A 347,940-nucleotide genomic window follows, 5' to 3' on the forward strand; every position below is an offset into this window, starting at 1 on the left:
CCCAGCCGCACACCGTCATGCGACCAATCCGGCACCGACGCTTCTCCTCGATACCCGGTGCGCACCGAGTTTCCCGCAGAAGCGATGGCACCGATTATGGAAGAGGTTGAGAGGGTGTGGATAAGGACGGTGAGAGGTTTTTGCGGAAAGTTAATGGGAACAACGGGTTGACCGGATGGTGGGGCGGCAGGTGGGCTGTTCGATCCCCATTCCGGACCGTTGACAGGCTGCCGCACCGTCACGGAGATCTCGGACATTCCTTTCCCGCTCCGCTCGAAAGAGAATTCCGGGATGACGAGGTGGAGGGGTTGCGCTCGGATTGGCCGGCATGACGAACTTTGAAGAAAACCTGCTGGCTACCTGGATTCCGTATCCAGCCAGATGGTGATCGGGCCGTCATTGACCAGCGAGACTTTCATGTCGGCGCCGAAAATTCCGTTGGCGACGGTGACGCCATGGCCGGCAAGCTGGGCCGAGAAATGCTCGTAGAGGCGCTTGCCCTCGTCTGGCGCCGCAGCCGTGGAAAAGCCCGGCCGGTTCCCTTTCGTTTCGGCAGCCAGCGTGAACTGGCTGACGACGAGCGCCGCTCCGCCGACATCAAGCAGCGAGCGGTTCATGCGGCCATCGTCGTCCCTGAAGATGCGAAGGCTGGCCACCTTGCGCGCCAGCCACTCGGACTGCTTGTCGGTGTCGCCCTGCATGGCGCAGACGAGCACGAGAAGGCCCTGCCCGATTTCGCCGGTCGGCTTGCCGTCGACCGCAACGCTGGCCTGGGTAACCCGTTGGACAAGTGCGCGCATGGTCGACCTCGGTTTTCAGCAATCCTGCGGACGAACTCGGCACGTCCCATTTTCCGGGTAAGCGCGCCAAAGCCGTTCCGTCATTCCGGGTTCTACGCAGGCTGTGGTTCGGGGTCAAACGACGGCTTGCTGGTGTTGATGAGCAAGGAGATGCAGGCCGCGATGATGCCGGTCATGCCGGCGATGAGGAAGGCCAGCACATAGTCGCCCTGCATCTCGTGCATGATGCCGCCGAAATAGGCCGCACTTGCAGCCCCCGCCTGATGGCCGGCGAGAATCCAGCCGAACACCAGCGGAGCGTGGCCATCGCCGAAAGCTTCGTTGGCGAGACGCAGCGTCGGTGGAACCGTGGCGATCCAGTCCAGCCCGTAAAGGATGGAGAAGATGATCAGGCTGGTGGCCGAAAAGCCGGAATAAGGCAGATACATCAGCGACAGGCCGCGAATGGTGTAATAGATGCCGAGCAGTTTGCGCGGGTCGAACCGGTCGGTGAGCCAGCCCGAAAAAGTGGTGCCGATCAGGTCGAAAACGCCCATCAGCGCCAGCAGCCCAGCCGCCTGGATTTCGGTGATGCCCATGTCGCCGCAAAAGGCGATCAGGTGCGTGCCGACGAGGCCGTTGGTGGTGAAGCCGCAAATGAAGAAGGTCGCGAACAGGTACCAGAAGGTGCGGGTATGCGCCGCCCGCCACAAAGTGTTCAGAGTATGGCTGATGAAATTGCCTTGTGCTGCCGGCGAACGCGGCGGCACGTCGTCAGGATCGCCGCCGTAGCGCACTAGGCCGATCGACGAAGGGCGCTCGGGCACGAAGAAATAGACCAGCGGCAACAGCAGCGCGCTGGCGATCGATATGGCGATGACCACCCATTGCCACCCACCCCACTGGGCAAGGGCGGCGAGCACCGGCAGGAAGATCAGCAGGCCGGTGGCGCTGGAGGCCGACATCAGCCCCATGACTAGACCGCGATTGGTCTTGAACCAACGGTTGACGATGGTGGCGCCGAGCACCATGGCGACGGCGCCGGAGCCGATGCCCGACATGATGCCCCAGGTGACCACCATGTGCCACGGTTCGGTCATGAAAAAGCTGAGCGCGGTGGAGCCCGACATCAGGAGGAGTGCGGCGAGCAGCGTGCGGCGCAAGCCGAAGCGCTCCATCAGCGCCGCGGCGAAAGGCCCCGCCAGCCCATAGAGGAAAATGCCTATGGCGGCGGCCAACGACACTGAATCGCGACCCCAGCCGAGACTGTGTTCCAGGGGCAGCATCATCACGGCGGGCGACGAGCGCAGCCCGGCGGCGATGAGCAGGCAAAAGAAGATGACGGCAACGACGACGAAGGCGTAGCGCTGGCCAAAGGGGCGTGACTGGGCTATCATGTTACCGATCGGTACGTTGCGTTACGAACCGTATACGTACCGAGCGGTAACATTGTCAATTGAAGTCCTCTGATGCCCAACACCAAAAATCTTGATCCGGCTGCAAGCGTCGAGCATGCGCCGCGCGCGGCGGAAAAGATCCTGAACGTTGCGCGCGACTTGTTCTACCGTCAAGGCATCAGGGCGATCGGCGTCGACGAGATCGTCAAGACGGCCGGCGTCACCAAGCCCAGCCTCTACCGTTCCTTTTCCTCCAAGGATGACCTGACGGCTTCTTATCTGAAACAATACGACCGTGAATTCTGGGAGCGCTTCGATGAAGCGGTGGCAGCGCATCCGGGTGACCCGCGCGCGCAGGTGCTGGCTTTCCTCGCCCGCGTCGGCAAGCGCAGCCAGAAGGCCAGCTACCGCGGCTGCGGCTTGACCAATGCGGCGGTGGAATATCCGGAGCACGACCATCCTGCCCGCATCGTCAGCGAGGAAAACAAGCGCGAATTGCGCCGGCGCCTGCGCGCCATGGCCAAGGCGATGGGGGCTGCCGAACCCGACATGCTGGGCGACGGGCTGCTGCTGCTGCTCGAAGGCGCTTACATTTCAGCACAATTGTTCGGCACCGGCGGCCCGGCCCGCGCTGTGGCCAGGAACGCCGAACTGCTTATCGACGCCAGCCTGGCGTGAGTGCCGTTTCAGGCCAGAGCTTTTCAGGCCAGAGCTTTTCAGGCAAGTCCGCGCTTGACCATCATGGCCTGCGGCGACGGCATCTTGCCCCGGAAGGCGATGTAAAGCTCTTCCGGGTCTTTTGAGCCACCGGCGGCATAGATGTTTGTCTTCAGCCGCTCGGCCAGAGCCGGGTTGAAAGGGTCGCCGGTTTCCTCGAAGGCCGAGAAGGCGTCGGCGTCGAGCACTTCCGACCACATGTAGGAATAATAGCCGGCCGAATAACCGTCGCCGGAGAACACATGCCCGAAATGCGGCGTGCGGTGGCGCATGGCAATGGTGTCGGGCATGTTCAGCCTTGCAAGCGTTTCGGTTTCGAAACGAAGCGGCTCTTCCGGGGCATCCGGGCGCGCGTGATAGGCCATGTCGACAAGGGCGGACGCGGTGAATTCGACGGTGGCGAAGCCGGCGCCGAAGGTGCGCGCCGCCAGCATCTTGTCGAGAAGCGCCTTGGGCATCGGCTTGCCGGTCCGATGGTGGAGCGCGTGCTTTTCCAGGACTGCCGGCACGGTCAGCCAATGCTCGTAAAGCTGCGACGGCAGTTCGACGAAATCGCGGCTGACCGAAGTGCCGGAGACGCTGGGCCACGTCACCTCGGTCAGCATGCCGTGCAGGGCATGGCCGAATTCGTGGAACAGGGCTTTCGCCTCGTCGACCGAAAGCAGCGCCGGTTCGCCGGCCGGCGGTTTGGCAAAGTTCATGATGTTGTAGATGACCGGCGTCGACCCCGCGCCCAGCCTGTAGCCGGACTGCAGCGAACTCATCCACGCCCCCGAACGCTTCGACGGCCTGGCGAAATAGTCGGCGAGGAACAGGCCGCGCTCGGAGCCGTCGGCATTCTTGACGGAAAAGACGCGCACGTCCGGATGCCAGGCGGCGATGCCGGCCTTCTCCTCGAAGCGGATGCCGAACAGGCGTGTGGCCACGTCGAAGCAGGCGGCGATGATGCGGTCGAGTTGCAGATAGGGTTTCAGTTCAGCCTCGTCGAAGGCGAATTTCTCGGCGCGCAGCTTTTCCTGGTAGAAGCGCCAGTCCCAGGCGGCGAATGTCTCGTTGCTGCCGGCTTCCGCCGCCAGCCGCTCCAGTTCGCCCTGGTCGCTTGCCGCCTTTTCCAGCGCCTTTTGCCAGACAGGATCGAGCAGGCCATGGACCGCCTTCGGCGTCTTGGCCATGGTGTCGTCGAGCTTGAGCGCGGCGTAGGAGGCATAGCCGAGCAGCTTTGCCTTTTCGGCGCGCCGCGTCAGCATATCGCGCACGACGCTGGTGTTGTCGCTGGCGCCGCCATTCTGGCCGCGCATAGTGAAGGCCCGCCACGCCGCTTCGCGCAGGTCGCGCCTTTTGGAAAACGTCGTGAACGGTTCATAGATAGAGCGCGACAGGGTGATCGCGTAGCGGCCCTTGTGACCGCGCGTTTCGGCAGCCTCGGCCATTGCGCTCTTAAGGAAATCGGGCAGTCCGGCAAGATCGGCCTCATCGAGGAAAAGCGCCCAATCGCGCTCGTCGGCAAGCACGTTCTGCCCGAAAGTGGTGCCGAGCGACGACAATTCCTCGTTGATGGCGGCAAGCCGCTTCTTGCCTTCGGCATCGAGCTTCGCACCCGAGCGGACAAAGCCTTTCCAGATCTTTTCAAGCACGCGCAAGGTCTCGGCGTCGAGCCCCAGCGAGGCGCGCTTCCGGTAGAGGGCATCGATGCGGGCGAACAGTTGCGCGTTCATCGAGATCGCCGAGAAATGCCGCGACATCTTCGGCGAGACCGCGCGCTCCAGCGCCTGGATGGTGTCGTTGGTGTGGGCGCCGGCCTTGCCCCAGAAAATCGACGAAACGCGGTCGAGCGCCTGGCCGGACAGTTCGAGCGCTGCAAGCGTATTCTCGACGGTCGGCTCGACAGGATTTTCGGCAATCGCCTCGATTTCGGCGGCGTGGGCCTGCAGCGCGGCGTCGAACACCGGCTCGAAATCGCCATCGCCGATGCGGGTGAAATCCGGCAGGCCGAGCGGGCCCTGCCAAGCCGTCAGGGGGTGCGCGGCAAGGTCGGCGGTCTTTGCTGAGGACATGGAAATTCTTTCGGTGTTGACACTGCTTTGCCCGATGTAGGCTTGCGGACCCTGGTTCGCAACCGCAGGCCCGTCAGTAGGCGTCGCAGGTTTCGGCCATCGCGGCCTGCGACGTCGCGGTGATGCGATTGTCGGTCAGCGCAAAGGTTTCCTGCATCAGCATGTCGTTGGCCGGAAAATCGTAGCAGGCGATGACGGTGACGACGCCGCCCTCGCTCTTGGCGATACGATGCCTTATCTGGCCGCCGGCGACCGCACTTTCCCATTCATCCATCGAAGCGATGAATTCCTGCTTGGTCTGAACGACGCCAAGATCGGTGAGACTGATGCGGGCCTCGTCGGTAAGGAGTTCGCTCAACGCGGCGCGGTCGGTGTTGAGCAGCGCAGTATACCAACGCTCGATGACGGCCTCGTCGGCATTCGCGGCAACGGACCAGAAAAGCAGCGCCGCCGCCAGCAGCCCGGTTCGCATCGGTCCAATCAGCATCATGGCCAGGTCCCTTCGTGGGAAAACGCCAGGCGTCGTCCGCCGACGTTCAACGCGCCATCGTCAGCCGAGTTCCGGCCGTTCGAAATCGCCGGTGTCCTTGTTCATTGCCCAAAGCTCGCCGGTGGAGATATCGAACCATGCACCGTAGAGGTTCAGGCTGCCCTTGGTTTCCAGCGCGGCGATGTAGGGAAACGTACGCAGATTGTTCAACGAATAGCGGATGGAGATGCGCTCCAGCGCCGTCTGGCGCTCACCCGCCGTCATCAGCGTGCTGGCTGTAACGGCATCGGCAGCGGGGTAGAGGAGGCTCATCCATTTGCCGATGAAATCGCCTTTCGAGGGAGGCGTCTTGCCGTGGCTCAGGGCGGCCTTGATGCCGCCGCAACGGCCATGGCCCATGACCACGATGTTTTTCACCTTGAGGCTTTGAACGGCAAACTCAAGCGCTGCCGAGGTGGAGTGGTATTCGCCGTCCGGCTCATAGGGCGGCACAAGGTTGCCGACATTGCGCAGCACGAATAACTCGCCGGGGCCGGCATCGAAAATGGTTTCCGGTGCCGAGCGGGAGTCGCAACAGGCTATGATCATCGTTTCGGGGGCCTGCCCTTCACGCGCCAGTGAAACATAATGCCCGCTCTCGGACGAGTAGCGGCCACTCATGAAATTGTGGTGCCCGGTGAGAAGGTGCTGGGGGAGATGTGGCATGGCGGAAAATGGGCCTTTCCGGTGTGGATGGCGACAGCTTGGTCAAGCTGGCCGTGGTCTAACGGAAAAACGCCCTGCCGATCAATAAGGAATCGCACTGCGAAGCAATACTATCGTTGCAGCCGCCGGCGCACCGTGAACCTGAACCCCTGGGGTCAGACCCAGATGGCGACCGATATGCCGTGCCGGTCCAAGAGAGGCGGATCGGGCAACGACCGCGCCTCGCCGAGAACGATCCGTGCAGCAATCAGCATCATGGCGGCGGCATCGAGAAAATCGTCTAACGCCGCACCCGGCGGCGGGCTTTGATCCACAAAAGCCTGCGCATAGCCATAACGGCACAACAGCGCCTTGCGCTGCGCCATTCCAGCCGGGTTGACAGCGCCCTTGATTTTCTTGGGTAAGCTCATCGGCTCGCCGTTATTGAGCCGGCAAAACGCCACTTCGGGGTGCGACTCGTAAATGCGGGTACGCAGTGCCGGCTCCGCAACCAGAAGGGCGTCGATCTCGCGGATCTTGGAAAAGATTCCGAAGGCCTGAATGGATATGCCGCGCGGCGGTTCCGAAGTCTGGCGCGCAACCGCGCTGGCCCGCCGATGTGCGGCATACCATTCGTCCACGGTCGTAAAAGGTGCTGTCTCGGCGTAGACAGCGCTTCGGGATGGAATTGAAAAGACGCTGGATTGACGCTCTTTCAGCAGCGGTCTCGCCAGGCTTTCAGGCCCGCGCCCGCCCTCGCCGGTAAAATCCGGCAGGCCGATCGGCATGTCGACGGCAATGAGCGCATTCGCCGGCAAGTCCGCGACCAGCGCCGCGAATGTCGCATAAATCCGCACCGCCGGCGCATGACCGGGATCGGCGCTGACGGCGATCCAGCCGCCCTTGCAGCCATCCACGCCTACGATGGACAGCGGAATGCCGGCGATCACGCCTTGCGTGTCCGCGAAGGGTGCAGGAGCGTGCGCATCTGCACCATGGCCATCGGATGCGACAGGCTTTGCGCATCCGCCGGAAGCTGCAACTCGCCGCTGCCGCGCTTCGCCGCGCGGGCCACCGCTTCATAGACGGTAGCCGTTGCCGACTGCAGCGCCTTGTCCACAGAATGACCCGACAGCATGTGCGCCAGAAAGGTCGCAGCCGTGAGGTCGCCCGGGCCTTTCGGCGGATTTTCGACGAAGCGATGCTCGGCCAACAACACCTGTTTGGCATCGACGAGCAGATTGCCGGTGCCGTCGGCAAGCATCGACGGCGCCGAAGTCACCAGCATCGTGGCGGGGGCGGCATCCAGCGCCGCAGCAATGGTCGATTTGAGATCAGGCAGGGAGGCACCCGTCAACCACTCCAACTCATAGCGGTTAGGCGTGGCGACGTCTGCCAGCGGCATCAAGCGATCACGGACCGCAGCCGCAGTTGCTTCCTGCACGTATAGCCCTTCGGCGTAGTCGCCAAGCACAGGATCGCAGAGATAGAGCGCCTTCGGGTTCCTGGCCTTGAGCGCCTGCACCAGCGAAGCGACGGCGTCTGCCTGTTCAGGGCTGCCGAGATAGCCGGACAGCACCGCGCCCACTTCGCCCAGCCACGGCGCCCGTTCGAGGTCGGCAAGCAAGGCCTTGAATTGTTCCGCAGGCGGAACGATCCTTGTGGAAAGTCCTTGGCCGGGATGCCAGGCGAGCACGATGGTCGGCACTGCCCAGACCGGGAAACCCAGCGTCTCCAGTGCAAAGACCACGGTGCGGTTGCCGACCGAACCGCGCACGACATGGCTTGAGACGACGATGACGGCCGGACGAACAGCCGAAACTTCAGATGACATGGATGGCCTACCCGCCCTGCACGATAAAAAGCACGAACCAGATCACCAGGCCAATCGCCAGCACAGGGCCGAGAATGCGCCCGATGCGCGTGCCCAGATAGTCCATGCGGTCTGACGTATCGGCATCGGCGGCGGTCATGTGATCGTGGGTGCGCTTCGCCATGCGATTCACGAACGAGTTGCCGGACACTTCCGTCTCGCTGGCGATATCCTTGAGGATACGGCGCGATTCGCGCTCGCGCTCGCTGTCTCCCCGATCTGCTTTGCCCGGTCCGGCCATGGCGTTACCCTGCTTTCAAGCGACATTAGAGCATAGGACCGAAAAGTGTGAAGCGGTTTTCCAAACGAAATACAGCCGGGGCGCGTGGTCGCGGCAGATCGCGCGCGAAGGTCGTTTTCTTGGACGCGCTTTGTGGTAATGCTTCCTCACCATCCACGTCCAGGGATCCACTCCATGCTTGCCCAGCGTCTTGTTCGCCTCCCTCGCAACCTGCCGGCCTTTCTGATGATGGCATTCGTGCTGCCGCTTCTGGCCGGCTGCGGCTACAACACCATCCCGACGGCGGAAGAAAACGCCAAGGCTGCCTGGAGCGAAGTGCTCAACCAGTACCAGCGCCGCGCCGATCTCATCCCCAACCTCGTCGAGACGGTGAAGGGCTACGCCAGCCATGAGAAGGACGTGCTGGAAGGCGTGGTCGAGGCGCGCGCCAAGGCGACGCAAGTGACGGTGACGCCGGAGACCCTGTCCGATCCCAACGCTTTCAAGGCCTTCCAGGAAAACCAGGCCGGCCTGACCAGCGCCTTGTCGAGGCTGCTGGCGGTGGTGGAGAACTATCCCGACCTCAAGGCCAACCAGAATTTCCTTGCCCTGCAGGCACAGCTTGAGGGCACCGAAAACCGCATTGCGGTGGCCCGGCGCGACTATATTCAGGCAGTGCGGGACTACAATTTGACGCTTCGCACCTTCCCGTCCGTGCTGTGGGCGACATTCTGGTTCCGCTCCAACGAGCCGTTCCAGAACTTCACCGTCGCCGAGGACAAGTTGGAAGCGCCGAAGGTGAATTTCGGCACCGGGCAAGGCGGCTGAACGGCGCGCCAGTAAAGCGGTTCAAAGTTTGACCTTGCGCTTTAAATCACCCCCCTCTGGCCTACCGGCTCGACGGATCGCAGGCGCCTTTGCGATTCTGCTTCTAAGCCTCTTCCTTCCGCTTGCGGCCTTAGCAGCCAGCCTGCCGACGCTGACCGGCAGGGTGGTCGACGATGCCGGCATGATCGACGCCGCCACCGAGGTGCTGCTGACGCAAAAGCTAGCCGAATTCGAAGCGAAGGGGTCCGACCAGATTGTCGTGGCCACCATTCCCAGTCTCGACGGCGAGGCGATCGAACCTTATTCCAATCGCCTGTTTCGCGCCTGGAATCTCGGCCAGGCCGGCGAGGACAACGGCGTGCTTGTGCTGGTGGCCCGCGACGACCGCAAGATGCGCATCGAGGTCGGCTACGGGCTGGAAGGCACGCTGACCGACCTGCATTCCAAGCTGATCATCGAAAACGACATGGTGCCGGCCTTCCGTGCCGGGGATTTTTCCGGCGGCATCGAAAAGGCCGTCGACGACATCATCATGGTTCTGGAGGGCAATCCGGAAGAACTGGAGGCGCGAGGCGCCCGCAACCAGGATACGTCGATGGACATCGACGACTGGATTCCGGTCATCTTCATCACCATCTGGGTGATCCTTTTCTTCGGCGGCTTCGCCATGGCCATCCTGCCGCCGATCTTCGGCCAGAAGATCGGCCCCCGGCGCTACCGCTGGCTGGGCATGGTCTTCGACATGAACAACAAGGGCCGCTCAGGCCGGTCCTCGAGCGGTGGGGGCTGGTCATCCGGCGGAGGCGGCTGGTCGTCTGGTGGCGGCGGCGGCGGCTTTTCGGGCGGCGGCGGCTCGTCCGGTGGCGGCGGGGCATCGGGGGGTTGGTGAACATGGCGACAGGTTCGATCAGCAGCGCCGACCATGAGCGCGTGGCAGCCGCCATACGCGCCGCCGAAGCAACGACCGACGGCGAGATCTACTGCTTGGTCGCGCACCGCAGCGACAGCTATTTCTTCCCTGCCGCCTTCATGGCGATGGCCGGCATCGTGCTTGTCAGCCTCGGCCTCGCCTATGCGGCGGAGTATTGGTGGCTTTCGATCCGCCTGCCGCATTTCATCCTGGCGCAGGGCCTGGCTGTGGCCAGCGTGCTCATGTTGCTGTGGCTGGCGCCGGCGCTGCGCATCCACCTGGTGCCGTGGCAAATGCGCCACCACGCCGCCCACGGCAATGCCGTGCGGCAGTTCCTCGCCCGCAACATTCATCTGACCACTGCCCGCACCGGCGTGCTGATCTTCGTATCGCTTGCCGAGCGCTACGCCGAAGTCATCGCCGACACCGGCATCAACAGCCGCGTCGAACAGCGGATCTGGGACGATGCGGTGCGCGACCTGACCGCCGCCGCGCGCGACGACCGCCTCGCCGACGGCTTCATCAAGACGATCGAGGCTGTCGGAGCGGTACTGGCCGAACATTTCCCGGTCTCGCCGGGCGATGCCAACGAACTCGACGACCGCCTGATCGAAATCTGAGCATCCCGAAGGCTGCGCGCAGCCTCGCGTAAAAGTCGGCTTGCTGTCTGCACCTGACCTTGCAATCGACCAGCACGCGTTTATGGTTAACAAATCATGAACACGTTGACGATCGACATCAGGAAGGCCGAACCCAGCGACGCAGGCGAAATCGCCGACGTGCACCTTGAGGCATGGCGTGGCGCTTATTCCGGCATCATCCCGCACAAGACCCTGACCTCGATGATCAATCGCCGCGGGGCGGACTGGTGGGCGAACGCCATACGGCGCGCCGCGGCGGTGCTTGTGGTTGAAATCGGCGGCACCATCGCCGGCTATGCCACCATCGGCCGCAACCGCGCCCGCGAACTTACCCAGCAAGGCGAGATCTACGAGCTTTACCTGCGCCCGGAATATCAAGGCATCGGCCTTGGCAGCCGCCTGTTTGCCGCCGCCCGCCAGCGGCTCAATGACCACGGCCTGAAGGGCATGGTCGTGTGGGCGTTGGAAGAAAACGATAATGCGCTCGCTTTCTATACCGGCGCCGGCGGCCGCGACATCGCCGAAGGCGTCGAGGTGTTCGAGCAGAAGGCGCTCAAGAAAGTCGCCTTCGTCTGGGAATAGCTGCCGTCTGGCGCGGCTGAAGCCTATCGCCCGAAAGTGGAATCGTGTCGCATTGCAGGTTGCGAAAACCACCGGTATCGGAAACGTCGAAGCGGTGGCGTTTCCGGTCGAGCCGGCGAACCGTGCACGTCCTTAGTTTTCACACAATTGCCGAGACAAGACCGGTTTGGCATTTTTGCCGGAATTGCTCCAACGCCGAGAGGGTCAGCCATGCGTATCGACGCGATAGCCATCGGGAACAACCCGCCTGAAGACGTCAATGTCATCATCGAGGTGCCGGTGGGCGGCGAGCCGATCAAGTATGAGATGGACAAGGAGGCCGGCACGCTGTTCGTCGACCGTTTCCTGCACACGCCGATGCGGTATCCGGGCAACTACGGTTTCGTGCCGCACACGCTTTCCGGCGACGGCGATCCGATCGACGTGCTGATCTGCTCGACGCGTGCGCTGGTGCCCGGCTGCATCATCAACGTGCGCCCGATCGGCGTGCTGGTGATGGAAGACAACGCCGGCCAGGACGAAAAGGTCATCGCCGTGCCCTCGCCGCATCTCACCAAGCGCTACGAGAAGATCGTCAACTATACCGACCTGCCGCAGATCACCCTCGACCAGGTGTCGCACTTCTTCGAGCACTACAAGGACCTGGAACCCGGCAAGTGGGTGAAGATCGGCGGCTGGTACGACGCCGCCCGCGCCAAGCAGATGATCGTCGAGGCGATCGACCGCGCCAAGGGCAAGTAAGGCACGCTGTAGCGAGCGGTCTCTTCGGATCGAAGTGCTATTCCTTCACCGGCAAGGCAACAGGCCCTGCCGCTGCAGGGCCGCGACCTTCTCACATCTTGTGGTTCAGTGGTGCGCGAGCGCTTTCGCTGCGCCGGCAGGCATTTCTCCCGGCGGCGGTTGCCTGACCTTAGCGGCGGCCTCAAGCACCAGGGCGTCGAAGCCCTTGGTTCCCTCACCGATCATTGCAAAGAACTGGCGGCGCATGCGCGGCTCCCAGAACTTGTTGATGTGGTCGGCGACGCCTGCGACGCCTTCGGCATGCGGCTTCGAACGGAAGAACATCGCGATCTGATTGGCTTGGTACATGAGTTTGTCAGGCGACATGCTTGGCAGCTCCGAAAACGACGCGGTCGGGATGGGTGAAAATATCGAAATCGTCACCACGCACCAGCGCCACAAGGGTCATGCCGGAGCTTTCGGCGGTGCGGACGGCAAGTGCGGTCGGCGCCGAAATGGCGATGATGAAGGGCGCGCCGATGGCCGCCGTCTTCTGCACCATTTCGACCGAAACGCGGGAGGTGACGACAACGGCGCCGGATGAACCGTCGGTGCCCGCTTTCGCCAACGCACCGGCCAGCTTGTCCAGCGCATTGTGGCGGCCGACATCCTCGCGCGCCATGACGATACCGTGGCCCGGCACGTAAAAGCCGGCGGCGTGAACAGCGCCGGTCTCCGAATGGAGCAACTGGACCCTGGATAGCAACTGGACCGACCGGACGATATCCTGTGCTTCAAGCGTCAGTCTGGAGGCATCGACGGCGTCGACGCTGCGCATCGCCTCTTCGATCGATTCGATACCGCACAGGCCGCAGCCGACAGGGCCGGCAAGCCGCCGCCGCCGCGCCTCGAACCGACGGTTGGCCGTGTCTTTCAGGCGGATCTGGATATCGATGCCGGCACCGTGGTCCTGGACCTCGATGGCGTCGATCTCGTCGGAGGAACCGACAATGCCTTCCGTGATCGAAAAGCCGAGGGCGAAATCCTCGAAATCGGCAGGCGATGCCATCATCACGGCATGGGTGGTGCCGCCGTAGGACAGCGCGATCGGCGTTTCTTCCGGCACCATGCGGTTGGCGGCGGCGGCACCGGCAGAGCGCTTGGCAATGCGCGAAATCCGGGCAAGCGCGGGGCGCGCCGTCATGGCGACATGTCTCCCCGCGATCTGCCCGGTTGCGTCACCTGCAGTCACTCCGCCGCAGCCAGAGGGGTGATCTGGCGGCTCTTGCGGCTCAACTCCTCATACTCAAGCTGCCAATCGGTCGGACCGTTGGACGGCGAGATCTGAACGGCAGTGACCTTGAACTCCGGACAGCCGGTCGCCCAGTCCGTGTAGTCGGTGGTGATGACGTTGGCCTGCGTGTCGGGATGGTGGAAGGTGGTGTAGACAACACCGGGCGCAACCCTGTCGGTGATCAATGCCTTGAGCGTCGTTTCGTTGGAGCGGCTCGACAGCCGCACCAGTTCGCCGTCACGGATACCGCGATCCTCGGCATCCTGCGGGTGGATCTCCAGCCGATCCTCGTCATGCCACACGACATTGTCGGTACGGCGGGTCTGGGCGCCGACATTGTACTGGCTGAGGATGCGTCCGGTGGTGAGCAGGAGCGGGAAGCGCGGGCCGACCTTCTCGTCCGTACCGACATATTCGGTGCGCACGAAATTGCCCTTGCCGCGAACGATGCCGGTGGTGTGCATGATCGGTGTGCCCATCGGTGCCTTCTCGTTGCACGGCCACTGTACCGAGCCGACTTCGTCGAGGAAATCAAAGCTGACGCCGGCGAAAGTAGGGGTCGTCGCAGCGATCTCGTCCATGACCTGCGAGGGATGGGTGTAGGTCCAGTCGAGGCCGAGAGCGCGGGCGAGTTCCTGCGTCGCTTCCCAATCGGCGTAACGGGCCTTCGGCTCCATCACCTTGCGCACACGGTTGATGCGGCGCTCGGCGTTGATGAAAGTGCCTTCCTTTTCGAGGAAGGTCGAGCCCGGCAGGAAGACGTGCGCATAGCGCGCCGTCTCGTTGAGGAAGAGGTCGTGAACGACCACGCACTCCATCGCGGCAAGACCGGCGGAGACGTGACCGGTGTCGGGGTCGGACTGAAGGATGTCTTCACCCTGGATGTAGATGCCCTTGAAGGTCCCGTCGACGGCGGCGTCGAGCATGTTGGGAATGCGCAGGCCCGGCTCCGAATCGAGCTTCACGCCCCACAGATCCTCGTAGATCTTGCGCACCGCATCGGTCGCAACGTGACGATAGCCGGGGAATTCGTGCGGGAACGAGCCCATGTCGCACGAACCCTGCACGTTGTTCTGGCCGCGCAGCGGGTTCACGCCCACGCCCCTGCGGCCAAGGTTGCCGGTCGCCATGGCGAGGTTGGCGATACCCATGACCGCGGTCGAGCCCTGGCTGTGCTCGGTGACGCCGAGGCCGTAGTAGATGGCGCCGTTGCCGCCGGTGGCATAAAGGCGAGCCGCCTCGCGAATGGATTCAGCATCCACGCCGCAGATCTTGGCCGTTTCCTCCGGGCTGTAGCGTGCATTGGAGACAAATTCCGCCCAGTCGTCGAACGCTTCGCGATCGCAATGGGAGTTAATGTAAGCTTCGTTGTAGAGCTTCTCGGTGACGATGACGTGGGCCAAGCCGGTCAGAATGGCGACGTTGGTGCCAGGCTGGATCGGCAGATGGTGAGCCGCCTTGATGTGCGGGCTCTTCACCAGATCGATGCGGCGCGGATCGATGACGATGATCCTGGCGCCCTGACGCAAGCGCTGCTTCATGCGTGATGCGAACACGGGATGCGCGTCGGTCGGGTTGGCGCCGATCAGGATCATGACATCGCATTCTTCGACCGAATCGAAGTCCTGCGTGCCGGCGGACGTACCCAGCGTGGTGTTGAGTCCATAGCCGGTCGGCGAGTGGCAGACGCGAGCGCAGGTGTCGACGTTGTTGTTCTGGAAGCCCTGCCGCACAAGCTTCTGGACGAGATAGGTTTCCTCGTTGGTGCAACGCGACGACGTGATGCCGCCGATGGAACCGCGGCCATATTGGTACTGGATGCGGCGGAACTCGTTGGCGGTGTAGGCCAGCGCTTCTTCCCACGACACTTCGCGCCACGGATCGGTGGTCTTTTCCCGGATCATGGGCGAGAGGATGCGGTCGGTGTGGGTGGCGTAGCCGTAGGCGAAGCGGCCCTTGACGCAGGAGTGGCCATGGTTGGCCTTGCCTGCCTTGTAAGGCATCATGCGAATGACCTGCCCTCCCTGCATTTCGGCCTTGAAGGAGCAGCCGACCCCGCAATAGGCGCAAGTCGTGACGACCGACGTCTCAGGCATGCCCTTTTCCAGCACCGTCTTCTCGCGCAGCGCGTCGGTCGGGCAGGCCTGCACGCAGGCGCCGCACGACACGCATTCGGACTCGACGAAGGATTCGTTCATGCCGGCGGCAATGCGAGACTCAAAGCCCCTGCCCTCGATGGTCAGCGCGAAAGTGCCCTGCACGTCCTCACAGGCACGCACGCAACGCGAGCAGACGATGCACTGCGACGGGTCGTAGATGAAATAGGGATTGGATTCGTCGCGGGCGATGTAGTCGATGTTCAGCGAACCGTTGCTCGGTGCAACGTGATTGCGGCCATCGAGGCCGTAGCGGTTTTCGGTAAGCCCGACGGTCGAGGCGACCTTGTCGAACTCGCTCCCACCGGTGCCGCGCTGCTCGTTCCAGCCGCTCGGATGGTCGGAAACGTAGAGTTCAAGGACGCCCTTGCGGATGGCGTCGAGACGCTCCGAACGGGTATGGACCACGATGCCTTCAGCCACAGGCGTGGTGCAGGAGGCGGGTGTTCCGTTGCGGCCCTCGACCTCCACCACACAGATGCGGCAGGAGCCGAAGGAATCGAGCGAATCAGTGGCGCACAGCTTGGGGATCTCGACGCCCGCTTCCATGGAAGCGCGCATGATCGAGGTGCCTTCGGGCACAGTAACGGACTTGCCGTCGACCAGCAGCGTCACCTGCTTTGCGGATTTGGACTCCGGAGTGCCGAAGTCGATTTCGTGAATGAGACCCATGTCCGCTTCTCCTATTCGGCGGCTTCGGCGACTGGCACCGGCTTAAAGTCTTCAGGGAAATGCGTGAGCGCGCTCATCACCGGATAAGGCGTGAAACCGCCCAGCGCGCAGAGCGAGCCGAACTTCATCGTATTGCAAAGGTCGGTTACGAGCGCGACCTGCTTCTGCGGCTCGATGCCCGCAGCCAGCTTGTCCAGCGTTTCAACGCCGCGCGTCGAGCCGACGCGGCACGGCGTGCACTTGCCGCAGCTTTCGACGGCACAGAACTCCATGGCGAAACGCGCCTGCTTCAGCATGTCGGCGCTGTCGTCGAAAACGACGATGCCGGCATGGCCGATCAGGCCGTCCTTGGCGGCGAAGGCCTCATAGTCGAACGGCGTATCGAACAGGCCGCGCGGGAAATAGGCGCCAAGCGGGCCGCCGACCTGCACCGCCTTGACCGGACGCCCGGTGACGGTGCCGCCGCCGATGTCGTCGATGATTTCGCCAAGCGTGAGGCCGAAGGCCGTCTCGAACAGGCCGCCATACTTGATGTTGCCGGCGATCTGGATGGGAATGGTGCCGCGCGAACGACCCATGCCGAAATCCTTGTAGTAGGCCGCGCCCTTGTCCATGATGATCGGCACCGACGCCAAAGAGATGACGTTGTTGATCACCGTCGGCTGCCCGAACAGGCCCTTGTGCGCCGGCAGCGGCGGCTTGGCGCGCACCATGCCGCGCTTGCCTTCCAGGCTGTCGAGCAATGCCGTTTCCTCGCCGCAGACATAGGCCCCGGCACCGACCCGCACTTCCATGTCGAAGGCGTTGGGCGAACCCAGCACATTGAGGCCGAGCACGCGCGCCTTGCGGGCGATTTCGACGGCCTTGCGCATCACGGCGACCGCGTGCGGGTATTACGAGCGGATATAGATGTAGCCCATGGTCGCGCCGGTCGCGATGCCGGCGATCGTCATGCCTTCGATCAGCACGAACGGATCGCCCTCCATGATCATGCGATCGGCGAAGGTGCCGGAATCGCCCTCGTCGGCGTTGCAGACGATGTATTTGCGCTCCGCCGCGGTATCGAGCACGGTCTTCCACTTGATACCGGTCGGGAAGCCGGCGCCGCCGCGCCCGCGCAAGCCCGATTCCGTCACCTGGGCGACGACGTCGGCAGGCGCCATCGCAACCGCCTTGCGCAGGCCGGCAAGGCCGCCGTGGCTCTCATAGGCTTCGAGCGAAAGCGGATCGATGATGCCGCAGCGCGCAAAGGTCAGCCTGGTCTGTTTGGCAATGTAGGGAATGGCTTCCGGGTCACCCAGCCAATGCTTGTGGTGGCCGCCGGACAGGAAGCCGCTGTCGAACAGGCTTTTCATGTCGGACGGCTTGACCGGACCGTAGGCGACGCGGCCGGCATCGGTCTCGACCTCGACCATCGGCTCGAGGAAATAGGCGCCGCGCGAGCCGTTGCGCACGATCTTGGCCTCGATGCCGCGCTCGGCCAGTTCCTGCTCGATCGCCTTGGCGACCTTCTCGGCGCCAAGCGCCAGAGCGCCTGAATCGCCGGGGATATAGATATGGGGTTTCACGAGCGGACCTCCGCAACGATTTCGTCGACCTTGTCGGCGTCGATCCGGCCGATGACCTCGCCGTCGAGCAGCGCGGCGGGCGAGCAGGCGCAAAGCCCGAGGCAGTAGACCGGCTCCAGCGTGACAGCACCATCGGACGTGGTCTGGTGGAAATCGATGCCAAGCGCCTGCTTGAGACGGGCAGCGACAGCGTCGCTACCCATCGACTGGCACGATTCCGCCTGGCACAGCTTCAGCACATGGCGGCCGGCAGGCTGCTTGCGGTAGTCATGATAGAACGAGACGACGCCGTAAACTTCGGCGCGCGACAGGTTCAGTTTCGATGCGATGATCGGAAGAGCCTCTTGCGGCACATAGCCGAACTCTTCCTGGATGCCGTGCAAAATTGGCAGAAGTGGGCCTTCAAGACCCTTCATGTCATCGATGATCGATGCAGCTTGCGCCGCGATCTCGGTACGTGCCGGCTGCATATTCATGCAGGCCCTCCCATAATCGTAGCTATGTGTCGCTAAACAACACCAAAAGCAGAGAAATCTACAGGGATCAATACGCGTGTTTCGTCGGTCGATAGAAAAAACCTATCAACACAGGGTGAAAACTTCTAACTATCAGGAAAATTAAGGCTTATTCTTCGCCTTGAAATCTCTTGCCAGCGCGATCGCTTCGTCGAGCAGCGCCGAAACGAGCGGCGTATTGGGCTCGCGGGGGGCGACGACCATGCCGACGGAGTGCCCCGCATCGGGGCCAACGATCGGAATCGCCCGGATTGGTTCGGAAAAACCGAGGGTCTCGGCAAGGGTCAAGGGCATGATCGACGACCATTTGCCGGTGCGGATATGGGAAAACAGCAAGATCATCGAGTTCGACTCAAGCGTCGGGCGCACTTCGCCGCCGGCTTCGGCCAGATGCTGGTCGATGATTCGCCGGTTCTGCATGTCGGGTGTCAGCAGGCAAAGCGGCAAACGGCTGATCTCCGCCCAACTCACCGACGGCCTGTCGGAGTAGGGATTTCCAGCGGCAGTGATCAACTGGTAGCGCTCGCTGTAGAGCGGCACGCTGGTGACACGCCCCAGCGGTTCGTTGTCGAGATAGGTGATGCCGGCATCGACTTCGAAATTGCCGAGCAGCGACAGGATCTCGATCGAGGTCCGCGACAGGATGGAGAAGGTGACGCCGGGATGCTTTTCGCGAAACGGCGTGGTGAGCTTGGGCATCATGGCAAGCGCGGTCGGGATCGCGGCGATGCGGATGCGGCCCGAAAGGCCATGGCGCGCGGCGCGCATTTCCTCATGCATGCTGCGCGCGTCGCCCACGATGCGGCGCGCCCATACCAGAACCTGATCGCCTTCCGGCGTCAGGCCCTGGAAGCGCGACCCGCGCTTGACCAGCATGACGCCCAGTTGATCCTCGAGTTGCTTGATCGCCGCCGACAGCGTCGGCTGGGTCACGCCGGACATTTCGGCCGCCCGACCGAAATGCTCCTCCCGGGCGAGCGCGATGAAGAACTCCAGCTTGTCGATCATGGGACCTCGATTGGCAGCGACGGATAGGGTGGCGCATAAGGTGAGAAAAACGCGCCTGCCGCAAGAGCGTGCACGCGGCTCCTACACGCGCAAGACTGGCTGGCCCACTTCATCGGACTTTCGTATCGACGCAAGTTTCAGCCAGCGTCCTATAGCAGGAACAGGAGATTCAATCGACCAGCACGGGCCCGCCGGCAGGAAATTGCAATCCGATGGATTGCCCGGATGCGTGTACCGTATCGACTTCGGGAGAAACCACGAAGATGGCGCCCGAGGGCGTGTCGACCATGTATTCCATATGGCTGCCGACATAGGTGGCCTTGCGCACCGTGGCCGGCAGGCTGTTCTTTGCCCCGGCCGGGGAAATCATGATGCGGTTGGGCCGAACCGCCAGCTTGGCGGGGCCGCCGGCATGGCCTCTTGCCGGCGTCGTGATCGTGACAGGCCCGATGCTGACCTTTGCCCTGCCGTCAGCGACCGAAACCACATTGCACGACAGGATATTTGCCTCGCCGATGAAGTCGGCGACGAAGGCGCTGGCGGGTGCATCGTACAGTTCGCGCGGGCTGCCGTCCTGCGCGATCACCGCCTTGTTCATGACGATGATGCGGTCGGACACGGCCAGCGCTTCTTCCTGGTCGTGGGTGACATAGACGACGGTCAGGCCGAGCTTGGTCTGGATATCGCGGATTTCCTCCCGAACCTGGCGGCGAAGCTTGGCGTCGAGATTGGAAAGCGGCTCGTCGAACAAAAGTACCTGCGGCTCGAGCACCAGGGCGCGGGCGACGGCGACGCGCTGCTGCTGGCCTCCCGACAGTTCACTGGGCAGACGCTCCTCGAAGCCGGACAGGCCGACAAGTTCCAGACCGGCGCGCGCACGCGCCGCCGCCTCGCTCTTGCCGTGGCCGGAAAACTTGAGGCCGTAGCCGACATTCTCCATCACCGTCATGTGCGGGAAAAGCGCATAGGACTGGAACACCATCGACACATCCCGCTCGGTGGCGGGAAGCCGGGTAACGTCGGCGCCGCCGATCAGGACGCGGCCGCTGCTGGGCATTTCGAGGCCGGCGATCATGCGCAGCGTCGTCGTCTTGCCGCAGCCGGAGGGGCCGAGCAGCGTCACCAGCTTGCCCGCTTCGATGGAGAACGAGACGTCGTTGACGGCCGGCGAGGAAACGCCGGGATAGATCTTGACGACATGCTCGAACGTCACCGAGGCGGCATTGCCGCGAATATCCGTCATGCTCAACCAGCTCCTGCAATTGCGGTCTGACCGCCGGGCGCACCGGATGCACGGCGGCCGATCCTGCGGCTGCCGACGATGAGCTGCATCAGCCCGATCACCGCCAGCATCACGACGATCAGCACGGTCGAATAGGCGATGGCGACGCCGTACTCGTTGTTTTCGACGCGTCCGACGATGTAGCTCGTCGCCATGTCGTAGCGGCCGCTGACCAGAAAGATGATGGCGCTGATCGCCGTCATGGCGCGCACGAAGGAGTAGACGAGTGCGGCCACGATAGCCGGCCTGAGCAACGGCAATATGATACGCCGGAACGTCTGCCAGGAACTGGCCCCGAGTGTCAGGGAGCTTTCATCGAGACTGCGATCGATCTGCGACATGGAAGCAATGCCGGCACGCACGCCGACAGGCATGTTCCGGAAAATGAAGGACAGGACAAGGATGATCCCGGTGCCGGTCAACTCGATCGGCGGCACGTTGAAGGCGATGACGTAGGAGACGCCGATCACGGTGCCGGGTATGGCGAAGGACAGCATGGTGCCGAACTCGAAGGCGTTCTTGCCGGCGAAATTCTGCCTGGCGAGCAGATAGGCGGTCAGCAGCCCTACCGCCGCCGTCAGCGGCGCGGAAACCAGCGCGATGATGATCGTCGTCCAGAACGAGCCCCAGGCCGAGCCGCGCCAATGCACGCCGAACTCGTTCCATGCCACGTCGAACGCCTGATGGTAGTGCCTCAGGGTCAAGGATTGATCGACACCCCACAGCGTCACGAAGCTTGCGTAGACGATGGTGGCGTAGACGATGACGGTGAGCGCCACCCACAGCCCGACGACGCCGTAGAGCATATATTGCAGGGCCGCCGGCAGGCGCGCATGCACGCCGGAATCCCCCTTGCCGGACATGGTGGTGTAGGAACGCCGCCCCAGCCAGGAACGCTGGGCGTAGAATGCGGCCAGCGTGAAGAACAACAGGACGATGGCGAGGATGGCCGCCAGCGCCGGGTCGTTCTGCGCGCCGACGATGGCAAAGAATATTTCCGTCGACAGGACATCGAAATTGCCGCCCAGCACCAGCGGGTTGCCGAAATCGGCCATGCTCTCGATGAAGCCGAGCAGGAAGGCGTTGGCAAGGCCCGGCCGCATCAATGGCAGCGTCACCGTGACGAATGTCTGCCACCGTCCGGCGCGCAAGGTTTGGGCCGCCTCTTCCATCGATGGACTGACGCCCTCGACCACGCCGATCAGCACGAGAAAGGCGACGGGCGTGAAGGCGAGGGTCTGGGCAATAAGAAGGCCCGGCAGGCCGTAGACCCAGCGTGTCGGCTGAATTCCGAACGCGTTTGCGGCAATCTGGTTGAAGGCGCCCGACAGGCCGAACAACAGGATCACCGCCAGGCCGATGACGAAGGCCGGCGTGATGATCGGCAGCACGGTCAGTGCCCGCAACACGCGCCTGAAGCGAAAGCCGGTGCGGGTGGCGACGAGCGCAAAGGCGAGTCCGAGCAAGGTCGTGGCAATGCCGACCACGACGGCAAGGAACAACGAATTCCAGGCAACACCGCAGCGGCTCCCGCCCGCAAGGCAATCGAGCGACCACAGCTTGGCGCTGGCAAATTTGCCGAGGAAGGCGCTGAGCGAATAGACGCCGTCGGGGGTCAACAGCGCGTTGGCCAGCATCTGCAGGATCGGCATGAAGACGAACAAGGCAACGATGGCGACGACGAAACCGATGGACCCGACCACGAAGACGTCGCCGCCGACCGCGCCGCGTGCCGCCAGCCCCAGCGTGAACAGGAACAGGAAGGCGCACGCCGTCAGCAAGGCTCCGTAGCCCATGCCGAACTGGCGGTCGTCCAGTTCGCCGAAAAGAGCCGTCAGCCAGTCAAAGCGCCAGCCGCGCAGGCCGATGCCGAAACCCTGGAAAAGCACCCAAGCCAGACCGGCGGCACCGACGACGATCAGCAATTTTCCGAAGAAGGGATCGCTCTTGTGCCGCCCCCACGCAAGCAGGGGCAAAAGCAGCAGAATGACGAGCGGCGACAGCCACAGCTTCAGGCCCTGGGCAACGAGGAAGAGCGCAGGCGCCACATCCTCATTGAGCGGATAGCCCTCGCCCAGCCAGAAAAACGAGAAGAAATTGCCGTCCACCCCATACCAGGGCAACACGGCATAGCCGATCCACCCGACCGCCAGCCACAGGCCAACTGTCGGGTGCAAACCGGAGGCGCCTCCTTCAGCGCGCATCGGTTATTGCGGCAAGGAGGCCACGTCGTCGTCCCATTTCTTCAGAAGCCGCTTGCGCTCCTCGCTGGAGCCATACTTCTTGAAGTCGTAGGCGATGAGCTTGATCGTGGACAGGTCGGGTGCTGCCTTCGACTGCGTTGCGGCCTTGTTGGAAGGAAGCTGGAACGATTTCACTTCCTGCGCCTTCGATTGCACGTCGGCGCGCAATGCCCAATCGTAGAACTTCTTCGCCTCGTCGAGGTGGCGGGCGCCCTTGATGATCGACATGGAACCGATCTCGTAGCCGGTGCCCTCGCATGGCGCGACGGTGACGACAGGGAATCCGGCCACGGTCTGTGCGACCGAGTCATGCATGAAGACGATGCCGATGGTGGTTTCGCCAAGGCCTGCCGCCTTGATCGGCGCCGACCCCGACTTGGTGTACTGGTTGACGTTCTTGTGGAGGGCCTTCATGTATTCGAAGCCCTTTTCCTCGCCCATCAACTGAACCATTGTCGCCAGCATCGTGTAGGCGGTGCCGGACGAATTGGGATTGGCGATCTGAATCTGGCCCTTGTATTCCGGCTTGGTCAGGTCGGCCCAGCATTTCGGCTCGGGCAGGCCGTTCTTGGCAAGCAGATCCTTGTTGTAGCCGAAGCCCAGGGCTCCGGAATAGACACCGACGGTGCGGTGGGCACCGGTCTCTGCCTGCTTGATTGCCCAGTCGTGCAACTCGCTCATCAGCGGCGAAGTGTATTCTTCGGTCAGGCCTTCTTCCGCGGCCTGCAGATGCGGGTCGCCGGTGCCCGCCCACCAGATGTCGCCCTTCGGATTGGAGGCCTCCGCCTTGAGCTGGGCGTAAATCTCACCGGCGCTCTTGCGGGTCATGTCGACGGTGATGCCGGTCTCTTCCTCGAAGCCCCGCGCCATCTGTTGGCACCAGGTTTCATCGGCGCCGCAGTACAAGGTCAGGCTGGCGGCGTCAGCTCCAACACTGCCCGCGGCCAGAAGTGTTCCAGCAGCAGCCGAAATAAGCCATGAACGTATCATCCCGAATTCCTCCCGAAAGTTTCGTCGTCTAATGAGTTCATCCGTTGCGACCTCGATCAGATTGGTAGGTTTTTTGAAACTTTGCAATCGTGTTCAACGCATCGCCGGCATATTTGCCCTTGCTGAACTGCTAAAGGGACAGGTCCGACATTGCGAACAGCCGTGCGGGCTTGTATCTAGAAAATTCATGGGCAGCGGCACGGCGTATTGCACAAGGTTGCAACACGCCCGCTCCCGCCGAGGTGGAAGAATGCGTGAAGCAAGAGCGGCAAGGTCGTTTGTCAGCGCGCAGCAGGTCGCTGAGCTGGCCGGCGTCTCGCGCTCGGCGGTATCGCGAACCTTCACCGATGGCGCAAGCGTTTCAGCCGCAACGCGGCAGAAAGTGCGGAGCGCTGCGGACACTCTCGGCTACCATGTCAACCACCTCGCGCGCAGCCTGATCAACGAGGACAGCGGCATCGTCTGCCTCATCGGCGCCGAGATCAACACACCCTACCAGGCGCGCATGCTCGACGCGCTGACACGCCGTCTGCAAGCGATCAATCGGGTCGGCATGGTGATCAACACCTCCGGCGACCGCGACAGCGTCGAACTTGCCTTGCGCCAGACGCTCAACTATCGCGCCGGCGCCACGGTCGTCCTTTCGGGCTCGCCCCCCGCGAGCCTGATCGATACCTGTGTGAACAGCGGCCAGCGCGTCATTCTCATCAATCGCGACGACCATCTCGACGGCCCGAAGAACGTCACGCTCGATAATGTCGGTGCGGCGCGCGAGGCATTCCTGATGCTGCGGCGCGCGGGCTGCGAGCGGCTTGCCGTCGTCTCGTCACTGGCAGGCACGCCGAGCCTCGTCGCTCGGGCGCAAGGCTTCCAGGCGGCGGCGGCCGAAGCCGGGCTGCAGGTCAGGGTCACCGCAACGGGGCCGACCTCATATGCGTCCGGCTTTGAGGCAGGGCGCCTTTTGCTGAGCGGGTCGGAGCGGCCGCAGGCAGCGTTTTGCGTGACCGACCTGCTTGCGTGCGGCTTCATGGACGCGGCACGCTTCGAGTTCGGTCTCTCGGTGCCGCAGGAAATCTGCGTGATCGGCTTCGACGACATCGAGCAGGCCGGGTGGGTATCCTATAATTTGACCACTTTCCGCCAGCCGATCGACCAGATCGCCGACCACATCATGCGCTTGCTGGCCGAGCCAGAGGAGAATGATGTCGAAGGCGAAGCGGCGTGTTTTCAGGCCGTCCCGGTGTGGCGCCGTTCGGTACGGCCGAAGTAGGCCGCATCGTGCGCTTCGATCGCACCGTTTCGGAGATCGATGCTGAAATCCAGTGAAGGCGGCGCATCCATGTAGTTCATCATCATGCGCGTGAAGAGGGCCAGGCGCGCCTGCAGGCTGCCTTTCGGCCATGCATGCGCGGCGAACTGGACCGCCAGCCGCCGGTAGGCTTCCAACCGCTCGGGGCTGACGAAATCGAGCGCCAAGTGCCGCCCGTTGCGCAGCCGATACCAGTCGACCGTCATGTCGAGCAGGCTGAGGCGACGCCAATCTGCACCTGTCGTGGTTTCACCCGGCTGGAACCTGTCTGCATCGACCGCTTCCGACGCCGCCGCAAGGCGTTCAAGGTCGCCAAGGGTGAGCCGCGAAACGAGCCGCCGCAGGTCGGCAGGCCATTCGCGCGGCAAATAGCGGTGCTTGACCAGTTCGGCGAGATGGCGGCTGAGAAAATCGGCGTGGCTCACAGCATCGAGCAGACCGGAATGCGGCGCGCCCGAATGCTCGAGTTCGGTGCGGTAGCCCTCGAAGGCTAGATCGAAACCAGGCACCTCGTACATGCGCATCGTCTCGATATGCATGTGGTTATCGGCCATGGAGACGATCTTGTAGGCGGGTGGAAACCCGACCATCGACGGCACCGCGACATTGACCAGAAAGGCGCTGCCTTGCTGCCAGACAGCAGTGTCGTTGACGTGCAGATGGCCGCTGAAATGAACCTTGATACCGGTTGCGGCGCCGGCCCTGGCGATGGCCGGACCGGGGGTGCGCCTGGCAAAGCTCGTCTTGCCGAAAAGCTCCATCTCGTCTGCGAGCGTGCCGTTGAGCGGATCGAGCAGCGGATAGTGTGAGAACGCGATCAACTGCTTGCCGCCGGCTTCCGCGCGGCGGGCAACGTCCTTCATCCAGTCGAGGATGAAGGGCTTGTCGCGCAACATCGAATTCCAGCCGGCATCGGTGCTGTCGATATAGCTTTTCTCGGCCACGGGATCGAGATCGCCGTTCCTGGGCTCGAACACATTGGCATCGATCGACAGCAGCCAGAGGTCCGTGACCGGTTCGACCAGATAGGAGGCATCGATCATCCTTCGCGCGGTTCCGCCATCCGCCGAGCGGATATCGAAACAGCGTTGCTCCAGCGCGCCGTCGCGCCCGAACGGCGTCTCCCAATACAGGAACTCTCCCCGGGGGAAAAAACCAAGGCCGGCCATCGCCTGCATGGCGCAAGCATAGCCGCCGCAATACATCTGCGGGCTCACGATTTTTTCCACCGACGAACCGCCTGGCATGGATGCGTCGCTGGTGACCAGCGTATGGCCGCCATCGCCGTTGAGGAAGCGCTTGCCATGGTGGCGGCCGTGGATGGCATAGACGTCGTGATTGCCCAGAGTAGCGAAGAAACGCAGGCCGAAACGGCGCGAATAGTCCTCAAGCAACGCGACCGCCGCACTCATGGTCGATTGCTGGCCGTCATCGGTCAGGTCGCCGGCAATGATGACGATTTCGATGCCCCTTGCCACGATGTCGTCGAGCAGGCGCGGCAGGCCGGCAAAACTCTCGTTGAAAACCCGCGTCGATTCAGCCGTATCGGCGAGCGTCCTCAGCGCTGCTCCCGCTTGACGGCCGACACCTTGCCGATAATTCACATCGTGAAAATGCGGATCGGCGATGATTGCCACGCGCGCCGTCATGTCACTGCTACAGCAGCCGGTCCGAAGCCTCGTTGTCGGCCATGCTGGCGTCGGAACGGCCTATCATGGAGATCCACTGGCGTGCACAATCGGGCTGAACAGCGGGCGTTCGTAACGCAAGGCATGTTGTTCTGCCGGGGTTTCCATCACGCGCCAACGGTATCGAGGCGAAGGCCGGTTGCTTCGGCCATTCCGGCCGCGATGCCGGGCGCGGCTGCAATGACCGGTCCGCCATGGCGCAGACCGTCCTGGCTGAGATAGGGACCTACGATGCCGCCCGCCTCCTGTACCATCAAAAGCCCAGCCATACAGTCCCAGGGATGCATATGGAGTTCGGCATAGGCGTCGGATCGGCCATCGGCGACATAGGCGAGGCCGAGCGCGCCCGATGCGCCGCGCCGGACATTGGCACCGTGGCCGAGAATGGATGTCAAAGCCGCCACATAGCTGTCGTTCGATTGACGATTCGACCAACCGAACTCGACGCAGGCCCTGTCGAATTCACAGGTCGGCGCGACATGGATCGGCACGCCGTTGCGTGTCGCGCCACGCCCACGCCGGGCGAAATGCAGTTCATCGAGGCTGGGGTTGTATATTGCTCCTATCTCGATGGCTTCACCGCTGACGAAAGCCACTGAGATGCAATAATGCGGAATGCCGCGCGCGAAATTGGCCGTGCCGTCGATCGGATCGACGACCCATATGTCGTGCGCTGCGACACCCCCGGTTTCTTCGCCAAGGAAGCCGTCCTGAGGGAACGCCTCTGCAACCGCCGCCTTGATATATCGCTCCACCGCGGCGTCGGTTTCGGTCAGGAAATCCTGCGGGCCTTTCATCCTGTAGCCGCTGGCGCCAATGCTGACGAACCCCTTGAGGGCAATCTCCCCGGCGGATCGCACGATCTGGCGGCAGAACGATTCACGCCGGTCAAGGTCATTCGGCACGGCAACCTCCGCAACCCTGGGATTCAGTTCCATATGTCATCGCCCCCGGAGCGTTTCATGGCCATCAGTCAATGCCACATTGCACGCGTGTGCAACATCGTCAACGTCGAAATTTCCACCGATGGTCCGCACTTGGCGGCAAGGAAGAACCCCACGGCCTGCCGCACTGGACCTACCTGTCATCACCGCTACAAGATACGCGCAGCAGCCTCTTCAGCCCGGTCCACATCGATCCTCAAGCCTGAGGCGTTGCGAACGCGATCCAGTGCGATGGCGGAGTGTTTGCGGGCGCTTTTCCTGAACCGGGGGTCGTCCAGCCGCGACAGGGCGCCAGCGCTTTCTGCAACCGGACCTGAACTTCCGCCACGCCGGCACCGTCGCGCGCGACCGGCAGGAAGAAGTCGTCGAACAGTTCGTCCACATGGACCGGCGGCACGTGAACACGGGGACAGCGCGGCTCTTTTCCAGCCACGGGCTCCCCCCATATCGACAGGGCGCGGACGGCACGCCCGATGACATCGATCGCCGTGCCGGGATCGTTGACGGCGCTGGACAAGGCTCGCTGCGCGATTTCTGACAGCACGATGAGCCCGAACCTGGGGTCCTGGTCGAAGCTGCGTTCAGACGCGATCGAGAACGCATCCGTCACGGCGTCAAGCAAATTTTCGCCTGCGCCGGTGACGATCGCCAGCGGACGTTTTGTGTCGATAAACGCGCCGGGAAGCGCCAGCACGTAGACATTGGCTTCATGCTTTTCGGTCACCCTTTGGAGCGCAGCCGTATCGATGTGGGCCACATAGCCGATCTCGGACGCATGGATCTCCAAACCATCCGTGGGCACGTCGTCGCGATCATGGAGCGGCTGTCCGCCAAGGAACGGCTCGGCGTTCCGTTCCGTCATGGCCCTGATGGCCGCGTCCTCCACGCGCTTGGTCGTTTCGCCCACGCGCCCCAGCTCCATCAGGTAGTCGATTCAGCGCAGCAGCGTGACGACGATCAGGACCACGACGAACAACGTGACGAAAAACGGCACGATGCGGCCGCGCTCGCCATAGGCTCCCATGGCCAAAGTGATGATCGCAACGAGGCTAAAAAGAAACGAGCCGACAAACGCCGCCAGCACATTCTGTGTGATTGAATCCTCCATGATGAGCCGGGTCGCCCGCGGCGTCACATTGCTGGTGGCGGCGCCGTAGGCGGTGATCATCGTCGACAGCGAGAAGGTGGTCACCGCCAGCATGGATGAAGCGATGCTCGACAAGATATTGTCAACGGATTCGGAGCCGATGCCGGTGGACAGGTCTTCGGGCAGATAGGGCGCGACGACGAAGGCCAGCAGCGCCGCTACGACCGCCAGCAAGGAGATCAGTGTGGCGCGCACCCACAGCTTTCGCGTCAGCAGCCGCAAGCGCCAAATGGTCTTGGAGGTCATGGGTTCTCGTAAGGTTGGAAATCGACAGGAACCGGGACAACGCCGAACTCGCCATCCGGTTTCCGAGAAGTATCTGCAATCTGTTCAACGACAGGACGAATGCGCATGGATCAGGAAGCACGGCGGGGGATCGAGCGCTTGTGCCGGGCTAACGTCTTGATCCAAGCCAGGTGCATTAGGCTTTCACTGTTGCAGCCATCGCCTTGCTTGGCCTCTGCAACTGTGCTTTTTGCAGCACAGCAGCAGGAGAGAGTATATTCTGGCAACGGACGTTGATGACGGGTTGAACGGCAGTTTCGGCAAGATCGCCGACGATGTCCCGCAGATTCTGTGGAGCGTCGACAGCGATGGGCGGCATGACTACGTCAATCGTCAGCTGCGGGAGTTTGTCGGCGAAAGAATAGACACGGTCGACGCCGAGACCTGGACGACGCTGGTGCATCCCGACGACCGGGAGCGGGTCGAACGCAAGCGAATAGAGAGCCTGTCTTCCAACGAGCCTTACGAGCTTGAGTATCGCCTTTGGCATCACAGCGGCGAGTATCGCTGGCTGCACCTTGGGGCGACGCCGAAGCTGGATGAGAACGGGCGCGTGCTGCGTTGGTACGGAACGTCTCGCGATATCCATCTTGAAAAACTCATGAACCTGGAGCGCGAACTCGTTGCCCACGAACTCGATCACCGCATCAAGAACATTTTTGCCCTGGTGAATGGCCTGGTCGGGCTTTCCGCCCGGGAATCGCCTGAACTGCTACCGCTGGTGAACATCTTGAGAAAACGGCTCGAAGCTTTGCACGACGCGCATCGCTACATGCGCATCAGCGGCACCCAGCCGGGCACCACTGTAAATGGCGGCCTGAAGGGATTGATCGAAGCGCTACTTCGCCCCTATTGCGGTATTGATGGTGCCTTGGCTGCCAAGCTGGATGGTGAGGATATGGCCATCGATACCGGCCAGGTTACGTCCTTTGCCTTGCTGATCCACGAATTGGCCACCAACTCGCTCAAATATGGCGCGCTGGCTGCAACCGACGGCCGACTGTCGATCCATATTTCCCACGGGGCGCAGGTTTTGCGATTGCGCTGGGCGGAAGCCGCAGCGTCTATCCCGCCCTTGTGTTCATCGAGCGGCTATGGATCGACGCTTCTCAGGCTCACCGTGGAAAAGCAGTTGGCCGGCAAGATATCCCGGCGGCAAGGCCAGGGATATCTCTGCTATGTCTTGACGCTCCCCAGATTGGGCGGAGGAGTTAAGGGGGCATGTGCCACGTGAGGGCGACCGCAAGACACAGCTAAAGCGCCCCTTGCTGCCATCTTTTCACCTTCAACGTCGGGAAGGCCTCGGAAGTTCCCTGACCATGATGTCCCGCACGGTGCAACTGCTTCAACAGTTGAGGACTTGATGCGACGAGAGGTGGCAGCTTCCCGCAAGTAACGCACGAAGCAGAGATTTCGCGCCGGCCAGGCATTGACTCGGCCCATTCCCTTCCTAGCTCTGACCCCAGGCGTGTGCTGCGTGCGCTCGGGCTTGCCCGAATACGGAGAACGAGAGTCCCCGTTTCCGAAGGAGCGCAGCCTTGTCGCCTACCAATATCCATTCGCCCCATAACCGCCGTCCGTTCTCGATGCTGCGAGAGTTCCTCGACAGTTCCGCCTCGGGCGGGTTGGTGCTGATGGGGGCGGCAGCACTAGCGCTGGCCGTCGCCAATTCGCCGCTGGCGCCCGCCTATTTCGGCGCGCTGTCCAGCTATCTCGGTCCGCTCAGCATGTCGCACTGGATCAACGATGCGCTGATGGCGCTGTTCTTCCTGCTCGTCGGGCTGGAGATCAAGCGCGAGATGCTGGACGGCCAGCTTTCAAGCTGGAACAGGCGCATTCTTCCGGGCGTCGCCGCCCTTGGCGGCATGGTCGCGCCGGCGCTGATCTATCTGGCGTTCAATGCGGGCGATCCCGCGACCATGCGCGGCTGGGCCATTCCGGCCGCCACCGACATCGCATTCGCCCTCGGCGTACTGTCGCTTCTGGGCAAGCGCGTTCCCACCTCGCTGAAGGTGTTTCTTGCCGCCCTCGCAATCATCGACGACCTCGGCGCGGTCATCATCATCGCGCTGTTCTATAGCGGCGCACTCGATGTGCCAGCGCTCGGCGGCGCAGCGCTGGTGCTGACCGGCCTCGTCGTCCTGAACCGCATGGGCGTCACCCGATTGTGGCCCTACCTCATGCTCGGCGCGCTGCTTTGGTATCTTGTGCTGATCTCCGGCGTCCATGCTACCGTTGCTGGCGTCCTGCTGGCGCTTACCATTCCCTTGCGCCCGTCTCCGGCCCGGCCTGACGATATCGAGCATTCGCCGCTCCACAGGCTGGAGCACGCCCTGCACGGCGCGGTGACGTTTCTGGTCATCCCGATCTTCGGGTTCGCCAATGCGGGCGTGTCGTTCTCTGGCCTTTCGCTCGGGGCGCTGACCGATGATCTCACACTTGGCGTGGCGCTGGGGCTTCTTGTCGGCAAACTGGTCGGTGTCTTCGGCAGTGCGTATCTCGTCATCCGTGCCGGCTGGGCCGACATGCCGGCAGGCGCAACCAGGTTTCAGCTTCTTGGCGTTTCGCTCTTGTGCGGTATCGGCTTCACGATGAGCCTGTTTATCGGCCTGCTCGCCTTCGCCGAGCAGCCGCTATTGCAGGGAGAGGTCAAGATCGGCATCCTCGCCGGCTCGCTCGTGGCGGGGTTGCTCGGATACGCCATCCTGCGCGTGGCGCCGCGTGAGACGCCTGCAGCGAACAGGTTGTGAAAATGAGCTGAGTTCGAGCCGCTGGCTTGAACGTCGGCACTTCGCCTTGTGTGTCCAGAAGCTGCCAGTCAGCTCTCGGCCACCGCATCAGCCGGTTAGCGGCGTGCCAATAAAAACGACCATACTGCGTCCTCCAACTCGCACTTGCGCACCATTGTGAGGAGGTAGAGCCGTATTCCCAGACGGATCGTGGGAAGCGTTAGTCGCACTGTGTCGTAGCCACGGCTACGTTCGCATGGGCCTCAATCATTCCCACTCGATGGTGCCGGGAGGCTTGGAGGTGACGTCGTAGACGACACGGTTGATGCCCTTGACCTCGTTGATGATGCGGGTCGCGGCACGGCCGAGGAATTCCATGTCGTAATGGTAGAAGTCCGCCGTCATGCCATCCACAGACGTGACGGCGCGCAGCGCGCAGACGAATTCGTAGGTGCGCCCATCGCCCATGACGCCGACCGTCTGCACCGGCAAGAGCACGGCGAAGGCCTGCCAGATAGCGTCATAGAGGCCGGCCTTGCGGATTTCGTCGAGATAGACCGCATCGGCTTCGCGCAGGATTTCGAGTTTCTCGCGCGTGATGCCGCCCGGGCAACGAATGGCAAGGCCAGGTCCCGGAAACGGGTGACGGCCGATGAAGCTTTCCGGCAAGCCCAGTTCCTTGCCGAGCAGACGAACCTCGTCCTTGAACAGTTCGCGCAGCGGCTCGACCAGTTGCATGTTCATGCGGTCGGGCAAACCGCCGACATTGTGGTGCGACTTGATCGTCACCGACGGTCCGCCGGTGAACGACACGCTTTCAATGACATCCGGATAGAGCGTGCCCTGGGCAAGGAAATCGGCGCCGCCGAGCTTCTTTGCTTCCTCCTCAAAAACTTCGATGAACAGGCGGCCAATGGTCTTGCGCTTCTTCTCCGGGTCGCTCTCGCCTTCGAGCGCCGAGATGAAGCGGTCGGAAGCATCGACCAAGATCAGCGGCAGATTGTAATGCTCGCGGAACATCGCCACCACACCGGCGGCCTCGTTCTTGCGCATCAAGCCATGATCGACGAGGATGCAGGTGAGTTGGTCGCCGACGGCCTCGTGGATGAGCAATGCCGCGACGGAAGAATCGACGCCGCCCGACAGCGCACAGATGACCTTGCCCTTGCCGACCTGCTTGCGGATCGCCTCGACCGCATGCTCGCGATAGGCCGCCATGGTCCACTCGCCGCTAAGGCCGACGATGTTGTTGACGAAGTTGGCAAGCAGCCTGGCGCCGTCCGGCGTGTGGACGACTTCCGGGTGGAACTGCACCGCATAGAAATGTCGCTTCTCGTCGGCGATAGCCGCGAAGGGTGCGCCGTTCGACGTGCCGACGACCTTGAAGCTGGGGGGGATGGCGGTGACGCGGTCGCCGTGGCTCATCCACACCTGGTGCCTGGTTCCCTTGGCCCAGACACCGTCGAACAGGGCGCAATCGTCCTCGATCTCGATGAAGGCACGGCCGAACTCGCGTTCGTGGCCCGCTTCGACCTTGCCGCCGAGTTGCGCGCACATGGTCTGTTCGCCGTAGCAGATGCCGAGAACCGGAATGCCGGCGGCAAAGATCGCGTCAGGCGCGCGCGGGCTGCCGATATCGACGGTCGAATGCGGACTGCCGGAGAGGATGACGCCCTTGGGCCGGACGCGCTTGAACGTCTCTTCCGCCGACTGGAACGGCGCGATCTCGCAATAAACGCCGGCCTCGCGAACGCGCCGGGCGATGAGTTGCGTCACCTGGCTGCCGAAGTCGATGATGAGGATGGTGTCGGAGTGATTGGTCGTCGTCATGGCGGGCGTTTAAAGAAGAACTTGAGTCGGTGCAATGGGGTAGTCGATCAGACCGGCAGCTATAGGCCCCGGATCGCGCCCGACCGCAGCGCCGCTTCCAGCAAGCCAACGGCAGCGGCGAGCTTTTCATCGATGACGTGAAGATACCCGGTCCAGTCATCGACATGTTTCAATTCGGCCGCACCGTCCGATATCCCGCGAAGGCAATCAGCGGGATATCGAACAACTGGCAGGCCCGCAGGCAGGCATAGGTTTCCATGTCGACCATGTCTTCGGCGATGGCCTCGTAGGCGCGTCCCGACACGATGGCGGCGCCGGTCGACAAGGTTGCCTGCTTCACGCCCGCAATGCGATGCGGCAGGGGCAAGGTGGCGGGCAGGCCGAGGAAAGGCGTCTCGCCCTTTTCAAAGCCCAGCGGCGAAGCATCCATGTCGCGATAGGCGATCGATACGGCCTGGTAGATTTCAGTCTGCTCGAGCGTGCGCGAACCGGCAGAGCCGAGCGAGACGACGAGAGCCGGCAAGGCGCCCGCTGCATTCAGCCGCGCCAGTTCGGCACCGAACCTGACGCCGGCCTCGACCGGACCAACGCCGGTCATGAACGGCACGAAAAGCCTGCGCAACGCCGGGCCGTATTCGGCTTCGAGCGCCATGACGAAAAGAACCCGTTTGCCGGCGACAATTGTCACGGCCATCGTCAGCCGGCAATGCCGTCGCGTCCGGCAACCGTCATCATCGTGCCGGTCATGGTGGCGATCAGCTTGGCCTCGCCATCGGCACCGAAGGCGTAGGCCTGGCCGTCGGCAACGATGATGGTGCGGCCGGGCTTGGTGACCGAGCCACGGAACAGGAAGCGCTCGCCCCGGCCCGGCGCCAGCAGATTGACCTTGAACTCGATGGTCAGCACGCTGGCGTTTTCCGGCATCAGCGAGAATGCGGCATAGCCGCAGGCCGAATCGAGCGCGGTGGAAATGACGCCGGCATGCAGGAAGCCGTGCTGTTGGGTCAGATTGCCTGAAAAAGGCATTTCGATTTCGACGATGCCCGGAGTGACCAGCGTCAGTTCGGCGCCAATGGTGGCCATAGCCTGCTGGCGGGCAAAGGACGCCCTGACACGCTCTTCATAGTCGGGAGCCGGTACGATCTTCGCCGCCATCGTCTTTGTCCTCGCCAGTGCGGAAAATGCTTATTGCAGAGCAGCCGGGCCGGTACAATCGGCATTTCCCGATGAACGTCCATCGGCAACGGTTTTCGGGGCTGGCCCAAGAATTAGCGGTTGTCCCAGCCGCCCCGGCGCGGCATCCTCGGCCAACCACGGAGAATATGTCGATGAGCATCGCCCGCCTGCAGAAGGAAACGCTGAGCAAACTTCCCTTCTACGAGGAGCGGGTCGATCTGGCCTGCGCCTTTCGCTGGACCGCGCGGCTCAACATGCACGAGGCGGTGGCGAACCATTTCTCACTGGCGGTGAACGACGAGGGAAGCCGCTTCCTGATGAATCCCAATCAGGTGCATTTCTCCCGCATCAAGGCGAACGATCTTTTGCTGATCGACGCCAACGACCCCGAAACGCTGAACGGCCCCAACGCACCCGACCCGACGGCGTGGGGGCTGCATGGAGCCATCCACCGCAACGTGGCGCATGCGCGCTGCGTGATGCACGTCCATTCCATTCACGCAACGGTCCTGGCCTCCCTGGCGGATTCGCGCCTGCCACCGATCGACCAGAACTGCGCCACCTTCTTCAACCGGCACGTGGTGGATGAGAACTACGGCGGGCTTGCCTTCGAGGAGGAAGGCGAACGCTGCGCGGTTCTATTGGCGGACCCGAAAAACAAGGTGATGGTGATGGGCAACCACGGCGTGCTGGTGGTCGGCGACAGCGTCGCGGACGCCTTCAACCGCATGTACTATTTCGAGCGCGCCGCCGAAACCTACATCAAGGCGTTGTGGACCGGGCGGCCGTTGCGCGTGTTGTCCGATGAGATCGCCGAAAAGACGGCGCGGGAACTGGACGATTATCCGGGCCAGGCCGAGCGCCATCTGAGCGAACTGAAAGCCATTCTCGACGAAGAAGAACCCGTCTACCGCAACTGAACGCGTCCGCGGGCGCGGTCAAAGACCGAGGGCCGCGCGCAATTCCTGTGGCGAATTGACGACGACCGCGCCGGATGGCCCCGCCATCGGCCGCTCGGGCCAGAAGATCGTTGTCATGCCGGCGGCAAGCCCCGAGTTGACGCCGGTCCAACTGTCGTCGATCGCCACCGCATCGGCGGGGTCTACGCCGGCCAGGAAAGCCGCGCGCAAGAAAGGTTCGGCATGGGGCTTGCCTTCGCGCACGTCGTTGCGGCTCACCGACTTCATGCCCGGATAGGCGAGGCCCACGGCACGCAGATTGGCGTCGACGACGATGCGGTCCGAATTGGACACCACCGCCTGCTCGACGCCGAGCGCCTTCAAGTCGCGGAAAATCTCGATGGCGCCGGGCCTGGGCACCAGTTTCTCGACCAGCGGCAGGTAGTGGCCGTATTTGCGCGCGATCCATTCATCATAAGGAATGCGCAAGCCGAATTCCTCGCTGAGCATTTCGTAGACAACGCTGGCGGCGATGCCGACGACACGTTCGCTTAAATCGGGAGGCGGCACGATGCCGGCCTCCTGCAAGGCTTTTTGCAGCGCCGCCTCGTGCAAGGGCTCGCTATCGACCAGCGTGCCGTCCATGTCCCAGAAAACCGCCTTCGGCGTCATGCAAGGCTTCCTTCGCCCCGAATTTCGTCACGCTTTCATAGACGGTGCGGAGCGAGAGATAAACCTGCAACCGATGCGGGCGACGTGACAGCCTTGCTTACCGTCTCCGGCCGGCTGGATCGTTTCCATCAAGAAGTCCGAGGTCGCGCTGGAGATGCGCAGGCAAGTCCCGGACATCAAGCAACGGCCTGCGTGCCGGCCGGCGCCATCTGAAGCCATCGACAAGCCGCGCCAGAAACCGCTGATGGGAAAAGGACGATATCAGGTACTGGGCCGTACTCATTTCGCTATCTCCTCACATGCGGAAGAATTGATCGACGAGCCTTCGATATCGCCCTAAAATGCCTGTATTTCCAATCGAACCTCAATCATCACCCATAAAGAGAGCTTATGCTTTATGGCCAACCAGCTTCCGCCTCTCGCCGCGATCAGGGTCTTCGAGGCCACCGCCCGCCACCTCAGCTTCACCCGCGCCGCGGAGGAACTGGGCATGACGCAGGCAGCAGTGAGCTACCAGATCAAGCTGCTGGAAGAACGCGTCGGCGCGCCTTTGTTCCTGCGCAAGCCGCGCCAGATTCTGCTCACGGATGCGGGACGCCGCCTTGCGCCAGCATCCACCGAGGCATTTGCGCTGCTGAGCGAAGCCTATGCGGCAGCGCGCGGCGGCGCCGAGGGCGTCTTGTGCGTCAGTAGCCTGCTGACCTTCGCCTCGAACTGGCTGGCCCAGCACCTCGGCTCCTTTCAACTTGCCCACCCTTCGCTGGCGGTCAGGGTCGACACGTCCAACCGGCTGGTGGATTTCGCCCGCGAAGACGTGGACATCGCCATACGATCGGGCAGCGGGGTATGGCCGGGCGTCGAGACCCATATGCTGTTCAAGGCCGACTTCACGCCGATGCTGAGCCCGAAGCTTGCAGCCAGCATCGGCGGCGTGAAGGAACCGGCCGATCTGCTGCGCCTGCCGATCCTCGACCCCGAAGACCGCTGGTGGCGAGACTGGTTCGCCGCCGCCGGACTGTCTTCCGATGAGCTTGCCAGCCGGCCCGGCACAAGCATGGGCGCCCAGGCTTATGAGGCAAACGCCGCCATTGCCGGTCACGGTGTGGCGATCCTGACACGGGAACTGTTCAAGACCGAAGTCGCCGACGGTCGTCTCGTCCAGCCATTCGACCTGGTTGGCGACGACGGCCATGCCTACTGGCTGGTCTATCCGACATCCCGGCGCAATGTGCCCAAGATCCGGGCTTTCCGCGATTGGATTTTGACCGAAATCGCCGGCCTTTGAACCGGTGGGACTACGCTGGCACAATCGACAAGGCGTGCCGACGACTTGCCCCGAAGGCCAAACTCAGGCAAAAGCCGCGGCTCGGCGTGGGAATTTGCGGCCTTCCGCGCCGGAAATTGACGGCTTCCGGACTGTTGTCCGACGTGCCGTGACCGGAAAGTGCGAACAATGTCTGCGATCGAAACCGGCGCGCGAGCACCGGAAAATCTCTGGCGTGACGAGATCAGGGCGACGCTCGCCCTGGCCTGGCCCATGGTGCTGACCAATCTCGGCCAGACCGCGATGACGGCCACCGACGTCATGATGATGGGCAGGCTGGGGCCGGATACGCTGGCCGCCGGCGCGTTGGGTTCCAATCTCTATTTCATGCCGCTGGTGTTCGGCCTCGGCCTCATGCTCGCCACCTCGCCAATGATGGCGACCGAGCTTGGCCGCAAGCACAACTCGGTGCGCGACATTCGCCGCACCGTGCGCCAAGGGTTGTGGCTGGCGGTTCTGATCTCCCTTCCGATCTGGGTCTTCCTGTGGAATGGCGAGGCAGTGCTGGTGGCGATGGGACAGGACCCTGCCCTGTCGCATCAAGCCGGCGTCTACATGCGCTGGCTGCAGTGGGCCGTCTTGCCGTTCTACGGCTATATCGTGCTGCGTTCGTTCATTTCGGCGCTGGAGAGGCCCGGCTGGGCGCTGGTGATCGTGTTCCTGGCTGTGGCAGGCAACGTGCTGCTCAACTGGACGTTCATGTTCGGAAACCTGGGCGCTCCCGCCATGGGTATTGCCGGCTCAGGCTTCGCGACGACCATCTCCAGCCTGCTGATGTTTGCAGGCATGTCTCTGGTGATCCTCAAGGAGCGCAAGTTCCGGCGCTACCGGCTGTTCGGCCGTTTCTGGCGTGCGGACTGGCCGCGCTTCAAGGGGTTGTTGCGGCTCGGCATGCCGATTGCGGGCATCCTCGCCTTTGAGGTGACGATCTTCAACGCAGCCGCCCTGTTCATGGGCTTGATCGACGCCGCTTCACTGGCCGCGCACGCCATTGCCATCCAGATCGCGTCGATCTCCTTCATGGTCCCGTTGGGCCTGAACCAGGCGGTGACGGTGCGTGTGGGGCTGGCGCACGGGGCCGGCAATCCGGAAGGCGTGAGCCGGGCCGGCTGGACCGCCTTTGTCATGGGCGTCGGCTTCATGGCGCTGATGGGGCTGGTGATGATCCTGCTGCCGCACATGCTGATCAGCGCCTTCATCGACGTAAGCGATCCGTCCAATGGTCACGTCATCGAACTGGCCGTATCGTTCCTGGCCTTCGCGGCGCTGTTCCAGATATTCGACGGGGCGCAGGCCGTGGCTGCCGGCATGCTGCGCGGCTTGCACGACACGAAAGTGCCGATGATCTATGCCGCGCTCGGCTATTGGGGGATCGGCCTGCCGCTCGGCGCATTGCTGGCCTTCCGCTTCGGCTTTGCAGGCGTGGGCATCTGGATGGGCCTGTCGTCAGGCTTGGCGGCGGTTGCCGTGCTGCTTCTGGCGCGCTGGCTGCGCCGCGACCGGCTGGCGCCGCCGGTCAATTTCAGCCAAGCCTGAGGTCGGCGAGATACGGGTTCTGCTCGGCCGCTTGCTGGAAGGCAGCCGGATCGAGGTCGGCGATCTGCAGGTCCTCGCCAGTGCCTCCGGCAGCCGCGAGCAGCGTGCCGTCCGGCGCGGCTATGCCGGAAAGGCCGGCATAGGCAAAGCGCGCATCCGCGCCGCAATGATTGACATAGGCAACGAAAAGCTGGTTCTCGAACGCCCGCACAGGGATCATCTTGCGGGCAATGAAATCGGCATGGTCGCTTGCCGGCAAGGCTGTCGGGACCAGCACGACCTGCGCGCCCGCCTTCGCCAGGCGGCGCACATTCTCGGGGAACTCGACATCGTAGCAGATCAGCATGCCGAACCTCATGCCGGCATGCTCGAGGATGCGGGCAGACGGTCGCTCAGCGTCAAACAGGCCGCGCTCATAAGGACCGTAAAGGTGCGATTTGCGATAGACGACCGGCGGCTTGTCGCCATCGACGAACAAGGCGCTGTTATAGACGGTTGCCCCGGCGCGTTCGGCAAAGCCGGCAAGTATGGCGACACCGGTCTCGCCTGAGACTACGGCGAGGCGCCGCCAACTCGCGCCATCGGGAGCCTCGGCCAGTTCTGCCATGGCTGGACCGGCGCCGTAGCCGGGCAAGGCAAGTTCCGGCGCAACGAGTAGATTCGCCCCTTGTGTCGCTGCCTTGCGAACCGCGCTTTCAATGCTGGCGAGATTGGCCGCGACATCGCCGGCCTTCGCTTCCATCTGATAGACCGCCAGCCGCATCAGTTGCCGTCCGAACCCATGGCGCCGAGCAGACGCCTGATGTCGCCAAAGCGCGCGATCGAGCCGAACACGAGCGCGGCCACGGCGACGAAGAAGACGGAAACCGAGGCCATGGTCGGCGTGTAGCCGTAGCGCAAGGCGTTGAATATCTTGATCGGCAGCGTTTCGGTGGTGAAGCCGATGGTCATGTAGGCGACGATGTATTCGTTGAGCGAGAGCACGAAGGCGAAGGCGTAGCCCGACACCAGGTAAGGCAGGATCAGCGGCAGCACCACGGTCTTGAGCACCGTGCGGTCGTCCGCTCCCATCGTCGCCGCGGCCTCGACCAGCGAGCGGTCGATGGAGGCAAAGCCGAGAGACAGCGTCACCAAAGGCAGGGTCACGAAGAAAATGGCGTGACTGACGATGGCCGTAAAGAACTGGCCGAACAGGCCGACGGTCGCCCAGAAAGTGAGGAAGCCGAGCGCGGTGATGACGGGCGGCAGGATGAAGGGGGCAAGGCCGAGGACCTGGAAGATGTTGGCCCATGGCGCGATCCGCCGCCACAGGAACCAGGCCAGGGGCAAGGCGATGGCAACCGCGATGGCCGCGGAACATACGGCGAGCGTGACCGAATGGATAAGCGCCAGACGCCATTCCGGATCCGTGAATATCTGGCCATACCAGGACATGGAAAAACCGCGCGGGGGAAAGGTCAGTTCCTGCTTTTCGTTGATCGAGACGCCGGCAACGACAATGAGCGGCGCCGCCAGAAACAGCGCCACGAGCGTGAAATAAAAGCGGCGCAAAGCGGTCACAGCGCATTCTCCTTACGCCCGACGAGAAGCATCATGCCGACCAGCGCCAGCGAAATCAGCACCAGGAACACCGCCATTGCCGCCGCAAACGGCATGTTGGACTGGTAGATCGCCTGGTCGGTGATCAGCACCGACAGCGTCCAATGCTGGGGGCGTCCGAGGATTTGCGGCAGGAGGTAGGAGCCGAGCGCAAAGACGAAGACCATGATCAGCGTCGCCACTATGGTGTTGCGCAAGGCTGGCGTGACGACATTGAAGAAGGCGAGCAGCGGCGAGGCCCCAAGGGTGCGCGCAGCCTCCAGCAAGGTCGGATCGAGACGCACAAGCGCAGGGTAAAGCACGAGGATCGTATAGGGCAACGCCTGGTAGACCATGCCGGTCAGCACCGCGCCGAAGCTGGGCAGCAGCGCGACCGGTTGCTCCATCAGGCCCAGCGCAACGAACAGGTTGGTGATGCCGGCGGTGCGTGAAAACAGCGTCGACCAGGCAAAGCCGATGATGACCTCGGATAGCGACAGAACCGAAAGCAGGCCGACCAGCCACAGCGTCTGCACGCGGCGGGGGCACCGGGTCAAAAGGTAGGTGAAGGGGAAGGCGATTGCCACGCAACAGAGCGCCACGATGATGGCAAGCACCAGCGAAAAGCCCAGGACCGAGCCGAAGAAAACCGACAGGAAGCGGGCGTAATTGTCGATGACGAAGTCGGGTGTGTAGAAGCCGGCAGGGTCGCGCTTGAAAAAACTCACCACGATCATCGTCGAGAACGGCACGACGAAGAAAATCACCAGCATGAAGCCGGGGAAGAAAAGCGGCGTGTAGTCGGCTACGGTTTTGGGTGCTTCGCGCCTCATGGCTTGAGTACCACGCAGCTTTCCGGCGGCAGGACGATTCCGACGCTCTGCCCGACGCTGACATTGGGCCGCTCGCGCGGCGTCGCAACGGCGATGATGGTGGTGCCGCCGACATCGACGAAGGTTTCGATGGTACCGCCGAGATCGCGCACGAAGCTGACGGTGCCGGTAAGCGCGCCGCTGCGGGGCGCCGCGACGCCGACGTCCTCCGGGCGAATGGAGAGCGAAGCCTTGCTCATGCCGGCGGGTAGGGAAAGACCGGCAACGGCGGTGAGAACGGTCGCGCGGCCGGCGCCGTCGGTTTCGATCGGCAACAGATTGGTGATGCCGATGAAGTCGGCAACGAAGGCGTCCGCCGGCTTGCGATAAATTTCGATCGGCGGCGCTGCCTGCAGGATCTTGCCCTTGCCCATGACGACGACGAGGTCGGCCATGGTCATGGCTTCGCGCTGGTCGTGGGTGACGACGATGGTGGTGATACCGAGCCGCTGCTGCAACTGGCGCAGTTCCACCTGCATGTCCTCGCGCAGTTTGGCGTCGAGTGCCGAAAGCGGTTCGTCGAGCAGGAACAATTTTGGCGAAAGGGCGAGCGCGCGGGCAATGGCGACGCGCTGGCGCTGACCGCCGGAAAGCTTGGCGACAGGACGGTCGGCAAAGTCCGGCAGATGGATCAGCGCCAAAAGGTCCTCGACGCGCTTGCGCTGCTCTTCTTTGGGCTTGCCGCGAATGCGCAACGCGTAGGCGATGTTGTCGCCGACGGAAAGATGCGGGAACAGGGCGAGCGACTGGAACACCATGCCGAGATTGCGCTTATGCGTCGGCAAGGCCGTGATGTCGTCGCCGTCCAACACGATGGCGCCACCGGTCGGCTCCTCAAGCCCGGCGATCATCCTGAGCAAGGTCGTCTTGCCGCAGCCGGACGGGCCAAGCAGGCAAACGAAAGTGCCGTGCGGGACCGTCAGGTTGACGTTGTCGACCGCGGAAAAGTCGCCGAACTTCTTGGTGATGTCGTTGATGGCAAGACCGGACATGGGAACTCCTGCAAAGACGGCTGACCGCAAGGGCACCGCGCTTACCCCCTTGCGAGGGAGAGTTGGGGAGTGAACCGTATCAGCAATCTGTGGACCGGGGCCAAGGGAGAAGAAAGTATCCAGCGATACTTCTTCACCCTCACTGCCTCGCGGCTTTTGCGCTGCGCGGTTCATCTTCCGAGCCTCCCGCAAGGGAGATGTGGCAGCGCCGTCAACCGACGATCAATTCGGTCCACTTCTGGTTGATCCAGTCCGCTTTGGACGTATAAAGATCATAGCGCGGAATGATCGGCTCGATGTCCGCCGACACCGCTGCAAACTCCTCCGGCTTAAGGTCGAGAACCTCCTTCTTCAGCGTCGGAGCCGTGCCCACCTTGCGCGACATCAGGCCCTGGATCGCCGGCTGGCTCATATAGTCGATGAAGGCGTGGGCTTCATCGACCTTGGTCGAGGCGCGCGACAGGGCCCAGTTGCCGGAATCCTGAATGCCGCCTTCCTTGGGGAAGGTCGAGCGGACAGGGAAGCCGTCGGCCGCCGCGAGGCCGGTGACGTCGTGGTAATACTGGCCCATCGGGATTTCGCCCGACTTCAATGCCTGCTCGAACTGAGCCTCGTCGCGGTACCACAAACGCACATTCGGCTTGACTTCCGCCAGTTTCTCGAAGGCCTTGTTGAGCCCGTCTTCTGTGTCCAGCGCATTGGTGCCGCCCATGAAGGTCTTGGCCGTGACCTCGAGCAGGAAGGAATTGGACGCCAGCGCGAGCAGGCCGAGCTTGTCCTTGTTCGCCGGATCCCACAGGGCTGCCCAGGAGGTCGGCGCCTCCTTGTAGGTGTCGGTGTTGGTGACCAGCGTAATATACCAGGCCACGGCTCCAATGCCGGCAACGCGCCCGTCCGGATACTTGTTGATGAAGCGGTCGAGCAGGTCGCCATAATGCTTGAACTTGGACGTATCGAGCGGCTGCCAAAGCTCGGTCGACTGGCCCTTCAGCGTCGATGTCTGCGACATCATCGAAAGGTCGGCCGGCGCCTGTCCCGCCTTGGCGGCCTGTTCGAGTTGAACCAGCCACGCCTCGCCGGTCGGTTCTGCCACCGATTCCACCGCAATGCCGGTCGCCTTGGTGAATTCGGGGAAAATGTGCTCGTCGAACGACTTCTTGAAGTAGCCGCCATAGACGCCGACCTTCAGCGATTTGTCCTGCGCGCGCAGCACCGCCGGCATGGCGAGCAAGCCGGCGGCGGCCACGCCTGCGCCGAGCACCGTGCGTCGGGTGAACCTGTTGTTTGTGAAATCAGTCATGGTCGTCTCCCTTGTTCCGGCTTGGCCGAGTTCCCTTGTTATACGAATTCTACGCCTTTTCGATCACGCTGTCTTTGTCACCGACCGCCTTGCAGGGCCGGGCTGAACACCATCAGGCTCAGAATCTCGAACAGCACCTGCGCGCCCGCATGAGCGGTATTGGTGGTCGCGTCATATTGCGGCGCGACCTCGACCACGTCGCCGCCGACGAGGTTCACGCCCTTCAGGCCGCGCAGGATCTCCAGCACCTCGCGCGTGGTGAGCCCCCCCACCTCCGGCGTTCCCGTGCCGGGCGCGAAGGAAGGATCGAGGCTGTCGATGTCGAAGGAAAGATAGGTCGGGCCGTCGCCGACGATCTTCCTTGCACGCTCGATCACGGCTGGAATACCGAGGCCGGTGACTTCCTCGGCATGGATGACGGTCATGCCGGATTCGTAAGTGAATTCCCACAGATATTCCGACGAGCCGCGAATGCCGATCTGGATGGTGCGGGTCGGGTCGAGCACGCCGTCCAGCACCGCGTTGCGGAACGGACCGCCATGGTGGAACTTGGTCAGATCGTAGGCGCCGCCGGTGTCGCAATGGGCGTCGATATGGATCATGCCGACCGGCCGGTTCTTGCCGACCGCCTTGAGGATCGGGTGGCTGACGGAATGGTCGCCGCCGACCGACAACGGGATGACGCCGGCATCGACAACCTGGTTGATGCGCTTTTCGATGTCGTCATGGCTGAGTTCGAGCCGGTAGCGACTCTGGAACGGAACGTCGCCGATGTCGGCGACCTTCAGTTCATAGGTGGGCGCGCAATCGAGCACGTGGTTGTAGGGGCCGATGCGCTCGATGGACCGCAGGGCGCGCGGCCCGAAGCGCGAGCCGGTGCGATTGGTCACGCCGAGGTCCATCGGGATGCCGATCATCGCGACCTGAAGGTCGCCGAAATCCGGATTTTCCACCGAGATTTCACGGTAAGGGGCGTCAAGAAGGGTCGGCATGCCCGCATAGGGCGCTACCCGCGTGCCGCTCTTGGAAAAGATCTTGTCGGCGACGCGGCGGAACTTCGGGTCGAACAATTCGCCGCCGTGTGCCTCGCCATATTTGGCGCGCAGCGCATCGAGCTTTGATTGATTGAAGCCCATCTTCGCATCTCCTCCCTGAGACACGGCATGCACGAACCCGCGTGGAAGGCATTGGCAGCCTTCGATGCCGTATTGTCCGATGATCGTGCGATTGTCGGAGAGGGCGAATGGAAAATCAATTGATATTGTTATAGGTGATGTTGTGAGAAAAACTAACAAATAGAGAATTGCGGCGAGGGATTGAAACGATGGCGAAGCGATTGCCTCCCCTAAATCCTCTTCGTGCCTTCGAAGCCACGGCCCGCCACTCCTCGCTGACCAAGGCGGCGGGTGAACTCCACGTGACGCATGGAGCGATCAGCCACCAGATCAAGGCGCTGGAACAGTCGCTCGGCGTCAAATTGTTCGAGCGGGCGGGCCAGCGCCTCAAGCTCACCCCACACGGCGCCGAACTCCTGCCGGCGATCTCCAATGCCTTTGACGGGATAGCTGCCGCAACGCAGCGCCTGACAAGGCCGGCCAGCACCGGCACGCTGTCGCTTTCCTGCGTGCCCGCGCTGCTGTCGCTGTGGGTGATCCCGCGCCTTGGCAGCTTCACGTCGCAATATCCGGACATCCGGCTGACGCTGAACGGCTCCAACGATGCGCAGGACATCCGTTCGCCCGACATCGACCTGTGCCTGCATTACGGCAACGGCGGTTGGAGCGACTGCTGGCTGCGCAAATGGTCAGGCCTCGAACTGTTTCCGGTGGTCAGCCCGACGCTGATCAACACCCGCCCGCTGCGCACCATCCGCGACCTCGCCAACCACGTTATCCTGCATGGCGACGACGGTCGCGAATGGCACACATGGCTGGCCGCAGCCGACGCGCTGGATCTGGGGCGCGGCCGACGGCAGCATTTCAGCGACGCCCATCTTTCGATAGGTGCTGCCTTGCATGGAAACGGCGTGGCGCTCGGCGACACGGTGACGGCAAGCGATTTGTTGGCGCGCGGGCAATTGGTGGCGCCGTTCGGGCTGTCGGTGCCGGCGGTCGACGACTTCTACGTGATCTGCCGCAACGAAATGCGCTCCGCTCCGATCGTACAGGTTTTCATCGACTGGCTGTTCGCCGAAAAGGGGGAAGCCGACGACAGGCCGACAGCAACGGTGGCGGCGCGCGCCGGCATGCGCCGCAAGCGGCAGGTCTCGAAGCCCGGCCAGCAAGCCAAGTCCTGAGCCTGATGACGACCTAAGTCGTTGCGGTTGCACGCCGTTCTTTTTATCGGGCCAAGCCGAAAGCGGGCAGCGCTTTGGAAAAATCGATGCTATGAGGCTGATGGGCGGACCCTGTTCCGAGCAGCGAAGGCAACCTTGACTCATGGCCAAGACTGACATTGCGCGGCGCGTCTACAACCACACCTGGAAGCTCGATCCGATCGTGCGCAGCCTGCTCGACACGGATTTCTACAAGCTTTTGATGCTGCAGATGATCTGGGGCATGTATCCCAAGGTCGACGCCACCTTCTCGCTCATCAACCGCACGACCTCCGTTCGCCTGGCCGATGAGATCGACGAAGGGGAATTGCGCGAGCAACTCGACCATGCGCGAACCCTGCGCTTTTCCAAGAAGGAAATGATCTGGCTGGGCGGCAACACCTTCTACGGCCGCAAGCAGATTTTCGAGCCGGAATTCCTCGCCTGGCTGGAAGATTTCCAGCTTCCCGACTACCACCTTGCCAAGCGCGACGGCCAGTACGAACTGACCTTCCCCGGTCCGTGGATGTACACGACGGTTTGGGAAATCCCGGCACTGGCCATCATCAACGAACTGCGCTCGCGCTCGGCAATGAAGGCATTCGGACCGTTTGCGCTCGACGTTCTCTATGCGCGCGCCAAGTCAAAGATGTGGGCCAAGACCGAACAGCTCAAGAAGCTGCCCGATATCAATATTTCGGATTTCGGCACAAGGCGGCGTCATTCCTTCCTGTGGCAGCGCTGGTGCGTCGAGGCCCTGAAGGAAGGTATCCGCGATTCCTTCACCGGCACCTCCAACGTGCTGCTGGCCATGGACAACGACCTCGAGGCCGTCGGCACCAATGCGCACGAACTGCCCATGGTGCTCGCCGCACTGGCCGACAGCGAGGCGGAATTGCGAGAAGCGCCCTACAAGGTGTTGCAGGACTGGCAGCGCTACTATGGCGGCAATTTGCTGATCGTGCTGCCGGACGCGTTCGGGACTGCTGCCTTCCTGCGCGATGCGCCGGACTGGGTGGCCGACTGGACCGGCTTCCGGCCCGATAGCGCGCCTCCCATCGAAGGCGGCGAAAAGATCATGACGTGGTGGCGCGAGAAGGGGAAGGACCCCAGGAACAAGATCCTAATCTTTTCCGATGGACTGGAAGTCGAGACCATCGTCGAGGCTTACCGGCATTTCCACGGCAAGGTGCGCATGGCCTTCGGCTGGGGCACCAACCTGACCAACGACTTCGAGGATTGCGCTCCGGTACCGACCGATCGGCTGAACGCGATATCGCTGGTGTGCAAGGTCACCGAAGCCAACGGGCGACCAGCCGTAAAGCTCTCTGACAACCCCGAAAAAGCCACCGGCGACAAGGCCGAAATCGCGCGCTATTTGCGCATCTTCGGTGAAAAGGATCGCGTCAGGCAATTGGTGAAGGTGTGACGAAGGCCTGCGCAATCCGGTTGCGATGAAGTCTGGTCCGCACCCCATGGCGCGCCGATCCTTCCGGGCAGCGCCGATCGCGTATTTCTTCCTTTTGGCCGTCGCATCCGTGCCGACGCCTGCCCTCGCCCATGCATCGGATCGTGGCCATGTGCTGCTTCTGCCGACCGGCTACTATGCCGTTGGAGGCGCATTCGCGGTTGGGGCGTCCTTTCTCGTTCTTGCTTTGTTGCCGCCCGATCTGCTGGAACGGCTTTGGCGCAAGCGCCTGACATTGTTTCACTGGTCGGACGGCCTTCGTCCGCTTGTCAGCCTGTTTTGCTTCATCTGCTTTGCCGGCCTGATTGCGGCTGGCCTGTTCGGCAGCCGCGACCCGCTGTCCAACCCCCTGCCCCTCAGTATCTGGACACTGATGTGGGTCGGGCTGACGCTGTTGCACGGCCTGTTCGGCAATCTCTGGTCGTGGCTCAATCCATGGTACGGGCCGTATCGGCTTGCCATGCGGCTGACAGGCGGTTCGGATGGGAAAACCCAACTTCCTCATCGGCTCGGCTGCTGGCCGGCGGTGGCGCTGCTGTTTACCTTCGCATGGTTCGAACTGGTCGATCCGGCGCCGGACGACCCGGCCCGCCTGGCGTTGGCAGCCGGCCTCTATTGGCTCGCGAGCTTCGCTGCCATGCTGGTGTTCGGATATGGCGAGTGGAGCCGCCGCGGCGAGTTCCTGTCGGTATTTTTCGCCATTGTGTCTCGCTTTGCCCTGACGGAACGGGATCGTGCAAACCGCTTGCGGCTATGTTGGCCGAGCGCCCGGCTTCTCGATGCTGAAACACTGCCGCCGAGCGGCGTCGCCTTCATCCTGCTGGCGCTGTCGTCAGTCTCGTTCGATGGCCTGTCGAAAACCTTTTTCTGGCTCGGCCTCAACGGCATCAACCCATTGGAATTTCCGGGCCGCACGGCACTGATCGGCATCAGTTCCACCGGCCTTTTGCTGACCTTTGCCGCTCTCGCAACGGTGTTCCTGCTAGCCGTTTTCGCCGGGCAAAGGATGGCGGGCGACAACTCCCCCTCACGGGCAAGTGCCGGGCTTCTGGTCTGGTCGCTCGTGCCGATCGCGCTTGCCTATCACATAGCCCACTACCTGACCTCGCTGCTGGTCGACGGACAATATGCGATCGCCGCGCTCTCGGACCCGTTTGGACGAGGCTGGAACCTGTTCGGCACGGCGCATATGCAGATCCAGGCCGGCATCGCCGCCGGCGCGGCATCGGCGTGGATCCTGTGGAATATTCAGGCCAGCGCCATCATAACCGGCCACATGCTTGCGGTTCTTGTCGCGCACGGGCTTGCGTTTCACTTGCATCCCGATTCCCGCAAGGCGGCTCTGAGCCAGTTTCCGCTCACCTTGCTGATGATCGGCTACACGGTTTTCGGATTGTGGCTGCTGGCGACGCCGACTGCCGGTTAGGCGCGCGGAAGCGCTCCGGGGCTTCGCGCAATGGTTTCTTGCCATGTTCCGGCTTTGATGGTTTAGCTTTCGCCCACATGATTTTTCCCGTTTGCAACCGGCGCAATTTTCGCACTTCAATCAATGCCACAACTGAAAACAGGGAACGACGCCATGACTGATCGGCAAGGATTTTTCGACCTCGGCAAGACAGGCATTACGCGCCGGACAGTGATCAAGGGTCTCGCCGCCACCGGTGCCGGCGTGGTCGCTCCTGGTTTCGTTCGGTATGCACAGGCGCAAAGCTCCGCCCCGATCAAGATCGGCTTCCAGTGCCATCGCACCGGCATCGGCGCCGCCTATGGCCGCTGGTACGAAAAGACCACCAATGCCGCGATCAAGCTGATCAACGAGGCCGGCGGCATCAATGGACGCCAGGTCGAAATCATCATCGAGGACGACGGCACCGATGCCGGGCGCGGCGCCGAAGTGGTCGGCAAGTTCGCCAACCAGCACAAGACCGACATCATCTATGGCACGTTGTTCTCCAACGTGGTCATCGGCTCGGCGCCTACCGCCGGCGAACTGAAAATCCCTTATTATGTGGTGAGCGAAGGCTACCACGTCGCCTCCGGCAAACTGAACCGCTACTGCCTGCAGCCGGGCATCACCGACGTGCGCGCGCAGGTGACGTCGGTGGCGCCGTGGATCGCGGCCAATGCCGGCAAGAAGGTCACCATGGTGTTTCCGGACTATGCCTTCGGCTACGATCATCGCGACTACCTGCCGCCCGCATTGAAAAAGGCCGGCGCCGAAATCATCGCCCAGATCGCCATCCCGCCGACGGAAAGCTCGTTCACCAAATACTTCCCGCAGATTCCTGCCGATACCGACGTCATCTATCACGTCATGGTCGGCCCGGCGGTGCTCACTTTCGTCAAGGAACTGGGCGAATTCTATGGCTCCAACGGCCCCAAGCTGTTCGGCTTCATCGATTCGCTGGAAGCGGTGGACATCAACAGCCCCGGCCTCGACTATCTTGACGGCAGCCACTTCTGGGAAGGCGCGCCGCGCTATGCGCAGGCCGACGACAGCGACGCGATGAAAGCCTACCGGGCCGCAGTCGGCATCGACGACAATGGCGCTTCGGTGAGCGACCCCAAGGACGTTTCGACCGCGGCCCACATGTTCGGCTGCTGGGAAACGCTCTACGTCATCAAGAAGGCGATGGAAGACAGCGGCTACAAGGGGCCTGAAGACCGCGCCAAGCTGATCGAGGCCACCGAGGCGCTGACCGAGTTTGCCGAGGGGCCCGAGCATCCGCAGGGCAAGAAGGTCTTCAACGGCAAGATCCACCAGGTCTTCGGCACGCAGAACATCTCCAAGCTGGAAGGCGGCAAGCTCACCGTGGTTCACAAGACCTCGATCGAAGACGGCCAATACGAGGCCGAGGCGGACTACACCACGCAGCCGCTGTGATCCGGCCGCGACTGGCTTCGATCGGGCAGCCCAACTGAATGGCCTTTGGACCTCACCTTCTGCTGGCGGTTCTGGAAGGGCTGGTCACCTCGGCCGTGCTTGCCCTGACGGCGCTCGGCCTGTCGCTGGTGTTCGGCGTCATGCGCGTCGTCAATGTCGCGCATGGCGAACTGTTCATGCTGGGAGCCGTGCTTGCCTGGGCAATCACCACCACGATCGGCGGCAATCCGGCGATCGGCTTCATGGCGGCGCTCGTGCTCGCCCCACTGATTGTCGGCGCGGTGGCGCTGGCGGCCGAACGGCTGGTGCTGCGCAAGGTGAACTACGATCCCGAGGCCACCATCGTCGCGACGATCGGCCTGCTCTACATCATCCAGCAACTGGCGCTGACCTTCTACGGCGCGGACGCGCGGCCCGTCCCGCCGCCGTTCAACATGCGCATCTCGTTGCCCTGGTTCGGCTATTCCGGCTACAAGCTTTCCATCATCGGCGCTTCGGCCCTGCTGCTCATCCTGTCGTGGCTGGTCATGACGCGCACGAAAGCCGGCCTGATCATGCGCGCCACGCAATATGACCGCGAAACGGCGCAGGCCTTCGGCATTCCGGTCGACCGTGTCTATGCCGGTGTGTTCGCGCTGGGCGCCATGCTCGCCGCGGTGGCTGCGGTGCTGATCGTGCCGATCAGCCAGGCGCACTATCTCATGGGGCAGGACCCGCTGCTGCTGTCCTTCATCGTGGTCATTATCGGTGGACTGGGCTCATTGCGCGGCACGGTGGTGGCGGCAGTTCTGATCGGCGTTTCGGATGGCGTCATCTCGATGTTCTTTTCGCCGACACTGGCCAAGATGATCGCCACCTTGCTGGTCGCGATGGTTCTGGTGTTTCGCCCACACGGCCTGTTCGGCAAGGCGGCGCAATGACGGAAGGTTCGTCACCGGCCAAAGCCTACGCGCTGCACCTGGCGGTCGTCGCCTTCCTGTTCGGGCTCAATTTCGTCCTGCCTGCCTACCATCATGGCTTGCTGGCCCGCATCCTCGTGCTCGCCACCTTCGCCATGGGCTACAATCTGTTGTTCGGCTATGTCGGCCTGCTCAGCCTCGGGCACGCCATGTTCTTCGCGGCCGGGCTCTACGGGGCTGGACTTGGCGTGCACCATTACGGCCTGTCCGTCCCTCTTGCCTTCGTTGCGGCACTTTTCTGCGGAGCGGCATTGTCTCTGGTGATCGGGCTGCTGGCGCTGCGCACATCCGGCGTCGCCTTCATGATCGTCACGATGATGTTCGCCCAGGTGCTCGCATTGGCCATCCTCTATTTTGCGCCGCTGACCGGCGGCGACCAGGGTCTCGTGCTCCAGCAGCAGGAGCGCGTGATCCAACTTGGCAACACGGTGCTGGACCTCACCAACCCTACAGTGCGCTACATGACTGCACTCGGGCTGTTTTCAGTGGTCCTGCTGCTGATGCTGGCCATCGTTAGATCGCGTTTCGGGCGCGTGCTGATCGCCGTTCGCGAGAATGAGGAGCGCACGCGCATGCTGGGCTACGACACTTTCACCAACAAACTGACCGCCATGGTGGTTTCCGGCGTCATCTGCGCCGCCGCCGGCGGGGCCTATGCGCTGTTGTTCGGTTATGTCGGCGCCAATTTCGCATCGGTGCAGTACTCGATCCTGCCGCTGCTGTGGGTGCTTTTAGGAGGGGCCGCAACAACGCTCGGACCGCTCATCGGCACGCTGTTCATGTACTATGTCGTCGATATCACCAGCAGCTATACATCCGCCTACCTGCTGATCGTCGGCATCGCGCTGATCGTGCTCGTGCTGTTCTTCCCGAAAGGCATCCTGGGTACGATCAGACAGCGCTTGCTGCGGTGGCTGCCATGATGCCGCTGATGACCACCAGGGGCTTGTCACGCCATTTCGGCGGCCTGCGCGCCGTCGACAATGTCGACTTCGCCCTGATGCCGGGAGAGATCCGCGCCGTCATCGGCCCGAACGGTGCCGGCAAGACCACCTTCGTCAGCCTCGTATGCGGACGCATCGAACCGTCAAGCGGTATGATCGTCTTCGACGGCTCCGACATCACCAATCTGCCGGCGCACAAGCGCGTGCGTCTGGGCATCGCCTACACGTTCCAGATCACCAGCATTTTCGCAAATCTCAGCGCCTATGAAAATGTCGCCCTGCCGGTGCAACGCACGCTGACCGACGGCCGCTCGAAGGGGCATGTGCATGCGGGGGTGATGGAGGCGCTCGACCGCGTCGGGCTGGCCGATCGCGCGACCCTCCCCGCCGGCCAACTCGCCTATGGCCACCAGCGCCTGCTCGAAGTGGCGATGGGCCTGGCGCTGAGACCGCGCCTGCTGGTGCTGGATGAACCCACGCAAGGATTGGCCGACAGCGAGATAGAGAACTTCATCGAACTGGTACGAGAAATCGCCCGCGATGCCACCGTGTTGATCATCGAACACAACATGCCGGTGGTGATGGAACTGGCCGACCGCATCACGGTGTTCGACGCTGGACAGGTTTTGGCCGAAGGAACGCCGGAGGCCATTCGTGCCAACACCGCCGTCCAGCGCGCCTATCTGGGGGCGAGCGATGGCTGACGCGCTGACCATCTCGGGGCTCGACTGCTCTTATGGCGATGTGCAGGTGCTGCACGGTCTCGATCTTACCTTGCGCAGGGGCGAGATCCTGTGCCTGCTTGGCCGCAACGGCGCCGGCAAGACGACGACGCTGAAAGCGATCATGGGGCTGGTGCCGGCCCGCCAAGGTTCGATCATGCTCGACGGCACCGAGTTGACCGGTTTGCCGGCGCATGAAGTTCCGAAAGCCGGCATCGCCTATGTGCCGCAGGGCCGACGCCTGTTTGCCGAAATGACGGTTGCCGAAAACCTGGAGATCGGCCTCAACGCACGCCACAGGGGCCGTGCCACCCGCGAAGCTGCGCTGGATCTGTTTCCCTTGCTCAGGGAGCGGCTGAAGCAGCGCTCGGGCACCTTGTCGGGCGGCGAACAGCAGATGCTGGCGATGGCGCGCGCGCTGTGCGTGGAACCGCAAGTGCTGCTTCTCGACGAACCCACCGAAGGCCTGATGCCGTCGATGATCCAGAAGATCCGCGAAGCGGTTTCGCAACTGCGCGAACGCGGCGTCTCCACCATACTGGTCGAGCAACGGGTCGACGCGGTTCTGTCGGTCGCCGACCGGGTTTCGTTCATCGAAAACGGCCGCCACCGCGAAACGGTCGAGGTCGAGCAATTGCGGGCCGATCCTTCGGCCGTGAAACGCTATGTCGGGGTTGGCTGAGCTTCACCACTCAGCCAAAGAAGATCAGGCTCGACACGATAAACACCGGGATCAACACCAGACCGGACCACAGCATATAGCCGAAGAAGCTCGGCATGTTGACGCCCTTGTCCTTGGCAATGGCGTAGACCATGAAGTTCGGCGCGTTGCCGATATAGGTGTTGGCGCCCATGAAGACAGCGCCCGCGGATATCGCGGCCAGCGTCGATGCGTACTCGCTCATCAGATGCTGCGGATCGCCGCCAGCCATCTCGAAAAAGACGAGATAGGTCGGCGCATTGTCGAGGAATGACGACAGCATTCCTGTCAGCCAGAAATAGGCAAGGTCGTTTGGCTGGCCCGATGGCAAGGTCACCAGCGACACCAGCGGACCGAGTGACCCGTCCAGGCCGGCCCTCAGGATCGCCACCACCGGCACGATGCAGATGAAGATACCGGCGAACAGCTTGGCGACTTCGGCGATCGGCCCCCAGTTGAAGCCGTTCGCGATCCGATACTCCTTGCGCGACACGGCAAGCGAGACGAAGGCAAGCGCCAGGATGATGACGTCGCGAACGAGGTTCTGCAACTCGACCGTGACTCCCTGAACGGTGAAGGCGATGCCGGGCTTCCATGAAGCCGACATCAGGATCGCAGCAATCACGCCCGCAAGCAGCGGCAGATTCGGCAAGCCGCGGATGCGCACCTTCGAATCGGGCGTCGGATCCTTGACCTTGGGCGCGCCCTGCTCGCCGCGGTGAAGGATCACGTCGAGCACGACGAACGCCGCCAACACCAGTCCGCCGACGAACAGCGTGTCGGGCAGGATATGGACCGTGGTCCAGAAGAAGTCGACGCCACGCAGGAAGCCGACGAACAGTGGCGGATCGCCGAGCGGCGTCAACGATCCCCCAATATTCGACACCAGGAAAATGAAGAAAACCACGACATGCGCGTTGACTGGCCGGTTGTCGTTGGCGCGGATGATTGGCCGGATCATGACCATCGAGGCTCCGGTCGTGCCGATCACCGAGGCCAGAATGGCGCCGATCAGCAGCAGGCCGGCGTTGACCAGCGGCGTGCCGTGGATGTTGCCGGCGATCAGGATGCCGCCCGAAATGGTGAACAGGGCAAACAGCAAGATGATGAACGACATGTATTCCAGAAGCACCGCGTGCAGCACAGCTTCCGCCGCGATCGGGATGCCGTAGCCGACGACCAAAGGCACGACGACAAGGGCAGACCAGAAAGCGGTGATCTTGCCGTAATGGTGCTCCCAGAAATGGGCAAACAACAGCGGCCCGGTGGCGATGCATAAAAGCAAGCCGGCAAACGGCAATGCCCACCAAAGCGACATTGCAGTCCCCGGCAGGCCATGGGCTTCGGCGGCAAAAACGGGGCTTGCGGCAAGGCCCGTCAGGGCCAGGGTGGCCGTCAGAATTCCAAGAATACGCACTCGTCCCCCGTCCGTTCCCCAAAATAACCGCCGCCGGGAATTGGCGGCGTCAACTCAATCTTGTCCAACCTAGACCAGCTTGACGCCAGCCTGGCGCATGCGATCGACCATGGTCTCGACCGAGCCGTCGAGGTCGATGCCGCGACAGGCGTCAATCCGCACGGTGGTCGCAAAACCATGTTTCACCGCATCCAGAGCCGAGTAGGCAACGCAAAAGTCGGTGGCAAGGCCGACCAATGTAATTGTGCCGATGCCACGTTCCTTGAGATAGCCCGCCAATCCGGTCGGCGTCTCATGGTCATTTTCGAAGAAGGCCGAATAGCTGTCGATTGCCGTACGAAAGCCCTTGCGGACGACCAGTTCTGCCTTGGCCCAGGCGAGGCCTGAATGAAAATCCGCGCCAAGGCTGCCCTGGATGCAGTGATCCGGCCACAATGTCTGGTCGCCATAAGACATGGCGATCGCCTCGAACGGCTTGCTGCCGGGATGGCTGGACGCAAAACTCGAATGGCCTGCCGGATGCCAGTCCTGGGTCAGGACGACATGTTCGGTATTGCGGATCATGTCGTTGACCAGCGGCACGATCTCATCGCCGCCCGTGACCGCCAGTGCGCCGCCGGGACAGAAATCATTTTGCATGTCGATGACGACGAGCGCTTCGCTAGCCATGAAGCCTCCTTGTGGACCGATTGCACAACTCCCCGATGGGGCCGCTGTAACTTGACCAGATGCAAGCCTACGTCAACCTCAAAGCCACATTCCAAAAGCCGCTTTGACAATCGATAGCGGCTTGATATCATTTGCATACGAATGAATTTGACCGGCACCGAAAGCCGGCTGGGCCAAGGGAACGGCCAGCACTTGCGTGGCAAAGGGAAGGCAAGGCGTGATCCGTTACGCAAAACCCACCACGGTCGCCGAGGCGTTGTCGCTGCTCGGGGAAGACAACTGGCGAATTCTGGCTGGCGGCACCGACTTCTACCCCGCACAAGGCACCAAGCCGCTGCGCGAAAATATCCTCGACATCAATGGATTGGCCGAGTTGCGCGGCATCCTGGAGACCAGTTCCCATTGGACGATCGGCGCGCGCACGAGTTGGGCAGAGATCGAAAGACATCCCCTGCCCGGCTGCTTCGATGCACTCAGGCAAGCGGCGCGCGAAGTCGGGTCCCGCCAGATCCAGAACGTTGCCACCGTGGCAGGCAACCTCTGCAACGCCTCACCGGCGGCCGACGGCGTGCCGGCCCTGCTCATCCTCGACGCCGAGGTTGAAATGCGTTCGGCCAAGGCGACGCGTTACCTGTCGCTCAGCGCCTTCATTCTCGGCAACAGGCGAACCGCCTTGCAACCGGACGAAATGGTTTGCGCCATCCGCATTCCGAAGTCGGTAGCAGTGGGAATATCCGCTTTCCACAAGCTCGGCGCACGACGCTATCTCGTCATCTCGATAGCCATGGCGGCAGTTAGGCTGATCATCGAAGATGGCATCGTTGCGGATGCGGCCATCGCAGTAGGAGCCTGCTCGGCCGTTGCCAAGCGGCTTGCCGGCGTGGAAGCCGCGTTGAGGGGCTGCAAGACAGGCCGGTCCATAGAAGCGGCCATCATGCAGGCGCCGATTGAGGAATTGGCGCCGATTGGCGATGTGCGCGGTACGGCGAACTACAGGCTGGACGCCGCCCGCGAGATCGTGGCGCGCGCCGCATTGGCCATCGTCGATACGGCCGACAAAAAGGCCGCGGCATGAACCCGAGGCTCGCCCAGACCGCGTTCGAGGTGAACGGCGCTGCGGTGTCCCTGCCGGTTTCGCCGGTGCGGCGGCTGAGTTCGGTGCTGCGCGACGACCTGCATCTGACCGGAGTGAAAGTGGGATGCGACGCCGGCGACTGCGGCGCCTGCACGGTCCTCGTCGATGGGGAGCCCGTCTGCGCCTGCCTGATGCCGGCTGCCTCCGCCACCGGCACGAAAATCACGACCGTCGAAGGGCTGGCGAACGGCAGCCTGTCGGCGCTGCAAGCCTCGTTTCTCGAACATGGCGCGGCGCAATGCGGTATCTGTACCCCTGCCCTTCTGGTGGCGGCAACCGCACTGCTGGCGCGTGTGCCCGAGCCGAGCGAAGCTGAAGTGCAGGACGCGCTGGGCGGAATCCTTTGCCGCTGCACCGGCTATCGCAAGATCATCGCCGCCGTGATGGCGGCACCGCAACGGCAACCTGCTGCGGGCATCGACTTCCGGCTTCCCCCCACCGGCTGTGCCATTGGCGCGTCCCCGGTGCGGCTGGATGGCGCTGCAAAAGTTACCGGCGCCGAAAAATTCGGCGCGGACGCGTTTCCTGAAAATGCGCTTGCAGTGCTCGTCGTGCGCTCGCCGCATTATCATGCACGCTTTGGTTTCGGCGATATCGACGGCTGGACACAGCTACATCCCGGCATCGTCGGCGTTTTCACCGCTGCCGACATTCCCGGCATCAACCGCTTCGGCGTTATCGCACCCTTCGCCGACCAGCCAGCTCTGGCCGAGCAGGAAGTGCGCTTTCGCGGTGAAGCGGTTGCGCTGATCGCGGGCGAGCGCGATGCCATAGCCGATCTGGATCTTGCCGATTTTCCGATCACATGGACCGAACTACCGCATATGCTGCAGCCCGGCGAGGCGGAAGCCGAAGGCGCGCATCTCGTCCATGAAAACAGGGCGGGCAACATCCTGACAAAAGGCTTTGTCGAGCATGGCGATCCGCGAACAGCCCTTGCCGGTGCAGGTTTTATCGTCTCGGGCGAGATCGAGACATCTTATGTCGAGCACGCCTATATCGAGCCGGAAGCAGGCCATGCCTATATGGACGGCAACACGCTGGTGATCGTCGCCTGTACGCAGGCGCCCTATATGGACCGCGCCGACACCGCCAAGGTGCTGGCTTTGGCGCCGGAAAAGGTACGAATCGTGCCGACCGCGACCGGCGGCGGCTTCGGCTCCAAGCTCGATATCTCGCTGCAACCGCTGATCGGGCTGGTTGCACTAAAAACCGGGCGGCCGGCAGCGCTGGCCTACAGTCGCAACGAATCCATGATTTCGACCACCAAGCGGCATCCGGCGTCGATGAAGGCGACCATTGGCACCAACACCGATGGCCGCATCTGCGGCATGGTCTTCGACGGCGATTTCAACACCGGAGCTTATGCAAGCTGGGGGCCGACCGTCGCCAACCGGGTTCCGGTCCATGCTTCCGGTCCCTATGTCACGCCGAACTACCGCGCCACCGGCCGCGCCATCCACACCAACGGCCCGATTTCGGGCGCGTTTCGCGGTTTCGGCGTGCCGCAAGCGACCATCATGCAAGAGACACTGTATGACGAACTCGCCGACAGGCTGGGCAGGGACCGGCTCGATTTCCGGCTGCAGAACTGTCTGCGCGAAGGCTCCGTTACCGTCACCGGGCAGGTGATGGACGCCAGCGTCGGCATTGCCGCTTGCCTTGAAGCGCTGACGCTGCACTGGACCCGTGCCCTTGCCGATGCGACCGCCTTCAATGCCTGCAACGACGCCGTCAAGCGCGGTGTCGGGATTGCCTCCTGCTGGTACGGCTGCGGCAACACCTCGCTCCCCAATCCATCCACCATCAAGGTCGCGGTATCGCCGGACGGCCATGTCGTGCTGCATCAGGGCGCCGTCGACATAGGCCAGGGCTCGAACACCGTCATTGCCCAGATCTGCGCCGACGCACTTGGCCTGCCGCTGGCAACGTTCCGCCTGAACAGCGCCGACACCGCCATATCTCCCGATGCCGGCAAGACCTCGGCGTCGCGCCAGACCTTCGTCACCGGCAAGGCCGCCGAAAAGGCCGGGCGGTCGCTGCGTGACCAAATCCTGCGCTTCGCCAATGTCTCGGCAAAGGCGACACTCGCCCTTAATGCCGGAACGGTTGTGGTGCGCGAAGGCGAGGCGGTGCGGCGCATCGATCTTGCGGCACTTCCAGCCAACGCCGACGGCTATGTTTTCCAGGCGACGGAGAGTTACGATCCTCCGACAACACCGCTCGATGAGAAAGGCCAGGGCAAGCCCTATGCTGTCTACGGCTATGGCGCTCAGATCGCCGAGCTTGAGGTCGATCTCAAGCTCGGCACCGTCAGGCTGGTGAAGATCACCGCCGCGCACGACGTCGGCAAGGCGATCAATCCTGTCATGGTCGAGGGGCAGATCGAAGGCGGAATCGCGCAAGGGATCGGCATGGCGCTGATGGAAGAGTATATTCCGGGCCGCACGGAGAATTTGCACGACTATCTGATCCCGACCATAGGCGACGTGCCGCCGATCGAGTCGATCCTCGTCGAAGTCCCCGACAGCGAAGGCCCGTTCGGCGCCAAGGGTCTCGGCGAACATGTGCTGATCCCGACCGCGCCGGCCATCCTCAACGCCATCCGCCATGCAACGGGCGTGCTTGTCACCAAGGTGCCGGCAACCCCGTCGCGCATCATGGCGGCGATCAAGGCGAGAGCAACCTCATGAGCGAGCTTTCCGAGCGCTTCGAAACGCATGAATCGGGCGAGAAGCAGATCGCCGAGAAGATCCGCTGCGATGCCTGTCCGGTGATGTGCTACATCGCCGAGGGCCGCACCGGCGCCTGCGATCGCTACGGCAATGTCGGCGGGCGTATCGTGCGCTTGGACCCGCTGACCATCCTCGACCATATGGCCGAGACCGGCGGCGCTGTCGTGCCCTTCGTGGCCGAGGGCGAAGATTGGAACGGCGAACTGGTCAATCCCGGTCGCCGCTTCGTCACAGCGATCGGTGCTGGCACTACCTATCCGGACTACAAGCCGGCCCCCTTCATCGTCAGCCAAGAAGTCGAGGGCGTCGACCTCGTCACTGTGGTGACGGAGGGTATTTTTTCCTATTGCGGCGTCAAGGTGAAAATCGACACCGACCGCCATCTCGGCCCGGAAACCGCAACGGTCAGGGTGCAAGGCGAAGCGGTCGGCCACGTCACCACCGGCGAATACGGCTCGCAAATGCTGTCGCTGGGCGGCGTGCATCATCTCACCGGCGGCTCCAAGGCGGAAGGCCGCGCCACATGCGATGCACTGCTCAACCTGTGCAACAGGAAGCCGGTGGAACTTGCAATCGAAGGCGGCGCCACTGTGGTCGTGGAAGCCGGCAAGCCGCCGGTCATCGACGGCAAACTCGAACAGCGCATGCGCGTCGGCTGTGGCTCGGCCACCATCGGCATGTTCGCTACGCAATGGCGGGGGCTGGTGGACGAGGTTGTGGTGGTCGACGACCACATCACCGGTGTCGTTTCCGAACACCAGGCGGGCAAGGTGCTGGATTGGCAAGATACCGGCATCAGGATCGTCGGGCGGCGCTCGACGCCGGGGCGCTACTTCAAGGTTTCGGAGCCGGGGCTTGGCTGGGGCGGCACAACGATTTCCGACCCTCTGTCGATCCTTGGCGAATGGAACGCCAAAAAAGGTGCCCGGCCCGGCCTGTCGATGCTGATGGTTTCCACCACCGGCGAGCAATTTGCCTATTACGAACTGGACGGCGACCTGAAGCCCATTCAAAAGCCGTTTCCCGAAAGGCTCGCCAAATCAGTGCGGCTGATCGAGGAGAACTGCGAGCCAGCGCTGTGCACCGTCCTTTTCGTCGGCGGCGCGGGTGGGTCGCTGCGCGCCGGCGTTACGGAAAACCCGGTCAACCTCACCCGCTCCGTGCACAGGCTGCAGACCTATGTGACAGTCGGCGGCGCACCCGTTTACGTCTGGCCCGGCGGCGGCATCACCCTGATGGTCGATGTCACCCGCGTGCCGGACAACGCCTTCGGCTATGTGCCGACGCCGGCGCTGGTGGCGCCGATCGAATTCACCATGCGGCGCGACACCTATGTCCAGCTTGGCGGGCATGAAAAGGAAATCCGCTCGATCGCCGACATCGTCGCCCATGGCGGCGAGTATCTGAACGCGCGCCATGTCTTGGGCGCGCCGTCACGTAATCCATGGCCGCCATTGGCGCAGCTTTGGCGACATGAAGGCGCGCCGCGATGAACGGCCCGCAAGCCAGTTGGCTGCAGGACGGCAAGCGGCTCCATCTCAACCATGGGCCGATCGACCTGATCGTCGAAGCGTTCGGCGACGAGGCAGAGCGGCAAGCCGCCTACCGCCAGGCGGTGGCGCGTTTCCAGACGATCTTGCCGGAGCTTGTCGAGGAACTGGCCGAACTGCGCCGCCCGGCTGGCAAAACACCACGCCACTTCGCGGGCCCGACCGCGCGCCGCATGGAGGCTGCCGTCGTGCCGGTGTCGCGCGACTTCATCACGCCGATGGCGGCGGTCGCCGGCTCGGTAGCCGACGAAATGCTGGCCACGCTCACCGCCGGGCGCAGGCTGGCAAAGGCCTATGTGAACAACGGCGGCGACAGCGCACTTCATCTCGCTACGGGACAAGGGATGTCGCTGTCGATTGCCGGCACCGGACACGGTCTCGCCGACAGGATTGTCATCCATGCCGAAGACGACGTGCGCGGCGTCGCGACGAGCGGCTGGCGCGGACGGTCGTTTTCGCTTGGCATCGCCGACGCCATCACCGTTCTGGCCCGCACAGGGGCCCAAGCCGATGCAGCGGCGACGCTGATTGCCAACGCCGTCGACCTTCCCGGCCATCCGGCTGTCGTTCGCGCATCGGCGAGCGATCTTGCTCCCGACAGCGATCTTGGCGGGCAGTTGGTCACCACCGATGTCGGAAAATTGACGGCAGCCGAAATCGACACCGCGCTGGAGAGCGGCCTTTCCGTGGCCAATGCGTTGCGCCGACGCGGCTTGATCCGGGCTGCCGCACTTTTCCTCGCAGGCGATGCTCGCTTGTGCGGCTCGCCCACGCTCTTTCTCAATCACGATGAATCGAAGGAACTTTTTCATGCCTGAATTTCCCATCCGCAAGATCGCGGTGCTCACGGAAGACATCTTCCACGAAGGCGGACCGGCCGCAGAGGAACCGCGCCGGCGCGCGGCTGCGCTGGCGATCGTGAAGAACCCGTTCGCAGGACGCTACGTCGAGGAACTTCAGCCGGCGATGGAAGACCTGAAGCCGCTCGGCCTGTTGCTGACCGACAAGCTGATCGCAGCGCTGGGCGGCGACATCAAGCCCATCGACGGCTACGGCAAGGGCGCGATCATCGGCAGCGACGGGGAGATCGAGCACGGCGCGCTGTGGCATGTTCCGGGCGGCTATGCCATGCGGGCGCGGCTTGGCGAAGCCAAGGCAATCGTGCCGTCGGCCATGAAGGTCGGCGCTTTCGGCTCGCGCCTCGACGTGCCGCTCGGCCATATAAACGCTGCCTATGTGCGAAGCCATTTCGACGCCTTCGAAGTCGGCGTTTCCGACGGCCCGCGGCCGGACGAAATCCTGTTCTGCCTCGCCATGAGCTGCGGCCCGCGCATCCATGACCGCATGGGCGGCCTTGCCGTCAAGGACATCAAGGTGTGGGACGGTCAGCGGTGAGCAGCGGCACCGCCGGGCCGGCGCTCGTCGAGGCGAACGACGACGCCATGGACGACTACCACCTGCAGGAGCAGGTCGGGTTCGTCCTGCGCAAGGCCAACCAGCGCCATCTGGCGATCTTTGCCGCACGCATCAGCGACCTGACCCCACCGCAATTCGCCGCACTCGCCAAGCTGCATGAGATTGGCGAGACATCGCAGAACCAACTCGGCGCGCTGATCGCCATGGACGCGGCAACGGTGAAAGGCGTCATCGATCGGCTCAAGGCGCGTGGCCTCGTCGACTTCGGCAAGCATGAGGCGGACAAGCGCCTTCTGATGGTCAAGCTGACCGCAGAAGGCTTCGCCATGATCGAGCGACTGATCCCGCTGGCTGAACAGATCACGCAGGAAACGCTTGCCCCTTTGACCGCGCGCGAGATCGGAACCCTGATGCGGCTGCTCGGCAAGATCACCTGAGAGGCTGTCTCAACGGCGGTAAACAAGGCCTTCCGGATCGATCTCGGGCTTGCGTCCGCCGACCAGGTCGGCAAGGAACTTGCCCGAGCCGCAGGCCATGGTCCAGCCGACATGGCCGTGGCCGGTGTCGAGATAGAGGTTTGCGTAGCGCGCCTTGCCGATCACCGGCACGGAATTCGGCATCATCGGCCGCAAGCCCGCCCAAAGCTCGGCTTTCTTCTCGTCGAATGCACCGGGGAAGAGTTCATGCGCGGTCTTGAACATCGGGGCGAAGTCCTTTGGCTTGAAGGTGCGGTCGAAGCCGGTGAATTCCGCCGTGCAGGACAGCCGCAGCCGATTGCCAAGCCGTGAATAGCCGACCAGCCGATCTTCGTCGGCCCCACCCATGGTCGGCCCCTTGCTTTCGTCCTCAAGTGGAATGGTCGCCGCGTAGCCCTTGACCGGATAGACAGGCAGGTCGATGCCGTAGCGGCGGCCGAGCAATCCGCTCTCCGGCCCCATGGCGATGACGACGGCATCGGCGCTGAGCACCCCCGCCGACGTCTTCACCGCGCGCACCTCGTTGCCCTCGATGTCGAGGCCTTCGACCGTCGTGTTGAACCGGAACTTCACGCCGAGCTTTTCGGCCGCATAGGTGGCGAGCTTGCCGACGAACTGCCTGGAATCGCCGGTCTGGTCGATCGGCGAATAGATCCCGCCCGCAATCAGATCCTTTGCGCCAGCAAGGCCGGGTTCGATCGCAGCCACCCGGTCGCGGCCGACGATCTCGATCGGCAGGCCCCGCTCCGCCAGGTAACGGTAGTTCCCGGCCCCGTGATCGAAGCTTTGCTGCGAGCGGAAGAAATAGAGGATGCCCTTCTTGCGTTCGTCATAGGAAATACCTGTTTCCTGCGACAGCGCGTTGATGCAATCGCGCGAATAGAGAGCCAGCCGCAGCTTCACATCCGTGTTGGCGCGAAGCCGTGCCGGCGTGCATTGGCTCAGGAAGCGCAGGCTCCAGAGGTAGAAATAGGGGTCGGCACGCAGCCTCACCCTGATGCCGAGGTCGTGGTTGAAGATGCCTCGCACGAACGTCTTCAGCGCCGCCGGCGAGGCCCAGGCGGTGGCATCGCCGGGCGAAACCAGCCCCGCATTGCAATAGCTGGTGCCCATCGCGGCGGTCGGATGCCGCTCGATGACGGTCACGTCGTGGCCATCGCAGGCGAGGTAATAGGCCGCCGCCGTGCCCACCACTCCGGCACCCAAGACAAGTATTTTCATCGCAGCCCCTGTGCGCCGACGCGGGCTTGCAACCGAAGCTTCTCCGCGGGGCGATCACCCCTTCTTAGCGCGTCCCTGCCCGCGTTTCGAGGGCATGCGTGGAGAAGCGGTGGATATGTCCGCGCCAAGAAGCCGTCAGCCGCGCGATGAATTCTTGCCACTTAGAATACGTTCCCAGGCCAGCGCATCGCGCACGATCCCGTCGAGGTCGTCGCGCTGAGGTGCCCAGCCGAATTCGCGACGGGCAATATCCGAATTGGCAACCACGGCAGCGGCATCGCCGGCTCGCCGTTCTCCCAGCCTGACATCGAAATCCTGGCCGAAGACGCGGCGCACACTGTCGATGACCTGCAACACCGAATAGCCATGACCGTAGCCGCAATTGGCAACGAGGCTCTTTCCGCCTGTGCGCAGCCGTTGCAAGGCAAGCCGATGGGCGGCCACCAGATCGCTGACATGGATATAGTCGCGCATGCAGGTGCCGTCGGGCGTCGCGTAGTCGGTACCGAACACCTGCATGAACGGTCGCTTGCCCAATGCCGTCTCGCTGGCGACCTTGATGAGATGCGTTGCGCCCGGTGTCGATTGACCGGTGCGCCCTTTGGGATCGGCGCCGGCGACATTGAAGTAGCGCAGCGCCGTATAGTTGAGGCCGTGGGCCGCAGCGGCATCGCGCAACATCCATTCGCTCATCAGCTTGGACAGGCCGTAGGGCGATTCCGGTGCGAGGCGGGCGTCCTCCGCGACCGGTTCCATGCCGGCACCGCCATAGACGGCGGCGGTCGAGGAGAAGATGAAATTGCCGACCCCGGCGCGCACCGCCGTTTCGATCAGCGCGCGCGTCTTGCAGGTGTTGTTGTCGTAATAGGCGAGCGGGTCGGAAACGGATTCCGGCACGACGATCGACCCGGCGAAGTGGATGATGGCATCGACCTTGTGCTCGCGGATCAGGGCGGCGACGAGTTCCTTGTCGGCAATATCGCCAACCGCGAACTTCGCCTCGGGCGCCACCGCCCACTCGAAGCCGGTCGAAAGACGGTCGACGACAACGACGTCTTCGCCGGCGTCCAGCAACTCCCAAACCATGTGGCTGCCGATATAGCCCGCGCCGCCAGTTACCAGGACTGCCATTGGTTCTGCTCTTTCCGCCTTCGTCTCGGCCAATATCCGCAGGCCACGATGGCTATAATCCGTTAAAAAGCCATGGTGAAAAAGTGCCTCGGGACGGGAACGTTTTCGATCGGCGACGATCCAACAGTCGAAATAGGCCGATACCGCGGGCGTGGCATTTTGACCGATCGGCTTCGGTGGACGTCAATGGGAGCCGCGATTATTATCCGGGGTGAAAACTGGGATGCCGAAATGAACTATCAACGGTTCTTCGAAGACGCGATCGACCAGCTTCATGCCGAGCGCCGCTATCGCGTCTTTGCCGATCTCGAACGCATGGTAGGCAAATTCCCGCGCGCACTGTGGCGCGCCGGGGGCCGCACCCAGGAAATCACCGTCTGGTGCTCGAACGATTATCTGGGCATGGGCCAGCATCCCGATGTGGTGAAGGCTTTCCAGGAAGCCGGCGGACGCATGGGCTCTGGCGCGGGCGGCACCCGCAACATCTCCGGCACCAGCAATCCGCTGGTCGAGCTTGAGAACGAACTCGCGGACCTGCACGGCAAGGAAGCAGGATTGGTCTTCACCTCGGGCTTCGTTTCCAACGAGGCGTCGATTTCAACCATCGCCCGGTTGCTGCCCAACTGCCTCATCCTGTCGGACGAACTCAACCACGCCTCGATGATCGAGGGCGTGCGCCGCTCCGGTGCGGAGAAGAAGATCTTCCGCCACAACGACATGGCGCATCTGGAAAGCCTCTTGCAGGCCGCAGGCCGCGAACGGGCCAAATTCATCGTCTTCGAGAGCGTCTATTCGATGGACGGCGACATCGCGCCGATCAAGGAGATCGCCGACCTCGCTGAAAAATACAACGCCATGACCTATATCGACGAGGTCCATGCCGTGGGCATGTACGGCCCTCGGGGCGGCGGCATCACCGAGCGGGAGGGCCTGGCCGACCGCATCGACGTCATCGAAGGTACGCTTGCCAAGGCATTCGGAACCCTCGGCGGCTATATCACCGGCACCACGGCCGTCATCGACGCCGTGCGCTCCTATGCGCCGGGCTTCATCTTCACCACGGCGCTGCCACCGGCAATCGCCGCAGCGGCCACAACCTCGATCCGCCATCTCAAGGCCTCGCAGGTCGAGCGTGACGCGCAGCAGCGCCAGGCCGCCCACACCAAGCATATCCTGTCCGCCGCCGGCTTGCCGGTGATGCCGTCGGTGACCCATATCGTTCCGATCCTGGTCGGTGATCCGGAACTTTGCAAGATGGCGACCGACCGGCTGCTCGGCGTCCATGGCATCTATATCCAGCCGATCAACTATCCGACCGTGCCGCGCGGCACCGAGCGGCTGCGCATCACGCCGACGCCGTTCCATTCGGACCAACTGATCATGGAACTGCAATCGGCTCTGGTGGAGACTTGGAACGCGCTTGGCATTCCCTACAGCACTGCCGGTCGTCCCGCCGTTGCAGAGAGCGAGCGCATCGTTCCCTTGCTGGTGCCGAAGTCAGGCGGCTAGTTTAGCCCGCTTCGCCTCTCTTCTTGTGGGTGAGGAGAGGTGTGCGGCTCGCGTTGCCCGGCATTTGCCGTCTGGATGTTGTTGCCCCGCTTTTTTCCTTTCGTCATCCTCGGGCAAGCCTGAGCGCAGCGAAAGGCGCGACCCGAGGATCCATGCCGTAACGCTTGGGAGTTGTACGGCCGAACAGAACGAGGAATGTTCTGCACCGTATTGCGCTGCCGCTCCGTCACGGCATGGATCCCAGGGTCTGCGCGACGGCCTTCGGCCTGCTCCGCCCTAGGATGACGAAGGTGGGATGGCGCACTTATTCATTGCCACGCTGCCTTTTTGGCCCTGGCCATTGTCAAAGAACTGACCTCGATTGAGAGGTCGGGAAGACGGGCGGCCGTTCGGACGCTCGTTTAGTAAGTAGTGCGACCTTGCGGCCGCCCCTCCGGTGGTCTTGCCTCACCGGGGGGCGCTGCCGCTTCAATGCGGCCCGCTGGCCCAGTCGAGGCCCGGACTTGGGGGCTCATCACCCAGCCGCACACCGCAGAAGCGATGGCACGGATTATGGAAGAGGTGGAGAGGGTGTGGATAAGGGTGGTGAGAGGTTTTTGCGGAAAGTGAATGGGATCAAGGGGTTGGAGATACGGTGTGGACAAGAAATGGATGGATCGATCCACATCTGCTTAGTAGGCATCCTGCCGCACCGTCACGGCATGGACCCCGGACATTGCCTTCCCGCTCCGCTCGAAAGCGAATTCCGGGATGACGAAGCGGAGAGGTTGCGCCCACGCTCAGGCAGCGAACCGGATGCGCTCACCCCGGTCGGTGGAAAATCGCCATCGCTAGCGGGCGGTCCTGATCCAGTTGGCCAGCCGATGCGCGGCTTCCTCGACCTGATCGAGGCGACGATGGAAGCACAGGCGAAAATGCCGGTCCCATCCCGGACCGAACGCGGTGCCGGGCGCCAGGCCGACATTGGCCTGATCCACAATATCGAAAGCTGCGGTTCGCGACTGTTCGATGCCGTCGATGGTGAAGAACAGGTAAAAGGCGCCCTGCGGCGCCGTGAAGCGTGCGAGGCCCGTTTCGGCGAGGATGCCGCAGACCAGGTTGCGCGCCTGGCGGGCCCGTTCGACCTGCTCGGCAATGAAGGCGTCGCCATCATCTAGCGCGGCCACGGCGCCGCGCTGCATGAACTGCGCCACCCCCGAAGTCGAATACTGGATAAGGTTCTCGAACACTTGCTGCAGGGACGGGTGTGCCTTGACCCAGCCGACCCGCCAGCCGGTCATCGCCCAATTCTTGGAGAAGCTGTTGACGAACAGGATGCGGTCGTCGTCCGCCGCAATATCGAGGAACGAGGGCGCGCGCCGCCCGTCATAGTAGAACAGGGAATAAATCTCATCGGCGATGATCCACAGCCCCTTCGCGCGGGCAAGGTCGAGGATGGCTTGCAGCGTCTCGCGGTCGGCGGTCCATCCGGTCGGATTGGATGGCGTGTTGATGAAGATCGCGCTTGTATTGTGAGTGACAGCCGCAGCGACCCGGTCGACATCGCAGAACCAGCCATTGTCCGACTGCTGAAGCCGCACCGGCACCGCCTTCGCACCACCGATCTCGGCCGCGGCGGCGAAATTCGGCCAGGCGGGCGTGAGGTAGATCACCTCGTCGCCCTTTCCTGCCACCGCATCGATGGCAAGCTGGATGGCGTGCATGCCCGACCCGGTGACGATGAAGTCCTCACTGGCAAACTCGCGGTCGAAATGGCGCCGGTAGTAGCGCGCAAGCGCCTGACGCAGGTCCGGAATGCCTTTCTGCCACGTGTAGAAGGTTTCACCTGCCGCGAGCGCACGGCTGGCTGCTTCGGTGATAAAAGGCGGCGTCGGCAGATCACCCTCGCCTGCCCACAACGGGATCAGCCCGGCACGCTCGCGTCCATGGTTCATGACCGCGACGATGCCGCTTTCGGGGGCGGCGCGCGCTTCGTCACGCACGTTTTGAATGAGGGTCATTCGGGCTCCGTTCGATTGCGCAACGGTGCTATCGCGTTTCAGGTCAGGGGAAAACAGAAAACCCCGGCCGCAACCGGCCGGGGTTTTGGTCCAGGAGCCTTGAGGCCGCGGCTACTTGCGGGCGAGCAGGTCGCGAATCTCTGTCAGCAAGGCGACGTCTGCCGGGGGCGGCGCTGCCGCAGGAGCCGGCTTCTCTGCCTCGACGCGCTTGCGGATGTTGTTCACCGCCTTGACCATGAGGAAGATGATCCAGGCCAGAATGACGAAGTTGAGAAGGACCGTGATGAAGCTGCCATAGGCGAAGACCGCACCCTGCTCCTTGGCTGCGTCAAGGGAAGTTGCCGTCACCGTGGACGACAGTCCAATAAAGTAGTTGTTGAAGTCGAGGCCCCCGAAGATGGCGCCAACAATCGGCATGATGATGTCGTTGACGAGCGAATCGACAATCTTGCCGAAAGCCGCGCCAATGATGACGCCGACCGCCAGATCCATCACATTGCCGCGGGAGATAAACTCCTGAAATTCCTTCAGCATTCGTCCCTCCATGTCATGGCAACTTCCACTCGTTTTGTTGCTGCCAATCGGTTTCCACGTCGCTGACAATAGCAGAAACCAAGGGTTGCAAAACGACAAATTTATACCCGCGTCCTCCAGGTCGTTGGTCAGGTCTCATGACATCTTCCCGTGCCCCACGCCCAAGGTCTTGGTGGACACTCCCTTCAGGCTGTGATTGCTTCGTATGCATAGGGAGTTTCGAAAGCTGACGCCGTGCTGGGCTGGTTTATCGTCATAGCCGCCATCCTTTACGTGACGATGCTGTTTGCGGTCGCCAGCATCGGGGATCGGCATGCAGCGCGGCGCGGTCCCATCGCGTCACGCCCGTTCATCTATTCGCTCAGCCTGGCCGTCTACTGCACCTCGTGGACGTTCTTCGGCTCCGTCGGCCTCGCCTCGGAGCGCGGACTGGAATTCCTCACCATCTATATCGGCCCGATCCTCATCTTCGTTTTCGGCTATCCGTTCCTCAAGCGCATCATCAGGCTGGGCAAGGCGGAAAAAATCACCTCCATCGCCGACTTCCTGGCGGCGCGCTACGGCAAGAGTTTCGCGGTGGCATCGATCGCCACCATCATCGCCTCCATCGGCATCATCCCCTATATCGCGCTGCAATTGCGCTCCATCGCCGGCTCTATCGGCCTGATGGTGTCCTTCTATTCTCCCGACGTCATATCGGACGACTTCGTCTACCGGGACGTCGCCTTCCTGGTGGCGTTCCTGCTTGCCGTGTTCGCGGTTCTGTTCGGCACGCGGCACGCCGACGCCACCGAGCATCAGGACGGCCTGGTGCTCGCCATGGCGGTGGAATCGGTCATCAAGCTCGCGGCATTCATGGCCGTCGGCATTGCCGTCAGCCTGTTCCTGTTCCATCGCCCTGCCAACCTGCTCGAGGCAATGCGGGCCAATGACATGGTGCAGGCGTCGATGGCCTACCAGACATCGCCGGCGACCTGGATTGTGCTGACGATGCTCGCAGCCTGCGCGGTGGTGATGCTGCCGCGACAATTCTACATGACCATCGTGGAGAACCGCAGCGAAAAGGAACTGCGCACCGCAAGCTGGCTGTTCCCGCTCTATCTGGTGCTGATCAACCTGTTCGTCGTCGGCATCGCCTTCGCCGGGCTGACCGTCGTCGGGAGCCAGGCAAGCGCCGACCTCTACGTGCTGGCCGTGCCGCTGTTCAACGGCCGCGACGTCATGGCCATGATCGCCTTCATCGGCGGGCTTTCCGCCGCCACGGCGATGGTGATCGTGGAGAGTGTTGCGCTCTCCATCATGATCTCCAACGATCTGGTCATTCCGCTGTTCCTGCGCCGGCTGCTGAAGCCGACGCGAGGCGAACGCGAGGACTGGTCGAAGGTCATTCTGGTGATCCGCCGCACCGCCATTTTCTGCATCCTGTTCGCCGGCTTCCTCTACTATCTGGAGATGGCCGACAACGTCCGGCTGGTGGCGTTCGGCCTCATCTCGTTCGCCGCCATTGCCCAGTTTGCCCCGGCCTTCGTCGGCGGCTTGATCTGGCGCGGCGCCAATGCGCGCGGCGCGGCACTCGGCATGCTGGCGGGAATCCTCGTGTGGGCCTATACGCTGTTCATCCCGTCCGTGCTGCCTCCCGAGACAGCTTTCCTCGTCAATGGCCCGTTCGGCCTTACAGCGCTGAAGCCGCAAGCCCTGTTCGGCACCAGCGGCGAACCGCTCAATCACGGCGTGCTGTGGAGCCTCGCCGTGAACATCGCCTTTTACGTGCTTGGGTCGCTGTCGCGGGCATCGAAGCCGCGCGAACGCATCCAGGCGGCGATCTTCGTGCCGCGCGAAGCCAATCCCATGCCCAGCCTGAGGCGGTTCCGCACCAGCGTCACCGTCGACGAAATGAAGGATACCATCTCGCGCTACCTCGGCGTCGAGCGGACGGAGCGCTCGTTCCAATCGTTCGAGCAGCACGAAGGGCGGGCCATCCCCGGCCATGCGCCGGCCAGCATCGAGACCATCCGCTTCGGCGAGCAATTGCTGGCAAGCGCAGTCGGTTCGTCGTCGGCCAGACTGATCCTGTCACTGCTGGTGCAGCGCCACGACCGGTCGGCCAAGGATGCGTTCCGCCTGCTCGACGATGCCTCCGACGCCCTGCAGCAGAACCGCGACCTGTTGCAGATCGCGCTGGACCAGATGGAGCAAGGCATCACCGTTTTTGACAAGGACCTGCGCCTGACCTGCTGGAACCGGCAGTACCGGCTGCTCTTCGAACTGCCTGACGACATGGGGCAAGTCGGCGTATCGCTTGGCCAGATCCTCGCTTTTCTCGCCTATCGCGGCGACATCCTGGAGTCCGAGGAAGCAAGCACGCTGGACCGGCTGACCAATTTCGGCGAACCGTGGCAGCTGGAACTCAGGATCAGCGGCCGGACCATCGAGTTGCGTTCCAACCCCATGCCCGACGGCGGCATCGTGGCAACCTATGCCGACATAACCCGGCGCGTGCAGGCCGACATCGCCCTCAAGCGCGCCAATGAAACGCTGGAGCAGCGTGTCGTCAATCGAACCGCCGAACTCATGCTCGTCAACGATGAACTGGCGCAGGCCCAAAAGATCGCCGAAGAGGCCAACCTCAGCAAGACCCGCTTCCTGGCAGCTGTCGGCCACGACATCCTGCAGCCGCTGAACGCAGCGCGCCTTTATTGTTCTTCACTGATCGAGAAGGCCGGCAGGGGACCGGCGGGAGACGCTGCCGTCAATATCGAGTCGTCGCTGGAATCGGTGGAAAATATCCTGGGTGCCGTCCTCGACATATCGCGGCTCGACGCCGGCGCCATGAAACCCGATGAAACGACGTTCAGGCTGGACAGTTTGCTGCAACAGATCGCCACCGATTTCCAGCCGATGGCATCCGCCAAGAACCTCGAACTGACCATCGTGCCTTCTTCGCTCAGCGTCAGGACAGGCCGCAACCTGTTCAGGCGCCTGATCCAAAACCTCGTTTCGAACGCGATCAAATATACACGGCAGGGTCGCGTGCTGGTCGGGGTCCGGCGGCGTGGCGAACTGTTGGAAATTCAGGTCATCGATACGGGCATCGGCATAGCGGGCAACAAGCTCAACACCGTATTTCGCGAATTCACCCGTCTGGACGAGGGCGTACGCGAAGCGGAAGGACTGGGCCTTGGATTGTCGATCGTCGACCGCATCGCACGCGTCCTGCAACTTGAAATCCGCATCTTCTCCAACGAGGGCAAAGGCACCCGTTTCTCGGTGATCCTGCCTGTCGTTGCCGACGTGGAACCGGCGCCGGTGGTTCCCGACGCGCCGCCGATCCGCTCCGTGGCCTCCCTTGCCGGCCTCAACGTGCTTTGCATCGACAACGACATCCGCATTCTCGAAGGCATGCGCCTCCTGCTTGAAGGCTGGGGGTGCAATGTCTCTGCCTTCTCCGGCTGGCAGGCCTTCCAGGCCGGACAAGCGGACGCGCCTTTTCCCGATGTCATCCTGGCCGACTATCATCTGGACGAGGACAACGGCCTCGATGTCATCGACAAGCTGCGCAAGACCTATGGCGCTGAAATCCCGGCCATGCTCGTCACGGCAGACCGATCGAGCGAAGTGCGCTCCGCCGCCGAAGCACTCGACGTTTCCGTCATCAACAAGCCGCTCAAGCCAGCGGCCCTTCGAACCATGATGGCGCGCGTGAAGCTGATGGCAATTGCGGACTAAATCAGGGAAATCCGGTCTTCGGCCTATTCCGAGGCTCGAAAGGGGCAGGCAGGGATTGGCTTGCTTTATGCCGCCGACAGCGGGTCCGTGCCTATCTTGGAAAGCTGGATGACCGCCTGGGTGCGGCTGTCCACGCCAAGCTTCTGCAGGATTGCCGACACATGCGCCTTCACCGTCGCTTCCGAGACGCTGAGCTCATAGGCGATCTGCTTGTTCAACAAGCCCTCGCCCAGCATGCCGAGCACACGCGTCTGCTGCGGTGTCAGCGTTTGCAGCCGCTTGATGAGTTCCGAAACCTCCGGATCGCGCTCGACGCCGAGGTCGAGCCCAATGGGTGCAGCGATACCGCCGGCAAGCACGGTCTGCACGGCGTCGCGGATCTCGTCCATGCTCGCCGACTTGGAAATGAAGCCGGATGCGCCGAGGTCGAGCGCGCGGCGGATCGTCACCGGATCGTCATGCGCCGACACGACGACCATCGGAACGGAGGGATGAATGCCGCGCAGCGATATCAGCCCGGAAAGACCGCTGGCCCCCGGCATGGACAGATCGAGCAGAACGAGGTCGATGTCCTCATTTGCGACAACCAGCGCCTTGGTGCTTTCGAAATCGCCGGCCTCATGAATGGCGGGAGCACTGCCGATACCGGCAATTGCTTCTTTCAACGCACCGCGAAACAAGGGGTGGTCGTCGGCGATGACGAAAGTGTAACCCACCGGCAATGGTCCTCCCCGACCCCTGTGTTTATGCTTCTTTGCAGGGCCAAGCGTCGCGATTATGCGGTGTAACCCAGCGTTTTCAAGCGCAAAGACAGGTTATATGACTTTCCCAACAGTAATAGTCAAACCAACTATGGTGTGGGGCGGACGGCGGGGCGCCTCCCGGCCCGCGTCGTCGCAGGGTCACTGCAAATCCGCTTGCGTTTTTTGGGGTGCGGGCTTGCCGGTATCGCCCCCGCTGTCCTTTTCCATGTCCTTCACGATGCCGAGAAACCCCCGCACGAAGCGCTCCATGTAGCTCATCGTCTTGTTGAACTCCTCCTCGGTGGGCAAGTTGGATTCCAGCTTCGCGGCCAGCGAGTTCTCCAGCTCGGCAACACGCTTGTTGAGGTCCTCGATCGCCCCGTCAAGCCGATCGATTTCGTCCAGGGCGGCAACGTGCTCGTCGGCGGCCATCCGGCAGACGAGTTGGCCCGACTGCTCCTGGCAGGTCGACATCGCGCCGGTCCGCGTATCCATGCGCACATAGCCGTTGGCGGTCTTTTCCAACTGATAGCGGCTGGCGTCCTGGGCATGAGCCGACGCGGCTGCGAGCGATGCCAGCAGTGGGGCAACAACGATACAAGCCATACGCATGGTGTCCTCCATCGGCGCATTTTCGGCGAGGTTGACCGTAGCGGGCGTTTGCGCCGGAAATGGGGATGGCCGTGATCCCGGTCTTCCCTGCGCGCCGGCTTCCAGTTATAGCCCGGCTATGTCTCAGCTCATTTACAAGATAGTGCCGAAGGCGCTCTGGCGCGAGGCCGAAGCGGCCGGCAGCTTCACTGGCGCGCCAGTCGATGTCGCAGACGGCTTCATCCATTTCTCGACGGCCGGCCAGGTCCGGGAAACCGCCGCCAAGCATTTCGCCGGAAAGGACGACCTGCTGATCGCGGCAATCGACGGCAGCCGGCTGGGAGCGGCCCTGCGCTACGAACCTTCGCGCGGCGGCGCGCTGTTTCCCCATCTTTATGGCCCGCTCCCGCTCGAGGCCGTGGCGTGGGTCCGCCCGCTGCCGCTCGGCGCCGACGGCGCGCATGCCTTTCCCCAATTGGAGCAGGAATGAGCGCACTGGACCTGATAGGCCGCCGGCTGCTGTTCAGCCTCGACCCCGAAACGGCGCACGGCCTCTCGATCGCGGCCCTGCGCTGCGGCTTGCCTGTCGCGGCCAGACCGCGCACGGATCAGCGGCTACGGGTCGATCTGTGCGGCTTGAGCTTTCCCAACCCGCTCGGCATGGCGGCGGGATACGACAAGAACGCCGAAATACCCGATGCACTGCTTGGGCTGGGCTTTGGTTTTGCCGAGGTCGGCACCGTCACGCCGCTGCCGCAACCCGGCAACCCGAAACCGCGCATCTTCCGCCTCGTCGAAGACGAAGCGGTCATCAACCGGCTGGGCTTCAACAATGAAGGCCACGACGCAGCCGAGAGCCGTCTTGCCGCCCGCAAAGGCCGGTCCGGCATCGTCGGCGTCAATATCGGCGCCAACAAGGACAGCGCCGATCGCATAGCTGACTATGAGCGCGGCGTGCTGCTCTTTGCAGAACTGGCGTCCTATCTCACCATCAACATCTCTTCGCCCAACACTCCGGGCCTGCGCAACATGCAGGCCCGCGAGCAACTCGCAGAACTGCTGTCGCGCGTGGTCGCCGCACGCGCCAAGGCTGGCGCACAACCGCCGATCTTCCTCAAGATCGCGCCCGATCTTGTCGAAGCCGAACTGGAGGACATCGCCGCCGAGGTATCGGCCCACGCGATCGATGGCGTCATCGTCTCCAACACGACGATTGCGCGGCCTCATCTCAAGTCTGCAAGGCTGGCAGCCGAAGCGGGCGGCCTGTCCGGCAAGGTGCTGTTCGAGCGTTCGACCGTCGTTTTGGCCAGGATGCGCAAATTGCTCGGCCCCAAGCCGGCGATCATCGGCGTCGGCGGCGTGAACTCGGCTGAAACGGCGCTGGAAAAGATCCGCGCCGGCGCCGATCTCGTCCAGCTCTACACCGGCATGATCTATGCAGGCCCGGCTCTGCCGGGACACATCGTTTCACGAATGATCGATATGGTCGAACGACAGGGCCTCCGGCACGTCAGCGCATTGCGCGACACGTCACTCGACAAGTGGGCAGCAAAGCCGCTTTGACCCTTCCTCGAAGGGCAAGCTTCAGAACGTGGTTCGAAGCCGCCTTGGCAACATCGCCAGCAAGCTGAAGCCGCGCACCAGAAGAAACATATGCAGCGCCGCCCAAAGGCCGTGGTTTCCGTATGGCTGCGCCAGTGCCAGCATCGCGGCGACGAAGACCACAAACGAAAGCAGCATCATGTTGCGCATGTCGCGCGACCAGGTCGCACCGATGAAAACGCCGTCCATCTGGAAGGCCAGCACTCCGCTCAGTGCCGTGAGGGCTGCCCATGGCAGGTAGACGTCGGCGACTGCCCGAACGTCGAACGAAGTCGTGATCAAAGCGACGAGGTCGGCACCGAACACCAGCAGCACAAGGGAGGCCAAGCCTGAAAGGCCGAAACCCCAATAAAGCGTCAAGCGCACGGCTCGACGAAACGAGGTTTCGGCACGCGCGCCGACCGCGCGCCCGGCAAGTTGTTCGGCAGCGCTGGCGAAACCGTCAAGGAAGTAACCGGCAACCAGGAAGAAGTTCATCAGCACCGCATTCGCAGCAAGCGTGACGGTGCCGAATTGCGCACCCTGCCGGGTGAAGAGGGCGAAAGCTGCAAGCAGCGAGAACGACCGGATCATGATATCGCGGTTGAGCGACATCATGCGGCTCAGGGCGGCCATGTCGAATATGCGCGCCCTCGCCAGGGGCGGCGACCTTCGAAAACGGTTGAGAACAATGGCCAGCCCGACGAGCATGGCGGCAAGCTCACCGCAAACGGTGGCCCAGGCGACGCCTGCAACACCCCAGCCGAGTTCCAGTCCGAGCACGATGCACAGGCAGATGTTGATGCCGTTGAGCACCACCTGAAGCATCAGGCCAAGGCCCCCCTCTCCCCGACCGAGCACATAGCCGAGGACGGCATAGTTGACGAGCGAGAACGGCGCGGCAAGCAGGCGGATGCGAATATAGGTGTCCATGGCTTCATTGACGCCCTGCTCCGCGCCCATGAACCATTGTCCTCCCATCGAAAGGAGCGGAGCGAATGCCGCCAGCGGCACGCCGGCCACAACGGCGATCAGGACGGCGCGCCAGAACACTGCCTGCTCCTCCAGCGCATCCCCCCGTCCGAAGGCCTGGGAAACCAGGCCGGTTGTTCCAGAACGCAGGAAGTTGAACGTCGTGAACACGACGTCGAAGACAAGCGCGCCCGCTGCCAGTCCCCCAAGCAGCGCGGCATCGCCAAACTGCCCGACGACCGCCGTATCGGTCAGCCCCAGGAGCGGCGTGGTCAGATAGGCCAGCGTCATCGGCACGGCGATGGCCAGCACCGAACGATTGGTTACCGCAAAGGGTCTGGGCGTTGTCGCTGTCGCGTGATCCAAATTGGGTTCCGTCGGTTTCGACGCCAGTGTGCCTACGCAGGTATGGCCCGAGCGCAGCCGGCGACGCAATCGTCCGTCAAACGGATTGCCGGTTCTGGCTCATTCGGATGCCGGAACCGGGGCTGTCATTTCCGAAAATTGGCGATGCGAAGCAGAATGAAGGCGGGGACGACGATTGCAGCCCCCAACAGGATGTAGCCCAGGAAACGGTCGACGGCGCGGAAGCCCATGTTCCAGATGTCGAGGAAGAAATTCTGGATGCCGCGCAGAACGTCGTAAGGCGACCAGCCAAAGGCATTCATGACGAGGCCGACCAGGAACGAGACGACCACGAGCTTGACAATAACCTTTAGCGGCGAGTCGCCTAGAAAGCGGGCCAAAGCGGACAAGGCAGTCTCCTTCGATTCCGTTCGAACCCTGAGATACGTGACCGGCGACAAAGCTTCAAGCGGCTCGGCTTTGCGATTGCCGAAAGCGCTGGCCGCATGCTAACGAGGACGGCGCGCGGGTATGATGTAATGGTAGCTTGTCAGCTTCCCAAGCTGAACGCGCGGGTTCGATTCCCGCTACCCGCTCCACCGGCCCTTCGACGCTGGCGTTTCCCGCCCGCCCGGCATAGCAAGGCGGTGCCGGGGCCTTTGGGAAACGCCGCAAGACCCCGAACTGCCGGCCACCTCAATAGATGTCGAAGTCGAAATACTTGGCCTGGATCGTCTTGTAGGTGCCGTTGGCAACGATCGCATCGATTGCGGCGTTTAGCTTTTCGCGCAACGCATTGTCGTCCAACCTGACCGCGATGCCCGTTTCCGTCTCGGTGCCGGAAACGTCGCCGATCATCTTGCAGCAAGCACCGTCGGCCGCGTTCTTCAGCCAATCGGCCAGCACGAACTTGTCTGAAATCACCGCGTCCAGCCGGCCGTTGACGAGGTCCTGAACGGCCTCTTCCTGCGTCGGATACAGCTTCACATCGGCTCCCGCCTTGGCATAGAAGTCCTCGGCGTAGATGGCTTGGGTGGTGGAAGCCTGCGCACCCACCGTCTTGCCAGCCATCGTAGCGGGATCGGTTTGCGTCAACTCGCTATCCTTCAAGGCGGCGAGCGCCAGCGGCGTGGTGTAGTATTTGTTGGTAAAGGCGACCTGCTTCTTGCGTTCCTCGGTGATCGACATGGAAGCAACGATGGCGTCGAACTTGCCGGCCTGGAGGGCCGGAATGATACCGTCCCAGTCCTGCGTGACGAACTCGCACTCGGCCTTCATCTGCGCGCAAAGCGCATTGGCGATGTCGATATCGAAGCCGACGAGCTTGCCGTCGGCGGTGATGCTGTTGAACGGCGGATAAGCGCCTTCCGTGCCGATCTTGATCTTGGCGGCGTCCTCGGCCCATGCCGAAGATGCGGCCATGGCCAATAGCGCGGCTGTCGCGGTGCCCGCGATCCACTTGGAAACTCGCATTCTGTGTACCCTCTTGAAGAACCCGGCCGTCGACGGCCGGCGTCAGCCAAGCACGGCGCAGGCCTTGAAACAAGCGGTAACGCGACGTTCGGTGGCGCTCAAAGTGCGGAGCGAAAATGCTTGGACAGCTTGAGGCCCTGGGCCTGATAGTTGGAGCCCAGGTCGAGACCGTAGAGCGCTCGCGGTCGTTTCAACATGTGCTCGTAGACCAGCCGGCCGACGGTCTGGCCATGGTCGAGAATGAAGGGCACCTCATGGCTGCGCACTTCGAGAACCGCACGGCTTCCCTTGCCGCCTGCGGCCGAATGGCCGAAGCCCGGATCGAAGAAGCCGGCATAGTGCACGCGAAATTCGCCCACCAGCGGATCGAATGGGGTCATTTCCGCCGCATAGAGCGGCGGCACATGCACCGCCTCCTGGCTGACGAGGATGTAGAACTCGTCCGGGTCCAGCACCAGTTCGCCGGCGCCGCGGTTATAAAGCGGCTCCCAGAAGTCGAACACGTGGTGGGCGGCCCGCTTGTCGACATCGACGAGGCCGGTGTGATGCTTGCCGCGATAGCCGACCAGCCCGTTCGCATCGCCGGCAAGGTCGATGGAAAGCGCGATGCCGCCACCTGAGATATTGGGCGGCTCCGTCGCGACCAGCGTCTCGTTGCTGTGCAGTTCATGCAACTGGCTTTCCGACAAAACGGCGTTGCCGATGCGGAAGCGGATCTGCGACAGCCGCGAGCCGGTTCGCGCGACGATCGGAAAGGTGCGCGGACTGACCTCCAGATAAAGCGGGCCATGGTAGCCGGCGGAGATCTTGTCGAACTCGGCGCCATGGTCGGTCATGACGCGGGTGAAGATGTCGAGCCGGCCAGTCGAACTTTTCGGGTTGGCCGAGGCGGAAATGTCCGGCGGCAGGCCAAGCGTTTCCAGAAGCGGGACGATGTAGACGCAGCCTGTTTCCAGTACCGCGCCGGCGCTCAGGTCGATTTCGTGCAGCTTGAGGCGGTCGAGCTTGTCGGCGACGCTATGGTTCGGACCTGGCAGGAAACTCGCCCGCACCCGCCATGCCTTGTCGCCGAGCCTGAGATCAAGGCTGGCCGGCTGGATCTGGTCGCTATCGAGGGCGCGCGGCGTCTTCAGCGCGCCGCTCTCGAACAACGCTGCTATGTCCTGATCGGGGAGTATGCCTGTCTGACGCAAAGTCTGCTCCGAACGCTACCCAAGACCTCTTAATCACGCGGGTAATTGACGCAAGCGGCAGCGAGGTCTAAAGGGGCTTTATCCCGTGGTGATTTGGCCGGTCGGCTTGCAGCCACGTAAAACAAGTCGCTAAAGGACCGTCGGCCCGCGAGGCCTTGTGGACCGGTTGCGACTTTCGCGGCCGGTTTTTTGTTGTTGGAAGAGCACGATGAAGTCGAACAAGACCCGCAACTGGAAGCCCCAGACCACACTTGTGCATGGAGGAACGCTCCGATCTCAATTCGGCGAGATGTCGGAAGCGCTGTTCCTCACCCAAGGCTACGTCTACCAAACCGCCGAAGCGGCGGAAGCCCGTTTCAAGGGCGAGGATCCGGGCTTCATCTATTCCCGCTACGCAAATCCGACCGTCGACATGTTCGAAAAGCGCATGTGCGCGCTGGAAGGCGCCGAAGACGCGCGCGCCACGGCATCCGGCATGGCCGCCGTCGCGGCGGCGATCCTGTGCAGCCTGAAAGCCGGCGATCATATCGTTGCCGCGCGCGCCCTGTTCGGCTCCTGCCGCTGGATCATCGAGACGCTTGCGCCAAGCTACGGCATCCAATCGACGCTGGTCGACGGCACCGACGTCAAGAACTGGGAGCGGGCGCTTCGCCCCAACACCAAGCTGTTCTTCCTCGAGAGCCCGACCAATCCCACGCTTGAAGTGATCGACATTGCCGCGGTTTCCGCGCTGGCCAACGCCATCGGCGCGCGCGTGGTGGTCGACAATGTCTTTGCCACACCGTTGCAGCAGCGCCCGCTCGAACTTGGCGCCCATGTGGTGGTCTATTCCGCGACCAAGCATATCGACGGCCAGGGCCGCTGCCTGGGCGGCATCGTCCTTTCCGACAAGGCCTGGATCGACGAGAACCTGCACAATTACTTCCGTCACACCGGCCCCAGCCTGTCGCCCTTCAACGCCTGGACGCTGCTGAAGGGACTGGAGACGCTGCCGATCCGTGTCGCGCAGCAGATGCAGTCGGCAACCCGCATCGCGGATGTCCTGGCCGAGCGGCCGGAAATTGCGCGCGTCATTTACCCCGGCCGGGCAGATCATCCGCAAGCCGACATCATCAAGAAGCAGATGTCAGGCGGCTCGACGCTGATCTGCCTCGACGTGAAGGGCGGCAAGAAGGCCGCATTCGCGTTCCAGAACGCCCTCGACATCATCCTGATCTCGAACAATCTGGGTGACGCCAAGAGCCTGATCACCCACCCGGCCACGACCACGCACAAGAACCTCACCGACGAGGCGCGCGCCGAAATGGGTATCGGCCCGGGAACATTGCGCCTCTCGATCGGCCTCGAACATGTGGACGATCTTCTCCTGGACATCGAACAGGCATTGGCCAGCGCCAAGGCGGCATAATTTGTCGCCCAGACACACCAAAGCCAAGCTCGCGTGCATGATGCGGGAAAAGGTTGACCGCCAGCCGCGGCAGGCCGATTCTCGGCTGTCGAGGAGACAAACATGTACAGCGCTGTAACACGCGATATCGAAGTGCGGGTCCGGCCATTCTACATCGAGGACCATTCGGACCCATCCGAGAACCGATATGTCTGGGCTTATCAGGTAACGATCAACAACCAGTCGGACGAGTTGGTCCAGTTGTTGTCGCGCTACTGGCATATCACCGACGGGACAGGGCGGGTCGAGGAGGTGCGGGGATCCGGCGTCGTCGGCGAACAACCGGAACTCAACCCCGGCGACAGCTACCAGTACACGTCCGGATGCCCGCTATCGACGCCTTCCGGCATCATGGTCGGCAGCTACACCATGCGCAATGCCAAGGGTGAGACGTTCGACATCGCCATCCCCGCCTTCTCGCTGGACCTGCCGGACGGGAGGCGTACGGTGAATTGACGGCCGGATACGCCAAAGCGCATCCGGCAGCCCCTAGTTATGAGCCGTGAACTCAGCGGGGTCGAAATCGTAGGCCGTCGAGCAAAACTCGCATGCGACGCGAATCCTGCCCTCTTCCGTGCTTTCCCTGATCTCCTCGGCGGTAAAGCCGCTCAGGATGTCCCGGATCTTGTCTTGCGAGCAGGAACACCGATCCGCCACCTCGACATTGCCGAACACCCGCACGCCGTGCTCGTGGAACAGCCTAAACAACAGGCGCTCCGCACCCACGGTCGGGTCGATCAACTCGGTCGGCTCCACCGTGGCAAGCAATACAAGCAATTCCTGCCAGGCATTATCCACCGGTTCGCCGGCAATTTGAGCAGCATCGCCGTCGCCCCCCGGAAGGTCCGGCACGCGCATGCGCTCCGGAGCTTCCGGCAAAAACTGCGCCATCAGGCCGCCAGCGCGCCACTGCTCGCGCCCGCCCGGCGCGACCAGCTTCGCCACCGAGAGCCGCAATTCGGTCGGGATTTGCTCCGACTGGCGAAAATAGATACGCGCGGCTTCTTCAAGCGAGGTGCCGTCGAGTTGGACGATACCCTGATAGCGTTGCGTATGGGCGCCCTGATCGATGGTGAGCGCCAGAACGCCGGAACCCATCAGGGTTTCGTCGCTGACCTCGCCTGCCGCCATCAGCGTTTCGAGCCGATCGGCATCGTAGCGTGCATAGGCGCGCAGCGCGTGCGGCGTCGTGAAATCGGCAATCAGCATGTCGACCGGACCGTCGGTGCGGGTTTGCAGGATGAACTTGCCCTCGAACTTCAGCGACGTGCCGATCAGGACCGTCAGCACGCAGGCCTGGGCAAGAAGGCGGGCGACGGGCTCGGGATAGGCATGACGCGAAAGGATCGTGTCCAGCATCGGCCCAAGCTGAACCGCGCGGCCGCGCACGTCGAGCACATCGACCTCAAAGGGTACGACGTGGTCGTCGCCCGCATGGCCAAATTCGCCGAGCTTCGGTTTGTATTCAGTCACTTGCACGGTTTCCAGCATGACACGTCTCCGGCCGCAGGCCATCCCCTCGACTAGAGGGCACGCCTCGGGTGGTCAGTTTTTCAGGTGATGCGCCGGAGATAGGCATCACCATTCCCGGGTTCAAGCGCCGCTGCTCAATCGCCAAGGCACCAGGCGAGCACGGCTTTTTGCGCATGCAGCCTGTTTTCGGCCTCGTCGAACACCACCGAATGCGGGCCGTCGATAACTTCGTCGGTCACTTCCTCGCCGCGATGGGCCGGCAGGCAATGCATGAACAGCGCGTCCGGCTTGGCTTTTGCCATCAAGGCGGCGTTGACCTGGTAAGGCAGGAAAACATTCTCGCCACGCGCCCGATGCTCCTGCCCCATCGACACCCAGCTGTCGGTGACGATGCAATCGGCGGCAGCGACGGCTTCCTCGGCGGTCCTGGTGAAGTTCACCTTGCCGCCATTGGCCCGCGACCAATCGACAAACTTCTGCATCGGCTCGCTGCCGGGGGGCACGGCCACGTTGAGATTGAAGCTGAAGCGGGCCGATGCCTCCATCAGCGAATGCAGCACATTGTTGCCGTCGCCGCTCCAGGCGAACGTCTTGCCGGCAACTGAACCGCGATGCTCCTCATAGGTCAGCATGTCGGCCATGATCTGGCACGGATGGGTGTCGTCGGTCAGGCCGTTGATGACCGGGATCGTCGCGTTCTCGGTCAGTTCGATCAGCCGGTCGTGCGAGGTGGTGCGGATCATGATCGCATCGACGTAGCGCGACAGGACCTTGGCCGTGTCGGCAATGGTCTCCGAGCGGCCGAGTTGCATTTCCGTGCCGGTCAGCATGATGGTTTCGCCGCCAAGCTGGCGCATGCCGACATCGAACGATACGCGCGTCCTGGTCGATGGCTTGTCGAAGATCATCGCCAGCACCTTGCCTTCGAGGGGCTTGGTGCGCTCGCCGGCCTTCAGGCGCGCCTTGCGGGCGGCGGCATCGTCCAGAATGCCGCGCAGATCCTGATCCGAAATAGCGGAAAGATCGGTGAAATGGCGAAGGCTCATCAATGATTTCCAGCTACTTTGCGGCCGTAAGGGCCTCGGCAAGGCTCTTGGCGCCTGCGCGAATGCGGGTGAACCCTTCCTGGATCTCCGCATCGGTTACGGTAAGCGGCGGCAGCAGGCGAATGACGTTGTCGCCTGCCGGCACGGCGAGCAGCTTGTGGTTGCGCAAGGCCGTGTTCACCTTCGCATTGGGCGCCGCGCATTTAAGGCCCAGCATCAGGCCGCTCCCACGGATGCCTTCGATGATCTCGGGAAATTCATCGGCGATCGCCGCCAGCCCCTGCTTCATCAACAGCGCCTTGCGCTGCACATCTTCCAGAAAGCCCTCGGCCAGCACCACGTCGAGCACCGCATTGCCGACGGCCATGGCGAGCGGATTGCCGCCGAAAGTCGTGCCATGGACACCTGCCGTCATGCCCTTGGCGGCTTCGTCGGTGGCGAGGCATGCGCCCATCGGGAAACCGCCGCCGATACCCTTGGCGATCGCCATCAGGTCCGGGGCAACGCCGGCCCATTCATGTGCAAACAGCTTGCCGGTGCGGCCGATGCCGCATTGCACTTCGTCGAAAATCAACAAAAGGCCATGCTTGTCGCACAACTGCCTGAGACGCTTCAGCGACTGTACCGGCATCGAGCGGATACCGCCCTCGCCCTGCAGCGGCTCAACGAGGATGGCGGCGGTTTCGGCCGTAATCGCCTTTTCGGCGGCATCGATGTCATCGAACGGCACCTGGTCGAAACCATCGACCTTGGGGCCATAGCCCTCAAGATATTTCTGTTGGCCGCCAGCGGCAATGGTCGCCAGGGTGCGTCCGTGAAAAGCACCTTCGAAAGTGATGGTGCGAAAGCGCTCCGGATGACCATTCGCATAATGATAGCGGCGGGCGGTCTTGATGGCGCATTCCAACGCCTCCGCGCCCGAATTGGTGAAAAACACCTTGTCGGCGAAACTGGCCTCGGCCAGCCGCTCGGCAAGCCGGCTCTGATCGGGAATCTCATAAAGATTGGAGACATGCCACAGTTTGGCAGCCTGCTCGGTCAGCGCAGCCACCAGATGAGGATGGCTGTGCCCCAACGAGTTCACGGCGATGCCGGCGGCGAAATCCAGATATCGCTCACCCTTATCGGTGATCAGCCAGACACCTTCGCCTCGATCGAATGTCAACGGGACACGAGCAAAGGTCTCGTAAAGCGCCGAACCGCTCATTATATGCGTCTCCGGAACCGGAAAATCAAAAAGCCGCCCACGCGGCGGCTTTAGCGGCTTATCATGTTTTTCAGCCACAGTGTCAACGGAAACGTGGCGATATACGCGACAAGCCATTCCCCCGGGTAAGCCCTATGCATCAGCAGATGGGCAAGTTGGGGAAAACCGAAAAAACCGATTCGTGTTGCCCTTGGGACTCTTGTCACCGAGTCAACACGTAGGGTATTTGTGAGCAGGAAATAACTAGATTTCGTGCGGCGGATCTAATCACCCCAGTATATGTGGTGTCGGACTGGCTTTTGCCAGAACGAGAGGGGATTCCAGAATCGCACGGTTCAAAGGAGCGCAGTCTCATGAACTGGACTGACGAGCGAGTAGAACTCTTGAAAAAACTGTGGTCGGAGGGCTTGAGCGCCAGCCAGATCGCGGCGCAACTCGGCGGCGTCAGCCGCAATGCCGTCATCGGCAAGGTGCACCGGCTGAAACTGTCCGGCCGGGGTCGCACAAGCGCTGCGCCCGCACGCCAGAAAAAGACCTCTCAAGGCGCAAGTGTCAGCAAGTCGGTTTCGCGGGCGGCCAGCACCACGCGTCATGTCACGACCTCGATTGGTGCGACCGCGCTGCAAATGCAATTCGACGCCGAGCCTGTCGCACGGCAATATCTGCGCCCGGTCGAGAACGTGGTGGTGCCGATCTCGCGCCACCTGAAACTGGTGGAACTGACGGAACGGACCTGCAAATGGCCGAACGGCGACCCCCTGTCGGAAGAGTTCCACTTCTGCGGCAATGACGCGGGCGAGAGCGGCCCTTATTGCGGCTATCATTCCCGCATTGCATTCCAGCCGGCTTCGGAGCGTCGCCGGGTTCGCTGAACACAGCAGGCAGGAACGGGAATTGCGCGGCCAAGGCCAAGACTGTTCCCGCCTGCTCCGACCAAGAGCGCGTCGCGATCTTTCAGATTCGCTGGCGCGCTCTAAGTGTTTGTTTTTATGCATGTCGTTATTCCGAAACCGGTTCTCGCTTTCGGGCGAAATGCAGCTAGGCCTGCTCGCGCGCCTTTCCGTACTTTCCACATATATCAATTCGACCATAGGCTGATGGTACGATCCAGATCGCACCACTACGATCCAACCCGTGAATTGGAATGGGCCTGGGTCGATGCGATGAGACAGCCACCGCGTGCGCCTGTCCTGTTGTACGCGTTGCAGCAAATTGAGCTGACGCTGGCGGCACTCTTGCGCCGAGCCATCGCGATATGGCCATCCGAGCGGGCGATGGCATTGACACGCCGCTGCAGCTTGAACCCCAAAAACAAACTCGCACCGATGTCACACAGCCGTGGCCGGGCGCATGGCGTTCAATACGGGCTCCGGCGGTCGAAGCCTCCCGTAACTGCAAGGAGGATGTTGATGATGAAACCCATGTAGGGGGCGCGTTTCTGCAAAGCCATTGGCATTTGCCGATCCGCGCCCCTGAACACGGAAGGAAGGACAACGTGCATTCTGCTATTGGCCGGGGGGCCGTCCTTTGGCAGCGAGGGCTGGGGGGATACTATGCAATCGTCCTCTACGGGCGTCGGAAGGGACGCGCAGCATGCCGCGCGCGAGGGGAAGTCCGCGAATTCAAGTGAACATCCTGCATTCGTCTCACGTCAAATTGCCTATCCTGAAGTCGATGAATGGCAATCGGTTCTCGCAAGAATTTCCATACCGCGAGAGACCGCCCTTGAAATAGCCGCCGATGCGCGAGAAGCGGGCAGCGATTTTGTCTCCGGCCTGCTTGCGTCGGGGCTTGTCGGGCAAACCGACCTGACCAGGGCAATAGCCGCTGATCTGGGCCTGAAAGCCATTACCGACATCGACCCTGAAAAATTGGTCGTCAGTGACGAGCAACTCGTGACGCTGTTGCACGATGGCGGGGGCCGCCTTCCGGTAAAGCTGTTGGAAAAGGATGGTTCGGTTTCTTTCCTGATCCCTTCCAGGCGTGTCCGCCTGAACTGGATGCGAACCTATATCCGATCCCATTTGGAACTGACCAATTACCTCAAGATCGCCGATGCCGACGACTTGCACGCAGCAATCACGCAACGGGCTCGCCCGCTTCTTGCCCGGATGGCGGTCAGCGGACTTTCCGATCGGTTTCCCGATATGTCGGCCCGCGTCGTCGCCAATGCCTGGCAAGGAACGGTGGTGGGAATTGCCGTGACGGTGCTGCCAGTCGGCTTCGTCCTGGCACCAGGCCTCCTGCTCGCGCTTTTGCACGGCTTCGCCACATTTTTCTTTTTCGCCTGCGTGGCACTCAGATTTGCCGCCGTGGCGTCGGTGACGATAGGCAAGCGAGCGCAGCGCATCGACACGCCCAAGGGCGATGTACCCGTCTATTCCGTACTGGTCGCGCTCTATAAAGAGGCCGACATCATCCCCGACTTGCTTGCGGCGCTGGATTGGATCGTCTGGCCGCGCGACCGGCTGGAAATCAAGCTGGTCTGCGAAGCAGACGACGCCGAGACGCTTGCCGCCATCAATGCGCGCCCGCTTCCGTCCCATATCAAGGTCGTGGAAGTCCCGTCGGTCGGACCGCGGACCAAGCCGAAGGCCCTCGCCTATGCCTTGCCGATGACAAGCGGCGAGTTCGTTGCGCTCTACGATGCCGAGGATTGGCCCGATCCGATGCAGCTTGCGGAAGCATGGCAGAAGTTTCGCGAAAGTGGCCCGGAACTGGCGGTTCTGCAAGCACCGCTCGAGATATCGAACATGACGGAATGCCTCATCGCCCGCATGTTCGCCTTTGAATACAGCGCACTTTTTCGCGGACTTTTACCATGGCTGTCGCGCCACCGGCTGATGCTGCCGCTGGGTGGCACCTCCAACCATTTCCGCCGCGCCGCGCTGGAGGCGGTCGGAGGCTGGGACCCGTTCAATGTCACCGAGGATGCCGACCTGGGCACCCGCCTGGCCCGCTTCGGTTATCGGGCCGCGACCATTTCCGCGCCGACCTATGAGCAAGCGCCGAAAAAGCTGTCGGTGTGGCTGCCGCAACGCACGCGATGGTTCAAGGGTTGGGCGCAGACATGGCTCGTGCACATGCGCGACCCGGTGAAACTGGCCACCGATCTCGGACCACGATCCTTCATGATCGCACAGGTGCTCTTCGCCGGCATGCTGGCTTCTGCGCTGCTTCACCCCCTGCTGCTGCTTACATTCGCCGTCGGCCTAGTCCAGTTGTTCCTGTCGGCTTCGCCGGCTCCCATTCACTCGGGCCTGCTCATCATCGATGTCATCAACATCACATGCGGATATCTTTCATTCCTGCTGCTTGGCTGGCAGACGCTGGCGAAAGGCCAGCGCCGCGGCTTCTGGAAGATCGTCGCGTTTACGCCGATCTATTGGGCCATGATGTCCTATGCAGGCTGGCGGGCCGTGCTGCAGTTGTGGCGGCATCCCTTTCACTGGGAAAAGACACCGCACGAACAGGTGCAACCGGCTCTTGATCATCGGACCGATGCTCAATCAAAGTATTAGGTCGTGAACTCATAAATCTGGTCGAAATGGTGTGAGGCCATCTGTTCGGATACGCGAAGAAAGAGCGCAGGAAATGTCATTCATTTTCAAGCTCTTTCGACAAAGTCGCCGGGCAGATGGGCCACATCCTGCGGACACCTGGAACGGCTGCAAGCTGCCGTTCCAAGGTGCCATTTCGATTACATTCATGAGTCCACGACCTAGCAGCCATGCCCTCCGCCCCGGCCGGAAGCGCGCAGGCACCGTTCGCGCCTACGCCAGCAGCAGCGATGCGCCTTCGTCGATGATCTTCTTGTCCTCTTTGCCGATGACATCCCGATCGCGCCCGTCATATGGCAGCGACAACAGCACCCGGCGGATGGCTGACAGTCGTGCGCGGCGTTTGTCGTTGGCGCGCACGACGATCCATGGCGCTTCCCTGGTATGGGTTCTTTCGATCATGAGATTGCGCGCCTTGGTGTAGGCGTCCCATTTGTTCAGGCCGGCGATGTCGATCGGCGAGAACTTCCAGTTCTTGAGTGGACTGTGGCGCCGGTCGTGGAACCGCTCCAGTTGCGTTTCCTGGCCGATGTCGAGCCAGAACTTGAACAAATGGATGCCGTCGTTGCGGATCATCTTCTCGAAGCGCGGCGCTTCATCCAGGAAGTGTTCGTGCTGTTCGGGTGAACAGAAGCCCATCACCGGCTCGACTCCGGCACGGTTGTACCAGGAGCGATCGAAGGTGACGAAGTCCCCCCTGGTCGGGAAATGCGTCACATAACGCTGGAAATACCATTGGCCGGTTTCGGTCTCCGTCGGCTTGGTCAGCGCCACGTTGCGCGCCGTCCTCGGGTTCATGTATTGGCGCAGCACGAAGATCGTTCCGCCCTTGCCTGCCGCATCGCGGCCCTCGAACAGAGCAAGGACGCGCTGGCCGGTCCGCTGCAACCAGGCTTGAGCCTTCACCAGTTCGATCTGCAGCGCTTCCAGTTGCGATTCGTATTCATCGCCCTTCATCTTCTTGTCGTAAGGATAGCCTCCGGCCGTAAGCTTGTTGTCCTTGATCCAATCAGGAAGGTCCGGATCGTCGATATTGAACTCGCGCTGCTTGCCTGCGACCGAAATTTTCAGCGGCCCGGCCGCCGCTGTCACAGCATTGTCATTGGAGTTTTTCATTCAGGCGAACCTTTCCAGTTGGAAAGTTCATGCTATTGGGGGCCTCGGCACTGGTCCAGAGTGAATTTGGCGTGCCGGCGAGCCTTGGGGCGCGTATGAGCGATGTGAATGGTCAGCGACAGAATTGGGGCCGGCTTGCCTTGGCGCGCTTGCGGGCCTGCCGCTGGCTGCTGGCAGTTGCCGCCATTGCGGTGATTGCGGCTTCTGCATTCGCCGACCTGTCCGCCTTTGTGGCGCCACTGGCCATCATCGCGCTTGTCGCTGCGGCGGTGGTTTTGCCGCAGCCCGCCGAACGGCTCGCCATGGATGGCGCCGCTTTCGCGGAGGCTGGGCCATTGCCACAGCTATCGGCGGAGAACCTCGCCGCAGCCGTTACCGATCCATTGATCGTGTTCGATCGAACCGCCACGATCATCCACGCCAACGCCGCCGCCAGTTCGATCTTCGGCAACCTTGCTGCCGGCATGTCTTTGCCGCTCAAGTTCCGGGCGCCTGAAATGCAAGTGCTGATTGACGAGATCCTTGCAGGCAGCGTGTGGTCCCGGACCATCGACCATATCGACAAGTTGCCCGTCGAGCGCGTCTATCGGGTCAGCGCCTCGGCCATCGGCCATGGCACCGGTCTTTACGTGCTGGTGTTCAAGGACCAGAGCGAAGCGCGCCGGATCGACCGCATGCGTGCCGATTTCATTGCCAATGCCAGCCACGAAATGCGCACGCCCCTTGCCTCGATCGCAGGCTTCATCGAAACGCTGCGCGGCCCCGCCCGCAACGATCCGGCGGCTCGCGAGCAATTCCTGCAGATCATGCAGAACCAGACGAAACGCATGGCCCGGCTGATCGACGACCTTTTGTCGCTGTCGAGGCTGGAGATGAAGCCCTTCCTGAGGCCGGGCACCCGCGTCGATTTGCGCGAAGTGGTCGAAAGCGTCATCGATTCCCTGGCGCCGCTGGCCAAGGACGGCGCTCTTGCCGTAGAACGGGATTTTGCGGAAGGTCCGCTGGAGGCTCCGGGCGACCGCGACGAACTCTACCAGGTCTTTGAAAACCTTCTCGAAAACGCCTGCAAATATGGACAAGCGGGCGGACGTGTCATCGTGTCCATCGCCCGCAGCGACAAGGGGCCCGAGCCGAGCATCGACGTGACCATGCGCGATTTCGGTCCCGGCATAGCTGAAGAACACATTCCCCGCGTCACCGAGCGCTTCTACCGGGTCGAAGTCGAAACCACCCGGCCGCAAAAGGGGACGGGTCTGGGCCTTTCCATCGTCAAGCACATATTGACGCGCCACAATGCGCGCCTGTCCATCGAATCGGAATTGGGCAAAGGCGCGGCCTTCACCGTTCATTTGCCGACAAACTAGCCTTGCCGGCCCGCAGGCTATAGTCTGCATGGAATCTGGCTGCCGCACCCATTCGCGCAATTGTCATGCGAATGGCGTATCAGCCCAGATTCAAGAGGCCGATTCACCAAAGGTCCCGGAGGCTTTCGCGCATGCAGTCGTTACACATCGTCAGCGCCTACGACGAGGAATTGAAATATCTGTCGAAGCGTATCGCTGCGATGGGAGGTCATGCCGAGCGCATGGTGGAACAGGCGGTTGCCGCACTTGTCGCTGCCGACGCGGAGCTTGCCCGCAAGGTTGTCGGCGACGACGCCGTGCTCGACGAGGGACAACGCGAGATCGACGACAAGGCCATCCTTCTCATCGCCAAGCGCCAGCCGATGGCGAAGGATTTGCGCGAGATCGTCGGCGTCATCCGCATCTCCGCCGACCTCGAGCGGGTCGGCGATCTGGCCAAGAACGTCGCCAAACGGGTCGCTTCCGTGGCTGACGGGCGTCAGCCGACCTCGCTGTTCAGGGGCATCGAGGCGCTGGCGGATCTCGCTCTCACCCAACTCAAGGAAGTCCTGGACGTCTACGCCTCGCGCTCGGTCGATACGATCAGTTTCGTGCGCGACCGCGACGACCAGATCGATGCCATGTACACGTCGCTGTTTCGCGAACTCCTGACCTACATGATGGAAGACCCGCGCAATATCACCTCCTGCACGCATCTTTTGTTTTGCGCCAAGAACATCGAACGCATCGGCGACCACGCCACCAACATCGCCGAAACCATCTACTACATCGTGACCGGCGAGCAGATGCCGGCGGAACGCCCAAAGGGCGACAAGACCGACCGCATCGTCATCCAGGCCGAAGCCCTGCCGAAGTAGCCCACCGAAACCCGACAGCAATATGGAACGAATCGGCAGCCTGTTGCTTTCTCTCCAGCAATCAACCCAAGGAGAGACTTCTGTGAAGACACTTGCCGAACTGTTCGAGCACACCCTTCAAGATGTGTATTACGCCGAGGGCGCCCTCACCAAGGCGCTGCCGAAGGTTTCGAAGGCCGTATCCGACGCGAAGCTGAAAAAGGCGGTCGATGAGCATCTTGAGGAAACCAAGGGGCAGATTTCCAAGCTCAAGAAGGTGTTCGAATCGATCGGCAAAAAGCCGGAAGGCGTAAAATGCGACGCCATCGAGGGGTTGATCAAGGAAGCGGACGGCCTCATGGAGGAAGCGAGCGGCACCGCCCTGGATGCCGGCCTTCTCGCTGCGTCACAGGCGGTCGAGCACTACGAAATCGCCCGCTACGGCTCACTCCGGGAATGGGCAAAGACACTTGGCCATGAAGACGCGCACACGCTTCTGAGCGAGATTCTTGACCAGGAAAAGGCGGCGAACAACAAGCTCACCAACCTTGCCGTCGCCGGCATCAACAAGGCCAAGTAACGACGGGATCCGAGCCCGACGCATGGCGGCGGGCTCATTTTTCCTCAGCCTCGACACCGGCTGTCATCCTGGGCCTGGCATTTTTCGAGATTTCGAGCAGGCTTGGGTTCTTGAGAGTTTTGGCGCGCCCGACAGGATGGAACCGAGAACTCTTATGTGATTGTTTTTACGATGTGATTTTGACTTTGGTGGTCTGCAAGCTTCTTGCAGCGGCGATCGTTCCCGTGTTTCAAACGGATTGGATATGCCTGAACACACCCTATCGGGAGACCGACCGGGCGGGCCGCGAACATCACTACATCGATCCCGTTTCATTCGGCCCCAAAATTCTTGTTGACTAGGAAACTTAGTTGAACTAGTTTCCTAGTCAACAGGAGATGCGTCATGACCTCGGCTTCGGAACTCACCGACCACACCGGCTACTGGATGCGAATGGTGTCGAACGCCGTGTCGCAGGAGTTCGCGCGCAAGGTATCGGGCGAGGAGGTCACCGTCGCGGAGTGGTCCTTCATGCGCGCACTCTACGACTGCGAGCCGACGCCCCCGTCCGTGCTGGCGGAGAAGATGGGCATGACCAAGGGGGCTATCAGCAAGCTTGCGGAAAGGCTGGTGGCCAAGGGATTGGTCGAACGCGCGGAAAGCCAGGAGGACAAGCGCGCTCACAGCCTGTCCCTTACGACCGAGGGCCGGGCCAAGATACCCGTCCTGGCGTCGCTTGCCGACAAGAATGACGCTGAGTTCTTCGGCGTTTTGACGAAGGAAGAGCACGAAGCGCTCGACCACATTCTGAGGGTTCTCGCCGAACGGCGCGAGCTAAACGCAACCCCGGTGGACTGAACCGCCGGCCAATTCAACATTGAAACGAAAGGAAACCGCCATGGACGCGGAACGGATTTCTATTGCCAAAACTTGCCTCCTTGGGTCTCGCAATGGAAGCCTGAGCTTTCCGGAGATTGTCGGAAAGCTGATCGCCGCCGGCTTCGAGGGCTATCTGGTCGACTATCGCCGCAACAGCCAGACCGACTATCTGCCTGACGGAGACAGTGTCACGATGGACATGCATCCCTCCGCCGGCACCGTCGCCGCTGCCCTCGATGCCGCCGAGGTCGAGCGCCTGGTGCGTTGGGCGCAGGCCAATCCCGCCGACTACAGCTACGTCGCCTTCTGCGAAAAGGTCAAAGCCGCCGGCTGCGCGGGATACCTCGTCTCGTTCCCGGGCCGGCGGGTCGTTTATTTCGGCCGTACCGCCGAAACCCATGTCGAGCACTTTCCAAAGTGACGGGGTACCAGTCATGACACCTTCCGGATTTTTCATCGGCGGAGCCATTCCCGCCGTCTGCCTCGGGCTGGGCACTGTGCTCATGCGGGCGAGCCTGGGCGCCGGCGCATCCATTCCCCTCTATCTGGGGGTCGTTGGCAGCGTCGTGGCCCTGCTCGGCTGGTCGGCCTTCATCTGGACAGGCGGCGCAGTACTTTCGGCCCGGTCCGTGATGCTCGCCGCCGCGATGGGGACGACCTGGACATTGGCAATTGCTTGCATGGCCTATGGGATAGGCGTGCTCAAACTGCCGGTTTCCGTCATCGCGCCATTGACCAACAGCAATGCCCTGATCGCCGTCCTTGTCGGCGGCGTGGTCTTTTCCGAATGGCGCAACCTCAATCTGTCGCTCGTCGCCCTCGGTACTCTTTTGATCTGCGCCGGGGCGACGGTCATTTCCCTCTCACGTTGAGGATGTTCCATCATGCTGGCTGATCTGATCGAAGCGACCGTTACATTCGTGATGTCGAACTATTCGCTGAGCTTCCTCGTGCTCGGGCTGATCGTCTCCCTTGTCGCGATTGCGCGATCGGGGCTTTCATCGACCGGCCGCTTGTGGTCGAAAAGCTCCTCGCCTGGTACGTCTTCTTCGGCATCGGCATCGACAATTTCTATAACTTCGTCATGCACGTGTTCTTCGGCAAGCTGTCCGCCGAGTTCATTGGCTGGGCCGACAACGTTCCAGTTCGAGGTCGGAACCGCGAGCCTTGGCTTTGCCGCGGTCGGGCGTCGGCGGCCTTCCGGAGCCATGATCTGCGCCTCGCGGCCGTACTCGGCCCTAGCGTCTTCACGCTGGGCGCGGCGGTCGGCCATCTCTATCAGATGGTGACCGCGCATAACTTCGCACCGGGCAATGCCGGCTCAAAAGCGGCGCTGATCGCGGCCTAGCCGAACCAACTAGGCCCCGATTGGCCCCGATTGGCCCCGAGATTGACGCCGCCGATCGAGCCCGACAATGCTGAGGTGCCCAGTTCTATTCTGGAGTGGTGGAAAACTGGCGCACCCGACAGGATTCGAACCTGTGACCTCTGCCTTCGGAGGGCAGCACTCTATCCAGCTGAGCTACGGGTGCTTTCGGAATCTAACGTGCGATCCAGAAAACGGTTCACCGCCGAAGCGGTCGACTGAGGCTTCTTAGCGGAAGCAGCGCAGCGCTTCAACGGGGGAAATGGAGTTGGCGCTGCCCTGGGAGCTCTTCGGTCAATGGAGTTCAAATTTCCTGGCGTGGGCCTTGCTGGCGTCGAAGGACGCCTTGACCCCTAGCTCGCGGCGGGTGCGAGCCTTGCCCTGGCGATGCACCCTACCCCCAAAGCACGCTGGGGAGGAGAAGTTGTCATTCGCGTTTCGTCGACGCACGCCGCTGCCGCTGGATGATTTCCTTTACGGCGCTGCAGCGAATGATCCCCACCACCAGGTCTGCAAGATACGGGACGAAGTTGCCGTACCGACGGCTTTGAACGCACGGTGGCGTTCAACAGAAACCGCCGCACGCGCAAGGTGTGGCGAAATGGAAGCATCGTGTCGTCTTTCGCGTCTTTCGGCCACACAAGCCTCGACTCGCCAATGCACTTTTCCTAGGTTGCGCCGCACGTACTCCCGAGCGGCACCTTATGAAGAAACTGGCCCTAGTCGTTTTAAGCCTCATCGCGACAGCAGCCGGGCTGCCGGCCCATGCGGCCGCTGTCGTGCCGGTCGGCAACACTTCTGCGGAACAACCGCCGATCCCGGGGGCCTCCTCGCGACGCACCCAAGCCACCAATACGACATTCCAGGCCAAATACCGCAAGATCTATGGCCTGCTGAAGAGCGACGCGGTCCTTCGCGGCAAAATCAAAGGCGCCGCCGCAGCCTACGGCATCGAACCCATCCACATCGTGGGAGCGATCGTCGGCGAGCACACCTACAATGTCGATGCCTATGACAGGCTGCAGACCTACTACGTGAAGGCCATCTCCTATCTCTCCAGCCAACTTACCTTCGCCTACAACGGCGAGGACGTCTCGAAGTTCGTGCAGCGGCCGGAATTTGCCGATTGCGCCAGCCGATCGGGCAGCTACGAGCTTTGGGAATGCCGCGAGCGTGTCTGGAACCGGTCGTTCCGCGGTAAAACCGTCGACGGGACCAGTTTCCCCAACGACCGCTTTGGCGCCACATTCTTCCAGCCCTACTATGCCGGGCAGACCTTCGGCCTCGGTCAGCTCAATCCACTGACCGCGCTACAGATGAGCGACCTCGTGCACAAGGTGTCCGGCCTGCCGAAGCTCGACGTCAAGGATCCGAACCAGGTCTACAAGACCATCATGGATCCCGACCTCACGCTTGCCTATGTCGCCGCGACGCTCAAGAAAGCGATCGACACCTACAAGAATATTGCCGGTTTCGATATTTCTCAAAATCCCGGACTGACCGCGACGCTGTACAATGTCGGCGACCCGGAGGCCCGCGCCTATGCGCTTCGGGCTGAAAACGAACGCCGCAGAACCGCTGGCGAGACTCAGAAACTGCCCGAAGAGAATTATTACGGCTGGCTGGTCAACGACAAGCTGCCGGAACTCGAGGCGCTTTTCTAGAGCGCGTCGCGATCTTTTAGATTGGCGCGCTCTAAGTAGCTGTTTCTATGCATGTCGTGATCCCGAAACCGGTTCCCGCTTTCGGGCGACATGCATCAGAGCCTCGGACCGGAAAGTGGTCGAGACGTCTCCCACGCGGCTGCGGTAATCAAGGTTTGCCGCAGCGCTCGCAAGCAGCGCCTCTACTGAACCGAGCCGACCAGAACCGGCTGGTCGTCGCGGATCGAGACCCAGCGGCCTGTATTGTCGACCGCCTGCCGCTTCAGGAAACGGTAGCCCGTCTGATCCCAGGAGCGGACCTTGTCGTTCAGGTTGTCGAGCACGAAGTCGCCCTTGCTCGTGCGCACCGTCAGGACGGCATGGCCTTCGCCGTCGGGCTTGCGCACCACCGTGATCAGCAGGCTGGACAGCGGCACGCCCATGCCGTTCAGCTGGCGGCGCTTTTCCAGCACATAGTCCTCGCAGTCGCCGACGCCCTTGTCCGGATAGGCCCAGACTTCGTCCTTGCCGTAGATGTCGATGTCGTTCATCGGCGTGACGCTGGCGTTGACCGTCCCCGTTACATTGGTCAGTTGCTTCCAAAGCGAACTGGTCATTTTCACCGGAGAAAGCTCGGCCGAACGAACGGAGCATTCGGTCGGGTTCGCCTTGCAAAAATCGTAGTGTCCGATCGGCTGCGAGGTTATGCCTCCAGTCGTCATGGCGCCGGCAGCCGCGGCAGAGGTGACCACCGAAGCGGCAGCCACCATTCCAACCATCCCTGCTATGCAGAAGCGCAATCCCAGCGCCACCGGTGAGGAGTTCATTGCCCCGCTCGCCCCTGTTTGTTAACAAAAGGTTAAAGGCGATTTACACTCCGTGTCAATTGAAGGCCGACGCTGTTTGCAAGCATGGTTACTCGCGCCACCGTGACCGCGGCGATTGTGCAACAGTGACGCAGGCCAGTCGCCGAAAACGGCATGTCCTTAAGCGAAGTGGCGGTTCAGGCGCCGGACGCGCGTGCCAACCGAGGCTTGGTTAAAGCGCGGTTTTGGCGACGATGGCTGGCGATGAAATCGACGATCCGCGGCACGATCTCCGCACGGAAGCGCGAGCCGTTGAAAACGCCGTAGTGGCCGACGGTCGGCTGCATGTAGTGGGCTTTCATCTCGGCCGGAATGTTGACGCACAAATCATGCGCGGCCCGCGTCTGCCCGATGCCGGAGATGTCGTCATTCTCGCCCTCGACCGTGAACAGGGCGACGTTGCGGATGGCCGATGGATCGACACGGGTGCCGCGATGCGTCATCTCGCCTTTCGGCAAGGCGTGGCGGATGAACACCGTATCCACCGTCTGCAGATAGAACTCCGCGGTCAGATCCATCACCGCCAGATATTCGTCGTAGAATTCGCGGTGCTTTTCGGCACCGTCGCCATCGTGCTTGACCAGGTGCATGAAGAAATCCTTGTGGGCGATGATATGCCGGTCAAGGTTCATGCTCATGAAGCCGGAAAGCTGCAGGAAGCCCGGATAGACGCAACGCCCGAAGCCGGGAGTGGGCCACGGCGCCTGCATGATGACATGCTCGCGGAACCAGTCGAGGCCCTTTTCCTTGGCCAGCACGTTGACGGCCGTCGGGTGGTTGCGCGTGTCGATCGGGCCGCCCATCAGGGTCATCGTAGCCGGCACGAAGGCGTCGCCGCGCGCCTCCATCAAAGCCACCGCAGCCAGCACCGGCACGGACGGCTGGCAAACCGCCATGACATGGGTGTCGGGGCCGAGTTCATGCAGCATGTCGATGACGTAGTCGACATAGTCATCCAGATCGAAGCGGCCTTGCGCCATCGGCACCATGCGCGCATCCACCCAGTCGGTGATATGAACGTCGGCGTGGGGCAGCATAGCCTCGACCGTGCCGCGCAGCAGCGTCGCATAATGGCCTGACATCGGCGCCACGATCAGAAGCTTGGGGCCGGATGTCTTTCCAGCCGGCATTGCCTTGTCGAAACGGATCAGGTTGCAGAACGGCCTGGACCACACGACCTGCTCGCTGACCGGGACGCTCGTCCAGTCCACGACCGTCGAATCGATTCCGAAGGCGGGTTTGCTGTAGTGGCGGGTGGTGCGTTCGAACAATTCTGCGGTCGCGGCGATCGACCTGCCCCACAAGGTGTTCGAAAGCGGATTGAGGGGGTTGCTGTAAAGCATGCGCACCGCATCCGCATAGGCGCGGGCGGGCTGCAGGGCCGCGTGGTTCAATTCATAGAGCTGGTAGAACATGCATGGTCCCCGCTGCTGCCTGCGACGGAAGGACGACGAAGCAGCGCCGAGCCTTGACTGTCTCGCGGGGAGGTTAACAACAAATTGCTGCGACGCAATACGTCTATGCGCGTAAAATGCATTGGACATTGGTCCAAGCCATTGAGAAGTCGGGAGCATTTTCGGGAGCCGGCTACGAACGCACTTGCAACGCCGGCAAAGATAAAGCCCCGAAAATACTTTCCACTACTGCCGAATTAAACTTGTGCCATGCAAATCGAAGTGTGGCCGGACTTGATGAACCCCAATCTGTTTGCCGCCCCTTTCGACAGGTCGAGGACGCGGCCCTTGATGAACGGCCCCCGGTCGTTGATACGAACGACAACGCTTTTGCCGTTCTTGCGGTTGGTGACCTTGATGCGCGTGCCGAACGGCAAGGTGCGGTGGGCCGCCGTCAGGGCCGAAGGGTTCATGCGTTCGCCGGAAGCGGTGCGCGAATGCAGTGCATACCAGGAGGCGCGGCCGCATTGTGCCGCTGCATAACTGTCGGCGACGCCGACCGCCAAAGCTGCCGCAAGGGTTGCCGCGGCAAGGGCAGACTTGTTCTTGCTGTCCATTAAGGAAATGGCTCCGTTGATCGATACGGGGCCGTAGGGGGCAAATGAGGCAGCAAATGCGGCGAAGCGCCGGCATAAACGTGGCGCAATCACACGTTTTGAATCACCTGGACACAGTTTGTCAGATAATTTCTAACCTATTTTGACTGAATACCCAAAATGAGCAATTGAAATAGGGGGAAATATATAGATCGAAAGTCCTAAGTCTAAACTTTCTTCTTTGACAGATATTCTGCCGTGACTCTCTGCCGATACACACGGGCAAGCATTGCAATACCTATGGAATCCAATTTCCTGACACGCCGTTGCACCCAACAGATTCATTGGGCCGGTGCCGTCGTCAGTTCAAGTATTTTCCCGGAAGAACTTCTTGACGGTCTTGACGATCCCGGCATCGGACACGGCATAGCCCGGCAGCGTGGAGACGGCGCGCCGGTAGTCGGTGCCGGAGATGATCTCGCGCAGCCGCTCGACCGGCTTGGAGTTGAGGATGTTGGACCGGCACAGGAAGAAATAGTCCTCGCGGATGACATGCACGAAGTCGAGGTCGAACTCGACCGCCGCCGCCTCGACGCCGAAGCCGGTATCGGCCATGCCCCTGGCGACATGGGCGGCAACCGCGGCATGGGTCAGTTCCACGTTCTGGTAGCCGGGAATGCGATCGCTTTCGATCTTCTCCTGCGCCAGCAATTGTTCGAACAGCAGCCGGGTGCCGGAGCCCGCATCGCGATTGACGAAGGTGATGGTGGGATCGACCAGCGAATGAAGGCCGGTGATGTTGAGCGGATTGCCGCGCTTGACGAACAGGCCCATTTCGCGCGTCACGAAGCCGAGCACGCAGTAGATCGAAGGATCGAGCCAGCGCTTGCAGTCGGCGGCGGCGCGTTTGCGCAACTCGCCATGCGGCAGGTGGATTGCGGCCAATTCGCACTCCTGGGCGCGAAGCGATTCCAGCGAGGCCTGGTTGCTCATGTAGCGCAGGTCGAGATTGGTGCCGGGCTCGCTGGCCAAAAACTCGCCGAGCTTGGAGATGGCAAAGCCATGGCTTGCGTGGATCCTGATGCGCGGCGGCACGTCCGGCAACAGGCTTGCCAGTTCCATCTCCAGTTCCTGGGCGATGTTGTGCAATTGCGGGCCAAGGCGGGCGTTGAGGTGCTGTTCGGCCCACACCAACTTGCTGCCCAGCGCGGTCAGGTGCGTGCCCTTGCCGCGATGGCGCTCGACCAGCGGCTCGCCGAAGAAGGCCGACCACTGGTCGACAAGGTTCCAGGCGTGGCGGTACGACATGCCGCTATGCTCGGCGGCGCTGGCCAATGTTCCCGTCTGCTTGATTTCGCGCAGGATGCTGAGGATCACCCGCATCGAATGCGGCGACGTCTCGCTTGTGAAATTCCACAAGGCCTCAATCTGGATCCGCACCATGACGCGCTCGCTTCCTTGCCAACCCTGTTAAATCGACAAGGCCAAATATACAATCGAGCACGCGAACCGATATGTCGCTGCCGGCAAAGGCAGCACACAAATTAGCCTGTCGAGGCGTTGGCGCCGGCACAGTGCGCCGACAGCCCAAGGGCCGCAACCCTTCAGTGGCCGGCGCCGATGGCGGCGACCTCCACTCCATATTCCAGCGACGAATCGACAATCAGGTGCCAGAGCGTATCGGCGAAACTGGTGAAGACCAGCATTGCGTAAGCAGGGTTCGCGCCAGCGTCGTCAGCCTCGCGCCAGAAATTGACTGCCGTATGATCGATCGATGTCGTGGCCGCAGCACCGACGGGAAAGACCGAGTCGTGCAGGTCGAGCGAGGTGAGTTTCGCCAACGCATCATTGGCGCTCGGACCGGAAATGCGGATCAGGCAGCGCCCGTCCGACTGGTTGGACAGCGATGCCGTGCCGGCGAACGCCTCTTCCATCTGCTCCAGCGACGGTGCTGACCGCGGCTGTTGTGAAAAGGCCAGGAACTGGTCCGGCCCCGACCAGATCAGCGTGGCTGACTTGCCATTCGCGACCTTGAGCATGGCAGGCGTTTCCGTGCCGAAAAGCTTCTTGGCGGCCTTTGCCACGTCTGCGTTGCGGCCGCGGCGCGCCATGACCTGGACAAGCGCGATGTCGCCGACATGCGACAGGGATACGCCCGGCGTGCCCTTGCCTGCGCCATGACGGCCGGCAATGACCGCCTTTTCGAGCGGGGACTGCGAATTCCAGAGAAAATCAGGCACGCTGGCGCACTCCCTCAGGATCGTAGAAGACCGGGCTGCATAGTTCGACATCGTAAGTTTCGTTGCGCAACGGATCATGCGCCTTGACGATTTCGCCATGACGTTCCGCGCCATGCGAGACAAGGCCAAGACCCAGCCACTGGTTCTGGGTCGGCGAGAAGCAGACCGAGGTGACGTAGCCCTGATCCGTCTCCGGTCCCGGTATCCCGCCCTTGGGTATGATGTGGGCGCCCGAGCGCAGGCGGCGCGCCTTGTCGAGCGGACGGATGCCGACGACGACCTGGCGATCCGGCGCTGTCAACGCTTCACGCTGCGAAAGCACACGGCCGATGAAGTCCTTCTTCTTGGACGCCATCTTGCCGAGGCCGAGATCGCCGGCCGTGGTGGTGCCGTTGAGTTCCGGACCGGCGACGTGGCCCTTTTCGATGCGCATCACGCCAAGCGCTTCAGTCCCGTAAGGCGTGACGCCGAACGGCTCGCCGGCAATCATGAGGTTGCGCGCCATGGCCCCGCCGTAGCGGGCAGGCACCGCAATCTCGAAGGCCATTTCGCCGGAGAAGGAAATGCGGAAAAGACGCGCATCCATGCCGCCGCGCAACTTGACCGTGCGGACACCCATGAAGGGGAAGCCTTCGTTGGACATATCCTCCGACGGATCGACGAGCGCCTGCAACAGGTCGCGCGTACGTGGCCCGGCGATGGAGAACTGCGCCCATTGATCGGTCGCCGAGGACAGTTGGACATCGAGTTCCGGCCACAGGACCTGCCGGCAGAACTCGAGGTGCTGCATGACCGGCCCGGCCTTGGCCGTGGTCGTGGTCATCAAGTAATGGTCCTCAGCCAGACGCGAGGTCGTGCCGTCGTCCATGACGATGCCGTCTTCGCGCAACATCAGGCCATAGCGAGCCTTTCCGACCGCGAGTGAGGCGAAGGCATTGATGTAGACCCGATCAAGGAAAGTGCCGGCATCTGCGCCGCGCACGTCCACCTTGCCCAGCGTCGACACATCGCAGAAGCCGACGCCGTTGCGGACCGCCAGCACCTCACGCGTAACAGACTGCAGCCAGTCGGTCTCGCCGGGCAACGGGAACCACTGAGCGCGCTTCCACAAGCCGGTATCCACGAACACCGCACCGCGCTCCGCCGCCCAGTGATGGGAGGGGGTGAGGCGGGTGGCATGGAAATTTTCGTCGCGATTGTGGCCGGCAAGCGCACCGATCGCCACCGGCGCATAGGGCGGACGGTAGACGGTGGTGCCTGTATCGGCGATGCTGCGGCCGACCGCATCGGCCATGATGGCAAGGCCGGTGACGTTGGAGGTCTTGCCCTGGTCGGTGGCCATGCCAAGAGTGGTATAGCGCTTGAGGTGCTCGACAGATTCGAAACCCTCGCGCTGCGCCAATTGCACGTCGGAAGCGGTGACGTCGTGCTGGAAATCGACGAACGCCTTGCCCTTCACCTGCACATGCCAAAGCGGCTTGATCGCGAACGCTTCATCGGAAGCCTTGGCAGCGTTGCCGGCCTTGCCCTTTGCGCCTGCCTCGGCAGCCGCCATGGCGCCCGCCGCATGGCCCGTGCGCAAGCAGGCTCCAAGCGAGAGGTCGCCATTGGCCGCACCGGCCATCGTCATGCCGGTTGGGGCGTTGGCGGGCACGAAGGCCGCAATATCGTCGCGCCAGGCCGGCTTGCCACGATGGAAACACGAGAGCGCCAGGTTGGGATTCCAGCCGCCGGACATCGCCAGGCAGTCGGCCTCGATCTTCTGGATGCCGCCTGCCCCGTTGACCGTCACGCTGCTGACGCCATCGACACCGCCGCCGACGTCGGAGACGACGCCCTGGACGACGCGCACGCCCGAATAATCGCCAACTGCGGCCTTGCCGCGCGGATCAATCACCGCCGCCACTTCGGCACCGGCGCGGCGAATGGCATCGACCGTGCTCCAGCCATCGTCATTGTTGACGAACAGCGCAATGCGCTTGCCCGGCAAGGCTGCGAAACGATTGACGTAGGTGCGGACGGCCGAGGCCATCATCACCGCGGGACGGTCGTTGCCCGGAAACACGATCGGACGCTCGATGGCACCCGCGCCGACGATGCTGCGCTTGGCCGAAATGCGCCACAGGCGCTGGCGGACCTGGTGCTCCGGCGGTTGTGGCAAATGGTCGTTGACGCGTTCCAGGACACCGAAATCACCGCCGTCATAGACGCCGAACACAGCGGTCCGGGTCATGATGCGAACATTGGGCAGCGACGACAATTCAGCGATCGCCCCCTGCAGCCAATCAAGCGCGTCGATCCCGTCGATCTCGCCGCCATCGGACAGAAGCCTGCCGCCAAGCCGGCTGTCGTCGTCGCAGATAATGACGCGCGCGCCTGCCCGGCCGGCTGCAAGTGCCGCCGCAAGCCCGGTTGCGCCGCCGCCGACCACCAGCACGTCGCAATGCGCCCAGGCCTTGTCGTAATGATCGGGATCAGCAATGCCGGCCGTCTTGCCGAGACCGGCCGCGCGGCGGATGGCAGGCTCGTAGAGAGCCTCCCAGAACTTGGCCGGCCACATGAAGGTCTTGTAGTAGAAGCCGGCGACGAAGATCGGCGAAAATAGCGAATTGACCGACATGAGATCGTTGCGCAGCGAAGGCCAGCGGTTCTGGCTCTGTGCGACGAGGCCGTCATAGAGTTCCGCCGTGGTGGCGCGCGTGTTGGCTTCGCGCCGCGCCCCGGTACGCAGTTCCACCAACGCGTTCGGCTCTTCCGGCCCAGCGGTCAGGATGCCGCGCGGACGGTGATACTTGAACGAGCGCCCGACCAGCCTCACCCCGTTTGCAACGAGCGCGGACGCCAGCGTGTCTCCGGCAAAGCCGGTCATGGTCTTGCCGTCGAACGTGAAATTCAACGGCGCATTGCGGTCGATCTGGCCGCCGCTACCCAGGCGGTGCGACTGCCCCGCGACGGTTCTGGTGCTACCCTCCATCACCGTTCTCCAGCTTGTGCCGTCTTTGCGGCGCCCGCACCGGGGGCAGCCGCGACCGACTTGAATTCATGTGTTGTCGTGCTGCGTTCTGCGATCAGCCAGGACCGGCATCCGCCGCCGTGATACCAGTACTCACGCGTGAAGCCGGCCACGTTGTCGCGCAGGTAGACGTAATCGTAGAATTGCTCCTCGACGGCTGCGCCACCGTCGAGCGGCGCGGCGGGCCGTTTGGGCGAGGCATCGCCAAGATACGTGAACTCGCCCGAGTCGCGCGCGCCGCAGAAGGGACATGCAATACGCATTCGCCAGTCTCGCTCTTAATGCAGGTTCGGTTGGGCGCCCTGGCCCTTTTCGTCGATCATCGCGCCGCGCCGGAAGCGGTCGAGGCGGAAGCGTTTGGCTTCCTCATGCGGCTCGTCGCGCGCCAGCAGGTGGGCGAAGACGAGGCCGGAAGCCGGTGTCGCCTTGAAGCCGCCATAACACCAGCCGGCATTGAGGTAGAGCCCGTCCACGGGCGTCTTGTCGATGATGGGCGTGCCGTCCATCGACATGTCCATGATGCCGCCCCATTGCCGCAGCAGGCGCACCCGTCCGATCATCGGCATGATGGCCATGCCGCCTTCGCAGACATCTTCCATCACCGGCATGTTGCCGCGTTGGGCATAGGAATTGTAGCCGTCGAGATCGCCGCCGAATACGAGGCCGCCCTTGTCCGACTGGCTGACGTAGAAGTGGCCCGCACCAAAGGTGACGACGCCGGGGATCAGCGGTTTGATAGCCTCGGTGACGAACGCCTGGAGGACCTGGCTTTCGATCGGCAGGCGCAGATCGGCCATGGCCGCGACACGCGAGGTGCTGCCGGCGACCGCCATGCCGACCTTGCCGGCGCCGATGGTGCCGCGGGTCGTTTCCACGCCGGTGATGCGTCCGTTGCTTCGCTGGAAGCCGGTCACTTCGCAATTCTGGATGATGTCCACGCCCAACTGATCTGCCGCACGCGCATAGCCCCAGACGACGGCATCGTGGCGGGCGGTACCGCCGCGGCGCTGCATCAGGCCGCCCATGATCGGGAAGCGCGCATTGTCGTAGTTCAGGAACGGCAGGATCTTGCGGATCTCCACGGCATCCAGCAATTCGGCGTCGATGCCGTTGATGCGCATGGTGTTGCCACGTCGCGCGAAGGCGTCGCGCTGGGCATCAGAGTGGTAGAGATTGATGATGCCGCGTTGGCTGACCATCGTGTTGTAGTTGAGGTCCTGCTCCATGCGTTCCCACAGCTTCATCGACATTTCGTAGAAGCCGGTATTGCCGGGAAGCATGTAGTTGGAACGGATGATGGTGGTGTTGCGGCCGGCGTTGCCGGAGCCGATCCAGCCCTTTTCCAGCACCGCGACGTTACGGATGCCGTACTCCTTGGCAAGGAAATAGGCGGTTGCCAGCCCGTGGCCGCCGCCGCCGATGATGACGACGTCATACTGCTTTTTTGGGGTGGGGTCGCGCCAGGCGCGGCCCCAGTTCTTGTGGCTCGACAAAGCCGCTCGCGCCAAGGAAAAAATAGAATATTTCATCACGTCGTTTCCGTAACGCAGCCTGTATTTTCGGCGTAAGTGAGGATCGGGTTAGCAATCCAGAGTGTGATCGAGTTCCCACTGTGTCAGGTGAGACACATAGGAATGCCACTCCACCATCTTCATCTTGATGAAGCCGTTCACGAGTTCCTCGCCCAGCGCAGCCTTGAATTCCTGATCCTGATCAAGAAGGCGCAGCGCATCGAGCAGGTTCAACGGCAACCTTGGGGCATCCTTGATGGTGTGCCCTTCGGTGTACATGTTGATGTCGCTGCGCGGACCCGGGTTGATCTCCTCGCGAAGCCCCCTCAGGCCGGCGGCCAGGATGACGGCCTGCATAAGGTACGGGTTTGCCGCACCGTCAGGCAGACGCAACTCGAAGCGCCCCGGGCCCGGTACGCGGACCATGTGGGTGCGGTTGTTGCCGGTCCAGGTGACGGCATTGGGCGCCCATGACGAACCGGACACCGTGCGCGGCGCGTTGATGCGCTTGTAGGAGTTGACGGTGGGGCAAATGATGGCCGTCATCGTCGCGGCATATTTCATGATGCCGCCGAGGAAGTGCATACCCTTCTGCGACAGGCCGTCAGGAGAATCGTCGTCGGCAAAAACGTTCGTCTTGCCCGAAAGATCCCATGCCGAGATGTGCGCATGGCAACCGTTGCCGGTCAGATGCGGGAACGGCTTTGGCATGAACGTGGCGCGGAAGCCGTATTTTTCGGCCAGCGATTTGATCATGAACTTGAAGAAGGAGTACTTGTCGGCCGTCACCATGACGTCGTCATACTTCCAGTTCATCTCGAACTGGCCGTTGGCATCCTCATGGTCATTCTGATACGGCTCCCAGCCCAAATCCAGCATTGCGTCGCTGGCTTCGCGGATGAGATCGAAACGGCGCATCAATGCCTGCTGGTCGTAGCAGGGCTTCTTTGAATTGTCGTGCTCGTCGGACAGCGCCTTGCCGTCGAAGGTGACGAAGGAGAACTCAGGCTCCACACCGGTCTTGACCCTGATGCCCTGCGCCGCTGCTTCCTCGACGAGGCGCTTCAGCGTGTTGCGCGGAGCCTGATCGACGCTCTTGCCGTTCATCACGCAGTTCGACGCCACCCATGCAACCTCGGGCTTCCAGGGAAGCTGGATCACGGAGGAAGGATCGGGAACGGCCAGCATGTCGGAGTCGGCCGGGGTCATGTCCATGCCACCGGCAAAACCGGCGAAGCCTGCACCGTCCTTCTGCATGCCGCCGATCGCCCGGGCCGGAACCAGCTTTGCACGCTGGTAGCCCAGAAGATCGGTATAGGTGACCATAAAGTACTTGACGTCCCGCGACCTGGCGAAATCCTCCAGGTCGGTCGTTACTGCACCGTCGATATTATTATCAAACTTAGTACCCATAGTACTCCTCCCGATGAGTTTTATTGGACGGTATCCATTGTTTTCTCCCCCTCAAGATCCTTGCGTCAAAACTTGACCTGCCCGGGTATCCAGCCCGTGCCGGCGATCGGAACGCGCGCCATGGCGGCAGCTTCAACCGTCAAGGCGCAGAGATCTTCCGGTTCAAGGTTATGCAAGTGGTTTTTGCCGCAGGCGCGTGCGACCGTTTGCGCTTCGAGCGTCATAACCTTCAGGTAGTTCGCGAGACGACGCCCGGCCGCGATCGGATCGACACGCTTCATCAGTTCGGCATCCTGCGTGGTGATACCTGCGGGATCCTTGCCTTCATGCCAGTCATCATAAGCACCGGCCGTAGTGCCGAGCTTCTGATATTCGCTTTCCCAGTGCGGATCGTTGTCACCAAGAGCGATGAGTGCCGCCGTACCGATGGCGACAGCATCCGCGCCGAGCGCCAACGCCTTGGCAACGTCGGCACCGTTGCGGATGCCGCCGGATACGATCAGCTGCACCTTGCGATGCATGCCCAGGTCCTGGAGGGCCTGAACCGCCGGACGAATACAAGCAAGGATCGGAAGGCCGACATGCTCGATGAAGACTTCCTGAGTCGCCGCGGTGCCACCCTGCATGCCGTCGAGCACGACCACGTCGGCACCAGCCTTAACAGCCAGTGCGGTGTCATAGTACGGGCGGGTGCCGCCAATCTTCACGTAGATCGGCTTTTCCCAGTCGGTGATTTCACGGATTTCGAGAATCTTGATCTCGAGGTCGTCCGGGCCGGTCCAGTCAGGATGACGGCAAGCCGAACGTTGGTCGATACCCTTGGGCAGCGTGCGCATTTCAGCAACGCGGTCGGAGATCTTCTGGCCGAGCAGCATGCCGCCGCCGCCGGGCTTGGCGCCCTGACCGACAACCACCTCGATGGCATCGGCACGACGAAGGTCACGCGGGTTCATGCCGTAACGGGACGGAAGGATCTGGTACACCAACTTTTCGGAATGGCCGCGCTCTTCTTCGGTCATGCCGCCGTCGCCGGTCGTGGTCGTGGTGCCCGAAAGCGTCGCACCGCGGCCCAGCGCTTCCTTGGCCGGGCCAGACAGCGAGCCGAAGCTCATGCCAGCCACGGTGATCGGGATTTTCAATTCGATCGGCTTCTTGGCGAAACGAGTGCCAAGAACGACGTTGGTATCGCAGCGCTCGCGGTAACCTTCGAGCGCATAACGGGAGATGGACGCACCCAGGAACAGGAGGTCGTCGAAATGCGGCAGCTTACGCTTCGCGCCACTGCCACGAATATCGTAGATACCGGTTGCCGCTGCACGGCGGATTTCCGACATGGCGTAATCATCGAAGGTCGCGGATTTACGCGGAGTCGTCGGCGGGTTCTGATAGGTCATGATTGCTGGCCTCAGTATGCGGCGGCGTTGTCGATGTTGAAGTTGTAGAGGCTGCGCGCTGAGCCGTAGCGCGTGAACTCTTCCGGCTTGGCATCCGTGATGCCAGCGCGATCAAGCAACTCCTGCAACTTTGCGATATGCTCGGGACGCATCTCCTTGGCGATGCAGTCGGCGCCGAGGCTCTTGACGCTACCTCTGACGAACAACTTCGCTTCATAGATGGAGTCGCCCAGCGCATCACCGGCATCGCCGAGCACCACGAGGTGACCGGACTGCGCCATGAAGGCCGACATGTGGCCGACATTGCCGCGAACGACGATGTCGATGCCCTTCATCGAAATGCCGCAACGCGAGGATGCGTCACCTTCAATCACCAGGAGACCGCCGCGGCCGGTTGCACCAGCGTACTGGCTTGCATTGCCCTTGATGATGACTTCACCCGACATCATGTTTTCGGCGACGCCGGGGCCTGCAGAACCATGCACGGTGATCGTGGCTTCCTGATTCATGCCGGCGCAATAATAACCGACGCTGCCACGGATATCGACGGAGATCGGGGTGTCGACACCGGCGGAGATGGCATGACCACCCTTCGGATTCAACACTTCCCACTGCGTTTCGTTCGAACCTTGCCTGTTGCTGTGAAGAGCCTGGTTAAGCTCGCGCAACGGCGTTACTGCAAGGTCGAAAACTCTCGGCGCGGACCCCAGGTTGGGGGAGACCGCCAATGCGGAATTTGTCGCGTGCATGGATTAATGCTCCCAAAAATAGACGGTTGATGGCTCAGGCTCCCAAACCCTGGCCTGCTCAATGCCCGGCAAATTAGCAAGCGCCCGATACTCCGAACCGAACGCCACGTATTGATCAGTCTCAGCCATGACTGCCGGCTTGCAGGAGATCGGATCGCGAACGACACCAAAACCGTTCTTCGTGCCGACGACGAAGTTGAAGAAGCCGTCGAGATCGTCGAGGGTGCTTTCCAGAGCCTGGCCGAGGTTCAGGCCATCGGCCATCTTCGACGAGACGTAGGCGGCGGCGACTTCGGTGTCATTCTCGGTCTCGAACTTCATGCCCTTCTGGATGAGCTCGCGACGGATGTTGCTGTGGTTGGACAGCGAGCCGTTGTGCACCAGACACTGGTCGGGGCCAGTCGAGAACGGATGCGCGCCAAGCGTCGTCACAGCAGATTCAGTCGCCATGCGGGTGTGACCGATGGCGTGTGTGCCAGCCATGCCGGAAAGGCCGAAACGATCGGCGACATCGGCAGGAAGGCCAACTTCCTTGTAGATCTCGATGGCTTCGCCGATGCCCATGATGCGAACGTTCGGGCGCAGCTCGACAATAGCGGCGCGGGCGCTTTCAAGCTCGGCAGTCGCCACATCAACCACGGCATGCGTCGACTTGATCTGGATCTTGACCGGCTTGCCAAGATGCGCGCCGAGTTCCTTCTCAAGGCCGGCAAAATCGGTCTCCGGGCTCGGCGACTGGATGGTGATCTTGCCCTGATTGCTTGCCGAGGAATTGTAGATGGCGATGCCAGCGCTGTCGGGGCCACGATCAGTCAGCGTAATAAGCATTTCCGACAAGAGGGCGCCCAACTGGGGCTCCAATGTTTTGTCCTTCAAAAACAGTCCCACAATTCCACACATCGCCGTCACCTCAACCGTTTTTATGTCTGGTAGGAAAACTAACAGGTTCCAATTTCAAATTCAACTGTCATGAATTATTTTTTCCCACAAGAAAAATCGAGAGGTGCTCCCGGATAAATTGTTACATCAACGCTTTGCGCGTCGGCTTCCGCAAGGGCACGAGCCTCGGCCGAGCCTTCGCGCATTCCAGGCAAAATTGGAATTTTCCTTATAAAAACAACGGCCCCGGACAGTGTGTCCGAGGCCGAATGCACGTTTTAATCGTGTGGAGTTTTGGATAGGTCGCCGCAAGGCTCGCGCTTATGCCACCCTGTCCGGAACAGGCTCGCCGGCAAAGAACGCAGTCAGGTTCTCCAGCGCTTTCATGCCCATGGCGACACGCGTCTCTTCCGTGGCGCTGCCCAGATGCGGCAAAAGAACGACGTTTTCCATCCTGGTCAAGCCGGCAGGCACTTCAGGCTCGCTGGCGAAGACGTCCAGGCCCGCACCGGCAATACCGCCGCTTTCCAATGCAGCCACCAGCGCATCCTGGTCGACGACATCGCCGCGCGCGGTGTTGATGAGGAAGGCGCCCTTCTTCATCGCCGATAGACGGGCGCTATTGATCAGATGCCGGTTCTCGGCGCCACCGGGGCAATGCAGGGACACGAAATCGGATTGGGCAAGCACGTCTTCTATTGAAGCAAGCTGCCTTGCGCCCATGGCGCGCGTCTCGTCGTCGTCCACCTTGGAGCGGTTGTAGAAGACGATATCCATGTCGAAGCCGAAATGCGCGCGCTTCGCGGTGGCCTTGCCGATGCGGCCCATGCCGATGATGCCGAGCGTCTTGCCCGTCACCTTGGTCCCGATCATGTGGGTCGGGCACCAGCCCTGCCACTCGCCGGCCCGCAGCTGGCGCTCGCCCTCGCCGGCCCTGCGGGCAACAGCAAGCAAAAGGCTCAAGGCGATATCGGCCGTGCAGTCCGTCAAGACGCCCGGCGTGTTGGTCACGACGATATCGTTCTCGCGCGCGGCATCGACGTCGATGTGGCTGAACCCCACCCCATAGTTGGCGATGATCCTGGTCCTGTTATCCGCTTCGGGAAAGATCGACTTCGGCAGCTTGTCGCTGACGGTCGGCAGGATCGCATCGAAGTTCAGGAAGGCTGCCTTGAATTGCGTAGGCGTGAGCGGCACGTCGCCTCTGTTGAAGGTCGTATCGAAATTTTCGGCCAGCAATTGCTCGACCGCTGCCGGCCAGCGCCGGGTGACAATTACACGGGGCTTCATCTCAACTCTCTGCTTTCAAATGGAAGCGGGGCCGGCTTTCGCCGGCCCCTTCGCACCTTGGTCGGGTCAGGCGGCCTTTTGGTGCTGTTCGAGGACACTGGCAATGGTGGGTCCGAACGCTGCTGGCGTCGGCACAATAGTCACGCCCGCGTCGCGCAGGATCTCGACCTTCTCCTGTGCGGATTCGCCGAAAGCCGAAATGATGGCGCCGGCATGGCCCATACGCTTACCCTTCGGCGCGGAAAGGCCTGCGATATACGCGATCAACGGCTTGCGCATATTGTGTCTGGCCCATTCGCCCGCTTCAGCTTCCTGCGGTCCGCCGATCTCGCCGATCATGACGACGGCGTCGGTGTCCGGATCCTGCTCGAACAACTTTAGGATATCGAGGAATGACGAACCGTTAATGGGATCGCCGCCGATACCGACGCTGGTCGAAACGCCAATGCCGAGGTCCTTCATCTGCGAGGCAGCTTCATAACCCAGAGTTCCGGATCGGCCAACAATGCCGACACGTCCCGGCAGATAGATATGGCCGGGCATGATGCCCATCATGGCCTGGCCGGGGGTGATCATGCCGGCGCAGTTGGGGCCGACCAACCGCATGCGGTCCTCATAGCGGAAGCGGCGCATATAGCGCTTCACCCGCATCATGTCCTGCGACGGGATGCCGTCGGTGATGCACACGCAAAGCTTGATGCCGGCATCGGCCGCTTCCATGATCGAATCCGCGGCGAAGGGCGGCGGAACAAACACGATGCTCGCTTCGGCTCCGGTTTCACGCACGGCACCCTTGACCGTGTTGAAGACCGGAATGCCGTTGTGATCCATTCCGCCCTTGCCGGGCGTGATGCCGCCCACGACATTGGTGCCGTAGCGCTTCATGTCGGCGGCATGGAAGCTGCCGATCTTGCCGGTCAGACCCTGGACGACGACGCGCGTCCTGCGATTGAGAAGAATGCTCATTTTCGTCCTCCCTTCAGTGCTTTTTCTTCTTGGAAAAGCTCTTCATCGCATCGACCGCCTTTTCGGCAGCCTCCGCGAGCGTATCGGCAACGATGACCTGTTCACCGGATTCAGCAAGAATCCTGCGCCCTTCCTCGACATTGGTGCCGGCGAGGCGCACCACCAGCGGCACGGTGACGCCAACCTCACGGATGGCCTTGACCACCCCTTCGGCCACCCAGTCGCAGCGGTTGATGCCGGCAAAGATGTTGACGAGGATGGTCTCGATGTTCTTGTCGGCGAGAACGGCACGGAATGCCTTTGCCACGCGCTCGGGCGAGGCACCGCCGCCGATGTCGAGGAAGTTCGCCGGCTCACCGCCAGCGATCTTGATCATGTCCATGGTCGCCATGGCCAGGCCCGCGCCGTTGATGATGCAGCCGATATTGCCGTCCAGCCCGACATAGGAAAGGCCGCGGTCGCTGGCGAATGTTTCGCGCGGATCTTCCTGAGACTTGTCGCGAAGTTCCGAAATCTCGGGGCGGCGGAACAGCGCGTTCTCGTCGAACGACATCTTGGCGTCGAGCGCGATCAGGTTGCCGTCACGCGTCACAACCAGCGGATTGATCTCCAGCATGGAGGCGTCATAGTCGCGGAACACACGGTAGCAGCCGATCAGCGTGTCGACGGCCTTGCCGATCAGGCTGTTCTCCAGCCCGAGGCCGAAAGCGATTTCACGCGCCTGGAACTGCTGCATGCCGGCACCGGGATCGACCGTTGCCCGGATGATGGTATCGGGTTGCTTTTCGGCGATCTCCTCGATCTCCATGCCGCCGGACGCGGATGCCACGATCATAACCCGCTCGGCTTTGCGGTCGAGCACCATGCCAAGATAGATTTCCTGGCGGATGTCGACGGTCTCTTCGATATAGAGACGCGAGACGAGCTTGCCCTTGGGGCCTGTCTGATGTGTGGCGAGCTTGCGGCCGAGCATCGCCTCGGCGGCTTCAGAAACCTCGGTGTCCGAACTGCAGAGACGGATGCCACCGGCCTTGCCACGAGCGCCGGAATGGATTTGCGCCTTCACCACCCACTTGCCGCCACCGATCTCGCTGGCGCGATAGGCGGCCTGTTCGGGGCTGTAGGCGAGACCGCCGCGCGGTATGTGCACCGAGTAGCGGGAAAGAAGTTCCTTGGCCTGGTATTCATGGATATCCATGTCGGTTCCTCCCAAATGCAATTCCAGGAAAAGTGGGGACCGGTTTTCCGTCCGGAATTGCGTGAAAAACAAAAGAGCTGGAGCGGTTCTACGAGTCCTTTGAAGAATGAGCCGCTCTAGTTCGCCAGCGCCTTGCGCGAGCGCGCGGACTGTTCGATTGCGTCATGCGTGACGAGCACGTTGCGGGCCATGCGCTCGGATGCGGCGTCGATCATCTTGCCGTCCAGTGCCGCCGCGCCCTTGCCCTGCTCCTCCGCTTCCTTCAGCACCTCGATGATGCGGCGCGCGCGCGTCACTTCCTTTTCGGGTGGCGAGAAGACCGAGTTGGCAAGCTCGACCTGCGAGGGGTGGATCGCCCATTTGCCTTCGATGCCGAGGGCTGCGGCGCGCTTGGCGCCGGCGATGTAGCCTTCCGGATCGGAGAAATCGCCGAACGGCCCGTCGATGGCGCGCAGACCGTAGGCGCGGCAAGCGACCGTCATGCGCGACAGGGCCGCGTGCCACTGGTCGCCCGGATAGTCGGGATTGAGGCCGCCGATGTTGACGGTGCGGGCCTTGCAGCTCGCGGAATAGTCGGCGACGCCGAAATGCATGGCTTCAAGTCGGCCGCCAAAGGCCGCGATAGCTTCGACATTGGCCATGCCGAGCGCCGTCTCGATGAGGGCCTCCAGGCCGACCTGGGTCTTGTAGCCCTTGGCCGTCTCGATCTGGCTGACCATGGCTTCGACCATGTAGAGATCGGCCGGCACGCCGACCTTCGGCACCAGGATGGTGTCGAGGCGATCGCCGGCCTGCTCCATCACGTCAACAACATCGCGGTACATGTAGTGCGTGTCGAGGCCGTTGATGCGCACGGAGATGGTCTTGCCGCGGGCGCGCCAGTCGATTTCGTTCAGCGCCGTGATGATGTTGGCACGTGCCCGCTCCTTGTCGGGCGGCGCAACCGCATCCTCGATGTCGAGGAAAATGTAGTCGGCAGCGCCGTCGGCGGCCTTGCGGATCATCTCCGGGTTGGAGCCTGGAACCGCAAGCTCGCTACGCTGGAGACGCAGCTTGCGGAGATGGTGAATGGTGTAGCTCATCTGTTTTTCCCTTCGCCGCTCAGGCCGCCTTGGCGATCGACGACTGCGTCGAAAGCCTGAAGTGTTCGAGCGCCGCGCCGACACCGGAGCCGGGCGTTACCTTGACGCCGCAATCGCGCAGCGACATCTCGACCACCGAGAGCGCGCCGCAAACCATCGGCTCGTTGATCCAGCCGAGGTGGCCGATGCGGAAGACCTTGCCGGCGACCTTACTCAAGCCGACGCCGAGGGAGGTGTTGTAGGCTTCATAGGCACGCTTCACGATCTCGCTGCTGTCGATGCCTTCCGGCACGAGAACGGCGCTGACGGTGTCCGAGTACCACTTCGGCTCCTTGGCGCAGACGCGCAGGCCCCAAGCCGAAACCGCCTTGCGCACGCCTTCGGCCAGCCGGTTGTGGCGTTCGAAGATGTTGTCGAGGCCTTCCTGTTCGATAAGGTCGAGCGCTGCGCGCAGGCCGCGCAGCAACTGCACCGCCGGCGTGTAGGGGAAGTAGCCGGTGTCGTTGGCGCGGATCATGTCCTCGAAGGAGAAGTAGCAGCGGTTCGACCGATTGTTCTTGGTCGTATCCTTGGCGACGTCCAGCGCGCGCTGGCTGACCGACAGGAAGCCCAGGCCCGGCGGCAGCATGAAGCCCTTCTGCGAGCCGGAGACGGCCAGATCCACGCCCCATTCGCTCTGGCGGAAATCGATCGAGCCGACCGAGGACACGCCGTCGACGAAAAGCAGCGCCGGGTGCTTGGCGGCATCCAGCCCGGCACGCACGGCAGCGATGTCGCTGGTGACGCCGGTTGCGGTTTCGTTGTGGGTACAGAACACGGCCTTGATGCGGTGCTGCTTGTCGGCGGCGAGCCGCTCGGCATAGATCTCCGCCGGAACGCCCGTGCCCCATTCGACGTCGACTACGTCGACATCGAGGCCCATGCGCTCAGCCATGTCGACCCACAGATGCGAGAACTGGCCGAAGCGCGACATCAAAACGCGGTCGCCGGGGGCCAGGGTGTTGGTGATCGCCGATTCCCAGGCACCGGTACCCGACGACGGAAAAATGAAGACGCGACCGCCGTCGTTGCGGAACACCTTGGCGATGTCGCGGAAGAGCCCGCGCGTGAAAGCCGGATAGTCGGGCGCGCGCATGTCTTCCATGGGCATGTTCATCGCCTGCCGAACAACTTCCGGAACGTTCGTCGGTCCCGGGACGAAAAGCTGATTGAAACCGGCCATGAAATTTTCCTCCGAAGATTGGCGGGCCCGCTGACCCTTTGTGTGGCTCTGGAGAAATGATCGGTTTTGGGGCGTCGTCTCACAACACCTATCCAGATAGATTCATGACGCTGCGGGCATTGGTTGGAGCCTACTCAATCAGACGCTCCAGCGTCCGTTCGGATAGGTTTTCCCCTACCCGATGGCGATTTCACGCAGCCGCTTCACAAACGAAAAGAGCGGCGGGAATGACCCCGCCGCTCGGCTTGATGACCAGACTTTGCATTCGACCAGCGCTGTTGCCGGCACGGCCCGATGCTACTTGCGCAGGGCAGCGGAACCATCGGGCACGCCAGCCCGGCCACGGTTGAGCAATGCGTCCTTCGCCTTGATGACCACGCTCTCCAGCCCATTCGGCAGGAACAGGATGGCCAGGATCAGGATCAGGCCGTAAAGCAGCGGCCGGACCTGATCGACGCCGATGGAGCGCAGGATGACCTCGTCGACGATGGTCAGGGCAACCACGCCGAGGATCGGGCCGTACCAGCGGCTGGTGCCGCCGACGATGGTCCAGATCAGCACGTAGACCATGGTGTTGACGTCGAACTGGTTCGGATTGACCGTGCTGAGGTAGTGGGCATAGAGCGCACCGGCCAGGCCGGCAAAGAACGAGGCGATCACGAAAGCCAGCATGCGGTAGCGGAAGGCGTCGACGCCAACCGATTCCGACAGCTTGTCCTGCCAGTGGATGGCATTGAAGGTAAGGCCGATGCGCGATTTCTCGACGCGGTAAAGCACCCACAGCGAAACCAGCACCACGACCAGGACGAGATAGTAGTAGTTCGCCGGATCGTAGAAATCGATGTGGATGAAACCAAGGTCGATTTCGGGGAAGCCCGGAATGCGCTGGATGCCCTTGGGCCCACCGAACGGATCGGTGAAGCGCTTCCAGATCAGGCGCAGGATTTCGCCGGCCGCGAAGGAGCCGATGAGAAAGTAGAAGCCCTTCATGCGAAACAGCGGGAAGCTTAGTGCCGCCGCGATCAAGCCTGCGGTTATCGCGCCGGCAATCATCGCAAGCGGCACCGGAAAGCCGAAGCTCTTGGCAAACAGCGCGCTGCCGTAAGCCCCTGCCCCCATCATGACGACGTGTGCGAGCGACCATTCGCCGGTCAGGGTCTGCAAGCGGTAGCTGACGACGACCAGCACGTTGATGGTCAGCAGTACCAAAAGTTCCTGCTGCGAAAAGCTGACCAGGTGAGGCACCGCAATCAGCACTACCGCAAGGATGAGAATGCCGATCAGGCCGGCTCCGCCCATGGTGGTTTTCTCAGGCACGTTCGCGCACTCCAAACAGGCCCTGGGGCTTGACGACAAGGACCGCCAGCATCAGCAGCAGGCCGACGATATTGGCGATGACGCCATCGTAAAACGTCGTCACGAAGGTATGGACGAAAGCATAGAGCACAGCGGCCACCACCGCGCCTTCGAGGCTACCGATGCCCCCGACGATGATGATGATGAACGCGGTGACGATGACGCCATGTCCCATGTAAGGAGACGGCGCCACCAGGGGTGCCGTCATCGCGCCGGCGACACCGGCAAGGGCCGCCCCGATGAACATCGCATAGCGCGCCGTCTGGTTGATGGAGATGCCCTGGAGAGCAGCGGCTTCGCGGTCCTGGGCGCAGGCCCGCAAGGCCCAGCCGAACTTGCTTCTGCGCAGGAACAGCCACAGAACCGCAAGCAGCACGACAGTCGCGATGATGACATAGAGGCGCTCATAGGTCAGGAACGCTCCGCCAACCGTGATGCGCCCTTGCGTGACCGACGGCACATTCTGGTTGCGCAGGCCGAAGCCGAGCACCGCAAGCGTCTGCAGGATCAAGAGGAAGCCGATCGACGCAATCAGCCCCCCCAGCGGATTCGTTCGCAGTGGTCTGAACAGTGTCAACTCCATCAGGACGCCCAGACACCCGACGAAGACCAGTCCGAGCGCCACCGCCACGAAGAACGGCAATCCCGTCCAGGCGTAAAAGAAGACAATCGCATAGGCGCCAGCCATGTAGAGCTCGCCATGCGCGAAGTTGATGACGCCCATGACGCCGAAGATCAGCACCAGTCCGACGGCGATCAGCGCCATGTAACTGGCTGCATAGGATGCATTGAAAACGGTCTGCAGGAGGAAATCCGGCATTGGCTACCCCGTCTGGTGGCGACAGTTTCAGGTGAAGGAAGCTGCCGGGCCGTTCAGCCCGGCAGCGTCCTGATCAGCGTTGGTTCCACATCTGACCGAGATCGGTCATGTGCTTGACCAGCAACTCGCCGTTCTTGTCCCACCAATCCGGGATCGAACGGAATTCGGCGATCGTTGCCTTGCCATCGCGGATGACGACAACCGGCCAGTCGCCGACCAGAGCATTGTCGATGCCGAACAGTTCCTTGCCCCACCAGCGGGCGTCGCCAAAGGCGTGCTTGCCCTTGCCGTCGTCCTTCATGGCGACGAGCACATCGGCAGGCTCGATGCTGCCGGCGCGCTGGGCGGCATCCGCCCACAGATCGAGGATCGAGGAATATTCCCACGACACCGCCGACCACTCCGTAGCGCCGTAGCGCTTCACATACTCGGCGAAGAACTCGTTCGGCTTCTTGAAGTTGATGCGCGGATCGTTGAGCGCCTTGTCGTCGAAATCCGGGAACTGGAAGATGACGCCTTCCATGAATTCCTTCGAGGTGCGCTCCACGATGCGCTGGTAGAAGTCCAGCGTGCACGAGATGATCTGGCCCTTGTAGCCCTGCTGGAAGGCCTGCTCGCACAAGGGCTGAACATAGTCGGCGTAGCAGGTGTCGAGACACAAAATGTCCGGTTTGTTGGCCAGAAGCTGCGTCATCACCGGCGCGAAGTCGGTAGTCGCCGGATCGAAGAACAGCGGCGGGCTGGCCATCTGGATGCCCGCAGCCTCGAATGCCGCCAGATAGGTCGCGACCGAAGGCTTGCCGAGCGCATCGTCCTGCGCGCACACGACAGCGGTCTTGAGTTCCGGGCGATTGGCGGCGAGCCAATCCACGCCCGTCACATTGTAGATCGGATGCACTTCGCATGGTGCGATCAAGGTGGTCGTGTCGGGCGTCAGGTCGCTCGGCAGCAGCGTCGAGACCAGCATGTTCTGCCGCGCGGCGATTTCCTCGACACCCGGCCAGGAATTGCCGCCCAGCATCATGATGAACTTGACTTCGTTTTCGCGGATGAGTTGGGTGGCGCCGGTGCGGGCCTTGCCGGCATCGTCCTCGTCGTCATAGGAGGCCAGTTCGACCTTGTAGGGCTTGCCGCCGATCTCGATGCCGCCGGCCTCGTTCATCCAGTCGGCCCAGATCTTGCAGCCGTCCAGTCCAGGCTTTCCCCAAGCTGCCACAGGGCCGGTCAACGGGGCCAGAAAGCCGATCTTGACAACGTTTTCCTGCGCAAAGCTCGCCTTCGGCATACCGATCACGGGCAGCAGTGCTGCACTAGCCGCGCCGGTCAGAAGGGTTCGTCTGTTAAGCGAAATACTTGATGCTGACTTCATTGCAGTTCCTCCGCTTTGCGAATGACCAACGGTGCCCCGCCCGGCCAGTTCCCATATCGACCCTGTCTGTGCCGTGATGCGCCGGATCGACGGTAGCGCACCCGTTTTCTGTCGGTTCTATTGTTGCTGGAGACGACCTTCCTCGCGCGGCAAGGCATCGCCGTTGATTCCAAATCTCTTTTCCCGTGCAGCCAGCAGGATCACCGCGGCCATCAGCTTCCGGGGATCGCTCAGCGTCACCGGGCGCTCCCGGTGCCAGCGCGCCACCCGCTCGGCCGCTTCGTGCCGGCCAACGAATTCGAGTGTCTCGTCCGCACACACCTCCTCGCGCACGTCGGCGAGCAGTTCGCGTCCCTTGACGCGCCAGCGCTCTTCGTAGGCCGGGCGGTGCAGGCGCTCCATGCGCAAATGAAACATAGAGGAGCGCGCGGTGCGCGGCGCCGTCATCTTGTCGATCCAGCTATCGCATGCCGACCAGGCTTGCGCAGCAGCGGCCCTGATCTGACCTGTCCCGCTGCCATTTTCGGTGGCGACCGCAGCAGCCTGGTTGCTGAGGCTTGCGGCAAGCCTCGGATCGTTCGCCGCAAATCCGGCGCGAGCAAGCCGAAGCGCATTGGCAAAGCCTGCGCGGGCTTCATCGACCCGCCCTTCAGCCAGGGCCGAAAGCGAATCTTCGGTCCGCCGCTCCCATTCGAGATCGGCTTCGCTCCAACCGGCAGCGATGAGATCCTTGAAGGTCCAATCCTCACGCACCAAGATAAGCCCTCCTCACATGGTCGTTTGCCTTCAGGTCCGCCGCCTTGCCCTCGACGGCAACGGTGCCGATCTCGAGCACGTAGGCGTAGGATGCCAGTTTCAGCGCCAGCCCGGCATTCTGCTCGACCAGCACCACCGGCACGCCACGCTCGGCGATGTCGGAAACGATACGCGCCATCTCCTGCACCATCACCGGAGACAGGCCCATCGACGGCTCGTCGAGCAACAACAGCTTCGGCCCGGACATCAGCGCCCGGCCGATCGCGACCATCTGCTGCTCGCCGCCCGAGAGCGTGCGCGCCCACTGGGTGCGGCGCTCCTTCAGGCGCGGGAAGCGCTGGAAAATATCCTCGATGTCGCTCTCGATCTTGGCTTTGTCGGTGCGCAGGAAAGCGCCGATGCGCAGATTTTCCTCGACGGTCAGGTCGGGAAATACGCGCCGCCCTTCCGGAACATGGGCAATGCCGCGCGCCACGATCTTTTCGGCAGGCAGATTGTCGATGCGCTCGCCATTGAAATGGATTTCTCCCTTCGAGGGCTTGGTCAGGCCCGAGATCGAACGCAAGGTCGTGCTTTTGCCGGCACCATTGGCACCGATGATGGTGACGATGCCGCCGGACGGCACCTCCAGGCTGACGCCTTTCAGCGCGGCGACCTTCTGATAGTGAACGTGCAGGTTGCGGACTTCAAGCAGCATCGTCTGTACGTCCCAGATAGGCTTCGATGACGCGCGGATCGTTGGCGACTTCCTGCGGCGAGCCTTCGGTGAGGAACTGGCCGAAATTCATGACGGTTATGCGCTCGCACAGGCCCATGACGGCTTGCATGTCGTGCTCGACCAGCATGATGGTGATGTCGCGTTCGTCGCGGATACGGCGAACATGGTCCATCATGCGCCGCGTCTCTTCCGGATTCATGCCGGTGAACGGTTCATCGAGCAGGATCAGCGTCGGATCGGCGGCAAGCGCCACCGCCATGCCCAGCGCCCGCTGGTGGCCATGCGGCAGGCTCGATGCCGGTTCGTCCGCCAACTGGCCCAGATCGAACAGTTCGAGTGCTGCGCGCGCCTTGTTTTCGGCTGCACGCTCCACCGGCGCGTCACCGCCGGTGATGCGCGATACGAAACCGGCACCCGCGCTGCGATGGCAGCCGACCCTGACATTGTCGATGACGCTGAATTCCTGGAACAGCGTCGTTCCCTGGAAAGTGCGGATCAGTCCGCGCTGGGCCAGCCGGCTGGTCTTCAGGCCCGAGACGTCCTGGCCCTGGTAAAAGATCTTGCCGCTGGACGGCTTGTAGTAGCCGCTGACCAGACTGAAGGTCGTGGTCTTGCCGGCTCCGTTCGGGCCGATGAGACCGTGAATGCTGTTACGCCGGACGGCAAAGGAAAGGTCATTGACAGCCGTCAGGCCGCCGAACTTCCTGGTGACGTTGCGCAATTCGAGAATCGGTGCGTCAGACAGTGTACGCCTCCCATTTGGCTACTGTCGAAAATGAAAGCCGGCGCGGGTATTCCCGTTCACCGGCCGACGGCTTATTCCGCGGCGGCGGCTGTCTTTGCCTCGCCGAGATATGATTCCAGCGAATCGTCGAGCGCATCCTTCCACGGCGTATGATGCGGCGGCGCCATCGTACCGGTAATAACCGAACGATAGGAGTGGTTGCGAAACTCCATGATGCCTTTGCTCTTATGCTTCTTCCACTCGAAGAAGGCCTGGTTGGCACCATCAACGTCGAAGCTGGGGTAATCGGTCTCCGCGATCAACTCCTTGACGTATTCGCCCTGGTATCTGATCGCGTCGTAGCTGTCCTTGCCGGCATCTTCGCCGACAACGCGGGCCTCGACATCGGCGAGCAGTTCTTTCTTGCTGCCAGGCAGCTTGATCCGGCCAAGGATCACGTCTCGCGCCCACCAAGCCTGGGCATCGAACATATTGAACGTGAACCACTGGTCTTGCATGCCGATGTAGAATATCGCCGGATTGTGGACATAGGCCACGCCCTTGTAGAGATCGGCGGTCGCCAGCCTGTTGGCGGTCCTCAGGCGCAGATCGTCGGGCAGGAAGGGGAAGTGGTGCTTGTAGCCGGTGCACAGGATAATCGTATCGATGTGCTTGGTCGAGCCATCCTTGAAGATGGCGGTATTGATGTCGACCCTCTCCAGCAGCGGCTTTTCTTCCCAGTTTTCCGGCCAGTCGAAGCCCATGGGTGCGGTGCGGTAGCAGTTGGTGATCGACTTGGCGCCATATTTCCAGCACTGCGAGCCAATGTCCTCGGCCGAATAGCTGGTGCCGACAACCAGAATGTCCTTGCCGGTGAATTCGCGCGCATCGCGAAAGTCGTGGGCATGGAGGATGCGGCCGTTGAAGCGGTCGAAGCCGGGGAATTCAGGAACGTTCGGAGTCGAGAAATGGCCCGAGGCGACGATCACATTGTCGAATTCCTCGGTATAGCAGCGGTCGTTCGGCAGATCCTGCACGGTGACCGTGAATTTCTTGGTCTTCTCGTCCCAGGTAACCAGGCGCACGACGCTCTCGAAGCGGACCCAGTCACGCACGCCAGCCTTGTTCACCCGGCCTTCGATGTAGTCGAAGAGAACCGCGCGGGGCGGATAGGAGGCGATCTGCTTGCCGAAATGTTCCTCGAAGGAATAGTCGGCGAATTCAAGGCCTTCCTTGGGGCCGTTCGACCACAGATAGCGGTACATCGATCCGTGGACCGGTTCGCCATACTGGTCCAGTCCAGTACGCCAGGTGTAATTCCACAAGCCACCCCAATTTGCCTGTTTTTCGAAGCAGACAACTTCGGGAATTTTCTCGCCTTTGCTCGCGGCCGACTGAAAAGCCCTGAGTTGAGCGAGGCCGGATGGTCCGGCACCGATGACAGCTACCCTTTTGTCCATGCGGTTCCCCTCCAGGAGAAATTTTGTTATTGGTCCTTTTGGTCTAGGGAATGGTGCCTTTTATTATACCAATCTGTCAACCGTTTTCCTGCAGGGAAGAAAAAATTCCCGCAAGAGATGAAATTTAGTAGCTTCTGGTGATACTTACGACATGCAGAATCCCAGCTTCGCTCATCAACTCGCGGTCTCCAGCGCTCTGCCCCGGCTGTCTGTGGGCATGCCGAACGCGGTGAATATCGGATTTCTAGCTCCGCTCAGCGGCCAGGTCGAGTCATGGGGCCTACCCGGTTTGCATGGCTGCCGGATCTGGGAGGACTGGCTAAACAAAACCGGCGGATTGTTGATCAACGGGCGACGCTATCCGATCAAGATCGTGGAATTTGATTGCGGCTACGATGCCGATAAGGCCAAAAAAGGTGCGCGCCAACTGGTAGAACAGCATGACATCAAGCTGCTGATGATGCTGGGCGGAGATACGATTGCACAGATACGTGACTATCTGACCCGCCGCAAACTCCTGACTTCAACCTTGCTGCCGAGCGACCTGTCGCCTGATACACCTTACCTGATCGCACCCAGTGAACTGCACCCGATCTACAACGTGACCGGAGTGGAATGGCTGGCCCAAGCCAAGCCGGAACTGGGGAGCGTCGCAATTTGCAGCCAGGTCGATGAACTTGGCCTTCCATCGCTTGCGACTTATCGCGCGGCATTCAAGGCAGCGAACATCGAAATTGCCAAGGAAATTCAGTATGATCCCGGTATGACCGCTGCAGCGGGGATCGTGCAGCCGATGCTGGATTCGGGCGCCGATATCCTATGCTGGTGCACCAGCTATACGCCGATGGTCCACGCCATGACAGAATATGCCCATGCGAAGGGCTTCAAGGGCCAGATCATATCCTGCACGCTGGATTATTACGACCAGTTGGTTGCAAGAACATCCATCGAGTTCATGGAAGGTTTTGTATTTCAGTTCCCGGACTTCGATGATGAAAAACTGACGGAAAAGACGTTTTTCTTCAACCGGCCCAAGGGCTTCTTCGACGAGTACAACCGCCGCTTCCCCGGCACCTGGACCGCGGTGAGCTGGGAATATGTCGCCATTTTGGATATCTGGCATGCTGCGGTTGAAAAATGCAACAGCGTCAACTCCTTGTCCGTATTGGCGGCAATGAAACAGCTTGGACATGTCACCCACGCCTTCGGCCCGGCCCATTGGTGGGGCGAAAGCATGTTCGGGATCGACAACGCGCTGGTCGGAGACTGGCCTGTGGTGACGCTGAAGAACGGCAAGGCGAAAATTGCTACCTTCGGCTCGATCCCCCGCTGGCTGCAACGCCATGGGGACCTGCTCAAACAGGAAATGTCAAATCTGGGGCAGCTTTGGGAACAGCGCCTGCGCTCGAGCGGCAATGGAGCAGCCCTGAAAACGCGGACGCCGGAATCAATCTTCCTGCAGAAGTAACTTCTGCTCCTCGATCAGGTGCAGTTTGATAAACTCGACGGCTCGCTCGACATCGCGAGAGGCGATCGCGTTGAACAGCGTGTTGTAACGCTGTTGATATTCAAGGATACGCTTGGGGGTCAGGTGCCGGCGAAGCAGCGCGGTGCGAAAGCTGAATCTGCAAGCCTCGATCGCCAGATCGTAACACGATGCCAGCAGGGGGTTGCGCGTACCTTCCGCAATTTTGCGATAAATTTCCTCTTCGCATTTTACGAAGGCAGCGACATCGGTATGCACGCCCTCGATCTTCGACATGAGTTGTTCCAGTTCACGCACTTCACGCGTGGTCATATTGATGACGGCGAGGCGCACCATCTCGGGCTCAAGTATACCACGCACCACAAGGTGGTCCAACGGGCTGGTTTCCAACGCCACCGAACTATCGCCCCGTCCGTTCGCATCTTCCGAACGATAGGTCACGAAACTGCCGCTGCCAGGCCGCCTTTTGATGACGTTGCGGGTTTCCAATATATCCAGCGCCTCACGCACGGTATTTCGGGCCACCCCCATCTCTGAAGCCAGGGCTCGTTCCGATGGAAGGCGTGTATCCGGCGGATATTCCTCTGATTTTATTTTCGCAAACAGCCGATCCAGAACGATCTGCACCGTCGCCCCAACCGAGTGGGTGGCGATGATTTGAGATGTTATCTGGTTGATTTCAGCCTTCATTTCACAACTCTGCTATCCGTCCTGTGGAAACAGGCGCCGGACGATGCGCCGCCGCAGGTTCCGACAGGTCGGTGCCCGCGCTTTGCGCTGGGCCTCAGTCGTTGCCGCGTCCCGGGTAGGAAATGATCGACAGGTAGCGGATCGGAAATCTCGTCATTTCCTCCGGACCGTGTGGCGCGTCGGCATCGAAGAAAAGGCTGTCGCCCGGTTCCATATGGAACAGATTGCTTCCATGCCGGTAAACCACCTCGCCTTCCAGCATATAGAGAAATTCCATCCCGTCATGCTGGAAAGTCGGAAACACGTCGGAATGTTCGTTCAGCGTGATGAGATATGGCTCCACGACCACGCCGCTGGTGTTCGAACCGATGTGGCCGAGCAGATTGTACTGGTGTCCGGCGCGCGTGCCGCGACGTTCCACGTCGACGCCTTCACCCGCTTTCACGAACACGGCGCTGCGTTCTTCCTCGAAACGGCGAAACAGCGATGTCAGCGGCACGCCTAGTGCATGCGACAGGGCCTGCAAGGTGGTCAGCGACGGCGATGTGATGCCGTTCTCGATCTTGGACAGCATGCCGAGTGAAATGTTCGTGGCGTTGGCCAGATCGGCGACCGTAATGCCGAGTTTCTTGCGAAAGGCCCGCACTTCGTGACCGATGGCCACTTCCAGGACCTTTTCCTTCGTATCCTTTACGGCGTGCGGGTTCTGCGTCAGCGTCGGAGACGGGCGCGGCGGCGCTTTTATCTTTATCTGGGGTATGTGTTGGGCGGATGGAGCGGGCGGCACGGTCGTCATTTTCCTTGCTCCCGCCATATTGCCCTCACATCCGTGTACGTCGTTGCCTCTTTATCTACAGTAAACATTTAAACACCTGAATTCAAGCACAACAGCGCCCGCAGGTGACGTACTTGGAAGTCAAACTGCCGTGAACCGTAGGGCCAGAGCGCTCTGACGGGTCGAGGATGTGTCGAGTTTCAGGTCGAGGCAAGTCGAAGAAACCGGTGCCGCAGTGTATATGAAGTTGCATGAGCACCGGACGCGCGAAAGTCGCCAGCTGGGGACCACCGTCACCTCGATCTCAACATGCCCTAATCCACATCCCTGTTCCTGGATGTCTCGGCAGCACGCGTGAAATGCACCATCACCTGCTGCTTCAGCTCGCCCTCAATGCCGACCGTGGCCATGGCTTTTTCCATGCAGCGCAACCACAGATCACGCATCGCCGGCCCGATGGGTACATGTTCGTGGATTTCAGTCAGCCGCGAATGGCCATGCTTCTGGACATAGCGGCTCGGGCCGCCGAAAAAGCCGGAGAGATAGTTGAACTGCTCCTCCCGGGAGTGCGCCACTCCATGGCCCCTGAGGTGCAACAGATGGAGTTCGTGGGCGTCCGGGTCCTGCTCGATGACATCATAGAACGTCTCGACCAGATTGCGCACGCCTTCTTCTTCGCCCAAATCCTTGTAGAGCGTGCGGGTCTTCACGGTTACATCCATGGCGATGTAACTCCTTTCTGCACTTCCATAAGAGCGCCGTACCATGGCGGCCGCCGCTCTTCTTTGCCTTAGCGCAACGAGTCTTTCTGAAACCCGCTTGGCGCTTGCCGGACCTTAGTCCGGCCCGTACCCCGACGATGTCGGCTTGCCGTCATCCCGTTTCGACAGCCACTCCACGACGGTCGGCCGATAGCGAACCAGACCCTTGTACTCGGCCAGTTCGTCCGGCAAATCGCGCAACACACGGTGGAAACGCCGGCCCCATTTCGCCGAGGACACCAATTCGTCCATCTTGATCAGGTAGCAGCGGATCGGGAAAAGCAGCGCATTGGAACGCGGCAGGCGGAAGAACATCTGCACTTCGACGCGCAGATGCACCTTCTGGCCGACATTTTCCGGCGTAACCGTCGCCCGGTCGGTTCCCCATTTGTGGAAATTCTCCGGGCTGGTGTCGAGCCGCGGATTGATGGTCATCGTCCAGTTGAGGCGGCGCGCCGGCTGCCCCTGCTGCATCGCCATCAGGAACTTCAAGGCGCGGGTGAAGATACCCAGTTCATGGGCAAGCGGGACCGGCGCGTGCCATTCAAAGAAGTTCATGCCGATATCGAAATCGAGCGACCAGTCGGCTTGCGTGGTCACGATGCCGGCGTCCATCCACAGATTGTTGTCGCGCTGGTCGAGCACGGCGAAGTCGCCCTGGCTTTGGCGCGTGATGTATTCGAGCGGGCCGTAGGGCAGCGTCGAGGTGTCGCCGAACGTAAAGTGGTCGTCGATGCCGAGAGGCCGGTTGATCCAGTGCCACTTGTCGCCGTCGCGCGTCAGCGAAAAATGCTCGGGATAGCTCTTTGCCTTCTCGGTCATCAGAAGTTCGAGCGTATCCCAGCCGGCCAGCGTCATATGCGGCAGCGATTGGCAGCGCAGCGGATCCTCCGCCAGGACCATGGCGCGGTCCTGCATCTCCGAGACGTAGTGTTCGTCGACATCGAACAGATGCTCGAACACGGTGCCTGTGCGACCACCGACATGCGGCTCGATATTGACCGAGTACATGTATCCGTCCTCATGGAACGGAAAGGGGAAGCGCCTTACCTGCTCGGGGCTGTTCTTGAACGAATAATCGTCGCGAAACGTTTCCTTCTTGAAATTGATTCCCATTTTTTCCTCCTCCGCGCTTTCCCTACCGCTCCAGAACGAGCGACTTGCCTTCGAAACGCGATACGCACGGCATGATCTTGCAGCCCGAGCGATGTTCCTCCTCGCTCAGCCAATGATCGTTGTGCAAGAACTTGCCATCGGACGAGATGACGTTCGTCTCGCACTGGCCGCACACGCCGCCGCGGCACAAATAGGGCGGATCGAGGCCGGCGGCTTCGATCGCCTCAAGCAGGCTTTCGTGTTCGCCGACGCGGATGCCGATGCCGCTGACGGCCAAGGTCACGTCGAATGGCTTGCCGGGCTGGGGCGCCGCGAAATGCTCGTAGTGAACGGTCTCGGCAGGCCAACCGGCCGCAGCAGCCGTGTTCCTGACCCAGGTGATCATTCCGGCCGGCCCGCAAACGTAAAGATGCGTGCCGAGCGGCTGACCGGCAAGAAGCCTGGGTAGATCGAGTTTCTCATCATGATCGTCGCGATAGACGTGAATGCGCCGGCCGTGGCGTTGTTTCAACACATCGGCATAAGTAGCCAGGGCATCGCTTCGGCAGGAATAATGCAGCTCGAAATTGCCGCCCTCGCCCGCAAGCTGCGATGTCTGCGCAACGAACGGGGTGATGCCGATGCCACCGGCGATCATCAGGTGCTTCTTGGCGCGCAGATCGAGCGAGAACAGGTTGACGGGGTTGGAAATGACCATGCTCTGGCCGGGCTTTACCCGGCTGTGCATGAATAGGGAGCCGCCACGCCCGACATCGTCGCGGCGCACGCTGATGGTGTAGTCGCGCGTGTCGAGCGGCGAACTCATCAGCGAGTATGGGTTGAGACGGGTGCGCCCGTCATCGCGCATTTCGACAACGATGTGGGCGCCGCCCGAGAACGTCGGCAAAATGCCGCCGTCGGGGCGCTCGAAGTGAAACCGCTTCACCAGTTCGTTGACCGCAACGACGTCGGTCACGACCGCTTCGATTCTGTTGGATCCTGCCTTCAACGGAACATCTCCTCTGTCGGTGGAATCTCGGACGGGTCCTCCGCGTTGATGCACACGCCCTGGAAGGCGGCATAACGGCGCGAATAATGATCGCGTACCAAAAGAAGCAGGCCACAATGCGAACATTTGACGGGCTGCGTGGTCACATTCTCTGTAATGCCCTTGCAGTGGACGCACTGAACCCGCCGCGCCCAGGAGCCACGATGCTCGGTCTGGATGGAAGCGTGTTCGATGCCGGCTTCAGAAGCGGCCTGGACGACCTGGCCGATAAGACTTTCCGTCCCGGCGACGTAAAGGCGCAACCCCATATGGGCCGCGCCGAAGATCTGGCGCAGCCGCGGCATCGCCGCCGCGATCGAAGGCCCCTCATAGAGCCTTCCGGGGACCAGTGCCTTGAGCGCCTCGACATATTTCCCGCCATCCGGGCCGGGAACGAACATGACCTCGGCAGCGGCGAAGAAATCCGGCGATGTCTTCTTCGCCAGGTCGAGGATCGCGGCCGCACCTTCGGCGTCCGCGATGAGGAGGTGGTTCTTTCCGGTCTGCGGTGAAAGTATTCCGTAGACCGGGCGACTTAGCATGGCCATGACCGGTACACCGTCCAACGCCTTAGCCCTTTGCGGTCCGCTTCAACTTCTTCGGATCGTCGAAGGGCAGCGGATGCGCCTTGGCCTTGACTGTCCCAGAAGCGTTACGCACCTCAAGATCGGTACCCTGAACAGCGCAATCAACGTCGAGACGCACGATTGCCATCGATCTCTTCACCAGCGGCGAATACATGGCGCAGGTCACCACACCGACCTTCTTGCCATTGCGATGGACCTCGGCGCCCTCGTCGGCCGGCTTGTCGCTGGCCACTTCCAGACCGTAGATCTTGAAGCGCTCCTTGCCCTTGAGCCGGTAATGCTCCTCGGCGCCGCGGAAACCGGTCTTGCCGGGGCTGACCGTGAAGTCGAGGCCCAGTTCCCACAATGTGTCGCCGGGGCCTTCGTTCTCGAAGGGGAAGCGCTGCGAATTGTCATAGGGATAAAACAGCAGGTAGCTTTCGACGCGCAGCATGTCGAGCGTCGTGAAGCGGGTCGGGATGATGCCCATCTCCTTGCCCTCGGCCACGATCGTATCCCAGATCTGGGGCGCGTCCTGGCCGCGGCAGAAGATTTCGTAGCCGCGCTCGCCGGTATAGCCGGTGCGCGAGATCATCACCGGCAGGCCGAACAGGCGCGTCTGCATGTGATGGAAATAGTTGAGGTCGCGGATACCGGGAACGTGCTTGGCCAGATAGTCCACCGCCACCGGACCCTGCAGCGACAGATCGTGCAGGTCGTCGTCGAAACGGATGGAGACGTCGCGGCCGATGGAGGCGCGCGTCAGTTCCTCATGGCCGGTGCCCGAGCCGTGCACCACCATCCATGAGTTGGGACCCATGCGGTAGATCACGCAGTCGTCGGTGAATTTGCCGGCTTCGTTCAGCATGCAGGCATAGGAGGACTTGCCGGGGTAGATCTTTTCCACATCGCGCGTCGTGGCGAGGTCGATCACATGCGCGGCGTGCGGGCCGTTGATGTGCACCTTCTTCAGTCCCGACACATCCATGATGCCCGCCTTGGTGCGAACGGCGATGTATTCCTCGTCCCAATCCTTGTCGTAGGTCCAGGCGGTTCCCATGCCGCTCCAGTCTTCCAGATTGGAACCGAGAGCGCGATGCCTGTCTGCCAAGGTCGAGAAACGCCAGGAAGCGGTCATATGGTATTCTCCTCCGATGTGTTTCGCCTCGAAGTGTTCGTCCTCCTGGACACCTTCTGAAGCCGTCGCCGATATTTGAACGCAAATTCGTCCGTAGGGCAATATCTAAATGCAAGAATTTTTACTGATAGGCAACACCTTGAATTATCGACACGAGTCGAAGCTGCGTGCGCAACGGGCCGCAATACGGCACTTCTGCCTTGTTGCGCGATGCTGGCTCAGGCACCGCCATAGGCGTTGGCAGCGCACTCCAGATCGCGCGAGGCCTGAATTGCAGGCCAGATGCGCAGCGACTGCAACCGCTCCCGGCATATCGGCATAGCAAGAATCGCACCGTCGGCAAAGGTGGAGCCTTCTGCAATTCCTGTCCGCGCGCCTGCGATTGCCTCGAGGACCGACCGGCTCCTTCTAGGCAAGAGATCCGTGCAACGCGACATCGCGCCGACCACATGGATGAGCGGAATTTCGAATCCGTTGAGGAAAATACCGGGCTCCCGTTCGCCCGGAATCCAGCTTTCGATCGCTTCCAGCGCATCGTGGAAGGCGTTCTGCAGCGTAATTGGCGCATGGCCCTGATACAATTCGGGTAGAACATTTTCCATCGACGGGCCTCCTGTCACCTCAAGCGCGATTCGCCGCGGCGTCGGGCAAGCCCGACCACGTCACCAGCATGTTACGCTTTTCTCCATAGGCAAGATATTTGCACAAAGGTTAAGACGCGTCCAGTTGAATTGAGCCGTCGATCGGGCCCATGCCGGCTACCCCCTTGCCTACCCGGCAAGACCGACGATTTTCTTCCGGAAGGGTCCGCTCGCCATCGAACGGCCAGTACCCGCACCACCCGAACGAATAGGAAATCTACCCGTACGGGCGTTTCCGAAACGGCGAAAACGCGGTCTTCTGACTCACTGAGCGACATCGGGCCACGCACCGTCTTGCACCGCCTGGTGAACGTCGAACGAGGAGGCCGGCATCGATACGGTCCGGCACTGGGAGCAACACGCAGATGCATGGGCGCCTGTTGGAGGAGAGCAAGCCACTGAGCTTTCGCGAGGATGTACGCAGCCTGTTGTTCAGGCTTCTGGTTTCGGTGGTCTCGGACCGCGAACCCGAAATGGCCGGCATTCTGACCGGCAAGGTCAGCCTCGACGAAGTCGCCATCGAACGGCGCATCGCGGCGCTGCAAGCGACCGGCATATGGTTTCAACTGGCGGCCATCGCCAATGAATTGCTGGCCATGCGTTCGCGCCGCGAACTGGAACAGGCAGGTGGCGCCGACGAGGTCATCGGTTCGTTCGCCAATGTCATCGGCGAGATCGCCGCTTCCGGCTATGCCGCCGAAGACGTGCAGGCGGTTCTCAGCACGCTTAGCGTCGGGCCGACCATGACGGCGCATCCCACCGAAGCCAAGCGCGTCACGGTCCTCGAGATTCATCGGCGCATCTACCGCAAACTCACGGAACTCGAGCAGCAGCGCTGGGCACCGCGCGAACGCGATCAGCTCATCGACGATCTCCAGAGCGAGATCGAGCTTCTGTGGATGTCGGGCGAACTGCGGCTCGAGCGCCCCTCGGTCGAGCGTGAAATCGCCTGGGGCCTCCACTTTTTCCGCGAAGTCATTTTCGAGGCGACGCCGAAGCTGTACGACACCGTAGAAGAAGGCCTTTCGCGACATTATGCCGAATATGACATCAAGGTGCCGTCCTTCATGCGCTACGCGTCATGGATCGGCGGTGACCGCGACGGCAACCCCAACGTCACGGCGAAACTGACCGCCTATACGCTCAACGAATGCCGGCAGGCGGTTATCGGCTGGTACATCGCGCAGGTGCGCCGGCTGGTGACCGTGCTCAGCGTCAGCGCCAATGTCATCGATGTTCCAGAAGCCTTCACCAAGGCGCTCGGACGGGCGCTGCATCGCAGCCGGGTCGCTTCCGAGATCGTGGCACGCAACCCTGACGAACCGCTTCGCCAGTTTGCAGCTTCCATGCTCGACCGGCTGCAGGCAATGCGTGGCGAAGGATTGGCCAAGCCCTATCCCCGCCCCGAAGCCTTCAAGGCCGACCTGATCGAGCTTGAAGCCGTGCTCGGCCGGATTGGCGGCAAGCTGGTCGCGCAGCGTTTCGTGAGACCGCTGCGCCAGCAGGTCGAAAGCTTCGGCTTCCACACGGTCGCGCTGGACATTCGCCAGAACTCCACCGTCGTCAACAAGGTGCTGGCGGAGATTTTCCAGCACCAGGACCCCGACAATGCTCCGACGCCGGACACGGCTGAATGGGGCACAAGGATTCGTGCCGCCCTTCATGACGGCGAACAACTCACCCTGAAGCGCTCGAAGCTCTCCGACGACGCGCGCGAACTGCTCGACCTTTTCGACGTCATCCGCGACGCCTCGGGCGGCAGCAACCGTGGTGCCGTCGGTGCCTTCGTGCTCTCCATGACGCGCTCATGCGATGACCTTCTGTCGGTCTATCTGCTGGCCCAGTATAGCGGACTGGCATCCGCCTCCGACGGCAGCGGCACCATCGGCCTGCAAGTCGTGCCGCTGTTCGAAACCATCGCCGACCTGCGCGCCGCTCCTGAAATCCTCGACAAATTGCTCGACGTCTCGATCGTGCGCCGCACGGTGCGCGACTTCGGCAACCGACAGGAAGTGATGCTCGGCTATTCGGACTCCAACAAGGACGGCGGCTTCCTCGCTTCCAACTGGGAACTGAACAAGGCCCAAAGGCGCATCACCGCACTCGCCACGAAACGCAAGATCAAGATCAGCTTCTTCCATGGGCGCGGCGGCTCGGTGAGCCGTGGCGGCGCACCTACCGGGCGCGCGATCGCAGCACAGCCGGCCGGTACCGTCGGTTCCGTCATGCGCGTTACCGAACAGGGCGAGGTCGTGTCGTCGAAATTCGCCAACCGGGGCACCGGCCTCTACCAGCTCGAAATATTGGCGGCGAGCGTGTTCGCCCATAGCGTGAAGTCGGACGACGAGGCCGAACTGAAGGACAATCCGGAGTTCAACGAGGCCCTCGAAGCCCTCACAGGCATGTCGCAGGCCTCCTATTTCGGACTTATCAACGAGCCCGGCTTCATCGACTATTTCAATCAGGCAAGCCCGGTCGAAGAGCTTTCCCTGCTCAAGATCGGCTCGCGCCCGGCACGCCGGTTCGGCGCACGCGACATTTCGGACCTGCGCGCCATTCCGTGGGTGTTCGCCTGGAGCCAGAACCGGCACCTTCTGACCGGCTGGTACGGCATCGGCAGCGCCCTCAACGCCTTCGTCAACGTTCGGGGCGAAAACGGACTTTACCTTCTGCAGCAGATGTTCGAGCGCTCGCGCCTGTTCAGGCTGATCGTCGACGAGGTCGACAAGACACTCTACCAAGCTGACATGGATATCGGACAGCTCTATGCCGAACTGGTCGACGATCGCGAGACCGGCGAGCGCATCCACCGCAAGATCGCCAATGAATATGCGCTGACGCGCCGCATGATCACCGAAGTGAACGGCGGTGTGAAGCTGTCGCAGCGTTTTCCGGCCTTCAAGCGCCATTTCGACCGCATCCGGCCGCAGATGGACTCGATCCATCGCCTTCAGGTCCAGTTGCTTCGCGAAGTGCGCGCCAAGGAACCTGCCCCGGCCAAACCGAAACGGGCGGTCAACGCGCTTCTGCTTTCCATCAACTGCATCTCGTCCGGCCTCGGCTGGACCGGATGAGATCCCACAATCACGCCGCACGGCGCACCCAGACCAACAATCGCGCCGGACGGCGCAACAACGGAGGAGCCCGATGAATATCCCCGCAAGACCTGGCATGGGCAGCGCACGCTCGTTCTTCCATACCGGCGTGGCCGCTTCGGACCCCGCAGTCAGCGATTCCATCCAGCGCGAACTGACGCGCCAGCAAGATGAGATCGAACTGATCGCGTCGGAAAACATCGTCTCCAAGGCCGTGCTGGAAGCGCAGGGCTCGGTGCTCACCAACAAGTATGCCGAAGGCTATCCGGGCCGCCGCTACTATGGCGGCTGCCAGTTCGTCGACGAGGTCGAGGACCTCGCCCGCAACCGCGCCAAGGAACTGTTCAACTGCACCTTCGCCAACGTCCAGCCGAATTCTGGCAGCCAGGCCAATCAATCCGTGTTCATGGCCCTGATGCAGCCGGGCGACACCTATCTCGGCCTCAATCTCGCCGCCGGCGGCCATCTCACCCACGGCGCTCCGGTCAATCAGTCAGGCAAGTGGTTCAATGTCGTGTCCTACGGCGTCCAGCCGGACACCCACCGCATCGACATGGATGAGGTCCGCGACCTGGCCCGTAAACATCAACCGAAGGTGATCCTGGCGGGCGGCTCGGCCTATCCCCGCATCATCGACTTCAAGGCGTTCCGCGAGATTGCCGACGAAGTCGGCGCCAAGCTGTTCGTCGACATGGCGCATTTCGCGGGCCTGGTGGCGGGCGGCGTGCATCCCAACCCGCTCGACCACGCCCATGTCGTCACCACGACGACGCACAAGACGCTGCGCGGCCCGCGTGGCGGCATGGTGCTGTCCAACGACGAGGACATCGGCAAGAAGATCAACTCAGCCGTGTTCCCCGGCCTGCAGGGCGGACCGCTGATGCATGTCATCGCGGCCAAGGCCGTCGCTTTCGGCGAGGCCCTGACGGCCGAGTTCCGCACCTATGCGGCCAATGTCGTGGCCAACGCCAAGCAACTCGCCGAAACGCTGGCAAATGGCGGCGTCGACATCGTCTCCGGCGGTACCGACACGCACCTGATGCTGGTCGATCTGCGCCGCAAGGGGCTGACCGGTAAAGGCGTCGAGGCGGCGCTGGGTCGCGCACACATCACCTGCAACAAGAACGGCATCCCGTTCGACCCGGAAAGCCCGACTGTGACTTCCGGCGTGCGGCTCGGTACGCCGGCCTGCACGACCAGAGGCTTCACCACGGACGATTTCGGCCATGTCGGCCAACTGACATTGAAGGTGATCGACGGGCTGTCGAAAAACGGCGAGGCCGGCAATGGGGCCGTCGAAGCCGCCGTGCGGGAGGAAGCGCGCGGCCTGACACGTCGATACAAGATCTACGACTGATTTTCGTCGCCGCAAGACTGTCATAGACTGCTAGACTCGGATTGAAGTCCACCGACAGGTGGTGCCGATTTCATTGGCGGGTCCATGACGCAAACGAGCAGGCTGAATGTCGTGATCGCGGAGCGCAACCCGCTTGTGATCGCGGCCGTGCGCGACCTGGTCGGCCGCGACGAACGGTTCAGCTTCGCCGGCTCGGTACAGAGCGGCGAAGCCTTCATTCAGGCGGCTGGCCGGCAGCCGCCTGAATTCGACGTGGCCATCGTCGGCTGGCGATTGTCCGACATGACGGGCGGCGAAGTGCTGGTGGAGCTACAGCGCCGACAACTGGCGCCGCGCGTCATCATCTTTTCCAACGACCACGATGTAGGCATCCTCAAGCAGTGCGTGCGGCTCGGCGCGCAGGGCTTCTGCTACCAGTTCGAGGACCCGCTCATCCTGTTCCAAACGCTGATAGCGGTCGCCAACGGCCGCATCTGCATCCCCTATACGGACGTCACCAAGATCGGCGAGACGAAACTGTCGGGATTGACGACACGCGAACTCGAACTTCTGGCCGTGCTGGCCGACGGCTGGACGAACCTGCAAATCGCCAGCCGTACCGGAATCTCCGAAAATACGGTCAAGTATCACCTGAAGAATCTCTACGACAAGCTGGGCGTACGCAGCCGCGCGATGGCGGTTGCGCTCTATGCAAGCGAAAAGAGGCTGGGCTCGTAGGTACCCGCCTGGACCGTAGCTTCCCGGCCGTCGCTACAGCACTTCCTTCGACGCGACCGTGGAGTCGGCATTCAGCCGGTAGACGATCGGCACGCCGGTGCCGAGTTCCAGCTTGACGATTTCCTCGCCCGACAGGCCGTCCAGCGCCATGATCAGCGCGCGCAGCGAGTTGCCGTGGGCCGCGACAAGCACCGTTTTGCCGCGCAGAACGTGCGGTTGCATGTCATGCAGATAGTAGGGCCAGACGCGCGCGCCGGTATCCTTAAGGCTCTCGCCGCCGGGCGGCGGAACGTCGTAGGAGCGACGCCAGACATGCACCTGGTCCTCCCCCCACTTCTTGCGCGCATCGTCCTTGTTGAGCCCGGAAAGATCGCCATAGTCGCGCTCGTTCAGCGCCTGGTCGCGGATCGTCTCGAGATCGCTTTGACCGAGTGCGTCAAGAATATGCTGGGAGGTCTTCTGCGCCCGCTGGAGAACGGACGTGAAGGCGATGTCGAACTTCAATCCCTTTGCCTTCAATTTCTGCCCGGCCGCCTTTGCCTCGGCATGGCCCTGCTCGGTCAGGTCGACGTCGCGCCAACCGGTGAACAGGTTCTTCAAATTCCATTCGCTCTGGCCATGGCGCACGAGCACGAGGGTTCCCGACATCATTTCTTCCTTCAAGGTTACGGAATTCCGGATCAGCTAAGGCCGAGCACGTCCCGCATGGAATAGAGCCCGGGCTTCCTGCCGCGAGCCCATAGCGCCGCCTTGACCGCACCGCGCGCGAAAATGGCGCGATCGTCGGCATGGTGGGAAAGGACGATGCGCTCTCCCTGGCCGGCCAGGACCACGGAGTGTTCGCCGACCACCGATCCGCCCCGCAAACTGGCAAAACCGATGGAACCGGCCTTGCGCGCGCCGGTGTGGCCGTCCCGCACGCGAACATCGTTGCCGGCAAGCGCAATGTCGCGACCTGCCGCCGCAGCTTCACCCAGAAGCAGCGCCGTGCCGGAAGGGGCGTCGACCTTGTGCTTGTGGTGCATCTCAAGAATCTCGATGTCGAAATCCTCGCCGTCAAGTGCCCGCGCCGCCTGCTCCACCAGCGCGGCGAGCAGGTTGACGCCAAGGCTCATATTCCCCGACTTGACCACGGTGGCATGGCGGGCCGCAGCGGCGATTTTCGCGTCGTCTTCAACGGAACAGCCGGTCGTGCCGATGATATGGACGATGCGCGCCTGCGCGGCATAGCCGGCAAACTCGACCGTCGCCGCTGGTGCCGTGAAATCGAGCACGCCGTCCGCCTTGGCGAATGCAGGCAGCGGGTCGTCGCCAACCGTCACGCCGATCGCGCCAAGGCCGGCCAGTTCGCCGATATCCTTGCCCAGCGCCGGCGATCCGGGCCGCTCGATGGCGCCGACAATACGGGCGCCGGCGGTATCGCCGATGGCGCGAACCAGCGCCTGCCCCATGCGGCCGCCGGCTCCCACGACAACAAGCCCCATATCGCTCATGCGCTTCTCCCCGCCACTTTGCGTGCGCGCCGCTTCACCGGCACCTTTTCAGCTACTTTGTCATCGACGAGACCAAGGCCCTTGTCACCCTGCATCCGGTGGAAGCGCGCATAGGCACTGTGCGGGTCCGCCATCAGCGAGGCGTGGGTGCCTTCCTCGATCAACCTGCCCTGGTCGAGCACCACGATGTGATCGGCATTGACGACCGTCGACAGCCGGTGGGCGATGACGATTGTGGTGCGTCCGCACATCACTTCGCCCAAAGCTTGCTGGACCCGCGCCTCGGACTCGTTGTCGAGCGCCGAGGTCGCCTCGTCGAGCAGCAGGATCGGCGCACGGCGCACGATGGCGCGGGCAATCGAGACGCGCTGACGCTGCCCGCCGGACAGGTTGGCGCCGTTCTCGCCGATCTGGGTCTCATAGCCTTGCGGCTGCTGGCGAATGAACTCGTCGGCGGCAGCCTGGTCTGCCGCCAGGTCGATCTCGGCATCCGTCGCATCCGGCCGGCCGTAGCGGATATTGTCGCGGATCGAGCCTTCGAACAGATAGGGTTGCTGCGAAACATAGGCGATCGACTGGCGCAACGAACGTTTCGTCACCTTGGAAATGTCCTGCCCGTCGATTTCTATGACTCCGCCGTCAAGATCGTAAAAGCGCTGCAGCAAGGCGACGAGTGTGGTCTTGCCGGCACCCGAGGCGCCGACGATGGCCGTGGTCTTGCCGGCTTTCGCGGTAAAATTCACCTTCTGCAGGATCGGCATATCCGACACGTATCCGAACGAGACATCCTTGAAGCGAACCTCTCCGCGTTCGATCTTTGCCCCGACAGCCCCCGGCGCATCGCTTTGCCTCGGCTCCAAATCGAGCAATTCGTAGATCATGCGCGCATTGACCAGCGCCCGCTCGACTCCAACCTGCGTGCGAGCCAGACGCCGTGCCGGGTCGTAGGCGAGCAGCAGAGCGGTGATGAAGGCCATCACGTCGCCCGGCGGATGGTTGGTGGTGGCGGCCTGATAGGCGGCATAACCGATGACGCCCGCCACCGCGAATCCGGCCAGCATTTCGGTGAAAGGGCCAAGCCGCTCCGACACGCGGGCGATCTTGTTGTAGCGGGATTCCGCCTGATCCACCAATTGCCCGACGCGGACGGCGAGTTGGTCCTCCATGGTGAAGGCCTTGACCACGGCAATCCCCTGCACCGCCTCCTGCATGGCCCCGATGAGATGCGAGTTGATGGTCACGGATTCGCGGGTCACGCGGCGCACGCGGCGCATGATGTAGTTGACGGCCCAGACCAGCGGCGGCCCGACGACGAATATGGAAGCGGCGAGATAGGGCTGCTGCCATACCATCACGCCGATAAGGCCGATGAGGCTGACGACGTCGCCGGCAACCGAGCGCAAGGTCATGCTCATGAGGTCGCGGATACCCGCCACATTCTCGTTGATGCGCGCGGCCAGCCGACCGGAGCGTGTTTCGTTGAAGAAATCGACGCCCAGCCGCATCAGATGCTGGAAAACCCGCTTCTGGTAGCGCGCCACGACATTGTTGCCGATCTTGGCCAGCGAAACCGCCTGACCGTAGTTGGCGATCCCACGGACAATGAAAATCACCAGCACAGCGCCGCAAAGAACGGGCGCGCGCTCATAAAGACGGTGGACGAAGATGTCATCGATCAGCGGCTTCATGATCCACGCCGCGAGGCCGGTCGTCACCGCGACGGCCACAAGGCAAACGATGGTGAAAGCGTACAGGCCGAAATATTCACGCCCGTTTTCGCTGAAGATGCGCTTCAGCACAGCGAAGACTTCGCCGGGCGCTGGTTTGTTGTTGTGGTTGCCGACGGTCAAAATCCGGTCCGCTGCAAATATCTGTCCTGAAGGGCGCCGAGCGGCACCCGGCATCCTCTTAGAGCATCGGGCCGAAAAGTGGAAACCTGTTTTCGGTCCGAGACTCAAGCAAGAGAGGAAGTACCGTTGCCGTCTTGCCCGCCCGTGCTATTGCGCCCGCCACCGCCGCCCCGACGTCTCGACGCCGAACTGCCGCGGCGCACGGGCAAAAGCGGCGAGACCGGCAAGCGCCGCCAAGGGGTGAGTGATGACATATATGGGGATGGAACGCAGCAGTTCACTGTGCGGGGCCTTGTCTTCGAATGCGGCCCGGAAATTCCCGGTCTTGAGGGCCGGCACGATCTTCTGGGCGATGCCGCCGGTGAGGAAGACGCCGCCGCGGCTCATGAACACCAGGGCCAGGTCGCCGGCGGTGCGCCCGAGGCAAGTGGCGAACATGGCAAGCGTTTCCTCGGCGATTTCGTCGGTTCCGGCCAATGCGGCAGCGGTAATCTCGGCAGGTACGGTAAGTGCCGGCACCTTGCCGTCGGCCATTGTGATGGCCCTGTAGAGATTGACCAGGCCGCGCCCGCACAGGATCTGCTCGCCGGAAACACGGCCCTCTATCGTCTCGATGTGAGGAAAGACTTCGTAGTCGCGCGGCGTGCGCGGCCCGATATCCATATGGCCGCCCTCGCCCGGCACCGGCACCCAGCCGCCAAAGGCGTGGACGAGCCCAGCAACCCCAAGCCCTGTGCCTGGGCCAAGGACGACGCGTCCGGCATTCGGTTCCGGCGCACCGCCTCCGATCTGCTCCATATGCTCTTCGCCAAGAGCAACGACGGCCAGCGCCTGCGCCTCGAAATCGTTGAGCACCACAACATCGCCAAGGCCAAGCGACGACAGCATTTGTCTCGGCTTCACGATCCACGGGCAGTTGGTCAGCGGGATTTCATCGGCCTCGACCGGACCGGCGACCGCCAGCACGGCCGAATTGGGGCGCAAGGTCGAACGATCCAGTACGGCGGCGCGGATCGCATCGTCGATCGTGGCGAAATCGGCGGTCTTGACGATGTAGGGGTCGCCGGCGTCGGACGCTTCGTCGGCAATAACCGAAAAACGCGCATTGGTGCCGCCGATATCCCCGATCAGGATCGGAAAGCGCAGCGTCGTTGGTGTAGCACCTGCATCCGCCATAGTCGTTCTCAGTTCGTCACCATGAGCCGCACTCGGTTGACCAGGACCAATCGACATTCAGGTTTCGGGCGTGGCGCGAGCCGGAATTCGGTCCTGAAAAGGAGAAAAGCGCAAGGCGATGTTGACCACCGTTGAGCATTTTCGACGCATTCAGGGCCCCGAAATACGCCGCGTCCCCCTGGGATATGGCAAAAGTCGCCCATTTCCGCGTCGCGAATCCTCGACGGTGGGCAACACCGCCTTCGGCTCCGCTCCTCGAACTGAGCGATTTTTGCTCATACCACGCCTCAAATCCTGAATGTCGATTGGTCCTAGCGCATCGCCTCGAAAAGGGAAACGCTTTTCGTATGCACACACTAAATCGATTGAAAGAGGCCCGGTGCCGTCATGCCGGGTCGGCCACTCAATTGTCGGGGCGCGAGCGCGGCAACGGCACGCCGATGTCGGGCGTCGGCGCGAAGGCGCTGATGGATGAAGGCAGCGGCTGGGCACCTGCCGACGACGCAGCTACGGGTTCGGCTGCCGATATGGTTGCGCCACCATCGACAGGATAGGTCACCGCGGCTACCGATACCGGGTCCGGTGCGCTCAACACAGCCCGACAGGCCTTTGGCAACGACGCCATGGTCATGACGTCGCGTGCTTTCGGCGCATCCGGATTCTGGTTCGGCCGCCATGGCTCTTCGGTGAACCACCACGCCAGCGACTTGTCACAACCGTCGCCTGCTGGCGTCGCTGCCTGCCGCTTGCAGTCGGGCGAACCCGGCTGGCAACCGATGCGGACATGGAAATGATAGTCGTGCCCCCAGAACGGCCTGACCTTGCGCAGCCATGAGCGGTCGCCGGTCACCGTGTCGCACAGCTTCTTCTTGATACCCGGATTGACCAGGATGCGCTCGACTTCAGGATAGCTTGCCGCCCGCTTCAACAGTCGTTCGTGGGCGGGTGTCCAGAGCTTTTCGATGACCCGGTGCGTCTTTTCGTTGACCAGCGAGGTCGCGCTCATGTTCTCGCGTTCGCGTGGTGAAAGCCGGCGGTCAGGCATCGGCGTGAACCAGATGTCGGCATCGAGGCCGATCTGGTGAGAGGCGTGGCCGGTCAGCATCGGCCCGCCGCGCGGCTGCGAGATGTCGCCCAGCAACAGCCCTGGCCAGCCACCGGCAACGGCATCCCTAGACAATTTCTCGATCAGGGAGATCATTGTCGGATGACCCCAGCGCCGATTGCGCGACAGCCGCATCGCCTGCCAGGTCGGGCCGTCGGTAGCAATCGCGACCCCGCCGGCAAAGCAGCCTTTCGAATAAAAGCCGATCGATTGCGGCGCGGTTGCCGCCGGCAGATCCTTCGCGCCGAACAGGGTTTTCGCCAGGTCCTGAGCGTTTGATTGAGGCACGTTCAAGCCCGAAAAGGCGAGTACCGCTGCGACAGCCAGGGCAGATCGCGCAACCCTGCCCAACAATGACCGCATCGCCTGTTTCATCAAAGTTCGGTATCCCCGCATGGCTGGCCGCCCACTTCCGCGAAAACGGAAACGGGGCGAATCACATCATGTCGCCAACTGCGACGGGATCAAGACCGTTTCATCGGGCTACGCGCTTCGCCTTCCGCCCAGTTGCCCGATGACCACATGGCGTCCAGCGCGCTGCGATAGTCTGGGAAGTTGAACGAATAGCCGGCAGCCTTGATGACGGCGTTGGAAACGCGCTTGTTCTCGCCATAGAACGAGCGCGCCATCGGCGTGAGATCGGCCGCTTCGAAGGCGATTTCCGCTGGTGGCTCGACACCCATCAGGCTAGCCGCGTAGGTGACCACATCCTGCGGCGGCGCCGGCTCGTTGTCGGTGACATTGAAGATGCCGCCACGATTGTGCGTGGCCAGATGCAGCAAGGAACCGGCTATGTCGGCGACATGGATGCGGTTGAAGACCTGTCCCGCCTTGACCAGACGCCGCGCCGTTCCTTGGTTGAGATTGACCAATGCATTGCGGCCCGGACCATAAATCCCGGACAGCCTGAGAATTGCCACCGGCAGGCTAGTCTCCCGACCGAGCGCAAGCCAGAGTCTCTCGGCCTCCACCCGCATCATCGAGCGGCGCGACACCGGCCGGCAGGCGGCCGTCTCGTCGACCCAGCCGCCGCCATGGTCGCCATAGACGCCCACCGTGGACAGATAGCCGATCCATTGCAGCGCCGGCATCGCCTGGCCGATTGCGGTTCGAGCCGCGTTGAGCACGGGATCGCCGGCCTCGTCGGGGGCCACGGAAACAATCAGATGCGTGGTACCGGCAAGAGCGCTCGAAATCTCCGGCGCCGGCGCGCCGGCAAAGACAAGCGGCTTGATCCCCGCTGCTTCCAGCCCAGAAAATTTCTGCGGCGAACGCGTGGTGCCGAAAACCGGGACGCCTTCCGGGCAAAGCCGCGCAAATGCCTTGCCCGAATATCCGGCACCAAAAATGAAGACCTGCTTCACCGTCACCCCCTTATCTCCTCCTGCCGGCTGTTGCCCAAGGCTTGCCGCCATTCTTCGCACACGCCGGCGTCGCCTTCCATTTCCAATGCAACATTGGCCAAGCTGGCGAAATCCCAGGCGGACATCAGTCTTGACAAGGCCCAGACGGCGGCGCCGCGCACCAGCGGCGAGCCGTCCGAAAGAAGCCCTCTCGCCTGCTCGACGAGAGCCGGGTCGCCGGAATTGCCGGCAGCGACAAGCACGTTGCGGATGAAGCGGTCCCGCCCGATCCGCTTGACCGGCGAACCTGAAAAGAAGCTACGGAAGGCCGCGTCGTCCAGGGCCACAAGGTCGGCAAGCGACGGCTCGCGCAGATCTTCGCGCGCCGCCAGCTTGGCCTCCGAGGCTACTTGCGCAAACTTGTTCCACGGACAAGCGGCGAGGCAATCGTCGCAGCCATAGATGCGGTTGCCGATCGCCTCGCGAAATTCCAGCGGAATCGGCCCCTTGTTCTCGATGGTGAGGTAGGAGATGCACCGGCGTGCGTCCAGCCGGTAGGGTGCCGGAAAGGCGTTGGTCGGACAGGCGTCGAGGCAGGCGCGGCATGAGCCGCAACGATCGGCCTCGCGCTCATCCGCCATCAGGTCGGCCGTGGTGAATATGCTGCCTAGGAACAGCCACGAGCCATGCTCCCTGCTGACCAGATTGGTATGTTTGCCCTGCCAGCCCACGCCCGCCGCCTCGGCCAGCGGCTTTTCCATAACCGGGGCGGTATCGACGAACACCTTCACGTCGCCGCCTGCCTTGGCCACGATCTTGCCGGCGATCTCCTTCAAGCGCCCCTTCATCACGTCGTGATAGTCGCGGTTGCGCGCATAGACGGAAATGGCGCCCCGGTCGCGGCGCGCAAGCAGGTCGCGCGGATCGTGGTCAGGCCCGTAATTCATGGCCAGCACAATGACCGACCGGACCTCCGGCCACAGAGCCGAAGGGTCGCCGCGCCTCTCCAGCGTTTCTTCCATCCAGCCCATCGTGCCGTGGAAACCCTCGGCAACGAACTGCGCCAGCCTTGCCGGCGCAAGCGGAATGGAATCGGGCGAGGTGACCGCGACCACGTCGAAACCGGCGCGTTCCGCCTCGCGGTCGATCAGCGCCCGAAGTTTCTCAACTTCAGAAGTCAAGGTCCGCATAGTGCGACACCGGCGAAAGGCCGCGCACCCGGTCGGACAGGAGCGGGCGGAACGAGGGACGCGACTTCACCCGCGTATACCACTCGCGGGCAGCGCCATGGTTGCGCCATTCTATCTCGCCAAGATAGTCGAGAACCGACAAGGTGGCCGCAGCGGCAAGGTCGGCATAAGTGATGCGGGATCCTGCCAGCCATGGGCGCGTACCGGCCAGCCAGTTGGTGTATTTCATATGCTGCTTGATGTTGGCGCGCGCCGCGCGAATGGCTGCGGAATCCGGCGACCCTCCGCCAACTTCCTCTGGCATCAGTGGTTTCAGCACCCGCTCGCGGACCAGATGCCTGGTGACTTCGCCTTCAGTCTTGGTCAGGTACCAATCGGTCAACCTACGAATTTCAGCCCGATCCAGCGGGCCTTCGACGAACAGCCGCCGCTCGCGCTTCAGCACGCCGCGCGTCTCATCGAGATATTCGGCAATCACCGAAGCGCCGACGATCGGTATGTCGCCTTCGGCAAGCAGGATCGGCAAGGTTCCGGCCGGATTGAGGGTCAGGAACTCCTTGCGCCGCGTCCACGGCTTCTCCTCGATAAGGGCCAATTCTTCACCATATTCGCCGAAAGCGAGGCGAACGAAACGACAGGAAGCGGACATCGGATGATGAAAAAGCGTCAGCATGGTCTCTTGGGTCACAAGTGCTATGGCGAATCGCCCGGTGCACCGATAAGTCTTGACCGCCTCGGAGAGCGGTCTGTCAACACGTTGCGAGCTATAGGGTCAGATCGGCGACATGACAAGCAAACTGGAGCCGATTGACCCATGCAAAGCCAGACCATCATCGAGGCCCTGCTGCTCGGGCTGCTCGAAGGCTCGACCGAGTTCATTCCGGTTTCCTCGACCGGTCATATCCTGCTAGCCGGTCATTTTCTAGGTTTCAAATCGACCGGCAAGGCGTTCGAGGTGCTGATCCAGCTCGGCGCCATCCTGGCCATTCTAAGCGTCTATGCCGGGCGTTTCTGGACATTCCTGAAACGCCCGGACAGGATCTGGCTGCTTGGCGAAACGATTGTCGGCGTGCTGGCTTCGCTGGTCTGGCTGGGCGGCTGCGCATTCGAGCTTGTCGCCTCGGCGGTGCGGCGCAGGAAACCGAACCTGTTCCTGCCGCCGGAACTGCCAAACGATCCGGCGGTCAGGATGATGGTCAGCCTCGCCATCGGCTTTTTGCCGGCGGCCATCATCGGAGTGCTGGCACATGATTTCATCAAGACGGTGCTGTTCGAAACGCCGAAGCTGATCTGCATCATGCTGATCCTCGGCGGCATCGTCTTGCTGTGGATCGACCGGCTCGACCTGAAACCGAAATATGCCAGCGTCGCCGATTTCCCACTGTCGCTCTACCTGAAGATCGGCCTGTTCCAGTGCCTGGCGATGATCCCCGGAACCTCACGGTCCGGCGCGACCATCGTGGGCGGCCTCTTGATGGGTGCCGACAAGCGCGCGGCGGCGGAATTCTCGTTCTTTCTCGCCATCCCCACGATGCTGGGCGCCTTCACGCTCGACCTGGTCAAGAACTGGGGGGCGCTGTCGGCGGCGGATTTTCCGATCATCGCGGCCGGCTTCATCGCCGCCTTCGTCATGGCGGTCATCGTCGTGCGCAGCCTGCTCGGTTACGTTTCGCGCCACGGCTATGCGCTGTTTGGATGGTGGCGGCTGATCGTCGGCGGCGTTGGGCTGGCGGCCCTCTTCATCTGGGGCTAGATCGGACCGAAAGTGGAAACCGGTTCTCGGAAATCCGATGCTCAAAAAAAGAGGTCAGGACGAACGGCGATATAAATCCAGTTCAACCGGCAGGCTTGCGCTGGAACTGGCCGGCCGCACGGAAACGCCACAGATAGGTAGGCAGGATGGTCGCGAGCGATTGCGGCTGGATGCCCAGACCGGCGAGCGTCCTGCCATCTCTTGTTGCCAGGTCCGAAACTACGTTATCCGACCGCAACTGTGCGACCTGGTCGCGGGTTAGAAGTGGATTGGGCATCAGGCCAAGGATGGATGCCTGGATATCGGCGGCCCACCACGGTACGGGCACCAAAAGGCGGTCGCGGTCTATGACGGCCAGCAATTCCTGCATGCATTCCTTGAAGGTGAGTACGCTCGGCCCACCCAGTTCATAGATCTTGCCGCCCTCGACAGCCCCTTCCACCGAGCGCGCGGCGGCTTCGGCGACGTCGTCGACATAAACCGGCTGGAATTTCGTCGCGCCGCCCCCGATCAGGGGCAATACCGGCGAATAGCGGGCCATGGCGGCGAAACGGTTGAAGAAGCCGTCCTCGGGGCCGAAATTGATCGACGGCCGCAAGATCACCGCATCCTTCACCGTCTCCAGCACGGCTTTCTCGCCAAGCGCCTTGGTTCGCGCATAAGCTGACTCCGAATTGATGTCGGCGCCAATGGCCGACACATGGGTCAAGCCAGCGCCGACAGAACGGGCGGCTTCGGCGACGGCGCGCGCGCCGAATTCGTGGACCGTGCGGAATTTCTGGCGGCCGCTTTCATGCAGGATGCCAACCAGATTGATGACGTGGTCCGCGCCGATGACCGCCTGATCGACCGACCAGCGCACGCGCAAATTCGCCTGCACCGGCTGAATCTGGCCGACATTGCCGAGCGGCTGGAGGTGCCCTGCCAGATCGGGTCGGCGGCAGGCAACGCGAATGCGATAGCCCCGCTTGGCCAAGGCCCGCACCACATGGCGCCCGACAAAACCCGACCCGCCAAAAATGACCACGAGCTTGGGGGTTTGCAGGATTTCGGTCATGATCGGCTCCGGCTATACGCCCCGGCCGTGCCGGGGCTTGGCTGTCGCCGCTTCATAGTCCGTTTTGCGCCGAAGGCAAAGTGCGGTCGGTGGTCGCTACAGACTATCGCCGGTCAGAATGCCTTGCCGATGCGGGCATCGACCGAATGGCGGTTGGCACCGCGAATGACGAAGTAGAACAGCATCGCCGACCAAAGGATTGACTTCTCCGCTCCGGAAAAGCCCTGCCCCATCGTGATCCAATGGAACCAGACGGTGACCAGAAGCACGATCAGGCCGGCAAATGCCGCCGGTCGTGTCAGGAAGCCGATCATGATGAAGATGCCGCCGAAGAATTCGGTGCACGACAAAAGCAGCGACCACAACGCTCCCGGGTAGAAGCCGAGGCCCTCGACCATTCCCGCCGCACCAAAAGGATCGGCGATCTTCGACGCACCATGGACGACAAGGACGGCGCCGGCGGCGACACGCAAGAGCGTTTCGGCACCCTCATGAAGAGACGAATAGAGGCCGCCCAAGGCAGGGACGATCAGGCGAGGACGTGCGTTTTCGGCGGTGGCTGACATCAGGAATCCTTTTTGTGTGCTGTAGCGCACACACCTGAACTGCCGGTTCACCGTCAAATGAAATAAAGTTGATCTGAACATTCAACTTATTTGCCGGCGAACGAGCCGGCCTCAGGCGGAGTAGCGCGATGCGAACTCCGAAATGCGTTGCACCACCTCCTTGGCAATGGTGACGCCTCGCGCGGCGGCTCGCTCGGACGCCTCGGCGCGCGACCGGCCGGGGATATGAACGCCATACTGCCGCCTCAGCCGGTCAAGCTGGTCCTTCATCCGCCCCTCGAAATCGGGAGCGAGCAATTTCGGCTCGACCGCGACGATGAACAGCCCCGCTCCCGGGCCTTGCTTGCCTTCGGCCAAGGATGGTGCATCGAGCGACCAGTTGGCCCCGGTCAGCCCGGCAGCCAGCACTTCGACCATCAGCGCGATGTTGGCGCCGCGCTCGCCGCCAAAGGCCAGCAACGCCCCTTTCATCGCCGCTTGCGGATCGGTGGTTGGGTTTCCGCTTGCATCGATCGCCCAGCCTGGCGCAATGGGCTCGCCTGCCTCGGCAGCCTCGCGGACTTTCACAAAAGCGGTGGCGCTGGCGGCTTGGTCGATGACCAAGGGTGGGCCATCCGCCGATGGCGCCGCGAACGATAGCGGATTGGTGGAGTAGACCGGCTTGACCGAACCCGACCCGGCAAGCAACGCCGGACCGTTGGTCGCCGCGAGCGCCACAAGCCCTTCGGCGGCGAGCCGCCGGGTGAAGTAGCCGAGCGCGCAGCAGGTATAGGCATTCTTCTGGGCGAAGATCGATATTCCGAACAGCCGGGCTGCCTTGGCGAGTTCGCCGATGGTCCGGTCGAAACCTGTGTGGGCCACACCGCCCTGCCCATCGGACAGGAACACGGCCAACGCGGGCCGGCTGAGCGAGGGCTCGGCCTTGCCGTCAATGCGGCCAGCCTCAAGCGCCTCGAGATAGTCGATGAAATGCGAAAGTCCGACCGCCCTGCAACCTTCCGCCTCGGCTGTCACGGCGGCTGCGGCGATGGAACGGGCCACCTCGTCGCTGGCGCCGGCTCCAAGGGCTGCCATGCGGCAAAGACCGGTCGCCTGTTCAAGACTAAGCTGCATGACTTGCTCTTGCACTGCTATCTTTTGGCACTGCTATCTTTTGGCACCGCTACCTTGTGGCACAACTTTCTTCGGGTCAGCCGACTCTGGCCGGGAAGCGCGCCTCTAGCCGGCGGAAGGCCAGCACGATGATACCCGTAACGGCCATATAGACCGCCGCCAGCAGGAGCAAGGGTTCATAAGTGATGAAGGTGTCCTGCCGCACCCGCGAGGCCACGGCATAAATATCGACCATGGTGATGGTCGCGACCAGCGGCGTTGCCTTCAGTTGCAGTACCGTCTCGCCGGCCAGCGTCGGCAAGGCGCGGTGCAGCGCCTGCGGCAGCCAGATGCGGCGGAACGCCGTCCAGCGACGCATGCCAAAAGCCCGCGCCGCCTCCAACTGCCCTTTCGGCACGCCGGCAAATGCGCCGCGCATCACCTCGCCTTCATAGCCCGCGAAAGACAGCGTGAGCGACAGCACGCCATAGGGCCATGCCTGTCTGAGATACGGCCACAGGAAGGAGTCGCGAATCCACGGAATCTGGGGGAACAGCGACCCGAGGCCGTAATAGAGCAGCCATAGTTGCAGCAACAGCGGCGTGCCGCGTATGATTGTGCAGAACGCCCTTGCCGGCGCCGCCAGCGCCCATGGCCCCGCCGCTTGCGCCAGGCCGAGCGGTATCGCCAGCGCTATGCCGAGCACCGACGTCACCGCCAACAGCCAGATGGTACGCCAGATGCCTTGCACAGCCAGCGGCAGATAGGCCGGCAGCCAGTCCCAGCGCAGGTAGAAGATCGACGCCAGGACGATGGCCAGCGCAATCGAGATCAGCACGATCCGGTGCGGTTGCAGCCAGCCGCCGCCTTTGCGCACCGCTGCCACAGCCGGCGTCTCAGCCATCAGCGCGTCTCCGTCAACGACGGCATGCCCCGGCGCGCCCATCGCTCGACACGGCCGATGATGACATTGGAAAACAGTGTCAGCGCCAGGTAAAGCGCACCGGCCGCAAGGAAGAAGGTGAAATAGGCCTTGGTCGCACCTGCCGCCAAACGGGTCGTCTGCGTCAGTTCGTTGAAGCCGACAATGGCCAGAAGTGCCGTATCCTTGGTCGCGATCAGCCACAGATTGGCAAGGCCCGGAATCGCGAAAGGCAGCATTGCCGGCAAGGTGATGCGCCTGAGCAGCAGGCCGGGCGACATGCCGTAGGCGCGCGCAGCCTCGACCTGGCCCTGCGGAATGGCAAGGATCGCGCCGCGCAGCACCTCCGTCGAATAGGCGCCCTGCACAATGCCGAGCACGCCGATGCCGGCGATCAGCCCGTTGATGTCGACAGCTTGATGCCCGAAGGCGATGAGGACGCGGTTCACCAGATCGGTGCCGGCGAAATAGAGCATCAGGATCAGCACCAGTTCGGGGACCGCGCGCACGATCGTGGTGTACAAGCCCAACAGGTCGCGCACCACCGGGCCGCCATAGAGCTTGCCATAGGCGCCGCCTATGCCGATCAACAGGCCCATGACGTAGGCGCCGACGGCAATTTCCACGGAACTTACAAGCCCCCGCAGCAAATTGCCGCCCCAACCCGGAGGCTCAAGCGCCAGGAGATCGAGCAGTCCCGATGCCACGGCGGGAATAATTGCGTCTATCAGCGTCGCCCCCAGCTTGCCGGCGCGTGCCGGCATTCCAGAAACGCTGCCTGCACTACCCGGCGCCGGTCAGGGCGCCGGGCAAGCTGCAGCGCTCAAACTACTCAGTTCGATTGGGTGTCTTCGCCGTAGATGTCGAAATCGAAGTACTTCTTGGTGATCTCGGCATATTTGCCGTCGGCACGGATTTCCTTGATTGCGGCATTGATCTTGCCGGCAAGTTCGGTGTCGCCCTTGCGCACGCCGGCGCCGACGCCGGGTCCGAGCACTTCAAGATCCGGCGCGACATAGCCCTTCAGATCGCAACAGGCTTGGCCCTGTTCCGACTTCAGGAAGGCATCGAGCGCAATCGAATCGGCTTGCGTGCCGTCGATGCGGCCGGCTACCAGATCCTGGTTGGCCTCGTCCTGGGTCTGATACTCCTTGATCTCGGCAGCGCTGCCGGTGAAGTGCTTCTTGGCATAGGCGGCATGGACGGTGGAAACCTGAACGCCAAGGATCTTGCCCTTCAGGCCTTCCGGCGTCGCGTCGTACTTCTGGTCCTTCGGCCCGATCACCGCCGTCGGCGTGTTGTAGTATTTGCCGGAGAAATCGATCTCCTTCTCGCGCTCGGCGGTGATCGACATCGAATTCATGATGGCGTCGATCTTGTTGGTCTTCAACGCCGGGATCAGGCCATCCCACGGGATAGGCGTCAGAACGCAGTCAAGCTTGGCCGCGCCGCAGATCGCCTGGACGATCTCGACTTCCCAGCCGGTCCAGTTGCCGGATGCATCCTGCGAGTAGAACGGCGGATAGGCTTCGGGCGAGAACCCGACCTTGACCTGCTCGGCATTGGCCGAAAATGCTCCGCCAAGCGCAATGACGGCGGCCGCGACGGCGGTTTTCAAAAACGTCTTCATGCTTCATTCTCCCATTTTGATTTTGGACTTTTGTCCCGTTCTTCTTGATGTGGGCATTCACCCGACATTGCGTAGAAACTGTTTCAGCCGTTCGGACTTCGGCGCACCGAACAGTGCTGCTGGCGGGCCCTCCTCCTCGACAACGCCGTTATAGAGATAGACGACATGGGTCGCGACCTCGCGGGCGAACTTCATCTCGTGGGTCACCAGCACCATGGTGCGCCCCTCGCGCGCCAGATCGCCGATCACCCGCAACACTTCGCCAACCAGTTCCGGATCGAGCGCCGATGTTGGCTCGTCGAACAGCATGACGCGCGGCTGGATGGCCAGCGCGCGTGCGATCGCCGCCCGCTGCTGCTGGCCGCCCGACAGGAACGCCGGATAGACATCGCGCTTTTCCGCCAGCCCGACGCGCGCCAGGAGCGTCTCGGCCTCGACGATGGCCCGTTCCTTCTTCACGCCCAGCACATGCACCGGAACCTCGATGACGTTTTCGAGCAACGTCATGTGGCTCCACAGGTTGAAGCTCTGGAACACCATGCCGAGACGCGAGCGAATACGCTCGATCTGGCGCCTGTCGGCAGGATAGGTATTGCCGTAACTGTCGGCCTTGAGACGGATTTCCTCGCCGTTGACGCGGATGATGCCGCTGGTCGGATTCTCAAGACAGTTGATGCACCGAAGCAGCGTCGACTTGCCTGATCCACTGCCACCGATGATGGCGATGACGTCGCCGTCGCGCGCCGACAGCGACACGCCCTTGAGGACGTGCAATTCGCCGAACTTCTTGTGCAGGTTTTCGACGTGGAGGGCTTCGGCCGCACCTTGACCGGCCGCAGGCCGCGAGAGCCAAGCCGTTTGCCCGGCACTCATTTCCGCACCGTTTCGCGGAGCCGGCACGTCGCCAGGCGCTGGACTGTTCTACCCATTACCGCCACTGAACAATTGTTCCATTTTCCAAGATGGACCGTTCCACTCGTCCTCGTCAACCCGCGGCCTTGGACGGTGGTGGTGTCCTTGCCTGAAGTTGGACTTGGCCACACTCGAACCAAACCTCGCGGCATATTGACTTGATTGCGTTCGGTGTGGACGCTGCAATCCTTGTCGCTTCGCAAACACAGGCAAAGGCCCGTTCATGAGCACATCGTCGCTCGGCCCCGAATCCGTTCACCATCATGTGCACAGAATGGGTGGCCGCGATCCACACGAAGCGCACCGCGTCGCGACCCCGCTCGAACTGCTGTTCGACCTGACCTTTGCGACAACCTTCGGGTTCGCTGCCCAGCAACTCGCCCATGCGCTTGCGGAAGGCCATTTTGGCGTCGCGTTGATCGGCTTCGGCTTTGCAACCTTCGCCATCTGCTGGGCATGGATCAATTTCTCGTGGTTCGCCTCGGCCTACGACATCGACGACTGGGTATTCCGGGTCGTTACCATGGTGCAGATGATCGGCGTACTGGTGCTGGCGATAGGCTTGCCGCGCATGTTCTCTTCCATCGAGCATGGGGCACATCTCGACAATTCCATCATGGTGCTCGGCTATGTAATCATGCGCCTTGCCATGGTGTTCCAATGGCTGCGCGCAGCGAGGCAAGACCCGGCTTGCCGCCGCGTCTGCCTCACCTACGCCGCTGCCATATCGATTGCGCAGGTCGGCTGGGTGGCGCAGATCGTCATGGATTTCTCGGTCGCTACCAGCATCGGCGTCGCCTGCATTCTCGCCCTCATTGAATTGTCCGGACCGGTCATCGCCGAACGTAAGGACGGAGGGACGCCTTGGCATGCCCATCACATCGCCGAGCGCTACAGCCTGTTCGCCATCATCGCGTTGGGCGAAGGCGTCGTCGGCACGGTTGCGACGCTGTCGGCGGTGGTGGAGGAACAGGGCTGGAGCATGGACGCGGCGCTGGTCGGCGTCGCGGGAATGGGCCTGACATTCGGTATCTGGTGGGTCTATTACCTGCTGCCTTCCGCCCAGGTTCTGCATGCCCACCGCGATCGTTCTTTCGGTTGGGGATACGGCCAGATAGTGATCATCGCGGCCATCGTCGCCACAGGCGCCGGACTACATGTCGCGGCCTACTTTATCGAACACAAGACCCAGATCGGCCCTCTCGCGACCGTGCTCTGCGTCGCCATCCCCATTGGTGTTCTGTTAGGCTCTATCTATGCTCTTTATTACTATCTCTTGCGCCGTTTCGATGTCCTCCATGTATGGCTGCTGGTCGCGACCGCTGGGGTCATCGCGCTCGCCATGCTTGCCGCGCTGTCCGGCGTCAACATGGCGGTATGCCTTGTCATCTTGATGCTGGCGCCGGCGGTGACGGTCCTTGGCTATGAGATCCAGGGGCATCGCTATCAGGCGGATGCGCTTGCCGGCGCGGAGCGTCCTGAGGTGTAGGCGCATCATCGCCACCTCCGGCATTTTCGCCTTGGGCATTGATCTTGTGCTGCTCCAAATGCTTACTGGCGACAGAAAAAAGAGGGGGAGCCAGTGACCAAGGCATACGGATCGCAATCCATGGCGGGGCCGCTGAAACGCGTCCTGATGCGCCGGGCTTCAAGCGCCATGCGTCGCGCGGACGCCAGGCAATGGCACTACGGCCCCGGGTTTGACCCTGACAGAGCAGCCAGCCAGCACGACGCCCTTGCAGCGCTGGTGGCTGCCAGCGGGGCCGAGATCGAATGGCTGACCGACGAAGACGACGGCCTTGCCGATTCAGTCTTCACCCATGACCCTTCGTTGATGAGCGACCACGGCGCGATCCTGCTTTCGATGGGCAAGGCGCTACGCGCGTCAGAGCCCGCCTTGCACGGAGCGGCGTTCACGCGCATGGGCATTCCGACTCTTGGGCGGATCGAGGCACCGGGCACTGTCGAGGGTGGCGATTGCGTCTGGGTGGACGCCCGCACCCTCGCCGTCGGGCGCGGCGTGCGCACCAACGAGGCAGGCATCCGGCAACTGGCGGACATGCTCGCGCCCCACGGAATTTCGGTCCACGGCTTCGACCTGCCGCTGTGGCATGGCGAGGATGCGTGCCTGCATCTGATGTCGGTGATTAGTCCGCTGGCCGACAATATGGCGCTGGTCCACACGCCTTTGCTTCCCGCGCCCTTCTACCAGATGCTCAAGGCGCGCGGCATCAGGCTGGTGGCGGGCGACCCTGACGAATTCATCGCCTCCAGCGGCCTCAACCTCAACGTCCTGCCCACCGCACCGCGCGAAGTCATAGCGATTTCCGGATTTCCAAAGACCATTGCCGCAATGGAGGCTGCCGGATGCAAGGTTTCGACCTTCGAGGCAGACGCGCTGTGCATCGCTTGCGAAGGCGGCCCGACCTGCCTGACCCGGCCGATCCTGAGATCGTGACGTGACATCGGTATTTTCTTTCCTTTGGCCTGCCCGCTCCGGCCCTCGGCAGCCTCTTTCGGAGGCGCGATGACCACCCTCGGCGAAGCCTTGATCCGCCTGCTTGAAGCCCACGGCGTTGATACCGTCTTCGGCATTCCGGGCGTGCACACGGTCGAACTCTACCGTGGGCTGGCAAGTTCGGGAATCCGCCACATAACCCCGCGCCACGAACAAGGGGCGGGGTTCATGGCGGACGGCTATGCGCGCGCCAGCGGGCGTCCAGGTGTCGCCTTCGTGATCACCGGACCGGGATTGACCAATACCATCACCGCGATGGCGCAGGCCCGCGCCGACTCGGTGCCGATGCTGGTGATCTCCGGCGTCAATGCCACGGCAACGCTGGGGCTGGGGCGCGGCTACCTGCATGAGTTGCCCGATCAGCACGGCATGATGGAGAAGGTGGCGCTGTCTTCCGAGCGCATCACCAGACCCGACGAGTTGGCCCGCGCCCTGTCGCGCGCCTTCACCCTGTTCGCTTCATCGCGACCCGGTCCGGTTCACATCGAAATCCCCATCGACGTCATGGCCATGCCGGCCGGTGATCTTGCTGCGGTTCCCGTCCAGACTGCCCCACCTGCCCTTGACAAGACGCTGATCGCCAAGGCGGCGGCGCTGATTGCCGCCGCCCGCAAGCCACTCATCCTGGCCGGCGGCGGAGCAAGAAACGCCGAGGCCGAACTGAGGCGGCTGGCCGAATTGATCGATGCGCCGGTCGTCCAGACCGTCAACGGGCGCGGTCTGATGCACGCCCACCCCCTGGTCGTTCCCGCGAGCCCGAGCCTGAAAGCGGTGCGCGAACTGATGTCGGGCGCCGATGTGGTCATCGCCGCCGGCACCGAATTCGGTCCCACCGACTACGACATGTATGGCGACGCCGGCTTCGTCGTGCCGAAGACCTTGGTGCGCATCGACCTCGACGCCGCCCAGCTCGACCGCTATCCGGCCACGGTCGCAATTCAAGCCGATTGCGCGGCGGCATTGGAAGCAATGCTGTGCTGCCTTTCCTCAACTCGCGATGGCTCGCCTGCCAGCTGCAGCCTGGGTGCTCGAATCGCGGCCACGACCCGCGAAGCAGCCTTCGCCGAGATCGGGTCGGCCATGCAGATGCAGGTCGGGGCCGTGGAGCAAATCCGCGACGCGCTGCCGGCTTCCATCATCGTGGGCGACTCCACGCAGCCGGTCTATGCCGCCAACCTTTTTTACGATCACGACCGGGCGGGCGGCTGGTTCAACGCAGCGACCGGCTTCGGTGCGCTGGGTTATGGCCCCCCGGCCGCCATCGGGGCCGCCATCGCCATGCCCGATGCCGCAGTCGTCTGCCTTGCCGGCGACGGCGGCTTCCAGTTCACCCTGCCAGAAATCGCCGTGGCAGCGGACACCGGCGCGCCGGTCATCTTCGTCATCTGGAACAATCGCGGCTATCGCGAGATCGAAACCTCGATGCGCGATATCGGCGTAGAGCCCGTCGGCGTGTCGCCTCAACCGCCGGACTTTCTCAAGCTTGCCGAGGCTTACAAAATTCCGGCCGAACGGCTCGCAACGGCCGGCGAACTGGGCGCTGCGCTGCGCAGAGCTCATGCGAAAAGACAACCCTGCATCATCGAAATAGCAATTGAGTGATGACATAAAAGGCGCGACGGTTACCAAGTGGACGTTTTGTGCGAGACCGATTGCTGATGACAGGTACATTGAACGGCAAGAATATCGTTGTAACCGGAGGAACAGGCGCGCTTGGCAGCGCCGTCGTGGGCAAGCTGCTCAGTGAAGGCGCTATCTGCTACGTCCCCAACAGCCATGCGGCCGCCCCGCCGCATTTTCCGTTCGGGGACCACGAGAACGTCAAGCTGACCCACAACATCTATCTGGCCGACGCCGAGACGGTCGATTCCTACTATGCGACCGTGCCCGGCCTTTGGGCGTCGATCCATCTCGCCGGCGGCTTTGCCGCCGCACCCGTCGAAAAGACCGAGGCCGCCTCCTTCGACGAGCTGATGGAAACCAACGTCCAGACCGCCTTCCTGTGTTGCCGGGCATCGGTGCGCGCGATGCTTGCCGCGAATTCTGGAGGCCGCATCGTCAACGTTTCGGCGCGGCCCGGCCTCGATCCCCGGCGCGGCGCGGGCATGGTCGCCTATGCGACCAGCAAGGCGGCGGTCGCGGCCATGACCGTGGCCCTTGCCGAAGAACTGAAGAGCAAGAACATTCTGGTCAATGCCATCGCACCCTCGACGCTCGACACCCCCGCCAACCGCTCCGGCATGCCGGATGCCGATTTCGGCAAGTGGGTGAGCCTGGAAGCTGCCGCCGAAGCGATTTGCTATCTGGTCTCGTCGGCCAACCAGGCGGTGAGCGGAACGCTGGTGCCGCTTTACGGCCGCGCCTGATCCCTTCCCCAAAGCCAAAACAAAGACCCGCCGGATCGCTCCGGCGGGTCTTTTTTGTCCCTATAAGCCGCGCCATGGAGAACGGCGCGGCAAAGAGGCTCGAGCTTAGTTGCCGCCCTGCTTCTTCAGCGCAGCGCCCAAGATATCGCCCAGCGAAGCGCCGGAGTCCTGAGAACCGTACTGCGCGACAGCTTCCTTCTCTTCGGCGATTTCCAGCGCCTTGATAGAAACCTGCAGCTTGCGGGTCTTCTTGTCATAGGCGATGACGCGGGCATCGAGCTTCTGGCCGACGGTGAAGCGCTCGGGGCGCTGCTCATCGCGGTCGCGCGACAGGTCGGCGCGCTTGATGAAGGTCTCCAGGCCGCTTTCGACCAGACGAACCTCGAGGCCGCCATCCTTGATGCCGGTGACTTCGCAGGTCACGACCGCGTTCTTGCGCAGTTCGCCCGAAGTGGACGCTTCGCCGGCCGCATCGCGTTGCAACTGCTTGACGCCAAGCGAGATGCGCTCCTTCTCGATGTCGACGTCGAGCACCTGCGCCTTGACCATGTCGCCGCGATTGTACTCTTCGATGACCTGCTCGCCCGGACGGCTCCAGTCGAGGTCGGACAGGTGCACCATGCCGTCCACGTCGCCGTCGAGGCCGATGAACAGGCCGAATTCGGTCTTGTTCTTGACCTCGCCTTCGACCTGCGCCCCAACCGGGTGGTTGCGGGCGAAGGCTTCCCACGGATTCTCAAGCGTCTGCTTGAGGCCGAGCGAAATGCGGCGCTTGGCCGGATCGACCTCGAGCACGACCACGTCGACCTGCTGGGTGGTGGACAGGATCTTGCCGGGGTGCACGTTCTTCTTGGTCCACGACATTTCAGAAACGTGGATGAGACCCTCGATGCCCGGCTCCAACTCGACGAACGCGCCGTAGTCGGTGATGTTGGTGACCGTGCCGGTGATCTTCTTGCCGATCGGGAACTTGGTGCCGATGTCGGACCACGGATCGCTCTCGAGTTGCTTCATGCCGAGCGAGATGCGATGGGTTTCCTGGTTGATGCGGATGATCTGCACCTTGACCGTCTGGCCGATGTTGAGGATCTCGGTCGGATGGTTGACGCGACGCCATGCCATGTCGGTGACATGCAGCAGGCCGTCGATGCCGCCGAGGTCGACGAACGCACCGTAGTCGGTGATGTTCTTGACCACGCCTTCGACGACCTGGCCCTCTTCGAGATTCTGCACGATCTCCGAGCGCTGCTCGGCGCGGCTCTCTTCCAGAACCGTGCGGCGCGAAACCACGATGTTGCCGCGGCGGCGATCCATTTTCAGGATCTCGAAGGGCTGCGGGTTGTGCATCAAAGGCGTGACGTCGCGGATCGGGCGAATATCGACCTGGCTGCGCGGCAGGAAGGCAACTGCGCCGTCCAGATCGACGGTGAAGCCGCCCTTGACCTGGTTGAAGATGACGCCTTCGACGCGCTCGCCCTTGGAAAACTTCTCTTCGAGCTTGACCCAGCTCTCTTCGCGGCGGGCCTTGTCGCGCGACAGCATCGCTTCGCCCAGCGCATTTTCGATGCGCTCGACATAAACCTCGACCGTGTCGCCGACCTTGAGCGTGGTTTCCTTGCCCTTGGCGCCGAACTCCTTCAGCGGAACGCGGCCTTCGACCTTCAGGCCGACGTCGATGATGGCCATGTCCTTTTCGATCGCGGTGATCGTGCCGCGAACGACCTGGCCTTCACCTGAATGGCCGCTGGAAAATGATTCTTCGAGCATGCTCGCGAAATCGTCGCGAGTGGGGATTGCTGCTGACATATGTTCTCCTGAAAAGCCTCGTTGGAGGCCTGCGCCGTGGGTTAGCGTTGCGTTTGCCTGCCGACATTCCGGACCCTTGGGTCCTGGCCGCTCAACAAGCGGCAAATCCGGCGCATAAGAATGCAAGCAGACAGGTTCGGACCTGAAATGGGTACTTTCCGCGCGGCCGACAAGCGGCAACCGGCGCACCCGGCATCAGGTTTTGTTTCCGTTGGCCACGATCCGCTCTACTATGACCTTAGCCGCCAGGAACGCGGCTTCTATATCCATTTCGCTTGTGTCAAGCAAGTGCGCGTCGGTAGCGGGCCTCAGCGGCGAGTCGGCCCTGCCCGTATCGCGTTCGTCGCGGCGCTCGATATCGCCCAGAATGGTGGCGAAGTCCGCGGCCCCGCCGTTGGCCTCGATCTCGGCAAGCCGCCGCCGCGCCCGCACCTCGGCACTGGCCGTCACGTAAAGCTTCACGGTCGCGTCGGGACACACGACCGTGCCGATATCGCGCCCGTCCAGCACCGCGCCGGAAGGCTGTGCGGCAAAGCTGCGCTGCTTTTCGACAAGGACCTTTCGCACTTGCGCGATGACGGCGACCTTCGAAGCCGCCTCGCCGACTTCATGCGCCGAAAGCACGGCCCGGTCGAGTTGGCCAAGGTCGACCAACCGCGCCGCTTCCACAGCATGCGGTTCGTCGCCCAGCGGCCAGCCCTTTATTAGAAGCATGTGCGCGACGGCGCGGTAGGTCAGGCCGGTGTCGAGATGCGGCAGGTGGTAATAATCCGCCAGCCGCCGCGCCAGTGTGCCCTTGCCGGCACCAGCCGGTCCATCGATGGCGATGATCATCGCCTTGCCCCATAGCTGCGGACCAGTTCGGCCAACCTGGCATTGTGAAGCGGCTCGTCGCTGCTCGCCAGACTTTCGGCAACCCTAGCCCTGTCGGCGGCGGGACGGTTCTGGCTCACCTTCCACTTGCCCTCGATTTCGGCGATCTCGATCTCGAGGCCGACAATGCCCTTGATCTGGGATTGAATGTAGTTTTCCGGCGCATCGTTCACCGCCCAGGGATCCTGACGCCCCGCCTCGTGCGCCCCGGTCAGCGTCGAAACATGAGCATGCAGCCATTCGGCATCGTCGATCACGGTTGACCTGCCGCGAACCTGAACCATCACATAGTTCCAAGTCGGCACGACCTTGCCCGTCTCCTGCTTGGTCGCGTACCAGGACGGCGTTATGTAGGATTCGACGCCCTGAAACACGACAAGCGCCGGGGCTCCGTCCCTGATTTCCTGCCACTGCCCGTTGGCCTTCGCCATGTGCGCCTGCAACGTTCCCTTGGGCGAGCGCTGCGTGTCGAGATGGAACGGAAAGACGTTGGCTGTCGGCCCGCCTGGAGGCGCGGTGATCAACATGCCGAGCGGATGCGCCCGGATCAGCGCCTGCTGAACCTGAAGATCGTCTTCCTTGAAAAGCGGCGGCTGATACATCGTTGCAATCTTCCTTTCGCGGACCCAATTCCACGGGTCAGCGCTTCGGCGTCTTTGGCGTCTTTGGCCTCGCATAGCGCGTCATGACGGCGACAACCGCCCGTCCGTCGTCAAAACACCTGGCCCAGATTGCGGCGTCGCCTAATGGAGCATTGGCCTCGAATGGGGCCGTGACTTTATTGGTGGAGCCAAGCGGGATCGAACCGCTGACCTCCTGCATGCCATGCAGGCGCTCTCCCAGCTGAGCTATGGCCCCATCTCCGGCAGTAAGCCGGTGCCGTTTCCGGCGAAAATATCAGGCCGAGGGTTGCCCCGGCCCGCAGTGTTGGCGGCTTCTAGCGCCGCCTGTCGTCAATAGCAAGCCTCAACAGGCGCTTTTTGCCGGGCTTCGACGAAGAAGCGGCTATTGCAATCGAGGGGAGATCAAATCTCCTCGTCGTCGTCGCCGACGCCGATCATGTCGGCAACGTCGTCGTCGCCTTCTTCCTCATCCTCGAGGAAGGTATCGTCGTCGTCGCCCAGATCGACATCCTCCTCGTCGTCGCCGAGATCCGGCAAATCGTCGCCCTTGGCTTCCTCGTCCGCCTCCTCCAGCGAAACGATCTCGGCGCCTTCTTCCTCGGCGTCGACTTCCTTCTCGGCAACGTCCTCTTCATCCTCGACGACGGAAGGCTTTCCGTCATCGAAATAGGCGCGCGGATAGCTCTTGCCCGTATAGGGAGAGACGATCGGGTCCTTGTTCAGATCGTAGAATTTTCGGCCCGTTTCCGGGTCGATACGTTTTGTGCCAAGTTCGGATTTTGCCACGACAAGCCTCGTCAAAAAAGTCTGGTCCCCTTAACGGCTCCTTGATGCCCTGTCAAAGCCAAAAGGCCGGGTGGCAAGATGCGTCGCCAGGAGGCGTCCGCCGGGGGATGACCATGACCGCTTGCCATGGTACGAGACCCGCCACACCGACAGGAAAATGACCGTCCGTCGGGATTTCCGCAAGAGGAATTGCCATGTCGCATGATGCTGTCCCGCAACCCGCAACGGCACGCCGGTCGGCGGCGCTTGTCGGATCCGTGCGCGTTCCCGGCGACAAGTCGATTTCGCACCGTTCCTTCATGTTCGGCGGACTGGCTTCGGGCGAAACGCGCATCACCGGCCTGCTCGAAGGCGAAGACGTGTTGCGCACCGGCGACGCCATGAAGGCGATGGGCGCGCATATAGAAAAGCGCGGCGCCGAATGGGTGATTCGCGGCACCGGCAACGGCGCGTTGCTTGAGCCGGAAGGGCCGCTCGATTTCGGCAATGCCGGCACGGGTTCGCGGCTGACCATGGGCCTGGTCGGCACCTACGACATGGAAACGACCTTCATCGGCGACGCTTCGCTGTCCGGCCGTCCGATGGGGCGGGTTCTCGATCCGTTGCGGCAGATGGGCGTCCAGGTCGTGAAGGCGGCGCCGGGCGACCGCATGCCGCTCACATTGCATGGGCCGAAGCATGCCGCACCCATCACCTACCGCGTGCCGATGCCGTCGGCCCAGGTGAAATCGGCAGTGCTGCTTGCCGCATTGAACACGCCCGGCATCACCACCGTCATCGAACCGGTGATGACCCGTGACCATACGGAAAAGATGCTGAAAGGTTTCGGCGCCAACCTGCAGGTCGAAACCGACGAGCGCGGCGTGCGCCATATCTTCATGGAGGGCCAGGGCCGGCTGACCGGCCAGACCATTGCCGTGCCTGGCGATCCGTCGTCCGCAGCCTTTGCATTGGTCGCTGCCCTGATCGTGCCGGGCTCCGACATCGTCATCGAGAATGTCTTGATGAATCCGACCCGCACCGGCCTCATCGTGACCCTGCAGGAAATGGGCGCCGACATCGAAGCGCTCAACCCGCGCAATGCGGGCGGCGAGGATGTCGCCGACCTGCGCGTGCGGCATTCGGAATTGAAAGGCGTCACGGTGCCGCCCGAGCGTGCGCCGTCGATGATCGACGAATATCCGGTTCTTGCCGTCGCAGCGAGTTTTGCCGAGGGCGAGACCTTGATGCAGGGTCTGGAAGAATTGCGGGTGAAGGAGTCTGACCGGCTTTCGGCCGTTGCCGACGGACTCAAGATGAACGGCGTCGACTGCACCGAAGGCGAAGCCTCGCTTGCGGTTCGCGGCACGCCCGGCGGCAAGGGACTGGGCGGACAGGTGAAGGGTGAGGCGGTGAAGACGCATCTCGATCACCGCATCGCCATGAGCTTTCTGGTCATGGGGCTGGCGGCGGAAAAGCCGGTGTCGGTCGATGACCGATCGATGATCGCGACCAGCTTCCCGGAATTCATGGGATTGATGAAGGGACTTGGCGCCCAGATCGACTAGCGGATTCAGGTGATGGTGGTCTGAATCTCGCCACACCCTGGGTGGCAGCATTTCACCTGCGGTCATGCCTTTCCGTTGCCACGCCCGCTTTCGCGTCTGGCCATTGTCAAAGAACTGACCTCCGCTTGTCGATTGAGAGGTCGGGAAGACGGGCGGCCGTTCGGACGCTCGTTTGGTAAGTAATGCGACCTCGCGGCCGCCCGTCCGGCGTTTGAAGGTTTCAAACCGCTCCGCTTTCATCGACCCGCCGTGTCCCCTCACAGGCTCTCCTTGAAGATGCCGCTGCAAGGTGAGGGCAACGCTCGGCAGGCCTAGCCCTCCCCGGAACAAGGCCACGTCAGCCTGCCGCCGGGGCGCCGGCCCCTTCCCACCCAATCACCGTCATGATCGGTGTTCCCGGCGGAAGGGGCGGGTCAAATCTAGCGGCCCCCCGGCGGGTGTGGACAGGATCAGGCCGGAAATCTGCGGCAACCGACATAGCCAATTGATTTGTCGGAATAATCTGATCGCCTGCGCTGTGGCGGCACATTTTTATCCACGAAATCAGAAGAATTTCAGCGCGTCTCGACAAGCAGCACGAACACGGTGGGGCGGCGGCGGGGCTTCACATGACGCGCGCTGCCTGCCAATGGACGAATTGTGCACCGAGTTCAGGTCGTGGTGACGAATTGACGATTGGCTGCGCCGCCGCGGAAACTGGTCAGTTCCAGGAGCGAGGAGAAAGGACATGCAGCGCATATTCGACGACGAGCGACGCAGAAATGGCCGATTTCGGCGCGGCCCCTTCGCAAAATTGCGTCTTGTATGCCAAGCTCGGGATTGGGCAACTCTCACGGGAGCGACCCAAATTTGCGTAACAGCCGACAGCGTTTGCAAGCAATGAACCTGAGTTTTGTAGAAACCTTCGTATGGGTGGCGCGGCTCGGCAGTTTTCGTGCCGCGGCCGATCGGCTGAACGCGACGCAAGCCGCCGTATCCAACCGCATCGCTACCCTCGAACGGGAGATGGGCGGCGAACTGTTCGACCGCATCCCTGGCGGCGTGCGCCTGTCGACGATAGGGCAGCGCGCCTTGCAGCCGGCCGAGGAACTGCTGCGCGCCGCCACCAGCTTCAACGTCGCCATCCGCAACCCGGAACAGATCAAGGCGACCGTGCGGATAGGCACGGTCGATTCAGTCGTGCACGCCTGGTTGCCGCAGTTCATCGAGATGGTGAAAGTGCGGTTTCCCTTGCTGGCGCTCGATCTCAACGTCGACACTTCGCTGGGGATCGGCGCGGAACTCGCCGAGCGAAAACTCGACCTCGCCTTGCTTATGGGGCCGGTGCTGCGGCCCGGCCTGAAGAACATCGACCTCGGCAGCATGAATTGCGTATGGGTCGCCGTGCCGAAATTCGAACTCGGCGGAAAGGATCTCGGCCTTGCGGACCTGCGCGCTCACCCCGTCCTGACATTTTCGCGCAACAGCATTCCCCATATCTGGCTGCTGCGGCAATTCGAGGAACTCGGTGTCTCGCCGCCGGTAATCTCGAACTCGAATTCCTTGTCGGCCATGTTGCGGCTCGCTTGCGACGGCGTTGGCGTGGGCCTGTTGCCAACGCCATTGGTCGAGCCGATGGTCGATGCGGGCATCCTGGAAATCCTCTCCGTCATGCCGCAATTTCCGCCGCTCAAGCTGCACGCCGCCTATGTGGACGATCCTGAGAATATCCTCCCGTCGATCCTTGCCGTGATCGCGCGGGACGCATCCATGGGGCGGGCGGCGCACAATTCGGCACGAGCCGCACAAGAATAATCTATCACCCACGATAGTTCTTTGTCGTTTGCCAAAACAAGCCGGCGACATTTCATTGTTCCGACACCGTCGTGGAGGATCCCAATGAAAATCAGTCTCATTCAGATGAACTCGGACGCGGACAAGGCCAAGAACCTTGACGACGCCGAGCGGTTGGTGCGCGAAGTGGCTGCGGCTGAAAAGCCCGACCTGATCGTGTTGCCGGAATATTTCGCCTTCCTGGGCGAGGGTCGCGATGCCGTTCACGGCAGCGGCGAAGGTTTCCCGGACGGCGCGGTCTACAAGCGCATGGCGGGGCTGGCCAAGGAACTCGGCGTCACCTTGCATGCCGGTTCAATGGTGGAGAAGTCGGGCAACAACCATTTCAACACCACGGTCGTCTTTGGGCCGAAGGGTGACGAGATTGCCAAGTATCGCAAGATCCATCTTTTCGACGTGGACACTCCCGGCGGCGTTTCCTACCGCGAGTCGGATACGATCAGCCGGGGCGAGGACATCGTCACATACAAGGTAGGCGACACCACCGTGGGCTGCGCCATCTGCTACGACCTCCGCTTCCCCGAACTGTTCCGGGCGCTGCGCGACAAGGGCGCCGACGTCATCGTGCTGCCGGCCGCCTTCACCCTGATGACCGGCAAGGATCACTGGGAAGTGCTCTCCCGCGCCCGGGCAATCGAGACGCAGACCTATTTCGTCGCGGTCGGCCAGACCGGCGCACATGCCAAGGGCCAGAAATGGTGCTGGGGCCACTCCATGGTCATCGATCCGTGGGGGCACATGGTTGCGCAGTGTTCGGACGGCGTCGGCACGACCACAGCCAGCCTGGACCTGGCGCGCATCGGCAAGGTCCGTGCCGACGTGCCGGTTGCCCAGCACCACGTAATTTAAGGATAGCCCCACATGTTCGTCGTCAACAAAATGCCCGAGCAGATTGCTCCGTCCCTCGTCAGGAAGATGGAGCAGGTCGAGACCGCGACCGTGGGCCACTTTCTCCATTCCGGCTTCATGAATCGCGAGTTGCGCGCCGTTCTGCCGGAAAAGCGCATCGCCGGCACCGCCGTCACGGTACGCCTGCCGCATGCCGATTCCACGATCCTGCACTACCTCACCAAGATGGTGCGGCCGGGCGACTTCATCGTGGTTGACCGCTGCGGCGACGACAAGCATGCGTGCTGGGGCGGTGTCGTCACCCATTCGATGAAGCTTGGCGGTATCGTCGGCGCGGTGATCGACGGGCCGGCAACCGACTTCTCCGAGATCCGTCGCGTCGACCTGCCGATGTGGTGCCGCGGCCCTTCGCCGATCACGACGAAGATCCTTGGCCTTGAAGGCGCGATCAACGTGCCGGTCAGCGTCGGCGGCCAGATCGTCAATCCAGGAGATGCGATCATCGCCGATGAAAGCGGCGTGCTCGTTCTTTCGCCCGGCCAGGCCGAATGGGCGACGGACAAGGCCATCGAGATGCAGAAGAACGAACTCGTGCTGCTGGATCGTCTGCGCAAGGGCGAGAAGCTGCCCGATATTTCTGGAGCAACGAAGATCGTGGACGCTTCGACCGCCGCATGAGGCGGTCGAAAGGACGCCTCTGCAAAACAAATAGTCAATCTACCAACGGGAGGAACCTATGACTGGATTGAAACATGCCGCGGGCATCAGCCTGACCGCACTGTCATTGTCTTTCGCGGCCAATGCCGCGATGGCCGACAACATCGTATTGTCCGCTTATTCGGGCATTTTCCAGGAGAACTATGTCGCCGCCGTCGTGGAGCCTTTCATGAAGGCCAACCCCGATATCACCGTTGAATTCTACGGCATGCCCAACTCGGCGCAGATGCTGGGCACTTTGCGCGCGCAAAAGAGTTCTCCGCAGATCGATGTCATGATCATGGACGTTTCGGTTGCCAAGGCGGCTACCGACGAGGGCCTGTTTGCGCCCATGGACGAAACGGTGAGCAAGCACATCGCCGACTTGTACCCGCAGGCCAGGGTCGAAGGCGTCAACGCGGTCGGGGTGACGTTCGACAACCTCGTGCTCCTCTACAATACCGACAAGGTCAAGGATGTTCCGACCTCATGGAAGGCGTTGTGGGACAAGCAGTATGCCGGCCAGGTTTCGATACCGGCGGTCCCGGACATCCAGGGCACCACCTTCACCATCATCAGCGACAAGATGGCCGGCGGCACCAACTATATGGAAAGCGTCGATGCCGGCATAAAGTTGCTCGAGGAACTGGCGCCGAACGTCCAGACCTGGGAGCCCCGCCCCGACGTGTATCAGCCGATTTCGAGCGGCACGGCCGCCATCGGCATCGGCTGGAACGCCCGCGCGCAGGTCTATTCCAATCTCTCCGACGGCAAGCTTGGCGTGGTTCTGCCGGAAGAAGGCAGCGGGTTCCAGATCAACGTGATCGGTCTCGTCCAAGATGCGCCGGCAAGCGAAAGCGCCAAGAAGTTCATCGACTACGCACTGAGCCCCGAAGCGCAGGCTGCATTCACCGAGAAAATGTACTATGCGCCGACCAATGCGAAAGCCGCTCCCTTGATCCCGGAAGCCGCGATCAAGCGCACGGCTGCCGGCGTGATGGACAAGATGATCGCAATCAACTGGCTGGATGTTGCGAAGATCCGCGACTCGATCACCGAGCAATGGCGCCGCCGCGTCATTCCGCTTAGCCGCTGATCCCGGCCGGCACGGAGCACGCCATGCCTGTCTCTCAATCCTTGGAAGAGCATCTGAAGCTTGATGGCATCAGCATCAGCTTCGGCCCTGTCAACGTCATTCCTTCGCTCGACCTGTCGGTGCGCAAGGGTGAGATGGTCGCCTTTCTCGGCCCCTCCGGCTGCGGCAAGACGACCACGCTTCGAATGATTGCGGGACTGATTTCGCCGTCAAGTGGGCGGATAACGGTGGGGGGGCGCGATATTACGCGCCTGCCCATCCACGACCGGGACATGGGCATGGTGTTTCAGAGCTATGCCCTGTTCCCGCACATGGACGTAACCCGCAACGTGCAGTTCGGCCTGCAGATGCGCAACGTTTCCAAGCAGGACATCGAGCGCCGCTCGAAGGAGGCTCTGGAACTGGTGCAACTCGGGCATCTTGCCCAGCGCAAGCCGAAGGAACTGTCCGGCGGCCAGCAGCAGCGCGTCGCCCTGGCGCGCGCGCTGGTCATTCAACCGTCGATCCTGCTGCTCGACGAGCCGCTGTCCAATCTCGACGCCAAGCTGCGCGACGAAATGCGGCTGCAAATCCGCGCCCTGCAGCAGCAGAGCGGCATAACGGCTGTCTTCGTCACGCACGATCAGGTCGAAGCGCTGTCGATGTGCGACCGCGTCGTGGTCATGCGCAATGGCCGGATCGAACAGTTCGGCACGCCGACCGAAATCTACGAACGTCCCGCCACCGCTTTCGTCGCCAACTTCGTCGGCCGCACGAACCGCCTCAAGGGCAAGGTCGGTTCCGACGGCCAACTGGTCGCTGCCGGCCAGCCGTTGCGCGCAACGACGAAGCTGTCGCCTGGACCGGTGGATGTGCTGATCCGCCCGCATCGAATCGCCTTGCAGCCGTCGAGCGGACCTGCCACCACGGGCGACGGCAATGTCGTCGAGGGCAAGGTTTCGAGCATCATCTTCATCGGCGATCTGGTGCAATATGTCGTGCGTGCCGGCGATGAGGAAATCGTGGTCGAGGAGGCGACGCGCCGCGAGCGCGCACCGCTTGGCGTTGGCGACAATGTGCATCTGCGCTGGTCGGCCGACGACACGCTGGTCTATCCGGACGACGGCAAATGACAACCGAAGCCCTCGCTCCCCCTCGTAAGATGCGCAGCGGCGAGGTCGCCGTCCTGCTTCTCCTGCCCATCGCGTTGATCAACGCGATCGGCTTCATCCTGCCGGTCCTCAACCTCGCCCGCTTTTCCTTCAACAAGGTGAGCATCGGCGGCGGCATCGAAAACGTTTTCACCTGGGAGAATTGGCTTGGCCTGCTGGCCGACAGGTTCTACCTCGAACTGATCTTCAATTCGGTCTGGATCAGCCTGGCGATCACGCTGACCACACTGATCCTTTCCTACCCGATCGCGCTTTACCTGCATCGCTCGTCAGGTCCGTGGCGCACCTTCCTGACCGTGCTGGTCATCTCGCCGCTGCTGACTTCGGCGGTGGTGCGCACCTATGGCTGGATCGCGATCCTGATCGACGACGGTCCGGTGGTCAGCGCCATCCGCGCGCTGGGCCTGCCGGCGCCGAGCCTGATGTTCAACATCAAGGGAGTGTTCATCGGCCTGACGGAAATCCTGATGCCCTACATGATCCTGGCCCTGATGGCGGGTTTCGGGCGTCTCGATCCGCGTGTCGAGGAAGCTGCGCGTACGCTGGGAGCCACGCCGGCCCGTACGTTCCGCAAGGTGATCCTGCCGCTGACGCTGCCTGGCATCGCGCTGGGCTGCCTGTTGTGCTTCGTGCTCGCGGTGTCGTCCTTCATCACACCCAAGCTGATGGGCGGCGGACGCGTCTTCCTGCTCGCCACGGAAATCTACGACCAGGCGATCGTGACCCTGAACTGGCCGCTGGCCTCGACCCTGTCGATCCTGGTTCTGATCGTGTTCGGCGCGGCCTTGTGGGCCTATTCCGCCGTCCTGCGGCGTCTGGATTGAGGAGGGCGTGATGGAGATCCACAAGACTTCATGGCCGATGCGAATTCTCGTCTTCGTGCTGTTCCTTTACCTGCTGGCGCCGGTCCTGCTCGTGTTCCCGATTTCGTTCTCGGGCGACCAGGTGCTGCGTTTCCCGCCGACCTTCTGGTCGACACGCTGGTATGTCGCGCTGTTCGAGAACAGCAAGATGCTGAGCGCGTTTTCGACAAGCCTGCTCCTGGCGTCCATCGTGACGATCTTGTCGATTGTTATCGCCGTGCCGGCGGCGTGGGTGATGACGCGGGTAAAGTTTCGCGGCAGGGATCTGCTTTTCAACCTGTTCACCGCGCCGCTGTTGTTGCCGACGATCGTGCTTGGCCTCGCCATCCTGATCGTGTTCGCCTCCTTCGGCCTGCTGGCGACGATGCGGGGCCTGGTGTTTGCGCATCTGGTCGTCACCCTGCCCTATGCGCTGCGCATCCTGGCGGTGGCGCTGAACACCCAGGACCAGACCTGCGAAGAAGCCGCGCGGACTTTGGGCGCCAAGCCATTGACGGTCTTTTTCCGGGTCACCGTACCGATGCTGATCCCCGGCATCGTGGCTGCGGCCGCACTTTGCTTCCTGGTTTCGTTCGACGAAGTGGTGATCACGCTGTTCCTCACCGGGCCGCGCATCAGCACCTTGCCGGTCGAACTGTACAACTATGTCTACAACCAGGCCGACCCGCTGGTGGCGGCAGCGTCTGTCTTGCTGATCCTGCTCACCCTGGGTGTGATCATGATCGTCGAGCGCACGATGGGCCTGAGCAAAACGTTCGTCAAATAATGCCGCATTAACGGCCGCACGAACTGTGGCCGACCGGGCAGCACTGAGGCTCGTCGGCCGTCGTCAAATGTCGGGACGCCCGGTCAGCGTCCCGCCGAAACCTTGCCGAAGACCGTCTGCAAGAACTCGCCAAGCCAGCGCTTCAGGTGCATGTCCCAGATCAGGCGCCCGCCGAGATGGTCGCGGCCGGGCTGGGCACCGGGAAGCACGAAGCGATGGGCGCCGCGCACCACCCAGCGATGCATCATCGCTTGCGTCAGTTCGCTGTGGAACTGGAGGCCCCAGGCGTTCTGACCGTAGCGGAAGGCCTGGTTCGGATAAGCCTCGGCGGTGGCAAGCAGCGTCGCATCCTTCGGCAGGGAAAAGCCTTCGCGGTGGAACTGGTAGACCATTTCCGGCCACTGCATCAGCTTCTTGCCTTCCTCGGTGGCCTTTAGCGGATACCAGCCGATCTCGACGAGACCGTCGCCATGACCCGCAACCTTGCCGCCCAGGTGATTGACCATCATCTGCGCGCCAAGGCAGATGCCGAGCAGCGGCCTGTTTTCCCGCAACGGCACCTTGAGCCACTCGGTTTCACGCTTCACGAACTCATCCGGATCATTGGCGCTCATCGGTCCGCCGAAGACGACGGCGCCGGCATGCTCATCCAGCGTGTCCGGCAAGGCATCGCCAAGCGGCGGCCGCCTTATATCGAGATCGAAGCCATGCTCGACCAGCAAATGGCCGACCCGGCCGGAACTCGACGTCTCCTGATGCAGGACAATCAGAATTTTCGGTCGAGGTCTGGCAAGCATGGAGGAAGAAGGCCCTGGATCTAAAGAAGGATATCACTCATCGCCGGATGCGCCTGTTGCGCCCGGCACATTCGCCGCCGCTTTCCGGCGCGCGGCGATCCGATCCTGGCGTTCGACGCCGATCAGTTCGGCGACACGCCAAACGGTGTTGTCTTCAAGTTCATGCAACTCGCCGTCGGCGTAGACGACTTCCCACAACAGGCCGACGAAGGCCTTGCGCGCCTCGGCATCGAGGTGCCGTTTCAACACACTTGTGAAAGCGTAGAGATCGACCGCTTCGCGATTGGCTTTCTCACCGGCCTTGGCCAGCCGGGCCAGTTCTTCGCCGCGAACGCCATAGGTTTCAGCCAACAGCGTTTTGAAACGTTCCCATTCGGCATCATGCCGAACCCCGTCGACGTCCATGATGTGGAAGAGCAGCGCCGATGCGGCGATACGAGGATCGTCATCCACGTTGCGCTGGCCAGCACAAGAGCCAGGCAGATCCCTGAGAAATGACAGCACGCGATCAAGCATCGACTGATTCCCGTTAGCCCGAAACTATCCACAAGCGGAATAAACCGCAAATGCAGCGATGGAACCGGCCTGATTTACGATCCGGTTTCTGAACCGCCCCGGATCAGAATAACCTGAAGCGGCCAGGCGTCGCCGTCGTCGCGTCTTCAGGTTCGACGCCGGGATCGTCGGGCAGGCGCACCGGATGCTCCGCTGCGTCCGTTGTCTCATGAAGCGTTGGCGTTGGGGCATCAACGATGATCGGCTGCTCGGCCGTGACCGGCCCCACTGAGCTTTTTCCATGCCGGGTCGAAGCTTTCGCGGTCGGCTTCGCGGCATGATCGACGACATCGTTTACCGCCGTTGCATCCTCACGACCTTGAATGCCAGCCAACGGCGCCGCAATGGCGACGGAAATCTCGGCGCCGCTCGCCTCATTGTCGATCAGTTGGCCAAATCGCTCCGTCGGCGCGCGCCATTCGAAGGCGTCGAGTTTTCCGGTCACAGGCGAGATCGGCGCCCAGCGCTCGGAAACGACGCCATCGGCCACCCAGACCGGATCGCGCGGCGCACGCACGGCCTTGGCCAGCCACTGCCGGACCTTGCCCTCGTCACCGGTTTCGGCCTCCTCGATGTCGGCCAGCAGCAGATAGGCGCCCTCGCGACGGTCGATACGGATAGCCGCTTCCGCCTCGGCCCTTGCGGCCCTGTAGTCCTGCGCGTCGAGCGCGGCGCGCGCGACGGCAAGCGAAGCCTCGGCGTTGTTCTTCTTCATATCCTGCAGCTTGCGCGCCCGGCCAAGCCGGTCGAGCACGGCGTCGCCCGGGCGGGCGTGGGTGTAGAGATCGGCGATTTCGGGATGCGGTTCGGCGCGCCAGGCAGCCTCCAAGACCTTGGTGCCCTTGCGCACGTCGTTCTGCTGGAAAAGTGTTTTGGCGGCAACGATGGCTGCCGGCACGAATTCCGGTTGCAGACGATTGGCTTCCAGAGCGGCGGCCCTGGCCCCGGCGGGATCGCTGTCCATGAGCGCCTCGGCCTTGGCGGTCAGAAGCACGGCGCGACGGCGGTTGGCCGCGTCGCGCTCGATCTGGTGCGTGGATTTCTGCGCATTGACCAGGGTCAGCGCTCCGTCCCAATCGCCGCGCGCGGTCAGTTCCTCAAGCGTCGATTCCGCCGCCCAGGCAAGCTGCGGCGCTGCAGAGGCGGCACGGCCCGCATAATGACGCGCAGCGGTGCGGTCGCCGAGCCGCTCCGCCTCCAGATAAAGCCCGCGCAGGCCGAGCAGCCGCATCTCGGGATCGTCCAGCATGGCCTCGAACTTCTGGCGGGCAGCGTCATGATCGCCTTCGAGCAAGGACGCCTGCGCCTCCAGAAGATAGATCAGCGGCTCCTGATCGGAGCGGATCAGCTTGGCGGCTTCCTTGCTCTTCTTGCGCGCCAGCCCGGCATCGCCGGCACCGGCCGCGATCATGCCGGTCGACAGCGCCTGATAGCCACGGTCCCTGCGCCGCACCCTGAAATGCCGGGCAATGGCATAGGGACTGTTCCAGACCGACTTGACCAGCCACCACGCGATCATGATCGCGGCAACCACCGCGACGATCGCAACCGCCGCCACCATCAGGCTGATCTGATACTGGTAACCGTCGAAGGTGACGACCATGTCGCCCGGCCTGTCCGCCAGCCAGGCGAAGCCAAGCCCGAGCGCGAAGACGACGGCTAGGAAAAACAGGATGCGGATCATTGCCTGTGCCTCACGTCTTCATGGCGCTGGAAATCAGCGCATCGATCTGGGTCTCGACCTCCATGCGCGCCTTGAGCCTGGCAGCGAATTCGGCGCCGGCGGTCCTGGCCGCATCCGGCAGGCTGTCATATTCGGCAAGCGCCTTGGCGTAGTCGGCCTGGGTCACGGCCACTTCCATGCGCGCCACCGTCTCGGGAACGCCAGCACCTTCCACAGCCCCTATCGGCCGCACCTTCACCAGCGATTCCGCGCTCGACATCAGGCGCTCGACAAAGCCGGCATTCTCGTCGACCGGCCTTGCCGCCGCGACCATTGCGTTGGCAGCGGCATCGGTTTCGGCGGAAATTTCAGCGCGCGTTGGCACGCCCTTTTCCGCATGGGCGCGTAGCGTCGCCGATTGGGGGGCGTCGGGCGCGATCGCCGCGAAGGTTTCAAGCTCGGCCGCGAAAGGCGCCCCGCGATCGAGCGCCGATTTCAACGCCGAGGCTGCGATCGCCAGCGCGATCTTGGGCTGCGAGGCCTGCGCCTCGACCGTGGTCGAAAGCGACGAGACGGATTGTTCCAGTGCCGCCAGCCGATCCCCCTGCCCCGCTGCGGCATCGGCTTCAGATTTGATCGAGGCTTCGAGGGAAGACAATTTGTCATTGATCGGCGTGAGGTCGACCGGTTCGACCTTGGCTGCCCCGCCCAGCGCCGTGACGGCAGCCTCGATCTGCTGAACCTTGTCGGTCAGCGCGGCAACCTGTGCCCCATCGGCCGGCGTGCTGGCCTCGACCGAGGCCTTCAGCGTGGTAAGGTCTGCCCTGACCTGATCCAGCGCTTGTGATAACCCATCAACCTTGGCGGCGGCATCGCCGCCGCTTCCGGAGTCCGCAAGGGCGGCGACCTCCCTTTGCAGCGAAGCCATCTGACTGTTCACGCCATCCAGCGCAGCGGAACCAGGCGCGCCAAGAATGCCGGCGAACTGCAGCGCGCCGGCCCCTGCAAGGGCGATGACGCCGCCCAGAATACCCGCCGCAATGCCGTTCATCCCACTGCGCCCCGATTTAGCCGGTGCAGCGGTGGCGCCAGCCTCGTCCGCTTCCGCCCAGTTGGGCGACGGCTCGCTCGAAGCATTGCTCGAAGGCCAATCCTCCGTCGACTTGGGAGGCTGGTCGTTGAACGAGTAGTCGAAACTGCCGCGCTCCGAACCGACCGTCGTCTCGGCGTTGTCCGCCGACTTGTCCGATTCGGCGGCGGCTTCCGTGCCCTGGCCATGATTTGCAGCGGCGACGGCATCCGGCTGCAAGGCGCTTTGCGCCGATTCGGCAGCCGACTCATCATTTGGAGCCGAGGCCTTGTCGTCAACGATATGCGAAACGGCATCCGGCTCGAGGTCGATCGTCACCGGATCGCGTGCCCTTTTCGAATGGCGCGTTTTCGGCGTCTTGACCATGCCTGGCTCCCCAAAACTCGGTTCGTCTTTACCGCACCGCCAAGAGGCAATGAGAAAAGAGGTCTAGCACACCTCAAAGCGGTGAAAAGGGGCGGTGTGATGACGCGGTTCGGGACAGCGTTGCCAAAAGCGCCAGCAATGCCGGCTCCGTCGGCCGGGATGCAACCCGCACGGCGCTGCCGCAATTCGGCCCCAACGCCGACGCGATGCGTTCGGAAAGCGCGAAAAACCCTGCGCCCTCAAACAGATGGCGCAGTTCGGTCCGCGCGGTCAATTGCCCGGCGGCATGAGCCGCCTTGGCCGAGTAGAGCAGCAGCGCATCGACAGGCCGGTCAGCCAAACGGTCGCAAACAGCCTCGCTGGAGTACTCCAAACTGACGGTATCGTAGCTCTCCAATGGATGGACCCGCACGCCGGCCCGGCCCAGCCGATCCTCGAACCCGGCGAAGCGGGCCTGCCCGCACAGATAGACCAAAGCACCGGAAAAGGACGTGGCGATCTGGTCAGCCAGCGCCAGCGCATCGCCCGGACCTTCATGCACCGGGGACAAGCCCGCCGCCCGCGCGGCTTCGGCGGTCTTCGGTCCCACCGCGTAGCACCGGAGTCCGGAAAGCCTTGAAAGCAGCTCCGGCGTGGCGTGGCGGATCGCATTGGCGCTGGTGACGGCAACCGTCGCGGCGCCGGTCGGCACGGCTTCCGGTCCCAGCGGCAGCGGCCTGGTATCGGAAAGCGGCAGGAGCACTGGCTCGAAGCCCAGTTCCGCCAGTTTTTGGGCCGTACGGCTGGCCCCCGGCTCAGGTCGCGTGATCAACACGCGACGCATGTCAGAACCAGCCTTCGAAGAACTGTGTGCCGGCCTTGGCGCGGATATCGGCTCCCGCCTGGCGGCCGATGGCGGCGGCGCTGGCGGCATCTCCTTGCGCTTCGATCTCGTGCCAGACCGTACCGTCCGGCGTGATGATCAGACCCTTGAAGCTCAGCCCGCCGGCCTCAACAGTCGCATAGCCGGCAATCGGCGTCCGGCACGAGCCGTCGAGCGCGGCAAGGAATGCGCGTTCACAGGCGAGCGCCTGCCCGGTCGCCACGTGATGGATCGGCTGGAGCATCCGCGTCACGGCTTCGTCGCCGACGCGATTTTCAATGCTGATCGCGCCTTGGCCCGGCGCCGGCGGAAAGGTCTCGAGCGCCATCACGTCGGTGGCGATATGATCCATGCCGAGCCGCCTCAGCCCGGCCAGCGCCAGTATGGTGGCTTCCGCGACGCCTTCGTCGAGCTTGCGCAGGCGTGTCTGCACATTGCCGCGAAACAGCACGACGTCGAGATCGGGCCTGATGCGGCGGATCAGGGCCTGCCGGCGCAGCGACGACGAGCCGACTTTTGCACCCTGCGGCAGGTCGGCGATGGATCTTGCCGTCTTGCCGATGAAGGAATCGCGCGCATCCTCGCGCGGCAGGAAAGTGGACAGGTCCAGCCCTTCCGGCAGCACGGTCGGCATGTCCTTGGACGAATGCACCGCGATGTCGATGCGCCGGTCGTACAGCGCCTCCTCCAGTTCCTTGGTGAACAGGCCCTTGCCGCCGGCTTCCGACAGCGGGCGATTCTGGATGCGGTCGCCAGTGGTGGTGATGGGCACGATCTCGAATGCCTGTTCCGGCAGGTCGTGCGCCTTCATCAGCCTGGCGCGTGCCTCGTGCGCCTGAGCCATCGCAAGTTGGCTGGCGCGCGTTCCGATTTTCAATACAGTTTGCATGACGCGCGGTCCGTGATAACCCCCCGGCTTGGCAAGGTTTGGCAAGCTTTCTCCTATCGGGGAAAACACCGTCGGGCAATGTTGAAGGTTTGCGACGAATTGATCCGTGTGCTTGGTATAGAGACGAGTTGTGACGAGACGGCAGCGAGCGTCGTCTCGTTGGCGAACGATTCCCGCCCGGAAATTCTTTCCAACATCGTATTGAGCCAGATCGAGGAGCATGCCGCATTCGGCGGCGTCGTGCCCGAAATCGCCGCCCGCGCCCATGTCGAGGCGCTTGACGGCATCGTCGAGGCGGCGCTGGCTGATTCCGGTTTCGATCTATCCGACATCGACGCCATAGCGGCGACTGCCGGGCCCGGCCTTGTCGGCGGCCTGATCGTCGGGCTGATGACGGCCAAGGCCATTGCCGCGGCAGCCGGCAAACCGCTCATCGCCATCAACCACCTGGAAGGCCATGCGCTTACTGCGCGCCTCACCGATGGTCTGGAATTTCCTTATCTTTTGTTGCTGGTTTCCGGCGGCCACACCCAGATCGTGCGGGTGGCCGGTGTCGGTGACTACCAGCGCTGGGCGACCACCATCGACGATGCTCTGGGGGAAGCCTTCGACAAGACGGCCAAGATGCTCGGCCTGCCTTATCCCGGCGGCCCAAACGTCGAAAAGGCCGCAGCCACGGGCGATTCGACCCGTTTCGCCTTTCCACGGCCGATGAAGGGATCGGCGCAGCCGGATTTCTCCTTCTCCGGTCTCAAGACCGCCGTGCGGCAGGCATCCGCCGCCATTGCCCCGCTGACCGAGCAGGACGTTTGCGACATCTGCGCCTCGTTCCAGGCGGCTGTGGCCGACGCTTTGGCAGACAGGGTCTTGCGCGCACTGAACCGCTTCCGCGCCGAGTTCCAGGCCATCGAGACGCCGGCACTGGTCGTGGCGGGCGGTGTCGCCGCCAACCGGGCGATCAAACAGACGCTTGAGCAGCTTTGCCGGCAAACCGGCTTCCGTTTCGTCGCACCGCCGCTGAAGCTTTGCACGGACAATGCCGCCATGATCGCCTGGGCAGGGATCGAGCGGCTCCAGTCCGGCATGGTGGATGCCGATGCCTTCGATTTCGTGCCGCGCTCGCGCTGGCCGCTCGACGGCGTGTCGGCACCGGTCGTCGGCTCAGGCCGGCGCGGAGCCAAGGCATGACAACCATCGACGCAAAAGCCTGGCGCATCACGGTGCTTGGCGGTGGAGCCTGGGGAACGGCGCTTGGACTGGCCATGCTGCGCGCCGGCCATTCGGTCCGGCTGTGGGCGCGCGACGCCCAGATGGTCGCCTCGATCGGACGCGGTGAAAACCCGCGCTATCTGCCGGGCATCGCCCTCGACACCGGCATCGCCGCGACCACCGATATCCGCGAAGCGCTTGCCGACGCCGACTGTGTGCTGGTGGTGACGCCGGCGCAATCGTTGCGCGCGGTTCTGGCGCAAGTCGCGCCCGACATCCGGGGCAATGCGCCTCTTGTGCTGTGCGCCAAGGGCATCGAACGCGAAACCGGGGCGCTTTTGTCATCCATCGTCGCGGAAATCTTGCCCGGCAACCCGGTTGCAATCCTGTCCGGTCCGAGCTTTGCCGCCGACGTCGCCCGGGGATTGCCGACGGCTGTGGTTGTCGCGGCACGCCAGGAGACGCTGGCGATCGAACTCGCGGCACGCTTTTCGGCACGGAACCTGCGCTGCTACTCCAGCGACGACGTCACCGGCGTCGAGATCGGCGGCGCGCTGAAGAACGTCTTCGCCATTGCAGCCGGGGCTGTGACTGGCGCCGGCCTTGGCGCCAGCGCACAAGCCGCAATGGTCACACGCGGCTTCGTCGAACTGCGCCGTATCGGAGCTGCCTTCGGAGCAAGGCCGGAAACATTGATGGGCCTGTCCGGCCTCGGCGACCTGCTGCTCACCTGTTCCTCCACCCAATCGCGAAACTTCGCCTATGGCCTTGCCTTGGGACGAGGCGAACCGCTTGCCGGCAGGCCGCTGGCCGAAGGTGTGGCAACAGCGGCAATCGCCGCGCGCATCGCCGCAGAACGCGGGGTCGATGCGCCAATCATCATGGCCACCGCCGCCATACTCGACGGCAGCGTCACCATCGGCGAGGCCGTTTCGGCCCTGATGGCGCGGCCGCTCAAGAACGAAACAGAAGTTTAGGCAGGAGAACCACGGAATGCTGTTTGCGTTGATTTGCAAGGATAAACCAGGCGCGCTGCAAATTCGCATGGACACGCGCCCGCATCATGCCGCCTTCCTGAACGGCCTGAACGATGAAAAGAAGCTCGCCTTCGCCGGCCCCTTCCTGGACCCGGATGGCAAGCCCAATGGCAGCCTGGTCGTTATCGAGGCAGCCGATCAGGCAGATGCCGAAAAGATTGCCGCCAGCGACCCCTACGCCAAGGCGGGCCTGTTCCAGAGTGTCGAGGTGCAGCCCTGGAACTGGGTATTCAACAAGCCGGCAGCATAACGGCTCGACGACGCAGGCGACAACGGGGAGCGCGCAATGAACTACTGGCTGTTCAAATCCGAGCCATTCAAGTTTTCCTTCGACGATCTCAAGAAGCTGGGCGCCAGGGGCACGCAATGGGACGGCGTGCGCAACTATGCGGCGCGCAACAACATGAAGGCGATGCAGATCGGCGACCTCGGCTTCTTCTACCATTCCAATGAAGGGCTCGACATCGTCGGCATCGCCGAAGTCTGTGCGCTGGCCCACCACGACACGACGACCGACGATCCGCGATGGGAGTGCGTCGACATCCGCGCCGTGCGCGATGTGCCGACGCCGCCGACGCTGGCCGACGTCAAGGCCAATCCGAAACTCTCCGAAATGGCGCTGGTGCGGCTGGGGCGTCTTTCCGTCCAGCCGGTAACGCCGGCCGAATGGAAGGAAGTCTGCCGCATGGGCGGCCTCGACCCGGCGACGTGACACTCACGCCCGCAACGGCCGAACGCTTCATTCGCGACAACACGGTGCTGCTGGCCCCGCCGCATGTGCCGGAAATCCTGCTGCATCTTGCCGACGAAGCGCATGATCTGTGGCGGCGCACAGAGGAGGAACTGGCCGAAATCGGCTTGCCGCCGCCCTTCTGGGCTTTTGCCTGGGCCGGCGGCCAGGGCCTGGCGCGCTACATTCTCGATCACCCGCAAACAGTTCGCGAACTCAAGGTTCTGGATTTCGCATCAGGTTCCGGCCTTGTCGCCATTGCTGCCGCAAAAGCCGGCGCGGCCGAAGTGGCGGCGGCCGACATCGACCCGTTTTGCGAAACGGCGATCCGCCTCAACGCCGACGCCAACGCGGTGCAAGTGCACTTTCTAGGTGCGGACTGCATCGGGACCGACGAAGGATGGGATATCGTGCTCGCTGGCGATGTTTTTTACGAAAAGCCCTTTGCCGATCGCCTGATTCCCTGGTTTTCGGCCCTCAAGAGCCGCGGCGCTACCGTCCTCGTCGGCGATCCGGGCCGCGCCTATCTGCCGACATCCGGTTTTGAGAGACTCGCAGTCTACGAAGTGCCGGTCACGCGGGTGCTGGAAGATGCGGAAGTCAAGAAAACCAAGGTGTTGCGGCTCGTCTGAGGCTCTAGAGCGCGTCGCGATCTTTCAGATCCGCTGGCGCGCTCTAAGTGTTTGTTTTTATGCATGTCGTTATCCCGAAACCGGTTCCCACTTTCGGGCGACATGCATTAGCGGACGACTTTCAGCATCGTTTTACCCGACAATAACGGCAACAACCGCGCCATGGTGCGCGCCGTCACCGCCACGCAGCCTTGCGTCGGTGTGAAACCCGGCCGGGCCAGGTGAAAAAAGATGGCGCTGCCACGGCCCCGCCGCCGTGGCGCGATGTTCCAGTCCAGTACCAGACAGGCATCGTAGAGCCGGTCTTCGCGGCGCATCCGCTCGTGGCTGGCGCCGTAAGGGATGCGCACCGGCCGGTTGTAGTTACGATCGTCCGGCACCTCGCACCAGCCGAGATCGGCGCCGATCGGCGCCATCGGCAACCGTGTTCTGCGCGCTTTGGCAAAATGATCGTTGCGAAAATAGCCGGCCAGAATGCGCATCGACGCGAGCGGCGTCGCGCCATCGCCTTCCCGCTTGTTTGCCGATATGCCGCCCTTGCCCAAAGCGCAGGGAAAGACCAGTTTCCCCGCCTGCAGGAAGCCCTGGCTCCGGTTGCCTGGCTTCGCCCTGACGATGAGGATTCGCAAACCCGAACGGAAAGTTGCATCCGCCACATTGCGCTCGCGTTTTTTCAGGTATGATCTGGCCACGGAACAAATCACTGTGATCGGTTGCTGTGCCGGTCAGCTTCCGCATAAACGGACAACGGTCAACTGGCGGCTGCAAAAAACATTTCAAAACAACGGATTGATCCATGACTTCTCGGACCATACTGATTGTCGACGACGACGAAGACCTGCGTGCCACCCTTGTGGAGCAGCTTTCGCTTTATGAGGAGTTCGATGTGCTGCAGGAAGCGACAGCCGCCAAGGGCATGTCGGCGGCGCGCACGGGGCTGATCGATCTGCTCATCATGGATGTCGGTTTGCCCGACCTGGATGGCCGCGAGGCGGTCAAGATGCTGCGCAAGGGCGGCTACAAGGCGCCCATCATCATGCTGACCGGCCACGACACCGATTCGGATACGATCCTGGGTCTCGAGGCCGGCGCCAACGACTACGTCACCAAGCCGTTCCGCTTCGCCGTCCTGCTTGCCCGTATCCGGGCCCAGTTGCGCCAGCACGAGCAGAGCGAGGATGCCACCTTCTCGGTCGGCGGCTACACATTCAAGCCCAGCCAGAAGCTTTTGATCGACCAGCGCGGCGGCAAGGTGAGGCTCACCGAAAAGGAAGCCTCGATCATCAAATATCTCTACCGGGCCGAGCAGAAGGTGGTAACCCGCGACGTGCTGCTCGAAGAGGTATGGGGCTACAATTCGGGCGTGACCACCCACACTCTGGAGACACATGTCTACCGCCTGCGCCAAAAGATCGAGCGCGATCCTTCCAACGCCGAAATTCTTGTGACAGAAAGCGGTGGCTACAAGCTTGTTCCTTAAAGAATTTAGCGTTTATTGACCATGTGCGATTCGGGGCGGTGTCGCGCCAGAGCGGTTTCGATTTCGTCGAAATCGGCAAAACCGCTCTATCTCTTTGTTTTAATCGCATTTCCGGCCGCAAAACCGCTTCACACTTTTGCTGGAAATGCTCTAGTAGGGGAAGCGACCTGTCGGTACGGGGACATAGCTGATGGCGCTGGATGACGATATTCGCATCCTATCTGCCGTGGAACTGTTCGCGGACTTCACGCAGGAACAGTTGCGCCTGCTCGCCTTCGGTGCGGAAACGACCATCCTGCATGCCGACCGGAAACTTTTTCTCGAAGAGGACGAAGCCGATTGCGCCTATATCGTGATCAGCGGCCGCATCGTCCTCTACCGCGAAGCGGATGAGGATCGCGTTCCCATAACCAATGCCGGCCCGGGGGCCATTCTGGGGGAACTGGCGCTGATCTCCGACACCAAGCGCCTGACCAGCGCTTCGGCGGCCATCGATTCGGAGGTGCTGCGCCTCAGCCGCAAGATGTTCCGGCGCATCCTAGAGGAATACCCGGACCTTGCGGTGCAATTGCACCATCGCATCCTGGCGCAGTTCCAGGCGTTGATCGACCGCATCGAGCAACTGGCGCCGCGTTTCTCCGGCTGATCCCCGGCTACAGATCGAACCGCGCGATGACCGGCACATGATCGGACGGCCGCTCCCATCCGCGCGCGTCGCTCAAGATGTCGTAGCCGGCAAAGCTGGAAGCCAGGTTGCGCGACGACCAGACGTGATCGAGCCGCCGCCCGCGGTTGGAGGCTTGCCAATCCTGCGCCCGGTAACTCCACCACGTGTAAAGCTTCTGCTCGTAAGGCACGTTGAGGCGCATCAGGTCGACCCACTCGCCGGCCTCGCGCATCGCCTCGAAATTCGTCGTCTCGACCGGCGTGTGGCTGACCACTTTCAGGAGTTGCTTGTGCGACCAGACGTCATGCTCCAGCGGCGCGATGTTGAGATCGCCGACCAGAACCGAGCCTGACACCTCGTCATGAGCGGCCCGGATGGCACGCATCTCCTCGATGAAGTCGAGCTTGTGCTTGAATTTCCGGTTGATCGCCGGATCCGGCTCATCGCCTCCCGCCGGCACATAGAAATTGTGCAGCAGGATCGACGTACCGTTGGCACGGACGGTGACGGAAATGTGCCGGCTGTCCTCGATATCGCAGAAGCGCCGCTTCTCGACCACATCGATCGGCCTGCGCGCGACGGTCGCCACGCCGTGGTAGCCTTTCTGGCCGTGGATTGCGATGTGCTCGTAGCCGAGCTTGCGGAATGCCTTTGCCGGGAAAAGATCGTCGGGGCATTTGGTTTCCTGAAGGCACAGGACATCCGGCTGGTGTTCGATGAGCAGGCGCTCCACCAATGGCATTCGCAGTCGTACCGAATTGATGTTCCAGGTCGCAATCGTGAAAGCCATCTATCTCGTCCATTCGGGCGCATAGCGCACGACCGATGGCCGCCCTCGCTTCACTTTTCACGCCCCTGTCAGGTATCGGGCGGCAACCTGCCAGCAGCCGTGGTCAAACACAAGCCAAGGCACGTCCGGCAATGCGTCGTGCCGTGATGTCCACAGGTTGAATGGGGCGTCTGTCGATTACTTCTGGCGGGAGTTGAGCTCGCGATTGGCCCGGTAATCGATGGCGAAGGTGTTGGCGGCGAAATTCACGCCTTCCTTCACATTGAAGATCATCACCGTCGTGTCCTTGCCCTGGGCGTCGGTAATCGTCCATTGACGCAACTCGTAGGTCTTCGGGTCGAACATCATCGTGATCTTGGAATTGCCGAAAACCGACTTGTCGGCAAGCTGGATGGTGGTGAGGTCGTCTTCCTGCTTGACGCTTTGGACCCGATCGCCGGAAAGGTCTATCCGCGTGTCCAGAAGAAGCTTGAGCGGGGTCTTCGACAGCGGATAAAGATCGGACGTCCTCAGCTTCTTGTTGAGGATGACCACCGATGTGCCGTCCGAAACGACCTGGAAATTTGATGGCCCTTCATAGTTGAACCGGATCTTGCCCGGCCGTTCGAGGAAGAACTTGCCGCCCGTCTGCTCGCCCTTAGGGCCGAACTGCACGAACTCGCCGGTCATCGTCTTGACCCCGGAAAAATGGTCGGCGATCTTCTGCGCCGCCTCGGGCGCGGAAGCCTGGGCCGAAGCCAGCAGGCGGAAGCCCGGCACGACATTCAATGCCGCCGCACCCGCGAACGCGAGGCCAAGGCCTATGAGCCGGCGGCGCGTGGGGGCGAACTCGGCAAGTGTGTCGTTAGCCATGCTTTTCACTCTCGTCTCTTTAGAGCGCCGCGCGTCTGACCAGACGCATAAAGGACGCTCTAACACTTTGATTGAGCATCGGAATAATCCGAAAGACCGGATTCCACCTTTCGGTCCGATGCTCTAGGTCGTGAACTCATGACCTCTCAGTAGGGCTTAAGTTTGGCGAGCTGGGAAAGTTCCCGGTTCAGAACTTGTCGTCTTCGGTCGGCACCAGGATTTCGCGTTTTCCCGCATGGTTGGCCGGACCTACAACGCCCTCCTTTTCCATCCTTTCGATGATCGAGGCTGCGCGATTGTAGCCAATGCCGAGACGCCGCTGGATATAGCTGGTCGAGGCCTTGCCGTCGCGCAACACCACGGCAACAGCCTGATCGTAGGGATCGTCGGAATCGTCGAAGTTGCCGCCGCCTGAACCTCCCTTGGCGGATGGTTCGTCATCGTCCTCGCCGTCGTCTTCCGTGATGGCGTCGAGATACTCCGGCACGCCCTGCAGTTTCAGATGAGCAACGATCTTCTCGACCTCGTCGTCGGAGACGAACGGCCCGTGCACGCGCTGGATACGGCCACCACCGGCCATGTAGAGCATGTCGCCCATGCCGAGCAGTTGTTCTGCGCCCTGCTCGCCAAGAATGGTGCGGCTGTCGATCTTGGACGTAACCTGGAAGGAAATGCGGGTTGGGAAGTTTGCCTTGATGGTGCCGGTGATGACGTCGACGGAAGGCCGCTGCGTCGCCATGATGACGTGGATGCCGGCGGCGCGCGCCATCTGGGCAAGACGCTGCACCGCGCCCTCGATGTCCTTGCCGGCGACCATCATCAGGTCTGCCATCTCGTCGATGATCACGACAATGTAGGGCATCTGTTCGAGATCGAGGTGCTCCGTCTCGTAGATCGCTTCGCCGGTCTGGCGGTCGAAACCGGTCTGCACCGTGCGAGAGATCTGCTCGCCCTTCTTGTCGGCCTGGGCGACGCGGGCGTTGAAGCCGTCGATGTTGCGCACGCCGACCTTGGACATCTTGCGGTAGCGGTCCTCCATCTCGCGCACGGTCCATTTGAGCGCGACGACGGCCTTCTTCGGATCGGTTACCACCGGCGTCAAAAGGTGCGGAATGCCGTCATAGACCGACAGTTCCAGCATCTTCGGATCGATCATGATCAGCCGGCATTGCTCCGGCGTCATCCGGTAGAGCAGCGACAGGATCATCGTATTGATGGCGACCGACTTGCCCGAACCGGTGGTGCCGGCAACCAGGACGTGCGGCATCTTGGCGATGTCGACGATGACCGCCTCGCCGTTGATGGTCTTGCCCAGCGCCAGCGCAAGCTTGGCCTTGGTGGTCTCGAAATCGCGGCTGGCCATGATCTCGCGCAGATAGACCGTCTCGCGCTTGGCGTTGGGCAGTTCGATGCCGATGGCGTTGCGGCCGGGAACCACGGCGACGCGGCAGGCGATGGCGCTCATCGAGCGGGCGATGTCGTCGGAGAGCCCGATGACGCGCGACGACTTGATGCCCGGCGCAGGCTCCAGTTCGTAAAGGGTAACCACCGGGCCGGGGCGAACGTGGATGATCTCGCCCTTGACGCCGAAATCCTCCAGCACGCCTTCCAGCAGGCGGGCATTCTGCTCCAGCGCCTCTTTCGACAGGCTGGCGTCGCGCACCACGTTGGGCGGATCGGACAGGAAGTGCAGCGACGGCATCTCAAACGAATGCGAGCCGATCAGCGAGGTCTGCGCCTCTCGCTGGACGCGGCTGCCGGGCGCCGGGCGCGGCGCTGGTGCGGCAACCCTCGTGGCCGCGTCGGATCGGAAGTTCTGGACATGCCCAGCCTCCGTCCGATGGGCCGGTGCGGTGTCATCCGCAAAACCCATTTCGTCCATATCGCGATCATCGTCGCCGAAGATGTCGGCATCATCGGGATCGAGCGACGCACCACGATCATGGACCATGGCCGCGAAGAATTGCGGTTCGACGCGAGCCCGCCCATCCATGCTCATATGAGCCTCTGCCAACTCGGCGGATTCCACCCGTTCGGCGGCACGCCGCCAGGCACTGGAACGCGGTTCCATTTCCGGTTCGAAATGATCGTTACGATCACGGCGGCGGACGGAGCGGCGGCGCAGAAAAGCGCGAAACGACAGCCACCAGTGCGTGAGCGCGCCAAGCGCCAGCATGCCCTCGCTGTCGTCGTCGTCGTCGTCCTTCTCGAACAGCACCTGATCGTTGTCGACCGCTTCCGGCCTCTCCGGTTCTTCCATGACCGCAAAGCCGTTCTTGCGGGCGATGAGAGCGGCGCCAAAGGCAAACAGCCAAAGCGCCGGGCCTGCAAACAGCAAGGCAAGAAACGTGGCGAACAGGCCGGTGGGATAACCGCCGATGAAAAGCCCCGGAATATGAAGCACCATGTCGCCGACCACGCCGCCGAGCCCTGTCGGCAACGGCCAGGTGTTCGGTGGCACGACACAGCCTGCCATTGCCGCCGCCAGCACGGCAAAGCCGAACCAGGCCAATCCGCGCCTGGGCAAATTGTCGACGCCGCGCGCGGAAAACAGCAGGAACCCCCAGACGACTGCCGGAACAAGGCCCGCAACCGACGATAGGCCGAAGAACTGCATGGCAAGGTCGGAGAACACCGCTCCCGCGTACCCCATGGCGTTCGTTACAGAATTGTCGGTAGCGTGCGAGAAACTGGGATCGGCCACGTTCCATGTAGCAAGGCTGGCGATGCCGAAGGCAACGAAAGCAACCAGGCCGCAGCCTGCCAGCCGGCCGACCTGCCGGCGCGCGAACGCCTGTAAGCCGCCGTAGCCGCTATCCTCGAGCATCAACCGTGCAGTAGCTTCTGAACGCATGCAGCAGTCCCCGTCACTCAATGCTGCGCCGACGCACGCTAACGGGTCGGCGGACTCACCCGTCAGACTATTGGGAGGAAGGTTAAGGCCGCATTAACCATGCAGCTTTCGAAGCCTCGCTTCACAACGGTCGCGGGTTGCGCGTTACCGCTGCCGTACAGGCCGTTCACGGCTGCAAAGAACTTGAAGAGGCTTCAGGGATCTGGACCAAGCAAATTCCGGTGCTTTCCTATTCAAATATGGTTGTAGCAGAATATTCGCAGGCGTAGCCTTTGCCGTTCGCAAAACGCTTTGGGGGTATTCATGCGCAAAATTGGTGACTTTTACATTCTGGCTGGCCTGATATGGCTGGTATTGGGTATGGCTTTCGGCATCTGGATGGGGATTTCCCAACAGTTCAACTTTGCCAACAGCCACGCTCATTTCAACCTTGTCGGCTTTGCAACTTCAGTGCTGTTCGGCCTCATTTACTGTCAGTATCCCGGCATGGGGCAGTCGCGCCTGGCAATCGTCCAGTTCTGGCTTTACGAGATCGGGGCTGTTCTCCTAGTTGCCGGCAAGGCCATGGTTGACGGTGGCGGCAGCGATACGCTGGTGAAGGTCGGTTCCATCGTCGTCATTCTCGGCGCGATCTTGATGGCGTGGATTTTCGCCAAGCGCCGCGCCCTGCCAGCCTGACAAGATCACGCTCTGCATTCATTGGCCCGCCCGGTCTCGACTGGCGGACCAATGTCTATCTCTTTGTTTTGGAATCGTATTTTCCGAAAATCGGATCCCACTTTTCGGTGCGATGCGCCACGCGGGCCAACTTTCGCGCCGCCGATCGCTAGAATGTGGCCCGACGGCAAAGAACGAGACAATTGAATTGAGGGCCGGCGCGGCTCGCGTCTCAGTGGGAGGAAGCCAGCGCCGGCCAGGCGATCACCATTTCAGGTCCGCCGCAGGACATAGGTGGGGTGCCATTCAACGATTTCAATAGCTTGCCTTTGAGGCCACGCCGGACTGGTCCAATATGCCGGCACATCCGAGAGGGTCGGCCGAGAACAGGCGAAAGACTACCAATTCGCCGCAGCGGGCGTCCAGAGACCGAAATAGGGGCAGCCGAGCACGTCGACAGGGCTGCGGACATGATCGACCATTTCGGGTTGTGCGACCCGCACCGCGCCGCACAACGTCCAGTTGAACAGGATCTTGAAATCGAAGCCATTCGCCTGCACGACGATGGCGCTCCCCTGCGGCAGTGAGGCCGGCATCTGCATGGCCAGCGCCGGATCGAGGTCCGACAAGGCAACGAAGCTTTTCGACGCCTTGGCCTCGAGACCGGCACGATCCGTCTTCTGCATGCCGATGACCGCGTCGGAAACCTTTCGTAGAAATTCGACGGCGACCGGGATTTGCGAAAGCCCGTTGCGATACTGGCGTTCCAGCACCTCCGCGGCCTGGTCAGACTGCGCCGGAGGCGTGAGCGCCCATATGCTCAAGGTCACGACGAATGCACCCAGCACGACGCCGGTGCCGAACGTCAGCCAGGGCCGCCTGATGCCCTGGGCCGCGGCTGCGACAGGCACCTTCGGCTCCGGTTTGGGCGCATGAGAGGCTTCGATCGCGCTGATGATCTCGTCCATCGCCGCCGATGCGCCGGTTCCGCCGTTGGATTGCCTGCCAAGGGCCATGCGGGCCGCGGCATAGACTTTCTGTCGTTCGGCAGGGGAACCGGCATCCCGGTCGGATATCGCCTTGCGAATGGCGTGCGCGAATTTCTGCCGGTCCATGATGCCCTCAATCATGGCCGTGCCCTATCATGGAAAACCCAGGCGCTCCAACCACCAATAGTCCGGCAAGAATCTGGAACAGGCCCGGATGAATCCGGGCCTGTTCTCCAATGGCCGGGTTATTCGCCCACCATCGCAAAGCGGATGACGAACAGCGCGGCAACCAGCCATGTTGCCGGGTGGACATCGCTGGCGCGGCCGGTCAGCGTCTTCAGCACGGCGTAGCTGATGAAGCCGAAAGCAAGGCCGTTGGCGATGGAATAGGTGAACGGCATCATCAGCGCCGTCAGGGCGGCAGGTGCTGCTTCGGTAATCTCGGCCCATTCGACCTCGACCAGTTCGCGCATCATCAGGCAGGCGACATAAAGCAGTGCCGGTGCCGTTGCATAGACGGGAACGGAGCCCGCGAGCGGCGAAAAGAACAGCGCCGCGAGAAACAGCACGGCGATCACCAGTGCGGTCAGCCCGGTGCGGCCGCCGGCCTGCACGCCGGATGCGCTTTCCACATAGGCGGTCGTGCTGGACGTGCCGAGCAGCGAACCGGCGACGATGGCGGTGCTGTCGGCCAACAGGGCGCGGCCGAGCCGGTTTGGTCTGCCTTCCTCGATCAGTTTTGCGCGCTTGGCGACGCCGATCAGCGTTCCGGTCGCATCGAAGACCTCGACCAGCACAAACACCAGGATGACATGCACAAGCCCGCTGTGCATCGCGCCGACGATGTCGAGTTGGAGGAAGGTCGGCGCGATCGAGGGTGGCATCGACACGATGCCGCCGAACTGGCTGACGCCGAGCGCCATGGAAAGGACAGTGATAACGAGGATGCCGATCAGTATGGCGCCACGTACCTTCAACGAATCCAGCGCGGCGATGATGAAAAAGCCGGCAATGGCGAGAAGCGGCCCGATCTTGGTCATGTCGCCAAGACCCACCAGGGTCGCCGGGTTGTCGACCACGATCTCGGAACTCTTCAGCGCGATGATGGCCAGGAACAGGCCGATACCTGCCGCGATGGCGCTGCGCATGGAATGCGGGATTCCCGCGATCAGCCAGCTGCGCACGCCAGTCACGGTCAACAGCAGGAAGATCATGCCGGAAATGAACACGGCGCCCAGCGCCTGCTGCCAGGTGAAACCCATGGCCCCGACCACGGTAAAGGCGAAGAACGCGTTCAGCCCCATGCCGGGCGCCATGCCGATCGGCCAACGCGCCACCAGTGCCATGATCAGCGAGCCGAGCGCGGCGGCCAGGCAAGTCGCGACAAATACCGCATTGCGGTCCATGCCGGTGGTCGACAGGATCTCGGGATTGACGAAGATGATATAGGACATCGTCAGGAAGGTGGTGACGCCCGCGATCACCTCGGTGCGGACTGACGAGCCTTCCTCCTTCAGCTTGAAATACGCTTCGAGCATTGCTGCTCCTCCTCTCGTGCCTCAATGCGGCGGCAGGGTATGCAGCCAGCGTCTCCGCGGAGCGCCGGCATGGCCGACATCCGCCTGGATCAATGCATATGAACTGACGTTGCCAACGGGGCCGAACATCGATTGCCCTGCGCTATTTTCAGGGACCACCGCGTTCCTTGGCGTCCTCCAACCCCGACCATGGCGCAACTTCTTCCCCTTGCGCCATGCGCGCAAGAGGGAACTCCCTCCAATCGATTCGAAGCTGTTTCGTGTTTTTGTTGAATGTGCGCGCTTGCAGCCGGTCAAAAAAGGCCCGGAACAAGTCCGGGCCAAAGGGCAGTCAATCGAAGGAAACCCTGAGGGGATGGCCCGGCTGGCCAGCCGCTCATGACGAGTGGTAGGCCACTTCTCCGTGCGAGGTGATGTCGAGACCCTGCGATTCGACGTCCGCTGCCGGGCGCAGGCCGATCACCAGATCGACAAATTTGTAGAGCACCGCCGACACGACGCCGCACCAGACGACCGTGACGACAATGGCGAGCAGTTGCGTCCATACCTGGCCGCCCATGGTCACGCCGTCGGCATAGCCGACCCCGCCCAGCGAGGCGGAGGCGAAGACGCCGGTACCCAGAGCCCCGACGATGCCGCCGATGCCATGCACGCCGAACACGTCCAGCGCATCGTCATAACCAAGCTTGATCTTCACCGAGGCGACGAAATAGTAACAGACGACCGAAGCGATGGCGCCGAGCGCGATCGCCCCGACCGGACCGACGAAACCAGCCGCCGGCGTCACCGCCACCAGCCCGGCTACGATACCGGAGGCCGCGCCCAGCATCGAGGCCTTGCCGCGCGCGACCGTTTCCACGACGGCCCACGCGATGGCTGCGCCGGCGGTCGCGGTAAAGGTGTTGATCATGGCGAGCGAAGCGATGCCGTTGGCCGCCAGCGCCGAGCCGGCATTGAAGCCGAACCAGCCGACCCACAGGATCGAGGCGCCGATCATCGTGAACGGCATCGAATGCGGGGCCATGTTGTCGCGGCCATAGCCCTTGCGCTTGCCGATCAGCAGCGCACCGACGAGCGCGGCAATGCCGGCATTGATGTGGACCACGGTGCCGCCGGCAAAGTCGAGCGCACCCCAGCCGAAGATCAGGCCGTTGGCATCCCAGACCATATGCGCGATCGGGAAATAGACCAGGCTGACCCACAGCACCACAAACAGCATGACGGCGGAAAACTTCACCCGCTCGGCGAAAGCGCCGACGATGAGTGCCGGCGTGATGCAGGCAAAGGTCATCTGGAAACAGATGAACACGAATTCGGGGATCGTTCCCGATTCCGAGGCCGGCGTGACGCCTGCGAGGAATACCTTGCCGAGGCCACCCCAATAAGGGCTGGTGCCGCCACCGAAAGCGAAAGAGTAGCCCCACAAAACCCAGACCACGATGACGACCGCAGTGATCATCGTGCATTGCATGAGGATCGACAGCACGTTCTTTGAACGAACCAGACCGCCATAGAAAAGGGCAAGGCCTGGCAGGATCATGAACAGCACGAGGACGGTCGATAAAAGCATCCATGCCGTGTTGCCCGTGTCGAGCGCCGAAACCGGAGCCGCTGCTTCCGCTGCCGCCGGTGCGGTTTCCTGGGCAAATGCCACGGCGGACCCGAACGCCCAGGCAGTGAACGGGGCCAGCATTCCCGCACGCTTGAAGGTGGAAGGAATTTTCATTGATCTCTCCATTTGCATATCGACCGACCGCTCAGAGCGCGTCGGTGCCTGTTTCGCCGGTGCGGATGCGCACGGCCTGCTCGATGCCGAATACGAAGATCTTGCCGTCGCCGATCTGGCCGGTCTTGGCGGCATTGCGGATAGCCTCGACGGTGCTGTCGGCAATGTCGCTGTCGACCGCGACCTCGATCTTGAGTTTCGGCAGGAAGCTCACTGCGTATTCCGCGCCGCGGTAGATTTCCGTGTGCCCTTTCTGACGCCCGTAGCCTTTGACTTCGGTGACGGTCAGGCCTTGTACGCCGATGGCAGTGAGCGCCTCGCGCACCTCGTCGAGCTTGAACGGCTTGATGACAGCCATCACGATTTTCATCGGCTCTTACCCTCTGCTTGTGCGGGTCCCCGCGTTGCACGTGGCCCAGCCGATCCATGTGAACCGGCGGGCATCCACGAGCATTCAAGCTCCGTGCCAATTGCTGGGCGCTAGAGTTAAAAGGCTGTTTTCGCTGATGTAATTCTATCTGTGGCCGCAGCTGGCTCGCAGGCGCAGCAATTCAAATGCTAAATTAATAAGCAGCTTCGGTTGATTGCCTAAAAAACAGGCTACCGCTTCAGCCGGATCAGGCCTTCCTGAGCCACAGACGCAACCAGCGTCCCATCGCGGGCAAACAACGAGCCCCGCGTGAAGCCGCGCGAGCCTTGCGTGGAAGGGCTGTCTTGCGAATAGAGGATCCAGTCGTCGAGAGCGTGCGGCCGATGGAACCACATAGCATGGTCAAGACTGGCTGCCTGGATATCGCGGTCGAAAATGGCACGGCCATGCGCAAAGGTCGAGGTATCGAGCAATGTCATGTCCGACAGATAGGCCAGCACCGCTGCCTGGATGGCGCGGTCTGCCGGCACCGGGCCGCTGGTGCGGATCCAGATGTTCTGTTTCGGCTCCAGCTTCTCGCGGCTCGTATAGTGCTTGAGCATGACCGGCTTCATCTCGATCGGCCGGTCGCGCTCCCAGTAGCGGCGGATGCCTTCAGGCACGGCCTCGCCGAATTTCCCGATCAGCTCGCGCTGCGACAGGAGCTTGTCGGGGGGCGGCACGTCCAGGGGCATCGGCACCTGATGCTCCAGCCCGTGCTCGTCGCGCTGGAATGAGGCTTCCAGCGAAAAGATCGCATTGCCGTGCTGGATCGCCACCACGCGCCTCGTGGTGAAGGAGCCGCCGTCACGGATGCGATCGACCTCGTAGACGATCGGCAGCTTGGTGTCGCCGGGGCGCATGAAATAGCCGTGCAGCGAATGCACGTGCCGCTCCGGTTCGACCGTGCGCTGTGCGGCAACCAGTGCCTGGGCGATGGTCTGGCCGCCGAATACGCGCTGCCAGTCGGTCTCGGGGCTGCGACCACGGAACAGGTTGTGTTCCAGCCGTTCGAGATCGAGTATGCTTAGAAGCTCGTCCATGGCTGCCGTCATGTTTGTGCCTTTGGCGCGATTGATCCGGGCCGGTGTCGGACAGGAATGGCAACTCGTCAAGGCTGCATATGCTGCCGCCGGCAACACGAAAGGTTTTGGCAATGGCTGAACGCAAGGCAATGGGCAAAGGCCAGGCCAAGCTGGACATACTGGTGGCTGGCGCGGGCTACGCCGGCCTTGCCGCAGCGGTATCGCTGAAGCAGGCAAGACCAAGCCTGGCCGTTGCCGTGGTGGATGCAGCACCTGCAGGCGTGTGGCAGAAGGACGGTCGTGCCTCGGCAATCGCCGCCGCCGCCTGCCGCATGCTCGACCGGTTAGGCGTGTGGGACGACCTTGCCCCGGAAGCCCAGGCGATCACCGAAATGGTGATCACCGATTCGCGCACTGCCGACCCGGTGCGGCCGGTGTTCCTGACTTTCGACGGCGAAGTTGCTCCCGGCGAGCCCTTTGCTCACATGGTTGCCAACCGCGACCTCAACGGTGCGTTGCGCAAGCGCGCCGGCCAACTCGGCATCGACATCATCGAAGGCGTAGGGGTTCGCAACTTCGAGGCCGACGGCGGCGGCGTCACCATTCATCTTGCCGACGGGGCGACGCTGAGAGCGCGCCTGCTCGTTGCCGCCGATGGCGTCAAATCGAAGTTGCGCGACCTGGCAGGCATCAAGACCGTGCATTGGAGTTATGGGCAGTCGGGCATTGTCTGCACAGTTGCCCACGAGCGGCCGCACAACGGCCTCGCAGAGGAGCACTTTTTGCCCGCCGGTCCGTTTGCCACCTTGCCGCTGAAAGGCAATCGCTCATCGCTGGTCTGGGTCGAGCGCACCGAGGATGCCGACAAGCTGGTGAGCGGCGACGACCTCGTCTTCGAGGCGGAACTCGAACGCCGCTTCGGGCTGAAGCTCGGCGAGATCCGGGTCGAGGACAAGCCGCGCGCCTGGCCACTCGGCCTGACGCTGGCCCGGGCCTTCGTCGCACCGCGCATCGCGCTTGCCGGCGATGCCGCTCACGGCATTCATCCGATTGCCGGCCAAGGCCTCAATCTCGGCTTCAAGGACGTCGCGGCACTGGCCGAGGTGATCGTCGAGGCCGACCGGCTCGGCCAGGACATCGGCGCGCTCGATGTGCTTGAGCGCTATCAGCAATGGCGGCGCTTCGACACCGTCCAGATGGGCGTGACCACCGACGTCCTCAACCGCCTGTTCTCGAACGACATTGCCCCAGTGCGCACGGTGCGCGACATCGGCCTCGGCATTGTCGAACGCCTGCCTCGCCTGAAGGAGTTCTTCATCCGCCAGGCCTCGGGCCTGTCCGGCGAAACCCCGCGGCTGTTGAAGGGCGAAGCCATCTGAGGGCAGCGCCCTTCCCCGAAGTTTTCATATCCAAGCAAGGTTCGTGCATGTCTCTTTCATCCGTTCGCGCTTTTTTCGCCGCCCACGCTCCCGAGATTGAAGTCATCGTCACCGAAGAAAGCTCGGCGACCGTAGCACTCGCCGCCCAGGCCCATGGCGTCGAGCCGGCACAGATCGCCAAGACGATCTGCCTGCGCGCCGGCGACACGATCATGCTGGTTGTGGCGGGCGGCATGGCACGCATCGACAACCGCAAGTTCCGCGACCGGTTCGGCGCCAAGGCCCGCATGTTGGATACGAACCAGGTCATGGAAGTGACGGGCCATCCGGTCGGTGGAGTGTGTCCGTTCGGCTTGCCTGCGCCGCTGCCTGTCTATTGCGATGCTTCGCTGCGTTCCTTCGACGAAGTGGTGCCTGCGGCAGGCGCCACCAACGCTGCGGTTCGGCTGGCACCCGAGCGGATGGCCGCACTCACCAATGCGCAGTGGGTGGACGTCTGCCAATAGCTGACCCAGTGCCCGTTGTTTGCCTTGCATCAACAACGACGTGCACTATCGTGGATATAGGCCGTACTGGCCGCTTTCGGCCACCGACAGATAAGGAGAATACCATGGACCGTCACGCAAACGCCGTCTGGAAAGGCACCCTCAAGGAAGGTGCCGGCACCCTCGACATGCAAAGCGGCGTGTTCAGCAAGCAGCCTTATTCCTTCAAGGGCCGCTTCGAGGACGAAAGCGGCAAAACGGGTACCAATCCCGAGGAATTGATCGCGGCTGCCCATGCCGGATGCTTCGCCATGCAGCTTTCCCACTTCCTGGCCGAGAACGGCACCACGGCCGAGAAGCTCGATGCAACCGCAGTGGTCACGCTGGTGCCCGGCACCGGAATCACCGGCAGCGCGCTCACCGTCGTCGGCACGGTGCCCGGCATCGATGCCGCCAAGTTCAAGGAACTGGCCGAGAAGGCCAAGGCCGGCTGCCCGGTGTCGAAAGCGCTTGGCGCCATCAACGTGACGCTCGACGCCAAGCTGGCGTAAATTTCTGCACAGACGCAGCGCTGCAAGAGGCGCTGCTTCTCACGTTTCGATTTATGACTGTTCGGCAGTCAGGGCGTCGAGGCGCGCGCGCAGCGTTGCCACCTCTTCCTCGAGCGCCTCGACGCGCGCTTCAAGATCGGACGAAGCCGCGAACGAAGGTGTTCTGGTTGGCGTGGCGACTGCCGCAAGTTCGACCGGTCCGGCAAGAAGATGCGCGTAGCGGTCTTCGCGCTGGCCGGGACCACGACCTATTTCCTTCACCAGCGCGGGCCTGCGGCCAATCAGCATATCGAGTTCGCCGCGCAAATCGTCGGCCGATGCGAACCGCGCCATACGCTCGCTGCGCACAAACAGTTCGGGCACCGTCTGCGGACCGCGCAGCAACAAAAGGCCGACCAGCGCCGTCTGCGCCGTTGTCAACGAAAAGCGCTGCGCCATGGTGTGTTCGTAGCGCTCGACGCGAGAAGCGAAGGCCTGACGCACAAGTTCTTTCTGCTCGAGCAGCTTCAAGGCCCTATGCACCTCGACCGGTTCCAGCGCCATTACTGGGTCGCGCGCCGTCTTCTGGTTGGCGGCGGCATGGGCGGAGTTGAGCGACAGCGGATAGACATCCGGCGTCAACTCCTTCTTCTCGATCAAGCAGCCCAGAATGCGGGCTTCGACGGCGTTAAGAAGGGGAAGTTCAGACGTTTCGTTCATGCGCAATCCCCTACACGAAGGTCGCTGTCGACGGCAAGACATGCTGCACGCTGCTGGACAATCGCTTGAATTGGGTGTGTCCTGTTTCCAATGATGCAGGAGGGGACAATGTTCTTCGGTGTATCAACGCTTCAAACATTCCATGTGCTTGTGAGCCTCGTCGCCATCGGAACCGGCGTCATCGTCCTATACGGACTTATGTCGTCGCAGAAGATGAGCCTCCTTACCTTCATTTTTCTTGTGACGACATTGGCGACGACCCTCACCGGCTTTCTGTTTCCGCTCAACGGCTTCACACCGGCAGTCAGCGTCGGGATAATCTCGATTTTCGTGCTGATCGCTGTCTTCTATGCACGATATGGCCGGCGCATGACCGGGCGCTGGCGCGGCGTATACGTTGTCACAGCCGTGCTCTCGCTCTACTTCAACGTATTCGTGCTCGTTGCGCAGATGTTCCAGAAAGTGCCCGCCTTGAAGGCGCTGGCGCCAAACGGGTCAGAGCCGCCTTTCCTGGCGGTTCAGGCAATGCTGCTGCTGTTGTTTCTGGTTGCCGGCTATCGGGCCTACCGCCTGTTTCGTCCGGACCGTCCTGCCGCTGCGGCGGCCCGGACGGCTTAAGCTCGACCGGCGATCAGGCCCGCCGCTCGATCATCATCGCCTGCCGCGTTGCCGCAGGCGCGCAAGCAAAAAGAGCGATCGCCGTCAGACCCGCCGCTCGACCATCATCTTCTTGATCTCGGCGATCGCCTTGGCCGGATTGAGGCCCTTGGGGCAGGTCTGCGCGCAGTTCATGATGGTGTGGCAACGATAGAGCCGGAACGGGTCTTCAAGATTGTCCAGCCGCTCGCCCTTGGCCTCGTCCCTGGAGTCGATCAGCCAGCGATAGGCTTGCAGCAGCGTTGCCGGGCCGAGATAGCGGTCGCCGTTCCACCAGTAGCTCGGGCAGGAGGTCGAGCAGCAGGCGCACAGGATGCACTCGTAGAGGCCGTCAAGCTTTTCGCGGTCCTCGTGGCTCTGCAGCCATTCCTTGGCGGGTTCCGGCGAAACCGTATGCAGCCAAGGCTCGATCGAGGCGTGCTGGGCGTAGAAATTGGTGAGGTCGGGCACCAGGTCCTTGACCACCTGCATATGCGGCAGCGGGTAGATCTTGATCGCACCGGAAATCTCGTCGCAGCCCTTGGTGCAGGCAAGTGTATTCGAGCCGTCGATGTTCATGGCGCAGGAACCGCAAATGCCCTCGCGGCAGGAGCGGCGTAGCGTCAGCGTCGGATCGATCTTGTTCTTGATGTACAAGAGCGCATCCAGGACCATCGGCCCGCAATCGTCCATGTCGACGAAATAGGTGTCGATGCTCGGGTTTTCCTCGTCATCCGGCGACCAGCGGTAGATGCGGTATTCGCGCAGATTGGTGGCACCCTCGGGCTTCGGCCAGGTCTTGCCCTGCTTGATCTGCGAGTTCTTGGGGAGTGCGAGTTCGACCATGGATTGCGATCCTCAATACACCCGCGCCTTGGGCGCGATCTTGGCGAGGCTGATGCCGCCGTCTTCTTCCTTCAGCAGCGGTTCAGTGTGAACCGGGCGATAGCTGAGCGAGACTTTACCGTCCTCGCTCAGGTGCGCCAGCGTATGCTTGCGCCAGTTGGCGTCGTCGCGGTCGGCAAAGTCCTCGCGCGCATGCGCGCCGCGGCTTTCCTTGCGGGCTTCCGCGCCATAGACGGTGGTGATGGCGTTGGCCATCAGGTTTTCCAGTTCCAGCGTCTCGACGAGGTCCGAGTTCCAGATCATCGAGCGGTCATAGACCTTGATGTCCTTCAACTCGCCCCAGATCTGCGAAATCCGCTTGCAGCCGTTCTCCAGCGATTCCTGGGTGCGGAACACGGCGGCGTCTTCCTGCATGGCGCGCTGCATCCGCTCGCGGATGACGGCGGTCGGCGTCTTGCCGTTGGCGTGGCGCAGGCGGTCGAAGCGGTCCATGATCTTGTCGGCCGCCGCCAGGTTGAGGGAAGGTACTGCCGAAGCGCGGTCCACCACTTCGCCCGCGCGAATCGCAGCGGCGCGACCGAAGACGACGAGGTCGATCAGCGAGTTGGAACCAAGCCGGTTGGCACCGTGCACCGAGGCGCAGCCGGCCTCGCCGACGGCCATGAGGCCGGGCGACACCCGGTCCGGGTCCGCCTTGGTCGGGTTCAGCACTTCGCCCCAATAGTTGGTCGGCACGCCGCCCATATTGTAGTGGACCGTCGGCAGCACGGGGATCGGCTCCTTGGTCAGGTCGACGCCGGCGAAAATGCGCGCCGATTCCGAAATGCCGGGCAGCCGTTCATGCAGCACGGCCGGGTCGAGATGGTCGAGATGCAGGAAGATGTGGTCCTTGTTCTTGCCGACGCCGCGACCTTCGCGGATTTCCAGCGTCATGCAACGCGAAACCACGTCGCGCGAGGCCAGATCCTTGGCGGACGGCGCATAGCGCTCCATGAAGCGCTCGCCCTCGGAGTTGACGAGATAGCCGCCTTCGCCGCGCGCGCCCTCGGTGATCAGGCAGCCGGCGCCATAGATGCCGGTCGGGTGGAACTGCACGAATTCCATGTCCTGGAGCGGGAGACCCGCTCTAGCTGCCATGCCGCCGCCGTCGCCGGTGCAGGTATGGGCCGAGGTGGCGGAGAAGAAGGCGCGGCCATAGCCGCCCGTCGCCAAGACGACCATCTTGGCCGAGAAGCGATGGATGGTGCCGTCGTCGAGGTTCCAGGCGACGACGCCGGTGCAGGTGCCGTCGTCTTCCATGATCAGGTCGAGCGCGAAATACTCGATGAAGAATTGCGCCTTGTGCTTCAGCGACTGGCCGTAAAGCGTGTGCAGGATGGCATGGCCGGTGCGGTCGGCGGCAGCGCAGGTGCGCTGCACGGGCGGGCCGTCGCCATAGTTCATCATGTGGCCGCCGAACGGGCGCTGGTAGATCTTGCCTTCCTCGGTGCGCGAGAAGGGGACGCCGTAATGTTCGAGTTCATAGACGGCGGCCGGCGCCTGGCGCACCAGATATTCCATCGCGTCCATGTCGCCCAGCCAGTCCGACCCCTTGACGGTGTCGTACATGTGCCATTGCCAGCTGTCCGGCCCCATGTTGGACAGCGAGGCGGCGATCCCGCCCTGGGCTGCCACCGTGTGCGACCGCGTTGGGAAAACCTTGGTGATGCAGGCGGTCTTCAGCCCCTGTTCGGCCATGCCGAGCGTGGCGCGAAGCCCCGCGCCACCCGCGCCGACGACGACGACGTCAAACTTGTGATCGACATAGGTATAGGCGGAAGCGCCGCCCGCGTTCTTTGCGTCCTTGGCCAAGGCTCAGCCTCCGAATGACAGCTTGGCGAGGGCGAAGATCGAGGCTACGCCGACCGCTATGGTGAAGAAAGTATTGAGCATGAGCAGCGCCAGCTTGCAGCCCTCGCCGTGGACGTAGTCCTCTATAACGACCTGCATGCCGAGCCGCATGTGGATCAGCCCCGAGACGATCATGACCATGAGGATCAACGCTACCGCCGGGTGGCTGATGGCTGCGCGGACCTCGTCATAGCTTGCGCCGTTCATGCAGACGAGGAAGCCGACGAAGAACAGGGTCAGCGGAACGAGGGCAACGGCTGTCAGGCGTTGCCGCCAGAAGTGAAGGGTGCCTTCACGGGCGGAACCGAGGCCTCGCACCTTGGCCATTGGGGTGCGCATGTCGATATTGTTGCCGCTCATGTCAGGCCCCCCGGACGTAGTAGCCGACCACCCAGATCGCCAGCGTCAGCACGGCGGAGCCGACCAGCGATGCCCAAGCGATCTTCGAGGCCGTGTGCTTTTCCAGGCCGGCGCCCGCATCCCAGACGAAATGGCGCACGCCGCCCAGCAGGTGGAGCATAAGCGCCCACGTATAACCAAGCAGCACGAGACGACCGAACCATGATCCGAAAATGCCGTTGACGAAATCGAAGTAGGATTGCGGCCCCGCAGCGGCGATCAGCCACCAGGCGACCAGCAACGTACCGACATAGAGCGCTGCACCGGTGATGCGATGCAGGATCGACGTCGTCATAGTGATCGGCGGCCGATAGATGGACAGATGCGGCGAAAGCGGGCGTGGCTTCGCCGGCGCGCGGGTGGCTTGTGATTGGCTCATGGCTCCCCCGTTCGGCACCCTGTGCTGCAGTGCAAATGCGCCACCGCAGTTTCAGATGCGACTTTGGATGGCCGGTTTCTAGAACTCTTTTTGCACCGCGTCAAAGTCAGAAAACCGTTTCCGATTCATAATTTAGTCTGACTAAATCGCTTGTCGGCGCTTCAAACGATTGAAGGACAGAATTATATTCGTAGGATAACTTCTTAACTGGGGAGAATTCCCTTATCGCATGCAGGTCAATGGCGTCTGGCCGGCCTTGACCACCAGCGCCTCGCGTCCATCGAGAACGATCGCGTCGTGCGCCTGACCGTACCGGCTGCGCTGGTTGGAGGGCGAGGCCTGCAGTTCCTCGGCAACACCATCCGGCCCCAGAATGCGCACCGAAGCACCGAGATTCTGGATGGTCATCATGCCCCCGTCGGCACAGTTGTAGGTCGCCGTGCCAGGTTGCGAGACTTCCTCTTCCGTAACGATCGCCACCGCCTGCGAACCGTCCGCAGAAACAGCCTTAAGGGATTTGTCCGTTGCCTTGGCTCCCGGATCGGAAACGCACGCCGAACAGACAATGATTGGCAACAGCGTGATCGCCACCCGTGCCGCTAGGCATAACGCCATGCAATATCCTCCAGAAGCGCGAACTTACCCGCGTGGGGTCCTGGCGATCAAGGGGGCCTGGCGATCTACCCCAAGCTTTGCCATGGATGCCGGCCATTAACCATTTTTGCGAAAGCCGCGCCGCTGCCTGGCCAGTCTCTTAACAATGGTTAAGAAATCGTTAATCTCCTGATTCGAGGAGGCTTGCCTCTAACACGGAGCAGCAGCATGCGTTTGAGCTTTGGCCTATCCAGCCTCGCGGTGACAACGTTGCTTGCCGTCGGCTATTCCTCGCCGGCGGACGCTTGGTCACGCCATCATGACCATGTCTATGCCGATTCGTTCGGCAACCTCGTCATCGACAGCGCCGCTGGTTATAAGCGCATCCTTGTCGGCGAAGGCCATATGGCCAGGAAGTTGGCCAATTACACGGCGACCGGCGAACCGGGGGTGATCCATTTCAATGAACACATCCGTGCCGGAGCAGCGCAGGATTGCTATCGCCCGCCTGTGTTGGTGAAGGGGCGCAGCTACATGTATGGCCTCTCGGACGGCGAGATGCCGCAGCTTAGCCCTTGCCGTTGAAATTCCAGCCGGGCGGCTCGGCGGGCGGCTGGACGAGACTGAGCGGACCGCCTGAAACTCTAACCTGATCGCGCCCGGCTTTCTTGGCGCCATAGAGCGCCTCGTCGGCCCGCCGCATCAGATCGGCGAGGCCTTCTTCCAACTGGAGTTCAGCGGCGCCAAAGCTTGCCGTACAGCGATGGGTCTTCGGCAGCCCCTCAATGGGCAAGGCGCTGAAGGCGCTGCGTATGCCCTCCGCGAACAGTCGTGCCGACGTCAGGTTGGTGCCCGGCAAAAGGATGGCGAATTCTTCGCCGCCGATGCGGCCGACAATGTGGTGATGCGTGACGGTGCCGCGCAGGAACCCGGCAAAGGCCTCGATGACGCGATCGCCCGATGCATGGCCGAAACTGTCGTTTATCGTCTTGAAGTGATCGAGATCCGCCAGCACCAACGACACCGGAATCCCCTGCTTCCTGGCCGTTCGAAGCGCCAGGCCGGCATGTGCCTGGAAACCACCGCGATTGAGCAGCCGAGACAAAGCGTCCGCCTCGGACTTGAAAGTCGCTTCCGCAAGTGCGTCGCGCACCAGGATGCCCAGCATCAGCAACGCGATGGCCAGGGTGAAGATCGTACCCATCGTTTGCGACACCATCGCATAGCTGCTTTGCAGGTAGCTTTGCGGGTTCGCGCCCCAGCCGCCGAGCGCATGCGCAAGGAAGGGCTTGCTGGCGAATTGCAGGACGCTCAAGGCCAGAACGACCATCAGCAGCCGGTCGAGCGCGCCTGGGCGCTTTTTCGACGACCACACGATGGCGAGCGCCACGGCTTGCATGGCGGCATAGGGAAGCTGGTAAGCCATCATGCGCGTCAGCGCTTGGCGCGGCTGGTCCTGCACCAGATAGACGACAAAGGTTGCCGCCGCGAGAAAGAACAGCATCAATTGCCAGTGCTGCCGCAAATTGTAGTTGTGCGCCAGTCCGACATTGAAGGCGATGGTCGCGGCAAGAAAGACGGCGAACGCGACAGTGACCGGCAGGTGAGCGTCGCGGAATACCGGTATGCTGAACTCGATGAGCAAATAGCCGATGCCGAGCATATAGCTGAACGCCAGCCAGTGCGCCGCGGTACGCCGCGCGCCGCCGGCTGCCAGAACCATGAAGGAGGCAGCGAGAAGCGCGGCCACGAAGACGTTGATGGCCAGAATGAAGTTTGCGCTCGTCATCTCGTTCTCATGCGTCGGTCGTCAACAAAAACATCGACGCACCAAGAACACGTTAACGCCGGCACTTTTCGGCGCTGTCAATCACCTGTTTGCCGAGGCGGCGGGCAAAACCTCGACCGAGCGCTCGTAGGACATGCGCACGCTGTTGCGGCCGTTCTGCTTCGCCTTGTAAAGCGCCTCGTCGGCCCTGCGCATCAGAAGATCGAGTTGCTCATCCCCGGTCCTGGCGGCGACGCCGAAGCTCGCCGTTACCCGCAATCCATGCGGGAAGCCTTCCGTATCGCCGGTCGAGAAAAGGACGCGGACCGCTTCGGCAAGCAGGCGTGCCCCGGCAAGGTCCGCCCATGGCAGGAGCACGGCGAATTCTTCCCCGCCGATACGCCCCGCAACTCCGCGCGCGCCTGAAGCCGCCGCCTGCAGCTTTTCGGCGAAGGCGGCGATCACGCGGTCGCCGACAGCATGGCCGTAACGGTCATTGATCGACTTGAAGTGATCGAGATCGGCAAGCACCAGTGTAACCGGGCATTTGCTGGTTCCGCACTGGCCGAGAAGCCTCTGCGCGGCCAGGTCGAAGCCGCGCCTGTTGAGCAGGCCCGACAGTGAATCCGTCTGCGACACTTGCCTCAATCCCGAAACCATATCGAGTGCGGCGGCGGCAAACACACAAAGCGAGATCAAAAGCGCGAACAAGGCATGCGACAGCATCGCCGAACGCCAATAAACCGAGTTGTAGAAATTTTCGGGGCTGATCGGCCCGTATATGGCCATGACGACCGGCGGCCGGACGATGAAGTTCATTGCCGTCAGTATCGCCATTCCAAACAGGAAATACTCGGCCATGCTACGCGCCCGGCTTGGCCAAAGGTCGGCTGCGACCAACAGGCAAATCGCCCCGAAGGCGAAATTCAGTGACAGGATGCGCCTGGTGAGGTCCGCGTCGACGAACATGAACCACATCTGGGCGGTAAAACCGAGAGCGGCCAGCACGCCTATGATGGGGAAACTTCTGGACCGGCCGAAACGCAGGACGACTGCTGCCCCGACTAGGCAGGCTGCCAGCGAAAACGTCGCGCCTGCGAGGGCTCGGGTGATGCCGAACCCCGTCGGAAAGGGGAAGGATTGCAGGACAAACCCGACCGCCGACAAACCGTAGCCGGCAGCCAGGAGCGCCAGATGGCGCTGACGCAGATAGAACCACAGACCAACGAAGGCCGCCGACAGCACGAGCGCGATTGCTGGGTTTAGCAGCGCTATGAACAGGCTCGTATCCACCCTCAACGCATCTTCCACCGGTTCCGTGGCGAAAGCCTTAGCCCGTAAGCCCAAACAACGGGTTAAGTCGGAGCGGTATATTTCCTGTATGTAAAAATTTCCGGAGCATCCGGCCCCGGAAATTTCGCCACTTACTGCCAGTCGCGGATGTCGACGAAATGGCCGGCGATCGCCGCCGCCGCCGCCATGGCGGGCGACACCAGATGCGTGCGGCCCTTGAAGCCCTGGCGGCCCTCGAAATTGCGGTTCGAGGTCGAGGCGCAGCGCTCATGCGGCTTCAGCCGGTCGTCGTTCATGGCCAGGCACATCGAGCAGCCCGGCTCGCGCCAGTCGAAACCGGCCTCGATGAAGATCTTGTCGAGCCCTTCGGCCTCGGCCTGTTCCTTCACCAGACCCGAGCCCGGCACGATCATGGCGTTGACGCGCGGGTTGACCTTTTTGCCCTTGGCGACGGCGGCAACGGCGCGCAGATCCTCGATGCGACCATTGGTGCAGGAGCCGATGAAGACGCGATCGACCTCGATGTCGGTGATCTTCGTGCCGGCGGTCAGCCCCATATATTCGAGCGCGCGCTTCTTGGAGTTGCGCTTGTTCTCGTCCGCGATCTGGTCCGGATCGGGCACGGCACCGAGCACGGAGGCGACGTCCTCGGGCGACGAACCCCAGGTGACAATGGGCGGCAGCGCGGCAGCGTCCAGCACGACGACCTTGTCGAAATGCGCGCCTTCGTCGGTCTGGAGCGTCTTCCAGTAGCCGAGCGCCATGTCCCACGCCGCGCCCTTCGGCGCGCGCGGCTTGTCCTTGACATAGGCGAAGGTGGTGTCGTCCGGCGCGATCAGGCCGGCGCGCGCACCGCCTTCGATCGACATGTTGCAGATCGTCATGCGGCCTTCCATCGACAGCGCGCGGATCGCCTCGCCGGCATATTCGATGACGTAGCCGGTGCCGCCGGCGGTGCCGATCTCGCCGATGATGGCAAGGATGATGTCCTTGGCGGTGACGCCGGCCGGCAACTGGCCATCGACCCGCACCAGCATGTTCTTGGCCTTGCGCTGGATCAGCGTCTGCGTTGCCAGCACATGCTCGACTTCCGACGTGCCGATGCCGTGCGCCAGCGCGCCGAACGCGCCGTGCGTGGAGGTGTGGCTGTCGCCGCAGACAATGGTCATGCCGGGCAGCGTGAAACCCTGCTCCGGCCCGATGATGTGGACGATGCCCTGGCGGCGGTCCTTCTCGGAATAATATTCGACGCCGAAGTCGGCGGCGTTCTTCGCCAGCGCCTCGACCTGGATGCGGCTTTCCTCGTTCTTGATGCCGTTGACGCGGTCCGGCGAGGTCGGCACGTTGTGATCGACCACGGCCAGCGTGCGCTCGGGATGGCGCACCTTGCGGTTGGTCATGCGCAGGCCTTCGAACGCCTGCGGGCTGGTCACTTCATGGACGAGGTGGCGGTCGATGTAGAGCAGGCAAGTGCCGTCGTCCTGCCGGTCGACCACGTGATCGTCGAAAATCTTGTCGTAGAGGGTGCGCAATTTGGGTTCAGAAGGGGCGCTCATGTGCGTAAATCCGTCGATTTCAAAGTGTGGAAGCGAAAACCGGCGACGCCGGCACGAAGGCGGACCGGCTCAGGAAAGCCGGCTGGCGAGCGCGCCCGAAATGCACGCAAAAAAGCGCGCTGGCAGGCGCTTCTTGTCCTGCAGCACGAAGCCCTTGTAGGACGGGTCTCCGAACAGCTCTTCCATGGCCTCGCTCATATCAATCTTTTCCGCCCTCGGCAATTGCCGGCTGGATGCGGGAATGTCTCGTTGCATGGAAGGCCCCTTTCCGTTCGTCATCCTCGGGCAAGCCCGAGCGTAGCGAAAGGCGCGACCCGGGGATCCATGCCGTGAGGGTTGAGATGCGCGGGGCGGTTCAGAATGAAGAGTTGTCTTCTTCACCCTTTACGCACCGCCGCCTCGTAACGGCATGGATCCTAGGGTCTCCGCGACGGCCTTTGGCCTGCTACGCCCTAGGATGACGAAGAGATGGGTGTGCTTGTTCATTGCCACGCCCGGCTAAAGCCGTCTGGCCATTGTCAAAGAACTGACCTCGGTTGAGAGGTCGGAAAGACGGGCGGTCAGGAGATCGCTCGTTTTAGTAGGTATGTGCGGTCACCCGACCGCCCGTCCGGCGTTTTAAGATTTCAAATCCGCCCGCTTTCATCGACACGCCGTGTCCCCTCACAGGCTCTCCTTGAAGATGCCGCTGCTAAGGTGAGGGCGACGCTCGGCGGCCTAGCGCGTCCCCTTTCAACGCTGCACAGGACACAACCGGTCCCTTCGTGGGGGGCAGACCAAACCTCCCCGGCGCGAGCCACGCTAGCCCGCATCCGAGGCGCCGGTTTCTCTCCACGATTGCGCCGTCGCGACACCGCGTTCCCGCGAGAGAAACTGGGGCGGAGTATGAGAGGGGGTTGGAGGGTGGGGATAGAAAAATGCTAAGTGGTTGAGATTGCTGGAAACTGCTTCAGAACAGTCCACTGCTACGGGTGCCGTCAGGAACCCTCAATCTGCGATTTGGTCATCTACCTGTGCGCATTCGCATGAAAGTGACAGTTCGATTGTTCATATCTGGATACGCTTCGTATCCCGCCGATTGCCACGATTTGCACTGAACGTGTGCGGTGACTTCCAAATCTTCGTTCGCCCACCACCAATCATATTTGCGGGCCGACGCAGGTAGATTGGACAATACGTCCAACTCATCGAAGCTCATCACAACATCGACAGCTGTTTGCTGTACCAAGTGATCTCTCCAAGCATCATACTTTCCCATTTGCTCCACCCCCCAATATCATGAAGAAAAAGCTCGGCAGGTCGTCTCCGCTCACGCCGCTTCCTGCTCCTGGCAGATCTGTTCGGCTTCGGCGTCTTCCAGCGGCTGCTTCAGCAACCGGCAATAGTGCTGGCCCGGTCCGCGCGCATCGGCGGCAAAATGCCGGCAGTCGTGGCAGATGCCGAAGGCTCGGCCTGAGCGCGCCGCAAGCGCCGAGGTAACCAGCGCCGCGACGCCATCGCCAAGCGTGGCCCGCAAGGGCTGCGGCAAGGCCTCGAAAGCTTTCTGGATCGTCGCCATGCCGTCGAGCGGCAACAGCGCCCTGCCCTTTTCGGTCAGGCCGAGTTGAACCGAACGGGCATCGCCCGGATTGGCGGTCTTTTCGACAAGGCCGGCCCGCTCCAGCGACATCAGCGTTTGCGACACGGTGCCCTTGGTGAGGCCGAGATAGGCGGTGAGGCCGCCCGGCGTGCGCGAGAAGCGGTTGGCGCGGGCAAGATAGCGCAACGCCTCCCACTGCGCCGGCTTCAGCCCATGCGCATGCCCTTCATTGGTGACCAGCCGCGCCAGCCGCTCGATCAGTTCGATGGTTTCGCCGTCGTTGCGCATTGCTGTCAAAGCGTGTCGCGGCTTTCTGCATCGCTTCGCACGCTTTAGCTCCTTCTTCCATGCATGTCCTTGTCCCGAAACCGGTTCCCACTTTCGGGAGACATGCCCTCTTGCATGCATGTCTTTGTCTCGAAACCGGTTCCCACTTTCGGGAGACATGCATTGGTATCGTAACACTACCAATATTGCAATGCATCGCAGCGCCTGCTATGCGGATATGGTATCGAGTCAATACCATTGGAGAAACAGGCATGAGACCCCACCTTCTCGCGGCGACGGCGCTGCTGGCTCTTGGCCAGCCGGCCATAGCCCACGACATCAAAAGCGCGATCGACCCGGGCAAGCCCGCCGCATTCGACATCACCTCCGCTTCGGCCACCACGGACGGGCGGCTTTCCACCTTCATGATGGAGGTTGCCGGCGAGGCCGGATCGGTGAAGCCGGAGGCGACCGGCAAACTGCAGGGCGCGAAAGTCGCGGCCTATGTCTGGCCGACCGGCTTCGATCCTTCGGCCGTCGGCTTTGCCGAAAAGGCGGGCATCCTTGCGCTGGCGATCACCGCGCATCCCGACTTCGACGACACGCCGCTGTTCGACGAGAACGGCGACGGCGACCCGGCCAATGACGGCGCCGACTGGCACTCGCACTGGGTGGTGCTGGGCAAGGATGACGGCTGCGGCGCGGGCCTGAAGGTGCTGGACGTGTCGCCCGGTGTCGATCTTCTCCCGCCGACCGCACCGATGCTGCCGCTGGCACTGGACAGTCCCGGCATGTCGCCCAGCCTGAAGGGCAAGACGGCGCGGATCACCGTGCCGGTGAAAGGCGGCGAGGGCGTCTCCTTCGACGCGGTGACGGCCGAATTGCAGGTGAACGCCGAAGGCAAGACACCGCTTCTATGCGTGACCGGCGTGCACGATGTCGCCTCCGGCGACCTGTCGCTGCCCGGCAAGATCGTGAAGCAATAGCGGCTAGGCCTTGGATTTTTCCTTGGCCTTGCCCCCATCGGCCAAGGATGCGCCGTCTGGAGTTCCTCCGATATCCAGGCGGCGTTCGCCATGGCCGCGCCGCATGCGCTGTTCCAGTGCCCTCAGCGCAAGCGAAAGCCCGACGGTGAGGATGAGGTAGATATAGGCGACGATCGAATAGGTCTCGAAGAAGCGGAACGAGCCGGAGGCGTAGATCTTGGCCATCTGGGTGATGTCGGCGACGCCGAGCACCGAGACCAGCGACGAATCCTTGACCATGGCGACGAAGTCGTTGCCGAGCGGCGGCAGGATGGTGCGGACAGCTTGCGGTAAGACGATCAGGCGGAAGCGCTGGAACGGCGTCAGCCCCAGCGCCTTGGCCGCCTCGACCTGGCCGCCGTCGACCGCCAGGATGCCGGCGCGGAAGACTTCGGCGATGAAGGCGGAATAACCTATGGTCAGCGCCATGATGGCCCGCCAGAGCAGCGATACGTCGCGCACCAGAAGCGGCTCGATCAGCCCGGCGTCCTGCAAGGGCAAGGTGACGGCGTTCCATGCCGCGACGAAGGCCGGCGCGCCGACGAAGGCGATCCAGAACAGAAGCACCAGCATCGGCACGCCGCGAAGGATCTCGACATAGAAGCGCGCGACCTGTCTCAGCACGCGCGAGCCCGACAGCGCCATCAGCGCGATGCCGAGCCCCATCGCCGAGGCCAGCACGAACGCCACCAGCGTGACGAAGATGGTGATGCCGATGCCTTTGGCGACGGTGGCGAAGACCTGGGAATAAAGCTCGCTTGCCGCAATCGCGACGGCGGCAGTGGCGGCCAGCAGGGCGGCGGCGACCAGCCACCACGGAAAATCCGGCTTTTGCAGCTTCAGGGGTTGCGGCATCTAGCGGGAACCCGCGCGGATTCCCGATGCAAAGCCATCAATCGTCATCATGAAAACAAGCCGGGTCGAAGATCATTCGCCGAGCTTGTAGTCGAGGAACCACTTCTTGGTCAAAGCGTCGAGCGTGCCGTCCTTCTTCAGGTCCGCGATCGCGGCGTTGACGGGTTGGATGAATTCGGAGCCTTTCGGGAAGATGAAGCCGAAATCCTCGGTGCCAAGCGGCCCGCCGATCAGCTTCAGCCCGCCGCCGGAGTTTTCGACATAGCCCTTGCCGGCGGTGCCGTCGGTCAAGACGACATCGACATCGCCGGAAATGAGCGCCAGCACGCTGGCCCCGAACGTCTCGAACAGCTTGATGCGCGGGTTCTGCTCGTTGCCGTCGAGCACGCTGTAGACGGCGGTGTAGAACGGCGTGGTACCGGCCTGCGCGCCGACGAGGCCATCCTTGAACGCGCCAAAGGTGGCGGCGTCGGTGAAACGGCTTTCGTCGGAACGCACCAGCATGAACTGCTCCGAGCGCATATAGGGGTCGGAGAAATCGACCTTGGCCTTGCGCTCGTCGTTAATGGTGATGCCGTTCATGCCGATATTGTACTGGTCGTCGGAAACGGCCTGGATCATCGCGTCCCATGAGGCGTTCTGGTATTCGACCTGGAAATTCAGCCGCTTGGCGATCTCGTTCATCGCATCATATTCCCAGCCCATCTGCTCGCCGGTCTTGGGGTCGACGAACTGCAAGGGCGGATAGGCATTTTCGGTGACGACCACGACCTTCTTGCCGCCCAGGTCCGGCAGGGTCTGGGCGAAGGCGACGGCCGGGGCGAGGATCACGGCCAGCAGGCCGGCAAGAACGAGCTTGGACTTGGTCATGGCGCACTCCAAGGATGACCTTCCCGAAATCGGAAGGGCAATGAAACCCCGCCGACTTTAGCCGCCTTGATGCGCCTTGCAAGATGGCCCTTCCTCAACCGGCCCGTGCATGTCGCCGGCCGATGGCGGCGGCAACGAAAAAGGCGGCCGAAGCCGCCTTTCCGATGGAAATGCCTAAGAGGCTTATTCCGCAGTTGCGGGGGCGGCCTCGGCGGCAGCGGCTTCCGCTGCCTTTGCGGCCTCATCGGCAGCCTTCTTCTCGGCGGCTTCCTGGGCGGCCTTCTCGGCGGCCAGCGCTTCGGCGGCGGCGATCTTCTCGGCCTCGATGCGCGCCTTCTCGGCGTTCAGCGCATCGCGCTCGGCTTCGTTCAGCTTGCGGGCGCGCACGCCGGTATTTTCCGTGATGCGGGCCGACTTGCCGCGACGGTCGCGCAGGTAATAGAGCTTGGCGCGGCGCACCTTGCCGCGGCGCACGATCTCGACGCCCTCGACCATCGGCGAATAGACCGGGAACACGCGCTCCACGCCTTCGCCGTAGGAAATCTTGCGGACGGTGAAATTCTCCTGGAAGCCGGCGCCGGAACGGGCGATGACGACGCCCTCATAGGCCTGCACGCGGGTGCGGGTGCCTTCGGTGACGCGCACGTTGACGCGCACGGTGTCGCCGGGCTGGAATTCGGGCAGCTTGCGCTTGGCTTCGATCTTGGCGGCCTGTTCGGCCTCGAGCTGACGGATGAGATCCATCGTTTTATCCACTTCTTGTTCTTCCGACAGTCAGAGCGCCCTGCTCTCGCCTCGCAGTTCAAATGACCGCTTGGCTATGCCATCCGTCCCAGGACATCCGGCAGGGGCGACTACACCGCCACATGTTGACGGGTTATTCCAGTCCGGAAGATTGTTCTTCCAGTACGGGCGCGGCGATACACCATTGCGAAGGCTTTGTCACCTGCGGCCCGGATAATTTATGCGTCTTGCCCTTCCGTAACGAAAAGTGCATTGCCTCCCCGACACCATGGTGTCGCGTCAGTCTTAGCCTTTCCATATCGAATTCGAACGCCATATCGCCCGCCCTTGTGACATAACAGGCTGTTTTCATCGTGACCCTGCTTGACGTGTTCATCCTTTTCATCGCCGGTTTTCTGTCAGGCATCGTCAACGCCATTGCCGGCGGCGGTACCTTTCTCACCTTCGGCGCGCTGACGCTGGTCGGCATGCCGCCGATCGTGGCCAATGCAACCTCCTCGATCGCCCAGTTGCCAGGCTATATCACCTCGACGCTGGCCTACTGGAAGGACATCAGCCGCATGTGGCGCGGCGCCATCGCCTTCGCGATCATTTCGGTGATCGGCGCCTCGATCGGCTCGCTGACCCTTTTGGCCCTCGACAACCAGTCCTTCAGCGCCATGGTGCCCTGGCTGCTGATTGCGGCAACCGCGCTGTTCGCCGCCGGGCCATGGCTAAGGCCAGCCGCACCGCATGACCACACGGACGATGCAAGGCCCTCGCTGACCGGACGGATCGTGCAGTTCTTCACATCCATCTATGGCGGGTTTTTCGGCGCCGGCATGGGCGTCATGATGCTGGCCACGCTGAGCTTGACGGAAGGCGGCAGCTACCACCGCATGAACGCGCTGAAGAACATGCTGTCGATCATCATCGCCAGCGTCGCCATCGTCATCTTCGTTTCGGGCGGCGTCATCGCCTGGCTGCAGGCCGCGGCCATGGTTCCGGGCGTGGCTGTCGGCGGCTACGCCGGCGTGTGGACGGCAAGGCGCGTGCCGCAATCGGTCGTGCGCGGCATCGTCATTGCCGTCGGCCTGCTGCTTGCCGGCTACTATTTCGTCAAGGGCTGAAGTCCGGCCGCGGCGGCGTTAACCCCAATGACCGGCTATGCCGGCCACCGAAGTCGCCGCCAGCGCCAGCACCGCCAGCTTCCAGAAATCGGAACGCCGCTTCAGGCCCGGCCAGCCAAGCGGCTTGATCAGTTGGATGATCATCAGGGCAAGGATGACAAGGGCAAGCACTTTCGTCATGCTTGCCTTTGAACAGGATCGCAACGCGGTGTCAAAGCCTGCCTGAATTCCTGAACTGCAAATCTAACCCGATTTTCTAAACCTAAGTCAGATAGACGATGGCCTGGAGGAGCGCGTAGATAGGCTCAGGCACAGGACCGCTCGGAGGAAGAGGCATGGCATCGCGTTATCATCAGGTCTACGCCGGCTGGAAACGGGATTCGGATGCGTTCTGGGCCGAGGCGGCGGGCGATATCGACTGGTTCACGCCATTCGATAAAGTCTTCGATGCGGATGCCGGCGTCTATGGCCGCTGGTTTCCCGGAGCCACCTGCAACACCTGCTACAATGCGGTCGACCGCCACGTGGCAAGCGGGCGGGCCGATCAGCTTGCCCTGATCCACGACAGCGCCATTGCCGGAACGGTGCGCACATTCACCTATGCCGAACTGAAGCGCGAAGTGGTGGCGCTTGCCTCGGTGATGAAGAATCAGGGCATCGGCAAGGGCGACCGCGTCATCATCTACATGCCGATGATCGCCGAAGCGACCTTCGCCATGCTGGCCTGCGCGCGCCTCGGCGCCATCCACTCCGTGGTGTTCGGCGGCTTCGCGGCGCGCGAGCTTGCCACCCGCATCGAGGACGCCCAGCCGAAGGCGGTGATCTCCGCCTCCTGCGGCCTCGAGCCGAACCGCACCATCGCCTACAAACCCCTGCTCGACGAGGCCATCGAACTGGCAAGGCACAAGCCCGAGCGCTGCATCGTCGTGCAGCGCGAGCAGCTGGCCTGCGACATGACCGAAGGCCGCGACATCGACTACGCCGATGCGGTTGCCCGCGAGAAGGCTGCCGGCGCCAATGTCGACTGCGTGCCGGTTGCCTCCACCGATCCGCTCTACGTACTTTATACGTCAGGCACGACCGGCCAGCCGAAGGGCGTGATCCGCGACAATGGCGGCCACATGGTCAGGCTGAAATGGTCGATGTACAATGAGTTCGGCATCGAGCCGGGCGAAGTGTTCTGGGCGGCTTCCGATGTCGGCTGGGTCGTCGGCCATTCCTACATCGTCTACGCCCCGCTGCTGCACGGCTGCACCACCGTCATGTTCGAGGGCAAGCCGGTCGGCACGCCGGATGCAGGCACCTTCTGGCGCGTCATCGAGCAGCACGGCGTGGTGGCGCTGTTCACCGCTCCCACCGCCTTCCGCGCCATCAAGGGCCAGGACCCCAAGGGCGAATTCGTCCCGAAATACGATCTGTCGAAATTCCGCACCCTGTTCCTGGCCGGCGAGCGCGCCGACCCCGAGACCATCAAATGGGCGGAACAAAGACTTGGCGTTCCGGTCATCGACCACTGGTGGCAGACGGAAACCGGCGCGCCGATCACCCACAACCCGGTCGGCCTCGGCCTGTTGCCGCTCAAATACGGCTCGCCCGGCGTGCCGATGCCGGGCTACGACATCCGTATCCTGAACGACGCCGGCCACGAGGTGCCGAACGGAACGCTGGGCAACGTGGTGCTGAAATTGCCGCTGCCGCCGGCATGCCTGCCGACGCTGTGGAATGCCGACAAGCGCTTCCATCAAGCCTATCTCGACGAGTTCCCCGGCTACTACAAGACCGCCGATGCCGGCATTCTCGACGACGACGGCTACCTGTTCGTGATGGCGCGCACCGACGACATCATCAACGTTGCCGGCCATCGGTTGTCGACCGGGGCGATGGAAGAAGTGCTGGCCGAACATCCCGACGTTGCCGAATGTGCGGTCATCGGCATCGCCGACGCCATGAAGGGGCAGACCCCGCTTGGCCTCGTCGTGCTCAATGCCGGGGTGACGCGCGACCTCGCGGCAATCGAAAAAGAGGCGATTGCGCTGGTGCGCGACCGCATCGGCCCGGTCGCCGCCTTCAAGACGGTGGTGACCATCAAGCGCCTGCCCAAGACCCGCTCGGGCAAGGTGCTGCGCGGCACCATGCAGAAGATCGCCGACAAGGAAGAATGGAAAATGCCGGCCACCATCGACGATCCAGCCATCCTCGACGAGATTACCGAGGCGCTGAAAGCGCGCGGCATCGGCGTCTAGAGCGCGTCGCGATCTTTCAGATTCGCTGGCGCGCTCAAAGCGTTTGTTTTTATGCATGTCGTTATCCCGAAGCCGGTTCCCACTCTCGGGCGACATGCATTAGAAGGATTCAGGCGATGGTGGCCGCGAACGGCGGCTCTCCGCGCTTCCGGTGCCCATGTACCTTCAAGCAGATTGCGCTTCGGTTCTCGAAAGCCGCCTTTTTAAGCTCGCCCTGATCTGAACGCCGGGCGAAGATTGAGTCGGGAGAATTTCATCTTTCGCTAAACAGCGGCTGCGCGATGCCGTAAAAGCCCCAGCCTGATTCCCATTGCCGTCTGCAACCAAACAGTGGCGGCGATGTTTCTTAAGTCCCGCACGGGAGTTTCATGCTGACACTGCCCCAGATCCTTTCCTTCGCCGTGATCGCGCTGATGATGGGGGCCTTCGTGTGGGGCCGCGTGCGCTACGATCTCGTCGCGGTCGGCTCCCTGCTGCTGGCGGTGGCGGTCGGCATCGTTCCGTTCGACAAGGCGTTCTCGGGTTTCAGCGACGACATCGTCATCATCGTCGGCAGCGCGCTTCTGGTCAGCGCCGGCGTGGCGCGCAGCGGCATCATGGAATTCGCCATCCAGCGTTTCGCGCCGAGCTTGAGTTCGGTCCGCGCCCAGATCGCCTTGCTGGTGATAACCGTTGCCGTGCTGTCGGCCTTCGTCAAGAACATCGGCGCACTGGCGATCATGATCCCCATCGCCTTCCAGTTCGCGCGGCGCACCAACGTCTCGCCATCCACTTTCCTGATGCCGATGGCATTTGCCTCGCTGCTTGGCGGGTTGATGACGCAGATCGGCACCTCGCCCAACATCGTGGTGTCGCGCTTGCGCGAAGAACTGACCGGCACGCCGTTCTCGATGTTCGACTTCACCCCCGTCGGGCTGGCGCTGACGGTTGCCGGGTGTGTTTTCCTGACCCTGTTCTACTGGCTGGTGCCGCAACGCGAGCGGCAGGACCCCTCGCTGCAGGAAGCGGTGGCGATCAAGGACTATTCGGCCGAGGCAAGGGTGACGCAGGATTCGACCGTGGTCGACAAGCCGCTGGCCAATCTGCTGAAGGTTTCGGCCGGCGAAGCGGTCATCACCTCGATCCTGCGCGGCGGCGGCTTGCGCATCGCCCCCTTGCCCGATGCCATCTTGCGGGCCGGCGACATATTGCTGATCGAAGGCAGCCCGGACGCGCTGGACAGGCTGGTGGCGCAGGCCAAGCTCAAGCTCGGCGACGAGCGCGCGCCCGACAGCAACGCCGAGACCGTGGCGGTCGAGGCCGTCGTCACCGAGCGCTCGAGCCTGATCGGCTGGTCGGCGAAGCACCTGCTGCTTTACGACCGCTTCAACATCAACCTGCTGGCGGTGAGCCGCAGCGGCGAACGGCTGGACCAGCGGCTGGGAACGATCACGCTGCGCTTCGGCGACGTCTTGGTGATCCAGGGCGAGCGCAAGGGACTGCCGCAGTTCCTGCGCGATTTCGGACTGTTGCCGCTGGCCGAGCGGCCCTTGCTGCTGGGCAATGTCAGGAACGGCATCGTGCCGCTGCTGATCCTTGTCGCCGCCATGGGCTCGACGGCGATCGGCATCCTGCCGGTGACGGTCGCGTTCTTCGGCGCCGCCGTTATGATGGTGCTGACCCGCGTCATTCCGGTGCGCGACGTCTACAACGCGCTGGACGGGCCGATCCTGGTCATGCTGGCGGCGCTTATACCCGTCAGCGATTCGCTGCGCACCACCGGCGCCACCGAGCTGATCGCCACGCTGCTGGCCGGCTTCGGCCAGGTGCTGCCGGGTTACGGCGCGCTGGCGTTGATCCTCATCGCGGCGATGATGGTGACGCCGTTTCTCAACAATGCGGCGACCGTGCTGGTGATGGCGCCGATTGCCTCGGGCTTCGCCACCACGCTCGGCTATCAGCCGGAAGCGTTCCTCATGGCGGTGGCGATCGGCGCCGGTTGCGATTTCCTGACCCCGATCGGCCACCAGTGCAATACGCTGGTGATGGGTCCGGGCGGCTACCGCTTTTCCGATTATCCGCGGCTTGGCCTGCCGTTGTCGCTGCTGGTGATCCTCGTCGCCGTGCCGATGCTGATGATGGTGTGGCCGCTCAGATAGAGCATAACCCCGAAAGACAATGCCGGTTTTCGGAAAGAATCATGCCCGGCAAAAAGATGTCCTGACAGACTGCTGTCAGCAGGCCTGTGCGATGATGCCTTTCATCAAATCGAGAGGAGCGCCGTCATGACCCGTTTGAGCATTGTCACCACGATGAAGCACTATGCCGGCAAGGTCCGCACCATCCGCAACGAGATTCGCACCGAGCGTTTCATGAACTCGCTGCCGCCCGAAATCCGCGCCGACATCGGCTGGCCGGACATGCATCGCGGCGAGGGCAATCGGCCGAATTTCTCTTGAAGGTCTTGGATATTGCCGCGCCCTGCCCCAGATTGAACGCATCTCCTGACATGATGTTGTCAGGAGCCTCGTGCGACAACGGAGGTCGCGCCAAAGGAAACGAGGGACACCATGCGTCGCGCCGACAGGCTTTTCCAGATCGTCCAGCATCTGCGCGGCGGCCGGCTGGTGACCGCGCAGAAGCTCGGCACCTGGCTGGAGGTTTCCGAACGGACCATCTATCGCGACATTGCCGACCTGCAATCGACTGGCGTGCCGATCGATGGAGAGGCCGGCGTCGGCTACATGATGAGGGAGGGTTTCGACCTTCCGCCGCTGATGTTCACGCGTGACGAGATCGTGGCGCTGGTCGCCGGTGCGCGCATGGTGCGCGCCTTCGGCGGGGCTGCGATGGCCCGCGCCGCCGACGAGGCGCTGGTCAAGATCGGCGCGGTGCTGCCCGACAGCGAGCGCGAGCGCATCGCCAGGACGGAAATCCACACGCCGATGTGGGTGGTGAGCGACAGCGCCCGCGAGGCCATCGACATCATCGAACGCGCCGTCGAAAAGCGACAGGTGCTGACCATCGACTATTGCGACGAGGCCGGCCGCTCGACGGACCGCGATGTCCGCCCGCTCGGCCTGTGGTTCTGGGGCAAGGTGTGGACGCTGGTCGCCTGGTGCGAGATGCGCAACGATTTCCGTGCCTTCCGCATCGACCGCATCGCCTCGGTGGTGAAAGCCGACAGGGTGTTCAAGCCTGAACGCGGCAAGCAGTTGGCCGACTTCTATCGCGCCGTCGAGCGCAGCGAATCCTACGGCATGGGCCCGTCCGCACGCGGCATGTGAATTCGTCGGCGTTGTCTAAGCAGGCGTCTTGGGCTGCGTAGACCTGCTGCGGATCAGCAAAGCGATTGCCGCCACCAACAGCGTCCCGACGATGAACAGGAAGGCGGCGGCGGCAATGGCCGGGCTGATGTTCTCGCGGATGGTGGAAAACATCTGCCTGGCCAGCGTGCGCTGGTTGGGGCCGGCCACGAACAGCGTCAGCACCACTTCGTCGAGCGATGTCGCGAAGGCGAATACCGCGCCGGACAGGATGCCCGGCAAGGCGAGCGGCAAGGTCACGCGCCGGAACACCGTCAGCGGCGAAGCGCCGAGGCTGAGCGCGGCGCGCTCGACGCGCCGGTCGATGCCCGCCAGCGAGGCCGAGACACTGACCACCACGAAGGGGACGGCGACCACCGTGTGCGCGCAGATGACCCCGGCATAGCTGTTGGCAAAGCCGATCTGGACGAAGAACACCTGCATGCCGACGCCCAGCACCACCGCCGGCACCACCATGGGCAAGAGGAAGGCCGTCCTGAACAGGCCGGGCAGGATGAGGCCGCTATTGCGCAGGCCGAGCGCTGCCATGGTTCCCAGCACGCCGGCCAGGATCGTGGTGCCGGTGCCGACGATCAGGCTGTTGACGATCGACAACCGCCACGCGTCGGCTACCGCAAGCTCGCGGAACCAGCGCAGCGAATAGTCCGGGATCGGGTAGGTGAGGAAGATGCTGGAGGTGAAGGCAAGCGGCAGGATCGCGATCAGCGGCGCGATGAGAAAGAGCACCGCGAACACGCCGAACAGCAGCCGGGCGACATCGATGAGCCGCATCACAGGCTTCCCGCGCGATCTGACGACAGGCGTCCGTAGACGGCATAGAGCGCCAGCGTCGCCACCAGCAGGATGGCGCCGAGCGCCCCCGCCATGCCCCAGTTGGCCGAGCCGAGGGCGTAGAAGGCGATGACCGACGAGATCATCTGGTCTTGCGCCCCGCCGATCAGGGCGGGCGTGATGTAGTAGCCGATGGCCGTCATGAACACGAGCAGCGAGCCGGAAACAACGCCGCGCAGGCTGAGCGGCAACAAAACCCGCAGGAACGCCCGCCACGGCGGCGCGCCGAGCGATGCCGCCGCCGGCATCAGGTTCTTCGGTATGGCAAGCAGAACCGAATAGATCGGCAGCACCATGAACGGCAACAGCACATGCGTCATGGCGATGACGACGCCAAGGCGGTTGAAGATCAGTGGCAACGGGCCGTCGATCAGGCCGAGGCCGATCAGCGTATCGTTGATGAGGCCCTTTTCCTGCAGCAGGATGAACCAGGCGGCGGTGCGCACCAGAAGCGATGTCCACAAGGGCAGCAACACGGCGCCGAGCAGCAATTGCCGCTTCCAGCCGGTGAGCGACGCCGCCAGCATGGCGTAGGGCAGTCCGATCAGGGCGCAGGCAATCGTGACCACCGCACCGATCCACAGCGTGCGGATCAGGATCGCCGTATTGGCCGACGCCTCGGCCGGCAATGCCACCACCTTGCCCGCCGCATCGCGCTGGTAGTCGAGGGCAGCGAGCAGGTTGCGGTCCGTATAGGGATAGGTGGAGTTGGCAACCGCGCGCCAGAAGCGCACATCGGCCCACCTCTTGTCGACCGCGACAAGGTCGAGCGGACCGCTCTGCTCCTGTGCCGCCCGCACGGTCTTGCTCATCAGCGTGCGAAAGCCGTTCTGGGCGCTGTTCAGCCGCCGCACGGCATCGCCCAGCAATTGCTGGTCATCGATAGCGCGCAAATCCTCCACGAATGCCTGCTTCATCGCGATGGGCGGCTCGGACTGCCGGTCCCAGCCCAGCGCCGCCTCGGCGGTTGCCGGAAAGGCGCGTAACCCGACAGGATCGGAAACCGATTCCTTCAACACCGAGACAAGCGGCCAGGCAAAAAACAGCGCCAGAAAAAGCACCAGCGGCGCAACCAGCCCAAGCGCGCCGAGCCTAGTCCGGGCGGTTGCCTCGCTCATGCCGGCAGCATCCAGCAGTCGGAAGCCGAGAACGAAACGGTGACGCGATCGCCAGGGGACCATTCGGCCCGGCTGCGGTCGGCCCGACTGCGATCGGCCTTGACGATGAAGCCGAAGGCATCGCCGTCAAGCTGAATGCGGAGATGATCGCCGTGATAGACGGCATCAGTAATTGTCGCCGAATAGCTGTTGTCGGTCTTGCCGCCCTTGTCGAGACGGATGCGCTCGGGGCGCACGGAGACGAGGATCTTCTGTGATTGCTGCGGGGCGCCTGACGGCTGCACGCGGATCGTCCCGCCGCCGGGCAACGCCACCGTCGCCCCGGACTGGCCGTTTTCCGCCAGCGTGCCTTCGACCAGGTTGGTCTCGCCGATGAACTGCGCCACGAAGCGCGAATGCGGCTGGTCGTAGATCTCGCGCGGGCTGCCGATCTGCTCGATCCTGCCGCGGTTGAACACGGCGATCCGATCGGACATGGTGAGCGCTTCCGACTGGTCGTGGGTGACGAAGACGATGGTGAGGCCGAGCCGCCTGTGCAGGGCACGGATGTCGAGTTGCATCTGTTCGCGCAACTGCTTGTCGAGCGCGCCGAGCGGCTCGTCCATCAACACCACCGACGGTTCGAAAACCAGCGCACGCGCCAGGGCGACCCGCTGCTGCTGGCCGCCGGACAATTGCGAGGGCCGCCTGTCCTTCAAGGTGCCGAGTTGGACCATGTCGAGCGCCCGCGTCACCTTCTCGGCGATATCCGCCTTGGCGATGCCGCGCATTTCCAACGGGAACGCCACGTTGGCGGCGACATCCATATGCGGGAACAGTGCGTAATTCTGGAACACCACGCCCATGTTGCGCTTGTACGGCGGCAACTGGTCGATGCGTTGCGAACCCAGCGAGATCGTGCCGCTGGTCGGTGACTCGAACCCCGCCAGCATCATCAGGATGGTGGTCTTGCCCGAGCCGGAAGGTCCGAGCAGGCTGAGGAACTCGCCCTGGTCGATGGTGAGGTTGAGATCATCGACGACACGCAGCGTGCCGAACGACTTGTTGACCTGTTCAAAACGGATGTTGGACTGAGCCAAGGGCGACCACACCACCTCTATGATCGAGCATGATCTTCATGCTCTGTGCCTGCTGAAACGCGTCGCGATATTACTGATTCGCCGGTCGCGCTTTAAGTATTTGTTCCATGCATGCCGTTGTCCCGAAACCGGTTCCCACTTTCGGGCGACATGCATTAGGCAGGCGGTTTCGGATTGGGAAGCGAAAGTGCGGGGTCGGAAAATCCCGCACCTTCTGTCAAAGACGAACGTCCAGCGACGTTCGGGCCAACGCGCTTACTGGGCAAGCCATGCGTTGAAGCGCTGGGTCAGGGCTTCCGAATTGTCGATCCAGAAATCGACGTCGAGCGACAGGGCCTGTTCCATGTTGGCCGGTTCGGTCGGCAGGTCGGCCTTGAATTCGGCCGGCACCAACCCGGCTGCATCCGTGTTGGTCAGACCATAGGCGACATAGCCCGGCAGCTTGGCCTGGTTCTCGGGCTGGCTGGCGAAGGCGATGAAGTCGAGCGCCGCGTCCTTGTTCTCGGCATCCTTCAGGATGACCCAGCTGTCGACGGCGTAGATCGAACCCGGCCACACCACCTTGAAGTGACGGTTTTCGGTGCGGTTGATGCCGGTGATGCGGCCATTATAGGCCGACGCCATCGCCACTTCGCCGGAGGCAAGGAACTGCAGCGGCTGGGCGCCGCTTTCCCACCACACGATGTTGGCCTTCAGCTCGTCGAGCTTCTTGAAGGCACGGTCGACGCCTTCCGGCGTGGCCAGCACATCATAGACTTCCGCCGGCGCGACGCCGTCTGCCATCAGCGCGAATTCCAGCGTGTATTTCGGGCCCTTGCGCAGCGAGCGCTTGCCGGGGAATTTCTGCACGTCCCAGAAGTCGGCCCACGACTTCGGGCCATCGGCGATCTTGTCGCTGTCATAGGCAATCGCGGTGGACCAGACGATGGCGCCCACGCCGCAATCACCAACCGCCGTGGGAATGAACTTGCCCTTGTCGGGAAGCTTGCTCCAGTCGATCGTCTCATAAAGGCCGTCGGCGCAACCCAGCGCCAGTTCCTCGACCTCGACCTGCACCGCATCCCAGTTCGGATTGCCGGCCTTCACCTTGGCCTGCAGGACGCCGATGCCGCCGTCCCAGGATTCGTCGAGCAGCGGCTTGCCGGTCTTTTCGGCATAGGGCTTGAAGAAGATCTCGCGCTGCGCGTCCTGATAGTTACCGCCCCACGAAACGACCGTCAGGTCGCGGGCAGCAGCCGGCATCGCCATGCCAAGGCCAACGGCCAGCAGGCCGCCCATTGTGAGAATTCCAACCCGTTTGCGCATTTTCTGCTTTCCCCTTTATCTATCGTTGCGAGAATCCGGCCCTGCCGGATGACGGACGTCAGGCCACTTTCTCGGTCGCGCCATCGAAAATCTTGCGCGAAACCGTGTCAAGGGCACTGGCGAATTTGTCGAGGATCGACCGGACCTCGTTCGGCTGGATGATCAGCGGCGGGCAGAGCGCGACCGCATCGCCCATGTTGCGACAGATGATGCCTTGCTCCTGAAGCTCGGCATTGAACAGGCCGCCCAGCGCGCCGGGGGCCTCGAGTGCGGTCTTGGCCGCCTTGTCGACCACCAGTTCGATAGCGGCGATGAGGCCGACGCCGCGGACCTCGCCGACCAGCGGATGGCTTTCCAGCCTGCGCAGGCCCTCGCGCAGCAATTCGCCCATCTCGGCGGCATGGGCCACGAGATTGCGCTCCTCGATGATCTTGATCGTCTCCAGCGCAACCGCAGCCGCCACCGGATGGCCGCCGGCGGTGAAGCCGTGGCCGAGCGTACCGATGCGGTCGCTTTCGTCGAGGATCGGATCCAGCACGCGGTCGTTGGCCATCAGCGCCGAGATCGGCAGGTAGGACGACGACAACTGCTTGGACATCACCATGATGTCGGGCTTGATGTCGTAGGTCTGGCAGCCGAACATGCTGCCGGTGCGGCCGAAGCCGCAGATGACCTCGTCGGCCACCAGCAGGATGTCGTACTTGTTGAGCACCGCCTGGATCTTGGCCCAATAGGTGCGCGGCGGCACCACGACACCGCCGGCCCCCATGACCGGCTCGCCGAAGAAGGCGGCGATGGTTTCGGGCCCTTCGGCAAGGATCAGGGCTTCCAGTTCGCCGGCAAGGCGGGTCGCGAAGGCTTCCTCGCTTTCGCCCGGCTGTGCATCGCGCCAGTGGTGCGGGCTGGCGGTGTGCAGGATGCCCTGCAGCGGCAGGTCGAACGAACGATGGTTGTTGGGCAGGCCGGTCAGGCTGGCCGAAGCGATGGTGACGCCATGATAGGCGCGCATGCGGCTGATGATCTTCTTGCGCTCAGGCTGGCCGAGCGCATTGGAGCGATACCAGATCAGCTTCATGGCCGTATCGTTGGCCTCGGAGCCGGAATTGGTGAAGAACGCCTTGCTCATCGGCACCGGCGCCATCGTCACCAGCTTCTCAGCCAGTTCCACGGCGGGGCCGTGCGATTTGTGCGTGAAGGTGTGGTAGAAAGGCAGCTTCGTCATCTGCCGCGTGGCGGCATCGACGAGGCGCTTTTCGCCGAAGCCCAGCCCGACGCTCCACAAGCCGGCCATGCCCTCGATATAGCGCTTGCCGTTGTTGTCGGTGACGTAGACGCCCTCGCCGCTTTCGATGACCAGCGGCCCGACCTGCTGGTGCTTGCGGGCGTTGGTGTAGGGATGCAGGTGATAGGCGATGTCGCGCGCTTCGATCGAATTGGGCTTGGTGCTCATGGTTTCGTTCCAGTCAGATAATTGGCCAGCTGTTATGTTTCCCGGCTGCGGACAGCCGGGGCAGGTCTTGGGGTGGCGGTTCAGAAAAAGGCCTGGATGCCGGTCTGGGCACGGCCGAGGATCAGGGCGTGGACGTCGTGGGCGCCCTCATAGGTGTTGACGGTCTCCAGGTTCTGCGCGTGGCGCATGACGTGGTAGCCGATCTGGATGCCGTTGCCGCCGTGCATGTCGCGGGCCTGGCGGGCGATGTCGAGCGCCTTGCCGCAATTGTTGCGCTTGACGATCGAGATCATTTCCGGCGCCATCTTGCCTTCGTCCATCAGGCGGCCGACGCGCAATGAACCCTGCAGGCCGAGCGAAATCTCGGTCTGCATGTCGGCGAGCTTCTTCTGGAAAAGCTGGGTGGCGGCGAGCGGCTTGCCGAACTGCTTGCGGTCGAGACCGTATTGGCGCGCCCGGTGCCAGCAATCCTCCGCCGCTCCCAGCACCCCCCACGAGATGCCGTAGCGGGCCCGGTTGAGGCAGCCGAACGGTCCCTTGAGGCCGGACACATTGGGCAGCAGCGCGTCTTCTCCGACTTCGACATTGTCGAGCACGATCTCGCCGGTGATCGAGGCCCGCAGCGACAGCTTGCCGCCGATCTTCGGCGCCGACAGACCCTTGGTGCCCTTGTCCAGCACGAAGCCGCGAATGGCGTCCTTGCCGTCCTCGCCCTTCAGCTTGCCCCAGACGACGAAGACATCGGCGATCGGCGCGTTGGAAATCCACATCTTCGAGCCATTGAGCCGGTAGCCGTTCGCGGTCTTTTCGGCGCGGGTCTTCATGCCGCCCGGATCGGAACCGGCATCCGGTTCGGTGAGGCCGAAACAGCCGATCCATTCGCCCGAAGCGAGCTTCGGCAAATACTTCTTGCGCTGCTCTTCCGAACCGTAGGCATGGATCGGGTACATCACCAAGGACGACTGCACGCTCATCATCGAACGGTAGCCGCTATCGACGCGTTCGACCTCGCGCGCCACCAGCCCGTAGGTGACGTAGCCGGCGCCCAGCCCGCCATATTCTTCGGGGACAGTGATGCCGAGCAGGCCGGCATCGCCCATCTCGCGGAAAATGGCCGGATCGGTCGTCTCGTTCATGTAGGCGTCTTCGATGCGGGGAGCGAGCTTGTCGGCCGCGAAGGCGGCAGCCGCATCGCGCACCATGCGCTCGTCTTCCGTGAGTTGATCCTCGAACAGGAAGGGGTCATCCCAAACGAAAGCTGCGGTGTGTGAAGTTTTCTTGCCGTGTTCAGCGGTCAATGCAGTTGCCTCCTGAGCTGCCGCGAGGGGTGTCGGAGCAAGCCGCATCCCGCTCGGGATCGGCTCCTCCAATGGTCATCATATCCCTGCGATGGGTGTTAGCATCGTTCAAAATTCCGCGCAACGTTCCGCTCAATATATTGAGCGCCATTTCCTCAAAGATAGGGCGGCGTGCAGGCCGAAATGACGATGGTGAGCCCGGACGACGGATTGCGGAACCGATGCGGCACCCGGCTGTCGAACAGATAGGATTCGCCCGCCTTCAACACCCTGATCTCGTCGCCCACCGTCAGTTCCAGTTCTCCTTCCACGACATAGCCGCCTTCGGTCGAGAAATGCTCGAGCATGGCTTCGCCGGTGTCGGCTCCCGGCTCGTAGACCTCGTGCAGGATCTGCAGATTGTAGGCGCGGGCATCGCCGACCTGGCGCAGGGTCAGCCGCCCCTCGCCTTTGTCTATGGCCCGCGCCGTAACGCGCGAGGTGAGGTCCTTGAGGTCGTCGACGCCGAAGAACGGCCCGAACTTCTTGCGCTGGTCGTCCTCGAAGAAATCCGACATGGAAACGTCGAGCCCGCCCAGTATCTTGCGTAGCGTGGCGATCGACGGGCTCGACTTGTTCTTCTCGATGATCGAAATCTGCGCATGCGGGACATTGGCCCGGGCGGCAAGCTCGCGCTGGGAAAGTTCCGCGCCCATTCTCAGTGCCTTGAGGCGCGCCCCAACGTCGAAACTATCGGCCATGCAGTTTTTTCAAAGCTCATGCAGCTGATCGAATTCTGCGCAAAATATCTGACACCTTGCGCCAAGGAAAGAGGCGAATGTGGAGCAATCGCGCTCGATGCCGGGCCTACCGGCCTGCAACTCCGTCCGCCTCGCCCCGAGCGACGACAAGGCGCGTGCCTGCCGCAGCCAGCGCCTCGGCGATTTCATGCGGCGGCTCCGCGTCGGTTGCAAGCTCCGCAAAGCCTGAAAGTCCGCAGACCTGGATCAGGCCCTGGCGGCCGAATTTGCTGTTGTCGGTGATGACCATGGAGCGCTGGCCGCGCGACAGCACCATGCGGGCGAACTCCGCTTCGGCGAGGTCGTAGTCCATCACCCCCACCGACGCGTCGATGGCGCCGGCGGAAATGATGGCGTGGGTGACGCTGAACCGGCTGACGAATTCGATGGCCGAAATACCGAAGGCAGCACCGGAATCGCTGCGCAATTCCCCGCCGGCCATATAGACCCTGTTGCCGTTGACGGTGGCCAGCGTGCGGGCGATGTCGGAGGAGTTGGTCACCACGGTGAGGCGCCGGTGGCCGAGCAGTTCGCGCGCCAGGAAACTGGTCGTGGTGCCGGTGTCGAGCATGATGGATTCGCCGTCGCGAATGGTGGCGGCGACCATGCGCGCGATTATGCGCTTGGCCTCAGCATTCTCGCGCATGCGCCGCTCGAACGGCGCCTCGGCCGTCATGGCCGGGAGGCCGATGGCGCCGTGCATCTTGACCACGATGCCGTCATCGGTAAGCGGCTTCACGTCGCGGCGCACCGTCTCCAGCGACACACCCAGCCGCTCCGCCAGGCTGGCGATGGTGACGGTGCCCTGCTCACCGAGAAGACGCAGGATTTCGCCGTGGCGTTTGGAGTGGAACATCGAAAACCCGGCGCTCGACTTACCATTAAGATGACTGCTTTTATGGCAATCTGACGAAAATGTGCAAGGTATCTTGGCCATTGCCGGTCAAATCCACACAGAAAGCCACAAAACGACGTTGACAAGCAGGAGGAACCCGCGTGACATTGCCAATGTGACGCATCTGGGGCGCTTGCTGCGGGAGATGGCAACGACCTGAGGCACACCAACGACAAGATTCAAGAGGGTGAGCAGGAGGCTCGACATGTTTTCGCGCAATCGCATGACCACGACCGCGCTCGGGGCACTGGCCCTGTGCGCGACACTATCCCTGACGCCTGCCGTGGCGCAGGATTCCACCGATCCTATCAAGCTGACGCTGCACGACTGGACCGGCCAACTCATCACCACCCAGATCATGGGCGAGGTGCTGAAGAAGGCCGGCAACAATGTCGAATATGTTCAGGCCGACTATCTGGCCCAGTTCGCGGGGCTGGAAAGCGGCGACCTGCATGTCGCAATGGAAATGTGGGAAACCACCGGCCGCGACGCCATGGATGCCGCAACCGCGACCGGCAAGGTCGAGAATTTCGGCGCGACCGGCATGAAGGCCAAGGAGGAGTGGTGGTATCCCGAATACATGAAGGAGAAATGCCCCGGCCTGCCGAACTGGGAAGCGCTGAAGGACGAGAAATGCGCCGAAGCGTTTTCCACCGCCGAAACGGCGCCGAAAGGCCGCTATCTTGGCGGACCCGTCACCTGGGGCGGCTTTGACGACGAACGCGTCGAGGCGCTCGACCTGCCGTTCGAAGTGATCCATGCCGGTACGGACGCCGCCTTGTTCGCCGAGCTTGAGAGCGCCTACCAGCGCCAGGCGCCGATCCTTTTGTGGATCTACGCGCCGCACTGGTCGACGGCGAAATACAAGGGGGAATGGGTCGAATTCCCCGAATACACCAAGGAATGCTACACTGACCCGGCCTGGGGCTCGAACCCCGACATGGCCTATGACTGCGGCAAGCCGTTCGGCGAAATCTGGAAGGTCGGCTGGGTCGGCGTGAAGGACAAGTGGCCGGATGCCTACAACGCGATCAAAGCCTTCACCATCGACAATGACGAGATGGGTCAGATGATCACCAAGGTCGATCTGGACGGCAAGAAGATCGAAGACGTGGTGGCTGAGTGGATGGGCGCCAACGAGCCGCGCTGGTCGCAGTGGATCAAGAAGTAGGTGTTGGGCGCGTGCGCTTGAGGGTTGGCAAACCTTATGACCCCAAAACTCGTCTGCCGTAACGTCTGGAAGGTGTTCGGCGCAGGGGCCAGGGAATTCCTGCAGTCGACCGGGGGAAACGCCGGGCTGAAGGAACTGGGCGAGCGGGGACTCGTCGGTGCCGTGCGGGGCGTCAACCTCGATGTCCGCACCGGCGAGATTTTCGTCATCATGGGCCTGTCGGGCTCCGGCAAGTCGACACTGGTGCGCTGCCTGTCGCGGCTGGTCGAACCGACGGCGGGCGAAATCCTGTTCAAGGGCGAAAACCTGCTCGAGGCCGACGACCGGCGCATGATCGAAATCCGCCGCCACCAGATGGGCATGGTGTTCCAGAACTTCGCGCTTTTGCCGCATCTGACCGTGCTGGCCAACGTCGCCTTTCCGCTCGAAGTGCAGGGCGTGGACCGCCCGGCGCGCGAGGAACGCGCCCGCAAGATCATCGAACTGGTCGGCCTGGCCGACAAGGAGCATTTCTTTCCGCGCGAATTGTCCGGCGGCCAGCAGCAGCGCGTCGGCATCGCCCGCTCGCTGGCGGTGGAGCCGGAACTGTGGTTCCTCGACGAGCCGTTCTCGGCGCTCGACCCGCTGATCCGGCGCGAAATGCAGGACGAGTTCATGCGCCTGCAATCGGTGCTGAAGAAGACCATTGTCTTCATCACTCACGACTTCGACGAGGCGATCCGGCTGGCCGACCGCATCGCCATCATGAAGGACGGCGCGGTGGTCCAGATCGGCTCGCCCGAGGACATCGTGCTCAATCCGGCGACGGACTACGTCGCCGAGTTCACCCGCAACGTGCCCAAGGCGAAAGTGGTGAGGGTAGCGAGCGCCATGAAGCCGGCAGGCGCCAAGGCTAAAGGCCTGAACGGTGTGGCGGTGTCGCCCAGATCCACGGTTGCCGAGACGGCTCCCTTGTTCGGCACGGACGTTGAACGGCTGCGGGTTGCCGACGAAAGCGGGGCGACGGTGGGCGTGCTGGAGCGCGCCGATGTCGTCGCCCTGATGATGCGGGGGTAGGTAGCCATGGTTACGCACGCCCCCTCCACCACGCTTCGCGTGGTCTCCCTCCCCCGCTTCGCCGGGGAGGATCCGCAGCACCGACGCAGGCACGACCTGTATCCTCCCCCGTTCACGGGGGAGGGGGACCGCCGGAGGCGGTGGAGGGGGCGCCAAACAGTTCGACTTGGGACGGGCCCATGACCACCCCAGCCATCGACAGCACACACCGCCCGATTGCCCCGCGCCTCGACGGCGGCACGCTGTCGTGGCCGTGGCTGATTGCCGGGGCGTTGTTTGTACTTTTCTGGCAGTACGGCCAACCGCTAGCGAAATGGGCCTTCGACTATCCGCGCGCATGGCAGGTGCCGGCGCAGCGCTGGATCAGCAACGCCATGAAATGGCTGCTCGACAGCGCCAGCTTCGGCCTGTTCACCTTCACCGACCTGACCCGCTTCATAGCCCGCTTGATCGACCTGCCCTATCAGTTTGCGCTGAGCCTGCTCTCCACAGGCTTCCTGTCGGGACAAGGCTCGAGCGCAGTCGAGGTTCTGCCGCCTTTGTCCTGGGTCGCCGTCATCGTCATCGTCACGTTGATGGGCTACCACGCGGGCGGACGCAAGCTGGCGCTGCTCGTCGCCGTCTGCTTCGGCTTCCTTGCCGTCTTCGGCCAGTGGAACAGCTCCATGGTGACGCTGGCCTCGATCCTGGTGGCGGCCCCGCTCGGCGTGGCCGGCGGCCTGCTGCTCGGCATCCTGGCCTATCGCTACCCGCGTTTCGAACGGGCGCTGACGCCGCTGCTCGACCTGATGCAGACGATCCCGGTGTTTGCCTATCTGGTGCCAATCCTGTTCATGTTCGGCTTCGGGCCGACCGCCGCCGTGGTGGCGACATTGATCTACGCCATGCCGCCGATGACGCGCATAACGGTGCTGGCATTGCGCTCGGTGCCGTCGGAGATCCTCGACCTCGGCAAGATGATCGGCTGCACGCGCCGGCAGATGACGTGGCGGATTCTTGTTCCATCGGCAAAGGACAGCCTGATGGTCGGCGTCAACCAGGTGATCATGCTGTCGCTCAACATGGTCATCATCGCCTCGATGATCGGCGCCGGCGGGCTCGGCTTCGACGTGCTGGCGGCACTGCGCCGCCTCGACATCGGCGCCGGGCTGGAAGCCGGCATGGCCATCGTGGCGCTGGCCGTGGCGCTCGACCGGCTTTCGCAGGCCTATGCCATCAAGGCGGGCAGCGAAGGTGCTGCCGTGCGGACAGGAAATTTCCTGCAACGCCACCCCTATACTTTTGCCGCGCTGGCAATCGTCATCGTGACCGGTGTCGTCGGGTTGGCCGTGCCGGCGCTGCAGCATTACCCGGAAAGCCTCGAGGTCTCGACCGGCGGCTTCTTCGACGAAGTGGTGCGCTGGATCAACGTCAATTTCTTCGACACGCTGGAGGGGCTGAAGAACCTTGTCCTGCTCAACGTGCTGGTGCCTCTGAAGCGGCTGCTCGGCGGCTTTCCATGGCTGGGCGTCACGCTGCTTCTGGCCTTTGCCGGCTGGCGGCTGGGCGGCATCAGGCTGGCGGCGCTGGTCGGCGCGCTTTGCTTGCTCATCGCCGCGACCGGCCAGTGGGAAAAGGCGACGATCACCGTCTATCTGTGCGGCATCTCCGTCATCTTCGCCTCGCTGATCGGCATCCCCATCGGCATTGCCTGCGCGGAACGCACGCGCCTGTGGCGCTGGATGCAGGTCGTCATCGACACGCTGCAGACGCTGCCGTCCTTCGTCTACCTGATGCCGGCGGTGATGCTGTTTCGCGTCGGCGATTTCACCGCCCTGATCGCCATCGTCGCCTATGCGGTGGCGCCGGCGATCCGCTACACGGTGCTCGGCCTGCAGAAGGTCGACCCGCGCCTGATCGAAGCCGGGCAGGCGATGGGCTGCACGCCCTGGCAGGTGCTGACCAAGATCAAGCTGAAGCTGGCCTTGCCGGAAATCATGCTGGGACTGAACCAGACCATCATGTTCGCGCTGTCGATGCTGGTCATCACCGCGCTTGTCGGCACCCGCGACCTCGGCCAGGAGGTCTATATCGCGCTGACCAAGGCCGACACCGGACGCGGCCTTGTCGCCGGGCTGGCCGTCGCCTTCATCGCCATCATCGCCGACAGGCTGATTGCGGCCGGTGCCGCGCGGGCGAAACAGCGGCTGGGGCTGGTGTGATGGACGCACCCGACCCAGGCATCGAAGATCGCATCCGCGCGCTGCCGTGCTGGAACGGCGCGGTCGGGATTGCGCCGCTGGACGGCGGCTTGAGCAATCAGAACTTTCTCGTCACCGACGCCGGCGGCAGGCATGTAGCCCGGCTGGGCCGCGACTTTCCCTTCCACCACGTGCTGCGCGACCGTGAACTGATGACGGCGCGCGCCGCCCACGAAGCGGGCTTCGGGCCGCGCGTCGAATATGCCGGAAACGGCATCGTCGTGTGCGAATATATCGAGGCAAGGACCTATGCCGCCGAAGACGTGCGGGCCAATCTGGCGCGCATCGCACCCCTGATCCGCGCCTTCCACGAGCAGATGCCGAGACATGTGTCCGGCCCCGGCTTCATGTTCTGGGTGTTCCACGTCATCCGCGACTATGCGCGTACGCTGAAGGAGGGAGGCAGCCGCTTCAAAGGCAAATTGCCCGCCTATCTGGAGCTTGCCGGCGAGCTTGAGCGCGCACAATCACCGCTGCCCATCGTCTTTGGCCACAACGATCTGTTGCCGGCAAATTTCATGGACGACGGTGAAAGGCTGTGGCTGATCGACTTCGAATATGCCGGCTTCAACACCGCCATGTTCGACCTTGCCGGCACGGCGTCCAACGCCGGCATGGCGCAAGCGCAATCCGACGAGTTGCTGGCTGCCTATTTCGGCCATGCGCCGGATGCCGCGATGCTGCGCTCGCATGCGGCTATGCAATGCGCCTCGCTGCTGCGCGAAGCCATGTGGAGCATGGTTTCCGAACTGCATCTCGACACGCCCGGCGTCGACTACGCCGCCTATACGGCGGACAACCTCGCCCGGCTCGAAGCGACCCTGCACAGCTACCGAACCCGCTACGGAAAGCACCCATCATGACCTTGCCAACCCATGCCGAAATCGTTGTCATCGGCGGCGGCATCATCGGCTGTTCGACGGCCTACCATCTGGCCCGCGACCACAAGGCCGACGTCGTGCTGCTGGAACAGGGGCGCATCACCTCTGGTTCGACCTGGCACGCCGCAGGCCTGGTCGGCCAGTTGCGCTCGTCTGCCTCGATCACCCGCGTGCTGAAATATTCGGTCGAGCTCTACAAGGGGCTGGAGGCCGAGACCGGGCTGGCGACCGGCTGGAAGATGACCGGCTGCCTGCGGCTCGCCACCAACGCCGATCGCTGGATCGAGTTCAAGCGGCTGGCAACGACTGCGAAAAGCTTCGGCATGGACATGCAGCTTCTGTCGCCCGACGAAGTCAAGCGCATGTGGCCGCTGATGGAGACGGGCGATCTCGTCGGCGCAAGCTGGCTGCCGACCGACGGGCAGGCAAGCCCCTCCGACATCACCCAATCGCTCGCCAAGGGCGCGCGCATGCATGGCGCCAAGCTGCATGAGGGCGTGCGCGTCACCGGCTTTGCCATGCGGGACGGCCGCATCACGGCGGTCAAGACCGACAAGGGCGACATCGCTTGCGACAAGGTGGTAAACTGCGCCGGCCAGTGGGCCAGGCAGGTGGGAGCCATGGCCGGCATCGACGTGCCGCTGCAGCCGGTCAAGCACCAGTACATCATCACCGAGAAGATCGACGGGCTGGCGAACGACGCGCCGACCATCCGCGACCCCGACCGCCGCACCTACTTCAAGGAAGAGGTCGGCGGGCTGGTCATGGGCGGCTACGAGCCGAACCCCCAGGCCTGGGAAACCGGCCTTGCCGGCGGCGACGTGCCCAATGACTGGGAATTCCGCCTGTTCGACGACGACTACGATCATTTCGAGCAGCACATGAGTGAAGCCATTGCCCGCGTGCCGGCGTTGGCCAATGTCGGCGTCAAGCAGATGATCAACGGTTCGGAGAGCTTCACGCCGGACGGCAACTTCATCCTCGGCTCAGCTCCCGAATGTTCCAACATGTTCGTCGGCGCTGGCTTCAACGCCTTCGGTATCGCATCGGGCGGCGGTGCTGGCTGGGTGCTGGCGCAATGGGTGGTGGACGGCGAAGCGCCGCTGGATCTGTGGGTGGTCGATATCCGCCGCTTTTCCGAAATGCACCGCGACCGGCAATGGGTGCGCGACCGCACGCTGGAAGCCTATGGCAAGCACTACACGGTCGGCTTCCCGCACGAGGAATACGAAAGCGGCCGGCCGCGCATCGTCTCGCCGCTCTATCAGCGACTGAAGGCCCACAATGCCGTGTTCGGCTCCAAGCTCGGCTGGGAGCGGCCGAACTGGTTCGCACCACAAGGCATGGAGGCAAAGGACGTCTATTCGATGGGCCGCCAGAACTGGTTCGGCCCGGTTGGCGACGAACACCGCCATGTGCGCGAGGCGGTCGGCATCTTCGACCAGTCGTCCTTCGCCAAATACGAGCTGTCGGGCTCCGATGCGCTGAAGGCGCTTGACTGGATTTGCGCCAACGCTATCGACAAACCGGTCGGGCGGCTGACCTACACGCAACTGCTCAATACGCGTGGCGGCATCGAGGCCGACCTGACGGTGGCCCGGCTGGCAGACGAAAAATTCTACATCGTCACCGGCACCGGCTTCCGCACCCACGACCTGTCGTGGATCAAGGACCACATCGCCACGGATGCCAGGGTCGACGTCAAGGATGTGACTGAGGCTTTCGGGACTCTGTCGCTGATGGGGCCGAAGGCGCGGAAGGTGCTGGAAGCCGTCACGGATGTCGATGTCTCCAATGCCGCCTTCCCGTTCGGCCATGTCCGCGAGATCGCTATTGCCGGGCACACAGTGCGGGCGCTGCGCGTCACCTATGTCGGCGAACTCGGCTGGGAACTGCATGTGCCGATTGGCGCGACCGGCGAGGTTTTCGACGCGCTGATGGCGGCGGGCAAACCGCACGGCATCCGCCCTGTCGGCTACCGTGCGCTGGAATCTCTGAGGCTGGAGAAAGGCTATCGCGCCTGGGGTTCCGACATCACCCCCAACGACACGCCGTTGGAAGCCGGCCTCGGCTGGGCGGTCAAGCTGAAGAAGAACACCGATTTCCTCGGGCGACGTGCTCTGGAGACGATGAACGGCGCCGTGCCCAAAAAGCGCTTCGCCGGCTTCACCGTGGATGACCCCGACATCGTGCTGGTCGGCCGCGAGACGATCCTGCGCGACGGGCAACCGGTCGGCTATCTGACCAGCGGCGGCTATGGCTACACGGTCGGCCAGAACATCGGCTACGGCTATGTGCGCAACGATGGCGGCGTGTCGGACGATTTCCTCACTTCAGGCAATTACGAACTGGTGGTCGCCATGGACAAGGTGCCGGCCGGCCTCCATCTCGAACCGCTTTACGATCCAACTGGCGAGAAGGTAAAAAGTTGAGGGCTGGCGCTCCCACGAGCGAACCTTATTCTACGCCGGCCTGGAACATCGGCCCGCCGCGCCAGGCCGGATAGCCGTAGCCGTTGATCAAAACGAGGTCGATGTCGGAGCCGCGCAAGGCAATGCCTTCGGCAAGGATCTTGCGGCCTTCCTCGACGATTGCAGCCATGACCCTTTTGATGATTTCGGACGAGGTGAAAGACCGGCGCTCGATGCCAGCCTCGCGTGACACGGCTTCGATCAGCGCAGTTACTTCGGGGTCGACGGCTTTTTCACCGCTTGCGTAGGTGTAGTAACCCTTGCCCGTCTTGCGGCCGAACCGGCCGGCCTCGCACAGCCGGTCGGCGATGACGCCGTAGCGTTCGGACGGATCGCGCGTGGCGGCGTTGCGCTTGCGCCGTGCCCAGGAAATGTCGAGCCCCGCAAGATCGTTGACCGCATAAGGCCCCATCGGGAATCCGTAGCCTTCCAGCGCCGCATCGATGTCCTGCGGCAGTGCGCCGTCCTCCAGCATGAAATCGCATTGCCGGCGATAGGCGGTGAAGATGCGGTTGCCGATGAAGCCTTCGCAAACGCCGCTGACCACGCCGAGCTTGCCCAGTCTCCTGGCGACCGCAAGGCCGGTGGCCAGCACATCGGGCGCTAGCTTTGCGGTGCGTACCACCTCCACCAGCCGCATGACATTTGCCGGCGAAAAAAAGTGCAGGCCGATCAGCCGTTCCGGCCCCCGGACCATGGACGCGATGGCGTCCGGGTCCAGATAGGAGGTATTGGTGGCAAGGATGGTGTCTGGCCTGACAATGGCTGACAACGATTGAAACAGTTCCCGCTTGACGGCGAGATCGTCGAACACGGCTTCGATGACGAGGTCGCAGGACGCCATGGCCTCCCGTCTATCGGCAAACCGGATGCGAGACAGCCGCTCGCCCATTGCCGCCTCAGCGATACGGCCCGATTTGACCATGCGTCGATAGATGTCCTCGATGCGCGCTCGGCCCGCATCGAGCGCCGCCTTGTCGCGCTCGACAACGGTTACGGAGAAGCCGGCGTCGGCAAACGAAACGGCGATGCCGGCCCCCATCAGGCCCGCCCCGACGACGCCTGCGGCCTCGATATTGCGCGGCTCGACGCCTTCGATGCCCGGCACCTTGGCGGCCTTGCGCTCGGCGGCAAAGACATGGCGCAGCGCCAGCGACTGCTCTGACCCGAGCAGCTCGACAAAGACGGCGCGCTCTTCTGCGAGACCCGCTGCCAATGGCAATTCGAAAGCGCGGCGCACCATGTGCGCGGCCCTGGCAGGAGACAGTTGCCCGCGCGCCTTGCGCCCGATGGCCGCGAACTGCCTGTCGGCTTCCGCGGGGTCGAATTCAGGCACGGCAAGATCGCCCGTGCGGCGCAGTTCCGCACCGATCAGTTCGCGCGCAAACGCCTTGGCGTCCTCGACAAGATCGCCTGTCGCGATGCGGTCGGCCGCACCCAGCTCGACAGCTTCGGCAGCGCTGACGCGCCGCCCGCTCGCTGCGATTTCCATCGCCGCCGCAACGCCGACGAGGCGCGGCAGGCGCTGCGTACCGCCGGCGCCGGGAATGATGCCGAGCTTGACTTCAGGCAGGCCGAATTGCGCGTCGGGGGCGGCGATGCGGGCATGCGCACCGAGCGCAAGCTCGAACCCGCCGCCGAGCGCCGTGCCATGGACCGCCGCCACCACCGGCTTTTGCGAGGCTTCGACAGCGTCGATCACTTCCGGCAGCAAAGGCTGGCGCGGCGGCTGGCCGAATTCCTTCACGTCCGCACCGGCAACGAACGTCCTGCCGGCACAGGCAAGCACAATGGCCTGCAGCGCCGGATCGGCGGCGGCTTCGGCAAGGGCGGTCATCAGCCCTGCCCGCACGGCATGCGAGGCGGCGTTGACCGGCGCATTGTCGATCACGATAACGCCGATATTTCCGTCGCGGGTCAGGGTTACGCTCATGGCGGTCCTAGGCCCATTCAATCCGGAACCACGGCGGTCGCCTGGATTTCGACAAGCGCCTCGTCTTCGATAAGGCCGGAGACCTCGACCACGGCCATGGCCGGGAAGTTACGGCCCATCGTTGCCTTCCAGGCCGCGCCGATGTCTTTCAGCGAAGCCGAATAGGCTTTGCGGTCGGTGACGTACCACGTCATCGTCGTGATGTGCTCCGGTCCGGCACCGCCTTCCCGCAGGATCGCCAGGACGTTGTCCAGCGTCTGCCTGATCTGGCCGGCCAGGTCGTGGACTTCGAACTTGCACTGGCCGTTCCAGCCGATCTGGCCGCCGATGAAAATGGTGCGGCCACGCGCTTCGATGCCGTTCGAATAACCGATCGGCTTGGTCCAGCCTTCGGGCTGCAGCACCCGATGCGGTGTCGAGGGAGCCGGCTGTTGGGACAAATTGGTGACGCTCATGGCAAATCCTGTCTCGATGTCTTCATCAACTCGCGGCCGATGATCAGTTTCTGCACTTCGGTCGCGCCCTCGTAGATGCGCAACGCCCGGATTTCACGGTAGAGTCGCTCGGTGATTTCGCCGACGCGCACGCCGCGCCCGCCGAACAGTTGCAGCGCCTGATCGATGACCCATTGCGCGTTTTCGGTCGCCGTCAGCTTGGCCATGGCCGCCTCGCGCGTCGTCGGCAACTTCTGCGCGTCGCGCCGCCATGCGGTGCGGGCGACCAGAAGCGCCGCCGCATCGATGGCTGTCGCCATCTCGCCCAGCGTCGACTGCGCGGTCGGCAGGTCGGCCAGCGTCGCCCCGAACATCTTTCGCGACCGCGCGTGGCTCAGCGCCTCGTCCAGCGCCCGGCGAGCAAAGCCAAGTGCCGCCGCCGCCACCGAAGGGCGGAAAATGTCCAGCGTGCGCATGGCGATCTTGAAGCCTTCGCCGGGTTGCCCAAGAAGCTGCGCAGCCGGAATGCGGCAATTGTCGAAACGGATGCGGGCCAGCGGATGCGGCGCGATGGTTTCGATGCGCTCGGCAATCGAAAAGCCGGGCGTATCGGCGAAGACGACAAAGGCCGAAATGCCGCGCGTGCCGGGCGCTTCGCCGGTTCGGGCAAAGACGGTGTAGACGTCGGCGATGCCTCCGTTGGAGATGAAGATCTTCTCGCCGTCGAGCACATAGGCGTCGCCGTCGCGACGCGCAGCACAGGCCATCGCCGCGACGTCCGATCCGGCATCGGGTTCGGTCAGCGCGAAGGCTGAAATCAGTTCGCCCTTGGCGACCTTGGGCAGGATCGCCTGCTTGATCTCCTCGATGCCCGACAGGCTGATCGCGCCGGTGCCCAGCCCTTGCATGGCGAAGGCGAAGTCGGCCAGCCCATCGGCATAGGCCAGCGTCTCGCGCATCACGCAAAGCGAGCGGCTATCGATGGCTGGCGAGACGCCGCCATAGGCTTGCGGCACGCAATGGCGCAGGAAGCCGGCGGCACCCAGTCTGGCAACCAGTGCCTTGCAGGCCGTGTCGGCATCATGGTGGTCGATAACGCCAAGTCCTTTGCCGGCTATGAACGCGCCCAGATCTTTCGCCAACGCCCGATGATCGGCGGCGTAAAACGGCCAGTCGAGATGGTCGCGTGACGGCTGGTGCGTGGAGGTGGCCGCCATCGCCTCAATCTCCCTTGAAGGCGGGCTTGGCCTTGGCCGCGAAGGCCTCGAAGGCGCGGCGGAAATCGCCGGTCGCCATGCAGATCGCCTGCGCCTGCGCTTCCGATTCGATCAGTTCCTCGATGCCCATGCCCCATTCCTGGTCGAGCATCTTCTTGGTCATCGAATGGGCGAACCATGGCCCGTCGGCCAGATTGCGGGCGAATTTCCGGGCTTCGGCAAGCAGCCCGCCGCGCTCGGCAAGCGTATTGTAGAAACCCCATGCATGGCCTTCAGCGGCCGTCATCACCCGGCCGGTGAACAGAAGTTCGGCGGCGCGGCCCTGGCCGATGATGCGCGGAAGGATGCCGCAAGCGCCCATGTCGGCGCCGGCAAGGCCGACACGCGTGAACAGGAAGGCGGTCTTGGCTTCCGGCGTGGCGGTGCGGTAGTCGGACGCCATGGCAAGGATGGCGCCGGCCCCGGCGCAGATGCCGTCCACGGCTGCAACGATCGGCTGCGGGCAGGCCCGGATCTGCTTGACCAGATCGCCGGTCATGCGGGTAAAGGCAATGAGGTCCGGCATCGCCATTTTGGTCAGCGGCTCGATGATCTCGAACACGTCGCCACCGGAGGAGAAATTGTTGTCCGCACCGGTCAGCACCACGGCGCGCACGTCGCTGGCCCGCTGTAAGGCGCGGAACAGGCCGGCAAGCTCCTCATAGCTTTCGAAGGTCAGCGGGTTCTTCTTCTGAGGCCGGTTGAGGGTGATGGTGGCGACGCGGCCGTCCTCGTCCGTCTCGAACAGGAAGTGGCTGGCCTTGTGGCCCTTGAAGGCACGGCGTTTGGCCTGCATGGCGTTGGTCATCTGTCAGCCTCCCATGATTTCGCCGCCGGCGACCGCTATCGCTTGCCCGGTGATTGCCGACGCACCCTCGCCAACGAGCCACAGCACCGTGTCGGCCACTTCCTGCGGTGTCACCAGCCGGCCTTGCGGATTGGCCCGCGCCAGACTTGCCCGCGCTTCGTCCGCCGTGCGGCCGGTCTTGCCGGTGATCGTCGCCACCGCAATGTCCAGCAACGGCGTATCGGTGAAGCCGGGGCACACCGCATTGACGGTGATGCCGGTGCGCGACAGTTCGAGCGCCAGCGCCCGCGTCAACCCGACAACGCCATGCTTGGCCGCGCAATAGGCGGAAACATAAGGATAGCCGGTCAGGCCGGCGGTGCTGGCGATGTTGACGATGCGGCCATTGCCGGCGCGGCGGATCGACGGCAGCAGCGCCTGGGTGACGGAAAACGTCCCGGTCAGGTTGATGCCGACGACGTGATTCCACGTCTCAAGGCTGGTCTTTTCGAACGGAGCCGAAGGCGCTTCGCCAGCGCAATTGATAAGCACCGCCACCTCGCCGAGTTTGTCGACGGCGCGCGCTATGCCCTGCTCGATGGCCTGCGCATCCGTGACATCGAAACCGTCGACGACGACTGCCTGCCCCCCTGCGGCCTCGATCTCGCCCGCCACATCCTTGAGCGGCGCTGCGCGGCGTCCCGCCAGCGAGACGGCAAGGCCCTTGCCAGCAAGCGCCAGCGCGATGGCACGGCCGATGCCGGTGCCTGCTCCGGTGACGAAAGCGTGCCGGTTCATCGCTTGCCCGCCGCTTCTGCTGCGGCGCGGGCCAGGTTGCTCTCATATTGCTGGCGGGCGGTGCGATACTGTTTCGGCCACGCAACACCGCCATAGCCGATCCGGGCCGCCTCGTGCAGGACGAAGGACGGGTCGGCCAGATGCGGACGCGCCACCGCGCACAGATCGGCGCGGCCCGCGGCGATGATCGAATTGGCATGGTCGGCTTCCGAGATGGCGCCGACGGCGATGGTTGCCACATCGATCTCGTTGCGGATCTTGTCCGACATCGGCGTCTGCCACAGGCGGCCATAGACCGGGTGGTCGTCGTTCACCACCTGGCCGGACGAACAGTCGATGAGATCGGCGCCTGCATCCTTGAACATTCGGGCAAAGATCGCCGCATCGTCGGGCGTATTGCCGCCTTCGTGCCAGTCGGTGGTGGAAAGGCGTACCGAAATCGGCTTTTCCGCCGGCCATGCGGCGCGGATGGCGCGGAACACTTCCAGCGGAAAACGGGCGCGGTTCTCATGGCTGCCGCCATACTCGTCCGTGCGCTTGTTGGTCAGCGGCGACAGGAACGACGACAGAAGATAACCGTGAGCGGCGTGCAGTTCGAGAATATCGAAGCCGATTTCTAAGGCCCGTTCCGTTGCCGAAACGAAATCCGCGACGACCCGGTCCATGTCCTTTCGCGTCATGGCGCGCGGCATGTCCGAATGCTCCAGATAGGGAAGCGCGGACGCCGAGAGCAGCGGCCAGCCACCCTCCTCGACCGGCTGGTCGGTGCCTTCCCAGGCCACCTTGGTCGCGCCCTTTCGGCCGGCATGGCCAAGCTGGATGCCGATCTTGGCCGGCGTCTCGCGATGCACGAAATCGACCATGCGCTTGAAGCCCGCAGCCTGCTCGCCGTTCCACAGGCCAAGGCAGCCGGGCGTGATGCGCGCATCGGGCGACACGCAGGTCATCTCCGGGAAGACCAGCGCCGCACCGCCCATGGCGCGTGCGCCGATATGGACGAGATGGAAATCGTCGGGCAGGCCGTCCGTCGCCGAATACATCGCCATTGGCGAGACGACGATGCGATTGTGCAGGGTCAGGTCCCGCACCGTGTAAGGCGTGAACATGGGCGGCGGCACCGCACCGTTGGGTGCCGGATCGATGCCGGCGCGCTCGGCGAACCAGCGCTCGTAATTCTCCAGCCAGTCCTTGTCGCGCAAGCGCAGATTCTCATGGCTGATGCGCTGCGAGCGCGTCAGCATCGAATACATGAACTGTTCCGGCTCAAGCGTGTCGGCATAGCGCTTGCCGACCACCTCGAACCACTCCATCGCGTTGCGGGCTGCATTCTGGATGCGCGCGACATCAACGCGGCGCACCTCCTCATAGGCGGCAAGCACGGACGGAATATTCTTCGCATCGTGCCTGGCAAGATCGAATTGCCGGGTCAGTTCGATGGCGTCGTCGATGGCGAGCTTGGTGCCCGAGCCGATGGCAAAGTGCGCGGTGTGGGCGCTGTCGCCCATCAGGACGACATGGCTGTTGCCGTTGAAGTGGCTCCATTTTTCGCAGATCAGCCGGCCGAAATTCAACCAGGACGAGCCGCGCAGATGGCGCGCGTTGCTCATCAGGCTTTCGCCGTCGAGCGTCTCGGCAAACAGTTTTTCGCAGAAAGCGATCGACTGGTCCTGGTCCATGTCGCCAAGGCCATGGGCCTCGAACACATCCTCGGTGGTTTCGACGATGAAGGTCGAGGTGTCGGCGTCGAAGCGATAGATGTGGGCCTGGAACCAGCCATGCTCGGTCTTGCGGAAATCGAAGGTGAAGGCGTCGAAGCGCTTCTTCGTGCCAAGCCAGACATAGCGGTTCGGCCGCACCACCATGTCGGGCTTGAAGATGGCGGCATATTTGGCACGCACCCTCGAATTGACGCCGTCGGCGGCAATGACCAGATCGGCGTCGGCGAATTCCTCTTCGTTCACGACCTCGCGCTCGAACACCATCTCGACGCCAAGCTCGATGCAGCGCTCCTGCAGGATGTTGAGCATCTTCTTGCGGCCGATGCCGACGAAGCCGTGGCCGGTGGTGCGGATCTTGCGGCCCTTGAACACCAGTTCGATGTCGTCCCAGTGATTGAAGGCGTCTTCGATGGTCGCGGCGGTTGCCGGGTCCCACTGGCGCATCGCCTGCATCGTCGCATCGGAGAACACCACGCCCCAGCCGAATGTATCGAACGGCCTGTTGCGCTCCACCAAGGTGACGTGGTGGGCGGGATGCTGCTTCTTCATCAGCAAGGCGAAATAGAGCCCGGCAGGCCCGCCTCCGATGCAGACAATGCGCATGATCGACCTCCTGGGGCAGCGGTCCCTAGGGTCAGGACGCGCCAATTCCCTTCAATCCAGAATGACCTCAATCGAAAATAACTTCAAGCTTAAAGTTTTTTCCATTGACGAACGGCGCTTCCAAAAGCGGTCGAGCGGCGCAGCCCAACCCGCCGCCGCAGAGCCGGTCAAACTGTTTCGAGGGGCAAGAACCGCTATTGCGGACTGGTGAGCGACGTGCGGATCGAGCCTTTCAGCTTGCCGAGTTCCTTCATCAGCGCGGCGCCGTCACGCGCCGACAACTGTTTGAACATGTCGCCGATCCATTCGCCGTGCCGGTCGGCCATGGTGCGGAATGCGCCGCGCCCCGCCTGGGTCAGCGCGATGATCTGGACGCGCCTGTCCTTGGGCGAAACGGTGCGGCTGACATAACCGCTTTCGACCAGCCGCTCCACCAAAGCGGTGAGATTGCCGGCCGAAACCATCATGCGCTTGGAGACTTCGCCAAGCACCATGCCGTCCTCCGCCCGCTCGAGCTGGGCAAGCAGGTCGAAGCGCGGCAGCGTGAAGTCGAATTCCTCTCGCAAGCGGCGGCGGATTTCGCTTTCGACCAGCGTCGTGCAGGTCAGGAGCCGAAGCCAAAGCCGGATTTCGTCGCCGTGATCGTGCGGCGCTTCCTCCACCTTGGTCTCGCCGTCGACCCATTCGGCGGTGCCGGCCGTATCCTTGTTGTCATCCATGTCGCGCCCGGTCGCTCCTCGCTCGCCGCACCAGCAATGCTGTCCGTCCCGGTCAGTTGTAGGCCAAATGCACCGGAGCGGACAATAGTTGAAACTTCAAGGATTGGGGGTGCCGCCAGCCAGCGCCTGTCTTGGCCTAATGCATGCGGCCCGGAAAGTGGGAACCAGTTTCGGTATAACGACATGCATAGAAACAGGTAGTTAGCGCGCGCCAGCGAATCTGAAAGATCGCGACGTGCTCCAGGCCCGTGCGCCAACAGACGAGACGGTATCGACGTGTGGGCGACGCGCCTAGTCTTCCGTATGGATGTAGACGTGAAGCGTATAGCCGATGTGCTCGATCATCAGCGCCTTGGCCCGTTCGATATTGCGGTCGAGCGCCGCCTCCATCAAGGCGGTATGATGCTCGATCGCCATCGCTTCGCGCAGCGCCGCCACGGCCTTTTCAAAACCCAGTTGCTGGCCGGCGGCTGCCTTCATCGTCGGCGCCAGCCCGAGGAAGCGGTGATGGCGGCGCAACTGGTCCGAGACGGTGGATTGGAACCGCAACAGCCAGCTCGACTTCGCCGCGCTTAGCAGCGCCGCATGGAAGGCCGTGTGCCTGTCGTCCCATTCGTCGACAGCGGCTTCGGACGGATCGTCCGGCGCGATCTTGCAGCGCGACAGCCGATAGTGGCTGGTCACCACAGCCGACTCCCAATCGGCATCGCCATTGCCGATGGACTCGATGAGCAGCGGCAGTTCGACCACCATGCGGGCGCGGGCGAGGTCTTCCAGTTCCGTTTGCGATACCGGCGCGACCGCGAAGCCGCGATTGCTGATCGCCGTCACCAGCTTCTCGGCCTCCAGCCGCGACAGGGCTTCACGCAGCGGCGTCCAGCCAAGGCCATAGGCATCGCGCAAGGCGCCGAGCTTCAGCGACGCCCCCGGTTTCAGACGGGTGGCAAGGATGTCGCGGCGCAGCAGCCGGTAGGCTGCCTCCGTCTTGCTTGCTGAGCCGTCGTCCTGCATGGCCGCATCCACGATCATCGAGGAATCGATTATATATGAAGCGCTCGATCTACCAAATTATATATGATTTGGCCAAATCATCCATCGTATATATAGGTTTGACAACCCATCGGAAGCGGCTATGATCCTTGACAGGAAGCGGCCCGGAGTGCCGCAAGTCGTCGTTTGGGAGGATACTTATGAACAGGCTGAAATCCGGCTGGTTGTCCGGGATTGTTCTTGCAGGCGCTTTCATTGCCGGCATTGCCACTGCCGCCGCTGACCCGATCAAGATCGGCATCGCCAATTTCGGCGAGCACCCGCAGTTGAACGCCTCCATCGCCGGCTTCAAGAAAGCCCTGGCCGAGAACGGCTTCGTCGAAGGCACGGATGTCGTCTATTCGGAAAGCCACACCAATTTCGACGCCTCGCTGGTGCCGCAGATGATCGCCAAGCTGCAGGCCGAACAGCCGAAGCTGATCTACACCGTCACCACCCCGGTTTCGCAGATCGCCCAGAAGGCGCTGGCCGGCTCCGGCATTCCGATCGTCTTCACTGCCGTGACCGACCCTGTCGCAGCCAAGCTGGTTCCTTCGTGGACTGAAGGCGGCGACGGCATCACCGGCTCCAGCGACCTGCAGGACATGGCCGCGGTGATGAAATTCACCCACGAGCTTCTGCCCAACGCCAAGCGTTTCGGCGTGCCCTACAATCCGGGCGAAGCCAACGACGTCGCCCTGCTCGACAACGTCAAGGCGCTCGCCCCGGACAACGGCTTCGAGGTCGTGGCCGTCGGCGTGGACAACGTCAACGACATCCAGCAGCGCATCGCTTCGTTTGCCGGCAAGGCCGACGTGATCTACACGCCTGCCTCCAACCTGTTGCAGCCAGCCATCGCCGCCGTTTCGGCAGCGGCACGCCAGGCCGGCATCCCGATCGTCAACTCCGATGACGGCGCGGTCCGCAGCGGCGTCGTTCCGGCCAGCTTCGCCGTCAATTACGACAAGGTTGGCGAGAGCGCCGGCAAGATCGCGGCCCAGATCCTCAAGGGCGCGGATCCCAAGACCATCGCACCGGCCAAGCCGGCCTACGAAGACCACTCCGCGCTGATCTCAAGGAAGGTTGCCAAGGAATTCGGCATCGAAATCCCGGCTTCCTTCGACAACTGCGAGTGCTTCGCGGACTGAGTTGAAAACAGCGATCAGGAAATGGCGGCGTTTTCACAACGCCGCCTTTTTCTTAAATGCGGTTCCGGAGAAGTGAGAACGGTTTCCTCCCGGAATTGCGCAAGCGTACAAACCGCGACAACGGTGGAGAAGGCGGATGCTGGAAATCCAGTCGGCCCGCAAGGTCTTCTACAAGGGCCAAGCTGACGAGAAGGTCGCGCTCGACGGGCTTAACATGTCGCTCAAGACCGGTGAGTTCGGCGTCGTCATCGGCTCCAACGGCGCCGGCAAGTCGAGCATGCTCAACGCCATCTCCGGTTCGCTGGTGCTCGATACCGGCAAGATCCTGATCAATGGCGACGACGTGACGCCGATGCCGGTTCACAAGCGCGCCGCCCGTCTCGCCCGCGTCTTCCAGGACCCGATGCGCGGCACCGCCGCCTCGATGACTGTGGCCGAGAACATGCTGCTGGCCGACCTGCGCGCCAAGAAGCGCACCTTGCGGCCCGGCCTCAACGCCGCCCGGCTTGCCGCCTACAAGGAGCGGCTGTCGGTGCTTGGGCTTGGCCTCGAAAACCGCCTGAACACCAAGGTCGAACTGTTGTCCGGCGGCCAGCGGCAATCGCTGTCGCTGATCATGGCGGTCGGCGGATCGCCCGAACTGCTCTTGCTCGACGAGCACACCGCAGCGCTCGACCCGCGCACCGCCGACATCGTCATGCAGGCGACCATCCGCACGGTCGAGGCGCTGAAGCTGACCACGCTGATGGTGACCCACAACATGCAGCATGCGGTGGATTTCGGCGACCGCGTCGTCATGCTGGATGCCGGCAAGGTGCGCCTCGAAATCGCCGGCGACGAAAAGACGAATGTCACCGTGACCGACCTGATCGGCCATTTTTCGGTCAAGACCGACCGCATGCTTCTGGCGAGCTGACCACGATGGGCTTTTTCGAAACCACCCTTTCCAGCTTCGTGGCGCTGATCCCGGTCACGCTGGCGCAAAGCTTCATCCTGAGCTTCGTCGTGCTGGGCATCATGATCCCGTTTCGCATGCTGAGCTTCCCGGACCTGACCAGCGAGGGCGCCTTCCCGCTCGGCGGCTGCGTGTGCGGCGTCATGCTGGCGGCGGGCGCCTCGCCGCTCACGGCCATCGCGGTGGCGCTGATGGCCGGCTTTGCCGCCGGCTGCTGCACGGCCTTCATCCACCTGCGCTTCCGCATCCACTCGCTCTTGGCCGGCATCCTGATCATGACGATGCTCTATAGCGTCAATCTGCGCATCATGGGCCGCTCCAACCTATCGGTGTTCGGCAATGCGACCGTGTTCGACTGGGTGCCCGGCCTGCAGGCCGGCTTCCCGGCCAGCAAGATCGTCGTGGCCGGGCTTATCAGCCTGCTGGTGCTGGTTTTGCTCTATCTCTACTTCAAGACGGAAAAGGGCACGGCGGTGCGTGCCGTCGGCTCCAATCCAGACATGGCCGAAGCGCAAGGCATCAACGTCTGGGCGGCCACCATCGGCGGCATCGGCCTTGCCGGAGCCTTCTCGGCCGGGGGCGGCGCGCTGATGGTGCAAAGCCAGGGCTTTGCCGACGTCAATATGGGCCTCGGCATCCTCATCAACGGCCTTGCCGCGCTGATGATCGGCGAGGCGCTGACCGGCAAGCAGACGGTGCTGCGGCAACTGGCGGCGCCTTTCGTCGGCGCCATCGTCTACTACCAGCTTGTCTCTCTGTGCCTTGCCGCCGGCATGCCGCCGCCCGACCTCAAGCTCGCCACCGGCCTGTTCGTGCTGACCATGCTGGCCCTGCCCAGCCTGAAGCTCAGCCGCGGACCGGCAGCCGCCAAAGAATCCTTTCGCGAATAGGCTGGAAGGCTGCAATGCCCAATAGACATGACCTCGCCTCCATCGAGACAATGGATGCCACCGACCCGTTGCGCGCCTTCCGCAGCCGCTTCGTGCTGCCCGATGGCGTCATCTATCTCGACGGCAATTCGCTGGGTGCCGCTTCACCGGCCGTCTTTGCCGAGTTGCAGAAGGCCGCCACCGAGGAATGGGGCCAGGGGCTGATCCGCAGCTGGAACAGCGCCGGCTGGTTCGACCTGCCGCTGCAACTCGGCGACCGCATCGGCCGGCTGGTCGGCGCGGCGAAGGGACAGACGGTGGTGGCGGACACCACCTCGATCAACATCTACAAGGCGCTGCACGCAGCCCTTGCGCTTCGCCCCGGACGCAGCGTCATCGTCGCGGAAAGCGGCAGCTTCCCGACCGATCTCTACATGGCCGAAGGCGTCGCCTCGACCCGGCCCGGCACCAAGCTGCGGCTCGAAGGCGTCGACGCGGCAAGCATCGAAGAGCTGATCGACGAAAACACGGCGGTCGTGCTGGTCAACCACGTCAACTACAAGACCGGCGCACTGCGGGACATGGAAGGCCTGACCGGCAAGATCCACGCTGCCGGCGCGCTGGCGATCTGGGACCTGTGCCACAGCGCCGGCGCCCTGCCCGTCGATCTGGATGCCGCCAAGGCCGACTTCGCCGTTGGCTGCACCTACAAATATCTGAACGGCGGCCCCGGCTCGCCGGCCTTCGTCTATGCGGCCGAGCGTCATCATGCCGGCATCGTGCAGCCGCTCAGCGGCTGGTGGGCGCATGCCCGCCCCTTCGCCATGGAGGTAAACTTCGCCGGCGGCGAAGGCATCCGCCGCTTCCAATGCGGCACCCAGCCGATGCTGTCGCTCAGGGCGCTGAAGGGCGCGCTCGACGTCTGGGACGGCGTCGACATGCAGGCCTTGCGCCATAAGAGCATCGCGCTGACCGACCTGTTCATCGAACTGGTCGAGGCCCGCTGCGGCAAGCATGGCGTGGCTCTGGAAACCACGCGCGACAGCGAGCGCCGGGGCAGCCAGGTCTCCTTCGCCCACGCCAACGCCTATGAGGTGATGCAGGCGCTGATCGAGCGCGGCGTCATCGGCGACTTCCGCGCGCCCTCCACCATGCGCTTCGGCTTCACGCCGCTGTACACCAGCTATCGCGACGTCTGGCAGGCGGTGGCGATCCTGGAAGAGATTCTGGACAGCGGCTGGTGGAAGGAGCCACGCTTCGCGGTCAGGTCAGCGGTGACGTGAATTCCCCTCCCCCTTGCGGGGAGGGCGCCATGCATGGTCACACGCCTAGATAGCGATCCTGAAGTTCGGCGGTGAGCGCTTCGGGCTTGCCCTCGAAGACGGTGACGCCCTTTTCCAGCACGAAGCAGCGGTCGGCGACCGGCAGCAGTTCCGACAGCGTCTTGTCGACGACGAGGATCGACTGGCCCGCCACCTTCAGCTTGCGCAGCGCCGCCCAGATGTCCTGACGGATGACCGGCGCCAGCCCTTCGGTCGCCTCATCGAGGATCAGCAGGCGAGGATTGGTCATCAGCGCGCGGCCGATGGCCAGCATCTGCTGCTCGCCGCCTGACAGCGTGTTGGCATATTGACCGAGACGCTCGCCGAGACGCGGAAAAAGCCCGGTGACGCGCGCCAGCGTCCAATCGCTGCCGCGCGCGGCGACCAGGAGGTTCTCCTCGACGGTGAGGTTGGGGAAGCAACGCCGGCCTTCGGGAACCAGCCCCAGCCCCTGTTGGGCGATGCGGTGCGACGGCAGGCCGGCAATTTCCTTGCCGGCAAAATGGATGGTACCGGCGCGTGGCTTGACCATGCCGAGGATCGAACTGATCGTCGTCGTCTTGCCCATGCCATTGCGGCCCATCAGCGCCACGACCTCGCCGTCTTCGACCGTAAGATCGACGCCGAACAGCGCCTGCGAGGCACCGTAGAAAGCTTCGACGCCCTTGAGAGACAACAAGCTCATGCCGCGTCTCCGAGATAGGCGCGGCGCACTTCCGGGTTGGCGCGGATTTCATCGACCGTGCCGGTGGCGATGATGCTGCCATAGACCAGCACCGAGATGCGGTCGGCCAGGGCGAAGACGGCATCCATGTCGTGCTCGACCAAAAGGATCGGCGCTTCACTGCGCAGGGCGTCGAGGAAACCAGTCAGTCGCTTCGACCCGTCGGGGCCGAGGCCCGCCATCGGCTCGTCAAGCAGGAAAGCCTTCGGGCCGAGCGCCAACGCAATCGCCACCTCGAGTTGGCGGCGCTCGCCATGCGACAGCTCGGCGGCAGGCACACGCGCCCGATCCTGCAGGCCGACCCGTTCCAGCATCGCCATGGCCGGCTCGGTCAGGCTCCTGTCGCCCGCCACGGGGCGAAAAAAGCGGAAGCTCGACCCTTGCCTGGCCTGCACCGCCAGCATCACGTTGCGCAGCGCCGAGAATTCCGGCGCCAGCGAAGAAATCTGAAAGCTGCGGCCGAGTCCCCGCCTGGCCCGCGCAGCCATGTCGAGGCCGGCCATGTCCTGCCCCTGGAAGCGGATCGAGCCGCTGTCAGGCTTGAGCGAACCGGAAATCTGGTGGATCAGCGTACTTTTGCCCGCACCGTTGGGGCCGATCAGCGCATGGATTTCACCCACCCTGAGGTCGAGGCTCACCCCGTCCGTCGCCTTCAGCGCACCGAAGCTTTTGCGGATATCGGTGAGTTCGAGGATCGCGTCAGTCATGGCGCGCCCTCCCCGCGACAAGGCCCAGCAGGCCACCGCGCGCGAACAGCACCACACCGAGCAGCATCAGGCCGAGGAAAAACTGCCAGCGTTCGGTGATACCGCCCAGCGCAAACTCGAACAGCACGTAGACAATGGCGCCGGCGATCGGCCCGAACAGGCGGCCCTTGCCGCCGAGGATGATCAGCACGATCAGTTCGCCCGACATCTGCCATGACGCCATCGAAGGGCTGACGAAGCGGTTGAGGTCGGCAAACAGGGCGCCGGCAAGTCCCGTCACCATGGCCGAAATGACGAAGGCCACCAGTTTGATGTTGAACGGGGCGATGCCGACCGCCGACAGGCGGGTGGTGTTCTGCCGCGCTGCTTCCAGTGCCGCACCGAAGCGCGAGCCGCGCAAAAGCCAGAACAGGCAGACCGCCGCCGCCAGCACGCCAAGGCAGACGAGGAAATAGGGAAGGGGCTGGGCCGTGTTCACGCCGGGAAAGGTGTTGCGCACGTAGAGCGACAGCCCGTCCTCGCCGCCATAGTCGGGCCACGAGACGGCGAAGTAGTAGATCATCTGCGCGAAAGCCAGGGTGATCATGATGAAGTAGACGCCCGATGTGCGCAACGATATCGCCCCGATCGGCAAAGCGACGAGCCCGCACAGCACAACGGCAACCAGCCAGATCACCGGCATCGAGGTGGTGGAAGGCAGGCCAAACAGCACCGTTTCGCCGTTGAAGGCGTGCGTGGCGAGAATACCGGCGACATAGCCGCCAAGACCGAAGAAGGCGGCGTGGCCGAACGACACCAGCCCGCCGAGGCCGAGCGCGATGTTGAGGCCGATAGCCGCCAGCGCCAGGATGACGATGCGCGTCGCCAGCGTGACGTAGAACGGTTCTCCTGCCGCGACCGCCGCCAGCGGAACGCCAAGCAGCAACAGCGCAAGCACGATATTGGCGGTTTTCTCCCGCGACAGCCCGGCCATCATCCGTGCCCCGCGAAAAGGCCGCGCGGCTTGAACGCCAGGATCATCGCCATGACGATATAGATCAGCATCGAGGCAAGGGCGGCGCCCACCATGTTGGCCTGCGAGGCGGGCAGCGCCAGCGCCAGCAGTTTCGGCAACAGGAAGCGCCCCATCGTATCGACGATGCCAACGAGGACTGCGCCGACCAGCGCGCCCTTGATCGAGCCGATGCCACCGATGACGATGACGACGAAGGCAAGGATCAGCGCCGGCTCGCCCATGCCGACCTGCACCGATTGCAGCGCGCCGACCATGGCGCCGGCAAGCCCGGCAAGGGCCGCACCTAGCGCGAAGACGACGGTGTAGAGCGTGCGGATATCGACGCCGAGCGCTGCGATCATTTCTCGGTCGGTCTCGCCGGCGCGGATGCGCATGCCGAGCCGCGTGCGCGAAATCAGGAGATAGAGGCCGATCGCAACGACAATGCCGACGCCGATGATCGCCAGCCGGTAAAGCTGGTACTGCCCGCCGCCCGGCAGCGGCACCGCGCCTTGCAGCAGCGGCGGAATGTCGAGATAGAGCGGGAACGAGCCGAAAATCCAGCGCGTGCCTTCAGACAGGATGAGGATCAGCGCGAAAGTCGCCAGCACCTGGTCGAGGTGATCGCGCTCGTATAGCCGGCGAACGATCACCACCTCCATCAATGCGCCGGCTGCCGCTGCCGCGGCAAGGCTGGCGGCAAGGCCGATCCAGAACGAGCCGGTCGCCGCCGCGACCGCCGCACAAGCGAACGCGCCGATCATGTAGAGCGAGCCGTGAGCAAGGTTGATCAGGCCCATGACGCCGAAGATCAGCGTCAGGCCGGCCGCAATCAGGAACAGCATGACGCCGAGCTGCAGTCCGTTCAGCAATTGCTCGATCAGCAGGGCAGCGGACACAAAGCTGGTTCCCGGTCAGATTTTTGATGGAAGGATGAGGGCAAGCCGCACGGCATACCCAAAGATGCAAGCAGCCCCCGACAGGGACTGCTTGCATTCAAAGGGCAATGCCGATGCTACATCTTGCACTGTTCGGCGTAGGCGTCGCCGTGCTTTTCAAAGGCGGTACCGATGATCTTGTTGGTCAACACGTCACCTTCCTTCACCACCTCGCGAACATAGATGTTCTGGATCGGATGATTGTTGGTGTTGAAGGTGAACTCGCCACGCACCGACTGGAAATCGGCTGCCTTCAGCGCTGCGCGGAAGGCGTCCTTGTCCTTGACGCTGGCCTTGGACATTGCCGACAGGATCAGATTGGCCGTATCCCAGCTTTGCGCCGCGTAGATCGACGGCAGGCGCTTGTATTCGGCCTGGAAGGCTTCGACGAACTTCTTGTTGGCCTCGTTGTCGAGGTCATGCGACCAGCTTGCCGAGTTCTTGACGCCGAGTGCCGCATCGCCGATCGCGGGCAGGACGTCCTGGCTGAAGGAGAAGCTCGGGCCGAGCACCGGAATGCCGACGCCCGACTGGGCATATTGCTTCATGAAGGCGATGCCCATGCCGCCGGGCAGGAAGAAGAACACCGAATCCGCGCCCGAAGCACGGATTTGCGCGATCTCGGCTGCGTAGTCGGTCTGGCCGACCTGCGTGTAGAGTTCGCCGGCCAGTTCGCCCTTGTAGTAGCGCTTGAAGCCGGTCAGCGAGTCCTTGCCGGCCGGATAGTTGGGGGCGAGGATGAAGGTCTTCTTGTAGTCCTTGTTGGCGTACTGCCCCATCGCCTCGTGGAAATTGTCGTTCTGGTAGGCGACGTTGAAATAGTTCTTGTTGCAGTTGGCGCCGGCGAGAGCCGAAGGGCCGGCATTGGGCGACAGGTAGATGACGTCCTGCGCCACCGTGTTCGGCACGACGGCCATGGCGAGGTTGGACCAGATGATGCCGGTCATCAGGTCGACCTTGTCGCTCTGGATCATCTTTTCGGCGATCTGCACGGCCAGTTCCGGCTTCTGGGCATCGTCTTCGACGATGAGTTCGACGTCGGTGTTGCCGGACTGCTTCATCGCCAGTGTGAAGGCGTCGCGCATGTCGACGCCAAGGCCGGCACCGCCGCCGGACAAAGTGGTGATGACGCCGATCTTCACCGGCTCGGCCTGGGCCAATCCCGATACCGTCAATGAAAGGCCAAGCAGGCTGGCCGCCAGAATTCCACGCATTTCGTTCTCCTCCTTGAGTATTCCGTTTGTCGTTTTGAGTCTGGTCTTGACCTAGAGCTTGGTGCGAACTTTCCAGAGTTCCGGAAACAGTTCAACCTCAAGCATCTTTTTAAGGTAGGAAACGCCGCCGGTTCCGCCGGTTCCGCGCTTCAGGCCGATGATCCGCTCCACCGTGGTGACGTGGTTGAAGCGCCAGCGGCGGAAATAGTCCTCGAAATCGACCAGCTTTTCGGCCAGTTCGTAAAGCACCCAGTAGCGGTGCGGCTCACGGTAGATGGCCTGCCATGCGGCGAGCACCGCCTCGTTCTCGTGGCGGCTCTCGCGCCAATCGCTGCGCTCGCCATCCTCACCGATATCGAAGCCGTTGCGGCCGAGCAAAAGGATCGCCTCGTCGTAGAGCGAGGGGCGCGCAAGGATCGCTTCCAGTCTCTCCACGGTCTCCGGCCGATGGCTGTGCGGACCCAGCATGGCGAGGTTGCGGTTGCCGGCAAGGAACTCGATGGCCCGGTACTGCCATGACTGGAAGCCCGACGACTGGCCGAGCGACCCGCGGAACTGGGTGTATTCGCTGGGCGTCATCGTGCGCAGCACGTCCCAGGCATTGTTGAGCTGCTCCAATATGCGCGCCACGCGCGACAGCATCTTGAAGCAGGGCTGCACATCGTCCTTGCGCACGCAGTCGATGGCCGAATGCAGTTCGTGCAGCGCCAGCTTCATCCACAATTCGGAGGTCTGGTGCTGGATGATGAACAGCATCTCGTCATGCGCGGTGGAAAGCGGCTCCTGCGCGTCGAGAACCTTTTCCAGATGCAGGTAGTCGCTGTAGGACATGCGTCCCTTGAACGACATCTGCGCGCCCTCGGCGGACGGATCGTAGGCCTCGCTCATTGCGTGCGCTCCACTCGCAACCGGAATCGCTGGATCTTGCCCGTCTGCGTCTTCGGCAAAGCTTCGACGAACCTGACCGAGCGCGGGTATTTGTACGGCGCGATCATGGACTTGACGTGGTCCTGCAGCCGCTTGACGGTCAAGGCGTCGCCGGCCACACCCTTGACCAGCACGACATAGGCTTCGACGATCTGGCCGCGATCCGCGTCGGGCGCGCCGATCACGGCGCATTCCACCACTTCGTCATGGGCAAGCAAGGCGGCTTCGACCTCCGGCCCGGCGATATTGTAGCCGGCGCTGACGATCATGTCGTCGGAGCGCGCGGCGAAATGGAAGAACCCGTCTTCGTCCTGGCGGAAGGAATCGCCGGTCAGGTTCCAGCCGTCGCGGACATAGTTGCGCTGGCGATCGTCGGCCATGTAGCGGCATCCGGTCGGCCCGCGCACCGCCAGCCTGCCGACGGTGCCGCGCGGCACTTCGTTCATGGCGTCGTCGACGACACGCGCCTCGTAGCCGCCGACAGCCTTGCCGGTCGAAGCCGGCTTCATGTCTTCGAAGCGGTTGGAAATGAAGATGTGCAGCATCTCGGTCGCGCCGATGCCGTCGAGGATCGGCTTGCCGGTCTTGGCCACCCATTCCTCGAACACCGGTCCCGGCAAGGTTTCGCCGGCCGAAACGGCGACCCTAAGCGACGACAGGTCGGCGCCCTCGTCCATCGCCTTCATCATCGCCCGGTAGGCGGTGGGGGCGGTGAAACTGATCGTCGCCTTATAAGTCTCGATGATCTCGATCATGTTGGGCGGCGAGGCGTTTTCCAGGAGCGTCGCGGTTGCACCGAAACGCAGTGGGAAGATCGCCAGGCCGCCGAGGCCGAAGGTGAAGGCAAGCGGCGGCGAACCGACGAACACGTCGTCGGGGGTGACGCCCAGCACTTCCCTGGCATAGCCGTCGGCGATGATGAGCAGGTCGCGGTGGAAGTGCATGGTTGCCTTCGGCACGCCGGTCGTGCCCGAGGTGAAGCCAAGCAGGGCCACGTCGTCGCGGCCGGTTTTCACCGCTTCGAAACGGACGGATTTGCTGAGCGCGATGCGGTCCAGTTCCGCATCGTGATTGGCGGTGCCGTCGAAGCCGATCACTTTGCCGAGGAATGCGCTATCCTTGGCGCAGGCGACCATCTCGTCCATCAGCCGCGTGTCGCACAGCGCCAGCCCGATCTCGGCCTTGTCGACGATCTTGGAAAGTTCGCCGGCGCGCAGCATCGGCATGGTGTTGACCACGACCGCGCCCGCCTTCGTCGCCGCCAGCCAGCAGGCGACCATCGCCGGGTTGTTGGCGGACCGGATGAGAATACGGTTGCCCGGCTTGACGCCATAGTCCTCGACCAGCGCATGCGCCAGCCGGTTGGTCCAGTCGGACAGCTCCTTGTAGGTGCGCTGGCGTCCGTTGCCGATCAGCGCGGTATGGTCGCCGAAGCCCTGGTCGACCATGCGGTCGGTCAGTTCGACCGCGGCATTGAGGTGATCGGGATACTGGAAGCCATCGAGAAGGAAGGCCGGCCACTGGTCGGCCGGCGGAAGATTGTCGCGCGTGAACGTGTCGATATGCGCCGTCGGCCCAAGCATGGCAGATTTCCTCCCTGCGACACACGCCATGCGTCGGCCCGGCAACCGGGCCGTCCGGGAAACGTGGCGGCCTTGCTTCGACCGTGCGGCGAGCGGGCCGGCCCGAGCCTGCCGCGACACGCCGCCTTTCGCACCGAAAGGCTACAAGACACCCACGCATCGCGCCGGCATTTGTCGACGCTGAAAACATGGCACCAGCCGAAAATTATTTCAAGCCTAAAGTTTCTCGCGGGACTATATTGACACCGCGCCCGGCAGCGTCACAGCTAGGCGCAAATAGCATGACCTGCCGGAGGATACCTTTGCTCACCCGCCGCATCGAGAACTGGAGCGACGCCTATACCAACGGCGCCCACATTGCCGGCGGTGAGCGCTGGCCCGCCGCATGGGTAGAGCCGGCTCGGGCCTTCCGCGAAGCTCAAGGCAGCGACAGGGCGAGGCTTGATCTCGCTTATGGCGGCGCTGCCCGCAACCGCTTCGACCTGCTGCTGCCGCAAGCGACGCCAAAGGGCCTGGTGGTGTTCGTCCATGGCGGCTACTGGCTGGCGCTCGACAAGAGCTACTGGTCGCACCTCGCTGCCGGCCCTCTGGCCAAGGGCTATGCCGTCGCCATGCCCTCCTACACGCTGTGCCCTGAAATCCGCATCGGCGGCATCGTCAAGGAAGTCGGCAGCGCCATCACGGCGGCTGCCGCGATGGTGCCGGGGCCGATCATGCTGACCGGGCATTCGGCCGGCGGCCATCTGGTCAGCCGCATGGCATCCGCGACTTCGCCGCTGCCCGGCACTGTCCGCGAACGCATCCGCCACGTCGTTTCGATTTCCGGCGTCCATGACCTGAGACCGCTGATGCGCACGGCAATGAACGAGAACCTGCATATCGACGAAGCCGAGGCGCTTGCGGAAAGCCCGGCCTTGTTGCGCCCCATCGAGAACATCCGCCTCACCTGCTGGGTAGGCGGGGCCGAACGGGCCGAATTCGTGCGCCAGAACGCCCTTCTGGCCAGTATCTGGACCGGGCTCGGCGCCGAGACGGCCACCGTCGTCGAACCGGACAGGCATCATTTCAGCGTCATCGACGGCCTCGCCGATCCCGCCCATGCGCTGACCCGCTGCCTGCTCGCAGAGTAACGATCAAAAACAGCGAATGCCTGAAGGCTCCGCCAGCCGTCCCGCAAGTCGGCTTCTTTTTTCAATTGCATTTATTTGCAATCAATTATACGCAATTGATATAGCCTCTGCGCCCATCGGATGGCGAGACAACGGCGCAATGTGCTGAGAGGGGGAAACGGCATCATGGCAGCGACGCCCGAAGTCACTGGTTTCTTCGATCCGAGAACATGGTCGGTGCAGTATGTCGTCGCCGACGCCGCGCGCAGGAAATGCGCCATCATCGACCCCGTCTACGATTTCGACGAAAAGTCCGGCCAGACGGCGTCGACCAATGCCGACCGCCTGCTCGAATTCGTCGCCGGCAAGGGCTACGAGATCGAGTGGATACTCGACACCCATCCGCATGCCGACCACTTCTCGGCGGCGACCTACCTGAAGGAAAAGACCGGCGCGCCGACCGCCATCGGAGAAAAGATCAAGGACGTGCAGAGGCTCTGGAAGAACTTCTACAATTGGTCCGACTTTCCTGCCGACGGCTCGCAGTGGGACCGCTTGTTTGCCGATGGCGATACCTTCAGGATCGGCGATATCGCTGGCCGCGTCATGCACTCGCCCGGCCACACGCTTGCCTCGGTGACCTATGTCATCGGCGATGCCGCCTTCGTGCATGACACATTGTTCATGCCGGACGGCGGCACGGCGCGGGCGGATTTTCCCGGCGGCAGCGCCACCGCTCTGTGGAATTCGATCCAGGCCATCCTCGCCTTGCCGGACGACACCCGCATCTTCACCGGCCACGACTACCAGCCCGGCGGCCGGCAGCCCTTGTGGGAATCGACCGTGGCCGAGCAGAAGGCCAGCAACATCCATATGGCGAAGCTGAAGACCGAGGCGGAGTTTGTCGCCGCGCGCGAGGCCAGGGACCGCACCCTGGTGATGCCGAAACTGATCCTGCATTCGCTGCAGATCAACACCAATGGCGGACGCCTGCCCGAACCGGAAGCGAACGGGACACGCTACCTCAAGATTCCGCTCGACCTTCTCAAAGGAGCGCCGTGGGGATGAACGCTGACAATGCCGGTGCCGAAAGACTCTCCTGCGAGGCAGCCGACCTGAAGGCCAATGTCGAGGAGGCGTCGGCCTTCCTCAAGAAACTGTCCAACCCCGACCGCCTGCTGGTCTCCTGCGCGCTGGCCGACGGCGAGCGCTCGGTGCGCGAACTGGAAGATCTGCTCGGCATCCGCCAGCCCGGCCTTTCGCAGCAACTGGCCGAATTGCGGGAGGCAGGCCTGATCACCGGGCGCAAGGACGGCAAGCAGGTGTTCTACCAACTGGCCGATCCTCGCGTGGAAATCTTCATCGCCACCATGCACCGGCTGTTTTGCCGGCCTCGCGCGGCGGTCAAAAAGGCGGTAGAAAAGATCCCATGACCGAGTTCACCCCTCTTGCCTCCCTTGTCGGCGGCATGCTGATCGGCCTGTCGGCGGTGCTTTTGATGGCGCTGCATGGCCGCATCGCCGGCATGACCGGCATCCTGTCCGGTCTTGTTGCGCCAATTGCGCCTGATTGGAGCTGGCGCCTCGCCTTCCTCGCCGGTGCGGTTGCAGCGCCTGCGCTCATCACCGGTCTCGGCCGTTACACAATTCCCTTCCAGACAAACCTGCCGACGCCGTGGCTCGTCATCGGCGGACTGATCGTCGGCATCGGCGTTCATTTCGGCTCCGGCTGCCCGTCGGGCCATGGCGTATGCGGCATTGCCCGCCTGTCGCGGCGCTCCTTCGTCGCTACCGCCGTCTTCATGGCCTCGACCGCCGTGACCGTGTTCGTCGTGCGCCATCTGCTGGGAGGGCTTTCGTGATGCGCATCGTTGCTGCCTTGCTCGCCGGCGCGGTCTTCGGCACCGGCATCGCTATCTCCGGCATGATCAATCCGGCAAAGGTGCAGAATTTCTTCGACTTCGCCGGCACATGGGACCCGTCGCTCGCTTTCGTCATGGGCGGCGCGCTGCTGGTGACCTTCATCGGCTACCGGCTGGTTCTCAAGCGACCGGCGCCGGTTTTCGACACCAGCTTCCATTTGCCCGCGAAACAGGATCTCGACCTGCCCTTGCTGGCAGGCGCGGCCACCTTCGGCATCGGCTGGGGCATCACCGGCTTCTGTCCGGGCGGTTCGATCCCCGCCCTTGGCCTCGCCGAGCCGGGCGCGCTGGTTTTCGTCGCATCCATGACCTGCGGCATAGCCGTGGCCCGGCTGGCGCGGGGTTGGCTGCAACCGTCGCCCGCTACTTGACCACCGGAACGCGTGGTCCCTGCGCTTGGCCGCGCTGCGCCATACCGCCGACGCCCGACCCGGCTATAGTGCGCGAACCATCCGATCAGAACGGGGAGCAAAGATGGGCGCGCCGACAAAGAGCAACCGCAAGGTCATCATCACCTGTGCCGTGACCGGCTCGATCCATACGCCGTCGATGTCGCCGCATTTGCCGGTGACGGCAAGCGAGATCGCCGACGCGGCGGTGGGTGCTGCCGAAGCGGGCGCTGCGATCATCCATTTGCATGCGCGCAATCCGCTCGACGGCCGCCCCGACCAGAACCCGGAGCTGTTTTCGCCATTCCTGTCGGTCATCAAGCAGCGCTCGAACTGCGTCGTGAACATCACCACCGGCGGTGCCGCGACCATGACCATCGACGACCGCCTCAAGCCCGCCAGGACCTTCAAGCCGGAAGTGGCCTCGCTCAATATGGGGTCGATGAATTTCGGCCTCCACCCGATGCTGAACCGCTTCACCGAGTTCAGGCATGACTGGGAGCGGCCCTATCTCGAAGGCTCGAAGGACCGCGTGTTCAAGAACACTTTCGCCGACATCGAATACATTTTGAAGACCTGCGCCGACAACGGCACCCGCTTCGAGTTCGAGTGCTACGACATCGGCCATCTCTACACACTGGCCCACTTTGCCGATCTTGGCATCGTCAAGCCGCCCTTCTTCGTGCAGAGCGTGTTCGGCATATTGGGCGGCATCGGCGCGCATTACGAGGACGTCGCCCACATGCACCGCACCGCCACCCGGCTGTTCGGAACCGATTTTCAATGGTCGGTGCTTGGCGCGGGCCGCAACCAGTTGCCGGTCGCCTCGATGTCGGTCGCGCTCGGCGGCAATATCCGCGTCGGCCTGGAGGATTCGCTTTGGGCCGGCCCCGGCAAACTTGCCCGCTCGAATGCCGAGCAGGTCGAGAAGGCGCGCCGCATCATCGAGAACATGGGCCTTGAGGTGGCGACGCCTGACGAGGCGCGCGCGCTGCTCGACCTCAAGGGCGGCGATGCGGTGGGATTTTAGAGCATAGCGCCAAAAAGCGGGAACCGGCTTTCGGAAGAATCCGCTGCTCCGACAAAAGACAGGTCGCCACCGCGACTAGAACGCGTCGCGATCTTTCGGATTCGCTGGCGCGCTCTAAGTATTTGTTTTTATGAATGTCGTTATCCCGAAACCGGCTCCCACGTTCGGGCGACATGCATTAAGGCCCCGCGCCTTGGTTCAGCCGGCCACGTCGAACTGCAGCGGCTTGGCTGAATCGATCAGCGTGTGCTCACGCAATTCCGCCAGCACCTTTTCGGGGAACGGCGCATCCAGATAGAGAAGCGCGATGGCGTCGCCGCCCGGCCGGTTGCGACCCAGCTGGAAATTGGCGATGTTGACGCCGTTCTTGCCGCACAGCGTGCCGAGCAGGCCGATGATGCCCGGCGCGTCGGCGTTGGTTGTGTAGAGCATGTGCTGGCCGACCTCGGCGTCGAGATTGATGCCCTTGATCTGGATGAAGCGCGGCTTGCCGTCGGAAAAGCAGGTGCCGGCAATGGCGCGCGTCCGGTGCTCGGTCTTGACCGTCAGCTTGATGTAGCCGTCGAACACGCCGGACTTGTCGCGCTTGACCTCGGCGACGATGATGCCGCGCTCCTTCACCATGATCGGCGCCGACACCATGTTGACGTCCGACACCTGCGGTCGGATCAGGCCGGCAAGGGCGGCGCTGATCAGGGCGCGCGTGTTCATCGACGCCACCTGCCCGTCGAACAGGATCTCGACCTCCTTGATCGGGTCTTCGGTGACCTGGCCGACAAAGGCGCCCAGCACTTCGGCGAGCTTGACGAAAGGCTTCAGCCGCGGCGCTTCTTCCGCCGTGATGGCCGGCATGTTGATGGCGTTGGAAACCGCGCCCTTGATCAGGTAGTCCGACATCTGCTCGGCCACCTGCAGGGCGACATTCTCCTGCGCCTCTTCCGTGGACGCGCCGAGATGCGGGGTGCAGACGACATTCTCCATGCCGAACAACGGGCTTTCCGTCGCCGGCTCGACCTCGAACACGTCAATGCCGGCACCGGCGACCTTGCCGCTTTTCAGCGCCGCAATGAGGTCGGCCTCCACCACGAGGCCGCCGCGCGCGCAATTGATGATGCGCACCCCGTCCTTCATCCTGGCGATGGCGCCGGCATTGATGATGCCGCGCGTCTTGTCGGTCATCGGCGTGTGCAGCGTGATGAAATCGGAGCGCGCGAACAGTTCGTCAAGTTCGACCTTGTCGACGCCAAGCTCTTCGGCGCGGCTGTCGGACAGGAACGGGTCGAAGGCAATGACATGCATCTTGAGGCCGACGCCGCGCGTCGCCACGATTGAGCCGATGTTGCCGCAGCCGATGATGCCGAGCGTCTTGCCGGTGATCTCGACGCCCATGAAGCGGTTCTTTTCCCATTTGCCGGCCTGCGTCGAGGCGTTGGCTTCCGGAATCTGGCGGGCGAGCGCGAACATCAAAGCAATGGCGTGCTCCGCCGTGGTGATCGAATTGCCGAACGGCGTGTTCATGACGATGATGCCCCGGCGTGAGGCGGCCGGGATATCGACATTGTCGACGCCGATGCCGGCGCGGCCGACGACCTTCAGGTTGGTCGCGGCGGCAATCAGCTTTTCGGTGACCTTGGTGGCCGAGCGGATGGCGAGGCCGTCATATTGGCCGATGATCTCGAGCAGCTTTTCCTTGTCCTTGCCCACATCGGGCAAATAGTCGACGTCGACACCGCGATCCTTGAAGATCTGCACGGCGGTGGTGGAAAGCTTGTCGGAAACAAGAACGCGGGGCATGGGCTTGATCCTTTGATCGGCGCCCTGCCTTCACTGGCGAAGGATGGCGCAAGGTGCGGTGAAAGATGAAATGGGTGGGGGGCTTGGGAGGCAGCGGCCCCCACCCTGGCCTCGTCAGGCCCTGTTGGTTCAGGCGGCGGCCTTGAGGCCGGCCTTCTGCTGCGCGAAGGCCCAGTCGAGCCATGGCATCAGCGCTTCGACATCGGCGGTTTCGACCGTCGCGCCGCACCAGATGCGCAAACCCGCCGGAGCATCGCGATAATGGCCGATGTCATAGGCGACGCCTTCCTTGTCGAGCAGCGACACCAGTCCCTTGGCGAAGGCCGCCTGGCCGTCGGCGTCGAGCGCGGCGATCTCCGGGTCGACGATCGACAGGCAGACCGAGGTGTTCGACCGCGTTGCCGGATCGACAGCCAGATTGCCGAGCCAGGGAGAAACCGCCACGAAACGATCGATGGCCGCGGCGTTGGCATCGACGCGCGCTCTTAGGCCGGCAAGACCGCCAACGCCCTTGGCCCAGCGCAACGTATCGAGATAGTCCTCGACGCACAGCATCGACGGCGTGTTGATCGTCTCGCCCTTGAAGACGCCCTCGATCAGCTTGCCGTTGGAGGTCAGGCGGAAAATCTTGGGCAGCGGCCAGGCCGGCTTGTAGCTTTCCAGCCGCTCGACGGCGCGTGGGCTGAGGATCAGCATGCCGTGCGCAGCCTCGCCGCCCAGCACCTTCTGCCAGGAAAACGTCACCACATCGAGCTTGGCGAAATCGAGGTTCTGCGCAAACGCCGCCGAAGTGGCGTCGCAGATGGTCAGCCCCTTGCGATCGGCCGGAATGAAGTCGGCGTTCGGCACGCGCACGCCCGACGTGGTGCCGTTCCAGGTGAAGACCACGTCGCGGTCGAAATCGATCTGCTTCAGATCCGGCAGCGCGCCATAGGGCGCTTCGATGCGGCGGACATCCGGCAGCTTGAGCTGCTTGACGACGTCGGTGATCCAGCCCGAGCCGAAGGATTCCCAGGCGACCATGTCGACGCCGCGCTCGCCGAGCAACGACCACAGCGCCATCTCGACCGCGCCGGTGTCCGATGCCGGCACGATGCCGATGCGGTGGGATGCCGGAACCTCGAGCACCTCGCGCGTCAGTTGGATGGCCTGTTCGAGCTTGGCCTTGCCGATCTTGGCGCGGTGCGAACGGCCGAGCACGGCATCGCTCAGCGCCTCGACCGACCAGCCGGGACGTTTCGCGCAAGGACCAGAAGAAAAATTGGGATTCGCCGGACGCACGTCCGGCTTGGGGGAAGCAGTCATCGTGGTCTATCCTTCCAGATAGTGGCCCCTCGTTGGGGAGGGGTGGCCCACGGACGGAATTACCGAAACGCCCGGAAAAGCGCAAGGGAAAAAGGAATTTGCAATGGGGCACATTGCAGGTTCATGCAGCCGATGGCGGAACAGTGCGGGAACGTGTCAGGAGAATTGACACACCAGTGACACAGCATGTTCACGCCCTGTTCAGGAGGTAAGCGATGCCGATCCGCGCTGAGCGAATGAGTCTATATCCAGGCGGCGGAACGCACTCGAAAGAATGGAAGGCGTTTCGCGCATCGCTGATTGATCGTGCCGGCAATCGCTGCGAAGGTACGCCTCAATATCCAGACTGTAGAGCGGAGAACGGCCAGCCGCATCCTGTCACGGGAAGCAAAGTCGTCTTGACGATTGCGCACATGGACCATGATGAGAGCCATGCCGACGCGGACCGATGCCGTGCACTTTGCCAGAGGTGTCATCTTAGTTGGGATGCGCCGTACCACGCCAAGAATGCAGCTAGGACTCGGCGAGCAAAATCTCCACAGACTGATTTAGTGGATTGGCTAGAGTCCCGCCCCTCCCCGCTATAGGAGATAGAGAATGAGCGAATGGCAGCCGATTGAGACAGCACCGAAAGATGGAACCGAATTTCTTGCTTATGACCCGGTATCGAGAAAATTTGATGTGTGCAGGATGAAAGACTGGTGCGGGTGGGCATGCGTGGCGACACAATTGGATAGCTATGAAGGCGCGGAAGATGGTTGCTTCGAAGGAGACAGGGCAACCCATTGGAAGCCACTACCGGAGCCACCTCAATGACCCGCTTGCAGTCCGATGCCTTCGCGCTTGTGTTCGCCTAGTGTTGCCATGCCGGCAGGATACCCCAATCACTGCCGGAACCAACTGACGATCTTCGACACGCTCTCCCCGAACATGACGGTGCCAACCGCCATGCCGAGCATGCCGACCAGAAGCCATTTGAAAAACTTCCCCACGGTCTGGATGGCATTGACGAGCTTGACGCCATCCTTGAGGGTTCGAATGTCATCCTCGCGCAACTGGGCCAGGAACTCCCGCGTCTCTTCGGGCAATTCGGCCATTCTGTTGACGGGTATGGCGCTCTCGTCCATCGCATTTGCCTTGTCCAATTCCCCGGCCCCTGCACTGCTAGAATGAAAGATAGATCGTGACAGCGGCGCAGATCAGAAACGCCGCTATGAGGATGAAGGTTGCTATTCCTGGCCTGCGTTCCATTGCCGTATCCCGTCGATTTGAGCAGCGCACTGCCTTAGCGCGGCCTCGTTTGCATCCACCGATGCGATGATGTCTCTGGTGGTCCGCCATTGCCGCCTGTCAGGCTTTGGGCATTGAACCGTGAATGCATCCGGCACTTGGACCTTCACCACTTCCGGCTTCACCACCACCGAGGGCTTAACGCTGGCGCAGCTTGCGAAGATCGGCAGGAACAACAGTGTCGAGATAGGCCCGAACGTCCGCATTCGATTTCTCCAGTTCGTCTATCTGCTGGGATTGCTCCGCGAGCCCGTCGCTGATCTTGCGCATTTCCTCGACCAGCGAGGCCGTCAGGCGGCTGTCGAGGCGGGACTGCTCCTGTAGGGCTGAGATGGTGTTTTGAGCTGCTGTGTTGGCCTCAACGGCCTTGTCCTTGTCGGCAATGGCCTGCTGCGCTTCCTTGGCTGCATCTGCGGCCTCTGCACGGTAGTAGAGGGCAACACCGCCCAGCCCCATGAAGGCCAGCAGCACGGCAAGGGCGATGTAGGCGCGGATGCCCATCACAGCCCCTGCCCCAACCACCACCAGAACGCAGCAAACAGGATCGCCACGGTGAACAACCCGCCAGCAACGGCAATGAGAGCGGTTTTCATTGGATTCCTCGCAGACGAAAAGATTTTTGTTTGTCAGAGGCTTATGGTATAAAAAGCGAACGCGCCGAAGGGGTCGCAGCCCGACGACGCGCTCTAACCAAGCCAACCTGATGAGAGGTCGAAATGGCTGAACTAACTTATGCTCAGGTATCTGAGGTTCTCAACTACAATCCCAAAACCGGTAAGTTTCGTTGGAAGATTCGCTCTGAGCGGTTTTTCAAGTCTGGCGCTCCCGGAGGACAACTCGCGGCAGCGTTCCGATGGAACAAGATGTATGCAGGCACGGAGGCGCTTAACTGCCCCGCCACGCAAGGATACCTGTCTGGGGCAATCTTTGGGCAGTCAGTCAAGGCGCACAGAGTTGCGTGGCTGCTGGCTACGGGCAAATGGCCATCCGGCGATATAGATCATCTCAACGGCGATCCGGCGGATAATAGAATCTGCAATCTTCGAGACGGGACAACATCCGACAATATGAAGAACCAGCGCCGCTACAAAAACAACAGAAGCGGCCATGTTGGCGTGTCTTTTAGAGGCCGTAACAGCCGTTGGGCCGCCTACATCGACCTTGATGGCACTCGCAGAAATCTTGGCGAATTCAGGACATTGGAAGATGCGATAGCTGCTAGAGAGATGGCCAGCGCAGAATTGGGTTTCTCTCCCCGTCACGGCATGTCAGATGCCGCTTAGGCATAGCTCGCGTTCCTTTTGACGGCGCTTTGTCAAACCCGGCAATCGTATCCCTGCCGCCTTATCCCACATCAAAAGGGCGTCACAAGCGCCCTTCAAATCTCCTTGATTGGCGCGTCTAGCCATCGAAGATTTGCAGAAAGCGGCGGTGCCTATATTATAGGACGCTGAGAGAAACGCTGTATACGCGCCGTCTGGTATTTTGTCCGGGTAGACGAAACACTTTCTCATTCCCGTCTCAAACTCCACCAGCCGATCAGCAAGCATGGCCTTGCATTCGGCAACGGTCTTGGTCTGGCCCATTTTCACGCCGCGCGTTTCCCCGAAGCACAAAGTTGGGATTCCAATCGGATCACGATAGGCATAGGTGCGCAGGCCTTCGAAGCCGCCTACAAGGACGACAGCAGCAGCCGCGAGTGTGGAGTTGCGCTTGAGCCTACTCATTGCCGGATACCCCCTTCTGAGCCACAAGCCTCGCAATAAAGGCCATGCACACGCACAGTCCGGACAGGGACGCGAATATGGTCGGAGGAACGGGCAGGATGCCATCGAGCAAGGGCAAAGCCACTTCCAGCCCGGACAGGATGCCGGCCAGAAGCAATAGCCGCACGGACCATGCGTGTTTCAGCACGGCCCGCCAGTTTGAGATGAGCTTCATCGCGGCCCCCTAAATCTCAGCCGCAGCCGTAAAGAACGCGTCGATCTGTTCGGACGTAAAGCCAAGCGCCGTCATGCCCGCAACCATCATCGGTTCGTCACGAACGAATGTGCCCGAGTTGTTATAGGCGATCTGGACAAGCGTTTCCTGTGACGCAATCCAGCCCTCAACGGCGGAAGTCAGTCCGGCGATTTCAAGCTGCATCTTGAACTGGCGGGAGGTCACCCGGTCGGGAACAACCACTTCTGGCACTGGCGGCGCATAGTCAGGAACCGGCTTGCCATCCGATATCCATTGCTGGACAGCAGCTCGAATGGCGGGAGCAAGACCAAAGCCATCACCTTCGCGGCTGATGTATTCGACGGTATCGCGCAGTTCGTCACCATCGGTCAGATCGGCGGTGACGAAATACGCACCATCCGCCATGCGCTGTACGGAGGAAATTGAGTGAAGTTCCATTATGCGGTCCTCCTGTATAGGCCCCCGGCAGCGGATGGGCTATTCGAGAAGCCTGTGGAGCCGCTGGCCTTCCACGTCCCGGACATAGCCGCGCCTGCGCCGCCAAGTACGTAGCGGTTCGCTGATGCGCTATCGATGTTGATGGTCTGCGTAGAGTTGCGGGGCTTCTCGTATGAAGCAGGCCCCAAGATTGCGATATACGATCCGACAGGCAGGTTCGTTTCGTCCTGTGTGCTGCCGGTGTAGAAGCCAGCCTTCGAGGCAAGCGCAGTATCCATCTGCTGCTTGGTGACAGCATCAAGGGCGTTGGAGCCGTCCGCACCGAGGCGAACCGCCGTGTTAAAGCTGGTGATGCCTGTGCCGTTTTGGATAAACTGCCATGCGCCATTCGCACCGGACCCTCGCATGATGCGGGCTTCATAGTCCGTGGCCTCTTGGGCGTGGAAATCGATGAGGGACAAACCATCGCCGGAACGATTGATGCCCAATTCGATACTGACATTGCCCGTAGTTGTGGCATCGCCTACGGCTAGGGTCGCGGACGCTCCCGAAACAACCGGAGAGGTCATCACAGGCGCTGTCAGCGTCTTGTTGGTGAGGGTCTGTGTTCCGGTGAGGGTCACATCACCGTTGCCAAAAACCATGGCACGGAAGGCCGAACCCGTGCAGACAATGAATGCCGAGAACCCATCAGGCAGGGAAAGCGTAGCCGCGCCGTTGATCAGTTCCGCCCCTGCCGGATCGACGGTAACCGCGCCGCCATCTGCCTTGACCCACACACACCAGCCTGCGGTGAGCGTAGCCGCAGCAGTCAGATTGAGTGTCAACGCTCCTGTGGCTCGTATAAGCTGGTTGTAGTCGCCCTTCACGGCGGTGTACGTGCCGGTTTTGTCGGCAACCTTCGTGATCGCGTTCGCCTGATCCGCCATCAATTGCTGGATCGCGTCGTTGCCATACTTGACCGAACTCGACCCTTGAATGGGGATGGAGTTGATCGCGGTGTTCGATACCGCAGTGCCCGAATACTCTAGCTGCCCGGCCATGTGACCTCCTTAGAAAAGACCGCCGCGACCGCGAGAAATGTCCCTCGCCGCCGCTGGTGAAATGTCGCGCATGGCTTCGCCGCTGCGGTTGGATTGACGCCCGCCCAAGGCTCCCGAGACGTTCGGAGCATTCGGGAACTGACCGCCACTCACGGCGCGGGCGAACTGCGTGGGCTGGCCCATGACGTTCACGGTCCGCACGCCATTGACGAAATCGCCGATCTTGCCGCCGTTCGGCTTTGCCAATTCCTGCCCGATCAGGCTGCCGAGGATCGAGCCGACCGGGCCGAGAACGGAGCCAACCGCCGCACCGGCAAAGCGCCCGCCTGTCTGACGGGCGAAATTCCCGAACGGAGAACGCCCGTTCAATGCCGGATCGGCTGTAAACGTCTTGTCAAGGGCATTGCCGATATTGCCGCCCAGCGGGCCGGATATGCCCGGTGCAGGAGCGTTCCGGCTTGTGGCCTGCTTGCCGTTCGCAAGCGTCGTCGTGGTCACGCCGAATTTGTTGGTAATCGAGGTTCCGCCGAACTGATCGCGCGTGATCTTCGACCCGTCATTGGCAAAGCCTTCATTCGCCAAGCCGTTGTAAACGTCCATGGCGGTGCTGCGGGGTTGCGGCGCGGGTTGTGGTGCCTCGAATACCGGGCGTTGCTGGATCGTGCGTGGCGGGGCCAGCGGAGGCGCTGGGACGGCAGCCGGGACAAATGTCGGCTGGACTGTCTGCGGCGGTGCCAAGGTCTGTGGAACGCCTATGGCCGTGGGAGACATAAGCGCCGAAGGGAAGGCAGGCTTGTTCATTGCTGCGAGGGCAGAAACCGGCGTGGGGGTTATTGGCCTTGAAGGGCGAGCCACGGCAGGAGCGGCCGGAAGCCGCGAGGTTGTCGGCGTCGTCACCGGCCTATTCGGCATCGGTGCCGCATTGGCCTGTGACACGAGCGAAAAGCCGCCCGGTTGAGCCGGTGGCGTCACGTCATAGGCAAAGCGTGACGGATCGGGGGAACGGGGCGCGGCAGGGCCGAGAGGCGAGCGCGTGACTGTGCCGGAAGGTGATGCGACAAGCGACGGCGGCGCGGACGGGCGCGAGGTCGGGACGGGAGCGGTGGTGCGCGGCGTGACGTTGAACTGCCCCGCCTGCATCATGCCTTCAAGCGATGCCCTCGCCCATGACGGTGCCTTCGATGTGGGAATGCCTTTGTACGAATCCGACCAGACGGCAGGGTTTGCCCGCGTATCGACGTGGATCGTGTTCCCGCTGGAATAGAGACCGATGCCCTTTGCGCCTGCCTCTATGGCGGTATCGAGCAGGGCGGTCTTTTGCGCATCCGATAGGCCGCGCACGTCAAGATCGATCGCATTGCCGTGGGTGTGCTGCGAATGCTTGGCCCCGCCTACTGCCGCATTGTGCTGCGGGCTGCGATAGCCGGAATTGATGCCGACTGTCTGCGCGTTCGGATTGGCCGCAAGCGCATCGAGAACGCCGACAACACCCGGAGTGAGGTTCTGGCGGCTGTATGATGCCAAGGCTGTTGGCGGCGAAGGCCGGGAAACGGACGGAAACGCCGCCATGGCGAGCGCTGAGGCGACATTGCGCGCCGGGGCGGTAACTGTGTCCACCGTCTTGATTGCCGCGTCAGAGAGCCGGGAAACGGCATTCGCGACGGGCGCGGCGGCTTCACGGAAGAATTTATGACCTCCGATATCGGCGGTCTTGGTAAGCCTGTCGGCCCATCCCGGCTTCTTGCTGCCGGAATAGAAGTGATCCGCCCCGCCAGTCGGATCGGGAATTGCGCCGGTCTGCACCCCGTCGAGAATAGCGGCGGCTTCGGCCCTTATGCGCGGGTTGTCCTGCGCCTTCTTTGCCGCGCTGCCGGGATTGGAATAGCCGTCGAACTGGTTTGGAGCGCGCGCGACCTGCCCAACAGTCTTGCCCCGCGTCATGGCCCGATTGTTGATGACGTGAGCAACCGCAATCATGCCGCGACGGCCTTCGCCTACGGCTTCGCCTATGATGGCGTCGATTGCTGCTTCACGATCTGATTTGACTTTTGCCACCGGCAATCACCATGTGATAAGAAGGGTCGGCTTGGAGGATGGAATGAAACTTCAGATTGCGGGTGCGCTCGTTGCTACGCTGTTATTGGCTGGCTGCAACGACGTTTTTGGGACAATGTCCGACGCCAGTTCATCGCAGTGCTTTTCGATAATCTCGGGAAACTCCACCCAGCCTTATTCGCCGATCATGTTGAACCGCTGTAAGGGAGAGGCGTGGCTGCTGGTTCGATCCCCTAAAGGCGACAAACCGGAAGACGACTTCACTTACAACTGGTACAAAATGGATCGCTTCGATTGGCCCGCGAGCCTAGTGAGCAAATGACCCCAGACGACGACCGTACTATTGAACACGACCCCGGTGAATTCCGCCGCCCGTTGCTTGTCGCAATATGGTCAGGACGAATTACCCTTACGCTCATGCTGACCATCAGCTACGCAACCATGACATATTACCGGGAAGTCCCTCTGGACTTCTGGGACTACCCATTCATCGCTCTATGGCTGTTCCTGATGGTTTGGCTCATTGTACCGGGCATTCCCACGATTGACGGCGATGGCCATGAGAGCGCGCGTAAGAGCATCGCGTTTAGACTCGGCAAGAAGCTGAATCGCATTCTTCATTACCGGTTCGGGAACACCGCCCGATGAAATCAGGCTGACGAGTTCAGCAACAGACTTGCGAGACAGATGCTCCGCTGTCTTTTTGGCTCCATAGCCTGCGATCATAGCCGGAACACCGACTGCGGGATTTGTGAGTGCTCCTGCCCCTGTCAGAAAGGCGGTCAGCTTGCCGGTAGTGGGTGACATGCCTCCAGCCAACCTGAACGCATTTTGTGTCCGACTACCAAGCACAGCCTTTCGCGCGGCGTCCTGTTCTGCCTTGGTCAGCCCGCGCTTGAGATTTGGATTCGTGAGCAGGCGCTTGATTTGCTGCCGTGATGCGTTTTCAACATTCCCGCCCGCACCAGCCGAACCAGCGTTAAGGCCAGCCCGGTCGAGCAATTCCTGCACGGTTTCGAGCTTCTTTGCCCTGCCCCACATGCCGCGAGCTTCCTGCAAAGCGTTCGCTGCCGCTTGCGGGTTGCTTCCCATGAGGACGGTAGACGGATCAGCGGCGTTCACCAGTTCGTCGATGCGACCGATAATCTGTGTCAGCGTCGCGTTGTTTGACTGGTTCCCCGGCTGAAACCCGTTCGACGCCACCTTGCGCAGCGTATCGAGGCCTTTGAGCGTGATATTCCCGTTCCCGACCTTGGCTAGATAGTCGAGGACCGGCTTCACGCCAGGCTCATTTGTCGGGTGATAACCGCGAGAGGTCAAATCCTGAATAATGTTGGTGCGGAGTTGATTGACGCCGTTCTGATTGAAAGCAACGCCGGCCTGTTCCGCGCGAGAATACGCTGCGTTCGATGCCGCCTTTAGGTCATCGACGCCCATCGGCGGCACTTTGGGATTGAATTTTCCCGCGATTTTGCTGACGCCCGCGCTGAGGGCTTCACCTGCCAGATTGCCAAGCGCACCACCAGCCGCGCCGATTGCCGTACCAGTGCCAATGTCTTGATCGTTGCCAGCCGCCGTCAAGCCACCGTAGCCCGCGCCTTCGGCTGCCATCAGGCCGGTGCGAGCCAGAACACCGGGCGCGCCTGTCATTGCCGCTGTGCCGAAGCGGCCAGCGAGCGTAGCGCCCTTCCCTGCCAGCTTCATGGGCGTAGCGACAGCGCCGGCAATCTCGGCCCCCATCCCAGCACCGCGCGCCCTGTTGCGCGCTTCCTGCGTCAGCGTGCGCGCCGCCGCCAATTCCTGCTCATATGTCTTGTCAGTGAAGGGAGCACGGGCAGCCGCAACAGCCTTGTCACCAAAGCCCATCGTTGCGCCATTGGCAAACAATTGCAGCGTGTCGCCTGCCGCGACAAGCGGCTTCTGCCACTCGGGCAAAGCGTCGTATTGCGCGCGCTGCCTGTCAGCTACCGGGTTGCCTTCCGGCCCATTGCCGAACGCCTGCGTCATGGCCGACATTTCGCCTGCGGCCTGATTATAGGCGTCGGAACGCTGCGGCTCCTGCTGCCCGCCAAGGCTCTGCGCTATTTCATCAACAGTCGAATTCTGCTGCTCCGGCGTGAGCGACAGAAAACTGTCATCGACTTTGACGCGACGGCCATTGATGGTGAGTGTCGCCATTATGGTTCAACCGTCCAAGAGACGCCGGATTGAGTGCGGTTGCCGCCTTGAGTTGGCAGGCCGATGGCCGCGCCGCCTCTTGATTGCTGGAACAAGCGCGCGCCTTCTTCCGGGCCGTGGACAACCTGCAAGAGCGTCAACTCGTAGTCGTCCAGATCGCGCTCGAAATTCGGGCTACTGGGATCGAGCGCGCCCGACTTTGCGGCCAGCATTTCGGCTTCTTTTTCCGTTACACTGCCCAGCGCTCCGCCCGTTGGTGACGACTGGCGCATGGCATTGAGGTTTTCGACCTTGGCTTGGGATTTCAGCACGTCGACCTGACGCGCAACTTCCGCGCTGTCGGAATATGGGTTGTACTGGACTATCCCCTGCCCGAAGCCACCAAACGCGCGGTTTTTCGCGGCGTCCCGCGCCCTGCTTGCTGCGGTTGTGACAACGCGGGTTACTACGTCGGCCTGCCCCTGTTTGCGCTCATCTGTCTTCGTGGTGTCCTCCGGACCTCCCGGAATACGGCGCATGGTTGCGCCATTTGGCCCGTCGGTCAATTCAAAGCCCGGCGGGATGGTGCCGAACCGGCCTCCACCAACAGTCACGTTGGTTGAGTTGGCCCCGGCTTTCTTCTGATCGAGCTGATAGTCCATGAACGAGCCGCCATAGCCCTGCTGCTTGGCGTACTCATATTCTTGGAGTGTCGCCGTCGGCTTGGCCTGCTGCGCAAAGCGTTGATCGGCGTAGATTCGCCATGCGTCGTTGATAGGCATTCCCCCGTCTATGGCCGCAGCCAAATCCGGCGAGTTCTGCCGCAGGAAATCAAGCGTCTTGTTCTTGCCCAACCGTTCCGCTGCCGACTTGCCATAGGCCCCGAAGGCATTGGCGAAATTGGCCGTATTGCCCTGATTGCCCATCAAAGCGCCAGCGATAGGCATGGCTGTTTCGGGGGCAAGGAGATTTTGGAGAAAGCCACCGCCTTGCTGCATGTTCGTGGGTATCCATCCATAATTGCTATCGGGAGCGCCCGATGCGCTGGCCATGCCGCGCGTTTCCGCAAACTGATAATTCTTCCCGTCAGGGCCGCGCATGATGGCGCCGGGAGCCGCCGTCGCCGGCAATTGGGCTTCCGGCATATCGGGCCGGGGAGAGAACAGACGTTGAAGGAAACCGGCCATTGATATCTCCTAGTCCCGCCCGGAATGTTCGCGGTCGAGCCGTATGCCGCCCTTGTTAACGTGCGTGCCTGCCGGGGTTGCCGCCGCTGGCGTTGCTGCCGCAGGCTTGCCGGTCGTGAATGGCTGGCTGTAATCCGGCAATTGCATGGGCTGGTAATACTGGTTGAGCAGCGCCAGAATATCGGGCTGCGACTGGCCGAAGCCCGCTGCAAGCTGAGCGGACAAGGCGTCCAACTGCCCCGGCATCGAGGCGGGAACGGTCGTCGTCGGACGATCCGAAGCGGTCAGGGGCGTTGCTGCCGCTGCCGGTGTGGCTTTCTTGGAACTGCCGCCCATCAGAGTTTCGCGCCTCCATTCGTGCCGAGGCTGGCCGCGCCTAGACCGGCTCCAGCGATGTTCGAAAACGTGTTGTTTGGGCCTTGCGCCTGTTGCGTCGTTGTCCCGTAGGATCCACTTCCATTGGCCGCAGCCATCAGCGCTTGCAGGTTAGCCAATGGTGCGTTCTGGCGTTCCTGCGCTATGCGAAGCTGATCGTTCAGCGTCCGGCCGTACAGGTCCTCGTTCATCGAGCCGACGCCCATCAGATCGGAGATCGGCGCTTTCATGCCGTCATAGGCCGAGCCGAGATTGCCCTGCGCCGTCTGTCCAGCATTGAACAACTGCTGTTGCGCCGCGTCCTTCCGGCTTTGAAAATCCTGAAACTGGCGCGCGCCGAGGTCGCCCAGTTCCCGCGTCATCACGCCGTCATGGGTGCCGGAAGCATATCGGCCCAGTCCCGCCGCGTTCTGGTTGACGGCATCGCGCGTCTTGTCGAACACCTGCTGAAAGCCCGGATCGGCGTTGATATCGAATGATCCCGTCGCGGTGTTCCTGATGCCTTCGAGAGCCGTATTCTGGTCCGCATTCAGCCCGCCGCCGTTGATGATGCCCTGCAACTGACCGGACAGGCCGTTACTGCCCATATTCTGGCCCGCAAGACCTTGCAGCGCGCCCATGCCCTGCGTCGTCTGCTGCGAGAACGGCACGACCGTAGACATGGTGTTCGGCTGAACGAGGCCGGGACCGTTGTAGAGGTCGAGCGCGTCGCCCATGCCCTTGTCGAGCAAGGGCTGAGCCGCCTTGTAAGGGGCGTTCGTGCTGGTCGTGGTTTGCTTGTTGCTGCCACCCATTAGATTGCTTCCTCGTAAACCATCCGAAGCACTTTCGCGTTCGGGAAGACCTTCTGCCAGCCGGCGCGCCCGTCTGACATGAGCGAAGTCGCACCGCACTGAATGGCGGTCTGCTTCACCTTTTCATGCAGTTCCGGCATCCAGTCGGACATGCCCTTGCCGTAGAGCGCCATGCACCTGAATTTCGGCCCGCTGCCCCACAATTCGGGACGCCAGGCTGTGGCCGCGACAACGCTCTTGTCGTCATGCACCACGAACAGGAATGCAGTTCCGGCCCTGCACATCTGCCAGAGTTCGCCAACGGTCAGGTCGCCGCCGAAGCGATTGGAAGCCCGATGAAAGCCGTCCTTGACGCTCGGCCAAATCCCATCGACAAGATGCGTCGGAACCAGTGTCACGTTCATCCCGGCGACCTCTGGCTGCCGAGGACATGCAGCACCGTCACCGTAACAACACTGGCCTTTGCCGCCTGCGCCTTGATCTTCTTGGCCGATTGCTTGGTGTAGAGGACTATCGGCGCATCGAGCGCGACGGTCACAGTCTCATTCGCCGGAACCGATCGCTCGAACAGCCGGAAATCCGTTGTTCCGTCATGCCACCAGACAGTGACCTTCTGCGCCGCCGAATCCTGATTGACGATGACAATCCCGACAACCGTTGTGGAGCCGCTGGAGGTATCAACAGGAAGCGACAACACGTCATTGACGCTGGTATCGGGCAGCAACAGGGATTTGGGCTGCTGGACGTTACCGGGAACGGCGATAACAACGCTCATCGCCTGCCCTCCGGTCTTGCCACTGGCTCAACGCCCATGACATGGTTCCAATCGGTCCCGGCCGGAATATCCATCTGGAAGGCATGGAGAAGGGCCGAGGATCGGAAATGGCAAAGCCCGGTCGCCCCGTAAGGCACAACCGCGCTCCCCACAGTCCTTGTCCCGCCATGCTTGTCAGAGGTGATCGCCTTGAGCGTGAAATCCGTGCAATCGGTGTAGACGCGGGCTTGCTGGAGAAATGACCGTGAGCCGGGGTTGAGTTCAACGTCCGCCGTGGTCAGCGTGCAGGCCCTTGGAAGGCCGGTGAAAAAGCCAAGTTTGTTATCGGCATCGAAGGCCGCGAAGCGAAGTGCGCCTCCTGATAGAAGCGCGCTGTCCCAAGGAAGGTCCACGCTGTCCCAATCGGGATAAAGCGCCTCCATGCCGTCCCAGGTAATGCCCGGCGTGGCCATGATGCACATTTCCGACACGTTGTTGTCGGCGTAGCACCAGCGATCCAGTTGCCAGTTATAACCAAGCAGGAACTTGGTCCCGGTCACGTCCTGAGCCTGAAACCATGCAATCTTGCGAAATGGATCGGCAAAGCCACGCGTTTCCTTGAGATATAGGCTATCGGCAAGCTCCTGGAACCAGCCATCGACGCGCTCGGCCCCGATTGGACGCCCCTCCACGCCCATGAAGAAACCGTCCTGAGCGAGATAGACGAAATTGCCCGGCCCGATGGGAACCACGGACAGGGGAGCAATGACGCCGCGCGACGGGTTCACAACCCGCGTGGTGAAGGAATAATCCCCGCCAGATGTCAGGGCGACTTCGGTAAAGGCGGTCCGCTGGGAGATGATTGCCCCCCGCTCCCCGCCCTGAATGTTCATGATTTCCTCGCCGTCCGCGAAGTCCTGCAGGTCGCAGCCCCGTTGGCCTAGCGTCCAGAAACCGGCGTCACCTATCCCTGACAGCATGAAGCGGTTCGGGTAGCCCGCGATAAAGCCCAGCCCGACATATTCGCCCACTGTCGCCACGTAGCGCGACCATGGCGGCGATCCGGGCAGATCGGCAAAGGTCAGGCCCGCGTCTATATCGATGTACTGCTGCGGCCCGCCGAGATTGCACAGGATGAGCAATTGACCGAATTTCGTCGCGCTCCACCTATCCCCGACAGGCACGGCATAAGGAGCGGACGAGCCGGAAACGTCATTCCACGAATAGTCCGTCCCGTCGAGTTCATAGATGGCTGTCTCGGTCGCAGCGAAGATCCGATATGATCCGTCCTGTTTGCGCACTGACCAGCCGCCAAGCGATTTCGCCGGCAATGCCTGCGTCAACGGGATCAGGTCGGGTAACGGCCCCCAGCCGTCCTTGACGGGCAGCGCATTGACCAGCCATGTAGAAGCATCGAGCGCGTATTTCGTGCGATCCGGCTCGAAATTGGCGAAGCGGATCATGCGTCGAGATACCAACGGTCAGAGCGATTGGCCGCGACAAGACCAGGATCGACGGTCAGAACACCGCGCTTTGATTGTGCAATAGTGCTGCGGATTGCCGGGATGGCCTCATCCAGAAGCCCTTTATGCCCCGCTGCGAAGGCCCCATCCTGCGTAAACACACCGCCCCACATCAGCGAGGCCGCGAGATAGACGTCTGGATGATCCCTCAAAAGCGAGTTGGTCGCAACGCTGTCAGAGAGCGCGAACCGCTCCTGATAGCGGAACCTGAAATTGTAGGCCTGATCGCAAGGCCGGTCGAAGGCGATAGTTGAACCATCGATAGACCAGATTGCAGGCATCCCCTCGCTGTCGATGTAGGGGAATGTGCCGTTTGCCCTCATGAGCAATGGCCGCTCGCCGCCTGTGTCAGCGATGAACATGGCAATGGGCTTGACCATCGCGATTGAGGAAATGTCGATGGTGCGGTCGGATGGAACGCCAACGAGCGCCGCATCGGTCTCGACCGGATTGAGTTCGCGGTTCAATCGCGCCTCAGCCAAGGAAATGAAATCGACCGCATTGCCCGACACATCGCCTCGGGCCATCCAGTCGGAAACGGCCTGCTGTAGATCGCTATAGCTTGCAATGGTCATTCAACCACTCCGCAAAAGGCGAAAGGGGCCAGCCCGAAGGCCAGCCCAGTTCGTTACGATGCGATCAGGCCTTTGGCCTTCAATTCGGCATCAACTGCGCGAATCCATGTCACAATCGCGTCGGCCTGCGTCTGCGAATACCCATAAGGCGTACTCGTGGTTGCCGCTGTAGCTGCGGGAGCGGTCGTGGCGGCCAGCTGGGCGCTTGGATCAGCACCGTAAAAGCCTACCTTGTCGTCGGACTGGCCGAGTACGACGCCATCAGCGCCGCCATCTGAGAGTTGTTTGACGCTCATTTGAGTGTCCTTTCTATGTGAGATGTTTCCAGACTTTGAGTGCGCGGATATCCCTGACCTGACGGCCTGAAATTCCGAAACGCTCGGCGATGATGCGAGAGGGACCGGACGATGCCCGGATATCCCGAACTTGCTGCTCAGTCAGTTTGGCGCAGCCGTGGTCGGCGCCTCGGGAAACGCCGTAACGGTGGCGTTTCTTACTCATTTTGTCGTCCATGTTCATTTGCTGATCGCCCAGAAACAAATGCTCTGGACGAAAGCACCGAGGATTATCGCAGCGGTGGCAGACAAACATGCCCTCTGGAATTGGGCCGCGAAACGCCTCCCATGAGGCACGGTGCACAAGTATCGGCGTGTCGCCGAGGTTGAGCCTGCCGTATCCCTTTGAGTCCGCGCTGCCGGTCCACTCCCAACAGGAGCCTGTATCGTCGCATCTCGCCATAAGCCTCTCGATTAGAGAGAGGCCGTGGTTTTGATGCTGCTTTACTTTGTTTGGGTCGCCGTTTTTCCGCCAGCGATTGTAGTGCATGGCACACCAGCCGCGACCCAAAACCCGCTTTTCACAACCATCGATGATGCATTGAGACATGAACGACCCCGCCAAAGTGATTTGGCTTTCACCTTATCACTCTGGCGGCTAGTGCAAAAGCGAAATTACGTTGAACCACTAATCCTGTGGGCCAATCTCGCATCTATGGTGCGCACTCCATACAAAACGTCCAGACGCCATGCGCTTTCATCATTCACGCCGTCGTAGACGGGAATGACGCGGACGCTGGTGCCCTTGTACGTCTGGCGGGACACGTCCACCGCGCCCGGAGGCGAGATGAGCGGGACCGAGACAAGCGCGAAGGCGTTCCTGTGGAACATCAGGTTCTGGCGATAGCCAGTTCCGCCCGTCCCCACCTTCGTGATTGCCTTGCCGTCGGTCGGCGCGGCGCTGACGTTCTTGAACGCGCCGGTCGGGATGATGGGAGGCGAAATCTTGATCGCCGTATCAGTCGAGCCCGAGGCCGTCACGGTGTCCTCAAGAACCACGAACTGCTTCTTGAACGCCAAGGTCGCCTTGGTGACGGGATTGACGGCAAACACGTCCGCAATCTCCAGCACGTCGCCGGCCTTGAGGCTTGAAGCATCCCAGCCGTCCGTGGACAGGTACATGTATCCGGTGTCCTTGGTGGCTTCGTAGGTCGTGGACAGAACGCCCTGACCTGCCGGCGCGTCAGTCACCGCCGAAGCGGTGGCCGCTGCACCAACGGTGTGCGTCGGGACGTTCTGCGACATGTAAGTGTCAACGCCGCCGATCTCGCCAAGCGAACCCTTGCGATACGCGCCCTTGGCCACATCCTGCATGTACAACGCAGTCTGAGAGCCGAGCAGGCCCCAATGGTCAGCCGGCGACAGGACCGCAACACGGCCATCGGTCGGATTGGCGTACTCGTCCATCCGCTCCGGGCCTTTTGCGAAATCGGCATAGGAGTTGATAGGAGGAGTTGGCGTACCCACCCAGGACGGAATGTCCTTGTAGAGCGCCATCAGGTCGGTATCGATCTGGTTGGCAAGCTGCACCATCGCCGGCTTGATGACACGCTCGGAAAGCTCGCCAATCTTCAAGGTCAAGTCCTGCGACGTGAACTTGAAATCGACGCCCTTGCGCTTGTCTACCGTGATGGTGGTCTTGCCTTCGACCACTTCCTGCACGTTCATGACGGCACCGTCGCGGACGGTGAAGTCGGTCGGCTTGCGGATCGAGATGGTTTCACCCACCTTGTAGCCGTTCACCTTCTTGTCGAACTCGTTTTCGTAGCCGCGAAAAACCTTCTTGGCCATCACGAGTTCATTGTCGAGGATCATCACCGCTTCCTTGGCGATGATGTCAGCAGTCAGCACAGTTTGTGCCATTGTAATGCTCCATCGGGCGGCTCATGGCCGCGCTGGGACTGGACGTCATCCGACGTTCAATCAGGGGTTTAGTGGGTCAGACCCCGCGCCCTGCCTGTCTGGCAGCCGCGTATTCTTCCATCGACATTTCACCGAAGGACTTGCGGGCAGCCGGCGTCGAGCGGCCACCAACAGTCCTGAGCGGTTCTGTCGGCTTGGCTTGCGACGTGGGCTTGGGAGCCGGTTTGTTGAGGACCTGGGCACCGATCCGGGCGAGGTAGATCATCTCGTAAATCCGAGGGTCCATCGTGTTGCGCAGTTCGTCCTGCGTGATGCCCTTGGACGTGGCGAAATCGATCACCTGCTTGTCGGTATCGGGCGTCCAGCCCTTGAGATTGGCTTTCACGTGTTCGTGCGTTTCCTGCATGCGCTTGGCAATCGCTTGCTGCTCCTCGGCAATCGCTTGCTGCGCCTCGGCAGTACGCCGTCCTTCGTGCTGTTGGATTGAGGCCTCCAACTGGCCTTTCTGGTTGCGGAGATAATCGGCGTAGTTCCACACCTCATCCGCGCTGTACGGGTCGCTCAAGCGATGCTGCTGGTACGCGGACCAGTCATAATCCTTGAAGCGCTCCAGTTCCTTCGTCACCACACGAAGGTCAGCCCGCGCGTCAAGATATTCCTCGCTGGCTTGGGCTTGCTGTTCGATGCGCTGAGCGCGTTCGTCCAGTTCCTTGCGTAGCGCGGAAGTTTCCTGCGTCTTGCGCGTGTAGTCGGCATGCATCAGCACACCGTCTTTCAGCCCTTTCGGGCCTTTCACCTTCTTCCCGTTCCAGTCGAATTCTTCGGAATCGTCATCCTCGGGTTGAAGCTCGTCCTCAACGTCCTGATCTTCATCAGGCTCATCGAGGTTTACAGGCTCATCAGCCTCCATTTCCGGTTCGATTGCAGGGATTTCCTGTTCTACTTCGGCAATAGATTCCTGTTCGCCGTCCATGTGGCGCACTCCTGTCGGTTGGTGCTGTTGAAATGCGCCGTTACGTGGCGCGACCGTCCATCAGGCTACGAGCAAGAGGAATTCGGCGTCTGCCTCGTCCTCTTCTTCGATCCTGCGAATGAGAGCCGCCCGCATTTCCTTGTGCAGGCGGCTGATGATGTCGTTCATGACGTTGGCAGGGAACGACACGGCCTCCTGCCGGACTTCCTGCCTGACGATTGCGAGCAATTCGCCCAGCTTCGGGGCGTCGTCTGCGATAATCTCGACAACACGCTTCTTCGCGCGCTTCAGGGCCGCTTTCTTCTCCCGCTCGATCTGCGAGAGCGTCTTGTGTGCCCATGTGGTTCCTACGCCACCGGATGATGTGACTTGCGTGGTCCGCCCACCAACAACCACCCCGCCGAAAAACTGGTTATCGTTGTCGTAAAGCTCTCCGACGAGTACTTGCGGCGCTTCAGGCTGAACGACAGTCCCGCCAAAGAACGTGTCCGGGTCGGTATAGAGCGACCCCGTAATCACATATGCGGTTGTGACCGTCCCGCCGTAGAATGTGTCTCCATCCGTAAAAAGCGAACCGTCAAGGGTGATGCTGGTCTGGACGTTGCCGCCGTAGAACGTCTGGCTGTTCGTAAACAGTGAGCCGACAAGTGTCTGAGGCGCGCCGGATTGGGCTACAGTTCCGCCGTAAAACCCATCAGGATCGGTGAACAGGCTGCCGGTCAGAGTGACAGCGCCGGGAACGACCGCGCCACCATAGAAACTATTCGTATTCGTGAACAGCGAGCCGGAGAGCGTCACCGCCCCGCGTTGTACCGTTCCTCCGTAGAACGTGTTGGTGTTGGTAAACAGCGTTCCCGTAAGGGTCTGAGAGCCACCCCCGCCGCCCGCCACCTTAAAGGCGATGATCATGCCGGAGCGAGATTCGACCGAATAGGCCAAGGTCGCAAAGGTCGCAGTGGTTGAGTAGGCCGTCGAACCGTTGGCCGTTACAATCCTATAGGCCGTTCCAACCGCATCTGCCGGCGCTGCGGGGCTGCCGATCTTGTCGATGCCTGTAAAGCTGCTGTCCCAAGTATGACCGGGATCAGCCATTGCGCTGCCGGACAGGGATGCCCCGACCGTAGCGTGAAGCAGGCGCTCACCCGCTGACGGCGTCAGATTTGGTGTCGAGTAGCTGTTGGCTGCAGAATTGACGTTCTGGCCGGCGGAAATGTCGTAAGGGCTGGCCTCAAGCCCGGACCATTCCTCCAATATCCATGTTGATTTGGTGGCGCTCCCGATGGTGTATTGGAACGAGTTCGTTCCGTTCGATATCCGCCACCACTTATAGCCACCGTGGAATGACCCGCCTTCGCGAGCCATGCCGGTAGACTCCGTCCATCCGGTATTCGGCGTACCGTTGTAATCATCCGCCGCGATGGAAAGGATGACGGTGTTGCCGCTGGTCGGCGTGGTCGCAAACGTCGCCGTGGTCGTGGCTAGATTCGATGTGCCTTTCGCTGATTGGACAAGGGTTGCGGCCATAGCTTAGAGCGCGAAGATGCCGCTCGCATTAAACTGGAGCGTGATATCGCCGCCGTTGGGCGTGACTGGCAAATTCGTCCATCCAGTGTCGAGATAGGCTACCAATCGCGACGTGGCAGATGATCCGGTGTCGATATAGAAGATCAGCGCTTCTGCCGACGAGCCGGAAACGCCCGTATATGTCACATCAGCCGCGTCAAAGACGCCACCAGTGAAAGTCTTGCTGCCCAACGTGGCCGGAGTTCCAACAACGCCCGACACGCTCGAATAGAACTCATGCGCGGCTGAGTAGGTGTAGGTGCCGGTATCGACCAGCGCCACCTTGACCGTTCCACCTAGCGACGAGTTGGAAGTCGCCTGCATGACGGCTTCCTTCCATTTGGGGTAGATTGCGTTTGCCATTATTGCAGCACCTTTCTCGACCCTGCGGCCTTGCCGGTCGCGGGATCGCGGATGAGTTCGGTCGGAGCGGCGACGATGCGGGCGATCTGCTCAAGCTGGGCGTTGTTTGCCTCGCCCTGCTGGGCGATCAGTTGACCCAACATGCCAAGGCCCTGCATGACCACTTCCGTGCCGCTCTTGACGACCTTCTGACCGTCCGGTCCTTCTTCCTCGACGCCCCCGTTTTCAAGCGCCTTGGCGTCATGGTTCATCCGCATTTCCATGACCTTGAGGTCATAGGCGTCCTGTAGCTTCTTCTCCTGCAAGGCCATGTCATCGTTATGCTTCTGGCGGGCCAGATTGGCCTGTTCCTCTGCCTTGGCGCGATCAACGGACTGATCGGCCTTCAACTGCTGGTTTTCCTGCATCACCTGCTCAAGCTGCTGCTTGCCCTGCTCAATCTGCTTTTGCAGTTCGGGCGGGACTTGCCCGGAACTCATCTGCTCCAGCTTTTCAGCAATATCGTCGGCGCCGGGCCAATCGAGGTTTTTCGCAAGCTCCGGCACAATGACAGGCGCGGCCTGCGGGAATGCCCTGAGCGCTTCCGTCATGGATGCGGCGGCTTCCTCCCGGCGCGTGGTGAAACTCGGTCCCGTCGTTACGGTGAGGTCGTATTTGCCTGCGGTCAGGTCGTGGAGCGCCGTGATGGGCTTCATGAGAGGATTGCCGTCCGGCCCTATCACTGGCTGTCCATCCGGCCCCGTTGCCGGCTCCTGCATGGGCTGGCCGGTCTTCGGGTCTTTCACCTCATAAGGCGCGTTGACCGTCTTGGCGTCCTGCGAACCGTCCTCGCCAATGACGCGCACAATGCGCTCTGCGTCATAGACGTGCGGGATCAGGTCGATCAGGATACGTCCCGTATGACGAATGGCGCGGGCCATGTTGTCAACGAAGTGGAAGGTGGAAATGTCTCCTTCCCGCTGGCGCGCATGGATCGCAACACCGCTGGTTTCGTTCGAGCGCGCGCCCAATGAGGCGTCGTACATGCCGACAATGGCCTTGATATCGTCCGAGGCGTTCAATGCCTCCTGCAAGGCTCCTGCGGCTGGGCCGGTGTCAAGCGGCTGGCGTTGAGGGGGCGTATTCCCCGCAGCCGCAACCGGATCATACTCAAGAAACGCATGGCTCTTGGTGTTGGCGGTCTGCCAGCGTTCCATATCGCTGTCAAAAGCCCCTTTTGGCCCGATGAACGGCACCTTGGGAGCCAGCGCGATGAGTTCCGCACCCGTTGTGCGCCAGTAGTTGAACGTCCTCTGCGCATCCTTGGCGTTGTGTATCAGGGAGCGGAAATAGCGCTTGCCCTGCACGTCGAATTCATCGCCATAGACAGGAACGATGGGAATGTAGCGCCCCGGCCAATCCTTGCTTTCGAGGATTTCCGCGCCGGACATGAAATGCTGCGTGACCTTGTGCGATTTGGTCTTGCGCTCACCATGAGGCTGCAACAGGCCCATTTCCAACTGCACGATCAGGTCGGGGTCAGTTTCAAGCTGTTCCTTGCTGAATATCTGCCCATCCTGCATGCGGACGATGGTGCGTTCGACTTCCTCACGCTTCCAGTATTCCGCGACCAGCACATCGTTCTCGATGCGCCACGGCTCACCGGCAGCCTGCCATGTCGTGTCATCCCAATCGACCGTGGATTTCTCGCCCCACTGAGACTTGAACTGATCCTTGGTCAGCCGATCAACAACGAATGCGGTGTTCCAGTCGGATGAATCGGCTTCGGTGGAATTCGGGTCGCCGTAGACCGAGAACGGGTTGATGACCCGCTTGATCTGGATATCCATGTCGAAGCTGTCATCGAAAGCGTAATCCAGCCCGACACGCCAATAGCCGAAGCCAGCAGTTACCGCGCATTCCACGCCGGTATCATAAGCAACGTCAGCCGATGAGGTATACTCGATGTTGCGGATCAGGCCGTTGAGGACTTCGGCAGTCTCTGGATCAGCGCCACTGTCGGCGGGGTGAACCTTGATCGCCGGCTTGTTCTGTCGTGCGTCGTTCACAACCTGGCGGATGAAGGCAGGCAGCTTGTTGATAGTGAGGCAGGGACGGCCCTCCTTCTCGCGCTGCTTCATGACCGCTTCCGGCCACTGCTCGCCGAGGCGTGCGAATTTAACGTCATCAATGGCAGTCTGGCGGTTGTGGTCGGAAGCGTCGGAAGCCTGTTCAAAGGCATCCTTGGCTTCTTTCAGAAGATCGTCAGCCATCAGCCCATCCAACTTCCCGCGCCGTACGAAACTACCGGCCTCGGTTTTGCTTGCGTCGGTGCCTCATACGCCACGCACATCAGGCCAAACGCATCGGCGCCATGGCTTGACCAGTCATGTTCCGGGCCAAGCCCGATGTTGCGCTTTTCGTCCAGTTTTTCGTGATACCAGCCGAGAGCGTCGATGCCGGCTGAACATTTGGAAGCGTTGAACCAGATCGATGGGAACAGCTTGCGCGCCGCTTCCACGCGTTTCATGGCCGCGCCCTTGCCCTGGTTTGGGATCGTCGTTACCGGGAACCCTGCCGCCCTGATATGATCCTCGAACCGGATCGCGGTGATTGCATCTTCCTTCGCCCCATCATGAGGAAGGACGCATTCAGCGCCCGCATATCCATTTGACCGAAGCCATTCCAGATGCGTTGCCAGCGGTTGCCTGACCGCTTCGTAATAGTCCAGCACCCTGATTTCACGGCCAATGAACTGTGCAATCCATATCGACGTGGCGTCCCTGATGCCTATGTCCCAGAATGCCTTGATGGGCAGGTTCGGATCGCGGGCAACGTTGCCAATCCTGTTTTCCTGCCTTGCTACGGTGAGGCTCTTGGCAAAATATGCCCCGGTCAGAACCGTCGCGTAGCCGCCTTCCCAAATGTGGTCGTATTGATCGGGCGTCTTGTTGAGGCAGTCCTGGCGCTCCTGTTCGAGCACGCTCGGGAACCACGGATTGTCTGACCAGTTCGCCCGAACGACCTTTGCTCCAGTCGGGATAGCCTCGCTGCGCAGCATCACATCGACCGCATCGCTCTTGCGGAGCGGATTCCAACTCCACCACATTTCGCTGCTTAAGCCGCGTTGCCTGTCCTCCCATCGGATTGTCGGGCGAACCAGACCAATCGACCTTGCACTGATGCCGTGCGCTTCCTCCCCCCAAAACCTGTGAAATCCCTCGAACGACTTGATCGAGTCCGCTGTGTGGTCCTGTAGGCCCTGAAAGATCAGCAGCCCGTCGCCCGGTGTCTCGATCTTGTCGGTGAACACCTTGAAGCCGTCAGCCTCGGTCAGCCCGAACTTGGCAAGCTTGCTTTCGATGAGGAACTTGGCCGAGTCCTTGAGCGACTTCTGGACCTCTCGCCCGCAAATGCCACGCATGCCCTCGCCGGCATCGCCGGGAAAGCGCAAGGCATCCTCGACCATCAGTTCCGCGAAGAAATGCGACTTGCCGGACCCTCGCCCGCCCCATGCGCCTTTATGTCGTGCCGGTTCTAGCAGAGGCTGGAATACCTCAGCCGTTTCGATCAGCAGCCCGGACAATGATGCGCTCTATCTTGTGGACGAGGTTGATTGCGCCATCTTCACCCTCGCCTGAAATGAGTTGGGCCGGCTTGCCCCATCCGCGATCAAGGATTGCAGTTGCTGCCGATACCTTGGCCGCTGCCGGCGACTTGCCGTTTTCCATGACACGGACGAGCGTGGCGATAGCGTTCTCGGTCTGCGCTTGGGCAAGTTCACGGACGCGAGCATCGAGCTTCGGCCGTCCGCCAGGATTGCCGCTCTTGCCCTTTTCGAAGGGTACACCAACCATGCTGTTATTCCGCTGTTCTCAGCGCCATGTCTGTCGGCCTTCCAGCATATTATTTTACTCTGCTAGCGTATTTTATTGTTGACCTGATTACTCTGTTGGAGTATCAATAATCATCAACACGGAGCAAGCAGATGAACCCGCTGAAAGTCTACAAGTTCGACCGAGATTTCGTTGTCCTCAATCCCGATCAGGAAGTTCCGGCCGCCGGTTCTCCAGGCTATTGGAAGTCAGCCGAAGCCGCCTTGAAGGCAGAACGCGCCATCGTCGATGATCATATCGATGATGGCGGTGCAAAACCGCATGAGATCGAGATCATCGCCAACGAACATGCCTCTGCTGAACTCATCCGCAAATACGGATTTACTGCCATATGACGAATAAGCTCACCCGCGAGCAATCCGCAGCAGAGATTGCCGAAGCCTGTCGGGAGTTTTCTCGACAGGTAGGCGACGACAAGACCGCCGCTACGCTGCTTGGCCTACCCAAGAAAACATTCGACAACATGAAGCAGGGGCGCGGGTACGCGCATCCCGTCCTGTTCTTCCACGCCTTGGCTCGCCTGAAAGAGTCTATGCCATCCTAGCATGTATGAGATGCGAGACGCACCGCAGTCGGCCCGCCTCTTGAAGCAGAGGACATTACGGGCGGCAGTCTACGCGGGATTTTCCCCCCAATTATATACTTGACAAAGTACGAGCCATTTCATAGATTTGCGGCATAGGGGATACCGCAATGAAGCTCGACAGCCCGATTTTCCAAGATGCCGACAAAGCCCGCGAACACCTTGAGGCGCAGCGCTGGCCGCATGGTCCGATCTGCCCGCATTGCGGTAATGCCAACGAAACCCGCATCACCAAAATGGAAGGCAAGGCGCACCGCCCCGGCCTCTACAACTGCATGGAATGCCGCGAACAGTTCACCGTGACTGTAGGCACCGTGTTTGAGCGCTCCAAAATCCCGCTCAACAAATGGCTGCTGGCGACGTTCCTCATGGCTTCATCAAAGAAGGGCATGAGCGCGCACCAGCTTCACCGTATGCTTGGCGTCACCTACAAGACCGCATGGTTCATGGCGCATCGCATCCGCGAAGCCATGAAGGAAGACGTTGCGTCATCCGGCCCGCTTGGCGGCGAAGGCAAAATCATCGAAGCCGACGAAACCTACTTCGGGAAGCGCGAGACGCCCCGCGTTTCTCCGCAGCGCAAGGGCCGCCCTTTCATCAAGAAGGGTAAGTCAGGCTCCGGCCACAAGCGCACCGTGATCGGACTAGTCGAACGCGGCGGCAAGGCTCGCATGTTCCATATCAACCATGCCACCAAGGCAACGGTTCGCGACGTGCTGGTCCGCAACGCCGACCGTACCTCAACCCTCTACACCGACTCGTCGCGCCTCTACACGACCACTGGCGAGGAATACGCCAAGCACCGCACCACCAACCACGCTATCGGCGAATATGCCCGCCGCGAGGGCGATGTGGTTGTTCACTCCAATACGATTGAAGGCGTGTTTTCAGTCTTCAAGCGCGGCATGATCGGCGTCTATCAGCATTGCGGCGAAGCTCATTTACATCGCTACCTTGCCGAGTTTGATTTCCGCTACAATCGTCGCGCTGCTCTCAAGGTTTCAGACACCGAGCGCCACGACCAGTTGCTCGCCATGATAGAAGGCAAGCGCCTCACCTATCGGCGGATTGGTGAAGCCGGTAACGCCTAAGCAGAAGGCGCGAAAACTTCTATTTATACGCAAGAAACGCCGACTCGACTCAGAGTAGGCGGTTCCCCATTATTCCTGAGTCTTGCGAATTGATTCGCTACACCTCTTGGGCACACCTCACGGCGGGCCACTGTCCGAGAAAGGAGGTGATGACTATGAGCAAGATCGGTCGAAACGCCGGGAACGGACGCTTCACTACGGTGAAAACCGCAGTGAAGCATCCGAAAACCCATATCGTGGAAACTGTGAAAAAGTCGAAGTGACTTTAGTCGCTTAGTCTTCCGGGCGGTTGTTCTTCGCGGGATTGCCGCCCGGTTTCTTCTTCTGATGAGATTCGGTTTCCGAATCCTTAACGTGTGGCTTCGGCGGCGTTTCGAGCATCCGCTTCAGCGTCTGGTTGAAAGCCTTTTCGCCATCATTGCCGGCGTTTTTTTCGATCATGCAGCGTTTCCCAATGCCTCACGGGTTATGCGAGCCACAGCCGCACCCTCGTCTTGCCTGAATACCGGCACGGTGGCCAATCGATTGCTGGCGCGCCGACGAAGATCCGGGGGAATGGAGTTGTCTTGTTCCAAGAGCGCTACAACCGATACGTCTTGCTTGACCTCATACATAGCTGTTTGATGAAGGAAAATCGCGTCGTGAACGCGGCCAGCTGCATTCCCAAAAAATATAGCAACTGGGGGCCTACCATCCGCCTCAACTATCATATCAGGCGTGACTTCAGATAAACGAGGCCCTATCGCTTCGCCTTCCCTGATTTTCGCACGATTTCCAATTTCCGCTCGGATTGCCTGCGCTGCGTCTTCCTTGAAAGTGGAAGCCACCTTCTCCTGCGTAAGCAGGAGAAAATCGTTCATGCGGATCATGACGCCGACAAACGCCAGTGCTCTTGCGGGCAGTTCCGACTCAAGGAACGATTCCGTCTTGATCGTTCCGTCCATTTGGTCGAAATGAGCATGTACAGATGACAACAGGCTTTCCAGCCCGCGACGGCGCGTATCCGTCTCAAAATCTACGCCAGCCGCCTCTAGCTGCTGAATTGTGGCACCGTCGTCCTCAAGTCTTACGGTGCCATCTTCGGACTCAATAACGTAAAACGATACACGGTCACCATCATCACGCCTGAAGGCCGTAGACACAGCTAGCCCCGCCGGCACCTCGGTTACCGTTATATCGTTGCAGAACGCTTGGCAGAGTTCGGTCTTCATACCATCGACCCCGCCTTATCGATTTTGAATATCGATATTGCGCAATTAAAGGCAGTCTGAGCAGAAAGTGGCTGTTTTAAGTGTATGAACTCAATGCGACGGTGAAATGATGCCGCGTTCGGTAAACGGACACCGCCGAATCGATTGTGTGCCGGGCTGATGCTAGACAAATCACCGCAGCGGGCGTGACAATGCCAACCCGGCTCACTGGCGTGGTATTCATAGTCACAGAGAACCGTTGTTTCACCGCCCTTCGTCACCCCCAAGGTGGCACGAAAAATTCGCTTCGATTCATTGAAGAGCAACAGCACGCGGCAATCCTGCCCACATGCCTGGAATGAAATGATCCGCCACTGGTAAAGCGGTCCATACTTATACGCCTTCGCTTTCGCCCGACGTGATGGCCACTTGGAGCGCGGTATCTCCCCGCGCTTCCAATCCCCGGTCTCGACGGTAGATTTCTCCGCCGCGATTATCCCCCTCAGATTCATGGCAATTCTCATAGCCCAAATGGCTTAAAGAATCATCATACTTTGTCAAGTATATAATTAGGATTTTCCCTGCCAATTAACCGACTAGCATCGACCTGAATTCTCAGTATGGGTCAGATGCTCGCTGAGAACGCCGCCTCGCATTGGTGTTCACCGTACTGGACGGCGGAAAAGCAAAAGGCTGCCGAAGCAGCCTCACCGGCGCAAAGCGCCATCACACCAACAACATGTCAAACTCGGTTACCGCAGTCAATCGTTTTTTGCACGACGCTTTTCTTTCGTTGTGCGTTGCGTATAGAGCGACAGATCGTGCTTGGAAGGTATCGTGTATTTCGTGGCGGGCTTGCTGGACGCCTTGACCGCAATCCCCCATATCCTGGCTAGATCATCCAGTGACGTCCGCAGATTGTCAGTCGCAGTCAGCCTGTCGCGCTTTTCGGTGTAGAGTTCCGTCATTGCCTTGCCCTCACCACATACGCTGCGCACCAATTCATAGTTGCGCACACCAAGGGTGCGTTCGGCTTCGGCCAGGTATCTCGCGGCCTTCATCTGGCCGATATCGATAGGATCGGCGATCTTGCCCCCGTCTACCTTGTCGCGGCTGTAATCCATAGCCTGTGCCCCTGCTCCGCCTGTCGTTTCCCAATGACGGCGAAATCGCACGGCAGCCTCGGCTTGAGATTCATCGATCAGCTTGCGAGCCGCCAATGTCCCGACCGCGCTTTCGCGAACATTGACCGCAGCCTTGATTTTGCGCGGGACCGTGCTTTCGCCTTCGAGGTCCGGGCGCCAATATGGGTTATCGACAAACGCCGGCTGCAACTCGATCTTGCCGTATGTCACCGGGCGCTTTTTCTGCTTTGCCATGATCCCTCGTCCAGTTGCTCAAAAAGCCCCGGCGTGTTAGCCAAGGCTGTCTCCCAAGACGAAGTGATTTGCAGCCGTTCCCGCCCGCCAGCGGGGCGGCTGTTTCGTTTAGCGGCCCAATTCCCGCTCGATCCTGCGACCCATGCGCTCCAGTTCGGAAATGCGCGGCTCAAGTTCCTTGAATCGTTCGGACTGGATGCGGAGCGAATTCGCCATGTTCTTCATTTCCGCTATGATCGGCGCGGATTGCTCGATGAAGGCATCAAACTCGGGATTGCCGCCCTCCGGGCCGAAGAACTGTTCACGGACCTCGGACACCCATGCGCGCGGCACGCCAAGATCACGGCTTACTGCGGCATCCGTCCACGGCGCTTTGTAGCTTCCGGCCTTATCGTCGTAGACCTCATCGAGCTTGTCGGTGATGATGCGACGATCCTCCCTGCCCATTTCGCGCGGCGGCTCTACTTTCGGCGCTTCCGGCTTTTCCATTTTCACCACCTTCAATTCCGGCCTCCTTTTCTGGCATTCGGAGCAAACATCAGCAGCGGGACCGCGCCCGACGCTCCATCCTTTCTTGCGGAAATAATCATCGTCATTCAGCCCGGTGTCGGGATGGTAGGCGACCGAACCGCATTTGCTGCACTCGATCTTGGCGGCAGGAATGCGCTTGTCGCCATACTGGATTGCCTCGCGCGGAAAGCGCCTCTGCATTTTAGCTGGACTGTTGCTCATGTGTCCCTCGTGTGCCTGTCAGTCGTCCAATTCCGAAACCGGAACCCACTCTGCTTCGCCGTCGTATTTGCAGTGGAGGGCGGGACTTCCCTCAACGCCCCACACCGTGACGATTTTCTCGTCATGCTCGTCTAAAAACACGATGTGGAACACAAGGTCTGACGGCTTATCCAAATCATCATCAAGGTTGATAGCGATATCGGCCCGTACCCGCTCGACGCACGCTGGCGGATATTCGCCGTGCCAGATCAATTCGCCTTCACTCAGCTTCATCCCGTCCTCCTATGATCCGCGAATGGCAGCGGCGATGCGCTTGGCGATGCCGCTGGCGTAGGTGTACTTGTCAGCTTCGGCAAAGCACCGCTCGCGCTCTTCCTCTTTCCCGCGCTTCTCTGCGGCGGCGTCAGCGGCTTGGAGGGCTGCCGCGATGGTCTTCACGTCAGCTTGCGCGCCGCGTCCGAGCTTGTCGTAAATCGCTTCCGCTTCCGCGTTCACCTTGCTCATGACTGACCTCCTACGCTGCGAGCAGGACACGCGAAGCGGCCCGCTCGCTCTCTGTGCCCCTGCTGATTGATCTGAGACGGTGGCATTCGCACCACGGTCCATCTGCTGGCGCACCGCAGAACAGGTGCATGTCACCCTTCTCCGCGTCGTTCACAGCCCATCTGCATTCGCCATGTCCAAGCATGCGGATCGGACGACCTACGGTCAGCCGCTCGCCGTGGACGTATTCAGGCTCGGGAAGTGGTATGCTCGGCGCGTGGTCGAACAGAATCGACGGCGATACCACGGCAATGCGCGGGGCTGATCTTGGTCGGCGCAGTTCGCTGGCGGGCTTTGCCCTGCTTTTACGGGGCTTCTTTTCCCCGCCCTTGACCTGCCCGTTGTCGCCTACGGCGCGAAGGCGAACACCCGGCATCTTGTCGCCGTGACGGTCGAGCATGCCGATAATCGCATTGCGCGAAACAACGCAGGGAACGGCGCTTGCGATCTGCTGCGCCGACATGCCCGGTTGCCACGCGGCCTTGATGGCCTCGATGCGCTCCTGTGTGGTGAGTGACTGCCAGTCCATCACAGCGCCTCCATGTTGATCTTGGGGCGCCAAGGGCAGCGCGGGTCATTGATGATCGGATCACCCATGACGATGCCGGTCAGGCCCCGGTTATCGTTAGGTATCTCACCCCGGCGCTTTGCCAGTTCTTCGAGATTGATGCGACCCGCCATGCCGCGAAGGCCAGCAGCTTTCTTGGCTGCGGCCATCTCCCGGCACTGCGCCAACCGGTCTTGTTTGAAATTACTCATGCTTGCGTTCCTTGGATAAGCTGGAGGTCTGGGCCGCGTTCGCGCTCCTTGGCTGCATGGACGATCCGGCAGACATCGGCCTCGCTTGCACCTATCGCGCTGGCAATGTCGTGGGTGTCGAAGTGACCCGAACGCCAAAGCACCCACACCGCTGCGGCTTGGACGAGGTTCATGGCTGACCACCTAGTTTCTTGAAATTCGACGGGACCGGCTGATTGGCAATTGATGCCACCGCCTCCTCCGTCATGCCGTAGCGGGCGCGGATTTCAGCCCGTTCCGCTTCCTCTGCAGATTGCTTTTCATCGGTGTAACCGGCGAGGAAGCGGCTGTAGATCGCCGCCACTCGATCACGTTGACTTTGCGACGGCGCACTCCTTGGCGCTGGCCGGTCGCGCTCTATCGCCTCTTGCCGGCGCACTCGTTCCCTCTGGCGTTCGGGCCACTCCATGGCCTTGTCGCAAAGGCCGCGAAGCTCTGGCGGTTCTGGGAAGAACGGATGCCCCAGCTTGTTTTGCGACACAGCCTTGACGGCTTCGGCAAGTCCGTAGCGGGTCACACCATCGAGGGCGAGATAGTACAAAGCCTTGTCGATTTGCTGGTTTTCCGTTTTACGTGCCGGCAATCCGCGGAGTAAAATCAGGGCCTTGACCTTGTCCTCTTGCGTGGCCGGCGTCCAAAAATCTGTCTGATGGGCTAGCTGGTTCATCGATAATTCCAAGCGCGATTGCTTCTTCGGTCCACATACTGGCGAGCGTGGTTTTCTTGGGAGGTCCTGTGGTGCGATGATGTGGCCTGCGCTCGACGGCATGTCGGCACCAATTGCGCCACGTTGCCGGCCAATCGAGCTTCACGCCCTTCTGACCAGGCTGGGATATCCAGTAATCGCGGAACTTGAGCGCTTCGCGTTGGGCCTCGGCTTCGGAAAGCCCCGCCTCTACCGCTGCCACCATGTCCGGGGAAAAATCGCCAGGGAGCCTTGTCCCGCGTTTTTTGGAAGAACCGGTAGGTTCTTGTTTTTTATCTGTATCTGTATCTGTATGGTTGAACGTCCGTTGAACGTCCGTTGGCTCGCCGCTTTGTTTTTGTTGTCTTTTTTGAGCGCTTGCTTTCCCTGCTTTGGAATTTAATTTCAACTTGTTCGCACGACTTGAAATTTCAGCCATCGCGCGTCGGTTGGAAATCATCCCATTATCGACTTGGAACTTGTCGAGGCAGACCAGCTTTTCGAGTGTCTTGACGAACGTCGCTTCACGCATCCCGCAGTAGGTAGCGAGGATCATCGAGTTGTATTCGACGGGGCCGTTTTCTTCGTAGATACGGCACAGGACCATCGTGTAGACGCCAACTTCCTGTGCGGACAGGCCGCGAACGCCGTGCATGAAATCGGTCGGGTAAAAGTCGAAATACGGAATTCTGCGCTCGCTCATGCCGCCTCCAGCAGGATGCAGACGTTGCCGCCCTTGCGAGGGATGCCCCACACCGGAGCCTGATGCTGGAAGCAACTGTCATTGATGCCGATGGCGTCGGCGATGCCGTCGAAATAGGCTTTGCAGGCCGCAAGAAGGTTGTCGGCGTCCCTGTTGCGCTTGATCGGCGGTGAGAAAATGCACGTCACTTTGACCGCTGCTGCGTCTATCTGTGGCAGCTTGGCATCCTTCGCCATTGTGCTGGCGGCAAGCCGAGCGGCCTTCGTTGCCCTCGCCTTCGCCATGTAGTGCGGGCGCTCGTTCGGGTGCAGTGCCTTTGCAGGCCACGGAAGATCAATGCGCCACGCCGCCGCGCTTATGCTCTCCTGGGTCATGCAGGCGCCCCACCGAATAGAGGCTGCTGGACAGGCTCTGGCCCCCGAGCCGCAACGAACATATCCGGCTGGTCGACCGCCTTTTGGATGCGGCGGCAGGCGATATCGAAGTAGGACGGCTCGCGTTCGATGCCGACGAAGGTCCGGCCAGCCTTGACGCAAGCCACCCCGGTTGTGCCAGATCCCATGAATGGATCTAGGATGGTCTTGGCCTGCGGGATATGCGTGAGGCACCACTGCATTACCCCCAATGGCTTCTGCGTGGGGTGTTCATTGCGTTCTTCGCCACCCTTGCGAAGCATCCCATTCCACATATGCACGATGCGACGGACAGGCTTATTGAGGTTTGTCCAAGCCAACTCGCAATCAGCGAATCCACCGTTTGTCTGCTTGTCCCACACCAGCCAGCACTTGCTTGGCGGGAGGTGGAAGTAGTTGCCGCCGAATACGATCTGATGCGTACTGATTTCACGCATAAGGTCGATAACTTCTTGTGCGGGTGGCGCGGCATCCCAATCAGTCGCCGCGTACACGCCCTTCGCCGCCTTCATGCCGCCGCCTTGGAACCCACTCACCTTACTTGCGGCAGCATCGGCCCCAATCCCATAAGGCGGGTCGGTCAGAACCGCATCGAAATGGCCGAGCGTCGGCAGGATTTCGCGACAATCCCCGAGGATCAGCCGGCAGTCGCCAATCGTGACCTCTTTGCGGATGCCGGTCATCTCAGCAGCACCTCTTAAGCGCGTACAGGCCTATGATGACCGGGGCAGCCTCACAGATGACAATGAGGATCAGGAGACGCTGTAGGCCGGGAGAGATGGCAGGGGTGTCGCGCATTACAGCCATTCCTTTCTCAGGCGAGGGTCGATCCATTCGGCAAAGTCGATCTGTCGTTCTGCTTCGATCCGGGCTTCACGCGAGCGGTGAACCAGCTTGTCCGCCAGTCGCCGCGCCCGCTTGGCCAACAGTCCACGAACCCACCCCGGCAAGCTCTGCATCCAGTTCGGATATGCGGCGACGGAGGTCTTGAATTTCACGTTGAGCTTCCTCGAATTTGGCCCGCTTCAGGGCTTCCGCTTCTTCTGCGTCGATGCGCTTTGCTGCGCCCTCCCAAATTGCCCTCGCCCGCCTGAACGTCATGTTCTTGTGGAGTGCGCGGCGCATGTAGACGAAGGCGGCGTACTGCGCTGAGTAGACGCTTCCATGCCGGCCTTTTGGAAAGGCTTCTCTCATCAACTCACTTGCAAATGCCGTGTCACTCATTGACTTGTTCTTGTCACGCTCTGACAACACCTTGTCTGTTCCTTCTGCCATTCTGCTGAATGTCAGGAAGGAGAGACGAAACTACATGGAACACATCAGCCACCCGGCGCGCAGAGCTTTGGAACAGTGCAGGCGCGCTATGGAGGCGGGAAAGAAAATGACGCCCGGCGGTCAGGAAGGCCGGGAAGAATTGAAACCGGAGCCGGGCAAGCGGGAGAACGCTGCTCAAGGCTCCGGTATCCGCTCGGGAGGATGCGGATTCGATAGGTGCGGACAGGAATTGAGAGATTGCACCAATGCCGCCCCGGTTGAGGGACCGGTCGTCACTACCACCTGCCCGCGTTCGAAGCGGCTGGTAGGCGGCGCTGTTTCGGGACTGGTTTCGAACAACCCCGCGCTTCGAAATGAATTGCGCAGCCATGATGACAGGCGCGATCATGCCGGCACCAACGCGTCATCGCGCGCCTTGAGGCAGCCGTAGCAGTGCTTTGTGCCGCTGCCGGCGCACAGATCAGGATTAAGGCAATGAGGCCGAAGCGGCTTGCGCGGCTTGTCGCTCAGGAACGACAGTTTCGACGGGTCGAAGTCCTCAGAATTGGTGGCGGATGCCCCGCTTGCGGATATGACCGAATTGCCATCTTGCGCCGCGCTGGCAGTCTGATGCTCCGATTTGCCGCGATGAATGTCCGGCTCTACGCCGCCCTGCCCGCTCGGCATCGCATCGGAACTTGGTTCAGGTTGCCCGCCGTCAACCTGGGGAGAATGCGGGACAGGGGTATGGCTTGCCGGATGGTCTACCGGCTGTTCCTGGGTGTCTGTGATCGAAAGGACTTCGCCGGTTTCGAGATCGAATGGCGTCGAGCGCAAATCCTGAACCGTCTGCCGCATTTCCTTGGCGGCATAGAGAAGGCGATGCTTAGGCTCGACGCCCTTTGCTTCGGCGTAGGATTGGCTGGCAGAAAAATTTTTCTCGTTCATATTCGCCAAGCCGAGCATGTCGGCATAGGCGGAAGTGCTGTCTGCCTTGTCACGGATTTTCTGGACGCGCTTGCCGTCGCCCGCGTCGTCATTCTCGTCTTCGACGTGGGCCTTGATCAGCGCCTTGAGTGCACCCCAGTCGCCACCAGCATTCGCGACGACGGTGCGCAGCCCTGCGATTATCTTGGCATCGTCCATCTGGCGCTCGATGATCGGGCGCGCTTCCGTCATGATGTTCTTGAGGAACTGAGCGGTGACGGCCATTTATGCGGCCTCCGCTTCGCAGGTTTCGCGCTCGATGATTTCCCGCGCCATCTGTCGGGTGATGTCGTTCAGCGCGAAATATTCGCCATGCAGACGGAAGGCCCCGAACTGGGCGTGGTACCAGCCTTCCATCGGGAAAGTGGAGGGGAAGGAACCCAAAAGCGCAGCCTTCTCCCCGCGAATATAAGACAGGGTTTCAAGCCGCCTCTCGACGTTTCGGGATATTCCAATCTTGAGAAGGCAAGCGCCGGGGAAAATCGCGAAGTAGACTTGCCAACCTTGCCGGGCCTGCCGCTCGTCGCGCACCATCATGCCGAGCGTCGTCTTGCTGATGCCGCGCCGTGCCGCTTCCGCGTACACTTCGCGAATGTCAGCTGCGAGCGCGTCCTGCTCATCCTTGAGCCGGAGGACACGTTCGATGAAAGCGCGCAGTTGTCCGTCGCCCGTCATCGCTACGCTGCCTTCTCAGGCTTGGGATGGACTTCGCAAAACAGCGGACGCACGATGCCGTCGCAGCCCATGAAGAATGGCGCTGGTTTCAGGTTTTCAAATCGTGGGATGGAATTATGAGCGATGAGGTCCGGGCGGTTGTGACAAGCGGCAAGAGCCTGCTTGGTGGCGAAATTGACATCAAGGATACCGGCATCGTCCCGGCATTCATCGACGTGGTGACGGAACACCGCCACAATAGCGGCATCGTCTATCTTTCGTTCGGATGCACGTCCAAGGATGGAGACAACCGGGGGGAAGTCTTGCTCACCCACAGGCTCAGGATGAGCTTGGTCATGGCGCAAAGCCTCAGGGACACCCTCTCCAATCTGATTGGCGATGCGATGAAGCCAGTCGACAAATCGCAGGCGAATTGAATGATCGCCATTCATGCCGCTTGCTCCTTCTCAGGCTTGGGGGCGGCAATGGCTTCGAGGATACGTTGACGAGTAGGCGTGCGCGGCTCTCGACCGTCTCGAAGCTGGAACACGAACAGCGGATCGGCGGCGTACTCACGGCCAAACTGCGTCGGCGTCATGCCCTTGGAGGCAATGAACTTTTCAACGGTTTCTCGGAAGCGCTCAATCTCGGTCATTCCCTATTGATAATAGGAAATTCCCTACCATTCAAGAGGAAAATTCCTATTGGACGATAGGAAGGAATTTTGTGATGCCTAGGGAATGGCGGATGCAACTGTGGAAACGAGAATGGATGCCCTGCGGCGACGGCTATTGAAGGCCGTCAAGGTCGATGGCATTGCCACCTACAAAGAGCTATCTGAAGCGCTCAATCAGAACCCTACCTTTGTCCAACAATTCGTTACGAAGAGATCGCCAAAGCGACTATTTGACGAACAGATTGAAACCATCACCCAAATCCTGGACAGTCGAGAGGCCCCAAAAGCAGAGCCACCCTCGCCAGACAAAGAGGCGGAAACGCAGTTGCGTTCTGCGCTATTGGCTTTCGGTGTCGATGCCAAATTATTGCCCAGAGCTATTGCCGTGATCAGGAGTGGCTTTCTGACAGCCGGGGCGTCACAAGAACAAACCCCTCTTGATGATCAACCGCCACCTGCCAGTCGCCCCCATGAATCAGCGCCATCGCAGCGGAAACCTGCGCCGCATACCTCTTGACGGCCATCTTCGGATCGACGGGCGGCCCTGCCCCTGCTGCTTCCCTTAGCCCTGCAACGATTTCATGGTTCCGCGTCTCATATCGCGGCGTAATCCTGTGCCTGATGCTCATTTCGCCCTCGGGTATTCCAAAACCCATACAAGCGGGAATCGTTAACGGCGTCAAGAACAGAACAGGAACAGAGTTAGCGGCTTGTGAGCAGCGGGGGAAGGCGGTTAGATCGGCTGCGGCCCCTTACCCTCGCCCTGGTTTGATCGCTAGCGCCGGAAGGGAGGGAAAGGGACCGCAAACAAGGCATATTGGGAGCAGGAAATGATCTCAGAGGCTATTATTGGGGTAAACGCTCTTAACTCCATGCTCGATCTGGCTAAGAGTTTGAAGGGCATCAACGATGCTACCGTCAGGAACACGGTGGCTATAGAACTTACCGAAAAAATCATCGCTGCACATGCGGCGCAGGCGGCGTTGATTTCCAAGGTAGCTGATCTTGAAAAAGAACTGGTGCGCTTTGAAACATGGGAAGCAGAGAAGCAGCGCTATGACCTGCACGAGATTAAAAAGGGAAGGTTCACCCGCAGGCTGAAGGAATCTGTGGAGGGTTCCGAGCCGCCGCATCATATATGCGCTCAGTGCTACAATCGAGGCGTCAAGTCGATCTTGCAAAGCAAGGTGTCGGAAGTGGGCCGCAACACGCTGCTTGTATGCGGTGAGTGCAAGACGGAACTTAACTTGTCGCTTGCCGTCTAGAGCCATCGTCAAATCCAGACTTACCAGCCCGCCTAGCGCGGGCTTTTTTATTGTGGGGAGGGCCAGATTGGTAGGCCGCCCCTCCCCTTTTCATGAACACGCAACCCTTCCGGGTCGTCAGCATGATTCGCACATCGCGGCGGCGTTGTCAAAAATTTCCTATCACTAGGATTTTTCCTATTGACCGCAGATAGGAAATTCCCTATCGTGCTCCCATCCAATCGGAAAGGGAACGCAGATGAACGCCGCGCCACAAATCATTCACGCAGGAGTGCAGTCATGAACACCATGTCTCTCATCCGTGGCGCATCGCTGGCCACCACGTTCCGCGATCTGACGAAGACCTTGGATGTCATATCAAAGCCGAGCAAGGCAGACGTGTTCATTTCCGAACGCCGCTATGCAGAGAACGTCGCCCGCCCGATCAAAATCCTGTTCCGCTCCGAAGCCTACTACTGGGTCAACGAGCGCGAGCTTGAACTGCTCCGCGCCGGTCGCCTTCCCGAAGATTTGGGCCTTGAGCCAGTCGGGGAGAACGAGTGATGGACCGCGCCCTTCACCACGCCGCGAACATCGCAGCCCGTCATCCTTGGATAGTTATCGCCGCATGTCTCGTGTTTGCGGCTGCATATGAGGTGCCTGGATTATGACCGCGCACATAGAGCCGGTAGCTGAGCGGGCAAAGCTGGAGCGCTGGCAAAGCGTCCTGATCGCAGCCGGCGTCCATCCCCTCAAAGCAATTCTGATCATCGCCCTCGTAGCTGGTGATCGGGCAGACGAACGAAAGGAAGCGGCATGAACGATGCAACTTTCCGTTTTTACCACGACGCTATCGAAGCCCGCAGGGAAGCGCATTTCGTCATGCGTTCGAAGCTTCCCGGCTGGCGCATCCATGCCCGCGCCGCGCTCCGCAGGGCAATCATCAAATGGCAGGACTACGCCAAAGCTAGAAGGCTGCATGATGACCAACTACCTGTATCTGGATATTGAGACGATCCCGACTTCCGATGCTGAAAAGGTCGCGGAAATCGCGGCGTCGATCACCTGTCCCGGCAATATCTCCAAGCCTGAAAGCATCGCCGCTTGGGAGACAGAGAAGAAGCCGAAGCTAGTCGACGAAGCGGTTGCAAAGACCTCTTTCTCCGGTGCCTATGGCAAGGTGTGCTGCATCGGCTGGGCGTGGGATAGCTTCGAAGCCTGTTCGACCATCGGCGCGGATGAGCGCGAAGTCATTCAGTCGGCGTTCGACCGGATCGGCGGCAATCTGGCGCGCGTTCCGATTGTAACGGTTGTCGGTCACTACGTCGCCAATTTCGATCTGCGCTTTCTCATGCAGCGCGCAATCGTGCTGGGCGTCACCCTGCCCTCATGGTTCCCGCGCGATCCCAAGCCTTGGAGCCGGGAAGTATTCGACACCATGACGGCATGGGCGGGCGCGAAGGAAAGCATCAGCCTCGACAATCTCTGCAAGGTTCTCGGCATCCCCGGCAAGGACGGCGTTGACGGCTCGATGGTCGCCGGCATGTGGCAGCGCGGAGAGTTTGACGCGATTGCCTCTTACTGCCGCGACGACGTTGAGCGTGTTCGGAACGTGCATCGCAAGATGCAGGTGGCGTTCGGGGAGTTGGCGGCATGAGCGACAATCTCGCGCTATGGAACGCAGTCGAACAGACGCCGCCAAGCCAGGTAAAGCCCATCACCGGCAAGGCGTATCAAGGCACGTCTCCAAAGCCGTACTACCTTGTCCAGAAGGCGACCGAGACGTTCGGCCCTATCGGCATCGGGTGGGGTTTCTCAATTGTAGACGAGCGGATCGAGGAAGGCGCTGGAGGCGAGCGGATGAGCATCGCCCGCGTCAAGGTCTGGTTCAATTGGAACGGCGAGCGCGGCGAAGTCGAGCATATCGGTGGCACTTCGTTCTCTGGCATTCGTAGCAGCGGCAAGCCGTTCACCGACGAGGACGCCCCGAAGAAATCAGTCACCGACGCTCTCATCAAGGCGTTGTCGATGATTGGGTTTGCCGGCGATATTTTCATGGGCCGATACGATGACAGCAAGTATGTCGCGGACCTGAAAGCCGAAGAACGCGAACAGGCAAAGCCGAAAGCCAGCGCCGCCGAGCAAAAGCGCGGTCTTGAGGCTATCGAAGCTGATCTGCTCGACTGTCACACCATCGCGGACGTGAACAAGTGCGCCAAGATTTGGGCGTCGATCATGGATCGTGACGGATGGTCCAAGGACTATCGCGACACGGCCATTCCGAAGTTCGCGACACGGCGCGCGGCGCTGGCGGCTGATGACGAAATTCCCGACTTCCCCGGCGACCGACCGGCGTTAGCCGGTCACCCAATCATGGCAGGCTGACATGGCTTACGAGCAAAAAGACAATTCCGGCACCCTGTTCAAGAATGACAGGCGCGAGAAGGACAGTCACCCTCACGCCACCGGCACGGCGCTGATCGACGGCGTTGAATATTGGGTGAGCGCGTGGACCAAGGAAGGCCAGAAAGGCCGCTTCCAGTCCCTCGCTTTCAAGCGGAAAGAGCAGAGGCAGGAACAGAAGCCTCGCCAGCAATCCTACGCAGAACAGAGTGGCGGCACCTACGGCCATCAGCCTGCCGATCTCGACAATGACGAGGTGCCGTTCTGATGGAAAAGCAACGCTATATCCTCATCAGCGATCAGGTACGCCAGAACGCCATGCGTGCCGTCCACATCGCCCCTGTCGGTTATGCCGTAACAGTATCGCCAGCAACGCGCAGCCTCGATCAGAACGCCAAGTTTCACGCGATCTGTTCCGATCTGTCCAAGTCGCAAATGAAGTGGGCCGGCAAGCGCCGTTCGCTGGAAGAATGGAAAGTGCTGCTCATCAGCGCTCATGCCGTCGCCACCAATAGCAAGGGCGAAGTTATCCCCGGCCTCGAAGGCGAGTTCGTCGCAATCCGCGAAAGCAGCGCCCGTATGACAGTAGGACGCGCCGCCAGCCTTATCACCTATGCGCTGGCGTTCTGCGACACGAACGGCATCGAACTGACCGAGACGGCCAAGGGCGGATTCCTCGATCTGGAACGGAGGGTCGCATGAATGCCGACGGTGGAGCCAAGACGACAGAACTCGCGGCCATTTTCGGAGTCTCATACCCGACAATCAAGGACATCACGAAGATGCGCAGTTGGCTGCACCTTCCGCCAGTCCGCATGTCGAAAGCGCGAATTGAAGAAATCGTTAACTATGCGAGGGCGGCATGACACTTTCCCGCATAATTGCAGACGTGGTGTGGTTTTGGCAGCGCCGTCACAACCCGATGTGTGCCCTGCCGGAATGGCGCGAAGGGAATGAAATCGAACGGCGTGGCCATCGCACCGGTTGCACGCAGGCAGTCGGTCGCGCCCGCAAAGCCAAGCGCCAGGCTGTCCACGCGGCCCTTGGCCGGAAGGCGGTGCAGTGATGGCCCGCACCGTCGACGAGTGGATCGGCAAGACCGACGATCAGCGCGCACCACCTCGCATCCGTCAGCGCATATTCGATGACTGCGGCGGCAAGTGTCATATCTGCGGCGTCGTCATCATCGGCAAGAAATGGGCGCTGGATCACGTTACGGCACTCGTAAACGGCGGCGAGAACAGGCAGGCCAATCTCAAGCCAGTCCACATCACCTGTCATGCGGTCAAAACGGCTTCTGATGTGGCCGAGAAGGCCAAGGTCGCGGCCATTCGCGGCAAGCACATCGGCGCTGTCCGTCCCTCATCCTCGCTATCGACCCGCGACAGGCCGAAGCCTCCCAAGACCCTCACGAAACCAATGCCGCCCCGCGTCAAAGACGTGTTTGGCCGGCGTATCATCCCCGAGGCAAGATCATGACCACACTGGACCCGCGCGCCCTCGAAGCCGGCGCACCTACGGCTATGGGAGGCGGTAGGATGAAGCTGCTAGGCGGTCGCCCTATGAAGCTTATGGGCTTTGCGTTCACCGACATAGTAGTCGGGAAACCCGTTTTCTATTGGCAGGACACTCTTGGCCGAGACTGGCTTGCTCACGGCGCTTGGTCGATATTCCGAGTGCCTGCTGGTCGCTCCATACTGGATGGAGGGCGGGATGGTGAGTGAGAAAAGGCCAGATCAACTCAAGGAAATACCCGGCGAACTCGAATGGTTCGAGGGTGAGTTGCGAGAAGTCCTAGATGCGTCCCGCTACGGATGGTGGCGTTTCCACAAGCATTATGATCGCGATGGCTACTGCGATAATCCAGCAAGGGGATATTGACCATGACCGAACCCCTCACCCTTGCGCAGCGGTTGCGCGAACATGCCATTCGTTGTGATGACAATGCTTCGTCTGGCTGCAATGTCGAATTTGTAGAGCCGATGAAGGCTTGGGACGACTTCGCCATAGATTTCCGAATTGCCGCCACCCGCATCGAAGCCGACGCCGCCTTCATCGAAGTCGACGCCGCCTTCATCGCCTCTCTCCGCGCTGACAACAAGGCGCTGACGGACGAGCGACGTGAAATCCTAGATCGCTCGATGATGATGTTTGACGCCAAGAACTATTGGCGGGACCGCGCCACCGCCGCCGAGGCCAAGCTGGCTAAGGTGGAGGCGCGAGTGCGGACCGGCGATGCGGCGGCGCACATCGTTGCAGAGTTCGCCGCGCTGGTCCCTCTCTCCGAAACAATTCCAGCTACCGTCACAGGTCGGTCGCTCATCGAATGGTTCAAAGCAGCACTAGACGAGCGTGACGTTCTCGGGCCCGACCGGGACCGCCTCTCTGCCGAACTGGCAGAAGCGCGGAAGGAGCGGGACCGCTACAGGGCCGGCTTACAGACGCTCGCTACCAGCTTCTACAAAGAGGACCAGCATCAGGACTACGCCAAGCACGTCCTCGCCAGCAAGGAGGCCAGCCGATGAGCGCGACCGCGAGAATACTGGACGTTATGTGCGCCGCCAACGGCCATAAGAACCTCCCCGTCATCGTGGGCAAGGATCGCTACCTTGTAGAGCTGGCTCTGCTTCGCCTTGTACAGACGAGCGGCTACCGCATCCTTGGCCCTGATGAACTGGACCCGGTGACGGTAGAACGGTGCGCGGCGATTGCCGACAAGCGAGCCAGGATAGCCGCGACTGTATCGCACGAAGCGGCGGTTGCTCTGCTCGTTGTCCTGCCCGGAGCCATCCGCGCACTCTCCCCGGAGGCTCCCCAGCCGGAAGCCAAGGAGGCCCGCGATGCTGAGTGAACCCGGCAAAAACCCATCTCTGGTCAGATTCCTACAGGCGTGGGCAAGCAACCCTATCCCGGCACATATCCTGTCGGCAGGCGCGGATATCATGGAAATGGACGAATATGAGCCGGAACGCCGCGTCCATCAGATCGTTCAAAAGTGCGTCATCCTTTGGATCGAGGAAGCAGGCCGTTCAGCGCTTGAGGATCAGCGATGAGCAGGGCGCTCGCACTCGATTTCATCACACCGGAAGAACTGGCATCGAAAACCGGCTGGTCGCCCCGGCGCGTCCGCGAAATCGCGAGGGGGCTTGGCGCTTGCCGGATTATGGGCAATCGTATGGTGCTCACCGATGATGACGTTGCCGCAATTCTGGAAGCAAGCAGGCCATGCCCCTCAAAATCTATCGCAGAGGCGAAATCTGGCACTACAGCGGCACCGTTGCCAAGAGGCGATTTCGCGGAACTACAGGAACTTCTGACAAAGAGGAAGCGCTCCGCTTCACCTCAGAATTTGAAGCCCGTCAGCGAGCAGGTAATCTCTATGGCCCGGAAGCGGTCCTAACCTTCGCGCAGGCCGCAATCCTGTATCTCAAAGCCGAGAAGAACGACCGGTTTGTCCTGAAGGTCGCATCCTACTGGAAGAACACGCCTGTGCGGCAAATCAACGGCGGTGCGGTGCGGCAGGCGGCAATCGTCCTGCATCCGAATGCAGGCGGCGCGACCCGCAACCGGCAAGTGATCGTCCCGACGCAAGCCATCATTAATTTCGCCGCGTCCCTCGATCTCTGCCGAAATCTGAAGGTGAAACGGTTCCCAGTCATCACCAAGCGCAAAGAGCCGGTGACGTGGGAGTGGGTGCAGAAATTCATGGGCGCGGCTTCGCCCCACATGGGCGCGTTAGCCTGCTTCATGTTTCTGACTGGCGCGCGGGTATCAGAGGCGCTGGACGTTCGATGGAAGGACGTTGACCTACATGCGCGGCGCGCAGTCATCAGGCAGGGGAAGCTCGGAGGCGATGAGCGCAGCGCGCATTTGCCGCCAGTGCTGGTCGCTGCGATTGCCAACATCAAAAGCAACCGGGAGCCAGGGGAAAAGGTTTTTGGATATTCGAGCCGAGACACAGCAAAGCCTGTCTGGCGAGCCGCGTGCAAGCGGGCCAAGATCAAGCAGCTATCCTATCACGCCTGCCGTCACGGCTTTGCCACGGCGATGCTTCATTCGGGCGTTGACCCGATCACGGTTGCCAAGCTGGGAGGCTGGAAGGATGCCAAGCATGTGTTTGTCACATACGGCCACGCGATGCATGACGACACGCTCGCGGATAAAATTGTCACAAAAACTGACACAAACGGCGTCGACGAGAAGGACAATTCCAGTCGACAAGACCGATTAAATGCAGCAAGATCAAATAGTTAATATGGTCGACGAAATACGAATATTTGTGCCATCTATACACCCCTCGTTGGGGAGGGGTGGCCCACGGACGGCGATATTCTCTCAGCGGCCGGGCGTCAAGAGAAAAGTTTTTGTCGTTTCCGGGATATGGTCACAGGTGGCGGCAACCTCGCCTTCAACGAAAAACGGCGGGCCAAGCCCGCCGTTTCGCATGAAATCACCGCTGGCTTACCAGAGGTCGTAGCGCAAGCCGACCTTGAACTGGTGATTGTCGATGCCCTCGTGGATCGAATAGGCCGACGGGCTGTCGAGCCGCGCATATTCGGCATCGGGTGCGGACATGTACTGATAGCCGAGATCGACGACGACGTTCTTGGATACCTGATAGGCAAAGCCCGCATTCAACGTGTAGGCCAGCGAATACTGGGTCTTGCTGTCGGAGAACAGCACGTCGTTGGTATCGTCGGCCAGGTCATCGTAGTTGACCGACAGGCTCCGCTTGCTCTGGAATACGCCGACGCCCGCGCCGATGTACGGCGTGACGCCGACATAGGTGCCGAGATCGACATAGCCGTTGACCATCATGGTGCGCGCGCTGTTTTCTGCGCTCGCAGTTCCTAACGACGGGACGAGAGGATCATCGACCGCAACACTGACTTCGTTGCCTGGCAGCAGCCCGACATTGATGTCGCCGCGCAGATAGTCGTTGAAGTGGTAGCCGAAGCCGACGCTGGCGAAGACCGGCTTATCCCGCTCCGAATAAGCGACCGTCGGCGAACCGAAATCGACATTCCGGTAGGTCTCGTCCGGCAGATAGGCGACGTCGCCGCGCAGGTACCAGCCCGAACCGATCTCGACGGGCGTGTATTCCGGCGCCTGGTCGACATAGATCGGCGGATCATAGTCGGCCGCGAAAACCGCCGTGACCGGAAGCAACGCTGTCGCGGTCAATGCCAACGCAATGCGAGATTTCAGGTTCATGTCACCAACTCCCGAAGTTGGCGCTGGTGGAATCAGTCAATACCCAGCCGCCGGTTCGAGAGTATTGTTAACCATACAGGTTAAGTGGCGGTTAAGGATAACGAGACGTTACGAAATGAATTCGACGCCGCCACACATGAGGTTTGTAAGCCCAAAATAAAACCGCCCGGCTTTGACCGGGCGGTATCTTGGAGAACTGCGGGAGCGGCGATTACTTGGTGTAGATCGGCTCCGGTTCGTAAGCGACGGTCTGCGGTTCGTCGCACTTGCTGTTGCCGCTGAATGAATAGCGCAGGCCGCCGCGCACCTCATGCACGTTGATGCCTTTGTCGAAGCCCGGCCCAGCACCGCCGCCAGCGTCGATGTCGAACATCCTGCCGCCATTGATGTGGCTGAAGCGATAGCCGACGTCGAGATCGAGGTTGCGGGTCAGGCAGTAGGAGGCACCGGCCGACAGCGAGTAGGCGAAGCGCCAGCCCTTGCCGCCGCGATGCGTTGTCTCGGTGCAGGTAGTGGGGTCGGTAGGATCGGTACAAATCGAATTGTTCAGGTCATCCCACTTCACGCGCGCACCGCCGATACCGCCGCCGATGTAAGGGGTGACCTTGTACCAGGTTCCAAGGTCGACATAGGCGTTGGCGAGGAGCAGCAACGCAGAATAGGCCGTGGTGTCGGTCGAAACGCAGGTGACGCCCGGTGCAGGCGGCACGCAGTCGCCCACGGTCGCGCCGCGGAACTTGGACTTGGCCAGCCAGTCCAATGTCACGTCGGTGCGCAGATGCTCGTTGATCTGGTAGCCGACACCGGCTCCGGCAGAAAAGGCGCTTTTCAGGTTGCCGTCGGTGAAGCTGTTGGTTCCAGGAGGCGGTCCGTAAACGATGTAGTCCGCGCCACGGAACTTCGACCAGTGATAGTCGATGTCGCCGCGAAGATACCAGCCGCCATAGTCCGCCGCAGCCTCCTGATAGACGACAGGCGGGGGAGCCTGCTCTACCATCGGCTCCATGATGTCGGCAGCGAGCACCGGACCGGCAAGACCGATCGCGACACCAGCCAACATCGCCTTCTTTGCGAAACTGAACATCCTCGTCACCCCTGAATGTCGGGACCCAAAACCCGCCCGAAACTGATTGAGTTCGACGTGGATAATGAATTGCAAAAGTTAAAGGCCGTTTAACCTTGAAAATTAACCATGAAACCTTGCATTTGCGGTCGTGCGCATAGCCGCTCGCCGTCCGCGCTCATGAAAAAGGCCCGCCGAAGCGGGCCTTGGAAACCGGTTTGGAGTGTCGGGGTCAGGCCGCGTTGCGGGCTTGCGAAATCACCGTGACGAGGTCGTCCACCACGGTCTCGACCAGTTTCTGGTCGTCGCCTTCGGCCATCACCCGGATCAGCGGCTCGGTCCCCGAAGGCCGGATGACCAGGCGGCCGGATTTGCCGAGCCGGTCGCGGGCCTCGTCGATCGCCTGCTTGACCTGTGTGTCCTCCAGCGGAGCCCCGCCGGAAATGCGCACATTCTTCAAGAGTTGCGGCACCGGTTCGAACTTCTTCGACACCTCGCTGACCGGCTTGTTCTGGCGCTTGATGCAGGCCAGCACCTGCAAGGCCGAAACCAGCCCGTCGCCGGTGGTGGAGAAATCGGACAGAACGATGTGGCCGGACTGTTCGCCGCCGACGTTCAGCCCGTGCGCGCGCATATGTTCCACGACATAGCGATCGCCCACCTTGGTGCGGTGAAGTTGCAGGTTCATCCCGCCAAGGAACCGCTCGAGGCCGAGATTGGACATCACCGTGGAGACGACGCCGCCGCCGGCCAGGCGGCCGTTCTGCTGCCAGGATTCCGCGATCAGCGCCATGATCTGGTCGCCGTCGACGATCTCGCCGTTCTCGTCAACGATGACCACCCGGTCGGCATCGCCATCGAGTGCGATGCCGATATCGGCGCGCACCTCGTGTACCTTCTTCTGCAGGCCGAGCGGATGGGTGGAGCCGCATTCCTTGTTGATGTTGAACCCGTTCGGCTCGTCGTTGATGGCAACGACTTCGGCGCCGAGTTCCCAAAGAGCGGCAGGTGCCACCTTGTAGGCCGCACCGTTGGCGCAGTCGACCACGATCCTGAGGCCCGCCAGCGACATCGAGCGTGGCAACGTGCGCTTGGCGAACTCGATATAGCGGTCATGCACGCCGTCGACACGCTTGGCCCGGCCAAGTCCGTCGGAATCGGCCAGCGCCATCTCGATGTCGTCGTCGAGCATGGATTCGATGCGCTCCTCGATCTCGTCGGACAACTTGTAGCCGTCCGGGCCGAAAAGCTTGATGCCGTTGTCGTGATAGGCGTTGTGCGAGGCCGAGATCATGACGCCGATGTCGGCGCGCAGCGAACGCACCAGCATCGCCACCGCAGGCGTCGGAATAGGACCGAGCAGGAACACGTCCATGCCAGCCGCGCACAGCCCGGCCACGAGCGCGTTCTCGATCATGTAGCCGGACAGGCGCGTATCCTTGCCGAGCACGACGCGATGGCGATGGCTGCCCCGGTGGAACGAGAGGCCCGCCGCCATGCCGACGCGCATGGCAATCTCGGCTGTCATCGGGAACTTGTTGGCCCGCCCCCTGATCCCGTCGGTACCGAAATAACGTCCCATCAGTTACTTTCCTTGCAGCCTCGACAGCAGCATCTAATGCCACAACCTTGGCGAAATCGACTATCACATAGTGTGATCTAAGGTTACGAATCCTTAGAAAATCGTTCGTTCGGCGTATTTCGCGATGTTTTGGCAGCGATAACGAGGAATTTCACCCGGTCAGCGTGCCGTTACGGGAAACCCGACGCACCACTGCCTCGAACCGTGCAACTGCAGGTCGACGCAAAACGCCGCGGCATGTGCCGCGGCGGGTGAAACGGCCATCTCGCTCAGCCCTGCGGCTGAGGCTCCATGCCGCCTTCCGGTTCCGAGCCCTTTTTCTTGCCGCGGGCCGTGCCGCCGGCCTTGGGAACGGCCGAGCCACGGCTGGGCGGGGTGTCGTCGCCGAGATCGCGAGACGGCTTGTGGCCGGCGATCAACTGCTTGATCTCCTCGCCCGACAGCGTCTCGTATTCGAGCAGCCCTTCGGCCAGCGCGATCCAGGCCTTCTTCTGCTTGGTCAGGATCGTCTTTGCCGAGGTGTAGGCCTCGTCGATCAGGCGGCGCACTTCGGCATCGATGATCTGCGCCGTCTCTTCCGAGACATTTTGCGTGCGCGCCACCGAATGGCCAAGGAACACTTCCTCCTGGTTGTCGCCATAGGCGACATGGCCGAGCTTGTCGGAAAAGCCCCAGCGCGTCACCATGGCGCGCGCCAGCTTGGTTGCCTGCTCGATGTCGGAGGAAGCGCCGGAGGTGATGTTTTCCTTGCCGAACTTGAACTCTTCGGCCACGCGCCCGCCCATCATGATGGCAAGGCGCGAGATCATGTATTTGTAGCTCATCGAGTAGCGGTCGCCTTCCGGCAACTGCATGACCATGCCGAGTGCACGGCCGCGCGGAATGATCGTCGCCTTATGCAGCGGATCGGCCGACGGCACGTTCAGCGCGAGGATGGCATGGCCGGCCTCATGATAGGCGGTCAGCTCCTTTTCGGCCTGGGTCATGGCCGAGGAGCGGCGCTCCGCGCCCATCATGATCTTGTCCTTGGCGTCCTCGAACTCGGCCATGGTGACGAGGCGCTTGTTGCGCCGCGCCGCCATCAGCGCGCTCTCGTTGACGAGGTTGGCGAGGTCGGCACCGGAGAAGCCCGGCGTACCGCGCGCGATGACCTTGAGATCGACATTGGGGGCCAGCGGCACGTTGCGCACATGCACCTTGAGGATCTTCTCGCGGCCGACGATGTCGGGGTTCGGCACCACGACCTGGCGGTCGAAGCGGCCCGGACGCAGCAGCGCCGGGTCGAGAACGTCGGGGCGGTTGGTTGCCGCGATCAGGATGATCGATTCATTGGCCTCGAAGCCGTCCATCTCGACCAGCAACTGGTTCAGCGTCTGCTCGCGCTCGTCATTGCCGCCGCCGAGGCCGGCGCCGCGGTGACGGCCGACCGCGTCGATTTCGTCGATGAAGATGATGCAGGGCGCGTTCTTCTTGGCCTGCTCGAACATGTCACGCACACGGGATGCACCGACGCCGACGAACATTTCCACGAAATCCGAACCGGAGATGGTGAAGAACGGCACGTTGGCTTCGCCCGCCACCGAGCGCGCCAGCAAGGTCTTGCCGGTGCCGGGAGGGCCGACGAGCAGCACGCCGCGCGGAATCTTGCCGCCGAGGCGCTGGAACTTCTGCGGGTCGCGCAGGAATTCGACGATCTCTTCGAGGTCTTCCTTGGCCTCGTCGACACCTGCGACATCGCCGAAGGTGACGCGGCCATGCGCTTCGGTGAGCAGCTTGGCCTTCGACTTGCCGAAGCCCATGGCGCGGCCCGAGCCGGACTGCATCTGGCGCATGAAGAATATCCACACGCCGAGGATCAGGATCATCGGCAGCCACGAGATCAGGTAGCCGAACAAGGTGTTGGAACCGTCGGTCTCGGGACGGGCGTTGATGGTGACGTTCTTGCCTTCAAGGCGCGAAACCAGCGACTGGTCGCCCGGCGAATAGGTCTGGAAGCCGGCTGCGCTGTCGGTGTAGTTGCCGCTGATGCGGTCACCTGCGATCGTCACCGATTTGACCCTGCCAGAGTCGACGTCCTGCAGGAACTGCGAATACGGAACATCCGTCGAGGCCCCGCGCGTCTGCGGCGTCTGGAACAGGTTGAACAGGGCGATAAGCAGGACCGCTATGATCGCCCACAGCGCAAGGTTGCGATAGTTCGGATTCATCGAATGTCCTGTTGGCGGCCAGGGACTGCCGCGCGTGTTGAAATGAGCTTGGGGCTAACATAGGCAGCCCACACCCCCTTGCCAAGCACAACAGCACGGCTGGGTTAAGTCTTCGATCACGATCTGGCGTTGCCGGCGTTATACATAGGTGATTGCGGCACCCACCCCGCACCGATCAGATCGGACACGGCGCGTGCCGGCATCAGGTCGAAGGACGGCAGGAAACGCGCCCATGGCGCAACGACGGGCCTGACCGTCAGCCCCGCAACCGCGGTGTTTTCAGCCAGGCCAAGACATTCGCCGCCGCGCCACAGCGCAGGCTCGGCACAAAGTGCCGCACGCACAAGACTTCCCGGCCCGCCGCCTTGCACCGCTTGCGCAAGCCTCGCCGCATCGGCCGGGCCGGTCGGGGCGATCACCAAGCCCTCTTCGGTGTCGCTGAAAGTGATCGACCTTCGACCGTCCCAAAGGCGGCAATCCGTTGCCGGCATCGGTTCCGGCAGGCCGCGAGCCTCCCTGTAGAGGAAGATGCCGGCGCGACGTGCATCGATGGCCACCCGCGACAATGTGGTGCGAAACGGCTCGGTTCCGAGCCGGTCGAACAGGGCTGCGGCGCGCGCTTCGTCAGGCAGGAACGACACGCCGCCGACCGCCGCCAGCAGGATACGCAACGCGTAAATTGCCGCCGCGCGGTCGCCGCCATGGCCGAATTCCGGCTCCAGCCGGATCAAGCCCCGGACCGGCTGCGCGGCCAGCGCGTCAATGAGGGCGGCAGCCTGTTCTCCAAGCCCCATGCGCTCACGCGCCGCGCGAGCAGCCAATGCGATGGCCGCCGAAAAGCCCGCCCCGTTAGCGCCGATGGCGGCCCGCACACGCGGGCGCTCATAAGCGGTGTCGGCATTGGTCGGATCGTCGATCCATTGGATCCGCCGTTGCAGCAACATGGCGCGCAAGGCTTCGCGCCGCGTCCCGATCAGCGGCCGCACGATCCAGATGGCCCCGTCATAGAGCGTGGCCGGCGCCATGCCGGCAAGGCCGCGTCCCTCGTCGACGGCGCTGCGCTGCCGGCGCATGGCGACCGTTTCGGCCTGGTCGTCGGCGGTGTGGCCTGTCAGCACCATGCCGATGCCTTCGGCACGGGCAGCCTCCGCCAAAAGCCGGTAGCGCGCCTCGCGCGCCGCGGCCGGAACGCCGGTCTCGGGCTTGGCCTCGGCCCAGACCATGGTGCGGTGGGCGATGCCGAGCCGCTCGCAAAGCTGCTTGACGCCGGCAGCCTCGGCCGCCGACGACGGCCGCAGCGCATGGTCGACAGTCACCGCGACAAGTCTGGCGGAGCATCGGGCGCGTTCGAAATGATCTTTGAGGAGGATGAGCAGGGCGGTGGAATCGCTGCCGCCGGAAACGGCTACAACGGCGCCGTGCGAGAAATCGATGTGCGAAAGGAGATGGGCGTCGAGGTAGGGCGAAGCGTCCAGAGCGGCAAGCATTCAGGTTGCCCCGGCCTCAGCAAGATGCGAGCGCACGTTCCTGCTTGACGCGCTCCTTGAGCGCACCCGAAATATTGGGATAGCGCTTGCCGATCTCGCCGAACGTGGCGCAGGCGACATCGCGCTGCTTGAGACCGACCAGAGACACGCCGAGCTTCAGCATCATGTCCGGCGCCTTCTTGGCCTTCGGGTAGTCCTTGCTCGCGGCGAGGAACACCTCGGCGGCATCGCGGTACTTCTGCTGGCCAAGCAGCGATTCGCCGAGCCAATAGTGCGCGTCGGCGGCCTTGCCGTCCTTCGGGAAGCGGGTGACGTAGTCGCGGAAACCCTGTTCTGCGGTGTCATAGTCGCCCGAGAGCACGAACTGGTAGGAGTTGCGGTAGAGTTCGTCGGCATTGTCGGTCTGGGGCAAGGCCGCAACGATGCTGCCGCCGCTCGTGCCGGACTGGCCTTCGACAGCGGCCCCCTGGCCGGTCGGCGTGGTCGATTGGGTGTTGCTGCCCGCATCGATGACGTTGCCGTTCTTGTCGACGGTGATGGTGCCGAACGTCTTGGCCGGCGCGCCGGTACCGGGGATTACCTGGCCGGGATCGCCGGTTCCGGAATCGATGATCACGTCTTCGACGGATGCACCCCCGGCGGTATCGCCGGAGGTGGATGGATCAGCCGGCGTTTCGGCGACCGACATATCGGCCGCGCCTGACGCATCGGATTTTTTCTGCGTGCCCTGCGCTGCCCCGCCGGAGCCCTGCTCCAGCTGCTGCATGCGGAACTCGTTGTCTTCCTGCGTCTTGCGGATCTGCTCCTGCATCTGCAGAATCTGGAAGTTGAGTTCCTCGACCCTGCCGTTCAGTGCGCGAATCTGCTCTTCCAGCCCCGCCGTGCCGGCCGACTGGGCAAGTTGCACCTGCTGCGCAGCCTCATTGCCCGCGCCGTTGTTGCCGAACACGCCCGGCAACCCGATGCCGGGCAGGTGGAAACCGGTTTTGGCCGGCGCCGAGCTTTCGGCGCCGCTTGCCAGGGCTGCCGCCCCGGTAAAGAGCAGCGCCGCAAGCGTGCCGCTCAGGATTGTTCTTGGATGCATAAGCCTCTCGCCATGACAGTAATACCCCATTCGAACGCCTGCCCGGGCCTCTGGCACAGGACAGGCGGGACCCGCTTCTAACAGGGCGCGAGACTTCGGCCAAATTTTGTTTGGTGTTTCAAGAAACGAAAAAGGCGGCCGATCGGCCGCCTTTCGCGCAAACGCTGTTGCATTTATGCCGATCAGGAACCGGCGCCGCCCAGCGTGGTGACGGCACGGCGGTTCTGCGACCAGCAGGAAATGTCGTCGCAAACCGCAACCGGACGCTCCTTGCCGTAGGAGATGGTCTTGATGCGGCCGGCATTGACGCCCTGGCCGGCCAGGTAGTCGCGGGTGGCGGCGGCGCGGCGGGCGCCGAGCGCCAGGTTGTATTCGCGCGTGCCGCGCTCGTCGGCATGGCCTTCGACCACGACCGAATACTGCGAGTACTTGTTCAGCCACTGTGCCTGGCGGGCCAGCGTCTGCTGGGCGTCGGCGCGGATCGAGGTCGAGTCGGTGTCGAAGAAGATGCGGTCGCCGATATTGACGGTGAAATCCTGGGCCGAGCCGGGCGTCCCGGCGCCTGCGCCGCCAAGGCCGAGATCGGCTGCACTGTTGGGGGTCTTCTTCGAGGCGCAACCGGCGATCACCAGCGAGGCGAAAAGCGCGATCATGACCGGGTTTGCTGCAAGTCTTGCGATACGGCGCATGCCGCCTCTCCTTCGCATTCGAGTGATTCCGTTGATCTGCCAGTAACCACGTTTGGGTTAACCGGCGTTCAAGAAACACGGTTAAAATTCAGTTTCAGCCGCCGTCCGCAGCTTTTTCCGGCATTTGCCTACCGCCCTATGGCTGTAGGGCCAAATGCGGCCAAAAGGCGACAAAGCCATGAAAAAGGGGGCGCTCGGCCCCCTTTTTGCGACAATATGAGCATGCCGGCCATTATTCGAGCAGCGGCGACCAGGCCGGGTCGGAACCGAAATTGGCGGTAGGGATCGGCTGTTCGTTGCGCCCGGTCAGATCGATCGAGAACAGCCTCGGCCCACCGCCGCCGGCAGCGTCACGGAAAAACATCAGCACACGCCCGTTCGGCGCCCAGGTCGGTCCCTCCTGCTGGAAGCCGGACGACAGGATGCGCTCGCCCGAACCATCGGTGCGCATGACGCCGATCTGGAATTCGCCGCCCGACTGCTTGGTGAAAGCGATGAGGTCGCCGCGCGGCGACCAGACCGGCGTCGAATAGACGCCGTCACCGAAGGAAATGCGGTTCTGCCCCGAACCATCGGCGCCCATGATGTAGATTTGTGCGCGACCGCCACGGTCGGACGTGAAGACTACCTTGCTGCCGTCGGGAGAATAGGACGGCGAGGTGTCGATGGCGGTCGAATTGGTCAGCCGCGTCGTGTTGCGGCTGCGCAGGTCCATGGCAAAGATGTTGGAATTGCCGTCGTCGCGCAGCAGGCTCATGATCACCTTCTGCCCGTCCGGCGAAAAGCGCGGCGCAAACGTCATACCGGGGAAGTTGCCGACCAGTTCGCGCTGCCCGGTCTCGATCTGCAAGAGATACACCCTGGGCTGGCCGCTCTCATACGACATATAGGTGATTTCCTGCCGGTTCGGCGAAAAACGCGGCGTCAGAACGATCGACTTGCCGTCGGAAAGGAAGCGCGCATTGGCGCCGTCCTGGTCCATGATGGCGAGGCGCTTCTTGCGTGCGTTCTTGGCGCCGGACTCATCGATATAGACGACGCGCGTATCGAAATAGCCCTTCTCTCCGGTCAGCCGCTCGTAGATGGCGTCGGCGATGATGTGGGCGACGCGGCGCGTGTTGGTGTCGTTGGCGAAGAACTGCTCGCCGGAAAGCTGCTGGCCGGCGAAGGTGTCCCAAAGCCGGTATTCGGCTCTGACGCGGCCGTCGGCTTCCTTGCTGACGCGCCCCGTCACCAGCGCCTGGGCATTGATCACCTTCCAGTCGTCGAAGCGCGGGGCGACGTCGGGGTTGGAAATCTTTTCGATGAAAGCGCCCTTGTCGATCGGCGCGAACAGACCCGAACGCTTGAGGTCGGCCGTCACGATGCTGGAGATTTCGGCTCCGAGCGCGTCGCCGGCGAGGAAATCGGTGATGGCGATCGGCAAAGGCTCGATCGTTCCCTTGTTGACGTCGATTTCCACCAGCGCGTTTGCAGGCACGACGGCAAATCCGCCGATGCCGCCGGCAAGCGCGGCCACCATCATCAGCGTCTTGAGCAGTTTCTTCATGCGTTCAGCCTCGTTCTGTCCTGTCCGACGATGTTCTTCAGAACATGTCACTCGGATCGAAATTGACTACGACTTCCGACCAGCTGTCGTATTTGTCGGCCGGAAGGTTGAAGGGCGCGCATTTCTGCACCGCCCTGACCGCCGATTCGGCCGCCGTGCGGCCTGGCCCCGACGCGGCCCCGCCGGCGACGACTTCAGGTCGGCCTTCCAGCGTGCCCGAGGGGTCGAGATGGAAGCGCACCGAAACCTTGAGCATTCCGGCATCGTCGACGCCGGCTGGAATGCTCCAGCAGCCGCCGAGCTTCTGGCGCAGCGCATCCATCTCGTTTTGCGACAGCCGGTTGCCGCCGGTCGACTTGTCGCCGCCCAGCGAAGCCTGCTGCGTCGAGCGCTTGGCGCCGCCGCCTGAAGGCTTCTGCTTGTTGAGCAGTGCAGCCACTTCATCGGCGTTGAATTCCTTGTCTTCCGATTTCGGCTTGGACGACGCTTCCTTGACCGGCTTTTCCGAATCCTTGCGGTCCGGTGCCTTGGCGGTCTCGGCCTGCGCGGGCCTCGGGCGCGGCTTGGCTTCCGGCGCCGGCGCGGAATTCGGCAGTTGCACGGCCTCGGTCGGCTGCTGCTCGGCGGCAATCGCTTCGGCGACCGCGTCGGGCGTGGCGGTTTCCGGCTTCACCGCGGCCGTCATGTCCTCTGCCGGCTTCGGCGCCGGTTCCGGCTGCTTGACCGGCTCAGGCTCGGGCTCCTTGACCGGATCGGGCTTGACCTCTTCCTTGGGCTGCGGGACCGGATTGACGTCGGTCGCGGGAACCGGCTTCGGTTCGTCCTTCGGCTTCGGCACGTCCTCCGGTTTCGGCTTTTCCTTCGGCTCTGGCGCCGGCGGCGTCGTGGACGCGGCGTCCACCGGCTTCGGCTTGGCCTCGGGCGTAATCGGCTGCTTGGTGTCGACGCTGTTTTCGCCGACATCCTGGGCATCGGCGACGATGTCGGGGCGCTTGGTCGGCATCGGCGCGGGCTTGTCGTTCATCGTCGCCTTCTTGTCGCCCTGCTGGATCTGGGTGATCTCTTCCAGCGGCACGATATCGACGGGCAGCGATTCCACGTCGCTCACTTCGAAGGCAGCCGGCGCCGACAGCGAAAACAGCCCGAAGACCAGCACCGCCGCATGCATGACCACCGATGTGGTGAGACCCGCCTTCAAGATTACTGATCCTGTTCCTGCAAGGTGACGAGGCCGAGGTTCTTGTAGCCGGCGGCCGAGATGCGGGCCATGACCTTCATTACCGTGCCGTAGTCGGCGGTCTTGTCGCCGCGCACGTAAATGCGCTCGTCATAGCCGGTCTTGGAGATGGCCTCGAGCTTCGGCACCACCTCCTCAAGCGGGATTTCCGTTTCCTGCAGATATATCTGGCCGGTCTCGTTGACCGAAACGGTGATCGGCTGCGTATCCGAATTCATCGCCTTGGCCTGCGTTTCCGGCAGGTCGATCGGCACGCCTACGGTGAGCAGGGGTGCGGCGACCATGAAGATGATCAACAAGACCAGCATGACGTCGACGAACGGCGTCACGTTGATTTCCGACATCAGCGTGTTGCGGCGGCCGCGCCTGCCGCGCCCGCCTCTTGCTCCACCGCCCGTACCTACTGACATTCCCATGATTGGACCTCAGGCCGCCTTGGCGACTTTTTCATCGATTTGGCGCGACAGTATGGCGGAGAACTCGTCGGCGAAGCCCTCCATGCGCCCCGCCAGCTTGCCGGCGTCCGATGACAGTTTGTTGTAGGCGATGACCGCCGGAATGGCCGCAAGCAGGCCGATTGCGGTGGCCAGCAGCGCTTCCGCGATACCCGGCGCAACGACGGCAAGACTGGTCGACTTCGATCCGGCAATCGCCTGGAACGAGGTCATGATGCCGACCACGGTGCCAAACAGGCCGATGAAGGGCGCGGCCGAGCCGATGGTGGCGAGGAAGCCCAGCCGGCCCTCCAGCTTCTCCATCTCGCGCGTCAGCGCCAGGTCCATGGCCTTGTCGATACGCGTCTGCAGGCCGAGCGGGGACTTTGCCCCCTTCTCGAAGCTTTTCTTCCACTCGCGCATGGCGGCGACGAAGATCGAGCCCATGCCGCTGTTCTTGCGGTCGGACAGCGTACGATAGAGTTCTTCGAGCGACTGGCCCGACCAGAAGATCTGCTCGAAGCGGTTCAGCGCCATCTTCATGCGGCCATAGGCGATGACCTTGTCGACCACGATGGCCCAGGTCCAGATCGAAGCACCAAGCAGCCCGATCATGACCAGCTTCACCACCCAGTTGGCCTGAATGAACAAAGCCCAGATCGACAGTTGCGCTGCCGGTTCGGCGAGAGCGATATTTTCCATCCAAACGTTCCTTAAAACCTTTACGGGCGTGGCTCTCGGCTGGCCCGGCGTGCATTACCCTTGGTGGCCCGTATGCGCGAACCTTGCGGAAATGCCCAAATAGCGCTGATAGCGGCCTTTTCAGGGCAAATCTTGGTGAAAGGAAGGCGCACGATTCCCGTTGATTGTCATCGTTCTGTTCATGAACTGTTATGGTTAAGGATGGGTTATGGCCAAAACCGTGGCGCAACACCTCCCGTACGCAGGCGCGGACCTCTTGGGGGCCACTGGTTTTTGCCTTACCGGCTGGTCAAAGGCCCACCCTCAGGCATGAAGGCGGCGATCCATTCCTTGGGAAAACGGCGCGGACGGCCGTTCTCGCCGATGATCGCCGCCTGGACGCTCGCTTCCACAAGAACGGCCTCGCCGCGTTTCAATTGCTGCGCCATGGATATTCGCGCGCCCGACACTTCCAGCGTGCGCGTCTCGACGGTGAGGATATCGTCGATGCGGGCGGGAGCGTGAAAGTCGATTTCCATGCGCCGCACCACCCACACGATCTTCTCGCCGTGCTTGCCGTCGGCAAGTTCGGTGTGATGGACGCCGGCCAGCCGCAGGAAATCGGAACGGCCGCGCTCGAAGAATTCGAGGTAGCGGGCATGATAGACGACGCCGGAAAAATCGGTGTCCGCATAATAGACCCGCGCCATCAGCCGATGGCCGAACGGCGTCAGCGCACCGGAAATGCCGGCCGCCAGGTCGCCGCCCGATTCACCATGATCGCCCATTGCGCTTTCCTTTTCGTCCCCCGCAAGGCAGATGTCCTTCCCGGTTCGGTCTAATGCGATGGCACCGTTGAGCGTGATGATCAAGGGCATCGGAACGGTTCTGTTGCTGCTGGCAGCACTCATGCTGCCCGCCAACGCCATGACCTTCACCATGAAACGCGGCCTCAACCTCGACATCTGGACGACTTGGCCGGGCGAGGACAAATGGGGCGACCCCGCCGCGATCCTTCCGTATCCCGAATGGCGCAAGTTCCTCACTGATGCCGACCTCGAAGCGCTGAAGGATGCCGGCTTCGATTTCCTGCGCATGCCGGTCGACCCCTCCCCCTTCCTGTCGGACAAGACGGCGGCGCTTCGCGACGATCTTTATGCCAGCGTGCTGGACTCGGTGCGCATGATCAACCGCGCCGGCCTCAAGGTCGTGGTCGACCTGCACCTCATTCCCGCCGGCGGCGACCGCAGCCTCGGCATGGGCGAGGTGATGGCCGATCCGGCCACGTTCGACGCCTTCGTCGCGGTGGTGCGCAAGATGGCCGCGACCCTGGCCAGCGAAGACCCTGCCATGGTGGCGTTCGAACCGATGAACGAGCCGGTGGTGGATTGCGATGCCGACAACACACATTCTTGGCCGGATCGGCTGCGGCGCCTCTACGCGGCGGCGCGCGCCTCGGCAACACGGCTGACGCTGATCCTGTCCGGCGGCTGTTACGCCAGCGCCGAGGCCTTGTCCAAAGTCGATCCGGCGGCCATCGCCGACGACAACATCATCTGGACCTTCCATTCCTACAACCCGTTCCTGCTTACCCATCAGGGCGCGACCTGGGCCGGCGATTTCATTCCCTATGTCACCGGCCTGCCCTATCCTTTGACCGCCGTTCCGCGCGCCGAACTCGACACTGTCCTCGATGCCATACGCGCCCGGATCAAGGCCGAAGCGCCATGGACCCGCCGCGGCGGCCTGCTCGCCTATCTCGACGAACAGGTCGCGTCGATGGACAGCGAGGAAAAGCTGCTCAAGATCATGGATGCGCCTTTCAAGCAGGCGGACGCGTGGGCCAAAGCCAACGGCATCAAGCCGGAAAACGTCACGCTGGGCGAATTCGGCATGATTCGCCAGGAATACGGCAATGACCATGTGATTCCGGCGAAATACCGGGCCGCCTATGTCCGTGACATGATCGCCCGCGCCGAAGCACACGGTTTCTCATGGTCGCTATGGGGGTATGGCGGCGCCTTCGGCGTGGTCGAAGCCTTCGAGGGCAAAAAGGCCGAACCGGACGTGCTGGACGAGGTCAGAAAGCTGGCAAAATAAACCGGGCGCTTTCGAGCATCATTGCCCCCACCCCTAACCCCTCAGGATGAGGGAAACCTCACACGCGACACCCGCCACGGCCAACGGCAACCGCTTCACTCCTCCTGGAACAGGTTGATCTGCTGCTGCGCCAGGTCGGCCGGCGCGTCCAGCCCCAGGTGCCGCCAGGCATTGGCCGTCAAGACGCGACCACGCGGCGTGCGCTGGATGAAGCCCTGCTGGATGAGATACGGCTCGATGATGTCCTCGATGGCGTCGCGCGGCTCGGAAAGCCCCGCCGCTATCGTCTCGACCCCGACCGGCCCGCCGCCGAAATTATTGGCGATCATGGTGAGGTAGCGGCGGTCGAGCGCATCGAGGCCGAGCGCGTCGACCTCCAGCCTGGACAACGCCTCGTCGGCGATCCTGCGGTCGACATGGCCGTCTCCGGCAACGGATGCGAAATCGCGAACGCGCCGCAGCAAGCGTCCGGCAATGCGCGGCGTGCCGCGCGCGCGCCGCGCGATCTCCACCGCGCCGTCGTCGCCGAGCGGCATGCCGAGGATGCGCGCGCCGCGCCGCACGATCAGTTCCAGTTCCTCGACGGTGTAGAAATTGAGCCGCACCGGAATGCCGAAGCGGTCGCGCAGCGGATTGGTGAGCAGTCCGAGCCTCGTCGTCGCCGCCACCAGTGTGAAGCGCGCCAGGTCGATCTTCACCGAGCGCGCCGCCGGCCCTTCGCCGATGATCAGGTCGAGCTGGAAATCCTCCATCGCCGGATAGAGGATTTCCTCCACCGCCGGGTTCAGCCGGTGGATCTCGTCGATGAACAGCACGTCGCGGTCTTCGAGATTGGTCAGAAGGGCTGCCAGATCGCCCGCCTTGGCGATGACCGGGCCGGAGGTCGACCGGAAGTTGACGCCCATTTCGCGCGCCATGATCTGCGCCAGCGTCGTCTTGCCCAACCCCGGCGGGCCGACAAACAGCACATGGTCGAGCGCCTCGCCACGCCCCTTGGCCGCTTCGATGAAGACCTTGAGGTTGGCGCGCGCCGCCGCCTGCCCGACGAAGTCGTCCAGCACCTGCGGGCGCATGGTCTGCTCGGCATCCTCGCCGCGCTTGTCGGGTGCAATGAGACGGGGTGAAAGGCTCATTTAACTGTCCTGCCATGCCTCTCGGTCAGGGGCAAGCAGGGCTTCACCGCGCCAGTTCCTTCAGCCCGAGCCGGATCAGCTTCGAGGAATCCGCGTCCTCGCCGCCCACCTTAAGCGCCGCGGCAACCGCGTTGGCGGCGGTATCGCGCGAATAGCCGAGATTGACCAGCGCCGACACTGCATCCGCGATCGGCGCCGGCGCCACCCCTTCGCCCAGTTCCTGCTTCAGCCCGATGGTACCGGATGCCGACCCGGCATAGGCCGGCGCCTTGTTCTTCAGTTCGGTGACGATGCGCTCGGCCACCTTCTTGCCGACGCCCGGAGCGCGGCTGACCATGGCGATGTCGCGCAGCGCAATCGCATTGGCGAGGTCGGCGGGCGAAAGGGTGGACAGGATCGCCAGCGCCACCTTGGCGCCGACGCCCTGCACATTGCCCATCAGCAGCCGGAACCAGTCGCGCTCCAGCGCCGACTGGAAACCGTAAAGCCGGATCGCGTCCTCGCGCACATAGGTCTCGATGAACAGCACCACCGCCTCGCCCGGAGCCGGCAGCACGGCCAGCGTGCGGGCCGAACAGAACGCCACATAGCCGACGCCGTGCACATCGACGATGCAGTGGTCCTCGTCGATCTCGTCCAGTGTCCCCTTGAGCTTGCCGATCATGGTGCGACTTTCATGGATGGGTATCAGGAGCGATCACGTCGACGGTCGGAAAATAGGTACGATAGCTTACTGGATCGCGCGTCACGATCGGATAACCGCGCACCGCCGCATGTGCACCGATGAGGAAATCCGGCAGAGCCTGCTCGCGTCCGCCTCCGCGCAAGCGATACAGGTGAAAAGCCTGCCCCGCAGCGAAGGCCGCCTCCCAGGGAATTTGCTCACGCAGGAATTCGTCCGGATCCAGAGCCGCCTCGACGGTTTCCATATCCCGATAGCGATAGCTGAACTCCGCGAAGATGATCGGATTGATCACCAGTTCGCCCGCATGTTGTTCAAGTTGCCCTTGCGACCAGCCCCTCCATTCCGGATCGTCATAGGCTATGTCTATCAGGACGTTGGTGTCGACCAGAACCGGCATGCTACCGGTCCCGCGTGGCGCGCATGACGTCGTCGGCGCTGATTGTCGGATCGCCGGTTTTTTCCATCTTCCTCAACGCCATAAGAAATCGTTCAAGCCTGGCCTTGTTGGCAACGGTCTCGGACCTTTCCGCAGATTCAATCACCAGCCTTCCACCCTCCAGATGAATCGACACGTCCCCGTTCGGTCGGATGCCGGCGAGGTCACGCAAATATTTGGGAATGGTTATCTGACCCTTCTCGGAAACCCGCATGGTCAACTCCTTGGCAAACTTATTCCTACATATTCCAACCTGCGGAACATGTAAAGAACATCTGGTGTCGATTCATGCGGTGAACAGCCCGGCTCTAGCCGGCCAGTTGCGCCATGCGGTAGGCAACGCTTTGCCGGTGATGGGCATGGCAGATGGCGATGGCCAGCGCGTCGGCGGCATGCTCGCTGTCGAACACCGCCTTGGGAAGCAGCACCTTGACCATCATGTGGATCTGCTTCTTGTCGCCGTGGCCGACGCCGATGACCGCCTTCTTGACCGCGTTCGGCGCATATTCCGCCACCGGCAGGCCGGCCAGCGCAGGCACCAGCATGGCGATGCCGCGCGCCTGGCCAAGCTTGAGCGTCGCCGATGCGTCCTTGTTGACGAAGGTCTGTTCCACCGACGCCTCATGCGGCATGGCCGAATGCATCACTTCCGAAAGCCCGTCATGCAACTGGCAGAGCCGCGAGGCCAATGTCAGCTTTTCGTCGGAGCGCACCGTGCCGGCCGCCACGAAATGCAGCGAATTGCCGAGGCTCTCTATGATGCCCCAACCGGTGCGCCTCAGCCCCGGATCGATACCGATGATACGAATCGCGTCCGCCATTTGCCCACTCTAACCGCCTGCGGCACACTTGCCAGCGATTTGTGAACAAACAGGAAACAAAACTGTGACTGGAGTTGAGCCGGAAAACCGGGTTCCGTCCGAAACGGCGAGAAAGTGTGAACTTCGACTAGCCGCGCGCGAAAGCGGTGTTGAGCAGGGAAATCTGGTCGGAAACCGGATTTCCGCGCCGTCCCTCCACCGGCAGCGTGGCAATGCCGCTGCCATAAATCTCTTCATCCATGCGCCGAACCAGCGATTGCAGGCGCAGTGAACGCTTGACCAGATCGATAAAGTCTTCCGGCAGTTCGTTCCAGCCGGCGGCGTCTTCATGCGCCGAAACCGTATCGAGGCGCACCTTGGACTTCTCGGACGCCACCTGGTCGCGCGTCATCTCGCCGGAATTGGCGGCGCGCTGCAAAAGCAGCCAGGACGCGATCTGCATCAGGCGCGTGGTGAGCCGCATCGATTCGGCCGCGTAAAGCGTCGCGGCAAGCCGCGAAAGCTTCTTGGCCTCGGCCCGGCCCTTGCCGTCGAGATATTCGGCGGCGTGTTCGACCAGCCCCATGCCTTCATTGTAGAGCGGCCGGAAGGATTGCGAAAAAACCCGGCGCTCGGCCAGTTTAACAGTTTTCGTGCTTTCCCTCGAAACTTCGCTCATCAATGCACCCTGTTCGCCTGCGGCAGGTCGACCGATCGCTGCGCATCCTGACGGACGCATGGTGGCGATCTGTCTCCTTGTTTGAGCATCGGATCTTCCGGAAACCGGATCCGCTTTTCGGACCGATGCTCCAGAAAGCCCGCTGCCGCGCTTACCCGCCTATACAACCCGAAAATGCGCCCCGTCTTCGCCCAAGGCAAGCACATGTTTAACAAAAGGTTAATATGAACAGGGCAGATTGGAACGAGGCTGCTGCAAGGTCGGCCAGGATGAAAAATGGATAAAAAAAGAGCCGCGGATAAGGCGGCTCTCAGGAGTTTAACAGGGAGGCGTCAAACAAAGTGGCTCCAACCACTCGGTAAGAATCCAGATCACTGGATAACTATAGTAAACAACCGTAAAGCTTAATGATGCGTTAACAGCATCTCGATTTTTTGTTTGAAAGGCCGGCAATCGCTGCCTTCCGGCCTCGTTTGCGAATGCCGTCAGTTCCGTTTCCACAGCGCCGGCAGCGCAATGAAGGCGAACAGGAACATGGCGGCGTAGAAGCCCATCGAGGCAAGCGCCACCAGCGGTTCGATGCTCGCATTGCCGCCGAGCAGCAGGAACAGGCCGGCAAGAAGCAGGATGCCGCTTACCGCCGTCAGCCAGAAATGCACGGTGGCCAGCATCTTGCCGGCGGCCGTTGGAAAAAGGTGGTAGAAGAAGGCGAACACCGCCGACATCAGCCACCCCGCCACCATCGTGTGGGCGTGTGTCGGCATTTGCGAGTGGTCCTGGCTGATCGACATCGACAGGCCGAGCGCCATCCCGAACAGTGCGTAGATTATGGCCAGTGTGAAGAAATTACGTGCTACCCCTTGCATGATAAATGCTCCCGTTTGCCTTTTCCCCGCGGGAATGCGGTTGACGCCGAGATCAATATCGATGGTGGTTTGTGTCATCGGCTTGCAGCCGGCATCGTCGAATCTGGCGATTGAAAATCGCCGTACCGCCCCTCCCGAAGCGGCGTCATATTAGCAAATTGTCGGATTTCCGCAATCTGGGCTGTTGGATGCTCAAAGCCCTTTGGCCATCTCGCGCAAACGGAACTTCTGGATCTTGCCGGTCGAGGTCTTGGGAATCTCGGCGAAGACGATGGCCTTGGGCACCTTGAAGCGCGCCAGAAGGCTGCGGCAATGCTCGATGATGTCGGCTTCGCTGGCTGTTCTGCCCGGCTTCAGTTCGACATAGGCCACCGGCACCTCGCCCCATTTGTCGTCGGCCCGCCCGACCACGCCGCAGGCCGCCACCGCCGCATGCTTGTAGAGCGCGTCCTCGACTTCGATCGAGGAAATGTTTTCCCCGCCCGAGATGATGATGTCCTTCGAGCGGTCCTTGATCTGGATGTAGCCGTCGGGATGCATGACGCCGAGATCGCCCGAATGGAACCAGCCGCCGGCGAACGCCTCGTCGCTGGCCGCCCGGTTCTTCAGGTAGCCCTTCATGACGATGTTGCCGCGAAACATCACCTCGCCGATGGTCTCGCCGTCAGCCGGCGTCGCCTGCATCGTCTGCGGATCGATCACCGACAGGTCTTCCAGCGACGCGTAGCGCACGCCCTGGCGGGCCTTCCTGGCCGTGCGCGCGCCCTTGTCCAGTTCGTCCCACTCGCCGTGCCATTCGTTGACCACGGCCGGGCCGTAGGTCTCCGTCAGCCCATAGAGATGGGTGACCTCGAAACCGGCGTCGGCCATGCCCGAAAGCACCGCCTCCGGCGGCGGGGCGGCGGCCGTGTTGAACGACACCGTTTGCGGGAAGGTCCGCTTGTCGTCCTCCGGCGCGTTGATCAGCAGCGACATGACCACCGGCGCACCGCACAGATGCGTCACCCCGTGATCGGCGATCGCCGCATACATGTGCCCGGCCCGCACCCAGCGCAGGCACACATGCGTGCCGGCCTGCACGGCCAGCGTCCAGGGAAAGCACCAGCCGTTGCAGTGGAACATCGGCAGCGTCCACAGATAGACGCAGTGCTTGCCCATGCCGGCATGGATGGTGTTGGTGTAGGCCATCAGCGCCGCACCCCGGTGATGGTAGACCACGCCCTTCGGGTTGCCGGTGGTGCCGGAGGTGTAGTTCAGCGAGATCGCGTCCCACTCGTCGTCCGGCATCGACCAGTCGAAGTTTTCATCGCCGCCGGCGAGGAACGCCTCATAGTCGCGGCTGCCGATCCGTTCGCCCTTGGCATAGGGCGCATCGGCCGGATAATCGGGATCGTCATAGTCGATGACCAGCGGCCTGACCTTGGCCAGCGCCAGCGCCTGCCTGACGACCCCGGAAAACTCGCGGTCGACGATCAGCACCTTCGTTTCGGCATGGTCGAGCTGGAAGGCGATCACCGCGGCGTCCAGCCTGGTGTTGAGGCAATGCAGCACGGCCTTGACCATCGGCACGCCGAAATGCGCTTCCAGCATCGCCGGCGTGTTGGACAGCATCACCGTGACCGTATCGTTCTTGCCGATGCCTTCGCCGGCCAGCGCCGAGGCAAGCTTCAGCGAGCGCCGCCAGAAGTCGCGGTAGCTGATGCGCTGGCTGCCATGGATGATGGCGATGTGCTCGGGGAAAACCTTGGCAGCGCGCTCGAGATAGGTGATCGGCGTCAGTTGCTGGTAGTTGGCCGGGTTCTTGTCGAGGTCGTGCTCAAAGGAACTGCCCATCCCATTCTCCCCAACTGGTAGTCGCCGCTCTAAGCACAGGAGACGGCCTGCGTCATTTCTACATTAGATCAACAAGCCCGTCCCACAACAGCTTGAGCGCGACCAGTCCCACCGTCGCGTACGTAAAGGGATAGAACACCTCCGGCTTCATGCGGCGCACCAGGAAGGCGCCGGCCAGCGTCGCCAGCGGCGCCAACGGCGTCAGCACCAGCGATGCGGTGAGATTGGTGGTGTCGAACTGGCCGAGCGCGAAATAGGGAATGAGCTTCAGCGCGTTGGTGACGGCAAAAAACAGCGTCGCGGTTCCAGAAAGCACCTTGGGATCGAGTCGGATCGGCAAGGCATAGACCTGGAACGGCGGCCCGCCGACATGGGCGACGAAGCTGGTGAAGCCGGCGACCGCGCCCCAGAAGGCAGCGGCGATGCGGTTCGGCAAGGCGGCATGTTCGGCGCCGTGGCGCATCAAAAGGTAAAGCCAGCGCGCCACGAACACGATGGCGACGACACCGACGATCAGCCGCACCATGTCCTGCGTCACCAGCGCCGCCGCCAACCAGCCGAGGCCGATGCCGGCAATCGAGCCCGGCAGCATGTCGATGAGCATCCTGCGGTCGTAGACGCCCCACCATGTCCACACCGACACGACGTCCATCAGGCACAGGATCGGCAACAGGATCGCCGCCGCCTGCACCGGCGGCATGGCAAGCGCCATCAGCGGCACGCCGACGAAGCCGACCGCGCCGCCGAAGCCGCCCTTCGACAGGCCGACCAGGACAACGGCCGGAATGGCCGTGGCATAGAACCATGGATCGAGGAGCAGGTCCGTCATCGTGAAATTTGCTTTGGGGGATCGAATGCAACAGATAGCCCAGAATTTTACGCGCCGCGACTGCAAAAGGCCCCGGCTTGTGGACGCCGATGACGGCGCCCGCCTGTTCAAGGCGGAAGCTTTGCTCTATGCCGCAATGCAACCAACTTCGCCCGCCATAGGCGACTATCGGAACCGACCGCCATGAATGACGAAACGCCACCGAATCGCTGCCGCATCGTGCTGATCGCACCGCCCGCCCTGACCGCCGAACGCCTTGCCGAGGCGTTGCGAGGCGGCGACGTCGCATCGTTGATCCTGCCGCAAGGCGACATGGGCGAGGCCGCGTTCCAGGCCATGGCGGAAAAGCTCGTGCCTCTTGCCCAAAAGGCGGGCGCTGCCGCAATCATCGCCGGCGACAGCCGCATTGCCGGCCGCGTCCAGGCAGACGGCATCCATCTGGAAGGGGCGCGGCAGGATCTTGCCGAAACGATCGAACGCCTGCAGGGCAAGATGATGGTCGGCACCGGCGGGGTGAAGACCCGCGACGACGCGCTCGATCTTGGCGAGGAGCGCCCGGACTACATGTTCTTCGGCCGCTTCGGCTACGACAACACGCCCGAACCGCATCGGCGCAACCTGGCGCTCGGCGCGTGGTGGGCCGAGATGATCGCGGTGCCGTGCATCGTTCTGGCCGGCAGCGACATCGCCTCGGTCGAGGAAGTCGCCCGGACCGGCGCCGAGTTCGTCGCCGTGTCGGCAGCGGTCTTTGCCGATGGCGTCGACGCACGCGCCGCAGTGGCTGCGGCCAACGCGCTGCTGGACCAGACCGCGCCGCGTTTCGAGGACTGACGATGAAGCGGCGCTTGGCATCGGCTTTGGTTTTCCTGTGTGCTTGCCTCTCGGCCGCCGCCGCTGAAACCGTGCCGGCCGAGCCCATGGCCGCCCCCGCTCCGCAGGCGCAAACTCCAATTCCTCAGGCCCCGGCCACGCCAGCGAGCGTCCCGGGCGACAAGGCCGACAAGGCCGACAAGGCCGACAAGCCGATTGTCCCAAACCTGCCGCAGCCGTCAACGACGGTCTCGCCCGGCCCGTTGCCGTCGGCCGACGGGCTCGACCCGGCCCGCTTTGGCGCGAGGCCGGCCGACGAGGCCTATGGCGCCTTCCAGCGCGGCCTCTACAAGACGGCCTACAATCTGGCATTGCCGCGCGCTCAAAACGGCGATCCGGCAGCGCAGACCCTACTGGCCGAGATTCTGGCGCGCGGCCTCGGCGTTCCGGTCAACGCTGCCGAAGCGGCCAAATGGTATGCCGCCGCCGCCGAGCGCGGCGTTCCCGAAGCCCAGTTCCAGTACGCGCTGATGCTGCTCGACGGCCGCTTCGTGAAGAAGGACGAACGGGAGGCTCACGCGCTGATGCAGGCCGCCGCCGAAGCCGGCAATGCGCTGGCGCAGTTCAATTTCGCCCAGTTGCTCGTCGGTGAGGACCGCGGCGATGCCGGACTGGTCAAGGCCGTGCCCTACTACGAGCGCGCCGCTGAGGCCGGGGTCGCCGATGCGCAATATGCGATGTCGCAGATTTACGCCAACGGCGCCGGCGGCAAGGCAAAGGACGATGCGCAAGCCCGCCAGTTCCTCGCCAGAGCGGCACGCCAGAACTACGACACCGCCCAGCTCGATCTCGGCCAGTGGCTGATCGAGGGACGTGGCGGCCAGCGCGACCTCAAGGCCGGTTTCGGCTGGATGCTTGCCGCGGCCCGGGGCGGCAACGTCGCCGCCCAGAACCGCCTCGGCAAACTCTACATGGGCGGCATCGGCACCGAGCCGGACTCGATCCTCGCCGGTGCCTGGTACATCGTCGCCCGGCGCGCCGGCCTCATCGACCAGGAGATGGAGGATTTCCTGCACGGCCTGACCGCGGACGAAACCAAACAGGCGCTGCAACGGGCAAACCGCCTTCCCTGATCCGGCATCAGGGCCGCATCTCTTGCCTCTTGCGGGGAATTGTGGTCTTGGAAACGCCGAAATCGCCGCTTTCGGCGATCACCCCACTTCGGACCCAGAAAAATCATGGCCAAGATCAGCGGCAGCGAAATTCGCCCCGGCAGCGTCGTCGAGCACGATGGCGGACTGTGGGTGGCGGTCAAGACCAATACGGTCAAGCCCGGCAAGGGCGGCGCCTACAACCAGGTCGAACTGAAGAACCTCATCAACGGGACCAAGCTCAACGAGCGTTTCCGTTCGGCCGAAACGGTCGAGCAGGTCGACCTCGAATACAAGGATTTCTCCTTTCTCTACGAGCAGGGCGACGCGCTCGTCTTCATGGACACCGAAAGCTACGAACAGCTCGAACTGCAAAAGGATTTCGTCGGCGAGCGCGCCGCCTTCCTGCAGGACGGCATGATGGTGACGGTGCGCCTCTATGGCGACAAACCGATCGGAATCTCCCTGCCCGACCAGGTCGTGCTTGCCATCAGCGAGGCCGACCCGGTCGTGAAGGGCCAGACGGCGGCATCGTCCTACAAGCCGGCCATCTTGGAAAACGGCATCCGCGTGCTGGTGCCGCCGTTCATCGCGGCAGGCGAGCGCATCCTGGTCGACACCAACGAAATCACCTACCTGCGCCGCGCGGAATAGGCGTAATGGTCGTGTTGCCTGCCGCCCCGACAGGCAATTCCTGCAACCGGAGACTTTCCTGAAATGGCGCGTTCGGCGATCCTCAACGTCATGGTCCAGGCAGCAATGAAGGCCGGCCGCTCGCTGTCGCGCGACTTCGGCGAGGTGCAGAACCTGCAGGTCTCGCTCAAGGGGCCCGGCGACTATGTCAGCCAGGCCGACCGCAAGGCCGAGGAAATCATCTTCGCCGAATTGTCCAAGGCCCGCCCCGGCTACTCCTTCCTCATGGAAGAGCGCGGCGCGGTTCACGGCGACGACGACCAGCACCGCTGGATCGTCGACCCGCTCGACGGCACCACCAATTTCCTGCACGGCATTCCGCTGTTTTCGGTTTCCATCGCGCTGGAGCGCCAGGGCCAGATCGTCGCCGGCGTCATCTACAATCCGGGCATGGACGAGCTCTACACCGCCGAACGCGGCGGCGGTGCCTTCATGAACGATCGCCGCCTGCGCGTCGCTGCCCGCAGCAAGCTCACCGACGCCGTCATCGGCTGCGGCGTGCCGCATCTGGGCCGCGGTCATCACGGCAACTTCCTCCTCGAACTGCGCAACGTCATGGGCGAGGTTGCCGGCATCCGCCGCATGGGCTCGGCCGCCCTCGACCTCGCTTATGTCGCCGCCGGGCGCATGGACGGCTTTTGGGAAGCCAATCTGTCGGCCTGGGACATCGCCGCCGGCCTGCTGATGGTGCGCGAGGCGGGCGGCTTCGTCTCCGACATGGGCGGCGGCCAGGACATGCTTGACGACGGCACGGTGGTGGCCGGCAACGAGGCGATCCACCGCACGCTTCTCAAGACGCTCAAGAAGCCGCTGCCGCCGCGCTGAAGCCAGGACCAATCGAAAGTCGAGCCGCTCCTGGCCTTGGTTAAGCCATGAGTGGAACTTGAAATCACCCGCATCTCCTGCCCAAATTGCCGGTATGGACAAGATGCGGCAGCCTGACGATCTGGTTATTCCCTTTGTAGGGCGGTGGCACTATTCGCGTGCGGAACTGATTGCCGACGGCATCGTGCATGCGCTGGGCATCATACTCGCCATCGCCGCCGGATCGGCGATGCTGGCGCTGGCCACATCCCGGTCGGGCACCGGCGAATACGTCGCCGCCGTCTTCTTTGTCGTGTCGCTGGTCACCGTGCTTTCGGTATCGCTGGCCTACAATCTGTGGCCGGTGGCGTCGCCTGCGAAATGGGTGCTGCGCCGCTTCGATCACTCGGCGATCTATCTTCTGATCGCCGCCACCTACACGCCCTTCCTTGCCCAACTCGAGGCATCCTTTCTCACCCGCTTGATGATCGCGCTGGTGTGGTCGGCGGCTGCCATGGGCATCGCCGTCAAGATCATGTTGCCGGGACGCTTCGACCGTCTGGCGGTCCTGTTCTACCTCGCCATCGGCTGGAGCGGGCTGGTCCTCGTGGGGCCGCTGGTGGACACGCTGCCTGCGACGGCGCTGGCCCTGCTTGTGGCGGGCGGCATCGCCTACTCATGCGGCGTCGTCTTCTTTGTCTGGAAGGGCCTGCCCTTCCACAATGCGCTGTGGCACGGCTTCGTGGTCACGGGCAGTGGCCTGCATCTGGCGGCAATGATGGACTGTCTCGTTATCGACCGGCTTTGAAGCCGATCATCGCCAGCAGCGCCGCAAGCACCTTTCAATTTCGCCAGAATTCCGTTTAGAGTCCCTTCGCGCCGCGAAATCGGGATGGAACACGTATGACTTTGCTTCGATCGTTTGGAATTGGCGGACGCTCCGATGTCCTGAATTACGACCCGCACAAGCTGTCCAGCCCGCAAGTGTTCCTGCTGACCATGGTCATCTTCCTCGCCATCGTCGGCTTCATCGCCATCATCCTGACCCGCCAGATCCAGTCCGCCTTTGTCACCAACCCCGGCCTCAACGGCCTGATCCTCGGCGTGCTGGTGGTCGGCATCCTGCTCGCCTTTGCCCAGGTCGGGCGCCTGTTTCGCGAAGTGCGCTGGGTAAATTCCTTCCGCGCCGGTTCCGAAACCACCGAACCTGTGCTTCTGGCGCCGATGAAGGCGATGCTCGGCCGCTCGGCCTCGATGGCATTTTCCACCAGTTCGATGCGCACCATGCTGGATTCGATCGCCACCCGTCTTGACGAAAGCCGCGACACCTCGCGCTATCTGGTCGGGCTTTTGATCTTCCTCGGCCTGCTCGGCACCTTCTGGGGCCTGCTGCACACCATCGGCTCCATCAGCGAAACCATCCAGTCGCTCGATCCGGGCACCGGCGATTCCGCCTCCGTGCTGGAAGCCTTGAAGCAAGGACTGGCCGCACCCTTGTCGGGCATGGGCACGGCGTTTTCGTCGTCGCTGTTCGGCCTTGCCGGCTCGCTGGTGTTGGGCTTCCTCGACCTGCAGTCCGGCCGCGCCCAGAACCGCTTCTACACCGAACTGGAAAACTGGCTGTCCTCCGTCACCGACCTGTCGTCGGACATCGCCGTTTCCGACGGGTTCAAGGCGGAAGCAACCGACGAGATCCGCGCGCTGTCCGAACGCTTGCGGTCCCTGCAGGAGGCGGGCGGCGGCTCCAACCCACGCGTCGCCACCGCCATGGCCAACCTCGCCGACGGCATCTCCGGCCTGGTCAAGAACATGCGCTCCGAACAGCAGATCATGCGCGACTGGGTCGAAGCCCAGTCCGACGAGCAGCGCGCCATGCGCGACACGCTGGAAAAGATCGCCGATGCGTTGAAGAAGCAGGGAGTGAACTAGACCATGCTCCTGTCAGGTTGGGACATTCTGCCGGAGGTGGTTCGCGGCAAGGTCGAGGGGTTCGGTGAAGGTCGTACCGGTAGTACGGCCAAGCCGAAACCCGAAGGATTTGATACGAACCGGGCCGGTAGCATGGTCCAAACTGGCGGGAGCATGGTCTGATGGCTCTCGCGCGTGGACGCCGCAGCGACCGCCACATCGACTATTGGCCGGGTTTCGTCGACGCGCTGTCGACGCTGCTTCTCGCCATCATGTTCCTGTTGTCGGTGTTCGTGCTGGCGCAGTTCCTGCTCAGCCGCGAGATATCCGGCAAGGACGAGGTGCTGAACCGCCTGAACTCGCAGATCAATGAACTGACCCAGCTTCTGGCGCTGGAAAAGGGCAACACCCAGGACGTGCAGGACCAGCTCGTCAACCTGCAAGCGTCGCTGTCCGCCACCGAAGCCGAGAAAAGCCGGCTCGAGCAATTGCTGGCGCAAGGCGCCGGTGCCGGGTCCGCCGCCAGCGCCCGCGCCGACCAGCTTACCGGCGAACTCGACAGCGAGCGCCAGATCAGCCAGCGCGCCCTGTCCCAGGTCGAATTGCTCAACCAGCAAATTTCGGCGCTGAGGAAGCAGATCGCGGCGCTGGAGCAGGCGCTCGACGTTTCCGAACAGCGCGACCGCGAATCCAACACCAAGATCGCCGATCTCGGCCGCCGTCTCAACGTGGCGCTGGCCCAGCGGGTGCAGGAACTGAACCGCTACCGCTCCGATTTCTTCGGGCGGCTGCGCGAGATCCTCGCCGACCGCGAAAACATCCGCATCGTCGGCGACCGCTTCGTCTTCCAGTCGGAAGTGCTGTTCCCGACCGGCTCCGACCAGATCAACGAGGCCGGCCAGGTCGAGATGAAGAAGCTCGCCGACGCCATCATCGAACTGCAGAAGGAAATTCCGCCCGAGATCAACTGGGTGCTGCGGGTCGATGGCCATACCGACACCAAGCCGCTATCGGGAGCCGGGCGCTACAGGGACAATTGGGAGCTTTCGAGCGCGCGCGCCACCTCGGTGGTCAAGCTGCTCATCGCCAATGGCGTACCGGCCAACCGGCTGGTCGCGGCCGGCTTCGGCGAATTCCAGCCGCTAGACGAGGCCGACACGGACGAAGCCCGCACCAAAAACCGCCGCATCGAACTGAAGCTGACCGAGCGCTGAGTGTGACAGGCAGTTGGCGCGTGCGCCTTTAGGGCGGCAAATGTGGCCGGCAAGGCCGTCGAAGATTATCTTTTTTTAATTACACTTTGCCGCCCGCTCCTCCTAGCTTCCACTGCGGACCGGGAACCGCCGGCGGTGCTCCCAACACCGCGACGCGACGGGACCGGACGGTCCACGCAAGGCAGGCCATCGGCTTGCCTCGACAACGGAGACGCAATCATGCGCTCTTTATATGCGACTTTCACCCTCGCCAGTCTTCTTGCCGCCGCCCCGCTTGCCGGAGCCTATGCCAGCATGAGCGATGACGGCTACACGCCGCCAGCCCCCCTGGCCGCTTCGGTATCTCACGAACAGGTGATCCTCGGCCAGTTGAACAGCGTCACGGACGGCATCGTCGCAGATCGCGACAGCGGCAAGTTGACCGTGAGCCAGGCAAACTCATTGACTGCCGATGCGCGCAGCATCCGCAAGGCAACCATGACTGCGGCCGCTGAGAACCACGGCCAGATTCCGACCGCGCAGTACGACCAGTTGCTGCAGCGCATCGCGGCGATTTCCGACCAGGTCAACCCGGTCAAGATGGACTGACCGGACCGCGCAAGCCGCTGCCGGCTTCAGGCACCGGCCCATGACAGGCAAAGCGCGAGCACGGCCGGCACGGTCTGGATGTAGAGTATCTTCCTTGATGCGGTCGCCGCGCCATAGAGCCCGGCGACCGCCACGCAGATGAGGAAGAACACCTTCACCTGAAAGCCGGCTTCCCCCAGATAGAGCCCCCACAGCAGCCCGGCGGCGAGAAAGCCGTTGTAAAGCCCCTGGTTGGCCGCCAGCACCTTCGAGGCCCTGGCGAATTCCGGCGTCAGGTTGAAGGCCTTGTGGCCGCGCGGCGTGTCCCATGCCGCCATTTCCAGATAGACGATGTAGAGGTGGATGAGGGCGACGAGCGCGACCGCAATATTGCCAAGCATCGTTTCTCTGCCTCCACCTGCCTCAATCCGATCATGGCTGGCCATGTGCCGCCACGCAACCGTCTGGCCCATTCTTTCGGGGGTTGCCATTCGCCGCCGGCCGGGTTCTTTTCCACACGGCAAATCAGCAGGAACGCATCATGTCCTTCCAGAAACTCGACGACCTTGGCCGCAAGCTCGAAGCGCTCGACCATGCGCTGGCGATCCTCGGCGCCGACGAAGCGACACATATGGCCGTCGGCGGCGGCGAGAAGCGTGCAGAGGCGATGGCCGCCCTTGCCGGCATGTACCATCGACAGGCCACCGCGCCCGAAATCGCCTGCTGGATCGACGCTGCCAAAGCCGAAAGCCTCAACGAAGAACAGGCGGCAGCACTTGGCGAATTCGAGCGCCACTACACCAACCTCACCTGCCTGCCCGCCGAATTCGTCGAGCGCCAGACGGCCGCACGCATGCGCTGCGAGCAATTGTGGCGCGACCTGCGCGCCAGGAACGACTGGGCCTCGTTCCAGCCGGCGCTGGAAGGCATCGTCGCCTTGGTGCGCGAGGAAGCCGCCATGCGCGCCGATGCACTCGGCCTCGCCCCCTATGACGCGCTGATGGAGCAATATGATCCCGGCAACCGCGCAGCCGCCATCACACCCGTCTTTGCCGAGCTGAAATCCTTCCTGAAGGGCTTCGTGCCACAGGCGCTGGCCGTTCAGGAACAACGGCTGGCCAAGCGCGCGCTCAAGCCCTTGTCCGGCAGCTACGCCATCGACCGGCAGCGCGAACTCGGCCTCGCCATGATGGCGGCGGTCGGCTTCGACCTGACCCACGGCAGCCTGTCGGTATCGCATCATCCGTTCTGCGGCGGGGTGCCGAGCGACGTGCGCATCACCACCCGCTACAAGACCACCGATTTCCTCTCAGCCCTGATGGGCGTGCTGCACGAAACCGGCCATGCGCTTTACGAACAAAACCTGCCGCAGGCCTGGGCGCACTGGCCGCTCGGCAAGGCGCGCGGCATGGCCATGCATGAAAGCCAGAGCCTGTTCGTGGAAAAGCAGCTTGGCCGCAATCCCGCCTTCTGGCGCTGGGCGCTGCCGGTGGTGGAGAAGCACCTTGGCGAAGACTGGTCGCTCGACGACATCCTGCCGCATATCCAACATGTCGAGCGCGGCCTGATCCGCGTCGATGCCGACGAGGTCACCTATCCGCTGCATGTCATCTTGCGCTACGAACTGGAGCAGGAACTGGTGTCGGGCCGCCTCGAAGTTGCCGACTTGCCCGAAGCCTGGGATGCCGGCATGCGCGCCACGCTGGGCCTGTCGACCATCGACAACCCCGCCGACGGCCCGATGCAGGACGTTCATTGGCCAAGCGGCGCCTTCGGCTATTTCCCGTCCTATACGCTGGGCGCGATGATGGCAGCGCAGCAATGGGCGGCACTGACCCGCGAGCATCCCGACGCCGACGAGGCCATCGCCAGGGGAGATTTCGCCGCCGTCAACGAATGGCGCCGCGCAAGAATATGGTCGCAGGGGTCGCGATGGTCGACGCCTCGACTGCTCGAACGCGCCACCGGCGAGACGCTCAACGCCCGCTACTTCATCGAGCATCTGGAGCGGCGCTACGGAGCGTCCTGAACCGCCAGTTCCGGTTTGCCGCTGAAAGCCCCGGCGCCGGTGTCGAACTGCAGGCTGGCCAGCCGCGCATAAAGGCCGCCCTTGGCGACAAGGCTCTTGTGCGTGCCTTCCTCCACGATGCGGCCCTCGTCCACGACGAGGATGCGGTCGGCCTTCAGCACGGTCGCCAGCCGGTGCGCGATGACCAGCGTGGTGCGCCCCTGCATCAGATGTTCCAGCGCTTCCTGCACCAGCGTCTCGCTGGTGGCATCGAGCGCCGAAGTCGCCTCGTCGAGCAGAAGGATCGGCGCGTCGCGCAGGATGGCGCGGGCAATGGCGATGCGCTGGCGCTGGCCGCCCGACAGCATGACGCCGCGTTCGCCGACCTGCGTGTCGTAGCCCTTGTCCAGCTTCAGGATGAACTCGTCGGCAAGCGCTGCCTTCGCCGCCGCCGCGATCTCCGCATCCGGAGCGCCCGGGCGGCCGAAACCGATGTTGTCGCGTATAGAGGCGGCAAAGATCGTCACGTCCTGCGGCACGATGGCCATGCGGGCACGCAACTCGGCCGGATCGGCATCGCGTGCCTCGACGCCGTCGACGCGGATCGAACCCGTCTCGGGATCGTAGAAGCGCAGGATCAGCGAAAAGATCGTGCTCTTGCCCGCACCCGACGGCCCCACGATCGCCACCGTCTCGCCCGGCTTCACCGAAAAACTCAACTCATGCACGGCGGCCCGGTCAGGCCTGGCCGGATAGGAAAAGGAGACCTTGTCGAAAACGATCGTTCCCTTGGCCGTCGCCGGCAACGCCTTGGGGTTTGCCGGCACCTCGACGGTCGGCTCCTCGTCCAGCAATTCGGTCAGCCGCTCGGCCGCACCCGCTGCTTGCGACAACTCGCCCCACACTTCCGACAGCGCACCCAGCGCGCCCGCGGCAAACACGGCGTAGAGCAGGAACTGGCCAAGCGTTCCCGGCGAGATCGCACCCGACAGAACGTCGCGTGAACCGAACCACAACACCGCCACGACCGAGGCGAACACCGTGAAAATGGCGACGAAGGTGAGGAAAGCCCGCGCCAGCACCGAGGCGCGCGCCGCCTCAAAGGCATTCTCGACCGATTGAGCGAACCGGCCCGTCACCATCCCCTCATTGGTGAAGGCCTGCAGCGTGCGCACCGCGCCGATCTGTTCGCTGGCATAGGCGGTGGCGTGGGCAAGCGTGTCCTGCGCCGTGCGCGACTTGCGGCGCACCGAGCGGCCAAAAGCGACCAGCGGCAGCACGATCAGGGGGATCGCCGCAATCACCAGGCCGGACAATTTGGGGCTGGTCACCACCATCATCGCCAGCGCGCCCAGGCCAAGGATGACATTGCGCAGCGCCACCGATGCGGTTGCGCCGACCGCCGACTTGATCTGCGTCGTGTCGGCGGCAAGCCGCGACACGATCTCGCCGGACTGCACCTGGTCGAAGAAGGCTGGCGACAGCGTCGTGACATGCGAGAATACGTCGCGGCGAATATCCGAAACGACCCGTTCGCCCAGCGTGATGACGAAATAGTAGCGGCCTGCGGAAGCCAGCGCCAGCATGGCGGCCATCACCACCAGCATGGCGAAATAGTCCGATATGAAAGTGGAATCGGCGCTGGAAAAGCCGTGGTCGATCATCCGCCGCACGGCAAGCGGGATGGCGAGCGTGGTCACAGCCGCCAGAACCAGCGAAACCATCGCCCCGATCACAAGCTTGCGATAGCGTCCGATATAGGGGAATAGACGCCTCAGGGGCTTCAGCGAGCGCTTGCGCCCGTCTGCGCTTTCTCGTCGCGCCATTGCTTGCATCCCCGTCCGTGTCCGTTGCCGGACATCAATATGCCCTTTACTCGACCTTGTGATTCAATTTCGGTTGATGTATAGGCACGCCGACCGATTTAGAGGCCGCAGTTTTTGAATAGCTGCGGCTTCGGATTTTAGAAAGAGGCGCTTCGACGCAGGCCATCCGGTCGCTGCCGCGCCACAAGACCAGGAACAATGCGATGAAGGCCGATATCCATCCCGACTATCACACCATCAAGATCGTCATGACCGACGGCACCGAGTACACGACGCGCTCGACCTGGGGCAAGGAAGGCGACACGATGAACCTTGACATCGATCCGACCACGCACCCGGCCTGGACCGGCGGCCAGCAGACCCTGCTGGATCGCGGCGGCCGCCTGTCCAAGTTCAAGAAGCGCTTCGAAGGCTTCGGTCTCTGATACGGACGAAAGTCCACATGAAAAACCCGCCTTCGAGGCGGGTTTTTTGTTGTTTGTGATTGCGCCGCGGCAGCGCCCGTTCAGGAACAGGACTTCACCCCTGCGGCCTGCGGTCCGCATGGCCGAGATCGCGTTCCGGGTCGATCACGTCGCGCACCAGTTGCTTGAGCCTGGCCGCATCGGGAAAGCCGCCGTCGCGCTTGCGCTCCCAGATCAGGTCGCCGTTGCAGGTGATGGAGAACACCCCGCCGGTGCCGGGCACCAGCACCACCTCGCCAAGTTCCATGCCGAAAGTGGACAACAATTCCTGCGCCATCCAGCCGGCGCGCAGAAGCCACTGGCACTGGGTGCAGTAGGTGATGCGGATGATTGGACGCTCGGTCATGCACATCACCAAAGTTCTGGATGGTCTGCGTATCCGGGTCAGGGCGAGGCGAGAATTGCAGGATTCGAGAACCGGAGCGGAGCGTACGTCGAAGTACGTGAGCACCGGAAGCGCAGAAGCCTGCTATTCGCAGCCCGCCATCACCCGGATACTCAGGCGGCGCTGAGCTTGGCCAAAGTGGCTTCATCCACCTCGAAATTGGCGTAGACGTTCTGCACGTCGTCGTCGTCTTCCAGCGTTGCCACCAGCTTCATCAGCGACTGGGCGCGCTCCTCGTCGACCGGCACGTTGGTCTGCGGCTTCCAGATCGCCTTGACCGACTGGGCTTCGCCAAGCGCGCCTTCCAGCGCCTTGGACACGTCGCCCAGGCCTTCGAAGGCGCAGTAGATGGTGTGGCCGTCCTCGTCGGTTTCCACATCGTCGGCGCCCGCCTCGATCGCCGCGTCCATCACCTTGTCGGCATCCCCGGCCGAGGCGGGATAGCGGATTTCGCCTGCCCGGTCCCACATGAACGACACCGATCCGGTTTCGCCGAGCGCCCCGCCGGCCTTGGTGAAGGCGGCGCGCACATTGGAGGCGGAGCGGTTGCGGTTGTCGGTCAGCGCCTCGACGATCAGCGCCACGCCGCCGGGACCGTAGCCCTCGTAACGGACTTCCTCATAGTTCTCCGCATCGCCGCCCGAAGCCTTGTTGATGGCGCGCTGGATATTGTCCTTCGGCATCGACTCGCCCTTGGCGGCCTGCACGGCAAGCCTGAGCCGCGCGTTCATCGCGGGGTCGGGGACGCCGAGTTTGGCGGCAACGGTTATTTCGCGCGCCAGCTTTGAGAACAGCTTCGATCTCATTGCATCCTGGCGCCCCTTGCGGTGCATGATGTTCTTGAACTGTGAATGGCCGGCCATGTGACCCCTGTCGTCTGTTCGCGGCGATCAGATCGCGCCGCGCCCGCCGGGCACCTGAAGACGGATCTGACAGTTGAATTGGCATCGGACGCCCAAAAGTCGGTTACCGCTAACGGGTCCAATGCTCGGAATGGCGGGCTTATAGAGAAATCGGCTCAATTCGTCCAGCCGCACACACCCTGCCGCTCGCGAAAACGTGACTCGGGCGTCCGGGCACCGTCATTCATAGTTGCCTTGCCCGGATGCCTGGAGGCCGATATGCCGTGCCTGCGCCTGCTTAGCGCCCTCATCCTGTTTCTGTCGGCAATGGTCCTGCCGGTCTGGTCCGAGGACGCCCCGCCGCCGTCGCGATGCGTGGCCGTCGCCAACGCCCTGCCCAACGTCATCTACGCGAACCTCGCCCCGGCGCAGGCACAGGCCGAAGGCGAAGTTTCGATCACCTATGCCGGCCATTCGACCTATGTCATCGAAACGCCTGCCGGCGTGCGCGTCGCCACCGACTACAGCGGCGTCTACGGCTCCAGCCCGCTGCCCGACGTCGTCACCATGAACAAGGCGCACCGCACCCATTTCACCGATCTTCCCGACCCCGGCATCGCCCATGTCCTGCGGGGCTGGAATCCGGCCGGCGGCCCGGCAAGACACGCACTCGTGGTCGATGACGTCTACATCCGGAACGTTTCAACCGACATCCGCGGCTGGGACGGCGGCATGGAGCGCGACGGCAACTCGATCTTCATCTTCGAGGTCGCCGGCCTGTGCATCGGCCATCTCGGCCATCTTCACCACCGGCTGGAAGATGCCCATTACAGCGCCATCGGCCGCCTCGATGTCGTCATGGTACCGATCGACGGCGGCATGACGCTGTCGCTCAACGCCATGAGCGAAATCGCCGGCAGGCTCTATTCTTCGGTAGTCCTGCCCATGCACCGCCATGCAACCGGCATCAGCGAGTTCCTCGGTCGGATGGGTTCGGGTTTCGCCGTCGAATTCCCCGACAGCCGCACGCTGAAGGTCTCCTTGCGCACCCTGCCGCAGCGCCCCACCATCATCGTCCTGCAAGGCGTGTGAGCGGGCGCTTCAGCGCTCGAGGTCTTGTTGCAGCCGGTCGAGGATCGACAGCGCATGGCCGGCATATTCGCTGATCCAGCGGTCATGGATGCGCTTGATCGGCAAAGCGTCGAGATGGTTCCAGCGCTCCCGGCCTTCGCGCCGCGCCACCACAAGGCCCGCTGCCTCCAGCACCTTGAGATGCTGCATCACCGTGCAGCGGTCCATGTCGGAAAACGTTTCGCACAGCGCGCCGGTCGTCTTCGGCCCGTCCTTCAACCCGTCCAGCATCAGGCGCCGGAGCGGATGCGCCAAAGCCTTGAAAACGCGGTTGTCTTTCGATTCGGTTGACATGTTATATTTTTATAACACATAATCCCCACACACAAGAAGGAGCTGTGGACATGTCCATCGCAATCAGGGTTTCCGGCCGCATTGGCAAACCGGCCGCCGAAGTGTTCGACGCCGTCGTCAACCCCACCAAGCTTTCCGGCTACTTCACCACCATCAAGGGCGCCAGCGCCCCACTGGTCGCAGGCACCACGGTGACGTGGTGGGGCCAAGTTCCCGTCGAGGTCGATGAGGTCGTGCCGCAAAAGCGCATCGTGCTGCGCTGGGATGCCGACACCAATGCCCCGGCCTACAAGACGCTGATCGAGATGGATTTCGAACAGCTCGACGACGGCGGAACCTTCGTCACCATTTCAGAAACGGGCTGGCGCGAGGACGAGCAGGGCCGCAAGGCGTCCTACAACAATTGCGAGGGCTGGGCGATGATGCTGTCGGCCATGAAGGCCTATGTCGAATATGGCATCAACCTGCGCGAAGGCTTCTACCCCAGCGAAATGCGCGGCGAACTGCCGACCGACGTCAGCCGCAAATGAACGGTCGCCACGTAGGGCGCTGACCCGCATCCCTTGTTTTTACGCAATTCCAGACGGAAAACCGGTTCCCGCTTTTCCTGGAATTGCTCTAGCGGTCGGTGCCCTGACGGGATTTCCTGCGCCGGCGCGCCAGCATGTTGAGTCCCTCGACCAGCGCCGAGAAACCCATCGCCGCATAGATGTAGCCTTTCGGCACGTGGAAGCCGAAGCCGTCGGCGATCAGCGTCATGCCGATCATCAACAGGAAGCCCAGCGCCAGCATGACGATGGTCGGGTTCTTCTCGATGAAGGCCGAAAGCGGGTTGACCGCCAAAAGCATCACAGTCACCGCCACGATGACGGCGATGTACATGATGGCGATCTCGTCGGTCATGCCGACCGCCGTGATGATGGAATCGATCGAGAACACCAGGTCGAGCAGCAATATCTGGAATATGGCGCCCGCCAGCGACACTTGCAGGGTCCTGGAAACCATCTCGTCCTTGTGATCCAGCGGGTCGACAGTGTGATGGATTTCCCGCGTCGCCTTCCACACCAGGAACAGGCCGCCGGCGATCAGGATCAGGTCGCGCCATGAAAAACCGTGGCCGAAAGCGGAAAAGATCGGCTCGGTCAGTTGCACGATGAAGGAGATGGTCGCAAGCAGGAGCAGCCGCATGATCAGCGCCGCGCCGATGCCGAGACGCCGGGCCGGCGCCTGCTGCTCCTTGGGCAGCTTGTTGGTCAGGATGGAGATGAAGATCAGATTGTCGATGCCCAGGACGATTTCGAGCACCACCAGCGTTAGAAGGGCGACCCAGGCTGTCGGGTCATTGACGAAGGCGAAATGGGGGGCAATGGCTTCAAGCATGCGCGCGCAATCTCTCCGTCATAAAATGTCGTGCAGAATTAGGTACGGCCTGCCCGATCGTCAATGTCACCCGGCATATTTTATCGAACGGCGTAAAAAGGGCGGCCATTGAGACCTGAGGCATTCACGTCCGCGCCGCATGCGATATGATGGCCGCATGAAACGGGTGATCGCTCTCGGTGCCTTGCTTGCGGCGAACCTGCTGCCGCTGCCCCTTGCCCATGCCACCGGGACCCCGCAGGACAAAGGTCCGCAGGCGGCGCATTCCCTGCCCGCCGACAAGGCCACGTTGCGCGAAAGGCTCTTCCAGCATCTGGCCGCTGCCGCCACCGAGGCGCAAGCGCGCGCGCTGGAAGACGCGATCTGGAACTTCTGGCTCGATCTCGCCCCCAACGGCGAGGTCCGCACTTTCGTCGACCAGGCGATGGACCGGCGCGAGGCCTACGACTTCGCCACCGCCGAAGACCTGCTCGACCGCGCCATCGAACAGGCGCCGAACTACGCCGAGGCCTGGAACCAGCGCGCCTTCATCCGCTTCCTGCGCGACAACGACGAAGGCGCCGAAGCCGATATCCTGCGCGCGCTGGAACTGGAGCCGAAGCATTTCGGCGCGCTCTCCGGCCTGTTCCACGTTTTGTCGCGCCGTGGCCGCACCGAGGCCGCCAACGCCGCTCTCATCGAGGCGGTGAAGATCCATCCCTGGCTGAAGGAGCGCACGATGCTGCCGCCCGACCCGGATGCTGAACGCCCGCCGATCAAGGGCAAGGAACAGGACTTGTAACGAACCGTTTGCAGGCCGCTCGGGTGTGCCGAGATTCAGGTCAGGGTGAGCCGAGAACGGTAGCGTACGAGAACCGGAGCGGAGCGTACATCAGGTATGTGAGCACCGGAAGCGCAGAAGGCTGCCGTTCGCAGGCCGCCCTCACCTGAATCTATTTCCAGAAGGCCGGCACCGTCTCCTCGAGCCGTGGCCCGCGCCTGAACGGCGCGATCTTCTCGGCAAGGCCGGTGCGGTCGGAAATCTCGACGCCGACGCCGCACAGGGTCGCCGGACCGCTCGCCGCCTCGAAGCGGCCCTTCGGCACCTTGGACAGGAAGCGGTTGAGCGGCTCCTCCTTGTCCATGCCGAGCGAGGAATCGTAATCGCCGCACATGCCGGCATCGGAAATATAGGCGGTGCCGCCGTTGAGGATGTGGTGGTCGGCGGTCGGCTGGTGGGTATGGGTGCCAACGACGAAGCTCACCCGCCCATCGACGAAATGGGCAAAGCACATCTTCTCGCTGGTCGCCTCGGCGTGGAAATCGACCACCACCGCATCGGCCTGCTCGCCAAGCGGGCAAGCGGCGAGTTCGCGCTCGGCCGCCTGGAACGGATCGTCGAGTTCTGGATGCATGAACACCCGGCCCATGATGTTGGCCACCATGACGCGTGCCCCGTTCTTGGCCGTATAAAGCCCGGAGCCCTTGCCGGGCGTGCCTTTCGGGAAATTGGCGGGCCGCAGGAACCGGTCCTCGCGCGGTGCGAAGTTGAGCGCCTCGCGCTGGTCCCAGACATGGTTGCCGGTCGTCACCACGTCGGCGCCGGCGGCGACGGTGTCGCGGAAGATGTCCTCGGTGATGCCGAAGCCGCCCGCCGCGTTCTCGCCATTGACGATGACGAAATCCAGCTTGAGTTCCGAGATCAGCCCCGGCAGTTGCGCCTGCACCGCCGTGCGCCCGGTCTTGCCCACCATATCGCCAAGAAAAAGCAGTCTCACGAAACCTTACCCTCGAAAAGTCGCATGATTTTCGTCAGGAAAGATCACGCTGCGCTGAAAGAACCGCCGGCCAGCCTTGCAACTGCCTCGCAGACTGTAAATCACCGCACGATCCAGCCGTCAAAGCCATTCGACTTTCGTGGGCCGGGCATCAGCCACGGCTGCACCCCGAGTTTCGGGTCAGGGGCGTGTTTCAGGTCAGGGCGAGCCGAAATGACAGGCATCGAGAACCGGAGCGGAGCGTACATTCAGGTACGTGAGCACCGGAAGCGCAGAAGCCTGTCGTTTGCAGGCCGCCCTCACCTGAAACTCAAAACCGGCGCAACCCGCTCTCGGTCAGCATCTCCGGCAGGATGACGTCGTGCGCTTCGTCCGGCACCCGTTTGACCTGCTGGCAGTTGAAGGCGGTGCCGATCAGCCGCGGCTTCAACCCGCGCTCGTGAAGGCGGGCGATCGCCCGGTCGTAGTGGCCGGCGCCGTAGCCCAACCGGTGACCGCGAGGATCGAAGGCGGCCAGCGGCAACAGGATGATATCCGGGTCGAGCACCTTCGCGTCCGGCCCCGGCCCGCTGGTGCCGAATCCGGTCGACACCATGGGGGTGCCGCGCACCAGTTCGCGAAACACGATGGTTTCCTTGTCCAGAACCACCGGCAGGCAAAGCCTCGCCCCTTTTTCGCCAAGCGCGAACAACAACGGCCTGAGGTCGATTTCCGAACGGATCGGCAGGAAACCGGCAACCACCGTGCCCGGCGCGAAATTGATCGCCGGTTCGCCGACTTCGGCGATGCGCAACGAAATCTCGATGCGCCACATCGGGTCGAGCGCATCGCGCCGCCCGAGTGCTTCCAGCCGCACGGCTTGCTTCTGCTCTTTCAGTGAAGTCATGTCCCAGCCTTCCCTTTGCGGCGAGCAAAATCCCAACTTTGCGCGCAGGTCAAGGGGCGGAGACAAGGCCGAAGGCCGCACCTCGAATGGAGGGAAATCAACATAGTCGCGATGCGACCTGGGGAAAGAAACGATCGCCACGGCGCAACACGGCACAGTTGCGAACCGGGCAGGTGACGATCCACACAACCGGTGGAGAGAGCGATCCCGGGAACCTACAAAGTAGGTGGGCGCCGTGTGCCCAGACCCACGGGTCTGGCCAGGGACAGCTCCCTAGGGATCATTAAGGCCCCGGGGAAAATGTTCTCCTGCCGGGAAGCACAGATCGTCACGGCCAATATAGGCTTCTCGGGGTCGCTTAGCCAGACATGCGCTGCTTTATTCGCAGCCCGCCGCTCTTGCACCCGAGGGGCCGGCTCCGTAGGGTCGGGCCGGAAAAAGGGACGGAAAAATGCGCTTTGAAGGCACGGCGGCCTATGTCGCCGACAAGGATCTGATGGTAGCGGTCAATGCCGCCATCGCGCTTGAACGGCCGCTACTGGTCAAGGGCGAGCCGGGCACCGGCAAGACCGAGCTGGCCAAGCAGGTCGCGGCGGCCCTCGGCCTCGATCTCATCGAGTGGCACATCAAGTCCACCACCCGCGCCCAGCAGGGCCTTTACGAATACGATGCCGTCTCGCGGCTGCGCGACAGCCAGCTCGGCGACGGCCGCTTCAACGACATCAAGAACTACATCAAGCGCGGCAAATTGTGGGACGCCTTCGCCGCCGGCAGGAAGGTCGTGCTTTTGATCGACGAGATCGACAAGGCCGATATCGAGTTCCCCAACGACCTGTTGCAGGAACTCGATAAGATGGAGTTCTTCGTCTACGAGACCGGTGAAACGATCCGCGCCGCCGTGCGCCCCATCGTCATCATCACCTCCAACAACGAAAAGGAACTGCCGGACGCCTTCCTGCGCCGCTGCTTCTTCCACTACATCCGCTTCCCCGACACCGATACGCTGCACAGAATTGTCGATGTGCATTATCCGGGCATCAAGCAGGCGCTGGTGCGGGCCGCACTCACCCAATTCTACGAGATCCGCGACGTGCCCGGCCTCAAGAAGAAACCCTCGACGTCCGAGGCGCTCGACTGGATAAGGCTGCTGGTCGCCGACGACATTGCGCCGGAAGATCTGCGCGCCGACCCCAAAAGCGCCCTGCCGCGCCTGCACGGCGCCCTGTTGAAGAACGAGCAGGACGTGCACCTGTTCGAGCGCCTTGCCTTCCTGGCCCGCCGCAACGGGTAACTCCGCTTCACCTGTCGTCGTATGTTAGTGAAAGCTAACAAAGCCTCATCACCTCTAGGTCGAGGCACGACCTCTCACCATCGTCATCCCGGAATTCTCTTTCGAGCGGCGCGGGAAAGGAATATCCGGGATCCATTCCGTGACGGTGCGGTGGCCTGTCAGCGGTCGAGAATGGGGATCGATCCACCCGCCTGCCACCCATCTCTCCTATCAACCCGTTGATCCTGCTCATCTCTCGCGGAATCTTGGACAGCGCCTGTCCACGCCCTCTCCACCTCTTCCATAATCCGTGCCATCGCTTCTGCGGGAAACTCGGTGCGCACCGGGTATCGAGGGGAAGCGTCGGTGCCGGATTGG

At 62.3% G+C, this 347,940-nt stretch carries 354 protein-coding genes, 3 tRNA genes, 1 other RNA gene, 3 pseudogenes and 1 riboswitch; of the genes and pseudogenes, 132 read left to right on the forward strand and 229 right to left on the reverse strand.

Annotated elements, in window-relative coordinates:
* The 3 genes from ASD64_RS21435 to ASD64_RS00010 all read right to left on the reverse strand — a co-directional run.
* Positions 1-257: hypothetical protein (locus tag ASD64_RS21435; protein ID WP_210171803.1), on the reverse strand; the 257-nt coding region annotated here is incomplete at its 3' end.
* Between the two features lie 99 nt (positions 258-356).
* On the reverse strand, positions 357-800 hold the full coding sequence (dtd, locus tag ASD64_RS00005; protein ID WP_056098802.1) for a D-aminoacyl-tRNA deacylase: 444 nt from the start codon (positions 798-800) through the stop codon (positions 357-359).
* Between the two features lie 92 nt (positions 801-892).
* Positions 893-2,176, reverse strand: a complete 1,284-nt coding sequence (locus ASD64_RS00010) for an MFS transporter (protein WP_056098803.1) — start codon at positions 2,174-2,176, stop codon at positions 893-895.
* 72 nt (positions 2,177-2,248) lie between these two features.
* Between ASD64_RS00010 and ASD64_RS00015 the strand changes: the two genes are divergently transcribed.
* Positions 2,249-2,854, forward strand: a complete 606-nt coding sequence (locus tag ASD64_RS00015) for a TetR/AcrR family transcriptional regulator (RefSeq protein ID WP_056098806.1) — start codon at positions 2,249-2,251, stop codon at positions 2,852-2,854.
* 38 nt (positions 2,855-2,892) lie between these two features.
* Here ASD64_RS00015 and ASD64_RS00020 read toward each other — a convergent pair whose 3' ends face one another.
* The 6 genes from ASD64_RS00020 to ASD64_RS00045 all read right to left on the reverse strand — a co-directional run bounded on the left by ASD64_RS00020 (position 2,893) and on the right by ASD64_RS00045 (position 8,235).
* Positions 2,893-4,947, reverse strand: a complete 2,055-nt coding sequence (locus tag ASD64_RS00020; RefSeq protein ID WP_056098809.1) for a M3 family metallopeptidase — start codon at positions 4,945-4,947, stop codon at positions 2,893-2,895.
* Between the two features lie 73 nt (positions 4,948-5,020).
* A complete protein-coding gene (locus ASD64_RS00025; RefSeq protein WP_056100086.1) occupies positions 5,021-5,434 on the reverse strand; it encodes a nuclear transport factor 2 family protein in 414 nt (137 codons plus the stop codon).
* 63 nt (positions 5,435-5,497) lie between these two features.
* A complete protein-coding gene (locus ASD64_RS00030) occupies positions 5,498-6,142 on the reverse strand; it encodes a carbonic anhydrase (protein WP_056098812.1) in 645 nt (214 codons plus the stop codon).
* A 155-nt stretch (positions 6,143-6,297) separates the two neighbouring features.
* On the reverse strand, positions 6,298-7,068 hold the full coding sequence (locus ASD64_RS00035) for a DUF429 domain-containing protein (RefSeq protein WP_244480683.1): 771 nt from the start codon (positions 7,066-7,068) through the stop codon (positions 6,298-6,300).
* On the reverse strand, positions 7,068-7,955 hold the full coding sequence (gene pdxY / locus ASD64_RS00040; protein ID WP_056098816.1) for a pyridoxal kinase PdxY: 888 nt from the start codon (positions 7,953-7,955) through the stop codon (positions 7,068-7,070). The genes ASD64_RS00035 and pdxY overlap by 1 nt, the downstream gene beginning before the upstream one ends.
* 7 nt (positions 7,956-7,962) lie before the next feature.
* The gene (locus tag ASD64_RS00045; RefSeq protein ID WP_056098819.1) at positions 7,963-8,235 is read right to left on the reverse strand and encodes a hypothetical protein; all 273 of its coding nucleotides are present in this window, start codon (positions 8,233-8,235) and stop codon (positions 7,963-7,965) included.
* A 174-nt stretch (positions 8,236-8,409) separates the two neighbouring features.
* Between ASD64_RS00045 and ASD64_RS00050 the strand changes: the two genes are divergently transcribed.
* From ASD64_RS00050 to ppa, 5 genes are all read left to right on the forward strand, one after another.
* Complete coding sequence (locus ASD64_RS00050) at positions 8,410-9,042, forward strand: LemA family protein (RefSeq protein ID WP_056098822.1); 633 nt, start codon at positions 8,410-8,412, stop codon at positions 9,040-9,042.
* A gap of 76 nt (positions 9,043-9,118) precedes the next feature.
* On the forward strand, positions 9,119-9,931 hold the full coding sequence (locus ASD64_RS00055) for a TPM domain-containing protein (RefSeq protein WP_244480684.1): 813 nt from the start codon (positions 9,119-9,121) through the stop codon (positions 9,929-9,931).
* 2 nt (positions 9,932-9,933) lie between these two features.
* Positions 9,934-10,572, forward strand: coding sequence for a TPM domain-containing protein (locus ASD64_RS00060; protein ID WP_056098828.1), 639 nt, complete (start codon positions 9,934-9,936; stop codon positions 10,570-10,572).
* A gap of 96 nt (positions 10,573-10,668) precedes the next feature.
* A complete protein-coding gene (locus tag ASD64_RS00065; RefSeq protein WP_056098830.1) occupies positions 10,669-11,175 on the forward strand; it encodes a GNAT family N-acetyltransferase in 507 nt (168 codons plus the stop codon).
* A gap of 210 nt (positions 11,176-11,385) precedes the next feature.
* Positions 11,386-11,916: an inorganic diphosphatase gene (gene ppa, locus ASD64_RS00070; RefSeq protein WP_056098833.1), complete on the forward strand. Its 531-nt coding sequence runs from the start codon at positions 11,386-11,388 to the stop codon at positions 11,914-11,916.
* 105 nt (positions 11,917-12,021) lie between these two features.
* On the opposite strand, the gene ASD64_RS00075 is transcribed toward ppa, so the two are convergent.
* From ASD64_RS00075 to ASD64_RS00115, 9 genes and pseudogenes are all read right to left on the reverse strand, one after another.
* On the reverse strand, positions 12,022-12,282 hold the full coding sequence (locus ASD64_RS00075) for a formate dehydrogenase subunit delta (protein WP_056098836.1): 261 nt from the start codon (positions 12,280-12,282) through the stop codon (positions 12,022-12,024).
* The gene (gene fdhD, locus ASD64_RS00080; RefSeq protein WP_056098840.1) at positions 12,272-13,099 is read right to left on the reverse strand and encodes a formate dehydrogenase accessory sulfurtransferase FdhD; all 828 of its coding nucleotides are present in this window, start codon (positions 13,097-13,099) and stop codon (positions 12,272-12,274) included. Before fdhD ends, ASD64_RS00075 begins: the two co-directional genes overlap by 11 nt.
* A 44-nt stretch (positions 13,100-13,143) precedes the next feature.
* Positions 13,144-16,017, reverse strand: a complete 2,874-nt coding sequence (fdhF, locus tag ASD64_RS00085; protein WP_056098843.1) for a formate dehydrogenase subunit alpha — start codon at positions 16,015-16,017, stop codon at positions 13,144-13,146.
* Between the two features lie 11 nt (positions 16,018-16,028).
* A pseudogene (locus tag ASD64_RS00090) lies at positions 16,029-17,585 on the reverse strand (formate dehydrogenase beta subunit).
* Positions 17,582-18,061 carry a formate dehydrogenase subunit gamma gene (locus ASD64_RS00095; RefSeq protein ID WP_056098846.1) on the reverse strand — a complete coding sequence of 160 codons (480 nt, stop codon included), beginning with the start codon at positions 18,059-18,061 and terminating at the stop codon, positions 17,582-17,584. The pseudogene ASD64_RS00090 and the gene ASD64_RS00095 overlap by 4 nt, the downstream one beginning before the upstream one ends.
* Before the next feature lie 141 nt (positions 18,062-18,202).
* Positions 18,203-19,108 carry a LysR family transcriptional regulator gene (locus tag ASD64_RS00100; protein WP_056098848.1) on the reverse strand — a complete coding sequence of 302 codons (906 nt, stop codon included), beginning with the start codon at positions 19,106-19,108 and terminating at the stop codon, positions 18,203-18,205.
* 169 nt (positions 19,109-19,277) lie between these two features.
* Positions 19,278-20,351 (reverse strand): ABC transporter ATP-binding protein, encoded by a 1,074-nt coding sequence (locus tag ASD64_RS00105; RefSeq protein ID WP_056098851.1) that lies wholly within the window; start codon positions 20,349-20,351, stop codon positions 19,278-19,280.
* A gap of 2 nt (positions 20,352-20,353) precedes the next feature.
* On the reverse strand, positions 20,354-22,594 hold the full coding sequence (locus tag ASD64_RS00110; RefSeq protein WP_056098852.1) for an ABC transporter permease: 2,241 nt from the start codon (positions 22,592-22,594) through the stop codon (positions 20,354-20,356).
* Between the two features lie 3 nt (positions 22,595-22,597).
* The gene (locus ASD64_RS00115; protein WP_056098856.1) at positions 22,598-23,623 is read right to left on the reverse strand and encodes an ABC transporter substrate-binding protein; all 1,026 of its coding nucleotides are present in this window, start codon (positions 23,621-23,623) and stop codon (positions 22,598-22,600) included.
* 250 nt (positions 23,624-23,873) lie between these two features.
* Here ASD64_RS00115 and ASD64_RS00120 point away from each other — a divergent pair, with 250 nt between their 5' ends.
* Complete coding sequence (locus ASD64_RS00120; protein WP_056098858.1) at positions 23,874-24,893, forward strand: substrate-binding domain-containing protein; 1,020 nt, start codon at positions 23,874-23,876, stop codon at positions 24,891-24,893.
* Here ASD64_RS00120 and ASD64_RS00125 read toward each other — a convergent pair.
* From ASD64_RS00125 to ASD64_RS21520, 4 genes and pseudogenes are all read right to left on the reverse strand, one after another.
* Entirely contained in the window at positions 24,851-26,581 is a 1,731-nt protein-coding gene (locus ASD64_RS00125) for a metallophosphoesterase family protein (protein WP_056098862.1), read from the reverse strand. The two genes, ASD64_RS00120 and ASD64_RS00125, sit on opposite strands and share 43 nt — an antisense overlap.
* Positions 26,582-26,727: 146 nt before the next feature.
* Entirely contained in the window at positions 26,728-27,558 is an 831-nt protein-coding gene (locus ASD64_RS00130; protein ID WP_056098863.1) for an inositol monophosphatase family protein, read from the reverse strand.
* A 202-nt stretch (positions 27,559-27,760) separates the two neighbouring features.
* Positions 27,761-28,957, reverse strand: a pseudogene (locus ASD64_RS00135) (DUF2254 domain-containing protein).
* A gap of 175 nt (positions 28,958-29,132) precedes the next feature.
* Positions 29,133-29,399 (reverse strand): hypothetical protein, encoded by a 267-nt coding sequence (locus tag ASD64_RS21520; protein ID WP_156459939.1) that lies wholly within the window; start codon positions 29,397-29,399, stop codon positions 29,133-29,135.
* On the opposite strand from ASD64_RS21520, the gene ASD64_RS00140 reads away from it, so the two are divergent.
* Complete coding sequence (locus tag ASD64_RS00140) at positions 29,286-30,230, forward strand: PAS domain-containing protein (protein WP_244480685.1); 945 nt, start codon at positions 29,286-29,288, stop codon at positions 30,228-30,230. The genes ASD64_RS21520 and ASD64_RS00140 overlap by 114 nt on opposite strands.
* A gap of 304 nt (positions 30,231-30,534) precedes the next feature.
* Positions 30,535-31,746: a Na+/H+ antiporter NhaA gene (gene nhaA, locus ASD64_RS00145; protein WP_056098870.1), complete on the forward strand. Its 1,212-nt coding sequence runs from the start codon at positions 30,535-30,537 to the stop codon at positions 31,744-31,746.
* Positions 31,747-31,992: 246 nt separating this feature from the next.
* On the opposite strand, the gene guaA is transcribed toward nhaA, so the two are convergent.
* The 3 genes and pseudogenes from guaA to ASD64_RS00160 form a co-directional block, all read right to left on the reverse strand.
* Positions 31,993-33,555: a glutamine-hydrolyzing GMP synthase gene (guaA, locus tag ASD64_RS00150; protein ID WP_056098874.1), complete on the reverse strand. Its 1,563-nt coding sequence runs from the start codon at positions 33,553-33,555 to the stop codon at positions 31,993-31,995.
* A 59-nt stretch (positions 33,556-33,614) separates the two neighbouring features.
* Positions 33,615-34,249 (reverse strand): annotated as a pseudogene (locus ASD64_RS00155) (5'-methylthioadenosine/S-adenosylhomocysteine nucleosidase).
* 2 nt (positions 34,250-34,251) lie between these two features.
* Positions 34,252-34,710, reverse strand: a complete 459-nt coding sequence (locus ASD64_RS00160; RefSeq protein ID WP_056098877.1) for a PaaI family thioesterase — start codon at positions 34,708-34,710, stop codon at positions 34,252-34,254.
* Between the two features lie 173 nt (positions 34,711-34,883).
* Here ASD64_RS00160 and ASD64_RS00165 point away from each other — a divergent pair, with 173 nt between their 5' ends.
* Positions 34,884-35,651 (forward strand): class II aldolase and adducin N-terminal domain-containing protein, encoded by a 768-nt coding sequence (locus tag ASD64_RS00165; protein ID WP_056100092.1) that lies wholly within the window; start codon positions 34,884-34,886, stop codon positions 35,649-35,651.
* 18 nt (positions 35,652-35,669) lie between these two features.
* Here the strand turns inward: ASD64_RS00165 and ASD64_RS00170 are convergent, their stop codons facing one another.
* On the reverse strand, positions 35,670-36,302 hold the full coding sequence (locus ASD64_RS00170; protein ID WP_056098880.1) for an HAD family hydrolase: 633 nt from the start codon (positions 36,300-36,302) through the stop codon (positions 35,670-35,672).
* Between the two features lie 397 nt (positions 36,303-36,699).
* Between ASD64_RS00170 and gcvA (ASD64_RS00175) the strand changes: the two genes are divergently transcribed.
* Positions 36,700-37,587: a transcriptional regulator GcvA gene (gene gcvA / locus ASD64_RS00175; RefSeq protein ID WP_056098884.1), complete on the forward strand. Its 888-nt coding sequence runs from the start codon at positions 36,700-36,702 to the stop codon at positions 37,585-37,587.
* A 168-nt stretch (positions 37,588-37,755) separates the two neighbouring features.
* On the forward strand, positions 37,756-39,162 hold the full coding sequence (locus ASD64_RS00180; protein WP_056098887.1) for an MATE family efflux transporter: 1,407 nt from the start codon (positions 37,756-37,758) through the stop codon (positions 39,160-39,162).
* Here ASD64_RS00180 and ASD64_RS00185 read toward each other — a convergent pair.
* The 6 genes from ASD64_RS00185 to speB all read right to left on the reverse strand — a co-directional run bounded on the left by ASD64_RS00185 (position 39,149) and on the right by speB (position 45,040).
* Complete coding sequence (locus ASD64_RS00185) at positions 39,149-39,925, reverse strand: carbon-nitrogen hydrolase family protein (protein WP_156459941.1); 777 nt, start codon at positions 39,923-39,925, stop codon at positions 39,149-39,151. The genes ASD64_RS00180 and ASD64_RS00185 overlap by 14 nt on opposite strands.
* Entirely contained in the window at positions 39,925-40,722 is a 798-nt protein-coding gene (locus ASD64_RS00190; RefSeq protein WP_056098890.1) for an ABC transporter permease, read from the reverse strand. Before ASD64_RS00190 ends, ASD64_RS00185 begins: the two co-directional genes overlap by 1 nt.
* Positions 40,719-41,573, reverse strand: a complete 855-nt coding sequence (locus ASD64_RS00195) for an ABC transporter permease (RefSeq protein ID WP_056098893.1) — start codon at positions 41,571-41,573, stop codon at positions 40,719-40,721. The genes ASD64_RS00190 and ASD64_RS00195 overlap by 4 nt, the downstream gene beginning before the upstream one ends.
* Positions 41,570-42,604, reverse strand: coding sequence for an ABC transporter ATP-binding protein (locus tag ASD64_RS00200; RefSeq protein ID WP_056098896.1), 1,035 nt, complete (start codon positions 42,602-42,604; stop codon positions 41,570-41,572). Before ASD64_RS00200 ends, ASD64_RS00195 begins: the two co-directional genes overlap by 4 nt.
* Before the next feature lie 211 nt (positions 42,605-42,815).
* The gene (locus ASD64_RS00205; RefSeq protein WP_056098898.1) at positions 42,816-43,904 is read right to left on the reverse strand and encodes an ABC transporter substrate-binding protein; all 1,089 of its coding nucleotides are present in this window, start codon (positions 43,902-43,904) and stop codon (positions 42,816-42,818) included.
* Between the two features lie 77 nt (positions 43,905-43,981).
* Entirely contained in the window at positions 43,982-45,040 is a 1,059-nt protein-coding gene (speB, locus tag ASD64_RS00210) for an agmatinase (protein WP_056098901.1), read from the reverse strand.
* 188 nt (positions 45,041-45,228) lie between these two features.
* Between speB and gcvA (ASD64_RS00215) the strand changes: the two genes are divergently transcribed.
* The 8 genes from gcvA (ASD64_RS00215) to ASD64_RS00250 all read left to right on the forward strand — a co-directional run bounded on the left by gcvA (ASD64_RS00215) (position 45,229) and on the right by ASD64_RS00250 (position 53,877).
* Positions 45,229-46,200: a transcriptional regulator GcvA gene (gcvA, locus tag ASD64_RS00215; protein WP_056098904.1), complete on the forward strand. Its 972-nt coding sequence runs from the start codon at positions 45,229-45,231 to the stop codon at positions 46,198-46,200.
* Between the two features lie 142 nt (positions 46,201-46,342).
* Positions 46,343-47,647: a nicotinate phosphoribosyltransferase gene (pncB, locus tag ASD64_RS00220; protein ID WP_056098906.1), complete on the forward strand. Its 1,305-nt coding sequence runs from the start codon at positions 46,343-46,345 to the stop codon at positions 47,645-47,647.
* 46 nt (positions 47,648-47,693) lie between these two features.
* Complete coding sequence (locus tag ASD64_RS00225) at positions 47,694-49,112, forward strand: hypothetical protein (protein ID WP_056098910.1); 1,419 nt, start codon at positions 47,694-47,696, stop codon at positions 49,110-49,112.
* Positions 49,113-49,265: 153 nt separating this feature from the next.
* Positions 49,266-50,570 (forward strand): ABC transporter substrate-binding protein, encoded by a 1,305-nt coding sequence (locus tag ASD64_RS00230; RefSeq protein ID WP_056100098.1) that lies wholly within the window; start codon positions 49,266-49,268, stop codon positions 50,568-50,570.
* A 38-nt stretch (positions 50,571-50,608) separates the two neighbouring features.
* On the forward strand, positions 50,609-51,490 hold the full coding sequence (locus tag ASD64_RS00235; protein ID WP_056098913.1) for a branched-chain amino acid ABC transporter permease: 882 nt from the start codon (positions 50,609-50,611) through the stop codon (positions 51,488-51,490).
* On the forward strand, positions 51,487-52,452 hold the full coding sequence (locus tag ASD64_RS00240; RefSeq protein WP_056098915.1) for a branched-chain amino acid ABC transporter permease: 966 nt from the start codon (positions 51,487-51,489) through the stop codon (positions 52,450-52,452). Before ASD64_RS00235 ends, ASD64_RS00240 begins: the two co-directional genes overlap by 4 nt.
* Complete coding sequence (locus tag ASD64_RS00245; RefSeq protein WP_056100101.1) at positions 52,449-53,177, forward strand: ABC transporter ATP-binding protein; 729 nt, start codon at positions 52,449-52,451, stop codon at positions 53,175-53,177. The genes ASD64_RS00240 and ASD64_RS00245 overlap by 4 nt, the downstream gene beginning before the upstream one ends.
* Complete coding sequence (locus ASD64_RS00250) at positions 53,170-53,877, forward strand: ABC transporter ATP-binding protein (RefSeq protein WP_056098918.1); 708 nt, start codon at positions 53,170-53,172, stop codon at positions 53,875-53,877. The genes ASD64_RS00245 and ASD64_RS00250 overlap by 8 nt, the downstream gene beginning before the upstream one ends.
* Positions 53,878-53,887: 10 nt before the next feature.
* Here ASD64_RS00250 and ASD64_RS00255 read toward each other — a convergent pair whose 3' ends face one another.
* Positions 53,888-55,213: a sodium:proton antiporter gene (locus ASD64_RS00255; RefSeq protein ID WP_082549818.1), complete on the reverse strand. Its 1,326-nt coding sequence runs from the start codon at positions 55,211-55,213 to the stop codon at positions 53,888-53,890.
* Positions 55,214-55,381: 168 nt separating this feature from the next.
* Positions 55,382-55,981 (reverse strand): bifunctional nicotinamidase/pyrazinamidase, encoded by a 600-nt coding sequence (gene pncA, locus ASD64_RS00260; RefSeq protein WP_056098923.1) that lies wholly within the window; start codon positions 55,979-55,981, stop codon positions 55,382-55,384.
* Between the two features lie 217 nt (positions 55,982-56,198).
* Here pncA and ASD64_RS00265 point away from each other — a divergent pair, with 217 nt between their 5' ends.
* Genes ASD64_RS00265 through ASD64_RS00290 form a run of 6 tightly spaced genes read left to right on the forward strand, consistent with a single transcriptional unit; the run spans position 56,199 to position 63,254 of the window.
* Complete coding sequence (locus ASD64_RS00265; protein ID WP_056098927.1) at positions 56,199-57,056, forward strand: FAD binding domain-containing protein; 858 nt, start codon at positions 56,199-56,201, stop codon at positions 57,054-57,056.
* The gene (locus tag ASD64_RS00270; RefSeq protein WP_056098931.1) at positions 57,053-59,809 is read left to right on the forward strand and encodes a molybdopterin-dependent oxidoreductase; all 2,757 of its coding nucleotides are present in this window, start codon (positions 57,053-57,055) and stop codon (positions 59,807-59,809) included. The genes ASD64_RS00265 and ASD64_RS00270 overlap by 4 nt, the downstream gene beginning before the upstream one ends.
* On the forward strand, positions 59,806-61,344 hold the full coding sequence (locus ASD64_RS00275) for a hypothetical protein (protein WP_056098934.1): 1,539 nt from the start codon (positions 59,806-59,808) through the stop codon (positions 61,342-61,344). Before ASD64_RS00270 ends, ASD64_RS00275 begins: the two co-directional genes overlap by 4 nt.
* Positions 61,341-62,219 carry a UPF0280 family protein gene (locus ASD64_RS00280; RefSeq protein WP_056098936.1) on the forward strand — a complete coding sequence of 293 codons (879 nt, stop codon included), beginning with the start codon at positions 61,341-61,343 and terminating at the stop codon, positions 62,217-62,219. Before ASD64_RS00275 ends, ASD64_RS00280 begins: the two co-directional genes overlap by 4 nt.
* A complete protein-coding gene (locus ASD64_RS00285; RefSeq protein ID WP_056098939.1) occupies positions 62,212-62,796 on the forward strand; it encodes an amino acid synthesis family protein in 585 nt (194 codons plus the stop codon). Before ASD64_RS00280 ends, ASD64_RS00285 begins: the two co-directional genes overlap by 8 nt.
* A gap of 47 nt (positions 62,797-62,843) precedes the next feature.
* The gene (locus ASD64_RS00290) at positions 62,844-63,254 is read left to right on the forward strand and encodes a MarR family winged helix-turn-helix transcriptional regulator (protein ID WP_056100107.1); all 411 of its coding nucleotides are present in this window, start codon (positions 62,844-62,846) and stop codon (positions 63,252-63,254) included.
* 9 nt (positions 63,255-63,263) lie between these two features.
* Here the strand turns inward: ASD64_RS00290 and ASD64_RS00295 are convergent, their stop codons facing one another.
* The gene (locus ASD64_RS00295; protein ID WP_056098943.1) at positions 63,264-64,514 is read right to left on the reverse strand and encodes a D-amino acid dehydrogenase; all 1,251 of its coding nucleotides are present in this window, start codon (positions 64,512-64,514) and stop codon (positions 63,264-63,266) included.
* Between the two features lie 135 nt (positions 64,515-64,649).
* Entirely contained in the window at positions 64,650-65,645 is a 996-nt protein-coding gene (gene galE / locus ASD64_RS00300) for a UDP-glucose 4-epimerase GalE (protein WP_056098946.1), read from the reverse strand.
* Between the two features lie 231 nt (positions 65,646-65,876).
* Between galE and hemA the strand changes: the two genes are divergently transcribed.
* Positions 65,877-67,154 (forward strand): 5-aminolevulinate synthase, encoded by a 1,278-nt coding sequence (hemA, locus tag ASD64_RS00305; RefSeq protein ID WP_056100110.1) that lies wholly within the window; start codon positions 65,877-65,879, stop codon positions 67,152-67,154.
* A gap of 830 nt (positions 67,155-67,984) precedes the next feature.
* Here the strand turns inward: hemA and ASD64_RS00310 are convergent.
* Positions 67,985-69,154 (reverse strand): pyridoxal phosphate-dependent aminotransferase, encoded by a 1,170-nt coding sequence (locus ASD64_RS00310; RefSeq protein WP_056098949.1) that lies wholly within the window; start codon positions 69,152-69,154, stop codon positions 67,985-67,987.
* Between the two features lie 111 nt (positions 69,155-69,265).
* Positions 69,266-69,688 carry a large conductance mechanosensitive channel protein MscL gene (mscL, locus tag ASD64_RS00315; RefSeq protein ID WP_056098952.1) on the reverse strand — a complete coding sequence of 141 codons (423 nt, stop codon included), beginning with the start codon at positions 69,686-69,688 and terminating at the stop codon, positions 69,266-69,268.
* 234 nt (positions 69,689-69,922) lie between these two features.
* Between mscL and ASD64_RS00325 the strand changes: the two genes are divergently transcribed.
* On the forward strand, positions 69,923-73,414 hold the full coding sequence (locus ASD64_RS00325) for a PAS domain-containing hybrid sensor histidine kinase/response regulator (protein ID WP_056098957.1): 3,492 nt from the start codon (positions 69,923-69,925) through the stop codon (positions 73,412-73,414).
* 65 nt (positions 73,415-73,479) lie between these two features.
* Here ASD64_RS00325 and ASD64_RS00330 read toward each other — a convergent pair whose 3' ends face one another.
* Both ASD64_RS00330 and ASD64_RS00335 read right to left on the reverse strand, forming a co-directional pair.
* On the reverse strand, positions 73,480-74,136 hold the full coding sequence (locus tag ASD64_RS00330) for a response regulator transcription factor (protein ID WP_056098959.1): 657 nt from the start codon (positions 74,134-74,136) through the stop codon (positions 73,480-73,482).
* A gap of 180 nt (positions 74,137-74,316) precedes the next feature.
* A complete protein-coding gene (locus tag ASD64_RS00335; protein WP_056100113.1) occupies positions 74,317-74,769 on the reverse strand; it encodes a hypothetical protein in 453 nt (150 codons plus the stop codon).
* Between the two features lie 118 nt (positions 74,770-74,887).
* Between ASD64_RS00335 and ASD64_RS00340 the strand changes: the two genes are divergently transcribed.
* Both ASD64_RS00340 and ASD64_RS00345 read left to right on the forward strand, forming a co-directional pair.
* Entirely contained in the window at positions 74,888-75,238 is a 351-nt protein-coding gene (locus ASD64_RS00340; protein ID WP_056098962.1) for a DUF952 domain-containing protein, read from the forward strand.
* Positions 75,235-76,311 carry a quinone-dependent dihydroorotate dehydrogenase gene (locus ASD64_RS00345; RefSeq protein ID WP_056098965.1) on the forward strand — a complete coding sequence of 359 codons (1,077 nt, stop codon included), beginning with the start codon at positions 75,235-75,237 and terminating at the stop codon, positions 76,309-76,311. Before ASD64_RS00340 ends, ASD64_RS00345 begins: the two co-directional genes overlap by 4 nt.
* A gap of 21 nt (positions 76,312-76,332) precedes the next feature.
* On the opposite strand, the gene ASD64_RS00350 is transcribed toward ASD64_RS00345, so the two are convergent.
* Both ASD64_RS00350 and ASD64_RS00355 read right to left on the reverse strand, forming a co-directional pair.
* A complete protein-coding gene (locus tag ASD64_RS00350) occupies positions 76,333-77,667 on the reverse strand; it encodes an MATE family efflux transporter (protein WP_056100117.1) in 1,335 nt (444 codons plus the stop codon).
* 125 nt (positions 77,668-77,792) lie between these two features.
* Positions 77,793-78,056 carry a DUF6460 domain-containing protein gene (locus ASD64_RS00355; RefSeq protein ID WP_056100122.1) on the reverse strand — a complete coding sequence of 88 codons (264 nt, stop codon included), beginning with the start codon at positions 78,054-78,056 and terminating at the stop codon, positions 77,793-77,795.
* Between the two features lie 115 nt (positions 78,057-78,171).
* On the opposite strand from ASD64_RS00355, the gene ASD64_RS00360 reads away from it, so the two are divergent.
* Positions 78,172-78,245, forward strand: a tRNA-Gly gene (locus ASD64_RS00360).
* Positions 78,246-78,342: 97 nt separating this feature from the next.
* Here the strand turns inward: ASD64_RS00360 and ASD64_RS00365 are convergent.
* Positions 78,343-79,119, reverse strand: coding sequence for an ABC transporter substrate-binding protein (locus tag ASD64_RS00365; protein WP_056098967.1), 777 nt, complete (start codon positions 79,117-79,119; stop codon positions 78,343-78,345).
* Positions 79,120-79,217: 98 nt separating this feature from the next.
* Positions 79,218-80,312, reverse strand: coding sequence for a 2'-deoxycytidine 5'-triphosphate deaminase (locus ASD64_RS00370; protein ID WP_056098971.1), 1,095 nt, complete (start codon positions 80,310-80,312; stop codon positions 79,218-79,220).
* 75 nt (positions 80,313-80,387) lie between these two features.
* Positions 80,388-80,465: riboswitch (SAM riboswitch) on the forward strand.
* Positions 80,466-80,520: 55 nt separating this feature from the next.
* Between ASD64_RS00370 and ASD64_RS00375 the strand changes: the two genes are divergently transcribed.
* A complete protein-coding gene (locus tag ASD64_RS00375) occupies positions 80,521-81,720 on the forward strand; it encodes an O-succinylhomoserine sulfhydrylase (protein WP_056098974.1) in 1,200 nt (399 codons plus the stop codon).
* 102 nt (positions 81,721-81,822) lie between these two features.
* Entirely contained in the window at positions 81,823-82,215 is a 393-nt protein-coding gene (gene apaG / locus ASD64_RS00380; RefSeq protein ID WP_056098977.1) for a Co2+/Mg2+ efflux protein ApaG, read from the forward strand.
* A gap of 33 nt (positions 82,216-82,248) precedes the next feature.
* Here the strand turns inward: apaG and ASD64_RS00385 are convergent, their stop codons facing one another.
* From ASD64_RS00385 to ASD64_RS00395, 3 genes are all read right to left on the reverse strand, one after another.
* The gene (locus ASD64_RS00385) at positions 82,249-83,250 is read right to left on the reverse strand and encodes an Hsp33 family molecular chaperone (RefSeq protein WP_056098979.1); all 1,002 of its coding nucleotides are present in this window, start codon (positions 83,248-83,250) and stop codon (positions 82,249-82,251) included.
* Positions 83,251-83,366: 116 nt separating this feature from the next.
* The gene (gene argF / locus ASD64_RS00390; RefSeq protein ID WP_056098984.1) at positions 83,367-84,278 is read right to left on the reverse strand and encodes an ornithine carbamoyltransferase; all 912 of its coding nucleotides are present in this window, start codon (positions 84,276-84,278) and stop codon (positions 83,367-83,369) included.
* A 13-nt stretch (positions 84,279-84,291) separates the two neighbouring features.
* Entirely contained in the window at positions 84,292-85,485 is a 1,194-nt protein-coding gene (locus ASD64_RS00395) for an aspartate aminotransferase family protein (protein WP_056098987.1), read from the reverse strand.
* 353 nt (positions 85,486-85,838) lie between these two features.
* Between ASD64_RS00395 and ASD64_RS00400 the strand changes: the two genes are divergently transcribed.
* Together ASD64_RS00400 and ASD64_RS00405 are read left to right on the forward strand one after the other, a co-directional pair.
* Positions 85,839-86,357, forward strand: coding sequence for a GcrA family cell cycle regulator (locus tag ASD64_RS00400; protein WP_056098990.1), 519 nt, complete (start codon positions 85,839-85,841; stop codon positions 86,355-86,357).
* A gap of 681 nt (positions 86,358-87,038) precedes the next feature.
* Positions 87,039-89,006, forward strand: coding sequence for a glycosyltransferase (locus ASD64_RS00405; protein WP_082549798.1), 1,968 nt, complete (start codon positions 87,039-87,041; stop codon positions 89,004-89,006).
* A gap of 252 nt (positions 89,007-89,258) precedes the next feature.
* On the opposite strand, the gene ppk2 is transcribed toward ASD64_RS00405, so the two are convergent.
* The gene (ppk2, locus tag ASD64_RS00410) at positions 89,259-90,161 is read right to left on the reverse strand and encodes a polyphosphate kinase 2 (RefSeq protein WP_056098992.1); all 903 of its coding nucleotides are present in this window, start codon (positions 90,159-90,161) and stop codon (positions 89,259-89,261) included.
* A 95-nt stretch (positions 90,162-90,256) separates the two neighbouring features.
* Between ppk2 and ASD64_RS00415 the strand changes: the two genes are divergently transcribed.
* The 7 genes from ASD64_RS00415 to ASD64_RS00445 all read left to right on the forward strand — a co-directional run bounded on the left by ASD64_RS00415 (position 90,257) and on the right by ASD64_RS00445 (position 95,147).
* Positions 90,257-91,525, forward strand: coding sequence for an ATP-binding protein (locus ASD64_RS00415; RefSeq protein WP_056098995.1), 1,269 nt, complete (start codon positions 90,257-90,259; stop codon positions 91,523-91,525).
* 131 nt (positions 91,526-91,656) lie between these two features.
* The gene (gene phoU, locus ASD64_RS00420; protein ID WP_056098996.1) at positions 91,657-92,382 is read left to right on the forward strand and encodes a phosphate signaling complex protein PhoU; all 726 of its coding nucleotides are present in this window, start codon (positions 91,657-91,659) and stop codon (positions 92,380-92,382) included.
* Between the two features lie 82 nt (positions 92,383-92,464).
* Positions 92,465-92,941 carry a ferritin-like domain-containing protein gene (locus ASD64_RS00425; RefSeq protein WP_056098999.1) on the forward strand — a complete coding sequence of 159 codons (477 nt, stop codon included), beginning with the start codon at positions 92,465-92,467 and terminating at the stop codon, positions 92,939-92,941.
* Positions 92,942-93,325: 384 nt separating this feature from the next.
* Positions 93,326-93,778, forward strand: coding sequence for a MarR family winged helix-turn-helix transcriptional regulator (locus ASD64_RS00430; protein ID WP_056099002.1), 453 nt, complete (start codon positions 93,326-93,328; stop codon positions 93,776-93,778).
* 40 nt (positions 93,779-93,818) lie between these two features.
* Entirely contained in the window at positions 93,819-94,220 is a 402-nt protein-coding gene (locus ASD64_RS00435; protein WP_056099005.1) for a DUF1398 domain-containing protein, read from the forward strand.
* Between the two features lie 13 nt (positions 94,221-94,233).
* The gene (locus tag ASD64_RS00440; RefSeq protein ID WP_056099008.1) at positions 94,234-94,671 is read left to right on the forward strand and encodes a hypothetical protein; all 438 of its coding nucleotides are present in this window, start codon (positions 94,234-94,236) and stop codon (positions 94,669-94,671) included.
* A gap of 143 nt (positions 94,672-94,814) precedes the next feature.
* Positions 94,815-95,147: a DUF6790 family protein gene (locus tag ASD64_RS00445; protein ID WP_056099012.1), complete on the forward strand. Its 333-nt coding sequence runs from the start codon at positions 94,815-94,817 to the stop codon at positions 95,145-95,147.
* A gap of 107 nt (positions 95,148-95,254) precedes the next feature.
* Here ASD64_RS00445 and ASD64_RS00450 read toward each other — a convergent pair.
* Positions 95,255-95,331 (reverse strand) — tRNA-Arg (locus ASD64_RS00450).
* A 538-nt stretch (positions 95,332-95,869) separates the two neighbouring features.
* Here ASD64_RS00450 and ASD64_RS00455 point away from each other — a divergent pair.
* Complete coding sequence (locus ASD64_RS00455; protein ID WP_056099015.1) at positions 95,870-96,829, forward strand: DUF1402 family protein; 960 nt, start codon at positions 95,870-95,872, stop codon at positions 96,827-96,829.
* A 182-nt stretch (positions 96,830-97,011) separates the two neighbouring features.
* Here the strand turns inward: ASD64_RS00455 and ASD64_RS00460 are convergent, their stop codons facing one another.
* The 24 genes from ASD64_RS00460 to ASD64_RS00575 form a co-directional block, all read right to left on the reverse strand.
* Positions 97,012-97,635: a transglutaminase-like cysteine peptidase gene (locus tag ASD64_RS00460; RefSeq protein WP_056099018.1), complete on the reverse strand. Its 624-nt coding sequence runs from the start codon at positions 97,633-97,635 to the stop codon at positions 97,012-97,014.
* A gap of 176 nt (positions 97,636-97,811) precedes the next feature.
* Positions 97,812-99,089 (reverse strand): polyhydroxyalkanoate depolymerase, encoded by a 1,278-nt coding sequence (locus tag ASD64_RS00465; protein WP_056099019.1) that lies wholly within the window; start codon positions 99,087-99,089, stop codon positions 97,812-97,814.
* Positions 99,090-99,325: 236 nt separating this feature from the next.
* Positions 99,326-99,685: a septal ring lytic transglycosylase RlpA family protein gene (locus ASD64_RS00470; protein ID WP_056099022.1), complete on the reverse strand. Its 360-nt coding sequence runs from the start codon at positions 99,683-99,685 to the stop codon at positions 99,326-99,328.
* A 345-nt stretch (positions 99,686-100,030) separates the two neighbouring features.
* Complete coding sequence (locus tag ASD64_RS00475) at positions 100,031-101,107, reverse strand: substrate-binding domain-containing protein (protein WP_056099024.1); 1,077 nt, start codon at positions 101,105-101,107, stop codon at positions 100,031-100,033.
* A 161-nt stretch (positions 101,108-101,268) separates the two neighbouring features.
* Positions 101,269-101,904 carry a sarcosine oxidase subunit gamma gene (locus ASD64_RS00480; protein WP_056099026.1) on the reverse strand — a complete coding sequence of 212 codons (636 nt, stop codon included), beginning with the start codon at positions 101,902-101,904 and terminating at the stop codon, positions 101,269-101,271.
* Positions 101,897-104,878 (reverse strand): sarcosine oxidase subunit alpha family protein, encoded by a 2,982-nt coding sequence (locus ASD64_RS00485; RefSeq protein ID WP_056099029.1) that lies wholly within the window; start codon positions 104,876-104,878, stop codon positions 101,897-101,899. Before ASD64_RS00485 ends, ASD64_RS00480 begins: the two co-directional genes overlap by 8 nt.
* Complete coding sequence (locus tag ASD64_RS00490; RefSeq protein ID WP_056099033.1) at positions 104,878-105,180, reverse strand: sarcosine oxidase subunit delta; 303 nt, start codon at positions 105,178-105,180, stop codon at positions 104,878-104,880. The genes ASD64_RS00485 and ASD64_RS00490 overlap by 1 nt, the downstream gene beginning before the upstream one ends.
* A 15-nt stretch (positions 105,181-105,195) precedes the next feature.
* A complete protein-coding gene (locus tag ASD64_RS00495; protein WP_056099036.1) occupies positions 105,196-106,446 on the reverse strand; it encodes a sarcosine oxidase subunit beta family protein in 1,251 nt (416 codons plus the stop codon).
* 51 nt (positions 106,447-106,497) lie between these two features.
* Entirely contained in the window at positions 106,498-107,841 is a 1,344-nt protein-coding gene (gene glnT / locus ASD64_RS00500) for a type III glutamate--ammonia ligase (protein WP_056099038.1), read from the reverse strand.
* A gap of 65 nt (positions 107,842-107,906) precedes the next feature.
* Positions 107,907-109,235 carry an FMN-binding glutamate synthase family protein gene (locus ASD64_RS00505; RefSeq protein ID WP_056099041.1) on the reverse strand — a complete coding sequence of 443 codons (1,329 nt, stop codon included), beginning with the start codon at positions 109,233-109,235 and terminating at the stop codon, positions 107,907-107,909.
* A gap of 11 nt (positions 109,236-109,246) precedes the next feature.
* Positions 109,247-109,984 (reverse strand): GXGXG domain-containing protein, encoded by a 738-nt coding sequence (locus ASD64_RS00510; RefSeq protein WP_056099044.1) that lies wholly within the window; start codon positions 109,982-109,984, stop codon positions 109,247-109,249.
* A gap of 3 nt (positions 109,985-109,987) precedes the next feature.
* Positions 109,988-110,884 (reverse strand): class II glutamine amidotransferase, encoded by an 897-nt coding sequence (locus ASD64_RS00515; protein ID WP_056099047.1) that lies wholly within the window; start codon positions 110,882-110,884, stop codon positions 109,988-109,990.
* Positions 110,885-111,184: 300 nt separating this feature from the next.
* A complete protein-coding gene (locus ASD64_RS00520) occupies positions 111,185-112,153 on the reverse strand; it encodes a 2-hydroxyacid dehydrogenase (protein ID WP_056099049.1) in 969 nt (322 codons plus the stop codon).
* A 66-nt stretch (positions 112,154-112,219) separates the two neighbouring features.
* Positions 112,220-113,119 carry a succinate--CoA ligase subunit alpha gene (sucD, locus tag ASD64_RS00525; RefSeq protein ID WP_056099053.1) on the reverse strand — a complete coding sequence of 300 codons (900 nt, stop codon included), beginning with the start codon at positions 113,117-113,119 and terminating at the stop codon, positions 112,220-112,222.
* A gap of 13 nt (positions 113,120-113,132) precedes the next feature.
* Positions 113,133-114,317, reverse strand: coding sequence for a malate--CoA ligase subunit beta (locus tag ASD64_RS00530; RefSeq protein WP_056099055.1), 1,185 nt, complete (start codon positions 114,315-114,317; stop codon positions 113,133-113,135).
* Between the two features lie 116 nt (positions 114,318-114,433).
* Positions 114,434-115,399, reverse strand: coding sequence for an HpcH/HpaI aldolase/citrate lyase family protein (locus ASD64_RS00535; RefSeq protein ID WP_056099057.1), 966 nt, complete (start codon positions 115,397-115,399; stop codon positions 114,434-114,436).
* Between the two features lie 19 nt (positions 115,400-115,418).
* A complete protein-coding gene (locus tag ASD64_RS00540; protein WP_056099060.1) occupies positions 115,419-116,621 on the reverse strand; it encodes an aminotransferase class V-fold PLP-dependent enzyme in 1,203 nt (400 codons plus the stop codon).
* A gap of 297 nt (positions 116,622-116,918) precedes the next feature.
* Positions 116,919-117,938 (reverse strand): branched-chain amino acid ABC transporter permease, encoded by a 1,020-nt coding sequence (locus ASD64_RS00545; protein WP_200957767.1) that lies wholly within the window; start codon positions 117,936-117,938, stop codon positions 116,919-116,921.
* Positions 117,931-118,797, reverse strand: a complete 867-nt coding sequence (locus tag ASD64_RS00550) for a branched-chain amino acid ABC transporter permease (protein ID WP_056099063.1) — start codon at positions 118,795-118,797, stop codon at positions 117,931-117,933. Before ASD64_RS00550 ends, ASD64_RS00545 begins: the two co-directional genes overlap by 8 nt.
* A 73-nt stretch (positions 118,798-118,870) precedes the next feature.
* Positions 118,871-120,166: an ABC transporter substrate-binding protein gene (locus ASD64_RS00555; RefSeq protein WP_056099066.1), complete on the reverse strand. Its 1,296-nt coding sequence runs from the start codon at positions 120,164-120,166 to the stop codon at positions 118,871-118,873.
* A 117-nt stretch (positions 120,167-120,283) separates the two neighbouring features.
* Positions 120,284-120,919, reverse strand: coding sequence for a hypothetical protein (locus ASD64_RS00560; protein ID WP_156459942.1), 636 nt, complete (start codon positions 120,917-120,919; stop codon positions 120,284-120,286).
* Positions 120,912-121,619, reverse strand: a complete 708-nt coding sequence (locus tag ASD64_RS00565) for an ABC transporter ATP-binding protein (protein WP_056099072.1) — start codon at positions 121,617-121,619, stop codon at positions 120,912-120,914. The genes ASD64_RS00560 and ASD64_RS00565 overlap by 8 nt, the downstream gene beginning before the upstream one ends.
* Positions 121,609-122,361 (reverse strand): ABC transporter ATP-binding protein, encoded by a 753-nt coding sequence (locus ASD64_RS00570; protein ID WP_244480673.1) that lies wholly within the window; start codon positions 122,359-122,361, stop codon positions 121,609-121,611. Before ASD64_RS00570 ends, ASD64_RS00565 begins: the two co-directional genes overlap by 11 nt.
* A 95-nt stretch (positions 122,362-122,456) precedes the next feature.
* Entirely contained in the window at positions 122,457-123,824 is a 1,368-nt protein-coding gene (locus ASD64_RS00575) for an NAD(P)-binding domain-containing protein (protein ID WP_056099078.1), read from the reverse strand.
* Between the two features lie 151 nt (positions 123,825-123,975).
* Here ASD64_RS00575 and ASD64_RS00580 point away from each other — a divergent pair, with 151 nt between their 5' ends.
* Positions 123,976-125,292: an ABC transporter substrate-binding protein gene (locus ASD64_RS00580; protein WP_056099081.1), complete on the forward strand. Its 1,317-nt coding sequence runs from the start codon at positions 123,976-123,978 to the stop codon at positions 125,290-125,292.
* Here the strand turns inward: ASD64_RS00580 and ASD64_RS00585 are convergent.
* The 8 genes from ASD64_RS00585 to ASD64_RS00620 all read right to left on the reverse strand — a co-directional run bounded on the left by ASD64_RS00585 (position 125,272) and on the right by ASD64_RS00620 (position 131,985).
* Positions 125,272-126,000: a FadR/GntR family transcriptional regulator gene (locus tag ASD64_RS00585; RefSeq protein WP_056099084.1), complete on the reverse strand. Its 729-nt coding sequence runs from the start codon at positions 125,998-126,000 to the stop codon at positions 125,272-125,274. The genes ASD64_RS00580 and ASD64_RS00585 overlap by 21 nt on opposite strands.
* A gap of 94 nt (positions 126,001-126,094) precedes the next feature.
* The gene (locus ASD64_RS00590) at positions 126,095-126,796 is read right to left on the reverse strand and encodes a helix-turn-helix domain-containing protein (RefSeq protein WP_156459943.1); all 702 of its coding nucleotides are present in this window, start codon (positions 126,794-126,796) and stop codon (positions 126,095-126,097) included.
* Between the two features lie 293 nt (positions 126,797-127,089).
* Positions 127,090-127,497 (reverse strand): group II truncated hemoglobin, encoded by a 408-nt coding sequence (locus tag ASD64_RS00595; RefSeq protein WP_056099088.1) that lies wholly within the window; start codon positions 127,495-127,497, stop codon positions 127,090-127,092.
* A gap of 114 nt (positions 127,498-127,611) precedes the next feature.
* The gene (locus tag ASD64_RS00600; RefSeq protein ID WP_056099091.1) at positions 127,612-128,652 is read right to left on the reverse strand and encodes a heme-dependent oxidative N-demethylase family protein; all 1,041 of its coding nucleotides are present in this window, start codon (positions 128,650-128,652) and stop codon (positions 127,612-127,614) included.
* Between the two features lie 22 nt (positions 128,653-128,674).
* Positions 128,675-129,640 (reverse strand): PDR/VanB family oxidoreductase, encoded by a 966-nt coding sequence (locus tag ASD64_RS00605; protein WP_056099093.1) that lies wholly within the window; start codon positions 129,638-129,640, stop codon positions 128,675-128,677.
* Positions 129,637-130,227 carry a dimethylamine monooxygenase subunit DmmA family protein gene (locus ASD64_RS00610; RefSeq protein ID WP_056099095.1) on the reverse strand — a complete coding sequence of 197 codons (591 nt, stop codon included), beginning with the start codon at positions 130,225-130,227 and terminating at the stop codon, positions 129,637-129,639. The genes ASD64_RS00605 and ASD64_RS00610 overlap by 4 nt, the downstream gene beginning before the upstream one ends.
* 22 nt (positions 130,228-130,249) lie before the next feature.
* Positions 130,250-131,383 (reverse strand): aminomethyltransferase family protein, encoded by a 1,134-nt coding sequence (locus ASD64_RS00615; protein WP_056099098.1) that lies wholly within the window; start codon positions 131,381-131,383, stop codon positions 130,250-130,252.
* Positions 131,384-131,601: 218 nt separating this feature from the next.
* Entirely contained in the window at positions 131,602-131,985 is a 384-nt protein-coding gene (locus tag ASD64_RS00620) for a hypothetical protein (RefSeq protein ID WP_056099100.1), read from the reverse strand.
* Between the two features lie 404 nt (positions 131,986-132,389).
* Between ASD64_RS00620 and ASD64_RS00625 the strand changes: the two genes are divergently transcribed.
* From ASD64_RS00625 to ASD64_RS00635, 3 genes are all read left to right on the forward strand, one after another.
* On the forward strand, positions 132,390-135,098 hold the full coding sequence (locus ASD64_RS00625; protein WP_244480674.1) for a phosphoenolpyruvate carboxylase: 2,709 nt from the start codon (positions 132,390-132,392) through the stop codon (positions 135,096-135,098).
* Positions 135,099-135,171: 73 nt separating this feature from the next.
* A complete protein-coding gene (gene glyA / locus ASD64_RS00630) occupies positions 135,172-136,476 on the forward strand; it encodes a serine hydroxymethyltransferase (RefSeq protein ID WP_056099103.1) in 1,305 nt (434 codons plus the stop codon).
* Between the two features lie 84 nt (positions 136,477-136,560).
* The gene (locus ASD64_RS00635; RefSeq protein WP_156459944.1) at positions 136,561-137,193 is read left to right on the forward strand and encodes a LuxR C-terminal-related transcriptional regulator; all 633 of its coding nucleotides are present in this window, start codon (positions 136,561-136,563) and stop codon (positions 137,191-137,193) included.
* Positions 137,194-137,226: 33 nt separating this feature from the next.
* Here the strand turns inward: ASD64_RS00635 and ASD64_RS00640 are convergent, their stop codons facing one another.
* The 8 genes from ASD64_RS00640 to ASD64_RS00675 all read right to left on the reverse strand — a co-directional run bounded on the left by ASD64_RS00640 (position 137,227) and on the right by ASD64_RS00675 (position 146,023).
* Positions 137,227-137,841: a 2,3-bisphosphoglycerate-dependent phosphoglycerate mutase gene (locus ASD64_RS00640; RefSeq protein ID WP_056100134.1), complete on the reverse strand. Its 615-nt coding sequence runs from the start codon at positions 137,839-137,841 to the stop codon at positions 137,227-137,229.
* Between the two features lie 32 nt (positions 137,842-137,873).
* Positions 137,874-138,686: a 4-hydroxy-tetrahydrodipicolinate reductase gene (gene dapB, locus ASD64_RS00645; RefSeq protein WP_056099105.1), complete on the reverse strand. Its 813-nt coding sequence runs from the start codon at positions 138,684-138,686 to the stop codon at positions 137,874-137,876.
* On the reverse strand, positions 138,683-140,590 hold the full coding sequence (locus ASD64_RS00650) for an ABC transporter ATP-binding protein (protein WP_082549800.1): 1,908 nt from the start codon (positions 140,588-140,590) through the stop codon (positions 138,683-138,685). The genes dapB and ASD64_RS00650 overlap by 4 nt, the downstream gene beginning before the upstream one ends.
* Positions 140,591-140,683: 93 nt before the next feature.
* Entirely contained in the window at positions 140,684-141,712 is a 1,029-nt protein-coding gene (locus tag ASD64_RS00655) for a glucokinase (protein WP_056099112.1), read from the reverse strand.
* A 403-nt stretch (positions 141,713-142,115) separates the two neighbouring features.
* Positions 142,116-143,180, reverse strand: coding sequence for a penicillin-insensitive murein endopeptidase (gene mepA / locus ASD64_RS00660; RefSeq protein ID WP_244480675.1), 1,065 nt, complete (start codon positions 143,178-143,180; stop codon positions 142,116-142,118).
* Positions 143,181-143,281: 101 nt separating this feature from the next.
* A complete protein-coding gene (locus ASD64_RS00665) occupies positions 143,282-144,187 on the reverse strand; it encodes an SDR family oxidoreductase (protein WP_056099116.1) in 906 nt (301 codons plus the stop codon).
* Entirely contained in the window at positions 144,184-145,350 is a 1,167-nt protein-coding gene (gene queG / locus ASD64_RS00670) for a tRNA epoxyqueuosine(34) reductase QueG (protein ID WP_056099120.1), read from the reverse strand. The genes ASD64_RS00665 and queG overlap by 4 nt, the downstream gene beginning before the upstream one ends.
* Complete coding sequence (locus ASD64_RS00675; RefSeq protein WP_056099123.1) at positions 145,331-146,023, reverse strand: glutathione S-transferase family protein; 693 nt, start codon at positions 146,021-146,023, stop codon at positions 145,331-145,333. The genes queG and ASD64_RS00675 overlap by 20 nt, the downstream gene beginning before the upstream one ends.
* 141 nt (positions 146,024-146,164) lie before the next feature.
* Here ASD64_RS00675 and ASD64_RS00680 point away from each other — a divergent pair, with 141 nt between their 5' ends.
* Positions 146,165-147,103, forward strand: a complete 939-nt coding sequence (locus ASD64_RS00680) for an undecaprenyl-diphosphate phosphatase (RefSeq protein WP_056099126.1) — start codon at positions 146,165-146,167, stop codon at positions 147,101-147,103.
* 82 nt (positions 147,104-147,185) lie between these two features.
* On the opposite strand, the gene ASD64_RS00685 is transcribed toward ASD64_RS00680, so the two are convergent.
* The 7 genes from ASD64_RS00685 to ASD64_RS00715 all read right to left on the reverse strand — a co-directional run bounded on the left by ASD64_RS00685 (position 147,186) and on the right by ASD64_RS00715 (position 153,243).
* Positions 147,186-148,160, reverse strand: coding sequence for a complex I NDUFA9 subunit family protein (locus ASD64_RS00685; RefSeq protein WP_056099129.1), 975 nt, complete (start codon positions 148,158-148,160; stop codon positions 147,186-147,188).
* Positions 148,161-148,273: 113 nt separating this feature from the next.
* On the reverse strand, positions 148,274-148,726 hold the full coding sequence (locus ASD64_RS00690; RefSeq protein ID WP_056099131.1) for a DoxX family protein: 453 nt from the start codon (positions 148,724-148,726) through the stop codon (positions 148,274-148,276).
* 111 nt (positions 148,727-148,837) lie between these two features.
* Positions 148,838-149,839 carry an Ldh family oxidoreductase gene (locus tag ASD64_RS00695; protein WP_056099133.1) on the reverse strand — a complete coding sequence of 334 codons (1,002 nt, stop codon included), beginning with the start codon at positions 149,837-149,839 and terminating at the stop codon, positions 148,838-148,840.
* A 76-nt stretch (positions 149,840-149,915) separates the two neighbouring features.
* On the reverse strand, positions 149,916-150,722 hold the full coding sequence (locus tag ASD64_RS00700) for an ABC transporter permease (protein WP_056100137.1): 807 nt from the start codon (positions 150,720-150,722) through the stop codon (positions 149,916-149,918).
* On the reverse strand, positions 150,722-151,387 hold the full coding sequence (locus ASD64_RS00705; protein ID WP_056100140.1) for an ABC transporter permease: 666 nt from the start codon (positions 151,385-151,387) through the stop codon (positions 150,722-150,724). The genes ASD64_RS00700 and ASD64_RS00705 overlap by 1 nt, the downstream gene beginning before the upstream one ends.
* Positions 151,388-151,572: 185 nt before the next feature.
* Entirely contained in the window at positions 151,573-152,370 is a 798-nt protein-coding gene (locus ASD64_RS00710; protein ID WP_056099135.1) for a transporter substrate-binding domain-containing protein, read from the reverse strand.
* Between the two features lie 57 nt (positions 152,371-152,427).
* Positions 152,428-153,243 carry an ABC transporter ATP-binding protein gene (locus ASD64_RS00715; RefSeq protein ID WP_056099138.1) on the reverse strand — a complete coding sequence of 272 codons (816 nt, stop codon included), beginning with the start codon at positions 153,241-153,243 and terminating at the stop codon, positions 152,428-152,430.
* A 262-nt stretch (positions 153,244-153,505) separates the two neighbouring features.
* On the opposite strand from ASD64_RS00715, the gene ASD64_RS00720 reads away from it, so the two are divergent.
* The 4 genes from ASD64_RS00720 to ASD64_RS00735 all read left to right on the forward strand — a co-directional run bounded on the left by ASD64_RS00720 (position 153,506) and on the right by ASD64_RS00735 (position 158,166).
* Positions 153,506-154,771: a low temperature requirement protein A gene (locus tag ASD64_RS00720; RefSeq protein WP_200957768.1), complete on the forward strand. Its 1,266-nt coding sequence runs from the start codon at positions 153,506-153,508 to the stop codon at positions 154,769-154,771.
* 120 nt (positions 154,772-154,891) lie between these two features.
* Positions 154,892-155,740 carry a dimethylarginine dimethylaminohydrolase family protein gene (locus ASD64_RS00725; RefSeq protein ID WP_056099144.1) on the forward strand — a complete coding sequence of 283 codons (849 nt, stop codon included), beginning with the start codon at positions 154,892-154,894 and terminating at the stop codon, positions 155,738-155,740.
* Between the two features lie 69 nt (positions 155,741-155,809).
* Entirely contained in the window at positions 155,810-157,402 is a 1,593-nt protein-coding gene (locus ASD64_RS00730; protein WP_056099147.1) for a 5-guanidino-2-oxopentanoate decarboxylase, read from the forward strand.
* Positions 157,403-157,458: 56 nt separating this feature from the next.
* Positions 157,459-158,166, forward strand: coding sequence for an SDR family NAD(P)-dependent oxidoreductase (locus tag ASD64_RS00735; RefSeq protein ID WP_056099150.1), 708 nt, complete (start codon positions 157,459-157,461; stop codon positions 158,164-158,166).
* Between the two features lie 105 nt (positions 158,167-158,271).
* Here the strand turns inward: ASD64_RS00735 and rpsA are convergent, their stop codons facing one another.
* From rpsA to ASD64_RS00760, 5 genes are all read right to left on the reverse strand, one after another.
* A complete protein-coding gene (gene rpsA / locus ASD64_RS00740) occupies positions 158,272-159,972 on the reverse strand; it encodes a 30S ribosomal protein S1 (protein WP_056099153.1) in 1,701 nt (566 codons plus the stop codon).
* A gap of 195 nt (positions 159,973-160,167) precedes the next feature.
* Complete coding sequence (gene cmk / locus ASD64_RS00745; protein WP_056099156.1) at positions 160,168-160,806, reverse strand: (d)CMP kinase; 639 nt, start codon at positions 160,804-160,806, stop codon at positions 160,168-160,170.
* Positions 160,803-161,447 (reverse strand): FMN-binding negative transcriptional regulator, encoded by a 645-nt coding sequence (locus ASD64_RS00750; protein WP_056099158.1) that lies wholly within the window; start codon positions 161,445-161,447, stop codon positions 160,803-160,805. The genes cmk and ASD64_RS00750 overlap by 4 nt, the downstream gene beginning before the upstream one ends.
* 180 nt (positions 161,448-161,627) lie before the next feature.
* A tRNA-Ala gene (locus ASD64_RS00755) sits at positions 161,628-161,703 on the reverse strand.
* 167 nt (positions 161,704-161,870) lie between these two features.
* Positions 161,871-162,254 (reverse strand): TIGR02300 family protein, encoded by a 384-nt coding sequence (locus ASD64_RS00760; RefSeq protein WP_056100144.1) that lies wholly within the window; start codon positions 162,252-162,254, stop codon positions 161,871-161,873.
* Between the two features lie 194 nt (positions 162,255-162,448).
* Here ASD64_RS00760 and aroA point away from each other — a divergent pair, with 194 nt between their 5' ends.
* The 8 genes from aroA (at position 162,449) to ASD64_RS00800 (ending at position 171,055) form a co-directional block, all read left to right on the forward strand.
* Complete coding sequence (gene aroA, locus ASD64_RS00765) at positions 162,449-163,801, forward strand: 3-phosphoshikimate 1-carboxyvinyltransferase (protein ID WP_056099160.1); 1,353 nt, start codon at positions 162,449-162,451, stop codon at positions 163,799-163,801.
* An 879-nt stretch (positions 163,802-164,680) separates the two neighbouring features.
* A complete protein-coding gene (locus ASD64_RS00770; protein WP_056099164.1) occupies positions 164,681-165,595 on the forward strand; it encodes a LysR family transcriptional regulator in 915 nt (304 codons plus the stop codon).
* 84 nt (positions 165,596-165,679) lie between these two features.
* Positions 165,680-166,483, forward strand: coding sequence for a carbon-nitrogen hydrolase family protein (locus tag ASD64_RS00775; protein ID WP_082549802.1), 804 nt, complete (start codon positions 165,680-165,682; stop codon positions 166,481-166,483).
* Between the two features lie 12 nt (positions 166,484-166,495).
* Positions 166,496-167,161, forward strand: coding sequence for an RraA family protein (locus ASD64_RS00780; protein WP_056099168.1), 666 nt, complete (start codon positions 166,496-166,498; stop codon positions 167,159-167,161).
* 58 nt (positions 167,162-167,219) lie between these two features.
* On the forward strand, positions 167,220-168,275 hold the full coding sequence (locus tag ASD64_RS00785) for an ABC transporter substrate-binding protein (protein ID WP_056099173.1): 1,056 nt from the start codon (positions 167,220-167,222) through the stop codon (positions 168,273-168,275).
* Positions 168,276-168,298: 23 nt separating this feature from the next.
* Positions 168,299-169,387, forward strand: a complete 1,089-nt coding sequence (locus tag ASD64_RS00790) for an ABC transporter ATP-binding protein (protein ID WP_056099177.1) — start codon at positions 168,299-168,301, stop codon at positions 169,385-169,387.
* Entirely contained in the window at positions 169,384-170,250 is an 867-nt protein-coding gene (locus ASD64_RS00795) for an ABC transporter permease (RefSeq protein WP_056099179.1), read from the forward strand. The genes ASD64_RS00790 and ASD64_RS00795 overlap by 4 nt, the downstream gene beginning before the upstream one ends.
* A gap of 10 nt (positions 170,251-170,260) precedes the next feature.
* Positions 170,261-171,055 (forward strand): ABC transporter permease, encoded by a 795-nt coding sequence (locus ASD64_RS00800; RefSeq protein ID WP_056099183.1) that lies wholly within the window; start codon positions 170,261-170,263, stop codon positions 171,053-171,055.
* A gap of 83 nt (positions 171,056-171,138) precedes the next feature.
* Here the strand turns inward: ASD64_RS00800 and ASD64_RS00805 are convergent, their stop codons facing one another.
* The 6 genes from ASD64_RS00805 to hemC all read right to left on the reverse strand — a co-directional run bounded on the left by ASD64_RS00805 (position 171,139) and on the right by hemC (position 177,277).
* A complete protein-coding gene (locus ASD64_RS00805) occupies positions 171,139-171,852 on the reverse strand; it encodes a glutamine amidotransferase (RefSeq protein ID WP_056099188.1) in 714 nt (237 codons plus the stop codon).
* A gap of 33 nt (positions 171,853-171,885) precedes the next feature.
* Positions 171,886-172,368 carry a TerB family tellurite resistance protein gene (locus ASD64_RS00810; protein ID WP_056099191.1) on the reverse strand — a complete coding sequence of 161 codons (483 nt, stop codon included), beginning with the start codon at positions 172,366-172,368 and terminating at the stop codon, positions 171,886-171,888.
* Positions 172,369-172,471: 103 nt separating this feature from the next.
* Positions 172,472-174,091, reverse strand: a complete 1,620-nt coding sequence (locus ASD64_RS00815) for a heme biosynthesis protein HemY (protein WP_056099194.1) — start codon at positions 174,089-174,091, stop codon at positions 172,472-172,474.
* 10 nt (positions 174,092-174,101) lie between these two features.
* A complete protein-coding gene (locus tag ASD64_RS00820; RefSeq protein ID WP_056099197.1) occupies positions 174,102-175,526 on the reverse strand; it encodes a COG4223 family protein in 1,425 nt (474 codons plus the stop codon).
* A gap of 73 nt (positions 175,527-175,599) precedes the next feature.
* Positions 175,600-176,349: a uroporphyrinogen-III synthase gene (locus tag ASD64_RS00825; RefSeq protein WP_056099200.1), complete on the reverse strand. Its 750-nt coding sequence runs from the start codon at positions 176,347-176,349 to the stop codon at positions 175,600-175,602.
* Position 176,350: 1 nt separating this feature from the next.
* Entirely contained in the window at positions 176,351-177,277 is a 927-nt protein-coding gene (gene hemC / locus ASD64_RS00830) for a hydroxymethylbilane synthase (protein WP_056099203.1), read from the reverse strand.
* 99 nt (positions 177,278-177,376) lie between these two features.
* On the opposite strand from hemC, the gene tsaD reads away from it, so the two are divergent.
* Genes tsaD through ASD64_RS00855 form a run of 5 tightly spaced genes read left to right on the forward strand, consistent with a single transcriptional unit; the run spans position 177,377 to position 180,885 of the window.
* Entirely contained in the window at positions 177,377-178,465 is a 1,089-nt protein-coding gene (tsaD, locus tag ASD64_RS00835; protein ID WP_056100150.1) for a tRNA (adenosine(37)-N6)-threonylcarbamoyltransferase complex transferase subunit TsaD, read from the forward strand.
* A complete protein-coding gene (locus ASD64_RS00840; protein WP_056099206.1) occupies positions 178,462-179,463 on the forward strand; it encodes an NAD(P)H-dependent glycerol-3-phosphate dehydrogenase in 1,002 nt (333 codons plus the stop codon). The genes tsaD and ASD64_RS00840 overlap by 4 nt, the downstream gene beginning before the upstream one ends.
* 16 nt (positions 179,464-179,479) lie before the next feature.
* Entirely contained in the window at positions 179,480-179,773 is a 294-nt protein-coding gene (locus ASD64_RS00845) for a YciI-like protein (RefSeq protein ID WP_056099209.1), read from the forward strand.
* A 36-nt stretch (positions 179,774-179,809) separates the two neighbouring features.
* Positions 179,810-180,235: an EVE domain-containing protein gene (locus ASD64_RS00850; protein ID WP_056099212.1), complete on the forward strand. Its 426-nt coding sequence runs from the start codon at positions 179,810-179,812 to the stop codon at positions 180,233-180,235.
* Complete coding sequence (locus ASD64_RS00855) at positions 180,190-180,885, forward strand: class I SAM-dependent methyltransferase (protein ID WP_056099214.1); 696 nt, start codon at positions 180,190-180,192, stop codon at positions 180,883-180,885. Before ASD64_RS00850 ends, ASD64_RS00855 begins: the two co-directional genes overlap by 46 nt.
* A gap of 107 nt (positions 180,886-180,992) precedes the next feature.
* On the opposite strand, the gene ASD64_RS00860 is transcribed toward ASD64_RS00855, so the two are convergent.
* Entirely contained in the window at positions 180,993-181,541 is a 549-nt protein-coding gene (locus tag ASD64_RS00860; protein ID WP_244480676.1) for a L,D-transpeptidase family protein, read from the reverse strand.
* Positions 181,542-181,681: 140 nt separating this feature from the next.
* Here ASD64_RS00860 and ASD64_RS00865 point away from each other — a divergent pair, with 140 nt between their 5' ends.
* Positions 181,682-182,365: a response regulator transcription factor gene (locus ASD64_RS00865; RefSeq protein WP_056099219.1), complete on the forward strand. Its 684-nt coding sequence runs from the start codon at positions 181,682-181,684 to the stop codon at positions 182,363-182,365.
* Between the two features lie 190 nt (positions 182,366-182,555).
* Positions 182,556-183,011: a cyclic nucleotide-binding domain-containing protein gene (locus ASD64_RS00870; RefSeq protein WP_056099222.1), complete on the forward strand. Its 456-nt coding sequence runs from the start codon at positions 182,556-182,558 to the stop codon at positions 183,009-183,011.
* 7 nt (positions 183,012-183,018) lie between these two features.
* On the opposite strand, the gene ASD64_RS00875 is transcribed toward ASD64_RS00870, so the two are convergent.
* The 3 genes from ASD64_RS00875 to ASD64_RS00885 all read right to left on the reverse strand — a co-directional run bounded on the left by ASD64_RS00875 (position 183,019) and on the right by ASD64_RS00885 (position 187,528).
* Positions 183,019-183,822, reverse strand: coding sequence for an exodeoxyribonuclease III (locus tag ASD64_RS00875; RefSeq protein ID WP_056099225.1), 804 nt, complete (start codon positions 183,820-183,822; stop codon positions 183,019-183,021).
* Positions 183,823-183,999: 177 nt separating this feature from the next.
* Complete coding sequence (locus ASD64_RS00880) at positions 184,000-184,674, reverse strand: outer membrane lipoprotein carrier protein LolA (RefSeq protein WP_056099228.1); 675 nt, start codon at positions 184,672-184,674, stop codon at positions 184,000-184,002.
* Positions 184,675-184,861: 187 nt separating this feature from the next.
* On the reverse strand, positions 184,862-187,528 hold the full coding sequence (locus ASD64_RS00885; RefSeq protein WP_056099231.1) for a DNA translocase FtsK: 2,667 nt from the start codon (positions 187,526-187,528) through the stop codon (positions 184,862-184,864).
* A gap of 303 nt (positions 187,529-187,831) precedes the next feature.
* Here ASD64_RS00885 and ASD64_RS00890 point away from each other — a divergent pair, with 303 nt between their 5' ends.
* Entirely contained in the window at positions 187,832-188,206 is a 375-nt protein-coding gene (locus tag ASD64_RS00890) for a hypothetical protein (RefSeq protein WP_056099235.1), read from the forward strand.
* Positions 188,207-188,583: 377 nt separating this feature from the next.
* Here ASD64_RS00890 and ASD64_RS00895 read toward each other — a convergent pair whose 3' ends face one another.
* From ASD64_RS00895 to tesB, 5 genes are all read right to left on the reverse strand, one after another.
* Entirely contained in the window at positions 188,584-189,315 is a 732-nt protein-coding gene (locus ASD64_RS00895; RefSeq protein ID WP_056099238.1) for a hypothetical protein, read from the reverse strand.
* A 104-nt stretch (positions 189,316-189,419) separates the two neighbouring features.
* Positions 189,420-190,712, reverse strand: a complete 1,293-nt coding sequence (locus tag ASD64_RS00900; protein WP_056099240.1) for an NCS2 family permease — start codon at positions 190,710-190,712, stop codon at positions 189,420-189,422.
* 376 nt (positions 190,713-191,088) lie between these two features.
* Positions 191,089-192,438, reverse strand: a complete 1,350-nt coding sequence (locus ASD64_RS00905) for an ammonium transporter (protein WP_056099244.1) — start codon at positions 192,436-192,438, stop codon at positions 191,089-191,091.
* Positions 192,439-192,469: 31 nt separating this feature from the next.
* Complete coding sequence (locus tag ASD64_RS00910) at positions 192,470-192,808, reverse strand: P-II family nitrogen regulator (RefSeq protein WP_056099245.1); 339 nt, start codon at positions 192,806-192,808, stop codon at positions 192,470-192,472.
* 230 nt (positions 192,809-193,038) lie between these two features.
* A complete protein-coding gene (gene tesB / locus ASD64_RS00915) occupies positions 193,039-193,902 on the reverse strand; it encodes an acyl-CoA thioesterase II (protein WP_056099250.1) in 864 nt (287 codons plus the stop codon).
* Between the two features lie 101 nt (positions 193,903-194,003).
* Between tesB and ASD64_RS00920 the strand changes: the two genes are divergently transcribed.
* The 3 genes from ASD64_RS00920 to ASD64_RS00930 all read left to right on the forward strand — a co-directional run bounded on the left by ASD64_RS00920 (position 194,004) and on the right by ASD64_RS00930 (position 196,287).
* Positions 194,004-195,251, forward strand: a complete 1,248-nt coding sequence (locus ASD64_RS00920; protein WP_056099253.1) for a ubiquinone biosynthesis hydroxylase — start codon at positions 194,004-194,006, stop codon at positions 195,249-195,251.
* Between the two features lie 47 nt (positions 195,252-195,298).
* On the forward strand, positions 195,299-195,757 hold the full coding sequence (locus tag ASD64_RS00925) for a YbaK/EbsC family protein (RefSeq protein WP_056099257.1): 459 nt from the start codon (positions 195,299-195,301) through the stop codon (positions 195,755-195,757).
* Between the two features lie 104 nt (positions 195,758-195,861).
* A complete protein-coding gene (locus ASD64_RS00930) occupies positions 195,862-196,287 on the forward strand; it encodes an OsmC family protein (RefSeq protein WP_056099261.1) in 426 nt (141 codons plus the stop codon).
* Between the two features lie 51 nt (positions 196,288-196,338).
* On the opposite strand, the gene ASD64_RS00935 is transcribed toward ASD64_RS00930, so the two are convergent.
* Positions 196,339-196,986 carry a YceH family protein gene (locus tag ASD64_RS00935; RefSeq protein ID WP_056099264.1) on the reverse strand — a complete coding sequence of 216 codons (648 nt, stop codon included), beginning with the start codon at positions 196,984-196,986 and terminating at the stop codon, positions 196,339-196,341.
* Between the two features lie 108 nt (positions 196,987-197,094).
* Here ASD64_RS00935 and ASD64_RS00940 point away from each other — a divergent pair, with 108 nt between their 5' ends.
* On the forward strand, positions 197,095-197,604 hold the full coding sequence (locus ASD64_RS00940) for a hypothetical protein (RefSeq protein WP_056100157.1): 510 nt from the start codon (positions 197,095-197,097) through the stop codon (positions 197,602-197,604).
* A gap of 84 nt (positions 197,605-197,688) precedes the next feature.
* Here ASD64_RS00940 and ASD64_RS00945 read toward each other — a convergent pair whose 3' ends face one another.
* The 5 genes from ASD64_RS00945 to ASD64_RS00965 all read right to left on the reverse strand — a co-directional run bounded on the left by ASD64_RS00945 (position 197,689) and on the right by ASD64_RS00965 (position 201,751).
* A complete protein-coding gene (locus ASD64_RS00945; RefSeq protein WP_056099267.1) occupies positions 197,689-198,468 on the reverse strand; it encodes a succinate dehydrogenase iron-sulfur subunit in 780 nt (259 codons plus the stop codon).
* A 12-nt stretch (positions 198,469-198,480) separates the two neighbouring features.
* Positions 198,481-200,319 (reverse strand): succinate dehydrogenase flavoprotein subunit, encoded by a 1,839-nt coding sequence (gene sdhA, locus ASD64_RS00950; protein ID WP_056099270.1) that lies wholly within the window; start codon positions 200,317-200,319, stop codon positions 198,481-198,483.
* Positions 200,320-200,322: 3 nt separating this feature from the next.
* Positions 200,323-200,718, reverse strand: a complete 396-nt coding sequence (sdhD, locus tag ASD64_RS00955; RefSeq protein ID WP_056099272.1) for a succinate dehydrogenase, hydrophobic membrane anchor protein — start codon at positions 200,716-200,718, stop codon at positions 200,323-200,325.
* Position 200,719: 1 nt separating this feature from the next.
* Complete coding sequence (sdhC, locus tag ASD64_RS00960; protein ID WP_056099275.1) at positions 200,720-201,136, reverse strand: succinate dehydrogenase, cytochrome b556 subunit; 417 nt, start codon at positions 201,134-201,136, stop codon at positions 200,720-200,722.
* 222 nt (positions 201,137-201,358) lie between these two features.
* A complete protein-coding gene (locus tag ASD64_RS00965) occupies positions 201,359-201,751 on the reverse strand; it encodes a hypothetical protein (RefSeq protein ID WP_056099278.1) in 393 nt (130 codons plus the stop codon).
* A gap of 207 nt (positions 201,752-201,958) precedes the next feature.
* Here ASD64_RS00965 and ASD64_RS00970 point away from each other — a divergent pair, with 207 nt between their 5' ends.
* Positions 201,959-202,315 carry a hypothetical protein gene (locus ASD64_RS00970; RefSeq protein WP_056099283.1) on the forward strand — a complete coding sequence of 119 codons (357 nt, stop codon included), beginning with the start codon at positions 201,959-201,961 and terminating at the stop codon, positions 202,313-202,315.
* On the opposite strand, the gene ASD64_RS00975 is transcribed toward ASD64_RS00970, so the two are convergent.
* The 5 genes from ASD64_RS00975 to ASD64_RS00990 all read right to left on the reverse strand — a co-directional run bounded on the left by ASD64_RS00975 (position 202,299) and on the right by ASD64_RS00990 (position 208,214).
* Positions 202,299-203,519, reverse strand: coding sequence for a sensor domain-containing diguanylate cyclase (locus tag ASD64_RS00975; protein ID WP_056099286.1), 1,221 nt, complete (start codon positions 203,517-203,519; stop codon positions 202,299-202,301). The two genes, ASD64_RS00970 and ASD64_RS00975, sit on opposite strands and share 17 nt — an antisense overlap.
* An 81-nt stretch (positions 203,520-203,600) precedes the next feature.
* Positions 203,601-204,791 (reverse strand): sensor domain-containing diguanylate cyclase, encoded by a 1,191-nt coding sequence (locus tag ASD64_RS00980; protein ID WP_056099289.1) that lies wholly within the window; start codon positions 204,789-204,791, stop codon positions 203,601-203,603.
* 131 nt (positions 204,792-204,922) lie between these two features.
* Positions 204,923-206,347: a 3-isopropylmalate dehydratase large subunit gene (leuC, locus tag ASD64_RS00985; RefSeq protein ID WP_056099292.1), complete on the reverse strand. Its 1,425-nt coding sequence runs from the start codon at positions 206,345-206,347 to the stop codon at positions 204,923-204,925.
* A gap of 69 nt (positions 206,348-206,416) precedes the next feature.
* On the reverse strand, positions 206,417-206,545 hold the full coding sequence (locus ASD64_RS21775) for a hypothetical protein (RefSeq protein WP_274533312.1): 129 nt from the start codon (positions 206,543-206,545) through the stop codon (positions 206,417-206,419).
* A gap of 1,111 nt (positions 206,546-207,656) precedes the next feature.
* Entirely contained in the window at positions 207,657-208,214 is a 558-nt protein-coding gene (locus tag ASD64_RS00990) for a MarR family winged helix-turn-helix transcriptional regulator (protein ID WP_056099296.1), read from the reverse strand.
* A 251-nt stretch (positions 208,215-208,465) separates the two neighbouring features.
* Between ASD64_RS00990 and ASD64_RS00995 the strand changes: the two genes are divergently transcribed.
* Positions 208,466-209,179 (forward strand): hypothetical protein, encoded by a 714-nt coding sequence (locus ASD64_RS00995; protein ID WP_056099299.1) that lies wholly within the window; start codon positions 208,466-208,468, stop codon positions 209,177-209,179.
* A gap of 3 nt (positions 209,180-209,182) precedes the next feature.
* Here the strand turns inward: ASD64_RS00995 and ASD64_RS01000 are convergent, their stop codons facing one another.
* From ASD64_RS01000 to rplS, 3 genes are all read right to left on the reverse strand, one after another.
* The gene (locus tag ASD64_RS01000; protein WP_082549803.1) at positions 209,183-210,073 is read right to left on the reverse strand and encodes an amino acid ABC transporter permease; all 891 of its coding nucleotides are present in this window, start codon (positions 210,071-210,073) and stop codon (positions 209,183-209,185) included.
* 72 nt (positions 210,074-210,145) lie between these two features.
* Complete coding sequence (locus ASD64_RS01005; RefSeq protein ID WP_056099301.1) at positions 210,146-210,943, reverse strand: transporter substrate-binding domain-containing protein; 798 nt, start codon at positions 210,941-210,943, stop codon at positions 210,146-210,148.
* 183 nt (positions 210,944-211,126) lie between these two features.
* Positions 211,127-211,687 carry a 50S ribosomal protein L19 gene (gene rplS / locus ASD64_RS01010; RefSeq protein ID WP_056099304.1) on the reverse strand — a complete coding sequence of 187 codons (561 nt, stop codon included), beginning with the start codon at positions 211,685-211,687 and terminating at the stop codon, positions 211,127-211,129.
* A gap of 353 nt (positions 211,688-212,040) precedes the next feature.
* Here rplS and ASD64_RS01015 point away from each other — a divergent pair, with 353 nt between their 5' ends.
* The gene (locus ASD64_RS01015) at positions 212,041-212,796 is read left to right on the forward strand and encodes a sulfite exporter TauE/SafE family protein (protein ID WP_056099306.1); all 756 of its coding nucleotides are present in this window, start codon (positions 212,041-212,043) and stop codon (positions 212,794-212,796) included.
* 18 nt (positions 212,797-212,814) lie between these two features.
* On the opposite strand, the gene ASD64_RS21305 is transcribed toward ASD64_RS01015, so the two are convergent.
* Positions 212,815-212,976, reverse strand: a complete 162-nt coding sequence (locus tag ASD64_RS21305; RefSeq protein ID WP_200957769.1) for a hypothetical protein — start codon at positions 212,974-212,976, stop codon at positions 212,815-212,817.
* A gap of 155 nt (positions 212,977-213,131) precedes the next feature.
* Here ASD64_RS21305 and ASD64_RS01020 point away from each other — a divergent pair, with 155 nt between their 5' ends.
* The 4 genes from ASD64_RS01020 to ASD64_RS01030 all read left to right on the forward strand — a co-directional run bounded on the left by ASD64_RS01020 (position 213,132) and on the right by ASD64_RS01030 (position 218,305).
* On the forward strand, positions 213,132-215,039 hold the full coding sequence (locus ASD64_RS01020; RefSeq protein WP_056099309.1) for a propionyl-CoA synthetase: 1,908 nt from the start codon (positions 213,132-213,134) through the stop codon (positions 215,037-215,039).
* A 371-nt stretch (positions 215,040-215,410) separates the two neighbouring features.
* Positions 215,411-217,177, forward strand: coding sequence for an SLC13 family permease (locus ASD64_RS01025; RefSeq protein ID WP_056100163.1), 1,767 nt, complete (start codon positions 215,411-215,413; stop codon positions 217,175-217,177).
* A gap of 126 nt (positions 217,178-217,303) precedes the next feature.
* Positions 217,304-217,477 carry a hypothetical protein gene (locus tag ASD64_RS21310; RefSeq protein ID WP_200957770.1) on the forward strand — a complete coding sequence of 58 codons (174 nt, stop codon included), beginning with the start codon at positions 217,304-217,306 and terminating at the stop codon, positions 217,475-217,477.
* Positions 217,478-217,588: 111 nt separating this feature from the next.
* Complete coding sequence (locus tag ASD64_RS01030) at positions 217,589-218,305, forward strand: helix-turn-helix transcriptional regulator (protein ID WP_056099312.1); 717 nt, start codon at positions 217,589-217,591, stop codon at positions 218,303-218,305.
* Positions 218,306-218,320: 15 nt separating this feature from the next.
* Here the strand turns inward: ASD64_RS01030 and ASD64_RS01035 are convergent, their stop codons facing one another.
* From ASD64_RS01035 to ASD64_RS01070, 8 genes are all read right to left on the reverse strand, one after another.
* Positions 218,321-219,115 carry an ABC transporter permease gene (locus ASD64_RS01035; RefSeq protein ID WP_056099316.1) on the reverse strand — a complete coding sequence of 265 codons (795 nt, stop codon included), beginning with the start codon at positions 219,113-219,115 and terminating at the stop codon, positions 218,321-218,323.
* A complete protein-coding gene (locus ASD64_RS01040; protein WP_056099319.1) occupies positions 219,115-220,293 on the reverse strand; it encodes an ABC transporter permease in 1,179 nt (392 codons plus the stop codon). The genes ASD64_RS01035 and ASD64_RS01040 overlap by 1 nt, the downstream gene beginning before the upstream one ends.
* Positions 220,290-221,372, reverse strand: coding sequence for an ABC transporter ATP-binding protein (locus tag ASD64_RS01045; RefSeq protein WP_056099321.1), 1,083 nt, complete (start codon positions 221,370-221,372; stop codon positions 220,290-220,292). Before ASD64_RS01045 ends, ASD64_RS01040 begins: the two co-directional genes overlap by 4 nt.
* A 255-nt stretch (positions 221,373-221,627) precedes the next feature.
* On the reverse strand, positions 221,628-222,677 hold the full coding sequence (locus tag ASD64_RS01050; protein ID WP_056099324.1) for an ABC transporter substrate-binding protein: 1,050 nt from the start codon (positions 222,675-222,677) through the stop codon (positions 221,628-221,630).
* Positions 222,678-222,735: 58 nt separating this feature from the next.
* The gene (locus ASD64_RS01055) at positions 222,736-224,127 is read right to left on the reverse strand and encodes an aspartate aminotransferase family protein (protein WP_056099327.1); all 1,392 of its coding nucleotides are present in this window, start codon (positions 224,125-224,127) and stop codon (positions 222,736-222,738) included.
* Between the two features lie 80 nt (positions 224,128-224,207).
* The gene (locus ASD64_RS01060; RefSeq protein WP_056100166.1) at positions 224,208-225,425 is read right to left on the reverse strand and encodes an acyl-CoA dehydrogenase; all 1,218 of its coding nucleotides are present in this window, start codon (positions 225,423-225,425) and stop codon (positions 224,208-224,210) included.
* Between the two features lie 155 nt (positions 225,426-225,580).
* Positions 225,581-226,165: a cupin domain-containing protein gene (locus ASD64_RS01065; protein WP_056099330.1), complete on the reverse strand. Its 585-nt coding sequence runs from the start codon at positions 226,163-226,165 to the stop codon at positions 225,581-225,583.
* 106 nt (positions 226,166-226,271) lie between these two features.
* A complete protein-coding gene (locus ASD64_RS01070; RefSeq protein WP_056099333.1) occupies positions 226,272-227,060 on the reverse strand; it encodes a DeoR/GlpR family DNA-binding transcription regulator in 789 nt (262 codons plus the stop codon).
* Positions 227,061-227,304: 244 nt separating this feature from the next.
* Between ASD64_RS01070 and ASD64_RS01075 the strand changes: the two genes are divergently transcribed.
* From ASD64_RS01075 to ASD64_RS01095, 5 genes are all read left to right on the forward strand, one after another.
* Positions 227,305-228,270: an ABC transporter substrate-binding protein gene (locus tag ASD64_RS01075; RefSeq protein ID WP_056099338.1), complete on the forward strand. Its 966-nt coding sequence runs from the start codon at positions 227,305-227,307 to the stop codon at positions 228,268-228,270.
* A gap of 36 nt (positions 228,271-228,306) precedes the next feature.
* The gene (locus ASD64_RS01080) at positions 228,307-229,326 is read left to right on the forward strand and encodes a quaternary amine ABC transporter ATP-binding protein (RefSeq protein ID WP_056099343.1); all 1,020 of its coding nucleotides are present in this window, start codon (positions 228,307-228,309) and stop codon (positions 229,324-229,326) included.
* Positions 229,327-229,505: 179 nt separating this feature from the next.
* Positions 229,506-231,527, forward strand: a complete 2,022-nt coding sequence (locus ASD64_RS01085) for an ABC transporter permease (protein ID WP_056099346.1) — start codon at positions 229,506-229,508, stop codon at positions 231,525-231,527.
* A complete protein-coding gene (locus ASD64_RS01090; protein WP_056099348.1) occupies positions 231,527-232,429 on the forward strand; it encodes a choline/ethanolamine kinase family protein in 903 nt (300 codons plus the stop codon). The genes ASD64_RS01085 and ASD64_RS01090 overlap by 1 nt, the downstream gene beginning before the upstream one ends.
* Positions 232,426-234,879 carry a GcvT family protein gene (locus ASD64_RS01095; protein WP_056099351.1) on the forward strand — a complete coding sequence of 818 codons (2,454 nt, stop codon included), beginning with the start codon at positions 232,426-232,428 and terminating at the stop codon, positions 234,877-234,879. Before ASD64_RS01090 ends, ASD64_RS01095 begins: the two co-directional genes overlap by 4 nt.
* Positions 234,880-234,904: 25 nt before the next feature.
* Here the strand turns inward: ASD64_RS01095 and ASD64_RS01100 are convergent, their stop codons facing one another.
* From ASD64_RS01100 to ASD64_RS01135, 8 genes are all read right to left on the reverse strand, one after another.
* Positions 234,905-236,851: a 3-hydroxyacyl-CoA dehydrogenase NAD-binding domain-containing protein gene (locus ASD64_RS01100; protein ID WP_156459948.1), complete on the reverse strand. Its 1,947-nt coding sequence runs from the start codon at positions 236,849-236,851 to the stop codon at positions 234,905-234,907.
* Between the two features lie 17 nt (positions 236,852-236,868).
* Complete coding sequence (locus ASD64_RS01105; protein WP_056099357.1) at positions 236,869-237,306, reverse strand: RidA family protein; 438 nt, start codon at positions 237,304-237,306, stop codon at positions 236,869-236,871.
* A complete protein-coding gene (locus ASD64_RS01110; protein ID WP_056099360.1) occupies positions 237,303-238,502 on the reverse strand; it encodes an acyl-CoA dehydrogenase family protein in 1,200 nt (399 codons plus the stop codon). The genes ASD64_RS01105 and ASD64_RS01110 overlap by 4 nt, the downstream gene beginning before the upstream one ends.
* A gap of 4 nt (positions 238,503-238,506) precedes the next feature.
* Positions 238,507-239,349: an enoyl-CoA hydratase family protein gene (locus tag ASD64_RS01115; protein WP_056099362.1), complete on the reverse strand. Its 843-nt coding sequence runs from the start codon at positions 239,347-239,349 to the stop codon at positions 238,507-238,509.
* A gap of 3 nt (positions 239,350-239,352) precedes the next feature.
* On the reverse strand, positions 239,353-240,126 hold the full coding sequence (locus ASD64_RS01120) for an SDR family NAD(P)-dependent oxidoreductase (RefSeq protein WP_056099365.1): 774 nt from the start codon (positions 240,124-240,126) through the stop codon (positions 239,353-239,355).
* A complete protein-coding gene (locus tag ASD64_RS01125) occupies positions 240,123-242,447 on the reverse strand; it encodes a bifunctional salicylyl-CoA 5-hydroxylase/oxidoreductase (protein ID WP_056099368.1) in 2,325 nt (774 codons plus the stop codon). The genes ASD64_RS01120 and ASD64_RS01125 overlap by 4 nt, the downstream gene beginning before the upstream one ends.
* Positions 242,448-242,641: 194 nt before the next feature.
* Complete coding sequence (locus ASD64_RS01130) at positions 242,642-243,166, reverse strand: MarR family winged helix-turn-helix transcriptional regulator (RefSeq protein WP_056099370.1); 525 nt, start codon at positions 243,164-243,166, stop codon at positions 242,642-242,644.
* A 291-nt stretch (positions 243,167-243,457) separates the two neighbouring features.
* Positions 243,458-244,177, reverse strand: a complete 720-nt coding sequence (locus ASD64_RS01135; RefSeq protein ID WP_056100170.1) for a GntR family transcriptional regulator — start codon at positions 244,175-244,177, stop codon at positions 243,458-243,460.
* Between the two features lie 179 nt (positions 244,178-244,356).
* Between ASD64_RS01135 and ASD64_RS01140 the strand changes: the two genes are divergently transcribed.
* From ASD64_RS01140 to kynU, 4 genes are all read left to right on the forward strand, one after another.
* Positions 244,357-245,343: an ABC transporter substrate-binding protein gene (locus ASD64_RS01140; RefSeq protein ID WP_056099372.1), complete on the forward strand. Its 987-nt coding sequence runs from the start codon at positions 244,357-244,359 to the stop codon at positions 245,341-245,343.
* A gap of 136 nt (positions 245,344-245,479) precedes the next feature.
* Positions 245,480-246,259, forward strand: coding sequence for an ABC transporter ATP-binding protein (locus ASD64_RS01145; RefSeq protein WP_056099375.1), 780 nt, complete (start codon positions 245,480-245,482; stop codon positions 246,257-246,259).
* Positions 246,260-246,264: 5 nt separating this feature from the next.
* Positions 246,265-247,188 (forward strand): ABC transporter permease, encoded by a 924-nt coding sequence (locus tag ASD64_RS01150; RefSeq protein ID WP_056099379.1) that lies wholly within the window; start codon positions 246,265-246,267, stop codon positions 247,186-247,188.
* 14 nt (positions 247,189-247,202) lie between these two features.
* Positions 247,203-248,450 carry a kynureninase gene (kynU, locus tag ASD64_RS01155; protein WP_056099382.1) on the forward strand — a complete coding sequence of 416 codons (1,248 nt, stop codon included), beginning with the start codon at positions 247,203-247,205 and terminating at the stop codon, positions 248,448-248,450.
* Positions 248,451-248,487: 37 nt separating this feature from the next.
* Here the strand turns inward: kynU and ASD64_RS01160 are convergent, their stop codons facing one another.
* From ASD64_RS01160 to ASD64_RS01190, 7 genes are all read right to left on the reverse strand, one after another.
* The gene (locus ASD64_RS01160; protein ID WP_056099385.1) at positions 248,488-249,174 is read right to left on the reverse strand and encodes an ABC transporter ATP-binding protein; all 687 of its coding nucleotides are present in this window, start codon (positions 249,172-249,174) and stop codon (positions 248,488-248,490) included.
* Positions 249,171-249,920, reverse strand: coding sequence for an ABC transporter ATP-binding protein (locus tag ASD64_RS01165; protein ID WP_056099387.1), 750 nt, complete (start codon positions 249,918-249,920; stop codon positions 249,171-249,173). The genes ASD64_RS01160 and ASD64_RS01165 overlap by 4 nt, the downstream gene beginning before the upstream one ends.
* A complete protein-coding gene (locus tag ASD64_RS01170) occupies positions 249,913-250,893 on the reverse strand; it encodes a branched-chain amino acid ABC transporter permease (protein ID WP_413813563.1) in 981 nt (326 codons plus the stop codon). The genes ASD64_RS01165 and ASD64_RS01170 overlap by 8 nt, the downstream gene beginning before the upstream one ends.
* On the reverse strand, positions 250,893-251,813 hold the full coding sequence (locus tag ASD64_RS01175; protein ID WP_056099393.1) for a branched-chain amino acid ABC transporter permease: 921 nt from the start codon (positions 251,811-251,813) through the stop codon (positions 250,893-250,895). The genes ASD64_RS01170 and ASD64_RS01175 overlap by 1 nt, the downstream gene beginning before the upstream one ends.
* 116 nt (positions 251,814-251,929) lie before the next feature.
* Positions 251,930-253,066, reverse strand: coding sequence for an ABC transporter substrate-binding protein (locus tag ASD64_RS01180; RefSeq protein ID WP_056099396.1), 1,137 nt, complete (start codon positions 253,064-253,066; stop codon positions 251,930-251,932).
* A gap of 51 nt (positions 253,067-253,117) precedes the next feature.
* Positions 253,118-253,954: a tryptophan 2,3-dioxygenase gene (gene kynA, locus ASD64_RS01185; RefSeq protein ID WP_056099400.1), complete on the reverse strand. Its 837-nt coding sequence runs from the start codon at positions 253,952-253,954 to the stop codon at positions 253,118-253,120.
* A complete protein-coding gene (locus ASD64_RS01190) occupies positions 253,951-255,576 on the reverse strand; it encodes an AMP-binding protein (RefSeq protein ID WP_056099402.1) in 1,626 nt (541 codons plus the stop codon). The genes kynA and ASD64_RS01190 overlap by 4 nt, the downstream gene beginning before the upstream one ends.
* Positions 255,577-255,857: 281 nt before the next feature.
* Here ASD64_RS01190 and ASD64_RS01195 point away from each other — a divergent pair, with 281 nt between their 5' ends.
* The 6 genes from ASD64_RS01195 (at position 255,858) to ASD64_RS01220 (ending at position 260,025) form a co-directional block, all read left to right on the forward strand.
* Positions 255,858-256,706, forward strand: coding sequence for an alpha/beta hydrolase (locus tag ASD64_RS01195; RefSeq protein ID WP_056099405.1), 849 nt, complete (start codon positions 255,858-255,860; stop codon positions 256,704-256,706).
* A gap of 165 nt (positions 256,707-256,871) precedes the next feature.
* Positions 256,872-257,753 (forward strand): MBL fold metallo-hydrolase, encoded by an 882-nt coding sequence (locus ASD64_RS01200; RefSeq protein WP_056099407.1) that lies wholly within the window; start codon positions 256,872-256,874, stop codon positions 257,751-257,753.
* On the forward strand, positions 257,750-258,118 hold the full coding sequence (locus ASD64_RS01205) for an ArsR/SmtB family transcription factor (protein WP_056099409.1): 369 nt from the start codon (positions 257,750-257,752) through the stop codon (positions 258,116-258,118). Before ASD64_RS01200 ends, ASD64_RS01205 begins: the two co-directional genes overlap by 4 nt.
* Positions 258,115-258,546, forward strand: coding sequence for a YeeE/YedE family protein (locus ASD64_RS01210; RefSeq protein WP_056099413.1), 432 nt, complete (start codon positions 258,115-258,117; stop codon positions 258,544-258,546). Before ASD64_RS01205 ends, ASD64_RS01210 begins: the two co-directional genes overlap by 4 nt.
* Entirely contained in the window at positions 258,546-258,977 is a 432-nt protein-coding gene (locus ASD64_RS01215) for a DUF6691 family protein (RefSeq protein WP_056099414.1), read from the forward strand. Before ASD64_RS01210 ends, ASD64_RS01215 begins: the two co-directional genes overlap by 1 nt.
* A 103-nt stretch (positions 258,978-259,080) precedes the next feature.
* On the forward strand, positions 259,081-260,025 hold the full coding sequence (locus ASD64_RS01220; protein WP_056099417.1) for a 3-keto-5-aminohexanoate cleavage protein: 945 nt from the start codon (positions 259,081-259,083) through the stop codon (positions 260,023-260,025).
* A gap of 198 nt (positions 260,026-260,223) precedes the next feature.
* Here ASD64_RS01220 and serA read toward each other — a convergent pair whose 3' ends face one another.
* Positions 260,224-261,819 carry a phosphoglycerate dehydrogenase gene (serA, locus tag ASD64_RS01225; RefSeq protein WP_056099419.1) on the reverse strand — a complete coding sequence of 532 codons (1,596 nt, stop codon included), beginning with the start codon at positions 261,817-261,819 and terminating at the stop codon, positions 260,224-260,226.
* 129 nt (positions 261,820-261,948) lie between these two features.
* Positions 261,949-263,124 (reverse strand): phosphoserine transaminase, encoded by a 1,176-nt coding sequence (locus tag ASD64_RS01230; RefSeq protein WP_056099423.1) that lies wholly within the window; start codon positions 263,122-263,124, stop codon positions 261,949-261,951.
* Between the two features lie 597 nt (positions 263,125-263,721).
* On the opposite strand from ASD64_RS01230, the gene ASD64_RS20295 reads away from it, so the two are divergent.
* Complete coding sequence (locus ASD64_RS20295; RefSeq protein WP_082549804.1) at positions 263,722-263,940, forward strand: DUF551 domain-containing protein; 219 nt, start codon at positions 263,722-263,724, stop codon at positions 263,938-263,940.
* A 68-nt stretch (positions 263,941-264,008) separates the two neighbouring features.
* On the opposite strand, the gene ASD64_RS01235 is transcribed toward ASD64_RS20295, so the two are convergent.
* Both ASD64_RS01235 and ASD64_RS01240 read right to left on the reverse strand, forming a co-directional pair.
* A complete protein-coding gene (locus tag ASD64_RS01235; RefSeq protein ID WP_244480677.1) occupies positions 264,009-264,269 on the reverse strand; it encodes a hypothetical protein in 261 nt (86 codons plus the stop codon).
* Between the two features lie 283 nt (positions 264,270-264,552).
* The gene (locus ASD64_RS01240; protein ID WP_056099429.1) at positions 264,553-264,915 is read right to left on the reverse strand and encodes a hypothetical protein; all 363 of its coding nucleotides are present in this window, start codon (positions 264,913-264,915) and stop codon (positions 264,553-264,555) included.
* A gap of 215 nt (positions 264,916-265,130) precedes the next feature.
* Between ASD64_RS01240 and ASD64_RS20300 the strand changes: the two genes are divergently transcribed.
* Positions 265,131-265,697, forward strand: coding sequence for an HNH endonuclease signature motif containing protein (locus ASD64_RS20300; RefSeq protein WP_082549805.1), 567 nt, complete (start codon positions 265,131-265,133; stop codon positions 265,695-265,697).
* On the opposite strand, the gene ASD64_RS01245 is transcribed toward ASD64_RS20300, so the two are convergent.
* Genes ASD64_RS01245 through ASD64_RS01265 form a run of 5 tightly spaced genes read right to left on the reverse strand, consistent with a single transcriptional unit; the run spans position 265,683 to position 269,912 of the window.
* Complete coding sequence (locus ASD64_RS01245; RefSeq protein ID WP_056099433.1) at positions 265,683-266,141, reverse strand: lysozyme; 459 nt, start codon at positions 266,139-266,141, stop codon at positions 265,683-265,685. The two genes, ASD64_RS20300 and ASD64_RS01245, sit on opposite strands and share 15 nt — an antisense overlap.
* On the reverse strand, positions 266,134-266,355 hold the full coding sequence (locus tag ASD64_RS01250) for a hypothetical protein (protein ID WP_056099436.1): 222 nt from the start codon (positions 266,353-266,355) through the stop codon (positions 266,134-266,136). Before ASD64_RS01250 ends, ASD64_RS01245 begins: the two co-directional genes overlap by 8 nt.
* Before the next feature lie 9 nt (positions 266,356-266,364).
* Complete coding sequence (locus ASD64_RS21525) at positions 266,365-266,814, reverse strand: hypothetical protein (protein ID WP_244480678.1); 450 nt, start codon at positions 266,812-266,814, stop codon at positions 266,365-266,367.
* Positions 266,814-267,857, reverse strand: coding sequence for a hypothetical protein (locus ASD64_RS01260; protein ID WP_056099439.1), 1,044 nt, complete (start codon positions 267,855-267,857; stop codon positions 266,814-266,816). Before ASD64_RS01260 ends, ASD64_RS21525 begins: the two co-directional genes overlap by 1 nt.
* Before the next feature lie 9 nt (positions 267,858-267,866).
* Complete coding sequence (locus ASD64_RS01265) at positions 267,867-269,912, reverse strand: D-Ala-D-Ala carboxypeptidase family metallohydrolase (RefSeq protein WP_156459950.1); 2,046 nt, start codon at positions 269,910-269,912, stop codon at positions 267,867-267,869.
* A 43-nt stretch (positions 269,913-269,955) separates the two neighbouring features.
* Here ASD64_RS01265 and ASD64_RS01270 point away from each other — a divergent pair, with 43 nt between their 5' ends.
* A complete protein-coding gene (locus ASD64_RS01270; protein ID WP_156459951.1) occupies positions 269,956-270,234 on the forward strand; it encodes a hypothetical protein in 279 nt (92 codons plus the stop codon).
* A 173-nt stretch (positions 270,235-270,407) separates the two neighbouring features.
* Here the strand turns inward: ASD64_RS01270 and ASD64_RS01275 are convergent, their stop codons facing one another.
* The 17 genes from ASD64_RS01275 to ASD64_RS01355 form a co-directional block, all read right to left on the reverse strand.
* Positions 270,408-272,090, reverse strand: a complete 1,683-nt coding sequence (locus tag ASD64_RS01275; RefSeq protein ID WP_056099448.1) for a hypothetical protein — start codon at positions 272,088-272,090, stop codon at positions 270,408-270,410.
* Positions 272,090-273,121 (reverse strand): hypothetical protein, encoded by a 1,032-nt coding sequence (locus ASD64_RS01280; RefSeq protein WP_210171804.1) that lies wholly within the window; start codon positions 273,119-273,121, stop codon positions 272,090-272,092. The genes ASD64_RS01275 and ASD64_RS01280 overlap by 1 nt, the downstream gene beginning before the upstream one ends.
* A 144-nt stretch (positions 273,122-273,265) precedes the next feature.
* Positions 273,266-273,592 carry a hypothetical protein gene (locus tag ASD64_RS01285; RefSeq protein ID WP_056099453.1) on the reverse strand — a complete coding sequence of 109 codons (327 nt, stop codon included), beginning with the start codon at positions 273,590-273,592 and terminating at the stop codon, positions 273,266-273,268.
* Positions 273,592-274,425, reverse strand: a complete 834-nt coding sequence (locus tag ASD64_RS01290) for a hypothetical protein (RefSeq protein WP_056099455.1) — start codon at positions 274,423-274,425, stop codon at positions 273,592-273,594. The genes ASD64_RS01285 and ASD64_RS01290 overlap by 1 nt, the downstream gene beginning before the upstream one ends.
* Complete coding sequence (locus tag ASD64_RS01295) at positions 274,425-274,829, reverse strand: hypothetical protein (protein WP_056099457.1); 405 nt, start codon at positions 274,827-274,829, stop codon at positions 274,425-274,427. The genes ASD64_RS01290 and ASD64_RS01295 overlap by 1 nt, the downstream gene beginning before the upstream one ends.
* Positions 274,826-275,200, reverse strand: a complete 375-nt coding sequence (locus ASD64_RS01300; protein ID WP_056099459.1) for a hypothetical protein — start codon at positions 275,198-275,200, stop codon at positions 274,826-274,828. The genes ASD64_RS01295 and ASD64_RS01300 overlap by 4 nt, the downstream gene beginning before the upstream one ends.
* Positions 275,197-276,642 carry a hypothetical protein gene (locus ASD64_RS01305; RefSeq protein ID WP_056099462.1) on the reverse strand — a complete coding sequence of 482 codons (1,446 nt, stop codon included), beginning with the start codon at positions 276,640-276,642 and terminating at the stop codon, positions 275,197-275,199. The genes ASD64_RS01300 and ASD64_RS01305 overlap by 4 nt, the downstream gene beginning before the upstream one ends.
* Entirely contained in the window at positions 276,639-277,277 is a 639-nt protein-coding gene (locus tag ASD64_RS01310) for a hypothetical protein (RefSeq protein WP_056099465.1), read from the reverse strand. Before ASD64_RS01310 ends, ASD64_RS01305 begins: the two co-directional genes overlap by 4 nt.
* A 53-nt stretch (positions 277,278-277,330) precedes the next feature.
* Positions 277,331-277,573: a hypothetical protein gene (locus ASD64_RS01315; RefSeq protein WP_056099469.1), complete on the reverse strand. Its 243-nt coding sequence runs from the start codon at positions 277,571-277,573 to the stop codon at positions 277,331-277,333.
* 13 nt (positions 277,574-277,586) lie between these two features.
* Positions 277,587-278,162: an HNH endonuclease signature motif containing protein gene (locus tag ASD64_RS01320; RefSeq protein ID WP_082549806.1), complete on the reverse strand. Its 576-nt coding sequence runs from the start codon at positions 278,160-278,162 to the stop codon at positions 277,587-277,589.
* 65 nt (positions 278,163-278,227) lie between these two features.
* Positions 278,228-279,475: a P22 phage major capsid protein family protein gene (locus ASD64_RS01325; RefSeq protein WP_056099476.1), complete on the reverse strand. Its 1,248-nt coding sequence runs from the start codon at positions 279,473-279,475 to the stop codon at positions 278,228-278,230.
* A 76-nt stretch (positions 279,476-279,551) separates the two neighbouring features.
* A complete protein-coding gene (locus tag ASD64_RS01330; RefSeq protein ID WP_056099478.1) occupies positions 279,552-280,448 on the reverse strand; it encodes a hypothetical protein in 897 nt (298 codons plus the stop codon).
* 60 nt (positions 280,449-280,508) lie between these two features.
* A complete protein-coding gene (locus ASD64_RS01335; RefSeq protein WP_056099481.1) occupies positions 280,509-281,972 on the reverse strand; it encodes a hypothetical protein in 1,464 nt (487 codons plus the stop codon).
* A gap of 3 nt (positions 281,973-281,975) precedes the next feature.
* A complete protein-coding gene (locus tag ASD64_RS01340; protein ID WP_056099484.1) occupies positions 281,976-282,374 on the reverse strand; it encodes a hypothetical protein in 399 nt (132 codons plus the stop codon).
* On the reverse strand, positions 282,374-284,626 hold the full coding sequence (locus ASD64_RS01345; protein ID WP_056099487.1) for a portal protein: 2,253 nt from the start codon (positions 284,624-284,626) through the stop codon (positions 282,374-282,376). Before ASD64_RS01345 ends, ASD64_RS01340 begins: the two co-directional genes overlap by 1 nt.
* A complete protein-coding gene (locus ASD64_RS01350; RefSeq protein WP_056099490.1) occupies positions 284,626-285,939 on the reverse strand; it encodes a PBSX family phage terminase large subunit in 1,314 nt (437 codons plus the stop codon). The genes ASD64_RS01345 and ASD64_RS01350 overlap by 1 nt, the downstream gene beginning before the upstream one ends.
* Entirely contained in the window at positions 285,911-286,210 is a 300-nt protein-coding gene (locus tag ASD64_RS01355; RefSeq protein WP_156459953.1) for a DUF5681 domain-containing protein, read from the reverse strand. Before ASD64_RS01355 ends, ASD64_RS01350 begins: the two co-directional genes overlap by 29 nt.
* Positions 286,211-286,341: 131 nt before the next feature.
* On the opposite strand from ASD64_RS01355, the gene ASD64_RS01360 reads away from it, so the two are divergent.
* The 3 genes from ASD64_RS01360 (at position 286,342) to ASD64_RS01370 (ending at position 287,923) form a co-directional block, all read left to right on the forward strand.
* Positions 286,342-286,584 (forward strand): hypothetical protein, encoded by a 243-nt coding sequence (locus tag ASD64_RS01360; protein WP_056099493.1) that lies wholly within the window; start codon positions 286,342-286,344, stop codon positions 286,582-286,584.
* On the forward strand, positions 286,581-286,793 hold the full coding sequence (locus ASD64_RS01365) for a hypothetical protein (RefSeq protein WP_056099497.1): 213 nt from the start codon (positions 286,581-286,583) through the stop codon (positions 286,791-286,793). Before ASD64_RS01360 ends, ASD64_RS01365 begins: the two co-directional genes overlap by 4 nt.
* Before the next feature lie 149 nt (positions 286,794-286,942).
* Positions 286,943-287,923 carry an IS1595 family transposase gene (locus tag ASD64_RS01370; RefSeq protein WP_056099500.1) on the forward strand — a complete coding sequence of 327 codons (981 nt, stop codon included), beginning with the start codon at positions 286,943-286,945 and terminating at the stop codon, positions 287,921-287,923.
* 273 nt (positions 287,924-288,196) lie between these two features.
* On the opposite strand, the gene ASD64_RS20810 is transcribed toward ASD64_RS01370, so the two are convergent.
* From ASD64_RS20810 to ASD64_RS01455, 18 genes are all read right to left on the reverse strand, one after another.
* Positions 288,197-288,364 carry a hypothetical protein gene (locus tag ASD64_RS20810; RefSeq protein ID WP_156459954.1) on the reverse strand — a complete coding sequence of 56 codons (168 nt, stop codon included), beginning with the start codon at positions 288,362-288,364 and terminating at the stop codon, positions 288,197-288,199.
* Positions 288,361-289,134, reverse strand: a complete 774-nt coding sequence (locus ASD64_RS01375) for a DUF1828 domain-containing protein (protein WP_056099504.1) — start codon at positions 289,132-289,134, stop codon at positions 288,361-288,363. The genes ASD64_RS20810 and ASD64_RS01375 overlap by 4 nt, the downstream gene beginning before the upstream one ends.
* A 740-nt stretch (positions 289,135-289,874) precedes the next feature.
* Positions 289,875-290,492, reverse strand: coding sequence for a hypothetical protein (locus ASD64_RS01385; RefSeq protein WP_200957771.1), 618 nt, complete (start codon positions 290,490-290,492; stop codon positions 289,875-289,877).
* Between the two features lie 108 nt (positions 290,493-290,600).
* A complete protein-coding gene (locus tag ASD64_RS01390; RefSeq protein ID WP_156459955.1) occupies positions 290,601-291,224 on the reverse strand; it encodes a hypothetical protein in 624 nt (207 codons plus the stop codon).
* 18 nt (positions 291,225-291,242) lie between these two features.
* Positions 291,243-291,497 carry a hypothetical protein gene (locus tag ASD64_RS01395; protein ID WP_056099514.1) on the reverse strand — a complete coding sequence of 85 codons (255 nt, stop codon included), beginning with the start codon at positions 291,495-291,497 and terminating at the stop codon, positions 291,243-291,245.
* A gap of 9 nt (positions 291,498-291,506) precedes the next feature.
* Positions 291,507-291,728 (reverse strand): hypothetical protein, encoded by a 222-nt coding sequence (locus ASD64_RS01400; protein ID WP_056099517.1) that lies wholly within the window; start codon positions 291,726-291,728, stop codon positions 291,507-291,509.
* Between the two features lie 10 nt (positions 291,729-291,738).
* Positions 291,739-292,296 (reverse strand): GcrA family cell cycle regulator, encoded by a 558-nt coding sequence (locus ASD64_RS01405; RefSeq protein ID WP_056099522.1) that lies wholly within the window; start codon positions 292,294-292,296, stop codon positions 291,739-291,741.
* Entirely contained in the window at positions 292,296-292,526 is a 231-nt protein-coding gene (locus tag ASD64_RS01410) for a hypothetical protein (protein WP_156459956.1), read from the reverse strand. The genes ASD64_RS01405 and ASD64_RS01410 overlap by 1 nt, the downstream gene beginning before the upstream one ends.
* Positions 292,523-292,699: a hypothetical protein gene (locus ASD64_RS21315; protein ID WP_200957772.1), complete on the reverse strand. Its 177-nt coding sequence runs from the start codon at positions 292,697-292,699 to the stop codon at positions 292,523-292,525. The genes ASD64_RS01410 and ASD64_RS21315 overlap by 4 nt, the downstream gene beginning before the upstream one ends.
* Complete coding sequence (locus ASD64_RS01415; RefSeq protein ID WP_156459957.1) at positions 292,696-293,232, reverse strand: hypothetical protein; 537 nt, start codon at positions 293,230-293,232, stop codon at positions 292,696-292,698. The genes ASD64_RS21315 and ASD64_RS01415 overlap by 4 nt, the downstream gene beginning before the upstream one ends.
* Positions 293,135-293,953 carry a DUF1376 domain-containing protein gene (locus ASD64_RS01420; protein WP_056099531.1) on the reverse strand — a complete coding sequence of 273 codons (819 nt, stop codon included), beginning with the start codon at positions 293,951-293,953 and terminating at the stop codon, positions 293,135-293,137. Before ASD64_RS01420 ends, ASD64_RS01415 begins: the two co-directional genes overlap by 98 nt.
* Positions 293,950-294,327, reverse strand: a complete 378-nt coding sequence (locus ASD64_RS01425; protein WP_056099534.1) for a hypothetical protein — start codon at positions 294,325-294,327, stop codon at positions 293,950-293,952. The genes ASD64_RS01420 and ASD64_RS01425 overlap by 4 nt, the downstream gene beginning before the upstream one ends.
* On the reverse strand, positions 294,324-295,049 hold the full coding sequence (locus ASD64_RS01430; RefSeq protein WP_056099538.1) for a DNA-methyltransferase: 726 nt from the start codon (positions 295,047-295,049) through the stop codon (positions 294,324-294,326). The genes ASD64_RS01425 and ASD64_RS01430 overlap by 4 nt, the downstream gene beginning before the upstream one ends.
* 190 nt (positions 295,050-295,239) lie before the next feature.
* Positions 295,240-295,641, reverse strand: coding sequence for a hypothetical protein (locus tag ASD64_RS01435; protein ID WP_200957773.1), 402 nt, complete (start codon positions 295,639-295,641; stop codon positions 295,240-295,242).
* A 384-nt stretch (positions 295,642-296,025) separates the two neighbouring features.
* Entirely contained in the window at positions 296,026-296,832 is an 807-nt protein-coding gene (locus tag ASD64_RS01440; RefSeq protein WP_056099541.1) for a hypothetical protein, read from the reverse strand.
* Complete coding sequence (locus tag ASD64_RS01445) at positions 296,833-297,282, reverse strand: GapR family DNA-binding domain-containing protein (RefSeq protein ID WP_056099543.1); 450 nt, start codon at positions 297,280-297,282, stop codon at positions 296,833-296,835. It abuts the gene before it with no gap.
* Positions 297,283-297,284: 2 nt separating this feature from the next.
* Complete coding sequence (locus ASD64_RS20815) at positions 297,285-297,713, reverse strand: hypothetical protein (protein ID WP_156459958.1); 429 nt, start codon at positions 297,711-297,713, stop codon at positions 297,285-297,287.
* Positions 297,710-297,916 (reverse strand): hypothetical protein, encoded by a 207-nt coding sequence (locus tag ASD64_RS01455; protein WP_056099549.1) that lies wholly within the window; start codon positions 297,914-297,916, stop codon positions 297,710-297,712. Before ASD64_RS01455 ends, ASD64_RS20815 begins: the two co-directional genes overlap by 4 nt.
* A gap of 112 nt (positions 297,917-298,028) precedes the next feature.
* Here ASD64_RS01455 and ASD64_RS20820 point away from each other — a divergent pair, with 112 nt between their 5' ends.
* From ASD64_RS20820 to ASD64_RS01520, 17 genes are all read left to right on the forward strand, one after another.
* Positions 298,029-298,454: a hypothetical protein gene (locus ASD64_RS20820; protein WP_156459959.1), complete on the forward strand. Its 426-nt coding sequence runs from the start codon at positions 298,029-298,031 to the stop codon at positions 298,452-298,454.
* 313 nt (positions 298,455-298,767) lie between these two features.
* Positions 298,768-299,202, forward strand: coding sequence for a hypothetical protein (locus tag ASD64_RS01465; RefSeq protein WP_156459960.1), 435 nt, complete (start codon positions 298,768-298,770; stop codon positions 299,200-299,202).
* A 279-nt stretch (positions 299,203-299,481) separates the two neighbouring features.
* Entirely contained in the window at positions 299,482-299,745 is a 264-nt protein-coding gene (locus tag ASD64_RS01470; RefSeq protein WP_056099558.1) for a hypothetical protein, read from the forward strand.
* A 103-nt stretch (positions 299,746-299,848) separates the two neighbouring features.
* Positions 299,849-300,001: a hypothetical protein gene (locus ASD64_RS20825; protein ID WP_156459961.1), complete on the forward strand. Its 153-nt coding sequence runs from the start codon at positions 299,849-299,851 to the stop codon at positions 299,999-300,001.
* On the forward strand, positions 299,998-300,192 hold the full coding sequence (locus ASD64_RS21200) for a hypothetical protein (RefSeq protein WP_162249044.1): 195 nt from the start codon (positions 299,998-300,000) through the stop codon (positions 300,190-300,192). The genes ASD64_RS20825 and ASD64_RS21200 overlap by 4 nt, the downstream gene beginning before the upstream one ends.
* Positions 300,164-300,838: a hypothetical protein gene (locus ASD64_RS01475; RefSeq protein ID WP_162249045.1), complete on the forward strand. Its 675-nt coding sequence runs from the start codon at positions 300,164-300,166 to the stop codon at positions 300,836-300,838. Before ASD64_RS21200 ends, ASD64_RS01475 begins: the two co-directional genes overlap by 29 nt.
* Positions 300,835-301,566, forward strand: coding sequence for a hypothetical protein (locus ASD64_RS01480; protein ID WP_056099564.1), 732 nt, complete (start codon positions 300,835-300,837; stop codon positions 301,564-301,566). Before ASD64_RS01475 ends, ASD64_RS01480 begins: the two co-directional genes overlap by 4 nt.
* Before the next feature lies 1 nt (position 301,567).
* Positions 301,568-301,852 carry a hypothetical protein gene (locus tag ASD64_RS01485; protein ID WP_056099567.1) on the forward strand — a complete coding sequence of 95 codons (285 nt, stop codon included), beginning with the start codon at positions 301,568-301,570 and terminating at the stop codon, positions 301,850-301,852.
* Entirely contained in the window at positions 301,852-302,286 is a 435-nt protein-coding gene (locus ASD64_RS01490; RefSeq protein ID WP_056099572.1) for a recombination protein NinB, read from the forward strand. Before ASD64_RS01485 ends, ASD64_RS01490 begins: the two co-directional genes overlap by 1 nt.
* Entirely contained in the window at positions 302,283-302,450 is a 168-nt protein-coding gene (locus ASD64_RS20830; RefSeq protein WP_156459962.1) for a hypothetical protein, read from the forward strand. The genes ASD64_RS01490 and ASD64_RS20830 overlap by 4 nt, the downstream gene beginning before the upstream one ends.
* Positions 302,447-302,650, forward strand: a complete 204-nt coding sequence (locus tag ASD64_RS01495; RefSeq protein WP_056099574.1) for a hypothetical protein — start codon at positions 302,447-302,449, stop codon at positions 302,648-302,650. Before ASD64_RS20830 ends, ASD64_RS01495 begins: the two co-directional genes overlap by 4 nt.
* Entirely contained in the window at positions 302,650-303,063 is a 414-nt protein-coding gene (locus ASD64_RS01500) for an HNH endonuclease (protein ID WP_082549808.1), read from the forward strand. Before ASD64_RS01495 ends, ASD64_RS01500 begins: the two co-directional genes overlap by 1 nt.
* A 168-nt stretch (positions 303,064-303,231) precedes the next feature.
* Entirely contained in the window at positions 303,232-303,465 is a 234-nt protein-coding gene (locus ASD64_RS21440; protein WP_210171805.1) for a hypothetical protein, read from the forward strand.
* Between the two features lie 2 nt (positions 303,466-303,467).
* Positions 303,468-304,109: a hypothetical protein gene (locus ASD64_RS01510; RefSeq protein ID WP_056099581.1), complete on the forward strand. Its 642-nt coding sequence runs from the start codon at positions 303,468-303,470 to the stop codon at positions 304,107-304,109.
* Entirely contained in the window at positions 304,106-304,435 is a 330-nt protein-coding gene (locus tag ASD64_RS01515; RefSeq protein ID WP_056099584.1) for a hypothetical protein, read from the forward strand. The genes ASD64_RS01510 and ASD64_RS01515 overlap by 4 nt, the downstream gene beginning before the upstream one ends.
* Positions 304,425-304,637, forward strand: coding sequence for a hypothetical protein (locus ASD64_RS20835; protein WP_156459963.1), 213 nt, complete (start codon positions 304,425-304,427; stop codon positions 304,635-304,637). Before ASD64_RS01515 ends, ASD64_RS20835 begins: the two co-directional genes overlap by 11 nt.
* Before the next feature lie 172 nt (positions 304,638-304,809).
* Positions 304,810-305,838 carry a tyrosine-type recombinase/integrase gene (locus ASD64_RS01520; RefSeq protein ID WP_056099588.1) on the forward strand — a complete coding sequence of 343 codons (1,029 nt, stop codon included), beginning with the start codon at positions 304,810-304,812 and terminating at the stop codon, positions 305,836-305,838.
* Positions 305,839-306,045: 207 nt separating this feature from the next.
* On the opposite strand, the gene ASD64_RS01525 is transcribed toward ASD64_RS01520, so the two are convergent.
* The 12 genes from ASD64_RS01525 to ybgC all read right to left on the reverse strand — a co-directional run bounded on the left by ASD64_RS01525 (position 306,046) and on the right by ybgC (position 319,599).
* Entirely contained in the window at positions 306,046-306,798 is a 753-nt protein-coding gene (locus ASD64_RS01525) for an outer membrane protein (RefSeq protein ID WP_056099591.1), read from the reverse strand.
* Between the two features lie 211 nt (positions 306,799-307,009).
* Complete coding sequence (locus ASD64_RS01530; protein ID WP_056099595.1) at positions 307,010-307,882, reverse strand: outer membrane protein; 873 nt, start codon at positions 307,880-307,882, stop codon at positions 307,010-307,012.
* Positions 307,883-308,093: 211 nt separating this feature from the next.
* Positions 308,094-309,446 carry a phosphoglucosamine mutase gene (gene glmM, locus ASD64_RS01535; RefSeq protein WP_056099596.1) on the reverse strand — a complete coding sequence of 451 codons (1,353 nt, stop codon included), beginning with the start codon at positions 309,444-309,446 and terminating at the stop codon, positions 308,094-308,096.
* A 266-nt stretch (positions 309,447-309,712) separates the two neighbouring features.
* Entirely contained in the window at positions 309,713-311,650 is a 1,938-nt protein-coding gene (gene ftsH, locus ASD64_RS01540) for an ATP-dependent zinc metalloprotease FtsH (RefSeq protein ID WP_056099599.1), read from the reverse strand.
* Positions 311,651-311,766: 116 nt separating this feature from the next.
* The gene (gene tilS, locus ASD64_RS01545) at positions 311,767-313,137 is read right to left on the reverse strand and encodes a tRNA lysidine(34) synthetase TilS (protein ID WP_056099602.1); all 1,371 of its coding nucleotides are present in this window, start codon (positions 313,135-313,137) and stop codon (positions 311,767-311,769) included.
* Positions 313,138-313,153: 16 nt separating this feature from the next.
* Positions 313,154-314,221, reverse strand: coding sequence for a tol-pal system protein YbgF (gene ybgF / locus ASD64_RS01550; RefSeq protein ID WP_056099606.1), 1,068 nt, complete (start codon positions 314,219-314,221; stop codon positions 313,154-313,156).
* A gap of 182 nt (positions 314,222-314,403) precedes the next feature.
* Positions 314,404-314,910, reverse strand: a complete 507-nt coding sequence (gene pal / locus ASD64_RS01555) for a peptidoglycan-associated lipoprotein Pal (protein ID WP_056099609.1) — start codon at positions 314,908-314,910, stop codon at positions 314,404-314,406.
* Positions 314,911-315,142: 232 nt separating this feature from the next.
* Positions 315,143-316,435: a Tol-Pal system beta propeller repeat protein TolB gene (tolB, locus tag ASD64_RS01560; protein ID WP_244480690.1), complete on the reverse strand. Its 1,293-nt coding sequence runs from the start codon at positions 316,433-316,435 to the stop codon at positions 315,143-315,145.
* A gap of 61 nt (positions 316,436-316,496) precedes the next feature.
* Positions 316,497-317,657 carry a cell envelope integrity protein TolA gene (locus ASD64_RS01565; RefSeq protein ID WP_056099615.1) on the reverse strand — a complete coding sequence of 387 codons (1,161 nt, stop codon included), beginning with the start codon at positions 317,655-317,657 and terminating at the stop codon, positions 316,497-316,499.
* Between the two features lie 2 nt (positions 317,658-317,659).
* Positions 317,660-318,112 (reverse strand): protein TolR, encoded by a 453-nt coding sequence (gene tolR, locus ASD64_RS01570; RefSeq protein ID WP_056099618.1) that lies wholly within the window; start codon positions 318,110-318,112, stop codon positions 317,660-317,662.
* Positions 318,113-318,121: 9 nt separating this feature from the next.
* Positions 318,122-318,832 (reverse strand): protein TolQ, encoded by a 711-nt coding sequence (tolQ, locus tag ASD64_RS01575; protein WP_056099622.1) that lies wholly within the window; start codon positions 318,830-318,832, stop codon positions 318,122-318,124.
* Positions 318,833-319,110: 278 nt separating this feature from the next.
* The gene (gene ybgC, locus ASD64_RS01580) at positions 319,111-319,599 is read right to left on the reverse strand and encodes a tol-pal system-associated acyl-CoA thioesterase (protein ID WP_056099626.1); all 489 of its coding nucleotides are present in this window, start codon (positions 319,597-319,599) and stop codon (positions 319,111-319,113) included.
* A gap of 58 nt (positions 319,600-319,657) precedes the next feature.
* On the opposite strand from ybgC, the gene ASD64_RS01585 reads away from it, so the two are divergent.
* On the forward strand, positions 319,658-320,911 hold the full coding sequence (locus tag ASD64_RS01585; RefSeq protein ID WP_056099629.1) for a glycoside hydrolase family 5 protein: 1,254 nt from the start codon (positions 319,658-319,660) through the stop codon (positions 320,909-320,911).
* A 95-nt stretch (positions 320,912-321,006) separates the two neighbouring features.
* On the opposite strand, the gene ruvB is transcribed toward ASD64_RS01585, so the two are convergent.
* From ruvB to ASD64_RS01630, 9 genes are all read right to left on the reverse strand, one after another.
* On the reverse strand, positions 321,007-322,044 hold the full coding sequence (gene ruvB, locus ASD64_RS01590; protein WP_056099632.1) for a Holliday junction branch migration DNA helicase RuvB: 1,038 nt from the start codon (positions 322,042-322,044) through the stop codon (positions 321,007-321,009).
* Between the two features lie 43 nt (positions 322,045-322,087).
* Positions 322,088-322,708, reverse strand: coding sequence for a Holliday junction branch migration protein RuvA (ruvA, locus tag ASD64_RS01595; protein WP_056099635.1), 621 nt, complete (start codon positions 322,706-322,708; stop codon positions 322,088-322,090).
* Positions 322,709-322,718: 10 nt separating this feature from the next.
* Positions 322,719-323,126 (reverse strand): type II toxin-antitoxin system VapC family toxin, encoded by a 408-nt coding sequence (locus ASD64_RS01600; RefSeq protein ID WP_056099637.1) that lies wholly within the window; start codon positions 323,124-323,126, stop codon positions 322,719-322,721.
* Between the two features lies 1 nt (position 323,127).
* Positions 323,128-323,379 carry an AbrB/MazE/SpoVT family DNA-binding domain-containing protein gene (locus tag ASD64_RS01605; protein WP_056099640.1) on the reverse strand — a complete coding sequence of 84 codons (252 nt, stop codon included), beginning with the start codon at positions 323,377-323,379 and terminating at the stop codon, positions 323,128-323,130.
* Between the two features lie 94 nt (positions 323,380-323,473).
* Complete coding sequence (gene ruvC, locus ASD64_RS01610) at positions 323,474-323,986, reverse strand: crossover junction endodeoxyribonuclease RuvC (RefSeq protein ID WP_056099644.1); 513 nt, start codon at positions 323,984-323,986, stop codon at positions 323,474-323,476.
* Between the two features lie 127 nt (positions 323,987-324,113).
* Entirely contained in the window at positions 324,114-324,644 is a 531-nt protein-coding gene (locus ASD64_RS01615) for a DUF1465 family protein (protein WP_056099646.1), read from the reverse strand.
* Positions 324,645-325,129: 485 nt separating this feature from the next.
* Positions 325,130-325,510, reverse strand: a complete 381-nt coding sequence (locus ASD64_RS01620) for a hypothetical protein (protein WP_056100179.1) — start codon at positions 325,508-325,510, stop codon at positions 325,130-325,132.
* Between the two features lie 192 nt (positions 325,511-325,702).
* On the reverse strand, positions 325,703-327,343 hold the full coding sequence (locus tag ASD64_RS01625; protein WP_056099648.1) for an acyl-CoA synthetase: 1,641 nt from the start codon (positions 327,341-327,343) through the stop codon (positions 325,703-325,705).
* 58 nt (positions 327,344-327,401) lie between these two features.
* Positions 327,402-328,172 carry a sulfite exporter TauE/SafE family protein gene (locus ASD64_RS01630; RefSeq protein ID WP_056099652.1) on the reverse strand — a complete coding sequence of 257 codons (771 nt, stop codon included), beginning with the start codon at positions 328,170-328,172 and terminating at the stop codon, positions 327,402-327,404.
* Positions 328,173-328,355: 183 nt separating this feature from the next.
* On the opposite strand from ASD64_RS01630, the gene ASD64_RS01635 reads away from it, so the two are divergent.
* The 8 genes from ASD64_RS01635 to ASD64_RS01670 all read left to right on the forward strand — a co-directional run bounded on the left by ASD64_RS01635 (position 328,356) and on the right by ASD64_RS01670 (position 335,340).
* Positions 328,356-329,003, forward strand: a complete 648-nt coding sequence (locus ASD64_RS01635) for a thiamine phosphate synthase (RefSeq protein ID WP_056099655.1) — start codon at positions 328,356-328,358, stop codon at positions 329,001-329,003.
* A 2-nt stretch (positions 329,004-329,005) separates the two neighbouring features.
* Entirely contained in the window at positions 329,006-330,115 is a 1,110-nt protein-coding gene (locus ASD64_RS01640) for a tetratricopeptide repeat protein (protein WP_056099658.1), read from the forward strand.
* Positions 330,116-330,220: 105 nt separating this feature from the next.
* Entirely contained in the window at positions 330,221-330,787 is a 567-nt protein-coding gene (gene efp / locus ASD64_RS01645) for an elongation factor P (RefSeq protein ID WP_056099660.1), read from the forward strand.
* 63 nt (positions 330,788-330,850) lie between these two features.
* Positions 330,851-331,651 (forward strand): inositol monophosphatase family protein, encoded by an 801-nt coding sequence (locus ASD64_RS01650; protein WP_056099671.1) that lies wholly within the window; start codon positions 330,851-330,853, stop codon positions 331,649-331,651.
* 94 nt (positions 331,652-331,745) lie between these two features.
* Positions 331,746-332,438, forward strand: a complete 693-nt coding sequence (gene trhA / locus ASD64_RS01655) for a PAQR family membrane homeostasis protein TrhA (RefSeq protein WP_056099673.1) — start codon at positions 331,746-331,748, stop codon at positions 332,436-332,438.
* 95 nt (positions 332,439-332,533) lie between these two features.
* Positions 332,534-333,559: a MotA/TolQ/ExbB proton channel family protein gene (locus ASD64_RS01660; RefSeq protein WP_056099676.1), complete on the forward strand. Its 1,026-nt coding sequence runs from the start codon at positions 332,534-332,536 to the stop codon at positions 333,557-333,559.
* Between the two features lie 161 nt (positions 333,560-333,720).
* On the forward strand, positions 333,721-334,752 hold the full coding sequence (locus ASD64_RS01665) for a peptidoglycan -binding protein (protein WP_056099679.1): 1,032 nt from the start codon (positions 333,721-333,723) through the stop codon (positions 334,750-334,752).
* Between the two features lie 219 nt (positions 334,753-334,971).
* Entirely contained in the window at positions 334,972-335,340 is a 369-nt protein-coding gene (locus tag ASD64_RS01670; protein WP_056099683.1) for a hypothetical protein, read from the forward strand.
* A gap of 26 nt (positions 335,341-335,366) precedes the next feature.
* Here ASD64_RS01670 and ASD64_RS01675 read toward each other — a convergent pair whose 3' ends face one another.
* A complete protein-coding gene (locus ASD64_RS01675) occupies positions 335,367-335,720 on the reverse strand; it encodes a DUF1304 domain-containing protein (RefSeq protein ID WP_056099685.1) in 354 nt (117 codons plus the stop codon).
* A 140-nt stretch (positions 335,721-335,860) separates the two neighbouring features.
* On the opposite strand from ASD64_RS01675, the gene ASD64_RS01680 reads away from it, so the two are divergent.
* Positions 335,861-337,348, forward strand: a complete 1,488-nt coding sequence (locus ASD64_RS01680) for a carboxypeptidase M32 (RefSeq protein ID WP_056100183.1) — start codon at positions 335,861-335,863, stop codon at positions 337,346-337,348.
* On the opposite strand, the gene ASD64_RS01685 is transcribed toward ASD64_RS01680, so the two are convergent.
* Complete coding sequence (locus tag ASD64_RS01685; protein ID WP_056100186.1) at positions 337,333-339,153, reverse strand: ABC transporter transmembrane domain-containing protein; 1,821 nt, start codon at positions 339,151-339,153, stop codon at positions 337,333-337,335. The two genes, ASD64_RS01680 and ASD64_RS01685, sit on opposite strands and share 16 nt — an antisense overlap.
* A 203-nt stretch (positions 339,154-339,356) precedes the next feature.
* Here ASD64_RS01685 and rpmE point away from each other — a divergent pair, with 203 nt between their 5' ends.
* Positions 339,357-339,578 (forward strand): 50S ribosomal protein L31, encoded by a 222-nt coding sequence (gene rpmE, locus ASD64_RS01690; protein ID WP_056099689.1) that lies wholly within the window; start codon positions 339,357-339,359, stop codon positions 339,576-339,578.
* Positions 339,579-339,672: 94 nt separating this feature from the next.
* Here the strand turns inward: rpmE and ASD64_RS01695 are convergent, their stop codons facing one another.
* Positions 339,673-339,963 carry a SelT/SelW/SelH family protein gene (locus tag ASD64_RS01695; RefSeq protein ID WP_082549823.1) on the reverse strand — a complete coding sequence of 97 codons (291 nt, stop codon included), beginning with the start codon at positions 339,961-339,963 and terminating at the stop codon, positions 339,673-339,675.
* A 152-nt stretch (positions 339,964-340,115) separates the two neighbouring features.
* A complete protein-coding gene (locus tag ASD64_RS01700) occupies positions 340,116-340,865 on the reverse strand; it encodes a YebC/PmpR family DNA-binding transcriptional regulator (protein WP_056099695.1) in 750 nt (249 codons plus the stop codon).
* A gap of 258 nt (positions 340,866-341,123) precedes the next feature.
* Between ASD64_RS01700 and ASD64_RS01705 the strand changes: the two genes are divergently transcribed.
* Positions 341,124-341,936 carry an MBL fold metallo-hydrolase gene (locus tag ASD64_RS01705; protein ID WP_200957774.1) on the forward strand — a complete coding sequence of 271 codons (813 nt, stop codon included), beginning with the start codon at positions 341,124-341,126 and terminating at the stop codon, positions 341,934-341,936.
* Between the two features lie 9 nt (positions 341,937-341,945).
* Here the strand turns inward: ASD64_RS01705 and ASD64_RS01710 are convergent, their stop codons facing one another.
* Complete coding sequence (locus ASD64_RS01710; protein WP_056099698.1) at positions 341,946-342,269, reverse strand: ArsR/SmtB family transcription factor; 324 nt, start codon at positions 342,267-342,269, stop codon at positions 341,946-341,948.
* 50 nt (positions 342,270-342,319) lie between these two features.
* Between ASD64_RS01710 and ASD64_RS01715 the strand changes: the two genes are divergently transcribed.
* Positions 342,320-342,799, forward strand: a complete 480-nt coding sequence (locus ASD64_RS01715; protein WP_056100192.1) for an SRPBCC domain-containing protein — start codon at positions 342,320-342,322, stop codon at positions 342,797-342,799.
* An 88-nt stretch (positions 342,800-342,887) separates the two neighbouring features.
* On the opposite strand, the gene ASD64_RS01720 is transcribed toward ASD64_RS01715, so the two are convergent.
* Positions 342,888-343,649, reverse strand: coding sequence for a TerC family protein (locus ASD64_RS01720; RefSeq protein ID WP_056099701.1), 762 nt, complete (start codon positions 343,647-343,649; stop codon positions 342,888-342,890).
* Positions 343,650-343,806: 157 nt separating this feature from the next.
* Between ASD64_RS01720 and ASD64_RS01725 the strand changes: the two genes are divergently transcribed.
* Entirely contained in the window at positions 343,807-344,430 is a 624-nt protein-coding gene (locus tag ASD64_RS01725; protein WP_156459964.1) for a tetratricopeptide repeat protein, read from the forward strand.
* Positions 344,431-344,581: 151 nt separating this feature from the next.
* On the opposite strand, the gene ASD64_RS01730 is transcribed toward ASD64_RS01725, so the two are convergent.
* From ASD64_RS01730 to ssrS, 3 genes are all read right to left on the reverse strand, one after another.
* A complete protein-coding gene (locus ASD64_RS01730; RefSeq protein WP_056099707.1) occupies positions 344,582-345,406 on the reverse strand; it encodes a TIGR00282 family metallophosphoesterase in 825 nt (274 codons plus the stop codon).
* A gap of 310 nt (positions 345,407-345,716) precedes the next feature.
* Positions 345,717-346,292, reverse strand: coding sequence for a 5-formyltetrahydrofolate cyclo-ligase (locus ASD64_RS01735; RefSeq protein ID WP_056099709.1), 576 nt, complete (start codon positions 346,290-346,292; stop codon positions 345,717-345,719).
* Positions 346,293-346,466: 174 nt separating this feature from the next.
* A non-coding RNA gene (gene ssrS, locus ASD64_RS20305) (6S RNA) lies at positions 346,467-346,622 on the reverse strand.
* A gap of 121 nt (positions 346,623-346,743) precedes the next feature.
* On the opposite strand from ssrS, the gene ASD64_RS01740 reads away from it, so the two are divergent.
* Positions 346,744-347,583 carry an AAA family ATPase gene (locus tag ASD64_RS01740; RefSeq protein WP_056099711.1) on the forward strand — a complete coding sequence of 280 codons (840 nt, stop codon included), beginning with the start codon at positions 346,744-346,746 and terminating at the stop codon, positions 347,581-347,583.
* Between the two features lie 158 nt (positions 347,584-347,741).
* Here ASD64_RS01740 and ASD64_RS21445 read toward each other — a convergent pair.
* Positions 347,742-347,940 (reverse strand): hypothetical protein (locus tag ASD64_RS21445; protein ID WP_210171806.1); only part of this gene is annotated, 199 nt, incomplete at its 5' end.

Origin of the sequence: Mesorhizobium sp. Root157, from assembly GCF_001427385.1 — a bacterium.
In the GTDB taxonomy this organism is placed as follows: domain Bacteria; phylum Pseudomonadota; class Alphaproteobacteria; order Rhizobiales; family Rhizobiaceae; genus Mesorhizobium.

Coding starts and splice junctions, on each gene's coding strand:
- dtd (WP_056098802.1), bottom strand. CDS start 800: ATGCGCGCACTTGTCCAACGGGTTACCCAGGCCAGCGTTGCGGTCGAC.
- ASD64_RS00010 (WP_056098803.1), bottom strand. CDS start 2,176: ATGATAGCCCAGTCACGCCCCTTTGGCCAGCGCTACGCCTTCGTCGTC.
- ASD64_RS00015 (WP_056098806.1), top strand. CDS start 2,249: ATGCCCAACACCAAAAATCTTGATCCGGCTGCAAGCGTCGAGCATGCG.
- ASD64_RS00020 (WP_056098809.1), bottom strand. CDS start 4,947: ATGTCCTCAGCAAAGACCGCCGACCTTGCCGCGCACCCCCTGACGGCT.
- ASD64_RS00025 (WP_056100086.1), bottom strand. CDS start 5,434: ATGCTGATTGGACCGATGCGAACCGGGCTGCTGGCGGCGGCGCTGCTT.
- ASD64_RS00030 (WP_056098812.1), bottom strand. CDS start 6,142: ATGCCACATCTCCCCCAGCACCTTCTCACCGGGCACCACAATTTCATG.
- pdxY (WP_056098816.1), bottom strand. CDS start 7,955: ATGTCATCTGAAGTTTCGGCTGTTCGTCCGGCCGTCATCGTCGTCTCA.
- ASD64_RS00045 (WP_056098819.1), bottom strand. CDS start 8,235: ATGGCCGGACCGGGCAAAGCAGATCGGGGAGACAGCGAGCGCGAGCGC.
- ASD64_RS00050 (WP_056098822.1), top strand. CDS start 8,410: ATGCTTGCCCAGCGTCTTGTTCGCCTCCCTCGCAACCTGCCGGCCTTT.
- ASD64_RS00060 (WP_056098828.1), top strand. CDS start 9,934: ATGGCGACAGGTTCGATCAGCAGCGCCGACCATGAGCGCGTGGCAGCC.
- ASD64_RS00065 (WP_056098830.1), top strand. CDS start 10,669: ATGAACACGTTGACGATCGACATCAGGAAGGCCGAACCCAGCGACGCA.
- ppa (WP_056098833.1), top strand. CDS start 11,386: ATGCGTATCGACGCGATAGCCATCGGGAACAACCCGCCTGAAGACGTC.
- ASD64_RS00075 (WP_056098836.1), bottom strand. CDS start 12,282: ATGTCGCCTGACAAACTCATGTACCAAGCCAATCAGATCGCGATGTTC.
- fdhD (WP_056098840.1), bottom strand. CDS start 13,099: ATGACGGCGCGCCCCGCGCTTGCCCGGATTTCGCGCATTGCCAAGCGC.
- fdhF (WP_056098843.1), bottom strand. CDS start 16,017: ATGGGTCTCATTCACGAAATCGACTTCGGCACTCCGGAGTCCAAATCC.
- ASD64_RS00095 (WP_056098846.1), bottom strand. CDS start 18,061: ATGAATATGCAGCCGGCACGTACCGAGATCGCGGCGCAAGCTGCATCG.
- ASD64_RS00100 (WP_056098848.1), bottom strand. CDS start 19,108: ATGATCGACAAGCTGGAGTTCTTCATCGCGCTCGCCCGGGAGGAGCAT.
- ASD64_RS00105 (WP_056098851.1), bottom strand. CDS start 20,351: ATGACGGATATTCGCGGCAATGCCGCCTCGGTGACGTTCGAGCATGTC.
- ASD64_RS00110 (WP_056098852.1), bottom strand. CDS start 22,594: ATGCGCGCTGAAGGAGGCGCCTCCGGTTTGCACCCGACAGTTGGCCTG.
- ASD64_RS00115 (WP_056098856.1), bottom strand. CDS start 23,623: ATGATACGTTCATGGCTTATTTCGGCTGCTGCTGGAACACTTCTGGCC.
- ASD64_RS00120 (WP_056098858.1), top strand. CDS start 23,874: ATGCGTGAAGCAAGAGCGGCAAGGTCGTTTGTCAGCGCGCAGCAGGTC.
- ASD64_RS00125 (WP_056098862.1), bottom strand. CDS start 26,581: ATGACGGCGCGCGTGGCAATCATCGCCGATCCGCATTTTCACGATGTG.
- ASD64_RS00130 (WP_056098863.1), bottom strand. CDS start 27,558: ATGGAACTGAATCCCAGGGTTGCGGAGGTTGCCGTGCCGAATGACCTT.
- ASD64_RS21520 (WP_156459939.1), bottom strand. CDS start 29,399: ATGCACCAGCGTCGTCCAGGTCTCGGCGTCGACCGTGTCTATTCTTTC.
- guaA (WP_056098874.1), bottom strand. CDS start 33,555: ATGACGACGACCAATCACTCCGACACCATCCTCATCATCGACTTCGGC.
- ASD64_RS00160 (WP_056098877.1), bottom strand. CDS start 34,710: ATGGCGGCGAAGATCGTACCGGCTCCCGACTATGAAGAGCGTGTCAGG.
- ASD64_RS00165 (WP_056100092.1), top strand. CDS start 34,884: ATGAGCATCGCCCGCCTGCAGAAGGAAACGCTGAGCAAACTTCCCTTC.
- ASD64_RS00170 (WP_056098880.1), bottom strand. CDS start 36,302: ATGACGCCGAAGGCGGTTTTCTGGGACATGGACGGCACGCTGGTCGAT.
- gcvA (WP_056098884.1), top strand. CDS start 36,700: ATGGCCAACCAGCTTCCGCCTCTCGCCGCGATCAGGGTCTTCGAGGCC.
- ASD64_RS00180 (WP_056098887.1), top strand. CDS start 37,756: ATGTCTGCGATCGAAACCGGCGCGCGAGCACCGGAAAATCTCTGGCGT.
- ASD64_RS00185 (WP_156459941.1), bottom strand. CDS start 39,925: ATGCGGCTGGCGGTCTATCAGATGGAAGCGAAGGCCGGCGATGTCGCG.
- ASD64_RS00195 (WP_056098893.1), bottom strand. CDS start 41,573: ATGAGGCGCGAAGCACCCAAAACCGTAGCCGACTACACGCCGCTTTTC.
- ASD64_RS00200 (WP_056098896.1), bottom strand. CDS start 42,604: ATGTCCGGTCTTGCCATCAACGACATCACCAAGAAGTTCGGCGACTTT.
- ASD64_RS00205 (WP_056098898.1), bottom strand. CDS start 43,904: ATGACTGATTTCACAAACAACAGGTTCACCCGACGCACGGTGCTCGGC.
- speB (WP_056098901.1), bottom strand. CDS start 45,040: ATGGGCTTCAATCAATCAAAGCTCGATGCGCTGCGCGCCAAATATGGC.
- gcvA (WP_056098904.1), top strand. CDS start 45,229: ATGGCGAAGCGATTGCCTCCCCTAAATCCTCTTCGTGCCTTCGAAGCC.
- pncB (WP_056098906.1), top strand. CDS start 46,343: ATGGCCAAGACTGACATTGCGCGGCGCGTCTACAACCACACCTGGAAG.
- ASD64_RS00225 (WP_056098910.1), top strand. CDS start 47,694: ATGGCGCGCCGATCCTTCCGGGCAGCGCCGATCGCGTATTTCTTCCTT.
- ASD64_RS00230 (WP_056100098.1), top strand. CDS start 49,266: ATGACTGATCGGCAAGGATTTTTCGACCTCGGCAAGACAGGCATTACG.
- ASD64_RS00235 (WP_056098913.1), top strand. CDS start 50,609: ATGGCCTTTGGACCTCACCTTCTGCTGGCGGTTCTGGAAGGGCTGGTC.
- ASD64_RS00240 (WP_056098915.1), top strand. CDS start 51,487: ATGACGGAAGGTTCGTCACCGGCCAAAGCCTACGCGCTGCACCTGGCG.
- ASD64_RS00245 (WP_056100101.1), top strand. CDS start 52,449: ATGATGCCGCTGATGACCACCAGGGGCTTGTCACGCCATTTCGGCGGC.
- ASD64_RS00250 (WP_056098918.1), top strand. CDS start 53,170: ATGGCTGACGCGCTGACCATCTCGGGGCTCGACTGCTCTTATGGCGAT.
- ASD64_RS00255 (WP_082549818.1), bottom strand. CDS start 55,213: ATGTCGCTTTGGTGGGCATTGCCGTTTGCCGGCTTGCTTTTATGCATC.
- pncA (WP_056098923.1), bottom strand. CDS start 55,981: ATGGCTAGCGAAGCGCTCGTCGTCATCGACATGCAAAATGATTTCTGT.
- ASD64_RS00270 (WP_056098931.1), top strand. CDS start 57,053: ATGAACCCGAGGCTCGCCCAGACCGCGTTCGAGGTGAACGGCGCTGCG.
- ASD64_RS00275 (WP_056098934.1), top strand. CDS start 59,806: ATGAGCGAGCTTTCCGAGCGCTTCGAAACGCATGAATCGGGCGAGAAG.
- ASD64_RS00280 (WP_056098936.1), top strand. CDS start 61,341: ATGAACGGCCCGCAAGCCAGTTGGCTGCAGGACGGCAAGCGGCTCCAT.
- ASD64_RS00285 (WP_056098939.1), top strand. CDS start 62,212: ATGCCTGAATTTCCCATCCGCAAGATCGCGGTGCTCACGGAAGACATC.
- ASD64_RS00290 (WP_056100107.1), top strand. CDS start 62,844: ATGGACGACTACCACCTGCAGGAGCAGGTCGGGTTCGTCCTGCGCAAG.
- ASD64_RS00295 (WP_056098943.1), bottom strand. CDS start 64,514: ATGAAAATACTTGTCTTGGGTGCCGGAGTGGTGGGCACGGCGGCGGCC.
- galE (WP_056098946.1), bottom strand. CDS start 65,645: ATGGCAGTCCTGGTAACTGGCGGCGCGGGCTATATCGGCAGCCACATG.
- hemA (WP_056100110.1), top strand. CDS start 65,877: ATGAACTATCAACGGTTCTTCGAAGACGCGATCGACCAGCTTCATGCC.
- ASD64_RS00310 (WP_056098949.1), bottom strand. CDS start 69,154: ATGACCCTCATTCAAAACGTGCGTGACGAAGCGCGCGCCGCCCCCGAA.
- mscL (WP_056098952.1), bottom strand. CDS start 69,688: ATGCTGAAGGAATTTCAGGAGTTTATCTCCCGCGGCAATGTGATGGAT.
- ASD64_RS00335 (WP_056100113.1), bottom strand. CDS start 74,769: ATGCGTATGGCTTGTATCGTTGTTGCCCCACTGCTGGCATCGCTCGCA.
- ASD64_RS00340 (WP_056098962.1), top strand. CDS start 74,888: ATGTCTCAGCTCATTTACAAGATAGTGCCGAAGGCGCTCTGGCGCGAG.
- ASD64_RS00345 (WP_056098965.1), top strand. CDS start 75,235: ATGAGCGCACTGGACCTGATAGGCCGCCGGCTGCTGTTCAGCCTCGAC.
- ASD64_RS00365 (WP_056098967.1), bottom strand. CDS start 79,119: ATGCGAGTTTCCAAGTGGATCGCGGGCACCGCGACAGCCGCGCTATTG.
- ASD64_RS00375 (WP_056098974.1), top strand. CDS start 80,521: ATGAAGTCGAACAAGACCCGCAACTGGAAGCCCCAGACCACACTTGTG.
- apaG (WP_056098977.1), top strand. CDS start 81,823: ATGTACAGCGCTGTAACACGCGATATCGAAGTGCGGGTCCGGCCATTC.
- ASD64_RS00385 (WP_056098979.1), bottom strand. CDS start 83,250: ATGCTGGAAACCGTGCAAGTGACTGAATACAAACCGAAGCTCGGCGAA.
- argF (WP_056098984.1), bottom strand. CDS start 84,278: ATGAGCCTTCGCCATTTCACCGATCTTTCCGCTATTTCGGATCAGGAT.
- ASD64_RS00395 (WP_056098987.1), bottom strand. CDS start 85,485: ATGAGCGGTTCGGCGCTTTACGAGACCTTTGCTCGTGTCCCGTTGACA.
- ASD64_RS00400 (WP_056098990.1), top strand. CDS start 85,839: ATGAACTGGACTGACGAGCGAGTAGAACTCTTGAAAAAACTGTGGTCG.
- ASD64_RS00405 (WP_082549798.1), top strand. CDS start 87,039: ATGCAATCGTCCTCTACGGGCGTCGGAAGGGACGCGCAGCATGCCGCG.
- ppk2 (WP_056098992.1), bottom strand. CDS start 90,161: ATGAAAAACTCCAATGACAATGCTGTGACAGCGGCGGCCGGGCCGCTG.
- ASD64_RS00415 (WP_056098995.1), top strand. CDS start 90,257: ATGAGCGATGTGAATGGTCAGCGACAGAATTGGGGCCGGCTTGCCTTG.
- phoU (WP_056098996.1), top strand. CDS start 91,657: ATGCAGTCGTTACACATCGTCAGCGCCTACGACGAGGAATTGAAATAT.
- ASD64_RS00430 (WP_056099002.1), top strand. CDS start 93,326: ATGACCTCGGCTTCGGAACTCACCGACCACACCGGCTACTGGATGCGA.
- ASD64_RS00435 (WP_056099005.1), top strand. CDS start 93,819: ATGGACGCGGAACGGATTTCTATTGCCAAAACTTGCCTCCTTGGGTCT.
- ASD64_RS00440 (WP_056099008.1), top strand. CDS start 94,234: ATGACACCTTCCGGATTTTTCATCGGCGGAGCCATTCCCGCCGTCTGC.
- ASD64_RS00455 (WP_056099015.1), top strand. CDS start 95,870: ATGAAGAAACTGGCCCTAGTCGTTTTAAGCCTCATCGCGACAGCAGCC.
- ASD64_RS00460 (WP_056099018.1), bottom strand. CDS start 97,635: ATGAACTCCTCACCGGTGGCGCTGGGATTGCGCTTCTGCATAGCAGGG.
- ASD64_RS00465 (WP_056099019.1), bottom strand. CDS start 99,089: ATGTTCTACCAGCTCTATGAATTGAACCACGCGGCCCTGCAGCCCGCC.
- ASD64_RS00470 (WP_056099022.1), bottom strand. CDS start 99,685: ATGGACAGCAAGAACAAGTCTGCCCTTGCCGCGGCAACCCTTGCGGCA.
- ASD64_RS00475 (WP_056099024.1), bottom strand. CDS start 101,107: ATGGTGCGGATCCAGATTGAGGCCTTGTGGAATTTCACAAGCGAGACG.
- ASD64_RS00485 (WP_056099029.1), bottom strand. CDS start 104,878: ATGGAGGGTAGCACCAGAACCGTCGCGGGGCAGTCGCACCGCCTGGGT.
- ASD64_RS00490 (WP_056099033.1), bottom strand. CDS start 105,180: ATGCGTATTGCATGTCCCTTCTGCGGCGCGCGCGACTCGGGCGAGTTC.
- ASD64_RS00495 (WP_056099036.1), bottom strand. CDS start 106,446: ATGAAATATTCTATTTTTTCCTTGGCGCGAGCGGCTTTGTCGAGCCAC.
- glnT (WP_056099038.1), bottom strand. CDS start 107,841: ATGGGTACTAAGTTTGATAATAATATCGACGGTGCAGTAACGACCGAC.
- ASD64_RS00505 (WP_056099041.1), bottom strand. CDS start 109,235: ATGACCTATCAGAACCCGCCGACGACTCCGCGTAAATCCGCGACCTTC.
- ASD64_RS00510 (WP_056099044.1), bottom strand. CDS start 109,984: ATGCACGCGACAAATTCCGCATTGGCGGTCTCCCCCAACCTGGGGTCC.
- ASD64_RS00515 (WP_056099047.1), bottom strand. CDS start 110,884: ATGTGTGGAATTGTGGGACTGTTTTTGAAGGACAAAACATTGGAGCCC.
- ASD64_RS00520 (WP_056099049.1), bottom strand. CDS start 112,153: ATGAAGCCCCGTGTAATTGTCACCCGGCGCTGGCCGGCAGCGGTCGAG.
- sucD (WP_056099053.1), bottom strand. CDS start 113,119: ATGAGCATTCTTCTCAATCGCAGGACGCGCGTCGTCGTCCAGGGTCTG.
- ASD64_RS00530 (WP_056099055.1), bottom strand. CDS start 114,317: ATGGATATCCATGAATACCAGGCCAAGGAACTTCTTTCCCGCTACTCG.
- ASD64_RS00535 (WP_056099057.1), bottom strand. CDS start 115,399: ATGAGCTACACCATTCACCATCTCCGCAAGCTGCGTCTCCAGCGTAGC.
- ASD64_RS00540 (WP_056099060.1), bottom strand. CDS start 116,621: ATGGCCGGTTTCAATCAGCTTTTCGTCCCGGGACCGACGAACGTTCCG.
- ASD64_RS00550 (WP_056099063.1), bottom strand. CDS start 118,797: ATGCCGGATTTCCTCCTGCAGACCGTTTTCAATGCATCCTATGCAGCC.
- ASD64_RS00555 (WP_056099066.1), bottom strand. CDS start 120,166: ATGAAGTCAGCATCAAGTATTTCGCTTAACAGACGAACCCTTCTGACC.
- ASD64_RS00565 (WP_056099072.1), bottom strand. CDS start 121,619: ATGCTGCTTGAAGTCCGCAACCTGCACGTTCACTATCAGAAGGTCGCC.
- ASD64_RS00575 (WP_056099078.1), bottom strand. CDS start 123,824: ATGGACAAAAGGGTAGCTGTCATCGGTGCCGGACCATCCGGCCTCGCT.
- ASD64_RS00580 (WP_056099081.1), top strand. CDS start 123,976: ATGCAGAATCCCAGCTTCGCTCATCAACTCGCGGTCTCCAGCGCTCTG.
- ASD64_RS00585 (WP_056099084.1), bottom strand. CDS start 126,000: ATGAAGGCTGAAATCAACCAGATAACATCTCAAATCATCGCCACCCAC.
- ASD64_RS00590 (WP_156459943.1), bottom strand. CDS start 126,796: ATGACGACCGTGCCGCCCGCTCCATCCGCCCAACACATACCCCAGATA.
- ASD64_RS00595 (WP_056099088.1), bottom strand. CDS start 127,497: ATGGATGTAACCGTGAAGACCCGCACGCTCTACAAGGATTTGGGCGAA.
- ASD64_RS00600 (WP_056099091.1), bottom strand. CDS start 128,652: ATGGGAATCAATTTCAAGAAGGAAACGTTTCGCGACGATTATTCGTTC.
- ASD64_RS00610 (WP_056099095.1), bottom strand. CDS start 130,227: ATGGCCATGCTAAGTCGCCCGGTCTACGGAATACTTTCACCGCAGACC.
- ASD64_RS00615 (WP_056099098.1), bottom strand. CDS start 131,383: ATGACCGCTTCCTGGCGTTTCTCGACCTTGGCAGACAGGCATCGCGCT.
- ASD64_RS00620 (WP_056099100.1), bottom strand. CDS start 131,985: ATGGAAAATGTTCTACCCGAATTGTATCAGGGCCATGCGCCAATTACG.
- ASD64_RS00625 (WP_244480674.1), top strand. CDS start 132,390: ATGCATGGGCGCCTGTTGGAGGAGAGCAAGCCACTGAGCTTTCGCGAG.
- glyA (WP_056099103.1), top strand. CDS start 135,172: ATGAATATCCCCGCAAGACCTGGCATGGGCAGCGCACGCTCGTTCTTC.
- ASD64_RS00635 (WP_156459944.1), top strand. CDS start 136,561: ATGACGCAAACGAGCAGGCTGAATGTCGTGATCGCGGAGCGCAACCCG.
- ASD64_RS00640 (WP_056100134.1), bottom strand. CDS start 137,841: ATGTCGGGAACCCTCGTGCTCGTGCGCCATGGCCAGAGCGAATGGAAT.
- dapB (WP_056099105.1), bottom strand. CDS start 138,686: ATGAGCGATATGGGGCTTGTTGTCGTGGGAGCCGGCGGCCGCATGGGG.
- ASD64_RS00650 (WP_082549800.1), bottom strand. CDS start 140,590: ATGCCGGGTGCCGCTCGGCGCCCTTCAGGACAGATATTTGCAGCGGAC.
- ASD64_RS00655 (WP_056099112.1), bottom strand. CDS start 141,712: ATGGCGGATGCAGGTGCTACACCAACGACGCTGCGCTTTCCGATCCTG.
- mepA (WP_244480675.1), bottom strand. CDS start 143,180: ATGCGGTCATTGTTGGGCAGGGTTGCGCGATCTGCCCTGGCTGTCGCA.
- queG (WP_056099120.1), bottom strand. CDS start 145,350: ATGCGGACCTTGACTTCTGAAGTTGAGAAACTTCGGGCGCTGATCGAC.
- ASD64_RS00675 (WP_056099123.1), bottom strand. CDS start 146,023: ATGCTGACGCTTTTTCATCATCCGATGTCCGCTTCCTGTCGTTTCGTT.
- ASD64_RS00680 (WP_056099126.1), top strand. CDS start 146,165: ATGCAAAGCCAGACCATCATCGAGGCCCTGCTGCTCGGGCTGCTCGAA.
- ASD64_RS00685 (WP_056099129.1), bottom strand. CDS start 148,160: ATGACCGAAATCCTGCAAACCCCCAAGCTCGTGGTCATTTTTGGCGGG.
- ASD64_RS00690 (WP_056099131.1), bottom strand. CDS start 148,726: ATGTCAGCCACCGCCGAAAACGCACGTCCTCGCCTGATCGTCCCTGCC.
- ASD64_RS00695 (WP_056099133.1), bottom strand. CDS start 149,839: ATGCAGCTTAGTCTTGAACAGGCGACCGGTCTTTGCCGCATGGCAGCC.
- ASD64_RS00700 (WP_056100137.1), bottom strand. CDS start 150,722: ATGGCTGAGACGCCGGCTGTGGCAGCGGTGCGCAAAGGCGGCGGCTGG.
- ASD64_RS00710 (WP_056099135.1), bottom strand. CDS start 152,370: ATGAAGACGTTTTTGAAAACCGCCGTCGCGGCCGCCGTCATTGCGCTT.
- ASD64_RS00715 (WP_056099138.1), bottom strand. CDS start 153,243: ATGAGTGCCGGGCAAACGGCTTGGCTCTCGCGGCCTGCGGCCGGTCAA.
- ASD64_RS00720 (WP_200957768.1), top strand. CDS start 153,506: ATGAGCACATCGTCGCTCGGCCCCGAATCCGTTCACCATCATGTGCAC.
- ASD64_RS00725 (WP_056099144.1), top strand. CDS start 154,892: ATGGCGGGGCCGCTGAAACGCGTCCTGATGCGCCGGGCTTCAAGCGCC.
- ASD64_RS00730 (WP_056099147.1), top strand. CDS start 155,810: ATGACCACCCTCGGCGAAGCCTTGATCCGCCTGCTTGAAGCCCACGGC.
- ASD64_RS00735 (WP_056099150.1), top strand. CDS start 157,459: ATGACAGGTACATTGAACGGCAAGAATATCGTTGTAACCGGAGGAACA.
- rpsA (WP_056099153.1), bottom strand. CDS start 159,972: ATGTCAGCAGCAATCCCCACTCGCGACGATTTCGCGAGCATGCTCGAA.
- cmk (WP_056099156.1), bottom strand. CDS start 160,806: ATGATCATCGCCATCGATGGACCGGCTGGTGCCGGCAAGGGCACACTG.
- ASD64_RS00750 (WP_056099158.1), bottom strand. CDS start 161,447: ATGTATCAGCCGCCGCTTTTCAAGGAAGACGATCTTCAGGTTCAGCAG.
- aroA (WP_056099160.1), top strand. CDS start 162,449: ATGTCGCATGATGCTGTCCCGCAACCCGCAACGGCACGCCGGTCGGCG.
- ASD64_RS00770 (WP_056099164.1), top strand. CDS start 164,681: ATGAACCTGAGTTTTGTAGAAACCTTCGTATGGGTGGCGCGGCTCGGC.
- ASD64_RS00775 (WP_082549802.1), top strand. CDS start 165,680: ATGAAAATCAGTCTCATTCAGATGAACTCGGACGCGGACAAGGCCAAG.
- ASD64_RS00780 (WP_056099168.1), top strand. CDS start 166,496: ATGTTCGTCGTCAACAAAATGCCCGAGCAGATTGCTCCGTCCCTCGTC.
- ASD64_RS00785 (WP_056099173.1), top strand. CDS start 167,220: ATGACTGGATTGAAACATGCCGCGGGCATCAGCCTGACCGCACTGTCA.
- ASD64_RS00790 (WP_056099177.1), top strand. CDS start 168,299: ATGCCTGTCTCTCAATCCTTGGAAGAGCATCTGAAGCTTGATGGCATC.
- ASD64_RS00795 (WP_056099179.1), top strand. CDS start 169,384: ATGACAACCGAAGCCCTCGCTCCCCCTCGTAAGATGCGCAGCGGCGAG.
- ASD64_RS00800 (WP_056099183.1), top strand. CDS start 170,261: ATGGAGATCCACAAGACTTCATGGCCGATGCGAATTCTCGTCTTCGTG.
- ASD64_RS00805 (WP_056099188.1), bottom strand. CDS start 171,852: ATGCTTGCCAGACCTCGACCGAAAATTCTGATTGTCCTGCATCAGGAG.
- ASD64_RS00810 (WP_056099191.1), bottom strand. CDS start 172,368: ATGCTTGATCGCGTGCTGTCATTTCTCAGGGATCTGCCTGGCTCTTGT.
- ASD64_RS00815 (WP_056099194.1), bottom strand. CDS start 174,091: ATGATCCGCATCCTGTTTTTCCTAGCCGTCGTCTTCGCGCTCGGGCTT.
- ASD64_RS00820 (WP_056099197.1), bottom strand. CDS start 175,526: ATGGTCAAGACGCCGAAAACGCGCCATTCGAAAAGGGCACGCGATCCG.
- ASD64_RS00825 (WP_056099200.1), bottom strand. CDS start 176,349: ATGCGTCGCGTGTTGATCACGCGACCTGAGCCGGGGGCCAGCCGTACG.
- hemC (WP_056099203.1), bottom strand. CDS start 177,277: ATGCAAACTGTATTGAAAATCGGAACGCGCGCCAGCCAACTTGCGATG.
- ASD64_RS00840 (WP_056099206.1), top strand. CDS start 178,462: ATGACAACCATCGACGCAAAAGCCTGGCGCATCACGGTGCTTGGCGGT.
- ASD64_RS00845 (WP_056099209.1), top strand. CDS start 179,480: ATGCTGTTTGCGTTGATTTGCAAGGATAAACCAGGCGCGCTGCAAATT.
- ASD64_RS00850 (WP_056099212.1), top strand. CDS start 179,810: ATGAACTACTGGCTGTTCAAATCCGAGCCATTCAAGTTTTCCTTCGAC.
- ASD64_RS00855 (WP_056099214.1), top strand. CDS start 180,190: ATGGAAGGAAGTCTGCCGCATGGGCGGCCTCGACCCGGCGACGTGACA.
- ASD64_RS00865 (WP_056099219.1), top strand. CDS start 181,682: ATGACTTCTCGGACCATACTGATTGTCGACGACGACGAAGACCTGCGT.
- ASD64_RS00870 (WP_056099222.1), top strand. CDS start 182,556: ATGGCGCTGGATGACGATATTCGCATCCTATCTGCCGTGGAACTGTTC.
- ASD64_RS00875 (WP_056099225.1), bottom strand. CDS start 183,822: ATGGCTTTCACGATTGCGACCTGGAACATCAATTCGGTACGACTGCGA.
- ASD64_RS00880 (WP_056099228.1), bottom strand. CDS start 184,674: ATGGCTAACGACACACTTGCCGAGTTCGCCCCCACGCGCCGCCGGCTC.
- ASD64_RS00885 (WP_056099231.1), bottom strand. CDS start 187,528: ATGCGTTCAGAAGCTACTGCACGGTTGATGCTCGAGGATAGCGGCTAC.
- ASD64_RS00890 (WP_056099235.1), top strand. CDS start 187,832: ATGCGCAAAATTGGTGACTTTTACATTCTGGCTGGCCTGATATGGCTG.
- ASD64_RS00895 (WP_056099238.1), bottom strand. CDS start 189,315: ATGATTGAGGGCATCATGGACCGGCAGAAATTCGCGCACGCCATTCGC.
- ASD64_RS00900 (WP_056099240.1), bottom strand. CDS start 190,712: ATGCTCGAAGCGTATTTCAAGCTGAAGGAGGAAGGCTCGTCAGTCCGC.
- ASD64_RS00905 (WP_056099244.1), bottom strand. CDS start 192,438: ATGAAAATTCCTTCCACCTTCAAGCGTGCGGGAATGCTGGCCCCGTTC.
- ASD64_RS00910 (WP_056099245.1), bottom strand. CDS start 192,808: ATGAAAATCGTGATGGCTGTCATCAAGCCGTTCAAGCTCGACGAGGTG.
- tesB (WP_056099250.1), bottom strand. CDS start 193,902: ATGACGGCAGCCATGGACGAGCTTCTAAGCATACTCGATCTCGAACGG.
- ASD64_RS00920 (WP_056099253.1), top strand. CDS start 194,004: ATGGCTGAACGCAAGGCAATGGGCAAAGGCCAGGCCAAGCTGGACATA.
- ASD64_RS00925 (WP_056099257.1), top strand. CDS start 195,299: ATGTCTCTTTCATCCGTTCGCGCTTTTTTCGCCGCCCACGCTCCCGAG.
- ASD64_RS00930 (WP_056099261.1), top strand. CDS start 195,862: ATGGACCGTCACGCAAACGCCGTCTGGAAAGGCACCCTCAAGGAAGGT.
- ASD64_RS00935 (WP_056099264.1), bottom strand. CDS start 196,986: ATGAACGAAACGTCTGAACTTCCCCTTCTTAACGCCGTCGAAGCCCGC.
- ASD64_RS00940 (WP_056100157.1), top strand. CDS start 197,095: ATGTTCTTCGGTGTATCAACGCTTCAAACATTCCATGTGCTTGTGAGC.
- ASD64_RS00945 (WP_056099267.1), bottom strand. CDS start 198,468: ATGGTCGAACTCGCACTCCCCAAGAACTCGCAGATCAAGCAGGGCAAG.
- sdhD (WP_056099272.1), bottom strand. CDS start 200,718: ATGAGCGGCAACAATATCGACATGCGCACCCCAATGGCCAAGGTGCGA.
- sdhC (WP_056099275.1), bottom strand. CDS start 201,136: ATGAGCCAATCACAAGCCACCCGCGCGCCGGCGAAGCCACGCCCGCTT.
- ASD64_RS00965 (WP_056099278.1), bottom strand. CDS start 201,751: ATGGCGTTATGCCTAGCGGCACGGGTGGCGATCACGCTGTTGCCAATC.
- ASD64_RS00970 (WP_056099283.1), top strand. CDS start 201,959: ATGCGTTTGAGCTTTGGCCTATCCAGCCTCGCGGTGACAACGTTGCTT.
- ASD64_RS00975 (WP_056099286.1), bottom strand. CDS start 203,519: ATGACGAGCGCAAACTTCATTCTGGCCATCAACGTCTTCGTGGCCGCG.
- leuC (WP_056099292.1), bottom strand. CDS start 206,347: ATGAGCGCCCCTTCTGAACCCAAATTGCGCACCCTCTACGACAAGATT.
- ASD64_RS21775 (WP_274533312.1), bottom strand. CDS start 206,545: ATGAGCGAGGCCATGGAAGAGCTGTTCGGAGACCCGTCCTACAAGGGC.
- ASD64_RS00990 (WP_056099296.1), bottom strand. CDS start 208,214: ATGCGCAACGACGGCGAAACCATCGAACTGATCGAGCGGCTGGCGCGG.
- ASD64_RS00995 (WP_056099299.1), top strand. CDS start 208,466: ATGAGACCCCACCTTCTCGCGGCGACGGCGCTGCTGGCTCTTGGCCAG.
- ASD64_RS01000 (WP_082549803.1), bottom strand. CDS start 210,073: ATGCCGCAACCCCTGAAGCTGCAAAAGCCGGATTTTCCGTGGTGGCTG.
- ASD64_RS01005 (WP_056099301.1), bottom strand. CDS start 210,943: ATGACCAAGTCCAAGCTCGTTCTTGCCGGCCTGCTGGCCGTGATCCTC.
- rplS (WP_056099304.1), bottom strand. CDS start 211,687: ATGGATCTCATCCGTCAGCTCGAGGCCGAACAGGCCGCCAAGATCGAA.
- ASD64_RS21305 (WP_200957769.1), bottom strand. CDS start 212,976: ATGACGAAAGTGCTTGCCCTTGTCATCCTTGCCCTGATGATCATCCAA.
- ASD64_RS01020 (WP_056099309.1), top strand. CDS start 213,132: ATGGCATCGCGTTATCATCAGGTCTACGCCGGCTGGAAACGGGATTCG.
- ASD64_RS21310 (WP_200957770.1), top strand. CDS start 217,304: ATGACCCGTTTGAGCATTGTCACCACGATGAAGCACTATGCCGGCAAG.
- ASD64_RS01030 (WP_056099312.1), top strand. CDS start 217,589: ATGCGTCGCGCCGACAGGCTTTTCCAGATCGTCCAGCATCTGCGCGGC.
- ASD64_RS01035 (WP_056099316.1), bottom strand. CDS start 219,115: ATGCGGCTCATCGATGTCGCCCGGCTGCTGTTCGGCGTGTTCGCGGTG.
- ASD64_RS01040 (WP_056099319.1), bottom strand. CDS start 220,293: ATGAGCGAGGCAACCGCCCGGACTAGGCTCGGCGCGCTTGGGCTGGTT.
- ASD64_RS01050 (WP_056099324.1), bottom strand. CDS start 222,677: ATGCGCAAACGGGTTGGAATTCTCACAATGGGCGGCCTGCTGGCCGTT.
- ASD64_RS01055 (WP_056099327.1), bottom strand. CDS start 224,127: ATGAGCACCAAGCCCAATTCGATCGAAGCGCGCGACATCGCCTATCAC.
- ASD64_RS01065 (WP_056099330.1), bottom strand. CDS start 226,165: ATGGCCGATAGTTTCGACGTTGGGGCGCGCCTCAAGGCACTGAGAATG.
- ASD64_RS01070 (WP_056099333.1), bottom strand. CDS start 227,060: ATGTTCCACTCCAAACGCCACGGCGAAATCCTGCGTCTTCTCGGTGAG.
- ASD64_RS01075 (WP_056099338.1), top strand. CDS start 227,305: ATGTTTTCGCGCAATCGCATGACCACGACCGCGCTCGGGGCACTGGCC.
- ASD64_RS01080 (WP_056099343.1), top strand. CDS start 228,307: ATGACCCCAAAACTCGTCTGCCGTAACGTCTGGAAGGTGTTCGGCGCA.
- ASD64_RS01085 (WP_056099346.1), top strand. CDS start 229,506: ATGACCACCCCAGCCATCGACAGCACACACCGCCCGATTGCCCCGCGC.
- ASD64_RS01090 (WP_056099348.1), top strand. CDS start 231,527: ATGGACGCACCCGACCCAGGCATCGAAGATCGCATCCGCGCGCTGCCG.
- ASD64_RS01095 (WP_056099351.1), top strand. CDS start 232,426: ATGACCTTGCCAACCCATGCCGAAATCGTTGTCATCGGCGGCGGCATC.
- ASD64_RS01100 (WP_156459948.1), bottom strand. CDS start 236,851: ATGAGCGTAACCCTGACCCGCGACGGAAATATCGGCGTTATCGTGATC.
- ASD64_RS01105 (WP_056099357.1), bottom strand. CDS start 237,306: ATGAGCGTCACCAATTTGTCCCAACAGCCGGCTCCCTCGACACCGCAT.
- ASD64_RS01110 (WP_056099360.1), bottom strand. CDS start 238,502: ATGGCGGCCACCTCCACGCACCAGCCGTCACGCGACCATCTCGACTGG.
- ASD64_RS01115 (WP_056099362.1), bottom strand. CDS start 239,349: ATGACCAACGCCATGCAGGCCAAACGCCGTGCCTTCAAGGGCCACAAG.
- ASD64_RS01120 (WP_056099365.1), bottom strand. CDS start 240,126: ATGAACCGGCACGCTTTCGTCACCGGAGCAGGCACCGGCATCGGCCGT.
- ASD64_RS01125 (WP_056099368.1), bottom strand. CDS start 242,447: ATGCGCATTGTCTGCATCGGAGGCGGGCCTGCCGGGCTCTATTTCGCC.
- ASD64_RS01130 (WP_056099370.1), bottom strand. CDS start 243,166: ATGGATGACAACAAGGATACGGCCGGCACCGCCGAATGGGTCGACGGC.
- ASD64_RS01135 (WP_056100170.1), bottom strand. CDS start 244,177: ATGCAGGACGACGGCTCAGCAAGCAAGACGGAGGCAGCCTACCGGCTG.
- ASD64_RS01140 (WP_056099372.1), top strand. CDS start 244,357: ATGAACAGGCTGAAATCCGGCTGGTTGTCCGGGATTGTTCTTGCAGGC.
- ASD64_RS01145 (WP_056099375.1), top strand. CDS start 245,480: ATGCTGGAAATCCAGTCGGCCCGCAAGGTCTTCTACAAGGGCCAAGCT.
- ASD64_RS01150 (WP_056099379.1), top strand. CDS start 246,265: ATGGGCTTTTTCGAAACCACCCTTTCCAGCTTCGTGGCGCTGATCCCG.
- kynU (WP_056099382.1), top strand. CDS start 247,203: ATGCCCAATAGACATGACCTCGCCTCCATCGAGACAATGGATGCCACC.
- ASD64_RS01160 (WP_056099385.1), bottom strand. CDS start 249,174: ATGAGCTTGTTGTCTCTCAAGGGCGTCGAAGCTTTCTACGGTGCCTCG.
- ASD64_RS01165 (WP_056099387.1), bottom strand. CDS start 249,920: ATGACTGACGCGATCCTCGAACTCACCGATATCCGCAAAAGCTTCGGT.
- ASD64_RS01170 (WP_413813563.1), bottom strand. CDS start 250,893: ATGGCCGGGCTGTCGCGGGAGAAAACCGCCAATATCGTGCTTGCGCTG.
- ASD64_RS01180 (WP_056099396.1), bottom strand. CDS start 253,066: ATGCGTGGAATTCTGGCGGCCAGCCTGCTTGGCCTTTCATTGACGGTA.
- kynA (WP_056099400.1), bottom strand. CDS start 253,954: ATGAGCGAGGCCTACGATCCGTCCGCCGAGGGCGCGCAGATGTCGTTC.
- ASD64_RS01190 (WP_056099402.1), bottom strand. CDS start 255,576: ATGCTTGGGCCGACGGCGCATATCGACACGTTCACGCGCGACAATCTT.
- ASD64_RS01195 (WP_056099405.1), top strand. CDS start 255,858: ATGACCTGCCGGAGGATACCTTTGCTCACCCGCCGCATCGAGAACTGG.
- ASD64_RS01200 (WP_056099407.1), top strand. CDS start 256,872: ATGGCAGCGACGCCCGAAGTCACTGGTTTCTTCGATCCGAGAACATGG.
- ASD64_RS01205 (WP_056099409.1), top strand. CDS start 257,750: ATGAACGCTGACAATGCCGGTGCCGAAAGACTCTCCTGCGAGGCAGCC.
- ASD64_RS01210 (WP_056099413.1), top strand. CDS start 258,115: ATGACCGAGTTCACCCCTCTTGCCTCCCTTGTCGGCGGCATGCTGATC.
- ASD64_RS01215 (WP_056099414.1), top strand. CDS start 258,546: ATGCGCATCGTTGCTGCCTTGCTCGCCGGCGCGGTCTTCGGCACCGGC.
- ASD64_RS01220 (WP_056099417.1), top strand. CDS start 259,081: ATGGGCGCGCCGACAAAGAGCAACCGCAAGGTCATCATCACCTGTGCC.
- serA (WP_056099419.1), bottom strand. CDS start 261,819: ATGCCCCGCGTTCTTGTTTCCGACAAGCTTTCCACCACCGCCGTGCAG.
- ASD64_RS01230 (WP_056099423.1), bottom strand. CDS start 263,124: ATGACTGCTTCCCCCAAGCCGGACGTGCGTCCGGCGAATCCCAATTTT.
- ASD64_RS20295 (WP_082549804.1), top strand. CDS start 263,722: ATGAGCGAATGGCAGCCGATTGAGACAGCACCGAAAGATGGAACCGAA.
- ASD64_RS01240 (WP_056099429.1), bottom strand. CDS start 264,915: ATGGGCATCCGCGCCTACATCGCCCTTGCCGTGCTGCTGGCCTTCATG.
- ASD64_RS20300 (WP_082549805.1), top strand. CDS start 265,131: ATGGCTGAACTAACTTATGCTCAGGTATCTGAGGTTCTCAACTACAAT.
- ASD64_RS01245 (WP_056099433.1), bottom strand. CDS start 266,141: ATGAGTAGGCTCAAGCGCAACTCCACACTCGCGGCTGCTGCTGTCGTC.
- ASD64_RS01250 (WP_056099436.1), bottom strand. CDS start 266,355: ATGAAGCTCATCTCAAACTGGCGGGCCGTGCTGAAACACGCATGGTCC.
- ASD64_RS21525 (WP_244480678.1), bottom strand. CDS start 266,814: ATGGAACTTCACTCAATTTCCTCCGTACAGCGCATGGCGGATGGTGCG.
- ASD64_RS01260 (WP_056099439.1), bottom strand. CDS start 267,857: ATGGCCGGGCAGCTAGAGTATTCGGGCACTGCGGTATCGAACACCGCG.
- ASD64_RS01270 (WP_156459951.1), top strand. CDS start 269,956: ATGAAACTTCAGATTGCGGGTGCGCTCGTTGCTACGCTGTTATTGGCT.
- ASD64_RS01275 (WP_056099448.1), bottom strand. CDS start 272,090: ATGGCGACACTCACCATCAATGGCCGTCGCGTCAAAGTCGATGACAGT.
- ASD64_RS01280 (WP_210171804.1), bottom strand. CDS start 273,121: ATGGCCAGCGCATCGGGCGCTCCCGATAGCAATTATGGATGGATACCC.
- ASD64_RS01285 (WP_056099453.1), bottom strand. CDS start 273,592: ATGGGCGGCAGTTCCAAGAAAGCCACACCGGCAGCGGCAGCAACGCCC.
- ASD64_RS01290 (WP_056099455.1), bottom strand. CDS start 274,425: ATGGGTGGCAGCAACAAGCAAACCACGACCAGCACGAACGCCCCTTAC.
- ASD64_RS01295 (WP_056099457.1), bottom strand. CDS start 274,829: ATGAACGTGACACTGGTTCCGACGCATCTTGTCGATGGGATTTGGCCG.
- ASD64_RS01300 (WP_056099459.1), bottom strand. CDS start 275,200: ATGAGCGTTGTTATCGCCGTTCCCGGTAACGTCCAGCAGCCCAAATCC.
- ASD64_RS01305 (WP_056099462.1), bottom strand. CDS start 276,642: ATGATCCGCTTCGCCAATTTCGAGCCGGATCGCACGAAATACGCGCTC.
- ASD64_RS01310 (WP_056099465.1), bottom strand. CDS start 277,277: ATGACCATTGCAAGCTATAGCGATCTACAGCAGGCCGTTTCCGACTGG.
- ASD64_RS01315 (WP_056099469.1), bottom strand. CDS start 277,573: ATGAGCGTCAAACAACTCTCAGATGGCGGCGCTGATGGCGTCGTACTC.
- ASD64_RS01320 (WP_082549806.1), bottom strand. CDS start 278,162: ATGTCTCAATGCATCATCGATGGTTGTGAAAAGCGGGTTTTGGGTCGC.
- ASD64_RS01325 (WP_056099476.1), bottom strand. CDS start 279,475: ATGGCACAAACTGTGCTGACTGCTGACATCATCGCCAAGGAAGCGGTG.
- ASD64_RS01330 (WP_056099478.1), bottom strand. CDS start 280,448: ATGGACGGCGAACAGGAATCTATTGCCGAAGTAGAACAGGAAATCCCT.
- ASD64_RS01335 (WP_056099481.1), bottom strand. CDS start 281,972: ATGGCCGCAACCCTTGTCCAATCAGCGAAAGGCACATCGAATCTAGCC.
- ASD64_RS01340 (WP_056099484.1), bottom strand. CDS start 282,374: ATGGCAAACGCAATCTACCCCAAATGGAAGGAAGCCGTCATGCAGGCG.
- ASD64_RS01345 (WP_056099487.1), bottom strand. CDS start 284,626: ATGGCTGACGATCTTCTGAAAGAAGCCAAGGATGCCTTTGAACAGGCT.
- ASD64_RS01355 (WP_156459953.1), bottom strand. CDS start 286,210: ATGGTTGGTGTACCCTTCGAAAAGGGCAAGAGCGGCAATCCTGGCGGA.
- ASD64_RS01360 (WP_056099493.1), top strand. CDS start 286,342: ATGAACCCGCTGAAAGTCTACAAGTTCGACCGAGATTTCGTTGTCCTC.
- ASD64_RS01365 (WP_056099497.1), top strand. CDS start 286,581: ATGACGAATAAGCTCACCCGCGAGCAATCCGCAGCAGAGATTGCCGAA.
- ASD64_RS01370 (WP_056099500.1), top strand. CDS start 286,943: ATGAAGCTCGACAGCCCGATTTTCCAAGATGCCGACAAAGCCCGCGAA.
- ASD64_RS20810 (WP_156459954.1), bottom strand. CDS start 288,364: ATGATCGAAAAAAACGCCGGCAATGATGGCGAAAAGGCTTTCAACCAG.
- ASD64_RS01375 (WP_056099504.1), bottom strand. CDS start 289,134: ATGAAGACCGAACTCTGCCAAGCGTTCTGCAACGATATAACGGTAACC.
- ASD64_RS01385 (WP_200957771.1), bottom strand. CDS start 290,492: ATGGCAAAGCAGAAAAAGCGCCCGGTGACATACGGCAAGATCGAGTTG.
- ASD64_RS01390 (WP_156459955.1), bottom strand. CDS start 291,224: ATGAGCAACAGTCCAGCTAAAATGCAGAGGCGCTTTCCGCGCGAGGCA.
- ASD64_RS01395 (WP_056099514.1), bottom strand. CDS start 291,497: ATGAAGCTGAGTGAAGGCGAATTGATCTGGCACGGCGAATATCCGCCA.
- ASD64_RS01400 (WP_056099517.1), bottom strand. CDS start 291,728: ATGAGCAAGGTGAACGCGGAAGCGGAAGCGATTTACGACAAGCTCGGA.
- ASD64_RS01405 (WP_056099522.1), bottom strand. CDS start 292,296: ATGGACTGGCAGTCACTCACCACACAGGAGCGCATCGAGGCCATCAAG.
- ASD64_RS01410 (WP_156459956.1), bottom strand. CDS start 292,526: ATGAGTAATTTCAAACAAGACCGGTTGGCGCAGTGCCGGGAGATGGCC.
- ASD64_RS21315 (WP_200957772.1), bottom strand. CDS start 292,699: ATGAACCTCGTCCAAGCCGCAGCGGTGTGGGTGCTTTGGCGTTCGGGT.
- ASD64_RS01415 (WP_156459957.1), bottom strand. CDS start 293,232: ATGAACCAGCTAGCCCATCAGACAGATTTTTGGACGCCGGCCACGCAA.
- ASD64_RS01420 (WP_056099531.1), bottom strand. CDS start 293,953: ATGAGCGAGCGCAGAATTCCGTATTTCGACTTTTACCCGACCGATTTC.
- ASD64_RS01425 (WP_056099534.1), bottom strand. CDS start 294,327: ATGACCCAGGAGAGCATAAGCGCGGCGGCGTGGCGCATTGATCTTCCG.
- ASD64_RS01430 (WP_056099538.1), bottom strand. CDS start 295,049: ATGACCGGCATCCGCAAAGAGGTCACGATTGGCGACTGCCGGCTGATC.
- ASD64_RS01435 (WP_200957773.1), bottom strand. CDS start 295,641: ATGGCAGAAGGAACAGACAAGGTGTTGTCAGAGCGTGACAAGAACAAG.
- ASD64_RS01440 (WP_056099541.1), bottom strand. CDS start 296,832: ATGGCCGTCACCGCTCAGTTCCTCAAGAACATCATGACGGAAGCGCGC.
- ASD64_RS01445 (WP_056099543.1), bottom strand. CDS start 297,282: ATGACGGGCGACGGACAACTGCGCGCTTTCATCGAACGTGTCCTCCGG.
- ASD64_RS20815 (WP_156459958.1), bottom strand. CDS start 297,713: ATGAATGGCGATCATTCAATTCGCCTGCGATTTGTCGACTGGCTTCAT.
- ASD64_RS01455 (WP_056099549.1), bottom strand. CDS start 297,916: ATGACCGAGATTGAGCGCTTCCGAGAAACCGTTGAAAAGTTCATTGCC.
- ASD64_RS20820 (WP_156459959.1), top strand. CDS start 298,029: ATGGATGCCCTGCGGCGACGGCTATTGAAGGCCGTCAAGGTCGATGGC.
- ASD64_RS01465 (WP_156459960.1), top strand. CDS start 298,768: ATGATCTCAGAGGCTATTATTGGGGTAAACGCTCTTAACTCCATGCTC.
- ASD64_RS01470 (WP_056099558.1), top strand. CDS start 299,482: ATGAACACCATGTCTCTCATCCGTGGCGCATCGCTGGCCACCACGTTC.
- ASD64_RS20825 (WP_156459961.1), top strand. CDS start 299,849: ATGACCGCGCACATAGAGCCGGTAGCTGAGCGGGCAAAGCTGGAGCGC.
- ASD64_RS21200 (WP_162249044.1), top strand. CDS start 299,998: ATGAACGATGCAACTTTCCGTTTTTACCACGACGCTATCGAAGCCCGC.
- ASD64_RS01475 (WP_162249045.1), top strand. CDS start 300,164: ATGACCAACTACCTGTATCTGGATATTGAGACGATCCCGACTTCCGAT.
- ASD64_RS01480 (WP_056099564.1), top strand. CDS start 300,835: ATGAGCGACAATCTCGCGCTATGGAACGCAGTCGAACAGACGCCGCCA.
- ASD64_RS01485 (WP_056099567.1), top strand. CDS start 301,568: ATGGCTTACGAGCAAAAAGACAATTCCGGCACCCTGTTCAAGAATGAC.
- ASD64_RS01490 (WP_056099572.1), top strand. CDS start 301,852: ATGGAAAAGCAACGCTATATCCTCATCAGCGATCAGGTACGCCAGAAC.
- ASD64_RS20830 (WP_156459962.1), top strand. CDS start 302,283: ATGAATGCCGACGGTGGAGCCAAGACGACAGAACTCGCGGCCATTTTC.
- ASD64_RS01495 (WP_056099574.1), top strand. CDS start 302,447: ATGACACTTTCCCGCATAATTGCAGACGTGGTGTGGTTTTGGCAGCGC.
- ASD64_RS01500 (WP_082549808.1), top strand. CDS start 302,650: ATGGCCCGCACCGTCGACGAGTGGATCGGCAAGACCGACGATCAGCGC.
- ASD64_RS01510 (WP_056099581.1), top strand. CDS start 303,468: ATGACCGAACCCCTCACCCTTGCGCAGCGGTTGCGCGAACATGCCATT.
- ASD64_RS01515 (WP_056099584.1), top strand. CDS start 304,106: ATGAGCGCGACCGCGAGAATACTGGACGTTATGTGCGCCGCCAACGGC.
- ASD64_RS20835 (WP_156459963.1), top strand. CDS start 304,425: ATGCTGAGTGAACCCGGCAAAAACCCATCTCTGGTCAGATTCCTACAG.
- ASD64_RS01520 (WP_056099588.1), top strand. CDS start 304,810: ATGCCCCTCAAAATCTATCGCAGAGGCGAAATCTGGCACTACAGCGGC.
- ASD64_RS01525 (WP_056099591.1), bottom strand. CDS start 306,798: ATGAACCTGAAATCTCGCATTGCGTTGGCATTGACCGCGACAGCGTTG.
- ASD64_RS01530 (WP_056099595.1), bottom strand. CDS start 307,882: ATGTTCAGTTTCGCAAAGAAGGCGATGTTGGCTGGTGTCGCGATCGGT.
- ftsH (WP_056099599.1), bottom strand. CDS start 311,650: ATGAATCCGAACTATCGCAACCTTGCGCTGTGGGCGATCATAGCGGTC.
- tilS (WP_056099602.1), bottom strand. CDS start 313,137: ATGCTTGCCGCTCTGGACGCTTCGCCCTACCTCGACGCCCATCTCCTT.
- ybgF (WP_056099606.1), bottom strand. CDS start 314,221: ATGCATCCAAGAACAATCCTGAGCGGCACGCTTGCGGCGCTGCTCTTT.
- pal (WP_056099609.1), bottom strand. CDS start 314,910: ATGCGCCGTATCGCAAGACTTGCAGCAAACCCGGTCATGATCGCGCTT.
- tolB (WP_244480690.1), bottom strand. CDS start 316,435: ATGATGGTGGCCGCGCTTGCCGGCGGCATCGGCGGATTTGCCGTCGTG.
- tolR (WP_056099618.1), bottom strand. CDS start 318,112: ATGGGAATGTCAGTAGGTACGGGCGGTGGAGCAAGAGGCGGGCGCGGC.
- tolQ (WP_056099622.1), bottom strand. CDS start 318,832: ATGGAAAATATCGCTCTCGCCGAACCGGCAGCGCAACTGTCGATCTGG.
- ybgC (WP_056099626.1), bottom strand. CDS start 319,599: ATGGGCGATCATGGTGAATCGGGCGGCGACCTGGCGGCCGGCATTTCC.
- ASD64_RS01585 (WP_056099629.1), top strand. CDS start 319,658: ATGGCACCGTTGAGCGTGATGATCAAGGGCATCGGAACGGTTCTGTTG.
- ruvB (WP_056099632.1), bottom strand. CDS start 322,044: ATGAGCCTTTCACCCCGTCTCATTGCACCCGACAAGCGCGGCGAGGAT.
- ruvA (WP_056099635.1), bottom strand. CDS start 322,708: ATGATCGGCAAGCTCAAGGGGACACTGGACGAGATCGACGAGGACCAC.
- ASD64_RS01600 (WP_056099637.1), bottom strand. CDS start 323,126: ATGCCGGTTCTGGTCGACACCAACGTCCTGATAGACATAGCCTATGAC.
- ASD64_RS01605 (WP_056099640.1), bottom strand. CDS start 323,379: ATGCGGGTTTCCGAGAAGGGTCAGATAACCATTCCCAAATATTTGCGT.
- ruvC (WP_056099644.1), bottom strand. CDS start 323,986: ATGGCGGACGCGATTCGTATCATCGGTATCGATCCGGGGCTGAGGCGC.
- ASD64_RS01615 (WP_056099646.1), bottom strand. CDS start 324,644: ATGAGCGAAGTTTCGAGGGAAAGCACGAAAACTGTTAAACTGGCCGAG.
- ASD64_RS01620 (WP_056100179.1), bottom strand. CDS start 325,510: ATGCAAGGGGTAGCACGTAATTTCTTCACACTGGCCATAATCTACGCA.
- ASD64_RS01625 (WP_056099648.1), bottom strand. CDS start 327,343: ATGGGCAGTTCCTTTGAGCACGACCTCGACAAGAACCCGGCCAACTAC.
- ASD64_RS01630 (WP_056099652.1), bottom strand. CDS start 328,172: ATGACGGACCTGCTCCTCGATCCATGGTTCTATGCCACGGCCATTCCG.
- ASD64_RS01635 (WP_056099655.1), top strand. CDS start 328,356: ATGAATGACGAAACGCCACCGAATCGCTGCCGCATCGTGCTGATCGCA.
- ASD64_RS01640 (WP_056099658.1), top strand. CDS start 329,006: ATGAAGCGGCGCTTGGCATCGGCTTTGGTTTTCCTGTGTGCTTGCCTC.
- efp (WP_056099660.1), top strand. CDS start 330,221: ATGGCCAAGATCAGCGGCAGCGAAATTCGCCCCGGCAGCGTCGTCGAG.
- ASD64_RS01650 (WP_056099671.1), top strand. CDS start 330,851: ATGGCGCGTTCGGCGATCCTCAACGTCATGGTCCAGGCAGCAATGAAG.
- trhA (WP_056099673.1), top strand. CDS start 331,746: ATGGACAAGATGCGGCAGCCTGACGATCTGGTTATTCCCTTTGTAGGG.
- ASD64_RS01660 (WP_056099676.1), top strand. CDS start 332,534: ATGACTTTGCTTCGATCGTTTGGAATTGGCGGACGCTCCGATGTCCTG.
- ASD64_RS01665 (WP_056099679.1), top strand. CDS start 333,721: ATGGCTCTCGCGCGTGGACGCCGCAGCGACCGCCACATCGACTATTGG.
- ASD64_RS01670 (WP_056099683.1), top strand. CDS start 334,972: ATGCGCTCTTTATATGCGACTTTCACCCTCGCCAGTCTTCTTGCCGCC.
- ASD64_RS01675 (WP_056099685.1), bottom strand. CDS start 335,720: ATGCTTGGCAATATTGCGGTCGCGCTCGTCGCCCTCATCCACCTCTAC.
- ASD64_RS01680 (WP_056100183.1), top strand. CDS start 335,861: ATGTCCTTCCAGAAACTCGACGACCTTGGCCGCAAGCTCGAAGCGCTC.
- ASD64_RS01685 (WP_056100186.1), bottom strand. CDS start 339,153: ATGGCGCGACGAGAAAGCGCAGACGGGCGCAAGCGCTCGCTGAAGCCC.
- rpmE (WP_056099689.1), top strand. CDS start 339,357: ATGAAGGCCGATATCCATCCCGACTATCACACCATCAAGATCGTCATG.
- ASD64_RS01695 (WP_082549823.1), bottom strand. CDS start 339,963: ATGACCGAGCGTCCAATCATCCGCATCACCTACTGCACCCAGTGCCAG.
- ASD64_RS01700 (WP_056099695.1), bottom strand. CDS start 340,865: ATGGCCGGCCATTCACAGTTCAAGAACATCATGCACCGCAAGGGGCGC.
- ASD64_RS01705 (WP_200957774.1), top strand. CDS start 341,124: ATGCCGTGCCTGCGCCTGCTTAGCGCCCTCATCCTGTTTCTGTCGGCA.
- ASD64_RS01710 (WP_056099698.1), bottom strand. CDS start 342,269: ATGTCAACCGAATCGAAAGACAACCGCGTTTTCAAGGCTTTGGCGCAT.
- ASD64_RS01715 (WP_056100192.1), top strand. CDS start 342,320: ATGTCCATCGCAATCAGGGTTTCCGGCCGCATTGGCAAACCGGCCGCC.
- ASD64_RS01720 (WP_056099701.1), bottom strand. CDS start 343,649: ATGCTTGAAGCCATTGCCCCCCATTTCGCCTTCGTCAATGACCCGACA.
- ASD64_RS01725 (WP_156459964.1), top strand. CDS start 343,807: ATGAAACGGGTGATCGCTCTCGGTGCCTTGCTTGCGGCGAACCTGCTG.
- ASD64_RS01735 (WP_056099709.1), bottom strand. CDS start 346,292: ATGACTTCACTGAAAGAGCAGAAGCAAGCCGTGCGGCTGGAAGCACTC.
- ASD64_RS01740 (WP_056099711.1), top strand. CDS start 346,744: ATGCGCTTTGAAGGCACGGCGGCCTATGTCGCCGACAAGGATCTGATG.